Source organism: Sulfurimonas sp. ST-25 (assembly GCF_048079205.1).
Classification (GTDB): domain Bacteria; phylum Campylobacterota; class Campylobacteria; order Campylobacterales; family Sulfurimonadaceae; genus Thiomicrolovo; species Thiomicrolovo sulfuroxydans.
Map to the genome: position 1 here is coordinate 1294110 of NZ_CP182225.1, position 448448 is coordinate 1742557.

Here is a 448448-nt window from a genome sequence, read left to right on the forward strand (position 1 = left end):
CGTGCCCTACACCTGGACGATCTACGCCAACGCGTTCCGGGTCGCCGATGCCATCATGGCCGCGCTCAAAGGCCGGGAAACAGGCTATAATAACGTCAAAGATTCATAAGGGGAGCACACGTGGGTAAAAAAGCGGTCTGTATCATGAGCGGCGGAATGGATTCGACACTGGCGGCCTATATGCTCCGCGCTCAGGGGTATGAGATCGTTGCGGTCCATTTCAACTACGATCAGCGCACGCAGCAAAAGGAGCTGGAGAGCTTCCGGGCTATCACGGCGCGCCTCGGCACCGGGCAGACCTACGAGATCGATCTGGACTTTTTCGCCGCCATCGGCGCCTCGGCATTGACGGACAGAAGCATCGACGTCCCCACGGGCGGCATTGAAGCCGGCGTCCCCGTCACCTACGTACCGTTCCGTAACGGCATCTTTTTGAGCATCGCCGCCGCCATTGCCGAAAAAGAGGGAGCTTCCGTCATCGGCATTGGTGTCGTCGAGGAGGATTCCAGCGGCTACCCCGACTGCCGCGAGGCCTACATCGAAGCGATGCAGCGTGCCGTCAATCTCGGCACGAGGGATGAAACGCAGCTCACCATCGCCATGCCGCTGGTGCACCTTAAAAAGGAGCAGATCGTCGCCGAGGCCCTTGCGTACGACGTACCGCTCGAACTGACCTGGAGCTGCTACAGTGACGAAGCGGCGGCCTGCGGCGTCTGCGACAGCTGCCGGCTCCGCCTCAAAGGTTTCGAACTGGCCGGCATACCCGACCCGATTCCCTATCGTGTTAAAAACGGTGTGTCCTAAGCCTGTCGAAAACTGTTATGATATACAATATCAGAAGTTGACACAAAGGAGTCCGATGACAGAGTTTGTACAAGTTGCGCGACAGCCCATCATCGATGCTTCCAATGCTACCTACGGCTACGAACTGCTGCACCGCGAAGGTGAGAACAACGCCGCTAACCCAGCATTGACGCATCGGCTGATGTCCGCGCAAGTAATGCTGAGCGTATTCAACCTGATTGGCCGGGAGCGCGCAGTGGGGGATAGTCTTGCATTCTTCAATATCTCCCCCGCTTTTTTGATGACGGATATTATTGAGACCTTCCGTCCCGATCAATGCGTCTTCGAGATCGCGGCGAACGAGCCGCTCCGCCACAATGAAATCGCCAAGCTGAAAATCCTGTTCGACAAAGGGTACCGTTTCGCCCTGGACAACTTTATCGTTTCGGCCAACATGATTACCCAGTACGAGAATGTCCTGCCCTATATCAGCTATCTCAAGATCGATATCCAAAACAGTGATGTCGAACAGGTCGCCGAATTTGCCGGCACCCTCAAGAAGAACCACAAGCTGATCGCCCAGAAGGTCGAAAGCATCGACGAGTTCTCCGCTTATCAGGGGCTCGGGTTCGATTATTTCCAGGGGTACTACATCCAGCACCCGGTCCCGGTCAAGCACTACCGCCTCGAACCCAAACAGATCGGGGTCAGCCGGCTTTACAAGATGCTCGACACCGTGCCGTTCCATGAATTCGCCAAAGAGTTTGAACGCCACAACGAGCTCACCATCCAGTTTTTCCAGTATCTCATCTCCACCGGCATCAAGCGCTACGACGCCACGCGCTCCGTCCGTGCCATGATCATGGATATCGGTCCCGATGTCATGCGCCGCTGGTTCATGCTCATCATTTATGCGAAGGGCGGTGCGGACATCAGCGTCGAGAAAGGGCCTTTTTCCCGCTTCTTCGAAGAGCGTATCGACCTGATGAACACCATCGTTTCCAACGTTCACAGCGCCGATCCGGAGCGCCGCAGCGACGAACTCCGCCTGCTGGCGGTTTTCTCGACCCTGATCGACATCTACCAGATCCCTTTCGATACGCTGATGGCGTCCTTCGAGATCACCAAGAACCTCGAAAAGTGGATCGCGGCGCGCAAAGGGCGTTTCAGCCTGCTGTACAAGGCCGTAAACCAGCTGCAGCACAAACCCCTCGATATCGAGAAGGTCAACCGCGTGCTCAAAGCCTTCAAGACCGATTACGACGAGGTGAGCGTCAAGATGGACCACCGGGTGTAGATGCGCCTGGAGCACCCCTTCGACCCCGTTGCCGACGACCGTTCCCGCGTCCTGGTCCTCGGTTCTTTCCCCAGCATCGCCTCTTTCAAAGCCGATTTCTACTACGCCCACCCGCGCAACCAGTTCTGGCCCATCATGGAGAGACTTTTTGACGTCGCCCTCCCGGACAAAGCCGCCCGCCGCGCTTTCGCGCTGGAGCAGGGGATCGCCCTCTGGGACAGCTATGCATCCCTGGTGCGCAGTGAGAACAACTCGAGCGACGCGAATCTGAGCGAGCTCGTTCCCAACGACATCCCCGCTTTTCTCGCGTCGCATCCCGGGATCGTGCATATTTTCTGTACCGGCAAAAAAGCCTTCGAAGGGTGCAAAAAACATTACCCGGACCTTTCCGTCCCCTGTACGCTGCTTCCCTCGACATCGCCGGCGTACGCTGCTATGCGTTTTGAGGCGAAACTCGAGGCCTATCGGCCGGTCAAGGGGGTGCTCTATGGTGATTGAGTTCGACGGCATCCAGGTCGAGCACCGTGTCAATCCCCGGATGAAGCACGCCTATCTCAGTGTGGAGGCGGACGGCACGGTCGTGCTCAAGTCCAACGGTCGGGGGCAGCGGCACCTGCAGGCGTTCGTCACTTCCAAGCGCGAGTGGATCCTTCGCCAGCAGAACCGCTACGCCGCGCAGCCGACGATGCGGCTGGGGGAGAGCCTACTTTTTCTGGGCGACATCGTACCCCTTACGTCGCTTGACGCCGCGTTTCAGACGCACTCGCCCGAGGCGCTCCGGCGAAGCTGCGACCGCTTCTACCGCGAACGCGCCGAAGCAGTGCTGCGCGAAAAAACCGCCCTGTTCGCCGAACGGATGGGGGTGACGTACGAGGCGATCCGCTTCCGGAAGATGAAACGGCGCTGGGGGAGCTGCTCGAAGACGGGGGTGATCACCTACAACACCCTGCTGCTCCAGCTTGAAGAGGCGATGGTTGATTATACCGTCGTACACGAACTGGCGCACCGCGTCCATTTCAACCACTCCGCCGACTTCCACGCTCTCGTAGCCTCCATCCTTCCCGACGAGAAGGCGCTGCGTCTCCGGATGCGGCACCGCAAAGCCTCCTACTACTGATCAGCGTTTTTGAACTATTAATGCACTCTGCCTATACTCGGGAAAAGAGGAGAGAAGATGAAATACATTCTTTTTTTTATCACCCTGTTTCTGACCCTGGCCGTTGCCGCGGATAGCGCGCCGTACAAACCCGTCGGCACCTGGAAACCGCTGACGCCGCAGGAGGAAGCGGTCATCGTCCATAAAGCCACGGAGCGTCCCTACAGCGGCGAGCTGCTTCACAACAAGGCCAAGGGCACCTATGTCTGCAAACGCTGCGGGGCCAAACTCTACCGCTCCGAGGACAAATTCGATTCGCACTGCGGCTGGCCATCCTTTGACGACGAGATCCCCGGCGCCGTGAAGCGCATTCCCGATCCCGACGGCTACCGTACGGAGATTATCTGCGCCAACTGCGGCGCGCACCTGGGCCATGTCTTCAGCGGTGAGCACCTGACTCAGAAGAACCTCCGTCACTGTGTCAACTCCATCTCCATGGAATTCATCCCCGAAAAAAAAGTCGCCTACTTTGCCGGCGGCTGTTTCTGGGGCGTGGAGTACTACATAGAGAAGATCCCCGGCGTCACATCGGTCGTCTCCGGCTATATGGGTGGCAATATGCCAGACCCTACCTACAGGGACGTCTCCTCCGGGCGTACCGGCTATCTTGAGACAGTTGCTGTCACTTATGACCCTTCAAAAGTCGACTACAAAACGCTTGCCAAAACCTTCTTCGATATCCACGACCCGACGCAAAAGGGCAGGCAAGGGCCCGACATCGGCAGCCAGTACCAGAGTGCGGTTTTCTACAATGACCTGAAAGAGAAAATGATTGCCGAAGCGTTGATAGCGCAGTTGGTCAAAAACGGCTATAACGTCCAAACGGAGCTGCTCGAAGCATCAGCATTCCAGAAAGCCGAAGCGTATCACCAGGACTACTACATGCGTCATCACAAACAGCCTTACTGCCACGGCTTCGTCGACCGCTTCAAAGATAAGGATTAGCGGACGTTGAGGAAGTAGCGCAGGCTGGCGTCGCTGAAGACCTTGCTTTTGGCAAGATAGGAGGAGGCGCTCTCAAAAACCCGTTTGAAGTCGGCGCTCTGGGCGCTCTGTTCGGCGATAACCGCTGTCAGCGCTTTTTTAGCGGCCTCGGTGACGGCGTCGGGGAAGCGCATCAGCTTGACGCCGTTCGCTTCGAGCGAAGCCATCGCCTCGGCGTTCTTCGCCTGGAATTCGAAGGTCATCGTGCTGTTGAGCTCGCTGACAGCACACTCGATGATAGCCTGCTGTTCTCCCGAGAGCCGCTCCCACGTATGTTTGCTGAAGGTCATCTCCAGGATGGAACCCGGTTCGTGCCATCCCGAGTAGTAGTAGGGCGCTACCTTGTAAAAGCCCATCTTCGTGTCGAGGTAGGGGCCGACCCACTCTGTCGCATCGATCACGCCGCGCTCCAGGGAGGTGTAGATCTCCCCGGCGGGCAGCAGGACGGGGTTGACGCCGAGCTTCGACATCACTTCGCCGCCGAGCCCCGGGATGCGCATCTTCAGGCCATTCATATCCTCCAGGGTTTCGATCGGTTTTCGAAACCAGCCGCCCATCTGGATATTGGTATTGCCGCCGGCAAAAGGGTGGAGGTTGTAGCGGCCGTAGAGCTCCCGCCACAGCTCCATGCCGCCGCCGTAGAGAATCCAGCCGTTAAGCTCCTCCGCCGTCATCCCAAACGGGAACCCGCTGAAGAGGGAGAAGGCCGCGTTTTTGCCCTTCCAGTAGTAGGGGCCCGAGTGGAACCCGTCGATCTGGCCGCTGCTGGCCGCATCAAAAACGGCGAGGGCGGGGACGAGGGTGTTTTTCGGGAAGAGCTTGATACTGAGCTGCCCGCCGCTGATCTGCGCGACCCGATCGGCGAAACGGTCGACGCCCGTGCCCATGATGGGAAAGTGCGCCGGCCAGCTCGTCGCGATCTTGAGCTCCGTCTTTTTGCCGCGGTTGATGTTGACGCTTTTGTCTGTCGTATCGTGCTGTTTCGGATGTTTGCTGTAGTCGATCGCCACCCGATTACTGTCGTTGCAGCCCTCGAGCAGCACCGCCGACGATGTCGCCGCCGCAGCAGTCAGAAAAGTACGTCTATCCATCTATAATCTCCTATATAATTCCCATTTCTTTTCCAAAAACCGGCCAGTACTTTCTACGCTGCCGCCGATGTAGCGTAGCGGAATTTCGCAGCGCAGCGAGGACAAAGCAGCAGTGTGCTTTAGTGCCATAGCCGCCAGCGTAGGCAAAGGGGCTTTTGCTCCTTTAACGTTCTGTCAATAAAACGCCGCGATAATGGCATAGCAGATAAAGAAAAAGAGGTGCGACGTCCCTTCAAAATAGTTGGTATAGCCATCATCCGTCGTTTTCCATGCCAGCACGATGGTGAGAATGAGCGCCCCGACCTGCAGGGTGTTGAAGTCCAGGGTCAGGGGATGCGCCGTCGTATAGGAGAGCGCCAACAGCGCCGGTACGGTGAGCATGATCGACACCGTCGAGGCCCCCATCGCAATATTGATAACCCGCTGGATCTGGTCGTTTCGTGCCGCCGTGATCGCCGTCATGATCTCCGGTGCAACGGAGATGATTGCGATGATGAGGCCCGCCAGGCCGACGGGGAAGTCATACTTTTGCACCAGGGACATCCCCTCATCAGCGAAGATCTCCGCGACGAGACCGATCAGCGCGATCAGGGCGAAGATGATCATAAAGTTGCTGACCGTGGCGAGACGTTCAAAGGCATCGGGCTGCTCCTCCGTCTCCTCTTCACCCTCGGAGAGGCGCCGCTTGTAACGGAAGATGCGGCTGCGTGCCGTCGCCTTGAAGAAGTGCGAGTGGGTCTTCGTCTGGAAAATGAAAATGACAATGTAAAAACAAAAAAGGACGAAGCCGATGATGTTGCTGGCGAGGATCAGGTCACGGTGCGACTCGGAGGTAAAGTGCATGATGCTCGGCACAAGCAGTGCGGAAGTGGCGACGAGCAGGATTGTCGTATAGGTACTGGAGGTATCCTCGTTGTGCTCCTGCTCCTTGAATGCAAGCCCGCCGATAAAGACGGCCAGTCCCAGCAGCACGTTCATGTCGACGATGACGGCGGAGATGATACCCCCTTTGACCGTATCAAGCGCACGCGGGTCGTTGTGCGAACTCATAAGAACCATATAGAGCAGGATGATCTCGACGATGACGGCGCTGAAGGTGAGAACGAAGGAGCCATAGGGCTCTTCAAGCCGTTCGGCAAGCACTTCGGCCACTTCGGCGACGGTCATGGAGAGCAGGGCGATGGAAACGGCGGAGAGCGTCGTAGCGAGATAGGCGTTATGATAGTGGTGGAAAACGAATGCGATCACGCCGAGTACGATACCGTAGACGGCGACTTTATTTTGAGAGAGTCCTTCTTTTAGCGTCAGGGGACTCGATGAGGGGTCTGCGTTCAACGCAATTGCTCCTAGAAGAGGGTTGGTGTTTCGGCCTTGTAATGCACGGTATCAAGAAGTCGTCTGTCCTGACCGCCGATCAATGCAAAATGGTATGGAACCGTTTTTAATAGCTGCATTATATCTTCTTGGTTCTCATATAGCAAGAATGCGTCGTGGTGCTCGGATGTTTCGGCGGAGCTTTTGGGCATCAGGTAGATGATCTTCGCCCATTTGGCTTCGCTGCGGATAAAATCCATCTCCTGCAGGAGCAAAGAGAGGTCCGGTTCGAAGATCAGGACTTTGCCGCCCTGGCCGAAAGTCTTGGGACGCAGGTCGTCACCCACAAAGACGGGCACGAAGTGGGAGCTCCCCTGCATGCCGCCGACGGTGAACGTCAGCCCGTGTGACTTGGCGAATTGGTAGAGATGGCCGAGGTAGGGGAGGAAAAAAGGGGAAAGCTGCATGCGCTCGTAATAGACGTCATCAAGCACAAACGATGTTTCAAAAAGGGTCTGCTCCGCAATGTCGATGGGAACGTTACCCGTTTTCGGAAGGGGCAGTACCTGCACGAAGAGGTCCTCGCAGCGTTTGTACTCCGGGACGAAGACCCAGCTTGCTTCGGGCAGCTCCCACAGGTCGTAAAAGTTCGACCGGATGGTTCCCTGCCAGACGAAGCAGCGCGGATCTTTAAGCATCTGGGCCGCGACGGCCAGGGTCACCTGGTCGCAGCCGTAGACGTGCAGCGATTTCTCCAGCATGCGGAAACGCAGCAGGCGCAACAGCGTAAACTCGACCGAATCGACTTTCAGCCAGGCGATCTCCGGGTCGGTGACCGTGCATGCCTCTTCATAGAGCACGGCATAGGCACCGTTGGCCACGGCCTGGGGAATATCCGCCTTGTCAAAGGCGATGAAGAGGTCCCCCCGTCTCACTTTGTGTGCTTCGAGGACAACGGCGTCGACAAGCGTCACGGCCGGATCGGACATCATCTCCGCCCCGGTCAATGAGAGGAGGTTCTGCAGCCTCATCCGACGGAACTGCCTGCCTTTCTCGGCGCTTCGGGACGCATCAGCGAGAGCCCCTCGTCATCTTTGGCCGCCAGCAGCATCCCCTCGGAGACCATGCCCATCAGCTTGGCCGGTTTCAGGTTCGCGACGACGCAGACCTGGGTGCCGACGAGGCTCTGTGCTTCGTAATATTCGCGGATGCCGGCGACGACCTGGCGCGGCTTCTCCTCGCCGACGTCAACCTGCAGCTTGAGCAGCTTCTTGCTCTTGGGTACCTCTTCGGCTTCGACGATGGTGCCGATCTTGAGCTGAGTCTGGAAGAACTGGTCGATGGTGATCAGGTTGTCGGCCTCGACCGGTTCCGCCGCTTTCGCTTTTTTCGGCGCCTCTTCTTCTTTCGCGTTGGGCTGGGCCGCCGGGGCCTGGTCCATCAGCGGGGCCTCGATGCGCGGGAAGAGGGGTGGGACCTTCTTGATCGTAAAGGTCGGCAGCAGTTTACCGCCCTTGACCAAATCGTTATACGCGTTGGTGTCGATAGCAAAACCGAGCGCGTCCGCGATCGTCGACGTCGTTTTCGGCATGAAAGGGTGCAGCAGGACAGAGGCCTTGGCGAGAATGTTGGCCACGAGTGCCACCAATGCCAGCGCCTCTTCCTTTTTCCCCTCTTTCATCTTGACCCACGGTGCATGCGCTTCGATCGCCTTGTTCCCGATCGTAAAGAGTTTCCAAAGCTCTTCGAGGAAACGGTGTGTCTGAACTTCGTCTAGGAAGCGCTCGACGCTGCCGAGCACGGCATTGACCTCTTCCATCTCTGCTTTGTGGTAGGTCATGACATCGCTGCTGTCGATGACGAAATCGGAATACTTTCCGCTCATCCCGATAATGCGGTTGAGCAGGTTCCCCAGGTCGTTGCTGAGATCGGAGTTGATCCGGTCGATCAGGGCGCGCTGGGAGAAATCGCCGTCCTGCCCGAAGGGGACTTCGCGCATCATGAAGTAGCGCAGGTTCTCCAGGCCGTAGACGTCGGCGACCTCTTTGGGGCTGACGACGTTGCCCTTGGACTTGCTCATCTTCTCGCCGTCGCGGGTCCACCAGCCGTGGGCACCGATATGCTTCGGCAGCGGCAGGTCCAGGCTCATCAGGAACGCCGGCCAGTAGATGGCGTGGAAGCGAAGGATATCCTTGCCCACCAGTTGCATCTGTGCCGGCCAGAAGTCCATTTTCGCCTCGTCGCGGCCGTAGCCGAGCGCCGTGATATAGTTGAGCAGGGCATCGAGCCAGACGTACATAACATGCTTGCTGTCCCCGACAGATTCGGGCAGCGGCACGCCCCAGGTGAAGCTCGTACGGGTCACGGAGAGGTCATTCAGACCGCCCTTGACGAAGTTGATGACCTCGTTGCGGCGGGATTTCGGCAGGATAAAATCCTGGTGCGCTTCGTAATAATCAAGCAGTTTCTGCTCATACGCCGAGAGCTTGAAGAAGTAGCTCTCCTCCTTGACGATGCTTGTCGAGCGGCCGCAGTCCGGGCAGAACTCGCCGTCGATGAGCTGGGTTTCGGGGAAGAAGGTCTCGCAGCTAACGCAGTAGTGCCCCTCGTAGTTCCCCTTGTAGATGTCCCCCTTGGCGTACATCTTCTCGAATGCCTTCTGGACACCGGTCATATGGTCCTTGTCCGTCGTACGGATGAACTGGTCGTAACTGATGCCGAATTCGTCCCAGAGGTTGCGGAAGCTGGCGCTGATCTCGTCGGCGAACTGCTGGGTCGGTTTCTCGAACTTTTTCGCCGATTCCTCGATCTTCTGCCCGTGTTCGTCGGTCCCGGTGAGGAAGTAGACATCCTCGCCGATCAAACGGTGGTAGCGGGCCAGCGCATCCGCGATGAAGGTCGTATACGCGTGGCCGATATGCGCCTCGCCGTTGACGTAGTAGATTGGGGTGGTGACGTAATAGCTCATACTCTCTAATATCCTTGTTAAAATTCGAATCCGCCGGTTTCGCCCTTGGACATGCTGTCATAGACGGCGGCGACGTAGCTTTTGCGCACGTCGCATCCCAGGTAGTGCTCACAGACGCTGCAGCTCTTGACGCCGTGCTCGGCCTGGCACGCCTGCAGCTTCTCGATCATGGCATCGAGCTGCAGTTCGAAACGGTCTTTTTCCGCGTCACTCTGCGCCATAGGCCTCTTTTACCTTGCCGATTTCGTATTTGGAACCGAAGAAGCAGGCGGTCGTTTCATGCGGATCACTGCAGGGAAGGTCCATCAGGCGGTTCCCTTTTTCATCCACCGCGGCGCCGCCGGCCATTTCGTAGACGAAGGCAAAGGGGAAGACCTCGAAGAGCTTGCGCAGTTTGCCGTCGGGTTTGTCCGTCGTGCCCGGGTAGCTGAAGAGTCCGCCCCCTTTGAGCAGGATCTGGTGCAGGTCCGGGACCATGCCACCGGAGTAGCGCAGGCGGTACCCCTCCGCAAAGAGGCCGTCGATGAGCTGTTTGTGGTGTACAGGCCAGTGCTGCTGGGTGCCGCCCGGGGCGTTGAGCTTGCCCTTTTCGCCGATCTTGATCTGCTCGAGCTCTTTGAAACGGCCGTGGCGCCACGTGTAGTGGCGGACGTTGTTCTTGTAGGCCGTCACCATCTCGGTACGCGGGCCGTAGACGACGTAGACGGAAGCGATCATCTTCTGCGCGCTCCATTCGCCGTCGTAGATGCCGAAAATGGAGCCGACGCTCAGGTCGACGTCGATCAGGCTGGAACCGTCGAGGGGGTCGTAGGCGATGCAGAGCTGCCCGCCTTCGTGCAGGATCTCCTCCTCCTCTTTCTCCTCGCTGGCGATCGCCTTGACGAGGGGAATGCGGGAGAACTCCTCGGCGATGATCAAGTCGCTCTGGATGTCGAGCTTGAGCTGAACGTCGCCGGACTGGTTGGAGTGGGCCGAATAGTCGGTATCTTCGTTGGTGATCGCTTCGTGAATACGGTGCGCGGCGCGTTCGATGGCTTCAAAGACGGGGGCGAGGGTCTGCATGGTTATATCTCCTTGGCATGGGTGAGGATCCACTCGACGACGGCGTCGGGGTCGTTGAGGTCGAGGACGGCGACCTTGTCGGGAAGGTCGTAATCGTCAAGTGTGACGCTCTCGTCGACGGCGAGGGCGTTCATATAGGGAAAATAGGCTTCGTCGATGCGGTCGCGAAAGATGCTGATCCGCGGCAGCGGCAGGGTTTTGAGTCCTTCGACGAGCAGGATGTCAAAATGGCCGAAGAGCGCGATCAGTTCGTCCAGCTCGTGGTGGCGGTGGGAGAAGAGGGTGGTTCGGCTGGGCGATGTGACGATCACCTCGGCACCGGTATCGGTGAACTTGTAGCTGTCCTTGCCGGGAATGTCGAAACGCGCCTTGTCCTTGGGGTCGTTCTTGATAATGGCAACCTCTTTGCCGTGTTCGTGCATCAGGCGGGCGGCCACTTTGACGATCAGTGTCGTTTTTCCGCTGTTCGAAGGGCCGGTAAAAGCGACGGCAAGACGTTTCTTCATGGTAACTGCATCCCCGGGGACTCTCCCTTAAAATATGGGGGATTATAGTCCACAATGGTTGAAAATCTCTTAAGATGGGCGCAAATGGGCTGCGGAGCGACATTCCGCTATAATGCTGCAAACCATGCTTTCCGGAGTCCCATGCGCTTTTGGCCCATATTGTTGATCACCGCCGTGCTCTTTTCCGCGTGCAGCAAAGAGAGCGCCTTCACCCACTTTACAAAACTCGACAGCCGGCACGAACGGGCGGTCGCGAACCTCAAACGCGTCACCCTGACCGACGAGGCCAACCGTACGACCGCCCTGATCAGCATCCTGCATCTCAACCCCGTCGATCCGCAACTCTACGGCGAGCGCCCCTCCTTCTTTGTCGCCCTTTTCGACCGCGGCGGGCGGACCCTGGAGGAGTATAACGTCACCCTCAACGGCAAAGCCCCCGTCGGGATGGCACCGCTTGATGACAACTGCTCCCTACGGGGGTTGATGCCGCTGAACAACCCGTGGAACCGCTACTACCAGCTCCTCTTCCGACCGACGAAGGAGGCGAACCTTACTTTGTTTTTCGGAACCGGTCCGTCTTTGAAGGGTGAAGTAACGTTTCACACAGATCAATAAGCGAGACCGGCTCGCCCAGGATCTTCTTGTAGACCACGTAGTTGGTCAAGACCTTCTTCCCGTACTCCCGCGTCTCCGTCGTCCGCATCAGCTCCATGCTTAAGAAAGGCTCGTAGGGGCCGGCATTGAACTTGTCGTCAAGCAGGTAGCGTTTGGTGAACCCGATGCCGCCGTTATAGGCGTAGGCGATGAAGAGGGGGTGATAAACGCGGTACTGCAGCCACGCGATATGGGGCTTGGCGTAGAGCAGATTGATATGCGGATCGAACATGTCAAAAAGGGTATCGCGCCCGCAATCCACCTTGCCGTCCATCGCACGACACAGAAAGGGCATCATCTGCATCAGCCCCAGGGCATAGGAGTGCGACAGGGCCGCCGGGATAAACCGGCTCTCCTGGCGCATCAGCGCGTAGATGATCGCCTTGGTATCCGTATCGACGTCGTTTAGCTCTGCGTCGTAGGGCATGACATACCCCTGCAGGCGGTAGCGGGAAGCCTTTTCGATAATGAAGGACTGGAGCGGCACGAGGTTTTTCGCATCGTAGCGTTTGGCCAGGGCGTAGAGCTCGTCTTTCGGTGTCCGGTTGATCGTATCAAGCAGATCGTTCCAGACGAAGGGGTCGGAGAGGTTCAGATCCGAAACGGTGTCGGATGTCTGCAGCTGCGAGTAGTAGTTTTCCGGGAAAATGCCCGTTTTCTCCATCGCGTAGAGGGAGTAGAAGTTGATGTCCCAGCTCTGCGCCAGCAGTTTCCACATCAGGTCGTTCTTCTCCGAAGCCAGGGCCTGCCAGAAGAGCGCCTTGTCCTTGTCGCTCTGATAATAGGCTTTGTCGCCGGAGAGCTGGAAGAGTTCGATCGCCCGGGATTTTTTGCCGCGCTGCAGCTGGTTCAGTCCCAGGTAAAAGAGCCCGCGCGGGTCAAGGCTTTCAACGGCATCAACCTTGGTCAGTGCCCAGCCGAACTTCGAGAGTTTGTCGTCATTGATCGTACTCATGACCGCGGAGGTAAAGCCCGGTGCCTTCGCCAGCAGTTGCATGTAGTCGTAATCGGGGATGAAATTAAACTGCTTCCGTCGGGAATTGCCGTAGCTGCCGTTGAAAACGCGCAGAAACAAGGCGGGCGGGTAGCGCTTGTAGTGCTGCTGGAGGTCAGGATCATTCAGCACTTCCGCTGCGGCTTTGAGGGAGGCATCGCCCACAAGCCCGACAACGCGGTCGCGCGCCTTTTGATGCATCGCAGAGAGTTTGCCAACGGAGAGCGCCAGTTTCATACAGCCGGCATCCTCGCTCTTGATCAGGTCATTGACACCCATTTTCATACATTTGACGGTATAGGCGACTTCGGGGCGGGCACTCTTCTCGGCATAGGCGAAAAACATCCGTCTGCCAACATTGCGGATCAGGTAGAACGCCTCGTCGGCCTGTGCAGAGGTGATGTTCTGGTCGAAATACTGCCAGATCATAAAGTTGCGGGCATTGGAAGGGGGCTTGGAGCGGATCTGCTCCAGGGTGATGTCGGCGCTGAGCAGCGTACCGAGCAAGAGCGTTGCGAGGGCGGCCCGCAGACGCATTGTTAGAGCGCACCTGCCAACGCGTAGACCAGGCGGACGAAGATGACATCGATCACCTGAAGGCCGATAATGATGATGAGCGGGGCGAGGTCGATACCGTTGAAGATGGTCGGCACGTAGCGGCGCAGCAGGCTGTAGGCCGGTTCGGTCAGGCGGTACAGCACCTGTACGATGGGGTTGGTCGGATCGGGGCGCACCCAGGTGAGCAGGGCGGCGATAATGACGACCCAGATATAGACGTTGATCAGTGTATGGACGATACCGCCGAGGCCTGCGATGATGCTGCCGAAGGTGCTCATTTGACGATCTCCCCGAGGTAGGATTTGATCTGTACATAGACGTCGGCCAGTTCCGGGCCGTGTTCGGCGCCGGTGAGCAGCAGGCGCAGGGATTTAAAGAGCTGTTTGCCCTTGATGCCCGTGGCGTCGACGACATGCTGCTTGAGATCGTCGAAAGCTTCGAAGTAGGGCGCCGCTTTGATGGCGGCGCGGATCGCTTCGGCGCTCTCGGCGAACTCCTCCGGGATCTCCTTCGGCGCAAACACCGCCGCTACCTTTGCCTTGAGCTCCTTGGTCGTACTGGCCTCTTCCAGGTAGAGTTTGGCCAGTCTGCCGATGGAATCGTCGGCAAACCCGACGTAGCGCGAAAGCTCTTTATCCTCCATGCGGCGGAGGTGCTCACGGTTGATATGGCGCAGCTTGTCAATGCTGAAACGCGCCGGCGCGCGGGAGATATTTTTAAGGTCGAACCAGGCGACCGCCTCGGCCATCGTAAAGACCTCTTCTGGGGTCTTGTTGCCGATGAGAATGAGGTAGTTGGCGATCGCTTCGGGCAGGAACCCCTCTTCAAGCATCCACTTGACGCTCGACGCATTGTCGCGCTTACTCATCTTCTTGCCCTCGTCGTTGAGGATGATGGGCAGGTGGGCGTATTCGACCTTCTTGTCGTAGCCCAGGGCGTTGCGGATCGCGATCTGCTTGGAGGTGTTGGAGAAGTGGTCCTCGCCACGGATGACCAGGGAGATGTCGCCGAGCATATCGTCGATGGCACAGGCGAAGTTGTAGGTCGGGTACTTTTCCGCGCGCAGGATAATAAAGCTGTCGATATCCATCGGGTCGAACGTCGCTGCACCCTTGATGATGTCCTCAACCGTGATGGGTGCATCGGGGCGCTTCAGACGGACCGTGAACGGGTTCTCGTTGTCGATCGTCGCTTCCGGAGGAAGGTGCGTACAGGCGTCGTCGTAGCGGAAGGGCTTTTTCTGCTCCTTCGCCAGCTCACGTTTGCGGTCGAGCTCTTCGGGGGTACAGAAACAGTTGAACGCTTTTTTCTCCTGCAGCAGCTGGATCGCCATGGCACGGTGAAAACGCAGGTTGTTGCTCTGGTAGATGACGTCGCCGTATTCGATACCGAAGAGCGCAAGGATCTGCAGGATCTCCTTGTCCTTGCCTTCAATATTGCGCTCTTTGTCCGTATCTTCGATCCGGATGATGAGCGGCTCATTGCGCTGGCGGGAGAGGAGGGCGTTGAAGAGGGCAACGCGCAGGTTCCCGATGTGCATATCTCCTGTCGGGCTTGGGGCAAAACGCAGCATGAAACGTTCCTGATTTTTTTGTGAAATATTAACGAAACAAGCTTAATAGCGGAGTCTCACATCACATTTAGTTCGCGACAACGCCCCTTCGCATACCCGGCGGATTAGCCAGCCGCTATGTAAAATGGGGTAGACTGTCGCCATGAAAGCATTTTTGATTGATCCCGACACCCAAACTGTTTCCGTCCAGGATTACGACGGACAGCCCCACAGCCTTTACACCCTGTTCGGTTCCCTGCTCGTTGACAGCAACGCCCTGCTGAATGCGCATATGGTCTACAGCGGCGGCGAAGCGTTCGAAAAAGGCCAAAAGGGCTTTTTCCTCGGCGAGAAACTGCTCTTCGGCAAAACGCTGGTCGTCGGCATGACCGACATTGAAGAGGTGGATGCGACCATCGAGGCGGAGACGCTTCAGCAACTCCTCCGGTACGAACTGCCGGCGTTCTACCGCCAAGCGATCGCCCTGCTGCCCCCGGACTTTGCCTTTGACCAAAGCTGCACGCTCGAAGGGATGGAGGGCGCCACGGTCGAGTGGGTCTTTTACGCCTTCAGCCTCGCCGACGATGCGACACAGTCCTATTTTCTTGACGAACTGAAAAAGACGGTATCGGGGGGAGGGGAAGTGCATCCCTACCTGGAGAAGATGGGCAATCTCGCTATCCGCTCAATGCAGTAGACAAGCAATCGCCGCCTCGCAGCGGGACGGCACTTCAAAAAAGCGTACACAATGAGCTGCTACTGCTCTCCGCGTTGACGCTCTTCCTTTTCATACAACCGGTTATACTGGAGAACGCCTACTCCCAAAAAGACGGCAAAGAGTGCGATGATGCCAAGAATAATCTCTCCCGGTGTCATAATTCTTTCCTCCGGATTCATGTTTATTTGTGCTTAGACAAATCTACTCCACCCGAAATAAAAACCAGCTTCCTTTGCAAACGGAAGGCCCGGACATAACCATGCACAAAGAATCGTTTGGCCGATGCCAATGAAGCATGGTGGCTAACGTGTCAAAGGTGATTGGAAAAGATGTTGAAAGTTTTGAAATAAGGGAGAAGAAGTGGTGACCCCACGGAGACTCGAACTCCGGTAACCAGAATGAAAATCTGGGATCCTAACCGCTAGACGATGGGGCCACGCTGTTGCAACATTTTTGTTGAGCCGAAATTATATTTCCGTATCGCTTAACAATCTCTTAAATGCCGCAGTATTGCGGCATTTAAATGAAATTACATATAGAATTCGCGGAGGGCGCGGATAATGACCGCATTCTTGGAGATGCTCTCGGCTTTGGCGTTGTCGTTGACCAGGTCATACAGATCAAGGGGCAGGGAGATAGAGAAGGTTTTCGTTTCAACCTTTTTCTTGCGTTTGACCATGTTGGTAACGTTCTGAAGAAGCTCGATGATCTTTTTCGTATCAATCGGCTTCTGGATAAAGCTGTTGACTCCGATTTCGATCGTTTCTGAGATCTTCTGGATGTCGTTGCTTGCAGAGATGACAACGACCATCTGCTGCGGGTTCATCTCACGGATCTTGCGTGCGAGCTCGATCCCGTCCATCTCCGGCATAATGATGTCGACAAAGACGATGTCCGGTTTTTTCTCTTTAAAAAGTTCCAGAGCCTCTTTCCCGTTGAATGCGGATGTGACATCTTTAAAAAAGTTTTTGAACGTTGAACTGAGCAGTTCATTCGCAACGGCCTCGTCTTCAACGACCATTGCACTCATTTTTTTCGTCTCTTCGGTCAGCTGAACCAGGTCAACATTTTTCATTTCTGTTTCCTCATGATGATTTCTGTCTGTATTTTACACTGTTATCAGCAAACAACGTTAACAGGATTAAAATTGTTTGCCCGTGATATTACGTTGCAAAATTATAGTAACAATTACGTTACACAAACTTAAATTTATGGGAAAAATCAATATTTTTTAAATTGTTCAAGCCATTCGAGGTTGGATTCGACCGTTTTTTCCTTCTGTTCCAGGAGAGAAACGATGATCGATTTGAGGGTCTGTTCATCCATGAAAGCAAGCATTTCCGGGTTGATATGGGTATTACCGCCGTAACCGTTAAGCAGTTTTTCGATGTCGTTTATTAATTCTTGTTTTGTACTCACTAAATTAAGCTCCTTGTTTCCGGTCCGATGTAGCGTTGACGCGGCCGGGCGATCTTTTTTTCCGAATCGGCGTGAAATTCTAACCACTGCGCAAGCCATCCGACGGTGCGTCCTATCACAAAGATAATAGTAAACATCTCTTTGGGGATTTTGAGCGCCGTCAGGATCAGCCCCGAATAGAAATCGATATTGGGGTAGAGCTTCCGTGAAATAAAATAGTCGTCGCTGAGAGCGACCGCCTCGATCTTCTCGGCGATCTGAAGCAGTTCGCTGTCAACATCGAGCTCGTCTTTCATCTCGTCAAGCAGTTGCTTCAGGATCTTAGCACGGGGGTCGAAGTTTTTATAGACACGGTGACCAAACCCCATCAGCCTGAAATCGTCATTGGGGTCCTTCGTCCGGGCGATGAATTCGTCGACACGGTCAGCGGAACCGATGTATTCGAGCTGCGCGATGACCGACTCGTTCGCCCCGCCGTGGGCACGACCCCACAGGGCATTGATGCCCGCCGTGATCGCCGCATAGGGGTGCGCTCCCGTCGATGCTACGGAGCGGACCACCGTCGTCGAGGCGTTCTGCTCATGATCGGCATGGAGCGTAAAGATCGTATCGAGCGCCCGTACCTGCACTTCCGGAATCTTCAGGTCCTGTCCGGGGTAGGCATGGATCATATAGAGAAAGTTTTCGGTAAAAGAGCGTTCAAGGTCGGGATAGATAAAAGGAATGCCCAGGGAGCGCCGGTAAGCGAACGCGGCCAGGGTAGGGACCTTGGCCAGCAGCCGGCGGCGCATCACCTGCAGGTCTTCGTCGTTACGCATCATGATGTGTTCCGAGTAGAAGGTGGAGAGCGCCGAAACGGCGGAGGAGAGCATCGCCATGGGGTGGGCATTGTCTGGGAAGGAGTAAAAGAGGTTTTTCAATCCTTCATGCACATACGCCCGCTTGCGGAATTCGTAATCGTACGCCGCCAGCTCCTCCGGGGAGGGGAGCTCGCCGTTAAGCAGAAGGTAGCACACCTCGAGATAGCTCTTTTTCATTGCCAGCTCTTCAATCGGATAGCCGCGGTATCGCAGTTCGCCCTTTGCGCCGTCTATATAGGTAATGGTGGAGCTGCAGCTGGCCGTCGACGTAAAGCCGGGGTCGTAGGTAAACATGCCCGTCTGCTTGAAAAGGTCGCGGATATCGATCACGTCCTGGCCCATGGTAGGGTGCATGATACTAAATTCGTAGGTATTGCCGTTTCGATTGTCCGTCAAAGTCACCGTAGCCATCGCATACTCCTTTGCGATATATTCTTCCAAAGGATACCTGAAAACAAGGGCAATGCGCCAAATGTCCGCCTAACATTAACCCTGATCCAAGGGATTGTATTTTAGTTAACATAATGTATATTCTCTTGAAAGAAATTTTCCGCGTTTCCTGCCCCATTCCCAACGCCACCTGTAGTGCAGTGTAGACATTATTTAATATGAGAGCTATTATTAAATAATATAACCATTGTGCGCGAACATTGCACTATTTTGGTGGGTACGGTTTTGGTACTGACGGCACTGCAGGACGCGTAATCAGAGTATCCAGGATGAGCAGCTTTGGCACCCAGCGGCTTTTAAACGCAGATGTGTCGCCGTGTAGCACCATAATCGCTTTAAAGGCCTCCAGGGCATCAGTATGCTTGCTGTCGGCCTTTCTGAGCGCCTGCGCCATCTGATCCGCCCTGAGGCCGTAGATCATCTTAATACCGCCTTTATGCAGGTTCTGCGCGATAGCCAGCAGTACAGTACCCTCATTCCAGTCGATGGCATAGAAGCCGAGATTGCCGACACGGTCGATCTGGGTGACCTTTCTCGCTGCAAAAATAAGCGATAGCGAGCGTTTCACGTCATAGTGGTAACGATAAGGGGGCTGTGTGACGGCCAGTTCGTATACGACATGCTGTCCCCCCTGCACTGCATACAACGAGCGCTTGATTGTCAGGTTCTGCATTCCTATGCGATCTTCAGCCACCTTCTCCGTGCGGATCTCCAGGCTCTCCTGGCCGATTTCCAGCCCCAGAAGCAGATCGTTTTGTTCAATAATGAAAGGTGAGCTGCAACCGACGGATAATGCGGCAATTAGGCTGCTAAAAAGCGGTCTTATCCCCTTCTTCATATATAAATATATCACCACGTCTCTCCTGCTGCTATTCATGCTGATGATTATAGCGAATCGGGAAGAGACTGCGTCCTATTAAATGAACGTATGTTAATTTGATAGCCCTACAAAAAGAACATCTGTTCACTTTAGATTAAGGATAAATTAACGGATGTTCATATACACTTTCCAAAACATGAACGATTGTTAACAAGGAGTCTGTAATGCCCGAAAACAGGGAGTTTAAAAAGGGTGGAGATACAAAGAAGCTGATTGAGGAAGCGGCGATGGATCTCTTTGCGGAGTATGGCTATAAAGGTGCTTCCGTACGTAAAATTGCCGCGAAAGTCGGCATCAGGGAGAGTGCTCTCTATAACCATTATGCCAATAAAGAGGCGATCTTTCTTGCGGTGGCCGGCAGGGTTTTCGCCTCCCCTTTTGCCCATCAGAAAACGGATGATTTTGTGCAGCAGAACGCCAAAAAAGGCAAGTCGTTTTTACATAAATTCATGACCGAATTCAAGCTCATGACCTTTGACAAGAAGTACGAAAAACTCTTCCGTTTCATGCTCATAGAACTGATGCAGAACGATGTGCTTCGCAGCGGTTTCAGACAGGAGTTTCATGATGCAAATATCAAGCTTCTCTCTTCTGGTTTCTTTATCATGATGCAGGAGGGTCTGATCCGTTCCAATGACCCTATGACGCTCGCCAATGCCTTTTTGGGGCAGCTCTTCTATCTGCGCCTGCAGGTCAGTCTCTTGAAGGCGGACGGTGTAGCCACGACCGCCCTCTCGACGGCATTTGAAAAACAGCTCGATCTCTTTTGGACCTCGATCAGTGAATAAACGGTTTGTGGGAAAATGAAAAGCGGTAGAAAAAGAGGTACAACGGTAAGCCGGGTTCTGTTGATACGATAATTTATCTACTGCATCCGTTACCGGATGCCTCCAGCGAAACAAAAGCATTGTAAGACGCTTACCATCTGTTTCTTGCTGCCAGGCTGGGTTTACATAGCTTCCGCCATTACTGGCGGAACTGGTGGGCTCTTACCCCACCGTTTCACCCTTACCACCTCATTTGCACGGGAGCAGGAGCAAAACAAGGGTACCGCTCGCAAAGCGATGTTTCCTTGAAAGCCCCTGCTCCCTACGCTGGCCGCTGTGGCACTAAAGCACACCAATGCTTTCGGCATTGTCGAAGGGATTTTCCCTTTCTTTCTCGCCGTAAGGCGAAGCTTTAGTGCCACAGCGGCTGAGCGTAGGCGTTTGGGATTTTATTCCAAATGCCGTTCAATCCAAAGTGGCGGTCTACTCTCTGTTGCACTGTCCCTCGGCTTGCGCCGGCCATCCGTTAGATGGAGCCCTGTCTTACGGCAGCCCGGACTTTCCTCTTGAAAATCAAGCTATCGCACGTTGTACCGCTGATATTATAGCATATGGGAGAAGTGCTGAGTATTTAACATATTATATAATATTTCCTTGAGGTGCAAAATGGCGTCGTCGCCCTCTTCTATTTGCAACACAAGATTGACTATATAACATATTATATAATATTAGAAAGGAGTTCAAAAAAAAGCGGCACTGTGCCGCCTTTTTCCTTACGCCGCCAGAGTGACGCCGGATTCGATAGCGTACTTGACGCCGAGTTCCCAGGCTTTGAGGTTTGCTTCGTGTACTTTTTTCGGTACCTTGGAAAGCATGACCTCTTTGAGGGCTTCCGGTTCGAGAACGCTTGTGATCTGGTTCGCAATCGCCATCGCTACGACAGATTGCGTAATGACGTTACCGACCTCTTCCTTTGCGATCGTGATAATGGGGATCTCAACGATCTTCCATGTTTGACGGTCTTCGTCTGTCGGGTGCACCAGGTTCGGGTCGACAACGATGACGCCGCCCGGCTTTACACCCTTTTTGAAAGACTGGTAGCTGACGTCCGCAACAGAGAGCATGAAGTCAATCTCGCCTTCGTTCGCGTACGGATAGCGGATTTCATCGTCGTCAAGCGTAATGTCAACAACGGTCGGGCCGCCACGGACCTGGGATGTATAGGTCGCCGTTTTCAGACCGAAACCGCCAAGTTTGATCTTACAGGCCGCCATGATCTCGCCGGCAAGGAGAACCCCCTGCCCGCCTACACCGGTAAAACGTAATGTATTTCTCATTTTATGCCTCCTTAGATCTTTTTCTCGAAGTCGTCTTGCGTCAGTTTCGCGCGTTTGCCCTGTGCTGCCGCTTTGATCTGGTCGTAAGATTCACAGTACTCAGGGTCATTAACCTCTTTGAGGACACCCGTCGGGAAAACGTTTTTCTTCTCTTCGTCGGAGAGGGCTTCCCATTTGCGCAGCGGCATTGTGATGCTGTCGATCCACTCAAGGTTCTGCATTGCATTCGCCATTTTGTTCTTACGGCCAAGGTTGATATGGCAGTTGGACATAATGTCGAAGAAAGAGAAACCTTTGTGGCTGAAGCCTTTGACAAGGATCTTCTCGAGTTTCTTCGGGTCAAGCATCGTTTCACGCGCAACAAAAGAGGCACCGGCACCGATCGCGAGCGCACAGGCGTCGAAGGTCGGGTCGATGTTACCGTTCTTCTGGCTGACCGTCCACATCCCCTGCGGTGTCGTCGGGGATGTCTGGGAGTTGGTCAGACCGTAGATGAAGTTGTTGATCAGGATGAAATTCAGGTCGATGTTACGGCGGCAACCGTGGATCGTGTGGTTACCACCGATCGCCAGGCCGTCACCGTCACCGGCAACAACGATCACGTTTGCTTCCGGTTTCGCAAGCTTCACGCCGGTAGCGTACGCAACGGTACGGCCGTGTGTCGTGTGAATCGTATTACAGTTAATGTAAGAGCTGAAACGTCCGGAACAACCGATACCGGAAACAACACAGACTTTGTCCATGTCCCAGCCCATCTTCTCGATCGCACGGATCGTCGCTTTGAGGATGACACCGTCACCGCAGCCCCAACACCAGAGTGTCGGCATCTTGTCTACACGAAGGTATTTGTCGTAGTTAAAAGCCATTACATCATCTCCTTAACTTTTGCGACCATCTCAGCCGGCGCGATAGGACGGCCGTTTGCTTTGAGCAGGCGGGTGAAGTCGTTGCGGCGAACAATACGTTCAATCTCCGTAGAATACTGACCCATGTTCAGCTCGGTTACCATGATCTTGTCACCGAAGCGTTCACCGATCTTGCGGATTTCCGCTTCCGGGCTCGGCCACATCATGATCGGGCGGAAGAGACCGGCTTTGATACCTTCTGCGCGCAGTTTCTGAACCGCTTCGAAGGCACCCAGCGCGATGGAACCGTATGCGATGATACAGACTTCCGCGTCGTCCATCAGGACCTCTTCGTAATCCGGAAGATCATCAAGACCGTCGTTTTGCGCAGCAACCGTGTTGATCTTTCCGGTAAGGCGTTCAATGTTAAATTCGCACTGTTCCGCGTCTTCCGTCGGGAAGCCCGTCGGACCGTGGTGCAGACCCGTGACGTGGTAGCGGTACCCTTCGAACATCGGGTTCAGGACCGCCGGCTCGTTCATCGGAACGTCATACGGACGATAGTCTTCCGGCGCACCGTCGAATTTCGCGCGGTCGACGATGCTCGCCTGGATCTCTTCGAGGTCCGGAAGCTCCGCTTTACCGTGCATGTGACCGATCGTCTCATCCAGGAGCATGAAGACCGGCGTCATATATTTTTCCGCGAGGTTGAAGGCGCGGACCGTCTGCGTATAACACTCTGTCAGGGAACCTGCACAAAGCGTAATGGAGGCATAGTCACCGTGTGTCGGGTACTTAGCCTGGCCGATATCCGCCTGGGAAACACGTGTCGGAAGACCCGTAGACGGACCGCCGCGCATGACGTTGATGATAACAAGCGGGATCTCGGCGATGAAACCGAGACCGATCTGCTCTGCTTTGAGGGAGATCCCCGGGCCGGAAGTCGCCGTAAACGACTTCGTACCTGTCATGGATGCACCGAGGGCAGCGGAGATACCGCCGATCTCGTCTTCCATCTGGATTGCCACACCGCCGACAGCCGGCAGCAGGTCAGATGACTCATGCATAACTTCCGACGACGGTGTAATCGGATAACCGCCGAAGAAACGCGCGCCGGCATCAACGGCCGCTTTGGCAGCCAGTTCGTTACCTGTTGAAATTACAATTCTTGACATTCCTGCTCCTTACTGCTCAAGTGACATATAGTTGTTAGCAACGATCGCCGCCTGGCGAGCTTTTGCTTCGTCTGTCAGCTTCGCAAATTTGTACTCTTTCTTATCTGCAACATAAATCGCAAAGTCCGGACATGTGAGTTCGCACTCGTTACAGCCGATACATGACTCCGGGTGGTCGATGGAGATCATCGCACCCAGTGTAGATGTCGGTTCATAACGCATCCCCAGAACGCCCGAAGGGCAGACGGAAACACAGATATCACATGCTTTACAGTTGTTGGTGTTGACCCAGACAGGGGCATCACCCGGATTTTCAGTCTGAAACATTAATACTCCTCCATTTATTTGCGAGATAAGGGATCTCATAAAAGGCTCCGAAAAACCCTTTATGAGAATCCCTACTCTTCACTTTTGGTTGAAAACTTTCCGATGGCACAGGAGACGAAGCTTTTTGCTTTCAGTCCCGCCGCGTCCAGACCGCTGACCTGCTCTTCTGCAAGAGGATAGCCCAGCCTTCGTAAAATCGTTTTGAATAGTGCTGATCGCGCGTCGTCCGCAACATCTACTGTTACGATACGAGGCTCACACGTCAAATCGACCTCTACGGATGTAAACCCTTCGGCTTCGAGTGCCTGCGTGATCGTCGCTGCGCAGCCGCTGCAGCGGACATTGGCGACGGCGACACTCTCTTTCATTATTTGGAAAGAACCTCTGCGACCGCTTTGCCGATCTCTGCCGGCGAAACGACGACTTTGACGCCTGCCGCTTCGAGTGCCGCCATCTTCTCGGCCGCCGTACCGGCAGCGCCGGAGACGATCGCACCGGCATGACCCATACGTTTGCCTTTCGGCGCCGTCTGGCCCGCGATAAAAGCTACAACCGGTTTGGTGATATTTTCCTTAATAAATGCGGCTGCCTGGATTTCCAAGTCTCCGCCGATCTCACCGATCATGACGATCGCTTCCGTTTCCGGGTCCGCTTCGAAGAGCGGGAGCAGCTGCTTGTAGGAAAGACCGATGATCGGGTCACCGCCGATACCGACGGCTGTCGTGATACCGAAGCCCTCTCTGACGACCTGGTTTGCACCTTCGTACGTCAGCGTACCGGACTTGGAGATCAGACCGACGTTGCCTTTTTTGAAGATCATGCCCGGCATGATCCCGATCTTGCACTCTTCGGCGGTGATGATACCCGGGCAGTTCGGCCCGATCGTCTTCATGCCTTTTTTCGATGCGTACATTTTCGCGTACATCATGTCACGGACCGGTGCGCCTTCGGTAATAATCACCGCCAGCTCGATCCCTGCGTCCGCCGCTTCCATGACGGCGTCACCGACGAATGCCGGCGGGACGAAGATCATGGAGACGGTTGCACCTGTCGTGTCAACCGCGTCTTTGACCGTGTTGAAAACCGGCTTGCCCAGGTGCTCCTGGCCGCCTTTGTTCGGTGTGACACCGCCGACGATCTGCGTGCCGTAGGCGATACACTGCTCAGCATGGAAAGTACCCTCTTTCCCTGTGAAACCCTGAACGATAACTTTGGTATCTTTGTTTACAAGAATTGACATTAATTACTCTCCTTTCGCTGCTGCGACGGCTTTGGCTGCACCGTCTGCAAGGTCTTCCGCCGCGATGACGTTCGCAATGTTGGCGTTTCTGAGGATCTCCGCCGCTTCAGGGGCGTTCGTACCGTCGAGACGGACGATGACCGGAACGTGGACGTCGACCAGTTTCGTCGCTTCGAGGATCCCGTTGGCGATACGGTCACAGCGGACGATACCGCCGAAGATGTTGACGAAGATCGCTTTGACACTGGGGTTTTTGAGGATGATCTCAAATCCCTTTGCCACCGTTTCAGCGTTCGCTTTACCGCCGACGTCGAGGAAGTTCGCCGGGGTACCGCCCATGTAGTTGATGGTGTCCATCGTCCCCATCGCGAGGCCCGCGCCATTGACCATACAGCCGATCTCGCCGTCGAGGGAGACATAAGAGAGGCCGAAGCGGCTTGCTTCGCGCTCGTCCGCATCCTCTTCGGAGATGTCGCGCATGTCTTCGATGTCCGGGTGGCGGCCCAGTGCGGAGTCGTCAAAGCCCATCTTGCCGTCGAGTGCGAGGAAGTCGCCCGCACCCGTCTTGATCAGCGGGTTGATCTCGATCATCTCCGCGTCGTTTTCCATATAGACGTTGTAGAGGGCTGCAGCAAATTTGATGAATTTGCCCTGCTCCTCTTTCGGCAGTCCGAGGCCGAAAGCGAGTTCGCGGCCGTGGAAGCCCTGGAAACCGATGGTCGGGTCGATCGCAACTTTGACGATCTTCTCCGGCGTTTCTTCAGCGACCTTTTCGATCTCCATGCCGCCTTCGGTGGAGGCCATGATGACAGGCATCTCTTTCGCACGGTCCAGGACCACGCCGAGGTAGAGCTCATCCTTGATGTCCGCGCCCTCTTCGATGTAGACCTTCTGGACCAGTTTTCCTTCCGGACCCGTCTGGTGTGTGACCAGCGTCATGCCGAGGATCTGACCCGCAAGCTCGCGGACCTCGTCCAGGGAGCGTGCCAGTTTGACACCGCCGCCGAGGCCGCGGCCCCCTGCATGGATCTGTGCTTTGACGACCCAGACGTCTCCGCCCAGCTCTTCAGCGTTTGCGACCGCCTGGTCAGGTGTGTTCGCGACGATACCGCGCGGGGTCGGTACGCCGTATTTGGCAAAAATCTGCTTCGCCTGATATTCATGGATATTCATATTTTCTTCTCCTCCTTTATTGGGTTACGCTTTGGGGGCAATCATATCACCCGGTACCACGTATTTATCGAACTCTTCGGCACTCAGCAGGCCGAGCTTGACCGCCTCTTCCTTGAGGGTCGTGCCGTTCTTGTGCGCCGTCTTCGCGATCTTGGCCGCATTCTCGTAGCCGATATGCGGGTTGAGCGCCGTGACGAGCATCAGCGAATCGTTGAGGAAGTGCTCGATGTTCTCCTCGTTTGCCTTGATGCCGACGGCGGCATTGTCATTGAAAGAGACGATGCTGTCGGCGAGCAGGCGGACGGACTGCAGGAAGTTGTAGGCGATCACCGGCTTGAAGACGTTCAGCTCGAAGTTCCCCTGGGATGCCGCGAAACCGATCGTTGCGTCGTTCCCCATCACCTGGCAGGCGACCATCGTGACCGCTTCGCTCTGCGTCGGGTTGACCTTGCCCGGCATGATCGAGGAACCCGGCTCGTTTTCCGGGATGGAGATCTCGCCGATGCCGCAGCGCGGGCCGGAGGCCAGCCAGCGGACGTCGTTGGCGATTTTCATCATATCCGCCGCGAGGGCTTTGAGCGCACCGTGGGCAAAGACGAGCGCATCGTGGGACGTCAGCGCATGGAACTTGTTCGGCGCCGTCACGAAATCGTGCCCCGTCAGTTCCGTCAGTTTCGCCGCGACGCGTGCCCCCAGTTCCGGGTGGGCGTTGAGGCCCGTACCGACCGCCGTACCGCCAAGGGCAAGCTCGCGGACAGCGTCAAGGGAATCCTTGGCCATCTTTTCGGACTTGGCGAGCATCTCGACCCAGCCGCTGATCTCCTGACCCAAGGTAAGCGGTGTCGCATCCTGAAGGTGCGTACGGCCGATCTTGACGAGATGGGCAAACTCTTCGCTTTTCGCCTGGAGCGTCGCTTTGAGCTTGGCGATCGCTGGGAGCAGGCGCTCTTCGACGGCGATGACAGATGCGACATGCAGGGCCGTCGGGTAGGTGTCGTTGGAACTCTGAGACTTGTTGACGTCATCGTTCGGGTGGACAAGTTTCTCCGTACGGAAGTCGCCGCCGAGGATCTCCGTCGCGCGGTTGGCGAGGACCTCGTTGTTGTTCATGTTCGACTGCGTACCCGAACCGGTCTGCCATACGACGAGCGGGTAGTTGCCGTCGAGTTTGCCCGCGAGCATCTCGTCCGCCGCCTGGGCGATCGCATCCGCTTTTTTCGCATCAAGCTTGCCGAGGTCCTTGTTGACCAGAGCAACCGCTTTTTTCAAATAGGAAAACGCACGGGTGATCTCGTAGGGCATCGTCTCTTCGCCGATGCGGAAATTCTGGATAGAGCGCTGCGTCTGGGCTGCCCAGTACGCATCTTTGGGGACCTGCATCTCCCCCATCGTATCCTTTTCGATTCTGTAGTCCAAATTAGGCCTCCTCAAAGAATTTGTTTTCGTTCAGGGTGTCGATCAGGGTCTGAACAGAGTTGCACGAGCGGGCGAACATCTCTTTCTCTTTCTCGTTGAGCGTCACTTCGATGATCTTTTCCGCGCCGTTGGCACCGATCATGACCGGGACGCCGGATACGACGTCGTCGTAGCCGTACTCGCCCTCGAGGTAAACGGCGCACGGGTGGATCTGTTTCGTATCTTTCAGGATCGCCTCGACCATGATGGCCGTGGATTTCGCCGGGGCATAGTACGCGGAACCGGTCTTGAGGTAGCCGACGATCTCGGCGCCGCCGTGGCGGGTACGGTCGACGATCTCATCGATTTCGTCCTCGGTAAGGAGGTCGAAGAGCGGGACGCCCGCGACGGTGGAGTAGCGCGGAAGCGGTACCATATCGTCACCATGTCCGCCCATGACGGAAGCACGGATCTGCCCACCGCCGTAGCCCAATTTTTCCTGGATGAATGCCGCCATGCGGGAGCTGTCGAGGATGCCGGCCATCCCCAGGACGCGGCTGCGGTCGAAGCCGCTCTCTTTGAGCGCGACATAGGTCATCGCGTCCAGCGGGTTGGAGACCATGATGATAATCGCGTTCGGAGAGTATTTTGCGATGCCGCGCACGACCTCTTTGGTGATTTTGGCGTTGATCATCAGCAGATCGTCGCGGCTCATGCCCGGCAGACGCGGGCTTCCGGCAGTGACAACGACGACGTCGCAGTCCGTGAGCTCTTCCATGCTCTCGGCGACGCTGACAACCGTATGGCTGCGGACCGCTGCCGCCGCCTGTGACATATCGAGGGCCTTGCCCTTTGCGACTTCGATCTTGTTGTCGCGGAGAATGATCTCATGGCATGATCCGAGCATTGCCAGTGAATACGCGACAGTCGCACCTACGTTTCCGGCGCCGACGATTCCAACACGTTTACCCTGATTCATTGTTGAAGTCCTTTTCGATTTTAGTGGCTCTTCTGCACCGATATACACATAAGCAATATGTGCGAACACACACCATTATGCATACATGGCAGAAGATTGTACATTATAAGTAAAATAAGGTTAAGTCCACTTCGTGAACCCAATAGAATGGTAGAAAGGTAACACTCACCTTTCTACCGTGTTCCGAAACGGAACACAAAATGTCGACTTAGAGCGCGTCGATAATCGCGTTGAGTGTGGCAGACGGGCGCATTGCCGCTTCTGCTTTCGCATCGTCCGGGTGGTAGTACCCGCCGATGTCCTGTGCTTTGCCTTCGACAGCCATCAGCTCTTCCATGATCTTCGCTTCGTTCTCTTTGAGCGCTTTCGCGACCGGCGTAAATTTCGCCTGCAGATCTTTGTCTGCAGAATCCGCCAGCGCCGTCGCCCAATACTGTGCGACATAGAAGTGGGATGCTTTGTTGTCCGGCTCGCCCGCTTTACGGCCCGGAGCCTTGTTATTGTCAAGGTACTCCTGGTTCGCAACGTCAAGGGCAGCAGTTACTTCAGCCAGTTTGGCATTCGGGTACTTCTGCTCGATCATGCGCAGAGACTCGGCCAGGGCGAGGAATTCACCCAGGGAGTCCCAACGGAGGTGACCCTCTGCCAGGAACTGGTCGACGTGCTTCGGCGCAGAACCGCCCGCACCGGTTTCGAACAGGCCGCCGCCCGCGAGCAGCGGAACGATGGAGAGCATTTTCGCCGACGTACCGAGCTCGAGGATCGGGTACATGTCGGTGAGGTGGTCGCGCAGAACGTTACCGGTAACGGCGATCGTATCTTTGCCCGCACGGATACGCTCGTTCGTGAAGCGTGTCGCAGCGGTGATGTCCATAAAGTGGATCTCCAGACCGTCCGTATTGAACTCCGGCATGTATTTTTTGACTTTGGCGATCATCTGCGCATCGTGGGCGCGGTTTTCGTCCAGCCAGAAAACGACCGGGATCTGTTCGATCTGGCCGCGTTCGAATGCGAGGCGGATCCAGTCTTTGATCGGGATGTCTTTCGCACGGGACATACGCCAGATGTCACCCGCTTCACACTCAAAGCTCATCAGAACCGTGCCGTCTTCGGCTGTAACGGTAACCGTACCCGCTTCGTCGAGGACGAACGTTGTCGGATGGGAGCCGTACTCTTCCGCCTTCTGTGCCATCAGTCCGACGTTCTGCATCGTCCCCATTGTTGTGACGTCGTACTGTCCGTTTTTGACACAGTCAGCGACCATCTCTTCGTGGAACATACCGTACGTGGAGTCCGGAATGACAGCGACACACTCGAGCGCATCACCGTTGCGATCCCACTGTTTACCGCCTTCACGGACGACAACCGGCATGGATGCATCGATAATGATGTCGTTCGGCGCGTTGAAGTTCGTCGTACCCTTGTCAGAGTCGACCATCGCGATTTTCGGGCTGTCCGCTTCGACAACCGCCTGGAATGCCGCTTTGATCTCCGCCTCTTTCGCGTGACCCTTGATCTTCTTTTCAAGGTCGGACATACCGAGGTTCGGGTTGACGCCGACTTCCGCGAATGTATCCGCATACTTGCTGAAGACACCTTCGAAGAAACATTCAAATCCGTGGCCGAACATAACCGGGTCGGAGATCTTCATCATCGTCGCTTTGAGGTGGACCGACCAGATGACGCCTTTCGCTTTCGCGTCCTCGATCGTCTGCTTGTAGAATGCGCGGAGTGCTTTGACGGACATGAAGGTACCGTCGAGCACTTCGCCGTCAAGTGCATCGATTGTTTTGAGTTCGTTGCCGTTGAGAGCGATCGTGACTTTCTGGCCTTTTTCCATTGTGATGGACTTCTCGTTGCCGTAGAAGTCACCGTTGCCGTTCATGTGCGCGACATAGGATTTGGAGTTTTCAGAGTATGCTTTGAGGCGGTGCGGGTTCTTCTGTGCATAGTTCTTGACCGCTTTCGCCGCACGGCGGTCGGAGTTGCCTTCGCGAAGAACCGGGTTTACCGCGGAACCGAGGCAGGTGCTGTACGTCGCCTGGAGCGCTTTCTCTTCGTCATTCGCCGGATTTTCAGGATAGTTCGGGATATCGTAACCCTGCTCCTGGAGTTCGGCGATACAGTCTTTGAGCTGACCGACGGATGCAGAGATGTTCGGCAGCTTAATAATGTTGCCTTCAGGCTTCAGGACAAGCTCGCCCAGTTTTGAGAGTTCATCTTCACCTTTACCCATCGCGGCAAGGACACGACCGGCAAGTGAGATATCGCTTTGTTCCAGTTCGACGCCGCCCTCAGCGCAGAATTTGGAAGCAATCGGAAAGAACGAGTATGTAGCCAAAGCCGGAGCTTCGTCAATTTTCGACCAGATGATTTTAGACATTCTATATCCTCGAAGTGTGAAGTTGATCGGCATTACTAAATATAATTTAGAACCGCCGACTGAAAATTACAGGGTCATCATATCACTTCAATCGTGTTTCATGCCAAATCAAGAATAAACAGGGGAGAATATTTGGATTACTGTATCATTTAGTAACATGGTTAATATTGCGTAAGTGTGTAGAATAGTAACGTGTGAAGCGGTGCTTTCCGTCGGCGCCTTTCGTAAAATAGAGGTACTCCGTTTTGGCCGGAAAGATCGCCGCACGGATCGCATCGAAGCCGACGTTGCAGACCGGGGCGGCCGGCAGACCGCTGTGCAGATAGGTGTTATAGCCGCTCTTGTCCGATCGGATGCGCGCGGCGGTGATCTTTTCATGGGAGTACGGACCGTAGTTGAGTGTGCCGTCCATCTGCAGCTTCATCCCCTTGGCGAGCCGGTTGGCAATGACGGAGGAGACCAGCGGCATTTCCGCATTGTCCGCCGCCTCTTTCTGGATCACCGAGGCGATGATTATATAGTGGTACCATTTGCGCTCGTTGTAAAGGCCGAAGATCTTCTCCGACCAGGCGCGCTGTTTCGCCTCGGCGTAGCGCAGCAGCAGCTGCACGGCGTCGGGTTCGGTAATGCCTATGGGAAGCTGATAGGTATCAGGGACGATCGCCCCTTCCTCATAGGGGCTCTGCTCCCGGAACGCCTCCATCAGCCGTACCGGGTCGAGCCCGTGGCTCTCGGCAAGCTGTGTGAAGAAGACCTGGGTCGTCTCTCCGGGGACCAGGGTGACCGGTTTCATCGCCGCTTTGGAGGTCGTAATCCGGTAGAGGAAATCGCCGTGGGTCATGGCCGTGCTTCCCAGGTCGATCCAGCCGTGCTGCGGCCGGCCGACAAAGCGCAGCAAAAAGGCGTCCAGGCGGTTAAGCTGCGGGTTGGCGGTTTCTAGGTGTGTTATAATCTTGCGAATTGATCCCTGGGGAATATAGAGCACCTTCGATGTCGTGAGCCCCATATTCAGGTAATAGATGAACGACAACGCCATCAACAGAGCGATTGCACATACCCATTTTACGATCGTCGCGGTCATTGCTTTCTGTCTGGCCCTCATCACTGTTCTCTACCTTACCCTCTCAAGCGGTGTCCATCTGGGCAAGCTCAAACTCGGCCGCCTTTATGCGGAGAAATTATACCTGAAGTGGGACGATGCACTTCAGGTCGAGATCGGCACGATCGCCCTCGCCCCTTCCGACGCGCCCGAGGAACCCACCGACCTCCTCAGCCTCCAGCGGCGTGTCTCCGCGGCGCTGAAGCACTTGGACGACCGCTGGATCGGCAGCCTCCGCATCGACCGCATCCGGCTCGGAAACGATCTTAGCGCCTCGCTCTTCTTCGACCCACGCCGCCGTAGCGACCTGCATGTCGCCTCCCGCGCCCAGGGGCACATCTCCATGACCCTTCTGCCTGTGCGAAACGCGGACGCCTACAAAATGGAACTATACGGTGACAGCAGCAAGTTTGGCGGCACCTTCCGTTTCGAGGGCGTTCTGCAGCCCAAGCAGAGCGAACTCTACCTGGGCGGCAGCATCGACGTCGCCGAGGATATCCATCTGCGCCTGGGCGTGCACGCCACCCGCGACGCCGTCACCCTGAACACCTTCTCGACCGAACCGTTTGCGAGCGTCGCGCCGATCGTGAAACCCCTGCACCTCTCCGACCACGTCGAGCCGTGGATCGTCGCACGGGCCCAGGGCGGGCCGGTCATGCTGCACACCCTGCAGACGACCCTCCCCTTTGCCTCCCCGGCAAAAGCCTTCGACAATCTCTTCGGCCAGCTCACCTTTCATAATGCACGCTACCGTTTTGCCAATGACCCCGAGGCGTTTGAGCCTGCTCTCGCGGAGAAGGTCACCGTCCTCTTTGAGCATAAGGTCCTGAAGATCCTGCCGCACAATGCCACCTTTTACGGCGAACCGGGGGGAGAGACCAGCGTCGCGATCGATTTTGGCGGCAAGGAACCGCTGCTGCAATTGGCCATTGTGACGACCGCACGGTTCACGCCGGCGCTGCAGCGTCTGACCGCTTCATACGGCATTGACCTCCCCTTCACCCAGACCCGCGGGGTCACCGATACCAACCTGAGCCTGACCGTCAACCTCGGCCATGCGCAGACGACCGCCCAGGGATCCTTCAAGACGGAAAAGAGCCGCATCGATCTCGCCGGTCTCCCCATCACCGTCTCCCGGGCCGCCGTCGATCTGAAAGGTTCGGATGTCACCCTCCGCTCCGTCGATGCTTCGCTCTTTGATGGCAACGTGACCGGCAGCGTCACCGGGGCATTCAATCCGGCCAAACATCGTGGGACGATCCGCTTCAATCTCGGCGACGTTCGCTACCCTGTCGGCAATGCACCCATCGTCCTCTCTCCGCAAAGCGTTCCGATGCATTTTGAGTACCGCCTTCATCCCAAAGGCGACACCCTCCGCTTTGACGCCTCGCGGTGGCACTATATGGAGCACAATCTCACATGCGATGCCTTTACGGCCCCCTTTGACCTCAAGCAGGTGCGCTTTAACGTCCCCAAAACCGCCGTCACTCTGGACCGGACGGCACGGGCCAACGTGGAGGGTGAGATCTCCCTGTCCCCTCCCGCCGCCACCCTGCTGCTGGACCTAACATCGCTTCACGCCGGTACCTTTTCCACTGCGCAGGCGCACACCCTCTTCCATATCCGGGCCGACGAGAACCTCTCCGTCGTCAGCAATGCCACCACCCACTGGTCCATGGACAAGACGCCCCTCTCCGTCTCGCCTTTTACCGTTTCGAAACACAACGGCATTTTCCGCCTCTCCCCGGCCGTCGTTTCGATCGAACACCAGTTGACCGGCTCCGTCGAAGGTGTCTTTGAACCGGCGACGATGGCCACCGAGCTCAACGTCTCCAAATTCCGCCTCGAGGACGAGGGGCTCGGCAGGCTGTTCCAGAATATGGAGCGCTTCAGCGTCTATATCGTCCCCATCGACGACGAATACGACATCGTCATCCCCTCGATCAATATGGTCTATTCCACCCTGGGCAGGGGCTGGCGGCTGCACTTCTTCTCCCTGGATGCCCTGACGAAACATTCCCCGCTGCTGCGCGACTACAACCTCACCGAAAGCACCATCTCCGTCTGGTCGGAAAACGGGAACTATCCCGTCGCCTTCAACGGGATCGTCGATTACCCCTATGCCCTGACCGCCGTCAACGGGACGCCGGTCAACACCTACCGTTTTCAGGGGAGTATCGAACAAAACGGCACCCTGGAGTGTTCGATCAACGACCGTATCAAGGTCCGCAGCGGCGACACGATCCGCATCCGCTCCAACGGGGTTGACTTCAGCCAGCCCGAACTGACCCGTTTCTACCGCGACCACCATTTCAATACCGAAGACAATGCGAGCGAATCGAACACCTCGGTCTTTATCGATGCGAACGATACCGCCATTCTTTTCCCGGGCAAGCGTCAGGCCAAAGCCGACCGCATCACCATCGACTACAGCCCCAACCGCATTCTCGCGCAGCTCTATAAAGGGGGCGGCGGTGCCAAGCTCGACGTCAAAGGAGAGACCTTCTACCTCTTCGGATACCGCCTCGACGACGACTTCATGAACCATTTCTTCAACCTCTCAAAAGTCAAAGGCGGGACGCTGGACTTTTACATGATTGGAGAAAAGGACGACTTTAAGGGGCTGGCAAAGATCAACAACACGACCGTCTACGACTATGTGCTCTTCAACAACCTGTTCGCGTTTATCAATACCGTCCCCGCCCTGGTCACCTTTTCACTGCCCTCCTATGAGACCAAAGGGATCAAAGTGCAATCCGCCTATGCCGAACTCGCTTATCACAAGGGGGTTCTGACGGCATCAAACATCAAAATAGACAGCAAAGAGCTTGATTTCGCCGGCCAGGGAACCATCGACTACAACAAAGACCGCATCAAGATGCAGCTCAGCGTCAAGACACGGGCCGCAGAGAACATTCGCAAGATTCCTCTGGTCGGTTATATTCTTGTCGGTGACGACAAATCCGTCCTGACGACACTGAGCATCAACGGCCCGCTGAACGATCCCAAGGTGGAGAACACGATCGCCAAAGACATCATCGTCAGTCCCTTCAATATCCTCAAACGCACCCTCGACTTTCCGCTGCACTATCTGAAAAAACTCGACAGCGGCGCCGACGACGATGCCGATAAAGGAAAGGAGCCCCAGGAGGTCACCTCCGGCATCCCGCCCGCTAATTGATACCAACTCTCAAAAAGTTACCATACGTGACAAAAATGTCTTTTCTCCTTCATTTTTGATAATGATTGTCATATCTATTGACTTTTTCGGCTCATATCACCTATACTTCACCCATTATTTTGGGAATGATTCTTGAAATCGTAAAAATAGAAAACATAACAAAAGGATAGGTGATGAAGCACATTGCACTTTCACTGGGAGCCGCCCTGCTGGCCGGTACGACACTCTGCGCGGACGAACTGAGCGAACTGAAAGCCCAGATCGCCGAACTGCAGGAAAAAACGGATGCCCTCATCGACGAAACGTCGGACCTGAAAACGGGATTCAACTATACGACGGTCGATGCGAACGCCTCTGTCAACGGCATGGGGCCTGCAGCCTCAAAGGTCTACTACTCCAAGTCCCCGCTCTCCATCGGCGGCTACGGTGAAATGTACTGGTCCTCTCCGGACAGCGACGGTGCCGCCGGGGACGCCTATACAGACGTCTACCGCTTCGTTCCCTATATCGGGTACAAGTTCAGCGACAACATCGTCCTCAATACCGAACTGGAGTTCGAACACGGTGGCGAAGAGGTCGCCATCGAATTCATGTACATCGACTTCCTGCTGCATGAGGCCTTCAACCTCCAGGTCGGAAACCTCCTGGTGCCGATGGGTCTGATCAACAAGCGCCACGAACCGACGCTCTTCAACACGGTGCAGCGCCCGGACGTTGAGAAATACCTGATCCCTTCGACCTGGCATGAGACCGGGATTCTCGCCTACGGCAGTTTCAGCGATATCGGTCTTAGCTACACGGCAGGGATCATCAACGCCCTGGCGCTCAACAACGACAATAATATGCCCGGTTCCGTCAACAAGAAATGGATCCGCAGCGGCCGTATCGGTTCGGAAGAGAACGGCCCGATGCAGCGCGTCGGCTTTGTCGGGCGCCTTGATTACCGCGGTATCAGCGGTCTGCTCCTGGGAACATCGGCCTACTACGGCGCCGCGACACAGGGGCGCCCGAGCGGTGTAGACGCCTTTATGTACGACTTCTACGGCCAGTACGAAAAAGCGGGCTTCAAGCTCAAAGGCCTCTACACGGCCATCACCGTCTCGAATGCCGAGAAGATCTTCGCCGAAGCGGCGGACGGCGCGGAAGGGTACTACGTCAACGCGGAGTATGACCTGCTGGCGACACTGCCGACGCGCTACCGCCTGCCGATCTTCGCACAGTATGAGAGCTATGATCCCGTCTCCTCCGTCGCCGGCGGTACCCGTCCCGACCTCGAGCAGACCAACACGACCGTGGGCATGAACTTCTTCCCTCACGAACAGGTCGTCCTGAAGGCGGACTACGTCATGACCGACTTCCATGACAGCGCGCTTGAAGACTACAACGTCTTCAGCATCGGGATGGGCTTCGTCTTTTAAGACGCCTCCCGCGCGCGCCCGGCGGGCGTTCCTTCTCCTTCCCGCTCCGCCGCCGTGTGTTATAATTTTTATACAAAACCGATCCTCAAGTACCCGCAGCGGCGGGGATTTGATAATCCGTTTTGAAGAGAGATCCATGCTGAAAAAGTTGATAGTGACCCTGGTTTTACTGAGTGTCGGCGCGGCAGCCGCCCCGCTGATCTCGCCGATCGATGCGATGCAGCACGCCTTCGGGGCGCAGAGCGAAGTGACGAAGAAAAACACCCTGCTGAGCAGCAAGCAGGCTGCGGCCGTCACCAAACGCGCCAAGCTCAAACTGGAGACGAAAATCTACCGCTTCTACACCGCCGACATTGACGGCAAAGCCGTCGGATACGGTGTGCTGGTGACGCGCCAGGTCCGCCAAAAAGATGCCACGGTGCTCTACATGATCACGCCGGAGGGCACGATCCGGGCCATCGAGATCGTCGCCTTCAATGAACCGCCGGAGTATATGCCCCAGCACACCTACCTCGAACAGTTCAAGGGCAAGGACGCGAACGCGACCCTGCGCGTCGGCAAAGACATCCCCACCGTCAGCGGGGCGACGCTCAGCGCGCGCAACGTCACCGACGGTGCCCGCCTCGCCCTGGCACTCTTCGAGACCGTGATCAGGAAACACTGATGCGCTTCACCCTCGTCAAAGACCTGCGCAGCGACGCGCTGATGCGTCCGCTGCTCAACGGACTACTCCTGTTTGCAGGCACCTTTCTCGTTGCCGACGCCTTTCTCAAACGCGACCATATCGGGCTCGACCGTGCCACCCTCTCTGCGACCCTTTACGGCAACGAAGCGGAGTTCATCGACCCCGTCAGCGAACATTTCGTGCTTGAACTCCTACACAGCGATATCTTCTTTATGATGATGACCCTGCTGACCCTCTCTGCCGTCTATGCGCGCCTCTGCCCGTTCAAACGCGTCGCCGCGGTCGTGATCAATATCGCCATGATCGCCGCCGCCGCCGACGTCGTCCTCTTTGCCCTTGCCTATTACAAAGGCGAAGCCTATCTCCTGCCGTGGCTGGGCGCCTTCTGGCTCTGGCACGGCACGGCCCTTTTCATGGCCTTCGCCTCGCTGCTCTACCTGAACGTCCTCAAGAAGCCCTGATGCAGCGCGCCTACCGTTTCGCCGTCGTCTATTTCGCCCTCTTCGGGCTGCTGCTGCTCGCATCGGCCGCCGCCCTCTTCGCGAGCAAGATCGGCTTCTCCGTGCAGGGCATCGAGCTCTACTATCTGGGCAGCGACACCGTCCCGGGCAAAAGTGCTTACGGACTGCTGGAGACCGCTGTGCCGCACCTGGGAGCCATGGGGCTTTTTATCATGGTGGGGGCGCATTTCCTGCTTTTCGCGACCGATACCGCCAAACGGCGTGCGATCCGGCTCGCGCTCACGCTCTTTGCCGCGGCGCTCCTCGACATCGTCAGCGGCTACTTCATCGCCTCCGGGAGCACCCTCTGGGTCTGGATCAAACTGGCGTCATACCTGCTGCTGAGCCTGCTGGGGACGCTGCTCATGCTTCAGTTGATCTACTACGCTTTTTGGCATAGCTTGTCGCGGCAACGACATCCCCGATGATGGCACGGTGATATGCGAAGGGGGCTTTGATATGGCTGATGACATAGCGCCCCCCGGAGATCGTCAGGACCTCCAGCGTTCCGACGTCGATGTGGTTCTTGAACCGTTCACTGTAGGGCTTGATATAGATCGTCCGGATCTCCTCGAGGTTGATCGGTATGATCTCCCGGTTTTTGAACCCCTTGTGGATGATGAGGCGTTCGGGCGTCAGCACGCAGTGGTAATGCTTCTTCTCCCGGATCTCCTGCAGATGCATGTAAAAGGTGCGGATGATGAGCACCAGACCGATCACCCCGATCTCGTACTCGTAGCCGATAAACAGCAGCAGGGCACCCAGTCCGTAGAGGGAGAGGATGCCGTTATAGAATGTCTTTGATATCTCGGCGGCAACAAGGATCGTCTCCTCCGGGTGCAGCATCTTCTCAATCATCTTCATGGTTCCCCTCCAATACTTCAAGGTAGTGCGACAGGTTCGCGCTTTTGACGACGGTACCGTCACTGTAGATCAGCACATAGCCTACCGGCAGGGTCCGCAGAAACGCAACGGCTTTGGGGGGCGGCATCACGGCCGCCGCCGTCGTCCAGGCGTCGAGATCGCCGCTGCGTACCGTACCGACGAGGGTGATCGAAGCAAACGCGCGCTCCGATGCCCGCGTTTTCGGATCGATCAGGTGGTTATGGGTTTTGTCCCCGACAAACCGCCGGTAGTCGCCGCTCGTACTCATTCCCGTTTGCGGGGCCAGACTTTTGAAGGTCATGAGGGTCCCTTCCGAAAAGGGGTCCTGGATCGCCAGGAGGCAGCGGCCGAGGCAGCGAATGTCGCCGCTGAGTGCCACGGTGCCCTCCGTAACCCCGCAGTGACGGAGCACGGCGGCGGCAGCGTCGAGACCCACCCCTTTGCCGAAGCCGCCGAAGTCGAGCATCGCGCCGGGTGCGAGCCGCGCGGCTGTCGCATTGAATTCCAGCAGGTTCAGGCCGATCGGGAGGCCGGCGATTTCCGCCCTGCCCGGCACTCTTTCCGCTTCGCCGAAATGGTAGGCCCCGCGGCTGAGGGCACCGATGGTGATGTCGAAGTAGCCGTCGCTCTGCACGTAGTACCGCACCGCGCTCTGCAGGGCGTCATAGAGCGTCGGCGAGATCGCCAGCGCCCCCGCATGATTGAGGCGGTAGACCTCCGCGGCGGGGTCGTACGACGAAAGCGCCTTCTCGACCGAGGTCATGGCGGCGAAGGCCCCGTCGATGCAGCCTGCGGCGGTGTCCGGGACCGACACGGTGGCGAAGGTCCCCATCATCACACGGGTCCGTTCCGTCGCCTGCAACGACGCAAGCAGACACAGCAGGGAGAGCAGAAGCTTCATTTCAGACAATGTCCAGCAGTGCGGCAGGGTGCCCGATGACGATATCGCCCTCCCCCTCGGCGCTGAAGCCCCAGGTGGAGAAGATGCCCGTAATGCCGGCCAGGCGCGCGGCGTCGATATCTTTGCTGTTGTCGCCCACCATCCAGGCCCGGTGCTCCTGCGGCCGAAACCCCAGGGCGTCGAGGATCAGGCGGAGCATCGCCGGATCCGGCTTTGACGCCCCGGCGATGTCGGGGCCGATGATATGGTCGAAATAGTCCGCGATGCCGAGATGCCTGATCATCCTTGCGGCAAAGGTGCTCGGGGCATTCGTCGCAACGGCAAGCCTGACGCCCGCAGCGTGAAGCGTCTCGACCGTCTCGCGGATACCCGGGTAGAGTACGGGATTCTGGATGCACTGCTCATGGTAGTGCGATTCGAAGAGCTCGCGGTCGCGCGTCTCGTAATGCTCCGTCCCGTAAAAAAGTTTGGGCAGATTGCGCACGGGCCTGTTGATCCATGCGACGACGGTGCCGCTGTCGATGGGCGGCAGGGCATGATTCGCCGCCCTGACGTGGTTGATCGAGCAGGTGATGTCGTGCTGCGAATCGATCAGCGTTCCGTCCATGTCAAAGATCACAATACGCATGGTTTTCTTCCCCGCAGGCAGTTTCGCGCTATTATAGCAAAGCGCCATGAGATGCGTCATATTGTGATTTTCCTGTGACAATTTGCAGTGAAATATTTAAACATTTTTGGTACAATCCTGACATTCATGAAGAGACTCATTCTGACAATCGCATTCGGGTTTACGCTGCTTCACGCCCAGTCGGGAGACGTGCCCGCACCCTCTGAAACGGAAAAAGTCGGTCCGCTCGCCCACCTCTCCGGTCCCGAAGACGAGATTTTTGACGACAGCGGCTTCGACGATGCCGGTTTCGAGGAGGAGTTTACGGACGACGCCAAACCGGCCTATGACCCTTTTGAAGGGTATAACCGCTGGATGACCGGTTTTAACAATACCCTCTTCGATTACATCCTCAACCCCGTGTTCAGCGCCTATGACTTTATCCTGCCCGAACCGATCCGGGTCTCGATCAACAATATTTTCAACAACCTCTACTACCCCGTCAGCCTTGTCAACAACCTGCTCCAGCTCAAATTCGACCACGCGCTGACCGAGACGGGGCGCTTTATTATCAACTCCACTTTCGGGTTCGCCGGGATGTTCGACACCGCCATGCAAATAGGGGTGGAGCCCCATGTGGAGGATTTCGGGCAGACCCTGGGGCACTACGGCGTCGGGAACGGTTTCCCGATCGTCCTGCCCTTTTTCGGCCCCAGCAACCTGCGCGACATCACGGGGGATCTGATCGATTTCTATGTCAACCCAATCTATTATGTTGACCCAAGAAAGTATAATATCCCCCGCGATACGTATGAAGGGTGGGGATTGGTAGGCTACAAGCGCTTCAACAAGTTCTCCCTCTACCGGAAGGAGTACCTGCAGATCCGCGAGGAGGCCCTGGACTTCTACCCATTTATGCGCGATGCCTACGAGCAAAACCGCAACAAACTGATATCGGAGTAATGTCATGAAAAAACTGTTCTATCTTGCCCTGCTTTCCCTGCTGCTGCCCCTCTCGGCCGCGGCGCTCGAAGCGAACGAGATCGGCAGCGTGATGCGCCAGAAGGTCGATGCGGTCCTGGAGATCCTCAACGATCACAACAAAAGCAAAACGGACCGCAATGCGGCCATCGAGCAGGAGATGGACCCCTATTTCGATTTTGTGCTGATGGCGAAGCTCAGTCTCGGCAAAACCGGCTGGCAGGAGGCGACCCCTCCCCAGCGCAAAGAGTATGTCGTTTTGTTCGAGCGCCGGATCAAGGACTTCTATATGAGCAAACTCGACCTCTACAAGGACGAAGCCATCACCCTTGAAGCGCCGCGGCAGGTCAAGAACCGTATCTATCTCAACAGCTACATCGTCGAAAAGGGCGAGAAGAAAGAGGTGCTCTACAAGTTCTACCATGCCAAAGAGGGGTGGCTGATCTACGACGTCGACGTGCTGGGCGTGAGCATCATCCAGTCCTACCGCAGCCAGTTCGCCGGCGAGCTCGAAAAGGGCTCGATAGAACAGCTTCTCATCAAACTGCGTCAACCACAGCCTGATGCTTAAACGCTTCTATACCGGCTTCGTTTTCCGGTACCCCCGCACGGTCATCGCCCTAGTGCTGCTCACAGCGGCGCTGCTGGGCACCCAGGCGGTGAAGCTCAGCGTCGACGCCTCCGCCGAGACCCTGCTGCTTGAAAATGACAAGGACCTCGCCTACACCCGCCTCGTCGCCAAACGCTACCGCGGCCAGGACTTCCTCGTCGTCACCTACACCCCCGACGCCGACCTCCTCGCCCCGCAGACCCTCGACAATATCCGGACCCTCAGCGCGGCGCTGCTGAAGATCGACGGGATCGACTCCGTCAACTCCATTCTCAACGTCCCGCTCCTGGAGAGTCCTCCGAAACCCGTCAAGGAGCTGCTGGAGAAGATCCCCTCCATCGAAGCGGGCGACGCGAACCTGACCCTGGCCCGCGAAGAGTTCAAACACAATCCCCTCTACGTCTCCAACCTTGTCAGTCCGGACCTCAAAACGACGGCTCTGCAGGTCAACCTCGTCCGCGACGACCACTACTACGAGCTGCTTGACCGCCTCAACGCCCTGCGCGCGGCCGACGACAACGGCACGCTCACCGCAGAGGGCAGGACCGAGCTTGCCGACGCGACGGCCGTCTTCAAAGCGTACCGCGACGTTGCCCGCGAACGCGACCACCGCATGATCCTCGCTGTACGCGATACGCTGCGCACCCATCAGGCGGCGGGGCAGCTCTTCCTCGGCGGCGTGACGATGATCGCCGACGACATGGTCACCTTCGTCAAACGCGACCTCAAAACCTACGGCGTGGCCGTCCTGGCCCTGCTGATCCTCGTGCTTTGGACGGTCTTCCGCCAGAAGCGCTGGGTCGCCCTGCCGGTGCTGATCTCCGCCCTTTCCATCGGCATTACGGTCGGGCTGCTGGGGATGCTTGGTTTCGAGATCACCGTCATCTCGTCCAATTTCATCTCCTTGCAGCTGATCATCACGATCTCCATCATCATCCACCTGATCGTGCGCTACCGGGAACTCGCCCTCACCAACCCCGGGGCCGACGAACGCACCCTGGTCCTGGAGAGTACGCTCTCCATGTCCAAACCGACCTTCTTCGCCATCATCACGACGATCGCGGGCTTCGCGTCGCTGATGCTCTCGGGGATCAAGCCGGTCATCGCCCTGGGCTGGATGATGAGTATCGGCATCAGCGTCTCCCTGATTGTCACCTACTTGCTCTTTCCGGCCGTCAACGTGCTGCTCAAGCGCAAACAGCCGAAAACGACCTTCGACAAAGAGTTCTCCGTCACCAAGATCCTGGCGACCTTCACCGAACGTCACGGCGCATGGACGCTTATGGCCACCGTCTTGCTGATCGCCTTCTCCGTCACCGGCGCGCAGCGGCTCGTCGTCGAGAACAGTTTTATCAACTACTTCAAACCCTCCACGGAGATCTTCCAGGGGATGTCCGTCATCGACCGCCAGCTCGGCGGGACGACGCCGCTGGACATCACCATCGACCTCCCCCAGCCCCCTACAGCCGAAAGCCCGTCCGAACCCGCTGCCGACAGTGCGGCCGGTTTCGACGAATTCGACGAATTCGCCGAGGAGTTCAATGCCGAGGCGAAAGGGGCCCAGTACTGGTTTACGGAGAACCGGATGGAGGTTGTGCGCCGTGTCCACGAGTGGCTGGAAAGCGTCCCTCATGTCGGAAAGGTCCTCTCGCTCGGGACGATGCTCGAAGTGGGCCGCACCCTCAACCACGGCCGTGAACTCGACAACTTCGAGCTCGCGCTGCTCTATAACGAGATGCCCGCGAAATTCGCCGATATCATTCTCAAACCCTACGTCAGCATCGAGCACGACCAGGCCCGTTTCGCCCTGCGCATCATCGACTCCGATGCCGATCTGCGCCGTGCCGACCTTCTCAAAGAGCTGCATGACGGGCTGATCAACGTGGTCGGCATCCCCCCGGAACATCTGCACATCTCCGGCCTGATGGTGCTGTACAATAATATGCTCCAGAGCCTCTTCGAGTCGCAGATCGCCACCCTCGGCGTCATGGCCGTTCTGCTCTTCTTGATGTTCTGGGCCCTCTTCCGCTCCTTCCTCACAGCCGTCGTCGCCATTATCGCGAACCTCGTTCCCGTCGGGACGGTCTTTGGCGTCATGGGATGGTCCAATATCCCCCTGGACATGATGACCATCACCATCGCCGCCATCAGCATCGGGATCGCGGTCGACGACACCATCCACTACATCCACCGTTTCCGGATCGAACTTGCGCGCGACGGCGACTATGTCGCGGCAATGCACCGTTCCCACGAGAGTATCGGTTACGCCATGAGCTACACCTCTGCGGCCATCATGATCGGTTTCGTCATCCTCGTGCTTTCGGTCTTTATCCCGACCATCTACTTCGGCCTTCTGACCGTGCTCGTCATGTTTATGGCGATCGTCGCGGACCTCATGCTGCTACCGAAGCTCATCCTGCTGCTGCGTCCTTTCGGACAGGTGACGAAAAAAGTTGTCAATTAAAATTAACACGCTACAATAGTAACAATATCTACCGGGGGGCTCACGTCCCCTGTGCCATTAGGATGGATCATGATTAAGTTACGTCGTCTTCTTCTTGCCGCTATGTTCCTGGCCGCCGGAGCATTTGCCGCACTCAACCAGGCTATTTCCATCGGTGCCTTCAGCAACGCCGATGCCGCCCAGTCACGCATTGCAGAGGTCAAGAAGCATCTCATGCAGGATGAGGCCGTCGCTGCGCTCATTGCCGCAGAGCGCTTCAGCTTCACCGTCGAACAGGTGAAAGGGCTCTACCGTTCCGAACTGACAGGGTTCGCGGATGCCGGCGATCTCCCCGTCGTCATGGAGCGCGTCAAAGGTATCGTCCCCGACGCCTATTATGTCAGCCGTACTACTGCCGCAAGCGACACAGCGGCGGCACCGGTACCGGTCCAGGAGGAAGACGGTGTCTTCGTCGTCGATGAAACGGACGCTGTCGTCGAGGAAGCCCCCCTTGCCGCAGCGCCGGAAGCGGCCGAAGTTCCCGCGCCCGTTTCTGCGCCCGAAAAGGTCACCCCGGAAACCGCAGCCGTGGACGAGCTCCCTGCCCCCGCCGCTTCCACCGAAGTCACCGCCAGCAACGACCTGCCTGAACCGCCTCTGGACGGTACCTCTTCGATGCTGCTGTACAGCATCCTCCTCGCAGCCGTCGCCCTGCTGATCCTGCTCTACGTCGCCCGCAGGAAACGGACTTCCAGCGATTTCTTCCCCCAACATGAAAAGGAAGACTTTGAAGAGCTTGCCGAAAAATTCGCCGCCTCTTCAACCACGGCACATGCCCCTGAAGCGGAAACGGCTCCTGAGGAGCCCGAAGCAGTAGAAAGTGTGCCCTCTGAAGAGCACTTCGAACCCGAACCGACGGTCGAGATAGAGGAGACGCCGTTCTTTGAGGAGCCGGCCGCCGAACCGGAACCGGTCGTCTTCGAAACCCCGGAAGAGACACCGGCCGAGACGATCCCGGAAACGGCAGAGGAACTTCCCGAAACGCCGGCGGCACCTGCCGCTGCTCCGGCGGAGGCCGTTTCACGCAAAAAACGCGGCCTGCCGGCGGACCTGGGCTCCGTCACCAAGGAGCGGCTGGCCGAATTCGCCGGTAACCGCCTGCTTATCGCCGAGGACAATCTGATCAACCAGAAGGTAATCTCCCGCCTGCTCGAAGGGAGCGGGATGGAGATCGTCATCGCCAACAACGGCCAGGAAGCCCTCGATATGCTCAACGCGGACCCCGGCTACAACATGGTACTGATGGACGCGCACATGCCGGTCATGGATGGTTTTGAAGCGACACGGGCCATTCGTCAGGATCCCCGTTTTGACGCCGTGCCGGTTGTCGCATTGAGCGGGGACGTCGGGGCGGACGATATCCGCAACATGCGCGAAGCCGGCATGGAGGAGCAGCTGGCCAAACCGCTGCGGGTCGATGCCCTGTACGAAGTGATGTACCAGTACCTCAACCTCGCTTCGGAAGCGGCCGAAACAGCGGAGGATGAAACGCTTCCGGAACTGAAGACCCACGAATACGATGGGGTCTTCAATGCCTCCGTCGGACTGGACATCTGCGCCGGTGACAAGGTGATGTATGCGGAGATCCTGGATGAGTTCGTCGCATCCTACAACGAGGCGGACAACCTGGTCCGAACCTATATCAGAGCCAATGACGACGCAAGGCTCGTCGCCTTTATGCTCGACGTCAAAGGCGTCGCATCCAACATCGGCGCCGACGCCCTCGCCGAAGCCGCGGAGACCCTGCGCGAAGCGGTACTCATCAACCGTGTCGAAGAGTATACTAAGCTCGCCGACGCCTTTGCCTCTACCCTGCACAAAACGATGGCAGCCATCGACAGCTTCAAAACGACTCTCTAAGCGGTCACCCCAGGCGCCCGGGCGCCTTCCCCACTATCGCATTCGCTCTTTTCCAACGTTCAGGTACGCATCTTCCCGTAGAGCGATGCCAGCGCCTCCACAAAGAGCGGGTGGTCATTCGGACAGGCCGCCACACGGTAATCTTCGAATCCAAGCTCCTCCGCCACTTCGCGGTACTCCATATCGAGTTCGTAGAGGGTCTCGGAGTTGTCGATCGTAAAGGCGATCGGGAAGACGAGCACTTTCTTGCGCTCCAGGCTTTCAAGCTTCTGCTCCAGGGAGGGCTCCAGCCACTTCATCGGGCCCACTTTTGACTGGTAGGCGATATGGATGTTGGCAAAGGAGAGCCCCGCAGCTTCGAGCATCGGCTTCAGCAGCGCGACGTGTTCGATGACATGGTGCTCGTAGGGGTCGCCTTTGTCGACGATCTTCTGCGGCAGCCCGTGCGCGGAGAATATCAGCTCAAACGCCCCCGCGTCCGCGCCGGCCATCGCTTCGCGGATACGGTCGATGATGACCGCGTTGTACGCCGCGTTGGCGTAAAAGTGCTTGATCTCCGTCACGAGGGCCTTCAATCCCAGCGCATGCATCCGCGCTTCATAATCCTCCAGGGAGGACTTTGTCGTCGTCGTCGAGTACTGCGGGTAGAGCGGGATCAGGTAGACATGCGTCACCCCCGCCGCTTTCAGTCGGGCGATGGAAACGTCCGCGAAGGGCGGCGTATAGCGCATGGCGAAATCGACGATAACCTCTTCGCCCAGCTTCGCCTGCAGTGCCGCGACGAGCTTCTTGGTGATGCCGGCGATCGGAGACCTACCGCCGAGTTTCTGGTAGACCTCCTGCGCGCTCTTCGTGCGGTTGGAGGTAATGACGCTGGCAATGAAGCGCCGGAGCAGGCCGCTCTTCATCGTCAGGATATTGGGGTCGTTGAACATGTTATGCAGGAAGGTCTGGACCTCATAGAGGTCGTTCGGGCCTCCCATATTAAGCAATATGACTGCATTTTTGGCCATCAGCACACCTTTGAGACGTCGGCGATGAAACGATCGCTGCCGAGTATTTCTGCATGATTGTACCCGCTGTATTCTTTATAGACAGCTAACCGCGGCGCTTTCGCCTTGAGTGCATGGCTCTGCTCGATCGGCACGATCTCGTCGTCGCGGCTGGCAAAGATGCTCACCGGTGCCGAAACGCCGCCGAGGTAACGGGCCGTCTCGAATCGGCAGCGCATCAGCCAGGCGGGCAGATAGGGAATCCTGAGGCGTGCCAGGGAGGGAACGTCGTAAAACGGCGCGACGAGGATCAGCTGTGTCACGCTGGTGCGCGAGGCGGCATAGGCGGCCACGCTGCTGCCGAGACTGTAGCCCATCAGCATCAGCGGACCAAAACGTTCCCGGGCGTATGTCACCAGGGCAACGGCGTCTTCAAGCAGGAGGCGCTCGCCGGGTCTGCCGCCGCTGCGCCCGTAGCCGCGGTAGTTGAAGGCGATGATGCGCCAGTCGGGGAAACGCTCGCTGAGCTTGCCGACCAGCGCTACGCTGTCCTGCTCCTTGCCGCCGAAATAGAAGACGGTGCAGCGGGGCGACTCCGGCTCATAAACGACGCCTTCGAGCACGACGTTGCCGCCGCGCACCCGTTCAACCCCCCGGAACCGCTCCGGATGCAGGTGAAAAGCGTCACGGTTCGGGTAGTAGACGGGGGCGAAGACCAGCCGGGGCCACACAAGCAAAAGAATACCCCAGAGCAGGAGGATCGCACCGAGTACCGTCAGGACAACCGCCATCGCACCCTCACTAAAGCCCCTCGAAACTGCCCGTCTCGAAACAGGCGCGCTGCCGCAGCGTCGCGAAAGCGGGATCGTCGACCGCCGCCTCGTGCGCGCCGATCGCACTGCCTTCGGCATCGTGGTACGTCGCGGCATAGAAGGATTTCCATTGCACCCCCTCTGTCAGGCCGATTTGAGCGTAGGCGTAAACGAAATCGCTGTAGGAGGGGTCGTCCGTCGCCGTCACGGCGCGGATGCGCGCGGGGTCGGGTACGGGTGGGGTATCGGTGATCCAGTCGGCGACGGTCCCCGTGACGGGCACGTCATCGGGCACGTCGTAGATGCCCGCGAGCATGCAGACGTGGCCGGCGCCGAAATACTTGGAGAGGTAGAGCGCCTGACCCGCTCCCTGCGAGTGGCCGCCGGCGTAAAGGTTCCCCCATGCCACGCCGCCCGTGCCGACGACCTTCACCGGGAAGTGAAAGCCGTTGGCTTCAAAATATGCGACGAGCTGCTGCAGCCGCGGGATAACGGCATCGGCCGCGGGCACGTCAACGACGGAGGAGAGCTCTTCGCCCGTCAGCTTCTCCGCTCTCACCTTCCCGGCGCAGTTGTCCACCTCGGGGTGGCCGCCGCACTCGGTCGTGCCGTTGACGAGGTAGCGGTTGTGGTAGGCGACGTTCAGCACGACGAAACCGTTCTGCGCGGCTTCATGCATAAAGGTCTCGGAGGAGAACTGTCCATTCTCCTGGTTGTAGGGACGGCCGAAGGTCCCGACCATATGCACGTAGACCCCTTTGACGCTGCTCCCCTCCGGCGGGAAAACGACACTGTGGTATCCGAACCCAAGCCGCTGGTCCAGAAGCGTCGCCGTGCCGAACTGATCGCGGGCGGCGGGATCGAGACGGGAGGGACGCACGGCACAGAGCAGCGTCCCGTCATCGAGGGTCTTGCTGGCGTCGCAGAGCGCGGCAGAGGGCTGATGAAAGGCGTCGGCGGAGCTGCTGCTCCCGCACCCCTGCATCAGCATCGCCGCCGCGACGAACGGAAGGAGCGTTTTCATACGACTATTGTAGCAGATCACTTCCCGGCGCGTTTCGCCCAACGGTAGAGGAAACGGGTCGGATCGAGCGCCTCGGGGAGGGGCTTGCCTTCCAGCAGCGATTCGGCAAGGGTGCGTGCGAGCAGCGGGCCCATGACGAAACCGTAGCCGCCCGTGCCGTTGATCATGTAGAGCCCGGGATGATAGACAAGCGATGCGGCGTCGCTTTTGACGCCCTTTGTGAGCCCCGGAAACGCCCGCAGCGACGCCTCGGCGTCGGCGACCCTGCCCACCAGCGGATAGTAGTCGTTGGAACCCGAACGCAGACCCGTATAGTCTTTCACGACTTCGACATGCTCCAGCCTGACGGTCCGCGCCGCCTTCTCCAGCAGTTCCGCCCGCCCCTGCGCGACATCATAGGGCTCCGTCGCCGTCAGCGGATCGTAATGCACGTCGTGCGTCGCCCCGATGGCACCCTCCCCGTTCTCGCCGGTCGCGGCGATGGAGACGTACTGGTGCAGGTGGCACGGCAGCGGTGTCGTCGTCTTGATATCGACACGGTGCCCCCAGACGGCCCGCAGTGTAATATGCGGCATCGCAACGACGGGCCTATAAGCCCCCGTTGCCAGGATGACCCGTTTTGCACGGATCGCGCCGACCGTCCAGAAGCCAGATTCATATTTTATAATATTAATATCATCCAATATAAAGTCGGAGCCTTCCGCCAAACGTGTACATACTGCCTGGGCGTTAACCAGCCCGCTCCGGGCCAATACGACACGCTCGAAGGCTTCCGTCTCCCTCATAAGCGGCGCCTCGGGCATCGCTGAGAGCATCGGCAGCGCCGTCGTTTCCCTGAACGCCCTTACCTTTTCGTTCTCGTCCTCGTACTTGGCAAAGTGGATCAGGGATGCGACGCGGATCAGGTCTGGGAAATGGCGCTCGTAAAAATCGAGGGAGAAGAGATAGCTCTCCTCCATCAGCGCCTTGAGGGGGCCGCCCTTGGAGAACTTGGGTGAGACGAAGGCCCCCGCCGCCCCGCTGCCGCCCGCGGCGATCCCTTCGCGGTCGATCAGGGCGACTTTCTCGCCCCCCTGCGTCAAAAAATACGCCGTGGCGCAGCCGTTGATTCCGGCGCCGATAATGGCCGTGTCGTAGGTCAAAAGACTCCTTTTTCGTTTGGCTTAGTGTAACGCAACTCCGGTTCAAAACTCGTACACTCCCCCCGCCGGAGCAGGATCAATGTTGGTCTTTGAGTGTTATACTGCCGCCAAGAGCATACCCGCTGTCACAAACCGCGCAGCATGAGGAATCCGATGAAAACACTTGACGCACTCCTGGAACGAAAATCAGTCAGGGCCTACCTCGACAAAACGGTGGACCACGCGACCGTCATGGCGATCCTCGAACATGCAAAGCATGCACCCTCCGGCGTCAACATGCAACCGTGGCGCGTCTGCATCGTCAGCGGCAGCATGAAAAGGCGGATCGAAACGAAGGTTATCCAGGCCTTCGAAGCGGGCGAAAAAGCCCGCATGGATTACCGCTACTACCCGCCGCACTGGGAGGAACCTTACCGGAGCCGGCGCAAAGAGACGGGCCTGCAGATGTACAGAGCCCTGGGGATAGGCAGAGAGGACAAAGCGGCCCAGGCCGAACAGTGGAAAGCCAACTACAGGGCCTTCGATGCCCCGGTCGTCCTCTACTTTTTTATCGATGCCGCGCTGGAAAAGGGTTCCTGGCTCGATTACGGCATGTTCCTGCAGTCCGTGATGATCGCGGCAACGTCCCTGGGGCTTGGGAGCTGCCCGCAGGCCGCCCTGGCCGAATACCCGTACATCGTACGCGATGTGCTGGGCATCGGCAGCGACAAGACCCTGCTGTGCGGCATGGCTCTGGGCTATGAGGACAAGACGGCCCCGATCAACGGCTATCGGACGGCGCGCGTCCCCTTGGAATCATTCGCCGCCTTCTACGATGCCTGAAGCTGAAAGCGTTCCCCCGTTGCCCCACACCGGCCGATCCTGAAGCCGATCCGTGCTAAAAAGGTTTATGATGAAACCGCAGACACACCAACCATCCTTTAAAGAGTTCGTCCTGTTGATGAGCCTGATGACCGCCGCGGCGGCCCTGGCCATCGACGCCGTCATGCCCGCGCTCAGCACCATCGGCACGGCCCTGCAGGTGCAGACGGACAACGACCGCCAGCTGATCATCTCCCTGCTGTTTGCCGGGATGGCCTTGGGGCAGCTGCTCTACGGCCCGCTGAGCGATAGCTTCGGCCGGAAGCGCGCCATCTACGTCGGGTTCGGCCTCTACATCACGGGTTCCGCCATCGCCCTGCTCAGTCCGAACCTGACCGTCATGCTCTTCGGCCGCTTTCTGCAGGGCCTCGGTGCCGCCGGACCGCGCATTGTCTCCGTGGCGCTGATCCGTGACCTCTACGAAGGGCGCATGATGGCACGGGTGATGTCCTTTGTCATGAGCATCTTCATCTTCGTTCCCGCCGTCGCCCCGGCGCTGGGCGAAGGGCTCCTCTACCTCTGGGGGTGGCAGGCGATCTTCGGACTCTTTATCGCCGTCGCCGCGGTGACGCTGGTCTGGTTCAGCCTGCGCCAGCCGGAGACCCTGCCGAAGGAGCGGCGCATCCCGCTCTCGCCCGCGCACATTCTCACCGGCGTCGTCGAAACCTGCAAGAACCGCACCGCGCTGGGGTATACCGTCGCCATGGGTTTTGTCTTCAGCGTCTTTATGGGCTATCTCAGCTCCGCCGAGCAGATCTTCCGCGACACCTACGACGCCGGGGAGCTCTTCGCCCTCTACTTTGGCATTTTTGCTCTCTCTATCGGCCTCGCCTCCTACCTCAATGCACGGCTGGTGATGCGCTATGGGATGCGTCCGCTCAGTGCCTCGGCGCTCGCGGCCCTCACCCTCCTCTCGCTCCTCTTTTTCGCCTATGCTTACGCCCATAACGGCGTGCCGCCGTTTTGGAGCTTTATGATTTACGGCCTGCTCACCTTCTTCTGCTTCGGCCTGCTCTTCGGTAACCTCAATGCCATGGCGATGGAGCCGCTGGGACACATTGCCGGTATCGGCGCCGCGGTTGTCGGTTCGCTCTCGACCTTCATCGCCCTGCCCATCGGCGTGACGATAGGCCGCCTCTACGACGGCGGTATCCTCGCCCTCGTCGGGGGCTTCGCCCTGCTCGGCGCCGCCGGGCTTGCCGTCGTGCGCCGCACCGGCCGCGAAACGATGCAGCGCGTCCCCGTTCCTGCGGACGACTGAATCCACCAGGTTACATATTAATTAATATACTATATAGTCATCGCCATTCCGGGAGCTTTTTTTGCATTGATGCGGCACAATACGGCAAAAGGAGTCCCATGGAAACGCACAAGGACAGAGTCTTCCTCAGAGGCCGCGGGGGAAGTGACGCGGCGCACCGGGCCGACGAGGCGCTCTACCACGAGCTGCTCGTCCGCCACGGCGAGCTTGAACGCACGACGCAGAAAACGGATGAAGGGATCGAAACGGTCACCCGCGTCACCTCCGGGGACGCCAAGCTCGTTACCATTCTGCACGAGCACGTCGTCGGGATGAAGAAGCGCTACGACGGCGGCCGCGCCGTGCGCTCCTGGGACCCGCTCTTTGTCGAGCTCTTCGACAACCGCGACGCCATGACGCTGGCATGGGAGATGCTCGAAGACGGCATCAAGGTTACCCTTACCTCCGACGATCCCGCTGTCGTCGGCATTATCCACCGCCACGACGACACCCTGCAGATGTTCGTCCGTTACGGCCTGCAGGCGTCGCGCCACGAAAGCCCTTACCAGCCGGAGGCGTAACGCGACACAACGTCCGCATTCGGACGACAATTACCTGGCATCTTTTTTGCAGATTCCCGACCATGATAACGACAACTACCAATATTCAGGAAAAAAACTGATGCGATGGCAATGGTCACTGTTTGAAACACTCTCCCCCTGGGAAATTCTGGAGATTATGAAACTCCGGCAGGCCGTCTTTGTCGTGGAGCAGGCATGCGCCTACCAGGATGCAGACGATCTTGATCCGTTTTCGTGGCACCTTACGGGGTGGGAAGAGGATTCGAAGGGAAAGCGGCTCGTCGCCTATCTGCGCGTCGTCTTCCCGGGCAGGAAGTTTGAAGAACCCTCCATTGGGCGCGTCATCACCCCATTGGCGCTGCGCGGCAGAGGCCTGGGCAGCGCGCTCATCCATGAAGCGATAGAACGTATCCCTTCTCTTTTCCAGAAGGAGTCCATTCGCATCTCCGCGCAGCAGCGTTTAGAGCCCTTTTATGCCGCTTTCGGCTTTGAAACGGTCTCCACCCCCTACGATGAGGACGGCATCCCCCACGTCGAAATGCTCAGAATGCCCCAGAACGACAACTGATCGGCTCCCAGTAGTACGTATATTGCATCTCCTGCCGAACACGCAAGGAGACAGGTCATGCAAGAGCGTTCGTGGGAAGAGGAGCAATTCATCATCTGGAACAGTGCGCTTGGTCTCCGCGACTTCGTTATGATCGACCGCGTCGAAGGCGACGAAGGGCGCCGGGTCGCCTGGCTGGAAGAGCCCTACGAGATGGTCGGCCCCTTCGACTTCGACGAGTTCGTCTCCACCGGCTGCATCAGTTTCGCCGCCTGTGTCGTCATGTCCCGCCAGAAGTGGAACACGGACCGCACCCAGCTGCTGCAGGAGTCCATGGAGCGGCGCCGCAAAAACCAGGAGAAGATTTTCGAGGACCTGGCACGGCGCAACCGGCACAAGCGGCGCCACGGCTCACCTTTCCAGCAGTTCAACGAGCGGGAGATGCGCGAGCTCCTGGAACTGCCCGTCGACGGCGAGCTCGAAGCGGCACAGATCAAAGCCGCCTACCGCCGCCGTGCCAAAGAGGCGCACCCCGACGTCGGCGGCAGCCACGAGCTCTTTGTCCAGATCACGGAAGCGCGCAACCTCCTGCTCGAGTTCATCTCCTAAGGCAATACCGATCCGTCCACCAACACAGTGGATGATACCGATTAAATTACATGTTTCACTCAAATAAATATCAATAAATTATGTTATATTGTTATCTCTTACTAATTTTTTTCGAATGGAAAAAATACAATGAGAGTAGATAATCTATCAATCAAATGCCGTTGAGCAAAGTATCACAGGTTCCATGTTGCGTTCCCTGCGCCATGGCATCTGGTCTATACGACGCAGAGCACAGTAGCGCGGGAGATGACTATCATGAATCAACGAACTGACGACGCGGCGGGATCGGAATGAAACGGCAGGTACCGGCCTCTCGAACAAGCGATTATCGGTCTGACACGTTGGCGATGGAACAGATGCGGGTGCTCTACTCCCATCTCCCCTCATCGCTTGCCGTCAGTGCCATGCTCGCATTGATCCTTGTCATGCTGCAGGCGCCCGTCATTGCACCCGGTGTACGGTATGGCTGGCTGGCGCTCCTGTGCGCTGTTCTGCTGAGCCGGGTGGGCCTGCTGTTCGCCTGGAGACGCGCGGGAGGCACCATTTCCCCGGCTGACGCCGATCGCTGGCTGCTGCGGTTTCGGTTCACGCTCATTGTCACCGGCATCGTCTGGGGGATCGGCGGCGTGCTGCTGGTCCCTGCCGACAGTATCTCCCATCAGGTCTATGTTGCATTCACCCTTGCCGGACTGAGTGCCGGCAGCGCCACAGTACTGGCCATTGACCGCAAATCCGTGGTCGGCTTTATCCTCCCCGTTCTCTTATCGCTGATTGTGCCGCTTGTAGCCGCGGATGATACTGATTCTCTGGGGATGGGTGTGATGCTCTCCTTGTTCCTGCTCTTTTTGGTCATCAGCGCCCGCCAAACCGGGCTTAGGCTCGAAGAAAATTTCCATCTGCGCGTCAAGGCCGTTCAAAATGAGGCCAGGCTGCTGCGAATGTTGGAGAGCAGCCCCATTGCGACGCGCATCGCGGATCTGGTCAGTAACAGCGTGGTGTTCGCCAACAGTCGTTACAACGCCCTGCTCGAACTGCCTGCGGAAGAGGTCATCGGTATACAACCCTCCCGCTACTACGCCCATCCGGAAGAGCTTTCCGATATTGATGCCATTGTCACCAAGGGGGAAAAAGTTGTCGACAGATTGATAGAACTCCGCTCACCCGGGTCGTCTCCGTGGACCAAATGGGTCCTGGCTTCCTACTTCCCGATGGAATATCACGGCAAACCGGCAGTGCTTGGATGGTTTTACGATATCACCGATCGCAAACTGGAGGAAGATGAAGTCGAGCACGAGGCCTTCCACGATATGTTGACCGGCCTGCCGAACCGTCTGCACTTCCACAACCAGATTCATAAAGCGATTGCTGGTGCCGAGCGCAAGGGTACCGACCTCGCCCTGATGTTTATCGATCTGGATAAGTTCAAACCCGTCAACGATCGATTCGGTCACGACATCGGCGATATGCTGCTCAAGGCGGTTGCCGGTCGCCTTGTCGACTGTCTGCGTCAAACCGATATCGCCGCGCGTATCGGCGGTGACGAATTTGTGGTGCTGCTTTCCGACGTCGGTGGCGAACACAACGCCGTTGCGATCGGAGAGAAGATCAGACATGCGCTGGCGATGCCGTTCAAGATCGTGGGGCAGATGATCAACATATCCTCAAGCATCGGGGTGGCCATCTATCCCAAGGATGCCGCACAGGAGGACGAGCTTATCAAGCGCGCGGACATCGCCATGTACAACGCCAAAGCCAAAGGGCGAAACAGTGTGGTAACCTATAAGCCGGGAATGCAGGGGGAAGGCGACTAATCTCTGTTAGGAGACTGATGGCTACCTGCACACGCATTTGAAGGGAAATTGCTCCATCTATGTACGAGCTTCGATAAAATCGAGTACGGCGGTTCCATCTCGATTCGCTGCGACAAGTGAGATATTGTAAGAGTGCTTGACTAAAAAAAGCGCGCGAACTCCCACTAAAACTCGTTCCATAACCACTTTTTCTACGAAGATATTCTGCATTATTGACCGAAAATGCTTATATCCACTCGATAACCATCATAGCATTTTCAGATTCCAATCTTTTCCACCTACATAGCAAAGAGAGATTGTAATACGAGAAATATAAAACGTTTAACTCTGTTTAATATAATATAAATACTGACAATACTCTGCTAGAATGTATACCAATAAGTAGTTAGGCCATACGGAAAACACTTTACGTAGGGCACACGAAAGTTTTTTATTACATGCACGATATTCTTACTTTGATCGACTTCAACTGATCAATGTAAGTTATTCTTTTGATCTTAAGGAGGTGGATATTATGATTGATCTATTCTCAAAGTTGAGTGATACACCTATACCAAATGTATTAGTTATATCCGGCATCATATTTTTATTGTTGGCTGTAGCTGGAAAAGTAGGGGCTAATCTTTCTATACCGCCTAATAGGCAAAAAACGGCGGCATTAATTGGTTCGATTCTACTTACTGGTGGTATCGCGATGTTTGTGGTACCAAGTTCGAGCACACTGAATGGTGATCAACAAAAATCTATAGTAAAAGAAAAAATAAACTCTAATCAGCACCAAAAAGATACAACCTCTAATGAATTCTCTGTACAAGATCAGAAGAACCAAAATCTTCAGCAGTATAGATCTGAAGATAATATTAGACAGGCAATCAAATATGCCAGTACATGGGAAATTAGTGCAAAGCGTCATCTCGATATATCTATATTAGAAGGTTATTATGTTGGAGAAGCCCTGAAAAACCAGAAATTTATTATAGGAGAATTTAAAAGACAAGGATTATTTCCGGTATGCGAAGTAAATAATAGAAAGTTCCATAATGTCAACTTTCTTGAAGATAAGGATTTAGCATATGTAGATGTCACTGAGGTATGGAACTGTGCATATTATTCAATAGACAGTGGGAATTGTGCAAATCAATATGAACAAGCCGATACCATTAGGCAAACAATCATTTTGAGATTAAAGGAATCTGGATGGATGATTAGTGCAGTAAACTTCAATCCATCAAATGTGGAATCTTCCATGGTTCCGTGTAAAAACATTTGGCCATCTAATATCAAGTTTAAGTGATGAACTGACAGTACTAAGCCTAACAGACCAAAGGAGACCAATCAAAAACCTATCCATAGGTTTTTGATTGATCATTTTATACGTAATCAATTATTATAAGAAAGAAATTCAAAGTAGGAAATCCATGCCAACAATCCACGAAAAGCGAATGACTGCCAGACCCGAAGAGGAGTTCGTCGTCTTCCTGATCGGGATGCGCATCAACAAACCGTGGAAAGTCCACAAGTGGCTGCCCGTCGCGCTGGCGATGCCGCGGATGCTCAAAGAGCTGCAGGCGGACCCGGAGCTGGGACTGCTGCATTACGAGCAGTGGTTTGGGCGCACAATCATCCTGGTACAGTACTGGAAGTCTTTCGAACACCTGGAGCAGTTCGCGGGGCTCAAAGACGGGGAGCACCCGCCCGCATGGGCGCAGTTCAACAAGCGCGTGGGTTCAAGCGGCGACGTGGGCATCTGGCACGAGACCTATGTCGTTCGGCCGGGACAGTATGAAAACATTTATCACAATATGCCGCAGTTCGGGCTGGCGAAGGCGTTCGGTTTTGTCGAAGCGGAGGGCCGCCATACGACGGCCAGGGGGCGCCTGGAGGGCGAGAAGTAGTTAGATCGAGATCTCTTTGATGTCCGCGATGCCCAGCAGCGTCTTGTAGACGGAGGCGACGAGGGCTTTGCGGTTGTAGCGGACGGCTTCGTCCTCGGCATTGACCATAACGTTGTCAAAGAAAGCGTCGAGCTGCGGTTTCAGGCCGAAGAGCGCGTCAAGCTCCGCTTCGTAACTGTCGTACTCGGCGTCGACGACGGCTTTGAAGGCTTTGTAGAGCGCACCCTCTTCCACCGCCTCGAAACGGCTGAGGTCGATATTGAGCGGTCCGTTGACATCGAAGTCCTTGGTGATGTTCGCGACGCGCTTGAAGGTCGAGAACATCGTGGAGAAGCTGTCGGACTCCACGAAGCTAGCGACGGCCTTGATCTTCGCGTCGAGGGAGAGGATCTCCCGTTCGCCGGAGGCGAGAACCGCCGCGACGATGGAGGGGTTGACCTTGTAGTACTGGTTGACCCGCTCGATAAAGAAGGATTCGAGCTTTTCGAAGTCGATCCCCTCGTATTTGGCGCCGAGTTCGCGCAGGGTCGCTGCGATGTCGAAAGGCAGGTCGTGTGCCAGGGCGATGCGGACGATCCCGTTGACGGCGCGGCGCAGACCGAAGGGGTCGCGGGAGCCGGTCGGAATCTGGTCGACGCTGAAGAGTCCCAGAAGCGTGTCGAGCTTGATCGCGAGGGCCACGAGGGCGCTGAAGCGTGTCGAAGGTACCGGGGAGTCCTCGCCTTCGGGGAGGTACTGCTCTTTGATGGCGAGGGCGACTTCGTCCGCTTCGCCCAGGGCCTGCGCGTAGTAGTAGCCCATCAGACCCTGCAGCTCGGTAAACTCGTAGACCATTTCGCTCATCAGGTCGGCCTTGGCCAGTTCGACGGCGCGCTGCAGCAGCTCCTGGTTCATCTCGTAGGAGAGGCTGTTCTCCGCCGTCACGAGGTCGCCGTAGCGCTCAAAGAGGGCGTCGGCGATGTCATGCTCGCGGTTGATCTTGTCGCGCAGCGTTCCCAGACCGTCCATAAAGACGACCTTCTCGAGCCCCTCGGTGCTGAGCCCCTTGTTGAGGTCGTTGTCGTAAAAGAAGAGCGCATCGGCCAGGCGCGGGCGCAGGACCCGCTCGTTGCCTTCGACGACTTTGCTGAAGTCTTCTGTCAGGGCGTTGGAGACGACGACGAACTGGTTGACGAGCTTACCGTCCTTGAAAACGGGGAAGTAGCGCTGGTGCTCCTTCATGGAGGTGATGATGACCTCCGGCGGCAGGCGCAGGAAGGTATCGTCGAAGCTGCCCAGCAGCGGCGTCGGGTGCTCCGTGATGGCGATAACCTCGTCGAGCAGGTCGGCATCTACCTCGATGGCAATGCCGTGCTCTTTTTCAAGGGCTTCAAAAGCGTCGAGAATCGTCTTGCGGCGGTCGTCGGCGAAGAGCGTGACCGCGCCCGATTCGAGCAGCTCGAAATACTGCTTCTCGTCCGCGACCATCTGCGGCTCGAAGCTGTGCATGCGGTGCACGTAGGTGACCGGGGCGCTCTTGACGTTGAAAAGCGTCATGTCGACGTTCTCGCCCTCCATCATGACGTTGACCCAGCGGATCGGGCGGATGAAGCTCTCTTCGAGCGCGCCCCAGCGCATGGACTTGCCGAAGCTCAGGCTACGCAGCCACTGGGAGATCATCCCCTCGAGCAGGTCCTTGGAGGGTTGGCCTTTGATCTCTTTTTTATAGTAGAGGACCTCTTTGCCGCCCTTCTCCGCGCGGCCGACCTCGTCCAGCGACACGCCGCATTTGCGCGCGAACCCCTCGGCCGCCTTTGTCGGTTCACCGTCTTTATAGGCAATGGCAATAGGCGCTCCGAAAAGCTCCTCGGTCGTGTCGTCCTGGGCGGACTTGAACTCGCGGTGCCACAGTACGAGGCGGCGCGGCGTGTAGTAGAACTCGAACTCGCACATCAGCGCATTCTCCTCGAGCACCTTCGCCCACTTCTTCTCGATGTTTGCAAGCTCGCTCAGCAGCGGTACCGCCGGCAGCTCCTCTACCCCGATTTCGATCAATAGTGTCTTCAGCATATCTATCCCGTCGAATAAAAAGTATCGCGATTTTAGCGCGTGGCAGGTTAAAAGCGGATGATAGATGCCCCGCCCGGGGGCCATTGCCCGTTAAAACGGCACGCTCCCACCGTTTTTTTACGCAGGTACCCTATAATAGGGACACATTTCGCCATTGAAAAGGCCTAAACCTATGCTCGATTTTCTCTCCGCCTTCCGAAGCACCGTTATCGGGACCGTCGACGCCGACGGTTTCCCCTTCTCCTCCTACGCCCCCTTTATCCGGGACGATCACCGCTGCTACGTCTTTATCAGCGACATCGCCCGCCATGCGGCCAACCTCCGCCGGGAGGGACGCGCTTCGCTCTTTTTTATCGAGGACGAATGTAATGCCGCGAACCTCTTTGCCCGCAAGCGGGTCTCGCTGCAGTGCGAAACGCGCATCATCCCCCGCGCCACCGAGCGCTTCGACGCCGTCATGTCCCGTTTCAAGGAGACTTTCAACCCCGAGCTGATCTCAGGCCTGATGCAGATGCAGGACTTCAACCTTTACGAATTCATCCCTGTCGCCGGGGAAGCCGTTTTCGGTTTCGGCGAGGCATATACCCTCGGCGGGGAGCATATGGAGACCCTCCTCCCCCGCCGCGGCGGCGGGCACAAAAAGGGGTGAATCACGCTATGCTGTCGGTAAACGCAAAGGGGTGATATGAATTTCGACTGGCTGCACCTGCTGCTCTTTCACACCTTTGTCATCCTCGGCGAACTGATGGTCATCGCCTCGCTGCTGCATATGGTCTACCAGCGGCGCACCCCGGCAAGCATGATGGCCTGGATGCTCGCCATCGTGCTGCTGCCCTATGCAGCCGTTCCCCTCTACTTCGTCCTGGGGTCGCGCAAACGCCGATCGCGCTACCTCAAGACGGCCTTCGACATGCGCGAGACCGAGGCCGCCGTTACCCAGGCCAACCCCATCGACGGCATCCTGCGCAGTAACGGCATCCCCGGGGCGACTTCCGGTAACCGTTTGACCATGCTCTTCGAGGGGACGGAGGCCTACAGCGCCCTCCTGGAGCAGATCCGTGCGGCGCGGGAGAGCATCTGGCTGAGCACCTACGTTCTCAAGCATGACGCGGTGACGGCGACGCTTTTCGAAGCGCTCATCGCCAAACGGCGCGAGGGCATCGAGGTGAAGCTCCTCATCGACGCCCTGGGCTCCTGGCCGCTCTACTTTTGGCAGTTTCCCCTTCGTGCCCTGCGCAGCGCCGGGGTGGAGGTCTGCTTCTTCATGCCGATCCTGCGGATGCCGTTTCGCAACTACATCAACCTCCGCAACCACCGCAAGATCTATCTTTTCGACCGCACCACGGTGCTGACCGGCGGCATGAACCTCTCCGCCGAATACATAGGCCCCGATGTCGAACCGAAACGGTGGGAGGACCTGCTCTTTCGCATCGAAGGGCCGGCGGCCTACCACTACGCGGAGATCTTCGCCGCCGACTGGGCCTACGCCTCGGAAGCGGCGCCCCCCGCGCCGGGCACCCCCGTCCATACCGACGGCGATGCCTACGTGCAGGTCGTTCCCTCCGGCCCCGATGTGGCGGGCGACGCCCTCTTCGAGGCGCTTCTGAGCGCCGTCTACGCCGCCCGCGAACGCATCTGGATCGTCACGCCTTATTTCGTCCCCGACGCTTCGCTGATGCAGGCGCTCACCATCGCCAACACCAAGGGCGTCGACGTCAAGCTCATCACCCCGCGGGACTCCAATCACCTTCTCGCCGATCTCGCCCGCAGCAGCTACATGCGCGAGCTCGAAGAGGCCGGCATCCACGTCGCCCTTTACGAGGGGCCGATGCTCCATGCGAAGGCGATCCTTTTCGACAATCTCGGCGCCATGCTGGGATCGGTCAATATCGACAACCGCAGCCTGCTGCTCAACTACGAAGTCGTCAGTTTCGCCTACTCCGAACGCATCATCGGCGAGACCGAATCGTGGATGCAAAAACTGCTGGAAAATTCCACCACCAGCATCCGCCCCGCCGGGCGGTTCCGGCGGCTCGGGGAGAACCTGATGCGCCTGATCGCACCGCAGCTGTAGCCCCGCTTTTCCGGGCCCTTATGTATTTATTAAATCAGATATAATTTCTCTTATTTATGTTTTATTAAATCTTTGCAGGTGTACAATGCTCGCGTAAATCAAAAACAGAAGGAAATGCCATGCCAACTATCAACCGCTATGTCGACATCGACACTGTCGAGCGCGAAGCAAAAAAAGACTACATCGACCGCCACTCTCCGTTCATCCACTGTGACGCAACGGCGAAAAAAGGTGAAAAATTCCCGGTAACGGTCAAAATGGGTAACGAGTACACTCACCCGGACGATCCGGACCACTTCATCGAGAGCATCCGCCTCTTCAACGGCGAAACACTCCTCGGTGAAGCTTCTTTCACTTCCGGCATGCTCGGCGGACAGGATATGAAAGGTCACGCAGAAGTGACTTTCAACATCATCCCGAGCAAAAAGATGAAGCTGGTTGCGCAGGCGTACTGTACAAAACACGGCCTCTGGGAAAACGAGCCGGTCGAAGTCACAGTCGAAGACTGATTTCCCTCTCCCGCCGCGCCTCTGCGGCGGTTTTCTTATAATCCCCTTTTAACACCGCATTCACTATACTCTGATTCATGAAATCGTACCAGAACGCTGCGCTACTGCAGAACCTTTACCGGCTCAAAGCCCTGGGTTTCGACTACTGCGACCCGGTCATCGTCAACCCGCGCAACGTTGAAGGGGAGCTCCCCGACGATCTTGCCTCCCTGCAGCGCATCGTCGCGAACTGCCACCTCTGCGACCTGGCCAAGATCCGCCGCCAGAGCATGGTCGGTACGGGCAGCGGCGGCGCGGACCTCATGATCATCGACGCCTACGTCTCCATGGCCCAGGACGAGAGCGGAGACTACTTCGCCGGCCGCTCCGGGGCCTCGCTGGAGAGCATGATCACCAACGTCCTCGGACGCCCTACGGCGTCGGTCTACCTGACCCATGCCGTCAAGTGCAAAGGGGCCGGGACCCAGAAGCCGACGCCATCGGAGTGCAGCAGCTGCAAGCCCTACTGGCGCAAAGAGATCGAACTGCTCCGCCCGAAGGTCATCGTCACCCTCGGGCCCGACGCCTACCGCATCGTCACCGACGACAGCACCCCTTTCGAACAGGTGCGCGGGCACAAGATCGACTATGACAAAGGCACGCTTCTCGTGCCGCTGTACCACCCGCAGTACCTGCTGCGCAACCCGTCGCTCAAAAAGGTGACGTTCTTTGACCTTCAAAATATCAAGGCTGCCCTGTGAAAACCCTTCTGCTTACCCTGTTACTGCTCCCCGTGCTGCTCTTTGCCCGCAGCGGCATCGTCTCCGGCGTTCCCCTGCCCAAGACCTACGTGCTCAACCTCGACCCCTACGAATGCGACACCGACTGCCTCGAGGATCTCGTCGATCACGAGCAGTTCTTCTCCCTGCTCGCGCAGATGCCCGAACCGATCGAGGATGAGGAGCTGAACGAACAGCGCCTCATCTACGTCGCGCTGTTCAATATCGACGGGGCCGTCATCGGCACCGGGGTACGTTTCGCACTGCTCCTGCCCGAACGCGTCATCGGGCGCTACGCCGCATCCACGACGAACAGCGTCCTGGCCTACCTGCTGGGCAAAAACCGCGACTTCGAGCTCAAAACCTTCAATATCGGGACCGAAAGCCCCGATGACATCCGTGCCGGTCTCAGCGCCGTCAGCCAGGAGCACTTCCACTACGTCATCGCCCCCTTCACCAAAAAGGGCGCCGAAACCCTCGTACAGCTCCGCCCGCGCTGCAACGTCTACCTTCCCACCGTCAACATTGCCGACGTCAACGCCACCGAGCTCGAGGAGGACGACGGACACTTCTACTTCGGCGGGATCGACTACCGGGCGCAGATCGGAAAGCTTGTGGAGAACGCCACGCCGCCGCTGGTGATCTTCTACGACCAATCCGCCCTGGGCGAAGAGCTGAAAAACGCGGCGGAGTCCGCCTACATGGAGCGCTTCTCGGACGACGACCCCCTCAGTTACGAGGCGGCGGGCCGTGCCGTTTACGCCTACCCCATCGACAAGCGGACCACGAACCTGAAACACATTCTCGACCAGAATGAACGGCTCCAGCACGGTACCTTCCTGCTCAACACCCCGCTCATCAAAAGCGCGATGATCATGTCGCAACTGACCCTCTACGATGCCAACGCCACCCAGGTACTTGCAACGCAGATCGGCTACAACTCCATGCTCTTCGACATCACCCAGCCCCAGGACCGCGAGCACATGCTCGTCGCCAACTCCATCGGCAAGCAGAACGGGGTCCTCGTCGAAAGCAACAAGCTGCTGCAGAACGACATTGAATACGACTGGATCAACTACGCCACGACGCTGGGCGTCGACTACTTCTACTCCCTCGCTGCCGGAACGCCGCGCGAATATACGATTCCCATCGAAGATCATCAGGTGGCCTACCCCGTCACGCTCTACCGCGCCGGGATATCAAAGTTTGCGTTGCTGGATGAAGAGGAGGAAGACGAGGGATCACTCTTCGAGTAGGGCTTTGAGCTTCTCCCGCTTGGCGGCATCGAGCCGCCCGACCCGCCCGTCGGTCATGAGGTAGACCAGCCGGACATCGAGGGTAAAGAGCAGTTCGTTTCCGCGCCGTACGCTCTGATGCATCTGCAACCCCGTACCCCTTACAGACACGACCTCCGCGGAGACCTCCAACAGATCCCCTAGCACCGCCGAACCAAGGTAATCCGCTTCGATGTGCCGCACGACGAAATGGCCCCCTTCAAAGAGGGGCGACTCCCCCTTCGAGAAGAAGAGCTCGCTGCGGGCGCGCTCGCAGAACTTCAGGTAGTTCGCGTAGTAGACGACCCCGCCCACGTCCGTATCTTCATAATAGACGCGTAACGTCATCGTGTTACTTGTACATCAGTTCGTAGTACTCGTGGGCCATGCGGCCCGAATCGAACTTCGGAATAACATCGGACATCGCCCGCTTCATCATGTGCGTCCACTGATCGGGATGCTCATAATAGAGGGGAATGATATGCTCTTCAAGCATATCCATGAGGTTTTTGTTGTCCTCACGGTCCTGTACCTCCGTCGGGGTGCTGTGATCGATCGGCGGGATGGTAAAGGCGTTCATACCGTTGATGGCGAACTCGGGGTGCCACCCGTCATCGGTGGAGAGGTGCAGCGTGCCGTTCATGCTCGCACTCATCCCGCTCGTCCCGCTCGCTTCCCGGGAGACCCGCGGCGTATTGAGCCAGATGTCGCTCCCTTTTTTAAGCACCGCGGAGAGTTCCAGTTCGTATCCCGTCAGTACGGCCATGCGCTTGAACTGGTGGCTGATATGGATCAGCTCGTTGAAGAGGTTGACCGCGCTGGTATCGAAGGGATAAGGCTTCCCGGCCCAGATCACCTGGATGGGCTGTTCCGTCCGCTCGATGAGCGCCTTAAAACGTTCGAAATCGAGCTTGAGCAGTCCGGGACGCTTGTACTCGGCGAAACGGCGCCCCCAGACGATGGTGAGCACGTCCGGGTCGAACATTTTTCCGGTCTGGTCGGCAACGATATTGAAAAGCTGCCGCTTAAGGTGCTTTTTGCGGGCAAGCAGTTCGTAATCCTCGTGGCTGTCCAGAGCGGACTGCATCCCCTTGTCCGTCCAGAAACGGCGGTTCTGGGCATTCGTGATGGAGATGATCTCCGAGCGCCCTTTGCAGTTCGCCCACATGCGGTTTGCCACCTCTTCATGGAACTTGGAGACGGCGTTGGTCATCTTTGACGCCCGCAGGGCGCCGACGGTGAGGTTGAAGTTTTCGCCGTACTCGCCCGTGATGTTGCGCACTTCGTCCATCTCCAGGCCGTTAAAGAAGCCGAATCGATGCAGCAGGTGGATGTTGTGTTCCTCATTGCCGGCAGCTTCGGGGGTATGCGTCGTGAAGGCGACGTGCTGCTTCAGCTCTTCAAGCGAACCGTAGCGTTTGTAGAGTTCGTAAGCCAGTGGCAGCGAGTGTCCCTCATTGAGGTGGTAGACATCCACATGGTGCTTGAGCGACTCCAGCACCTTGACGCCTCCGATGCCCAGGACGATCTCCTGGGAGATACGCGTCTCCTCGTTGGCATCGTAAAGCTTGTGGGTGATGGTGCGCGCGAGGAAGTCGTTTTCGGGGATGTCCGTCGAGAGCAGGATCACCGGGGCCGAGGAGAAGATGTCCGGCGGCAGGTAGTAGGCCTTGATATAGACCTCCTCCCCGTGGATCTTCACCGTCGCGCAGATGCCGAGGTCTTTGAGGAAATAGTAGTGTTTGCGGATAAAGTTGATCTTGAGGCTGCGGTCCTCGTGCCGTCCCTGGTCGTAATAGCCGTAGCTCCACATAATACCCACACCGACCATGTTCTGCCGCAGGTCGTAGGCACTGCGCATGTGCGAACCTGCCAGGAACCCGAGGCCGCCCGAATAGACCTTCAGGGCCTGGTGAATGGCGAACTCCATGGAGAAGTAGGCGACGGGTTTGGCGTACTTGGGATCAAAATCGTAATCATGCAGGATCATTGCGATCAGCCTTTGTCTGTAAATGTTTCGTAAAGGATCACCTTGCCGAGCTCGACGCCCGGCTGGTCATAGGTATTGACCAGCAGCATCGCGCCGACGAGGGACGTCAGCAGTTCGTAGTAGATGATCATGGTACCGACGCTCGCGGCATCGATCTGTTCAATGACGATGCCGTCCGTCGGCACGCCGCTGCGCACGAGGCTTTCGCGGGTGGCGGCGCACTGGGCGTTGATGAGGGTATTGAAGCTCTTGCCGTTGATGAAATCGGTCTTTTCGATGTGCTTGAGCGAGATCTCGGGGATGACGAGCGGTGCGCCGAAATCCTCGATGCTGATAAAGGTGACCGTCTTGTCCTTCGGTCCTTCGATCAGCAGCTGCAAAAAGGAGTGCTGGTCCACTGAACCGATGAGCCCCACCGGCGTCATGCCGACGTGCGATCCCATTGCATCCACCTTGCCCAGCGATTCGCCCCAGAGCTGGACGTACCACTTGGTAAAGTTCTCCAGGTCGTTGGCGTAGGAGAAGAGGACGTTGACGGTATGTTGTCTGTCATGTTCGTAGATGAAACACGCCTTCTCCAGCAGGTGCTGCTCTTTGCCCTCGAAGAAGGAGCCAAGGAAGCTTCCCGCTCCCGCCAGCAGCGCCGCCGTGTCGTAACCCGCCAGCGTCAGCGGAATGATGCCCACGGCGCTGAGCACGGAGAAGCGGCCGCCGACGTTATCGGGGATGTTGAACTGCCCAAGGCCGTAGGCGTCGCCGAACTGCGACAGGCTTGACCCTTCGTCCGTGATGACGAAAACCCGCTCCCGATCCGCGCCGTCGAGCTCCAGACCGAAATGCGCGATCAGCGTCTTGAAAATGGAGGTCGTTTCGATCGTACCGCCGGACTTGGAGATGACGACGAAGAGCGTCTTCTCCTTCGTCAGCTTCGCCATCGTGCGAGTGATGTCGATGGGGTCGGAGTTCTCAAAAAAGTGCAGTACGCGGGTTTTGTCGCCCCGGGAATCCAGCAGCGAATCCACCGCCTTGATCCCCAGCGAAGAGCCGCCGATGCCGATGACGGCGATGTCCGTGATCGCGCCCGATGCCAGCAGGCTGTTCTGCGTCTCCAGCGCTTTGGCCGCTTCCACCAGTGTCTGGGAGCCCTCCGGAAGGTCGTAGTAGCCGATCCGCCCCTTGTGCTCTTCGGTGACGACGGCAAACGCCTCCTCCATCACCCGGTGCTGTGCCTCTGAACCCTCAAACGTAAAATCGCGATCAAAACGTAACATTATTCATTCCCCTCATTCTTATTCATATTAGTATAGCCCCATTCTGGCCGAAAAATCACCACCTGACTGCGCGACTATTGTGCAATCAGCTTTTTAAAGTAGACGACGCCCATCGGGGGCAGCGTTATCGCGAGCGAGAAGGGACGGCCGTACAGCGGCGTCTCTTCGGCATAGAGCACACCCTCACTTCCGATCTCCCACCCCTCGTAGGCCTTGGCCTGGGAATTGAAGATCTCCACGTATTCTCCTCCCTCGGGCAGCGCCAGCCGGTACCCCTCGCGCGTCTCGTCGGCAAAGTTGCAGACGACGTAGACGGTCTCGTCGGGGTTCTCGCTCTTGCGCATAAAGCTGATGCAGTTGTGGCTGTAGTCGGCGTCGTCGATCCACTCGAACCCCTTGCGCTCCACGTCGTGCAGGTAGAGCGCCGGTTCGCTGCGGTAGAGACGGTTGAGCTCCGCCATCATCTTCTGCAGCCCCTGGTGCAGCGGGAACTCCAGCAGGTGCCACTCGAGGCTGTGCCTGTAGGCCCACTCGGCATACTGGGCGAACTCCCCGCCCATGAAGAGCAGTTTCTTGCCCGGGTGGGCCATCATATAGCCGTAAAGCGCGCGCAGGTTGGCGAACTTCTGGTTCGTATCGCCGGGCATCTTGTTGATGAGGGAGCCTTTCATGTGGACCACTTCGTCGTGGCTCAGCGGCAGCATGAAGTTCTCGTCAAAGGCGTACCACATGCTGAAGGTGAGCTGGTCGTGGTGGTGCTGGCGGTAGACCGGGTCGCGGTGCATGTAGGCAAGCGTATCATGCATCCATCCCATGTTCCATTTGAACCCGAACCCGAGCCCGCCGACCTCGATCGGGCGCGTCACCATCGGCCAGGCCGTCGACTCCTCGGCGATCATCATGATATCCGGGTGCGCGCCGTAGGCCGCCGTGTTGAGCTGGCGCAGGAAGGCGACCGCTTCGAGGTTCTCGTTGCCGCCGTGCTCGTTCGGGACCCATTCGCCCTCTTCGCGGGCGTAGTTGAGGTAGAGCATCGAGGCGACGGCGTCGACGCGGATCCCGTCGATGTGGTACTTCTCCAGCCAGAAGAGCGCCGAACTGATCAGGAAGGCGCGTACTTCGTTGCGGCCGTAGTTGAAGATGATGCTGCCCCACTCCGGGTGATACCCCTGCCGCGGATCGGCGTGCTCGTACAAAGCGGTGCCGTCGAAGTTGATCAGCCCGTGCATGTCGACGGCGAAGTGCGACGGCACCCAGTCCATGATGACGCCGATGCCGTTTTGGTGCAGGGCGTCGATCAGGTGCATCAGATCCGCCGGCTCCCCGTAGCGCGCCGTCGCGCTGTAGTAGCCCGTCACCTGGTAGCCCCACGAGCCGTAATAGGGGTACTCGGTCAGCGGCATGAACTCGACGTGGGTGTAGTTCATCTCCTTGAGGTAGGCCACCAGCTCGTCGGCCAGCTCGCGGTAGGTCAGGTAGCGGTCGCTCTCCTCGACCTTCCGGCGCCAGGAGCCCAGGTGCATCTCGTAGACGCTGACGGGAGCGTCGTGGCGGTTGTGCAGCGCGCGCGTTTGCATCCATCCCCCGTCGTTCCAGCCGTAGCCGTCCAACTCCCAGATGCGCGACGCGGAGTTGGAGGGCACCTCCGCGTAAAAGGCGAAGGGGTCCGCCTTGTCGTGTACGATGTTATGGAACTTCGAGACGATATGGTACTTGTAGGTCAGGCCCGCTTCGACCCCCTCGATGAATCCTTCCCAGATCCCCGAGCCGTCTTCGCGCAGCCGGAGCGGGTGGCGCTGGGTGTCGTAATCGTTGAAGTCCCCCCGGACGCTGACGCGCTCCGCGTTGGGCGCCCAGACGGCGAAATAGACGCCGCGCGCGCCGTCGCGCTCCATAAAGTGCGCCCCCATCTTCTCATAAAGCTTGGTATGGGTCCCCTCTTTGAAGAGGTAGATGTCCATGTCACTGAACCGGGAGATATCGTAGTGGATCGTCATGTTGGCTCCGTTTATTGGTGGCGGCTGCTGCGCCGCCCGCCGATAATGCGGCAGTAGAGGTCGCCGTAGGCTTCGGCGGCGACTTCCCAGTCGAAACGCTGCTGCATCGCATTGAGACGCATCTGGTCGATGGCGTCCGGGTCCCCGTACCAGATCTCCGCCGCCCATTTGACGGTATTGCTCAGCGCATCGGGCGTCGCGAAGTCGAACTTGAACCCGGTACCGCTTTGATGGTCGTTTCCGTAATTCCGGATCGTATCGTCCAGTCCGCCCGTCGCACGAACGATAGGCAGGGTGCCGTAGCGGAGGCTGTAGATCTGGTTCAGCCCGCAGGGTTCGAACAGGGAGGGCATCAGGAAGAGGTCGCTGCCCGCCTCGATGCGGTGGGCCAGGTCGTTGCGGTAGCCGATGTAGCAGCCGAATTTGTCCGGGTACTTGGCGGCCACGTCACTGAAAAAGTATTCCGCCCACGTCTCGCCCGTGCCCAGCATCACGATCTGGATGTCCAGCTCCATCAGGTTCCAGATGGCCCCGGCCAGCAGGCCGATGCCCTTCTGCTCCGCGAGCCGTCCGACCAGGCCGATCAGCGGCACGTCCTCGCGTTCGGGGAGGTTGAATTCGCGCTGCAGCTCCTGTTTGCAGAGCGCTTTTCCGGCAAGGTCGTCAACGTCGTAGGTCTTCGGGATCAGCGTGTCGACCGCCGGGCTCCACTCGTCGTAATCGACGCCGTTGAGGATGCCGTAGAGCTTATGGGCGTTGGTGTCGATGAGCCCCTCCAGCCCCCAGCCGAACTCCGCTGTGCGGATCTCGTTGGCGTACTTGCGGCTGACGGCGTTGACGGCATCGGCGTGCACGATGCCCGCTTTGAGCAGGTTCACCCCGCCGAACTCTTCGAGTTCGTCGGCGTTGTAGTGTTCCCAGCCGACGCCGAGCACATCCATCGCCCCCTTGTAGAACTTGCCCTGGTGCTGGAGGTTGTGGATCGTCAGCAGTGTCCCGGTGTTCTCGAAGTCGGGATCGAAGGCGTAGGTCGTGTTGAGCAGCAGCGGGATCGCCGCCGTGTGCCAGTCGTTCGCGTGGATGACGTCGGGTTTGAAGCGCAGCATTTTGGCCAGCTGGAACACCGCCTTGGAGAAGAAAATGAAGCGGTTGTCGTTATCGCCGTAGGCCTGGCCGCCCTCGTCATAGAGCCCCTTGCGGCCGAAAAAGCCCTCATGATCGATAAAGTAGACGGGGACGTCGCTGCCGGGCAGCACCCCTTCGTACACGGCCGCCCACGCTTCGCCCATGCTTCCCATCGGCACGCCGAGGGAACCGTTGAGCTTTTTCAGCCCATACTTCTCGATATCAACGATGTAGTAGCGCGGCATGACAACGCGTACATCGTGTCCCAACGCGCGCAGCGCCTTCGGAAGCGCGCCCGCAACATCGGCGAGACCGCCGCTTTTGGCAAAAGGAACGGCTTCGGAGGCCGCCAGAAGAATATTGAAGGATGTCATACATTGCCTCTTGTTGGAATACGAAATGCCCCGAACACGATAAAGGAGCTCATTTTAACGCGCTCCCGCTGATTTTCCGGTACAGCGCGGTGTAGGATGCTGCGCTCCGGCGCCAGGAGACGTCCGCTTTCATATTGTGCGCCGCGACCCGGCCCCACCCTTTCGCGTCATTGAAGAGCCGGAGGGCCGCCGCAAAGGCGTCCAGGAGCGCCTCGGGGGTTGCGGCGTCAAAAGCGATCCCGCAGGGGCTCTGCGCTTCGGGGACGTAGGCAACCGGTGCCACCGTATCGGCAAGCCCGCCGACACGGTGCACGACCGGCACGGCGCCGTAGTGGGCCGCGATAAGCTGGTTCAGCCCGCAGGGTTCGAACAGGGAGGGCATCAGCAGGAAATCCGCCGCGGCGTACATGCGGTGGGCCAGCGCCTCGTCGTAGCCGAAGAAGAGGTGAATGTTCGGGTGTGCCTCCGCCGCCTTTTCGAAACGCGGGGCATACTGCGGCTCTCCCTCTCCCAGAACGGCGATATTGCACGGCAGCGACGCCATCTGCGGCAGTGCCTCGAGGAGCAGGTCTATCCCCTTCTGCCAGGTAAAACGGCCGATAAAGATAAAGAGCGGGAGTTCGGCTTCGCTGAGGCCCACTTCCGCCAGGTAGTGCTTCTTGTTTGCCTGCTTGCCCCGCGGTGTTTTATAGGGCCGAAAAAGGCTGCTGTCCGACTGCGGGGCGAAATGCTCCGCGTCGATCCCGTTCGCAATGCCGGTCACTTTGGCTCGGTGGTGCTGCAGATACCCCTCCAGACCGCAGCCGAATTGGTGGGTGAGAATCTCCTCGGCATAGGTGGGGCTGACCGTCGTGACGGCATCGGCGTACCCTATTCCCGCCTTCATCAGGTTGATCCGGTCGTAGAATTCGATTCCCTCGAGGGTGAAGTGGCGCTTATCCACCCCCAGAGCCGGGAGCGTACTTTTCGGGAACTCCCCCTGATACGCGAGGTTGTGGATCGTATAGACGGTGGCAGCCTTCAGGGTGTCGTCCTCTGCGATGATCAGTGCCGCCAGGGCCGTCTGCCAGTCGTTGAGATGGACGATGTCGCTCTGCAGACGCCGGGCAAGTTCCGTGATCGCATAGCTGAAAAGGCCGAAACGCTGCGCATTGTCGTCGTACCCCTCGCCCGGCGGGCCGTAGAGGTAATCGCGGTCGCAGAGCTGCGGTTCATAGACGAAAAAATAGGCGCGCCCTTCGAAGCGGCTCTCATAGACGGAAACGGTACGGCGCTCCTTGCCCAGCATGACGTCAAAGTAGTCCGTCGGCCCTTCGATGCCGAAGCGCTGCCGGTCCACCGTATCGTAGAGCGGCATCACCACGGTCACGTCGAAGGCGTCTGAGAGAGCCTTCGGGAGGCTGTAGCCGACGTCCGCCAGACCGCCGGTCTTTGCGAACGGGTACACCTCGCTCGCGGCGAAGAGTACACTCTGCTTACGCATCAGGTTCACCCCTCAGCAGTCTTGCCGCCGTTTCGGGGGCGACGGGGTTGATCATGACCTGCGTCGAGAGCTCGAACCCGCCGTGCCGGTAGAGCCGCGGCTGGATCCGGAGGGTAAAGCGGAACATATCGTCCGTCGTCGCATAGGGCGCCATGCCCTCGGGGACATGGAACGGGGGCGTGGCGATCTCGACGTTGAAGGCCAGGCATCCCAGCTGCCGTTCCAGCTTCGAGAGGACGTCCAGCAGCAGCGGTGCCAGGGGCTCGAAATCCTTCGGGCCGAGGGTGTCGATCTGGCCGCGCCGTTTTTCCGAGGCGATGATCACCTCGAACGGGTAGGCGCTTGCAAAGGGGCAGTATGCCGTGTAGCCCCCCTGCTCGGCGATGATGCGTTCTCCCGCCTGGCGCTCGTGGCTGATGATCGCCGCGACCAGCGGCGTGCCGTGCTCGCGGAAATAGTGGGCGCTGCGTTCATAATAGGCACGCTGCGCCTCCGGGAGGATCGGCAGGCCGATGAGCTGGGTGTGTGAATGGGGCTGGGTCGCCCCCGCATCACTCCCCTCGTTTTTGAAAAGGGAGATATAGCCGATACGGATGTCGCGGCGCAGGTCCGCCACCCGCGCCCCCAGGGTCAGGAGCCAGTCCACGACCTCCTGTTCGCTCCACTGCGTCATGGAGGTGCGGTGCTCCGGCGTGTCGATGATCACTTCGTGGGCCCCGAACCCTTCGTGGTATTCAAAAAGTCCGTAATGGTGCCGGTGGGGCGTCTCGATCTGTACGGCCTTGTAGAGGTTGGGAACGACACGGGTCTTCCACCCGGGCTCGTTAGCAAAACTCCCCTCGTCTCTCAGGGCGAAGATCTCCGGCGGCGTCAGGGATTCGTTCCCCTCGCAGAAGGGGCATTTGGCCACATGGTGGAACGCCTTGACGCGTTTGGGGATGCAGTCGGGACGGTGGAGCCGTTCGGGGGCGATGAGGACATGGACGTCGTGCAGCTTGTCGTACCGGATCTCAGACATTGCCGCCCCTTTGCATCAGATCGTGTGCCATGTGCTCTTTTTTCTTAGACAAACCAGTGCTCCGCGTAAGTTTCATTCATATCGATATGCAGCGATCCGTACCCCGGCAGCGTTTGGATGATCTCGTCGCCGTGGGTGATCTCGAAACGCAAGTGGAAAACATCGAGCCCGATGAACCCCTCGCGTGAGAGCGCCAGTTCCGGGCGCTCGTCGAAGGCGAAGGCGAGCCGCTTGTCCTGCAGGGCCTTCGCCATCGGTACCACTGCCCGCTGGCCGTTCTCTTCGATTGTCACGACCAGCATGCACCCCTTGGTGCGCAGCATCTCGGTGTCCCCTTCGAAGGCGAGATAGACTTGCTCCTCGTCGTGTCCGTAGTGGATCTTCTCGATGGGGCCGCGGACCCGGTCCATTGTCGAGTACCCCTTGCTTTCGTCGACCATGCCGCTGCCCAGCCACTCGAAAAAGCTCGACTCTTTCCCGTCGATGATCGGCGAGACCGCGCTCTGCGGGTAGGTCAGGAAGGCATCGCGCCCCTTCTGGGTGATGATCGGCTCGAAAAGATCGGCCGGGGGCTGCATCCCCAGCAGACGGTAGATGGCGATGAGGTGGTCGCGGAAAAGCGCGTCAAACTCCTCGGCGAAGTCCGTCGCGTGGTCGTCGCCGTACCACCAGAACCAGTCACTGCATTCGGCGGCCAGGAAATGGAACCGGATCTTTTCCGCCGTCTCCGGGTCAACCCCGCCCCCGTGATGGTCGGCATCGCGGCGGGTCTGGTAGATCAGTTCCCAGGCGCGGTTCTTTTCGGCGTGGCCGCTCCAGGTGTCGAAGTTGCCGTAGATCCAGCTTCCCGGCGCCAGATGCGGCAGTGTCGGCTGATCGGGCTGGAGTGCAACCTCGTTCATCGTCACCGTCTGCAGGCCGTCGCTGCTCTTCAGTCGGGCATAGAGCGCGGTGAAGAAGTCGTAGGCGTTGTTTTCAAAGAACTCCCAGGCGTTCTCGCCGTCCAGGATGACGAAGACGGTGCGCTCCGCTTTTCCCGCAGCGATGCCGCCGACGGAACGGATAAAGTGCTCCGCCGCTTCGTCCGCCGGTTTGAAACGGTAGGTAAAGCCGATGAGGTCGCTGAGCCCGTGGTCGCGGAAGCCGATGGTGACGCCGTCGAAACGGTAGGGGCTGTAGAGGTTCCCGCGCTCGTTGTTTTTGAGCGAACGGAACAGGATCTCTTCGTCCGTCGCGATCCATTTGAGACCGTGCTCCCGGTAGATGCCGACGCTGCGCTCGTCCACCGCGCCCTCTGCCGGCCAGAACCCGACCGGTTCCGTACCGAACGTCTTTTGATACAGGGCGATCGCGCGCCGCACCTGCTCCACCGCGTCCCCCTCGAGCGAGAGCGGGTTGGCCGGCAGCTGCGTGTGGGGATTGGCCTTTTTGGCGTTCCCGACATCGAGCAGCAGCGGCAGGATGGGATGGTTGTACGGCGTCGTCGAGACGGCGATCGTCCCCGCCTTCTGCAGCTGCGCATAAAAGGGGAGGATCGTTGCGACGAAGGAGGTCAGCTCCTCGAGCAGCGCATGCTTGTCCCGCTGGGAGTAGGCATCCTTCTGCGCCAAAAGCTTCTTGACCACGCTGCTGTGCTGGCGCAGGTAGTTGCCGCACCATGCCAGCATGAAGAGCAGCTGCAGCTCCAGCAGCTGGGCGTGGCTGTAATCGTCGCGGTGGAAGAGCGCCGCGTAGCGCGGCAGCGGACGGACCATCGTCTCGAACTGTGTCGATTTGCACATCTTGACCATCCAGGCACGCTCATGCTCCTCGAGCTGCTCCGTCGGTTTGATCCAGAGCGCCAAAAAGGCGTCATTGGCGAGCGGGTCGCTGTAAAGGTTCAGCTGTTCGATCAGCGGAGGGGTGACGTTGAACGTCGCCTTGAGCCCCGGGAACCGCGTCAGCAGCCACGGCATCTCGTAATAGTCTTTTATCGCGTGCAGGAAAACCCACGGCATCGTCATGACACCGCTGCTGTCCCGGTAGTCGGGCTGGTGCATGTGCCAGATGAATGCGAGGTTCAGCGATGCTCTGCGCATTAGACTGTGGCCCACTCCGCGATCTTGGCGGTATATTCCGAAAGGATCTCCTCGCCGCGTTCATCCGATTCCGCCTGGATATAGAGGTTGAGACTGTCGTTGTACTGGTCCGGGATCATCAGGATCCAGTCGTTGGCATCGAGCCATATCTTCACCCCGTCGAGGGTCGACGCGTCTTTGCCCTTGGCATCCTCGAGGAAGCGGCGCATCATCCTGCCCTTGTGGGACTGGCTGCACGGCGCCTGGGCCGCGCGGTAATAGAATTTCGGCAGCGATGCGATCAGGTCGGAGAGTTTGACGTCGAATTTGATCATCAGCTCCAGGATCTTCAACGTCGCGAACATACTGTCGCGGTGCGTCGCGAAGGCGGTAAAGGCGAAGTTCCCCTCCCCCGTCGCCACCAGGTCGTACTGGCGCATCTGCTCGGATTTGAAGTTCGCGTACTGCCCCCGTTCGATCTCCAACGCGTCGAAGTAGACGATGTCCGCCGCCCAGGTGGGCAGGAAGACTTTCATCTTCTCGCCCCGTTCGCGCGCCTCCATGTTCAGCAGCGTCAGTACAATATAGAGTGCCGTCTGCTTCTCGAGCACCTTCCCTTCGTCGCACACGATCTCCAGACGCTGGCCGTAGGGGTAGACCAGGAAGCCCGCATCGAGTTCCATAGAGGTGATCACGGCGCTCAGGTCGCTGACGGAGCGCTTGACGAGGGAGTTGATGTTCGCGAGGCGCTTCTCATCCGCATAGGCGTTGAAGATGATGTTATCCACCTCCATGTCCCGCAGGATGTCCGGATAGACCTCGTACCCCATCCCGTGCATCACGTCCACGGCGATCCGGTACCCGCCGCGCTTGAAGAGGTGGGTATCGAAGAGGCGTTCCATCTGCTTCTGATAAGCGGCATACTCTTTGGCGTGGTCTGACTCGAAGATCTGGCCGATCTGGGAGAAGTCCACCCGGCGGAAGGTCTCTTTGAAAAAGGCCTTCTCCACTTTCTTTGCCACCTCGTTGTTGATCCGCAGCGCTTCATGGTTGTAGAAGGTGATAACCGTACTGGTCGGATCGTCGATCTGCTGGCGGAAGTAGACGCCGGCGACGACCCCATTGTCCATAGAGAGACTGCAGCGCAGGACCGAGGAGGGAATGCCGTTGTAATCCTTGACGTTGACGCCGGACGAGAGCAGGCCCCCGACGAAGGCGCGCTTGAGCATCCGCGATCCCTTGTTATAGTCCCGGGCCATAACGACCGTCGAACCGATAGGCAGCTGGGCGCCGAACGCCTCGGCAAGCTTCGTCGCCATCTCACAGGAGAGTTCGACGTTGGATTTCCCGATAACGTAGCCGTTCTCGAAGATGGAGTTCTTGTAGCGGCTCCCGAGGATGACGCTGCGGCTGACGATGGCGGCGTCCTCGATCACCTTGTGCGGCCAGATCGTGACATCTTTTTCGACGGTAACCAGCTGGCCGATCTCGCACTCTTCGGCCAGGATCATCCCCGCCTTCGCCGTGACGTTCTTGCCGATCTTGTTGTCGTTACAGATGACACAGCCGTCAAAGAGGGCGCGTTTGTCGACCTTGACCCGTTCCCACAGCACGCTGTTGCGGATCTTGCTCTCTTTGCCGATCTCGCACTCGTCGCCGACGACGACGTTGTTGAGCTTTGTGCCTTTGCCGACCGTGACATTTTGGCCCAGGACAACCGTCCCGATGATCTCGACGCTGTCGTCGAGTTCATAAGGCGCTTCGCTGTAGAGCACACCGTCGGGATACTGCTGGCGGACCGGCGGCATTTTGACTTCCACCCGTCCGCCGAGGATATCCTCGTAGACATCGCGGTAGCTCTCCGGGTTACCGACGTCGCGCCAGTACCCTTCGGCGTTCCCGGCCATCAGGGGCACCCCTTCGCGCATCAGCAGCGGGAAAAGATCTTTGGCGAAGTCGAAGTTCTCGTTGCTTGGGATATAGGAGAGGATCTCCGGTTCGATGACGTAGATCCCCGTATTGATCGTGTCGCTGAAGACCTCGCCCCAGCTCGGTTTCTCGAGGAACTTCTCGATCCGCCCCTCTTCATTCGCGATCACCACCCCGAACTCCAGGGGGTTTTCGACGGACGTGAGCGTAATCGTCAGCTTGGAATCTTTCTGCGCGTGGTAATCGAAGATCTTCTTGAAATCGAAATCGGTCACCAGGTCGCCGCTGATGATGATGAAGTTGTCGTCGCCGATATGCTCTTCGGCCAGCTTGACCGCCCCCGCCGTCCCGTAATCGTCGTCGGGCAGCACGTAGGTGATATTGATGCCCAGGTGGCTGCCGTCTTTGAAATAGTCCCGAATGACATCGGGCTTGAAGTAGAGCAGTACGATAAACTCGGTGATCCCGAGCTCCTTCAGGGTCAACATCGTGTGTTCCATCATCGGACGGTTCACGATCGGCAGCATCGGCTTCGGACGCGAATGGGTTAACGGCTGGATCCTCGTTCCAAACCCACCTGCCATTACAACGGCTTTCATACACTCTCCTCACAATTAAATCGACCCCTCCGTTTAACGACCGGTAAGGCAGTTACGTCGTCCTTAGTGCATTATAATTCAAAGGGCATTCAAAGCTCCAGCAAAGCGTTGTCGCTGCCGAACGGAGAAGGGACGCAGGTACAGTCGCTCTCCGCCATCCAGACGCCATCGCCGCCTTTGTAACCGAATTCAAATGAGGTGCCGGCGGGCAAGACCTTTGTCAGATAAAACTCGCCGTTCTTCTTCTGCTTCATCGGCTCGTCCGACCAGCCGTTCCAGGCGCCGCACAATGCGACCGTTTCCATCTCCGTTTCAGGAGACACCGTAAACGTAACCCAGACCTTTTGTCCGTTTTGTTTTTTTCTGATCATTACCCACCTCTTATGTTTTGAAATGTGCGTAAAGGATTTTACTACAAAATAGTATGCAAAACAGATTACAAAGTGATTGCAATTTAATCAATCCTCCCTGCTGCAGGGTCAAAGCAGCCCTCAGATTCTAAGTATCTTTTCGCTACAATTAATATCATTACGTCAAAAAAGGTATGCCATGCAAATCGACGACGCCCTGTTAAGCCGTCTGGAAAAACTCTCAATGCTCAAAATCGATGAGGCCCATCGCGAGGAAGTGATCGGCCAGCTCAGCGAGATCGTCTCATTTGTCGACAATCTTAGCGCGCTTGACACAACAGACGTTCCCGACACCTTCGCCATGACCGCGAATGCGACGCAACTGCGCAAAGATGTTCCCAACTGTGACACCGCCGTCAACGACGACATCCTGGCGCACGCTCCGCACAGCGACGAGCACTTCTTTATCGTTCCGAAGATTATCGAATGATCACGGTCTACGGCATCAAAAACTGCGACAGCGTCAAAAAGGCCCTCGCCTTTTTCAAAAAGCACGCCATCGACTACACCTTCGTGGATTTCAAAACGGATCCCGTCGGCGAATCGGACGTCGGCCGCTGGCTGTCGCAGGGTGCCGAAATGCAGCAGCTTTTCAACACCCGGGGCACGACTTACCGCACCCTGAAACTCAAAGAGCTGAACCTGGATGATGCCGGGAAACGCACCTGGCTCACCAAAGAAAACCTGTTAATAAAACGCCCTGTTGTCGAAACCGGAAATCATGTTATAATCGGTTTCAATGAACCCCTCTACGAAGGAGAATTTCTCTCATGAGTCAGACCCTGGATATCCGTAAACTGTTAAAGAGCGTCGTTGCCTACAATGCATCGGACCTTCACCTCGTTTCCCGTTCCGAACCGCAGATCCGTATCGACGGGCGCCTTGTCGCACTGAACCTGCCCATCCTCGACGGCAAAACAATTGAGGACATGTCCTACTCCCTGCTGACCGAGAAACAGAAGAAAGAGTTCGAAGAGCATAACGAACTCGACTTCGCGATCCTGCTCCCCGAAGTCGGCCGTTTCCGTGCGAACTACTATAAGACGATGGGCGATATCGCCTGCGCCTTCCGTATCATTCCGATCGAGATCCCGAGCCTGGACGATCTCAACGCCAAGCCTATCTTCAAAAAAATCATTAAACGCGAAAAGGGGCTGATCCTCGTCACCGGCCCGACCGGTAGCGGTAAGTCCACCACCCTGGCCGCGATGCTCAACGAGATCAACGAAACGGAAAACCGCCACATTATCAGTGTCGAGGACCCGGTCGAATTCGTCCACCAGAACAAACAGTGTCTCTTCTCCCACCGTAACGTCGGGACCGATACCGCCAACTTCGCCAACGCGCTCAAATACGCGATGCGTGAGGACCCCGATGTCATCCTTGTCGGGGAGATGCGTGACAAGGAGACCATCGCCGCGGCGCTCACCGCCGCCGAGACCGGTCACCTCGTTTTCGGTACCCTGCACACCAACTCCGCGCCGCAGACGATCAACCGTATCATCGACGTTTTCAGCGGGGACGAGCAGCCGCAGATCCGCGCCCAGCTCTCCACGTCCATCATTGCCATTATCGCCCAGGCGCTGCTGCCGCGCCTCGGCGGCGGCCGTGTCGCTGCCCAGGAGCTGATGATCAACATCCCGGCGATCGCCAACCTGATCCGCGAAGACAAGGTCCACCAGCTCTACTCGCAGATGCAGCTCAACCAGCAGGAGACCGGCATGGTCACCCAGACACAGGAGCTCTTCGACCTGGTGCGCAAACGCGTCGTCTCCAAGCAGGACGCTATCCAGTGGTCCAACCGCCCCGACGAACTTATCAAGGCGCTCGACGCCGCCGCGCTCTAAGCGCACTGCTCCGCACATCCCCGCTCGGGGAAAAATCACTAACTACTTTTCTTGAAATTGTCTAGTATATGAAGGTTGCCGCAGCGCGTAAGGTTACGCGCGGGCTGCTTTGAGGGTATCGGCGATGAGGAACGCCAGTTCGAGGGACTGGTCCGCGTTGAGGCGCGGATCGCAGTGGGTGTGGTAACGGCTGTTGAGGTCCTCTTCCGTGATCTGGAAGGCCCCGCCGAGACACTCGGTGACGTTCTTGCCCGTCATCTCCAGATGAACGCCGCCGCCGTAGGTCCCTTCGGATTTGTGGACCTGGAAGAACTCTTTCATCTCGGTGAGGATGTCGTCGACGCGGCGGGTCTTGTAGCCGTTGCCGGACTTGATGATGTTGCCGTGCATCGGGTCGCAGCTCCAGAGCACCTTTTTGCCTTCGCGCTCGACGGCACGGATCAGCTCCGGCAGGTGGTCACCGACCTTGCCCGCTCCCATGCGCACGATGACGTTGATACGTCCCGCTTCGTTCTCCGGGTTGAGCGTATCGCAGAGTGTCAGCAGGTCTTCGGTCGTCATGGACGGACCGGCCTTGAAGGCGAGCGGGTTTTTAACCCCGCGCAGGAACTCCACATGCGCGCCGTCGACCTGGCGGGTACGGTCGCCGATCCAGAGCATGTGCGAGGAGACGTCGTACCAGTCGCCCGTCAGGGAGTCTTGGCGGGTAAAGGCCTCTTCGTAGTTAAGCAGCAGCGCTTCATGGGAAGTGAAGTAGTCCGTTTCGCGCAGGGTACGGTAGCTCTGCGACGTCACGCCGCACGCTTCCATAAAGCGCAGGGACTGCTCGATCTGCCCCGCGAAGGCTTCGTACTTCTCGGACATCTCCGTCTGCTTGACGAAATCAAGGTTCCATTTGTGCACCTGGTGCAGGTCCGCCATCCCGCCCGAGGCGAAGGCGCGCAGCAGGTTGAGCGTCGGGGCCGCCTGGTGATAGGCGTGGATCATGCGCTCCGGGTCCGGGATACGCGCTGCCTCGGTGAACTCGATGCTGTTGATGATATCGCCGCGGTAGCTCGGTAACGTGACGTCGCCGACGGTTTCCATGTCCGAGGAGCGCGGTTTGGCGAACTGCCCGCCCATGCGTCCCACTTTGACGACCGGAAGGCCGCTGGCGAAGCTCATGACAACCGCCATTTGCAGCATCACCTTGAAGGTGTCGCGGATATTATCGGCATGGAACTCGGAGAAACTCTCGGCGCAGTCGCCGCCCTGGAGCAGGAATGCCTTACCGTCGGAGACCTGAGCCAGCTGGGCCTTGAGATTGCGCGCTTCGCCCGCGAACACCAGCGGGGGATAACGCCGAAGCTCGGCTTCAACCCGTTTCAGATGATCCTGATCGGGGTATGTCGGTTGCTGCTTGATCGGAAAACTTCTCCAGCTCGATGGTGACCAGTTGCTCATAGCTCTCTATACCTTATAATCAATTTTGGGTGGGAATCATACATCAGGAAGCTTTAACAGGGGGTTAATAACGCGCTCCGGGCACTTTGTCAAGCTTTTTTTAGTGAGAGTTGTTTATAATTCTTCTCAATTTCAAAACGGGCGTTCTGAATGGATTTCAACTACTTCGACCTGGTCGTCTCCGTCATCATCCTGCTGCTTGGCCTCAAAGGCATTCTCAACGGCTTCTTCAAAGAGCTTTTCGGGCTGATCGGCATCATCGGCGGTATCTTTGTCGCTTCGCGTGTCAGCGGCGAGGTCGGCACCTTCCTCAACGACAATATTTTTCATTTCGACAGCCCGTCACTTGTTGCTTTTTCCGGCTTCCTCCTCACCCTCGCCCTCTTCTGGCTCGTCATGGTCGGTCTGGGGCACCTTTTCAAACGCCTGGGTGCCGCCAGCGGGCTGGGGGCGCTCGACCGCATCGCCGGCTTCGTTTTCGGGAGCGGGAAGTTTTTCCTGATCGCGGCCGTCATCGCCTACGCGCTCAACAACGTCGTCACGATACGCGACAACATCAAAGAACCCCTCGAGGGGAGCATCCTCTTCCCGATCCTCGTTGAGACGGGCAGCTATATCATGCACCTCGACACCGAGAGCCTGAAGCCCGAACCCGCCCCGGCAAACGAGACGAACGACACCGGGATCTCGCTTGAAAAGGCCGGCGAGATCATCGATACGGTAAAATCGCAGTTGAAGGAGAAGACGCAATGAGCCATGAAAACGACTTTACCGCGAAAACGATCGAGTACGAACAGCTCCTTGAGGACTTCAAACATCTGCTGAAAAAGAACGGCCTGAAGTTCACGATCCAGCGCGAAGTGATCCTCGAGACGCTCTACAACTCCGACGAACACCTGACCCCCGAAGCGCTCCACAAGAAGATCCAGGAGAACTATCCGGACCTCAAAACGGGGATCGCGACGATCTACCGCACCCTGGGGCTGCTGGAGAACGAGGATATCGTCACCTCCCTCTCCTTCGGCGCCCAGGGCAAAAAGTACGAACTGGGAGCCAAGGAGCACCACGATCATATGATCTGTACCGAGTGCGGCTCCATCACGGAGTTCGTCGACGCGGAGATCGAGAAGCGGCAGCACGCCATCGCCGACGCCCTTGGGTTCCTGATGAAGGACCACTCCATGCAGATCTACGGGGTCTGCGCCGAATGCCGGAAAAAATTAAACATCTAACAGAGGAGATCGCTATTGTCTTTTTTTGACAACAAATATATCCAGCAACGTATCGAAAAAGCCGAAGCGCTCAAGGCGGCGGGCATCAACCCCTACGCCAACGACTCGGCCCGCAATACGACCATCGACAAATTCCTGAACGTCAACTCCGACCTGGCGCACAGCGAAACCAAACGCGACGAGAACCGCCGCTACTGCGTGGCGGGACGCATCAAGTTCTTCCGCGTCATGGGGAAGGCGAGCTTCGTCAAGATCGAAGACGAGAGTGCGATGCTGCAGATCTACGTCACCCGCGACAACCTGCCGGAGGGCTTCTACAACGAGGTCTTCAAAAAGCAGATCGAGGTCGGCGACATCATCGAGGTCGAGGGCTTCCCCTTCGTTACCAAACAGGGTGAGCTCTCCCTGCACGTTGACGCGCTCAAACTCCTGACCAAGGCAATCGCGCCGCTGCCGGAGAAGTTCCACGGCCTCACCGACAAAGAGATGCGCTACCGCCAGCGCTACCTCGACCTGATCATGAACAGCGAAGTGCGCAAGACCTTCAAGATCCGCAGCCAGATCATTTCGCTCACGCGCCGCTTCTTCGAGGACAAAGGTTTCCTCGAGGTCGAAACGCCGATGATGCACCCCATCGCCGGCGGCGCCAACGCCAAACCCTTCGTCACACACCACAACGCGCTGGGCGTCGACCGCTACCTGCGTATCGCCCCGGAGCTCTACCTCAAGCGCCTCATCGTCGGCGGTTTCGAGGCGGTCTTCGAGATCAACCGCAACTTCCGCAACGAAGGGATGGACGCGACGCACAACCCGGAGTTCACCTCCATCGAGTTCTACTGGGCCTTCAAGACCTACAAGGACCTCATTGCGCTGACGAAGGAGTACTTCGAGTACCTCTTCGACCATCTGAACCTGCCGACGCTGCTGCCCTACGGCGAGCTGGAAGTCGATTTCTCCAAGTTCACGGAGATCCCGCTTGTCGACTCGCTGAGCCAGATCGGCGGCGTACCGGAGATCATCGTCCACGACAAAGAGAAGATGCTCGTCTACCTGCGTGAAAACGGCTTTGATGTGAGCGACACTCTCAACGTCGGCCAGCTCCAGGGCGAGATGTTCGACGCCTTCGTCGAGGACAAACTGATCAACCCGACGTTTATCACCATGTACCCGGTCGAGATCTCCCCGCTGGCGCGCCGCAACGACGCGAACCCGGCGCTTACCGACCGTTTCGAACTCTTTATCGCGGGGCGCGAGATCGCCAACGCCTTCAGCGAGCTCAACGACCCCATCGACCAGCTCGGCCGTTTCGAGGGGCAGCTCGAAGCCAAAGCCGGCGGCGACGAAGAGGCACACGAGATGGACGAGGACTTTGTCCGCGCGCTCAGCTACGGGATGGCACCGACCGCCGGCCAGGGGATCGGCATCGACCGTCTCGTCATGCTGCTGACCAACGAGCACTCCATCCGCGACGTGCTCCTGTTCCCGGCGATGAAGCCGCTGAAACACGAAACCAATCAATCCAGCGATGGAGATGAGGAAGAGTAAGTGCGGTTTATACCTGAAGGTACTTCCTTCGGTCGTCTGCACAGTGTTAACGTAGGCTGCGGGACTTTGTTCCGAAGCCGTATTTAATTCAAAACAAAAGAGGAAAAAAATGAGCTTTCTGCAAGAGTTTGACAACGAAGTCTATGCCCTGTGTGAAAAAGAGCTGGAGCGTCAGACCGACCACCTTGAGATGATCGCTTCCGAGAACTTTACCCTGCCGGCCGTCATGGAGGCGATGGGTTCCGTATTTACGAACAAATATGCCGAGGGTTACCCGCAAAAACGTTACTACGGCGGTTGTGAATTCGCTGACGCCGTCGAACAGCTGGCCATCGACCGCGCCTGCGAACTCTTCGGCTGCAAGTTTGCCAACGTCCAGCCCCACGCCGGTTCCCAGGCCAACGGTGCCGTCTACGCCGCGCTGATCAAAGCCGGCGACAAGATTCTCGGGATGGACCTGAGCCACGGCGGTCACCTGACCCACGGCGCGAAGCCGAGCTTCTCTGGCAAGAACTACCAGAGCTTCACTTACGGTGTCGAACTCGACGGCCGCATCAACTACGAGCGCGTCATGGACATCGCGCGCATCGTCCAGCCGAAGATCATCGTCTGCGGTGCTTCAGCATACGCCCGTGAGATCGACTTCAAGAAATTCCGTGAGATCGCCGACGAAGTCGGTGCGATCCTCTTCGCGGACATCGCCCACATTGCCGGCCTTGTTGCCGCCGGTGAGCACCCGAGCCCGTTCCCGTACGCGGACGTTGTCACGACAACGACGCACAAGACCCTCGCCGGCCCGCGCGGCGGTCTCATCATGACTAACGACGAAGATATTGCGAAGAAGATCAACTCCGCGATCTTCCCGGGCCTGCAGGGCGGACCGCTGGTCCACGTCATCGCCGCCAAAGCCGTCGGTTTCAAATACAACCTCTCCGAGGAGTGGAAAGCCTACGCGAAACAGGTCAAGTCCAATGCAAGCGTCCTCGCCGACGTCATCATGAAACGCGGCTACAAGGTCGTCAGCGACGGTACGGATAACCACCTCGTCCTCGTCTCCTTCCTCGACCGCGACTTCAGCGGTAAAGACGCCGACGCGGCACTGGGGCGTGCGGGCATCACCGTTAACAAAAACACCGTCCCGGGCGAGTTCCGCTCACCCTTTGTCACTTCCGGTATCCGTATCGGTTCCCCGGCGCTGACATCCCGCGGCATGAAAGAGGAGCAGTTCGAGATCATCGCCAACCGCATCTGCGACGTCCTCGACGATATCGAGAACGAAGCCAAGCAGGCCGAGATCAAAGAAGAGCTCAAAGCCCTCGCCCAACAGTTCGTCATCTACTCCCAGCCGACGTATTGATGGACAGAGAGGCCCGTTTTTTCGAACGGATCGTCCGGACCCACTACTGGCAGAAGATGCCGGAAGTGGCCGAGCAGATCCCCTTCGGGAACCGCACCTTCTTTTCAAAATACAAACAGATCGCCGCCCCGCTGAGCGATGCGCTGATCAACGCGCACCGCGCCGGGCAGCTCACCCTGGCCCATCCCCTTGTCGACGATGACGGTAACGTCCCTTTTATCGTGATCGACTACAACGGCGACGCGGCAAAGCACTTCTACCACCATGCGGGAAAGGTCCTCGCCGGACTGGGCTACGAAGACCTTGTCACCTTCCGCTCTGCCACCCCGCAGCACCTGCACCTCTACATTCCCTGCGGCAACGCTTTACAACAGGCCGTTGAAATGGGTAAAATCATTTCCCAAAAACTGGAAGAGAAAATGAACCGGCAATGGCGGGTCTTCCCGACCGATACCCTGCCCGACGCCTACAACATCATCAATCTTCCCTACGCCCTGTTTACACCCGGCGGCAGCAAAGGAGCTCAGCATGCCTGACGAACACCACAACGAACTCAACGATATCATCCTCAACCGGAGCGCGCGGGACGGTACCCGTAAGAAGATGCTTATCGGAGTCGGTACGCTGGTGGTCGTCGCCATCGTCATCATTGTCATCATGGGGCGCATGAGCGGTTCCTCGCCCGTGCAGGTGGCCCACCCCGAAGTTGTCTCCCAGCCCGTTGAGGAACCGGTAACACCTCCGGAATCCGTCAACGCAACGGCCGAAACAGCCGAGGTGCCTGAACCGGCCACACTCCCGGCAGCCGTCAACGAACCGGCCGCCGCCCCCGACGTTGCCAATCCGGTGCCGATCGAACAAAGCGACATCATCGTCATCGACGAAACGGAACCCGAAGTCGCACCGCAGCCGAAACCGGCGCCCGCACCGGTCGCAACGCCCAAACCGACCCCGACGCCTACACCGACAGTCGCCGGCCATCCGGCACCGGGCGACATCTATATCCAGGTCGGATCGTTCAGCCGTTACAAGCCCAACCGCACCTTCCTGGACAACATCAAGCGCAGCGGCTTTGAGTACACCTTTCACCGCGTCGTCATCAACGGCGCTGCGGTCAACAAGGTTCTCGTCGGTCCGTTCAAAAGCCGCAGCGACGCCAAGGCGCGTCTGCAGGACGTCCGCCGCAAGATCGAGTCCGGCGCGTTTATCTATACCATCAAACCGTAAGAAGCGAGAGTTATGTTCCACCATACCCAGTTTATGCTCGATCAGTTCGCACCGATCGCGCTCTACCAGAAACTCAAAAACGCCTTCGCGGACGAGATCACCTTCCTGTTCGAGAGTGCCGGAAGCAGCGGCGGCAAGAACAGCATCATCCTGATCGGCGCGCGCGAGCGGCTGCAGTACCGCGAGGGCGAGACCCGCTACACGAACGGCGCGGGCGAAACCGACGTGTCGGCGACCTCCCCCTTTGATTTTCTCAAATCCTACTATGCCGCAATAGACACCGCCCCGTACAAGGCAGTCTGCAAGAGCCTCGACATCGGCTACGCCGACGGCTTTATCGGTTACATCGGCTACGACATGGTCAAGGTGTTCGAACCGGTACTGAAAAGCTACATGGAGAAGCTCGACGACCCGATGCAGGTACCCGACCTCGACCTGATCCTGCCCAAGCTCGTCGTCGTCTACTCCCACCAGAACCACAAGGTCACCCTGCTGACGACCCTGGATGCGATGGCGGAGCGCTTCGGCACCCTCGAGGCCGAGATCAAGGGCGAGTACGACTACACGCCGCTCGTACCGATGCATAACGACGAAGGGGGCAGTTTCGCCTTTACGAAGGAGCGCTTCTTCGAGATGGTGGCGGACTCCAAGGAGATGATCAAGAGCGGCGACGTCTTCCAGATCCTGATGACGAACCGCTACACCCGTAAAGCGAATGTGGACCCCTTCAGCTTCTACCGCATCCTCCACACCAAGAACCCTTCGCCCTATATGTTCCTGATGGAGTACGAGGATTTCGCCATCGTCGGAAGCTCACCGGAGGTCATGGTGCGCCTGCAGGAGAACGAACTGCTGCTGCGCCCCATCGCGGGTACCCGCAAACGCGGTGACACCAAAGAGCGCGACCGTGAACTCGAAGAGGAGCTGCTGGCAGACCCCAAAGAGCTGGCCGAGCACCTGATGCTCATCGACCTGGGACGCAACGACATCGGCCGTGTTGCCAAGACGGGGACAGTCAAGGTCGAGGACATGATGCACATCGAGCGCTACTCCCACGTCATGCACATCGTCAGCGACGTCACGGCCGAACTGCGCGACGACAAAGATATGTTCGACCTCTTTATGGCGACCTTCACCGCCGGGACCATGACCGGGGCGCCGAAGATCCGCGCGATGGAGCTCATTGCACAGTTCGAAGGGCTCAAGCGCGGCTTCTACAGCGGCGCCATCGGCTACTTCGGCTTTGACGGGAACATGGATAGCGCCATCACGATCCGTACCTCCCTCGTCAAACCGGGCGAGGTGATCCTGCAGGCGGGCGCGGGCATCGTCGCCGACTCCCAGCCCGAGCTTGAATACCTCGAAGTCCAGAACAAACTGGGAGCACTCATGAGTTCCCTGGAGGACCTGAAGTTTTGACCCCCGCCCTCTTCGCCATCTTCGGCGATCCCGTCCACCACTCCCGCTCACCGCTGATGCACAACCACGTCTTCAAGCGCCTGGAGTTTCCCGGCTGCTATACGCGGGTGCACCTCTCCGACGGTGCAAAACTCCGCAAGACCTTCTTCGACCTGGGGCTTCGGGGCGCGAACATCACCGTGCCCCATAAAGAGGCCGCCTTCGATGCCTGCGACGAGATCCGCGGTTTCGCCCGGGAGGTCGGCGTCGTCAATACGATCATCAACGAAAACGGGAAACTCATCGGCTACAACACCGATGCCGACGGTTTCCTCTTCGCCATCCGCAACTTCGACAATGTCAACGACGTGCTGATCCTCGGCGCGGGCGGCACGGCCCGCGCGCTGGCCTCGCGGCTGCGACAGGAGGGCAAGAGCGTCCATGTGCTCAACCGCTCCGCCGGACGCCTCGCCCCCTTTGCCGACGACGGCTTCGCGACGATGACCTGGGACGATTTCACCCCCAGAGGCTACGACCTCGTCGTCAACACGACCTCGGCCGGGCTCGAAGACGACAGCCTCCCCGCCCCCGAAGCCCTGCTGCTCCCGCTGCTGCAGCAGAGCCGCTACGGGGCCGACGCCATCTACGGCAAGGTAACGCCCTTCCTGGCGCTTTGCGCCGATAACGGCCTCAGTGCCATCGACGGCGCCGAGATGCTCCTGGGCCAGGGGGTCCTGGCCAACCGCCTCTTCACCGAAGAGCGCTACAGTGCCGAGTCCATCGAAGAGGTAATGCGTGAAAGTTTTGACTTCTAAGCGCGCTGCCGCCCTCCTGCTCCCCCTGCTCGGCAGCACCCTCTTCGCCTACAGCGACTGCGCCTTCCGACTGGACGCCTACGAAACCATCTGCAAAAAGGCCGTCTCCAAGGGTGTCAGCATCGACTACGCCAACCGCTACCTCCTCGACCCCCAGACCGCCCTGCGCGACGGCAAAAGCCTGCGCCTCTTCAGCCCGAAGATGATCACGGTGCACCATGCCAACGAAAAACGCGCCAACAATGCCCTCGTCACCTTCGTGCCGACGATGGTCGAGAACCTGCGGCAGTATCGGGCCGTCTACGACGAGGCCGAACGGCGCTTCCACGTCAACCGCGAGGTCATCGCCGCCATCCTCGCCAAAGAGACCCGGCTGGGACGTTTCGGCTCAAAGCACGACGCCTTTACCGTCTTTAACACGCTCGTACGCGAACTCCCGGCTAATACCCCGCGCAACAAGGGGCTCCTCGCTATGGCCGAGCGCAACATCGTCTCACTGATGGACTTTTGCTACGCCAACGGCATCGCGCCGGCCCAGTGCCGCTTCAAAAGCTCCTACGCCGGGGCCGTCGGCATCCCCCAGTTTATGCCGCAGAACTTCTATCTCATCGAGCGTTACGGCGAAGGGACGGGCGACCTGGAGCGGATGGAGGACGCCATCCTCTCCACGGCGCGCTTCCTGAACGAAAACGCCGCGTTTAAAGCATTGATCGACTGGAAGAAGTTCCCGGAGATGCCGACGGTGGAGTCGGCATGGTACGACTACGATTTTGCCAACGACAACGCCTCGTTCGCCTTCGACAAAGGCCGCAACGGCCATACCTACAACTGTTTCGCCTGCAAAAAACCGGAACTGGATGACCTCGCCGGCTACGTCAAAAAGATCATGCGCTACAACAACTCAAGCAACTACGCCGTCGGTGTGCTGCGGCTCGCCTACGACGCCCACCTTCTTTTAAACAAATAATACGGTATCCGGGCAAAACAAGGGTACCGCTCGCGTAGCGATGTTTCAAATGGCCTATGCCCAGTCGTGCAGGTGCGCGTGGGTATGCTCCTTGCCACCGTGGGTGTGGCGGTGGCGGTGCAGCAGTCTCGCCTCGTCCAGGATCTCCAGGCGCTCGAACAGCGCTTCGACCGGACCGTCGTAGTGCAGGGTATGATCAGGCCCCAGTACCAGGGCCCTTGTCCCCAGTTCGCGGCCGAGGCTGAGATTGTGGGTGCAGAGCAGCGTCGTGATCTTCATCTCCTGCAGCAGCTCCACGAGCCACCCCGTCGTTGGCGGGTCCAGGTGCGCCGTCGGCTCGTCCATCATCAGGAACTTCGGCTCGACGGCCAGCAAAGAGGCCAGCAGCACCCGCTGCTTCTCGCCGCCGCTGAGCCGGTAGGGGGCGCGTTCCAGCAGCTTAGTCACCCCGAAGAGCTCCGCGAAGTGCCGGACCCTTTCATCGACGTCGTCGAAGCCGAAACTGCGTGGCCCGAAGGCGATCTCTTCGTAGACGCTGGTGTTAAAAAGCATGCTGTTTGGGTCCTGCATCTGCAGCACGTTCTCCCGCCTAAAAGCCGCCTTGTGCGTCTTGAGAAAACGCTTGTCCATCAAGGCACCGCCGTAGAGGATCTCGCCGCTTTTGGGATACTCCAGCCCGTTAAGGAGTTTGAGCAGCGTCGATTTCCCCGAACCGTTGATCCCGAAGAGCACGATCTTCTCTCCCTCTCCTATGGAGAATGAGACGTCGCGCAGGAGCGGGAACTTCTCTCCTTCGAAATCGGTCGCGTCGAAACAGACGTTACGGCACTCAATCATCCATCACCCCCCGCGAGCGCATTCCCATCGCATTCTCCTGCGACAGTGACAGCGTCTTGTACATGAAAAAATAGAGCTGGGCCAGCAGCGCGTGCAGCCTCGTGCCGCGCTGTCGTCCCGCGTGGCGGCTTCTTAACCCCTCGGAGAATGCCGCGTAACTGCGCATAAAGGCGATGACCTGCGACACACAGAGGGTATAGAGCAGCGAGAGCGTCTTTGAGAAGGAGAGCGCCCGGGCCATGTTGACGCGCGACACCAGTGTAAAGGTCATCAACGTCATCGCGAGGGCACGCAGGTTGATCAGCAGCAGTGCCGCCTCCGGGAGGCCGAAAAAATAGTGGGCCAAAAGATAGGTCAGCGTCACCGTTGCATTAAAGAGCAGCAGGGCCGCGACCGCCCGGCGTAGCAGCAGCCAGCGCCGCCGCCCGCCCAGCGCGACAAGCACGAGCACGACGGCGCCGACCACGCGGAGGTCATGGACATAGCCGAGCGCAACGATCCCGGCCAGGTACGCGAAGAGCCAGAGACGCTCACGCTGCATAAAATACCCCTTTGAAGTAGCGCTTCACGAAACGCACCATCATCACCGTCACGGCCCCCTCGGCGAGCCCCGCGATCAGATGCGGGATAACGATGCTCGGCAGCGTCACTTCCAGGCCGAAGGGGAAAAAGAGCGGTTTGCCCCAGGCATCATGGGCGATGAGAGGCTGGATGCCCAGCACCGCCGCGACGATCACCGCCGGTACGACGAGGCCTATCCAGCCTGCCGCAAAAAGGGCAATGGACTCCGAAACGCGTTTGAGGAAATGGTAGATGCCGTAGGCGGAGAGCGTACCGGCGAAGGCGATCGCGATGACGTGCACCCCGTAAGCGGTGATCCCCCCTTCTCCGAAAAGCAGCGCCTGCACCAGCAGCACCAGGGAGAGCGCGCCGAAGGCCGTCCAGGGTCCGAACAGCACCGCCATCAGCCCCACCCCGCCCAGGTGCACCGAAGTGCCGCCGGGCATAGGGATCGCAAAGAGCATCGCGACGAAACTGAAGGCGCTGATCGCCGCGACGCCGGCGATCCTGTCCGCATCCAGCTCGGCACGCTTCAGGGCCAGGATGATCAGCCCCGCTGCCACGGCCGTGGCGGGGAGGTAGGTGGCCGGGGAGAGAAATCCGTCGGGTATGTGCATCTATTTGCCTTTAAAAGAGGGTCGAGAACGTAAAGATGAAGCGGTAGCGCTCCTTGCCCTCGGAGCCCTGCTGAAGATCTTCTTCGTTCAGGTCGGTTGCCGTCGGCAGCTTCACGCCCATCGCGGCAGAGATCGTCTTGTAAGTCACGCGCAGGCTGGGCGTCGTGTAGAGGATAGACCCGCCCGTCGCTTCGGCGCCGACGCCGTCTTCCTCGTCGCGGCCGAGATAGAGATAGTTTGCCTCAAGAGACGCGTCGACCCGAAGGCGCGATTTCGGCACCTCGTAGACCCTTGCCGTCACCGCACCGTTGACGCGTATCTCGTCCCCGAACCGCAGCTTGGTTCCGTCATCATAAGTGTGTTCGAAAAAGGTATTGTACGAACAGTCGCCCACAAAGGTAAAGGCGTTGCCGAACCACTTGGTCATGCTGGCACCGACCATCAGCGAGGGTTCGCCAAAGCCTGTCTGCATGCCCGGGTCGATAAGCGCACCGCCGGCGTCCTTGCGTTCGGAATTGCCCGTCGGCAGGGTACCGTTGGCAAAAATTGTAAAGTGCCAATCCTCCATGTCGTCCAGGCTTTCATTTTTGCGCGCGAGTTTGAACCCCTCGTCGTAGACCAGGCCGAGAACGACCTGGAAATTGACGTCATGGAAGCCCGATACCATCGTCGAATCGTCCAGCGCCTTTGTATAGTAGGGCATAAAGACATAGGCGCTCAGGTAGGGGGTCGCCCCGTAGCCCAGACCGTAGAGCCAGTAGTCCGTCCGATCCATCTCGCCGTCCCTGGCACTCGTATAGGTTTTATACTTCGCGTGGTCGAGTTTCAGGTACCCCAGGAAGGAACCTTCGGGAAGGGTGGACGAGCTGGTCGTCTCCAGCGGCGCCCCCGGCCCGTCGACCCCTGTCAGGCTAATCGACGGTACGCCGTGATGCCCCCATGCCGCGGCACATGCCAATAATGAACCCCCCAATACCTTTTTCATTTACTCCTCCTTTTTTTATACAGATACAGCGTGCAGAACAGCGCAAAGATCAGCGCCAGCCCGACAAAGATCTTCTGAAACTTCTCGTACAGCGGCTGCGCATACCCGCTGAGCGCCAGATGCTCATCGACGGTGATCTCCACCGCCGCGCCGTGCCCGTCCTCGCCGAAGGCTTTCAGGGTCCATACCCCCTGCTTCGTCGGCCGGAAACAGAGCGAGGAGGATTTATCGGTCCGCCCGACCTGGTAGGGGATCGTCTCCCCCGGGGCGTAGAGTTCATACGCCTGGTAGGAGAAGTCGCTCTGATCGGCGTAGGCAAAGGAGACGGCGATGCACTCCGAGTGAAACACCCGGTGCACAAGGTCGTGGGCGCCAAGTAACGACACAAGGGCAAACAGAGCGAGGAACACACGCATCATTTCACCTCCAGGTTCAGCGTCGCGTTGTAAAGGCGCTCGGCGACGGGTGCGTTTGTCAGCGGCTGCCGCAGGGTGGCCCGAATCTGCTGCAGTCCCGCATGGCGGATACGGACGTTGATGCGTCCCGCTTCATCCGTCGTGCCGACGACCCGCCCCTCGTAGGCGACGACCGCGCCGGCTTTCGGCGCGCCGTCATAGGTCGCAAGTACGCGCATCTTGTCTCCCGCTTCCAGGCCGGAGGGGTCCCGGCTGAAACTGAGCTCGAACCCTTTGCCCAGGGGTGCGAAATCTGACAGCCTGTTCAGGCGCTTGACGCTCTCGATGCTCTCCCAGCTCCCTATCACCATCGCCGGGTTCGCCTCTGAGGCCGCGACGATGCCGTAGGGGGTTTTGGCGTAGTCGCCCAGGTGCAATATCACCATCATGGTGTCGCAGGCCGCACCAACGCGCTCGGAGACCCCGAACGCCCCTTTCACTTCGTCCACGCCGCCGCTCTGGCGGCAGTAGCGTTCCGAGGGGTACTGCTTCACTGCTTCGTCCTTGTGCATATGCTCCGATGCGGCTGCGCCCAGGTGACCGCGCTGCAGCTCCCCCGACGCGTCAATCCAGTACTCGTGCGCCGCGAGCGTTGCCGCCATCGCCAACAGAAGAAAAAGTCTATGCATGCATGCCTCCCGATCAGCCCATGCTGATTAAAATGAATCATTATTCACTTGCATCTTAAAGAAGGATCACTAAAGCCGCACTAAACGAAATCATTTCTTATATCGTTTTGGGACCAAAAAAGATGAAATATGCTTTTTTCCGCCGCCGTCTCCTCCCCTGAGACGGTACGTTACAAAAAACTGATACACTGACAGCAGAAAATCCACCCCTTACCAAGGAGCCGCCATGCACCCGACCCGTCCGCTTTTTCTGACGCTGCTCGCCTCCCCCCTCCTCCTCGCCGCCACCCTGTCGCCCGCTTCGACGGAGACGGCCCTCGTCATCTACAACGCCGGCATCGGGCTGGTGCATGAGAAACGGCAGCTCACCGTCGAGAAGGGAAAACAGAGCGTCGTCTACCCCGGCGTCGCGACGACCGTGCAGACCGACGCCGTCAGCGTGAAGCTGCCCTCTGGCGTAACGCTCTACTCGCAGCAGTACCGCTTCGACAAGATCACTCTCGCCAAGATCATCGAGGCGAACATCGGCAAGCGCGTGCGCTTCAAAACCGGCGACGCCGAGCATCCGGGCATCGGCGGCGGAACGCTTCTGGCGGCGTCGCCCGCCGTCGTGCGGACCGACCGCGGCATCGAGAGCGGGATCAAAAACGAGGATTTCATCTTCGACGCCATCCCAGACACACTGATCATGAAGCCCTCCCTCGTCTGGAACGTCGAGGCCTCCAAGCGGGTCCGGGGGGAGATGGCGCTGGACTACCTCATAGGCAGCATCCGGTGGAAAAGCGACTATACCCTCACCATGGACGGCGACAAAGGGGACCTGACGGGATGGATCACCGTCGACAACCGCTCGGGCAAACGTTTCGAGAACACGAAGCTGCACCTGCTCGCGGGGGAGATCAACAGGCCTGCCCAGCCGCGTCTCTACGTCGGCAAGGTGATGATGGAGGCCGCGGCGGCGCCAGTGGCGGAGCAGGCCGTCGAGGGGTACCACCTCTACAGCGTCCCCTTCGAGGTCACCCTCGCCGACAATGAAAAGACGCAAATACGCTTTATCGACCGGCCGTCGCATGCGCTAAAGAGGCGCTACGAGGTGACCATGCCCGCGCCCCTGCAAAGCGGCGCGGAGCTCAAACGCCCCGTCAGCCAGTTCGTCGACCTCGAAGGCTTCGACATCCCGCTGCCCGCGGGCACGGTGCGCACCTACGCCGAGACGGACGGCACGACCATCCTGCTGGGCGAAAGCCCACTGGACAACACCCCGAAAAACGAGACGGTCACCCTCCGCCTGGGGACGAACTTCGACATCGTCGCCAAAAGCACGCTGGTGAAGCGCCAGGACGAGGGCAGCTACTGGAACCTTACCGTCTCCTACCGCCTCTCCAATCGCTCCGACGCCGCCAAACGCGTCGACGTCCTCGTGCCCGGCGTCTCCTCGGACAGCAAAACGACCATCAAAAGCACGCTCTCCTACGAGCGACGCGACGGCTACACCATCCGTTTCTCACCGACACTGAAGGCGGGGGAGACCAAAACATGGCAGGTCTCCTACCGCATCCCCAAGCCCTAACTTTATTGCTCCTCTATAAACGCCGCCAGCGCCTTCACCGGCAGCGGCGCGTCGCACTGCAGGACAAAGCGGTTCGCCTGCTCCGACGGTGAAAGCGGCTTCACTCTGCGCTGCTGCATGGCGAGGACCGCTTCGTCCGCTTCGGAGACGTCGTCGCCCTTCTCGCCGCGCAGCCGTATGCGGCGCAGAAGCTCCGCTTCACCGCACTCAATGTCCAAAATCACATAGGGAACGCCCCGACGCGCGGCCAGCGCCGCGAAGGGCTCCCGTTGCTGCGCAGAGAGGAAAGTCGCATCGGCGACGGCGCTGCAGCCTGCTTTCAGCACTGTTTCGGCCAGCGTTTCGAGCCTGCCGTAGGTCGCCGCCGTCGCCGCCGCCGTATAGATGTCCACTTCATCCCCTTCACTGCGGAAAAGGCGCATCCGCTCAATGTCCGAACGCAGCCGCAGCGCCCCGAACGCCTCGACGGCTTCCAGGGCCAGGGTGCTCTTGCCCGATGCCGAGACGCCGTGCATGATCATCAGAAAAGGCTCGCCCCTCTCCCCGTAACTTTTTGCCAGCGCAATGTAAGCCCGTACTTCGTCGACGACGCTTTCGCGCTCCTCCTCCGCAATCTCCTGCGCGGCGTGGAGCGCGAGCACCTTGGCCCGCACCATGGCCCGGTAGGTCTTGTAAAAGGGAAGCAGCGCTACGGCGGCGTAGTCGCCCGTATGTTCAAGGTAGCGGTTGAGGATGCGGCGGCTTTGGCATGAGAGTCCCCTGTACTCCAGATCCATCAGCAAAAAGGCGAGGTCGCTGATGACGTCGATGTGGTTGAGATAGGGGTTGAACTCGATGGCGTCGAAGAGCATGGGCCTGCCCTCGAAGAGCGCCATGTTGTGCAGGTGCATGTCGCCGTGGACTTCGCGCACGAAGCCGTCATCGCGTCGCTGCTGCAGCAACGGGGTCAGGCGTGCATGCTCCACCCGCGTCCACTGCTCCAGCGCCGCGACCTCCGCGGCCAGGTCGCCGTCGCGGTGCAGGGAGGCCATGAGGTCGAAGTTCTCCTGCATCGGCATGATGACCCTCGCGGGCGTACCGTAGTCGCTCTCGGCGTCGACGATGGGCGCGCCGTCGTGCATGGCGGCGGCCGTGTCGGCGACGGCGTCGCACTCTTCGTCTGTCAAACCTCTCGCAGCGGCGATGTTGTCGAGCTGCGCCCCGGCATCAAAGCGGCGCATCTTCACGGCGTACTCGATGGCCGCGCCCTCCCCGTCCAGTTCCGGCGACTCGATGCTGCCCGTCACGGCGACGACCCCCAGGTAGAGCAGCGGCGCGTAACGGCCGTTGATGCGCACCTCTTCCTGGCAGAATCGCTTGCGCCGCTCCAGGGTAGAGTAGTCCAGGAAGCCGAAGTCGACGGGTTTTTTCAACTTGTAAACGACGTCTTTGGCGATGATGACGCTGGAGATGTGGGTCTGGATAAGGGAGGATTCCGGCTGCCCCAGCGTCTGCAGCAGGTTGCGCACCAGCCGGTCGTGGTCGCGCTCGGTCATTTTTGCCTAGACCTTGACGCGGTCTTCGAGGGCCCGGGCGAGGGAGAGCATGTCGATGTTCTCCAGGCTCACGCCCGTCGGGACCCCCTGGGCGATCCGGGTGAACCGCACGTCCATCCCCTGCAGCTTGTCCTCGATGTAGAGGATGACGGCGTCAGTGGCGATGGAGGGCGTCAGCGCAAAGATGATCTCCTCGACGCCGCTGCCCGCCGTGGCGCGCAGGTGGTCGATGTCGAGGCGATCGAGTGCGTCGAGGACGTAGTAGCGGCCGCCGAAAAGCCCGTTCTCCTCAATGGTAAGGATGTCCTTCGCGTTCTCGACGATGCACAGCAGCGATACGTCGCGCCCCTCGTCGGAGCAGACGCCGCAGAGTTCGTCCTCGCTCATCCCCCCGCAGGAGCGGCACTTTTTGATGCTGCCGACGGCATCCTCGATGGCGTGGGCAATCTTCATCGCCCCGAAGCTGTCGTGCATCAGCATGTGGTAGGCCAGGCGCGTCGCCGACTTCTGCCCGACGGTGGGGAGCTCCTGCAGGGCGTCGACAAGGCGCGTAAACTTCTCAAGGCTGTGTTTCATAGCGCTATTTTAGCGTAAAGCCGCCCCGGTGAGGCGCTGCCGCCTGAAAGATTTTTCAGCAATTTCGCCGGGAACGGCGATGATAGAAAACCTTTACCTGTTCCGGTCTAGAATAAAAGATTACGGCATTAGAAGGAGCAGCGTCATGGCAGAGTTTGACCCCGAAGCGTACAGGCAGATGGTCCGTTCCTACCAGGAGCGCGAGGACCCGCTGGGGTGGTTCGACAGCATCTACAGCAGCGCCAACGGCGACCACACCGCCGTCTTCTGGGCCGACCTCGCCCCCAACCCCTACCTGACCGGCTGGCTCAAAGCGCACCCCCTCGCACCGGGGGAAAAGCAGCGGGCCATTGCCGTCGGCTGCGGGGTCGGTGACGACGCCGAGGAGCTCTCCGCCTACGGCTACGACGTCACCGCCTTCGACATCGCCCCCAGCGCCATCGCGCTCTGCAAGAACCGCTATCCCGACAGCAAAGTAGAGTACCTCATCGCCGACCTTTTCGACTACCCCGAAGCGTGGCGTGGGGCCTACGACGTCGTCTACGAGTGCAACACCATCCAGGTGCTCCCGGGCAAGTACCGCATCATGGCCCGCGACGCCATGGTATCACTCCTCACCCCCGGCGGCACCATCCTCGTCTCATGCCGCAGCCGCCTGGCCGGGGAGCAAACTGACGCCATCCCCCTCCCCCTCGACCGCGACGAGATCGGCGGCTTCGTCCGTGCCGGCCTGAACGAAGAGAGCTTCGTCGCCTACGACGACGACCAGACTCCACCGGTGCCGCACTTCTTCGCAACTTACCGAAAGCCGCTATAGCCGCTTTAATATGACATATATTTTTTCAAACTCAAAGTATACATATATTTATGTTTAATTGTTTTTATTTGCAGCTTTTTATAATGATAAAAATTCTATAGTTTATAGCTACGTTTTGATTTAATATTTAAGTATTAAAGGAATTTCATGATGTATTTGTTCGTTTTTGGAACATGGATTATGCTTTTAGCTTGGTTAGCAATAGATCTTCATAAACGCGGACCATGGGCTTTATTTTTTGGAACTATTATATTGACTATGTATGGTGCCGTCCCTGCAATTGGATTAACAATGGATGGTGACACCTTAAACAATACAGCAATGAAGTATATAGGTCAGATGTTAATGGTATTCATTTCGGTCCTTGGAGGTGCTTTAATGAGTTTAGCTTTTACAGAATTAAGAAAGATGTCTATAGAAAAGCAAAAAGCAAAAGAAATTGCCAAAGAAAGATAATAGATAAGAGAAGTATATGAGAATAGAAACACCTTACACAAAGAACTCAGGACGCTTGGCTGATGTAATCGCAGCAATTCAAGTAATGGGTACTTATAAATTTTACAAGCTTGACTTTGCTACTTGGTCAGATCGCATCAGTGGGGATAAATCAAAAGGTGAATACTGGAAACATATCTTCGAACAACACCCTGAGTTTTTTCGACTCGATAATGGCCGAGGAAAAGCATCCCTTGTTTGGCGACGCAATTATCAAAAACTATATGATGTCGACAAAGAAGAAAAGATTACTCGGGAAGATTATAATGCTCTCACTCCTGATCAAAAAGAGCGAATTTCACGTATTCCTCTAACGAACTCCGATATTTCAACCTTAGTGAACACTGCCATTAATTTGCATTCTAGAGAGATCGAAAACAAAAAAGACTCCAGATGGTGGATATCGGGTGTAATTGGTTTGTTAGGTGTTGTACTGGGGGCAATCATTAAAGCGTATGCAGGTTAAAGCAGTTAACAACCCAGAGAAGAGCAATCAAAAATTCGTTAGTGGTTTTTTGATTGCTTATTTTAAACGTTAGGCAATAAAGGAAGTCATAAAATGAAAAGAACAATCTTTTATTCATGGCAGTCTGATTTACCTAATAATACAAATTGGTCATTTATTGAAACGTGCTTGTCTTCAGCTACTAAAGAACTCAAAAAAATTCAACCGGTGTCAATTGTGATTGATATTGACAGAGCAACAAGACAAGATACAGGATCTCCGGACATAACTGAATCAATATTTACGAAGATAACAAATAGCAGCGTCTTTGTTGCAGATGTATCTATAGTCAATGGAACGAGCAATGGAAGAAAAACACCTAACCCTAATGTATTAATTGAACTTGGATATGCCGCAAGAACTTTGGGGTGGGAAAAAATAATCTGTATTTGTAATACTGATTTTGGTGATTTAACCAATCTGCCTTTCGATTTGCGAAATCGTAGAATAATGACCTACAGCTTGAAAGACAAAAATAAATCCGATGTAAAAAGAGAAGTGTCTAATGGTATAAAAAAAGCAGTAATGGAAATGCATTCAAAAGGCATATTGACAGATAAAATCCTTGATTATTTAAAAAAAGAAATTGACCAAGAGATGCTAATATTAATAACACATCTGGTTCGATTCATAAACAAATCAAGTGAAAAAACCGACTTCCTTGAAGATGTAACGGCTTTTCTAAATTATGAAAAAAAAGACATCATTGAGATACTCAAAAATAAAAAGACTATCGGCTTCTACCTGCTAAAGAGTTTTCATGAGCATGAAAAAAAATTTAATACTTTTATAAATCAAGCAATGGGTTCACAATACTATAATCGTGAGATCCTAAATGCTTTAATCGATATTTACGAATGGTTCTCAGCATACAACGATATGCGTTCCAAATATTTTTCAAACCTCTTGATTAAACTCGAAAAAACCGAAGACAGACTGCATGTTATAAATAGCTCAGAAGTTACACATAATAGTCCATACTCAGATAGATATTTCCTCATGAAAAAAATCAACGAAAAAGAAAGTCAAGTTCATAATGTTGGAGATTTTTATCCCGGGAATGTCCCTGACTTGCTAAATTATTATGAATTTAATTCGGAATATCTTGATAAATATGCAGACACGATGACCCTTCTCTCTAAGAATTTCAATAATTGGCTTCAATTAACAAACAATGAATTTATTTTGGATTTTGTAAAAACCTTTAGAGTGAAACAGACTAATGGTGAGTGGCTATAAAGCCTCACCAATCAAAGGAGACCAAAAACCCCGAGCAGCGTTTGATTGCTCATTTTAAACGTTTCACACAAGGAGAACATATTGGAACTGGGCAAAGTCAAAATATCTAAAATGACTGGCAAGGAGTCCTTTCACATCGAAGGGAAAAGTCTCGATTTTGATTTACTATCCTTTTGGCAATGGTCAAGCTCTGAAATATTGGGAAATGCTCTTAGAGGTGTTTTAGCTGAATATATTGTTGCAAAAGATATTGACTGCCCCTATGAGATTCGAGAAGAATGGGATGCTTATGATCTATTAACACCGGAAGGTTGGAAAATTGAAGTCAAATCTGCAAGTTATATTCAAAGTTGGGAACAGTCCAAACTATCAACTATTTCTTTCGGAATCCAGCCAACAATAATTTGGGAAAATGACACCACAAGAAGTCAAACTCCTAAAAGACAAGCTGATGTATATGTCTTTTGTCTACTGGCACATAAAGACCAAAACTCTATTGACCCCCTGAACTTATCGCAATGGGAATTTTATGTACTTCCTACAAGTACACTCAATGAAAAAGTTGGCCATCAAAAGTCGATAACGTTATCTTCTCTCTTGAAACTCGAACCCAATAAATGTAGCTTTGGTAATATCAAAGACGCAATTAGAAATATACAGAGCTAATCCAAATACACTTTACGATTGGTGGGAAGACTCGAACGGTGTCGCACTAAGAAAAAGATAGGGCTTACCGGTAAGAGTCACCCGGAACTTCTTCTGTTGCAGGTACTTCTTGCAGAAATAGACGTCCTTGTAGAGCAACGACTGTTCCGAGAATGCGTAGTTGGGTGCTTTGGCACCGTAGATGAGCTCCCCGTCCATCCAGCGGCTGTTGGGAAAGCCGAGGATGACGCTGCCGCCAGGAGCAAGGTAGTTTTGTATCAAGGACATAAACAGCGGCTTGAACTCCACGCCGGGGCTTTGCAGGGTTCCTATGCTCATAATGAGGTCGAAACGGCCGAGATTGAGGCTGTCGAGGTCGTTGATATCATGGACGTGGAAGCTCACGTTGGACTCGGGAAATTTCGCCTGCGCTTCGGCGATGGCCGTCGCCGAGTGGTCCACTCCGACGAGTTCCATCTCACCAAAAGAGTCGCCGAGCATCCGGCGGATCAGCTCGAACTCTTCCCCGCTGTTGATGCCGAGGTTAAGCCCTCGCTTCCGCTGCCCCACTTTTACCCGCTCCAGTGAATGGCGGTAGGCCCAGAGAAAAGCCGGTTCCTCGTTCTTGTTGATGGCCGCAAAGGGCGAAGCCGAGCCGTACTTCTCCGTTCTCTCTTCCACCTCTTCCCGGTGGAAGGACGACGCCGTGTCCAGCTTCATAAAACGCAGGAGGACGGTACCGTTTTCGAGCCGTTCGGGGGTCATCATGCGGCAGAGCAGAAGCTCCGCGAGGTCGGTCCACGCCTTGTAGCCCCGGTAGAGGTACACCGCACTGTCAACGGTAATCGTCGCTCCGGCGTAGCTGCCCGCGCCCAGGTCGGGGTCGAGAACGGAAAACTCGACGATCTCCCCGGCACGCAGCTGTGCCACATGCGCTTCGAGCAGAGACAAAATCTCCACCATGGGTTCTACTGTAAACGTCAGCATCTGCTCCCTACTCCGCTTTCGGCACTAATAACCAAAGTCGCAGCGGCGACTTCATCCGCCCCGCTTCGGCCTCCGCGTGTTCGCCGTAGCCCCAAAAGAGGTCGGCGCGCACCTGCCCCTTGATGGCGCTGCCCGTGTCCTGTGCCATGGCCAGGAGCTGCAGCGGCTCGCCCCCAAGGGGTTCGACGGCGTCGACGTAAACGGGGTAGCCCAGAGGGATGCGCGTGCGGTCGACGGCGACGGAGTGCATCGGCGTCAGCTCCGCGCCGAGGGTTCCCGTCGCCCCCTGGGTACGCTGGCCGAAGAAGATGTAGCTGGGGTTCGATTCCAGAATGCGTTTCTTCTCTGCCGGGTGGCTGCGAAGGTAGGCGCGGATCGTCTGCAGAGAGATCTCGGCTTTGGGGATGAGCCCTTCCTCGACCATCAGCTTCCCGATGGAGTGGTAGGGGTGGCCGTTTCTATCGGTATGGCCGACGTAGCGGGTCGTGTTGTCATCGAGCAGGACCCGCCCGGAACCCTGGACATGGAGAAAGAAGCGGTCGATGTCGCTGCTGACATAGCACAAAGGCCGCGCGTCGATGTCCCCGGCGTTGATCTGCGCCCGTGAGGGATAAGGCACCACGCGGTTGTCCTGGAGCCTGCCGCGCAGGTAGCGGTGGGTCAGGTCGGGATAGAGCGAGGCGAGCTCGACGCGCAGCAGGTCCTTCGGCGGCGCGTACAGAGGATAGGGGTAAGCGGCGCTCTGATTCGCCGAGCCGTGCAGGAGCGGTTCATAGTAGCCCGTCATCAGCCCTTCCTCTTTCCCCTTTTCCGTCAGCATAAAGGGACGAAAGTTCGCTTCAAAGAAGGCTTTGGCGTCGGCGCTTTTTTCCGCCTCTTCGCAGAGCGTCTGCAATGCAGGCACCTTGTTCAGGCCGCACTGCTTTTTGAAAACGGCCAGCCCTGCCTCGGCTCTTTGCTCGTTCCACTGCGGCAGCGCGTCGAAGGGGACAAAGACGCCGCTGCTGTCCGCTTCACCGTTCAGATTCAGGTGTGTTTCTTTCTGCGCACAGCCGCCCAAAAAGATCAGAAAAACGAGGGTAAAAAGGGAATGAAAAATGTACAACTTTATATCACTTCACTCAAGATGGTATAATTCCGAAAATTTTTTCGGGGCACTTCATTGTGCCGATCAAAAAAAACAGTATAACAAGGGATTTGTATGGAAGAGATGAGCTATTACGAAATTTTGGAGATCAGCCAGAGCGCTGAAAAGACCGAGATCAAGAAAGCCTATCGCAAAATGGCCAAGAAGTACCATCCCGACGCCAACCCGGACGACCCGGAAGCGGAACACAAATTCAAGCTCTGCAACGAGGCCTACCAGGTCCTCAGCGACGACGAAAAACGGAGCATCTACGACCGCTATGGCAAACAGGGGCTCGAAGGCATGGCCGGCGGTGGTGCGCGCGGCGGCTTCGGCGGGTTTGAGGACCTGGGCGAGATCTTCGAAGAGATGTTCGGCGGCGGGCGCCGCTCGCGCCAGAACCCGGCGGACATGGACAAATACCCCCTCGACCTCGGCGTCGAGATCGTTCTCAGCTTCAAAGAGGCGGTCTTCGGCTGCGACAAAGAGATCAGCTTCAGCTACAAAAAGGCGTGTGCGATGTGCGACGGCACCGGCGCCAAAGATGGCAAGCTCGCCCCCTGCCAGCAGTGCGGCGGCAAGGGCCAGGTCTACGTGCGCCAGGGCTTCATGACCTTCTCCCAGACCTGTCCGGTCTGCCACGGCGCGGGCACGATGCCGGGCGAGCCCTGCTCCGAGTGCCACGGCGCGGGCTTTGAAGAGGTCGAAGAGACCATCACCATCAAGGTCCCCGCGGGCGTCGACAGCGACAACCGCCTGCGCGTCTCCGGCAAGGGCAACGTCGGCAAGCGCGGCAGCCGCGGCGACCTCTATGTCACCTTCCAGGTCGAGCACGACGAGACCTTCCAGCGCCACGGCAACGACGTCTACGTCGAAGTCCCGGTCTTCTTCACTCAGGCGATCCTCGGCGAGACTATTACCATCCCGTCGCTTACAGGCGAGATCGAGCTCAACCTCGACCAGGGAACCCGCGACAAGCAGCAGTACCGCTTCCGCGACGAGGGGATCGAAGACGTCCACGGCCACGGCAAGGGCAGCCTGATCGCCCAGGTCAAGCTCATCTACCCGAAAAAACTCAACGACGACCAGAAAGCCCTGCTCGAACAGCTCCAGGAGAGCTTCGGCATCGAATCGAAACCCCACGAAAGCGTCTTCGAGTCGGCCTTTGAAAAAGTAAAAGGGTGGTTTAAATAAGGGGCGGTAAAATACCTCTATAATCCCTACAGGAGCGCCCTATGAAAGAGTGCAACTCCCTTGCAGAAGTCCGCGACGAGATCGACCAGCTTGACGATCAGATCGTCGAGCTCATCGCCAAACGCAACAAGTACATCAAGCAGGCCGCCCGCTTCAAGAACACCATCGACGAGGTCAAAGCCCCCGACCGCATCGATGCCGTCATCCAGCGCCTGCGGCGCAAAGCCCTCGACCTCGACCTCTCTCCCAACCTCGTCGCCGACCTCTACAAGCTGATGATCGACGAGATGGTCGAGACGGAAATCGCCGAACTGCGCAACGCGAAGGACCTGTAAATGTCCCGTTTTGACGCCGCGGCCGCCGACTGGGACAAGGGAGACCTGCGCCAGCAGATCGCCGCGCATACCGCCGACGCCGTCATCGGCACCATCCCCCTGAACGACACCATGTCCCTGCTCGACTTCGGCGCGGGGACGGGGCTGCTCACCTACCGCGTCGCCCCCCATGTCGGCTCCGTCACCGCCGTCGACACCTCCGAGAAGATGCTCGACGTGCTCAAGAGCAAAAGCACCCCGGAACACGTTATCAAAACCGCCTGCTGCGACATCACGCAGATGCCGCTGAGCGAAACCTTCGACGGCATCATCAGCTCCATGGCGATGCACCACGTCGAGGACACCGAAGGGTTCCTCAAGACCCTCTATGACCACCTCAACCCCGGCGGCTTCATCGCCGTTGCGGACCTCGACAAAGAGGACGGAAGCTTCCACTCCCACGGGAACGAAGGGGTCTTTCATTTCGGTTTTGACAGGGAAAAGTTGACGGAGATGGCTCAAAAATGCGGATTCGTCGATGCGGCCTTCACGACCGCACTGACGATTGAAAAACCGGAGAAGAACTACCCGGTCTTCCTCTTTACTGCTTACAAAGCATAAAACGACATCCGAGCCAAGCCCGGATATCGACGCTAAAACTTATTTCAGCACTGAAAGGTGCTGATCACTCCGCTTCCTCTTTCTTCTCTTCGTGCTTGCACCCCGTATTGAGCTTCAGCGGAATGTACAGCGGACAGACGCCGAAGACTCCCGTCAGCAGCGGTACGAGCCCGATCACGGCAACTATGTAGTTCGAGGCGACAAGCCCGTAGGCGATCAGGGCGATGCCCAGAATGATCCGGATGACCTTATCGACGGTTCCCATATTGACACACATCATATTCTCCTTGGTATAGAAAACTTGGATGCGTTCAGTATATACAAATCGGGCAAACGCCGTCAGTAACCTAGGTCACCAAAGGCGTCAATGCACGAGCTGTTTCTGCACAAAGCGCTGGTAGAACCCCTCGCGCCGCAGCAGCTCCTCCGGTGTGCCCGCCTCGACGATGCGCCCGTCGTCGAGGAAATAGACGTAGTCCGCGTGCTCGACGGTGCTGAGGCGGTGGGCGATGATGAGGGTCGTCTTGCCCTTGAGGTAGTCGCGCAGGGAGGTGAAGAGGTGGCTCTCCGTCTGCACGTCCAGCGCCGAGGTCGATTCGTCGAGGATGACGACGCTCGGTGCGTGCAGCAGCATCCGGGCGATGGAGAGGCGCTGACGCTCCCCGCCGGAGAGCCTTATGCCGTCTTTGCCGATCATCGTCTCCAGCCCTTCCGTGAGCTTGGAGACGACGTCGTCGAGCTGCGCGACGTGCAGCACGTCGTAAAGCTTGTCGTCGGGGAGGTCCCGCCCGAGGGTCAGGTTCTGCCGCAGGGTGTCGTTGAACATCTTCGGCGTCTGCAGCACCAGGGCGACATGGTCGCGGATGACGTCGAGGCCGATCTTCTGGACGGGGATATCGTCGATGCAGATGCTCCCCTCCTGCGGGGCGTAGAGCCCCAGTACCAGCTGTGCCAGCGTCGTCTTGCCGCTGCCGCTGTGGCCCAGAAGCGCCACGGTCTTGCCCGCTTCTATGTTCATAGAGATGTCGTGCAGCACCCGCTTCTGACCGTAGCCGAAACTGAGGTGTTCCACGGAGATGCCGTTGGTCTCTCTCCCCTCGAAGGGGTTCTGCTCATGGGGGTACCGGGGCTCCTTCTCCAGCCGCAGCAGCGCGTTGAGGCGCTCGAGCGCCGCCGTGGCGTTCTGGTAGGAGAAGATGATCTGCAGCATATCCTGCAGCGGCGTCACCATGAACCAGAGGTAGCCCAGCACGGCGAACATCTCGCCGATGGAGAGCGACGAGAAGAGCACCATCAGCATGGAGCTCGCCCGGAAGAACTCAAACCCGCTCAGAAAGAGCAGCGAAGAGAGCTGCCCCGCCGCCTCGCTCTTCCAGCCGTACTGCGTCGAGGCGTCGCGGATGGAGCGGGCATCGTCGATCATGCTGTCGATGTAGCGCTGCTCCTGGTTGTAGGTACGGATCTGTACGAAGAGGTCCAGGGTCTCGGAGAGGCGGTTCTGGAACCGTTCGATCCGCTGGTTCTCCGTCCGTTTGAGCCGCCGCACCTTCTTGCCCAGCCAGGTCGTCAGCGCGACGACGGCGGGATTGAGCAGCAAAATGATCAGGGCCAGCTGCCAGTTGATGAAGAGCAGTACCAGCGCCACGCCGATCAGGGAGAGGGCCGAGACGAAAAAGCGGCCGATGCTCACCCCGATGAAGGCGTCGACGGTGTCGATGTCCGTCACCAGCCGCGCGCTCACGCCCCCGCCGCCCAGGGCTTCGTACTCGGAGACGGAGACATGGCGAAGGTGCTCCAGGATGCGCCGGCGGATCGTAAAGACGAGGTGCTTGGAGATGATCGTAAAGAGGCGGGACTGGAAGACGTTGGCGACGACAAAGAGCATGCGCAGGAACAGCGTCGTCAGCAGCACGACGACGATGTAGCCCCAGGGATGTTCGGGCGCGAACAGCAGGTCGATCAGCCCCGTCAGCTGTGCGGGCTTTTCGAGCAGCACCTGGTCGACGAGCAGCGGGAAGAGCAGCGGGACCGGGAGGGAGATCGCGACGGCCAGCACCGCGACGAGCTGCCCCAGGGTGATCCGCTTGCGAAAGGGTTTCGTATCGCGCAGCAGCGTGCGCCAGGTCATTTCTTGCATGGAGGGATTATAGACTATAGAGGGTGTATGGAACGTAAAGCGGGGAGGCAGTGCCCCCGCGTTTACCCGCGTGAAAGGTTGAAGCGGTTACTTCGTATCGACGTGCAGGACCGGCTTGAGCATCCACTTGTTGCTGCCGGTGGAGTGGATTGACTTGTTCGCGTCGAAGTCGACCGTCATCGTCATGTTTCCATCCGCCGCCATCACGAAGTTGTGGCTCTCTTTGATGACCATGCTAGGGACCGTCAGTTCGCTGGCGTTGCCGTCGATGACAACGTAGTTGCCGAACGGATGGACCGTAGAGTCGTTGCTCTCTGCGGAGAGGACCAGACGCATCTGCGTATACTTGGCCGCCGGGATGTTCGTAACGCCGATCATCGAGACGTTGCCGTCGCGCAGTTTCAGCAGGTCGTAGGTACCGTTGACGTCCGCCACGGTGAGCCAGGTTGCGTTTGACTCGTTGGATTCGTCGGCGCGGTGTACCATGACCTTGTCAATGGTCACATAGACGGCTTGAAAATCAGCCGGTGCGTCCATTAGGGCGACATTCAGCGTCCCGCTGTTGGATGAACTGCCGCCGCAACCGGCGATCCCGGCCATCAGCACAGCGGCCGCAGCGATACTTGCGTAAAAGCTTTTCATTCAGAGCTCCTTGTTATTTACTGTATATCAAAGATTATAACAAAGAAAAGTTACCGGGATCAAAGCCCTATATTCAGGGCTTTTCAGGAGATTGTGAAGAGTTTTTCGACCGTTCCATGAAGGGTTTCGCCATCAAAGAGCGACTGACGGTTTTCCAGCATGCGGACAGGGCGCGGGTCGAAGAGCACCAGGTCCGTGCTGCCGACGCCGATCGTGCCGGCGTCGCGCCCGATGCTGCGGGCCGGTTCGCGCACGCAGAGCGCGATCAGCCGCTCCCAGCCGATCCAGCCCGAAGCGACGAGTTTCGTGTAGAGCAGCGGCAGCGCATCGGAGATGCTTTCGCAGCCGTAGGCCGCGTCGGCGAAGGCGACCTCTTTATTCACCGGGGAGTTGGGCTGGTGCAGCAGGGTCAGCATGTCGACCGCCCCGGCCTCGAAGGCTTCGCGCAGTTTTGCCACGTCCGCTTCGGACTGCAGCGGCGGGTCGAGTTTGGCAACGGTGTTGAACCCTTCGCACGCCGCATCGCTTTTGAGCAAGTGGTGCAGGCTCACTTCGCAGCGCACGTCCACCCCCTCGCGCTTGGCGGCGGAGATCATCTCGAGGGAGCGCGGGGAGGCGATGCTTTTGAAGACGATGGCGATCCCGAACTCGCGGGCGATCTCGATCATCCGCGCCACGTGGACCGGTTCGCCGAGTGCGGGGATGCCGACCAGGCCGAGGCGCTGCGCCACCGCCCCTTCGTTCATCACCCCGTTGGCGGAGAGGTTACGGTCGTAGGCGCGGCAAAAAAGCGTCCCGCCGAACATCTTGACGTACTCGGCAACCCGCACGGCCAGGTGGTTGGAGATGGACGTCGTCATATAAGGCGCGATCGCCCCGCGCTTGAGCAGAATGGCGATGTTACTGAAACGCTCGTCGTCTATGGTCGCGGCGATGGTCGTTTCGATCCGCGCCCCTTCGCATCCGTCACGCTGGTTCTGGACAAACTCCAGGGAGATCGCATCGTCGACCGAAGGCGTGGAGTCCGGGGAGAGCACGACCGTCCCTACACCCCCTTTGCGCGCCGCCTTGGCCAGGTCGACCAGGTGGCGGCCCGTCAGGCGTCCGTCCTTGAGACGGACGTTCGTGTCCACGAGCGCCGGCAGCAGAACCTTGCCGGTGGCATCGACCCGCTCGTTGCCGGCGATCTGTTCGGCGATCTCGGTGATGCGCCCCTCCTCGATGCGAACGGAAGCGACGCGTTCGCCGTCGCAGTCGCAAATCGTCACGTTTTCAAAAATCATGCCCGTGTCCTCACTCCCGGGCCCCGCAAGCGTGCAGGAAGGCCCGGATGCTATAATGTCGACATTGTATTGCAAAACCAATAAGCCAGGGGTTAGAGTGCGTTTTTTTCTTTTGATTCTTTTCGCAGCCGTTGCATTCGCGGCGCAAGAGAGCGATGAGACCTACGAACGGGGGAAGACCCTCTACTTTCAAAACGGCTGCAACAACTGCCACGGCTCCCGCGCGGAGGGAACCGGCAACTACCCTTCTCTCGCCAACCGGGCCAAAGGGTTTCTGGCCTATAAACTACAGACCTTCCGCAAAGGGGTCGCCGATACCCCGATGCAGGAGATGATGATCGGCTTTGCGTCGCCACTCAGCGACGCGGACATTGATGCCATCACCACCTTCCTGCACGACTTCCACGACGCCCAGACGGATCGCTACGACCCGGCCTTCCAGCAGTGGGGAGACGGCGGATCATGAAGCTGCTCGTTTCCGCCCTGGAGCACTCCGCCAACGTCCACCTGAAGGCCCTCAAAGCCGAACTCGGCGACGACATCGAGCTGATCGGCATCTTCGACAGCGCCCTGGGCGAGCCCATCGTCGACCTGCGCTCCCTGGCGATCATGGGCTTCGTCGACGCGCTTAAAAAGCTGCGCTATTTCTTCAAGCTCGCCGACGAGATGGTCGCGCTCGCCGCCGAGGCCGACAAGGTGCTGCTGATGGACTCCTCGGGCTTCAACCTCCCCCTGGCCAAAAAGATCAAGAAGCGCTACCCCGACAAAGAGATCATCTACTACATCCTCCCCCAGGCCTGGGCGTGGAAACAGAAACGGATCCCCGTGCTTGAGCGCACTATTGACCGCCTCGCCTCCATCCTCCCTTTTGAGAAGGAGTACTACAGCCCGGAGGCCCCCATCGAGTACGTCGGCCACCCCCTGCTTGACGAGATTGCGCACTTCAAAACCGAGGCCGCCCCGGTGCTCAAACGCGTCGCCTTTATGCCCGGAAGCCGCAAAAGCGAAATCAGGCGTCTGATGCCGGTGTTCAGGGAACTGCGCTCCCGCCTCGATGCCGAAGCGGTGATCGTTGTGCCGAAGCATTTTGCGAAAGAAGAGCTGAATGATCTTTACGGTAACCTATCACCGTTTATTGTGGCACACGATGCGCATGCGGCCCTCTACGAGAGCGATTTCGCCTTTATCTGCAGCGGCACCGCGACCCTCGAGGCTTCCCTGATCGGCACCCCGTTCGTCCTCGCCTACGTGGCGAAACCGCTGGACTACCTGATCGCAAAGACGCTCGTCAAACTCGACTACATCGGCCTGGCGAACATCATGTTCTCCCGCTTCAAAGGGCGGCCGCTGCACCCGGAGCTGATCCAGAACGACGTGACGGCGGAGGCGCTTTTGGGCGCGATGCAGACCCTCGACCGTCCGGCGTTTGTCGAAGACGCCAAGGCGCTCCGGGGGTATCTTGAACACGGCAGCAGCGCGCGTGTGGCACATCTTATCGAAGGTGAACAGGAATGAAAATCAATTTTATCGATCTGCAGGCGCAGTATCAGGCATACAAAGAGGAGATCGACCGCGAAGTCGGCGAGGTCATGGCATCGGCCCAGTTCATCGGCGGACCGAAACTGCAAAAGCTTGAGAGCGACCTGGCCGCCTATACCGGCGCCGCGCACGCCATCGGCTGCAGCAGCGGCACCGACGCCCTGCTGCTGGCCCTCATGGCCCTCGACATCAAAGCCGGCGACGAGGTCATCACCACCCCGTTCACCTTCATCGCCACGGCGGAAGTGATCGCCTTCCTCGGCGCCAAATCGGTCTTCGTCGACATCGACGAGGCGACCTACAACATCGACGCCGCACTCATTGAAGACGCCATCACCGAACGCACCAAAGCGATCATCCCCGTCTCCCTCTACGGCCAGTGCGCCGATATGGACGCCGTCAACGCCATCGCCGCCAAACACGGCCTCCCCGTTATCGAGGACGCCTGCCAGAGCTTCGGGGCCGAGTACAAAGGCAAAAAGTCCTGCAACCTCTCCACGATCGGCTGTACCTCCTTCTTCCCGTCCAAACCGCTGGGCGCCTACGGGGACGGCGGTGCCGTCTTTACCAGTGACGACGCTCTGGCGGAAAAAATCCGCATGCTGCTCAACCACGGCCAGAACGAGCGCTACAAGCACAAGTACATCGGCATCAACGGCCGTCTCGACGCCATCCAGGCGGCGGTCCTCAATGTCAAGCTCGCCCACTTCGACGATGAAGTCGAGGCGCGGATGCGCATCGGTGCGGCCTACAGCGAAAAGCTCGCCAACGCGAACGTCGTTACCCCTGCCGTCATGGCAGAACGTACCAGCGTCTACGCCCAGTACTCCGTCCGCGTCAAGCACCGCGAAGCTGTCGCCGCGGCCCTGAACGCCAAAGGAATCCCGACGGCGGTCCACTACCCCATGCCGCTGCACCTGCAGGAAGCCTTCGCACCACTGGGCTACAAACCCGGCGACTTCCCCGTCTCCGAGCGCGTCAGCGAAGAGATCATGTCCCTGCCGATGAGCCCCTACCTTACCGCGGAGCAGCAGGACTTCATCGTCACCGCCCTGGAGGAGAACGCATGATAAAGATCGCCCTGATCGGCCTGGGTTCCATGGGCCGTAACCACTACCGCATCCTCCACGCCCTGGGCGAAAAAGTCGAGATCGTCGCGCTCTGCGACGTCGTGAAAAACGGCGAGTTTGCCGAGCCCTTCTTTACCGACGTCGACGAGATGCTCGACACCGCCAAGCCCGATGCCGCCATCATCGTCGTGCCAACCTTCCTGCACAAAGAGGTCGCGCTCAAGTGTATCGAGCGCGGGGTGCACGTCTTTATTGAAAAGCCGGCGGCCTCGACGATCGAAGACGCGAAACTGATCGCCAAGGCTGTCCAGGAGGCGGGGCTGAAAAGCTGTGTCGGCCACGTCGAACGCTTCAACCCCGTCGTCCAGGCGCTCAAAGAGGAGCTCGAGGGCAAGGAGATCTACACGATGTCCATTACCCGCGTCGGCCCCTTCCCGCCGCGCATCGCCGACGTCGGCGTCCTGACCGACCTCTCGGTACACGACATCGACCTGATGCGTTTCATCACCCACCGCAACATCCTGGAGAAGAACATCTTCAAATCCCGCAAGATCCACAACCACCACGAGGACAACGCGGTACTGAGCTTCGAGCTCGAAGACGCCATCGTCGGCGAGATCCTCACCAACTGGCTCACGCCCTTTAAAAAGCGCACCATCGAGGTCGCCTGCAAGGACGCCTACTTCGAGGCGGACCTGATCACGCAGAACCTCACGGAGTACTCGAACTTCCACGTCAACAACTCCTACGTCGTGCGCGGCTGCCACATCAAAAAGGACGAGCCGCTGCTCAAAGAGGTCGAAGCCTTCGTGACCTACCTCGAAACGGGCGAGCGCGGCTCGCTGGCAACGATCGAAGACAGTATCATCACACTGCAGGTGGCAACCGAAGCATGATCCATCCTACCGCCGTCATCGCGCCGGGTGCCGTTATCGCCCCGGACGCCCACATCGGGCCCTTCTGCAGCATCGGCGCCGACTGCGTGATCGGTGCGGGCGTGCGCCTCGAGGCCCACGTCGTCCTTGAAGGCCCCGTCACCCTCGAAGCGGGCGTGCGCCTCTTCTCCTTTGTCAAGATCGGCAACGGCCTCGCCCCCGTGACCCTGGGGCGTGGTACTTTTGTGCGCGAGTTCTGCCAGATTGCAACGCAGAACGACACCGCCGACGCCGTCGCCATCGGCGAAGAGAACTTCATCATGGCCTACGTCCAGCTCTTCCCCGGCGTCACCCTCGGCGCCAACTGCATCCTGACCAACGCCGTGACGATGCAGGCAAGGAGCCGCTGCGAGGAGCGCGTCATCATCGGCGGTCTCAGCACCGTGGCGGCCGAGTGTACCATCGGCACGGGCGTGATGGTCGGGGGCGCGTCGAACCTGCAATACGACGTCCCGCCCTTCTGCCTCGTCGAGGGGAACCCCGCCACCGTCCGGGGACTCAACCTGATCGGGATGCGGCGCCGTTTCGAGGACCGCGAGGACATCGAAAGCGTACGCCGCTGCTTCCGCCAACTGCACAAACAGTTCGACCCACACACCGCCGCCGAAATGAGCGAGGCCCTCGAGAACCCTCAGGCCAAACGTTTTACCGGTTTCATCGCCGCACACCGCTGCGCCTGAGGAGAAAAAAATGCTGCAATTCAACACCTATGACAACGACACCCTCGCGGCCATCCGCGAGCAGCTTAACGCCTGCGCCGAAGCCCTCGGCGGTACCGGCCGCCTGCTCGGCCTGGTGGAGACAATCCTTGGCATGAAGCCCTCGCCCCTGCAGAACAAAACGGCATCGTTTCACTTCGAGCAGGGCAAGGTGAGCTGGAACAAAGTCCTGTTCTCCGACAAGGTCGAGACGATCGCGCAGATGATCAAGAAGCACGACACGATGGAGAACCTGCTGGAAAAGGGCTCGAAAAAAGAGCAGAACGCCGTGCGGACCCTCTTCCCCGTCACCTTTACCATCACGCCCAAAGAGGGCGAACCCTTCACCTTCAAGGCCGTCGACGCCCCCGACGCGAACACGGCGCGCATCGACCCGCTCTTCGAACTGCTCTTTTTCGCTTCGACGGGGCTGATCAAAAAAGCGCTCAGGGAGGCATAAGTCATGGAACGAATCTATTCGAAAACGGCGGAGTCGGAGGCGGCGATCGCCCTGATGGAGAACCTGCAGCTCTACTTCGTCAACCGCCTGGGCGGGCTGAGCCAGATCTTCGGCGGGAACGTCCCCTTCGAAGCCGTGGAGTGGTTCCGCGACGAGGGACGCCACGGCGGCGGGATGCGCTACGAAGGGCGCGACGAGCGCCTCTTCAACCGCGCCTCCGTCAACGTGTCGCAGGTGCACTACGAGGATATGCCCGAAAAGAAACTCGACGCCGCCAGCGCCATCTCGACCATCATCCACCCGCGTAACCCCCATGTCCCCTCGATCCATATGCATATCAGCTATACCCGTATGAAGGACGGCGAAGGCTACTGGCGCATCATGGCGGACCTGAACCCCTCCATCTTCTACGAAGAGGATCAGCACCGCTTTATCGAACACCTCAACTTCATCACCCCCGACCTCTTTGAGCGGGGCGCGGAACAGGGTGACCGCTACTTCAACATTCCCGTCCTCGGACGCCACCGCGGCGTCGCGCACTTCTACCTGGAGCACCATAACAGCGGCGACTTCGGGACGGACTACGGTTTTGCGAAATATTTTGCCGAGCAGGTGATCGACGTCTATGTCTCCATCATCGCCGACGCCCTGGCCAAGCGTACGGAGGTGAGCGAAGAGGATGTCGCCGAACAGCTCGCCTACCACACACTCTACCTCTTCCAGGTCCTCACCCTCGACCGCGGCACGACCTCGGGGCTGCTGATCCACGACCAGAACGACGTCGGCATCATGGGCTCCATCCCCGAGTTCGTCGACAAAGCGCTGCTGCAGAGCTGGCTGCCGAAGATGGCTTCCCCGCAGGATGCGCTCCTGCAGGCCATTATCGACGCCCTTCCCGAAGCGGACGAGATCGTCCTGGTCGACGAGCCGGTCAAGGCGCGCCTGGCCGAAGCGGTACGCGCCCATTACAAAGCCCATCCCGAAGCCCTCACCATGCAGGCCGACAGCGCCGTCGTTCCGCCGACCGTGGAGAACCACCGCTGATTTCAGGCTATAATGGTCTGAAGACAACCACGAGGAGTTGACAGTGGGCCCTCCGAACCTTCCGCCGGACAGTGCCGGCCATCTCAATACCGCCGCCCTGCCCGGCTTTATGGTCTGGGCCGGGGTCATCATCTGCCTCGTCGCCTTCGCCTGGTACCTCGAAAGACAGCGCAACGACGACGAATAATCCCCAGGTCGAACCCGGCGCACGGTTTTCACCTCCGCAGACGATTTTCAGCCCCTTCTTTTACAAACCGGAAGCCCTTAAGAAACTGTGTACTAAAATGCACCTCAAGGACACAGCGTGAATATAATCATTGCGGGTGCGGGACGGGTCGGCTACCGCCTGGCGGGTACCCTTTCGCACCGCCACAACGTCACCATCATCGACCAGAGACCCTCCGCGCTGCAGCAGCTGCAGGAGAGCATCGATGTCTTCACCATCGCTGGGAACATCGAAGACCCCGACACCTACGCCCCCCTGAAAAACCGCCGTTTCGACATCTTCATCGCCGTCACCGACAGCGACGAGGCGAACATCCTCTCCACCCTCATCGCCGGGGACGTGATCGTCGCCGACCGGAAGATCATCCGACTCAAGAACCCCTTCTTCGCCGACAGTACCATCGCCGGGAAGCTCGGGATCAGCACAGCCGTCTTCCCCTTCTCCTCCGCGGCAAAGTCCATCAGCGCGCTGCTGGATTTCCCCCAGGCGAACAACGTCAAATCCTTCATCTATACCTCCTTTCTTATGATCTCCGTATACGTGGACGACGCCCCCGAAGCGGGCATTCCGGTGTCGCATTTTATCCATGAAAGCTCCGTCGTCGTGGGGCTTGAGCGCGATAAACGCTTTATCCTCCCCGACAAAGAGACCATGCTGCAGCGGGGGGACCTCGTCTACTTCTTCGGCGCCCCCGACACCCTTCGCGCCTACTGCGCAAGGCTCAACCCCTCCCTCCCCGACCGGATCAGCCGCGTCGCCATTTTCGACGCCGACCTGCTGGGGCTGGAGATCGCCAAGGCGCTCATCCCCAAGGGGGTGCAGCTCAAGATCATCGACAACCAGATCGAGAAGTGCGAGCACGCCTCCGAGCTGCTGCAGGAGAAGGCGATGGTCATCAATAGCCACTACATTGAGCACACCCTCTTCGACAACGAACACGTCGGGCGCGCGGACATGGCGATCTTCACGAGCAAGGAGGATGAGGAGAACATCATCCGTTCCCTCGAAGCGAAAGAGCGCGGCATCACGCGGACGGTGGCGATCAACAACGACCTCGAACGCTACCAGCTGATGCACTCCCTGGGCATCACCGCCATCCGAGGCCCGAAATCGAGCGCCTACTACACGATCCTGGAGAAGATCAGCTCCAGCTCCATCATTTCCGAACGCCACTACTGCGGCGGCAAGGGGCTGATCTACTCGCGCAAGATCTTCCCCGATTCGCCGCTGCTGGAGAAGATGGTCAAACCGCCGAACCCGAAACGATGCCGCTGTTTTCTCTTCCGCGACGGCATCCTGCTGCCCTGGGTGGCGAAACTGCAGCTGCACCGCGAAGACGTCCTGTTCGTTTTCGTCCATGCCGATAATGAAGAGGAGATCAAACAGTGGATCTACACACTCTGATCAACAGCGCCAAGTTTATCAGTGCCATCGGCATTGGCCTGGCGCTCTTCTTTCTCATTCCCATCGGCACGGGCATCGTGTACGGCGAAAACATGGCGCCCTTCATCCGCTTCGACCTGCTCTTTTTTCTCTTCAACCTTGTCCTGTTCGCCGCCCTCTACCGCCGGCGGATGCGGATGACGGTCAAAAGCGCCATCTTTTCGGTTAACCTCGTCTGGATACTGCTCGGCATCGCCGGGGCCGTCCCCCTCTACATCTACACCGAGGCTACCTTCACCGAATCTTTTTTCGAAGCGATCAGCGGCTTTACGACAACCGGGGCGACGATTTACACGGAAATAGAGCACCTGCCCAAAAGCATCCTGATGCTCCGCAGCCTGATGCACTGGCTCGGCGGGATGGGGATCATCGTCCTGGGCGTGGGCCTGCTTTCGCTCATCAACCCGACCGGTTCCATGACGATGTTCCGGGCCGAATCCACCGGTGTGCAGCTGGAGAAGGCGACGCCGAAAATCAGGGATACGGCGCTGCGGCTCTGGGGGCTCTACCTCTTCTTTACCGCGGCGAACACCGTGCTGCTCCTCGCCGGCGGGATGAACCTTTTCGATGCCGTCAACCACGCCTTTTCGACGATCTCGACGGGGGGCTTTTCCACGCGCGACCTCTCAATGGGCTATTGGGACGACGCGCCCGTCATCCTCTGGACGACGACCTTTTTCATGATGCTTTCGGGAATCAACTTCCTCGCCCACCTCAAAGCGGCCCGGGGCGACTTCAGCGGTTTCCGCGCCGAAGAGGTGCGGTGGTATCTCGGACTCTTCATCCTGCTCGCCTCCGTCCTCACCCTGGTGCACCTGGCCAACAGCGGCGACAGCATCGTCTACAGTACGACCCACGCCTTTTTCACCGTCGCCTCCCTGCTGACCACCACGGGCTTCGCGACGATCAACTACGAGCTCTGGGGCGCCGTCCCCGTCGCGCTCCTGCTCATCGCCATGCTGCTCGGCGGCAACGCCGGTTCGACGGCGGGGGGGATGAAGATCATCCGTTACGTCATCCTCTTCAAGAACCTGAAGTCCCAACTCAAACAGATCCTCCACCCCAATGCCGTCGTGGGGGTCTTCGTCGACCGCAAACCCGTCAGCAGCAAAGTCATCGGCAGCGTCAGCGGTTTCCTCTTCCTCTTTATCACCACCAACGTCCTGCTCACCTTCTACCTCTTTGCCCGCGGCTACGATGCGGTCACCTGCATCAGTACCTCGATCGCCTGCGTCGGCAATATCGGGCCGGGCTTCGCCATGACGGGCCCCTCGGAGAACTTCCACTTCTTCAGCGGGATCGACAAAATGATCCTCTCGGCGGCCATGATCATCGGCAGGCTGGAGTTCTTCACCGTCGTGCTGCTCTTTACCCGGGATTTCTGGAAACGCTATTAGCGCTCCGGGGAGGTTTCGTTCCAGAGAGGGTTGTCCCGGTCGTCGGGATGAAGTTTCGCCTTCTCTTCCGGGTAGATATGCCAAAATGAGGCATCTATCGCCCCCTCTTCATAGGCTGCTTTTTTGTCATGGTAGAAGGGACACCACCAATTCTCCACAACTTTCACGAGATAGGCCAGGTAGCTAAAGAGCGCCACGCTCAAAGGGCAGTAGAGTTTGCAGTTGAAGAGCCAGAAGAAGCGGAAACGGCTGAGGTGCCATCGCGGCGTCTCCGTCGTGAAAGTGATCTGGTCACGCCGCGTATAGCGGTGGCTCTCCCAGTCGGGGACGAACTCCCGGTAGGTCTTCAGGTTCTCCGCCCCCATGATCCTGAGGTGCCAGCGCACCAGTATGACCGCCAGGACGGCGAAGGGGATCGCCGCCAGGATCGGCAGGTAGATCAGCACCGCGCCCGGCACCGTTTTCCACATAGACTTCGTTTTATGATGCGCCCCGATTCTGACCCGTTCCATGCAACTCCTTTATGGAGACCCAGTATAAACAAAGCGGCTTGAGGGAGTGATTAAGCTGCCGCTGCCGCGTTTTCTGTGAAAACACCAGACATCGTATCATCAGCCGTTTGGGACTATAATCGGTTTCATTGTTTCTGCATACCCGGGAGAACAGAGACATACGACAAGGAGACACATTGGCGCAAAAAGACAAAGAGAAATGGGATAAGAAATACACCGAGATGGAGGGGCTGCTCGAACGCAGGCCACCGAGTGAACTGGTCAGTACACATGCCGCCGAAGCCCCTGGAGCGAGGGCCCTCGACCTCGCCTGCGGCGGCGGGCGCCACAGCCTCTATCTGGCCGACGAAGGGTTTAGCGTCGATGCCGTCGACATCTCGACCGTCGCCCTTGCGGCCCTGCGGGAGAAGGCGGACCTTGACAAGATCAACCTGATCGAAGCGGACCTCGACACCTTCGTCCCCGACGCGGAAACCTACGACATGATTGTCAAAACGAACTTCCTCGACCGCGGCCTGATCGCACGGGCAAAAGCGGCGCTGAAACCCGGCGGTATCATGGTCCTGGAGACCTACATGGCCGATGCGGGCAACGAGAAGCCCGACTCCAACCCGGATTTCCTGCTCCAGAAAGAGGAACTCAAATCGCTCTTCGGCGAGGGCTTCAGCGTCCTGGAGTACAAAGAGTTCTGGAACGAACCGCACGAAAAATACCGCATGCGCAAACAGGCGATTGCCGTACGCAAAGATTGATCGCAGTATAATGGCGCAAGATTTTTGAACAGGAGAGGTTCTTTGAGAACACCCAGAGGCTTCGGCAAGCGTTATTTCACCCTCGCTTCCATCCAGGCGCACAGCGTCGCGCCCGCGCAAAACGCCCTGCGTGTATGCCTCGAAACCTACGCCACCGTCCTGCAGCACGACCGTGAAAGCGACGAGGCGCCACCGGAAGAACCCCTGGAGGCCCTCACCTGTTTTGCCAGCGACAAGCCCTGCCACTGCGACTGTTACTTTAGACGCCGAACCTTCCTGACCCTGCGCACCTGCCGCAAACCATCCGCCTGTACCTGCAACTGCCGATTTTACAGCTTCCGACGTACCGGGGTCCATCCGCCGTACCTCTGATTTTTTCCATCCGACCTTAACAACAATCGAAAAAAGAAAAATATCAAAGGACAGACCCATGTCAAAAAACTACGTCATCGGCTACCCCCGCATCGGGGAGAACCGCGAACTCAAGTTCGCACTGGAGAGCTACTGGAGCGGCAAAAGCGACCTTGCCGCCCTTGAAGCGTGCGCATCGACACTGCGCCGCCGCCACTGGCAGGAACAGCAAGACGCCGGCATCGGCACGATCAGCTGCAACGACTTCAGCTTCTACGACGCGATGCTCGACACCTGTGTCCTGCTCGGCGCCGTCCCGGCCCGCTTCCGCAATATCGAAGACGACACCATCCGCTACTTCACCATGGCCCGCGGCGACAGCCAGCGCACCGCGATGCAGATGACCAAATGGTTCAACACCAACTACCACTACATCGTCCCTGAGTTCGCGGCCACAGACGCCTTTGCACCGAACGCATCGAAAATCGTCGCCGAATACCAAGAGGCGAAGGCGGCGGGCATCACCCCGAAAATAAACCTCATAGGCCCCCTCACCTTCCTCGGCCTCGGCAAAAGCGTTGAGAAAAACTTTGACCGCTACGCCCACTTCGATGCCGTTGTCGCCTGCTACGAAGCAGTGCTTACGGCCATCAGCACCCTCGACGACCTCGTCACCGTCCAGATCGACGAGCCGCTCCTCGTCACCGGGCCGGATGCCAAGACCCTGAGCCTGCTCAAACGGGCCTACGACCGGCTCGGCAGCACCGCGTCACAGGTGGAGATCATCGTCGCGACCTATTTCGAACACGCCTGCGAAGCCGTCGAAGTGCTCGCCCATACACCCATCAGCGGGATCGCCCTCGATTTCGTCCACGGCCCGCGCAACATGGAAGCGCTCGGCACCGTCGCCCAAAGCGGCAAAACGCTCATCGCCGGGGTGATCGACGGTCGCAACGTCTGGCGCAGCGACCTCGATGCCGTCGGCGACACCCTCGAGACGATCGCGCAGACGGTGCCAAAATCCCTCATCGTTCCCGCCACCTCCTGTTCGTTGCTGCATGTCCCCTATTCGCTCGAAGCGGAAACGGCACTGGATGCGGAGGTCATACAGTGGCTCGCCTTCGCGAAGGAGAAACTGGCCGAACTGAACGTCGTCGCCAAACGCTTTACCGGGGCGGCGCTGGACGATGCGGAACTGAGCCTGATGCAACTCAGCCGGGAAGCGGTGCACACACGGCAATGTTCCCCGCGCATCCACGACGCCGCCGTACAGCAGCGCGTTGCATCGCAGACGGGGACGGAACGTACCGAGCCCTATGAAACACGGATCAAGGCCCAGCGCGAAGCGCTGCGCTACCCTCTGCTGCCGACGACGACGATAGGTTCCTTCCCCCAGACGCCGGAACTCCGTACGCTACGCCGGGACTTCAAACGTGGCGACATCGATGTACAGACGTACGACGCGGGCATCAAAGCCTACATCGACGACTGCATCGCCTTCCAGGAGTCGATCGGCCTTGATGTACTCGTGCACGGCGAGCCCGAACGCAACGATATGGTCGAGTACTTCGGCGAACAGCTCGCCGGCTTCGTTTTCAGCGCCAGGGGATGGGTCCAGAGTTACGGCAGCCGCTGCGTCAAGCCGCCGCTCATCTACGGCGACGTCAGCCGTCCCCTGCCGATGACCGTGGGCTGGACGACCTACGCGCAGAGCAAAACTTCCAAGATCGTCAAAGGGATGCTCACCGGTCCCGTCACGATCCTCAACTGGTCCTTCGTCCGCGATGACCTGCCCCGTGCCGACGTGGCCGCGCAGATCGCCCTGGCCATCGGCGACGAGGTCGACGACCTCCAAAATGCCGGCATACGCATTGTCCAGGTGGACGAAGCGGCCTTCAAGGAGGGGTACCCGCTGCGCCGCGAGAACATCTCCGCCTACGAGACCTGGGCCGTCGACGCCTTCCGCCGCAGCGTCGCCTGTGCGCGCAGCGAAACGCAGATCCATACGCATATGTGCTACAGCCAGTTCAACGACATCATCCATACCATCGAGGCGATGGACGCGGACGTCATCTCCATCGAGACCGCCCGCAGCGGCAACGCCCTGCTGCGCATCTTCAAGGAGGTCGGCTACAAGCAGGAGGTGGGTCCCGGCGTCTACGACATCCACTCTCCCCGCGTCCCGCCGGTGGCGGAGATGGTCGTGCAGATCAACGCCCTGCTGGAGGTACTGCCCCAAGAGCAGCTCTGGATCAACCCCGACTGCGGCCTGAAAACCCGCAAATGGGAGGAGGTTAAACCGAGTTTGGCCAACATGGTCGAAGCCGTCAGCGAGGTGCGCGCCGCATTTGACGCTATAATCGCATCCAAAAAAGGCGATGCAGCATGGACGAATCCCTCGAGATCCTCTACCGCGACGAGTGGCTTGTAGCCGTAAACAAGCCCAGCGGGCTGCTCGTGCACCGCTCCTGGATCGATAAGGACGAGACGCGCTTCGCGCTGCAGCTCGTCCGGGACCAGATCGGGCAGTACGTCTATCCCGTCCACCGCCTCGACAAGCCTACTTCCGGCGTGCTGCTCTTCGCCCTCGATCCCGATACGGCCCGCAAAGTCGGCGAGATCTTCGAAGCCGGGAGCGTCCGCAAGGAGTACCTCGCCGTCGTGCGCGGCTACATTGACGAAGGGGGCCGCATCGACTACCCGCTCAAAGAGCTGCTCGACAAGATGACCGACGCGAAGGCGCGCACGGACAAAGAGGCCCAGGAAGCCGTCACGCTCTTTGAACGCCTCGCGACCGTCGAGCTTCCCATCCCCGTCGGGCGCTACCAGACCGCCCGCTACTCCCTGGTACGGCTGCGGCCCGAAACGGGGCGTAAACACCAGCTGCGGCGCCATATGAAACACCTGCTGCACCCCATCGTCGGCGATACCAAATACGGCCGGACAGAGCACAACAACCTTTTCCGGGAACATTTCGGCTGCCACCGGCTGCTGCTCGCCTCGACGAAGCTCGAACTCCCCCACCCCGTCACCGGGGAGCCGCTCTGTATCGAGGCCACCGTCGGGGAGGTCTTCGCGAGCATTCTCACCGCTTTCGGCTGGGACGCTGAATAATATTTTTTAATTTCTTACTCCCGATCTTCCCTTAACAACACAGTGGCATAATGAAAAATAACGTCCGTGTAAAGGAGTGCCGATGAAACCGATAATCCTGCCTCTTCTCCTCGCCGCATCGCTTTTTGGCGCGGACGGCTACAAGATCTACGAGCAGCACTGCGCCTCCTGCCATATGGTCATGCTCCCGCTTGAAGAACCGGCGCGCGGCCAGCAGAAGGCGAAGATGAAAGCGCCGACGATGCGCATGGTCGCCATGCGGCTGAAGATGATGATCCATATCCACAACGAGGATGAAGATATCCAGCGCAAAGTCGTCAAAGCCTTTGTCAAGGAGTACATCGACGATCCCGACGAAGAGTACGTTCTGTGTCTGCCGGAGATGGTGGAAAAGTTCGGGGTGATGACGCCCGTCAAAGGGTTGACGAACGCTGAAAAAGAGGCAGTGGCCGAATGGCTCTGGGAGCAGTTCTAGGCGCTGTGCGTTAGAGCGAGCGCAGGTGTTCCAGGAAAGCTTCGGGCGGCTTGTAGCCGATCAGCGTCTTCTCCTTCATCAGTTTCCCTGTTTCATCAAAGAAGAGGATGCCCGGAGGGCCGTAAAGTCCGAAGTTTTTCGTCAGCGCCCGTTCGGGGTCGCTGTTCTCCGTCACGTCCGCCTGCACCAGGACAAAATCCTGCAGAGCCGCCACGACACGCGGGTCGGCGAAGGTGATCTCCGCATACTCCTGGCAGGCCGCGCACCACGTGGCGGAAAAGTCCAGCATCACCTTTTTCCCTTTGTTGGCGGCGATGACCTGCTCCAGTTCCGCTTCGGAGTGGATCACCTCGAAGGCCACCTCTGTTGCAGCGACAGGCGCAGCAGCGGTGTCCTGCGTGCACATTTTGACTTCAAACCCTTTGAGAGGGTGTGTCATCGACGTCCCCCCCGAAAGCGCCCCGACGAGCAGGATCGTGCCGTAAAGCATGAAGACGATGCCGATCGCCTTGATAAAAGAGTGCATTGAACGGCGGACGCCGCCGTGGATCGGTTCGAAAGCCCCGAGGTAGACGGCGGCGACGATGAAGTAGATCGCCCAGAGCATCATCGTGATCCAGTCCGGGATCACCCGCGATACCATCCAGATGGCGACACCGATCATCACGGCGCCGAAGACCTCCGTGACAATGTTCATCCAGCCGCCCGGTTTCGGCATGAACCTGCCGGCGCCCAGGCCGATGAGCAGCAGCGGGACCCCCATCCCGAGGCTCATGACAAAGAGGGCGACGCCGCCGAGAGCCGCATTGCCCGTCTGGCCGATGTAAATCAGCGCCGCCGCCAGGCCGGGGGCCACGCAGGGGCCGACGATAAGCGCACTCAAAAAGCCCATCACCGCGACGCCGGTAAATCCGCCCTTTTCACCCGCCTTGTCCGAAAAACGCGACAGACGCGTCTGCAGCGTCGCCGGGAGCCCGATCTCGTAAAACCCGAACATGGAAAATGCCAGCGCAACAAAGATCAGCGCGAATGCCCCGATGGCCCACGGGTTTTGCAAGATCACCTGCAGGTTCTCTCCGAAAAGGCCGGCCATGATCCCGGCGATCGTATAGGCGAAGGCCATCGCCAGGACGTAAACCAGCGAAAGGGTGAACCCGCGACGGGCCGTCAGCCTCTCCCCCTGCGACACGATAATGGAGGAGAGGATCGGGATCATCGGAAAGATGCACGGGGTCAGCGAAAGTGCAAGTCCAAAGCCGAAGAAGAGGGCCAGGATCGCCCAGAGGCTGCCGCCTTTGAGCGTATCGACGATGATGTCCGTTTCGCTCTCACCCTGCGCGGCGGCCGGAGCCTTCGGCTTTTCAGGTGCTTCGGCAGCCGCCGATCCAAGTTTGGCGAGGTCGACGTCGAAGGTGTACTCTTTGTTCTGTGGCTCGTAACAGAGCCCGCGCTCCGAACAGCCCTGGAACGCGAGAGCGACGGTGACGGGGACTATGCCCGTTTTCTGCGACGATGTGAGGATAATCTCGACGGGTACGTTGTGAAGGTGGACCATGTCGCCGTCATGCTCTTCCGCAACGCTGTTGACCTTCACTTCGGAGATGGAGACCCCAGAGGGCGCCTTGACTTTGGCATCGAGCTTGTCCGCATAGACATAGATGCCCTCGCCCAGTTCGATGTCGATGGCGATGTGCTGGTTGTCAAGCAGGGAAGCCTTGGGCTTGAATGCCTCTTCGGGCATCAGGAAACTGCTCTGAAAGGCGAAGAGGAGCGTCGCCGAAAGCAGGGTAAAAAACGCGAGGAACCGTTTCACAGAAAGCCTTTGTGACGAAATTGGCCCACATTTTAGCGCAAGAAGCAAAAACAAAACAGTAACACGTCCCCATCTGCGGGGGGTTAAGCTTTCAGCGCGGGCATGTCACTTCAGGATCGGGAGCAGTCGGGCGTAGAAACAGGCGGCATGCTGCACGGCATCGACACGGATCCACTGGCGCGTCAGTTTGAAACGGAAGCTGCCGACGCTGCGCTCGGGGTAGCGGTGGGCGTACGCGGATTCGGGCGTATTGAAGGTGGCGAGCAGCCCCTGCGCCGCCAGGAGCATGGGACCGAGGATGTGCGTCATCTGCGCCTTTTCACCGCGCTGCCGCGCCAGCCGGAAGGCCGCCATCAGCCCTTCGCAGCGTGAACCGTCATGGTAGACGTGGTCACCGAAACGGTAGTAAAAACCGCCGGCATAATCGGGACAGAGCGCATCATCAGGCGTGTACATATGGCGGATCATCTGAGCCGCGTCCCCGTATACGAAGGCCCGGTGGGCATCGGTGACGACGCCTTCGATCCCGTCCCAGGCTTCGATCGCCTGCATCAGCCAGCTGTCCGCCGGCAGCGGCTCGAAGAGATCGGCATAGCGCTTCGGACGGATATGGATGAGAAAATCAAGTGCCCGGCGGCTCTCATGCCGGATGCGCGCTTTCAATTCATCCGACCCGTCGCCGTATGCATGGAAAAGCGCCAGGCCAAGCAGCGCCTCGCCGGGGTAGTAAAAGGAGAAGAGGCCCCGCTTCGTCTTGTCATCGATGCCGACCAGCGGCGCCCCCTTCCCGAAACGCGGATGGCGGTAGTAGCCGATCAACTCCCCCTCCCCGTCGATGCGGCTGAGCAGGTGCCCTACAAGTCCCTCTTCATAGCGCCCGTAACGCCCGTCGCCGCTGAGATGCCGGTAGCGCATCAGGGCGGCCAGCCCTATGCCGGCACCCCCGAGCTTGGACTTCTTGTTATAGAAGGGGTAGCAGCGATACCCCTCCGCATCTTCCTCTTCTTGCAGCGTCGTTACGAAATAATCGATGGAGCGGCGCGCCGCCTCCAGCAGACGGCGCTCTTTGAAGAGCGTATACCCCTCGAGCAGGGTGATCGTCGCGCCGCTGTGGCGCAGAATGTTGTAATACGCCGGGTTCTTCGGGTGCTGAAAATCGGCTTCGCTGTCGCGCAAGGGATCGTAATAGTAGAGGAAGCGTCCGTCGCGCCGCATATTGTCCGCCAGCCAGCCGATGCTCTCGCGCAGCACGCTCTCCACGGCGCCGGCCGAAAGGGCAAAAGGCGCCGGCAGCCCCCGGTACAGTGGAAGGGATTTCTCTTCATAGGTGATGACGGCAACGCTTTTCAGGAGACTGCACTGCAGCGGCACTCCGCGCATCATCGCGGCGCGTTGCTCCTCATCCTGCCCCTTTTGTGCCAGACCGAAACGCCTGGCAAGGAAGTCCAGCAGTTGCGTCACGCTCATGATGCTGTGGGTCACGGCATCGGAGGGCATGACGTAACGCACCTTCCCCTCATACACGCAGCGCACGCCCGTCACCCCGGGCTCATATCGTGCCGGCGACACCTCCATCCACGTCAGCTCTTCCAGACGGCAGGGCACCTCCTCTGTCACCATCTCGACCATGATCCGACAGACGGAGGGGTCGGAAACATGGAAGGCCTCAAAGCCTTTGCGTTTGCGCACTCCCGCCACGGCGCGGCGTATGCCCTCCGCCAGCGAACGGCGCCGCGATCCCCAGCGCAACGGCTTCTCGCCGCGCTGGAAAAGCGTAACATAAAGCTGCGAGCAGGAGGGATCAAAGCTCCGTGCAAACCGTTTGGGAAGCAGAAATTCCGAGGGCTCTCCCGCTAGCATCTTCCGAAGCGCCCCAAAAAACTGCATCTCATCTGCTGTTTCCACGCCGGAGACCGCGTGCGGTACCGTCATCCCTTCTCCTTCACATGCCCTCGGGCATCCATGCTGTTATCAGCTCTTACAAAAAAATGCCAGATAGGCACCCTTTGGTAAAAGCGGAGCGGGACGAGCCCGCCGCTTAGACAACGCTGTCCGGATCCGGATCCACATCCAGATCGTCCAGATCGCTGTCGTCGAAGAGGTCGAAGTCCTCCGCATCCATCGCACCATGGCCACCGCCGCCCTGTCCGGGGTTACTGTCGTCGTCATGGTCCTCATCGTTGCCGTGACCGTTATCATGGTCGTCATCGCTGTCCGTATCGGTGTCAGTGTCAGTATCACTGTCGGTGTCTGTGTCCGTATCGGTGTCTGTGTCCGTATCGGTGTCTGTATCGGTGTCTGTGTCTGTATCCGTATCGGTGTCAGTATCCGTGTCGGAATCATCGTCCGTATCGGCACCGTGACCGCCGCCGCCCTGACCCGGGTTGCTGTCGTCGTCGTGGTCATCGTCGTTGCCGTGGCCGTTGTTGCCGTCATCGTCATCCGTGTCTGTATCCGTATCAGTATCCGTATCAGTGTCGGTATCCGTATCGGTGTCTGTATCCGTGTCAGTGTCGGTATCCGTATCGGTGTCTATATCCGTGTCAGTATCCGTGTCGGAATCATCGTCCGTGTCGGCACCGTGACCGCCGCCACCCTGACCCGGGTTGCTGTCGTCGTCATGGTCATCGTCGTTGCCGTGGCCGTTGTTGCCGTCATCGTCATCGTCGGAATCATCGTCCGTATCGGCACCATGGCCGCCGCCGCCCTGACCCGGGTTGCTGTCGTCATCGTGGTCATCGTCATTACCGTGACCGTTGTTGCCATCGTCATCGTCATCGTCGTCATCGTCATCATCGTTATCGGTGTCAGTGTCGGTGTCTGTGTCTGTATCCGTATCGGTGTCTGTATCCGTATCGGTGTCAGTGTCCGTATCGGTGTCTGTATCTGTATCCGTGTCTGTATCAGTATCGGTGTCTGTATCTGTATCCGTATCGGTGTCAGTGTCTGTATCCGTATCGGTATCAGCCGCCGGACGGGCATCCGCCGGATTGCCGATATCTGCGCTCGCAAAACCACGGGCACCCACTTCGTCACCCTCCTGATCGGCACCGACGTCACCCCGCGCGTCATCACGCTGTTCATAGATGGCGCCGTTGCTCAGTCCGCTGCCCTGGCCACCGCCCTGACCTGCTGCAGTCGCACCCATATCGCCACCCATCAGGGCGGTTTCGAGGGCGGTAACATCACCGATCAGCGCATCGTTTTCCGCCGTATCGACTGTTACGCTGCTGTCGAGTACGACATGTTCGTGTGAGCCGATCTCAACGGTATGGCCGTTATCAAGACTCAGGACGATCCCGCCATCGCCGGTGATCACGATGTCATTTTCGTGGATGATATCCCCGGATACAGCGATCCTTTCGTGGCCGCCCGGTCCAATCACTTTCACAACGCCTTCAATTGCCGTTACCATTCCGATTGCAGTTGCCATCTCATCTCCTTTTGATGTATCTTAGCTGTATTATAGGCATTAACCGTCCCACAGCTCAATACTACTTTCGTATGAATTTGTTATCGCCTGGCGTTATTGACCATAATGGCCAGCTCCAGCCGGCTGGCCACGCCAAGCTTCTCATACACCGTCTTCAAATGGGTCTTGACCGTCTGTTCCGTGATGTCCGCCGTCTGGCCGATCTCCTTGTTACTCATCCCCAGTGCCACCATCTCCGCCAGCTCGCGCTCCCGCGCTGAAAGCGGGTCAAGCGCCTCGTGATGCTGGGCTGCCATCATACTGTTCTGTCGGATCATCATCTGGATAAACTCCGGGTAGAGCCAGATATTGCCGCCGATAACCGCCTTGACGGCCTGGTTGATGTTGTTGGGGGAGGCATAGGTGTTGAGCAGTGCGCGGGCCCCTTCCCTGAGCAGTACGATGCCATCCGAATAGACCGGGCTGCTGTTCATCGCCATCACGGCGCTCTTCGAGCCCTTGAGGAACTGCAGCAGCTCCTCGATCTCCCCGACTTTGCCGTCGTAATCGAACAGGACCGCCGCAGGCTGTGCCTGTTCCAGGGCGCCGTAGAGCGCCCCGAGCTCCTGGAACACCTGCAGGTCGTACAGCCGGGACATCCCGCTTTTCCAGTGCTTCAGAACCGAATCACGCTTTGAATAGAGGTAAAGTCGTTTCATCCTATCGCTCCTTGAAGGCATTGTCTTTCGTGTGCAGCAGCGGTCGGAGAATGTAGTCGAGTATACTCTTCTTCCCCGTCACGATCTCTGCGTTGACGACCATCCCCGGTATCAGTTTCAGCGGGTTTTCCACCGTGCCGAGGAAGGTTTTGTCCGTTTCGATCCAGACCTGGTAGTAGGTTTTGCCGTCGGCTTCGTTAATGGAGTCCGGGCTGATCCGCACGACCCGGCCGCTGAGTCCCCCGTAGATGGCGAAATCATAGGCCGTAATCTTGATCACCGCGCGCTGATCGGGGTACAAAAAGGCGATATCGCGCGGATGGACCTTGACTTCGACCAGCAGCGAATCCCCCGTCGGCAGGATGTCCATCATCTTCATTCCCGGCGTCACGACCCCGCCGATCGTTGTGACATAGAGGCGCTTGACGATCCCGTCGACGGGCGAGCGCACCAACGTCCGGCTCACCTGGTCCTCGAGTGCCGCCTGGGACTCCTTGATCCGCTGCATCTGTGCCTCGATGCCGTTGAGCTCCTCCTTGGCACGGTTCTGGAAGGCGAGCTCGGCTTCGTCGCGTTTGCTCTTCGCCTCGTCGATCATCGCCCGCGTCGACGTAATCTGGTGTCTTGTCGTCGTCAGGGACTGCTGAACGTTGTTGGCATCGCGCTGCAGCTTGATATAGTCGACCTCGGGCACGATCCGCTTTTCGACCAGAGGTTTGTTGATCTCGATCTCCTTCCGGACCAGTTCCATCTCCCGCTCAAGCTCGACGTAGTGCTCCCGCGCTTCTTTGAGCTCGCTGCTGCGCTGGACGATCTGCGCGTCGAGCACCGCGATACTCTTTTTGAGCTGTTTCCGGTTGCTCGTGAAAAGACTGCGCTCCTTCTCGATCAGCACCTTTTGCGCCGGGTCGCTTGTCTCGGGTTCGAGGAAAGCCGTCCCGTGGGCCTCCGCCCGCAGACGGACCGCGCGGGCATAAAGTTCGTCATACTCCAGCCGGGTCTTCTCCACCGTCGAACTGAAGTAGATGTCCTGCATCTTCAGCAGCGGTTCGCCTTTTTTGACCAGGTCGCCCTCTTTGATGAGGATCTCCTTGACGATCCCCCCTTCGAGGTTCTGGATCGGCTTGATCTGACTGCTCGGCACGATCTTGCCGTTGCCCTTGACGACCTCGTCGATCATCGCGTGATCCGCCCAGACGATGAAAACCGCCACTGTCAGCAGCATGATCCAGAGAAAAAGCCGCGAATGCAGGGCCGTACGCTCCAGCACCGCCGCGCTGCGGCTGTTGAGATAGGCCAGCTCCTCCTCCGAAACGACCCGGGGACGCAGATCACTCTTGTCGGAAGGCCGCTTCGGCGGCCGGCTGGAGAGCATGGAACTGTCAAGCACTGTGCACCTCCGACTTTTTAAGGTAGGCGAGGACCTCCGCCTTCGTACCGTCCATCACGACCTCCCCGCGCTCGAGCAGGATGATGCGCTCGACCAGTTCCAAAACGGCGTCTTTGTGCGTCACGAAGAGCGCCGTCTTCCCCTTGATCTTCTGGGAGATCCCGAGGATGGCGATACGCTCGCTCTCTTCGTCCAGGTGCGAGGTCGGCTCGTCAAAGAGAACCAAGGAGAAATCGTCGATCAGGGCCCGAGCGATCCCGATGCTCTGACGCTGCCCGCCCGAAACGTTCTGTCCCTTCTCCTTGATCTTCATATTGAAGCCGTCGGGGTTGAGATTGATGTAGCGCAGGGCGCCGCTCAGGCGCGCCGCCTCGACGATCTCGTGCGAATCGATGCCGGGATGCTTCAGGGCGATGTTCTCCTTGATCGTCCCCTGCAGCAGAACGATCTCCTGGGGAACGTAGGCGATCTGCTTGCGCAGCTCCGCCGGGGCGTACTGATCCATCTCGACGTCGTCCGCGAGGATCATCCCCTCCTTGGGGGCATAAAAGCCCATCAGCAGGTTGATGATGGTCGTCTTGCCCGAGCCCATCTCTCCCATGATGGCGACGTGTTCGCCGGGTTCGATCGTAAACGAGACGTCATGCAGGGCATTGCGTGCCGAATCGGGGTAGGCGAAATCGACATTGACGAAATCGATCTTTCCCTTGAAATGGCTGGCGCTGATAAACTCCCGCTCTTTGGGGTGTTCGACGGCGCTTCCCATCACCTTCTCGATTGCGCGGAAGCCCGCGCGGGCTTTGTTGAACTGCAAAATCAGCATCACCAGTTTTCCGACGGGGTTGACGGCCCGCGACGAAAGGATGTAGGCGACCAGCAATCCCCCCGTCGTCAGGATACCCTGGTGGATCATGTAGACGCTGGCCACGATCACGGCGACCGTCTGTACGCGGATCAGAAAGGAGGTCGCCGTCGCGATGGAGCCGTTGAGGACGCGGGATTTGAGCCCCCGCTGGGCGATGTTCCCCGTTGCCTCCTCCAGCTTCCACTGCATGACGCTGTTGTAATTGAAGGCCTTGATCGTTTCGATGGCGTTGAGGCTTTCGAGCAGAATGCTGTTTTTCACCGCCGATGCCTGGTTGGAGTTGCGGATGCTCGTCCGGATCGGTCCTTTTATAAGGTAGGCGTACACGACGATAAGGACGATCGTCATCAGCGGGATATAGACGACATTGCCGGCGACCCAGTAAACCACCAACAAGAAAAGAATCGAAAACGGGAGGTCGACGAGGGTCGTCACGACGGTCGAGGTCAGAAAGTTCCGGATGCTCTCATACTGTTTCAGGTCGCTTGAAAACGCGCCGACGGAACCGATCTGCTCGGAGAGCTTCATATCCATGACGTGCTCGAAAATCTTCGAAGACATGATCACGTCGCTCTTCTTCGCCGCGATCTCCATAAAGTAGCTCCGCAAAAAACGCAAAAAGGCTTCGAGGACGAAGATGGCCACGACACCGTAGGTGAGGACCCAGAGCGTATCGAGGGCCGTGTTCGGGATCACCCGGTCAAAAACGTTGCGCATATACAGCGGCAATATCAGAATAAACAGATTGACCAGGAAGGAGCCGACCAGAATGTCCATATAGATCGTTCTCGTGCGCGACAGCGTACTCCAGAACCAGTGCCTTTCGTCGTCCTCTTCCTTCTCTTCCTGCGCTTCCAGGCTGAACCCGAAATTCTTTTTCATCAGGAAACAGTACCCGAGGTACTCCGCTTCCAGGTGTTCGATGGGAATCCACCCCTCCTGCTCGGGAACGCCGGGAAGCAGCACGTTCGCATACTCCATCTCTTTGTCAAACTCGAGCAGCACGCAGGCACGATCCTCTTTCAGAATGAGGATGCACGGCAGCAGGTGCTGTGCGATTTTGCGCAGGGATTTCTTTTGAAGGGTACTGGCGAAGCCCGCCTTTTCCGCCGCCCGGCTAAAAAGCGAACGGGAGCGCTGGGGGTCGGGCTCGAACAGTTTCGGGTCCTCCGGGTCGACCGGCAACCCCGCCAGGACGATCTCCGCGGTCACTTCCTGGTGATAGAGTTTTGCAACGGCCAACAGGGCATCAAGCAGCCCGGAACGATTGTGTTCGCCCATCTACACCGCCCCCTTGTCCGGTTTGCCGATCCAGAAGCCCTGCAGCCGCTCGATGCCGTGCTCGTACAGGCTTGTTGCCGTCTCCTCGCTGTCGACTCCCGTCGCGATCAAATCGATGTCGATCAGCCTGGCAATGGTAAAGAGCGCCGATTCGCGTTTGCTCTCGGAACCGACCAGGGAGAGCAGGTACGCCGCGTCAATCTTCAGGTAGGAGGGTTTGACACGCTGCAGGAAGGTCAGATCTTTTTCGGATTCGACCGTAAAGTGGTCGATGCCGAAACGCCATCCCTGCTTCTGAACGAACATGGAGAAAGCCGCCGCGGGCTCCGGCGCGCTCAGCACCGTGCTGTTGGAGACCTCGAACGCCAGTTCCAGCGTATTATCGTCCCAGGCATCTTTTCTGGCGGACAACCATCCGATCGTGGAGCTGTGGGCGATAAAATCCTCCGAAACGTTCACCGCAACCTCGACGGCATGAAAGGTCTTGCCCATCTTGTCAAGGACGTAACGGTCAAGCTCTTCGAGCAGATCGAGGTGCGAAACGACCGGAATGAATGCCCCGGCGTTGAGCAGCTCGCCTTCGAGCTCCAGGCGCAGCAGGAGCTCTTTTTGCACCGTCTCCCCGCTGCGGGCGACAACGGGCTGGTACACGGTCACAAAACGGTCGAACTGCATCGCATCGCGCAGATGTTTCCGCCACTCGTCGTGTCCCCATGAGGGCACATGATCGTGCTTTTCGCGGTAGAGAACCGGTACGGCCCCGCCGGCTTCCGCCTGCATCAGCGCGTAATCGAGATGGCTCAGGAGGTCAGAAGGGGTTTCGCCGGTACGGTACGCCGCCGCGGCGATCGTCACGCAGTAGCCGGCCCCCTTGCAGCTCTCAGCCGCCGAGGTGAGCAGCGCCGAAACATCCGACTCCTCCAGCGACGGGAGGATAAGGATCACTTCGAATTCGCGAACCCGGCAGGCGACCCCCTCTTCGACCCCGTTGACGATGCCGCGGGCAATGTCGCCGATAAAGGAGAGCACCTTCTGCAGGACGTATCCTCCCTCTTCATGTTTCACCTTGTCGGGGTCGCACAGCTGCAGCGCGGCGACATAGCCGGCGGAGAAGCGGTCTTCCCCCGACATCAGGCTGCCCAGTTTCATCATAAAGAAATCGCGGTTTTTCAGGTGGGTCTGGCGGTCTTCATACAGGAGCGTATTGTAGCGGGCGACGGCGTCGGCCTCCTTCTTGAAAACCTCCTTCACTTTAAACACCAGGGTATTGATGGCCTGGACCACATCCCGGAACTCCCTGGTTCTCGGCAGCGACTCCTGGATGATAAAACGGTTCCCCGAGACGGCTTCCGCCTGTTCGCGGACCGCATCGAGCGAACGCAGCACGATCTTCAGCATAAAGTAGATCCCGCCCATGGCCAGCAGGCTCAGGATGAAGAAACTGACGAGCACTTCTTTGAGTACATCCCACATCTGGGTATAGGCGTTGCCGCGGTGTCCTTCGATCTGAAGCTCTCCGACCTGCATCCACTCCCTGCCCACGGGCACGGAAGCGGACGCAGGCGGCAGAGCGATGCTGTCGACGAACCATGTCGGCACGTCATCGAGGATCAGCGGCGTATGGCGTTCGTAGAGCACCTTTCCATCGACGTTGCGGTAGACGATCGCTTCGTAAAGTCCGCTGTCAAACACCGCGTTGATCATCGTTTCGGCCATCGCGACATCCTGGCCGTCGGACGCCCGGCTGATCGCCAGCCCCAGGGACGAAGCGGTGTTGCGCGCACTGGTATAGAGCTGCTCCTCGATGAAACGGACGTTCGTCCGGTAGTTGCTGAACATCGTCATCGCCAGCAGCGCTATCACCAGAATAGACATCGCCAGCGTGATCTCTTTAAAGAGTGTCACAATCCCTCCTTTTCAATGCGTTGCAGGAATGCAGCCCACGCCTTATTGCGCGACTTCCCGCCTGAAAGTGTTTTGCCTCTTCCCTGCTGCGTATTCAAAAAGAGGGACTCCGCGTTGAAACTGTAGACATAGACGAGGTCTTTGCGTTTCGTTGCCGGGAAAATGCGGTAATTGAGATTATCCAGGACCAGCGGTACCGCTTTCGGGTCTGCGTAATAGGTCAGCACCATATGCGCCTGGTTGAACTTGACGGCCTTCACGTAGGTAAAGAAGAGCTTTTTTTCGGGGACACCGAGCCGTTTCAGGGCAAAATACTTTGCGATGACGTAATCCTCGCAATCCCCCTGGTCCCGCGCGAGGAATTCGCTCGGGCGCGCCCAGTAGTCCTCAACACCCCAGTTTTGGATGTCGGAAACAAAACGGACGCGGTTAAAGAAGTCGTTGACCCCTTTGAGCTTTTCCATTTCACTCTTGTCCCGGAGGCCGTTGAGCATTCGCTCCATCGCTTCCAAGCGTTTCCGGGCGAAATAATCCTGTTCGTTCGCGTTGACGGCTGCATGCCCTGCCGACGCCTTCTCCCCGATGGGAGTCTGCGTGGCACCCTGTCCTGCACATCCTAGAAGGAGCGAAAGAAGTGCGAAATACCTGAGCAAATCAAAAACCGCCTTTGACCGTCCCGCGTCTATTCAGACGCCGGGACCTCAGTCGGTGCCATCGCATCGCGTTTCAGGGCCAGGACCTCTTCGGGCTTCACCTCCGCGACCAGCGGCAGGCTCCCGACGTTTTCAATGACCCGGTATTCGGCCAGTTGCTCATCGTACAGGGTAGAGACGTAAGCCTTGCGGGAGGTGTAGTACTCGTTCTCGACATCCAGCACGTCCAGAAGCGTCCGGCGTCCGAGGCGGAACTCTTCGTTGTACGCCTGCAGGGTCCTTTGTGTGAAGTCACGGTGCTCTTTCAGATATGCCAGCTGCTCCGTAATACGGGTTTTGGCCGCCCAGGAGTAGTTCAGACGCTCAAAAACAAGGCGCTGGTTCTCCATCATTTTTTCGGAGGCGTTGAAAGCGGAAGCGAGCGCTTTTTTGCGGCCGGCGACATCCGCACCGCCGTTATAGATATTCCACGATGCGACCAGCTGCACGCTGAATTCGTTCTCGTCGCCCGAATCCGTGCGCCATGCGTAATCACCTGTCCTGTCATTGTTGACATGGGACTGTTTGACCTCCAGGTCGACGCTCGGATAGTAGGTGTAAGCCGCCTGGCTGTATGCCTCCTGCGCCGCCTTGATGTTTTTACGGCTGGCCATCAGGGTCGGATAATACTGAAGCGCCGTTTTTTCCGCCGCATCAATACTCATCGGCATCAACGCAGCGTTGACCTTCGCTTCCATCATATCCTCGGGGTCGACCGCTTCGCCGTAGATACGCTTGAAGTTCGTCTGCGCATCTTCGAAATTGTTGATGGCGACCTTGACGTTCGACTCGGCCAGTGCGAGACGGCCGGAGATCTGTTCCATATCCGACTGTGCGCCCACGCCGGCTTCGAGACGCTCTTTGATCATGTCATAGTAGCGCTGGTGCGTGTCGCGGTTCTCCAGCGTCAGGGCGAGGATCTGCTTCTGCTTCAGCACGCCCAGATAGCTTTCGATCATGGTAAGGCCGAGCTGGCTCACTTTTTCCATCAGCGAGTACTCCGCGGAGAGCAGTCTCGCATCCTGCTGTGCGACGTCGTGCATCGTCGAGAAACCGCGGAAAAGGTTTTCGCGCGCCCGGACGAACGCTTCCGTATGCATGTAGGTGTCTGAGTCCACATTGGGACCGATTGGCCCGATGGAACCTTCGTCATGCTTTAAACCGACGGATCCCTGCAGATCTACTACCGGGAGGTAATCAGCGAATGCGATCGTTTTATCCTCTTCGACGGCACGGTAATCCTCAATGCGCTGCCGGATTTCCGGATTGGTGTCCACCACTGTCCGATACGCTTCTTCCAATGTCAATCCGTGACCTGCCGTTGCCAGTAGGAAAGGCAGAATCCCAAGTATTCCCTTATGTTTCATCGTCGATCCTTTGCACTTGATTTGCCAGTTATTGAAACTGTCCTTAAAAGGATTATAGCCCGTTTCAACCTTACAGAAACATAATGTAATAATTTCCATTGATCTTCTTTTTTTAATTAAGCAGCAGATTGTATATAATGCCCCACTAATCCAACGGAGACGGACCGCCCATGCCCAACAGACTCGCCAACGAAGACTCCCCCTACCTGCAGCAGCACAAAAACAACCCCGTCGATTGGTACCCCTGGTGCGACGAGGCCTTTAGGCGTGCCCGCGACGAGAAGCGTCCGATCTTTATCTCCATCGGGTACAGCAGCTGCCACTGGTGCCACGTCATGGAACACGAGGTCTTCGAAAACGAGGCCATTGCCGCCTACCTGAACGAGCACTTCATCAGCATCAAGGTCGACCGCGAAGAGCGCCCCGACCTCGACAAGTACTACCAGGAAGTGCACCAGCTGCTCAACCGCCGTGCGGGCGGCTGGCCCGCTTCCATCTTCTGCACCCCCGACAACAAACCCTTCTATGCCGGCACCTACATCCCGCCGACCACGCGCGAGCGGATGCTTGGCTTTACGGAACTGACGGAGATCATCGCGACGAAGGTGGCCGAAGGGGACGAGAAACTTTTCCAGAACGCCGACGAGATCCAGAACTACTTGAAACCCGAAGCGCGGCCGAAAGAGGCGACGGTCCTGAAGCCCTCCCTGGCCACCGGTTTCGTCAAACAGGCGCTGCACAACTTCGAGAGCACCTACGGCGGCTTCTCCCAACAGCCGAAATTCCCGCACACCTCCACGCTGAACGCCCTGCTCGACATTGTGCTGCTGCAAAACGACGCCGACGCGAAGAAGATGCTGCTGCAGACCCTCTCCACAATGCACCGCGGCGGGATATACGACCTCGTCGACGGCGGGTTCTGCCGCTACAGCGTCGACCCGCAGTGGCTGGTGCCGCACTTCGAGAAGATGGCCTACGACAACGGGCTGCTCTGCGAGCTCTATGCCCGGGCCGGGCGGATGTTCGATGATGCCTCCTATACCCGCACAGCTACGGAGATCGCCGACTTCATGGCAGCGAAGATGCAAGAAGACGGCCTCTTCTACTCTGCCAGCGACGCCGACAGCGAGGGGGAGGAAGGTACCTACTTCATCACCGCGTACGACGTCGCCAGGGCAGCACTCATCGAGGACGGGTTTGCCGAAGATGACGCCGATGCGATCCTGGAGACCCTCCACGTCACACCGGGCGGCAACTTCGAGGGCAAGAACATCCTCTGGCTCTCCGAACCCGTCGAACGCCCCGAGTGGTTCGCCCCTGTTCGTGACGTCTTCCTCCGTCTGCGTACGGAGCGCGAATACCCCTTTATCGACCGCAAGATCCAGACCTCCTGGAACGCGATGATGATCCGCGGCCTCTTCGAGCTCGGCAAGAGCGACTCTGTCTATATCAAAAAAGCGGTGACGGCCCTCAAAGCCCTGCAGGGTTTCCTGATGCCGGACGGCACGCTCTACCACACGGCCCTCATCCACAGTACGCCCAAAATAGGCGCTTTCCTGGAGGATTACGCCTACCTCGGGACCGCTTTCGTCAAGGCCTACGAAGCGACCTACGACGACACCTACCTCATGCAGGCGCAACAGATGGCCAACCGCGCACTAGAGACCCTCTACGACAACGGACGCTGGTACTTTAGCAAGGGCGAGTTCATCACTGACGCCGACCCGACCGACAGCTCCTACCCCGGCTCCGTCGGCGTCATGGTCGACCTGCTGCTGAGCCTCGGTATCCTCGTCGAAGAGAAGTACCGCCATTTCGCCTTCAAGACCCTGGAGTACTACTCGGCCCGCCTGGCGAAGACGCCCATCTACTTCCCCTACCTCTTCAACCAGGCGCTGCGCTACCTCTTCGAGAACCTCGTTGTCAAAGCCGACGCCAAATTGCTGGCTTCCGCTGCGGGCGAGCTCTCAACGGTCACCTACCCCTACCTCCACGTCAAGGCCACCGACGACAATTCTTATATGCTCTGCGGCGTACAGAGCTGTTTCGCGCAGCTCAAAAATGCCGACGAGATCGCCCCGACCATCAAGGAGAAGTTCTCAGCGATTTAATCCATCGGTACATATGCATAAGTGATGATCGAGACGATGGCTCCCTGGGGATCTTGAATGACCGCGAAGCGTCCAACGCCTGGAATATCTTTCGGCGGAACAATAATGGTGCCTCCGAGTCCGGCGACACGCTCCGCAGCGGCATCGACATCATCGACAGTAATGTAATTCCCCCAGTGTGACGGAATGCGATCCGTCTCTTCACCTGTAATATGCCTTTTATCGAACATTCCAGCCACCGGCTGCGGGACACCGTCTATCTTTACCAATGTGTATTCCATTCCTGTTGACGTATTGGTCTCAAACTGCCAGCCTAGCAATTCACCGTAAAATGCTTTCGAACCTTCCACGTCGTCTGTCACCAACTCGAACCAGCTGAACATGCCATTTTGCTCTGTCGGATTAGCCATGTTTGCCTCCTCAACCGTTTTTGAGCCATTGTATCACAGTTAAATTTCCGTGCTATAATCAGCCAAAGGAGCGTGTATGGGCACGAAGCACGATATGCTGGGAACGGAACTGGAACAAGGGGAGATCCTCAAAGAGATTGTCCACGACGACCGCAGGATCGAAAGCGGCGAGGCGTTTGAGCGGGAGCGGCGCGAACACAACAAGAACGGCAAAAAGCGGGTCGCCGTCTGGATCCGCAAGAGCGTGATTGACTACGAAGATGAGCTCAAGCAGCTGCAGATCGAACTGCTGAAGCTGCAGAAACACGTCAAAGAGCAGGGACTGAAACTGCTGCTCATCTTCGAGGGGCGCGACGCTGCCGGCAAGGGCGGGACGATCAAGCGCATCACCGAACACCTCAACCCCCGCGGCGCGCGCGTCGTGGCGCTCAACAAGCCCTCGGACGTCGAAAAGACGCAGTGGTATTTCCAGCGCTACGTCGAGCACCTCCCCAGTGCGGGCGAGATCGTCCTCTTCGACCGCAGCTGGTACAACCGTGCCGGGGTTGAGCCTGTGATGGGCTTCTGTACCCAGGACGAGCACCAGGAGTTCCTGCACGAAGTCCCGCAGTTCGAGCGGATGCTCGTCAATGCCGGCATCATTCTCGTGAAGTTCTACTTCTCCGTCTCGAAAAAAGAGCAGGCCAAACGCTTCAAAGAGCGCGAGAACAACCCCCTGAAACACTACAAGCTCTCCCCCATCGACCTCCGCTCGCAGGAGCTCTGGGACAAATACACCATCGCCGAATACTCCATGTTCATGGCGTCGCACACCGATCACTCCCCCTGGACGATCATCCACGCGGACAAGAAGAAAAAAGCGCGGCTGAACTGCATCAAACACATACTGAAACAGATTAATTATTCGGAAAAGATCGGAAAGAAGACGTTGAAGACGGACAAAGAAACGCTCTATTCGGCGGACAGGATGATCGCCGAATTCGACAGCAGCGTTGCCCTGCAGCCCGAAAAGGCCGCAAAGGGGAGTTAGATAAAGTTCAGGATCTCCGCTTCGATCTGCTCTTTTTCGATAATGGTCTTCTGGGTGACCGGCTTGTCGAAGAGGGCCTTGATCATTGCCGGGATACCGATCTTCGCTTCGGCAGCGATGGCGTTGAGCGCGTCGATGTCGTGCGTATCGACTTCGCCCGTCAGTGCGTTCGCGATCGTCGGGGAGAACTTCGTCCACTCCGCCGTGGAGTAGGCGATGGTTTTGAGTTCCTTCTTCGCGCAGTGCTCATAGGCTTTGAAACAGGTCGCCGTATGCGGGTCCATCAGGTAGCCGTCCGCGAACGCCGCCTTGATATAGGCCTTGCCCTCGTCGCCCGTCGCGTAATCCGCCGCGAAGAACTCCTGGAGTTTGTCCAGTTCCATGAAACAGAGCTCGTAGTTGTGTTCCTCGTCCAGGGAGCGCATCAGCTCTTTGGTACGCGCTTCGCCGAAGAGGTCGTAAAGGACGCGCTCGACGTTGGAGGATTTGAGAATATCCATCGCCGGAGAGGTCGTCGCGACGACGTGGGCGTCGCGCAGGTCGTATTTTCCGGTCGTAATGAGGCGGGTCAGGACGTTGTTCTCGTTGGAGGCGATGATGATCTTCTCGACCGGCAGTCCCATCTTCATGGCGTAGTAGCCGCCCAGGGCGTTACCGAAGTTGCCGCTCGGTACGTCCAGGTAGACCTTTTCGCCCATGGTGATCTCGCCCTGGCGCACCAGTTCGAGGTAGCTGTGGATGTGATAGATGATCTGGAAGATGATGCGGCCGAAGTTGACGGAGTTCGCCGCGGAGAGGGAGGTGCTCTTCTCCTTGAGGGCTGCTTTGAATGTCTCGGATGCCAGCAGCTGCTTCAACGCGCCCTGTGCATCATCGAAGCTCCCCTTGATGCCGATGACTTTCAGGTTTTCCGCATCCTCCGTGACCATCTGCAGGCGCTGCACGTCGCTGGTACCGCCGTCGGGGTAGAGACACGCAACCTTGACGTTGGCACGGTTTTTGAAGGTCTCCAGTGCCGCCGGGCCGGTGTCGCCGCTGGTGGCGGCGAGAATAAGGTAGTTCTCGTTGCGCGCCTGGGCGATGGAAGAGAGGACAATGCCGAAGGGCTGCAGCGCCATATCTTTGAAGGCGCGAGTCGGGCCGTGGTAGAGTTCACTGACATAGAGGTCTTCGCGTACCTTGACGACGGGCACGGGGTTGGAAGGGTCGTCAAAAGCGTCGTAAAGGGCAAGCGCCTCGTCGATGACCGCTTCGTCGATGTCGATCGCAAAACGCGTGAGCATATCCTTCGCCATCGTCTTGTAACTGCTGTCCAGGTGCTTTTGCAGGAACGCTTCGCCCAGTTCCGGCAGGGTTTCGGGGACGTACAAGCCGCCGAAAGAGGCGATCGGGCTCAAAATAGCCTGGGAGAAGGTCACTTTTAAAGGATGGGTTCCGTCATTTCCACGTGTCTCGATAAACTGCATCATCTTCGCTTTGAAAAAATTTTCGCAATTATAGCGAAGCGGTAGTTAGAGGCGCCCTAAACGAAGCGGTGGCGTTTTTCGGCAAAATCCATGACCCTGCCCGCGCCTACCTGCACCCCTTCCGAAGCGAGCAGGGAAATCTTGCGCTTCACCCCGCCCTCGCCCGAATAGCTGCCGATACGGCCGTCGCTGCGGACGACGCGGTGGCAGGGAATATCCGGGGCATCGGGGTTCTTGCCCACGGCCGTCCCGACGGCGCGAACGGCCCGCGTGCCGAGATGCGCCGCCAGATCCCCGTAGGTCGTCACCCTTCCTTCGGGGATGCGTTTGAGCGCGTCCCAGACGGCCCGCTGGAAAGGGGTGCCGCTCACTGCACGCTCTCCTGCAGCCACGCCAGGTAACCGCTGTTGCCGGCGACGACGGGGGCCGCGATGATCTCGGGTACGTCGTAGGGATGCAGCGTTTCAATGCGCGCTTTGAGACGCTCGAAGGCATCGGCGGTCGTCTTGATGATCAGCAGCACCTCCTCGTCCTCGCAGTATTCGCCTTTGAAGATGTAGTGCGACATAACAGCAGGCAGGCGGTTGACACAGGCGCTGAGCCGCTCTTTCACCACGGCTTCGGCGATGTCTTTCGCACTGACGGGATCGGGGCAGGTGCAGTAAACGATAATCGATTCTGTTTTCATAGCTTCATTATAACGCTTCTGGAAAAACCGGAGTGCGCAGAAAAAGAACAGCTATCATAAAATATAATGCATTATGCAACAAATTCTTCTCTTTATCTACGCTCTGTTCGCCTACCTGTCGGCGATGGTCTCCGTCTCGCTGCTGATCCTCTGGGTCTACCCATGGTCGTTTATGCCGATCAATATCGACAGCGGCAGCGGCGGCAGCTTTGCCCTGCCCGTCGATCTCGCGCTGATCGCGCTTTTCGGCCTGCAGCACTCCGTCATGGCACGGCCCGTCGTCAAAGAGGCGCTTTTCGGCACCCTGCCCGTCGCCTTCCGCACCTCGACGTACACCGTACTCTCCGCCCTCTGCCTGCTGCTGATCGTGCTGCTGTGGCAACCGATGCCAACCCCGCTCTACGCCTTCGAATCCGGCTCGTTTTTCTGGCTGACGACGCTGCTTTACGTCCTGGGGTGGAGCATGGCCTTTGTCGCGACCTTCCAGATCGACCACTTCGAGCTTTTCGGGCTGCACCAGGGGTACCGCGCCCTGCGGGGAATCCCGGAACCCGAAGTACGCTTCCAGAAAAAAGGGTTCTACAAGTATGTGCGCCACCCCATCCAGACCGGCACCGTCATCGGCCTCTGGGCCACGCCGGTGATGAGCACCGGACACCTGCTCTTTGCTTCGGGCATGACGCTCTATATTCTTATCGGCTTGATGTACGAAGAGAAGGATCTTGTCAAGACGCTGGGCAGCGCCTACCGCCGTTACCGCGAAGAGGTGCCTATGCTTTTACCCTTTGGAAAAAAACGCCCCTGATCAGAGCCATCCCATCCATTCGAACACGGGCGGCAGCAGCAGGGCCGTCAGGAATGCGGCGAGCGCCATGGCAAGGCCGGCGAATGCACCGCTGACCGGGTGGGCTTCAAAGGCACGCGCCGTCCCGACGCCGTGGGCCGTCACCCCCATCGCCACGCCGACTGCACTCTCATCGGTCACCCCCGCCGCTTTCAGGATACGCAGTCCGATCACCGCCCCCGTAATGCCCGTGAAGACAACGAAGGCCGCCGTCATGGCCGGGATGCCGCCGAGCACCTCGCTTATTCCCATCGCCACCGGCGTCGTCACCGATTTCGGGGCCAGGGAGATCAGCGTCTCACGGTCCAGCCCCAGGGCATAACCGATTGCCACGGCGCTGAAGGCCCCTACGAGCACACCGACGGCCAGCGACACCGTCACGGGGAACCAGATGGCGCGCAGGCGGGCCATCTGCCTAAAAAGCGGCACGGCCAGCGCCACCGTCGCGGGGCCCAGCAGGAAGTGCAGGAACTGCGCCCCGGCGAAATAGGCGTCATAGGAAGTCCGGCTCAGCTCCAGCAGGACGATCAAAGCGACGATGGAGACGGCCACGGGGTTCAGCAGCGCGATGCTGCCGCTTTTTAAAAAGAGTTTCTGCGCCGCCAGGTAGACGAGGATGGTCAGCGTCAGCCACCACAGCGGCGACGCGGCGAGGTAGACCCAGAAGCTGTCAAAGACCATCGGTGTGCTCCGTTTTCTGACGCCGCAGCAGCCACTCCATCGTCCACCCCGTCACCACCAGCGTGATCACGGCACTGGCGAGCAGCGTCACTCCCAGCTTCAGCCAGGTGCCGCCCAGGGCGTCAAAATAGACCATCACCCCTACCCCGGCGGGCACGAACAGGAGTGCGAGATATTTGAGCAGTCCGTCGGCGGTCAGGTCAAGGTCGTGGGAGGAGCGGCCCCGGTAGCGGAGCCAGAGGAAAAGCAGCAGCATCCCGATCACGGGACCGGGAACCGGCCAGCCGAAGAGTCGTACGAGCGCCTCGCCACAGAGCTGGCAGAAAAGCAGGAGCGCTATACCGTTGAGCATGGTGTCTGCCCCGCCCCTTACAGTGTGATCTGCGTACCGATACCCTCTTCGGTAAAGAGTTCGAGCAAAATGGCGTGTTCGATGCGGCCGTCGATGATGTGGGCCTTCTGAACACCGCGCTCGATCGCCTCGATGCAGGCGTCGACCTTCGGCACCATGCCGCCGTGGATCGTCTTGTCGCTTTTGAGTGCCTCAACCTTCTCCTCGGTCAGCGAAGAGAGCAGTTTGCCCTCGCCGTCGAGGACGCCCGGGGTGTCGGTCATGAAGACGACCTTCTTCGCCCCGATGGCCCCGGCGATCTTGGAAGCCGCCAGGTCGGCGTTGATGTTGTAGCCCGGATGGCCCGTCTCGCCGTCGGATGCGATGGGCGCGATGACGGGGATGAACTTCTCGTCGATCAGGCGGTGGATGACGTCGGCTTTGACATCCTCGATGACCCCGGTAAGGCCCCATTTACCCGAATCTTTCGGCTGGGCGCGCAGGAACTGCGCATCTTTGCCGTTGACGCCGAAGGCGCTGGCGCCGTGGGAGTTGAGCAGCGCGACGATCTCGTTGTTGACTTCGCCGCACAGCACCATCTCGACGATGCGCATCACTTCGGGAGTCGTGACGCGCTGCCCGTCGATGAACTCGGTAGGGATGTCCAGTTTGGAGAGCATCTCGTTGATGCGCGGCCCCCCGCCGTGGACGATGACCGGACGGATCCCGACAAGGTACATCAGCAACACGTCTTTGGCGAATTTCGCCTTGAGCGTTTCGGAAGTCTGCGCCGCCCCGCCGTACTTGATGACGACGATCTGGTTTCTGAACTCCTTGATGAACGGCAGCGCCTCCAGGAGGGTCTTGACGGTATCAATCTTTGTTTTCATCGTATGTCCTGATGTAGTGTTCCACGTCTGCGGCCAGCGCGTCGTCAAGCTCCAGATGGAGCTCCATCAGCGCGAGCGGCAGGTCAAAGTGGCGAATTTTAACGTAATCTTTATAAGTAACGAGCAAGGCATCCGCCCCGCTCTTTTCGAGGATGGAGGCCAGTTCACCGCGCCTGAAGAAGTGGTGGTCGGGAAAGGTCGCTTTGGCAACGACGTCGGGCAGAAAGGGGTCCAGCCGCTCGGGCCGGGCGATGGCGGTGACCAGCGCCATCTTCGGTACCGCACCCCTGATCGTGACGCGCCGGGTGAAATCCTCCCCCTCCCGCACAAGGCGTACCGCTTTGCCCGGCCAGAGCCGTTCGCGGAAAGGGCCGGCGGGAAGGCAGAAGCCGTTGGCGGCCGCGACGTCGATGACGATGTCGTACTTGGCGATAAAATGCTTGCCGTAGCCGTCGTCGAGGAAGACGCAACCGCACCCCATCGCTTTGGCTTTGGCAATACCTGCTTCGCGCTCCTCGCTGACGATGACAACGGCGTGGGGCAGTTGCAGGGCATAAAGCATCGCCTCGTCGCCGCTGCACGTGACGTCACAAAGGACGCTTTGGCCGTCTGAGACGACCTGCAGCCCGCTGCTTTGGCGCCCGTAGCCGCGCAATACGACGGCGGGATTCGCCTGTCGCTGCGCCAGCGCCACCGTCAACGGTGTCTTTCCGCTCCCGCCGACGGTCAGATTGCCGATGCTGACGACGGGAATCCCCTGGTGACGCGGCACGCTGTTTTGGTAGCGGCGGTGCATGATAAGGCAGTAGAGCGCACCGAGGGGCCAGAGCGCGTAGGAGAGCAGACGCTGGAAGGCAGAAGGAGCGTAGAAGAAACGCTCCCCCCAGGCGACGAGGCGGGGTTTCACACGCGGGTTTTCGCGAGTTCGATGACGGCGTCGCAGATGTAATCGACCTCTTTGTCCGTGATGGAGCCGTAGATCGGCAGGGAGAGCACCTGCTGGTAGTTACGCAGGGCGATCGGGAAGTCGTTGATGCGGAGGTTGTACTTGTTCTTGTAGTACGCCATCAGGTGCAGCGGGATGTAGTGCAGCCCCGTCTCGATCCCTTTGGCCAGAAGGTCGCGGGCGAACCCGTCGCGGTTCTTGTCGATCTTGATGATGTAGTTGCTGAACGCGTGGTCTCCGTGGATCTCCGGCGGGGTGATGTGATAGACCCCTTTGAGCCGTTCGCTGTAGCGCGCCGCCACCTCTTTTTGACGGGCGATCACCTTGTCCTGGTGGGAGATGAAGGCGTCGTTGAAAGCCGCCTCGATGGGACTCATCGTGTATTTGCTCCCGATGTCGACGACGTCGTAGATGTAGCTCAGTCCCTCCTCGTCACGCACCATCGCGTGGTTGCGCAGCAGGGTCGCGCGCTCCATCATCTCGGCATCGTCGGTGACGAGCATCCCGCCGTTGCTGATGGTCTGCTTCATGTGGGGGCTGAAGCTGAAACAGGTGATGTCCGCCCCCGTCGAGCCGATCTTCTTCCCCTTGTAGGTCGCGCCGAGCGCGTCCGAAGCGTCTTCGACGATCTTGACGTTGTAGATCTTGGCGATGTTGTAGAGCCGGTCAAGGTCCATCGGCTGCCCCGCGATATGCGAGACGATGACCGCTTTGAGCTTTTTGGCGCTGTTGGCTTCGAGGTAGCGTTCGAGCTTGTCGATATCCATGTTCATCGTCCACTCGTTGACGTCGATAAAGATCGGTTCGGCGTCAAAGTGGCGGACGACTTCCGGCACGGCCGGGAAGGCGTTGACGGAGCAGAGCACCTTGTCCCCGCGTTTGAGGTCGATGGCCAGCATCGCCAGGTGCAGCGCCGCCGTGCCGTGGGAGGTTGCCAGCGCATAGCCGCAGCCGATATAGTTCTCAAAGTTCGCTTCGAGATCCTCCACGGCGAATTCGGCATCGCCCTGCAGTACCTGCTCGACCTTGTTACGTTCCTTGGGACCGATTTCCGGCCGGTAAAACGGTACTTTCATCCTTTTCTCCTATAAAGTGATATCGCGTGGATAGTTGAAATCATGGTTGATCGTCCGCGAGGTCAGTTTCGCGATGACGGGCATTTTGCGCTTGAACTGGTTGCGGTAGATCCGGGTCAAGATCAGCTCCACCAGCGCGGCGTCGCACCCCTCTTCGATCAGTTCCGCTTTGCTGGCGCGCTCCTCGACGTAGCGGCGCAGCGCGGCGTCGATCTGCGCGTAGCTGTACCCCAGCTCCGCTTCGTCGCTCTGCCCCGCCCAGAGATCCGCCGAAGGGGGTTTGCCGATAATGCTCTGCGGTACGTCCAGGTGCGCCGCCAGTTCGAAGACCTCCGTTTTGTAGAGATCCCCGATGGGATTGACCGCGCTGGCCAGGTCCCCGAAAAGGGTCCCGTAGCCCAACATCAGTTCGCTCTTGTTGCTCGTGCCCAGCACCAGGGCGCTCTCCCTCGCCGAGATGTCAAAGAGCGTCGCCATCCGCATCCGTGCCGAAAAGTTCCCAATGCGCAGATTGTCCATCGCCTCATGCTCGTAGGCTTTGAGCATCGGTTCGATGCTGTGGGTCTCCGCACGGATGCCGAAGCGTTCGCAGAGCTCGTCGGCGTCATCGAGGCTGTTTTGCGAGGAGTAGTGCGACGGCATCTTCACGCAGAGCAGACGGTCCCCGAAGGCGCGGTGGGCCAGTACGGCGACCACGGCGGAATCGATCCCGCCGCTGAGCCCTACGACGACATGTTTCAATCCGGTTTTTTCGACTTCGTCAATGAGGAACTTCGTCAAAAAATCGGTAATCATTGCGTATTTGCCCATCCGACGTTCCTCGAAATCTTGATTTTCCCGCTTCTCTTTCCTCCATGGTATCAAAGTATTATTTTAGAGAAGCCTTAACAATCAAAATTATATCAAATTTTCCTTCGCAAACGATAATTTTTATAATTGAGATCATATTTTTTCGCAAATTTCCATTCGTTGGGCAACAGTCTGATATGATGCGGACACCGAATAAACGAGGAGAATCCGAATGAAGACATTACTCTTTCTTATAGTAGCCGTTTACGGCCTCTGGGCAGCCGGCCCGAATGCGCCGGTGCAGCACACCGCCCGTGTCGTGGAGACGATGGATGCCGGCGGCTACACCTATATGAGAGTCAATGAGGGCAAAGCGCCCTACTGGGTCGCGGTGGCGGCGGCAAAAGTCAAGGTGGGCGAGAACGTCTCTTTCACCGAGCAGATGTGGATGACGAACTTTAAAAGCCGCGCCCTCGACCGTACCTTTGACAAGATCCTGTTCGCTTCCATGGCTCCGGGAACAGCGGCGCCCGCCGAACGTGTCCAGCCGCAGAGCGCGCCGAAAGAGGTTCTGAAAAAAGCAAAAGGCGGCTACAGCGTCTCCGAGGTCTTTACCAAGCGCCAGAGCCTCAAAGGCAAAACGATCAAAGTGCGCGGCAAGGTCACCAAGATCTCCAGACAGATCATGAAGCGCAACTGGGTCCACCTCGAAGACGGGACCGGCAATACCATGACGGACGACCTCGTGTTCACGGCCAATGACGTTGCGAATGTTAAAGCGGGTGATATTGTCGTTGCGACGGGAAAAGTAGAGACGGACAAGGATTTCGGGTACGGATACTTCTACCCGGTCATCGTCGAAGAGAGCAGCTTTGTCAAAGAGCGCTGATCAGCGCTCCTTTACGCCTCCGGTGCGAATCAGCACCGAGGCGCCGAAAATGACCAGTGCCGCTAAAGCGACGACGGTCTGGGTCTGCGCGAAGAAAGCGTAATCCATTTGTTCCCCTTTTGTTACCTTTATGTAATTCTATTGTAACAAATTAGCTTTCTTTCGTCAACAGATCTTTTCCGTACTCATACGGTTGAGTTCGCTGCAGCTGAACCCCGCCGCTCTGCGGGCATCGACGTTGAGGTACTTCTGCCGGGGGTAGCTGCCCGGGCAGCACTGTTCGACGATGTCGAAATAGACCGACTTCTCCGCCCCCGCCGCTTCACAGGCGTAATCGAACCAGCGGTCCCCCTTGCGGACATGGTCCACCTCCTCTTTCAAGATCACCTGTAGTGCGTCGACGATCCGGCCGATCATAGGGTCGTTTTTGATCGGTAGCAGTCTCTCCAGGATCTGCGGCGTTGCATCCAGACCGTTCGCCTCGAAATAGCGCGGCACCACCGCCATCCGTTCAAGCAGGGTCAATGTTTTCTGTCCGGCCTCAAAGAGCCCCGCATGCACCGGCAGGGCACCGTAACGGCTGCCGAGCGCTTCAAGCAGGGTATGAAGCATCTCGAAGTGGCGGCACTCGTCGTCGGCAACCTCGAGCCAGTCGTCGTAGAACGCTTTTGGCATTCCCGTAAAGCGGTAAGCGTGGTCCAGAGCCAGGTCGATCGCACTGTACTCGATGTGGGTGATGGCGTGCAGCAGCAGGATCTGCCCTTCCACGGTCACGGGGCTCTTGCGCCGGGGGACGTCCTGCGGCGGGACGATCTCGCAGACGGAGGCGAAGGAGGGTTCGTCGAACTGCACCGGAGTGAATCCCTCGTCGAAAACGGTTCCCCCCGCCTGGTACGCGGCATAGAAGGTACGGAACGCCGCCAGTTTCGCCGCCGGCTCCGCGGTCATGATGTTCGATTGAAGGGTCGTGTGAAATTGCATGTATAATTCTACCAAAGGAAAGCGTATGCAGATAAAAAAGCAGCCCATGGGGCCCTACCAGACCAACTGTTACATTGTCACGGAGAACGGGAAAGACATCATCATTGATCCCGGCGTCGGTGCGGTTGAATGGGTCAAGGCCAACGTGACGAATCCCGTGGCCATCCTCAACACCCACGGCCATTTCGACCATGTCTGGAGCAACCAGGAGCTTAAAGAGCAGTTCGACATCCCCCTTTACACCCCCAAAGGCGACGTCATGCTGCTGCAGAAAAGCGGCTGGATGCCGGACCTCCCGCCCTCCTACCCAGACGTCGAGGTCGAGGGGGACCAGACCTATGATATCGGCGGCATCGAAGTGACCTTCCGCCACTTCCCCGGCCACTGCCCCGGCTGTTCTATGATCGAGATCGGTGACGCCGTCTTCAGCGGGGATTTCATCTTCCAAAACTCCATCGGCCGCGTCGACTTCCCCTACTCTTCGCCCGCAGACATGAAAAAGAGCCTCCAGAAGTTCCTGCAGATCGACTATGACAAGAAAGTCTACCCCGGCCACGGCGCGCCGACGACGATCAAGGCCGAGCAGCGCAACGTCCCCTACTGGCTTAAAGCGATCTAAGCCTTTGTGACGCGGCAGGTCTTCCCACACCTGCCAATCATCCGTAGCTATCCATCCCGATTCCCCCCATTTTAGACCAACCACCCAAACAGCCATAAAGCTCTCTTCTTTCCGCGCAGACATCACGGCTGCATGATGCAACGCACAGGGCAGCCGTTCATCAAATTTAACCCGCTTTCTTTGCCGCCGGTATCGTCCGTGATCGGGCAGTAAACTATGCCGTTTCCTGTGAAATTTTCTGCTGACTGAGCGCTCCAAACTGATAATTCAGGCCGTAAAAGGCCCCTAAAACAGGAGCAAAGAGTGGACAAAGCCTGCTTCGCTACCATGCGGCGGCTCATTGCCTTATTCACATACTATAAATCACAATCCACAGGACATAAATCATGAAAAAAACAATGCTATTGCTGCTGGCAACCGTGCCGATGTTCGGCGACGCTTTCAACGAGGGTCAGTTCGCCTACGACAAGGGTAATTACCGTCAAGCCGCTATCCAGTGGGAAAAAGCCTGCAACCTCGGTGAGGAAGCTGCCTGCTACAACCTCGGGATCATGTACTACAACGGCCATGGGGTCGGTCAGGATCATGCCAAAGCCGCCGGCTATTACAAAAAGGCCTGCGACACGGGGAGTGCTCCGGGGTGTACCGACCTCGGCCGCATGTACGAACACGGCCGCGGCATTGCCAAAAATGAATCCCATGCCGTTGTGCTCTTCCACAAGGCGTGCTACGCCGGTGAAGCAGCAGGTTGCTTTAACCTTGGCAATATGCTCAGTGACGGCCGGGGCGCGGAGCAGGACTATACTCAGGCCGCTAAGCTTTTCGATGTCTCCTGTGAGCTCGGGAATGCCCACGCCTGCACAAACATCGGCTACATGTACAGTTCCGGCAAAGGCGTGCAGCGCGATGCAGCCGCCGCGGTCGAGTACTTCAAAATGGCCTGCGACAACGGCAGCGCCAGCGGGTGTTATAACCTTGGAAACATGTACGCGCTCGGTGAAGGCACCAAGCACGACAGTGCGGCAGCAGCGCTGCTGTACGGCAAGGCTTGCAACGGTGGCTCTACGCTCGGCTGCAAATACTACAACAAGCTGAAGCAGGCGGGGCTGTAGTTTATTCATGCGTTCATACGGCAGTTTGCGGTAGCATGGTCCCATCGGAAAGGAGATCGTCATGAAAAGATCCGAGCAGCGCAACGTCCCCCAACGGCTCCATGCGATCTGAGCCCATCCATCCCGCCGAACTGGGCGCAACCCTCTTCGTCCCCGCGACGCATCCCGGCCTCGCCGCCGTGCTGGGCGGCAAGAAATACCCGCAGCTGCGCAGCTGCGTCATCGATCTCGAAGACGGCATCGACGCGGACGAGCGCGACGCAGCCCTTCAGCATCTGCGAACCCTTCTGCCCCGTTTTGCAGACACGCCCCTGCTCCGTTTTCTACGCCCATCGTCGCCGGAGATGCTCTCCGAGCTGCTGCGTATGACAGGGATTGAAAAGCTCGACGGGTTCGTCCTGCCGAAATTCGGCGGCGACAATGCCGATGCATGGCTGGCACTTCTGGACGATAACGCATTCGCAATCATGCCCTCCATCGAAGGCAGCGACCTCTTTTCCCAGACGAAACTCCATACCCTCGCCGAACGGCTGCAGCCTTACCGCGAGCGCATCCCGACGCTGCGTTTCGGGCTCGAGGATATGCTGCGCCAACTGGGGATGGTACGCGACTGCGATACGCCGCTGTACGGACTCGTCGCCCCGGCGCAAATCATCGCGACGCTCCTCACCGTTTTCAAACCCCGCGGCTTCAGCCTCTGCGGCGGCGTCTACAAATGTTTCAAGGACAAAGAAGGGTTTGCCAAGGAGCTGGAAGAGGATCTGAAGCAGGGGCTTTTCGGCAAGACGATCATCCACCCTTCCCAGATCGCGGCCGTCGAGCACGCCTGCAGGGTCGATGCGGCGGATCTGGCGCAGGCGGAAGCCATCGTTTCCGCATCATGCAATGTTTCGAACTTTCGTGGTATGATGGTGGAGAAACCGACGCAGCTGCCCTGGGCGCGGATGATTCTGCGGCGCGCAGCGCTCTACGGAGTAAAGGCATGACCAAGTTTGTCCACAACGCACCGACGCAGGATGAAGTCTATTCGTTCAATATGCATGTCGCCCACAGCGAAAACTACACGACCTACCGCATTCCCCTCGGCGCCACCTCCGAAGGGCAGAAAGAGCGTCTTTCACGCCGTTACGGCATACCGCTGCGCATCCTTGAGGACGAGCAGGAGCTCGTCATCAAGATTATGAATGAAATGGGGTAAAAGGGCTATTCGGTATATCCCAGGGAGCGCAGTCGTTCCGTGAGCCCTTCAGCGATGACACGGTACCCCGCCGCGTTGGGGTGAACATAATCTGCTCTAAGTGCCCGGTCTTCCAGGACATCCGGCAGGAGTGAAGGCATATAGGGTATGCCCTCCTCCTCGGCGATCTCCTTGTACAGCGGCAGCGACGTCATACCGAAAACCCCGAACGTCGGAACGCCGATCAATACAATATCGACCCCTTTCGCTTTTGCCATCTGTACAATGCGCTTGAGGTTTGCTTTCAGACGGCGCTTCGAACGCTGCTGCAAGATATCGTTCCCGCCCAGACAGAGCAGCATCAGCCGGATCGTGTCGTCTTCAAGCACGCCGGGAAGGCGCGCCAGCCCCTCCGCTGTCGTCTCGCCGTTCACGCCGGCATTGGTCACCGGGAATTCGGTCAGCGTCTGCAGCACGGCAGGATAGCTTTCATGGGCCGCTGCACCGTAACCGTGGGTGATGCTGTCGCCGAATGCGAGAATCGTGTCGCCTGTTTGCAAGGGGGTAACCTCTGGAACCGATTTCATAAGATAGATTGCTGTCAGGAACAGCAGAAGAAGAAGAGAAGCAAAGGCTTTGAGCATCGATGTTACTCGATCCAGCCCCCGCCGATCAGCTTGTCGCCGTCATAGAAGACGGCCGCCTGTCCGGCCGCGACGCCCAGGACAGGCTCCTGCAGCTTGATCTGCGCCTTCTCCCCTTCGATCGTGACGTGGCACGGCACGGCTTTCGTGCGGTAGCGCAGCTTCACCGTCGTATCGAATTCGCTGCGCTCGTCGAAGAGGTTGATGTTGCCGATGGTGACATCCCATATCTCCAGATCCTCTTTCTTGCCGACGACGATCTGGTTCGTCTCGGGCTTGATCTCGAGAACAAAGTGGGGTTCATGGGCGCCATGGACGGTGAACCCCTTGCGCTTGCCGATGGTATAGTGCATGTACCCTTTATGCTCTCCGACAACGTTGCCCTCACTGTCAAGCACCTCGCCGGGCTGGTCGATGTTCACGTAATCCTTGAGCACGTCCGCATAGGTCGTCTCGACGAAGCAGATCTCGCTCGACTCCGCCTGTGACGCAAAGGACTCCAGCCCCTGCACAGAGGCAGCGTAGGCTTTGATATCCGTCTTTTTGCGCTCGCCCAGCGGGAAAATGAGACGCGGCACGATCTTTTTGTCGATATAGAAAAGAAAATAGCTCTGGTCTTTGGTATCGTCCTCTGCCTGGTAGAGGAAGTGACCGTCGGTCTTGATGTAGTGCCCCGTCGCCAGGAAATCGGCCCCTACTTCGTCGGCGAAATCCGCCAGGGCGCCGAACTTCATCGTCCGATTGCACAGGGCGCATGGGTTCGGCGTGCGGCCTGCTTTGTAGGTCTCGACAAAGGGGGTAAACACGTTTTGGTTGAACTGTTTCTGCAGATCGAGGACATGCAGCTTCACCCCGGCGAAATCCGCGGCTTTCTGGGCGCGGGCCTGGTGGATCTCATGGTATCCCGGTTTCGAGTGCAGCTTCATGTACACCCCTTCGACCTCGTAGCCCTGTTCTTTGAGCAGCATCGTCGTCACCGTCGAGTCCACCCCGCCGCTCATCCCGATAAGCACTTTTTTCTTTTCCATTACCCTTCCAGCATTTTTTCGCAATTGTAACAGCAATGTGATAATTAAACCTAATATTTTCTTCCCAAACGCTACGTTTCAGGCAACCGCGCCGCCCGGGGGGCATTATCAAAACAGATCTTGAAGACGTGTTGCCCTCCTTCGTACGCGTAGCGCAGCGCATAGCTGTGGCGCGTCACGATCTCGTTGACGATATAAAGCCCCAGCCCCATCCCCTCAAGGGAGTGCTGGGAGAGATCGCGCTGGTATGCCTTGAGGTAGTGGGTATACTCCTCCTTGAACGGCTCCCCGGCATTGGCAATACGGAGGCAATTTTCCGAGAAGGCGATGGACACCGGCCGGTGTGAAGCGTACTTTTCCGCGTTATCAATCAGGTTTTTGAGCGCATAGGCAAAGAGGTCGAAATCCACCATGATCTTCTCGTTGCCGACGGTAATCTCCAACTCCGAACGCGGCACGTCCAACAGGTCGATCGCCTGGTCCAAAACGTCGATACAGGCGTAGGAGCGGATGTCAAGCTGCAGGTGGCGCGCCGTCAGCGACTCCACCCTCGCCAGGTCGCTCAGGTGTCCCTGCATCTGTTCGAAAAGCGCTTCGAGGATCGCCTTGTCCTTCGGATTGATCTCCAACAGGTGCGCCAGCAGTTTCCCTTTGCTAATAGGGGTTTTGAGCTCATGCATGACGTTGCGCAGGAAAAGCGAGCGGCTGCGCTGCAGGGCTTCGATTTTCTGGACGCTGTCGTGGAAGGCGTTGGCTACCTGCGCCACCTCGTCGCTCCCCTCGACCTTCGTGTCGATCCCCTTCTCCCCGTCGGCGAAACGGAGGATCTGGCGGTGCAGGTTCTGCAGCGGTTCGATGGAACCCGACATGTAGCGGTAGAGCAAGATCACCGTCGCCAGGACGAGTGCGGCGGCGATGAGAATATAGAGCATGTAGGGCGTCATTTCCTTGTCGCTGCGGTAGTAATACATGTCGTGCATTTTGTAGGCGTAATAGCAGTGCATGTCATAGACAAAAATCTCGATGTTCCCCGACTGGAAGGTCCGCCGCAAGAGCGGGTCTTCAATGAAGGGTTTGCCCTCTTCGCGGATGCGTTTCATCACCTCCCCGCCGACGGGGGTGAGCTTATGCTCTTTGAGGTAACGCGCAAACGCTTCGGGCGTCGGCTTGGTCATAAAAAGCAGGTCGTAGAGCATGACGGCGCGCTGGATCTCGTTGCGTTTGTCGAGCTGGATGGAGAGGTAGAGCGCCATCAGCGTCGCGGCAATCAGCAGCAGGGCCGTAATGGCGCCGACAAGGCGGGCGGCGAAGATGATCGAACGGGGGTTAATGTTCGTCAAACCGGTACCCTATGCCGCGCACGGTCTGAATGAAGGTGTCAAAGTGTTCCGGGTCGAGCTTTTTGCGGATGCGCCCGACGAGGATATTGATGCTCTCGACCCCGCTGTCAAAACGGTGCGACTCGATGCTGTTGGCGATATCGGCGCGGGAGATGGTACGGTTGGGGTGCTTCAGCATCAGTTTCAGGATCTCGTACTCCGCCAGGGTCAGCTTCAGGGGCGTGCCGTCGAAATAGATCAGCGTCCCCTCTTCGTCGATCCGGAAACGGCTCTGCGGCTCCTCCGCTTCCGTCTCGCTCCGTCCCCGGCGACGCAGCACGGTCTTGATCCTCGCCATCAGTTCGCGGGGATCGTAGGGCTTGGGCAGATAGTCGTCCGCCCCGTTTTCCAGTCCCGTCAGTTTGTCGTCGAGGTCCGTACGCGCGCTGGAGATGATAATGGGGACATCGGAGCGTTCGCGGATCTTGCGGCAGAGCATCAGCCCGTCCATTTCCGGCAGGGAAAGGTCGAGCACCACGAGATCGAACGGTTCTGCATCCAGCGCTTTCATCGCCTGGGAGGGACGCGTCACGTGTGCAACCGTCATCCCCTCCTGGCGCAGAAACCGCCCCAGCAGTTCCGCCATCTGGACGTCGTCTTCGATCAGTAGCAAGCGGGTCGCTTCCACGGGCCATCCTTTCACTCTCATCCAGCATACCCGTTCATCAAAAACGCTTCATTAACGCAGCAGCGTATCGTGATCCTCGCCGAAGCCGCGCTCCTCGAAGAACTGCTGCAGCTTCTTGTAGTAGGGGGTGTCGGCCAGGCCGCTTGCCCTGAGCGACCCCAGCTGCACATCAAGCGATTCGCGGATCTCCTGGACGACCAGATCCACGTCATCCGTCAGCGTCAGCTTCGCCAGATCCTCCTCGTCGATCATCCCCTCGGCGAGCAGCGAGCTTCGCATAAACGCCAGCAGCGGGGCGTAAAAGGCCTCTCCCATCAAAAAGACGCAGACCCCGTCGACCTTCTTGGTCTGAATCAGCGTCAACGCCTCGAAGAGCTCATCGAGGGTGCCGAACCCGCCGGGCATGATGACGTAGGCCGTGGAGTATTTGACGAGCATCACCTTCCGGGAGAAGAAGTAGTCGAAATTCTCCTCCTTGGTCGTATAGGGGTTGGGACGCTGCTCCATCGGGAGTTCGATGTTCAGCCCGACCGATTCGACCCCCGCTTCCCGGTATTCGTAGGCCCCGCGGTTGGCCGCTTCCATGATGCCAGGGCCGCCGCCGCTGATGACGTTGAAACCCGAGGCGGCCAGCTTGCCGGAGAGTTCGACGGTCTTGGCGTACCAGGGGTGCGTTTCGTCCACGCGGGCACTGCCGAAGATCGTCACAGCCGGGCCGAGATCGCCCAGTTCGTCGAACCCCTTGACAAAGTCGGCCAGGATCTTGAATACCGACCAGACGTCGGAGGACTTGATGTCTTTGACATAGCGCTGCTCTATCTTCTGCTCCGATGCCATACCTATTTCTCCTCGGGGATAAGCGTCCGGATCGGCGAATCGCTTTTGTAAGGGACCTTGCCCGAGGGCACGACCCGCGACGCCCCGTCGAGATGGACCTCCTGGTCGTCGAAGAAGATGTGGGCCCCGTACGCTTCGAGGATCGCCTCCTTGCCCAGCCCTCCCAGGAAAAAAGCCTCGTCGACATGCACGCCCCAGCGCCGCAGGGTCTGGATGACCCGTTCGTGGGCCGGCGAGTTGCGCGCCGTGACAATGGCGATGCGCACCGGCGACGGTGCCGGGGCGAAGTGGCGCTGCAGGTAGGAAAGGGTGATCAGCAGCTTCGCGAAGGGTCCCGCTTCCAGGGGCTCGTCCGCGTGCGCCTTCTCGTGCGCCCAAAACGCCTCGATGCCGTCGCGTTTGTAGATCAGTTCGCTCGCCTCGGAAAAGAGGACCGCGTCGGCATCGAAAGCGATGCGGATCTGGTCGTCATGGTGTCCGGCGCTCTGCGGCGGCGCGTAGAGCGCGGCGGCGGCCACCCCGCCGTCAACGGCCTGCTGGACGTCCTCTTCGGACTTGGAGAGGAACAGGTCGACTTTGAAGGAGTCCAGGTAGGGCGAGAGCGACGTCCCGCCGCTGAACGCCGCCCGCGTGATGGGCAGCCCGTAATGTTCGACGGAGTTGAAGACGCGCAGTCCCGTATCGGGGGAGTTGCGCGACATGACGATCACCTCGACGACCTGCTTCCCCGCCTTCACGTTGAGACCCAGCAGGGCCTCAACGAGGGGGAACGCCGTCCCCTTTTCAAGGGGGACTTTCTCGTGTTCAAGCTGGTAGGCGCGGTACGCCTCGAGTCCCTCCTCCTCGAAAATGCGGTTGGAGGCCTCGAGGTCGAAGAGCGCCCGCGAGGAGATGCCGATCACCAAAACCGAAGAGAGATCAAATGCCATGACATGCAACCTTCGCGTAATAAATACGCACGTATTTAACGGTTATCATAGCGAAAAGCGCTATAATCCGCATTAGAAATTTTCTGCCCCAAGGATCTTTTTATGGCACAAGGTATTCTCGATCTGGTCAAACCCGGCGTCCTCTTCGGAGACGACGTTCAGAAGGTGTTCGCAGCGGCGAAAGCGGGCGAATTCGCCCTTCCGGCGGTCAACGTCGTCAACGTGGAGTCCATTAACGGCGTCCTGGAAGCGGCGGCGAAGGTCAACTCCCCCGTCATCATCCAGTTCTCCAACGGCGGCGGCCAGTTCTATGCGGGCAAAGGGCTCTCCAACGACGGCGAAAAGGCCGCCATCGCCGGAACGATCAGCGGGGCGCAGCATGTCCATATGATGGCCGAGCTTTACGGCGTGCCGGTCATCCTGCACACCGACCACGCTGCGCGCAAGCTCCTGCCGTGGATCGACGCGCTGCTCGAGGCCGGCGAAGTGCACTTCGACCGCACGGGCAAACCGCTGTTCAGCTCCCACATGCTCGACCTCTCCGAAGAGAGCCTTGAAGAGAACGTCGCCACCTGTGCCGAGTACCTGGCGCGTATGGACAAGATCGGGATGACCATCGAGATCGAACTGGGCGTCACCGGCGGCGAAGAGGACGGTGTCGACAATACCAACATCGACAACGCCCTGCTCTATACCCAGCCTGAAGACGTCGCCTACGCCTACGAGATCCTCAGCAAGATCAGCCCGCGCTTTACCGTCGCGGCCTCCTTCGGGAACGTTCACGGCGTCTACAAACCCGGCAACGTCGTGCTGACGCCGAAAATCCTGGACAACTCGCAGAAATACATCGCCGAGAAGTTCGGTACGGCTGAAAAACCGGTCAACTTCGTCTTCCACGGCGGCTCCGGCTCCGCCCCCGAAGAGATCACCGAAGCGCTTGGCTACGGCGTCATCAAGATGAACATCGATACGGATACGCAGTGGGCGACCTGGGACGGGGTCAGAGGCTATGTCGCGAAGTACCACGACTACCTGCAGGGCCAGATCGGCAACCCCGAGGGCGAGGACAAGCCGAACAAGAAATACTACGACCCGCGCAAATGGCTCCGCGCCGGTCAGGAGAGCCTCGTCGCGCGCGTCGAGCAGGCCTTCGCCGACCTCAACGCCATGAACCGCAACTAAGTGCGCCGCGCGTAGCGCGCGAGCATCGTCTCGTTGCCGCTGACGCCGCCCGAGTGCACATACAGCACATCCCCCTCCAGATCATCCCATGCTTCCATCAACGCCAGCCACATTACCGGGGCATAGATCAGATCGAAGGTTACGCCCGCCGCTTTCAGTTTTTCATACGTCTGTAGCAGCGCCGCATCCAAGCTGCCGAAACGGTAGGGCGTGGCGAGGATCAGCAGGTTCGGCGGCAGCGGCATCAACGCTTCGATCTGCCGCTGCAGGTATGCGGGATCGCCCACCGCCGCCACGGTGACCACGCGGCATTCGGGCAGAGCTTTTGCCAGGTAAGCCGCCGTCGTCCCCGTGCCCGAAGGCGTCACGACATTGAGACGTTCAATGCCCCTTGTCTTTTGCCACGCCCTGATCTCTTCGGCCAGAGCCCTCACCCCCTCCTCCGCGGCCGGGTCGGCCCCGCCCTGGGGGATTAGCCGCGTACGTTCCTGCTTTGCGCAGCGCTGTTTCAGCGCCTCTACCGCCGCATCGTACACGGTCGGATGCACCTCTTGCAGCGCCATCCCCTGCGCCAGGGCATGTTTGTAGTTCCCCTGCGGCTCCGCACTCAGATGGTGCGGTGCCCTCTTCGCGGTGTATTCGAACCGCCACCCTTTCAGACGGCAGAGCGCGGCGATGGAGAGCATGGCGTTGGACTGGATGCCGCCGTAGGAGACCAGCGTATCGATTGCTTTGGAAGGAATCTGCAGCAGGGCGTAAAGTTTTCGGTATTTATTGCCGCTGAAAAGGGGGTGGATCAGGTCGTCGCGTTTGAGGGTGAGCTCCCGCTCTTCAAACCGGAAGGGTTCGAAAGGTGCGGGTGAAAGGTGCAAATTATTTGCTGTAGGTGATTTTTGCAGCGTTTTTGAGCGCTTTGGTCTTCGCTTCCATCTCTTTTTGGAATTTCTCCTGCTTCAGGCGCTGTTCGATGAACGGTTTTGCTTCGTCGAGTGTCGCTTTCTTGCCGGCCTGCTTCTCTTCGAGATAGATGACGTGGTAACCGAACTGGGTCTTGACCGGTTCCGGCGTGATCGTTCCGACTTTCATGCTGAAGACGGCGTCGTTGAACTCCGGTACCATCTGTCCCTGCTGGAAGAAGCCGAGATCGCCGCCCTTCGGACCGCTCGGGCCTGTCGATTTCGCTTTGGCGTCTTCGATGAACTTCTCTTTGAGCTTGTCGCCCTTGAGGCTCTTCATCCCGCTGATGATCTTCTTCGCTTCGTCTTCCGTTTTCACAAGGATGTGGCGCGCATGGACTTTCTCTTTCTGCTCGAACTCGTCGCCGTGGCCATCATAGTAGGCTTTGATCTCTTTGTCGCTGACTTGGATGCCATCGAGCAGATTCTCCTGCCAGACTTTCGCCGCGAGCTGCTTCTCGATGCGCGCGACGATATCGTCATACTCTTTTTTATATTTTGCGGATTCGAGGACACCCTCTTTCTTGGCTTCTTCGTAGACGAGCTCCTGCATGACGAGGCCCTCGACGACGCGCTGCTGCAGTTCATCCTGCTTCTCTTTCGGCAGTGAGGTAAAACGACCCTGCGTTCCTTCCATCAGAACCGCATTCACTTCCTCGGATGTGATCGTTTTACCGTTGACCGTTGCCAACACTGCCGCAGAGGCGCTTACGCTGATCAGCGCCGCCGCCATCAATGATTTGATGATAAGCTTCATTCATTCACCTTTGTTTAATGTGAAAGTATTGTATTTATGAATATTAAACAGACACCCAACGGCCGGGGCGGCCGCATTAGGAGAGGGCGGGTTTGCTCAGATAGCGTTCGAGAATTCCCTCGAGTTTTTCGCGCCCCAGGGGTTTGGCGAGGTAGTCGTCCAGCCCCTCGGCGAGGATGCGTTCGCGGTCCCCTTCCATCACGAGGGCCGTCAGTGCGACGATGGGTGCGGGGTGCTCGCGGAAGAGCGGAAGCTTGCGGATCTCCTGCGTCGCCGCGATCCCGTCCTTGACCGGCATATCGATATCCATGAAGATCACGTCAAAAGGGAATTTGCGGCAGAGCTCCACCGCATCAGAGCCGTTCGAAGCGGTCGTGACAGAGAGGTTGTACTCTTCAAGCAGCAGCTTTGTCAGGCGCTGATTGATGATGTTGTCCTCGACGACCAGCGCTTTGACCTTGCGCTCTGAGCCCTGCGGCTTCTCGACCGCCTTGACCGGCAGCTGCAGCACCTGGGTAAGGTGTTTCGAAATCCGGGAAGGAAGCAGCGGTTTTTTGAGGGTGTAATCGACCACCTGGCGCACCCGTTCCGGCAGCTCCTCGTCCTCGTCGATGAGCATGACGAAACGGCACGGATGCGACTCGAAGGCCCCCAGCTGCATCAGCCAGCCGGAGTTCTCCTTGGGGGCGACGATATAGAGGATATCCGTCTCGCCGCAGTCGACGTGCTCGGTGTAATGCACCTTCGTCACCGAGAGCCCGAAAGACTGCAGGTAGCGGCTGAGCAGGTTGCCGTCGAAAAGACGGTCGTCGTCAAAGAGCAGCACCTTCGCGCTGTGGTCGCGGATGGGGTCGAAGCTGGTCACGGTCGTGCCCGTCACGTCGAGGTTGAAGGAGAAGTGCGAACCGCGCCCCGCCTCGGACGTGACGTCGAGCCAGGTGCCCATCATCTGCAGCAGTCCCTCGGTGAGGGTCAGCCCGACGCCCAGACGGTTGTCCGAATGGCCGCCGGTCTCGAACGGTTTGGTGATCGAAGCCAGCCGCTCCGGCTGGATGCCGACGCCCGTATCCTTGACGCTGACGTGGAGGGTATAGAGGTCGTTCGCATGCTTTTTGAGCACGCGGATGTCGACATGAACCCGCCCGCCCGCTTCGGTGAACTTGACCGCGTTGTCCACCAGCAGGGAGATCACCTGGCGGAATTTGCGCGGATCGGCCTCGATATAGGTCGGCATGGCCGGGTCGATAAAGACGTAAAGCCCGATACCGCGCTGGCGCGCCTCGTACTCGTAGTGCTTGAAGAGCGCTTCGAGTTCCCCCATCGGTTTGAACTCGGTCACCTCCAGGCTCAGACGGCCCGTCTGCATCTGCGCGAGGTCCAGCAGGGACTCAATGTTGTTCATCATATACTGCGAAGAGCGTTCGATCATCTCGATGTAGTCGCGCTGGGTCGCCGAGGGGTGGGAAGATTTCAGCAGCTCGACAAAGCCCATAATGCCGTTCATCGGCGTGCGGAATTCATGGGAGATATTGTGCAGAAACTGCTGCTTTGCCGTCTCCGCGCGCTCGCGCTCCTGGCGCGCCCGCTCCTGCTCGGTCACGTCCGTCATCTCCAGGAACGACAGACCGTTCAGGCCGCTTTTGAAGACCCTGCTGCGCAGCGCGAAGACCTTTATCTGGCCGTTGGGGAGCTTCATGTGGACCTGCGGCGGCTTCTCCGCTTCGCGCTCCAGCTGCCGGAGCCACTGCTCGTCGGTCTCGGCAAAGATCTCGTAGTTCGGATCGTTAAAGAAGTCCGCGATCCGGTCGTACTCCGCGCGGAACTCCTCCATATTCTTGAAACCGAAGGTGTTGTAAAAGGCGAGGTTTGCCCCCACCCATCCCTTTGCCGGGCTGAAGAACATTACCGTGGCGCTCTGCGCATCAAGGTAACTGAACAGCAGCGACTTGCTGATGTAGTCGTCGGGGAGGTCTCCCGCATCCGTGCGCTTCCCGAAAAGCCAGCTAATCAATCCCATCGGGCGCTCCTTTCACAATCTTTCACAATGTTAAGTTTCATAGTGTAGCCAGCCCAAGCTTTTACATTTATTACACTTATATCAAAATTTCAAACGCGTAATCCGGTGCGCTTTGCTACAATGCCACCCATGAAAAAAGTGAAAAAAGCCACCAAAGTAGAGATCGAAGCCATTAAGGCGGCCCTGATGGAGCGCTACAGCGAGGCCGTTACGGAGCTGGACTACCGCAACGCCTACGAACTCGTTATCGCCGTCGCCCTCTCGGCGCAGTGCACGGACAAGCGGGTCAACCTGATCACCCCCGCGCTTTTCGAAAAGTACCCCGACCCCGCAGCCTTGGCTGCCGCCGATGTCGACGACGTGAAAGCGATCATCCGCAGCTGTTCCTTCTTTAACAACAAAGCCGTCAATATCGTGAAAATGGCGCAGCGGGTCATGGAGGTCTACGGGGGCGAGATCCCGATGAACGAAAAGGATCTTGTCACCCTCGCGGGCGTCGGGCAGAAGACGGCCCACGTCGTCATGATCGAGTACACGGGGGCAAATCTGATGGCCGTCGACACCCACGTCTTCCGCGTCGCCCACCGCCTGGGGCTCAGCGACGACGAAACGGCGCTGAAAACCGAAGAGACCCTGGTCAAGAAGTTCAAGACGGACCTGCACGCCCTGCACCAGGGGATGGTCCTGTTCGGCCGCTACATCTGCACGGCAAAAAACCCCAAATGCGAGACGGAGTGTTTCTTGCAGGAGTACTGCAAAAGTACCGAAGGGTTCAAAGCCCGCTGAGGGCTTTTTCAATCGCAGATATTCAGCACGGTGTTGTCAGGAGGCGTTGCGCATGCGCGCCTGCTACCCGCTGCCTATTCCCCGATATCCGCCAGAACCTTTTTGACGACCGCGAAAACACGCTCGACGCTCCCGAGGTCGACACGCTCGCGGGTGGAGTGCGGATGGGTAATCGTCGGACCGACGGAGGCCATCTGCATCAGCGGGAAATGCGTCTTGATGATGCCGCACTCCAGCCCGGCGTGGATCCCGCCGATGCTTACCTCTGCACCCAGGTGCGCTTCGTAGGCCCCTTTCACCCGGTCTATGAAACCCTCCTGCTCCGGCTCCCACGGGGCGTAGAACCCCTCACTCTGCACCGACGCGCCGAACGCTTCGAAGTAGGCCGTTGTCTCCGCTTCGATGCGGCGCAGATCCGCTTCGATCATCGAGCGGGCACTGAGCTTGATCGTGATCGCGGTGTCGCTCGTCGCAATCTCGGCAAGATTGATGCTGGTACGCACCAGCCCCAGCCCCGTATCATAGTCACGCACACCGTGGGCGAAGGCATGCAGCATCGGCAGCGGCGAGCGGTCGATGACGGAGCAGCGCTGTTTCCCTAATGGACGAAGCGCCGCATCCTCCACGGGCGCTTCAAATGCGACCGTGGCCACGGCGCGCCTGGGCACGGCGTTTCGGCGCTCGCCCCCTTCGACGGAGACGACCATCGCCTCCAGACCGTACAGCGTTGCCGAAAGCTCCTTGATGGCATTGGGGAGGTGCTTGTCGATGTCGACACCCGAATGACCGCCGGGGAACCCCTCGGCCACCGCTTCGTAACACTCCAGCTCCCTTAGGTTGCGTGTCAGCGGCAGGGTCACGTTGAGGTCCACCCCGCCCGCACAGCCGACAGTAATCTCCCCCTCCTCTTCGCTGTCAAGGTTGAGCAGGTAGGGGGTCTTGAGGGGGACGGCGAGCTCACGTGCCCCGACCAGGCCCGTCTCTTCGTCGGAAGTGAAGAGGCAGTCGACAGCCTGCCCCTCTTCCATCAGGGCAAGCATCATCGCCATCCCCATGCCGTTGTCCGCACCGAGGGTAGACTCCGTCGCGTACAGCCATCCCGCTTCCTCGTAGAGTTCAAGGGAGGGCGCCTTGCCGATGCAGACCATATCGTAATGTGCCTGCAGCGTCACCATCGCCTCCGGATGGCTGCAGAGCAGGTTCCCCGCGTCATCCGTATGCAGTGTATAGCCGTACGCCTCCGCCTTCTCGCGCAGGTAGGCGAGCATCTGCGCCGCATCGCAGCTGCAGTGCGGGATGGCGCAGAGCGCTTTGAAATGTTCGATGACGGTCATGGTCCCTCCTATTTTTTCAGCGCGATGAACGTCGCGAAATTGCCCCAGCGGAAGATCGTCTCGCAGTGGGCAAAGCCGCAGCGCGTCACCATCTCCCTGTTTTCCGCCTCGGTATAGGGGATGAGGACGTTCTCCAGCGCTTCGCGCTTCTGCATGATCTCGTACTCGCTGTACCCCTGCGCCTTTTTAAAGTCGTAATAGCCGTCGATCAGGAGCTTGTTGAGGCGCTTGTCCTCGCTGACGACCTTTTCGCTGAAGATGAAGACCCCGCCGGCCTTCAGCGTGTCGTAGACGCGCTGTACCAGCGTCTCGCGCACCGGCGGGCGGATGAACTGCAGCGTGTAGTTCGTGATGAAAACGTCGGCCGCCTCGTAGTCGAAGTTCATGATGTCAGCCTCTTCGAGCCTGATTTTCGAGCCGAAGACGGCGAGCTTTCGCCGTGCCTGTTCTAGCATGGAGGCCGCGTTGTCGATGCCGACGAGCTCGGCCCCCACTTTCAGCTCCCGCTCGATGCTCAGCAGCGTCGAGGCGGTGGAGCAGCCCAGGTCGTAGAGGCGCCCGCCCTCGGGAAGGTACGCCAGCGCGAAACGCTTTGTCAACGCCATCGCCTCCTCGTAAAAGGGGACGGAGCGCTTGAGCATGTCGTCGAAGACCGCGGCGATCTGCTCGTCGAACTCAAACTGCTTCTCGATCGGTTTGTTGAATACCTTGTCTTCCATCATTCCCCCCTCGCTTCGGCGCACGCCACACAGAGCGTCGCTTCGGGCATCAGCGCCAGTCTCCCCGGCGCGATCGGTTCGTCGCACGCTTCGCAGACCCCGAAATCCTCGGCGTCGATGTGCGACAGCGCGTACGCCAGACGGTTCCTGCGTTTCACAGCCGCCTCGTAGGCTTTAGCGGCGACCTCCTGCTCCCCCATCAGCTCCGCGCGCGTCAGCTCCCCCAGACAGCAGTCCGGGGCGATCGGCTCGAGCTGGGGTTCAAGCAGCGCGATCTCGTCGGCCGTCTTCGCCAGGGCCGCTTCAAGCGTCTGCCGCAGCGCCGCCTTCGCTTCCGGTGTCATTCATCGGCATCCAGGTGGATCACCTCGGCGACATCCAGGCCGAACCCGCCCAAACCGACGAAGGAAGGGGCATGGGCGTCGGTAATGAGACGCATATGCTTCACGCCCAGGGACTTGAGGATCTGCGCGCCGATGCCGTACTCTTTCATATTCCCGCCGGTCGCGTCGGGGTTGTTGATAAAGACCAGCACTCCGCTGTTTAGCTTGAGGTACTCGATGCTCTCGATCAGGCGGTTGTACTTGCACTGGTTGAGCAGCAGGTCGAGGTCGGGGATGACGTTGTGCACCTTGACGTTGGCCGTTTCGTTGACGTTGTAGAAGACGACGGCCGTATGGCGGTTGCCTTCGTGGTCTTCGAAATCGTGGCGCTTAGCTTTGACGCCGAAGAACTCTATGTCCGCCTCTTCCGTGCTGTGTACCAGGGTCTCGTTGGCCATGCGGTACTCGACGATGTCGGAGATGTAGACGACCTGCAGCGCATGCTTCTCGGCAAAGATGTCGAGGTCGTCGCGGCGCGCCATGGTGCCGTCCTCTTTCATCACTTCGCAGATGACGGCCGACTCGCTCAGCCCCGCGAGGCGGCAGAGGTCGACGGAACCTTCCGTATGCCCCGTGCGGACCAGGGTACCGCCCTCTTTAGCGATAAGCGGGAAGATGTGCCCCGGACGCGCCAGCTGTTCCGGGCGGCTGAGGGGATCAGCGAGGATGCGGATGGTAAGGTCGCGCTCCCCCGCGGAGATCCCCGTCGTGGCTTCCGTGGCGTCGACGGAAACGGTAAAGGCCGTTTCGTGCGCCGAGGTGTTGGAGGTGACCATCGGTGCCAGTTCCAGCCGCTTTGCCGTGGCTTCGGAAAGGGCCACACAGATGAGCCCTTTGGCGTGCGTCGCCATGAAGTTGACATGCTCGGGTGTCGAGAAGACCGATGCGTAGACGAGGTCCCCCTCGTTCTCCCTGTCCTCGTCATCCATCATGATGACCATTTCGCCGCGCTTGATCGCTTCTATCGCTTTTTTTACCCGTTCGATCGGTGTCATTTCTCTCCCTAACAATGCTCCGGTATCCATCGTTGTTTTGTGAATGCCGTATATAATAGTTGCAATTATAGCCAATAAAAATTTTTCGCAAATTTCTCCCCCAAACCCTTGACATTCCGGTATAGATTGCCTATAATTTCGGCCTCAACTGACACAGAGCAGTTGCAGAAACGGACTGGGGTATCGCCAAGCGGTAAGGCACTTGGTTTTGGTCCAAGCATTCGGGGGTTCGAATCCCTCTACCCCATCCACCTTTTCATAACGATCGCGGGATAGAGCAGTTCGGTAGCTCGTCGGGCTCATAACCCGAAGGTCACAGGTTCAAATCCTGTTCCCGCAACCAATCGAAACCTTCAACTCAAAAATCAAACTTTTTTTCCAAAACGAGCTCTTTTCTTATCTGATCTTTCCAAATTTCACTTCACGCTGTGCGTCGCCACCTCCCTGACCATTTGGCTGAAACCGGATGTCATGAAATAGCCGTGCACGTAGGTCTTGACCTTCGAAGGCGTCAACGCCCCGGCAAGTTCCGGGGTCTCCGCATCGGGAAGCACGATGTATTCCATCCCCAGGCGCCGGCACGCCTCGGCTTCGCTCAATACCAGCTCCCGCACGAACGGCGTCTCCGGATTCAAGACGGAAACCACGCGCCGGATCCCGTTGTGGCGCTGCAGCCGCTCCAACGCCGCCGGGTCCGGGTAAGGGCCTGCGTAAAGATTCGTGCCGACGAAATAGACGCTCCCCTTAAAGGGCTGCAGCGGGTTGGCATACGCTTCGACCTTGTCGAAATGTGTCAGTACCATCAGGAAGTAGTAGCTTAAAAACGTCAGCAGCAACAAGAAGCGCACGCTCCAGAAGCGGAAGTTCTCAAACCGTTTCAAATCGACTTCCTTTTGATCTGTCCCCAGGAGCGGTTAAAGAAGTTGAACGTAGCGAGGAACCCCTCCACTTTGAGAATCGGCCGGTAAAAGAACGGTTCCAGGAAACTCAGCACCAGCAGCCGATAGATATCCTTCAACTTCGTGAAACGGCGCTTGACGAACATGTCTAAAGAGAGGGCGCCGATATTGAGGACGGTTCCCCAGGTGAACTCCAGCAGGAAGAAGACCACGAGCGCCTCCTTGTTCAGCAGGCCGAAAACGTAAAGCGTGATGATGGAGACGAGGCCCAGGAACGTCACCAGCGGCGCGACCCCCTCGATCAACAGGTAATAGGGCATTGCGAGCATTCCCACCTTGCCGTATTTCGGATTGAAAACCATGTCCCGGTTGTAGTAGAGGGTTTCGATCAATCCCCGGTGCCAGCGGTTGCGCTGACGCAGAAGCGATTTGTAATCGGTGGGCACCTGCGTCCAGCACATCGTGTCGGGGAGGAAGCGGACGGTATGGTCGATGCCGTGGTCGTAGCAGTGGCGATGCATGCGCACCAGCAGATCGAAATCCTCCCCCACCGTGTGGCGGTAGCCGCCGATGGAGAGGACCATGTCTTTGCGGAAAACGCCGAAGGCGCCGGAGATGATCAGCAAGGCGCCGAAACGTTCCCAGGCGATCCTGCCCGCCAGAAAGCCCCGGGTGTATTCGAGCACCTGAAAGGCCTCGATCTGCGTGTTCGGCACCGCGCGGCGCAAGACGTGCTTCTCGACGACGTCGCAGCCGTTCATCACGTTGACCCTGCCGCCGATAGCCACCAGCCTCCTGTCGAGGGAGAAAAGAACGATGCTCCGGAGAATCGCGTCAAACTCCAGCAGCGAGTCCGCGTCCACACTGCAAAAAAGTGGATACCGCGAGACGTTGATGCCGCAGTTGAGCGCATCCGCTTTCCCGCCGTTGCCTTTGTCGACGACGATCAGGTTCGGATAGTCCGGCGAGGTATAGGTCTGCCGGATCGCCTCGTGGGGGACGTTCAGGCGTACGGGAACGTTGCTCGGTTCCAGGGCGAACTCCTCTTTGAGGCGCGTCAGCGTGCCGTCGGTTGAGCCGTCATTGATAACGATGATCTCATACTCGGGAAAATGCAGCTTCAAAAAGGAGTGGACCGAGGCCGTGATCGTCTTCTCTTCGTTGAACGCCGGAACCAGGAGCGATATCGGACGGTAGTTGTTCGAGTTGATGATCCGGCTGACGATGACGTTCTTGGCCGAGAAAAAATAGCCCATGATCTGTTTGAGCGAGATCAGGATAAACACCGTCGTCGTCATGTTCGTCATCACCAGGAACATCAGGTAGAGCACCTGAAGCAGCAGAAAAAGATAGATCAGGTATTCACTCATCGCCGTACTCCAACACCGGGCAGAAGGCGTTCAGGCCGTCAAGGAAAAAGGCATCGTTGATTTTGCCGGGGGCTTTGCGCGTGACGATCTCCAGGATCTCCGCGCGCCCGAAACCGTGTTTTTTGCACGTTTCGAAGATGTTGCGCCTGACGTAGTAGTTTTCGTCGAAAAAGTAGACGTAAAGAAAAGCCAGCGCGTCTCTGCCGCAGAGGTCGAGCCCGGTCCTGGAGCAGACGATGCGGGTCACGGGGTCGTGACTTTGATAGTACGCCGCGATCACGTCGCACTCCATGGCCCCGATCTTGTGAAAACTGCGGATATAGGTGATGACGAACTGTTCATCCTCCCGGTAGCGTTCGAACAGGCTTTTGAGCAGCGGGGCGTACGCCGGGTTCTTCGTGTCCCCCATCGCCGCGACGACGCTGCGGACCATCACCATCGGCGCGGCGCGGAACAGCACCCCGTTCAGAAACACCTCGAGTTCCCGGTACGGGATGTTTACGAGCGCCTGCATATAGACGAATTCGCTGAACTTCAGGCTGATCCCCCTGTTGTATGCCCCCTGCAGCACATCCGTGATGTGTTCGAGGTCTTCGTCCGTTTCGGCGAGCTTCGCAAAACCGTACACGGAGTACACCATCATCTCGAACTCGGTATGCTTTTGGATCATCCGCTCGAAAAAAGATTTCAGACGCGGCGAATAGAGGAAGAGCATCTTCGTGAAAAAGAACTTCTTTTTCACCTCCGACCAGCTGGTGCGGTAACGGTGAAGCAGGTAGGTATCGACCTCCATTTTCATGGCAAGGTCGCGCGTCTTTCTCCGCTCCTCGACGGGGAGAAAACTGTTGACCTCGGTCAAGGCGTCGGCGAGGGCATAGTAATCGAGCCTGCCGTTCACCGCGAGTTCGTTCCGCCCCGATGCAAGGTAGCGGTTGATCTGCGGAACATACTGCTCTTTGCGCAGCAGCACGATGTGCCTTCTGCGTTCGATAGAGTACTGCGAAACCGACAAGACGATGAGCAGAACGACCGCGCTCAGGAAAAACACGATTGTCACGTCCCAGACGAGCGGGAGCTTATCGGTCAGAAACGTCAGCCAAATCTGCAGTATATTTTCCGGCATCACCAGTACCTTTTGACGTAGAGGCTCGCGCCCCGGCGATCGAATGTCGCGGTATCAGTGCGGTAATGGTCATAAAAGAGGGCCGCGCCCACCATCCATGCCGGCGTCAGCCGGTAGCTCCCCTCCCCCCGGTACATGTCCGCGTCCGTATGGCTGAACACATTGCCGATGTCGACCTTTTCCGACGAGGAGGCCCGTGTATAGGAGAGCATGGCCTCCCAGCGGCAGGCGCTTTCGTATTTCAGCAGATTCAGCAGCGCGTAACTGCCGCTCTCGGGAATCCAGTAGAACTTCTGGTTCCAGGTGTAACGGTCGCCGAAATAGAGGGAGTACTCCGGCACCAGCAGATGCGTATCGGCATCTTTATAGTGGCTGTAGACGTACCCCATGCCGAACTCAAAATGCCCAAACCCTTTGTACAGGTGCCCCCCGAGGCTGTACCGGGGGAGAAAATCCGCATCCGGCGCGGCGGAAAATGAGAGGTAGCCCCATGTCCCGTTCCCGAAGGCGTCATAAAGCTCTCCGCGCACATTCGTGTCGTAGAGGCCGTAGCGCCAGACCCGCTCAGCCGCAGCGACGAGCACACTGCGTGCGATCGGCACTTCGACGCCGACGTAGACCCGCCCGTCGTCGTCCCTGTTGTCGCTGTAGCCGGCGAGCTCCGTTCCGGCCTCGAACGCGTGGACCCGGGTGCGGCAGTAGAGCTGCGGGTAGGTTTTGCGGAACGTCTCCTGCACCTGCCCGTCCAACGCCGACACGGCGGCCCCCGCTTTGGTTTTTTCATGCAGCTGCAGCAGCACCGTGACATACAGCCGTGTCGTTTCCAGGTCTCCGGGCTGCTCCGCGACCAGCGTTTCAAGCAGCGCTTCGGCTTTGCCCGGCTCTCCCGCTTCCACATAGAGCGCCGCCAGTTTTTTGCCCGCTTCGCGATTCCCATTGCGTGTATAACTTTGCTGCAAACGTTCGGCGGCTTCGGTGTATTTTTCCTGCCAGCGCAGCAGGTCCGTCAGGATCGCCTCCGCCTCCGCACTCGCGGGGTAGCGCTCCAAAAGCGCGCGGTCGGCGGCTTCCGCTTTGGGCAACTCCCCCAGCCTGATCAGTGCGCGGACCCGGAGGAGCATGACATCGTAGGCGTTCCTGACCGCTTCGGGTTCGCCGTCGATCAGCGCCGGCACCTCCGCGGGCGCCTTCTCCAGGAGTGCCTCGCCCTTCTCGAGCAGCAGGGTCGTCCGCACCTGCAGGTAGACCCGGTCGTTTCCGTAGGCCGGATCGAGCGACACGAGTTTCCCGAACTGCGTGGCCGCTTCCCCGGTGCGTCCCGACCAGAAGAGCAGCGTCGCGTACTGTTTCAACACGGCCCCGTCGCCGGGAAATGCTTCGGCCAGCATACGCGAGGCCTCGCAGGCCGCCGGCGCGCCCTGCGCGCGGGCCGTTTCATACAGGTGGTCGATGAAAAGCTGCCTGATCTTGGCAGGATCGTCTTTCACCGTTTCAAAACCACCGACGCCGAGCGCTGCTGCCATCTGCCGGATGTCGGCGTCGCTGCTGCCGACAAGGCAGCGCACCGTGTAATCCCCCGCCTCCGCGTAGGTCACGCAGTAGGGCGCGAGACCGGCCGAGAGATGCGCCCTTGCCCCCTCCGCTTCCAATGCCGTATCAAAAAAACCGAGTCTCGCCGAGAATATCTCCGCCGATAGACAGACCGGCAGCAGTATCCACGGCAGCAAAGAGCGTTTCATACTTTATGACCACATTCTTTCATATTTTTTTATCATACACTGCATGATACGGTATGCTACCTAAAGTGTTGATTCACCACGTTAAAAAACAATATTATTACGTTTCTTCTGCATCATCGTTTTTCAGGCACAACACTTCACACAGATGAAAAATAGGCAGAAAACAGGGTGTGCCTGCAAAGAGGATGGGAACGGTATCAAAAGAGAGAGGGGGATAGTTGCTTGCCAGGACGGCGGGACGTCCCGAAGCGATTAGAACTGTTTGGCGTAGACGGCAACGGCGATCAGACCGACATAGACCATTGCCATGAAGTTGAACTTCGTACGAAAATAGTTGTCCAAAGCGTGCATCGTTTCTCCTTGTGCCTTGATTGTCACTCTTATTGCAATTATGGTTCCGGACAGGATTCGCCGTTTTCGGAGGAGCAGCTGTTGTCGATGGGCGTGCCCAGCGGCGTGTTGATGATCCCTTCGATTTTCGCCTGGTCGAAGCCGCACATGCGGTGGCCGTTGACGCTGATAAGGGGACGGCGGATAAGAATGGGGTCTTGCAGCAGCATGGAAAGGGCCGCTTCGGCGTTGTAAGCCGTGGGGTCGACCCGCCCCTCTTTGACAGCGGGGGCGTTGGGGTTGAACCACTCGGCCACGGGACGTTCGTCCAGGTAGGTCTTCAGCTCTTCCGGGCTCATACTGAGCGCCAGCAGGTCCTGCACAATGAGCGTGCATCCCGCCTTGTAGAGCAGCTTCTTCTGACGCGCGTTGGTGGCGCAGCCCGGTTTTTCGTAAAAGAGGACCAGCGTCATCCCAGCTCAACCATATCAATGGCTTTGTCGGTGAGGCAGTAGGTCGTCGTACCGTCATCGTCCTCGGTCATGCAGTGGTTCAGGCAGCCCGCATCCCACAGGGTCTCGATCGCTTCGTCGACAAGCTTCTGATCAAGCCCGAGGTAAAAAGCGATGTCCTCGGCTTCGTAGACGCTGTAGTTCTCCTCGTCGGCGAGGTTGTAGATCGCCTTCATCACGCTGCGGAGAATCCGCGTCTTGCTAATCGGTTCGGACATGTCCATACCAGTTTCGGACATCTCAACACTCTCTTCAGACATTTTTACTCCTTCAAAGCCGCTATCTGTTTTTGCAGTGCGATCCGCTGCAGCGGATGCAGTTGCGTCTTTTCCACCCATGTTTCATACGCCTCGGTATAGTGCGCTTTAAGCAATGGGTGCAAATTCTGTGCCTGCCTGCTCAGCGTCTCCAGGTAGGCCTTCGCCTCGTCGTAGCTGAACTTACGCACGGGCTGCAGGCGGCGCTTTACCCCGTCGACGAGCTTGTCGTCCAGGAAGTCTTCAGCCATCGTTAGAAAGGCCGTCGCGGCCCCCAGGTCGGCGTAGTGCTCGTTCCAGATACGGCCGTTGATGACCTGGTCGCAGGCCATGTCGATAAAGACCGGCGCGTACTCCAGCACCTGCACCAGCTCGGTAAAGTCGTTGTCGACCATCGCGCGGAAGAGCATCCGGCTCCGGTTGCGTACCTTGACCCGCAGGCGGTCGTTGGCGATGACGTCGGGATGCAGCCGCGTAAACCGTTCGTACGCCCCCAGGCGCGAGTGGTTGAAGGCCATGATGGAGACCATGACGTTTTTGTCACTGACCTGCTCCGGGTGCGAACCGGAGGGGCGGTAGAAGGCCCACTCCAGACGCGCCTCATCATCCTCGTGGTAGAGGTAGAGCTCGTCGCCTCTTGTCTCGAAGTCCGGCTCATCCTTGAGGGCTTCGATCTCTTCCTTGTAACTCAGGTCGTACACCGTATACCTCCTTACAGATCAAAGTAGAAGACGTCGCCGTAGGGCTCAAAACGCTTCATGTTGCGCTTTTCGCTCACCAGGAACAGCGTCGGCAGGTGCGAGGCCTTTTCAATCTTGAAGAAACCGTCGCTGAGTACCATCAGCGTCGCCGCCGCCTCGTCCGCCGTATTGAGGTACTCCAGTACCGGTGCGAACTGCGTCCCGCCGTTGCCCTTCTCGAACGCCACTTCCGGTTTGAGCGCCTGGGCGTCGTAGGTGACGATCTTCTCCTTGTCGACCTCATCGTCGAAGGGGATGACCGTCACCTTGAAGTCCGTACTGAGGCGCAAAACCCCGTCGATGATACCGAGGAACTTCGAGAAGGTGTCTCGGCTGATACTCATGGAGCGGTCCAGCGCAATGTAGAGGTTGAGACGGTTGTTCTCCTGGCGGTATCCGGGCAGGTAGAGCTCCTGGTAGATGAAACGGCGGTTGGGGCGGGAGAAGTCGCTCTGCTTGTCGAAGAAGCTCTCCGTCATATAGGTGTGCAGGAGGGTCGCCAGGTCAATCTTGGGACGGGTGACTTCGCGGATCACTTCCAGGAAGGAGGCCGGGATGTTCCCCTGCTTCTGCGCCGCCCCCATCGCCTGCACGATCAGCGCGTCGATATCTTCCATCGCCGCTTCGCTGTCGCCCTCGCTTTCTATGAGGTCCTGCTTCTGCTCCTGCGGGTTCTCGTCGTCGGGCGTGCCTTCGCCCTCGGGGTTCTCCTGGTACAGCGTGTTGTAGACCTCTTCGACGCTCTGGTCGCGGTACTTCTCCATCATCACTTCATGTTCGGGCCGCTCGCCGACCCGCTCGAAATCATCGAGCAGCAGGTTGATGACGACGTCGCTGCTGCGGTTCCACGTTTTGTGGTCGCGCCCGCCCATACGGAAAGGGTGCTTGAGCATGATGTGCAGCAGCGTATGCGCGTAAATGTACTTGAGCTGCGGTTCGGGAATGGTCTCGGCCATCGTCGTATCGACGTAGATGGCCGTCCCGTCGGTCTCGAAGGCTTCGTGGGGGTTCTTGCGGTAGCGCATAGGCAGGGAGAGTGCCAATACGCTCAAAAACGGGTGGTCAAATAGAAACTGGACGCGGATCTTCTCCAGCCGGCGCTGCAAATCGCTCTGTTCTTCTGGCATGGCCCTCTCTCTACCCTGGGTTTATGCCGGAAAATATGCAATCGCCGTTCTATCAATTGGCGGCTACACCTCCCCCTTCAGGTAAGCCTTGCGCTCCGCTTCGGGGAACTTCTCGATGGCGTAGTGCAGCATCGTCCGCGGCATCGTCTTGTAACGCGAAGCGAGAAACGCCCGCTCTCTTTCCGGGTCGCGGTTCCCGACCTCCCGCAGCATCCACCCGACGGCCTTGTGGATAAGGTCATGGGTGTCACGCAGCAGCAGTTCCGCTATTTCCAGCGCCGTGTCGAACCTGCTGTTGCGGATAAAGTAGAACGTCGCCATTATCGCGATGCGGCGCTCCCACAAACTTTCTGAACGTGCGAACGTATAGAGGATCGCTTTCTCCCTCGCTATCAGGTACTCGCCGACAATGTAAGGCGCGGAGCTGTCAACAAGATCCCAGTTGTTGATGTGGGCGGTATTGGCCATGTAGCAGTTGTAAACCGCCTCTTTCTCTGCTGTATCGCCACGCTCATACTTCGCGACCATCAGCAGCAGGGCGAAAAGGCGCTCTTCATGATAGGGAGAGTGCAGCAGTTTCTCGACCTCCTGCAGCGGCGCCAACCAGAATGCAGATACCTGCTTTCGCAACACGGGGACGCGGATACCGAGGAATCTATCCCCTGCTCCATACTCTCCCTCGCCCGTTTTGAAAAAGCGCTGCGAATGTTCGGCGATGTCGGGGTCGCCAAGATTCTTTAGTGTTTCGCTAATCGTTTCTGATGTCATTCTGCAGGCTTCTGGCGACTACACTGAAAGATCATGGATTTTACCTCGGCTTGTTGATCGGCTCAACTTCGTTGTCATAGACTTCATCTTTGTGACGAATCCAAATCATGACAAATATTGCAACAATTCCGGCTATATAAAATACTATGTTCGGTATAGCATATTTTTGATACTCTGCTTGCTCTCTATAGTATTCAGCATAATCATCTCTCAGCAGCCAATCGCGAATTTGGATCTGATAAATAATTTTACGTTTTCCAAAAATACCTTTTAGAACTTGGTACCATACTTTGGCATTTTGATTGACCATAGCCTTTCGGTCCAGCCCTGATAAAGCGACACCGAACTTTTCATTATTAAAGACCAGCGAGCGAAACTTGCCAGTATAGACAGCTTGGATAACCCCATGCGAAGAGTGCATCTCTTCAAGCTTCAATAGTGGATTCAAAATATACCTTTCCCACTGGAAATAGGCAGTGACTAAAAATATCAAAGACAAGACATACAAATACCGAGAAATTCTACTTTTTGGCGCTTTCTGAATATATACTCTATAAAACTTAGTCAGCATGCATATCCCATATATGATGTTTAAAATGAGCAATCAAAAAGCCGCTAGCGGGTTTTTAATTGGTCTCCTCTGATTTGTTAATAGCGACATGTTCCGGCCCCCATATCGTGAAGTGAAGCGTTCAAAAACAAATGTAGATTGGCTTTCTCTTTTTTACTTAACTTGCTATATAGATCGTCATAGATACGCGAATGATTTTTATGAAATAGCTCCAATTCATGTCGAAGATGATTTGGAGCATCAGCATCTAAACATGCTTCCGATGACAACGATAAAAAGATTTCACCGACTCTCTCAGGATATTTTTCTGACAGCTTGGAAAGTATATGAATATAAATATGGCCATCATAAAGTTGATCCAAACCCTTCGGATGAAGAACGTCTAGGAATACCTTGAATTTTTTCGGAAATGCAGCCAAATAACTTTCTTCTTGGGTTTGGCTAGGCTCGCCGGAATATATATCAACAGCTGCTTTGTGTAGTGCTTTTGCCACTGGAATAAGCCTTCGCGTATCAGTTTCCAATACTACTGTCGAATATTTTACCTTGGTAGATTTGCCATCGATGAAAGTCCAATGAAAACCTTCGTACGGGTTTGCCCAAAGATTCATAGACACTAAGACTAAAAAGGAAAGTATTGAAAATCTTTTCATTGCTATCTTCACTGCTAACGTTTAAAATGAGCAATCAAAAAGCCGCCCGTGGGTTTTTGATTGGTCTCCTCTGATTTGTTATGAAGTATTTATAGACCTTTAAACACAAACGGTTTGGATACTTCGAAAAAACTGTTGGCTTCACCTGCATATACCTGGCCGCGATCCAGGCTGAGTTTCTTTACAGGTGCATCGGCACTGAAATCCGCTTTCTTGAGGTCTACCCAGACGACATTCGGTGTCAGGACGTTTTCAAAATAGTATACAAGATGTTTCTGATCCGCCACTGTCCTCCAGCGCGTATTGGAGATATGGGGCTGGTTCGGTGTCGATAAGCCGTACGGCACGGAGACATTCCTGATGACGCTGAACACACTTGCCACGGCAATGCGAGGGTCGCTGGTTTGCGGAATGGCCTTGATGTAGTAGGAAGCGCGCACAAAACGGTCCGACGCCCTGTTCGTTCCCGGCAGGAAAGTTGTTCCCGGAATTTGTTCCCAGTAGCCTTTGATCGCCAGCTGCTCCTGAAACACGGGATCGTTGGTCATCACCTGGTATGCCGGATCATGATGGATGACCAATTTGCCATTGATGTATTCCAAAATCGCGCTATCTCCCGACGGGTCGGAAAGCGAGAGGTGCACCGTCGTGAATTTGTCCGTTCCGGGAATAAAATCCGTGACAATAGTAAATTCTTCTTTTCGAAAAGCCTCTACCGCCTCTGCAACCGTTGCAAAGTTGTCGAGCGCATACTGCGCCCAGGCTGCGATCGTCAATCCTTTCTTTTGTCCTTTTGTGTCAAACGGAGGATATTGCGATTTCACAAGCCAAAGCAGATTGGCAACCAATCCCTTCTCATTCATCCCGTCCGGCGTAGCGATATCCCAGGAACTGGCGACAACGCTGCCATAGCGCGAAGTCCATGTGATGGAAGCCGGTCCAACCTGACCGTTTCGTTTCATGCCGCGGGGGAAGATCCAGAGGTTGGCAGGAATATCGATGGAAAAATCCATCGTACGGCCGGTGAGCACGGTTTGAGCCGGCCCTTTATAGACTACCCTTGTACATGCCATAGTGTTAACGGCAACAAACAAACTTATTGCGAACAATAAAAAAGCCAGTATGGGTTTCGTGAGTTTCATTTAGCACTATCCTTTATATCGTTTAAAATGAGCAATCAAAAAGCCGCCCGCGGGTTTTTGATTGGTCTCCTCTTGATTTGTTAGGTAGTCTCATTATTACGCTTCCGCCTTGCGTACTTAACCAATGCTCCACATCCCCATATAGCAGTTGGATATGGAGCAAATAAAACCATGCCAAAAATTGCCTGTAAGGGCCAACCAATGCCCATATTTGACCAATAGAGAGCTTTCGCTTTTTCCTGGAGTTCAGGTAATACATTCCTAACTCTTTCTGCGTCACTCGTTGCATCGAAGTTGAACCCCATTAATTCAAGCCTAAAGTCAGTATAAAAATGCGGCCAATAAGTCATTAACACTAGAAAGAAGCAGATTATGGGAAGTGAAATGGCATTTGTCCATAAAAAATCATAACCTTTCGATACAACAAAAATCGGAACTAATACGATAGTAGCGAGGAGGCCAAAGTGAACAACGATACCTAGTATTTCCATTCTCTACCTAACGTTTAAAATGAGCAATCAAAAAGCCGTCCGCGGGTTTTTGATTGGTCTCCTCTGATTTGTTATATCTATTCAAATAAAGCAGATATGACTCCATATACGACAAATAAAACTGGTGAGGCTATCAATCCAAACATTATGATATGAAAGATATTGAAGTCGGGAATACTTTGTTTGAATTCTTTAATTTCTGCAGCATAATGATCTTGGACCAACAACTTTAGAAAAAAGAGTATGAATTGTACAGCTACAACAAATGCAAATATGCTCATCAATATTGGGTGTGCACTCCAGTAAATTAGAATGATCGGGAATGCTATTAAAGCCCAAAAGATCATATGAACTGGATTGAATACAAGCGTATTATTCGGATCAATGAAAGTTATGATTTTAATGATTTTTTCATCCATGTAATCTATGGCCTCCTGCTGTTCGCGGTTTTTTGATTAGTATCCTCTGATTTGTTATACATCCTTGAATCATCAATTTTCCGTGGTGGCAATGTATGATTTGAGTATACTTTTTCACTCTTCTTTCCAAAATAATTAAATAACAGTAAACCAACAGTATGTTCTTCAAACCATTTACCATCTTGATAATTTTCTAAGATCCATTTTACAGGTTTTTCATTTTTTGTGATTTCACGTATCCTCATATTTTCAGAAAGCATATCTCTTACTAAACCAAAAACAAAGGATAGAGCTTTTTCATACGACTCAGCTTCTTGTATATGAATATGATCATGAATTCCCATGTCTGTTTCGATTCCAATAATGTCGTCGCCATCATCGCTCACAGATATATCAAAGCCACCTTCGTCGGATTTAAGAAAGATGACCTTTAAATTCGATTCATCCCAAATGTGAGGAATCTCATTGATTTCTGGCAGTGAATCCACATACAATCTAAACTTTGTCACGGCTACTCTTTATGTATAACGTTTAAAATGAGCAATCAAAAAGCCGCCCGCGGGTTTTTGATTGGCTCCTCTGATTTGTTAGGGCTCTCTCCGAATAAGCTTAGGTGGATATGGTAAACATCATTATTTACTTCTACTGATGGCTCGTATTCCCATATTTTGTAAGGCTTATGAGATATTTCCAAATTCAAGTTGTCCAGCCAAACTATCGTAGGTCTTTCATGCACTTGTGAATGCCAGACTTGCCAGTGATTTCCCCATTTATCGGGGTCTTTTCGAGTCTGGAGAGTCAAATAGTATATGGGGAGCGTATTAGTTTCAGTAGAAATACCCCGTTCAAGAACAGCAATTACAGTTCCATTGGGGCTAGGGTGTTTGCTGACAACTGACACGTCAAGATCCTTCTTGACTTTTCCTGCCAATATCAAGTATATACTCATTCCAAGTAAAGAGACAACTCCGATCATTGCCAAAATATTTCTGGTAAATTTCCATACTTTCATGTGTACCCTAACTCTTTATTCAATCAACAAAATATTCAATTATCCATTGAAAAATCGTGTTAATCATACATTTCGTATATAGATGCGGATCAATATACCATCTATCAACTTAACACATAACATAACTATAAAATACAGAAAGAAAGGAATGAGGTGGGGCAAAATGCCCCAGGGAGATATTAGCGGCGGTACTCTTTACGGTGTCCGTAGGCGTGCCCATGACCGTTGCCGCGTTTATAGACGGTACGGCCTTCTTCGTAATAGCCTGACGGGTATCCGGACTCATAATAGATGACTGGTTCACCTCTGTAAGCGTACGGCGCACGGATGACGCAGCCGCTAAAAAGCAGTGGGATGAGTGCAAGCAGTAAGTATCGCATCTTCTATCCTTTTTCGTTTGATAGGAAAAGCATAGAAAAAAATCGTGGGGGGATCGTGACGCGGGGAGCCCTCTCGGGCAGAGGGGTATTGCAGCTTTGTGCCGCACCATTTTCAGTACCGGTGTCCCCTATGGTAGCCGCCGTACGGATAGATGTCATAGTAGATGACCGGACCGTGATGATGCGGCCCCGGCACCCGGACGACACAGCCGCTGAAAAGAAGTGCAATAAGCAATATGAACAGGTATCGCATCGTTTATCCTTTAGTCGTTCTTTTCAGAAAGCATAGGGAAATTTCATGAGTCGTTTGTGAGAGAAAATAATGTAACTTGAGACGACCGCGTATGGAAGCTACAAAGGCATAATACTTTCTGTCGAATAGTAATTTTTGAGAAAGTTAAAAATACTTACTTTTCCAACACTTGTTTATTCAAATCGCTCATTGTCTTTTCTACTTCTTTCTCTTTCCCATTCCCTCTCTTTTTCAATCGATTTTCTTAAATAACTCTCTTTTTCTTCTGCCCATGCTGACACTTCTAAGAGCTCATGACTTTTCAAATATGTGATTAAAGTCAATCGAGATTCCATCATGCTAGAAAGTGATCCACTCCAACTGTTTGGATAAAAAATATCCCCAAATTTCTCAAGCACGTTAATCGGGATTGGAGCATACCTAATAATATACAACGCCAATGGACTCCACACTAATTCCTCAGAATTGCTATCTTTTTTGTATGGTCTAATTGTTCCCGCAATTTGTTCAAACCGTTTTGCTGGTTCTATCTCACACCATGCTTTGATGATTTCATCATCGATCTCCTCTAACGGTGTTCCCCTATCCCTCATGTCACTTTGATATTCTATGCCTGCTTCCAAGTCGAAACTGACAAATGAATCCAAGAAAATTTGAGGTTTCGTAATAGCAAGTGCTGTGAGTGTTGCGTAGTAGTTAGTCTGATATGACCAATAATCCTTCAATATAGGAAGAAGGTTATTACAGACTTTGATAGCAGCCTCTTTTGCATACTCTTCAACAAAACAAGCTTCAATAATTCTTGCTATCTCGTGATCATAGTTATCATGTCGGACATAATCATCCCTAATAAAATCAAATTCAGGTACAAGTTTACATGCAAGTTTTTTGATTTCATCCGAAAGATATTTTTTTTCAGACGATGAAGAGTAAACGCGCATGCCCAATATTGTAATCGCAGGTAAAAGCCCGTCTTTTTTTGAAACCATTAGATACAACAATGTACACAAATCACTGTCATTGATGCTCTCATGACTTCTTCCATATGCAATGCCAATGTACGACATTATACTTGCATGTTCAAACTCAAGAGCATCGCAAAACCTTTCAACAGCTTTTTTATCTAATTCAATACTATTTTGTAGCCATGGAAAATACCTGCAAAGCGTTTCATCATAAACCGCATTATCCAAGAGCTGATTGCACACATCGATATCGATCCGTTGTAATTCATTCAAAAACCCTTCCAGCATCTGGATTTGGCATTCACCATCAGGAATATTAGAAAGTTCGTTAATAAACTTTCCCCAAAGTTCCATATGTTTTACAGTTCCCGCAGCCAACCCCTGTCCAAAAAAGTAGAGACGACCATAATTTTTTGCCATAACCAGTTCTGGTAACAATGCATTGAAAACAGATTCATCAGCAATGACTTCTTTGGCCAACTCATACGTTTCTTCATTAATCCTATGATACTTTTCAGAACCACTTGAGGTATCTTCTATCGTTTCTTCAAGACTTAGATAGCCATTCCGATCAGTAAGCGCATATAATCTAGCCCGTCGTATTAGTGTTGTCGGCTTAGCCAATTCCGAAAGCACCTTTAAACGTTCCAATGCATCTTCATCCATCATCCCGCCATCAAAATGGATAGTTGAATTTACTACTATATACAATTCATTAAGGGCATAATCGTCGTGAATTCTCTGAGTTACAGATTCTAATTCATCATATAATTTGCAATTCCTCCAAAGTGCTCTGAACTCATTTGTTAAAAGGTTCAACGCTCTATCTGTGAATTTTGCCTGATTGAGTAATTCAACAAGATAGTCAAAGAATGTGCTGTACCAGTCATGTATTTCTTCATCTGATCGTGGTACATATCCAAAATCACGAGGACGTGAACCGAAATCGAAACCGTGACCGGATACAAAATGCCATGATTTGAGCGATGCCTTTAATAATTCCCAGGCCAATTCAGTTTTGAATTCTTCACTTGAATCAAATAGGTCTTTAATGATCTCCAACCTCTGTTCCGCCTTCGCATGTGTCCCGGATAACTTAGGTTGGAATAGAGAGACCAACACTTCATCAAATTTCTCTTTGGAATTCTCCGATGCATTTTCGAGAATAAAAATAATCAAAACTGATATTGAGCGTTTGAAAAATTCTGGATTATAAGCCAAAGAACGAAGTATGTGGGTATAAACAACATAGTTGTAATTATTTTTAGAAATAAAAGACTTGTCAGTCATAGTATCTACAGCTCTTTCAAAAGCGTGTAGAGTCGACTCTAAATCAACTGGAGCAATGTTTCTGAACAGTTCCATACCCAAGTCGTTGAGACTGGAAATATCTTTTAAAATACCATTGTCTGAGAGCCATTTCCGGGCAATGGCTAGGGCTTCGAGGCTATCATGCAAGAACCCGAGTCGTTTTGAAAATGATTTTAGAAGTCTAGGATGCTGAAAAAACTGTTTTTCAATTAAAGTAATTGGGATATTCTGCAAAGCCCTTTTTGCCAATCTGTTCGCTATTGCATGAGGCAGGACAGCCCGCCAAATACTCCGTTGTTGCACTAAACCACGCCGCTGTAGTTCACCAATATGACGGTATAACTCCAAAGAAGACAAACCCACTAATCCCGCCAAAATGTCAAGTTCCCAAGGTTCATCACCTGCTTCACTTTGAAATGAGTAAACAAGAGAACATACTTCGGCAGTTGCAAGCAACTTATCGTCAGGTGTATTTCGTTGGTGAAAGAGTCGTTCAAATAGTTCACCATCTTTTAAATGCGAAAGACTTTCTCCCCGCTCAACCGTCTGAGCTAATGCAATAGCAATTCGGGCATTACCACCTGAAAAGTCCGCAATAGTATGTGCATTTATCTCCCCAAGTGTTTCGTAACGCAGTAATAAAACTTTTTTAATCAATTCAGCAGATGCTGCTTCAAGTTGATAAACCTCTGTTTCTTCCGGCAAATCTTCACGAACATCATATTCAACTGTAAGTAGACTCAACTGACTTTCTGGTCGATTGCATATGTTGGTTAATTTTTTGTGCAATTCCTGACCACAATTATCAATAACTACAACTATCCGCTTATCCATAGCCCGAAGTTGTTCTACAAAAGTAGTGGGAGAAGGTTCTGGACTATCTGACAAATCTGTATACACAACACTTGTACTACTCAATGACCCCTCTCCGATTCTATTATCAAACAGTGCCTGTACAAAACGAGTTTTCCCTACTCCGGAGAGTCCAGTTAATCGGACGGATGATTGAGGTTTCTCCAATATTCTTCGTAAATGGTTCAATCCGTCAAGTGACGCTTCACCATCATTTTTCACACTCCCGTGATGCAATCGAAGCGCATCGTCAAAAAGATATTCTTCATCTATACCTTTTGGACATTTAGCCCAGTTTTCATAACCTCTCCAGCCTTGCAATGACCTCCCAATTTTTTGCCTCACCCAGATCGTCATAGCTGGGAACATTCGTACCCATGCCGCTATGCGCTCACGATCGTAAAAATCAACTTTAATATTTAAGCCATTTGGGACATCAGATAACACACCGTGCATCGTTTTAATACGTTCTTGTAAATTGGGGTCAGGTATTGAAGCGCCTGAACTTGCAATAATATATGCACCATTAGAATCCGCAAGGTCAGCAAAAAAATCACGTATGACACCTTTCGGTTTCATTTCTGCAATTATTTTTGCAGGTGGCATATCCGGTTTTTTCACTTGAATTATAGATTTCGGTCGTGGGATATAACCGTCATTATTAGGAAGTTCTTTAATGTATATCTTTATGTCAATACCACCATCCGGTGCATTATGGTGCCCCCCATAAGTGATACCAGCAGTTGAGAGGTTTAGTTTTTGGAGTTCAGCTTCACAAAGACGACCAATTAACGTACTTAAATCTTCGTCATCTAGCTCACTAATTTCATTTCCAGTAATATCAAGCATTTCTGTCCATCTAAAACTATATTACCAATTCTATCGGATTCCTGGACTATTAAAAGAGTGTGCTACATGATCAATTGTCATTGTTTTGCGCATTGATAAAAAATAGTGAGGGGTATGGGGCCAATATATTATTGGCTGCATACGCATGTCAGAGAATATACTCCCCGTACTTCGCCAGCCATGCGTCGAAGGCGCCGTGGGTCGCGATGGATTCGTCCTTGACGATGACGTCCTTGACGAGCATGACGCCGAACTCCGTCGGGAGGGTTTCGCTGTAGGCGAAGAGGTGGTCTTTGTGGGTGTCGGAACCGTTGTAGTACTCGACGAGCGCGGAGACAAGCGCGTAGAGCAGCGCCGGCTGGTTCGGGGTCTCGGGGTAGTGCCCCTCGTAGATCGCCGCGACATCCGGCAGCTCCTCGTAGACCTTGACGTAGGAGACGAACTCGATCCCGGCGGCGTAGCCGATGGTGCCGTAGATAACCGGGGCGATCTTGCCGATGTCCATATTGGACTTCAGGATGTTCGAGAGCATGTGGTAACTGCGCGGCGTGGCAAACGCCGGGTTGGCGTCGTCCTCGACGACCGGTTCGGTCGAGAGCAGGTCCGGGCGGAAGCCCAGGAAACCGATGACGAAGTGGTGCAGTTTCGATTTGAGCGCGAAGAGCTTGAAGTCGTCGAAGCGGGCCTGGACATGCAGGTGCACCATCCGGTTGGCCAGCGGGGTGGGCAGGCGGAAGACGACCCCGCGGTCGCTGACGCGGTTACCGGCGCAGATGATCCGCCACCCTTTGGGCAGGTCGTACTCGCCCATGCGGCGGTTAAGCACCAGCTGGTAGATAGCCGCCTGCACCGACGGCGGCGCAGAGTTGAGTTCGTCGAGGAAAAGGATACCCTCGGAGTCGGGGTCTTTCGGGAAAAAGACCGGCGGCATCCAGACCGTCTGCTCGTCGCGGATCGCCGGGACGCCCCGGAGATCGACCGGGTCCATCTGGGAGAGGCGCACGTCGACGAGCTCCAGTTTGTTCTTTTCCGCAACATCGGCAACAATGTAGGATTTGCCGATGCCCGGGCTGCCGTGAATGAACAGAGGGGTATCTGTCTTAATCAGCGTATCGATATGGTCGTAAAGTTCCGTGGTCGAGATCGAGGGTGTTGTCATTGAAGGGTAGCGTTCCTTTCGTGGGAGTGATTAATGTCGCGTGCCTGAAAAATCAGACACTCAGCTCTTTGACCATGCATTTAAAGCAGGTGAGCTGATCATCGCAGGTGGCGCAGGCCGGGGCGATGGAGCCGACCCGGTCATAGATGTATTTTTTCCAAAGCTTCTCTTTGGGCTTCTCCGCCGCCAGCTTCGGGAAGTTCTTTTTCATGAACTGACCCATCTCCGTGCGGCTGTGGAAACCCATATCCTCGTAGAGATGGTCCATCAGCAGCGATTTCTGCGCGACCAGGGGCGCCAGGACGGTCTTGGCGTAGTAGTTGACCGCATACGCGGAGAGGAGTGTCTTGACATCTTCATACATTTTGACATGTTCAGGCGGCATGATAGCTGTCATGGAGTCTCCTTGAATATAACTCATCAACATGCAAATACCGTTCTACTGTCTGCCGTAGAGCAGATAGAGATAGTCGTGAATGTCGCTGAGGAAGAAGCGGCGGTTGTCCCGCTCCTCGAAATGCCCGACCCAGCCCGGGTCCCCCTCCGCCGTCATCTTGCTCGGATGGACGAACTCGTTGTAGGGGAGCGTCGCCTTGAGCGGACCGCAGTCGTTGATGGCGTCGACGACCGCCTCAAAGATCGCATCGAGCGTTTCGTCGTCCGCCGTGAGGTACAGATTTCCGTCTTTCTGGTAAAAGCGGTAGATGTTCAGGATCTTCTGTGCTTCGGCACTGTGTGCTTTGTTCATTTTCTTGACATTCATAGCAAGGGCACCTCCATATACCCTAACGTTCCAGACCGAAGACGCCGACATAGAGTATGTCTTCCGGCGTCTCCAAAAAGGTCTGCAGCTTCTTATCGTAAAAGGCGCCGATGGCCGTGTACCCTACCCCGCGCGCGGCGGCTTCCAATGAGAGGCCGTGCGCAAAGGCGGCCGAGGCCATCTGCAGGTCCGCACTGTACTCGGGCGTGCTCAAGACCATGACGATCTCCGCGTTTGAGACGAAACGCTGATCGACCAGCATCGCGGCGATGGACTCGGCGAAGTCGCCCGTCTTTATCCGTTTGCCCCCGCGGTAGACACCGGCCGGGGTCTGATCATCCCGGAGCACGATCGCGTAGGCGTTCAGCCACTCCGGCGTTCGCGTGAGCGTATGCATAATGCGTTCAAATGCATCCGCCGGCATCGTCTTCCCGGCGAAGACCCGGGCGGAACGGCGGGCGCGCTGCAGGGCCTCGTCGGCGCTGCCGCCCATGCGCGGCGGCAGGGTCGTGCCGACGGGATGGTGCTGCACGATCCAGCCGGGAACGACCCCGTCGCTTTCGTCGTAGTCCGTGGGCGCCACCTGCATCAGGGGCGTTTTCGGCAGCTTGACGGGTTTCTCGCCCGCCTTTCCCACGGCCATGGCCGCGCAGACGAACTCCTGCTGCCCGAACCCCATCATGTGGTTCAGCGCCGAGAAATCCGCCTCGCCCAGCAGCGTCGTTTCAAGCCCGTGCGCTTCCATCGCGGCGCAGAGCGCGCCGATCTGGTGACCGGCATCCATGTAGCAGTAGCGCCAGGCGCGGTGGCCGTACTTCCATTCGGAACGGAACGGAACGACGCTGACGACAAAAATGAACCCGTCGAAGCGCGTTTCCATCCCGACGAAGTGCTCCAGCCCCTCGGCGCCGCATTCGCGGATGAGGACCATCTCCTCTTTGAGGGCGTCCAGGTGGTAGGTACCGCTCAGCACCCCCTTGACCCCCCGTACCTGTACATAAAGCTCCACGGGGTGGAGGTTGCCGGCAGAGGGGGTATTGAGGCGCAGGTAGGGTTTGCCCCCGACGTCACCCTCAAAGGTGATGCAGCGCGAAAGCGCCAGCGGAGCGAGCTCTTCATGGGCGTCAAAACCGATGCGGTAGAGAAACTCCGGGTAGCGTTTGAAAAGGGAGGGCTGCGAAGCCCAGTCGATGTAGCCGCCGGAACGGGCGACACGCAGCGGCGTCAGCGCCGTGGCATCATACAGCTCACGCATAGCGCAGCTGATTGAGGACGTCCCGGTTAACGGCGAAATCGATGGCGCAGTAGCCGTCCATATTCTGCATGGATTTGTCGGCGCCGAGGGAGAGAAGCGATTTAACGCTATTAAGACGGGAAGCGGAGACGGCGTACATCAGCGGTGTTTCGCCGTTCTCATTGATGTCGTCAATGTCCGCACCGGCAGTGAAAAGGCGGGCAATGATCGCGGCACTGTCGGCATAACAGGCGTTGAAGATAACGCCGTTGAAGTCGTTGTTGACCGCATAAAGGTCCACGCCGGCTTCCAGCAGGCGCTCGACCATCATATCGTTACCCTCCAGCGCCGCCTGCAGCAGCGGAGTATTACCGTTGAAGGCCCGGGATTCCAGGTCGCTGGGGTCAAATCCGCGTGCCAGCAGCCACGCAATATAGTTCTCTGCCATAACGAACTCCTTGATCAAAAGAGGCTTAGACGCTCATCCACTCTTCGTGAGAATGGCCGTGACCGGTCTTCTTCTCGTTGACCAGTTTGTCAACGGCTTCGATACAGGCATCGTAGTTGACTTCGTCGACGATCTCGGGAACGATCTCGCGGTAGGCGACAAGACCGTCACGGTCGATGACGTAGACGGCGCGGGCCATACGGTCTTTGAGTTTGCCCTCGCTGATCAGCAGGCCGTATTTTTTCGCAAAGTTGCGGTCCGGGTCGACGACAAGTTCCGCGGCGTCGATGGACTCTTTCTCGGCGAAGTCTTTGACAAAGTCAAGATCGTCCGTCGTCACCATGACGGCGTTGAGCTTTTTGAAGGTTTTGAGAAGATCATTGAACTTCTTTGCGCCGAGGGAACATACTTCCGTCTTCAGCGAAGGAATAGCGATGAGCAACTGGGTATTGGGAGCGATCATACCGATGACGTTCTGTGAACCGTCAAGTTTCGTAATGCGTGCCGCCGGGGCTTCTCCGCCCAGAGTGGGCTGCTTTCCGATAAGGGGGGTCGGGGTGCCGTGTACCGTAATTTCCATAACATATCCTCTGTGAGATTTCCGCTCACAATGCAAAAAACGTTCTTGTGAAATTCGCACGGGTGCCTATTTTTTATACTACATATTTGTCGCATTTTGGTGTAGGCATGGACTATAATAACGACTGAATCTAGGTTCAACCAGGCGATTGAAACCGCTATAAACTGTAGTAAGAAAGAAAAAACGTAATGATGTATGACTCCCCCGTGATCCCCGACAGGCCCGAATGTAAGACCTGTTCGTTGACCTTTGCCTACAAAGAGATCGAACTGCTTTACGAAATCGCGGTCATCCTGGCCAGTTCGACGGACATCAAGGAGACGATTGAACAGGGCATGCGCCTGCTCAAGCGTCACAACTACCTGGAACGCTGTGCACTTTTCCTGCTCAACGAAGAGGATGTACTGGACCTGTACGCTTCGATCGACCTTACCGAACAGCAGCGCCTGATGGCGACCTACCGTATGGGCGAGGGCGCGACGGGACTGGCGGCGCAGGGCGGCGAACCGGTCGTGATCGAAAATATTCACAACAGTATCGACTACCTCAACAAAATGGGTATCGTCAACAGCAAATCCGTCTCCTATGTCGCCGTGCCGGTCATCCAGGACGATGCCGTCACCGGCGTCATCTCCGCCAACCTCGGCCCCAACGCGCCGCTGAACTTCGACGAGATCGTGCGCATGCTCACCATCGTCGGTTCGCTCTTTAGCGGAACACTCGCCATCCAGCAGCGCTACCTCAAAGAGAAAGAGGAGCTCAACCAGCTCAAGATGTACTACAAAGAGGAGATGCTCAGCGAGCACCGCTTCGAGAACATCATTGGGCGCAGTACGAAGATGCGCCAGATCTTCAGCATGCTCGAGACCGTCGCCCCGACGGACGCGACGATCCTCGTACGCGGCGAGACGGGTACCGGTAAGGAGCTGATCGCGACGGCCGTGCACAACCTCAGCCAGCGCAAGAACGGCCCCTTCATCAAGCTCAACTGTGCCGCCATCAGCGAGACCCTGCTCGAATCCGAACTCTTCGGTCATGAGAAGGGCGCCTTTACCGACGCCAAAGAGATGCGCAAAGGGCGCTTCGAGCTGGCCGACGGCGGTACCCTCTTCCTCGACGAGATCGGCGACATCACCCCGGCCCTGCAGGTCAAACTGCTCCGTATCCTCCAGGAGCAGGAGTTCGAACGCGTCGGCGGTACGAAGACGATCAAGACCAACGTCCGCCTCGTCGCGGCGACGAACCGGAACCTCGAGGATATGGTCAAAAAAGGGGAGTTCCGCGAGGACCTCTACTACCGCCTCAACGTCATTCCGCTGAACCTGCCGCCGCTGCGCGAGCGCTACGAAGACGTCAAACTGCTCGTCGAACACTACATGAAGAAGTTCATGAAAGAGCACAACAAGAGCATGGTCCTCTCCAAGGCGGCCCTGGAGCTGCTGCTCGACTACCCCTGGCCGGGCAATATCCGGGAACTGCAAAATACGATGGAGCGCCTCGTACTGATCTGCCCCGAGGGCGAAGTCCAGCCGGAGATGCTCAACCACGTTCTGCCGTTCAATTACCAGAAGCTCTACAACCCCGCCACGCCGGAGCCGGCACCGCAGCCCGCGGCGGCGGCCCCTGTCGCCCCACCGCCGATCGAGGAGGCGCCGGCCAACGCCGAATCGCACCCGGTCACCAAGGCGACCCTGCAGGAGCTGGAGAAAGAGTCCATCATCCAGGCCCTGATCGAGAACCGCGGCATCCAGACCAAGGCGGCGGCCCAGCTGGGCATGACGCCGCGCCAGATCGGCTATAAGATCAAGAAGTACGGCATCGACATCTAGATGCCCCACCCCATCCAAGGAGCATAATCATGGCACACGCGACATCAGACAACCCGAGCGTTTCACCCGCCATCGGCACCACCTACGACACCTGGTTTCTCGGACGCAAAAAAGAGGGCTGCGACAAGAGCAGCAAAGGCGTTGGCGCCGTCTGCCGCGAGGTAAAACCAAGCTGGTTCCTCGGGCGCAAACCGTAGTCCCGCAGCGCTGAAAAAAACCTGGAACGCCGTTTGCAATCTCCTTCATAACAAGGAGTTAGAAATGGCAATGCACTACTATCATAAACAGCTTCGCGCACTGCGCGCCCGGCTCGCCTGCAACGGTTGTGGCGCGACCATGGCGTTTTACAGCGCCCCCGCCGCCCTCATCTACGGGGTCTGATCAGTACCGAATCGAGATATAGAAACTGAGATCGAAGGTGCCGTCCTCCGAGAGGAAGTTGTTCTTCCGGTAGACGGCATAAGAGGGCTTCGTCGTCGTTTCGTATTCGCTGCGCGGCAACCAGACGTGGTAGACCCAGTGGATGAACCGTAGAAAATCCTCGTGTCGCCCCTGCAGGTCGAAACGGGCATAGATACCCGACGCGATCTTGAACTTCGGCAGTCGGTCGCTCTGCACCTTCTCGTCCGTTTCGATACAAGCGATATAGCGGCACTCCTCCAGCGGCGTGACCGTCGGGTTGTCGTGAAAGAGCGCGATCTGGCGGTACTCCGAAAGATTGTTGTCCAGCACCCAGGTCTGCAGTTTCTGCCAGGTCAGCTTGATCATGCTGTCATACCCTTTGTGCCGGATATAGTAACTCTCCAGCTCCGGCCGCTTTTCGATGACGGGCTCCATGCCGTCGAATTCGGAGAGTTTCGCCGTCTCTATCCCCGCGCGGCGCAGCAGACGGTCCGAATAGGTTTTATACCCCCCTTCCCGCCACCGTTTTGGGCTCTTTCCGAACCGCATCTTGAACGCCTTGATAAACGATGAATGCGAGCTGTAACCGCACAGGGACGCCACCTCGGAGATCGTCGAATAGCGGTTGGTGATCAGCAGGCTCGAGGCTTTCTGCAGCCGGATCGACTTGATGCTTTCATAGATGTTCTGTCCGAACATCTCCTTGAAGATCCGGTGCATATGGAACTTGCTGATTTTGAGGTCCCTGCTGAGCTCTTCGAGGTCGATATGGGTCTCGATATGGGTATAGATGTAGTAGAGAATATCGTTGGCGATCTTCGTATGTTTTTGCAGCGTCTCTTTTCTCATGGCTACATTATAGCAATAATAGACAATTTTACTGACAATTAATAATAATTAAACTCACATCAATTGCAAAAGAAAAAAGCATGAAATAGAAAGAAATAATTTTCGGAACCCTCTAAAATGTCTCCATCTTTTTTAAACGGGATGCCATCAGGCGTCCGAAACGGAGTCACAATGCAATCGATTACGAAAATCCTGGTCGCCAACCGCGGCGAGATCGCCCTGCGCATCATCCGCGCCTGCAAAGAGCTCGGCATCACCAGCGTCGCCATGTTTTCCGAAGTCGACGCTGAGGGGATCTGGGTCCGCAAGGCCGACGAGGCCTACCCCATCCTGGGTAATGCCCTGCAGGCCTACCTGGAGTATGACCGCATCATCTCGCTGGCGAAGAAAGCGGGCTGCGACGCCATCCACCCCGGCTACGGTTTTCTCAGCGAAAACGCCGAGTTCGCCGACGCCTGCACCCGTGCCGGGATCATCTTTATCGGCCCGAAGGCGGAGCACATCATGCTCTTCGGCGACAAAACGGCCTCCAAAGCGGCGATGAAGGCGATCGGCGTCCCCGTCATCGAGGGGACCCAGACGGCCATCACCGACAAGAAAGAGGGGGCGAAGGTCGCGGCGGAAATCGGCTTCCCCGTCATCATCAAGGCGGCGTTCGGCGGCGGCGGGCGCGGGATGCGCATTGTGCGCAAAGAGAAGGAGTTCGACGAACTGTTCGACTCCGCGACGAACGAAGCGAAAAAGTTCTTCGGCAAGGGGGACGTCTTTATCGAAAAATACGTCGAGAACCCGCGCCATATCGAGGTGCAGATCATCGCCGACAAGTACGGCAACGTCGTGCACCTCGGCGAACGCGACTGCTCCATCCAGCGCCGCCACCAGAAGGTGATCGAGATCGCCCCCTCCCCCCGTCTGAACGACGCGGTCCGCAAGGAGATCTTCCGCATCTCCACCAAGGCGATGTTCCGGCTGGGTTACGAAAGTGTCGGCACCATCGAGTTCCTCGTCGACGAAGCGGATACCGTCTACTTTATCGAGATGAACACCCGCGTCCAGGTTGAGCACCCCGTGACGGAGCTGATCTCCGGCATCGACATCATCCAGCGCATGATCGAGATCGCCGCAGGGGACAAGCTCCGCTTCCTGCAAGAAGAGATCATCTTCCGCGGCTATGCCATCGAGTTCCGCATCAACGCCGAAGACCCCCAGAAACAGTTCTTCCCCTCCTGCGGGAAGATCACAAACTACATGGCCCCCGGCGGCCCCGGCGTGCGTCTCGACACGAGCCTCTACGCCGGCTACGTCATCCCCCCAGATTACGACTCCATGATCGGCAAGCTCATTATCTGGTCGCTGGACTGGGAGGGGGCCGTCCGCAAGGCGCGCCGCGCCCTGGACGAGTTCTACATCGACGGGCTGCCGACGAACATCCCGCTGCACAAGGCGATCGTCCGCGACCAGGACTTCATCGACGGGCGTTTCACAACGGCGTACCTGGACGAGAAACTGGACAAGTTCAACCTCGACGCGATCAACTGCATCAAAAAAGAGGAGGAGCGCATGGATCAGATCAACAAGCTGATCGGTACGATCAAGCAGAACAACCTCTCCATCCGCCACTGACAAGCGCAAGACGCCCCTATCCCCCGGGGCGTAAAACCCTATAGCATATTTTTTATAATGTGAAGAAATTAATTTGTATATTATTTGATCAATTTACTTTTTTATGTGGTAATATTTTGCGTGTTTATCTTACTAACGAGGTGTTCCTTGACCACAAAAATCATCTTTTCCGACGGAAAAGTTCAGTTCATTGACAGTGCCGACACGGCATTTTGCAGCAAACTCAAAGATGCGCAGAGCGACAAAGGCATCAACGACCTGCTCTCGCAGCATATCGGCAGTTTTGACCTGTATGAAGAAATGGATGCCGGTAAGGTAGAGTGTACGGTGGATCTGCTGAAGAAAAAGCAGTCGAGCATCAAACGCATGAAGAGGGCGTTCGGCGGGCACTAGGCCCGCAATATGGAAATTAGTCCTCGCCGCGGGTAATGATCTTTGCGTCGACTTCGTCGGGGAGGTTCTTCGGCCCCGGCTTGATGTACCATACGTCGCCGTTGGTCAGGCTGACGTTCCCGCCCCACTTCTCATCGCTGTCGAACTCCAGCTCCTTGATGATCTCCTCCATGTCCTTTTTTGCCACGTAAAAGAGGATCTGACCGTCCCCGTTGTCTCTTAACATTACTTTTGCCATTGTTTTTCCTTTGTTGTTAGATGGATCTCAGACTTTGATGGAAGCCAGAACCTTTTTAGTATGATGCCATAAACCGCCCCGCACGACCCGCTCGAAAGAGATCTTCAGGTAATCGCGCCCGATCAGTTTGATGTAGGAGGCCGCATTGAAATAGCGGTCGTCGCGCTCGGGGTAATCCACGCGGTAGTGCACCCCCCTGCTCTCCTTGCGTTTGAGCGCCGAAAGGATCATCGCCTCGGCGATGGTCAGCGCATTCTCGAACTCCAAAATGGAGGCCAGCTCGACATTGTTGTCGCGCTCCTTGTGAATGCAGTGCAGCCCGTGTTTTCGACCCATCAAGTAGTGGGAGTACTCCAGCGCGCTGGAGAGCGTCTCTTCGCTGCGGAAAACCCCCGCGTCGCGGAAGAGCGACGCACCGAGGTTCTTGCGCATCGCGTTGATATTGTAGAGGTTGTCTCCGTCGAGGATCAGCTCCACGCGCCGGCTCTCTTTGTCCACATCCCGGTAGTCGATGGGCCGGAACTCCCGGCGGCGGGCGTAGCGTGCGGCTTCAATCCCGGCCATGCGGCCGAAGTAGGCCCCTTCCAGCAGGGAGTTTCCACCGAGGCGATTCGCCCCGTGGACCCCCGTCACGGCGCATTCGCCGCAGGCGAAGACCCCCGGCATATCCGTTGAGGTGTCGTCGCGCGTCCAGATACCGCCGATGGTGTAGTGCGCAGACGGGGTGATCGGCAGCAGCTCGGTGGTGATGTCTATCCCCGCACCGTTGAGGGCCATTTTCCGTGCCGAAGGGAGCTTGGCATCGATGAGCGCCTCATCGAGATGGCGAAAATCGAGGTAGACCGTATGCCCCTCGCGCATGTGCTCGGTGATGGCGCGGGAGAGCTTGTCGCGGGTCTGCAGTTCGTCGGTGAAGCGCGTGCCCGTCTCGTCGACCAGGTAGGCCCCCTCGCCCCGCGCCGCTTCGCTGATCAGCGAACCATTTGTTGCCAGCGTCGTCGGGTGGAACTGCACGAACTCCATATTGGAGAGGCGCAGGCCCGCCCGCAGCCCCGCCGCAATGACGTCACCGGAGCTCTCCTGGGCGTTGGTGGAGTGCCCGCGGAAGATCCCCGCGTACCCGCCGCCGGCAAGAATAAGCGATTTGCAGGCGAAAGCGATCACCTGCGAGTCCCGGCGCCGCAGCACGGTGACGCCGGAGAGCTTTTCCTTGAAACTGCAGATGTTGAGGAACTTGTGGTTGGCGAGGATGTGCACCTCCTCGTTGCGGCACTGCATCAGCAGGGTCTGCACGATGGCCGAACCCGTCCGGTCGGCGATGTAGCAGGTACGGTTCGCGCTGGCCCCGCCGAAGGGGCGCTGGGCGAACGCCCCCGATTCGTCCGTATCGAAACCGACGCCCATCTCACCGAGTTCCTGTACGATCTCGGGGGCCTGGGCGCACATTTTGCGGATATTCCCGAGATTGGCAAGGCCGTCGGATCCGTCATAGGTATCGCTGACATGGCGTTCGACCGAATCGTATTCGTTGACGTTGATGACGGCATTGATGCCGCCGGATGCGACGGCGGAGTTGGAGCGGAACGGGTTGCTCTTGGTCAGGACCGCGACGTGACAGCCCGCGCGTTTGGCAAAAAGTGCTGCATGCAAACCTGCGATCCCGCTTCCGACGACGATCACATCATACAGCATACTCACCCTTTACGACACGCTGCACCGTCTCCTGAGGCAGCTGCGGCACATAGGCGAGCAGCAGGTTGTCCTCGACGTGTTGCGGATCGACGGCACCGAAGAGCGCACTCAGGATCCCCCCGGAACGGGCGAACTGCAGCGCGCTGATAATATCCGTGAGTTCGCCGGTGCCCAGCAGCTCGCGGAGACGGCTGTCGAACTTCCCTTTGAAAAGGTTCATCTGCAGCAGCGACGACGCCGCGAAACACTGCAGCCCGTAGCCGTAAGCCGCCTGCAGCAGCGTATAGTAGCGCCCGTCCGGCCCCTTCTGGTTGGCGTAGCTGTACGCATGTGTTTTGGCGAGGTTGAACGGCACTTCCAGGAAGCGCAGGTGATGCTCCTTACCCCCGACCTCTTCGGCGATGGAGACGATGTCTCTGAGGCTGAGGTACTCGGTGTGCCCCTCCTCGTACAAAAAGCCGTTCCACGCCGCAATGCCGTAGTGGCGGATCTTGCCCTCTGCCACCAGCGCTTCAAAGAGCTTGAACGCCTCGGCGATGCGCAGGCGAAGCGTCATGTAATCCACGTAGCCGAGCTGGGTCTCGGGGTTGTGGAGGAAGAGCGCGTCCAGCGTCTCAATGCCCAGATTCTTGAGCGAGGTCTCAACGCTCCAGCGCAGGAACTTGGGGCTCATGCAGTGCTGGTCGACGACAATGTCGTCCTTGGTCGCGAGGCCCGCTTCGAGCATATGCTTGTTGATCCACTCGTAAGGATCCGGGAAAGGGAAATCCAGGGGGATAAATCCCGCCTTGGAGGTGATAAACAGTTGTTCGCGGGTCGCTTTGCCCTCTGCAAAAAGCTCGGCCAATGCCTCGCCGATCTCACGCTCGCTCATCTGGTAGCGGTAGTTGATCGCCGTATCGATGACGTTGATGCCGTTTTGCACCGCCGTCTTCACCGCGTCTTTATAGTTGAGAACATAGTTCTCTTCGCGGTAGGGCTCTTTGCGGAAGGTCCCGAGCCCCATCGACGAGAGGAAAGCCTCGCCGTTGAAGCGGTAGAAGTCCCGACTGAATTTCGGGAACTGTTTCAGGTAGCCGAATGTTCCTTCTTTGGTCGCGTATGAGGCCATTAAGTAACGATTACCTTGATCGGGGCTTTGAGTTTGAAGTTGAGCATGTCTTCGATACCCGCCAGCGTCGTCGTCGTATTCATGGAGCAGCTCATACATTCGCCCTGGTACTTGATCAGGACGTCCCATTTGCCTTCGTTCTCAACGATGTCGAGCAGTTCGACGTCGCCGCCGTCCGCTTTGAGGGTCGGGCGGATATACTCTTCGAGGATCGATTCGACCGCTTTGATCTTCTGGACAAGGCCCATGGATTCGAAAGTACCGTCGCCTTTTGCTTCGATGATCTTGCGGCTCTTCTCTTCGGCAGCCATTTCCTCGAGCGCCTGCTCGAGCAGGTCGACGAGGTAGACGTCTTTCTTCTCGTGGCCGCCCTCTTTGACACAGGATTTACAGAAACCGCCGGCCTTGGTATAATCGGTAATCTCCTCGACGGATTTGAGCTTGTTGAGCTTGATGACTTCCATGATCGTATCCTGAGTGATACGGGCACATTCACAGATGATGAACTCATCCTCGAAGCTCTCCATGTCGACACCCTTGTAGATGGAAGCCGCTTTTTTGATAACGTCGTAGGCCATAACGGAACAGTGCATCTTCTGTCCCGGCACCGCCGGCACGTCCGGATCGTCACGGAGCGCTTTTTCGACGTCGATGTTCGTAATTTTCAGAGCATCGTCGACGGTCTTGCCCATACAGAGTTCGGCCATCATATCAGAACTGGCGATCGCCGTACCGCAACCGAAACTTTTGAACTTGCTGACCTTGATCGTATCCGTCGACGGATCGATCAGCCAGTAAAGGCGCACGGCGTCGCCGCAGCTCTCTGCACCGAAATCGGCGATAACGAGTTTGTCCTCGCCGGCATCGGCCTCGGTCAGCTCACCCATATTAATAGGATCGTTCATTCTACGCTGTACTTCGGTTGAGTACTCCTCCCAGAGTGCTCCGCCGATCAAATCATCTCTAGCCATTTTGTGACCCCTTTTTGAAAAAGATTTCTACCGGCCATTATGCAAATGGCGTTCCAGTTGAGCCCCCCCGCCGAAAAACATTTTAAATGACAAAAATGTCACCCTGTAACATCGGGAACATCTTATGCAGGGTTTATAGTAATCCCCATGAAAGGATCAGCCATGTACCAACTGACTGCCATCTTCAACCGCAGTTGCCTCAGTGACGTATTACTGGAGCTCAAAGAGCGCGCCATCGAGGGCGTTACCATCAGTGAGGTGATCGGAAAAGGCGGCGTCGCGTTCGATGACGCGGGCCCGGTCGAGCTCGATGAGAACATCCGTCTCGACATCGTCGTCTCGAACGAACTTTTCAAAGAGGCAGCCAAAGAGGCGATCCGATGCAATACCCGCGATCTCGGCAAGGGAAGCGGCAAGATGTGGGTCACCCCGGTCCTGGAAGTCGAACGGATCCGTACCGGCGAAACCAACGAAGCGGCCCTCCGCCACAACGACAGTGACGAGCGCGCCCTGCACTTCGACAGCTACTACACCGCCATCGATACGCCGGCGAGCTGAGCCTCAGCTCTCGGCCAGCTTATAAAGAAAGCGCCGCTCTTTGAAGGGCGGTATCTCCAGCTCCTGGCGGTATTTCGCGATGGAGCGCCGCACCATTGAGATCCCGAAACGCGCCTCGATCTTCTCATGGAGGATCTTGTCGCTGAAGGGTTTGTCATGATCCTCGCTTTTGACCAGCCGCTCCAGGAAGTGTTTGATCTCCGCCGTTGAAACGTTCCCGATGGCGTTGGAGAAAAACTCTTTGAAGGCGAACACCCCCCGCTCCGTCTCCAGATACTTGTCGCTGATAGCCCGGGAGATTGTCGATTCGTTAAAGCCCAGCTCGTCCGCGACGTCCTGAAGTTTCAGTGGCTGGAGCTCCCCGCCCATGAAGAAGGCGTACTGCTTCTCCAGCAGCACCAGGGTGACGTTGTAAAGGGTCGCCTTTCGCAGGTCGAGCAGTTTGACGAGCTCGCGCGCCTCTTTGAATTTCTGTTTGGCAAAATTGTCGTATTTGTCGATCTGCGTCACTTTGAGGTCGGGGTAGAAAGCGTTGTTCATCTTGATAATGAACTCCCCGCCGACAAACGCGACATAAAGGTCGGGCAGTACCGGCGGTTCGCTCTCCATGTACTCCAGCGCCGGCGGGTTCTTGAGGTGGCTGATCACCTCTTTCGCATCGCCCAGGCGCGGGTGGTTGACGAACTTCTCCATCGACTCGAAACGGGTAATCATCGCGCTCACCAGGATGCTCAGTTCGTCATCCATCTCAACCTCGTTGAGCTGGAAAAGGAACGACTCCTTGTAATCCTTGGCACCGACACCGGAGGGTTCGAGGTAGGCGAAACGCTGGCGCACCTTCTCCACCTGCTGCGGATCGGTATCGCACTGCTGCGCGATCTCCTTGATGGAGCCTTCGAAGTAGCCTTCGTCGTTGATGTAGTAGATGATCTGGCGGGCGATCTTCTGGGAGATCGGCGTCGGAAAGAGCGGCGCGGCGATCTGCTCGTCGAGTTTTTCATACAGCGACTGGGCGGAGACGCTCAGCCACTCGATCTCGTCGCTGGAGGCGTTTGAGACATGGTTCTGGTACTCCATGTAGGCGCGATGCGATCGGTCCGAAGAGCTCTCAGAGACTTCGAATCCCGACGAAACTTCAAGACAGGGGTTTTCGCTAGAGATGACCTGCAGGTGTTTGTCCAGGTCCGAAAGCGAACACTGTAACAGCGGCAGCCATGTCTGCATGGAGAGGCGCGGCAGCTGTTTCTGTTTGAGGTTTAAAGCTTGTTTCATCGTCTAATCATACCTCTGCTGCTAAAAATGTGATACGAAAATGTGGCTAAAATTTGTGCATATCGCCGAAAAAATGCAATTTGCGTTCTAAGGATTTCGAAAATGTAGGAAGAGAAGGAGTCCGAAGGGGAAAACCCTTCGGGAGAATTAGTACTTCAGGCGGACAAGACCGTTCGGCTGAGCAATTTTCATCTGGCAAGCCAGACGTGCTTTCGGGCTGGTTTCGTTCAGTGTTTTCATGACAGCTTTTTCTTTGTCAGTCATGTCGCTGAGGAAGTCCATACCGGACTCGACGAAGACCACACAGGTCCCGCATTCGCCGTCGCGGCAACCAAACGGCAGGGCAGAACCTGACGCTTCAACAATGTCCTGAATCGTTTTACCCGGCTTAACGTTGATCGCCAGGAAGTCATTCATAATTTCTACACGTGTTGTCATTCAATACTCCTTTTTTACTCGAACGGTTTAACAATAATGTCGCTTCTTACAATGCACTGGCATGCAAGGCGAACAGGGGTTTGACGGTTGAATTGCTGAGCAACTTCCGCCTCTTTCTTTGTGATCGCAGCCATCTCGACCAGTGTCTCGAGCTCTTTGTCTTCCATATAGTAAGACTGGGCATGCGCATCATAGTCTTCGGTCGTAGGGTTCATAGTCTCTTCGACGCTCAGATCTTCGATCTTTACCGCACAGCTTCCGCACGTCCCGTCCTTGCACTCGGTCGGGATCTTCACGCCGTTACTTTCCGCTACACGCAGAAGCACGTCGCCCGTACGGGCTTGTACACGCTTGTCCATGCCATCGCCAAATCCGCAAAAAATGACGTTTGCCATGTTGTTCTCCTTCGTTTAATCCCTCGCTACATCATGGCTGATGCATCAAGTTCGTCAATACCCAAAATTCAGGCGATGTCTCCTTCATCTTGGGATTGCGCCCCTTTGGCGGCGAGTTCGGCAGCTTCTTTTTCTGCGGCAGCTTTGGCGAGTTTTTCCGCTTCGCGCTTGGCACGGTGTTCGCGGATCCAGCGCAGCTCGTCCTCCACCTCGTCGTAACCGTCTTCCTCTTCGACGGCGACCAGTTCGCCTTCGCGGCAGCCGAAGGTAGAGCCTTCCTCGATGAACTTGACGTCATAGACGCGGATAACCTGGAGGAAATCGCCGATATTCGTGACGTAACCCTCGGCGCCAGGTTCGATCAGGATACCGTCGCGCGGGTGGAACGGGTTCGTCCCGTCGTTACGGATCGCCTTCGTGATTTTGACCCGCTGGCCGATCCGGAAAACCGGAAGAATGGCATCTTTCTTTGAAGGGGATATCATTTTGCTGTCAGCAGTCGACATTTTATTTTCATCCATGGCTTACCTCCTATATTTTGAACTGTTATGACGGACCGCTTTTGGCAATTTACCCGTGGCAATCCGGAAAAACGTGAAAATGGCTTCGTTAGTTGAAGCTAAGATCCGCCTGGCTTGTGCAGGCGTGAACCCCATTGCTCACTTCCTCGACGTCGCTACAGCTGTCGGACGTTGAACACGTGCCACAACCGCTCTCTTTTCCGAACATATCCCACACGTCCGCAGCGGACGGTGCATAGCCGTTCTCAAAATTCTTATACACGGTGATGAGTGCGAACTTATAGTATTCGAGCATTTTCTCATCGCCTTCGAGTTCGCTACCGATGGCGCGATCCATCATTGCTCCGAACTCTTTCAAGATATGGAAACGTTTGACGTACACCAAACGCTCGTCATAATCAAGATCGAAAAAATCAAAGTAATCTTCGGCATCAGTCAACGATTGAAACTCTTCAAGCGTACCCATCATTCATCCTTTCTAAGTGATTTGCAATTTTGATTCTTTAGTTTTTAGACAACAGAATCGTTTAAGAGAGCCTGCAGGGACAACTTTGTCCTACAGACCCATCTCCTGTTTGAGCTGAGAGGCCCAGCTGCTGACACGATCTTCGGTCAGGTCTTCCTGGTTGATCTTGTCGATCGCAAGTCCGACGAACTTACCGTCTTTCTCGGCAGCGGAAAACTTATAGGTATAACCTTCCGTCGGCCAGTATCCGAATTCGGTATCGGCACCGAGCTGGGCGAAAAGGGTTTTGAACTTCACCAGGGCGCTGACAAACTCCTCGCCGTGGGTGTCCTGGTCGCCGGCACCGAAAAAGGCGACTTTTTTGCCGCTGAAGTCCGGCGTTTCGCTCTCGAGCTCCATCATGGGGTCAACCCAGTCACGCTGCGGGTCACCCTGACCCCAGGTGGAAGAACCGATCAGCAGGACGTCAAAATCGTCGAACTGCTCGAGATCGTCGAAATCCTCTTCCATGTTGATGAGCTCTGCTCCCTCAAACTGCTCTTCGAGCAGTTCCGCTACTTCCTGTGTCGCACCGGTACTGCTACCGACGAAAATACCTACGTTTGCCATATGTGTCTCTCTCCTTGTTGTAATTAAGCTTTGTCTTTGCAGGGTTTGTACTGTTCAAAAATGTCGAACGCTTTGTCCAGCAGTTTCTGCCCGTCCTCGTACAGCTTGTCGAGGGTGCGGTAGCTGAAGCGGTGCGCATCTTTGAAGTACTTGTCCACCAGCACGATCTTGTCCGCGATGACGATACAGCGTCCGAAGCCCTCGTGGCTCATCTCCATAACGACATTGCACATAACACCCGTCTTGCGTTCGAACTGCAGGGCGATCGCTTTGTAGATCATCTTGATCTCACCGATGAGCATCTCGTCGATATCCGCGATGATCGGGATCTCCTTGAGCTGCTCTTTCGTCTTGACGTATTTTTTCGTCAGCAACTCTTCGTCGCTCATTTTCGCCCAGTTACCGAACTGGTCCGTCGCGCGCAGCTGACGGATCAGCTCCTCGGTGAATGCATTGATTTCAAGTGCCGTATCGGTCATAGTTTTCCTTCGTTTAGATTGAAATTTTTTGGTATTGGTGCCGTTTACTCGACGGCCCAGCGCGCCAGGCGCGGGTCCTCGACGGTTTCCATGTTGATGATCCGCTTGACCCACGGCGGTGGGTTGCCGTTGATCATCTTGACAAGTTCGTCCAGGATCTCCTCGATAGCGCGGGGGTCCGGGACCTTCATCGGGTTGATGCCTGCGCGGATCACCTTCGCCGCCGCCGTACCGCCGATGGATTCGACGTACATGATGTTGATCCCCGCAAGGCACTGCACCTTGAAGTCGGTCTTATCGTCGCCCGTCAGCCCGCTGGTATCTGATTTGATCACCCCGTTGAGCTCATAGCCGTCCTTGGAAACGTTGTAGACGACAAACTCCTTCGCTCCGCCGAAGTGCGCGTTGACCGTCTCCATATCCTTCGACGCAAAGGCGACTTTCATCGCGTTTTCAAGTGTGCCGGTGCTCTCGACGCTGATCTTCGTACTTTCACCCATCATGACCCCTTCAATTCAGTTTAGTGTTCGCCGTGCCGGACATGACGCAGCGTGTTCGCCGCTTCGAAAAGAAAGAAACAGCTTCCTTCGTAAAGCTGATCGTTCTTGAGCTGATTGCCGAGTTCCTCGTAATTCGGGAAGCCCCGCAGCATCAACCCGGCATGGCTTTTGTCATCCATATGCAATAATCGTTCCGCATGGAAATTGCTGATGACGAGATCGGCGTTTTTAAAGTGCTGCGCCGCGTCTTCAAGGTCCCCGACGAAGATGTGTTCGGCCTCGATTTTCTCGAGAATCGGACTGTATGTCGTTGCGACAACGGTATCGATAATACCGCCGACGCTCTGCAGCAGTTCGCAGATGCCGATGCACGCATCGGGCTCCCCGGTCACGATGAAACGGGCGCCGCCGACCAGGAAGTGGCTGTCGAGCATCACGTCCTGCAGGCGCCCGCGCCAGCGCTTCACGAGTGGCGGCGGATCGATCTGCCTTATCTTCATCAGTTCCGCGACAAAATTGTCATTATTTTCCAGCCCCATCAGGTGGTCGAAATGGATGTGGCAGACGGCGGGGTTCTTCTTCTGCAGCGCCTCGGCACCTATTTTCATGGAGCTGCCGATGGTGATGACCGTCTCCGTATCGCCGAGGGCCACGATATCGTCGATGCCGATGCCCCCCGTGGCCAGTTTGCCCTGCCCCTCGCTGAGGTAGCCGTCGAGGGAGGTAGAGAGATCCGGGAACGCGAGGGTCTCGAAACCGAAGTTCTCGCACATCTCCTTGATCTTCTCGATCTCACCGGGCTGGATGCCCACATGCGGCATCAGCACGAGCTTGTTGGGCTTGCACTCCGTCGCCGGTTCGGTGTGCTGGTCGACGAGCGCCTTGACCGTGAGGGCCCAGCCGCTCTCCATCCCCCCTTCGAAGTCGGGCGTATTGACGTAGCAGTAGGGGATCTCGATATGCATCCCGACCCCGCGGACGTCGTCGCCCTTCGTCTCCGTCAGCCCCGTCGTGTGCAGGCCGATGAGTTCAGGCTTGAGCTTGCTCTTCTTGGTGATATTGTCGATGGCAAGCAGAATGGAGTAATCTCCCCCGTCAAGCACGGCGGTAATATCACTGACCGAGGTGTTGTACATCGCGATCGGCTCGTTGAAGTGCTTGGTATAAAAGACTTTGGTATAGGAGGCACACCCCTGCGAGGCGTGCATCAGCGGCAGGCAGTTGCGGATACCCATAAAGGCAAGCGCCGCCCCCATCGGCTGCGAATGCTTGATCGGATTGACCTGCAGCGGCTTGTGTTCTTTCCTATTGAGTTCGAAGTCGGCTTCTTGAGACATGGCCCCTCCTTAATATAGGAAAGCATCTGCATTTCGCGTTCTTGCAGCCCTTTTTCGATAGAAATTATCAAGTTAGTGCAATTGCTCTTGACATGTTTGAAAAAAGAGAGTAAAGTTTTAGAGTAAATACACTAAAAGACACCTCCAAGACCCCTCTGCGGAGCCCGGAGATGCCAAAAAGGATACGCAATGAAAATCTACACTCGCATGTTGGGAGCCGCCGCGGCGCTTTCCCTCTCTACTTCCCTGCTCCTTGGCGCCGTGTACGACGTCGATCCGACCCACTCGAACGTCGGCTTCAAGATCCGCCACATGATGATCAGCAACGTCAACGGACGCTTTGCCGAATTCAGCGGGAACTACGACCTGGAAGGCAAAGTGCTCAAAGCGCTCTCCGGCACCATCAAGAGCGCCAGCGTCGATACGGACAACGCCAAACGCGACGACCATCTCCGCAGCGCCGACTTTTTCGACGTGGCGAAGTACCCGGAGATCACCTTTACCATGACCAGCTTCGACGGCGACAGTGTGACGGGAGAGCTGACGATCCACGGTGTCACCCGTACCGTCACCCTGGAAGCGGAAGTTTCGGGGACCATCAAGGACCCGTGGGGCATGACCCGCAGCAGTATCATTCTGGAGGGGAGCATCAAACGCAGCGACTTCGGGCTGACCTATAACCAGGTGCTCGAAGCGGGCGGTGTGGCACTGAGCGACAAGGTGAAGATCACCATCGAGCTCGAGGGGATCGCCAAGCCGGTATAATGCCGCCATGGGAACGAAAAAGAAAATCCTTGCCGGGGCGCTGAAGCTCTTTAACGAGGGCAATACGCAGGCCGCGACGACGAACCATATCGCCGCGTCGCTCGGGATGAGCCCCGGCAACCTCCACTACCACTTCAAAAACCGCGAAGCGATTATCCTCCGCCTTTACGAGGAGATGAAAGCCCAGACGGAACTGGCCGCGGAAGCCCTTCCCGGCTCCATCGGCGCGCTGCATGAGCACATGCTGCACCTCGGCCGGGTCTACTGGGCGTACCGCTTTTTCCACCGCGAGCTGCTTTTCCTGCTCTCGCGCGATCCGGAGCTCAAAGCCCTCTATGTCCGGGACAACCTGGCCCACCGCGAACGCATCGTGCGCGTGCTCTCCAACCTCGTGGAAAACGGCTGCCTGGAGGCGCCGTATGCCAACGTCCTCGAGCACCTCGCCGACACGACCCTGCTGGCCACGCAGTTCTGGATCCCCTTCCTCGAAACCCTCGGCACGCCGCTTGATGAACACAATGTGGAGGGAATGTTCACGCATGTTCAGGGGGCAATGCGCCCCTATCTAACCCCCAAGGGGCTCAAGGCGCTCGCCGACCTCGGCGCATAGCGCACGGGCGGCGCTGATTCACTGTGACCGGAAAAAAGAGTGGAAGAACCGTTTAGGTACGGCCGTCGAGGATCTGTTCGTTGTCGATGCGTTTGCGGGGGGATTTTCGAATTTCGACAAGGATCTGCTGCAGGCGGCTGAGAACGATCTGGGCGTTTTTCGACGTATCGAAACTGTCCATGGCGATGTAGGTGGTGTCATTGCGGAAATGATCGTCGAGCTTGCAGAGCAGGTTCTGGCTCGCCTTGTGGGCACGGGCCGCGTCCGTAAAGTCGAAGACAATAAAGTAGTGATTGTCATCAATCTTCTCAAGGTGGTCCGAGAGCCGTAAAAAACCGCCGAGGGTCTGAAGGTCCAACGGTTCGCTGTGGTGCAGAAGCGCGAAGGTCACATCGACGCCGTAGCGTTCATAGATATAATAGTGTTTTTTTATCAGCACTTCAAAGCGTTGAGCTGTTTCACTCATTGCAGTCTTACCTTTACCAATATTGTATTTGTGTCATTCATTATAACGACAAACATACAACTTTTATCAGAGTTTCTTCAATATATTTTGTGAATAAAGGATTATAGCAAAAAAATGTGATAGCAACTTAATCTCCCGGGAAACGTTATGCTTCCCGGAGAACCTTTGCCGAAAATCGTGACACGGATCGGAAGCGTAAAGGCTGTCTCGCTAATGACGGATCAGCCGACTTCCCAGGGCGCTTTGGCCGATACATTGGCGAACACCGGGTTCGCGAAGGCGGACTTCAGATCCTCGGCGAGATTGATGAGGCCGTTGTAGCCGCCGTAGGAGGTCTTCTTCTCCTGGTTGACGTCGATGAAGGAGATCTTCTTCTTGATCGCCGTATAGAGGCTCCGCCCCCCGGCGAGGAGGATATGGGCACCCCGTTCGTCGATGACCTTGGACTGTTGCGCGGCGGGTTTGTCCATCAGCACGCCGTCCTCACCGAGGTATTCGCGCGCCTTTTCGATATCGTCCGCCGTCGACTTCTTGATGGAGGTCGCCACGACCTCGATACCGAGATCCTGCAGGCCCGACGCGATGGACCACGCCTTGTTCCCCCCCGTGTTGAGGACGGCTTTTTTGCCTTTGAACAAGCGACGGTAAGGCTCGAGGGCGAGGTCGAGTTTCGCCTCCTCCTCGTCGATCAGGCGTTCGGCCTTCTCCATCAGCTCCGGGTCGCCGAGCCCCTTGACGATCTCGCGGATGGCGAAGGTCGTGTCGCGTTTGCCGTAGAAGGAGACGGAGACCCAGGGGATGTCCCACTTCTCGTTCATCTTGCGCACCAGCGTCACGAGCGACTTGGCGCAGACGATGACGTTGAGCTTCGCGCGGTGGGCCGTGCGGATGTCGCCGACCCGGCCGTCGCCGCTCATAGAGGCGAGCACGCGGATGCCGAGCTTTTCGAACATCGGCATGTACTGCCACATATCGCCGGTAACGTTATAGTCGCCGATCAGGTTGATGTCGTACTTCGTCGTGTATTCCGGCTCCTTGGTGCCGATCAGGTGCTCCAGCACCGCCTCGCCCGCCAGACGCGAACCGAGGTTCTTGCCCCCGACAAAGCCCGGCGCATGTACCGGGACGACCGGCACGCCGTGCTTCTCGCTGCCGAGTTTGCAGGTCATGTCGATGTCGTCGCCCACCAGCGCCGTGACACAGGTGGAGTAGACGAAGATCGCCTCGGGTTTGTAGTGTTCGACAACGTAGTCGATGGAGTCTTCCAGGCGCTTGTCCCCGCCGAAGATAACGTCGTTCGTCGTGATCCCCGTCGTGAAGCCCATAAAGGTGTGGTTGCGCCCGTTGTAGGAACTCAGGCTCTCGCGGGTCTCCCAGGAGGCCCCGAGACAGGTCTGCGGGCCGTGCACGAGGTGGACGGCGTCCGCATAGGGAAAGAGCGAGATCTGCGCGCCGTCAAAGGCGCACCCTCCTGCCGCAAGGCCCGGTTTGGGCTTGTCGCACCCCTCGCCGGGTTTTTTGTCTTTGCTGTGCGAACAGGCACTCTCGTTCAACAACTCTTTGATCTTTGCGCGGTTTACCATTGCCATAATGTCATCCTTCCTATGGAATTTTCATAGTCAGAAAGCTGCTCATCCGCTTGCTTTTCGCTATAGATTTTCTTGTCAAAGCGATATGCAATATATGTGCCTGTAGCGGTTTTTTGGGAGGGGTTATCAGTTAGAGGGGTGGCCGTAGCCGTAGCAATGCCGGGCGCGCCCGGCGGGATGCCGGCGAATTACTCCGCGTCGGCGACGGGATCGGTCGTTTCAACAACTTCCGTCTCGGTGACCGTCTCTTCGATGCCGTTTTGGTGCGCGTACTGGTGCTGCGCCTGCGTCATATTGCGGACCTGGTACTGGTAGCGCATCTGGCTCTGCATCTGCTGCTGCATCATCGCCGCACCGCGCTGCATCGTTGCCGTGCCCGCACCTGCACCCGCACCCGGGCCCTGCTGCGCCATTGCCGCCGTGGAAGCGACCAGTGCCGCCGCTGTCAATGCCATGATTGTCTTTTTCATCCTATGTCCTTTTTCTGTTGGAATGCGGAAATTGTAAAGCAGGAGAGTGAGCGGAGTGTGAGAGATCATGCACAGTTTCGCTAAGATATGGCAAGACCCAAGGAGCCCCCATGCCCGAATCCGAAACGCCCGCCCCCTTCCTGCGCCGCCGCCGGAATCAACTGCTTATCGTCGCGCTGTCGCTGCTGGTGCTGCTGCTCTCCTTCGCCGGCACCTTTGATAGGCCCGGCCGCGCGATCGTCGACAGCTCCTTTAAACAGGCCCTTGTCGTCTTCGGCACGGCCAAGTCCCTCAACGCCGTCATCTCCGTCATACAGGGCACCGAAGTCGGACCGCCCGGCGTCACCCTCGCCGTGGGGGAGGTGCTCGACCCCGTCAACGACCTCATCGAACGCTTCTCCTGGATCATGCTGGCTTCCATCACCTCCCTGGGAATCCAGACGATCTTTATGAACATCGTCACGGACACCCTTTTCAACTACCTGCTGCTCGCGCTCGTGCTCGCCTACAACCTCTGTCTCTTTGTCCGTTTTGCCCGCGACGAAAAACCCCGTACACTCCTGTTCAAGATCACAGTGATCATGGTCTTTCTGCGTTTCAGCGTGCCGCTGATGGCCCTCGCCAACGACCTCGTCTACGCCCATTTTGTCCAACCCGAATACAATATTGTCGAACTCGACCGCGGGGTCACGGCGATCTCGGACGACATCGAGGGGTTCAAAAAAAGTTCGCACAGCCTCTTCAGCACCAGCTACTACACGGAGCAGGTCGAGCACTACAAAGCCGAGGCCAACGCCGCCGGCGACCAGATCGTCCGGCTGATCATCGCCTTCGTTTTCCAGACCGTCGTCTTTCCGCTGCTGTTTTTGTTCCTGCTCTACAAGTTCGTGCTGAGGGTGTTCGATATCGGCAGGTAAAGTCCGTCCTCAAGGGAATAAATTAATCATCCCTTCTATATACTGTAAATATGAACATTTACCACAAGAAACTACATCTTGCACCGGCGTTGACCTACCTGGTATTTTTTGTGTTAAGTGCCCTGCTGATCCTCCTCTTCAGCCACGACATTCTGTCCGACCGCGTGAAGGGGCATCTCTCCGCCGAAAAAGAGCTGACGGAGTCGACCTACCAGAGCATCATCGGCGGGTTCAAATCCCAGGCCGACATCATCTTCTACAACCGCATCAACGTCAAAGACGTCATCGATCTCTACAAGCAGGTGCCGACGGCATCGGAGACGCAACGCGCCGCGATCCGCGAACGGCTCTACGAGCTCCTGCTTCCCGTCTACCGCAATATCAGCCTCTACCACCTCAAGCAGATGCATTTCCATCTCAGCAACAACGAGAGTTTTCTGCGCTTTCACCGCCCCGGGCGGTTCGGGGACGACCTGACCGGCGTACGCGACAGCGTCGCCTATGTCAACAAGACGCACAAGCCCGTCAGCGGCTTCGAGGAGGGGCGCATCTTCAACGGCTACCGTTTCGTCTATCCTCTCTTTGACGGGAACGACTACCTCGGCAGCGTCGAACTCTCCATCTCGATGCAGACCATCCTCGAAAGAATCCGCCACGCCATCCATGCCGAGACCGGTTTTATCATTCTCGCCGACACGGTAAAATCGAAAGTCTTTCCCGAAGAACAAAGCTATTATGTGCCCTCGCAACTGTTTGAGAACTACATGACCGAAAAGGTACTGGCCCCGCGGCACGCTTCGAAAACGACGGCGCTGATCCGCGCGTACATCCGGCAGAACGGCTCCCTGGACGCGATGCTCGCCCGGGGGCGCACCTTCAACTTCTTCGAAACCAACGACGGCAATCTCTACGCAATCACCTTCGTCCCCGTCGTCAATGCCATCTCCCGCAAAACCGTTGCCTACATCATCATCGACCGCAGGCATGGCGACCTCCAGGCCCGCTTCTTTCAGTACAAGGTCATGGCAGGCGTCGTCGTGGCCCTCCTGGCCCTGCTCTTTTACCTCCTCTACCGCGCCAACCTGCAGCGCAGTGCCATCGAAATCGACAAGCGCCAGCTGCAGTCGCTTATCGACCTGCAAAAAAACGTCGTCATCCTCACTGACGGCCATAAACTGAAGTTCGCCAACCGCTTTTTCTTCGAGTCGTTCGGCTACGACTCCCTCGAGGATTTCCTCAAGGAGCACGAGTGCATCTGCGAGCTCTTTATCGCCGACGAACGCTTTTTCCACCTCGGCAAGGTCCCCGACGGCAAACAGTGGGTCAAAACGCTGATGGAGACCCCCGCGACGCGGCGGATCGTCAAGATGCTCGACCGCGAGGGGACCCCCCGCGTCTACACCGTCACGATCAACCCCATCCCCGGGCAGCGCTACATTGTCGTCTTCACCGACATTAGTCTGACCATCCTCAACCAGCGGGAGCTCGAACGACGTGCCTCGCGGGACAAGCTGACCCACGCCTACAACCGCGAATTCCTCGACAGCTCCTTCCACAAGCTCTGCCACTCATCCAACGCACAGCAGAAACTGCTGGGGGTCATCATGGTGGACCTGGACCACTTCAAGCGCGTCAACGACACCTACGGCCACAACCGCGGCGACGAAGTGCTCAAAACCTTCGTCGACGTTATCCGCCGCGCCATCCGTCAGGAGGACTTTATCATCCGCTGGGGCGGCGAGGAGTTCCTGTTGCTGATGATGGTCGACAGCCTCCACAGCCTGACCGCCATTGCGGAGGGAGTCCGCGAACGTATCGAAACCGCGGCGTTCGCGGAGGTCGGGCAGATCACCGCGAGCTTCGGCGTCACCATCTACCACGAGGGGGACGACCTCAAAACCACCATCGCACGCAGCGACAAAGCCCTCTACGAGGCCAAGGCGTCCGGGAGAAACATCGTCGTCGTGGACGAGGCCATCACCGAGACCGCCCTCTAGCCGCGGCGCATCACCCCTCGTTGCCCTCACTCGCTGCCGTCACGTCGATCTTCTTCTTCTCCTTCGTCGCATAGGTCTCGACCTTGGTGATCATTTTTTCAAAGAGACCGGCCGAGTAGCCGAAGACCAGGGCGATGATCATCAACGCGGCGGAGGGGCACCCCTGCGATCCGCTTAGGATCTCCGTAAACAGAGGCCCGAAGATATCCACCTCGATCAGCACGATCACCAGATAGAGCCCGGCCCACCCCGTCAGCACCCCGATCATCGGCGTCAGGAAGAGCGTGGACCATGAGAAGCCGTAATCATTCGGGATATCGGGTTTCTGGATAACGCTTCTGAGCTTGCTGAGCAGACCGCCTATTCCCCCTGCCACGAGCAGCAGTGCATTTTGCTCGACCCAGAGCAGCATCGCGATGAACAGGAGGGTAATATAGGTCAGCCACATCGTCTTGTTCTGCCAGTCGGCGAGCATTTCGAAATAGTCGTCGCGGTAGCTGTAATAGACGCGCCGTCCCTCCACCAGGAGCTGCTTCCGGCTCTTCTCCGTCGCCTCCTCTTTTTTGAGGTTCAGTTCGATGCGTTTGGCCAGGTTCTTCGCCTCCGCCGAATCCAGTTCGGCAAGGCGCAGGCGAGTGACCTCCAGCTCTTCGTTGATGTCACCAATCTCGTCGATGATGATGTTTTTTGCATTATGCAGCATGCGCCAGCCCGAGATGATCCGGCCCGAACTGATAAAGCATTTATCCAGGGCGTTCACCCCCACGACCTTCTGTTCGATCATCTCAAGGATGCGCTTCTGCTCCGCGACCAATTTGCTCTGCGCGGGGGTGTCGGGGTAAGCGAGGGCCTGGGCCCGGAGCGACTGCAGTTCGGACTCGAGGCGCATCATCGACGGCGAGATGATCGCCCGGTACCTGAACACAAGCATGCCGATAAAGAAGAGCAGCAAACCTACTCCGACAATCATATTGTCCAGATCGGACGTTCCCATCGTTTGAAGGGTACAGTACAGACTCGTATTGATGTCCTGGGTGGCATTCACATCGGTAGGCAATGGCATCGTGTTTCCTCCTGTCGGTTTGTCCGCGCCGAGCAGCGTGCCGGATACGCCGGGGAGCTTCGACACTCCGCCGCCGCTTACAGCGCAATAATGTATTGTATCCATTGTTTAATGTGTTTTATGATGAAGCGGTGGTTTGGCGGAGGGGAAGAAAGAGAGGCGGCAGTCCGGGAAGTCCCGTCTGCCCTGTGAACGTTAGTCGCTCTCGACGTGGATGCGGTCTCTGTCGCGATCCTGATCCGGCTCGTCGATCTGATCTTTCAGGCGATCACGTATCTGGTCCTGGTCGGGTTCGTCGATCTGATCCTTCAGGCGGTCACGCGTCTGGTCCTTGTCCTGGTCCGGCACATCGACCCGGTCGTGCAGTCTGTCCTGCAGGCGGTCCTGATCCGGCTCATCGATCTGATCTTTCAGGCGATCGCGCGTCTGGTCCTTGTCCTGGTCCTTCGTCGCGTCGAGAAGCTGGTCTTTCGTCCGGTCCCGCGTCTGCAGATAGGTCTGGTTCTGGATCATCATACCGCTCTGCTTCATCTGCATCTGCTGCGTCTGCATCTGCGACTGGGACTTCTGCATCGTCCCGCCGCCCGGGCCCTGCGCCAACAGTGCCGTCGCCGCCAGCAGCGATAGTGCTGCCGCTAATGTCATTACCCTTTTCATGACGTGCTCCTTTTACAGGTGGGATACTCAAATGGTACGCCCGCACTATGAGCGAAGTATGAGTATCGTACGATTATACCTCGTACGGCGTCGGGAGCGGCGGATTTGTGTCGAAGGCCCGGGCCAGCGCCTCGGTCACCTTCGTTTTAAGTTTCCCGGCTGCGACGGGGTGGAGGAACCGCGCCCCCTCCTCGCTCATCTGCTGCCGCAGCCCCGGGTCGTAGATGTAGGCGCGCTCCTTGCCGATCTTCGCGCTCTGATCGAAAATGGACTTGGCGTAAGCGAGGATATTGGGGTGGTGGCGGTCGAAGCGGTTGCCCCAGGCAAAAAAGACGAACTTGCCGCTGAGACGGATGTTCCTGACGTCGTGGTAGTTGAGCTCGCGGCTGAAACGGGTCAGCTGGAACGAGGGGAGCTTTTCGATGTCCTCGTTGAAGGTCTCCAGCACCGAGGTCGGTTCGATGTCGGGGCGGTTGTAGTTGAAGAGGTACTTCACCTCGATCAGTTTCCCCTCGAAACCGTGGATGCGCGACTGGAAGATGTCCATCAGCTTGTTGAACTGCAGCGGCGTATAGCTGCCGTCAAAGGCGTACCCCTGCTCCGCCAACGGCGAATCGACGTTGTACCCCTCCGGCGCCATGGCGGGATTGTAGAGGAAGATCGTCCCCGCGACGGTTTTGTTCTTTTTCTTGAGCAGGCGCGGCAGGTCCTCCGCGGTGATCGCCTCGTCCGGGGCATTAAAGTAGAGGTAGTGTTCGACGAGGTACTCCAGGTCGTACTCGGTTGCGAATTTTCCGAAAGCTTGCATGGTATTGGGCCTTTAGAGCATTTAGCGGATTTTACAGTAATTCGCCGCGAATGGAAAACCCCCGTTTTGCCCAGCCCGCCCCGGCGTTGGAGCGTAAAGTGCAATACACCCCAAAACGCGCAGGCGATCGGCGTGGCCGAACTCCATCCTAACACCAAAGGAAACCAATGAAAGCATTGACACAAAACATGATGACGAGCGGGGCACGCTTTGTCGAGTTGCTCGACAAGAGCGGTCTCAAGCCCAAAGCGGCGTTCTGGATCTACAACCCGGAACAAGATGCATGGCAGCTGCTGGTCGGGCACGTCGACACCATCGATGACGCCGCATTCGATGCGGCAGTCGCGGAGCTCATGGCCCTGCACGATACGGAACTTCCCGAACTTGCCCTCACCGACATCGGCCTCGCCTTCGACGACGCGCCGATCCTCGAACTGCTCAACTCCGTCGTCAATACCGGCGACGAGATCCTGGGCATCAACTTCTCCCGCGAAGAGATCAACGGCGTCGTCATCGACGGCGTCTTCCTCTACCGCATGAACATCACCGAACCGGTTTTCTAACCGTTCCCGCGCCGGCGGAGGCTAGCGCATCACCACCGGATCGGGGGAGGCGTGGTGCATGAGCATCCGCCATCCCCCCTCTTCCTGCTTATAGACGTTCGTCGTCAGCGCCACCCCGGCCAGCTGGCTGCCGACGAAGATGCGTTCGCGCAGCGTATGGACGCTGAGCTGCGCGTCCCCCGTACGCTGGACCTCTTCAAGTTCAAAACGCATGATGGGCTGCCCCGAGAGCATCTCGCGCCAGCTCCGGTTGACCGCGGCGCTCCCCTGGATGCGCTCCCCGCCGGGGTGAATGCAGACGACGGCATCGTCATCGGCCCATACGCCCAGCATCGCGTCCAGGTCCCCGTACTCCAACGCCCGGTAGAAGCCCGCCTCAGCGTCCTGGGCGGTCGCATAGGAGGCCGCGGGTGCCGGTTCGGCAGCCGCCGCATCCTCGGGAAGCGCCTCCTCGTCGTCCAGCGCCCTGTCCTCGAAACGCTCGACCTGATAGATATAGATCCGGGGATGATGGTCGAGCGCGAAGCCTCTGATGCCCGCCTTGACGCCCAGCTGACCGAAGAAGTGGTCAAAGCTCGGGAACTCCTCCCACACCTGGGGCAGGAAGGTCGCGCTGCGGTCTTCCTGCTGCAAGATCACCCCGTCTATTCCGGGTCGTATTTTCGTTTTAAGATCCTCCGCGTCGCTGTACTCCAGCTCTTCGGGAAGGCCCAGCAGCGAGATCTCGATGCTGCAATAGGGGTACTCGCTCTCGCTCAGCGGGAAAAAACGTTTGTCACTGAAGGCCGCGGCCTTGGCATTGTAAATGACGTCGTCGAAGAGGGTGGCGTGGGGCAGAAGCGAGCCGATACAGCCGCGCAGCGAATCGCCGTCGATGTTGATCGTCACGAACGTCGCGCGCTGCTCGGAGAGCTGCGGAAACTGCTCCATCAGTATCTCTTTTGAAAAACTGAACGGTTTTCCGAATCTCTCCTCGATCGCCGCGCGGGCGAGTTTGAGTAGTATGTCTTGCAAGGTCATGATATCTTTTCCTTTAGGCGATTATTTCTCCCTTACAATTTCTGTTCCTCCCGGAGCAAACGGAGGGTTTCGAAAAACGGCAGAGGTCAGCATGAACGGGCATTGCATTACAATGGGTGAGTAGGTCTGCGACACGCACCGGAGGCCGCACCATCTTTACATATGACAGGAGGACAGATGCGCGTAAAAATCACCGGCATCACCAATCTCGAGGATGCGCTCGCCGCCGTGGACGAAGGCGCCGACGCCATCGACTTTATCTTTTTCCAGGGCTCCCGGCGCTTCATCACTCCCGAGGCGGCCTTCAAGATCGTCGAACAGCTGCCCCCCTTCGTCGAGAAGGTCGGCATCTTCGTCGACAGCGATGCCAAGTTCATCAACAAGGCGATCGCGCTGAGCGGCATTACCCTCGCCCAGATCCACTTCGAGGCGACGGACGCCCTGTACGGCTCCCTTGTCGCGCCGCACCTGCGCGTCGTGCGCGCGCAGCGCGAGACCGATATCGACTACCTCGCCGACCGCTACCGCATCGTCGACGTTTTCGGCGCGAACACGCTCAAAGCGGACGGCAGCCTGGATCTCAGTTGGTTTGATGGAAAAGAGTGCTCGAAGATCATCCTCTCGGGCAATCTGACGCCCGAAAACGTCGAGCAGGCCCTCCCCTACGGTTTTTACGGCGTCGACGTCAGCACCGCGGTCGAGAGCGAACCGGGCAAAAAGGACCGCGAAAAGATGCGGGCCTTTATCCGCGCCGCCAAGCAGTGCTAAGCGGGCGCGTTTACGCCTGCAGCAGCCACTCTTTGCGCGCGGGGGCGAGCTCCTCGAGCGTGTGCCAGACGGTGGGGTAGTCGCCGATCTGCGCGATCATCCCGTTGAAGATGTGGTAGGCCATGCCGTCTCCGGCTTCATTTTGCGCCTCGCTCCTTGCCTTCTGCAGTACTTCCTGGGGATCGAACGTTCTGACAAAGCGCGTCTCTACCGGCATCCCCGTATGGTTCGCGACGGTGGCGATGATGACGTTGTACTTGTCCATTTTCAGCAATGCATTCAGGGATTCGTACATTTTTGGGTCAGTAATGTCGTAGTGTGTCGTAAAGATGTAGTTGTCGTCTTTGTTCAGACGGAACTGGACAATACAGACCCCGATGGTCTTGCCGTCATAGGGCATCAGCAGAAATGTCGGTTTGAAGTCGCACTCCAGCTCGGGGGCGTCTAGCAGCGCCTCTGCCCCGTCGCTGAGACGCAGCAGGATCATGGGCTCGTCGTTTTCGATTCCCAGAGGGAGGGCATCGCCCGGGTCCATGGCGAGGATGGCTTGTTGTACTTCTGCTGGCAGTTCATGGTTGAAAATCATAGGTCGGTTCCTTTGTGGTTTTCCCCGGACCTACATTTTTTGTTCTTCCACGCACAAAACGGCGCCGAATTTCGCGCCCGTTTCCTGCATTAAGCCACGGAGAAAAGCACTTAAAAGGAGTCCATGTGCAAAAAGGGACGATCATCACGCTGCAGGAGGTGCAGGACGCTTTTTTTGAAAAGGGCCTCCATGGCTTTGACAATGAAAAGATCGCCGAACTCTACTACCTCATCGACGATCACGGCTACGTCTGCCTGCGCGACCCGGAGCGTGTGTGGGCGCCCAACATGGATGAGGACGACGAACGGATGGCCTGCAACGAGATCGCCGACATCCTGGAGCTGGACCACTCCATCATCGAGGAGTACTACATGGTCATCGTGGCCGCCGTCCAGGCCGCCTGCGAGCGGTTCACCGACATGACGATGAGGGAGAAGGTCCCCTTTTACATCGTGGCGCTGCACGCGCTGCTGCCGGAAGCGTAATACCCTCCCCGGCAGTCGGGGAGGCGGGGGGCTTGGTCAGAGGGGTGTAGAGGTTGCGGGCTTCGGCGCGCTTGTCAGTGCTGCAGGTTCTGCCAGGAGACGGGGTTGTGGAAATCCAGCCCGCTGCGTTGCCACTGGGCGCGTTCGCTGTTTCTGGAGTGGAGGAGCCCCTCGATGAGTTTGTATTTCAGACCGGTGACGGTGCTGGTCAGTTCTTTGCCTTCACTCAATGCCTTGAGTGTCTCTTCTTTCGTGTCCATCAGGGTCCTTTAGTCGCTCTATAAAAGAGCAGTGCTCTCTTAATCAAACGCCTGGAACGGCGGAAAGCTCCGCCGCTCGGAATTACAGGGCGGTAACGTTCTCCGCCTGCGGGCCTTTCTGCCCCTGGCCGATCTCAAAGGTCACTTCCTGACCCTCGTTGAGCTCGACACGGCCGTAGCCGCTTCTGTTGACCTGGCGGAAGTGTACAAATACGTCGTCGCCGCCTTCATTCGGGGCGATAAACCCAAAGCCTTTTTCGCTGTTGAACCATTTAACGGTTCCGTGTTTAAGATTTGCCATTGCAAGACCTTCATGTTGAATTGTTGTCAAAATATAATGCGGAGTAAAACGAGGAATAGAAAATACTGAGGAACGCTTCAATAATCACAAACCAAGATGAAACTCTAGATCATCTTTCAATGCCTTAATTATACCTGAAACATTCAAAAGTAGCAAGCGAATGCCAAAGGAATTTCCGCGGGTATGGCGGCGGTCTCATTGGGTTGCAAGGCGCCCGGCCGTGCGATGAGATTCATTTTTGCACATTAAAAGAGCTTATGCAACAAAAACAGAAGAACACCAATGCAACAAGGAGCAAAAGTAATGGCATTCGAACTGATGAAACTGCCTTTTGAAGAGGCGGCACTGGAACCGATGATCTCCGCGGAGACGATTCAGTACCACTACGGCAAGCACCACCAGGGCTACGTGAACAATCTCAACAAGCTGATCGAAGGCGGCAAATACGCGGACGCGTCGCTGCTCGACATTATCCGCAAATCCAAGGGCCCCACGTTCAACAATGCCGCGCAGGTCTTCAACCACGACTTCTACTGGTACGGCCTGAGCACGGAGAAGACTTCTCCTTCCACGGTGCTCATGGACAAGATCGAGCACGACCATGGCTCCATGGAGGATTTCAAAGACGCCTTCCTCAACGCCGCCGCAAGCCTCTTCGGCTCCGGCTGGGTCTGGCTCGTCAACCAAAACGGCAGCCTCGCCATCAAGAAGTACAGCAATGCCGAAACACCGATCAAAGACGGCCTGCGCCCCCTGCTCGTCTGCGACGTCTGGGAACACGCCTACTACATCGACCAGCGCAACAACCGCGCGGCCTACCTGGAGAACTGGTGGAAACTCATCAACTGGACGTTCGTCTCCGAGAACTGGGAAGCCAAAGAGGACGACCCGATTATCGGGTACAACTAAGCAGCCTTCATTTTTTCCGGGCCTCTGCAGTGTGCAGAGGTCAAATAGTCCACACCCCTCCCCTCTGACTCCGTACCGATTACACTATTCCGTTTCCTGACCTTCAAGCCACGTTTCGACCTCGTCGACAAAGAACCCCTCAGCGCCGTCGAGCACATGGTTCGCGCCGTCGATGCCGTACTGTTTATAGTTCGGTCCGACAAGTTTTCTTCGCGTCGCGGCGAACCCTTCGTCCTCCCCGTTCGCCCTGCCCCAGACGTCCAGCACGCTCACGTTGATCTTCGGCATGTTGTCGTTGCAGGAGATCACTTTGCTGCCGTTGCCCCGGCACCCCACGGCGATGTAGCCGTCAACGGATGTATCGGGGTGCGAAACAAGGTAGCTCGAGGTCATCCCCGCCCCCAGCGAGTGCCCCATGAGGTAGATCGTCTTCACCCCATGCTCTTTCAAATAGACGATGGCCTGGTCGATCATGGCGTTTACACGCGGCTGCTCCGCCTCGTACCCTTCGTAGTCCTCGTGGTTCGTCGGCATCTGCAAGGAGAGGGTATGGAAATCCAGGTCTTCGTTCAGCGCCTTTCGCAACGGCCCGACGACTTTGAAATCGGGATGCATCCCCTTGCCGTGCGCGAGAATGATCCCTTTGTCGACGGAGCCTTCCAGGTAAAGCGCTTTTTCGGGCAGGGTGACGGCTAATATTGATAATGGGAAAAGAGCGGTCAGCAGCAGTCGGTGCATGAATGTATCCTTTTTTCAGACAAGGATATTCCATAAGTATAAATTCTGTGTAAAAATCGTCAATATACGCTTTACGAAATCCATAGAGCTTCGACACGTCGCAGCGCATCAATCAAATCAGGAATTGGCCTGTTCCATTCTTTTCTTTTTCATAAGAAAAGAACCAAAAGAAAATCGTCGTTGCGCGAATCGCTCGCTGCTCCCGGCTTTGGGCCTCCACAGCGGCTTTCAAGGCACGCTTAACGACACTTAGCCTATCGATTTATGCGCTTCGGAAACCGACGCTAATGTGAAAAAAAGAGCTTCGACATGTCGAAGCGCATTCAATCAAATTAGAGTTGGCCTTGAGCGCTCCTTGAAAGCCACCCTGAAGGCATAAAGCCGAGAAAGGGTGAGCGATTCGCGAAAGGCCGCTTTTTGTGCTACTTTTTCTAAAAAAGTGGCAAAGAGAAGACATGTCTTCTTTCCTTTCTTTTTACAAAGAAACGAAACCAAAGAAAATCGTCGTCGCGCGAATCGCTCGCTGCTCCCGGCTTTTGGCCTCCGCAGCGGCTTTCAAGGCACGCGCGCCGACCAACTGCCGATTGATTTGATGCGCTTCGATCATCGAAGCTAATTGAGAAAAGAGCTTCGACAAGTCGTTTTCCCCAGCGGTAGCAACCTGTTATAATACGCGAAATTCTTCACCCGTCCAAAGAGTCCCATGATACAGTTTTCAAACCTCTCCAAAAGCTTCGGCAGCCAGGAGCTTTTCAGTAACCTCAATTTCCAGCTCAACCCGGGCAACAAGGTCGGGCTCGTCGGCCGCAACGGCAGCGGCAAGTCCACGCTCTTCAAGATCATCCTCGGCGAGGAGAGCCCTGACACCGGCGAAGTCATCACCCCCAAGGGCTACCGCATCGGCGCGCTCAAGCAGTACCTCCACTTCACCGAACCGACCCTTCGCGAAGAGGCGGCGCTGGCCCTCAGCGAGGAGATGCAGTACGACTTCTACCGGGTCGAGAAGATCCTCTTCGGCCTCGGTTTCGACCAGGAGGACCTCGACAAGGCCCCCGGCTCCTTCTCCGGCGGCTACCAGATCCGCATCAACCTCGCCAAGCTGCTGGTGACCGAACCGAACCTGCTGCTGCTCGACGAACCGACCAACTACCTCGACATCCTTTCCCTGCGCTGGCTCAAGGCTTTCTTGCGCAACTTCAAGGGCGAGGTGATCCTCATCACCCACGACCGCGACTTCATGGACTCCATCGTCACCCACACCATGGGCCTCGTGCGCCGCAGCCTCTTTGTCATCCCCGGCGACACGCACAAGTTCTACGACCAGCTCAAGGCCAACGACGAGCTCTACGAGAAGCAGAAGGCCGCCGACGACAAGAAGCGCAAGGAGCTCGAGGACTTCATCGCCCGCAACAAGGCGCGCGCCTCCACCGCGGCGCTGGCCCAGTCCAAGGTCAAACAGCTTGAGAAGATGGGGGAGATGGACGACCTCGGCTTCGACGCGACGCTGACGTTCGACTTCAACTTCAAGGAGACCCCGGCCAAGGTGCTCCTCGACGTCAAGGACCTCAGCTTCGGCTATACGCCGGAGCACCTCCTTTTCAAGGACGTCTCCTTCACACTGGAGAGGGGGCAGTGCCTCGCCATCATCGGGAAGAACGGCTCGGGTAAATCGACCCTCCTCAACAACATCGCCGGCGAACTCACCCCTCTCAGCGGCGAAGTGGCGTTTCACCCATCAACCTCGTTCGGCCACTTCGGGCAGACGAACATCTCGCGCCTCAACCCGGACCAGACCATCATGGAGGAGATCTACGAGGCCAACCCGAAACTCTCCGCCGCCGTCGTGCGCGGCATCTGCGGCGGCATGATGTTCAGCGGCGACCTCGCCGAGAAGAAGGTCTCCCTGCTCTCGGGCGGTGAGAAGAGCCGCGTCATGCTCGGCCAGATCCTCGCGCGCCCGGCGAACCTGCTCTTCCTCGACGAACCGACCCACCACCTCGACATCGACTCCATCGAGGCGCTGATGGTCGCCATCGAGAATTTCCAGGGCTCCTGCATCATCGTCACCCACTCCGAGGAGATGCTCCGCCGCGTCGCCGACCGGCTCATCATCTTCTCCAAAAACGGGGCCGAGTACTTCGACGGCGGCTATGACGACTTTTTGGCGAAGATCGGCTGGGGCGAGGAGGACCAGGTAGAAAAGGTCAAAACCGCCCCCAAGAACAACTACAAGGCGAACAAAAAAGAGATCAACGCGCTCACCCGCGAACGCTCCAAGGCGACCGCGCCGCTGCGCAAAGCGGTAGAGAAGCTGGAGAAAGCCATCATGGAAAGCGAATCAACCATCAACACGCTCCACGCGGAGCTTGTTGCTGCTTCAAACAGCGGGGACAACTCCAGGGTGATGGAACTTCACCAGACCGTCGCCAAAGAGGAGAAGGCGGTCGAGGCGGATTTCGAACGCCTCGCCGAAGCGCAGGAGAAGCTCGACGAGCTCATGGCAAGCTACGAGAAGCGCTTCGCGGAGCTGGAGGGGTGATCTTCCTCGACTTCGAAACGAACTCCCACAACGTCCACGACGTCATCGAAGTCGCCGCGCTGCGCGTCTCGAAGACTGCGGCGGGCTACATTGTTACCGAAACCTTCCACCGCTACTACCTTTCACGCTACCCGGTCAATCCGCACTCCCTCGCCGTCCATAAGCTCTCCCCCTCGCGCCTGATCGCGCTTCGGGGAGAAGCATCGTACCCGGAGCATTTCGACGAGGATCGGGAGTTCGCCGATTTCTGCAATGGCGCGACGACGCTGGTCGCACACAACATCGCTTTCGAACTGCGCCATCTCGGCGACCTTGTCGCTTTTGAGAAGCACTTCTGCACCATGCAGGCAAACAAGCGCATCGTCAACGCCAAAAACGTCAGGGGCGGGCTGAAAAACCCGAAGCTCGCAGAGACCTGCGCCTTTTACGGCATCGACTTCGACGAGGAGCAGTACCACAGCGCCATCTACGACGTCACGAAGACGCTGGAAATTTTGAACCGCATGGACGGTGCGCCGCGGTGAGCGCAATGCTCGTAGGAAGGTAATTCGACGATAGTGGGAAACGATAGAGCTTCGACACGTCGAAGCGCATTAAATCAATAGGCAGAGTGTCGTTAAGCGTGCCTTGAAAGCCGCTGCGGAGGCCCAAAGCCGGGAGCAGCGTGCGATTCGCGCAACGACGATTTTCTTTTGTTTCTTTTCTTTGTAAAAAGAAAAGATAGAGAAGTATGTTTATGCCACTTTTTTAGAAAAAGTAGCACAAAAAGCGGCCTTTCGCGAATCGCTCGCCCTTCCCGGCTTTATGCCTCCAGGGCGGCTTTCAAGGAGCGCTCAAGGCCAATTTTCAATTCAATTGAATGCGCTTCGGGAACCGAAGCTTGTGTGAGAGTGGAATTTTGGGACGCAGCTATTTTTGCTGGCGTGCCGCCCTTCTCGCTGCTTTTTCCGCCGCTTTTGCAGCACGGAACTCTTCCATATCCATCGCTTTTATCTTGTCGATAATCTCGACAAGCTCCTCCTCCGAAAATACGCCCGGTTTTTTGAAAACGACTGTTTTCTCCTTCATAATCACCGTTGTCGGCGTGCTTGAGATAAAGAAATGATCCGAAATACTCGTTTCCACCTGGGAATTGAGCTTAGTGAAGGTGATCTCGGGGTATTTTTCAGACGTCTTTTTAAAGATAGGGGCAAACTGTGCGCACGGTGCACAGAATTGTTGCCAGCAATCTATGATCACAATCTCACTGCCGTCAACGGTAATATCATAATTCTCTTTTGTCAGTTCGAGCATCTATTTTTTCTCCTGCTTTTGCTTTTACTTACTTCACCGTCTCCAGACCCTTGTCGATCCAACCCCAGTTGATCCCGCCGTCGAGTTCGTAGACATTTTTGTAGCCCAGTTTCGAACCCATGATCTCGCACGCCTGCTTTGTCCTGCTGGCATGCGCGCAGACCATGATAAAAGGCTGCTCTTTGTCAGTGACGACCTTCGAAAATGACTCCAGGAAGGTGTCGATGTCGAAGCCCCCCATCGCGTCGAAAAAGGTGATCTTATGGCTTCCTTCGATGATGCCGTCGTACTCCCACTCGTCAGCTCTTCTAATGTCGATGACGGTGAAGCCTTCCTCCAGCTTCTGCTGGAACTCCTTCGTCGAAAGCGACTTGAACGGTCCGAAATTTAACATTGATTTCCCTCTTTACTGCGCAGACACGCGTGTCCGCCTGGTATTTCGTTGTCTATATACAAAAATCATGCCTGAACAGATAAATGTAACCTGCTTGAACCCAATATGAGTAGCCCCGTGAAACAGACAAGGACAACACATGGCACTATTGGCGCTGACAGATGAGAACTTTCAGCAGGTCATCGCGGACAATGAGGTCGTCATTATCGACTTCTGGGCTACATGGTGTGGCCCCTGCAAACAGTACGGTCCCATCTTTGAAAAGGTGGCGGAGGAGACGAGCGGCGTCACATTCGCCAAAATCAACACGGACGACCAGCAGCAGCTGGCCGCGCAGCAGTAGTAGCGAGGCGCAGCAAGCGGCAGGTTTTGCAAGCGTATTCGAGCAAAGCTCTGCGCTGCTTATCTTCGGCTATTCCCACGGCCGCATTATCATTTCTACGTACACTTATCGAGATCTACCGCAGCCGGCGGAAGGCGACATCAAACCGGTTAGGCTGACACTTCCCGACCGCTAATTTACGATCGCTTTGGCTCATCGAATTCATGATAACAACAGACTGGAAGAGCGCAGACACGCTCGCGCTCTTCTGGAAGATGAAAGAAAATAGATTTAATTTTTTGTCAAAACAGAGCCATCGATGCCTGATATACACCATGTCGCCCCTGTAGAATCCTGCATACAGGAAGCCGATCCACTGCCTGACGTCGGATCTTCGGCATACTGTATTTCGGTCGTCGTCGGATAGCGGGTCACGCCGTTCTCTACGACGCAGTAATCACCCATCATCCCCTGGATCATGAAACTTCCATCGGGCAGAACCCATGTCCATTCGATCATATCCAGTCTGGTCGGACAGACATATGTTTCTACCGTACTGCCATCAAACTTGATAGCGTCATATGGGTTGTTATAGTCGCTATTCAGAATCCAGATATTATCCTGAGCATCGATGTCCATCCAGAATGGATAGAAACCGGGAGCATTGGGGAAATAGCTTGCGTAGTCGAGCACGGCACCCGTGGGAATCTCGCAGTAACCGCTGCCGTCGGCGTTGTACATCAGCACTTCAAAGCTGCTGCACGTCGGACAGTTGTAGCCGTCCATTTGACAGGTCATCGGCACACAGACTCCGCCGTCAACCTTTTCACCTTCAGCGCAGAGAATATCCTCACAGCTCCCGCTTCCATCAGGGTTATACACAAGCAGCTGTGTATCGGTACATACTGGACAGTTGTAACCGTCCGCTTGGCAGGTCATCGGGACACACTGCCCGTCCACGAGTTTTTCCGAATCGGCACAGACGATGTCTTCACAATAGCCACTGCCGTCGGGATAATAGCGCAACACCTGGTTGACGGTACAGCTCGGACAGTTATAGGCATCCGCTTCACAGGTCAGCGGAACACAGGTATTGTTTACCAGTTTTTCACTCTCTGTACAGACAGCAACGGCAACACAGGTGCCATTGTCATCCATGTAATACCCCGAGGTACAATACGTCATCTCGCTCACGAGAACATCGGCCGCCCATACGCGTTCCAAGTATAATTCGCCATCTGTATTAAAGAACCGTTGCGTTCCGTCAAGCTTGCCATAACTGTAAGGCGTTTCGTTCAAGATGATGCCCGTTGACGAGTACGTTTTGCTAAGCCCATGCTTCTGGCCGTCCGTGTACGGCGTCTCGGAAGCGAGCTGCGTCGTATAGTCGAAATAGACCTTCTCCACCCCATTCAGCTTGCCGGCAACATAGGGGCGCAAACCCCTTACCGTCGTGCCGTCTTCGCAGTATTCAGTCTCTATCCCCTCCTGCTGCCCTGCGACCCATGGCGTTTCGATATGCAGCATACGATTGTCATAGTAGCGCTTTTCCATCCCCTGAAGCAGACCGTTGTCATAGGGCCGTTCCAGTGAAAGGTTCCCGTCTGCCAGGTACCATTTTTCGACACCGTGACGCGTACCATCCGTATACGGCATCTCGTACTCCAGGATTTCCCCCGGATGGTAGGTCTTCAGCACACCGTCATTGCGTCCCGAAGCGTTATAGGGGTACTCAAAACGCAGTTCACCCGCCGTATAGAGATAACGTACATATGAGCCGTCTTCATGATAGACGATTTTCTCGGCCAAAAGACCGTTTTGATCATAGACCATGTACAGGCTGAGCTCACCTGCACTGTTGTAGATTTTTTGCTCCATGACGTGATTGTCGGCTGTATCATAAAGGGTCCACGTCGCCGGTTTGTAATCACTGTCAAAGCGCGGCGCCACCGTTTCGGACTGATAAATGGTCTCACTGTAGGTCGTCGCACCGTAGTAGGTCTGCGCCTGCATAATACCGTTTGAATAGGTAACAGCCCTGGTACCGCCATAATCTACCGTCCCATCCACAATGCCGTTAACGAACGGGATGGAAGCAGCCCGCCAATACTGAGTTCCCCAAGACGTGTAGCCGCAGATGCGCTGCACCGGTTCCATGAGTGTGCGCAGATCTTCGTTGACATACTCCAGACTGAATTGGCCCTCTTTGACTGTCACCGTTCCGTTCCACAACCCGTTTTGCAGCGTTCCATCCAGCAACAATGCGCCATTGCGCAGAAGCTGTACCGTCCCGTGCAGTGTACCGTTTTGGTAGTTGGCTGTGAACTCGTAGACATCCCCATTCGTATCCGTGCGTTTCGTATAGTAAACGCCGTTGCGTACACCGGCGGCATACTCCTCGATGTTCGTCGTATTGTTGTCATAGAGATCGAGCGTGTATTGACGCCCGTCCAGCTGACCGTTAAGCGTATTGTACTCTTCGGTCACGACACCGTTGATGGCAACAGTGCGCTGCACCAGGTTTCCGTTGTCCCATACGGCATCGGTAACTCTATCCGCATACACAAGATTATATTGTGAGCTTTCCGGAGCAAACACACTATCGACGCTGTGCCATGCACCGTGTTGCAGACCATTCAGATGATAGCCCCACTCGCTCTCTGTGAACCAGGGACCGTGTTCAACACCATTGGCATATGAGTACAGTGCACGGACGTTCTCCAAGGCATCAAAATAGATTTGCGCCCCGTCAGGCTCGCCGTTACTGAAACTCTCGACATGACTGATCCTGAAATCGTTTCCAAAATGCAGCGTCAGCCCGTTTGGAACATCGTTAATGTGTTGCTGCGATGTGATGAGTTTGTCATATTGATAGGAACATCTGTAAGCCCCGACATAAAAAGTATCCACATTATCTGCGTATGCCGGTGAGTCAACCAGTTCCGCTCTGTATTTAGGACAAAGCGTTGTATACGAAGCTGCGTTGAGAGAGATTTCGCCCTGATACTCCGCCGGAAGCGTCGCCATGGAAGGCAGTTCCCCCGCCGTCGGCAGCACGACATCCTTGACCGAGACCAGGATTTCCGTCTCGCCAGTCGCATTCTTGTCGTCCGTCACCACCAGTCTAACCGTATGATCCCCCGGGGCGAAGATGTAGTCGTAGCTCTTCGCCGTACTCTCGTTGATCAGGGTTCCGTTGTCATACCAACTGTATTTGACGATCTTGCCGTCGCTGTCAACGCTGTTCCATCCGGGCAGCGTCACCGTCTCGCCCGCCATGACCAGCTGGTTGGCACCGGCAATGGCGACCGGCGCGATGTTGGCCGGTACTGCCGTCTTGATATCGGTCACACTCACGTTTGCAGTCGCGTACTGACGACCGAAACTCTGACTCAGCTTCTGGCTGCCGCCGATAAAGTAGACCGTATAGTCACCCGGCTGGGTGAACTGGAGTTTCGCGATTTCCCGATTGTTGACATCGGGATAGGTGATATACACCCCCTCTTCGGGTAAGACTTTCCAGTCGACATACTTTTGTTCAAACGGGTTATTGATCCCGTCTTCGACAAGCCCGACCACTGTCACCTCGCCGTAATCAGAAGGCGTAGTGGCTTTCACGCCAAGCTTTGGTAACGAAAAAATGCCGTCATGGTACATCGACCAATTCTTCGTCCAGCCCATATGTAAGTATTCCATGGAATCCAAGCCCAATTCCGCTTTTAACGTGACATCCACCCCAAGCGTTGCGCCCAAATCCGTCAGGCGATAATCGGCAGATGCATTTTGGATGCTGCCCTCGGTAGCGATGGCCGCCTGGGCCCAAAGCGGCACGGCCACGCTGCCTTTAATGATTTTCCATGTCTTCGATTGTACACTCGGTATGATTTTGAAGGTGACATCCGCCTTGCCTTCAACGCTGATCGATGCCGTATAGGTGGGAGTGGGCTCCTCCTTGCTACCGATGGCTTCCCAGCTGTCATTCTCATAACGGAAACCCGATTTGATCGGGATGACATTGTTCATTTTGGTGGACGCCTTGATGGCCCCGGCAGCGTTTGCTGTCAGCTCCGCATCCAACCTGAGCGTAATCTCTTCTAGCACCGGTACGCCCGCCACTAAAAACACCCGAGTAAAGTTACGTTGCCACAGGGGGGCAACGCCGTCGTCAGTGGTACGGACACCTATGGTTTTTGCCGCTTCGAAGTTCAGCAGTACTTCGGTATCAAAGTGCACGTCACCTTCCAAATACATTTCGGCTTTATCGATCGAGAAGGTGCCTGTTTTTACAACCTGCGATGTCAGATGAGGGGCGAACTCCACTTTCATCCCTGCAGAGAGCACCCCATCTGGCGTCGAGAGGCTGGCATTGATTGTTCCAAAGCTGATCTCTTGACTCTTGGGTACGACATGGATCTCCAGTTCGACCGTTTCCGTTGCCGTTGCACAGGGGTCTGCAGCATTGTCACAGATCACTTCGTCCGCACGCAGTTCAAACGTGACCATATAAGGATCCTCGCTCACCATCTGGCTGGTAGCCAGCATCTTGAGCTCGGCGCTGATAAACGTGGGGTCTGTACCGTTTCTGGTCAGTGTCATTCCCAGGGTTGCAGGGTCAACGACCGTACCGCCATGTGTAACCTTCTCAATGCGGATACCGTTGAATTCATACTCCGGATCGGTTCGATTCGCAATAATCGTAGCAGTAAGGGTCTCTCCCTCGTTAACCGCAATCTGGTTTGTCGGCATCGTGACATTAAAGGCGCCAAATGAAGCGCTATACGCCACGGATCGTGCCGTAGCGGAAGCAGGCGTCGCATGAGACGTTACCGTTTGAGTCGCCTTGAAGCGCCCCGATGCCCAGGTCGTTTCCCGTGTATTTGAGGCGCCTTTGAATGCCGTAGTACGCTGCAATGTGCTGCTCATGACTGCCGGGACCTCAGCAGCGTCAAACAAGACGGTGTTTGAAATGAACTGCGTCTGTACAAAGATATCATCGACGCTGGCCTCGATCGTCTGCAACTCAATGGTCGTACCAGTTTTGCCGAGCCCCACAACCTTGCGGTAAAAGATATGCTCCAAATCTCCGACGATGACATCTCCATAGGCTGGATAAAGTGTCGTGTTCGTCTCGGTGAATGTGATGTTCGTATCGTTGACGACTACATTCACACCGTGAAGATCTGCGACCGGGATGATCTTGTAAGCTGATGAGACTGTCGTGCCAAATTCGAGGGTCGTGATCTGTTCCTCTTTGGAAATCACCGAGTTGCCGGCTTTGTCGATGGCTTTGATTTTGACATGGTAAAGCGTGTTGGGGAGCAGCCCATCTATATCGGCCTCCGCGACACCCGTGACTGTCTTTTTAAGCGAGGCTGTCGTAGGGGTAAAGCCTTCGGCGGTGTCCATGTGGACTTCATAGACAATCTCGTCGGCAGCCGTGCCGTCGTCGGTAGCCGGAAGCCAAAACAGCGTCACGCCGACCTGTGACGGCGAGTTCAACGAGACCAGAACCGGTGTTGACGGCGCCAGAGCATCCGCTGATGCTCCCGAGTTACTTCCGCCTCCTCCGCAGGCAGAAAACAGTAGTGCATAGATGACAAGTATTACACTTGTTAATGCATATTTCATTTTAATCCTTTCCAGTTGACGATAAAAGATAATTTTTTATCACACCGTTACTTCAACACAAGCCATAACAGTATTTTTTTTTGTTATAGGGACATAAAATATAAGAATATGTAACATTTGGTAATACTGACAAAGATTAGAAAATCTGTTCCTGCACGCATCTGAAGGCCTCTGTACACCGTCTTGCAGAGAGAATAGCGTTGTCGGGCTCAAGGGAGAAGTTGCTTTTTATTGGAAACCTTATTCTGCTTGACGCGTCACTCCGTATTGACCCCTTCACGCTTCAACGGGCTTCCAAGGCTTTTGCAGGTTCGATGAGATTCGTTCAAGCGAGGATGGCACCAAGGGGTCCGGCACACTTTAAAAGCGCACTAATGCCTATGCTCTATGCAAAAACGGTTCCGTACTATTACGGAAAACATCCACAGGGGCATGTGAACATACAAGACGAGTGGATCACGGTTCCAGATATGGAGAAGGTACGCAAAAAGCTTGCGGAGCGGGAAGCGGCAGCCCAGCAATAAACTTCGCGGCGCCCACTAAACAAATTAGCTTCGATACATCGAAGCGCATTCAATCAAATCAGGAATTGGCCTTGAGCGCTCTTTGTAAGCCATCCCGGAGGCATAAAGCCGGGAGGGATGAGCGATTCGCGAAAGGCCGCTTTTTGTGCTACTTTTTCTAAAAAAGTGGCAAAGAGATAGGCCCCTCATTCTTTTCTTTTTCATAAGAAAAGAACCAAAAGAAAATCGTCGTTGCGCGAATCGCACGCTGCTCCCGGCTTTGTGCCTCCGCAGCGGCTTTCAAGGCACGCTTAACGACAGGTCGCCTATTGATTTATGCGCTTCGATGGATCGAAGCTAGTAAAAGAAAGAGAGCTTCGACACGTCGAAGCGCATTCAATCAATTGAAGGTTGGCCTTGAGCGCTCTTTGTAAGCCATCCCGGAGGCATAAAGCCGGGAGGGATGAGCGATTCGCGAAAGGCCGCTTTTTGCGCTACTTTTTCTAAAAAAGTGGCATAAACATTCTTCTCTATCTTTTCTTTTTACAAAGAAAAGAACCAAAAGAAAATCGTCGTTGCGCGAATCGCTCGCTGCTCCCGGCTTTGGGCCTCCGCAGCGGCTTTCAAGGCACGCTTAACGACAGGTCGCCTATTGATTTATGCGCTTCGGGAACCGAAGCTAATCTGAGAGTATAAAGAGCCTGGTCGCAACAGAAGGTACGCATCAAATGAGCATACCCACTACTCCTCTTCATCAACCTCGTAATCGACAACATGCATCTCTTCTGTGTTGTCTTTTATGAAGTTAAGCACTTCCAGGCTCTCCGGTTCGACCTTGTACCACATCAGGTGCTCCTTCGTCTTGAAGGTCGCGTAGAGGCAGAGGTCATACGAGTGCGCCCCGTGGTTAAAGTCCATCCCCACCTGCATCGTCTGCAGCCACTCCACCTTTGCAGGCAGTTCTTCGAGCATCTCTTTGGCCTTGACCATGTTGGCCATCTTGCTCAGTTCGTGTTTGAACTTATACATTTCAACGTGTACTATCATCATTCACCTCGCTTAGAAAAAATCTGCTATCAACACAATGAACAGTCTGCATCATCCATTAGCTGCCGGCCGAGTTGCAAAATTTATACATGCAGGGGGTATTTCACCACAAAAACTCCCCTAAAATCACCCCTTGAATCTAATTTGCATAGCAGCGTAAAACAACCAAGGAGAAAGAATGGCACTAATGGCACTAACAGAGGAGAACTTTGAGAAGACAATCGCGGACAATGAAATCGTTATCATCGATTTCTGGGCAACATGGTGCGGCCCCTGCAAGCAGTACGGACCCATATTTGAACGCATCGCGGAGAACGTGACCGACATCACCTTCGCCAAGATCAACACGGACGAGCAGCAGCAACTCGCCGCGCAGTTCCAGATCCGCTCTATCCCGACAACGGTGGTCATGAAAGACGAAATTGTCGTGTTCCAGCAGGAGGGGGTTCTCTTCCACGAGAAGCTGCTGGATATCGCGGAGAAGGCGCAGGCGCTCGACATGGACATGGTCCGTGAAACAATTGCAAAGCAGGAAGCGGCCGCGCAGCAGTAAGCCTCGCCCCCTCCCCTCATATCAATTAGCTTCGACACGTCGAAGCGCATTAATAAAATAGACCCTTGGGCCTTGAGCGCGACCCATATAAGCCATCCCGGAGGCACAAAGCCAGGAGGGATGAGCGATTCGCGAAAGGCCGCTTTTTGTGCTACTTTTTCTAAAAAAGTGGCAAAGAACTATTATCTTCATTCTTTTCTTTTTCATAAGAAAAGAACCAAAAGAAAATCGTCGTTGCGCGAATCGCTCACCCTATCTCGGCTTTATGCCTTCAGGGCGGCTTTCAAGGCACGCTTAACGACCCTGAGCCTATCGATCAATGCGCTTCGGGAACCGAAGCTATTATTAGTAAAAAGAGCTTTGTCGCGACAAAGTGCCTTCATTCAAATAGAAATCTGTTTTCATAACGCACTGTCGAAGGGAGGCGAGACCATCCGTTCGACATTGACCGACATATACAGCAGCTCCACAGGGTCGCCGAATTGCGTGTAAATGGCGACGTCGGCGGCATCCCGTCCGAAGGCGATCGCGATGCGCCCACCCCACAGGTCGTTTTGTGTCGGGTCGAACGTGTACCACCGGCCGCCTACATAGGCTTCGAACCAGGCGTGAAGGTCCATCGGTTCGAGGCGCTCCAGGTAGCCCACAACCATGCGCGCCGGGATTGACAGCGCCCGGCAGCAGGCGATGCCCAGGTGGGCCATGTCGCGGCATACGCCGAAGCCGCTTTGGTTGAGCTCGGAGGCACTGATGATCTGCTGCCCCATGCCCGGCGCGTACCGGACCGTATTGCGGATATACTCGACGATGGCGGCGCACTGGTCGTAACCGGCGGCCCGGCCCGCCGTGATGGACCTGGCCATCTCGGTAAAACGGTCCGATTCGCAGTAGCGGCTGGGGTAGAGGTAGGGCAGCGTTTCGTCAGGCAGCTGCTGCACTTCGACAAAAGGGGCACCCGGTGCCGTGTCGCAGGCCTCCGCGGTTTCAATGTCCACAGAGGTGTGAACGGTAAAGTAGCCCGCCGGCGCAACCAGCCGCTGGCAGAGGTTGCCGAACATGTCGGTAAACTCCACCACCGGCACACTGGGCGACAGAACGTAATGTTCCTTGGCGACCCACTGCTGCCATCCGCTCCGTGGGCGCAGCATGAGCAGGAAGGGCGTCGGAACCGGGATGGAGAATTCAAGGGAACAAGATGCGTGTAACCACATGACAATCCTTCGCAATGTGACAAGTGGTGTTGCACCCCTGTCCCACCGGTTTTTCATTATAGCGTGTCACATTACATGCGGGACACAATTAAAAGCAAGCGAGCGGAGCCGCTGATGGATTCATATGGTCATCTCTTGGAAAAGCACAGCCCGACAATAAGCCTCTATGCCCCTCCCCCATATTAGCTTCGACCCGTCGAAGCGCATCAAATTAAATCAGGAATTGGCCTTGAGCGCTCCTTGAAAGCCGCCCTGAAGGCATAAAGCCGAGAAAGGGTGAGCGATTCGCGAAAGGCCGCTTTTTGCGCTACTTTTTCTAAAAAAGTGGCAAAGAACTATTATCTTCATTCTTTTCTTTTTAACAAGAAAAGAACCAAAAGAAAATCGTCGTTGCGCGAATCGCACGCTGCTCCCGGCTTTATGCCTCCGCAGCGGCTTTCAAGGCACACTTAACGACAGGTCGCCTATTGATCAATGCGCTTCGATGAATCGAAGCTAGTAGAAGGAAGAGAGCTTCGACACGTCGAAGCGCGTTCAATTAAATTGGAGGTTGGCCTTGAGCGCTCCTTGAAAGCCACCCTGAAGGCATAAAGCCGAGAAAGGGTGAGCGATTCGCGAAAGGCCGCTTTTTGCGCTACTTTTTCTAAAAAAGTGGCATGAATATAAACTGACTTCTAATCGTTTTGCGATTCCAGAACTGAAGCTCATTGAGGGGGACGCAATCCCATTGAATCTTTTAATATGCTAGACTTCCGCCATGTCGACACAATTCGAAAGCAAGACTGAACTCGCCACCGGCGAACCGAAAATGTTCGCCGTCTTCATGCTCAATGACGACTATACGACCTGGGAGTTCTGCATCAAGATCATCAACACCGTGTTTCACAAAACCATCGCGGAAGCGGACGCCATCACCCATGACATCCACACCAAGGGCAAGGGCCTGTGCGGCATCTACACCTACGAGATCGCAGAGACAAAGGCTTTCATGGTTCGGGAGCAGGCCCGCAAAGAGGGCTTCCCTATGCGCTGTTCGGTTGAAGAGCAGTAGGACTTAATCATATAGTTCTCATTCCACCCAAACACCCAAGCCTTTTTATATGCCTGTCATGAACAACCGTTGTCGTTTAGTATAAAAACAGGAAGGCTTGTTAAATTAACTTGCAATGATTTCTGTATCGTACTCAAGTTTGGTTTCCATAATCAACATTCCTACATAGCAACAAATTAGACGCGATTGATCAGAATGAGTTCGTTGACTACGTGCATTACATGGTTGAAATCGTCAGATTAATTTACACCTATACCGATGTAATCATATTTACTACAAGATATTAACAAAGAAATGATAGGTACTTATTCGAACAAGTTCATCAACAAATCTAATTTTTCTTCTACTTCTTTTGTTACGGAAGTAGCATCAATCATTTCAACCAACAGATGGAATTCTCCTTTTCTAAGCAATATTGGTGCATTCATGGCAGCTGACAATTTACGATAATATTCTTCTGCAAAACTGCTCAATTTGATCTTCTCAGTTTTAGCTTCCCAGACTAATCTTGCCGCATTATCTTCTAATCCTTTATATGCGTTAAAATCTATCTGATTATTCAAAAATACTTTTTCTAGAATGACGTCATCCATGATTGTATCAATGAGAACATCATCTTCAAATGCAAAAAGGCCCATTTCTTCCGTATCAGCATACTTTTCTCTTGCAAATTTCTTCAGTAATTTTGGAGTAATAAAATAGTTTTCTGCCTCATATCTTGTCCAATACTGTACATTTAAACCACCATCATTCGAGCTTTGACGGCCTTTACCATCATTATCCAAAATAGCCAAACCTTTGAGTCCCGAAATCAACTCTCTAAGAATAAAAAAATGCTTTTTAGGGGTAATTCCAAAGCCACCTTCTACCCTTTCTAATTCTTTTGAATTTGACGATACTGGATAATTATCTTGTACATAATAAACATTTAACTGCTCATCCCAAATATTGTTGATTGGGTGTTCAATCTTTTTTGCCAATGCCCTAAGCATATCGACATCAGTACTCCCCTCAACATAAAATACATATCCCCGTTCAAGAGCCTTAATATAATGTTCAGTACCAAAGTGCTTTAATGTATTTTTTATATCACACTTTGCTGCTAAATCATCGCTTTTTCCACTAATCAACAATGTAAGGTTATTATCAAGTGCCTCATCCAAAATAACTTCTGAATGCGTAACAATGACTACTTGGCTATTGTTTTCGCTAGCAATATCTCGAAGTAATACGTATACTTGTTTTTGACGCAAAATCTCTAAATGAGCATCTGGTTCATCAACCAATAATACGCTATTTTTATGAGAATACAAGTATGCAAACATCAATAGCATTTGTTGAAATCCACGACCAGACATAGATATTTCTAGTGGTTCTTTCAATTCAGACTGGGTATAAAAAAGCTCAATCTTACCTCTTGCGTTCTCTTTGGGTATCCCAAGTTCAACATGAAATAATCTATTTATCAAAGTTGAAACTTTTCCCCAGTCATCTTTACTATTTTTATAAACCATCAAACATAGGTTCCGTAGAACTTGGGCCGTACGACCTTGTCCCATCAAATCATTAATATGTAAAGGTTGTAGAATAGGTTCTTCTGTTTCTAAACCTGACATTGGGTATAACAACTCAACATTCAATTTGACTAAATGTTCTAATAAGTCATGATTTTTCAACGTTTCCTCGTCAGGTGTTGCATAAACTAATTCATTGCCTTGATTCCTGAACCGCATCGTGACTGGGATAACTTCTTCTTTCCATTCTATCCCTAGTGTTATTTCAAGATATATTTCCTGATTACCACTTCTTGTCTGTGTATTCGACCAAAAATATTTTGTTGTTTGCACTGGAACTGAAACAATTTCCAATCTGTTAATCGGAGTAGATGTCCGCTTTGTAGCTGATGAACCTTTTCTTGCATCATACCAACTTTTTATTGCTTGAGACCACAATGCTATTGCTTGAATACTACTTGTTTTTCCACTATTATTTGGGCCAATAATTACACTTGGATGATCTAGATCAATTCTTTGTTTTTCTCCAAATCGTTTAAAATTTTCAATTTCAAGATAATGTATTAGACGCAAGTTGTCTCCTAATTTTTTAGGTTGAGAATATTTTAGCTAATAGATGATATTTTTTTTAATATACAATTGTACTAACTATCGGACCATAACGTTTCAGGAATACTATCTTCAAATGAAGAAGAATGAAATAACCAGAAGAATACCTCTCTTTCATACTAGAACAAAGTATCATTGCTTGTGTATATTCGCAAAAATAGATTCCTGCAAATCAAGTGTTAAAAAGGTAGTATTAATAAATTAATTCCAGTATTTAGAGAATGTAATGTCAATTTCTTCAATCAAAATAGAGAATCTACTTTCTTTTCATTCAATTGAAATCAAAGAACTAAAAGACATTAATTGTGTTGTCGGAAAAAACAATGTTGGAAAATCTAATTTATTAAAAACAATTCAATATTTCTATGACAAATTAGATAATAAAAGAAGATTAGCTTTAGCCCTCCATTCAAATTATTCTCATTATGGAAAAATATCAATCACGTATGATATGAGGCGAATTAAAAGTATTGTGAAGTCCAGAACGAATTTTGACAAGAGCCCATTGTTTAGGCCGATATATAAAAAGTTTTTCAAAAACATTGCTTTTCTTGACTCAGATGTTGAACCATTTTTTGTAAATGATCGAGAGTTCTACACGTTATCATTAAAAGTTTATAGTGATGAATCAACAGAATGGTCTACAAAAGATAAAGAAATATTAAAATTCATAAGATATTTATATCCATTTTTTTTCATAGATACAAGACATATCGATTTATATGATTGGAGTTATTTATGGAATATGGTAGGTTCAATAAAATCTGTAAAAGCCAGTAGTGTAAAAGAAAAAAATATTATTGATTTCTTCGATAATGAAATTTCAGAAACATACGCTTCTTCTAAAAGTAATTTTTTTTCAGACAATATAGAAAAAATAAATGATGTGACTAGTCATTACAATCTAGGATTGTCAAAATATAGCTACAAACAAAAAGTATTAAATTACCTCAAATCAGGTTTGGCTGGAGATATTTTTTTAATTGATGGGAATGAGCTTGGTCTGCAATCTGATGGTACAAATTCGTCTGGTTTTATCCAAATATTTTTAGCTTTATTAATTGTTCTTTCAAGGCGAGAATATATAACTCCTTCAGTCTATATTGATGAACCAGAAATTGGGTTACATCCAAAGAAGGCAGAAGAAATAATTTCAAGACTATACAAAATTTACGAAACAGAAAATAAGAAATATAAAACACCGAGTCCGAAAATTTTCTTTTCAACTCACTCATCAAATGTTTTAAAAATGATCATAAAATTATTTGGAAAAGAACAACAAATCTTACATCTATCAAAAGATAAAAATACAAAAATCTCTAAATTAAAATCAACATATAAAGATCCTTCTTTTTTACATCGCTTTACTGATAATGAAGCAAGACTATTTTTTAGTGAATCAATTCTTTTTGTAGAAGGTGAAACTGAACTAGAGTTATTTGGCAATCGTGCATTAGCACATATTTTCCCACATATAGACAATATAGATGTCTATCAGACTGCAGATTTAAAAAAGATTAAACATATTAACCCTTCTTATTCAAAAGCTGATATTCCTTATTATATTCTATATGATATTGATAAGATTTTCAAAAATATAGACATAAGTAAGAAGCACATAACACTTGATAAGACATATTTCGATTTCCCATTTTATTCGACTAAATATAAAAAAAGATTCCCAGAAAAAACAAATCTTTCTACAAACAAAATTCCAATTCATAAAGAATTAATCACTTTGTTGACAAATAGGAATACTTTGAAGTTCAAGTTTACAACACCAAATCAAGTCATTATTAATTCAATTGGTCTAGATACGAATTTCAATATTGCAAATTTACGATTCAAAAAATATATTCCTTACGAATATTTTTTTGTATTTTTGAGTGATATCCTGAAAGAAGAAAATATTTTGATCACAACTACAACTATTGAAAATAGTTTAATAAATGAGCAAAGTATAAATACATTTATTTCATGGTTGTTCTATGAATTAGAAAAAAATACACACGTATATTTTAAAAATATTTCTGACTTACAACAATTTCAAGAAAATTGGAATATACATAAGACAGTATTCAAAAATAGTATTGGTTTAAAATATAAATTAGCCAAAAAAAGAAAAACTAAAGAGACATATCAAAGAATCAAACATTATAAAACTCGTCCTGTAAATTATAATAGAATTCAAAAAGAAATTCATTTCAAAAACTTTTATCAGTACCTTCCGGAAAATATAGAGCATAATTTTTCAACGCAACAGCAAAATTATCTAAATGAGATCAAAGAATATAAATTAAAAATGTTCAATTTACTCGTTAAAGATTTGCAAGACAATATCGATGATGAAACATTGCCTTATATTTTCGTACTGTTGTTCAATGGTAAAACCCCTACTTTTTTGAAAAAGAGTAAAATAAATACTATAAGTGATAATATTATTGTTTCTAAATATCACAAGACAGATCAATTTTTATCTATATTGAAACCTTTATTTGCAGGGAAAACAAGTAACTGGGTGAGTTTATTTCTAAATTATTCTGTTCATATGATTATAAATGAATGTGAGAATGAGCATATAGCAATGAAAGATAAGTTGGAAAGAATAAAGAAAAGCCAACAATGTATGAGAAAAAAATTTGGTTTAATATTTCAAGAACTATACAATATAATCGAGGCAGTTAAAACCTGACGTTGATAGATAACTGTCCGAGTGATAGTTGTGTGCTAGACACACCATATAGATTAAATTTACTAGCTGAGTGATCGAGGCTAGCAGTACACCGCGGCTTCACCGAGAGTGACTTATGCCTTTGTTTGTGTCAATTGAGGGTTTTAACAATCATGCATAAAATTTCTACTTCTTACTTTTCAAAAATTGGCATGCAAGAAGAGATGCAACCAATTATATTCAGTGATATTAATGAGTTCTCAGTTGGAAAAAATTTTTTCTATTCGTTGACTGCTGATAAAACAAAAAAATTACAAAAAACTATTTCAAAATTTCTCCAAGAGAAAATTGATCTCAATAACTCAGTTACGTCTTATAGAAAAGGATATTCATATTTTGATTTTTTGTTACCACATAAAGCTAATTATCATTTCACCCGTCTTGATATAAGATCTTTTTTCCATTCAATTAGAGAAGAAGACGTTCGCTACGTTTTAAACGAATATTTTTTTGACCAAAAAATATCTGATACAAATCAGAAGATCATTGACGCATTTATCAACCTTGTAATGCTCGATATTCCTGAATCCAGCTTGAATGAATACTATCATGGGAAAAAAATTCTCCCAATGGGTTTCACAACATCACCAGTAATTTCAAATATTGTCTTTAGACCAATAGACATTCGTATACAAAAATTGTGTGATATGCATGGAATAATTTATACGAGATATGCAGACGACATGCTTTTTTCACTCCCAAAAAATTCGGATTATATTTTTAGTGAAAATTTTTTAGAACAAATTGCTAAATACTTGGCCCATAATAATTTTAGGTTAAATAAACAAAAACAGCTTATGAAAAAACACACATTATCATTAAATGGATATGTAATAAGTAATGGTGAGATAAGATTGTCTAACAAAAAAATCTCGATTATTTTCAAATTGATTTATATGTGCGAGCAATACAAACAAGGTAATTCATTCTATAAACCTACTTACATAATGAATAAATTGTTTAATTATTCACTACCATTTAAATATCCTCCTAAAGGATATACATTTGATGATTTTTATAATGATCAAGTGTTAAATAAATTAACTGGATTCAGATCATTTTTATTGTCAATTCTCATTTTTGATCAAAAAAACAATGTACTGAGAAAAGAAAATGAATCATTTATCAACAACAATCAGACTTTAGCTATTGAAAAATACTCCCTCTTACTTGCGCGAATAAATGCTTTAATCGAAAGTTGGTGATTGTACCAATCATGTATAAATTTATAAATGCTTTTGTAAACATAATGACATAAATAGTAATTATCCCTTTTGGCCTTGGATTGATGTAACTGATATTGATAGAACAGAAAAAGCAACGATGATACTCATGGAAATATCAATCGAAATGCTCATGTTCCTATTTGCCGCGTCCATCGTCGCTGGCACGATGGACACGATGGTCGGTGGCGGCGGGCTTATTACCCTGCCCTCGCTGATGCTCACGGGCCTGTCGCCCATCAACGCGCTGGGCACGAACAAGCTGCAGGGCTGTGTCGGCACGGGTGTGGCCACCTTTTTACTCTTCAAAAAATCCAAGATCAGGTGGCGGCACATCCGGCCCCTCTTCATCGCCGCCTTTGTCGGTTCGGTCATCGGCACGGTAGTCGTGCAGTTCATCAGCCAGCACTCTTTGTCGCTGGTCATCCCCGTCGTCCTCGTGCTGATCATCGGCTACTTTCCGCTCTACAACCCAAGCAAAACCGCTAACTTCAGCATCAAAGTGAGTGCGAAAAAGTTCACCTGGCTCGTCGTTCCCGGTATAGGCTTCTATGACGGCATGTTCGGTCCCGGGACGGGCTCCTTCTTCAGCTTTGCGAACGTGCTTCTTCGGCGCGCGAAACTGGTGGCGGCCACCGCCACGGCCAAGCCGCTCAACTTCGCCACCAACGTTTCATCCCTCCTGGTCTTCATCCTCTTCGGCAACGTCGTCTGGCACGTGGGCCTGGTGATGATGCTGGGCCAGGCCATCGGCGCCTGGCTGGGAGTGCATCTACTTTACAAGATCAACCCGCAGTACCTGCGCAGTTTTGTCATCGCCGTCTGTCTGCTGATGCTCGGAAAGTACATCGCCTCCACTTGATGTACTGACCCATCCCCCGCAACATTACTTTCAAACCCTTTCGTTCCCCATTGTCACTTTTTGCTACAATCAGTGAAGGAGTAAAACATTGTCGTCCGGATACAATGCCCGTCCGGATCAATCGCAGCATATCTGCATTAGCAAGCAAGGAGAGCGCGATGGAACATGTTCAAGAAGTGTTAAAGACCTCCCTGGAGGAGCTTGAAAGGGTGCTGAGCACCAAAACGGTCGTCGGGGAGCCCTTCGTCATTGAGGGCAATACCCTCATCCCCCTCATCAGCATCGGGTTCGGGTTCGGTGCCGGCGGCAACATCGGCGGCAAGAAAGGCGGTGACGGCGGAGTGGGTGCCGGCACGGGCGGCGGTGGCGGCATCCGGCCGGTGGCCCTCGTCATCATCAACAAGGACGGCGTCAGGGTCGAACCCATCAAAAGTGGGATGGCCAGCGTCTTCGAACACCTCGGCGAGACCCTCGCCAAGGCGATGAAGGAGAAAGAGGAAGAAGACGACGAGTAGCAGCTGAACCATGCTGACAGTTCTCTATCTCATCACCTTTCTGCTCCTCTGCCTGCTCGCGTTGCTCGCCCTCCCCGTCGAGCTGAGCCTGCAGCTGGAGAAGGAGGAGCGCTTCGACTACAAAGCCCGGCTGCACTGGTTTTTCGGACTTGTCTCCGTCGACCTGACCGGGCTGACAAAAAAAGTGGCAAAGGCGAAAAAAAAGAAGCGGAAAAAGCGCAAAGCGCACAGGGAAAAGTTCCCTGGCGGGAGTGTGTCGCCCCAGAGGGTCGCCCGGCTTCTGCGGGGCCTCCTGCACAGCATTCAGGTCAGTGAGTTCAGCCTTCACGGCCGAATCGGCCTGGGCGACCCTGCCTGCACGGGGATGCTGATGGGTCTCTTGCAACCGCTCCTGCTACCCGCACGGCAGGTGAGCCTTGTCGCGGACTACGAGGAGGCCGTCTTCGAAGGGCGCTTCAGCGCAAGGGTCCGCCTTGTCCCGCTGCGAATCTTCGGCGTTTTGCTGCGCTTTTTCTTTGCGGGAAGGCGCTAGGATGATCACTGCGGCAGGGTGACCGTCCGCGACACCGACAGACGAAAGGAGAATCCAATGCCCGCCGAACGCACCGCTTCATCGCACCCCCTCTACCTCTGCGCCCCCGTCAACGCCCTCGTGGAGGGGATCTACGAGGAGAACATCCCCCTGGCCGAGATCAAGCGCCACGGCGACTTCGGCCTGGGCACCTTCGACGACCTGGACGGGGAGATGGTGATGCTGGACGGCGACGTCTACCAGATCACCGCCGACGGGGAGGCCCACGGCGTCGCCGACACCAAACACACCCCCTTTGCCGTCGTTACCTTTTTCGAACCGACCTTCAGGGTGACGTTCGAAGAGGCGATGGAGTACGATGCCTTCCTCGCGCGCCTCGATGACCTGCTGCCTTCGCCCAACCTCTTCTACGCCCTCCGCATCCGCGGCCGCTTCGACCTGGTCCGGGCGCGCTCCGTCCCCAAGCAGCACAACTACCGGCCGCTCAGTGAAGCGACCGCCGAACAGCACGAATTCCGCTTCGAGGACGCGGAAGGGTGCCTCGCCGGCTTTTACACGCCCGCGTTCATGGCGTCGCTCAACGTGCCCGGCCTGCACCTGCACTTTCTTACACAGGATCGCCGCCGCGGCGGCCACCTACTGGAGTGCCGCACCCGCGGCGTTACCGTCGAGGTGCAGATGCTCCACACCCTCGAACTCTCCCTCCCCATGACGCACGACTACCTGACCCGCGATTTCAGGCGCGACACGGCCGCAGACCTCGAGGCGGCGGAGAAGTAGCGCCCGGGAGAGATGCGATTTTCCGCCTGCATCTACCGTAACCATCCCTCCGACCGCACTGGACAAATATAGAGCATCCTGCCGTGGCGCAGCATGCGGACTCCCGGAGAAACGGCCTTTTCACAGCCACTTTTCTTAAAATACAAAGAGTATAATATTCCACAAATATTTTTAAGGAAACCAATGACCCTCCGCACCGCCGCGCCCCTCCTCCCTTCCGAAAAGCACGCCCAATGAACAATGAAATCCGCATCGACGAACGCTACGTCTCCTTTGCGAACATCGACTGCTTCGAGAACGCATGCCTTGTCATCGACCGCCTCCTTTATGTCACCGGCCAGGCCGAGCACGTCAACCTCTACTGGAAAAAGATCATCCCGACGATCCCCCAGGCCTACTACGACCGCGACCCGAAAGCCGACGAGAAAGAGGCCCTGCTCTACCTTGTCTGCTCCAACGTCTTCTACCTCGAAGAGCTCTTTGAGAACGAAGAGGACGAGGAGGGGCTCAATGCCCTGAAGCGCGCCGAACTGGAGTGCTGCTAAGCAGCACCGCCCGCGCACCCACTACCCACTACCCACTACCCACTACCTAATACCTAATACTCATCCCTTGACTATCACAGATATTTGCAATATACTTGTGTACTCAAATATATTGCAAGGATATTTCATGGCTTCAAAACTGGAATGGCTCTTCGCCTTCTCCTCCGCGCATGCGAAACTCTTCAAGCAGGTCGACCGGGCGCTCAGCGTCCACGGCATCAGCTTTTCGGAGTTTTACATTTTGCACCGGCTCCAAAATGAGCCCGGACGGGCCATGCGGCGCATCGACCTGGCCGAAGAGGTCGGGATGAGCGCCTCGGGGATCACCCGGGCGCTGAACCCGCTGGAGAAGCTGGGGCTGGTGCAGAAAGAGAAAAACCCCAGGGACGCGCGGGTGAGCCTCGTCAAGCTCTCCGACACCGGGGTACAGCAGTCCACCGACGCCCTGGCAACGGTGCAGTCAACCCTCGACACCCTGTTCTCGCCGCTGGAAACGGGCGATATCGACGCCTGCATGGCGATCGCGGCAAAACTAAACTAAGGAGAGCACTATGCTGGACCCGGCAAAAAAACACCCCATGGTGATGCCCGACGGCACCGCCGTCCCGCAGGTCGTCCACCTGAGGGCGGTCATCGACCACCCCCGCATCGAGGTGGGTGAATTCAGCTACTACCACAATTTTGAAACGTTGGAGGATTACGCGGGCTATCTCGCCCCCTACCTCTTCCCCCTCAGCCTCGACAGGCTCATCATCGGCAAGTTCGTCCAGATCGCCCACGGGGTGCGCTTTATCACGAGCTCGGCCAACCACGCCATGGGCGGGTTCTCCACCTACCCCTTCGACAACTTCACGATGAACGCGGAGACGACGGGCGCGGACATTGTCGCCATGTTCGAAAAGTCCGGCAATCGCGGCGACACCGTCGTCGGCAACGACGTCTGGATCGGTCTGGGAGCCACGATCATGCCGGGGGTGACCATCGGCGACGGCGCCATCATTGGCAGCCATGCCGTTGTCGCTGCAGACGTGGCGCCCTACACCGTCGTGGCGGGCAACCCGGCACGCCCCGTCCGCAAACGCTTCGACGACGAGGTCACGGCGACGCTCCTTGCCATCCGCTGGTGGGAGTGGCCGACAGCGAAGATCGAAAAGCACATCGACGTCATTACCGGCGGCGACATCGACGCGCTGAAAGCCCTAGCTTAGAGCAGCGGCGCACGGAAAAAGCTATTTTACAGAAGTAACCATCTTCTCAAAGTCGCCGAACTTTTCCAGTGCACCTTCCGCCTCAGACCACTTGCGCACGTTTTCAAGATCAAAAGCGTTTTGCTGTGCTACCCAGACCGCCTGCTGTAAGGACTGCTCATCCTTCCAGTGATAATATGCCGCCAGCCTGTCTTTGATGCAATCCGTCGGGGTCAGCAGGCGCAAAACGCCGGCATCGGTATCGAGTTCCGCAATCTCTTCCACCGGGGCATCGCCTACACCGAGAGGCCCGGAGGGAAATTCGATGAAAAAATGGCTGTCAGGATGAACGAAATAGCGTTCCTTCTCACTGAAACCGAGCGCCTCCATTACCCTCTTGATCTTCTTGAACTGTTCGTTATAGCGGTTGATCAGGTCAATATCATACGAAGTATATTCGCCCCGGCTGTAGATCTCGACACAGGAACCGCCGGAGAGCACGACGGGAATATCCACTGCTTCCAATGCTTCACACAGGAATCCCGCAAGTTCCGGCATGCTCATCGTAGCTATCGTTTTCACAGCGGTTTCTCCGGGCGGCGGGGGCGCTTGCGCTGCATCACCAACCTCTCCCGCAATTCGGGTCGGTAATAGGTACGGGCCTTTTCAAGTAAGCCCGTCAGTTCCGGCAAAAAGGCGTATCGCGGGTTAAAGAAATAGACCCTTGTCCGCCCGGACATCTTGCTCAGCAGTACCCCGCCCTCTTCCAGGTTGGCAAGCTGCTGCTGGACGGAGGTCAGCGTCACGTCGAGATAACGGGAAATCTCCCTGGCGTACCCCTCATCGAAAGCCAACAGGTACTGTAAAACCATTTCGCGGCTTCTCGTTCCAAAAAGTGCCTCCAGCATACGGGCTCCTTTGATTTATAATATTGTTTATTTGATACAATAATTATATCATATAACACAACTATTAGTTCATAAGGAAATCGACACCACTATTAATGCGCTGAAGCGCTGCAGCCGGGAGAGCTTCTAATCCTTCTGCCGTTTCTCCTGCAGTTCCCGCCGGAACTTCTCCTGCGCCTCTTTTGCTCTCTCGCGCTCCGCGTCACGCTGCCGTAGCCGCTCTTTGAAAACCGCTTCCTGCTTTTTCTGCTCGGCGGTCAGCTCCTTTTTCGGAGCGGGCTTCTCCTCCTCTTCGTAAGGGACGATAACGCCGACGCTGACGGCGAAGGCCAGGCTGCCATAGAGCAGGAAAGCCACTGCAAATACGCTCTTTTTCATACGCTGATCCTTTTGACTCTATGCACCCACGCATAGTAAAAACATTTTAGCCAACATCTTTTCATACACAAGCTTCGACACGTCGAAGCGCATTCAATCAAATTGAAAGTTGGCCTTGAGCGCTCCTTGTAAGCCATCCCGGAGGCACAAAGCCGGGAGGGATGAGCGATTCGTGAAAGGCCGCTTTTTGCGCTACTTTTTCTAAAAAAGTGGCAAAGAAATACTCTTCTCTATCTTTTCTTTTTACAAAGAAAAGAAACAAAAGAAAATCGTCGTTGCGCGAAGCGCACGCTTAACGACAAGTCGCCTATTGATCAATGCGCTTCGATGAATCGAAGCTAGTAGAAGGAAGAGAGCTTCGACACGTCGAAGCGCATCAATAAAATAGACCCTTGGGTCTTGAGCGCGATCCTTATAAGCCATCCCGGAGGCACAAAGCCGGGAGGGATGAGCGATTCGCGAAAGGCCGATTTTTATGCTACTTTTTCTAAAAAAGTGGCAAAGAGACTACTGTTCAATTGTCAGTCTAAATAATGAGAGGAATAGATCATATCTTCGTCTTCAGCCACGCGCGCCTGCGGAAGATTTTCCAGAAGATAAACCCCTTGATGAAGGTCTCCAGCGTCATGATGATGTAGACGGCGATGATGCCGAAGCCCAGTTTCATGGCGATGTAGGAGGGGATGACCCGTAGCAGCCAGAGGGCGGCGATGTTGATCTTCAGCGGCGTGCGGGTGTCCCCCGCGCCGCGCAGGACGTTGCTGAGCACGAAGAGCACGGCCAACGGCACCTGGGAGAGGCCGACGAGCCGCAGGTAGAGCGACGCCTGCTGCACGGTTGCGGGGTCGTGGGTGAACATCCGCACGAAAAGCTCCGGCCAGATGACCATGACGAGCCCAAGCAGCCCCATGAACGTCGCGGCGACTTTGAGGCTGTAAAGCCCTCCCTCGTAGGCCTCCTCGGGGCGCTTCGCCCCCAGCTGCTGGCCGACGATGGCCATAGCGGCGACGGCGAAGCCGAACCCCGGCATAAAGGCGAGCCCCTCCACGCGCAGCCCCACCTGGTACCCCGCCAATGCCGCCGTACCGTAGGAGGCGATGACCCAGATAAAGAGCAGGAAGGAGCTGACGGTGATGAGCCGCTCCAGCGCCGCGTGGCTGCCGACCTTGAGCGCGCGCTTCAGGTCCGGCAGGTTCCAAAGGGGCAGGAAATGCAGCCGCGCGTCGCGCCGCCGCAGCAACAGCAGGTAGAGCACGATGTTAAGGCCGTAGGCGGCCACCGTCGCGTAAGCCGCCCCGGCGACGCCCATCGCCGGCAGACCCCAGTGGCCGAAGATGAGCAGGTAGTCCAGCAGGGCGTTGACCCCGGCGGAGGCGAGCTTGATGTACAGCGAGCTTTTCGTATCACCCGCCGCGCTGAGCTGGTTGTAAAAGAGCGCGTCGAGGAAGATGAGAGGGAAGCCGATAGAGAGCGCACCGAAATAGACGCCGCCGTAGTGCACGACGTCCTCCCCCGTGCCCAGCAGGCGGTAAAACTCGTCGGCAAAGAGCGTGCCCGCCGCGGTAAAGGGGAGCGAGAGCAGCAGGGCGAACACCCCCAGGGTAAAGAGCAGCGCATTGGCCCTTTTGCGGCGCCGGGCGCCGACGAGCCGCGCCGTCACGGCGTTGCCCCCGACGACGTAAAGGGTGATGACGACGTTGACGACCATGATGAACTGCATGCTTGTCCCGACCGCCGCCAGGGCGGAGACGCTCAGCAGTCCTACCATCAGCATGTCGACGAGGATCTGCAGGACGTCGAGGAGGTGTTTGAAAGCCGCGGGCAGCGCCAGCCGCAGCACCTCGCGCAGGCGCGCATTGGGCCGCAGAGACGTCAATACGGAGCGGGACGGTTTCGGGTTCATTTGCATTGCTTCCTGCCTGCACCCTCTATCGGTGCGGCAATGGTTAAGATGGGTATTAACGCGGCGGGAGGGCCGAGACGTGCAGGACGACGGAGCGCCTGCTGGAGCGTCTGTTCTCTATCACGCTGCCGCCGTGGGGGAAAAGCGGGTGCCAGATAAGGGCGTCGCCGCTGCGGAAGGCGAACGCCTCCTCTTTCAATCCGGCCGCTTCATACTGCCACTTCAGCGTCTCCTGGTACCGGCGCCATGCGCCTGGATCCTGTGGCGGCATTGTATCGAAACGTTCGTAGAATCGGTGCGGCAGCCCGTAGCGCTCCGCCGCAACCCGGTGGGCGCCTTTGACCCCCGTCAGCGTACCGTTTTCGGGCGTCGTTTCTTCCAGGGCGATCCAGATCCTAAAATAGGGTTCCCCCGGCATCACATGAAAGACGGGGATGTCCCGGTGCAGCGGCTGCTGGCTCCCCTGCAAAAAGGTGATCGAAGTCCGCAGCGACGGCCCCAGGCCAAACAGCAGCTCCTGCAATTTTACGATGGTGCGTTCCGCGAAGAGGGCATTGATCTCGGGAATTTCATCGTGCAGCCCGATCAGGCGCGGGTAGGTGCCGTCGGCTTTTTTGTTCGCCGCCAGGGCTTTGACGTTGGCAATCGTCCAGTCGTCCAGCGCGTCGTTGACCTTCTCGACCGTCTTGTCGCCGATTGCTCCCCTGTAGAGGTAGCAGCCGTCCGCGTTGAACTGGTCGACTATGGCCCTCTCCTCCCCGGAGAGACTGAGGTAACGGGGATGCTTCCGGTAGTTTTCGTACTCGAACCAATGTTTTTCCGCCGGCATCGGCCCCACTTTCACTGCACTGCTCCTCTCTCTGCTGTCATGCTTTTTTTATGACAAAGCAATTTCCGTTCGACCCCGCGTCAAAAGAGTGTCGGCTGCCGCAGCTGCCGGTAGAGCTCCAGCACGCCGGGAAGCCTCACCGCCCTGTGCATCCGCCCCGCGTCCCAGTAGGACGGTTTGAGCAGTTCATCGAAGAGCAGCTGCTTCTCCAGCGGGTCGACGTAGTTCACCATCTTAACATCATCGGGCCTGCCGCCCCGCAGACGGGTCACGAAGAGCTGACGCGCGACCAGTTCGCGTTCGCGCTGGGTGTAGACGGCATCGATGACGTCGCGGTAGGTGTTGTAGTCGCTGCCCGGGAGGCGGCTGCGGTTGTTCAGCATGGAGAGGTAGTGCTTCAGCTCCGGGGCGCGGAGCATGGCGACGAGCGTATCGGGAAGCAGCGGTTCGGGTGCCTTGTAAAGCCCCAGGCCCCTTTCGCCGTAGAGCAGTATGCCCACATGCTCGAAGCGGTTGCCGAAGGTCTGCAGGTACTTAGGCAGGAACCGCTCGTCGAGGGCGACGTAGACGTGGTTGCTGAAACGGGAATAGCCGTCAAGCTGGCGGTAGAGGCGGTCGAGGTTGTCCTTGTCGCTCTTGATCTCGACGGCGACGAGTGTCTCTTCTTCCGTCAGGGCGTAAAGGTCAGGACGCACGCTGATGGTCCACTGCGAGAACTCGTGGATGATATGTGTCCCCTCCCCGTAGCGTTCGCGCAAAAATGTTTCGGCGGCCTCGCGCAGTTCGGCCTCGTTCGACGCCGGGGCGGGCCGGAGCTTGCGGTACTTGGCGAGGAAGCTCTTGTGGTCACGGTCCCGGCGCTGGCGCGGGGTCATATCCGCGTAGGCCTGCCGGACATAGCCTTCGTCGTCGCCCCCGCTGCAGTAGTCGCACAACTGCTTGCGGCGCCGTGTCAGGCGGCGGGGGATGAAGGGGTTGTCGCGCTGCTCTTCGAGCAGGGCTTCGTCGGCGGTGATGGCATTGAGAAGCGCGAGGACTTCATTGGCGTTGACGGCATCCATGGCGCGATTATAGCGCGTAGCCGGGCGCGGCGGCGAAAAGATGGCAGCAGCGACTATGTGACGGCTGCCGTGCGGTGCCGTTCAGAGCTTCGCGAGCCCGGTTCTCTGCAGCACTTTCAGCACACCGATGACGGCCATCACCGCCAGAATCTCCCACTGCCAGTAGGCGATCGCCTTCTGCGCCATGACGAAGTGGACCGTTACCAGCAGCAGGGCGACGTAGATGAGCCGGTGATATCTGTAAAACCTGGCGAAGAGCTTCGGCAGGGAGGTGACGGCCATGAAAAGCAAAATGGCGAAGGCGCTCACCCCGAGATAGACGAAAGGCCGCTTCAGCGTCTCGTCAAAGGCGGCGGCGGGATCGAGTTCCATGTCGAGGATGAGGAAGTTGGAAAAGTGCAGCAGGGCGTAGAAGAAGGCGAAGAGCCCCACCATGCGCCGGTAGCGCAGCAGCCGGATCTTCTTCCGCACCAGGGAGATCGTCGTCGCCGCGTAGAGCAGTGTCAAAGCGCTGTAGCCGGTCACACTGTAGATGGCCTTGACGGGGTCTTCCGCCCCGCCGGCGAAGAGACGGTAGAGCAGGAAGAGCAGCGGGGAGAGACAGAGGAGGAAAAGGAGCGTTCTTTTCAAAACTGTTTCCTCAGGTCCATTCCTTTGTAGAGGTGGGCAACCTCTTTCCCGTAGCCGTTAAACATCAGTGTGGGCTGTTTGAAGAAGTGCCCCAGCACCCGTTCGCGCGCCTGGGACCAGCGGGGATGGTCGACGCCGGGGTTGACGTTGGCATAGAAGCCGAATTCGCGGGGGGCGTAGACGTTCCAGGTGTTTCGCGGCTGCGTGTCGGTAAAGGTGATCCTCACGACCGACTTGATGCTTTTGAAGCCGTACTTCCACGGCACGACGAGGCGGATCGGCGCGCCGTTCTGCGGCGGGAGGGTGTGGCCGTAGAGGCCGACGGCCATCAGGGTCAGCGGGTGCATCGCCTCGTCCATGCGCAGCCCCTCGACATAGGGGTAGTCCAGGGTCGCCAGGAGGCCGCGGTCCTGGTCGGGGAACTGCTCGGGGTCGTACAATGTCTCGAAACGGACGTACTTCGCCGAGGAGAGGGGCTTGGCCATGGCAATGAGCCTGGAGAGTTCGAACCCGATCCACGGCACGACCATCGACCACCCCTCCACGCAGCGGAAACGGTAGATCCGCTCCTCCAGAGGCATTTGCTTCATCAGCTTCCAGACGTCCAGCTCGAGCGGCTGCTCGACCATCCCGTCAATGGTCAGCTTCCACGGCGCGCTTTTGAAGCGCTTCGAGAGGGGCTTGACCCCCTCCTTGCTCGTCGTGAACTCGTAGAAGTTGTTGTAAGAGGTGATCTGCTCGTAGGTGTTGAGCTCGAGTCCTCCCGCGTTGGGGTCTTTGGCATAGTCGAGGTTTGCGGCGGGCAGCTGCTCTTTCGCGGCCAGTTCCAGCACCGCCGCCGTGCTCACCAGGGTCGCCGCCCCCAGCTTCAGAAACTTCCGGCGTGCGTCGAAGAGCGCCTCGTCGGTCACGTCGGCTTCGCGCAGCGGCCGGTTTTCATATCGTGTGCGTTGCATCGTCGCTCCTTTTCGGGCGCTTTTGCCTTTTCTAACACTATACGCCCGGCGCATAAATAGTTCAAAAACGGCCGCTACAGATGCTACAATGGCGCAAACATCTTCGGAGAGAGCATGACGACGGAACTGCGCTATCTTGCCCACTACCCCGAGACGCTCCAGGCACAGGTGCGCCGCCTCATCGAGGGCGGGAAGCTCGGCGATTTTCTGCTGCAGAAGTACCCCGAGGCGCACGCCCTCTCCACCGACAGCGCGCTCTACGACTACGCCGACGCCATGCGCAGTACACACATGCGCAACTCCCAGCCCCTGCACAAGGTCGTCTATGACACGAAGATCAGTGTCATCGACGACGCCCTGGGGATGCACACCCGCATCTCGAAGGTGCACGGCGGCCGGGTGCGCTCCCGGCGGGAGATCCGCATCGCCTCCCTTTTTAAAAAGGTCCCCGAACCCTTTTTGCAGATGATCGTCGCCCACGAACTGGCCCACCTCAAAGAGCGCGACCACAACAAGGCCTTTTACAACCTCTGCGAGCATATGGCCCCCGGCTACCACCAGCTGGAGTTCGACCTGCGCCTCTACCTGACCTACATGGAACGCTTCGGGAAACTCTACTGACCGCCGCCACATTACAAATGTGATACCGGAATATGTTCAATCCTGCAACCCTGCGGTAATGGCAGTGTAATACTGCTTCCCTACCATCTGCGGAATTTTCACATTCCGGAGTCTCACATGATCGGTCACCTCTATCCCCTTCTCCTCTCCACCGTTACGGCGGCGCTCCTGCTGAGCGCCTGCGGCGAGAGCGGCAACAGCAGCGCGGACAACGTCGCCGCCGTCCCCGACGCCGGTACGCTGCTGCCCTACAGTGTCCTGATGGACAACCTCGCAGACGGCGCGAACCCCGGCGAGACCTTCGGGATCCGCAACGGCGGCTTCGGGTCGGCGGCCGCCGCCGACCCGACAAACAAAAACCGCTTCTACGCCATGACCGACCGGGGTCCCAACGCCACCTACAGCGGCGCCGAAGGCAAGGGCAAGATCTTCCCGACGCCGGATTACACCCCGCGCATCGGTCTTTTCGAGGTCGGCGCGGACGGCAACGTCACGATGGTCAAGGAGATCCTCTTCAAAGACACCGCGGGGCAGCCGATCTCCGGCCTCCCCAACAGCGCGGCGCTCGGCGGCACGGGCGAGATCCCCTACGATACCGACGGTAACGCCATCCGGGATGAAAACGGCAGCATCAAAACCGACGACTTCGGCCTGGACAGCGAAGGGCTCGCCGTCATGGAAGACGGCACCTACTGGGTCAGCGACGAATACGGTCCACACATGGTCCACTTCGACAAGAACGGCAAAGAGATCGGGCGCATCAACCCCTTTGCCGGCGACAGCCGCAACACTTACACGCTGCCCGCGGAGTTCGGCCGCCGCTGGGCCAACCGCGGCATGGAGGGGCTGACGGTCACGCCGGACCAGAAGAGCCTCGTCGGGATCATGCAGTCCACCCTGGACAACCCCAGCAGCGCCGTGCGCGGCACACTGACGCGCATCGTGACCGTCAGCCTCGAAGACGGCACGGTCAAACAGTACCTCTACAAGCAGGAGAAAGCGAAAAACTCCAACTCCGAGATCACCGCACTCAGCAACGACGTCTTCCTCGTCATCGAGCGCGACGGCAGCTTCTACAAAGATACGACGGCGGGACAGAAGCACGTCTACAAGATCAAGCTCACCACCGGCACGGAACTCGAAAGCATCGCCCCCGACGCCAACCTGACGCAGGACGCCGACGGCGGTCTGCTGCTCGACGGACAGACCCTCGAAGAGGTTGCGATCCAGGCGGACGGCTGGGAAACGCTGGCGGCCAAGGGGATCGTCCCGGTCCAGAAAGAGCTCGTCGTCGACATGATCAAAGCGGTCCAGTACCCGCATGACAAAATGGAGGGGCTGATCGTCTTCGACGAGCACACCCTCGGCATCGTCAACGACGACGACTTCGCCATGTGGGCAACCGGCGGGGTGCTGGAGCAGAAATACCTCGATGCGGCCAAGACGAAAATAGACGGCAACACCCTCTATGTCGTCCATGACCTGGAGCTGAGCGGCATGACCCTGCACAAACTCGCTTCTTATAACACCGGCAAGGAGGGGGGCAGCGAGATCTCGGCCTATGACAGCGCCTCCAAGCGGCTCTTCATCACCAACGGCGCGGACAACAGGCTCGACATCGTCAGCGTCGCCGACGTTGCCGCTCCGGCGCTGGTCACCTCCGTCGACCTCTCCGCCTACGGTGCGGGCGTGCAGAGCGTGAGCACCAAGAAGGGCAAGGTCGCCGTCGCCGTCGGCAGTGCCGACAAAGTCGGCACGGTAGGCAAAGTCCTCCTCTTCGACACCGACGGCGGTTTCCTCGCCCAGACGCGCGTCGGCTACCTGCCGGACATGGTCACCTTTACCGGGGACGGCAAAAAGATCCTCGTCGCCAACGAAGGCGAACCCGATGCCTCCGGCGGCAGCTACGCGGACGCCAAGGGCTCCGTCGGCCTCATCACCGTCGCCCAGACGACGGCGGCGGATGATGCCACCGGCTACGCCGAGGCTGATTTCAGCGCGGCGGCGTTGAGCGCAGCGGCGGACGGCACACCGGTCCGCCTGGGCGGTACGCCGAAAAACGACAAGGCGTTCGATATCGAACCCGAGTACATCACCGTCAGCGGCAGCGACGCCTACGTCACCCTGCAGGAGAACAACGCGGTGGCGAAGGTCGACATCTCCGGTGCGACGCCGACGCTCACCTGGGTCAAATCCCTCGGGGCCAAAAGCTACGAACCCGGCAGCGGCAATACGATCGATATCGAGGAGGAAGGCAACATCACGATGAAATCCTACCCGGGACTCTTCGGCCTCTATATGCCCGACACCATCGCATCGTACACTGCCGGCGGGGAGACCTACTTCGTCACCGCCAACGAAGGCGACGGCCGCGAATGGTGCAACGGTGACGAGAGCTACTGCTTCGTCGACGAGGAGAAGATCAAGAAGCTCAGCCTCGACCCGGCGATCGCCGACGCCTACGCAAACGAGAACGACCTGAAAGTCGTCACCGACATGGGCGACAGCGACAGCGACGATGTTTACGAAAAGCTCTATGCTTACGGCGCGCGCAGCTTCAGCATCTGGAGCAGCAGCGGCGACCTCGTCTTCGACAGCGGGGACGCCATCTCCAAAAAGATCGCCGAGATCGAACCGGCGCTCTTCAACCAGGACGACGGCGAGATGGACGGCCGCAGCGGCAACAAGGGCGGCGAGCCCGAAGCGCTGGCCCTGGGCTCCATCGGCGGCAAAACCTACGCCTTCGTCGGCCTGGAGCGTCAGAGCGCCATCCTCATCTACGACATCAGCGACCCTATGCAGCCCGTGTACGTCGATTATGTCGTCACGCATACCGAGGGGGACGTCAGTCCCGAAGGGATGCTCTTCGTGCCGGCAGACCAGTCGCCCAACGGCAAAAACCTGCTGATCGTTTCCAACGAGGTCAGCGGATCGACCGTCCTCTACGAAATCACACAGTAAACTGCGGGAGCCCGATCTCCCCGGGTCTCCGGACTCCCCCAGCCGTCCCGTTTTTCCCTGCACGCTATAATGGCAACCATTTATCCCGCTATAAAAGGTTCCCTGGATGCAAACATTTTTTCTCCGGCTTTCACTCTCTATCGCCACGCTTTTCGTCTTCACGGCCTGTTTCGAACCCGAAACCCCGCAGGAGGCGGCAGCGGCGTTCTGGAGCGCCGTGGAGCGCAGCGATGCGGGCGATGCGGTCCAATACTCCACCCTGGAGGAGAAGGCGGCGTTCGACGCCTTCGGACGCTCCTGGCAGGGGGCCGATGCGACGGTTGAAAAGGTCGTCATCGAGGGGAGAGAGGCGCAGATCGTCTCGAAGATCACCGCGCCGGAGGGGAGCGATCTGCCCGCCACTGTGACGACCTACCTCGTCCAGCGCGACGAGGCGTGGCTCGTCGACTACGCGCGCACGGCGGAGGGGATGCGCGGCAACACCCTCACCGCCCTCTTTGCCGAGCTCACCAAGATCACTCAGGACCTGGTCGGACGGCTGAACAGCACCTCCGGCGACCTGCAGCGCCAGCTGGAGACGATGCGCGGGCAGATGGACGCCTATGCCGAGACGCTCAACCGGCAGATGTCCGAATCCATCGGCCGTTACGGCGGCGTCCTGCGCGAACGCATCGACGAACTGGCCGCGTCGGCCCGTGAAGCGCTCGATGCGAACGGGAAGCGGCTTACACCGCAGGAGCAGCAGACGCTGGACGACGTCGCCGGGGAGATGGAGCGCCAAAGCGACACGCTCTCCGAACCGGACGCGGATAACGTCACCGAAGGGACGGAAAAAGCCCTCGAGGCCCAGCAGAAACTGCTGATGCTCGACGAAGAGACCCTCGAAAGCTATCAACGGCAGTGGATCGAGTGGCGCGACCGGTTCGAACAGGAGGCCAAAGCCTTCTTCGACGCCCTGAATGCCGAACTCCGGAAGCAGGAGGAGTGAAACGCATCCTCCGCCTCCCGCTTCCGAACTATCTCCCCTTCCCCGACTAAAAACCTTTTAAATTTTTTTAAAAAAATGTTTAATAAAGTTATTAATGCTAAAATTATTTTCAGGCACCGACCCTCGGTGTCGTCGAGAAGGAGAACCATGCGACCGATCATCGCGACACTACTACTGTTAATCACGGCGGCGTCCCTCGCGGCCGCCACCACCAAGGTCATCGTCGTCGGGGCGTTTCATACCCCCGAAGGGGCGCAGCAGCGCGTCGATACGCTCAAAGGGTATCTGCGCTACGAGCCGGAGAGCTACGCCCTGCAGCGCGCCGGCCACTACACCTACGGCGTGCGCAGCGCGGCCCCCTATTACGTTGCCGTGCTCTACCGTTTCCGCAATTTCGACGAACTGCTGACGGTACGCAACAGCATCAAGAAGATCTATCCCGACGCCTACGTCAAAAACAACATGAACTTTACACGGCCCCTCGGCGCTGCCGCTCCGGCAGCGCGCACGGCGGCCTCGGAAGCGGCTGTATTCGAACCGGCAGCCGCTCCGGCATCGCAAAGCGTCATGACAGAGACGGATACAACCGTCGTGGAGACGGTACCGGGCACGGAGGTCACGGCGATAACAACCCCAGGGTCGCTTTCGGCGGCCTCCATCACCCCGGAAACGACGGGGCCGTCCTTTCTGCCGCTGCTGATCGCGGAGCTCCTGGGCGGCGCGGCGTTCATTTTGCTCTTTGCGGGCAGACGCCAGCCGGTACAGGGGTGATTCAGAGCTGTTTGACGCTGAGGAGCGCACCGCCCGGTGCGATCAGGGCGGAGAGGTGCACGGTACAGGACTCCCCCCGGTAGTTCAGCGCCGAGAAAGTCGTCATGACGCCCAGGTTCTGCCCGACGGCATAGGCGAGCGTCCCGATATGCGCGTAGCTTTCGGGCACCCGCAGCCGTTGGCGGATAAAACGGGCCAGCACCGGGTGGATGCCGTCGTGCGTCACGGTGAGCCGCGGTGCATCCGGCGTCTCATCTCTTCGCGGCAGCGCCGCCGCTTTCAATGCCGTTACGGGTGTTCTACGCAGCACTGCGTCTCGATATGCCGGGGTCATTGTCATCACATTTTCCTCCCGAAAGCGTCAATAAAAGCACACTATACACCCCGAGTATCACAGCCGTGTTACAACCGAATCCGATGGTTTTTATCCTCCAAACATGTGAAAAAACGGCAAAGCACAGTATTTTTACCGCAAAAAAAAGTTAGACAAAGTTCCGAATGCTAAAATAACCTTCTCTCATTGGCGCTAGCGGGCGCCATATTCATTAAAGGAGTTGCATGCGTCTGGCCACCCTATCGTTTTTACTGTTTCTGTCGGCGGTCTCGCTTGCGGCCGCGACAACAGAAACTATCATTGCGGGGGCGTTCCAGACGGAACAGGATGCGGCACAGCGTATCGAGGCCCTGCAGTGGTACCTGCAGCAGGACCCCGACGTCGGTCCCCTGCAGCAAACGGGTGCCTTTAGCTACAACGTACGCAACGCCGCGCCGGGCTACCTGGCCGTGCTGTATCATTTCCGCAGCAGCGCGGAGCGCAAGATCGTCCTCGATACGATCCGGAAACTGCATCCCAAGGCCTACATGAGCGACGGCGGTGAAATCGTTGCCGGCGTTTTCCAAAGCCACGTAGAAGCGCAGCAGCGCAACGAGGCACTCCACTGGTACCTGCAGCACAACCCCGACACCGGCAGCCTGCAGAACGAACACGCCTTCGCCTATGCCGTCAGCGGCGGAGCGCAGAACTTTCTTGCCGTCCTGGAGCAGTTCCGCAGCAGCGCCGAGGCCAACACTGTCCTCAAAAGCATCCGGAAGCTGCATCCCAACGCCTACATCGCGAAGGACCTCAATGCCCTGCAGCCGGTCATTACCGAACCGCTCGAACCGCAGGTCATGGCGGCCGCCAAAACGCCGGCCGAGACACCGGCCAAGGTAACGGAAGCGCCGAAAGCCGAAGCGGCGGTACCTGCCCCCGATACGAAGCCCCGGGTCGTGGAAGAACCCGCGAGTAACAACGCCACCACCCCGGCGGAAACAGCTGTGACGAATCAGGCCGCCGCCAAGCATATCCCGACGACTCAGTCCTTCCACCGTACCACCCCTTTCGAGGTGACCGGTGACACCGAAGCATCGGACGAGTCCATGCTCTCCTCCATCGTCACGCTGCTCCTCGCCGAACTGCTGCTCGGCGGCGCGGCGCTGATGCTCTTCTTCCGCAAACGCACCCACTGACCTTATTCCCCGGCGGGAACCAGAAAGTTCGACGAAACGTTCCGCTATCCTCCTACGGCGTATAAAGCTCCGCCGTACAGGGGTCGTAACATCCTCCGACGACCAGAATCCTTCCGTCGTCAAGCAGGGTCGCACTCGCCTCCGTATGCGCCTCGCGCAGTCCTCCGGTCAGGCTGAAACCGTCCACAGTCGCGTCATAGATCTCCGCCCAGGGCAGCCCGCCGTCAACGACGAGGATGCGGTGATCGTCCAGCGTCACGGCGCGGGGGAAATAGGTATTGTATAGGGTCGTATTCGAATCGCGGTAGGTCCCCGACGAGGGATCATAGACCTCGGCGGGATCATCGCCGCCGACAAGGAGGACCCGGCCGTCGGGCAGTGCCGCCGTTGCGAAGTAGCAGCGGTAATAGGAGGTGGCCCCGGTCAGCGTGAAAGTGTCGCTCTTCGGCGAGAAAAGCGACGATGCATTCGTGTAATAGCCGTCGACGAGCAGAATCGTACCGTTGCCGTCATTGAGCGGCTGCAGGGAAATGCAGCCATGGCTGATCAGCATCGGACCGACCGCGCTGAAGGTTTCGGTTACGGGATCGAAGACTTCGCTCCCCTGTCCCAAAGAGGTGTGGACGATGAGAACCCGCCCGTCATCTAGGGTGACCGACTCCGGTGCAACCATGTCACTGACGTTAAGATCGCCCAGGAACGCCGTCGTCCCGGCGGCGGGATCGTAAAGCTCGGCACTGAATAGCCGGTGCGACAGCGAGGTATACCCTCCGACGATAAGCACCCGTCCGTCCTGCAGCAGCGCCGCGGTATGGTTGCGGCGCGCGACATGCATGTCCGGCCCGGCGGTGAAGGTCTCGGTCACCGGGTCGAAAAGCTCCGTCGATACCGTGGAGTTGCCGTCGATGCGTCCCCCGGCGATAAAGACCCGCCCGTCCTGCAGTTTCGTGGCCGTATGCGCACTGCGCGTCGGGTTTAGGGGCTGGTGCAGCGCCGGCTGGAAAGTCGCCGGACCGGTAATGGGTACCAGCAGGGTCTGCACCGCGACGGCACCGGCATCATTGGTCACCTTAAGCCGGAAGGTCGTCGTGCGCATCAGGACGCCCGAATCAACGCTCCCTCCCGATGCGATCGCCCCGACGGAGTAGAAGCCGCCGCCGTCACTGCGCTCGATCACGCCGCTGCCGTCGGTAAAGCTCCCCGTCAACGTCACGGAACCGCCAAGGGTCGCTGACGTCGGCGATGCCGTCAATGCCGTCACGGAAGGCGGCGGCACGACCGACACCGTGAGCGAGCTGCTCGTCGAATTGCCGGTGTCATTGGAGAGTGTCAGGGTGTAGAGCGTCGAGGCGGCCGGTGTCACCGTGTATTGATAGACGTTCGTCGGGATGGCAATAGCGCCCGGATCAAGCTGAATGGAGGTGACGGTGCCTGACCTGCTCCAGGAGAGCAGCGACGAACCGCCCGTCGTCACGATGGCCGGGGAGGCGCTGAAACTGTCAATGACCGGCGGCGCCTGCACCTCTACGGTCACTGTGCCCGTCTTCACGGCACCGACGTCGTTCGCAACCGTCAGGGTAAACGTCGTCGTCGCCGTCAGAGGGTCCGACACAACAGGGACGCCGCTGCTCACGGGGCCGATCCCCTCGATGCTTCCGCTGCCCGTAAAGGTCGCAACAAGCTCGACGCTTTCACCGGGGCCGACGGCCGTACGGTTCGCCGAGAAACTCGCAATGGCCGGCGCTGCATAGACGGTGACGTACCACGCCTGGGCAGTACGCCGATCGCAGCTGTCGGGTTCCGTTGCGATCTTGAAGTAGACTTTCTTCCCGATCAGATCCGACGACGGTGTCCAGGAGACCGAATCGGCGTAGTCGTCAACCGTAGCCCCCTCCGGCAGCTTCACCCCGTCGATGCTGTTGCAGTGGAAAGGAAAGCAGGTATACAGCGCATCCACATAGTAAACGTATCTGTACCCCGCCGTCGCCGTCGTCGGCGGCACAGAGTAGATCGTCGGCGACATATCGGTGGTACACTCGATTCCCCCCGTATTGCAGGCCGTGAAGGAGAGGAGACTCAGCAGCGCGATAAAGCCCTGGATGATCTTGTGCATGTACGCCCCCTTTCTTTTTATTTTACCACAAAAAAAAACATCCTGGTTTTTCGCCACGTCGTGAACGCCGCTTGCATATCTATCGGTAATGGAAACCCTTTACTGCGAACACTGTGCCAAGAGCTACCGGGTCAGACCCGAAGACATCCGCCTCGTCCTCCAGCAGGGCCGCGGACTCAAAAAAGATGAAACGCAGTACCGTTTCACCCAGGGCTGTTTTTTCAAAACGCTGACAACCCTGAAACGCGAACATTCCCGCCGCTGAGCGCACACCTCTCACGATTATTTAACGATTTCCCGTTATACTGGACCTATCAATCAAGGAGGATGCCATGCGATACAGCAACTTCATCTCAATGACAGCGGCACTGCTCATCGGTTCGGCCGGGCTGCATGCGGCCCCCGACCATGACGGCCGGAAGGATAACGACAGAGGCGGTTCGAAACAGGAGCGTTCCTATGATAAGCAGGACCGTTCCTACAGCCAGGAGCGTTCAAGCAGCCGAAGCAACACCCTGGGGCAGGAGATACGCCGCGACCGTACCCAGCCCTCGAAGGGTGAGATCCGCCGTGAAGAGGTTCGCCGTTCCGAACCCCAGAAATACACCCCGCACCCGGTAAGACCCGCGCCGGTCGTCCGGCCCAACCAGCGCGAGGAGAACCGCTACACCGAACAGCGTACGGTACGCCCGCAGAAAGGGGACCAGCGCTACGACGGCAAACGGGTCGCTCCGCCCGCCAAAGGGAGTGTCGTCCATATCGACAAGCATAAGCACTATTACCGCCCGCCGGGCGCGCGTCCTTTGACCTATTACCAGCGCCCGGGCTACGTCGTCCGCAGCCTGCCGCGCGTGGCCATCTCGCTGAGCCTCGGCGGCCTCGTCTTCTACTATGCCGACGGCCTCTACTACCGCCACCACGACCGGGGCTTCATCGTCGCCGCACCGCCGATTGGGCTGGTCGTCCGTACCCTCCCGGTGGGCTACACCGTCTTTGTGCACAGCGGGCTTACCTACTACTATTACGCGGACGTCTACTATACCTGGGACACCTACCGCAACGCCTACCGCGTCGTCAGACCGCCGGTGACCTACTATGACGTCGAGTTTGCCCCCGGCCAGGTCCTGGATTACCTCCCCGACGGCGCCTACAGCGTTACGATCAACGGGGCGCAGTACTACCGCTATGCGAATACCTACTTCATGCAGGCCATCCAGGGCGACCGTGTTGTCTATATCGTCGTGACGCCGTAAAGCGGGGCGCATGATCCCCTTCAACCATCTCGGTTGGGTCTTCAGCCGATTCGGCTCGGCGGTCTACCCCGCGGCCGCCGTCTCCCACCTCTGTGCCTCCCTTCGATCCCTTCCTCCCGGCGCCGATCTCCTCGACCTCGGCGCGGGAACAGGGACCCTGGGCAACTATGCGCTTGGCTGCCGGGACGATCTCCGTCCCATCGCCGCCGACCCCGCCGAGGGGATGCTGCGCTACCTTCCCGACAGTGTCGAACGCTTTACGGCCCGGGCCGAGGCCCTCCCCTTCGAGGCGGACCGTTTCGACGCCGTCGTGGTGGGCGAGGCGCTGCACCATTTTGACGTCCCCGAAGCGGCCCTCGACGAGATCGTCCGCGTGCTCAGACCCGGCGGGCTTCTCTTCATCTACGACTTCGATCCCTCTACCCTGTTGGGCGGCGCCCTGAAGCGGGCAGAAAGGCTGCTGGGCGAACCGGGCCACTTCTATCCGCCGGAAACCCTCTCCGCGCTGCTGCGTCAGCGGGGGTTTTCCGACACCGACATCCGTCACGGCTGGCGCTATACCCTCGCCGCAACGCTCGGGGACTAAGAGCGGCGCGTTTGCCTATTCCCCCGTTTCGTTGTAAAATTTCCCTATCCCACCGCTAAGGCCGCACCATGCAGATCACGAAGAACACCCTTGTTACCCTCAACTATGAACTCACGACCGCCGACGGCACGCTGCTGAACCCCGACGACACGGAACTGATGTATCTGCACGGCGGCTACGGCCAGATCTTCCCCAAGCTGGAAGAGGCGCTCGAAGGCAAGCAGGTCGGAGACGACGTCTACGTCGTCCTCTCCCCCGCCGAATCCTTCGGGGAGTATGACGGCTCCCTCCTTGTCGAGGAGGCCCTCTCCGAACTTCCCGACGATCTCGAGGTCGGCATGGAAATAGAGGGGCACCTCGAGTCCAATCCCGACGACATCATTATCTACACCGTCAAGGAGATCCGCGGCGACGAAGCGGTCCTCGACGGCAATCACCCCCTCGCCGGCAGCAGCCTCGTCTTCGACGGAACGGTCAAGGAGATTCAGCCCCTGGATGAAGCGGCCGTCCGTGAACTCCTCGAGCACGAGCACCATCACCACTGATGCTGGCCGTCGTGCAGCGGGTGACGGCCTCCTCCGTCAGCGTGGAGGGCCGCGAAGTCGCCGCGATCGGGCAGGGGCTCACTCTCCTGCTGGGTGTGCTTGAGGGCGATACGGAGGCGGACGCGGAGAAGCTGCTGGCCAAGATCCTCCATCTGCGTATCTTCGCCGACGAGGCGGGAAAGATGAACCGCTCCCTGCTTGACGTCGGGGGCGAGCTGCTCATCGTCTCCCAGTTTACCCTGGCCGCCGACGTCAAAAAAGGGCGGCGCCCCTCCTTCGACGCCGCCGCACGGCCGGCGGAAGCCGAACGGCTCTACCGCCACTTCATTATCCAGGCGTCCCGGAACGTCCCGGTCCGGCACGGCGTCTTTGGCGCCCACATGGATGTGCGCATCGCGAACGACGGGCCTGTGACCCTCATGATCGATTCGAAAACCCTCTGATGGCTGTACTGTTTACCGTGCTTCGGCGCTACGCCTCCCTGCCCCTTTTTGTCCTGCTCGCAGCGAACCTCTACCCGCTTTATGGCGTCCTGGAACTGGGTTGGGGAGTCTTTGAGCTGATCTTTCTGTACTGGATGGAGAACGTCGTCATCGGCGTTTTCAATGTGCTCAAGATGATCGCCAACCGTCCCGAGGAGCTGGCCGGCAATCTCGGCAAGCTCTTCCTCGTCCCTTTTTTCATCTTCCACTACGGCATGTTCGCTTACGCCCACGGCATCTTCGTTATCGCGCTCTTTGCGCCGGACTCCCTGCACCTGAACGTCTTCGGCCTCGCCGATTACATCTACCACCGCGATGTGCTGTTCGGCAACGGCATTCTCACCGCCCTGACGCTGCTCATCGTCAGCCACGCCGTCTCCTTCTACGTCGATTATGTCCGCAGCGGCGAATACGAACGCACCACCCTCTCGGACTGGATGGGCGCCCCCTACGGCCGGGTTGCCGTCCTGCACATCGGACTGATCGGCGGCGGCTTTCTCGTCGCGGCACTGGGCCAGCCCCTCGCCGCTCTCATCGTCCTGCTCTTTTTGAAGGTCGGAATGGACGCACGCTCCCTGGCACTGCGCCACGCTTCCGTGCGGCGGAAGCATCCGGTGGATTAATATGATTTTTTGATAATCACCTATCTGCATCGAGTGATTATTTTTTATCCATAGAACCGTCAACATTTCCCTCTGCCTTGTCGTACACTTCCGTATCTTATGCGGAGGTCATTATGGCATCAAAAGAGAATTACATCCAAAACATCCGAAATGCACGGACCCATCAGCTGAAATGGGTCAACCAGATCAAGCTGATAGTCTCCGGGGTCAGCAGTGAAAAGGATGCGGTGCCCGTCAACCAGTCCGACAGTGACTTCAGCCGATGGCTCTACGACGATGCGATGGTGTTTTCGACGTCCAACGCCAAAAGCGTCATTGACGAAATGATCGAGCTCCATACCAACTGCTACGACATCTATCTCAAGATCTATGCCACGCTCTTCGCCGGGAAATCGGGGGGATTGATGGGGGTGTTCGGTTCAAAAAAAGCGAGTGCCAGTGACCTGAAACTCGCCCAGAACTACTACGAAGAGCTTCTGGCCGCCTCTGACAGCCTGCTCAAGCGGCTGCGGGCCTTCGAGAGCGTCATGCTCGCCACCCCGCAGACCAAGTTTGACGAACTGATCGTCGCCCCGACGCCTGAAGCACCCGCCGCGCCGAAACCCGAAACGACCGGGACAAAGCAGAAACTCTACTTCCGCGGACAGCTTATCGAGGGGTAAGCCCCCGCCTAGTAATCCGTAAAAATGGTGTAGGTCGTCATGTCGCACGGCACCCATACACCCGTTCGCTCGACGACGTACCCGTCCTCATACTCCACCCGAATATCGTAATTCTGGTCGCATTCGTAGATATCCACGACAAGATCGTCCCCCGGGTAAAGCACATCGGCGCCCAGCAGCTCCTCGCCCCAGCTCGAAGCCAGGGAGGGAGCGGCATAGGCATACCAGATGCTGCCCCAGGAGCTCTCATCGTTGTGGATCACGAGCGTCGCCGGCACATAGGGAAGATGGGAAGGGTTGTCCTCGACATAGATGAAACAGCCCGACAACAGCCACAGGGGCATCGCCAGTACCGCCAAGCGGAGCATCAGCTTACTGCGCTTCATCGGACACCTCCGGCTTTGGGAGATAGAAGATGTTGGGCAGTTCGCGGTCATGCAGCTTGCCGAAATCTTTCGCCGGTTTGACACCCGCCGGGACGGCTTCGGGCTTCGCCACGGCCTCGGGGTGGGCGTGAAGCCGGACGATCTCGCGCACCTGGGGCGGCTGCGGCGCCAGCGGCGCGGCGGCATAAAGGGTCGCCGCAGCGAGGGCCGCAGCGCTCCATGGAATAAATTGTTTCATAATCGCTCCTTTATCTTTTTGAGAGTATCTCATACAATCATGAAGCGAATGTGAAGCCCGCAGGAACGGCAGATGCATCCGTTCAGGCACTATATCTACGTGTAAGGAATCCGCTATGGAATACCATGTCATCATCGAAAAACTTTGCAGTTGCGCCAAGAAAAAAGGGCTGGACCAGATCGTCACCTACGACAATAAAGAGAGCGCAAAAAGCGCGGCGGACGCCCAGCTGTCGCTCATGAAAAACAGCTTCTGCGGCAAGCACCACTTCGACGTGACCGAAGTGGATGACCACTTTGTCATCGGGATGCTTCAGGGCGGCTGCGGCTGCGGCACCCACGAGCACCACTAAGGCGTCTGTGCCTCAGTGCTGCACGCGCAGGAACACCTGAAAAAAGGGTAAAACCTCCAGATCCTCCGGATCGATACTGACCCTGCCGTCATCAGCGACGCTGGCGATGATCTCCACCATCTTATCCTCGCTGTGAAAACTGAGCAGTGCCGCATCCTCGCTCTTCTCCTCCAACAGTCCCAGTCCCGTACTTCGTACCAGATCGCGCAGCGCCTCCGCCGAATCGAAAACGGCGGCGGTAATCGCCGTCAGAAAGGCGGCAAAGGGTTCGCAGCGTACTTCGCAAAGCAGGCAATCCTTTTCCGAACGGCTGATGCCGCGGTTCTCAAACTGGATAAAGTCGTATTGTTGCAGGACGTCAAGATCCTCCATGGATATCTCGCGCGAAGCGTACACGGATTTGAGTGCATTGAACGTTGATAACATCGTTACCTCCTCTCGCCCAGTGGCGGGCGTGTCGCTCTGTGACTGCATATTCCGTGCGATGGCGGGCATCGTATGAAAGTTGCACTCGTCTCGCCAACGCCCCGGGCGTACCGAAGGAGACAGCGATGGAAGAACTGACGCTCGGCGTCGCGACGATGGATGAAACCCACGCGGACTTTCTTCGTCAGCTCGATGCCGTTAAACAGGCGACGGGAAACGCCTTCATAGAGGGATTTTCCGCCCTTGTCGAGCATACGGAGACGCACTTCGCCATGGAAGAGGAGATGATGCGTTCGCTCGCTTTTTACGGCCTGCAGGAGCACCTGGACGAACACGAGACCCTGCTCTCGGAGATGCGCTACTTCCTGCAGAAGGCACGTAAGCTCCCCCCCTTCGGACGCTCCTATATCGACGACTACGCCTATGAGAAGTTCCGGCGCCATATCATCAACATCGACTCCCAGCTGGCGATGTTTCTCAAAAGCCTCGAAACGGAGGCGGCACATGGCTGAGACCCTTCCCACACGCGCCGCCGTGCAGATGCCGGCGCTGATCTACGGTACAGCCTGGAAGAAGGAGCAGACCGCGCCTCTCGTCGAAGCGGCGCTGCGCTGCGGCTTCCGGGGGATCGATACGGCCTGCCAGCCCCGCCACTACCACGAGGCCGGCGTCGGCGAGGCCCTGGAGAAGATGCGCGGCGAAGGGCTCGAGCGCGAAGCAGTCTTTCTGCAGACGAAATTCACCCCCGTCGACGGACAGGACCCGGAGAACACCCCCTACGATCGCAACGCCCCGCTCCCCGAGCAGGTAGCGCAGTCGTTCCGCGTCTCCCTGGACAATCTCCGCACCGGGTATGTCGATTCGTACGTCCTGCACTCGCCCCTCTTCCCGTTTGCGCGCCTCCTCTCCGTCTGGCGGGCGATGGAAACGATCGCCGCGGACGGCAGTGCGCGGCAGCTGGGAATCAGCAACTGCTACGAACTGCGTACCCTGCAGCGGCTCTTCGACGAAGCGGAAATCAAACCGGCCGTGCTGCAGAACCGCTTCTATGCCGATTCCGGGTACGACGTCGAGCTGCGCGCCTTCTGCGATGCCAACGGCATCCGCTACCAGAGTTTCTGGAGCCTGACCGCCAACCCCCACCTGCTCGGGAGCGAACCGGTCATCCGCGCGGCAATGGCGCGCCGTGTCGGCACGCCGCAGATCTTTTACGCCTATCTGATCGCCAAAGGGATCACTCCCCTGGACGGCACCACCTCGTCGGTGCATATGCAAGAGGACCTGCACGTCACGGATATCCGCCTGGCACCCGAGGAGATCGCGGCGATCGACCGCCTGCTTCTCTCCTGACGCACCGCACCCTTTCGCGCAGGGATTTTCAATAATAGACAGCACCTGAATTCAATTGATTAAAAGTTGATCATTTTGTTGTTCATGCTGTTTCCAAAATGTCCTATACTGTTCTTACCCGTAAAAGGGTAAGCATTCCGATGCGATTGATTTGTAAAGGCTCTCTTTGAGAGCCGCCATTACGTTTTTGTTCTTCTACTCCCTTGCATTCGCGGTGCTGCTGTCACCGCGAACCTTTCTCAAAAAAACATTTACAACTGAAACTGCATAGAAAATTTGGCATAAAACGGCAGGAGAGTGTGCCGACCGCAGCGGCCGTCACGGGGAAGGAAACGCTGGGTTATGAAGCGATGCGGCTACTTCTTTGCCGCTTTCGCCTCCGCTTTCTTCTCAAGATCGTAGAAGTAGTTCGTCGCCTCGACGAAACCGTCGACGCTTCCGCAGTCGAACCGCTTGCCCTTGAACCTGTAGCCGAGAACCATCCCCTTTTTCGCCTGGGTCAGCAGGGCATCGGTGATCTGCAGCTCGCCGTTTTTGCCCGGCTTGGTGTTTTTGATCACATCGAAGATATCCGGTGTCAGGATATAGCGGCCGATAATGGCGAGGTTGGATGGGGCTTTGTCGTTATCGGGTTTTTCCACCATGTCGTCGACCATGAAAACACCGTCCTCGATCTCGCGGCCGGCGATGACGCCATATTTGTAAACCTGGTCTTTCGGGACTTCCATAATGGCGACGATGCAGCACTTGTACTTGTTGTAGAGGTCCACCATCTGCTTGAGCACCCCGTCACCCGCCGGGTTGATACAGAGGTCGTCGGCGAGAATGACGGCAAAGGGGTCGCTCTCGCCGACAAGGACTTTCCCCTTGTAGATGGCGTCGCCAAGCCCCTTCATCTCGTTCTGGCGCGTGTAGGTGAAGGTGCAGTTGTCGATCAGGCGTCGGATATCTTTGAGCAGCGACTCTTTCGAGGAGCCCTTGATCTGGTGTTCAAGCTCATAGCTGATGTCGAAGTGGTCGGTGATGGCGCGCTTGCCGCGGCCGGTGATGACGGCCATGACGTCGCAGCCGGCCTCGTTGGCCTCTTCAACCCCATACTGGATCAGCGGCTTTGTCAGGATCGGCAGCATCTCTTTGGGCATCGCCTTGGTCGCGGGAAGAAACCGTGTGCCGTATCCGGCCGCGGGAAATAGACATTTTGTAATCATTCAAACTCCTTTTCATTGATGATGGGCAACACGCTGTTGCAGCACGCTTCGAACGCCTCGACATCGATGCGGCATTTTATCCACATCACGCCGTAACCTTCAATCTGCAGCGTTTCAGAGGTTACATGGATGTTACCGATGCACTCCGTTGCGGCGAGTTCGATGTAATCGGGCAGACGGAAATTCACCGTCTCATTGCTGAAGTTATGCACGGCCAGCATATGGCTGTCCATTTCGCGGCTCTCGCGCTGGAGGCAGAAGAGCGAGGGGTGCAGATTCAGGAATACAAAGGGACCGAAGGGGTCGAAGGCCGTCTCGTTGATCCGGATGGAAAGCAGCCGCTTGTACGCCAGATAGACCCGCCGCTCCAGGCTCCCCTCCTTCTGCAGCTGTTCATCAAGCCAGTTGGAGTTGAATTTCTCGCGGTTGATGGAGCGGTTTATTCCCGTCATTTTGACACCATCGAGATAGTTGCGCGAGCCGAACAGCGAATGGAAGTAGATTCCCGGCACCCCCGGCATGGCCAGGGCCACGGCCTGGGTTAAAAGCATCCGTTTGGCCCGGACGGCGTCATCCTCCTCGGGCGACGTCAGCAGGTCGATGTAGCTGCAGTTGAGCTCGTAGGGGCTCTCCGTGCCGTCGGCATTCGCCCGGTAGGAGACAAGTCCCCCCGAATGTTTGGCGGCCGCTTCGAGGACCCCGATCTCGCTCTCGCTAAGGATTTCGCTCACGGGCCGCAGCCCCACCCCGTCGTGCGACGCGGTAAAGTTGAAGAAACAGACCTTGTCGCTGGGCAGCTTCAGCGTCCGTGCCCAGGAGAGCAGTTTGGTCGGGTTCCCCGTCAGCACCGCGTGCGCCAGCAGCGGGGGCAGCGCAAAGTTGTAGACCATCTGCGCCTCGTCATCCCCGCTGCCGAAATAGGAGACGTTCTCCTGGTGCGGGACGTTCGTTTCGGTGATGATGATGACCTCTGGCGCGACCTTGTGCAGCACCTCCCGCATCAGCTGGATCAGTTCGTGGGTCTGCTCCAGGTGAACGCAGGGGGTCCCGATCTCCTTCCAGACGAAGGCGATGGCGTCCAGGCGCAGCAGCGTCGCCCCCTTTTCGATGTAGAAGAAGAGCGCATCGAGCACCGCCAGCAGCACCTTGTAGTTGGCGTAGTTGAGATCAACCTGGTCCCGACTGAAGGTCGTCCAGATATAGCGGATGCGTCCCTCGGCATCTTTGAACTCGTGCAGCAGCGGCGAGGTCCGGGGACGCACGACCTGGCTCAGGTCCAGCGTGGGGTCGGCATCGATGAAAAAGTCGGCGTAGGCGTGATCGCCCTCGAGATACTTTTTGAACCAGTTCGAGAACTGGGAGACGTGGTTGATGACCGCGTCGAACATCAGGCGAAAGTGGGTACCGAGCAGCTCCACTTCCCCCCAGGAGCCGCAGTGCGGGTCGACCGCCTTGTAATCGACGACGGAGAAACCGTCATCGGAGGAGTAGGGATAAAACGGCAGCAGGTGGACCGAATTGACCAGGCCGTCGATATGCGAAAAGAGAAAGTCGTTGAGCTCTTTGAGCGGCGGTTCGGGCGGGCTCTGCACCTGGTCGCCGTAGGTGATGAGAATGGCGTCTTTCTCGCTGAGCTGATAGGGATGGGAATCGATCCGCTCGCGGTAGGTGTTGATCAGCTCCCGTATGCCCGTGTAGGCTTCGTCCGCGTCGTCAGAGCTGTAAAGGACCGACAGACGCTCCCGTATGGAGTGCGGTTCATACTGGATCATCCGCTACGCCTCCTGCGCATCCAACGCGACGGCACGGGCGAATTTTTCCGAGAACTCCGGCAGGACCGAACGGACGGTAATCCACGGGGACATCGACGGCACTCCCAGCGGGTTCTCGAAGAACTCACTGGCCGCCTCCTCGATGGCGTCCTGGAAGGCTTCGACGGCGCCGATCTCCTTCTCGCGGTTGTATTCGAGGCCGTTGAGCTTGGAGAGGGCCACGTACTTGGAGATCTCGAAACGCGACTCCTGGAAGTAGGTCGCCAGCAGGGTCTTGAAGTGCGACTCCGTGAAGACGATCCCCTCCTGCGCCATCACGCGGAAGAGCGCCTTGGCGATGTCGCCGGCCATTTTGTAGACGCCGCCGCCTTCGGTCTTGTTGCCGAGGTCCTGGTGTTTGTGCTCGTAGGTATCCATGATCTCCGTCTGGCAGATACGGCGGTTGGAGGTGTTCTTGTAGACCTCGCTGAGCGTCGAGACCTCCAGGCCCCAGGTCGGCGAAATGGCGATACCTCGCCCCAGCGAACGGATAAAGGCGAACTCCCCCGAAAGCGCGTAGCGGAAGCTGTCCATGTATTCGAGGTAGCGGTTCTTGCCCATCACCTTCTCCAGCGCATGGATCAGCGGGGTGTAGAAGAGGCGCGTGACCCTGCCGTGCAGCTTGTTCGTCACCCGGGAGTAGTACCCTTTGTTGAACTCGTAGTCCAGGGCCGGGTGGACGATGGGGTAGAAAAGGCGGGCGACGATCTCGCGCGAGTAGTTGACGATGTCGCAGTCATGCAGGGCGAAGGCGTAGTTCTCCTCCCCCGTCAGGCCGTAGCCGATCATCGTCCAGACGTTACGCCCCTTGCCAGGGTCTTTCAGGCAGGGGAAGCCTTCGCGGGTCAGCTCCGCGTAAAGCTCCTGGATGCGCGGGCCGTCGTTCCAGAGGACGTCCACTTCGCAGGGGAGCTGCACCATCAGTTTCTTCACCTCGAGGAACTGCTCGTGGGTCGCGCGGTCAAGTCCAAGGATGATGCGGTGCAGGTAGCGGACATGCTTCAGCTCCTCGATGATCGTATGCATCGCCGGCGTTTCAAACTCGCTGTAGAGCGCGGGCAGCAGCAGGACCATCTTGCGGCGTTCGGACATGTGTTCCAGGTCCTTTTCCATCTCCTCGAGACTTCTATCCCCTACCCGTTGCAGTGACGTGATCACCCCGTTTTGAAAAAAGTCAGCCATTATCCTCTCCTTTGTAAGCTAATACCACATCCATGACGTTGGTCCCCGTGTAGCCGGTCTCGATCAGGGCCTCTTTGCCTGCGAAGAACGTGTTGGAGTCGAAACGCGCCAGGGCGTCGTCGATCTCCGCGATGCTGCAGCGCCGGAATAGCGCATCGGAAATGCGCGCCCCCGCCGCATCCGAATTGCCGTCGATCCCGTCCGTGCCTGCACAAATGATATCGTAACTGCACGCCGCCCCCAAATGCTTGAGGCAGAGCAGCGCGAAATGCTGGTTGCGGCCGCCCCGCCCGTTGCCGGAGACCGTCACCGTCGTTTCGCCCCCCTGCAGGAGCAGCGTTCCGGGAGGCAGCGCCCTGAAACGGCTGCAGAACGCCTCGGCCGCCTCGGCGACGTCCCCCTCGATGGGGCTTTCGACCACCCGCACGTCGCGGCCGTGTTCCACACCGCAGGCCGCCGCGGCCTCCAGGGCCTGCCTGTTGCTGCCGATCAGCAGATGTTTGACCGTCGCCAGCGGAGCCGTCGGGGTTTCGGGAACCTCGCCGCGCTCCCCTTTTGTCAATACATCGCGCACCGTCTCGGACAGTGCTTCCATCAGCCCCTTGCCCCGCAGCATCGCCGTCACGTCGGCGTAGGTGCTCCGGTCGCAATACAGCGGTGCCGAGCCGATGGTCTCCAGGTCATCCCCGATGACGTCGGAGACGACCAGGACGAGGACCGTCGCCCGGGTCATCTGTGCCAGCCGTCCCCCCTTGATCATGGAGAGGTGCTTGCGCACGCTGTTCGTCTCTTCGATGCTGCAGCCGTTTTCCAGCAGCAGACGGGTCGTCTCCGCCATCGCCGCCAGGGTGACTGGGGGCAGCGGTTTTTCGATCAGCGCGGAGGTGCCGCCGCTGAGCAGGAAAAGGATCAGGTCCCTTTCGCCCGCCCTGGCGAACTGTTCCATCAGCCGCTCGGCCGCTTCGACGCTTTCTTCGGAGGGGAGGGGATGGGTACTGTGGACGTAGGTGCAGTAGCCGAGCGGACGTTCCGCTTCGGGGGTGACGATGACCCCGCCGGCGATCCGCTCCCCCAAAATGGCTTCGCATGCCTCGGCCATCGGCAGCGCGGCCTTGCCCGCGCCGCAGAGATAGAGGTTGCCGTAGCGCTCCAGGTCCAGCTGCTCGCCGCCGACGGAAAGCACCCCGTCGTGAAGCCGCATCCGGCCCGGCAGCATACGCTGGGGCATCACCGCGTCAACCGCCGCTCCGAAGAGGGATTCCAGTTCAGGCAACACCGAAGATCTCCTGCAAAACGGCGTTCCAGCCCCGGGGGCCCGGATAGGGGGCCTTGATGAGATTGGGAAGGTTGATGGCAGCGTAGCTGCCGTCGTGCTTGGGAATGAGTACAGGGATGTCGACGCTCTGCAGCATCGAGAAATCGTTCTCGCTGTCGCCCAGCGCGATGGAACTGAAACGGATCCCCGTCGACGCTTCGGCGCGCTCGAGCAGTGCCTGGACCGCGCTGCCCTTGCTCTGGTTGCGTCCGATGAGATGGTAGAAACGTCCCCCCTTGGTCACCGTGAAGCCCTCGGCCGAGACGGTGGCGACCAGTTCGTCGAACAGGCTTTCGTCCTCCATAATAAAGGGTTCGGAGCAGTAGCGCGTCTTGGCCATCACCGCCCCTTCGGTGTGCAGTCCCGTCCGTTCGGCCACCTCGTCATGGTGCATATGCGAAAAGCCGCGGAGACGGAAACGGGATTTCAGGCTGTCGAGCAGGTTCGTACAGGCGTCGTAGGCGGCACCCAGGGTGATCACCTCGTAGTCGGCCTCGTGGTCTGCGCCGTAGAAGCGGCTGCAGCAGCGCGGGATGAAAATCGCCCCGCCGTTCTCCACGATAAAGGGGGCGCAGAGCCCCATCTTCTCCTGGAGTTTGACGGCTTCGGGCTGCGTTTTACTGGTAACGAACACCAAGGGGATCTCTTCACGTATCAGGTAGTCGATCGCGGGCTGGGCCGCAGAATGCGAGTAGGTTTCGTGGTCAAGCAGTGTGGCATCGAGGTCAGTGAAAACGATGTAGTGCAGCGAATCAGACATTCGCTTTGCCTTGCATGTTTATCATGTCCCCATTGTAACATCACTGGGGGCGTTATCCGCTGGTGTGCTGCCTGCTTTTTAGGCACGCTTGGAAGCCGCCGTTGGGGTATACTATGAAAACAGACCGGGAAAAGAGGACATTTTATGACCACCTCTACCATTAAAGGCATCCTGTGCGATATCGGCGGTGTCCTGTACGAAGGCGACACCCCCTACCCCGGCGCCGTCGAAGCGATTGCACGGCTCAAAGCGGTCTATCCCGTCCGCTTTGTGACCAATACGACGCAGAAGAGGGGCGCGGATGTCGTTGCCAAACTGCAGCGGATGGGCTTTCGCATCGAAGCGTCGGAGGTGATTACCGCCCTCGATGTCACCAAGGCGTACCTGATCGAGCACCACAGCCGGGCGACCTTCCTTCTCACCGACAGTGCCCAAGCCTTTTTCGACGACCTCCCCGACGCCCCCTGCCGCTGCGTCGTCATCGGCGATGCCCAGGAGAACTTTACCTACGCGCGCCTCAACGCGGCGTTCCGGACCCTCATGGAGGGCGGCGAACTTCTCGCCGCGGCGAAAAACCGCTACTTCAAGGACCATAGCGGCCGGCTCAGCATGGACGCCGGCGGATTCGTCGCGGCCCTGGAATACGCCTCGGACAAAACGGCGACGGTCATCGGAAAGCCGAGCGCGGACTTTTACCGCCTCGCCTGCGCGCAGATGGGGCTCGCACCCGAAGCGGCGGTGATGATCGGCGACGATATCGAAAGCGATGTCGGCGGCGCCCAGGCGGCAGGACTGCGGGGCATTCTCGTCGAAACGGGCAAATACACCCCCGCCGACCTCACACGCGGCATCACGCCCGATGCCGTCTTCCCTTCCCTCGCCGAGGTCACCCTCTGAAAAACCCCGGAACCGGACTTGCATATCCTCCCCCGCACAATAGGACACCTCTGTAGAGGTGCCCTAACGAGGAGTTTCTATTTATGACCATTGACGTCAACGTTAAAGCAACCAATGAGGATTTTCTCGACGATATCGACGAGATCATCGAGGATACGATGGTGCAGATCTTTTTTCTGCAGCCCGAAGATGAAGCCGCGCTTGAAAAAGCCAAGGAAGAGGCCGAGGAGTACACGGCCCTCTTTTACACCGCCCCCCTCTCTGCGGGGGAGCAGAGCGATGCGAAATGCGTAGGCTACCGCGTCAAGGGCACCGACGAACTGCGCGCCTCTTCCGTCACGGGCAAACCGCTCTTCGTGGATGAAGCCGACCTGGACGACGCGCTGCGCGCGCTTTTGATCGAGCGCGGCGACCAGGGGGTCATCCTCAACGCCACGCAGGCGCACGACGACCTCGAGCACTTCTTCGTCGCCATCGGCCCCTCCAACGTCAATGCCTTCGACCATGAGGTCCTCGCCGGCCTCTCCATGGACAAGATCATGCTGCAAAGCGGCTTCCCCGACCACGGCTTCGACGAGATCTTCCCGGCGGTCAAAACGATCTCGGACGCGATGTTCCGCCCCGAGCACAGCATCATCGCCCGGGCGACGAAGCACGCCCTCTCCCTTGCGGGCCTGAAAAAATAGTCAGGAGCAGCTTATGACCGATATGACAATGAACTGGCTTGCCGAAAACGATTACGACGCCAAGAGCCTCGACCTGCAGGGCAGCTACGGCAATACGGCACTTATGAAAGCCGCCCGCGAGGGCAACGCCGCGATCGTGCGCGAACTGCTCGACGCCGGCGCAGACATCATGCTTAAAAACGTCGACGGCAACACGGCGCTGTGGCTCTCCTGCTTCGGCGAAAACCCCGAGGTCGTCTCCATGCTCATCGATGCGGGCATCGAGCTTGACACGGCGAACGTCAACGGCGTCACCCCCCTGATGTACGCCGCCTCCAGCGGCAAAGAGGCGATGGTAAAGATGCTCGTGGACGCGGGCGCCGACGTCTCCATCAAGAACCCCGACGACTTTACGGCCCTCGACCTCGCCGTCACCCCGAAGATCCTCCGCCTGCTGCGGAAAAAATAGGAGGGATTTCCCTCCCCTCCATTTTCTCTCTGTCTTATACCCCACCCTCTCCGGCAGCTACGCCTCGCATAGTATAATGGGCCGTACCGAGTGCAGATCAAAAAACCCTACGGAGAGGCCCCGTGAAATACAAGCTTGTCATCTTCGATTTCGACGGCACCCTGGCCGATTCGTTCCCCTTTTTCCTGACCGCGCTCAATGCCCTGGCCGAAAAGCACCGTTTCAGGCGCATCGACGCGGAGCAGGTCGAGGCCCTCAGACACTACGACGCGAAACACATCATTCATCAGCTGCATATACCGTTGTGGAAAGTCCCGATGGTCGCCGCCGCATTCAGGAAAAACATGGCGGCAAGCGTCGCACGTATCCCGATGTTCCCGGAGGTAACGGAGATGCTTCACGCCCTGTCGGAGCAAGGCATCATCCTCAGCCTTGTGACGAGCAACTCCCATGAGAATGTCCGAAAAATTCTGGGACAGGCGAACACGGACCTTCTGATCCATCCGCAATACGGTACGCACATGTTCGGAAAAGCGGCGAAATTGAAACAGATCCTGCGCCAAACGGGCATCGATCCTTCAGAAGCCATCTATATCGGTGACGAGCTCAGGGACCTTGAGGCCGCCCTCACTGTCAAGATGGATTTTGGCGCGGTCTCCTGGGGCTATACGCGCGACGAAGCGCTGATGGAGCACGCCCCGGCATTGATGTTTTCCAGTGTTGGGGAGATCGCGCAGAGGCTGGCGCGCTGATGCGCCGGTGCTGCGACGGGTTTACAGTTCGCAGTAGTCGAGCCCGTGCGCCTCGGCGACGGCAAGGTTGGTCAGTTTGCCGTTGTAGGTGTTGAGCGCACTGTGCAGAAGCGGGAATTTCGCGTAGGCTTCCTCGCCGCCGAACTCCGCCAGTTTGAGCAGGTAGGGCAGCGTCGCGTTGGTGAGCGCCATCGTCGAGGTGCGCGGGTACGCCCCCGGCATGTTGGCGACGCAGTAGTGCACCACCCCGTCGACGACATAGGTCGGGTCGGTATGCGTCGTCGCCTTGGAGGTTTCGAAACAGCCGCCCTGGTCGATGGAGACGTCGATCAGTACACTCCCCTCACGCATGATGGAGAGCATCTCTTTCGTGATCAGCTTCGGCGCCTTCGCCCCCGGGATGAGCACCGTGCCGATGACGACGTCCGTCGTCGGCAGCAGCGACTCGATGGCGTCCGTCGTGCTGTAGAGGGTGCTGACGTTCGCGGGAAGGACGTCGTTGAGGTAGTGCAGGCGCGCAAGATTGATGTCAAGGATCGTCACCTTCGCCCCCATCCCCGCCGCAACCTGCGCCGCGGAGATCCCGGCGACCCCGCCGCCGAGGATCAGGACGTTGGCTTTTTCCGTCCCGACGACGCCGCCGGGCAGGATGCCCCGGCCGCCCTGGTAGCGCCCCAGGTAGAAGCCGCCCATGATCGCCGCCATCTTCCCGGCGACCTCGCTCATGGGTTCAAGCAGCGGCAGACGACGGTCCACCTTGAGCGTCTCGTAGGCGTAGGCCTTGATCTTCTTCTCCAGCAGGAACTTCGTCTGCGCTTCGTCGGCCGCCAGGTGCAGGTACGTGAAGAGGGTCTGTCCCTCCTTGAACAGGGGGTACTCCTGCGCGATCGGCTCCTTGACCTTGACAATAAGCTCCGCCGCGTCGAACACGGCCGCGGCGCCTTCAAGCAGTTCGGCACCGGCTGCGCTGTAGTCGTCATCGCTGAAACCGCTCCCCTCGCCCGCGCTGGTCTGCACGTAGACCGTATGGCCGTTTTTGACCAGCTCCTTGACCCCCGAAGGCGTCACCGCCACCCGGTACTCTTCCGTCTTAACTTCTTTTGGCACACCGATTTTCATGGGGTCCCCTTTAATGATTAGTGATATGGGTTGTAACTAAAGGATAAATACTATCAACTACATGCATTAACAGTTCCCAAAAGGGGATTGTTGCCTGTTTACCGTACTTCCATACCTTTTCCGGGATCAATTTGTTCTGTCGGTAATGTGATATGATATAGCAGATTGAAGCGGAAGGGTATATTATCAAACGTATATGTCCGTTTTTTGTGTCGGTTTCCGTCCCTTTCTTGTCGCTTTGTTTCGCCGATGACTCTTCCATTGTCATCAACGGGCATCGGCTTCCGCCCGAGCCCGATCCCAAAGTCAACAGTGCGACGCCGCTCGGCGTGGATGTGAACAGCAACGGCGTACGCGATGATGTGGAGCGAAAAATATATTTTACGTATCATCGCCCAATCGACCAGGCTTACATGATGCAGTTCGCGAAAAACTTCCAGAAGCGCCTTATTAACCCGGAGCAGTCCGCAGTCTCGGAAGAAACGCAGAATGCATATTGGACTCAGTATTCATGTAGGGGCTACCTCCGTTTTTTTAAAAATATAAGGGTCCCTAGGGATTCTGTTGATTTTATGGAAAATAACTACATAAATACTCGAGATCGCATGCGAGCATATATGAAATTCAATGCAGCATCAAGTGGTCGTAACTATCCAATTCCAGTTCAAGATGATGAGCTAAAAGCCGAAAACTGCGACTTCAACATCACATTGATACTGAAAATGGAAAAGCAAGGAGGAAAATAATGGACTACCAGGCCGTACTGAACGAGATCGCCGAGGAGATCAAACCCTATATCGGAGAAGGAAAAGTCGCCGACTACATCCCCGCCCTGGCCGAGGTCGACCCGCAGCAGTTCGGGATGACGCTGACCCTCTTCGATGGGACGCAGTACAGCGTCGGGGACGCCGATACCCCCTTCTCCATCCAGAGCATCTCCAAGCTCTTCACCTTTACGCTGGCGCTTGACGCCTACGGCTATGACCTCTACCGCCGCGTCGGCCGCGAACCCTCGGGCAACCCCTTCAACTCCCTGGTGCAGCTCGAGTACGAACACGGTATCCCCCGCAACCCCTTCATCAACGCGGGCGCCATCAATGTCACCGACGCGCTGATCTCGCACTACGGCTCCGTCGCCCGCAGCTCCAAGGAGATTCTGACCTTTATCCGCGAGATCGCCGACGACGGGATGATCGAAAGCGACAAAGAGGTGACGGAGTCGGAGATGCAGCACGGCTTCCGCAACCGTGCGCTGGCGAACCTGATGAAGAGTTTCGGCAACCTCGACAACGACGTCCTGGAGGTCGTGCATACCTACTTCGAGCACTGCGCCATCGCCATGAACAGCCGCACGCTGTCGCGCGCCATGCTCTACCTCGCCAACCACGGCGAAGACCCGATCACGGGCAAGAAGTTCATCACCCCGCAGCAGGCCAAACGGATCAACGCCGTCATGCTCACCTGCGGTCACTATGACGCCTCGGGCGATTTCGCCTTTCACGTCGGTCTTCCCGGCAAAAGCGGTGTCGGCGGGGGCATTGTCGCCGTCATACCGAAAGTGATGGGGATCTGCGTCTGGTCGCCGGCACTGAACGAACAGGGGAACTCCCTGGCGGGAACGAAGGCTTTGGAGCTCTTTACCAGTAAAACGGGATTGTCAATTTTTTAGGAGGAGCGTACCGGGGAGCCCCGGTACGTGTTTTAAACATAGGTCAAGTGGCGGCGAATAATATGGAGGAGAATGCGCCGCCGGGGTGGTGCGAATACCCAAATAATTCCGAAGTCTTAAAAGGGCACCCCTCAGGCCGTTGGAACAAAGGGCTTCAGGGGTACCCTCGCAGAAGCGGTCAGTCCCAGAGGATCTCTTCGCAGCAGTCCGCCAGGGCGTCGATGCAGTCAAACTCTTCATTGAAGTGCATATCTTCACAGTTGCAGTCATCATAGTGATGCAGCAGGTGGTTAAAACTAAAATCTTCCAGCTCGATCATTTCACATTCAAACATTTTGTATCCTTTATGGCAGAACCGCTTGGGCTCCAAATTTACCTACTTGATACAATTAGTGTTCTCGTTTTTCACTCCAAATGTATGCAATTTTCATACTAAAATATAATTATCACGACAATTTTGTCATATTTGTCAGAAAAACCCTGATATTTGTCATTAAACAGACTCTTTTTATCTCTTTTGACCCGTTCGTATCAAAATTGCAAAGGCGTCGGCGAAACCTATATAGTATTGCAAGGACCGCCATGAACCCGATAAGCACGAAACGCTCCCTGACCCACCTCACCGACCGCAAGGTACCCGTCTTCCTCTGGGGGCCTCCGGGCATCGGCAAATCCTCCATCGTCGCCCAGATCGCCAAGGAGAAAAAGATCTCCTACATCGACCTTCGTCTCTCCCTGCTCGACCCGACCGACCTGCGGGGTATCCCTTTCTTCAACGCCGATTCGGGCGAAGCCGTCTGGGCCCCCGCCTCCTTCCTGCCTGACGGCAGCGAGGTAGAGGGGATCCTTTTCCTCGACGAGCTCAACACCGCCGCTCCGATGGTACAGGCCTCGGCCTACCAGCTCATCCTCGACCGCAAGATCGGCGAGTACAAGCTTCCCGACGGCTGGGCGATCGTCGCCGCCGGTAACCGCGAAAGCGACCGGGGTGTCGTCTTCCGCATGGCCGCGCCGCTGGCCAACCGCTTTGTGCACCTGGAGATGGAAGCGAGCGTCGAGGACTGGAAACAGTGGGCCGTCGGTGCCGGGATCGATCCGGCCATCATCGCCTTTATCTCCTACCGCCCCGACGCGCTCTTCACCTTCGGACAGGGCAAGGACGACAGCCGCTCCTTCGCAACACCGCGGACCTGGGAGTACGTCAACGAGATCGTCGCTTCCGAACCCGAACCCGACCTCATCATGCCACTGGTCGCCGGCGCCATCGGCGAAGACCTGGCTGCCGCGTTCCTCGGCTTCAAGGTCGTTGCCGGCGAGCTCCCCGACCTCGACGGCATCTTTGACGGCAGCGTCTCCGCCGTCCCGTCCGAACCGGCGGCCCTGCATATGCTCAGCACCGCCCTCGCTATGCGCGTAGGCGAGGGGACCAGCAGCAAGAAGCTCAACAACCTCATCACCTACACTTTGAAGATGCCGGGCGAATTCGCCGTCATGATCATCCAGGACCTGCGTGAACGCAAGATCGAGCTCGACCACGTCGACAGCTGGACGCTCTGGATGCGTCAGTTCAACAACCTGCTGCGCTAAAGGCCTGTTTTGACCCCGGAACACTTACTGACCAAAGCCAAGTCCCAACTGACAATGAAGCACCCCTATTTCGGGATGCTCGCCTCCCGCCTGAAACAGGAGCCCAAAGAGGGACTGCGCGGTTATGCCAGCAACGGCAAACGCTTTTTGTACGACCCGGAGTTCATGGGACGCCGCAGCATCGAAGAGGTGATGTTCATCCTCACGAACTGTGTCATGCACCACGTCCTGTCGCACCAGCAGCGCCAGCTGGGACGCAAAGGGGGACTGTGGCAGCTGGCAACAGACTACGCCATCAACAACCTCCTGCACAAAAACGGCCTTGAAATCCCCCAGGGGGCCAACTACAATGAAGAATTCGAGGGGATGTACGCCGAGGAGATCTACGACGCCCTCAAAGAGAGCTATTACAGCGATATTGATGACGCCTTCGGCGGCGAGGACGACGTACCGCCTCCGCCGGGTATGCCGGGCGGTGCCGGTGAAGGGGGAGAGGAGGAGGACGACAGCGGCGCTTTTTCCAACCTCGGCAATATCGAGGAGGAGCTCGACGCCCAGAACGAGTCGGAGTGGCAGTACGCCTCCTCCGTCGCCCAGGAGGTCGCCCAGCGCAAAAGCGCGATGCCCTCGGGCATGGACCGGCTGGGCAAGAAGGTCAAGGCCGCCGATGTCGACTGGCGTTTCGAACTCTACAACGCCGTCAACAAGCACATGCGCAACAACTATGCCTTCATGCCGCCGAACAAGAAGCACATCTACCGCGGTATCGCGCTGCCCTCCCTGGCCAGCGACACGCTGAGCCTCTGCGTCGCCGTGGATACCTCGGGCTCCATCAACGAGGCGCTGCTCGGGGCCTTTACGGAGGAGTTTAAAAACATCATGACGATCTTCCCCGCCATTAGGATCGAGCTGATCATCGCCGACGCGAAGGTCCACGGCCACTACACCTTCCAGGGCGGCGAGAAGCTGGACTTCCCCCTAAAAGGGGGCGGCGGGACCGACTACCGTCCCGTCTTCGACTTCATCGAGGCCGAGCTGCCGATGACGACGATGCTGCTCTACTTCACCGACGGCGACGGCTGGTTCCCGCGTATCCCGCCGCCGTACGAGGTGCTCTGGGCCCTCTCCCGCCCGGCCAAGGTCCCCTTCGGACGCGGGCTGGTCATCTTCAACTCCTAGCCTTCAGCCCCCCGGGGCTACAATATACGACACTTTTTTGTCGCGAGTATGCCCGAAATGTCTATTCAAACCATTATGATCATCGCTTTTACCGCCGCCACCGTGCTGGCCGCCTGGAAACTCTATGCCTTTTTGCCCAACAAGCCGCTGCCCGACGACGACAGCAATGAAGCCTCCAAAGAGGAGCTGACAACCCTGATGCTCGAGGTTATCGAAAAGGAGCATCGCCACGAGGCGCCGCTCAGCGAACAGGAACTCTTCCAATACATCGTACGCCACGAGGCCTTCGACAAAGAGCACTACTGGCGTTTCAACCAGAACAAGCTCAACCAGCTGCTGCGCCGCTACTACCTGCATTACCCCCACACCGGGACCATTCCCGCCATCTATGACCATCTCCGCGACACCAAAACGAATGATGCGGAGAAGGAGGCGTAATGCGGTACAAGACGCCCCTCATTCCGGGAACCCTCATCAAACGCTACAAGCGTTTTCTCGCCGACATAAGGCTCGAAGACGGCAGTATCGTTACGGCCCACTGCCCAAACTCCGGCTCCATGAAAGGGTACAAAGAGGAGGGGCTGCGTGTCTGGCTCAGCGAGAGCGACAACCCCAAACGCAAGCTGCGCTACACCTGGGAGCTCGTCGAAGATGCCGACGGGGAGACAGTGATGGTCCATGCGGCCCGGGCCAACGCACTGGCCGAAGAGGCGGTCCGCGAAGGGGTCGTCACGGAACTTCAGGGGTACGACCGCCTCCGTAGGGAAGTGAAATACGGCAGCCAAAACAGCCGGATCGACCTGCTCCTCGAAAAAGGGGATGCAAAGTGTTTCGTGGAGGTCAAGAGCGTCACCCTGCGCGAAGGCGACACGTTGATGTTCCCCGACGCCGTAACAACGAGGGGGCAGAAGCATCTTGAAGAGCTGATGGAAGTCAAAGAGAAAGGTGACCGCGCCGTGCTCTTCTTCGCCGTGCTGCGCGAAGGGGGACGCCGTCGAAGCAGCGGCACATATCGACCCCGCCTACGCCGCCCTTCTGGCGCAGGCAAGCGACGCAGGCGTCGAAGTGCTGATCTACCGGGCAGTTTTTACGCCCGAAGGGGTTGCCCTCGCCGAACGCATCGGCTGATCCCGCTATCCAAAGTGCCGTCTAACGCGGATCGTAAGAAAGGCTGTTACAATGCGCGTTAGATTTTTTTCTGGAGCTGAAACTATGAACCGTCTATTTATTCTTTTACTCTTCGCGGCAACCTGGCTGGGCGCGGAGTCCATCTTTACCCTGCGCGGCGTCGACAAAGTCTATCCCGTCGTTGACATTTCCGGCGAAAAGGTGCCTAAAAGCAGCAAAACCTACCTCCGCGAAGCCCTCGACGCCATGACCGGGGAGCTCGGCATCGACACAAAGGGCTACAGCGGGCGCTCCCTCGCCCTGCTCGTCGCGGAACAGTATGTCGGCAAAAGCGTGCTGATCAGCGTCCGGCTCGTGATCGGCGAGCAGGTGCAGCGCACCGGTTCGAAGGACAGAGTCTTCGCCCTGACCTACCAGAACGCTCTCACCTTTCCCTATGACAGCGACACGGTCGAGGAGAACCTCGAAGACAGCGTCGACGAGCTGTTGGCCAAGTTCGCCGACCAGTACGCCCAGGAACGCGGTACGCTTAAACGCGTCAAGGAGAAAGGGAGCCTCGCGGCGTCGCTGGGGTATGAAACAAACTTCGACAATGCTGTTAAGCGGGCCAAAAAAGAGCACAAAAACGTCATGCTCGTCCTTGTCGCGAACTACTGCCCCTGGTGCCGGAAGTTCGAAGAGCTCGTTCTGCGCAAGGAGGATGTCAACGCCCTCGTACACCAAAAATACGTCCCTGTCATCCTCAACAAGGAGAAAGACGCGTTCCCGCCGGAGTTCAACATCTCCTTCACCCCCGTCGTCCACTTTATCGACCCCGTGACCTTGAAGGGGTACCACACTGTCGCCGGTTACAACAGCCGCGAAGAGTTTACTCACTGGCTGGGAGCGGACAAGCGTCCCTAAGCAGGGGTGTTGACCCGTTGCTCCGCATACAGTACAATGCCCCAAACCGATTGCTTTGACGAAGGAATAATATGAAAATACGCCCGCTTCTTTTGGCCGCGGCTGCCGCGGCCGCTTTGACCTTCTCCGGTTGCGGCGAGGACAGTTCCACTGAGCCGCGATTGAATTTCATCACGATGATCAACGCGACTGACGCCGATATCGTAGGACACCTCTTCAACAAGAGCTTCTACACCATTGCGCCCAAAACACAGAAAGATGATGATTTCGAAGCCGTATCTGAAGCCCCCGACGTCTGGTATACGACGACGATTGACACGTCAACAAAAATCGGGGTGGAGACCATACACAGCGGGGATCTAATCAATGCCTATATTGCGGCAAACTGCAACAATGGCAGTGTAGACAAGAATCATATTATCCACCAGCCGGCTCCGGGGACGCTCAGCGTCGTCAATATCACAGATTACAGCCTGGACGTCACGGCCGACGGTAATACAGAGACCTTCAATGCCTGTGCTGTCAAAGAGTTCCCGGGTGTAGGGTTTACGGGTGAGAAAGACATCAATGTCAGCTACGGCGCCGAAACGATTCTCATTCCGCTTCCAAATCCCGGCGAAGCCTACGATGTGATCGTCTTTCCCGATTTTACGATCGGCCTTTTCAAAATCAAAGCGTTCAAGGGCTAACCCGCGACTGTGGATGACAAATTTGTCATCCGCATTTCACCCTATCTGCTATACAATGCCATTTATCTTTCGGCGGCCCCGGTGCCGTCATGCAAAGGCCCACAGTTGTCTCTCTTTTCCAATCTTCGCGGTAATCTTTTCGGCGGTATGACGGCGGCCGTCATCGCGCTGCCGCTCGCGCTCGCTTTCGGCGTCGCCAGCGGTCTCGGCGCGGCGGCGGGTCTTTACGGCGCCATCATCCTCGGCTTCTTCGCCGCGCTGTTCGGCGGCACCCGCACCCAGATCTCCGGCCCGACGGGGCCGATGACCGTCGTCGTGGCCGCCGCCGTCGCATCCTTGGGCGGCGACGTCGGGCTGGTCGCGACCGTCGTACTGCTGGCGGGTATCTTCCAGGTCGTTTTCGGTTTCACGCGACTGGGACGATTTGTCCGCTTCATCCCCTACCCGGTCATCTCCGGCTTTATGAGCGGGATCGGCATCATCATCATCCTGCTGCAGCTCAACCCCCTGCTGGGGCTCCCCTCCGACGCCGCCGTCCTGCACCTGCTGGTCACCCTGCCCTCGCTGCTGCCCCAGACAAACCCCTGGGCCCTCCTGCTGGCACTCGCTGCCCTTGCCATCGTCTTTTTCACCCCGGCGCGCCTCGCCAAAGTCGTCCCTTCTCCGCTGATCGCCCTTGTCGTGCTCACTCCGATCTCTGCGCTGCTGCAGCTGCCGGTGGAGACGATCGGCACGATTCCCGCCGAACTTCCGAAGCTTGTCTTGCCGGACTTTACGCTGGAACATTACACGATCATCCTCTCCCTCGCCTTTACACTGGCCGTGCTGGGCACCATAGACTCGCTGCTGACCTCCATTGTCGCCGACTCCGTCACCCGGACTAAACATAACCCCGACCGCGAGCTCTTCGGCCAGGGGATCGGCAATGCGCTCTGCGCCCTCGTCGGGGCCGTCCCCGGCGCGGGGGCAACGATGCGGACCGTCATCAACGTCAAAAGCGGCGGCACCGACCGTCTCTCGGGCATGATCCATGCCGTAGTGCTGCTGCTCATCGTCCTCTTCCTTGCCCCGCTGGCCTCCAAGATCCCACTCGCGGTGCTGGCAGGCATCCTCATCAAGGTCGGTGTCGACATCCTGGACTACCGCTTCTTGAAGGTCTGGAAAGAGAGCCCCCGCAGCGACCTGATGACGATGCTGACCGTCTTCTTCGTCACCGTCTTCGTCGACCTCATCACTGCCGTCGGTCTCGGCATCGTCCTGGCATCGCTGCTCATCGTCTATCGTATCACCAAAGAGACGCAGATCGTACTGGAAAACGCCGGTGCGGGCAGCCAGCCGGACCTCGACGGGGAGAACGCGCGCATTATCCGTATCAACGGCGCATTCTTCTTCGGTTCGAGCACTTTCTTCGAACACCAGGCAAACAACCTGCTCGATACGAAAACGGTCATCATCGACATTCTGAACGTTCCTTTCATGGATATCACAGCGATCTTTACCCTCAAGGACCTGATCGAGAAACTGAAAAAGGACGGGGTCAAGGTGATCATCGCGGCCCCCGAAGCCTTCACGGAGAAGCTGATGCGCTTCAACCACGAAAAACGCTTCGAGAACGTCACCTTCGCCCCCTCCCTCCAAAGCGCCGTCGCGCTGATTTAAACGCCGGGCTCTTAGGCCCTGCATCCCTCCCGCTTTTTAACCTCAGATGCTAAGCGTATAAAAAGGTTGCTTACGCAATAGTTGCATAGGTAATTAAAGGAGCCCTATGGAATATCTGCTGGATACTTCAATCGGATTTCGTCTCAACCGCACGGCCAATATTATCCATGCCGGTTTTACGAAATGCATCGAACCCTTCGGAATCGCGCCCGAACAGTTTGCGACACTGAAGATCATCAGCGAGGATGGCGAAATCACGCAGTCCGAGATCGCCGAGATCCTTGCCAAGGGCAAACCGACCGTCAGCCGGGCCCTTGACGCCCTTGAAAAGAAGGAGCTGATCGTCCGCGAACGCAAAAGCGAAGACCGTCGGATCAAACCGATCCACCTCACCGCGAAGGGACAGGAGATCCTTGACCTAGTCATTCCCAAAGCCCTGACCTTCAACAATGCCATCAAAGCCCGGCTTACCCCGGAAGAGATAGAGACTTTTTTTCGTGTCCTCGATACGATCGTCGACACCTCCGAAACCCATACCAAGCAATTAGGAGCATCAGAATGAAACGCCCCCCCTACGCCCCGCTCGTTTTCGCAGCCTCACTGCTGTTCGGAAGCAGCCTCGTCGCCGAAACGGCAGCCCCCGCCGCCCCGGCCCCGCACGCCGACGCCTATGTCGTCAAAGCCGTCGCGAAACGCGACGTCGTCCTGAACTACCCCGCCCGCCTCAAAAGCATCCGCAGCGCGACCGTCGTCTCCCGCGTCACCGGCGTGCTGCTTGAGAAGCGTTTCAAAGAGGGCGACTACGTCAAAAAAGGCACCCGCCTCTACAAAATCGAGCCCGACCTCTACCAGGCGGCGGTCAACGAACAGAAGGCCTCCGTCATCCTGCAGGAGTCGCTTTATACGAAAGCCGAGCGTGACTGGAAACGGGCGCAGGCCCTCTACAAGGACAACGCCATCAGCGTCCAGGAGCACGATGCCGCGCTCTCGGCCTATGAAACGGCCCGCGCGCAGGTCAATGCCTCCAAGGCGCAGCTGCAGACCAGAGAGCTGGAGCTTGGCTATACCGACGTCACAGCCCCCATCAGCGGGATCGCCGGCATCAAGCAGACCGACGTGGGCAACGTCGTCAACGCCGGGACGCCGCTGGTGACAATCACCCAAACGGACCCGATTTACGCCCTCTTCTCCATCCCTTCGGGCGATCTGCAAAAAGCGCGCGTGGAGAACAAAGAGGGGCGCTGGAGCTGGGGGAATGAGGGGCGTCTCAAAGCCTCCCTCGACGTTGACGGCATCAAGGTAAGCGGCGACATCGACTTTATCGCGCCGACGGCGGATACCCAGACGGGCAGCATCAGTGTACGCGCACGTTTCAAAAACAGCGACAACCTCCTGCTGCCGGGGACTTTCGGACGCGTGACACTGGAGGGGATCAGCCGCGACAACGTCATCATGATCCCGCAAAAAGCGGTCCTGCAGAACCCGATGGGCACCATCGTCTTCGTCGAGCAGGAGGGGCAGGCGGCCGTCCGTCCCGTCGTCCTCGGCGACCCCGTCGGCAACAGTTTCGTCGTGCGCAAAGGGCTCGCCGAAGGTGACAAGGTCATCGTGAACAACTTCTTCCGTGTCAAGCCCGGCGCCCCGGTCATTATCGACAAAACCGTCGATGCGGAAGGGAAATAAAGGTAACCGTTTATGTTTTCAAAATTTTTCATCGACCGGCCCATCTTCGCCTCGGTCCTCTCCATCATCGTCATTCTGGCGGGGGTCGTAGCGATCAAGGGACTGCCGGTCCAGGAGTACCCCAGTATCGTCCCGCCGCAGATCAACGTCCAGGCGGTCTACCCGGGTGCGGATGCCGAGACCCTCGCCAACACCGTCGCCGCCCCGCTCGAAGATGCCATCAACGGCGCGAAGAATATGATCTACATGACCTCGACCGCCTCACCAAGCGGGATCCTGACCATGAGCATCACCTTCGCCACCGGCACGGACCCCTCCGCCGCCAACGTCGACGTCAACAACCGCGTCCAGGTGGCCCTGAACAAGCTGCCCGAAGAGGTGCGCCGTCAGGGGGTCAGTGTGCGCGAACGCTCCCCGGACATGCTGCGCGTCATCGCCTTCACCTCCGAAAACCGCGTCCATGACGCGCTGTGGCTGAACAACTACGCCCTGATCAACGTCATCGACGACATCAAGCGTATTCCCGGTGTCGGGGACGCGTTTTTGTTCGGTTCGAAAGAGTACGCCCTGCGCGTCTGGCTCAAACCCGACAGCCTCGCGGCCTATGACCTGACCGTTAACGACGTGCTGGGCGTCATCCGCAGCCAGAACGTCCAGCTCGCCGCGGGACAGATCGGCGGCGAACCCGCCGTGGAGAAGATGGCCTATACCTACACGGTCACAACCCCGGGGCGTCTGAAGACCGCCGATGAGTTCGGCAACATTCTCGTGCGCACCAACCCCGACGGCTCTTCGCTGCGCCTCAAAGACGTGGCACGGGTCGAACTGGGCGCCGAACGCTACATGCTCAAGGGCACCCGCAACAAGGAGCCGATGGCCGTGGCCGGGGTCTTCCTGGCGCCCGGCGCCAATGCGCTCGAGGTCGATGCGGCACTGACGAAGGTGCTCGAAGAGGTCTCGCAGAAGTTCCCCGAGGATGTCCGCTACCATACGCTCTACGATACGACGACCTTCGTCAAGACCTCCATCGAAGAGGTACTGATGACCCTCGCCGAGGCGATCGTGATGGTCGTTCTGATCATCTACTTCTTCCTCGGCAACGTCCGGGCGACGATCATTCCAGTCCTGGCAATCCCCGTCTCCATCGTGGGGACCTTCGCCGGGCTCTACATTGCCGGCTTCTCCATCAACCTGCTGACGCTCTTTGCCCTGATCCTCGCGATTGGGCTCGTCGTCGACGACGCCATCATCGTCATCGAGAACGTCGAACGCCTGCTGCACGAGCGCAAGGAGCTCACCGTCCGCGAAGCGACGATCGAGGCGATGCGCGAGATCACGGGACCGGTCATCGCGATCGTTTTCGTCCTCTCGGCCGTCTTCATTCCCGCCTCGCTCATGGGCGGTTTCAGCGGGGTGATGTACCAGCAGTTCGCCATGACCATCGTCATCTCGGTCGTCATCTCCGGTATCGTCGCGCTCAGCCTGACACCGGCGCTCTGTAACGTCTTCCTGCGCCGCGAAGAGCCGACGCCGATCCTGCCGATCCGTCTCTTCAACACCTTTTTCGCGCGCCTCACCTCCGGCTTCAACCGCGGGGTACGCCTGACGCTCAAACTGGCCCTCATGAACCTGCTGATCTTCGGCGTCCTTATCGGCGCCGGCGCGTGGCTGTCGCAGAAACTGCCGACCGGCCTTGTCCCCGGCGAGGACAAAGGGGTTCTGATGGTCCTTACCTACCTTATGCCGGGGGCCTCGCTTGAACGCACCGTCGAAGTTCAGGACCAGGTCGCCGATACCCTTCTGGCCGACCCCCTTGTCGAATCCCTGGGGGCCATGAGCGGGATCGACCTCGCGACCTTCGCCTTCAAATCCGACGCGGGGGTCGCCTTTGCGCACCTCACCGACTGGTCCGAACGCCCCGATCCGAGCCAGAGCGCCGACGCGATGGCCGGCAAGTTCATGATGCAGATGATGCAGAACAAAGAGGCAATGATCATCCCGGTCAACCCGCCGCCGATCCGCGGCATGAGCGCCACGGGTGGTTTTGAGCTCTATGTCCAGGACCGCACCGGCGGCGACCTTCTCGCCTTTGACGGCGTGATGAAGCAGCTCGTCGCAAAGGCCAACGAACGGCCGGAGCTCACGCGGGTCCGCACGACCTTCAACGCCGGCGTGCCGCAGTACCGCATCACCGTCAACGAGGACAAGGCCAAGGCGCTGGGCGTTCAGATCTCCGATATCTACACGACCCTCGGCTCGACCTTCGGGACCGGGTACGCCAACGATTTCAACCTCTACGGCCGTACCTACCACGTTAACGTCCAGCTCGAGCCCTCCTACCGCGAGAGCGTCGAGGATTACCGCGACGTTTTCGTCCGCTCCTCCAGCGGCGCGCTGATCCCGATCAGCTCCCTCGTCGACGCCAAGCGCATCGTCGGTCCGAGCGTCGTCCAGCGCTTCAACATGTTCACGGCGGCGCAGCTCTCCGGACAGCCCGCCCCGGGTTACAGTTCGGGCGACGCGATGCGCGCCATCCAGGAAGTGACGGCGGAGGTCCTGCCCGAGGGCTATACCATCGCCTGGGCCGGTACCTCCTACCAGGAGCAGCAGGTGGCGGGCAAAGGCAACAACGCCTTTATCTTCGCCATCGTCTTCATCTTCCTGATCCTCGCAGCCCTCTACGAGAGCTGGATGATCCCGTTCACGATCCTCATGACCGTCCCGTTCGCCCTGCTCGGTGCGACACTGGCAGTCTATTTCCGCGGGCTCGAGAACGACATCTATTTCCAGGTCGGGCTCGTCACCCTCGTCGGCCTCACCGCGAAAAACGCGATTTTGATCGTCGAGTTCGCCCAGCAGAAACTGCGCGAGGGGCTTGACCTCTACCAGGCGACGATTGAAGGGGCGCGGATCCGTTTCCGCCCCATTGTCATGACGTCGCTCGCCTTTATCGGCGGGACGCTGCCGCTCGCGCTGAGCAGCGGGGCCGGGGCGAACAGCCGCCATATTATCGGGACGACCGTCGTCGGCGGGATGGTGATGCTGACCGTGGTCGCGATCTTCTTCATCCCGCTCTTTTACTACCTGATCATGCGCCTGCGGGCCAAATTCTACACCGACAAAGGAGGCGAAGATGCACGCAACTAAGCTCCTCTCCCTCGCGGCGGCCCTCTGGCTGCTCGGCGGATGTTCCATGGCGCCGAAGCTCACCGTCACGCCGCCCGAACTGCCGGCACAAAGCGCGGTTTCGGCCGATGCCAATGCCAGCACGATCGGCGCGGCGTGGTGGGAGGCCTTCAACGACGAGATGCTCAATGCCCTCGTCGGGGAAGCGCTGCGCAACAACGACGACCTGAAAATCGCCGCGAGCCGCGTCGCCCAGGCAGCGGCATCGCTGGGCTACAGCCGCGCCGAACGCTATCCCACCCTCGACGGCGGGGCGTCGGCGAACCGCCAGAAGACCAGCGGGGAGACGCTTTCGCCCTTCTCGGGGTTTATCTACAACAGTTTCGACCTCTCCGTCACGGCGGCCTACGAGTTGGACTTCTGGGGTAAATACAAAAACCTCGAAGCGGCGGCGCGCGGCGAGCTGATTGCCACCGATGCCGACCGGGAGACCGTCCGCATCGGCCTCATTGCCGGCGTCTCGGAACTCTATTTCAACCTCGTCTCCCTGCGGCGGCAGATCACGGTCACCGAGGAGACGGTCCAGGCCTACAAGGAGAGCTACGAGTACCGCTCACGCCAGTTCCAGCACGGCGCCATCGACGAGCTCACATTGCAGCAGTCGCACGCCCTCTATGCCACGGCGAAGGTCTCTCTCGCCGGGTTGCGCGAGGAGCATGCCCTCGCCGAAAACGCGATGGGCATCCTGCTGGGGCGTTCCCCCAAAGAGCTGCTCGAAGCGGCATACGCCACGATGAGCGCCCTGCCCGACCCGCAGCCTGTCCCGGCCGACCTCACCTCGGGCCTGCTCGAGCGGCGCCCCGACATCCTCGCCGCCGAATCGCGCCTGCGTACGGCCAACGCGACGATCGGCGTGGCCAAGGCTGCCTACTTCCCGACCATTTCGCTGACCGGCACCGCCGGCTACAGCAGCAGCGAACTTGACAACCTGCTCAACGCCTCGGCCCAGATGTGGGGACTCGGCGCCGCGTTGTACGTTCCCCTGTTCGATTTCGGTCGGATCGAGAACAGCGTCAACGAGGCGGAGGCGAAAAAAGACGAAGCGGTCATGGTCTATGCGCAGACGGTGAAAGTGGCGTTCAAAGAGGTGTACGACGCGCTGGCGAAGATCCGCGCGGCCGATGAGAAGCTCACCGCGCAGGAGGAGGCGAACCAGGCGTATGAGAAGGTGCTGTCCCTGTCGCAGCGCCGCTTCGACAGCGGCTACGGCACCTACCTGGAGGTGATCGACGCCAAGCGGGCCCTGCTGGCCTCGCGGCTGAACCTGGTGCAGCTCGGTGCCGCAAGGATCACGAACCAGATCTCCCTCTACAAAGCCCTGGGAGGCGGGTGGAAGCGTGCGCGCCCCTAGCGGGCGCCAGGCTCCCGGAACTCCGTATCAGAAGTTCCCGTTAAGAAAATCCGAATCGTTGAGGACTCTCGCTTTCTCAAAGCCGTCCTCGGTCCCTTTCGGATTGGTGGAGAAACCGGCGAGCGAACCGCAGTGCGGGCATTTGCCTTCATTGAGAAGTGCCAGCTGATCCAAGGTGATTTTCCCGTTGCACTCCTGGCAGTAGAAGAACGTTTCCTCTTCCATCAGAAGCTGCCCTCACCGACGGAGATGACGTAGTTGTCGTCGACGGAGATTACGTTGAATTCATGCTTCCCGCAGAAAGATTCGTTAAGCTGCTGCGCCCAGGCGCGGGCAACCATCAGGGCATTCTCTTTGTCATCAAAGGTCTTGATCTGCGGCATGTTATTGCGCTTCGCGCATCCGCACATTTTTTCTACTACAACATGGTATTCCATCTGTAATCCTTTTTTTGAGTTTCCGTCCTTCTGCATACCCCGTTCCAGAAGCCCTTTTTCCGCTCACCTCTATTCTTGATTTTCTGATTTAGCATGGGATCAACATAAATACATAATATAATTTACGATAATATTCCGCCCCAAAATACCAATTTTCAAGGAATACTTTTGATTCGAAAAAGTCTCATGATTATGCTTTTCTTGTTGTGGCAGAGCGCCCAGGCGTCGACGACAACGGACCTGCAGGGTCTCGTCACCCAGGGCGAAACCCTCAACGGCGAACTCGCCGCGTTCAGCTTTGCCCAGGAGGGCTCCTGCAGCGAACTCGGGACACTCAATACGTCCGTCAAGGAGTATATCGCCTCTATCCAGATGGTGTACACCCATATCCCCTCGCCCTACTCGGTCAATGTCGACGACCTCGATTCCCTCGACAGCCTCTCGGCGCTGGCGCTGCAGATGGCCCAGAACAGTTTCCGTATCTCCACGGGGCTGCAGACGAGCGGCAGCTGCTATGAACGCTCCAATTTCGAACTGCTGACGGCAGCGATGCTTCGCCTCTCGGACGATATCGGGAGCATGGCCGACCGCATCCTCGAAATGGCGGACCGCATCCTTGTCATGGCCGACAATATCGGCATCATGGCCGACCGTATCCTCATCACCCAGCAGCTGCAAAACAGCAATGTCCGCCTGACACAGGCGTCCGTGCTGCAGACGCAGAACAATATGATCAGTCTCAGCGACGCCCTGGCGCCGGAGATCTATGACGCCACGCTGTCCGGGCTCATCACCAAGAGCCAGGCACTTGCCGACGCCATGGCGGCAACGACCCTCTCGGAGACGACGATGGACGTCCAGCTGCAAGGGCTCGAAGCCAACGCTTCGCGGCTCATGATCTCCACGAAGAACCTCTACGAGTGGGCCGCCAAAAACAACCAGCTCGCGGTCATGGAACCCAGCGACGATACCCTGACGATGTTCGGCGACCTCTCCCAGATCCACCAGGGCATGGGCGACAGCCTGGATACCTTCGCCACCGCCATCGAAACCCTCTCTGATCAGACCGATTCCGCGGTGCTGAAAGCGGCGATTGCCAGCCTGCTGAAGCTCAGCTACGACATCGGCACCATGTCCAACCGCATTATGGAGATGTCGGACAAAATCATCGTGATGGCCGACAACATCGGCATCATGACCGACCGCATCCGCCAGACCCAGGAGCTGCAGCAGGGGAGCTTTGAGACGATGTTCCACTCCATGTTCAGTGCGCAGAGCACCATGATCACCCTGTTCCAGTCCATGAACCCCTAAGGAGGCACCGTGAAAACATTCAATAACCCATTCAAAACCCTGCTGCTTTTCGGCGCCGTGCTGGCCGCTTGGCTCCCGCTCAACGCGGCGCTTTTGAGCGATCTTCAAACCGCCGATGCGAACGTCGTCACCTTCAAGAGCCAGCTCGAAGCGATCAACCTCGGTAGCGACAGCGTCTGCGCCCCCCTGCTTCAGGCGAACAACGCGGCGCGCGATCTCGTCAACGAGATCAGCCGTATCGACGCAAGCCTTGCCGCCCCGCTGCAGGTGGACGCGGACGTGCTGACGGCGCTCGATCAGTACACCGTGACGGTCCTCGGCCTCGCCAATGAAGCCCTGCATCTCTCCACAGACCTGCAGATGCTCTCCTCCTCCATGAACGCCGCCACCCTGAACGACGGCATCACGGCCATGCTCCAGCTCTCCGACGACATCGGAACGATGGCCGACCGTATCGGCGAGATGGCGGACAAGATCCTGATCATGTCGGACAACATCGGCCTGATGGCCGACCGCATCCTCGAGACCCAGCAGCTGCAAAACGACAACGTCGCCCTCACCCAGTCTACCCTGCTGCAGACGCAGAAAAACATGCTTGCGATGGTATCGGTGATGCAATCGAACAGTTTCAACAATCAACTGGAAGGGCTGAAATCGAGCGGCGACTTCCTGGCGCAGCGCATGGATGCCGTCAGCCTGACACCGTGGACAATGTCCATGGAGCTCGAAGCCGTCTCCTGGGATGTTCGTCAGTATCTGGGCGAAGTCGAATCCGTCTATAGCGATATCACGGCGAATTCGGTCCATAACAGCTTCTACGTCTCCGCGGACACCCTGGTCGACCTGGGCAGTCTCGCGGTGATGCTCCGCTCCCTCTCCACGGCAGTGGACGGCTATGTCGTCGCGATCAGCGGCATGGAGTCCATGACCTCCGATCCCACGCTCTACGCGTCACTCAAAAGTATGCTGCAGCTCTCCGCCGATATCGGGGTGATGGCCAACCGCATCCTCGAAGAGGCCGATCTCATCCTGGCCATGGCCGACAACATCGGACTGCAGGCGGATCAGATCGTTTCCACCCAGCAGTCGATGAACATGAACATCGCCGTCGTGCAGGCTTCAATACTCGCCGCACAGCAGATGACGATCGCCCTCTTCGCACAGCGGGGTCTCTAAGGCATATTCTTGTGGGCAATTATCCCTGGCTGGTACTGGTCAGTACGACGCCGAGGGCCACGAATCCCAGCAAGACGCCGATCAGCAAAAGGGTATTGATGATTGCAGCGACGACGACAACCCAGGTATGGTAGCCGCCGAGCTGTCTCATCGTCGCGATGCGCACCTCGGTATCCGTCGAAACGGCTTCAGCCCTGCGCTGCAGATCGCGGTAGTTTTTGTAGACAAAATAGGGAGCAGTTCCCCCCGCAATGATCATGAAGATCAGTGTGCCAATAAGCCCGAGTGACAGGAATGAAAAGAGCAGCGCCGCACCGAAATAGCCGATGGCCGCAAGATAAGCTTTGCGGTAGAGCAGAAACCAGAACGTCACGAAGAAGGCCCACCAGGACCAGCTCCAGGCGAAACCGTCTACGCCGTTCCGGTTGAACTTGGCGAAGGTACGCTTGTACCAGGCGAACTTCTCCGGCTTCTGGACGAAGGCACCCAGCATCGCATCATCGTAGTGGATGCCGGGGGCATGCTCCTCTTTAGATTCCGTCGGCACTTCTTCGACGGTTGCCACGTCCATATACGGTTGATTTTCCATCACACAACTCCTCGGATTATCCTTGATCCTCTCGGGCAGGCACCCTGTAAAGGGCTCTTATGTTATCAGAAAAAGCATTTAATATCGTGAATGTCTGGCGGAGATCGCCTACGGCTAGTAAAGTTCGCACGCCTCAACGAAACCGCCCTCTTCAACGGAGATGACAAAGTTGTCGCCCGTCTCCTTGACGTCGAAACCGTGTTTGCCGCAGAAGCTGTTGTTGAGGGTATCGGCCCATTCGTACGCATGTTCCTCCGCCTCTTCGCGGCTGTAGAAGCTGCGGATCTGCTCGAGATCCCTCTTCTTCGCACAGCCGCAGAGCTTTTCAATGACGACGTGGTACTGCGCAGGCATACGGGGCGTCCTAGGAGAGTTTGCTGTTGTTGGAGATCAGGTAAAACTGATCTTTGAGTTTGTTAAGTTCCCGGATCACGAGATCGTGGTGTTCATCGCTGAGCGCGTAGTGCTGCTCCATAAAATCATAAAGTTTGTCGATGTTGGTGTAGATCTCTTTCATCAGATTTTCCTTGATCTTGTCGGAAACGGCCATACATGTGTCCTTTTTTCCGCAACTTATGCAAAAATCGTGCTTGAAAGATAGTGGGATGGAGTGCTCCCCGAAGGGAGCAACATGAATTGAGGAGAGAGAAAGTCGGGGGTCCGAAGAAGACGCCCCGGTGCCGCCCCAGCGGTCCGAACCGGCCGTGGGGCCGCGGCAATCTCAAAAAAACAGGTATCCCTCTCCCCGGGGGAAGAGATTTAGCGGATAAGGTCGAAGAAGTAGTCCGTCGTAGCGATACCCTTCGTCTCTTCGTCGAGCTGATCAAGAACTTTGTTCGTAATCTGAGTGAGCATGTTGAGCGCACCTTCGTAACCGCTCAGTGAGTAGCGGTGCAGGTGGTGACGGTCAAAGATCGGGAAGCCCATGTAGATGAGCGGAGTACCCGTATCACGCATCAGCTCTTTACCGTAAGAGTTACCGATCATGAAATCGACAGGCTCAGTAAAGAGGAATGAACGCATGTGCCACAGGTCTTTACCTGCCCAGACGTTCAGATCGTCTTTAGCCGGTGAAGTGTCGAGAAGCGCACGCATCTCATCTTCCCAACCGCGCGGTGCATTGTGGCACAGTACGTGTGTCGGTTCCGCACCCATTTCGAGCAGGAAGGAAACAACACCGATCAGGAAGTCAGGGTCGCCCCAGATCGCGAATTTCTTACCGTGCATGTACGGGTAGCTATCCTGCATTGCGTCGACCAGGCGCTGGCGCTCGATCTTCAGTTCTGCCGGGATTTCGTTACCAGTCAGCTCGGAAAGCTTCATGATGAACTCGTCAGTCCCTTTCAGGCCTACCGGGTTACATGTTGTGCTCTCTTTGGATTTCCAGCGCTTCTGAACCATTTTCATAGTTTTCGGAGTCGCGTATTTCTGCAGAGAGATTGTCGCTTTGGAGTTGATACAGTCAGCTGCATCTTCCAGTTTAGTACCGCCGGCGAACATGTTGTACTCACCTGCAGGCATATCCCACTGATCAGAGTGGTCGCCGAGCATGATGTAGTCTGCACCCATCTTCTCAACGATCGTTTTGACCGCACGGATAGAACCGATGTACGTTTCGAAGCCCGGGATGATGTTGATGCGGTCTTTGACCTCTTCAGTTTTCTTCCCTTCAGTGAGCTGCTGCATTGTACCGTGCATCATGTTGTCGTAACCGGTGATGTGGCTACCGACGAAAGACGGAGTGTGCGCATACGGGATCGGGAATGATTCCGGAAGGTCAACACCACCGTCTTCCTCTTTCGCTGCAGTAATGAACGCGTAGAGGTCGTCACCGATGACTTCTGCCATACAAGTTGTGGAAACCATGATCATGTCCGGCTTGTAAACTGCTGCACAGTTTTTCAGACCGTCTTTCATGTTGACCAAACCACCGAATACCGCCGCGTCTTCAGTCATAGAGTCGGAAACACACGGTGTCGGCTCTTTGAAGTGACGTGTAAAGTATGAACGGAAGTAAGCAACACAACCGTGTGAACCGTGAACGTACGGCATACAGTTCTCGAAACCGAGAGCAACCATGACAGCACCGAGGGGCTGACATGCTTTTGCCGGGTTGACAGTGATCGCTTCACGAGCAAGGTTCTTTTCGCGGTAATCCCACGTAGTCGTCCACTCAGCAATTTCAGCGACTTTTTCTTTGTCGATGGCGCCCCAGGCACCCTCGAACTGTTTTTTGTTTGCCAGGACATCCCGGTACTCAGGATGCTGGAAAAGGTTTTTACCGTTGTCGATTTTATCTACGTTCTGCATTACGCTTCTCCTTCCGTTTCCCAAGGTGCTTTGCTATATCCCCAAACCGGAGAGTTGATCGCGAGGTCCATATCGGATGCGAAGATCGCGAAACCGTCGAATCCGTGGTACGGACCGCTGTAGTCCCAAGAGTGCATCTGGCGATACGGCAGACCCATTTTCTGGAAGACGTATTTTTCTTTAATACCAGAAGCAACGAGGTCCGGCTGAAGTTTCTTGACGAACGCTTCGAGCTCGTATTCGTTAACGTCATCGTAGATGACAGTTGAACGCATGATCTCGTCTTTTGTACGCTTGTAGTCATCGTCGTGTGCGAATTCGTAACCCGTACCGATAACTTCCATACCGAGGTCTTCGTAAGCGCCGATAACGTGACGCGGGCGGAGACCACCGACGAACAGCATTACCTGCTTGCCTTCGAGGCGCGGGCGGTATTTGTCAACAACAGCGTTGATCATCGGCTCATACTTCGCGATGACTTCTTCACATTTCGCTTGGATCTTCTCGTCGAAGAATGCAGCGATTTTGCGCAGTGACTTGTACGTCTGAGTCGGTCCGAAGAAGTTGTATTCAACCCAAGGAATACCGAACTCTTTCTCCATGTGACGGGAGATGTAGTTCATAGAACGGTAGCAGTGCAGGAGGTTCAGTTTAACCTTCGGCGTCTGTGCCATTTCTTTGAGCGTCGCATCACCTGACCACTGAGCCGTGACACGCAGACCCATCTCTTCGAGAAGGATACGGCTTGACCATGCGTCACCACCGATGTTGTAGTCACCGATGATCGCAACGTCGTACTCAGTCGGCTCGATAGCGTCACCCAGTGTTTCAACGTTGCCGTCGAAAACGTAGTCACGGACAGTGTCGTTCGCGATGTGGTGACCCAGGGACTGAGAAACACCGCGGAAACCTTCACAGTTAACCGGAACGATCGTGTTACCAGTCGCTTTCGCGTAAACTTTAGAAGTCGCGTTGATGTCGTCACCGATCAGACCGATCGGACACTCAGACTGGACAGTGATACCGTTGTTCAGCGGGAACAGTGCGTCGATCTCTTCGAAACAGACAGCCAGTTTCTTGTCACCGCCGAAGACGATGTCTTTTTCCTGGAAGTCGGAAGAGAAGTTCATCGTAACGAATGTATCGACACCGGTTGTACCGATGTAGTAGTTACGACGGCCGGCACGTGAGTACTGACCACAACCGATCGGACCGTGAGAGATATGAACCATATCTTTAACCGGACCCCAAACAACACCTTTAGAACCGGCATAAGCACAACCACGCTGGCTCATGACACCCGGAACAGTTTTCTTATTCGAACGAACGTTACCGCAAGTTTTTTGGCTTTCATCCTCCGGTGAACCTACACCGAGGTGCTTAGCACGATTTTTTGCAGCTTTCTCCGGGTACGCCTTGAGTACCTCTTCAATCGCTGCTTTTTGTTTTGCTTCCAATGATTCTGGACCCATAATATCCTCCTCTATGTCTTTTAAAGAATCTATAATTTAATAGTTTGCTTACGCTGCCGTAATACGGAACTGAGCCATAGAGTCGAATTTCTTACAAAGGGCCATAGTCTCGTCATCGCCTGCATCGAGACGCTTGGAGAGCTCTGCAATCTGATAGCGGTTTGTATAGATCATGTAGTCAGACTCAGCCGTTGTAGCGTAGTGTACAAGTGCTTTGAACATGAACGTATCTTTGTTCGTATAAGAAAGCTCTTCTTTTTGACCTTCACGGCTTTCCATCATCATTTTAATTTCGCTGACGCTGCCGAAATCAACGCCTGAGTTATCCAGTTTTTCAACAACTTTTTCGTCCGGGATTGAATTCCCCATATCTGCTGGGAAGTGGAAACCAAGAATAAACATAATAATTCTCCTTCTTTGTCTGTTTTTTTCTTTTCATTATGAGAATTTTTATTCCCCCGAAGGGGAAAACGCATCTTTCAACCAAGGAAAGCCAAAGGCGATTACGCTTCTGCAGCCTTACCAACGTTTTCTTCGTCAGCCTCTTCTTCAAGACCGTATTTCATCAGAAGGTCTTCGAGGTCGTCCATCTCGAGCGGAGTCGGGATGATTTTCATGTCGTTCGCGATGATTTTGCGAGCAAGTTCTTTGTACTCAAGAGCTTGGTCAGAGTTCGGGCTGTATTCAACAACCGTCATACGGCGAAGTTCAGCGTGCTGAACGATGTTGTTACGCGGTACGAAGTGGATCATCTGAGTTCCGAGGTCTTTAGACAGTGCGATAGCAAGGTCATACTCTTTGTCAGTCATACGAGCGTTACAAACCAGACCAGCAAGGCGAACGCCACCAGTGTTTGCATACTTCAGAATACCTTTAGAGATGTTGTTAGCAGCGTACATTGCCATCATCTCACCAGACATAACGATGTAGATTTCCTGAGCTTTACCTTCACGGATCGGCATAGCGAAACCACCACAAACAACGTCACCGAGAACGTCGTAAGAAACGAAGTCAAGACCTTCTTCTTCGTAAGCGCCTTCTTCTTCGAGGAAGTTAATTGCAGTAATAACACCGCGTCCTGCACATCCAACACCCGGCTCTGGTCCGCCAGACTCTGTACAGTTGATCCAACCGCCCGGTGCGTCAGGAGCAAAAATACCTGCACCCGGTTTCATTGCATCTTCGAGTTCGAGGTCCTCAACAGTACCCATTTCAGCAGCGAGCTGCAGAATTGTAGACTGTGCTTTCTCGTGAAGGATCAGACGAGTTGAGTCCGCTTTCGGGTCACAACCAACGATCATGATGTTCTTATCAAAGTAGTGAGCCATAGAGGCCAGAGTATTTTGGGAAGTAGTAGATTTACCAATCCCACCTTTACCATAGAATGCGATTTGACGAAGTTCAGCCATTTTTTTCTCCTTGTAGATGTACTTCGCCGTAGTTGATGCATGATGCGTTCCCGGTTTTTTGAGTAACAATTCCTGACATTTCTAAAAAAGTCGGACAACAACAGGAAAAATGCACAAAATTGTAAGAATAGGATTTGCAGCACTCCCAACATTTTGTCGTAAAACGCTCCAAAGTACCTGTACAAGGGGGTTTGAAGGGTTTTGCTACTGAAAGGAATTCTCAAAATCAGCTGCGACACCCGGGCTTCAAAATTGTCGCAAAGAGGACAAAAATTGTCGCAAATACGACAAAGTGCCGGAAAGCCCCCTGGATTGGGGCTTTGAAGCTTAAATATTATTTTTAAAATGAAAGACGGTGAGATTGGTGCGGCGGAAACCGCGGCGGGTGTAAAAGTGCAGTGCGTTTTCATTGTCGATATCCGCGGCAAGTTGGATGCGTTTGTAGCCGTAGGACTGTGCCATGAAACGCATTTTGTTGATGAGACGGCTGCCCACCCCCATCTTACGGTACTCCTGTAGAACGACGAGGTCTTCGATCTGTCCGACAAAATCCCCCTCGGCGCTGGAGATGAGACGCTGCATCGTCAGCATGCCGACGACCTTCCCCTCGTGACGCGCGACAAGCAGATCGGTCCCCTCGTGGGCGTAGAGTTTTGCGATCCCCGAGAGCTGCTTGTCGAAGTCGATCTCGAAATCCTGTTCAATCGCGAAAAGCACGCCCAGCAGTCCGGCCATATGCGGCAGGTCCTCCTCCGTTGCCGGTTCGATGGTGATCCCCGTTTTCATATTGATGTCGCAGATCTCCGGGTGGAGCACTTCAATCACCAGCTTCGCATGCTCATTCAGAGGATTGTCTCCTATATAGAGTGATTTCAGGTTCTTCATATTTGCCAGCGCTTCGGGAAGGTCGACAATGGCGTTACCGTCGATATCGAGTTCGTAGAGCTCCTCATAGCGGCTGATCGACTCGGGCAGCTCGGCAATGGCGTTGGAGGAGTAGCACAGCGACCCCAGGACGCTCGACGGCAGCATCGGGAACGCCGTCAGCCCGCAGCCGTCGCAGGAGAACGCCCGCAGATAGGGGGCGAAATCATCCGCGATCTCCAGGGTTGAGAGCGCGTTGTCGTCGAGGGTCAGTACCTCGAGCTCGTCCAGCCCGTGCAGGGCGATGTGACGAATACGGTTCGAAGCGAGATTGACCGATTCGACGCCGAGGGTGAAAAAGGCCTTGTCGATGGTCTCGATACGGTTGTCGGAGAGGTCCAGTTCCAGCAGGGAACTAAGGTACGCCGCCTCCGGGGGAATGGACGTGATCAGGTTGCCTTCCAGGTTCAGCCGTTCGACGGACGTGAGCTGGGCCGGCATCGCGGATATATCTTTAATATAGTTCGTCGCGAGGTTGAGGGTCCGGAGTTCATTGGGAACACTCAGACAGCGCTCAAAGCCTTCAAGAACGTTACCGCTGAGATCAAGCACCCGGAGCGTCGTGAAACGGGTCAGTTCGGAAACGTCGCTGATGCGGTTCCCGCTGAGATTGAGCGAACGGACCGGAAGCATGCCCAGGAGCGCCGGTACGGCACTGAAGGCGTTGCGCCGAAGATCGACGTTGCTCAGTTTCGTCATCGACACCATGGACTCCGGCAGGGATGAAAGCTTGTTGTTGCCCAGGTTGAGCGCGACCAGTTCGCTGAGCAGTCCGAACGCTTCAGGCAGCTGCGCCAGGGCACGGCTGCTGAGATCGAGACGCTTCACCTCCGTGGGCGCTTTGATCTCCGATGAAATGGCCCGCTGCTCCATCAACCATGCACGCAGGGTCTCCCATTGCGGTTCGGTCATGCTCACTCTCCTTCCGCCAGACGGCGTATCCGCTCGAGGCGCTGTTCAATCAGGTGTTCGATCTCTTCAAAATCATAGGTACCGAACTGGTTCATGTCGTACAATTTTACCAGCGCCGCACGGCAACAGCTCTTATTGCATTCGGTCACGAGTTTTTTTGCTTTTTTAAAGGGAAGGGAGGTGTTTTGAAAGATGTCGATGGCCTCGGCCACGTTTTTTTCGCCGCATTCGCAGATCTCCATCTGCAGGATCTCTTCTTTACTGCGCATGATTAGCCTCCGCGGGACGGGAGTCCTGGGCGGGAGGGATCAAAGACCGTTTTCAGTCTTGAACGTGTTGGCTTCTTCGACGGCAACGCGAAGTTTTTCACTCAGTTCCGGCATTTTGACGTAATCGGTCCAGAGTGTGTCTTCGACGATATCGTGGATCTCAGAAGCGATCTCTACCGCCAGACGTTTGCGCTTGGCCAACTCTTTTTTCAGTTCTTTTGCATCAGCTGACATTCTATCTCCTTGTTCGAGGTGGTTCAGGCCCCTCTGCAAACACGACCGAAATCGTCTTTGCAAAGAGGCCCTCAGGCCACTTTATGGACCTCGATGAGGGCTGCTTCCTCTTTGCGGAGGCCGACCAGGGTACGGTTGATCATCACCTGGACGGTGCTTTTGAACCAGCCGAAATGCTTAATGCTGATCTGCGCATTCGGCATCAGGCCCATTGCCAGCAGGCGCGCACGCAGTGCACCGTGGACATTGATAGCGTCCACCGCTGCTATTTCACCGACTTTCATCTGCAGTAAACACATTTCGGGCTCCTTTAAAGTGAAAATGCGTAAATGTTCTCGAACTTAACCGAGTTGCCGCCCTTGCTCATATGGACGAACGTCTGTTGCTGTTTGAAGTGGTACTTCTCATAAAGATCCACGACCGGCTTCACCCCGAGTGGGACATCGGCAAAGACCTTTTTGAGCCCCCGGAAATAGAGGACCCCTTTCATCATCTTCTCCGCTTCGTCCTCATGCCCTTCGCGGACCTGCCAGGGGCCCAGATAGACATGGCGTGCGTTCACGACGCTGGAGTGCTGGAACGCATTGGGCAGCGTGAACTTGAGCGAGCTTGTGCGTTCCATCTCGTCCATGAGGAACTCCAGACGGTTCTCGCCGAAGGTCTCATGGTCGATGACGGAGATGGCGGACTCGAAGTTGCCGCCGTCCAGTTCCTTCGCGTGCGCATTGGTAAAGTTGAACGGCGGCACCTTGCCGACATTAATGAAACGGCCCACTTCCATGTTCGATTCAAAGCCGTGGGCTTTGAAAAACGGCACGAGATCCGGGTTGGCATGGAGATAGATTTTGCGGAAATCGTTCTCCAGTACCGTCAGAAGCGTCTTGAAAAGGCGGGTGCCTATTCCCTTCTTCTGATATTCCGGACGCACCATAAAATATTTCATCTGCGCCGTTTCGGAGAAGCCGATGGACATGATCGCCCCGACAAGCTTGCCGTCTTCATAGGCGCCATAACAAAGGTGCGGAGAGTGCATCATCATCAGTTTGATATGGTAGCCGTCAGCGAGCCAGCCTACCGTATCGGCAATCTTGACCAGTTCACTGACGTCTGCAAATTTGAGCCATCCTATGAACATTGACTCTGCCTGTAAAGAGATACGAGCTCCATGTCGTCAAGGACCTGCTTTCGTGACGTCACGATTTCGCGGATCCGTGGCAGCAATGAGTGCAACGCACTCTTTTCGGCAGTAATACCGAGCTGTTTGAGATGGTACATGACCGTGCCCGTTCCCGAATGTTTGCCGATCGGGAATGCGCGAAGCCCCCCGACCTCTTCGGCATCAAAAGGTTCGTAGGCACGGCTGTTTTTCATCATACCGTCGGCATGAATACCGCTCTCATGGGCAAAGAGGCGCTCCCCGATAATGGGAGCATTCGGCGCGATGGTCACGCCCGCCGCCTCGGCAACGATGGCAATGAGCGAACGCATCTGCATCGCGTCGATATGACGCGCGTCGCCGTAGAGATGCTTGAGGGCCATCGAGATCTGCTCGAAGGAGGCGTTGCCCGCCCGTTCGCCCAGTCCGATAACTGTTGTATTGACGCTCTGTGCACCGGCATCGAGTCCGCTGAGCGCATTGGCATTGGCAAGACCGAAATCATTGTGCGTGTGCATTTCGATCGGAAGGAGATTGAGGGAAACCAATGCCTTGATGGCTTCATAGGTGCGCGTCGGTGTCAGAATCCCGACGGTATCGCAGTAGCGGAAACGGTCAGCACCGAGCGTATGGCCCAGTTGCATCACTTCGGCAATAAAGGAGAGATCGGCACGGGAGCTGTCTTCGGCTCCGATGCAGACATAGAGTCCTTCGCGTTTCGCGGCCAAGATGACTGCCTCGAGTTGCGAAAGCATCCGTTCCTTGTCACCGCCGAACTTGACGTCGATCAGAATGTCAGAAACGGGAATGGAGAGGTCAACGGCCGGCACGCCGCATTCAAGCGACGCCTCGAGATCGCGCATCGTCGCACGGTTCCAGGTCATCATCCGCGCCCCCAGCCCCAGGGCGAGAAGCTCGCGGATGTCTTCCTGTTCGCGCGTTCCCATGGCGGGAATGCCGATTTCGAGTTCATCGGCGCCGCACGCATCAAGCGCGCGGGCGATCGCTATCTTTTCAACGGTGTTGAACGCCACATAGGGCGCCTGCTCACCGTCACGTAACGTCGTGTCGTTGATAAAAGCCATTTCCATCCTTCACCTTCGTCAATTCGTCTCATCTGACGCAAATGCGAAAGCATTTATCTGCTTCTTAGCGGCCTTTTGCTGTTTCCCGCCGAAGCGGGGACAGCGATTGCTTAGTTCGCTTCCATCTCCTCGGGGAGATTGAAGTATTTACGCGTTGCTTTCAGGACGGAAGCTTCCATCGGCTGATAAGCGTAGCTCATGTCGGCGACGAGGCCGGCTGCTTTGAGGTCATCCTGCGGACAACCGCCGATCTTCGCCGTGAGGATCAGCTTACAGTCTTTGAGTTTTTCAACGATCGCGTCGATCGGGTTCGTGCCATCCGGACCTGCACAGTACTCATAGTCGAGTTTGCGGTGGTGGATGAAGCGGATACCGAGGTCGCCTGCTTCGTAGATAAGGAACTCTTTAACAGAACCGAAGTGCTGGTTGATCATACCTTCGCCCGCTGTCGTAACGGCAACGAGGATCGTCTGACCGTCAGAACTGAGGTCTGCTTTCTCTTTACGGACACGCTCGTTCGCTCTGTCAAGGAAGAAGCGGAACTCTTCGATCTTGGCGTGCGCCTCTTTGCGTCCTTCAACGTTGTAGTGTGCTTCGAGGGCATCGAAGCTCATTTCAGCGAAGCGTTCTTTCGTGAATTCCGCACCGCGGTCTTCACCGATCAGACCGACGGCATCGGCGCGGCACTGGCGGCAGTGCTGCATCAGTTTCATATCCATACCGCACGCTTCTTGCACTTCCATCTGCTGCTGGTCAGTCGCAGACGGAACACCGTCGAGGGCGAATTTCGTACCGAATTCCGGCTCGGAGATGATCGGCATGATGTTGTGGAGGAAGACACCGATCTCTTTCAGTTTCTTGGAAACTTCCGGCAGGTGCTTGTCGTTGATACCCGGGATCAGAACGGAGTTCGCTTTGATGAGGATACCGTGCTCAACACACTTCGCCATACCTTCGAGTTGTTTCTCGAGCAGGATGCGCGCCGCTTCTTTACCGTAGATACGTTTGTTGTTGTGGTAGATCCACGGATAGATTTTCGAACCGATCTCACCTGTTTCGTCTACAGAGTTGATCGTGACCGTAATGTGGTCGATGTCGTATTTGACCATTTCATCAACGTAGTCCGGCAGGGCGAGACCGTTCGTAGAGAGACAAAGTTTCAGGTCAGGCGCTTTTTCGCGGACCATTTCGAACGTCTTGAATGTTTTTTCCGGGTTGGCGAGGGCATCTCCCGGTCCGGCAATACCAAGAACACTCATACGCTGAACTTCACCGCCGACGAACATAACCTTCTTGACGGACTCTTCCGGCGTCAGGCGTTCGCTTGTAACCCCCGGACGGCTCTCGTTGGAACAGTCGTATTTACGGTTACAGTAGTTACACTGGATATTACATGCCGGTGCAACCGCAACGTGGATACGTGCGTAGTGGTGGTGGGCTCCTTCAGAGTAACATGGGTGATCGTGGACCTTTTCTGCAATATCAGCTGGCAATGCTGATTCTGTTGGGCTTGAACCGCAGCTCATTTTAGCTCCTTTTATAGATGTATAGGTTTGACGAACCTGACCTTGCATCATGTAGCTACAATCATATTCTGCTGCCAATGTTGCAAACCCTATTCCAGCCCTTTTCCGCGTGTTGGGGCTACCACCACCGACAATCTCGACAATTTTGTCCCCTCACTCCCCACCATATTGCACTGCAACATTATTAAATAGCAACTCATACACAAAGGCGCATTTCCGTCTAATCCCCGGCGGGCCGGGAACTCCCGACTGGAACGCATCTTGCAATTTACGCTGCAAGTACGCCTGCTTCCGGGCGACGGTAAAGGAAAACCCATGAAGATCGCTGTCCCGTTCAGTCAACAGCTTGAGCTCTATCGCGATAACCCTTCGACCGCCCCGAAATTCGGTATTTATGAAATCGTTATGGAAAAGAGCCGGGTCGGTATCTCACTGCTGAGCGTCGAGATGAACCCCTGGTGCAAAACGGCGTGCGGCCTCTTTGACACCTCTTCGACCACGTGTACCTGCGATGAAGAGCGCCAAAAAGACATCCGCCATATCACCGAACACTATGCCCTGCTTGAAGTGCTCGCAGGCTGCAGCTACCTGCTGGCCGACCGTTTCTGCGACAACACCAAACGGGCACTGACCAACGGCGGCATCCATCTGTTCAAGTTTCCCTCTGTCATCCGTACGACGGAGAACGCCATCAAAAATTTCATCATAGGAGCTTCGCTTGCAAATACAGTTGAACACGTCTACTATGCGTCTTGAAGAGCAGCCGCTTGACATCGGATACGCTTCCGAAAAGGTCACGCTCAAAGCCCCGGACGGTACGTCACAGAGTGTCGGGGGACAGGACGGTAAGACCCACCTGATCGTGACGGTCCCTTTTATAGATGACAACTGCATCGCCGAACTGCAAGCTATCGGCAAGGCCCTTCCGAAAGCCGACGATGTCACCGCGTCGCTGATCGTCGCCGCAACCTCCCACGAGGACCCCAAAGTCGAAGGCTTCCGCTTCCTGCTTGACAGCGACGAAGAGTTCGCCGACTGGTACGGTGTCCGCCTCAGCGGTGAGCCCCTTGATGGGGAGCTGACCAAGGCCCTGTTCATCATCTCCAAGGATGGTGCACTCTACTACGATGAATTTGCCAAGAACCTGCATGATCCGTTCAACGCCGAAACGGCCGTACGGAAAGTCTACGCTGCGCAAGAATGCTATACCGGGAAAGGATGCCACTAATGAGCGAAACAATGACCACAACAGAGACCAAAGACTACAGTGAACTGATCGAAACGATCAAGAAAGAGATCCGCAACCAGACGACCGTCCCCTATTTCGGACTGGGAATCTTCAAAGGCATCACGACCAAAGAGGGCGAACAGATGCCTTTTGACTCGGATTCGATGATCCTGATGATGAACAACGGCCGCGCCATGAGCCCGCGCCTGATGTTCGAATACTCCCGTGCCGCCATGCACCTGGAGCAGCGCCGGGGCGTCGACTACATCCAGCAGATGACCAACTGGATCTACACCAAGGAGTTCGAGCCGACGCCGCTGCACAAGGCGATCCTGAACATGTCGCCGCGCTACATCATCGACACCAACCGCGATGCCAAGCTGCAGGAGATGCTCGCATTCGAACCGCACACGTTCATCATCGGGAAGTCCCGTATCCTTGACAACGACTACCGCTACGAGATCTACGAGTGGGATGTCGAGAACAAGAAGTACTTCCAGGTCGACGAAGAGGCCCTCGACGACGCCCAGAAGATCCTCTTCAAGCCGATGGGTTCCCCGCTGCCGGACCCGAGCTTCGTCATCTCCGACGCCGACTATGTCGACTGGCTGACCGAAGCGATGGGCGGCTATGCCGTCCCGTCCGTCCTCAAAACCTACCGCAAGACGAAAAAGTACCTCTTCATGGGCACCTATTTCGACCGCGATACCGACCGTATGGTCGCCAACGAGCTGACACACGACCTCGAAGGCGGTTACTTCATCACCGACCAGGAGCTCGGTAAAAAAGAGAAGAAATTCGTCGAGAAACACAATCTCGAAGTGATCGAGATGACGCTCGAAGCCTTCACCGAGGCCTTTATCTAAACAATATACACCTGCCCCATGCGGGGCAAACGATACTCAATCTCGAGCGATCGCTTAGCGGGATGACGCGGCGAAGCCACACAAAGGAAACTTATGCCATACATACCAACCGTAAAAGACAGAACCCCCCGGGGCGAACGCTATTTTGACCTTTTTTCCAAACTGATGGGCGACCGTGTCGTCATGATCACCGAACCGATCGATGACCATATGATGGGGATTATCGTCTCCCAGCTGCTTTATCTTGAAGCCGAAGATTCCGAAGAGCCGATTCACATGTATATCAGTTCTCCGGGCGGTTCGGTGATGGCGGGCCTCGCCATCCTCGACACCATGCAGCTGATCAGCGCACCGGTCTACACCTACGGCCTCGGGATGGTCGCTTCCATGGCAGCCGTTCTCTTTACCTGCGGCGAACCGGGACACCGCTACGTACTCCCCAACGCCGAAGTGATGATCCACCAGCCCCTCGGTGGTGCACAGGGCCAGGCCAGCGACATCGAGATCCAGGCCAACCATATTATCAGCCTGAAAAGACGTCTCTACAAGATCCTCTCCGAAGCCACCGGCGCGACAGTCAAAACCATTGAGAAAGCCAGCGACCGTGACAACTATTTCATTGCCGAAGATGCTATCAAATTCGGTCTGGCGGACCAGATCCTCAATGCTATTACGAAAAAGGAAGTCTGATGAGTACCAAAGAAGAAAAAACATGTTCGTTCTGCGGGCGTAAGCAGAGCGAAGTGAAAAAAATGTTCTCTTCGGAGAACACCAATATCTGTAACGAGTGTGTCACGACCTGTTCGAACATCCTGCAAAAGGAAGTCCGCTACGAACAGCAGGAGAAACTGCACCAGGAGCTGCCGAAGCCCGCGAAGATCGTCGATTTCCTCGACAAGTACATTATCGGTCAGGAGGACGCGAAAAAAGTTCTCGCCGTCGCGCTGTACAACCACTACAAGCGGATCGAAAACCCGATCTACAATAATGTCGAGCTGGAAAAATCGAACATTATGCTGCTCGGACCGACGGGGAGCGGTAAGACGCTGCTCGCCAAGTCCCTGGCGAAGATCATGAACGTCCCCTTCGCCGTCGCCGATGCCACGGCCCTGACCGAAGCGGGCTACGTCGGCGAAGACGTCGAGAGCATCCTCTCACGCCTCCTCGCCGCGGCCAACTACGACATCGAAGCCGCCCAGCGCGGGATCATCTACATCGACGAGATCGACAAGATCGCCCGCAAGAGCGAGAGTGCCACGATGGGCCGCGACGTCTCCGGCGAGGGTGTCCAGCAGGGTCTGCTCAAGATTCTGGAAGGCAGCGAAGTCTACGTCCCGGTCAAGGGAAGCCGCAAAAACTCCACGACGGAGACGGTGCTCTTCGATACGACGCACGTTCTCTTCGTCTGTGGGGGCGCCTTTGTCGGCCTCGTGCCGGACAAACATACGAAGCGTACCAATAAGGTCGGCTTCGCGAAGGTTCAGAAGAGCGAGATGGCTGCCGACTTCAAAGTCGACCAGCGCGCCCTGGTCCACTACGGTATCATCCCCGAGTTCATCGGGCGTATCCCCGTCATCGCGCAGCTGCGCGAACTGACCAAGGATCAGATGGTCCAGATTCTCCAGGAACCGGACAACGCCCTGATCAAGCAGTTCCAGGCGCTCTTCGAGATGGACGGTATCACCCTCGAGTTCGAAGACAAGGCTCTCGAAGCGATCGCCCAGCAGGCGATCGACAAGGGTGTCGGTGCCCGCGGTCTGCGCGGGATCATCGAAGAGGCGATGCTGCCGCTGCAGTACAGCTGCCCCTCAAGAGACAACCTCGAAAGTGTCACGATCACCGAGGCGGTCGTCGCCGATCCGACAACCGAACCGATCTACACCTTCAAAAAAGAGGACGAGAGCGCCGAGGCGTAATCCCTCTCTGCTCCCGATGACTTTACGGGAGCAGATCCTACAATCCTCCATCCCCAAACACGCCTTTCTTACTTATTCACGTAGCCGAACGTTTACGGGTATGATGTAGAATCTCTTCAAATATTGAGGGGAACCGCATGTTTTCAAAAAACCGTTATGCCATTGATCTAGGAACGGACAATACCATCGTCTATGAACCCTCGCGCGGCATCATCTTTAACGAACCGACCTGCGTCACATTGAACAAAAGCAGCGGCAAAACGCTTTGCATCGGACACGAGGCCAAAAAGATGCTGGGCAAGACACCGCCGCACCTCCCCGTCATCCGCCCTCTTTCGCAAGGCGCCATCGCCAATCTCGATGCGACGGTGCTCTTTTTGAAGCATCTCATCAAAATGCTGATGCGCAAACGCAGCCTTTTTGGTCCCGCGATCGCCGTCAGCGTTCCCTTCGACCTCACACGCTACGAACGCAACGCCGTCAAATCGGCCGGCCTTCAAAGCGGAGCGGGCAGCGTCGTGATGATCAAAGACCCCTATTCGGCGGCCATCGGGGCCGGCATCGACTTCCACTCCCCCGACGGGGCCCTGCTGCTCGATATCGGCAGCGGCGTCACCGAGATCTCCCTGCTCGGCTGCGGCGGTATCGTCGCATCGCACTCCGTACGCTCTGCCGGATGGGACTTTGAGCAAGACATCATTCACCATTTCGACAGCGTGCACCGCGAAAGGATCTCATCGCGCGATGCCGAGTTGCTTAAACTGCAACTTTCCCGTCATGACAGAGGTGACACGACGGAGGTCCATGCCCTCAGCCGCGACAATGCCCTGCCCCATGTCCTGCAGATCCCGAAGTGCGAAGTACGGGAGGCATTGAAACCCAGTATCCTCCGTCTTGGCCGCTTCGTAAAAACGTTCATGCGTACCCTCCCCCCGGATTTCGCCCCACGTCTCCGCGATAACGGCCTCTACCTGACCGGAGGCAGTGCACTGCTTGGCGGTCTGAGCGGTCACCTCGAAAATGCGCTTGGGCTCAAAACCGTCCTCGGCCGTGATCCCCTCCTGGAGATCGCCCTGGGTGCCGGGCGCATCATGGAGGACCGTAAGCTTTTTGCGCATCTCAGCGCCAGGTAACCCCTCCACAACAATCCGGCGGTCGAACCGATGGGCACCTTCATAAAAGAGAAAAGAGCCTAAGCGGAGACGACCCGGTTGCGGCCGGAGCGCTTTGCGGCATACATGGCCGCATCGGCCGCTTCGAGCAGTTTGACCGGACTACCGGTGCTTTTCGTGAGGCTGGCGACCCCGATACTCACTGTCAGGAAAAACTCCCCTTCACCCCCCGTCATATAGGGTTCCCCTGCGATCTCGCCACAAAGACGCTTTGCCAGTTCCATCGCCTCATCATACGAAGATTCGGGCAGAATGATCACGAACTCTTCGCCGCCGTAGCGGGCAGTCATGTCGGTTTTGCGCATCGTTTTTTTCAAAATGTCCGCCACCTTACGCAGCGCCATATCCCCGATCTGATGACCGAAGGTATCGTTGATCTTCTTGAAATGGTCGATATCGAGCATAAAGAGTGAGAGCGGGTGGTTGTAGCGTTCCGCCCTGCCGACCTCGGCATTCAGCTGTTTTTCCAGAACGTGGCGGTTGTACAGCCCGGTCAGGGCATCGTGCCGCGCCGAATACTCCAGCGCCCGTTCCATCCGCCGGTATTCCGTGACGTCGCGGACGATCCCAAGCACCCGCTCCTCCTCACCGATCATGATGGGAGTGGCGGAGATCTCTGCCAAAAAAACACTGCCGTCTTTGCGCCGCAGCTTTTTCTCCCGCCGGGACGGTTGGCGTGTCCTGATGATCCCGGGGAACATCTCCGGTTCCTGGCCAGGGGGCAGCAGGTCGAACACATGCATCCGGCTCAATTCGCTTTTCGTGTACCCGACGAGTTCCGTATAGGCGTTATTGACCATAACGAAGTGCCCACTCCTGTCCACCAGACCGATCCCGTCCATGCTCTGTTCCACGACCGCACTCAACAGCGCCTCTCGGTCTTTCAGGGTCTGCTCATACTGTTTGCGGTCCGTAATGTCATAGATCGTCCCGATGGAACGGACCGGCGTGCCCTTTGCATCATAAAAGGTTTCGCCGCTTTCGAGGACATATTTGACCCTGCCGTCGCGCAGCAGCAGACGGTGTTCGATTCTGTAGGGCGCATGATGGCTGACCGACTCCTGGTAGGTCCGGTCGACCAACGACCTGTCGTCGGGGTGGATAAAGTGTGCGAACAGCTCATAGGAGACGTCGTAATCGTCCCGATCGATTTCAAAAATCCGGTACACTTCATCCGACCACGTCAGAGCGTTCGTGGCAAGGTTGAGTTCCCAGCTGCCGAAGTGCGCCAGGCTCTGCGCCTCCTGCAGTTTGCTCTGGGAGGCTTCAAGGTTCTGGGTACGCTGCTCCACAAGGTACTCGAGTTTTTGCCGGTCAAGCGTATTGCGTTTGACGAGATAGCGGTAGATAAAAAGGTTGATAAAGATGTATCCGACAATGACCCCGAACATCACATATTCAAAAAAGGCGAGTTTGGCGTTCAGGGCGTTGAAAATCCCCTCGATCCTGTCGTTGAGCAGGCTTAGAAAGTCGTCGATGGGGTTCATGATCTTCTGTTTGGCCTCATAATAGGCCTTGGAGTGTAACAGCGCAATAGCTCGCTGCTGGTCAGGTTTCGCCCGGACGGTGTACATCCCCTCGCTATCCTTGAAACGCCCTTCCAGCGCGTTGATCGCCTCGACCTCCAGGCTGACCAGCGCATTTGAGTTGGCTTCCGCCGTTGTCAGTTTGGCGGTTTCTTCCGGGGTGAAAGGCAGCTCCGCGATGATGGCATCCATGGATTTTTTCTCACCCAGCGGATGCTTGCGCTCTCTGTCTTCTTTCGCCAGGTCCCAATAGACGTTGGCATACCCTTTGGGTCGGGGTGCCATGCCGTTGCGGATATCCAGGGTCGTGTAGTAGCGATGTTTGAATTCGGGGTCTTTCGTCACGGCATAGGAGCGTGCGAAATGCGTCAGGTCGTCGGAGGTCTGCCGCAGTTCGTCGGCGGTGACCAACATCTGTTTGGCATCAAGAATCTCCTGTTCCATCCGCACGTGGAGTGTCCCGGCCTTATAGAAGATGGCCGTTACAATACCAATCATCATGATTTCACTTAAAATAATAAAAAGATTATTTTTTGTTCTCATAATATATCTATTATAGCAGAGTCGGGGGACGGACCGCAACTACGCCGGCCTATCGACCCGTTGACACGAAAAAAATCCCCCTTTTTGCGTAGCGAACGCTTTTGAACCCTCTTCTCGAACGGATTTTGCATTCTACCGGGTATTAACACCCAAAATTACGAGGAACATTCAATGCGCGTTTATCTCGACAACAATGCCACTACCAAGATCGACCCCCTGGTCAAAGTCAAAATGCAGCCCTTTTTCGAGGACCTCTTCGGAAACCCGAACTCCCTGCACCAGTACGGGATGGAAGTCCGCCCCCACCTGAACAAAGCGATGGGGAAAATGTACGACGCCCTGAATGTGCCGGACGAAGATGACATTCTCATCACCTCCTGTGCGACAGAGAGCAACAACACCGTACTCAAAGGGGTTTATTTCAAACATATCCTGAAAAACCCGGAGAAGAACCATATCGTCACAACCTCCGTCGAGCACCCCTGTATCCTCGACACCCTCCACTTCCTGAGCGACTACGGTGTCGATGTCACCTACGTCGACGTGGACGAAAACGGCGGTGTCAGCGCCGAAGCGATCAAAGCGGCCGTCACCGACAAAACCGTCCTTATCTCCATGATGTGGGCCAACAACGAAACGGGAATGATCTTCCCGGTCGAAGAGGTCAGCGCCTTCGCCAAAGAGAACGACATCCTCTTCCACAGCGATGCCGTCCAGGCTATCGGCAAACTGCCGGTCGACCTTACAAAGGTCAACGTCGACTACCTCACCTTCTCCGCGCACAAGTTCCACGGTCCCAAAGGGGTCGGCGGACTCTACGTCAAAAAAGGCAAGCAGCTTCCCAACCTGCTGCACGGCGGTGAGCAGATGGGCGGTAAACGCGCCGGTACGCTCAACGTCGCCTATATCGTCGGGATGGGTCTGGCGATGGAACAGGCCGCGGGCCACGTTGATAAGATGAATACGGAAGTCCGCCGTCTCCGCGACAAACTCGAAGACGCCCTGGCAAAAATCCCCGACACCATCATCGTAGGGCCGCGCGACAACCGCACACCGAATACCGTGCTTATCTCCCTGCGCGGGATCGAAGGTGAAGCGATGCTCTGGGACCTCAACCGTGCCGGCATCGCCGCGTCTACCGGTTCTGCATGTGCCTCCGAGTCCCTCGAAGCCAACCCGATCATGAGCGCCATTGGCGAAGACCCGGAACTGGCGCATACCGCCATCCGCCTCAGCCTTTCACGCTTCACGACCGAAGAGGAGATTGACTACGTCATCGACGCTTTCACCAAAGCGGCGGAGCGCCTGCGCTCCATCTCCTCAACCTACGGCTACAAAAGCGAAGCGGGCTGAGAAATGCGCTACCTGATAAACGTCCGCGTCGACGGGACGAAAAAGCGCACCTACCCCGTCGAGGCGGCGGACGAGACGCAGGCCAAAGAGCGTCTGCTGCTCCGTCTTCCTCCGCACCAGCGCGAGACGCTTATTGTCGATGAAATCAAGATTGACCCCGCTTCCCTGGTCAACGCCGACCCCTACGGGATCTTCGGCGAAGAGTGATCAGTCGCGCTTCTGCATCGCTTTGCGCAGCGGCGTATAGGCCCACCACACTTTTGCCTCTCCCCCGTTCATAAAATCCGTAATCGACATAAAAACATCTAGGACACAGGGGTCTTGTTCCGAACCCGTCAGCTCGCAGAGTATGCCGTAGAGTTCAACCGGGTCCTGCCCGATAAGCTGTTCGGGACGGTTGATCCCGATCCGGCGAAGATCGCCGGCCAGCGAAGATCCGATGTTCGGCAGATCCGTCAACGTTTTCGTCGTTTCGCGCTTCACTTTATCCGGGTGCATAGGCGTGTTCCCTTTCACTGGGGCATGGGGAACGGGTTGAAAAGAGGGAGAGACACCGCAGGGTTTTCGCAGCTTACCCGCTCCCGTTGCAGTATAGATATCTCAACAGCATAGCGACAAACATTTTAAGATGCGCTAAATTTGGTTTTTTTATATTTACATAAATTACTAAATTAGAAAGAAAATTTCAGTAATGAAAGGAATCCCAGAGTGATCCGAACATCAACGTCAACAGGAGAGAGATAATCTTAGCCGCAAAATCATAGAACACAACTTGCATCACGACGGCCATATCACAATATAAGGATGACTCCCTATGTCAACAGTAAAGGACTTCATTTACGGGAACAACCTGCAATGGCAGGCTTCTTTCAGCGAGAAAACGGACAAATACGATTACGGCTACCGCGGCAGCCTCGTCATTACACCGGGCAAGGTACTCTCTGCCGACAAGCAGCTCCCGCCGAAAGCAACCGCCACTCAGGTAATCCTCGTCAGCAACAGCGACAAAATCGATTTCATCGCCTGCGAACTCGAAACCCTCGATTTCTTCGAACCGTTTGTTGAACAGTACAAAGAGGTCCTCTCCACCGACGGTCTTTATATTCTCTTCGTCACCGACCTCGACGCCGACGGCAAGTTCGAGTACGAGGGCTTCACTTTTTACGCCTTCTCCCTGGACGAAAGCTCCGTATGGAACGAACTGCTCGACCATGCAGATCTCTCCAAAGGCGACCTGAAAAAACTCAGCGCCGGCGAAAAGATCGATACCGTCTATGACGAGATCAAAAGCACGACACTGCGTATCGCCGACAAAAGCTATGACGACGTCAAAGCTGCACAGAGCGGCGAAGGCAGAGTCCTCTTCGGCGCCGTCTGATCGCGCTGCCCCCCGGGGCATCCCCTTTTCATCTTTTCCCCCAGATATTACCCTACCCGTTTCGGCTTAACACATATGGATTGCGCTGTGCCGTCGGCATAATGAGCACGTCCTGGATATTCACATGCGGCGGTGCCAGCAGGATGTAGAGTGCCAGATCGGCGATATCGTCCGCATGCAGCGGTTCATACCCTTCGTAAACGGCATCGGCCCTGTGCATATCGCCGCCGAAACGGGTCGCGGAGAAATTCGTCTCTACCGCCCCCGGTGCGATGTTGCCGACCCGCACGGCCGTTCCGTCTAGGTCGATGTTCATCGCCTCCGTCAACGCATGCACGGCCGACTTGGTCGCACAGTAGACATTGCCGCCCGGGTAGGTCATCTTTCCGGCGATAGAGCCGATATTGAGGATATGCCCGCCATTGCGACGGCGCATCTGCGGGATGACGGCGCGGCTGACATAGAGCAGCCCCTTGACGTTCGCATCGATCATCTCCTCCCATTCGTCGGCATCCCCTTCATCCAGAGGGGAGAGCCCGAGCGCCAGACCGGCGTTGTTGATCAGGATATCGACGGCGCTCTCTTCCAGCAGGGCGCCCATGGCCGCCTCGACTGCATGCCGGTCGCGGACATCGAATGTCACGGTATCGATCGTGACGCCGTGCTCGGACAGTGTCGTTTTCAGCGCATCGAGCTTTTCCTGGCTGCGCCCGTGCAGCACCAGGTCCGCACCCGCCGCGGCCAAACGCCGAGCGCACGCCTCGCCTATGCCCGATGTTGCCCCGCTGACAAAGGCTCTTTTCCCTGTTAATGATTTCACGATTGACTCCCGGAATATGATGGGGACAATCTATCGGTTTTGAGGTGAAAAGGGGCTAAAAAAGGGGAGGTATGTCTAAAAGAGTGGAGAGGGAAAAAGGCGGGAGTTCCCCGCCGGTGAAAAGGTTATACCGCTTCGGAGCCGGATTCGCCGGTACGGATACGGATAATTTTTTCGATATCGCTGATGAAGATCTTACCGTCACCGATCTTGCCGGTGCGGGCCGCTTCGACGATCGTATCGACGACCTGGTCGACCGACGCCGCTTCGACGACCATCTCCATTTTTACTTTCGGCAGGAAGTCAACGACGTACTCCGCACCGCGGTAGAGCTCACTGTGCCCTTTCTGGCGCCCGTACCCTTTGACTTCGCTGACCGTCATACCGGTAATACCGATCTCAGCCAGTGCATCCTTCACATCCTCAAGCTTGAACGGCTTGATGATCGCTTCTACTTTTTTCATTCTGACAATCCTTTTTGTGCTTTGTATTGTAACACTGTTCGGAAGCCGAGGCTCCCGAGCCGTTCAATTAGAGGTTGAACCCGCGCTCGCCGTGAACGGATTCGTCCAGACCCATTGTCTCTGTCTCTTCATCAACGCGTGCACCGCCGGTGATCGCAGAGGAGATCAGGTAGACAATGACCGTACCGACCAGGGTCCACAGACCGACGATCAGGACAGACTCGAACTGCACAAAGAGCTGACCCATACGATCGCCGCTTGCTTTGAGCGGACCGTCCCAGAGGAGGTCCTGATCGTTCAGCGCGAAGATACCCGTTGCGATCGCACCCCACAGACCTGCGAGGAAGTGGATACCGAAAGCATCGAGGCTGTCGTCGTAGCCCAGTTTCTTTTTCAGGATAGCCACACCGAAGAAGCCGATGAGCGCACCGACGATACCGACGATGAAGGCACCGCCGACGCCGACGAAGCCGGCTGCCGGAGTGATCGCAACGAGACCGGCAACGATACCGGAAGCGACACCGAGCAGGGTCGGTTTCTTGAACATGAACCACTCGATCAGCATCCAGGTGACACCCGCAGCTGCCGTAGCGATCGTTGTTGTCAGAACCGCGAGACCTGCGATGGCGTTCGCACCGAATGCGGAACCGCCGTTGAAGCCGTACCAGCCGAACCACAGCAGGGCTGCACCGGCAGCAGTCAGGATGATGCTCACCGGCTTGATCGGAGATTTCGGGTAACCGGCACGTTTGCCCAGCATGATCGCCAGGACCAGACCGGCCAGACCGCCGTTCATGTGGACAACCGTACCGCCGGCGAAGTCAAGGGCACCTTCATCGAAGAGGTAGGCACCGTCGCCGCCCCATACCATGTGGGTAATCGGTGCGTAAACGACCAGGCCCCAGAGGACAACGAAGAGCATCCATGTGGAGAACTTCATACGCTCGATCGCGGAACCGGATGCGATGGCAACGGTGATCGCTGCGAACGTACCCTGGAAGGCGATGAAGACGAAGGTCGGGTAGCTGCCGGAAAGGTCAGACCAGTTGATACCGGAAAGGAAGACGTTGCCGAAGCCGCCGAACACGTTCTGCAGTGCCGCGCTCTCGCTTGCACCGAAGGCGATGGAGTAGCCTGCAATGACCCAGACCACAAAGGCAACGACAAATGCACCCATGACCATTGCATAGGTATTAAGCACGTTCTTTGAACGTGTCATCCCGGCGTAAAAGAGTGCCAGACCTGCCGGCGTCATCAGCAGTACGAATGCTGTTGACACCATCATCCAGGCCGTATCACCTGTATCGAGCGTATCCTCTGCCAGCGCCAGCGTCGGCAGAAGCATCATCATGGACAAAAGCCACTTCTTCATTGGTTAATCCTTTTTTCGCAGCCTCGGCTGCGGAAGTTTCATGAAAATGGTATACAATTTTGTCGGCTTTTTGCTCTCTTGTTGTGATTATTTTTTAGGCAATAAGGAAAGAACACCGCCTGGCAGGTGGTGGCTCTGAAGGCTGTAGTCGTAGTGGTAAAGGGCCAAAAGGCCCTGTGGAAGGGTCCGGGGTGCGCCTACGCCGCTTCGTCGGCAGAGAGCCGCGCGCGGATCGACGCTTTAAAAGCTTTCATCTTCGGACGCGTGATCGCATCCATGGCCGACTCGCGCAGCGGTTTGATCGCCGCGGCGATCTCATCGCTCAGTGCGGAGCGTCCCTGGAGGATCAGCGCGTGCACGTCTTCAGTGAACATCGCACTGCTTTTATCGGGCACAAGGTCGTAGAGCGCCATAAACAGCGCACGCTGTCCCGTACCCATTTTGCACGTATCATCCGAGATTTTCAGTGCAACCGTAATGGCGCAGTCGATTTCGAATGGCGAAAGCGCGGCGGCGATTTCAGCCAGGCGGTTTTTATCAAAGTTCATAAGGCATCCGATGCTTCCTTTAGCAGCTTTCGCATTTTGCTATACCGAGACGGCTGAGCAGGTCGGCGAAGAACTCACCGCCGTCACGGTCATACTCGTCATGAAACTCGATATAGATCGATGCATCGCTGAAGTGGTTTAGGCTGGGGGAGATACCACGCTGCTGCGACACGGAGTCGATCGTATCGAGAATCCGTGACTTCACGCTCTCGGAACCGTCAAATTCGATCTGCAGTCCCTGATAACGCTCTTCGCGCTGGTGAAAGGCCCGAATGGGCACGGGGTTTACGGCCATTGGCAGTGCCTCAACCCGCCTCGTTCAGCTCTTCGGGCTCTTCCTCGACCAGTCTGCCGACACCGCGGTCTTCGACCGGGATGTCCTCGCGGAATTTCTTTTTGCGGAAGGACGGTGTTTTGAGCTTGCCGTTCTTTTCGCCGAGTTTGTAGATCTCTTCGTTGAGGAAATGCTCTTCGAATTCCGGGGTAAACGGCATGTCCCAAGTGATCGTACCGATGCTCGGACAGATCGCGGCGCACTGCGGATCGTCGTAGATACCGACGCACTCGACACACTTTTCAGGCTGAACGTAGTAGCGCTTTTCGCCGGTAGGGTTGTCCGAATCGTCTACGATAGCGTTGACCGGGCAGACTTGCAAACAGGCGTCGCAGGTGATACATTTGTCATCAATAATTACAGCCATAATTTATCCTTTAAGGTTTATTGTGGATTTGATCCTTGTGAAACCTCCGTCATCCCGGGGGTTTTAGAAGAAGCAAAGCCTCAGGCGCTGCGCTGAGCACCTTTGTGGAAAATGCGCAGCAGCCACAGGGGCGGCTGCGTATTCAGCATCTCGTGGATCTGGTCGATCGCGCCCTGAAGCGCTTCACCCTCCTTGACCTGCACGGGGTGAATCCCCGCAGCCTGGACCATCTTGGATGCCTTCGGACCGATCTGGGTGCAGTACAGGATGTCCGCCTCTTCGATCGTACCGATCTTGTAGTTGAGTTTCGCCACTTCTTCCTCGGGCTCGTCCGAGCTTTCAATAACTTTGAGCAGCGTCGCGCTCTCCTTATCGACCTCGTACAGATGGAAGGTTTTGGACCAGCCGAAGTGCTGATCGATCTTTTCGCCCGTGGATGAAGCAAATGCGATTCTCATGATTTCTACCTTTTATGTATGATGCGAGAGGAAGCTATCCGCTTCACCGTAAAGTGCCTTTCATGTGTCAAACACCCTCTCCCGCCGAAAAGGTGCTTGACACATGAAAGCTGAGACAGACCAAGGTTCACTCTAAGGTGAACCCGGTGTTAACGTCGTGTTTTGGACGCTACGAATTAGAACGAGTCAGAGACGTTGGCGTGGCCTTCGCGCACGTCCATACCGATCTCATCCATGAACTTCTGCTCTTTGACTGACGGAAGCATCAGACCTTTCTTTTTGTGTTCACGGATCTTGTAGGTACCGTCTTCATTCCCTTTGGAGTAGTACTCTTCGAAATCAACGGTAAAAGGCATATCCCATACGATAGAACCTTCGGTCGGGCACGCTTCCGCACAACGCGGCGCATCCGCATGACCGACACACTCAACACACGTCTCCGGCTTCACATAGAAGCGCTCATCGTCGTAGGGGTTCTTTTCGTCACCGTTGCTCAAAATTGCTGCGACCGGGCATTCCGGTGCACAAGCGTCACAGTTGATGCACTCATCCGTAATCATTACTGCCATTTGTTTCTCCTGTAAAAAGTATGCTTTTTATGGTGCAACTTTCGTTCCTGCACGCTTCTTGAAGCTCTCGACCGTCATCGGGACCACATCGGGTTCAAGATGGATATCGACACCGCGCAGCAGCATCGTCGCTTCGCAGCCGACTTCAAGCCCCAGTTCGTGGCAGGCTTTCTCCGTGACCAGCGAAACGACCGTGCCCAGATCACTGTCGAAGGTAAGCTCGCAGAGCGAATCCTTGCTGCGGATCTTTTTCAGTGTGCCGGGGATACGGTTTTCGATGGAGACCTTCCCCGGGCACTCTTTGCTGACGCAGACCGATGCCTCCTGGAAGGTAAAAAAGACCTTCTCGCCCACCGCGGCCCAGACCGGAGTCTTGGTTTTGATGAGACGGATCTGGGTCTCGTTGCACAGCAGCGTGATGTACGTGACGATGTCCGTGCTTTCGATATCGCTGACGACTGCGGCAATCTTGTTCATCCCGCGCTCCCTACATCAGGTAAAGGACGACATTTTTGTCGATCAGCTCCTCGAAAGCGTCGAGCAGCATATCCGCCGTCGAGGTTGAACCGAGGTGACAGCCTGAGCAAGCGCCCAGGTAGTTCAACCAGATCTGCGGCGTCTCCCCCGGCACGTAGTTGAGCAGTTCGATCCCGCCGCTGTCGGCTTCGAGTGTCGGGCGGATCTTCTGGTCGATGACCTGCATGACCAGCGTAATCTGTTTTTCCACCGGCAGACTGCGGAACGGCTTGTTCAGCACCGTCGCCAGCTCCTTGTTGCTGACGTAGGTGACCACCTCCTGCGCCCGCACATTGTTATTGTGCGCGGCGGTAATCAGGTAGCGCATCGCTTCGGCCTTCTCCCCTTTTTCTTTGAGGAGCATGCCCGCTTTGAACTGGGCGTCGACATGCCCGATATCGGCTGCCTGCTTGAAATAGGTAAGCGCATCCTTCTCATTGGGCGTACCGTCGAGCCCTTTTTCGAAGATCTGCGCCAGGCTCATCATCGCATGCATGCTGCCCTGTTCGGCCGCCTTTGCAAACCACGCTTTGGCCGCTTCGATGTCGCGTCCGCACCCTTTGCCCTGCATCGCCATGACGCCCAGGTTCACCATCGCATTGGCATCCGCTTTTGACGCCGAATCGACAAAGAGGTCATACGCCTCTTTATACTGTTTCGCCTCGTAGGCACTGACTCCTGCTTCGAATGTCGTCATTTTCTGCTCCTCCTGACTTTGAAAATAGGCTTCGAGCCGTTCATACGCATCTTCTTCGGCCTCCTCGAAGGTATCGCCGATTCCTTTGATCTCCGGGAACTCGACGAACTGGGCGACGCAGCCGTCCCCCTCCTCGTTGGAAAAACCGAAATAATCAAGTGCATACTTTTTCATAGCCAGCCTTATGCAAAGAACGTTCCAGAAGCTTGGAACATTTTTTGCAATATAAGGAAAAATCATCTAAGGAGGCGACATGATCGCTATACCGGTGGACAAGGCGTCAATGGATGCCACGTCATCGAAACTTTTCGGAAATGTTCAGGCATTCGCCCTTTATAATAATGATGAAAAGGCATTCCGTTTCATTCCGAACGACGGCCAAGGGGACGGTGTCAAAACCGCCAAACTGCTTGCCGATCACTCCGTAACCTCCGTCGTCTACTCTTTCATGGGTAACGGCCCCTACGGCGTCCTGGAAGCGGAAGGCATCGGTGTTTACTACCTGGGGAAAGAGCCGCTGGCGCTCTCAACCATCGTCGAAGGGCTGGCAACGGAAAACTTCGTCAAGGTTATCTCTGAAAACGCGCAGACTTACCTCGATCCGGGCACAGCGTCGGGAGAGTGCGGATGTGGATGCAGCCATGACTGAGATTATTACCAAAGAGATGCATGAAATCCGCGGCCTGATTGCACAGACCGTCGCCAAGCGCAATGCGCTCAAGGCGGAGATGCAGGAGTGGTACGAACGCTTCCCCAACGAACGCTTCGGCAAATTCAAGGACCTGATCGCCGTCGACGGCGTCCTGTCCCAGCTCGATTCGCATTACAAGCAGCTCTGGGACTTCCACAACGCCCGCACCGAACCTGTGCAGAAAAAGGCGATGTAAGGTATGCCGGAGTACAGCAAGGCCAGTAAGGCCCGCGTGCCTGATGAGACCTCTGAATACAGTGAAAAAGGGCGGCTGAGGGCCGCGGGAGCGCAGATCGACCGCTACCGGATCATCCTGGACAAAGATAACTTCCAACCCGAAGAGCCCCATTGGCGGCGTATCAGCAAGAACACCGTCAGTCTTTTCCAGGTCCTCATCGACCAGAACCTTCACGAGCTTGTCATGGTGCTGGAGCACTACCCCCGCTATATCGAGTGGGTCTGTGAACACTTCCGCTACGCCTACAGTTACAGCGAGAACGAAGCGAGCATCGACGCCGCTTCCCGGCTCCTGGAGCTGGGCGAGCCCTTTTTCACGAAGCAGTTTGTCCGCAACCTCGTACGCAAACTCCCGCGCCTCGATGCCATGGAGCTCGAAGCGCTCAAAACGTTTGCCGAAATGGTATCGGCACAGCACGGACAGTGGCACCCCATCGTTACGAACCACTACTGCGACGCCATCGGAGAGAGCGTCGATTCCCGTAAACTGCATCCGCTGCAGCGCCTGGCCATCACCGGCAAGATCGCGAACATTGCGCGGATCGAAACCTTCGAGTACGATGCCGAAGACCGCGACGCCGTCCTCGATATCCCCTACATGAATTGAATTGAACAGAAAGGTTAACCATGGATAAAGAAACCATCAAAGAAGAACTTCTCAAACACGCACGCAACGCTTTTGAAACCGCTTCCACCCTGCGAGAGAACGAGCGCATCGAAGTCTACCTGCACGACGGCATTGCCAAGACCTCCGATGTCCTCGATGACAGTGATGAGATCCTCTACGGCGACAACCGGGTTCTGTGCTACCAGGTCCAGGGGTACGACTACCTGGAGGGCGAGATCAAAACCTGGATCGACTACGCCCGTATCATCCCGCAGCCGACAGACGACGACACACCGCTGCCCGAACCCACCGACATCGAAAAATCAATCCGTGAACTCATTACCGATCTGGCAAAATCCAAAGGGGTGAGCCCAGACGACATCAGCTCCTTCGAGGTCTTCGCCAACCTGCCGATGGACCTGCTGGGTACAATCGAACAGCAGATCATCGAGTACTGGTGGAGCGCGGAAGAGGAAGAGAACGGCAAGAAACTCGCCCTGGCCCAGATCGAAGAGGCCCTGGCCTAAATCATTTCATCCGGACGCAGTCCGGGCGACCCAACCACATCCCCTTTCACTCCTTACGTCAGTGAAAGCTCCTCACACTTTCTTTAGCATTGACGCCTTAAAGCGCCAGCAGCATCTCGTAGAGTTCGAAGGCGTCCTTCGTTCCCGCCAGCTCGCGGATGGAGTGCATGGCGTAGGTCGGCAGCCCGACGTCGAGGGTCTCTATGCCCAGCCGCGTCGCGGTGATGGGGCCGATGGTGGAGCCGCACCCCATGTCGCTGCGGGTCACGAACTCCTGCAGCGGATGGCCCGCGCGCTCCGAAGCGAGAACGAAGCGGGAGACCGTGCGCGAGTTTGACGCGTAGCGCTGGTTGGCGTTGAGTTTCAGCACCAGCCCCTTGTTGATGTAGGGGGCGTGCTCCGGGTCGTGCTTGTGGGCGTAGTTCGGGTGCTGGGCGTGGGCGTTGTCGCACGACACCATCAAGGAACGCTGGCAGAGCTGAACAAAGGCTTCATAGCTCCCCGTGATGCGCTGCAGCGTATTTTCCAGGAAAGGTCCCGCGGCCCCGCTGCTACTTTCGCTGCCGACCTCTTCGTGGTCGGAGAGGATCATCAGGTAGGGGCGGTCATTACCGACGCTGCAGATAGTGAGCAGCGCCACGTAGCAGCTCAGCAGGTTGTCCAGGCGCGCCGAGGCGATAAACTCTTTTGCGACGCCGACATAGGAGGCCTTCTGCGTATCGTAAAGGCTCAGCTCGTGCGACAGCAGCCGTTCGAAGTCTGCCACGCCGAAAGCTTCCAGTTGCTTGCCAACCCACGCTTCAAAATTGAAACTCTCGTCGCAGCCGATGAGTGCCGGCAGGTCCGTCTGGGGATTGACGGAACGGCTCTGGTTCGCCTCCCGGTCGAGGTGGATCGCCAGGGAGGGGATCACCGCCACCGCGTCACCCGTGTCGATATTCGCCTCTTTGAGCTCCCCCGTTTTCGTCCGGTAGGCGACCCGCCCGGCCAGCCCGAGGTCGCGGTCGAACCAGGGGTTCATCAGCAGCCCGCCGTAGGGCTCCACGCCCAGGCGCACCGTGCCGCTGCCCTTCAGTACCGGGGAAGGCTTCAGTTTGAGGTTGGGCGAATCCGTGTGCGCCCCGAACATAACGTAGTCGTTCCCGCCCGTATAGGTGAAGGCGATCACCGAGGAGGCGTTGCGCGTCGTGTAGTAGCGCTTGCCCGCCTCCAGCGACCATTCGCCGCGCTCGTCCAGATAGGTAAACCCGGCGTTCTCCAGCATTCCCGTGACGTTGCCTACCGCGTGGAACGGCGTCGGCGACGCATCCAGAAAGCCCAAAAGTCCGTCGTTGAAATCTTCTCTTGTCATTGCAAATCCCGCAGAAAATAGGTTTTGATTGTAGGTCTCATTATAGCGTCTGCCCCGATCAGCTCCGCTTAGCCTATTCAGGCCCATGCAATATTCGTACAATCCTATATCGGCAGATAAGCAAAAATAGTTATTTACATAATTATTTAAATAACTATTAAGCACGACTCCCCTATACTGCTCTAAAATAGTTCAATCCGAAGGAGCAATTATGGTCCCCATGAAATATCTGCAGTTGGTTCAAACCTTTCTCATAGCGACGTTTATGACCTTTGTCATGTCCTTCGCCATATCATGGATCAATCTCGGTCTGGTCAAAGGATTCATCGGCATCTGGATGCATGCCTGGCTCATCGCATTTGCCATCGCCTTCCCGACCCTGCTGCTCATCCTTCCGGCGATGCGCAAACTGGCAGTACGCATCGCCTCGAAAGAAGAATCTGCATGAGTACAGCATCGGGCAAAATGGGCAAGCCTACCATGCTCGGACCGCTGATCGCGCGTGTGAAAAACAAAATGCGCCGTCGGATGAACGAGCGGCTCAAACCCTATGGCATCACTGCCGAACAGCGCGCCATTCTGCTGGCGCTCTGCCGCGAAGGCGCCATGACACAGGCACAGCTATGCGAATTGACTTCCATGGAACCTTCAAATCTTTCGACCACGCTCAAGCGTCTCATTGCCAAGGGATATGTCGAGAAAACGGAACATCCCGACGAACCGCGTGCCTACCTCGTCCATGCCACACAAAAAAGCCGGACAATCGAACAGGAGCTGATCGGCCTTAGCAGCGCAGTAGAGGGCGGACTGCTCCACGGCATCGACGACGAGGCGCTTCAGTCACTCTATGACACCCTGTCGAAGATGGATGCCAACCTTTCAACCCGTTTCTGACGTCGTTTAGTCCCCAAAAAGGGGAAAGACAAACGTGTCAGGATTGAAAAATCGAAGATTCCACGCTGGCACAGGTGTGCATTTACATACCGGGAGTGAACCCTTTGGAGGGGAAGTTCTCATAGAGGTAATCGGCGATCAGCGCCAGCTCCTCTGTCGTGACCGCGCCCTGCTGCGACGGCATCAGACCGAAACGTTTGATCGCCATGGGCCGGCATTTTGCAACACCCTTGGACGGTTTGAGCGCATACGCGGCGATAAAGTCCGTCGCCGCTTTCTTGTCTCCGGCAAACGCCTGCTTGACATGAAACATCACCCCAGGCGCCGGCGGCGCGACCAACTCCCTTTTCATAGCCTGCGTCGGCTTGACCTTGATATGGCATGCAGCACATTTGGCGTCAAAAAGCGTCTCGCCCGTCTCGGCGCAAAGCGCACTCATCATCACAGCCAAAGTCGCTGCCGCCGTCGGAATCATTTTCATTCGTTTCTCCTGGATAAGGTTATGGAAGCCCGATCACAAATCCGGCGGAACTTGCATATACATTTTCCGCAGCTCTGTATCGGCCCAATACGTTATATTTAAAAATATATAACGATATATACAATACATATTCCAAATAATTGCCGTGTCAGCCTATATTTCAGGAGCAAAAGTGACAAAACCCCACAAAATCGTTATATTCAAGAAGACATAATGATACACCACATGCTGAGGCTTCCGGGCGTTTGAACGCAAAACGGTTGATCTTTATGCCGCTTTGCGCCCTTGCCGCCGGCGGCTTACGCGCTTTGCAGCAGCGGCAGCTTGTCGAGCAGGGTTTCGCAGTACTCCCACTGGTCCAGTGACCGCTTCCAGTTCTCCGGGATTGCGTTCACACCGTAGAGGGCGCCGAGTACCATCCCGATGGCGATGGCCCGCGAGGCGTTGTCGCCGCCGACCATCGCGTTGGCCTGCAGCGCCTTTTTGAGGCCGTCCGTTTCGTTGCCGTATTTGAGGATAAAGTAGACGGCACCCGGCAGCGTCCCTTCCGTCGGGCTCGCCTTGCCGACGCGCACCGGCTCGGAGCGGCCGATATCCCACAGCCGGGCCATGCTGGTGAGCGCCAGGTCGTCGACGAACTTCTCTTTGCCGAGCGGAGATTCGGGGTCCGTCGCCTCCTCGAACTTGGCGATCGCCTGGAGGGTTTTGGCCTGGAAGAAGCCGCCCATCTGCTCGCCGACGGCGCGGATCGCATCGATGGGAGCCGTCCCGCCCAGTACCCGGTGCGTCACACGGGCGAAGTACTCCCCGCCGCCGAGCGCCTCGGCGTTGCGGTGGGTGAACATCGCCTTCTGCGACGCGTCAACCACCGCCTCTTCCGTATCATAGTAGCCGTGCGCCGCGACGTGCCGGATCGCCATCGCGTTGGAGATGCCGCCCAGGTTTTCGACGGGGAAGCCCCGTTTCACCTGCGCATAGGTCTCCTTCGTCATCGTGCAGATCCACGACCCCCAGCCGTTCTCCAGCCGGTGCATCCAGTGGGGAATAAGCTCGGGGACGCTGACCGGGCGCGGAGCCTCAGCCGTCTTGGCAAGGTGTTCGAGAAAGAGGATGTTGTAATCGCCGTAGTCGGTCGTCCCCCCCGCCTTTTTGCCGGGGTGGTAGTTCTGCGCCCCCCAGCCGATGCCGTGGGTCTGCCCCCCCATCATCTCGCCGGGGGACATGAAGCGGTCCACCGGTTTGCGGCCGTAGGCCAGGTAGATTTTCTGGGCGTCGTACTCGTAGTGGCTTCCGAGGCAGAGGGCATCGCCGACAATCGCACCGAAAAACGCCCCCTTGATCGCCTCTTGTTTTGTGATCGCGCTCATGACCGTCTCTCAGAGCGTCATCTGGATCAGGCTCTCCGCCCACATGCTGAGCTGGTCTTTGGAGAGCTTACTCGTGAAACGGTTCATCTCCATCCCCCTGCTGAAGGCAATGGTCGTCGGCAACTCGTTGACGCCGTACTGCAGGGCCAGCGGCGCGTCGTTGAGGGTATTGACCTTCAAAAAGCGCACTTCGAGGGGGCAGGAGGAGGCCGCTTTTTCGAAATCCGGCGCCATCTCCATGCACGGACCGCAGTCGGGGGAGTAGAAATCGACGATGACGGGAATGTCGTTTTCGGCAATGTGGAGCTTGAACGCCTCCGCGTCGCAGGTGACGGGTGTCGTGTCCGTCAGGGGTTGGCCGCAGCTGCTGCAGAGCACCTCTTTTTTTTCGACTTCGTTGACGACGCTGTTGACGCTTTGGCAGTGGGGGCATACGATCTTGAGAGTGTCCATCTTTGGCTCCGTAAATATAGTGTTGCCGGAGGGCGTGCAAAATCCGTGCCCGTCGGCCGTTTTTGCCGCTGATACGGAGCGCTGTTTCGTTTAGAAAGATGGAGTATCATCCCGTTTATACACCCCCGAAAGGTATCAGTCATGACCCGTTCACGCGTTCCCCACATCCTTTTGCTTTACTGGATCATCAAGATCGCTTCGACCACCCTGGGCGAAACCGGCGCCGATATGTTTTCCATGACCTTTGAGATCGGCTACGGGAGCACCATTCTCATTTTCCTTGCCCTGTTCATCCTGCTGGCCTCCGTCAAAATCGCGATGAAACGTTATGATCCGGCCCTCTACTGGCTGACGTTTACCGCCTCCGCCATCGCCGGAACCGCGATATCGGATTTTATCGACCGTACGCTGGGACTGGGTTATGCTGCGGGATCAATGCTCCTGCTTGTTCTGCTTGCAGGTGTCTTGTTGCTGTGGCGTGCCCAAACACGTTCGCTCTCGGTCGAACAGATCAGCTCCGTCCCGGCGGAGACCTACTACTGGCTCGCCTTTTTGATCGCCAACACGCTGGGAACGGCGGCAGGCGATTTTCTCGCCGACGACCTTCAGATCGGTTTCATGTACAGCGCCCTTCTCATCGGCGGCGTTCTGACCCTCACGGCGCTTCTGCACTACGTCACCACCCTTTCGCCGATCCTGCTCTTCTGGATCGCTTTCATCCTGACCCGTCCTTTCGGCGCGACATTCGGCGACCTGCTGACCAAATCCGCCGACGACGGGGGCGTAGCATTCGGCACCATCGGGGCCTCGCTCGTTTTCACCCTGATGCTCGGCATCGCCCTCTTCTTCGAAATCCGCCGTGAAAGGGCCTATATCCCGGAAGAAAGGGCATAATACGCCAAACAGAAAAAAGGAGTACACATGCATCTGGGATTTATCGGGCTCGGACACCTCGGCCGCGCCGTCGCCGGACGGCTGCTGGAGTGCGGACATACGCTGAGCGTCTACAACCGTACACCGCAGCGGGCGGAGGGACTGGCTGTCGACCTCTGCGACCATCCGCGCGACGTTATCGAAAAGTGCGACGTCGTACTGCTCTGCCTCTTCGACAGCACCGCGGTCAATGCCGTCCTCTCCGGCGAGAACGGCCTGCTTGGCGCCAGCGCCTCCGGCAAAACCGTCATCGACCTGACTACCAACCATTTCGACGCCGTTGCCGGTTTCCACGAACGCTGCCGCCTGGCAGGGGCTGCCTACCTCGAATGCCCGGTCCTCGGCAGCGTCGTCCCCGCGGCCAACGGAGCGCTGACCGTACTGGCCAGCGGAGAGGAAGAGGTGTTTGAACGTTCCAGGAGCATCCTCGAATCCATCGGCGCGCACCTCTTCTACCTGCGCAAACCGGGGCGGGCGACAAAGATGAAACTCGTCAACAACCTCGCCTTGGGCGGCATCATGGCCGTGCTGGCCGAGACCGTCGGCATCGGCGAAGCAGCCGGAATCGAGCGCGAAACGCTCCTGGAGATCCTCGCCGTCGGCGGCGGCAAATCGCTCGTGCTCGACGCCAAGCGCCAGAAACTGCTCGATGACGACTTCACGCCCCACTTCTCCAACGCCCTGATCTACAAGGACCTGCACTGTCTGCAGGACCTCGCCTACGGCCTCGAACAGCCCTTGTACACGGCCGGTATGGTCAAAGAGCTCTATGCACGCACCTTCGCCGAAGGGTTCAGCGGCGAGGATTTCGCCTCCGTCGCCAAGCTTTTCCGAAAGCATGAAGGGTGAAAACACTCCTTATTACCGGCGCCGCCCAGGGGATCGGTCTGGGGACAGCCACCCTCTTTGCCGACCGCGGCTGGAAGGTCTACGGCCTTGATGTGCAGAGCGACCGTCTCGCTGCCGCAGCCCTCAAGGGGGGATTCGAACCGCTCGTCTGCGACCTCACCGACCCGGAAAGTATTGAAGAAACGGTAGCGTCGCTGCCGCACCTCGACGCCCTCGTCAACAACGCCGCAACCAGTGCCAACGGCGACCCGCTTACCCTCTCTGTAGCGGAGTGGAAACGGGTCATCGACGTCAACCTGACCGCTCCCTTCCTCCTCAGCCGTGCCGCGGCGCCGTTGTTGGCTGCGAGCGGCGGCAGCATCGTCAATATCGCCTCGACCCGCGCCCTGATGAGCGAACCGCATACGGAAGCCTACAGTGCGAGCAAAGGGGGAGTGCTGAGCCTCACCCACGCCATGGCCATGAGCCTCGCCCCCGTGCGCGTCAACGCCGTCAGCCCCGGCTGGATCGAACACGCCGCCCCCGAATCCCTGCATGGTTTTGACCACACCTTCCATCCGTCGGGACGGGTCGGCAGTGTCTCGGATGTTGCGGAAATGGTCTGGTTCCTCACCGGCGATCATGCGGAGTTCATTACGGCCCAGAACTTCGTTGTCGACGGCGGTGTGACGAAAAAGATGATCTATCCGGAGTGACGGGAGGCTTTACGATTCGGGCTGAAACGGCACCCTTTCGATCGCCGCTTCGCGCAGGTTGTCCGCCAGCGTCCAGAACCACGCCTCCCCGTTTATCGGCGACAGCAGCATAAAGGAGGGATCGTCCGCGCTGAAGTGCGCCAGGTACTCCCGGGTCTCGATCAGCTGCTGCTTGATGGCGCGATCATCCACTGCTTTCATGTGTGCGCGGATCCGCAGCATTGTCGCAAAGTCCTGCGACAGGTAGCAGAGCTCCACCTTCGGGTTCGCCCGCAGCTGACGCCCGACGGCTTTGGCGGTCGACGAAGTGAAATAGAGCTTCCCGCCGATGATGTTGCTTAAAAATCCGCGCACATGCGGCTGGTCCACCTGGGCGGTCGCCAGGGTACAGACAGGGTTTTGTGTGATGAATGCCAGAATTTCCGGAGGCATAAACTACTCCTTTTTTCGGCACAGTATAGGCAAAGGTGCGGAAGGTTTGCGAGTACAAACACGCTGAAAAAGCGTACGATTCGGCTATTTGAACCGCGAGGCGTACTCGGAGGGGGTCTCGCCGAATGCCGCTTTGAAACGGCGGGCCATATAGGAGGCGGAGTTGAATCCCGCCCCGAGCGCGGCATCGGTCACGCTCGTCTCCCCAGACTCCAGCACTTTTTTGATATGCTGCAGCCGCACGCGCAGCAGGTACTCCCCCGCGCTCATCCCCAGCGCGGAACGAAAAAGCCGCCCGAAATGCGACACGGAGAGGCCCGCGACCTCCGCCAGCGTGCGCTGCTCCAGTTCATAGGCGTAATGGAGGTGGATATATTCGACCGCGGCATTGATGCGCCCCTGCAGCGAAACGCTCTCGCGCTCAGCCGGGAACGGTGCGAGCGTATTGCGGACAATCAGGTGTGTCAGGCTCTGTGCCAGCGAGGCGGCCAGCGGACGGGCCTCTTCCCGGCACGACTGCATAAAGAGCTGCAGCAGCGGCTGGATCCCTTCGTCCAGGCCGAACATCTCGCCGTTGAATGCCGCCGGATCACCGCGGTACTCTCCGTAGACGCTTTCAAAGCTGTCGGCATCGACAAAGATGGCGCAGTAGCGCGGCGGAAGGTAGTTCTGCACCTCGTGGTGCGCAATGCCGGGGGAGAGGCAGAAGAGATGGCGGGGCTTCGGCGTCAAACGCCTTCCGTCCAGGACGACCTGCGTCGCTTCGTCGTACTGGATCACGAACATATAGGCGGGGTGGGCATGTTCGGGCGTCACGGCATAACCGCACTGTCCGCCGACGGGGATGAAGGCGCAGAACTCGGGCGAAACATAGGCGTCGACAAAACGCAGCTGTTCCTGCGTCACGTCGCCGACAAGCGATCGGATCGTCCGCAGCGCTTCGGGTGCGATCGTCTGCATTGCCTACTGCCGTGACCGCGTTATGCCACGTCGACGTCGGAGAGACCGGCCAGCTCCTCCATGATGGAGTTGTTGACGCGGATGGCCGAGTCGATGACGACGTTTTGCAGCTTGGAGACGATGTTGAGCTTCAACGGGCGCGTACCCGGGTGGCGGCGGACAAGGCGGTAGAGTTCTTCGAGGCGCTCGACGCCGTTGTCCAGGTGTAGGCGCAGGGTCAGCGGCTCCTGCGGCACCTCGCGAATCTTCGTACTGACCTTCTTGCTCTCTTTTTTCACCTCTTTGAGGCTCATGATCTTCGTCACGCTCGTACGGGTGAACATCTCCGTATGGGTCACCTTGACCTTGAAGGCAATAGGCTCGTCGAGGTTCATCGCCTCGAGCTCCTCGAGCTTGTCGCTGAAGAGCATCACCTCGAGGTTGCCGTGGAAGTCCATGATGTTGACGATGCCGAACTGGTTGCCCTTCTTGGAGATCTTCTTCGTAATCTCCTCCACCTTGCCGATAAAGATGGCATAGGAGCCGTCGGCGATGTTCTCCAGGTCGGACGAGAGGGTATATTCGAGCTGGTCAAGCTCCTCGCGGTAGTCATCGAGGGGGTGGCCGGAGACATAGAAGCCCAGGGTCTCCTTCTCGAACTCGAGGATCTGCTTAAGGCCGAACTCCGGCGCATCTTCGAGCCTGAGCTGTACCGTGGTGACGTCGGCGTCGTCGCCGAAAAGGCTGCCCGCGGCGTTCTTGCGCGCCTGCATGGAGTCCTTGGCCGTCTCGATGACCGTCTCCATCTGTTCAAGCAGCGCCCGGCGCGAATACTGGTAGCGGTCGAAGCCCCCCGCCTTGGCGATGGATTCGAGCACCTTCTTGTTCACCTTCTGCGGGTCGATACGGTTGACGAAGTCCTGCAGGTCCGTGAACTCGCCGTCCTTGCGCACCTCGAGGATCGATTTGACCGCGGAGGTCCCGACCCCCTTGATGGCGCCGAGCCCGAAGAGAATGTGGTCCTGGTCATCTTTGCGGGTGGCGCTGAACTCGAGCTGCGAATCGTTGATATCCGGCGGGCTCAGTTCAATGCCCATCCGCTTGACCTCATCGATGTACTTGACGACCTTGTCCGTGTTGTCCTTCTCCGACGTCAGGAGTGCGGCCATGAACTCCTGCGGGTAGTAGGTCTTGAGCCACGCCGTCTGGAAGGTGACCATTGCGTAGGCCGCCGAGTGGGATTTGTTGAAACCGTAGCCGGCGAACTTCTCGATCAGGTCGAAGAGCGCGGAGGCCTTCTTGTAGTCCAGACCCTGTTGCTGCGCCCCTTCGGAGAACTCCCGGTTGTACTTCTCCATCAGGTCCGCTTTCTTCTTACCCATCGCACGGCGGACGATATCCGCCCCGCCGAGGCTAAAGCCCCCGACGGTCTGGACGATCTGCATGACCTGCTCCTGGTAGACGATCATGCCGTAGGTCGGTTCCAGGGTCTCTTTGAGCATGTCGAAGCTGACCTCCTCGAAGGGGTAGAAGATCTTCTTGCGCCCGTGCTTGCGTTCGATAAAGTCGTCAAGCATCCCCGACTCCATCGGTCCCGGGCGGTAAAGCGCCAGGACCGCAATAAGGTCTTCGAAGTTGGAGGGTTTTAGACGCTTGTTCAAGTCCTGCATCCCGCTCGATTCGATCTGGAACATCCCGACCGTCGCACCGGACTGGATCACTTCGTAGACCTTCGGGTCGTCCACATTGATCGTATTCCAGTCGATCACTTTGTCGTAGCGCGTCTTGACGAGCTTGATCGCGTTGTCGATGACGTCGAGGGTCTTCAGGCCGAGGAAGTCGAACTTGATCAGGTCGACGTCCTCGAGGTAGTTGAGCGAGTACTGGGTGACGAAGGTCTCCTCCCCCGGCGGCTTGTAGATGGGGGTCTTCTTCCAGAGCTCTTCGTTGCTGATGACGACCCCCGCCGCGTGCATCCCGGCGTTGCGCTTGAGCCCTTCGAGCTTGAGACTGAACTCCCAGACGCGCTTCGCCTGCGGGTCCGTGTCGATAAGTTCCTTGATCTTCGGCTCTTTCTGGAAAGCGCCCGGTTTGAAGTCGTCGCCCTTCTTCTTGCCGTTGAGGGTGATCCCCAGCTCTTCGGGGATGAGCTTCGCCATCTTGTCCGCCTGCGATAGCGGCATGTCGAGGACGCGGGAGACGTCGCGGATGACCCCTTTGGCCAGCAGGGAGCCGAAGGTGATGATCTGCGCCACCTGGTTGCGGCCGTACTTGCGCACAACGTAGTCAATCACCTCGCCGCGGCGCGCCTGCATGAAGTCCATATCGATATCGGGCATGGAGACGCGTTCGGGGTTCAAGAAACGCTCGAACAGCAGGTCGTACTTCATCGGGTCGATGTCGGTGATCTCCAGCGCGTAGGCGACGAGGCTCCCCGCCGCGGAACCCCGTCCAGGACCGACGGCGACCCCCATCCGCTTGGCTTCGGCGACGAAGTCCCAGACGATGAGCATGTAGCCGGGGAACTTCATGGAGTTGATGACGTCCATCTCGTACTCCAGGCGCGCCCGGTACTCCTCGTGGCGTTCCGGCGGCACGTGTTTGAGACGCTCTTCCAGCCCCAGGCGGCAGCGGTGGATGAAGAACTCCGCGTCGTTCTTGTCGGCGGCGCCCATCCATTTTTTCTTATCGTCCGCCGTCGCGTTCTGCCCCAGCGGCGCATCGTCGGCGTGGTCGATATTGAGCCCCTCTTTGGCGGCGTATTCGCGGGTGAACTTGAAGTTCGGCGGCGTCGGGTTGCCAAGTTCGAGCTCGAGCTGGCACTTGTCGACGATCTCCTGGGTCGCCTCCAGCGCTTCGGGAACGTCCGCGTAGAGCCGCTGCATCTGCTCCGGACTCTTGACGTAGAACTCGTGGACCGAGTGACGCAGACGGTTCGGGTCGTCATAGAGTTTATTCATCCCGATACACATGAACGCCTCGTGGTACTGTGCATCGTCGGGGAAGGTGTAGTGGGTGTCGTTCGTCGCGACGAGCTTGATGCCCGTCTCCTGCGAGAGTTTGAGCAGCGGCTCGTCGATAAAGAGCTGGTCGGCGATGCCGTGGCGCATCAGCTCCAGGTAGAAGTCCTCGCCGAAGATCTCCTTGTACTCCAGCGCCACCCGCTTCGCCTCGTCGTAGCCGCCGGCGCCGAATTTGACGTTACGTTCGCTGTTGGTGTTAAGGTGCCAGCTCACCTCTCCCTGCAGACAGGCCGAGGTACAGACAAGCCCCTCGCTGTGTTCGCGCAGCTCCTGCTTCGTGATGCGGGGAAAGTAGTAGAAGCCGTGGATATAGGCCATGGAGGAGAGGTACATCAGGTTCTCGTACCCCTTCTGGTTTTTCGCGTAGAGGCAGATGTGGAAGCGCTGGCGTGTGCTCTTGTCATCGAGGGTCTCGCCGTTATGAATATAGCCTTCCATCCCGATAATGGGCTTGATCCCCTCGCCTTTCATCTGGTGCCAGAAATCGATGGCGCCGAACATGTTGCCGTGGTCGGTCATCGCGACCGAGGTCATGCCCAGCTCCTTGACGCGTTTGGCCAGGTTGCTGATCTTGTTCGCGCCGTCGAGCAGGGAGTATTCGGTGTGCAGGTGCAGGTGGGTAAAGGGTTGGACGCTCATCGTAGGCCTTCAAAAAAGTATTCGGTAATCAGGAATTTATTATAGTGGGATGCGGGTAAAAAGAAGCTCTCCCCGAGTACCCGGCCCGGGATTCGGAGCGCGCATTAAGCGAGGAGCGAAAGTTGCGCGCCTAGAAGCGGTAGATGAGCCCGGCGAAGTACTCTTTGCCCGGTGCGACCGTGATCGTCGGGTCCTCGCGGTCGAAGGTACCGTCCCCGCTCTTGTCGCCGGTAAAGTAGACCGTCTGGTAGTAGTGTTCGTCAAAAACGTTGTTGACCTTGACGTAGCACTCCAGTTCGTTGCCGCCGACGTGCATCGTGTAGCGTGCCTGCAGGTTCAGAAAAGCGTATCCCGGCATCTTGATCATGTTCGTCTCGTCCGCGTAATACTCCGATTGCGCGTACACCTGGCCGATCACCTTCAGGTTCGGCGAGAACCTGATTGTCGTGTAGAGGTCGAAGATGTTGTTCGGGGTTCTCGGCAGCTCGTTGCCGACGATGTCATACTCTGGTCCGCGGTAGGCGATCTTCACGGGGTCATGTTTCGTGAACTCCGCCTTCAGATAGGTATAGGCGAGGTTGAACGAGAGGCGCCGCGAGGGATCGCTCTTGAGGGAGAGTTCCACCCCACGGTTGCGCGCATCGCCGATATTGTCCGTGATGCCGCCGCTGGTCGCGAACGAGTAGGTCCCGAAACGGTAGCCGATGATATCTTTCGTATCCATCTGAAAAACGGAGAGCTCGTAATCGAGGAGATGCCCCCCGATATTCCCCCGCGCGCCGACCTCGTAGGTGATGCTGCGCTCGACGTCGATGGGCACGGCCACGCCGTCCGTGCGGTTGCGGTTTTCGTAGTTCGTGACCATCTTGTCCACTGTCGGCGTACGGTAGCCGGTGGAGATGTTGGCGTAGAGGGTCGTATCGGCATTCACGGCATAGGTTGCTCCGACCCGGTAGCCGTTTTCGTTATAGGTGTGATCCTCGTAGAGCTTCTCATTGTTCCAGTCGGTGCCGTTGTAGTCGTGCGAAACAACCTTGTACATATCTTTCTGAATATCGTGGCGCATATTGACTACGGCCGTCCATGCCGGCGTGATGGCATATTTCAGCTCACCGTAAAAGGCGTGCAGACGCTGGTCGTCATTGGTGTGTGTCAGCTCCCCGGCATAGTTCGCGACGGGATTCCCCTCGACGTCCGTCGAGTTGTAGTCGATCAGCGTCTCGCTGCCCGACTGGTACTGGCGGTCACCGAACTCATAGCCGACAAGATAGGCAAAATCCGCCAGCTCCTGTTTGAACTCCAGCTTGGCACCCTTCTGTTTTTTGTGTTCCAGGGTATGCCGCGCGTAGGTGTCGCCGATGCCGTCGCCGTCGGTATCCTGCGGGCTGGAGATGTAATCGTATTCGTCAATGTAGTCGTAGACGTTCAGCAGCAGGTTCCCCCCGTTGGCGAACTCTTTCGTATAGGTAAGGATGTACTTGTCCAGGTCGACCTCGTTGTCCTTCTGGAAGCCGCTCGCCTCCGTTCCCCGGGGATTGGCGTCCGCCGCGGTGACACCGGTCGATGAAGCGCGTTTCTGCTCCTCGTACTTGAGCGTCTTGTCGATCCCCAGCGTCACATCGCTCGTATCGTCGATATAGTACGAAACCTTACCGCTGAGTGACTTGTTCCAGTAGGCCGAATCGACCCAGTATCCGTCGCTTTTACGGTAGTTCGCGTTCAAACTGGCGGCGAAGCTCTCCCGGCTGATGCGGGCCGTCGCTTCGTAATCCTGAGCATTGTAGCTCCCCGCTTCCGCACTGACCGAATAGGCGTCGTCGCCGCCCCGGGGCTTGGAGGTCGTTATGACGATGGCACCGGCCATCGCGCGGTTGCCGTAGAGATAGGCCGCACTCCCCTTGATCACCTTGATGCTGGTGATATCGCTCATATTGAGACGAAATTTGCCGCTTTTCGCGTAGACGGGGACACCGTCGACAATAATGGCGACCCCCGTGTCCTCCCACATAAACTCCTGCTGGTTGATCCCCCGGATATGGATCTCGACGACTTCGTTGCCCATATAGTCCGCCGTCACGCCGGGAACGGTCTGAAGCACCTCGTTGAGCTGCTTGGGATTGATCTGCTCGATCAGCTCCTGATCGATGTAGTTCACCGTCGAGACTTCGGTCTTCCCGGCCGCCTCGTTGGTGATCGTCGACGACTCCACGCTGATCGTCTCCATCGTATAGTTATCCGCCGCTCCAAGCGCGCTGAACGCTCCAAAAAGAACGGCACCCGCCGCCGCAACACTTATTTTCATTTCTCCCCCTCTCTGCATAATATTAAATAAATATATATATTTAATATTGAGTTTAATAATTAAGACCAAATTCTAGGAAAGGGGTGTTACAGATGTGTTAAATAGAGGGGTTTCATGAAGAAGAATTAAAAAATTCCAAAAAATTGGGACGATAAGGCAACCGCGCGGGCAGTGCCTATACCGCTTCGCCGCTTTCGTAGGCGTAGGACTCCCAGGCGAGGACGGCGGCACCGAGCGACGTCGTGATCTGCGGAAAGGCCGGCACGAAGATCGGTTTGCCCAGCTCGTTCTCGATGGCGTTGACCAGCCCGCTGTTGAGCGCCGGGCCGCCGTCGAAGTAGATCCCCTCGTTGATGCCGACCCGCTTCACGAGCTTCACAATCCGTTTGGCGATAGAGTAGTGCACCCCGCTGACGATCTCCTCGACGCGGTGGTTGTTCCCCAGCAGGCCGATAATCTCCGACTCGGCGAAAACGGCGCAGGTACTGTTGATGGAAAGCGGCGTGCCGGTGGATTTGAAGTGGTACTCCCCCAGCTCGTCCACGCCGATTTCCAGGTTGCGGGCGACGACGTCGAGGAACTTTCCCGTCCCCGCCGCGCAGCGGTCGTTCATCGCGAAATTGACGACGTTGCCGTCGCTGTCCATGGCGATCGCCTTGGAGTCCTGCCCGCCGATGTTGATGATCGTCTTGATCTCGCCATGGCCCTGCGCCGCGGCCCGCGCGCCGATGGCGTTGGCGGTGATCTCGCTGATGTTCTCGTCCGCCTCCTTGAAGAGTTTACGGCCGTATCCCGTCGCGACGGTATAGCGCAGCGCCTCCGGGGTGACGCCCACCTCCGCCATCAACTGCGCGAGGCTCTCCTGGGCGTATTTGTAAAACATGCTGCCGCTCGCACTCACGCGGTGCCCGACCAGACTCCCCATCCCGTCGACGATGGCGATCTTGATCGCCGTCGACCCGATATCGATCCCTGCAAAATACTCCATTACTGTCTCCTTTTTCTGCTCTTGAGCGATTCGACGAAGGCCTCGACCCGCGTCGTGAGCTGCCCCAGCTGACTGGGGCTGTAGTCGCTCTCAAGGTAGAGGATGGGAATCCCCTCCTTCTCCATCGCCGCCAGAACGGAGCGCTGCTCCATCTCGTAGACCTGGCACCCCGCGAAGGCCTGGTAAACGACGCCGTCGGCGCTGAACTCCTTCACCAGCTCGACGATGCGGCGGATCCGGTCGTCGTTGCGGGTAAAGACAGGGCAGGTGCACCCTTTCAGATAGCGGTCCGCGACCGCGTCGACCATGTCGTAAAGGAACCACTCATCCACCGAGACCATGTCGTTGAAGAGGCGGTTCGATGAGCAGCTCTCGTCCGCGACAATCACCGCGTCCGCCATCTCGATGAGCTGCGGCACCTTCAGGTTCGGGAAGATCGGGGGCGATCCGGTGTAAACGATGCGCGGGCTGCGTTTGCGGGCGGCACCGATGCCCTCCTTCACACGCGCCTCCATCTCTATTAGCAGCCGTTCCACCGCCGCGCTCCATGCCTCGGTCTTGTCGAAGAAAAAGGCGTTGGTCACAAGGAACATATCGTTGCCCGAGATCGGCGGCAGCTCCGCTTTACGCAGGGCGCTCAGACGGTGGTAAAGCGTCTGGGCGTAGCCGACCTTCTGGATGGAAGCCTTGAGCTTTCGGCGCGTCAACTTCGTTTTCAGCTCCTTCGAGAGTGTCTTGGTGAAGTTGCGCACGCTGCGGCGCCAGTACTCCCGGCTCTCCTCGCTCTCCTTGACCCGGGGAAACTCCATTTCATACACCGGGTAGCCCATCTCCTCGACGATCCCCGTCGCCTTCGTTTTCTGGTCGCAGGTTGTCGGCGTCACGACGAGGTCCGGCGCATCGGCGAAGTGGTCCGTCGCGAAGGCCCCCACCGTGGCCTTGACCAGCGGGCAGGATTTCGACGGCAGGTATTCGCCGCCGATCTCGTCGTCGGTGTAAAAGCCGTTGCAGAGCCGCACCGGTGCCGCGCCGAGGGCGTCGATCACTTCGTAGGGAACCTGGATGCACATCGTCCCCACCTTCGTTTTCCCCTCGTGCATCGGCGTCATGTCGCAGTGGTAGCGCCGGTGAAGCTCGTAGAAGTACTCCATCGCCTCCGGGGGGTTGACGGCGTATTCGCGCAGCGTGTCGAGCACCTTTACCGCTTCCATCGCCTTGTGGCGTCCCTGCCGCTCTCTGGGCGTCTCTATCGTATGGTCGTTACGCGCGTTCATCGTCGCCTCCGGGTCTGTCAATCTGCATACGTTTGGAAAATCCTTCCTTGGTGGACTGAAAAATGGTAAAGCCGGCGATATCGGCCTGCAGGCACCCCTCTTCCGGGCAGGCGGCGATGCACTTCATGCAGAGCGTACAGTCGTCGCGCAGGATGTCGCGGCTCTGCACGTCATCGGCGATATCCTTAATCTGCATGTCGCAGACGGTGTAGCAGTCGCCGCACTTGGTGCACTTGCCGCCGTCCTTCTTCAGCTTCAGGATGGAAAATTTGCTGAAGGAGTACTGCAGCGCGCTCATCGGGCAGAAGAAACAGAAGAAGCGTTTCTTCACAAAGGAGCCGGCGAGGAACATCCCCGTGATGACCATTCCCAGCGCCGTCAGGATCATCGTCGTTTTGCTGGAGAAGTCGATCGTCCATTGCGAGAAATCCCCGACGAAGAGCGGCGTGATCATCCGTCCCGGGCAGATCTGGCAAAACGCCGCCCGCCATTCGCCCCCGATCAGCCCCGCGCCTATCGCCACCGGCAGCAAGAGCAGCAGAACGAGCAGTACGTACTTGATCACCTTGAGGCGGTTGAACTGCGTCTGGTTGTAGCTGCTGTAGCGGATGCCGAAAAGCTTGCGCAGCGAGGTGAGCCAGTCCTGCATCGTTCCCAGCGGACAGACGAAACCGCACCACGCCTTATTGAAGACGATAAACCAGAGCAGGAAGGTGACAAATCCAACCAGGATCCCGATGCTCGCCATACTGAAAAGCATGCCCAGGGGACGGCCGAGCTGGTGCTGCAGCGGCAGCAGGTAGCACATGCCGCCGTTTTGGCGGTCATAGCCGCAGGAGAGCACCGGCATATTACTGCCCAGATCGATCGCGAAATAGGCCCCGTAGATCAACAGCACAAAGGTGACCAGCTGGACGATCGCGCGGAAACGGCGCAGGTTGCCCAGATCGAGGAATCGCCTAATCCTTTTCATCGAAACGGACCTCCGCATACGGCTTCACCCTCCGCCGCCGGTAGATGTAGACAAAGATGCCGGTGAGCAGCAGCGCCGCCGTGCCGAACAGCAGCGCGAAAGCGTAGGACTTGTAGCTGCCCGGTTCCGGGAAGAAACGGCCGGGATAGGTCGTCACGTAACGGTGTGTGCCGTACGACGCCTCCCCCAGCGTGCCGTTGTCCTCTTCCGACCATGCCGCCGTCACGACGAATCGCTCTTCGTGGCGTTTGTCAAATTCGTTCCAGGCCGGAAAATACGCTTTGATCAGCGTAAACGAGACCGAACCGTTCGCATCGGAAACAGCCCGTTTGCTCCACCCCTCGCCGGTGCGCATCGTCACGGCCACTCCGGCCTTCGGTACGCCTTTATACAGCGTCTTGAACGTCAGGGTGTCGCCGGAGACGAAATGCGTGAAAAGTCCCTCTTCCGCCTCTTTGACGCGGACAATCTCGAACGGAAGCGCCGTCTCATTTGAGCGGTTGAGCTCCACCTTGTCCCCGTGGCGGCCGTAGGTCAGCTCGTACTTGGCGCTGTTCGTGCAGCGCACGCCCTCTTTGACACTATCTTCGGCGTAGTAAACGGCGTAGCGTCCCGGGGTGCGGGTCGCGATGCTGAGCGACGCGCTGCCCCGTTTCACCGACACATTGGCCTCAACGCCCCGGTGCTCGTTGTCAAAGGCCACCGCCGTCCCGCCGGCGCTGCCGAGCGTGCGGGGAGTGCCCCCTCTGCCGCCGGTCACCAGCCACAGTTTCGTGCGTCCCTCCGGGCGGCCGTATCCACTGCCGGTGCCCATGCCTCCCCACTTCTTCGCCCCCGCATTGGGGTTTTCCTTGCTGATCCACAGGGGGGCACAGAACGCCTTGGCCTGCGGCGCCTTCGTATACGCTGCTTTCGGCGGGATCCCCTCGGGCCTCGCCGCCAGTGCGGTCACCGCCGTCAACACGACGGCGATCAAATATTTGACCATATCTCCTCCTCCTTATAAATGGCTCAATCCATTGATGGTTGCGATGCCCACGGCCATCAGTAACAGCGCGGCGATCCTCTCGATCGCCGTCTTGTAACGCGCAAGCTGCGCCACCGCTTCACGCGCGACCTGGGAAAAGAAGAGCCCGTACAGGGCCCAGGAGGCGCTCACCGCCCCAAGGCCGAAGGCCAGGCCCATCGCCAGGGCATCCGCCGCGCTGATGCTCCCCGCCGCCACGGCGATAAGCGACATAACGGGGGCGCAGGGGTTCAGCGTGATCGCAAAGCCCATCGCGAAGTAGCCGACGCTCCCGGTCGCCCCCTGCTTTCCCCCCGAAACGCTGCAGCAACGGCGCTGCCCGAAACTCCGGTACAGCAGCACGCCGCCGACAAAAACAGTGCTGATGCCCAGCAGGCTCTGCGAAAGCGCGGGATCGTCGAGCAGCGACTTGACTGCCATTGCGCCGAAAGAGGCCCCCACAGCGATCAGGCTGTAACTGACGATCCGCCCCAGGCTGAAGATGGAAACGACATAAAGCGCTCCGCCCGGACGGCCGTTTTGTGTCAGCAGCAGCGGGCTCAGAAAAGGCATGCAGCTGAACATACAGGCCGTCACGCCGTAAGAGAGACCGATAAGCAGTAAAGAGAAGTACTCCATCAACACCTTGTCTGTGCACACGCGGAAGCGATCCGGTATATTATTTATAAATTATTAGTGATTATTACTTTTAACTGTTAATTATTTGTTAAATATATACTATCCTGATTTTCACACGCCGATCACGGGGCGAAAGCGGCAAGATCGCAACAGCGGACACCCCTTCGTGCATGGTAAAATATGTGTCAGACATCCCGCCTCCAAAGGATTTTCATCAAGCGTCTCAAACCCCTCCTGGCGCGGCTTGCCGAGCGATACGGCAGGCCCGTGCTCTGGCTCTACGCTTTTATCTTTCTGCTGACTGCCACGGGGCTGCTCGCGGCGGTCTACTTCCTGTTCGGCTGGCTGATGCTGCAAAGCCCGAACGCCGTACTCGTACTGACCGGCCTGCTCGTCGCACTGATCTTCTATGTCAACCGGCGGCACGGATGAGCCCCCTGACCCTTTGTTTCGACCATCGCGATTTTGCCGTTGTCGCCAAACCGGCGGGGATGAGCTTTCACAGCGAAACCGGGGCCGGATTCGTCGTACGGGCCGCTGAACTTACCGGATGCCCCCTCTACCCGGTCCACCGCCTCGACAAGATGACCTCCGGGCTTGTCATCCTTGCCAAGAGCAGCGAGGCGGCCGCTGCCTTTACGGCGCTGTTCGAAAAGCGCGAAATCGAAAAGTACTACCTCGCGCTCAGTCTGCGTAAACCGAAAAAAAAGCAGGGGTGGATCAAGGGGGACATGGCCAAAGCGCGCCGCGGCGACTGGAAATTGCTCAAAACAACGGAGAACCCGGCGGTGACCCGCTTCATCTCCGCCACCCTGCGCGAAGGGGAACGCGCCTTCCTCGTCAAACCCTACACCGGCAAGACCCATCAGATCCGCGTGGCGCTCAAAAGCCTGGGCTCTCCCATTGCCGGCGACGTGCGCTACGCCGACAAGGCGGAGGCGGAGAAAGAGGAGCGCGGCTACCTGCACGCCTACGCCCTGCGTTTTACCTACAATGATGAACCCTACCGTTTCACCTTTCCCCCCGATGAGGGGGAGCGTTTTCTCTCACCCCTGTTCAGCGATCTGCTGCAGGAATGGCAGGCCCCCTGGGAACACTTTCCCGAAAAAAAATAGGCATCCCTGTTACCACTGACGTATTTTTTTGCGTTATACTTGAAACACCACGACCCCGACGGGTCCGAGCGGAGTGACAACGTGAACCTCTCAACCTACGACGTCCTCATTGTCGGCGGCGGCATCTCCGGTGCAGCGCTGCTCTATGCGCTGGAGCGCTACAGCGATCTGGGCAGCCTCTGCCTCCTCGAAAAATACGGCGCTCTCGCCACGCTGAACTCCAGCGCCACCTCCAACTCCCAGACCCTGCACTGTGGCGATATCGAAACGAACTACACCCTGGAGAAGGCGGCCAAGGTCAAACGGACCGCCAAAATGGTCGAGAAATACTGCCTGCAGCACGGCTACGAGAACGACATCATCCATGCCCACCAGAAGATGGCCCTGGGGGTTGGCTACGACGAAGTCAACTTTATGACGAAGCGCCATGAGGAGTTCAGCAGCCTCTACCCCTACCTGCGGATCTATGACCGCGAAACGCTCAAACGGATCGAACCCGCCGTCGTTTACGACGCGGACGGCATGGAGCGTCCGAACCCCATCGTCGGTGTTGGGGTACAGGGGGAGTACACCACCGTCGATTTCAAGCGCCTCAGCGACTCCTTTGTCGAAAACGCCATGCGGGGGAAGCAGACCCACACGGACGTTTTTTTTCAACCAACACGTCATGCAGATCGAAAAACGCGGGGAGCTGTACGAGGTCCGCACCGGCGGCAGCACCTACTACGCCCGCTTTGTCGTCGTCGACGCCGGGGCCCACAGCCTCTTCCTCGCGCACCGCATGGGGTACGGGCTCGATTTCGGTATTTTGCCGATGGCGGGCAGCTTCTACCGCTCGACAAGGCATATCCTGAACGGCAAGGTCTACATGGTCCAAAACCCCAAACTCCCCTTCGCCGCCCTGCACGGCGACCCGGACCTGCTGCTGGGCGGCCTCACCCGTTTCGGCCCCACGGCCCTGATGCTGCCCAAACTGGAGCGCTACAAGCGGGGGACCTATCTCGATTTTCTTCGGACCCTCCGATTCGATCACAATATCGCAAGCATCTTCTACGACCTGCTCAAAGACCGGGACATCCGAAACTACGTCCTGCGCAACTTCCTCTTCGAAGTGCCGTGGCTGAACAAACGCCTCTTTGTCAGGGATGCGCGAAAGATCGTCCCCTCGTTGCAACTCTCCGACATCGAGTACGCCTCCGGATTCGGCGGGGTCCGCCCCCAGGTGCTCGACAAAAAACAGCGCAAACTGCTGCTGGGAGAGGCGAGTATCGATACCGGGGAGGGGATCGTGTTCAACATGACCCCCTCCCCGGGGGCGACGAGCTGCCTGGGCAATGCCCGGCGCGACGTGGAGACGGTCTGCGCCTATCTTGGCCGCCGCTTCGACCGCGCCCGCTTCGATGCGGAACTTACCGAAGGAGACCGTCCATGAAAAAGCTGCTCTACATCACGGACCAGCAGGAGTACGCCGACCACGGCACCATCGCCCCGCTCTTTGGACACTATCTCAAAAAATACCTGCAGGTCTCGATCGTCTACTACACCCGCTACAAGGACAGCTTCCAGTACAAAGGCGACGACTGTATCGTCCCCGAGGAGAAGCTGCATTCGATCATCGGCTACCTCGACGAAGAGGGGGTGGATGTCGGTAGCTTCGATTTTATCCTCGTGCGCAACCGCTTCGATATTCTCCGTAGGGTGCTCGCCCACCGTGCGCGCTACGGCTACAGGGTCGGTTTCCGCCTCTCCTTCCCCAAGAACGAAACAGCCTACGCCGCCATGATGGCCAAATACAAACGCGCACTCCTGCCCTCCCTCGCCCTGAAGTACAAGCGCAGCCGGGAGCGGAAACTGATCGAAGCCTGCGATCTTTTCCTCCCCTCTTCGGCGATGCTGGCCTCGGGGCTCTACCCTGCCCTGGCGCTGCCGACGTTCCCCCTGCCCGCCGGCATCGATCCGGCGCGCGTCGCGGGCCCCAAAAACGGCGCTGCCGCCCCGCGGCGCTTTATCTACGTCGGCTCCCTCGACCCGCTACGTCGTTTCGAAACGCTGCTCGACGCCTTTGCCGCGCTTACCCACCTGGAGTGGTCCCTGGATATCTCCACCTTCGACCCCACCTATCTCAAAACAATCCTCAAAGAGTACCCGATGCTCTCCGGGCGCTTCCGGATACTGCAGGCGGCCAACCTTTCGGAGCTGGGACGCCAGATCGGCGCCTGCGATGTCGGCCTGGCCATGATGCCCGCCCTGCCGATCTTTGCCATGACCCTTCCGGCAAAGGTGATGGACTACTACGCCGCCGGCGTACCGGCACTGCTCACCGACACCCCCAAGAACCGCGACCGGCTGCGCGACGGAGATGAAGCCTTCTTCTGCGCTTTCGATGCCGCCGCCATCGCCGCGAAGCTCGAAACCCTGATCCGCAGTGATGCCGCGCATCTTGCCCTGGTCCGCGAACAGGGGCTGGAGCGGCTGCTCGGAGCGGGACGCTCCTACGACGTCATGGCCGAACAGCTCTACCGCCGCCTCACCGCGCTCTGAACGCAGTAATTGCATAGCAATTCTTGGCTACAATGACGCAAAAATGAAGGAGGATTCATGTCTACATTTGAAAATGTCAGTGTCCAGAAAGAGGCCAACGTCTACTTCGGAGGGAACGTCACGAGCCGGACGCTTACCCTGCCTGATGGCAGCGTCTTAACCCTCGGTATCATGCTGCCGGGCGAATATGAGTTCGGCACGGGCAAACCGGAGCTGATGGAGATTTACGACGGGGAGCTGGATATCCTGCTGCCGGGCGAGAGCGCGTGGCAGACGATCCACGGCGGCCAGAGTTTCAATGTCGGGGGCGACAGCAAGTTCCAGGTCCGTGTCAAAAGCATCACGGACTACTGCTGCACCTATCTCGACGCGTAACGGCGCCTAGGCGCAGTAATCGGCGAGCACGCCGCGTTTTACGTTCTCATAGGCGGACTCCCCCGCCAGTTTCTTCACGATCTCGAGACCGAAACAGATAGCGGTCCCGGGACCGCGCGACGTCATGACGTTCGCATCTTCCACGACCGCAGCGCGCTCTCCCTGAAACCCCTCCGTCCGTATCTCTTTCTCGACACCGGGATAGGCCGTATAATTCGGCTTCAGCACACCGGCGGCATTGAGGGCGATCGGCGCCGCGCAGATAGCACCGATCGGCTTGCCCTTGGCATCCATCTCCCCCAGCAGCGCCTGAACACCGGCATGTTCTGCAAGGCGTTTCGTGCCGCCGCCCCCGCCGGGCAGGACGATCATATCGATATCGTCTGCGCCCAGCGTTCCAATGGGCGCTTCGGCCTTGACGACAAGGCCATGCGCTCCTTCGACCTCCATCGCATCGTCCAATGAACGTACGAGAACGTCGATTCCGCCGCGGCGCAGCACGTCGATGACGGCAACGGCTTCGATCTCTTCAAATCCCTCGGCCAGCGGGACCAATACTTTTTTCGGCATGTGAGACTCCTCAATCAGCTTAATAGGATAATTGTAGCACGGAAGAAAAAAAGAGGGAGGAAAATCCCCGGGCAGCATGCCGGGGAGGCGGGATTATTTTACTTTTTCGACATACTCGCCGTCAACGGTGTTGACTTTGATCGTATCGCCTTCGAGCACATGATAGGGGACCTGTACGACGGCACCCGTCTCCAGTGTCGCCGGCTTCTTGGAGCCGCTTGACGTGTCGCCTTTGAAGTTCGGCGGGGTTTCGGCAACGACAAGTTCCATCGTATCCGGCGCATCGACGGAGATCGCCTGGCCGTTGTGGAAAACGATCTCGACGTTGGTACCGTCTTTGAGCCACTTCATCGCATCTTCGCACTGCTCATACAGCAGGCCCAGCTGCTCGTAACTTTCGTTGTCCATGAACTGCAGCATTTCGCCGTCGTCGTAAAGGTACTGCATCGTTTTGTGTTCCATGTTCGGCACTTCGAACTTGTCACCGGCGTGGACCGTCTTCTCGATCACTTTGCCGTTGAGAAAACTCTTCACTTTCATACGCACGAATGCCGCACCCTTGCCCGGTTTGACGTGCTGGAATTCCACGACTTTGTAAGGAACGCCCGCGATTTCGAGGCGCACGTTTTTCTTGATGTCACCCATTCCGATTGTTGCCATCATATACCCTTAGATTATAATTTTCCGGGATTTTACACTATTTTCGCTAAAAAGCGGCGGGTCACTGGTACCAGTGGCGCCGGATACGCCGCCCCGATTCGTATTCGTCCACCAGAACCCGCGGCGGCGTCCCCCGCGAAAGGGTGACGATGATATTGCGCTGTCCGTCGACGATCAGCAGCTCCCCGTGCTCCAACGTCTTGTAGTCGCTCCGGCTGACGTGATCGTAGACGATGCTGAGGACATGATCGTATTTGGGTAGGGTCAACCCTTCGATCGGCATGTCGTCGACGAGGTGCTGATAGAGCAGCCGCTTGGCCAGCAGCAGTGTCGCAAAGAAGGTCGCCGTGCTGCGCATTGAAGAGGTCTTGACCAGGGGACGCTGCAGGTCACCCAGCGGGTTGATCATGTCGCTTTTGGCGCAGGCCATACCGACCATCGCGGCAAAGTGGGCTTCACGGCTGCCGGCGTAATAGGCCGACAGTCCCGATTTGCATGCCTGCAGATAGTCGCCGTCGCGGTAGAGGGCAAGTACCTGTTTCGTATCGGCGCCGTAGCCTGAGTGCGTCAGGAGCGCCAGCAGTGTCATTAGAGGAAATAATCGCTTCATGGTGGGCATTATAGCACTTCTGCCGATGCAAGGAAAAACGGCGCCGGGACCCTATCGAGGGCATCTTCAAGCAACTTTCGCTAAAATCTTCCCCCATGCAGATAACGATCGATGAATATGCCAACCGCTTCAAAATGTCCAAAGAGATGATCCGCGCTAAACTGCGTGCGGGCAGACTGCCGCATACCGTCATCGACGGCACGACCTACATTACCGTTGAAGCGCCGGCCGCGACCGCTCCCAGGCAGAGCACTCCACAGCGGACCACCGCCGGGGCCGTCATCATGATGTACCAAAAAGAGAATGCCGAGCTCAAGCGGAAGATCGAGGAGCTCGAGACGAAGATCGACCGCCTTATCGGGGACAAGGAGCAGATGCTGCGCGAAGAGCGCGACCGTATTGAGAGCATCTATGTCTCGCGGGACGAACAGCTCAAATCCTTCCTGGAGCTTGTCAACGCCAAACTCGTGCAGGAGGGGCTCAAACTCGCCTCGCATGCGGAAGCGACCGAGACGGTCCCCTTCGGTGAGGCCCCGGCAGCCCAGCCCCTGTCCGAACAGATAGAGCTGTTCCGCTACCTCGAGTCCAAGCACTTCTCCTCTTCAGAGACGAAAACGGTCAAAAAGCGCTTCGCCAAAGCGTACGGCAACGATATCCGCGTCATCCAGCAAAACGGCGAATTTATCCTCGACTTCTCCAAGTACGACTACAGCGATCTCCTGGCGCGCTGAGCGCACCCCCGGGACACCGTCTTTCCAATAGCGTCCAAAACTATATATCTGCCCTCACCCATCCTCTTCCAAGCAATCAGTTTTATACGGAATACCGTATAAAATATACATTTTAATATCATATTTATCTATTTTATTGACTTTATATACCTCTATTTTCTATAAATGTACTATTATTGTATTTTATATACGGTTTTTTGCTTTATTTAAGAATCCTTCTTCTACAATGGAGCAATGGAACACTCCGATCTTTTCAATATTCTGCACAACGCGGTGGAAGCCCAGGGCAACGGCAAGAAGATCACCCAAAAAGAGATGGCGTCGCTGCTCGGGGTCTCCATGCGCACCTATCAGGACTGGCGTTTGGGCAATGCAAAGCCGCAGGCTGCCAGGGCTGTCATGCAGATGCTGGGGAAGCTCGAAGACGACGACATCATCAGGGTCGTGCGAAAAATCAACCGATTGGAGGAAGCCTCATGACGACATTGACACAAAAAGAGCGTGAAGATCTGCAGTCCGTTTTCAATTCGATTTCCGATAACGAACCGACGCGGGGCGCCAAACTCTGCCGTATAAAGAATATTATTTTTCTTTATATTCATTCCCGTTTCCACCATCTGCTGAAAAAACGGGTTTCCTACCAAAAATAGGCACTTCCGGGGGACAAATCCCCCCATTTCCCCCCAAAATCAATCACTTGAAGATAAATTTAAGCAAACAGACTATAAAGTAACCGTCAGAACAGCTTTGAGAGCGCCAATCCCCTAAATTGCGTGCTCCAAGAGGTGTTATATTTCAATGACTTGGAGCGTTTTATGAACAAAGCACAGTTTGTCGAACTGGTTCAGAAGCACGGTGACTACAAAACAAAAGCAGAAGCAGAAGCTGCGATCAAAGCCTTTACAGATGCGGTAACAGAAGCACTTGTAGCAAAAGAAGATGTCACACTTGTTGGCTTCGGTAGCTTTACATCTGCCCTGCAAAAAGGTAAAAGCGGTACAGTACCGGGTACGGACAAAAGCTATACTACAGCGGACAAAATGGTTCCGAAGTTCAAAGCAGGAAAAGGTCTCAAAGACCGCGTTGCCGAAGGCAAATAACTCCTCACCCCTGGCCGCCGTCCGCGGCCGCTTTTCCCCACACAACCATTAACTTCTGATTCTAATCCCCGCATACCCCATTTCAGACAGGATTCTTCTGGCACACTCATGTCCATAAACATGAATGCAAAGGCGCCCAATGGAAAAAGTGACCAAAACGGAACAGGAGTGGCGTGCGCAGCTCTCGCCGGAAGCCTACCACGTCTGCCGCGAGCACGGTACGGAAGCCCCCTTCAGCGGAAAATTCTACCAGCACAAAGGCGACGGGGTCTACCGCTGCGTCTGCTGCGACGCGCCGCTCTTTACATCGGATACGAAGTTCGATTCGGGGACGGGGTGGCCGAGCTATTTCGAGCCCTACAGCGACGAGGCGCTAGTCGAGATCAAAGATACGAGTTTCGGAATGACGAGGGTGGAAGTAAGGTGCGCGCGCTGTGACGCGCACCTGGGGCATGTCTTCCCCGACGGTCCGGAACCAACGGGGCTGCGCTACTGCATCAACTCCGTCTGCCTGACCTTCGATGAGGGGTAAATTTAGAAGTTGACGGCCAGGCCGATCATATAGTTGTTCATCGCCTCGGACGTGTTGACGTACTCGACGTAGAGGTCCAGCTGGTTGTTCAGCTCGTACATCCCGGCAATGCCGCCGGAGATCGCCAGATCGCCGCGCGAGTGAAGCTCGTCGCCGAGGTTCGGGAGGATAAGACCGAATTTCGGGCGGACTTTGAAGGCGGAACCCGGGATATCGATCGTATAGGTCGCATAAACACCGAGCGTCGTGACATCGATCTTGTTGTTGCTGTTACTGATCTCCGGTGCCACCAGTGATGTACTCAGTTCCGCTTCCACGCCAAGGTTTTTCAGCACGTTGTCGAGCTCGACACCGCCCTTGATCGCCAGACCGACGCCGTCGTCGACATGTTTCGGCATCGCTTCGAGACCGATGCCCGCACCAACGTAGAAACCGTTGCTGCCCTGCTGCTGGGCATAGAGTGAAGAAGTGAGCAGCAGTGCTGCTGCGATTGATCCAATTTTTTTCATCATTTTGTCCTTTTTATTGTTATGGCCGGCATTATAGCACCATGAGATATAATGGCGTAAAAAAAGGAGAGCCTATGCGAAAATTTTTCGCCTTTACCATCCTCTTTCTTGCTGCAGCAGTCCTCTTCGGCGTGCCGGCCAAACACCCCCATGTCCTTCTGAAAACGAACCAGGGAACGATCGAACTCGAGATCCGTGAAGACCTTGCCCCCCTGGCGGCGGAAAACTTCCTCACCCACGTCAAAGAAGGCTACTATGACGGAATCATCTTCCACCGTATCATCAAGGGCTTCATGATCCAGGGCGGCGACCCGACCGGTACCGGCCGCGGCGGCGAGTCTATCTGGCACAAACCTTTCAAAAACGAGTATGCACCCAACGTCATCTTCGACAAGCCGGGTATCCTCGCCATGGCCAATGCCGGGCGCAACACCAACGGCAGCCAGTTCTTCATTACGACGGCGGGGGCCCCCTGGCTCAATGGCGGCTACACGATCTTCGGTTATGTTGTGAAAGGGATGGATGTCGTTTATAAACTGGAAGGGGTTCGTACCGGCAGACAGGACCGTCCGCTGGAAGCGCAGACGATCCTCAAGGCGAGCGTCGCCGAGTAACGGCGCTTAGAGCATCATGCCGCGGATCGTGTAGAAGATCGCGGCGGAAAGCACGGCGGCGGCGGGAACCGTGATCACCCAGGCCGCGATAATCTTCTTGATCGCATCGCGCTTGACGTATTTGATCTTCTCGGCGCGCTTGAGCTGCTTCTTGTCGATGCGGATCTTCTCCTCTTCTTCCTCGATCATCTGGTACAGCTGGACGATACGCTCGTAATCCTCCTGGCTTTTGCCCTCTTTCGCCTCCAGGGTCTCCTTCTCGGCGTTCAGGGCGTTCAGGAGCTTCTCATCCTCGGCCAGCTGGCGGCGCTCGACGCGGATCAGCTCCTCCTCTTTCGTATGGTAGAGGAATTCGCGCAGGAAACCGACGCCGAAGACGCCGCCGATGGCGATGTGCGTGGAGCTGACCGGCAGGCCGAGCTGTGATGCGACGATGACCGTAATGGCCGCCGCCATCGCGATGCTGTAGGCGCGGACCTGGTCGAGCTCGGTGATCTCGCTGCCGACGGTGCGGATCAGCTTCGGACCGTAGAGCGCCAGCCCCAGCGCGATCCCGATGGCGCCGACAAGCATGACCCACATCGGGATGCTCGCTTTGGTGCTGATGACGCTATGCTGCACGGCATCGGCGATCCCCGCCAGCGGACCGACGGCGTTGGCGACGTCGTTCGCACCATGGGCGAAGCTGAGCAGCGCCGCGGCGAAGATCAGGGGAATCGTGAAGAGCTTGTTGACGTCGTCACGATGGTTGCGCAGCGACACGGCTGCCGTGGCGACCATCGGCTTGACCATAAAGTAGATCGCCACGGCTGCGGCGAACCCGATCCCCAATGCCGTCGGAAAATCGATTTTGATGATATGCTTGACCCCTTTGAGCATCAGGTAGGTGACGAAGGCCCACCCCATGACAGCAACATAGAGCGGGACCATCTTCTTCATGGCGCTCAGTTTGTCCTCTTTGTAGATCATCGTCTTCTTGATGGTGAAGAGGAAGAGCGCGGCGATCACCCCGCCGAGCAGCGGGGAGATGACCCAGCTGGCGGCAATGGTCCCCATTGTGCCCCAGGCGACGGCACCGAAACCGGAAGCGGCGATCCCCGCCCCCATGACGCCGCCGACGATGGAGTGCGTCGTTGAGACCGGCGCGCCCATCGTCGTCGCCAGGTTCAGCCAGAGTCCGCCGGCCAGCAACGCCGCGGTCATGGCCCAGATAAATTGGGAAGCATCGACGAAGGCTGCAGGATCGATAATCCCCTTTTTGATCGTCCCGACGACGTCGCCGCCGGCGATAAGGGCCCCGCTGGCTTCAAATATGGCGGCGATAATGATCGCGCCGCCCATCGTCAGTGCCCGGGAACCTACGGCCGGCCCCACATTGTTGGCGACATCGTTCGCCCCGATGTTCAGCGCCATGTAGGCACCGAAGAGCGCGGCAATCGCCAGAAAGAGACTGTTGGTAACGCCCGAGTGTGTTACCGAGCTGTAAAAGAGTACACCGACCATGAAAAAGAGGGCCAGCCCCAGTTTCGTAAAATCGTTTTTCGAGCTTTTGACAGCCTTCTTCTCCATTTTTTTGACGGTTCTAATATCCATCGTTTCTCCCCAATTGATGTTTATAAGTGATACAGCGCCTCGTAAATCTTCAGCGCCTGTGCATGCGCCTTGACGTCATGCACCCGTATGATCTCTGCACCGTTGCGCACGGATTCGAGATGCAGGGCCAGCGTTCCCGGTAACCGTTCGGACGGTTCGGAGGGAACAATTTTAGCAATCATCGACTTACGGCTGGCCCCGACGAGCAGGGGGTATCCGAAGCGTCTGAAATGCGCCAGGTCGCGGACAAGTTTGAGGTTGTGCTCCAGGCGCTTTCCGAAGCCGATGCCGACATCGAGCACGATCGCTTCGACCCCGTATGTCTTTGCCTTCTCAATCCTTGCTGCGAAAAAGTCGCTCAGCTCCCCAAGTAGGTCATCGTACTGCGGCTGCGCCTGCATCGTCTGCGGGGTGCCCTGCATATGCATGATCACCGCCGTGGCGCCGTATTCGCCGCAAAGTTTTGCCACCGCGTCGTCAGCCAGGCCGGTAATGTCGTTGACGATATTGAAACCGCGTTCGAGTGCATAGGAGAGCACCGAGGGGGCGTAGCTGTCGAGGCTGAAGTCTGCACGCTCGTAGAGGCGGTGGGCGTAGGCCGCATCGATGACGGGTTTCACCCGTTCAAGCTCTTCGTCTGCGGGTATCGCCGCGGACCCCGGCCGGGAGGAGACCCCGCCGAGATCGATGATCTGCGCCCCCTCTTCGATCATCGTTTCGATCCGTTCGACCGCGGCCGCGTCTTTGAAACGGCTCCCCGAGAAGAAGCTATCCTCGTTGGTATTGACGATCCCCATAATCTTTGCCGCTGCGGGCTTTTTCACCCCGGCAAAACGCTTGAGCTCAAGAGCCACTTCTTTGAGCCCGAAAGGCTGGGCCAGCTCCTTGCGTGCGAGCTCTTCAAGCTGCCGCGTCGTCGCCAGCAGCAGGGCATCGACCCGCGGGGTCTGCGCCAGGATCGTCCCCTTGGGCACAGCCAGGTCCGCCCCGACGGAGAGGGCATCCTGTTTGAGGATATTGGCCGCGCCGACATGCAGGTCTCGGATGTAAATGAAGTGCAGCGCCGCCTTGGCCGCGAGGATCTTCCGTCCCCCGGCGTCGACGTCGAGACGCGCCAGCAGCGCCCGGATGTCGCTCTGCGTCGAGAGGCGTTCAACCCGCACGACGCTGCTCCGGCAGAAAGGGCATCAGTACCGTCAACAGGACGTTCTGCAGCCGGGCGTTTACTTCCAGAAGGCGAAATGCCCGTGCGAAAGCGTCAAGCTGCTCCGTGCTGAGCGGCAGTTTCTCGACAACGCTCGCCTGGTAGAAAAGCCGCTCGATCAGCGCCTTGGACTCGTGGCGGTCCATCCGTCCCACCGAGGTGACGAACCCGTACAGCGCCCCCAGGTCGAGCGATCCCAGTGTCAGTTCTACACCCTGCGGCGCTTCGCCGGAGAGTTCGTTGAGAATCGGCAGGCGCGAACGCACCGTCGGCAGCAGCACCGACTTGCTCGGCGCGATAATGACGAGGGCGATATTGGTAGGGGGTTCTTCAAGCAGTTTGAGCAGGGCGTTCTGGGAGTAGACGTTGAACTGTTTCGCCGCCAACACGACGTATTTCAGCGACGCCTCGCTGATATAGGCTTCGGCGATCACCGCTTTGGCGTCCTCGATCAGGAAATCGTCACGTACGAAACCGACGACGCGGCTCGGGTGCACCGCCTTCTTGAAAGCCTCGAAGCGCTCCTCGATCTCCTCGGCGAGGATGATGTGGCTGCGTTCGAAACTACTCATCCGCGTCGACCTCCCCGAAAAGGACCGCGTTGAGCGAGAGGTCGAACAGGCGGTAGAGCTGCAGGAGCTTGATATCGAGGTAGGGGTCGAAAGAGCGCAGCTTCATCGCGTGGCCGAACTCTTCGTCGAGGAGCCAGAGGCAGCTGTTGTCCGCCCGCTTGGCGATCTCGGAGCGGGGATCGCTCCCCTTGCCGACGTACCAGAAGAAGTAGTTGCCCGCAAAGGAGAGGTCGAGCATATCCGCGAGCATATCCATCGCGTCGCCGCTCGTCATCTCGTCAAACTCCGGGTAGATCCGGTCCAGGCTGATCAGCGGTACCATCGGCCGGTCGTTGGAGAGCTGGTTGATCGTCGAGGAGATGTAGTGCTGGAACCATTTTCGCTTGCGGTCGGTCACCAGGACGATCGTCTTGCCCGTGACGATCTGCGACACGGCGAGCATGGTGGAAGCCGTCCATTCGAAACGGTTCTCTTCGACCCAGTTGAACGACGCCCCCTCGGAGCGTATGGTCTCGAGCATCCATTTCATGAACGACTGCATAGGGATTTACTTCTCCAGTTCGTAGACGTTGTGCAGCGCACGTACCGCCAGTTCGGCGTACTTTTCGTCGATGACCATGGAGACCTTGATCTCGGAGGTGGAGATCATCATGATGTTGATGTTCTCCGCCGCCATAGAGGCGAACGCTTTCGCCGCGACGCCCGTGTGCGACTTCATCCCGACGCCGACGATGGAGACCTTGCAGATGTTCTCGTCATAGCTGGCCGATGTGATCTCCCCTCTCTCGATAAAGGTTTCGACGACGGCTTTCGCGTCACCCAGTTCGTTCATCGGGACCGTGAAGTCCATGTTGGTCGAATCGTCATGCCCCAGGGTCTGGATGATCATGTCGATGTTGACATTGTTCGATGCCAGCTTGCCGAAAATATCGGAAGCGATACCGGGACGGTCGACAACGCCTCCGAGTGAGATACGCGCCTGATTACGGTCGAGCGCCACACCGCTAACCAATGGTTTTTCCATAATGTTCTCTTCCTTTGTGATCAATGTCCCTTCGGCATCCGAAAAGCTCGAACGGGTGACGAGGTTGACGTTAAGTTTTTTGGCCAGTTCGACCGAACGGTTCTGCAGGACTTTCGCCCCGAGCGACGCAAGCTCGAGCATCTCGTCATAGGAGATCTGTTCCAGCTTCTTCGCCTTCGGTTCGATGCGGGGGTCCGTCGTGTAGATCCCGTCGACGTCGGTGTAGATCTCGCAGAGGTCCGCTTCGAGCGCCCCGGCGATCGCCACGGCGGAGAGGTCGCTGCCGCCGCGCCCGAGGGTCGTGACACGCCCCAGCTCGTTGACGCCCTGGAAACCGGCGACGACCACCACTTTGCCCTCGCCCAGCGCACGGCGCATCGGCGTCGGGTCGATATGCTCGATCCGCGCTTTCGTATGGACCGTATCGGTCACGATCCCCGCCCTGCGGCCGCTCATGGACTCTGCCGGGAACCCCATTTCATTGAGCGCGATGGAGAGCAGCGCCGCCGTCACCCGTTCGCCGGAGCTCAGCAGCATATCCACCTCTTCGCGCTGGGGGTTGTCGCTGTAGTGCTCGGCATAGGCGACCAGTTTGTTGGTCTCGCCGCTCATCGCCGAAACGACGACGACGACGTCATTCCCCTCTTTGACCGTTTTGGCAACGCGGTTGGCGACGTTCTGGATGCGCTCCAGGTCGCCAACGCTCGTACCACCGTATTTCTGAACAATCAGCATCTTACAGATACCCCTTTGCTTTAAAATAGCCGATCACCTTCTCATAGATCGGTTTCTTGAAGTGTGCAACGTAGTCATACAGTGCATCGATCTCGATGAACTTGTAATCGATAAACTCCGGATGTTTCGTCTCCAGGTTGATCTTCGCCTTGTGCTTGAGGCGTACGAGAAAATAGCGCTGTGTCTGCCCGCAGTAGGGGCGCATGCGCTCCGCGACGTGCTCCGGAAAATCGTAGGCCAGCCAATCGGGATACTCGGCGACGACTTCCACCTTTTTCGTACCGATCTCCTCTTCGATCTCGCGGAGCAGCGCCTCTTCGGGAGACTCCCCCCGGTCAATACCCCCCTGCGGGAACTGCCAGATGCCGCTGATATCGCTGCGTTCGGCGATAAAGATCTGCTTGACCTCCGGGTACTCCGGCGGAACGATGATCGCCGCGACGTTCGGACGGTAGGGTTTGACGGATTCCATGGGCCTCTTTACTCGTTTTGAAGCACCTCTAATAACCCCAGCGCAGCCCGGGTAGGGTTATGAGAAGTGCCCGCTGTTTTCAATGCGCGTATTATAGGGCAAGCGCGGTTAAATCGTGCTTGTTTTTCGCACATCTCAACGGCGCCTAACGTCCAAGGGATTACAATGCGGCATGCTTTTATACGTTCATATCCCGTTTTGCGACAGCAAGTGCCACTACTGCAGCTTCAACTCCTATGTCGACAAGTTCACGCTGCGGCGCGATTACATGGCGGCGCTCCTCCGGCAGTTGGAGGGCGAGATCGAACGGCTGAACCCCGCACCGGAGAGTATCGAGACCCTTTTTATCGGCGGCGGCACCCCTTCGACGGTCGCACCGGAGCTCTACGCCCCGCTCTTTGCGCGCCTGCGCCCCTATCTGAAACCCGGTGCGGAGATCACCAGCGAGGCCAACCCCAACAGCGCGACACCCGAATGGCTGGCAGGCATGAAAGCGCTGGGGGTGAACCGCATCAGTTTCGGTGTGCAGAGTTTCGACCCGGAAAAACTCAAAAGGCTCGGACGTGCCCACACCCCGGACCAGGCGGTAGGCGCCGTCACGGCGGCACGCAGCGCCGGGTTCGAGCACCTCTCCATCGACCTTATCTACGGCGTCGCCGGGGATACGAGAGCCCTGCTGGAACACGACCTGGAACAGGCCTTCGCCCTCCCGGTCGACCACTTAAGTGCCTACGCCCTCACCATCGAAGAGGGCACCCCCTTCTCCGCTACCCCGGAGGTCGCCGATGAAAAGCTCCCTCTCACCTCGTGGCTTTTCGAACGCATCAAAGCGCACGGTTTCGCACAGTACGAGATCTCCAATTTCGGCCGCTACCGCTCCCGCCACAACCTCGGCTACTGGGAGTACAAGCCCTATATCGGGCTGGGCGCCGGCGCCGTGGGGTGCATCGACACCGTCCGCTACTACCCCCACCGCGACGTCGAGGCCTACATTGCCGCCCCCCTTTTCCGCACGACCGAGCCCCTCGATGCGGACGCGGTCAAAACCGAACGCCTCTTTCTCGGCCTGCGCTCCGTCGTCGGCATCCCCGAGTCTCTTCTCGAAGCAGAGGAGCTGCAACGCGCCCGCTGGCTGGCAGCGGAGGGAAAACTCCGTTTTGAGGGGGGCCGTTTTTTCAATACCGACTACCTCCTCAGCGACGAGATCGTCCTCTACCTTCAGGGGTAAGCCCGCCCAGTCGCTTCCCCTTAAACCTCCTGTGCTATAATCCCGATCATAAATTTAACTAAGGGGAGAACCGCCGCGAAACTGCGGCGGCGCCCTGACGGGAAACGCCATGTTCGGAATGGGATTTTCGGAGATCCTCATCATCGCCATTATCGCTATCTTGTTTCTGGGACCGGACAAACTGCCCCAGACCATGGTCGATATCGCCCGTTTCTTCCGCAGCGCCAAACGGACGCTGGCCTCGGCCAAAGCCTCCATCGAGGAGGAGCTGCATGTCGACGACATCAAGCGGGAAGTGAACAGCTACAAGGACAACCTGCTCGAAGAGAAAGAGAAACTGAGCCAGGCGAGCGCCTTTACCGAACTGACCGATGAATTCGATGCCGTCATCGACATGGCCGGCGATACGACGACGGTAGAATCCCCCGCTCCAAAGAAACCTAAAGCCGAAGCCGCCCCGGATGCCAAGAAACCGGAAGTCGTCACCTTCAGCAAAAAGAAAAAAAGTTCAGAGAGTTCCGATGAGGACAATGAGAATGCGTAACCTTTCTGCCCTGGCCGGGGCAAGCCGTTTTACTTGTTCTGTCCTCGCTACGCTGCTGAATTCCGCTGACGCTGCATGTGCAACAGCGGCTAATGGAGAAGAGAATGTTTGACGAACTGCGTCCCCACCTTATAGAGCTGCGTAAACGCCTGGGCATCTCCGTCCTGACGCTGATCGGCATGTTCTTTATCATGTTCTATTTCCACGAGCCGCTGCTCGAATGGATGATCCACCCCCTCAACGACGCCCTGCTCGAAGTCGGCAAGAAGTCCGTCAACGCGGCCAACGGAATGGTGACGACCAACCAGGTCGGCGGGGCCTTCTTCGTCGCCCTGAAAGTCGCCTTCTTTGCGGCGATCCTCGGCGCGCTGCCGGTCATCCTCTGGCAGGTCTGGCGCTTCATCGCGCCGGGCCTCTACGAGAACGAAAAGAAGATGATCCTCCCCTTCGTCTTCGGCGGGACGACGATGTTCGTCGTTGGCGTTGCCTTCGCCTACTACATCGTCACCCCCTTCGGGTTCGACTTCCTCATCACCTTCGGTAGCTTCAAGTTCACCCCGCTGATCAACATCGAGGATTACGTCGGCTTCTTTACGAAGATCATGTTCGGCTTCGGTCTGGCGTTCGAACTCCCGGTCTTTGCCTACTTCCTGGCGCTGCTCGGCCTCGTCGACGATCGCCAGATGACGGCCTTCTTCAAGTACGCCATCGTCATCATCTTCATTGTCGCCGCCCTGCTCACGCCGCCGGACGTCCTGACGCAGCTGTTGATGGCCGGTCCGCTGATCGTGCTGTACGGCTTCTCCATCCTCATCGTCAAAATGGTCAATCCCGCACCGAAAGAGGATGATGAGAATGACGACGAGGACGAGGAAGAGGCCGTTGCCCCTCAGAACGTCTAGTTACGACTTCACCCTCCCCGAGGCGCTTATTGCCGTCCACCCGGCCCAGCCGCGCGACCACGCCCGGCTGCTCGTTTATGACCGCAAAACCGACACCGTCGCCCACACGCGCTTCGACAAGATCGAAGCCTTCCTGCCCGAAGGGTGCGGCATCATCTTCAATGACACAAAGGTGATCAAGGCCCGCCTTTTCGGGAAAAAAGAGAGCGGCGGAAAGGTCGAACTCCTCATCAACCGCCCCCTCGACGCCTACCGGGTCAGCGTCTATATCCGGGGGAAGATGAAAGCGGGCACCCGTCTACACTTCGGCCAGGAGCTCGAGGCCGTCGTCGAGGAGCTGCATGAGGACGGCAGCCGCACTGTCACGTTTGAGCGTGCCGGAGAAAAGCTGCGTTTCGAAGCCCTGCTACCGATCATCGATATCATCGGACATATGCCACTGCCCCCCTATATCCAGCGTGAGGACAACGACGAAGACGCCGTGGAGTACCAGACGGTCTTCGCGAAAAACGAAGGGGCCGTCGCCGCGCCGACGGCCTCGCTGCACTTTACCGACGAACTCTTCGCCTCGGTCTGCGCGCACCACCCCCACGCCTACGTCACGCTGCACGTCGGCGCCGGTACCTTCAAACCCGTCGAAGCGGAGATCATCACCGACCATCCGATGCACTCGGAGTACTACGAAATCCCGGGCAATGCCAAGGCCCTCATCGACGGCGACCTTCCCCTGCTCTGCGTCGGCACGACCTCGACCCGTACGGTTGAGTACTACGTCCGCACCCACGAGACCGGGGGCGAAGCGAACCTCTTTCTGCACCCCGGCAACCCGCCGAAGCGCGTCAACCACCTGCTGACCAATTTCCACCTGCCCAAATCGACCCTGCTGATGCTCGTCGCCTCCTTCGTCGGACTGGAAAAGACCCACGAACTCTATGCCGAAGCGATCCGGGAGCAGTACCGTTTCTACAGCTACGGCGATGCGATGCTCATCCTCTAGGCCCCGCCCTACTCGTTGTCATCCATCAGTGCGAACGCCAGCCGCTCCTTGAGCGATGCGAGGGCCTTCGCCGCGCAGGCAGCGTCCAGCTTGCCGCCGGGTGCGCCGCTGACGCCGACGGCACCGATCAGGGTATCCCCCGATTTGACCGGCAAGCCTCCTTCCATCATGATCAGCCCCTCGATGTTGTTCAGCTCATTACGGATGTCGCTGCGTTTGGCGACAAAGGTCGTCGTATCCGTCCCCGCCATGATCACCGCGTTGGCTTTCTGTTCGGCGATCTGCATCGTAAAACGCGCTGCATAGGTATCGCGCATCACCACCTGGACATTGGCGCTGCGGTCGACCACCACGGCACTGACCCAGTACCCCTCCTGCCGGCAGGCCTCGACGGCACGCTTGGCGATCTCCGAGGCGAGGCCGAGATCCATACGCTCGATCCGGACGACGTCGGCGGCGGTGAGCAGAAGAGCGGGCAGTGTCAATACGCCCAAGACGGTTGCGATTTTCATAAGCATCCTTTGCATAGTGTGGCATCGATTATAGCAGAGCGCATGTGCGCGAAAATGGTAAAATGGCGCACACTCCACCATCAAACGGCGAGACCATGACGAAACTCCTGACACTTTTAACACTGACAGTGCTCATCACCCTCCTGGAGGGCTGCCAGCAGAAAGCCCCTGTACTCCTCCCCACCGTCGAGCATGTCGACCTGGAGCGCTACAGCGGTCTCTGGCACGAGATCGCCCGCTATGAAAACCGCTTCGAGGAGGGGTGTGTCGGGGCGACGGCCACGTACCGGCTGAAAGCGGATCATGTCGCGGTCGTCAACCGCTGCTATGACGACGCCGGGAGGTTAAAGGATGAGGCGAGAGGAGAAGCCCGTGTTGTCGAAGCGAGCGGGAACGCCAAACTGCGGGTGAGCTTTTTCTGGCCCTTCTACGGCGATTACTGGATCATCATGCTTGCCGCCGACTACCGCTATGCCGTCGTCGGCGACCCCCAGCGCAAGTACCTCTGGGTCCTCGCCCGCGACACGGTGCTGGAGGACCGGGACCGCGAAGCGATTCTCGCGCGCCTCGTCGCACTGAAATACGACCCCTTCAAACTCTACTGGACCGGTTTCAAAGCGATGTGCAACCACTGAGCCGTTAGCTCTCCCGACAGTCGATGACGATCTCGTCGAGTCCGAGGCGCGGCGTCATGGTATGGGACTCATCGCTGTAGCCCAGGGCAAGCACCGCATGGGGTTCGAGACCCATGAGCCCGAAACGCTCTTTCGCCCTGTCGGCACTGAACCCGCCCATGGGATGCACATAGATGCCGCGTTTGGACGCTTCGACGATCAGAAAAGCCATCGCCGTGCCGCTGTCGAAGGCGTGCCATCGGTTCGGTTTTCGGTTGTAAGAGAAGGTCTGGGTCGAACAGACCATCATGAGCAGAGGAGCGGATACGGCCCAATCGGCATTTTTCGTGCTGAGAATCTCGAGGAAATCCTCTTTCGGCCCCAGAACAAAACGCCACGGCTGTTCATTGAAGCAAGACGGTGCCGTCATCGCGGCTTCCAAGACGGCACAGAGGTCCTTCTCTCCCAGGGGTTTGTCCAGAAAATGTTTGGGGGAGAACCGTTTCAAAAAGAGGTCGTCGATACCGTATTCCGTGCTGCGCATCTGCCATCCTTTGGAGAGAAACATCTACACATCATACGCTTATCGCGGTTAAATCTTTCCTTAACACATCAAAAAAATGTTATGGCGACAGAGGGTTCCTGCCTGCCCATCAATTACACAAGAACGCTGATCCGGCCCGCCGTAATGGCGATTTTCCCCTCGAGTTCGTAGCGGAAGACCTCCTGGGGATAGTCACGTACGGCATCCTCGTAGGTCGGTCCGGTTCGGCAATATTCCAAAAAAGGGTCGCCGACACAGCGTGTGGCCTCGCCGTAACGCGCCACGAAGGCGTCGATATCGTAGATCGCCTCCGCTCTCCCCTCTTCTAGCAAACGGTTGGTTCCCTCGCTTTCGCCGATACGGTGGGGAAGGACATAGATCTTCTTTCCCATGCGCAGGGCATGCTCCACGCTGCGCATACTGCCGCTGTTCTCATCGGCCTGGGTGACGATCAGAGCATCGCCCAGCGCGACAACAATCTCATTGCGGACGACAAAGCTCCAGGGCGTCGCCTGGAAACCGTCATTAAAGGGACTGAGCAGCAACCCTTCGTGCGCAATGCTGTCAAGCAGGGCGCGGTTCGTCGCCGGGTAGCGTACATCGATCCCGCTGCCCAGCACGGCGATCGTATTGGCCGCGCCCGCCGCCGCATGGGCCGTCGCGTCGATGCCCATCGCGCCGCCGCTGACGATACAGACTCCTGCCTGCGAAAGTTTCGATGCCAGTTGCGACGTGATGAAGCGAGCATATCCGTCCGCCCGCCGGGAGCCGACAATGGAGAGCTTGACCCTTGAGAGCAGCGCCGTATTGCCCTCGAAAAAGAGTGTTTCCGGATACTTCCGCATCGCCTCGAGGGCGGGGACCTTCACTGAAAGCAGATCACTCATGGCTTTCGTATGCCGCCAATGTGTCGATCCGCACCAGCTGCACCGACTCGAGAAGCGCCTTGGACTCTTCCAATCCCTGGAGCGTCTGTTTGTGCGGGTGCCCTATTACGACGACCGAACCGTACTTTTTCGCGATCTTCACCGCACGGCTCACCTGCTTTTTCACCGCGCCGACATCGGGGTCGTGATCAAGGAAAACGTCGCGGCTGATGTAGGGACGGTGCAGTGACTTCATCAGAGCCGGTACCGCCGTCTTGCCGGTCGTACGGCTGTCGATGAAGGTGATCCCTTCCCGGTCAAGCGCATAAAGAAGTCTCTCCATCGCATCCCGGTCGGCGGTGAACTTGCTTCCCGTATGGTTGTTGACGAAGGCGACTTTCGGAAAAAGGTTCTTGATCTGCCGGATACGTTCATCGATCACTGTCTCGTCATCCCCGACATGCAGTGTCAAAGGCTCTTCGGCCGAAAAGGAGACCGCCTCCATCGGAAGGTGGACCATATAGTAAGATTGCTTGGCCGCCAACGCAGCCGAATCGGGGTGGCGTTTGGAGGGGGGAAGGAAAGACATCGTCACCGGCAGGTTTAATGCTTTGATATTGCGGACGTCATGGGCGAAAGAGACATCATCGAATATGATGGCCATCATCGGTTTCTCCCCTGATTCCGGTTCGACTTTCTCAGCCCGTGCTGCCGGTCGCGGCGGTGCTTTTTCATATTCATGGCTCGCCGTTCTCGCTTTTGCCTTTTTAAGCGCCTTCTTCAGTTCGGCGCTGTGCTGACGCTCCGTCAGCAGCGCCCCGCGATGCTCCTGCTTCGCCTTCTGGTAACCGAAGAAATAGCCTCCCGCCGCCAGAATAAAGGCGATCAGCAAAAAGATCACTCCTTTGAGCAGCGTATAGGTAAATGTATTTTTTTTGCGCCGGGGCTTTCCCCCGGCCGCACGCTTCCTAGGAGCACTCTTCTTCCGCTGTTGCGCCATTAAAATCCCTCATGATTCTTGTCGGCACATTGTAATAAGAATCTGATAACAGGGCGGTTAACAGGGCACTTTGCCACCTTCTTTCACGCAGCCGCTACTCCTCTTTGCGCCCGATGACAATATCCTGACCGTCCCACTTGGTATAGAGCCGGAACTCCTCGGCGATCTCCCGGATCCGCATCACCTCCAGAACCCCCTGCGGATCCATAGAAGTGGCCCGCATCGTTATGACGCCCGACTCCGGCTTTTGCAGCACATGATAGTTCCAATCCATTGCCGACAATTTACTATAAAGCTCTTGTATCATCAGCACCCCTTTATCATAATATATACAGTGTATTATAGTTATTTTGAGTTAATCAATCAATTTATTTAGCATATTGCCATTTTTTTTAACGCTCTATTTCATTTTTACACACCATTTTACATAGGTCAGCACGTGAACATACCGGAAGATGCGCCATTTTTATACAGGGATTTCGATCAAATAAAATAAATACAGCCTATACTTTCAGCATGGACCAATTACTACTGGCAATCTTTCTTACCCTTGCCATCGCCGCCGTACTGAGCATCCTGCTCAAACGCCTGGGCATATCCCACCTCATCGGCTATATCCTCACGGGGACGATCATCAGCTACCTTTTCGGTTTCAACGGGCTGAGCATTCTTACCCTCGACGTCGTCGGCGAATTCGGCATCGTTTTTTTGATGTTCACCATCGGGCTTGAACTGAGCCTCGGGCGGATCCGAAGCATGAAAGAGATTCTCCTGACCAACGGTCTGCTGCAGGTCTCCCTCAGCGTCCTCGTGATTTTCGTCCTCGCCTATTTTCCTTTCGGCCTGGACTTCAATACCTCGCTCATCGTCGCCCTGGCCTTTTCGCTCTCATCGACGGCGATCGTCCTCACTTACCTCAAACAGTCCAAGGACATCCTGACCCCTTACGGGCAGATCTCGATGGGCATCCTGATTTTCCAGGATCTGGCAGTCATCCCGATCCTTCTGCTGATCAGTTTCCTCTCCAACCATGACCTCTCCATCGGCGAGGTACTGCTCAAAACGGCACTGTCGGCCGCCATCGTCATCACCGTCATGTTCACGGTCGGGGCGAAGAGCGTCAATGCCCTGTTGAAATTCTCCGCACGTACGGAACTCGATGAACTCTTTCTCGGCGCCGTGTTCGCCATCGTCATCGGCACTTCCCTGCTTGCCCACGGGATGGGCTTTACCTACTCGCTGGGGGCCTTCATCGCCGGGATGATCATCGCCGATACCGACTACAGCGTCAAGGTCGAATCGGATATCGCCAGCTACCGGGACCTGCTGCTGGGCATCTTCTTTTTCGGCGTCGGCACCAAGATTGACCTGTTCTATTTCCTGGAGCATATCCATCTCATCCTTTTCGTTTTCGTCCTGGCCATGCTTTTCAAAGCTGCCGTCATCTACGCTATTATCCGTCTCAACAACGACAAGAACACCTCGGCCAAGAGCGCCCTTGCCCTTGCGCAGATCGGGGAGTTCTCCTTTGCCGTCTTCGCCCTGGCCGGGGCGGAGGAACTCATCAGCAGTGAAGCCGCCAGCTTCCTGATCCTTGTGAGCGTCATTTCCATGATCCTTACCCCCCTCGTCGTCAACAACATCTACAAACTCTCCTCCTACTTCGAAAAAGAGTTTTACGAATCCGACGTCATCACCCCGATCGGCCGCAGCAATCACATCGTCGTCGCCGGCTTTTCGACACTGGGCAAGATCGTCTGCGCGGACCTTCAGGCCAAGGGCGTCTCCTTCATCGTCATCACGGACAACCTCAAGCAGGTACTGCATGCCCGCAAACTCGGCTACATGGCCTACTTCGGCCACCTCAACAAACGCCCGGTACTAGAATCGCTGAATGTTGACAGCGCCAAAGCCGTGATTTTGACGGTTAACAGCGAACACAACAAACGCCTGATCGGCGAGGCTGTCCGTGCCTTTACCGCACAGCCCGACATCATTATGAAGATCGACACTCCGACGGAACGGCGGCAGCTTCGCAGCATCGAAGGCGCCCGTTTCATCGATGCGAGCTTTGAGGTCTCCAGCCTCCTCGTCGAAGAGGCGACCGCTTTGCCATCATCCGGCACGACAAAGTAACCGGCCGGTTTTGACAACAACGTTCGTTCGTTCTATAATCTTGGACCAATGAAATCCAAAGGCCTAGCACTGTGACAATCCCCCTTTATCAAATCGACGCGTTTGCCGCGCACATCTTCGAAGGCAACCCCGCCGCCGTCTGCCCCCTCGAGACATGGATGGACGATACAATGATGCAGTGGATCGCCGCGGAGAACAACCTTGCCGAGACGGCTTTCTTCGTCAAAGAGGCCCAGGGATACCGTATCCGCTGGTTTACCCCGACGACGGAAGTAGACCTTTGCGGGCATGCCACGCTGGCGGCGGCCCATGTGCTCTTCAAACACCTCGGTTACAAGGGAGAGAGCATCACCTTCGATTCGCGCAGCGGGGCTTTGCACGTCACTAGGAAAGGCGAATATCTCGCCCTCGATTTCCCCTCCGAACCGCCCCTGGCCGTCCCCGTGCCGCCGGAGATCGTTACCGCGTTCGGAAAGCCGCCGGTCGAAGTACTCAAAGGCAGCGACTATATCGTCGTCTTTCCCGACGGAGAGGATCTGACCAAACTCACCCCCGATTACGCTGCGCTCCGCGCCCTGGACCTACGGGGGGTCTGCATCACGGCGCGGGATGAACGCTACGACTTCGTCAGCCGCTTCTTCGCCCCCAACTTCGGCATCGACGAAGATCCCGTTACCGGCTCCGCCCACACCCAGCTCACCCCCTACTGGGCCAAGCGGCTCGGCAAAAGAACACTCCATGCCAGGCAGGTCTCCCCCCGCGGCGGTGAACTGCGGTGCGAGCTGGCCGGAACAAGGGTGCTCATCTCCGGACGCGCCGTCACGTATCTCACGGGCAGCATCTCCCTCTGAGGCCCCCTAGCGTCCGGTATTACTACTCTCCTTTCCCCGAACCCGTTTACGCATGTCGTTTTGCGCTGCAATATCATACGTGACCGGGGCGCCGTCCACGGCCCTCAAAAACGCAACGATCTTCCCGATCTCGTTTTCGGTCAGGTTTGTTCTGAGCTGGTGGATTCCCATCACCCTGATCGCCTCTTCAAGCCTCTTGACACTGCCGTTGTGAAAATAGGGAGGCGTTTTGACGGCATTGCGCAGCAGCGGCACCCTGAAGTATCTGTTTGGCGCACCCGTAAAGCCTCCCCGGTTCTCAAAAGGGAAGGCAATCTGCGGTAGGAGCGCTTCTTTGATGCCGCGGCTCCCCTCCGTGTGGCACGCGGAACACCCCGACAATGTCATGACCGCTGCGCGTTCGTTCGCATCGATGCGGTCAAAAAAGCCGTTTTCGAGCAGTACGAGATCGCGCTCTCCCAACTGCGCTTTCAGGTACCGCAGCCGCGCCGCGTCATCTTCGAATGCCCTCCGGCGCAACGCTTCGACGGCAAAAGAGTACCTCTTCTTGAGCCTGTCGATCTGTTTCGGACGTCCCAAGCTCCAGATCCCGTGATAGGAGAGCGGGAACTTTCGCACCGCTTGACCCCCGAGACCGATGCCGTTGTGGCACCCCACGCACCCTTTGGTGATGAAGAGCTTCAGCCCCTCTTTCTCCCCCGCGTTCAGCGCATCCGTATACCCCAGTAAAAAGTCATCGTATCGCCCCCTTGTCTGAAGGGTCTTTTCATAAGCGGCAATCGCGTCGACAATGGTGTCGAAGGTCACCCCCCTTCCGCCGTACACCGCCCTGAACCGCCCGGCATACTCCCCGTCGGCCCGGACCCTTCTCTCCGCCGCCTTCGGGGTAATGGCCATTTCAAAAGGAGCCTGCAAAGGGCCCTTGGCCTGATCCTCGAGCGTCTCGCTCCTGCCGTCCCAAAACAGTTTTTTCGAAAAGGCCGTATTGAATACCGTCGGCGTGTTGAGATGGTACGGATTCTCACGCCGTAAATGGCCGACGGCAGTGGGACGCCCGTCGGCACCGCCTCTGTCGAAGCGGTGGCACGACGCACAGCTGACATCCCGTCCCAGCGACAGATTCCTGTCAAAAAAAAGCTTTTTGCCGAGCGCGACCTTTTCGGCCGAAAACGCTTCGGGCTCCTCATCCAGAAGGAGCATAAGTCCCGTAAAACGTGCCGGTACGGGCTGCAGTCCGCTCTCATACGCCAGCAGGATCAGGTTTTCATCATCGCCGGCAATGAGATGCAGCGCCAGCAAGAAGATCATCAGGTATTTCATCTTTCAACTCCTTGACGGACAATCCTATTCGATCCGCCGATTTTCTTATGTGATCCGAATCACATATCGGTGCACCGGATGCGGGTACATTGTGATCTCCATGCCACCCAAGGAGCACTGAAAATGAAATTTATCGTAGCCGGATTCGTGTTGATGCTCACCATCCTCGCCTCCAAGCTGTTTTTGGCCTTTTACATCGACGATGTCAATCACTACAATCTCCACGCCGACAGAAAGAAAAAAAGCGAAGCGCAGCTCACCCGCATCGGTGAATCGCTCTACACGATCCACTGTACCTCCTGCCACGGCAAAAACGGGGAAGGCAACAACGGCAAAGCGCAGAACCACACCTATCGCATCGCGGAAAAATCCGTACTGTACGTCATCGAAAACGGCTCAAACAACTTCAGGAGCGTCTATCCGTCGGGCATGCCGGCGGGGCTGCTCGAGGGGAGTGAAGCGAAAGCGATCGCGCGCTTCGTCGCAAAAGGAATGCAGGGGGAAGCGCCCAAAGGGTGGTCCGTCTGTGCCTCGTGTCATGATAAAAGCGGCGAAGGCATCGCCTTTGTGGCCCCCAACCTCAAAACCTACAGCGATACCCTGGTGGCGACCGTCCTGAGCAACGGGAAAAAGGGAGCGATCGGGACGATGCCGGTCTTCAAGGAGCGGCTCTCGAAAATACAGATGTCGGGATTGGCGCACTACATCAGAAGCATCCAGAAATGAACGCCGGCCTGCTGCGCTGGCGCATAGCGCAATCTTTTCTGGGGGCCTATGCCCTCCTCCTGATCTATGCCCTGCTCTTTCACCCGGCACTGGGGCTGGACCTGTTTTGGAACCTTCTCATCCCGGCAGCACCGATGATCCTCTTCCTCTCCATAGGAACGTGGCGCAACGTCTGCCCCCTGGCAACCCTTTCGCTGCTGCCGAAACATGCAGGCGCTTCAAAGCGCCGCAAACCGGGGCGCATCCAGCATGAATGGCTGCGTCTCTCCGCCGTGGCCGTTTTGCTGACCGTCATCCCGCTGAGGCACGCCGTTTTCGATCTCAATGCCGCCGCCACCCTCTCGCTGCTGGCCGGGACCGGTATCGCGGCTGCCGCCGCCGGGTGGTTCTTTGATGGGAAAAGCGGATGGTGTTCGGGGCTCTGCCCGGTGTTCCCCGCGGAAAAAATATACGCGACGGACAATTGCGCACCCCCGACGAACGCGCATTGCCGCGTCTGCACCCATTGCACCGCCCCCTGCCCGGACCGGACACCGGGTGCAGCCGTCGCGGCCGGACGGGGCTCCCGGATCGCTCAACTCACCTCCTTTGCACTCGCCGGGTTCTTTCCCGGATTTGTCTATGGATGGTTTTTCGTCCCGGATATGCACAATGCCGTGGATGCGGCGTCACTGTTCGCTGTCTATACCCCCGGGCTCTTTTTTGGCGCGCTCAGTGCGCTCGTCTATCTTTTTTTGCGCTTGAAGCTGCCCGGGAACGCGCTGCACCTTTTGAGCGCAGCAAGCACAGTATCCATCTACTACGGCTTCAGGCTGCCGGCGCTTTTCGGCTTCGGCCTCCAACCCGGGGACGGAGTACTGATCGACATGAGCCCCTTACTTCCTCCCGCGGCAATTCATTGGTGTACGGCCGGACTGACGCTCTTTTTCTTCTACCGGGCCTATCGTGCACTCGGCAGAAAACAGGCGTGGCTGCACGCCCCTGTATCCTACCAGCGTGATCACAATCACAGAAAAAGGTAGTCCCTTGCCGTATCCTGTAGGCCCAAAGACGCTTTCACCGGTGCAAATAGTGTAAAATGAATTTCGAAAAGGAGCGGGGATGCATTTACTGGAGTACGAATTTTTCAAGGAGTTGAGCACGCAGGAGCGGCAGATGATCGAAGCGGCTTCCAAACCGGTCGCACTGCCCATCGGTACCATCCTCTATTACGAAGGCGACGTCTGCGAGGAGATCCTCTTTTTGAAGCGGGGAAAGGTGAAAGTCTATCTCTCCCCGGAGAGCGTCGCCGCCGGCGAAATGACCCTGTACTATATCGCCCCCGGCGAACAGTGCCTGGTCAATACGTTCAGTACCGTCACGTCCGACAAAGCGCTCGCGTCCGCGGTCGTCGACGAATCCATCGAGGGGTGGCTGGTGCCGAGGGAAAAGATCTTGTGGCTGATCAACAACTCCGAGAGCTACCGCAACTTCAAGATTGAACTCTGCGGCAGACGGATCGGCACCCTGATGGACCTCATCAAGTCGATCAAATTCGACCAGCTCGACCAGCGGCTGCTCAACTGGCTCTATGTACAGGGGAAGGACACCCTGCATATCACCCATGACAAGATCGCCTCCATTCTGGGCGTTTCGCGCGAGGCGGTCAGCCGCAACCTCAAAAAGCTCGAAGCTTCCGGGAGTATTTCCCTGTCGCGCGGCAAAATCTCCATCGCGGAGTAAGGCCGCGCCCAGTGCGGCACAGACGCGGCCGAAAGGCCCGAAATGTCTATGTCACCATACAAGCCCCGCTTATTTCATGTATAATGGTGAAATCATTTCACAAAGGAGAAGACTATGACACATAGTAACGACCGATTTTACCGGCACGCATCACCATCCCATACAGCGATGAACCGCGCCCTTCTCCTACGCCTACTTCTTTCTCTATAAACACCCTCTTTTATTTTTGATTTCTGTTTTGCCTTCCAGGGCGTCTTGCGCCCGTATGTAGGCATTCTTTTTTTATTGTCAAGGAAAATGCTATGTATACCAAATACCGGCCCTACCCGGCCGTGACCATGGAGAAAAGAGCCTGGGCGGACAAGACCGCCGACGTTGCCCCCGTGTGGGCCAGTACCGATCTGCGCGACGGCAACCAGGCACTCCGTAACCCGATGGATATCCCCAAAAAAGTCGCCTATTTTCAGGCCCTGGTCGATTTCGGCTTCAAAGAGATCGAGATCGCCTATCCCAGCGCGTCGCAGACCGAGTTCGATTTCTGCCGCAGGCTGATCGAGGGGGAGATGATCCCGGACGACGTTACCGTCGGTGTCCTCGTGCCCGCCATCGAACGCCATATCGTGCGCAGTTTCGAGGCGCTCCGGGGTGCGAAGCGGATCATCTTTCACCTGTACAACCCGACCGCCGAGAACCAGCGCGAAGTCGTGTTCAGACGCACGGAAAAGGCGATCATCGACCTGGCGGTGCAGGGCGCAGAGTGGGTCAGGCGCGAAGCGGAGCGATTTGACGGCGAAGTCGTGTTCGAGTATTCGCCGGAGAGCTTTTCGCAGACCGAGCTCCCCTTCGCGCTGGCGGTCTCCAACGCCGTCATCGACGCGTGGGGGCCGACACCGGAAGCCCCGATGATTTTGAACCTGCCCAATACGCTCGAAGCCGGTTCGCCCAATATCTACGCCGACCGGATCGAGTGGATGGGGGAGCGTATTGCGCAGCGCGAGAGCGTCATTATCAGCGTGCATCCGCACAATGACCGCGGCTGCGCCGTCGCCAGCGCCGAACTGGCCGTCCTGGCGGGTGCGCAGCGCGTCGAGGGGACGATGCTCGGTAACGGCGAGCGCGCCGGAAACGTTGACCTGGTCACGATGGCCTTCAACTACTACGCGCAGGGCATCGACCCGCGGCTGAACGTCGGGAAAATTGACGAGGTCCTCGCACGGATCACGGTGATCACCGGTACCGAAGTACCCGAACGTCACCCCTATGTGGGCGCCATGATCTACAGCGCCTTTTCGGGCACCCACCAGGATGCCATCAAGAAAGGGATGGAGCACCGCCGCGCCAGCAACACGCATGCGTGGGAGGTCCCCTACCTCGCCATCGACCCGGCCGATATCGGACGCACCTATAAAGATGCCGTCCGCATCAACTCCCAGTCGGGCAAGGGGGGCGTCGCCTACGTTCTCAAGGAGTGCTACGGCATCGAGGTCCCCGCCTCAGAGCAGACGGCACTCGCGGATGCCGTGAAAAAGCGCTCCGAGGCGCGCGGCGGCGAGATCGGCGCCGACGAAGTGCGCGCGATCTACGAGCAGATGGCGCAGCCCGCGGAGACCAACAGCTGGAGTGCGGCGCATTACGCCCGCCATGCCGGTTTCGTCTCGGCGCTGGCGCTCCCCGTCGTGGAACTGCTCTCGCCGAAAGCGGGCGAAACGATCCTCGACCTGGGCTGCGGCGAAGGGAGCCTCGCCGTGGAGATCCAAAAGCGCGGCGCCGACGTCGTGGCGGTCGATCTGAATGCCGACATGGTCGAAAGCGCCAAGGCCAAGGGGATCGACGCCTATGTGATGAGCGCGACACGTCTCCCGTTTGAGCAGCGTTTCGACGCGGTCTTTTCCAATGCCGTACTGCACTGGGTCACGGAGCCCCGCACGGCCGTGCGGCAGATCCGGCAGGCGCTGAAACCCGGCGGCAGGTTTGTCGCCGAGTTCGGCGGGCACGGCAATGCGGCGCAGGTCGTCGAAGCGATGGCCAGGGTCTTTGAACGGCATCCCGAATTCGGCCCCTTTGAAAACCCCTGGTACTTCCCGACCGATGCCGAGTACAGGGCGCTGTTGGAATCGGAAGGGTTCAGGGTCACCTCCGCCGAACTGATCCCGCGGCCGACGCCCGTAGACGACATCGCCCACTGGCTCGCTCTTTTCGCCAACGGCATCGTCGCCCACCTGGATAACGAACAGGTCTCCCGTTTTAAACAGGAGGTGCGGACGCTGTTGGTGCCGACACTGTACACTGCAGCGGAGGAGTGGCGCGTCGATTACGTTCGGCTGAGGATCAAGGCGGTCAGGGAAGGCTAGAATGCCCTTTTCGCAAGATGGGAGTAGGCCTTCGAAATCTACGTGCCGGTTGAATAGAACGCCGTTGCGCTCTATAATACGGCATATCGATCCAAGGAGCAGAAGGTCATGACACCCGCCGTCAATGCCGCCAAAAAGGCCCGTATCGCCTATACGCTGCATGCGTACACCCATGATCCGGCCGCACCGTCATACGGTACGGAAGCGTCGGAAAAGCTGGGCATAGACGCTGCGCGCGTTTTCAAAACCCTTGTTGCGCAAATCGACGCGCACCGCTTCGCCGTCGCGGTCATTCCCGTCTGCAGCATGCTCAGCCTCAAACACCTCGCCGCAGCCGCCAACGCCAAAAAAGCCCGGATGGCCGACGGCCCGGATGTGGAACGCATCAGCGGCTACGTGCTCGGCGGCGTCAGCCCCCTGGGGCAGAAAAAACGGCTCGACACCTTCATAGACGCCAGTGCGCAGGCGTTTCAGACCATCTTTGTGAGTGCGGGGCGACGGGGACTGGAGCTGGAGCTCTCGCCGGATGACCTGCAGGCACTGTCCTCCGCCGTTTTTGCGCCGTTGACCCAAACGCAATAAGATGCCACCAAGAACACCAACGGAGGAGTCCGAGATGGAACCATTTCTGGCATCGTCGACCTATATCGACTATCACCACCCCGCCGTCATGGCAAAGGCGAACGCGCTGGCAGAGGGACTGAGCGCCAAAGAAGACGTTGCCCGAGTCTGTTTCCAGTACGTCCGCGACGCGATCGCCCATACGGGTGACGCGGGCTGCGGAGCCTCGACGATCAAAGCTAGCGAGGTGCTGGAACAGAAAACCGGCTGGTGCTACGCCAAAAGCCACCTCCTCGCCGCCCTGCTTCGTGCCAACGGCATCCCCGCGGCGCTCTGCTACCAGCGGCTGAGCTGCTCGGAGTACACGCCAGGCATCTACTGCCTCCACGGCCTGAACGCGGTCTGGCTGGAGGCGTACGGCTGGTACCGCTGCGATCCCCGCGGCAACAAAGAGGGGGTCAATGCGCAGTTCGCCCCGCCGATCGAACGGCTGGCTTTTGCCCTCGGCGCGAACGAGTATGACGTCGCTGGGCGTTTCGCCGAGCCCCTGCCCGAAGTCATCGACGCGTTGCAGACCTACACGAGCTACGAAGCGATGATCGGCCATTTTCCCGATCGGTCTGCCTGAGGGCATGACAGCTGCCGTTCAGCAGTGATGGCTGACACGGCATTTCTGCTTGTAGTTTTCCGAGACGAAATCCCAGTTGATCAGATGCCAGAAATTTTCGACGTATTTCGGGCGCGCGTTCCGGCAGTCAATGTAATAGGCGTGTTCCCAGACGTCACAGGTCAACAGCGGATGTTTCCCTTCGGTCTGTACCGGGGTGTAGGCGTTGGAACCGTTTTCGATCATTAGTGCGCCCTCCGGATCGATGATGAGCCATGTCCACCCCGAACCGAACAGTGACGTTGCCGCCGCGGTAAACGCCTCTTTGAAGCCCTCGACGGAACCGAATGCTTCCGCCAGCGCCGCGGCCAGCGCCTCCGATGGCGCCGTATCGTCCGGTGTAAGGCATTTCCAGTAAAAGTCGTGGTTGAATGCCTGCGCGCCATTGTTGAACAGCGCCCCTTCCGCCGTTCTCAGGACGTCTAGCAGCGGTTTTCCTTCAAACGCTGAGCCCGTAATGAGGTCGTTGTATTTCTTCACATAGGCTGCATGGTGCTTTCCGTGGTGATACGCCAGTGTTTCCGCCGAGATGTAGGGTTCCAGCGCGTGCGGTTCAAATGGCAGGCTTGGTAGATTCAGATGCATAGGAGACTCCTTTGGATGCAGTGAATCTCTATTATCCATCATTTTTCAACAAGCGGATATTAAAAAAAGAGTGCTGTATTTTTTATAATTTTTGTGAATATAACGTCAGGGGGTTAGTGCCGACCGGGAATACAGTAGCGCGGCTGCTGTATTCCCCGTAAGATCAAGCGAAGAAGGTCCGCTTGACCACCTCCACATTGTGCAGGTGCATGTGCAGGGCGATGGCTTTGTCGTCGGGTTTTTCCGCCTGGGACGCAATCCACTTTGCAGGATCGTACGCGGTAATGGCATCAAAGGTCTTCAAGATAGCCCTGTCCCAAATGGCAGGCCTGGGAACATCCGTGAACCGCCCCTGGTCATCCGCCCGTTTGAAGCGTATAAGCGCTTCAAGCAGCATTTCATCCTTGTCAAAACGCTCAAAGAAATCCGTAATGTGGTAAATGCTCATCTGCGGGAGCTTGGGCAGCTTGGTATGCATTTCGCTCAGAAAGAGGATCTGCGCTTTTATCGCCTCCGGGATCGCCATATCGATCCGCGGCGCGATCTTGTCCGGGTCCCCGTGATGCGTGCCGTTGCCGTATGTCCGGAAACAGTAGGGTTTGGCGATGTCGTGGTAGAGCGCCGTCAGCTTCAGCAGCGGGGTTTCGTGTTTCAGCTCCCGAAGCACCATCATGACGTGTGCGAAGAGTGAAGCCTCGCGGTGGTACTTCGTCCCCTCTTTGAAGGTCGTCAAGGCAAAAAGAGACGGGAACACGGCATCCAGTACCCCCAGCTCGAAGAGGGTTTCAAAAAAGAGGTGGGTATCCGGGAGCGCAAGCACCTGCTGCACCTCGTCCCAGACCTGCTCCGGCGGCAGCTGCGTCAGCGCTTCGCGCATGCCGTAAATCAGCACCCTTGTCGAGGCATGAATGTTCCATCCCGTGCCGAACGTTGCACGCAGACGCGCCAACCGCAGCACATTCAGCGGTGCTTGCGCAAAGGTTTCAGAGGTGTGGCGCAGTATCCGTTTCTCGATATCCTCCCGCCCGTTGCAGGGGTCGACATAGCGCTCCTCCTGCTCCTCGTAGGCGATCGCATCGATCGTCAGCCCCTGCTGCAGCAGCACGGCCTCGATGCTCTCTCCAGGGCCTGCCGGCGTCAGCGTGCTGCCGTCTTCTCTCACAAAGTACGGATACGTCCCTTCGACCTGCTCCAGGTGCGCGAAATCCGCCGGCGCGTACCCTACGGCGACATACGCTTTGTCGCCGGCAGCCCTGCCCATCAGTGTGTCTCTGACAGCGGCGCCGACCAGGTAGATTCGCTTTTCCTGCACCTAATTCTCCTTTATTGACGGATACCTAATCGATATGTGATGATCGTTTTATTTTGATTGCTGCCATTATATAGAAGATCACTCAAAAAGCGAAAAAACGATAGCGCGGCAAGAGGCATATGGGGAAATGTACGGAGGTACGGTGAAAGGGGTCAGCAGCGCAGAAGATGCGCCGCTGTTTTAGTTTTTGTCCTGGTCGACGATTTTGTTCGCTTTGATCCACGGCATCATTTCGCGCAGGCGTGCACCGGTCTTTTCGAGCGGGTGCGCTTTGAGGTTGTTACGCTCTGCGTTCATGCGCGGATAGCCTGCCTGGCCTTCGAGGACGAAGTCTTTGGCGAACTGGCCGTTCTGGATCTCTTTGAGTACCTGTTTCATGGCTGCTTTGGACTCGGCGTTGATGACGCGCGGGCCGGAGACCATGTCACCGTACTCCGCCGTGTTGGAGATAGAGTAACGCATATCGGCGATACCGCCTTCGAAGATCAGGTCGACGATCAGTTTCATCTCGTGCAGACACTCGAAGTACGCCATCTCTTCCGGGTAGCCCGCTTCCGTCAGGGTTTCGAAACCGGCCTGGATCAGTGCAGAAACACCGCCGCAGAGAACAGCCTGCTCACCGAAGAGGTCTGTTTCCGTCTCGTCTTTGAACGTCGTTTCGATGATACCCGTACGGCCGCCGCCGATAGCGGAAGCGTAAGAGAGCGCAAGCTCTTTGGTCATGTTGGACGGGTTTTGACCGACGGCGATCAGGTCAGGGATACCGCCGCCTTTGACGAACTCGCTGCGGACCGTGTGGCCCGGCGCTTTCGGTGCAACCATCATAACGTTGATGTCGGCTGCCGGCTTGATGCGTCCGTAGTGGATGGAGAAACCGTGGCCGAAAGCGATCGTCGCGCCCGGCTTGAGGTTCGGTGCGATCTCGTTCGCGTAGATCTCCGCCTGGTTTTCGTCCGGCAGAAGGATCATAATGACATCAGCCGCTGCGGATGCGTCGGCAACCGTCATGACTTCGAAACCTTTCGCTTCCGCTTTCGCCCAGCTGGAGCCGCCTTTGCGCAGACCGACAATTACTTCTACACCGCTGTCGCGGAGGTTTTCCGCGTGTGCGTGGCCCTGGGAGCCGAAACCGATCATCGCGACTTTTTTGCCCTTGATGATGCTGATATCGCAGTCTTTGTCATAGTACACATTCAATGCCATCAGTTAATCCCTTGGATTGTGGACGATCATCCCGCCTGCAAGGCGGTCCCCGCACCACAAAAATTTTGCGCATTGTACCAAAAAGTCGTGAAAGAGTAGTTTAGGTGCTGCTTAGGCCTTTGAAAACGGTGATTTCTTAATCGCCCCGCGCGCCGGGCATGCTAAAATTTCCGAAAAATTGCGGAAGAGAACGTATGAAAAAATTCAACCTTGTCAAAGAGATCATCGCGATCGACAAACCGGCCATGATGGCCGCCGTCAACGGCGGGAAGCCCTTCGGCATCACGATCAAAGGGGAGATCCACTATCCCCCCTATGATGCACGGAGCTGCTACATTTTCCAGGGCAGCGTCGACCGGCCTGCACCGTCCGCGCTGATGCCGACAAAACCCAAAAGCCTTGCCGAACTGCTCGGCGGAAACATGCAGGTCGTCGAAGTCGAGGACCGCATCCTCATCAAGGCTGCGCGCAACTGGCAGGAGATCATCGGCTATAACGTCCGCCACGCCGATTATGACGATACGACCGGTGACGGCGTCGCCGAATTCACCGACAAGGAGCTTGAGGAGATCGGGTGGCAGGCGACCGAGTTCGGCATCAACTACCGCGAACTCGTCGAACTGATCGAGGCGCAGTGCGAGGGCACCCTCTTCTGCATCGAAAATGAAGGGGAGAACTACCACTTCAGCGGGATGGGATTTATCGACGATATGGCCTGCGCCCGGAAACAGTGCTTTGACTACTGCGCCACAAAGATCGAAACGCTGCTAAAAGAGGATGAGAGCTACCACGGCGCCGTGCTCAGCGACGACGAGGAGGAGGCACTGGCCTTCTTCGGGGTTACTGTCCCAGATAACGCTGTAGAATAACCATCGCCGAGAGCGAATCGACGCGGCCGTCGCGTTTGTAGCGGACCGCGCCCTTCATCAGCGCTTCGGCCTCGAGGGAGCTGTCGCTTTCGTCCTGGTAGGCGACGGGACAGCCGAAATCGACGAGGTTCATGAAATGCGCGACGCGGCGCCGCATCTCCTCCTCGCTGGAGCCGCCCATCGGGATCCCGACGACGACCTGTTTTATCCCCCACTCCGCAATGACGTCGCGCACGGCCTGCGACGCCTGGTTGCGGTTTTTACGTTCGACCGCCGCCAGCGGGGTGACGACAGTGCCGTCCGCGCTGTAGGCCAGTCCGATCCGCTTAAGCCCCAGGTCGATGCCCAGGAGAGGAAACTGTGTCGCCATCTCCTACTTCCCGAGGCAGAAGCTGCCGAACATCTTGTCAAGCATCTCTTCGTTGTCAAAGGGGCGGGTAATGGAAGCCAGGGATTGGATCGCTTCGCCGACGTGGAAGGAGAAGAGTTCCAGCTCCTGGTCCTCCAGGGGCATAAAAGCGTTATCGATCGCCGCAAGCGCCCCTTTGACGGCATCGGTCTGGCGCTGGGAGATGAGCATCGTCTCTTCGGAGACATTCTGCCGGTCCATCCGTGACTGCAGCGCCCCGATCAGGACCGAGGTGTCCTGCTTGCAGCTCATACGCAGCGGGGTGTACCCCTTCAGCGGCGTCTCGTCGAAACGCTGGGGCAGATCGGTCTTGTTCAGTACGGCGATGAACTCACGTTCATCTTGATGCTCCTCCATCAGCGAGAGGATCGCCTTGTCCTCGCCGTCGAGCGCGCGACTGCCGTCAAAGAGCGCAATAACGATGTCGCTCTCGCTCACCGCCTCGATGGAGCGTTCGATCCCGATCCGCTCGATCTCGTCGCCGGCCTCACGGATCCCCGCCGTGTCGACCATCCGGATCAGGTGGCTGCCGATGCGCACCTGCTCCTCGATCGTGTCGCGGGTCGTCCCGGCGATATCGCTGACGATGGCGCGGTTGTAATCGAGGAGGCTGTTGAGCAGGGAACTTTTACCCACGTTCGGCTTGCCGATAATGGCGACTTTGAACCCCTGCATCAGCCCCCTTCTGCGTTCGCTGGACGCCAGGGTACGGCGCAGGGCGGCGGCGATCGTCTCGAGCTTTTTGATGATCTGGTCGATCAGGTCCTGGGGCAAATCCTCCTCGGCATAGTCGATGGAGACCTCCGAATAGGCCAGGATCTCCAGCAGCGCGTCCCGGTTGCCTTCGACGAAGGTCCGCAAGGAGCCTTTCATCTGCTTGGCCAGGATCTTGGCGGCGTCTTCACTGCGGGCCTCGATGAGCCGGGCGATCGCCTCCGCTTCGGTCAGGTCGATGCGGCCGTTATGGAAAGCACGGCGGCTGAACTCGCCCGGCGTCGCCAGGCGCGCGCCGCCGGCCAGGGCCGCTTTCAGGACCTCCTCTGCTACGATCTGCCCGCCGTGGCACTGCAGTTCGACGACATCCTCGCTGGTAAAACTGCGCGGACCGCGGAAAAAAAGGACGATCGCTTCGTCGATAAGTTCGTTCTGGGCGTTATAGAGGGGGTAGAGGTGGGCGCGCCGGTCTTCGAGAGGACGCTGCCCCGTCAGCTTTGAGGCGATCGTCGTCGCCTGCGTGCCGCTGATGCGGATGATGGCGATGGAGCCGATCCCGTGCGCGGTCGCAATGGCGGCAATCGTATCGTTCATAATCAGTAGTTGTGGTAATCGTTGATAATAATGTATTTTCCGCCGTCACGGGTCGTCCGGATGGCAACGTACTTGTCATGGTAGCGCTCGCGCAGCTGCTTCAGGGCGATCTGTACGAGCACCCCGTCGAGGACGCGGGTCTGGGCATGGCCGTCGCGGTCGACGCTCTCAAAAACCCCCGTCAGGTAGCGTGCCACCGACTCCTCCTGGTTGTGGAGGAATTCGGCGATTTCCAGCCGGAGCTGCAGCTGGTACTCGGCATTGATCCAGTTAAAGAGCATATAGGAGAGCGCCTTGTAGCGGTATCCCTCTTTGCCGATCAGCAGCGCCGCGTCTTCCCCGTTGAACTCCACGAGCAGCGTATTGTCGTCGTAGACGGAAACGCGGATGGGTTCGAGTTTGAAACAGATCGTCTTGAAAAGGACGTTGAGTTTCGTCTCCACCTCTTCGGCGATATCGTCGAGATCGTCGTCGCCTTCCGTATAGTGATCCTCGTCCGCGTAGACCTCTTCGTATTCGCTCTCGTCATCTTCGGGATAGGCGATCGGCTCGGTCGGTGCCGGGAGTTCATCCTCCGTCAGCAGCTCCGCCTCATCCTCGGCTTCGTCCGCGGCCTTCGGGCGGGCCACAATGACGGCATGCTTCCGCAGCAGACCGAGGAACCCTTTGCTGGGGTGCTGTACCACGACGATATCGAGTTCCGTCACCGAGCAGCTGAACTGTTTGGAAGCTTCGCTGTACGCCGCTTCAAGCGTCGGCGCTTCGATCTTCTTCATAGTCAGGCCTCGCCCCCGTTCTGCTCTTTTTGCGTCAGGTGCGCTTCATGGCGTGCCGCTTTGATCTTCGCATACTGCTTGTTCACCATGTACTGCTGTCCGATAGAGAGCAGGTTGTTCGTCAGCCAGTAGAGGACCAGGCCCGACGGGAAGGTGACGAAGAAGAAGGTAAAGACGACCGGCAGGTATTTGAAGATTTTCTCCTGCATCGGGTCGGTAAAGTTATTCGGCGTCATCTTCTGCTGGAAGAACATGGATGCCCCCATCAGGATCGGCAGGATGTAGGTCGGGTCCATGCGCGAAAGGTCCCCGATCCAGAACATCCACGGCGCCCCCTGCAGCTCGACGGCGTTGAGCAGAACGCGGTAGATCGCGAAGAAGACGGGGATCTGCAGCAGCAGCGGCAGACAGCCGCCCATCGGGTTGGCGCCGTTCTTCTTATAGAGCTCCATCACCGCCGCGTTCATGCGCTGCGGATCGCCCTTGTACTTCTCGCGCAGCTCTTTCATCTTCGGTGCGAGGTCCTTCATCTTCTGCATGGAGATCATCCCCTTGTAGGTCAGCGGGTAGAGCACCAGGCGGATCACGACGACGAGCGCGACGATCGCCCAGCCCCAGTTGCCGAAGAAGCCGTGCAGGAACAGCAGGAAACCGAACAGCGGTTTCGCCGCCCAGGTAAACCAGCCGTATTCGATCGCATTGACGAGCACCGGGTTGATCGATTCAAGGAGGCGGTAGTCCTTCGGACCGATAAAGCCGTTGAAGCTCAGGGTGTCTGTGGCTTCGAGATACGCGATCGGGTTGTCATTGCGGTCACGGTCGACGTTGACGATGACCTCGGGATCGAGCCCGTAGAAGATGGAGGCGAAATACTGGTCAAAGGCCGAGAGCAGCTGCACGTCGCGCAGCGCGGTGCGCCCCTCGACATCGCCGTCTTCAAAGATATTGGAGACACCGTCGGCCGTATAGGCCATGACGCCGTGCACGGCCATCATCATCTGTCCTTTGTGCTCTGCGTGCTGTCCGACATAGAGGAAGTAGCGCATCGGCTTGGAGAGGGAGACCTTGATGTCGTAGTGGCCGTCGGCGTAGAAGGTCAGCGTTTTCGTAACCGTCAGCTGTGAAAGAGTCTGCGTGAGCGTCAGGGTTTTCGTCCCAGCGGTGTCCAGTGTCAGCGTGCTTGTATCCGCGCGGTACGGTACTTTCAGCGCCTCCGCGTTGACCGCCTCGTCGGCAAAACGGATGAAGAGCGGCTGCGCGCCCTCCTGGGCAATGAGTTCCGTCGGCTTGTCATCGACGTAGTACTTCTTGTCTTTGAGTACCTTGGACACGATCCGGCCAAGGGTATCGATCTTGAGCGTAAATTCGGAGGACTCCACCGTCACCAGCTTCGTGGCGTCGGGGTTGGCCACTTTTTCGCTGGCCGCCACCGTATGACCGACACCGCTGTCCGTGACCACAGGGGTCGTCGCCTCGGCACCTACCTGCTCTTTGAGCGTGACGTTCTGTTCTGCGCTCTCCGGCATCTCCGGCGGGAAGATCGCAGTATAGATAATAAAGAAGACAAATGAAAGGACCACGGCCAGGATCAGCCGCTGGTTGGGACTCATTTTTTCAAACACACGTTAGCCTTTAAACGAAAAATTCTTGATGAGATAAAAGCGGTTTCCCGCTTTTGGAACGAGCCAGTACTTTATCCTATTAATGGTTAAATCTTGCGGATTCGGCCGTAATTTCGCCACCTCGACATAATCTATTCCCCCGGGGAACAGCTGGTTGCATGTCATGATGCGTTTCGTCGAATAATAAAAAGCATGTAAAAGCGGATTCTGTTCGAACTGCTGGCGCGTATACTCCGAGCAGCTGGGATAGTAGCGGCAGCTCCCCCGGCCGATCAGCGTGAAGCTGCGCTGATAGATCCAGATGATCCCGAGTACCAGCCGTCGGATCATGCCTGGAGCGCCCCGACCCGCTCCGCCATTTTCCGGAGCGCTTTTTCCATCACGGCGTAGGGGGTCTCGACCGTCGCCGCCTTGGCGACAAGGATGTAACTGCCGGCGGAAAGCTGCGGTTCAAGACCGTAAAAGAGCGCACGCATGCGGCGTTTGGCGCGGTTGCGTTTGACGGCGTTGCCGACTTTTTTACTGGCAGTGAATCCGACGGATACAAAAGGGGTATTGGGGAGGTAGAAGAGGACAAGCGCAGGCGAATGCGCGCTTTTTCCCTTACGGTAGACCAGCTGAAACTCGCGGTTGTGTTTCAGCACTGCGGACGAACTCAGGCGGCCAGTTTCTTGCGGCCCTTGGCACGACGTGCGTTGATGATCTTGCGGCCGTTTTTTGTCGCCATACGTGCACGGAAACCGTGGGTACGTTTACGAGGCGTGTTATGCGGTTGGTATGTTCTTTTCATGACCATTCCTCTCTGAAAATTTAGTGCGCAATTATGCCTAATTCATACTTAATAGTTATTTAAGGATAAGAGAAAGTCTGCCATTTTTCCCTGCCGGATGGCTCAAAAACCGCCGTTCGTATCGGCCGGCGGGATGAGCAGATCTTTCAGCGGCGGCATGACCGACTGGTCTTTCGGCGTCGCGATATCGCTGAGGGCCTCCTTGATCTGCACGTGACAGTCCCGGCAGCCCCGGATCACTTTGTGCTCCTCTACCCCCACGTTCTCGATCTTCTCGACGGGGTGGCAGGCGAAACACTCGCTGCCGCATTCGGCCATGGCATTGGGGTCGGCGCTGTGGCAATCGATGCACCCGAGCATCGGCTTATGGCGCGGATCGTTCTGGATCGTCGGCAACAATTTCGGGTGGCAGGTAAGGCAGTCCCCCGTACAGGCAAAGAGCGTCGCGAAAAGCCCCGGCATCACTACCGGGAGGAGTAAAAGGCGTTTGAGCATTTTCATACCGGGATTGTAGCGCGTCCGGATTAATCGACGGCCACGGTGATCTCTTCGCCCTCGGCATCGAAGACGACCCCGTTCCCCTCTTCGACCTCGCCGCCGAGAATCAGGTCGGCCAGGCGGTCTTCGACGATCTCGTAGAGCGCACGCTTCAGCGGCCGTGCCCCGTAGACCGGGTCGAAACCGGCCCGTGCGATGAGCCGTTTCGCCTCTTCACTCAGGGTGAGCGAAATGTTCCGCTCTTCCACCTTCTTGGCGATGGCCTCGAAGAAGAGGTCGACGATGGCGATGATCTGATCCTCGCCCAGCGGGTTGAAGATGACGACGTCGTCGAGGCGGTTGAGGAACTCCGGCTTGAATTTGCCGCGCAGTTCGCCCAGTACCACCTCTTCGAGGTTCGGGTCCCCCTGCATCGTCATGATCTTGTCGCTGGCGATGTTGGAGGTGAGGATGATGATCGTATTGGTGAAATCGACCGTCACCCCCTTGTTGTCCGTCAGTCGTCCGTCGTCGAGCACCTGCAGGAGCATGTTAAAAACGTCCGGATGCGCTTTTTCCACCTCGTCGAACAGTACGACGCTGTAGGGTTTGCGGCGCACCGCCTCGGTCAGCTGCCCGCCCTCTTCGTAGCCGACGTACCCCGGAGGCGCACCGACCAGGCGGGAGACCGCGTGTTTCTCCATGTATTCGCTCATATCGAGACGGATCAATGCCTCTTCGCTATCGAAGAGGAACTTGGCCAGGGTCTTGGCCGTCTGGGTCTTACCGACCCCGGTCGGCCCCAGGAACATGAACGATCCGATCGGGCGGTCCGCGTCGGAGAGCCCCGCTTTGTTGCGCTTGATGGCGCGGGCAACGGCGTGGGTCGCCTTGTCCTGCCCGACGACGTCGCGGTTGAGTTCATCCTCGATATGGAGGATCTTTTCGCGTTCGCTCTGCAGCATCTTCGTCACAGGAATCCCCGTCCAGCGGCTAACGATCCCGGCGATGGAGGCTTCGTCAACGCTGTTTTTGAGCAGCGTCCCCTCCCCCTGCATCGCTTTCCACTTCTCCTGGAGCGCAACTTCTTCTTCGCCCAGCTGCGGGATCTTGCCGTACTCGATCTCGGCGGCCTTGTTGAACTCGCCCTGCTGCTTCGCCAGTTCCGCTTCGCGGCGCTTGGCCTCGATCTCGCCTTTGATGGCGGCGATGCGCTCGAAAACCTCTTTTTCCCCCTGGTACTGCGCCTCGAGGGTCCGTTTCTCCTCTTCGGCGTCCGCCAGCTCTTTTTCGATCTCGCCCAGACGCTTCTCATTGGCCGGGTTCTCGTCCATTTTCAGTGCCTCTTTCTCGACCTGAAGCTCCTGGATCTTGCGCTTCGCGCCGGAGAGTGCATGTGGCTCGGACTCGATCTGCATCTTCAGCTCGGCTGCCGCCTCGTCGATCAGGTCGATCGCCTTGTCCGGAAGGAAGCGGTCGGAGATGTAGCGGTCGGAGAGCTTCGCCGCCGCCACCAGCGCCGCATCGGTAATGGTGACATTGTGGTGGCCTTCAAGGCGCTCTTTGATCCCGCGCAGGATCTGCAGCGCCTGGTTGATGGAAGGCTCGTCCACCGTCACCGGCTGGAAACGGCGCTGCAGGGCCGCGTCTTTTTCGAAATACTTGCGGTACTCCTTGAGCGTCGTCGCCCCGATGGTGTGCAGTTCGCCGCGGGCCAGCGCCGGCTTGAGAATGTTCGCCGCGTCCATACTCCCCTCCGACGCCCCCGCGCCGACGATGGTATGGATCTCGTCGATAAAGAGGATGACGTTGCCGCTCTGCTTCACCTCGTCGATGACCGCCTTGAGACGGTCCTCGAACTCGCCGCGGTATTTCGCCCCGGCGATGAGGGCGCTCATATCCAGCGCCACGACCTTTTTATTCTGCAGGGAAAGCGGCACTTCTTTATTATAGATGCGCTGCGCCAAGCCTTCGACCAGGGCCGTTTTACCGACGCCCGGTTCCCCGAGCAGGATCGGATTGTTCTTCGTTTTGCGGATCAGAATCTGCATCATGCGCTGCACCTCTTCGTCGCGGCCGATGACGGGGGCAAGTTCGCCCGCCGCCGCCTGCGCCGTCAGGTCGATGCCGTACTTGGAGAGGCTCTCGAGGTTCTCGTCCGCCGTCTGGCTCTCGATCTTCTGTCCGCCGCGCATCGCCTCAAAAGTCTTGCGCAGCTCCATCTTGTCGACATAGCGCCCCAGGATCGTTCCGAAGGGCTCGCTCTCCAGATTGCCGAGGATGAAACTGTCGACGGCCATGTAGCTGTCGCCGTTGCGCGTCATCTCCCCGACGCCCCGCTCAAGGGCCTGCACGAGGTTGCGCGAGATCCGCATGTTCTCCTTGCTCACCCCGCTGCTTTTGGGCAGCTTGTCCGCCGCACTTTTGACGTCGAGCTCGATCGCACTTTTATCGACGCCCATTTTCCTAAGGGCCTGATTCAGAACGCTGTCGCTGTTCGTGAGCAGCGCCCAGAGGGCATGAACGGGTTCCACTTCGTTGTTCTGGTTATGCAGTCCAAGCGAAAGGGCCGATTCGATGGTCTGTGTCATCTGATGGGTCAGTTTTTCAAAAATCGTATTCATTTTATGTGTCCTTTATTAGCTGCTGTTGAGTGGAATGATTATAGCATCTTTAGTCCATTACTGTCAACTATACTTGATACAGAATGACTAAAGTTTTATCGACCCCATCCATCATACCGCATTTTTTTGCACGGCACGCCACGGTCTACATGCTTTTATTTTACTATTGTTTGACTATAATAGACGCTCAAAAATTGCGAGACTGGAAAGCAGCAGAAAATGAAAAAGAAAAAGATGATGGCGATGGGCTTTCTCACGGCAACGGCGGCCGTAGCCCTGACCTATTCCACCGCCCTCCTCGCCGACGCACCCACCGAGGGTACACCGACGGTTGAAGCTTCCCGGCTCCAGGCGTTGGCGAAATTCACGAAGGTCCTCAGTATCGTCGAAAAATATTACGTCGACGAGGAGAGTATCGAGACCCTGATGAACAAATCCATCGAGGGAATGATGGGCAAACTCGACGCCCACTCCTCCTACCTGAACCAGAAGGGCTTTAAAGACCTCCAGGTACAGACCAAGGGCGAGTTCGGCGGCCTGGGTATCACCGTCGGCATCAAAGACGGCGCCCTGACCGTCATCGCGCCGATCGAAGGCACCCCGGCGGACAAAGCCGGTCTGCAGGCCGGCGACATCATTCTCAAGATCGATGACACCCCGACAATCGATATGGACATCGACGAAGCGGTCCATCTCATGCGCGGCAAGCCGAAAACGCCGATCGACATCACCATCGTCCGCAAAGGCGAGACCAAACCCTTCCCGGTCCACATTATCCGCGACATCATCAAGATCCAGTCCGTCTATGCCAAGACCATCGGCGACGACACCGTCTACCTGCGTGTCACGAGTTTCGACCAAAAGGTCGTCGAGGGCATCTCGAAGGCGATCCGCCAGCATAACGGCGACGCCAAAGGGTTCATTCTCGACCTGCGCAACAACCCCGGCGGTCTGCTTGACCAGGCCGTCGGCCTCGTCGACCTCTTTGTCGACAAGGGTGTCATCGTTTCGCAAAAGGGGCGTGACGAACGCGAAAACACCGAATACAGCGCCCACAAATCCGCCACCCTGACGAAGAAGCCGCTCGTCGTCCTCGTCAACGAGGGGAGCGCCTCCGCCTCCGAGATCGTCAGCGGCGCCCTGCAGGACCACAAACGTGCCGTGCTTGTCGGCAAGAAGACCTTCGGGAAGGGCTCCGTCCAGGTCATTCTCCCGATCAGCGATAACGAGGCCATCAAGCTGACGGTCGCGCGCTACTACCTGCCAAGCGGCCGGACGATCCAGGCGATCGGCGTGACCCCGGACGTCCTGGTCGATCGCGGTGCCGTACCGAAGACCGACGACGACGAATTTGCGATCAAAGAGGCCGACCTGAAGATGCACCTCAAAAGCGAGCTGCAGAAGATCGACGGCAATACCACAAAAACCGATGAGGGTGAAAAGGTGGACAGCAACATCATCACCGATAAACAGATCGGCAACGACATTCAGCTCAAAGAGGCTGTTGACATTCTCAAAGCACTTACCATCGTGAAAGGAACACATTAATGGAAAAACGCGAACTGCTGTATGAGGGCAAGGCAAAAAAACTCTTTACAACGGACGATCCGAACCTGCTGATCTCCGAATTCAAAGATGACCTGACCGCTTTCAACGGCGCCAAGAAATCGAGTGAAGCGGGCAAAGGCGCGCTCAACAACAAGATCTCGACGGCACTCTTCAAACTGATCGAATCGGAGGGCGTCCCGACGCACTTCGTGGGCATGCTCGACGACAACCATATGCTGCACAAGCGCGTCGACGTCATCCTGATCGAAGTAATCGTCCGGAATATCGCGACCGGAAGCCTGAGCAAAAACCTCGGGATCGAGGACGGGAAAGTCCTCCCTTTCACCCTCGTCGAATTCGATTATAAAAACGATGAACTCGGCGACCCGAAACTGAACGACCAGCACGCCCTGATCCTCGGCCTCGTCGACTATCAGGACGAGCTTGACAAGATCCGCCGCATGGCCCGCCAGGTCAACGACATCCTCAAACCCTACTTTGCCGAAAAAGGGCTCAACCTCGTCGACTTCAAACTCGAATTCGGCAAGGACAAAGAGGGCAACATTATCCTCGCCGACGAGATCAGCCCGGACAACTGCCGCTTCTGGGATATGGAAACGGGCGAAAAGATGGACAAAGACCGTTTCCGCCAGGGACTCGGCGGACTCAAAGTGGCCTACGAAGAGGTCCTCAACCGTATTTTGGGAGCAAAGTAATGAAAGCAATCGTCAACGTATTTTTGAAGCAGGGTGTCCTGGATTCACAGGGAAAAGCCGTCCACCACGCACTGGACTCACTCAAATTCGACGGCGTCAACGACGTCCGCGTCGGCAAGCAGATCGTCCTTGATCTCTCCGCCGCCGATGAAGCGAGCGCCAAAGCGGAGGTCACCGAAATGTGCGAATCCCTGCTGGCCAATACCGTTATCGAAGATTACGCCATCGAGATCGTCTCATGAAAGTCTCCATTATTCAGTTTCCCGGAACGAACTGCGAGTACGATACGCAGTACGCTTTCGAAAAGCTGGGAGCGACGACGGAGCTCGTCTGGCATAAAGAGACCAAAATCGCCGACGATACCGATCTTGTCGTCGTCGCGGGCGGGTTCAGCTACGGTGACTACCTGCGCAGCGGCGCCATCGCCCGCTTCAGCCCCGTCATGCAGGCGGTCGAGGCCCACGCCAATCGCGGCGGAAAGGTCCTCGGCATCTGTAACGGCTTCCAGGTCCTGACAGAATCGCGGCTGCTGCCGGGAGCGCTCAAACGCAATGAGCACCTCCACTTCATCTCCCGCCATCACCACCTCAAGATCGCCGGGAACGAGAACGCATTCCTGAACAAGCTGTGCAGAGACGATGTCGTGAACATCCCCATCGCCCACCACGACGGGAACTACTATATCGATCCGGACGGTCTCAAGGCGCTTTACGACAACGACCAGGTACTGCTGCACTACTGCGATGCCGAGGGCAACGTCAGCAACCCCAACGGGTCCGTCGATGCCATCGCCGGCGTCTGCAACGCCGCCAAGAACGTGTTCGGACTGATGCCGCACCCCGAACGCGCCATGGAAGCCATTCTCGGCTCCGCGGACGGCAAGGCGATGCTTGAAGGGTTCTTCGCTTCCTGATGCGTTCACTCCTGCTGCTCCTCTGGCTCGGTACTATTGGCCTCCTGCAGGCCGTCACAATCGTCACCGACCTCCCCGAAACCGTTATGCCCTTTACTATGCAGGCCGAAGAGCCGAATGATGCGGCCGAGGTCGAAAGCGCCGACTTTGCCGTGCAGGAGGAGAATGAGACACCCGACACCCGCCATCTCTACGCCACGCTTGTCGAAAAGCCCGAGCGGCTCTTCAAAGGCGAGATCGTCTCCATCGTCATCCGGACCGTCATCACGACCGACCTTTTCGACGATCTCTCCTACCGCTTCAGCGGCGGCAGCGGACTCTCCCTGCTCAGCGACTCCCCTGAACGGCAACGGCAGGAGCACACCTACCTGGACCGTTTCTATTTCAAGGTCACAGGGAAACGCGCCCTACTGCCCGACATCACTCCGGTACTGACGCTGGGGTACGGCGAAGAGGAGAGCTCCGCTCCTATCCAGGGCGGGGCCATCGAAGCGACGGTGCTCAACCCTCCGAAAAACTTCTGCGGCATCCTGGCGGACCGTTTCGCGATCACCCATGTCAAGACCACCGTCTACGACAAGGGGCACAACATCATCGTGATCTCGGCCGATGCCAACCGCAGCGACCTGAAAGACTTCCACCTCTCCGAGGCTGAAAAACAGAACTTTGAATCGCTGCAGATCAACCCGCACTTCGCTTCGATGAGCTACTATGCCGTCCTGCCCAAAACCGTCGAAGTGCTCCGTTTTCAGTACTTCAACCTGCAAAACAAACGGTACGAACGCATCAGTATCCCAATCGAGGTCGATGACGATCTCGTCTCGACGACCAGCGATATCAATCCGATCGAGCATGGGCATGTCACCCAGAAAACTATCGTTTTCCTCGTTGTTTTCGGGCTCTTCTTCGTGCTTGCGCTCTGGAAACGCTCCTGGACGCTGCTCGCCGTTGCCGTCGCTGCGGGAGGCTATGCCGCCTGGCTCAATATCCCGCTGCAGCAGGTCTGTATCAAAGAGGGGGCGCCCATCTACCTGCTGCCGATGCGCAACGCGACGGTCTTCGAGATCACGCCGCAGCGCCACCAGCTCGATGCCGAAGGGCATAGCAAAGGCTATACGAAGATTCGCCTCCAGAACGATCAGATCGGTTGGGTCAAGAATGAAGATACTTGCGCGGATTAACTGGGTTTACAGCACCCTCGTCATCTTTACGGGTCTGCTGCTAAAGATCCTCCTCTACCCCTTCGTCCCCCGTCCCTACGCCTCCAAAATCGCCGCCTGGTTCATCCGGCTTCTGATCTTCGTGCATGTCCGCAAAGTCGGCGAGCCCGATCCCGAGGCGCAGATGTATATCATCAACCATCAAAGCGAACTCGACATCGGCGTGATCGAGAGTACGACGCAACGCGAACTCGCCTGGGTGGCCAAAAAAGAGCTTTTTGAAGTGCCCTTTTTCTCCCTCGCCGTCCGTCTCTCCCGGGAGATCCCCCTCGAGCGCGAGAGCAAAAGCGCCCTCGTTGCCCTCCTCAAGGCGGCCAAGGAGCGCATCGACGAGGGGAGAATCGTCTGTATCTTCCCGGAGGGTACACGTTCGGAAAGCGGCCGGATGCGCCGCTTCAAACCCGGGGCGAAACTGATCGCCGACAAGCTCGGCCTGACGGTACAGCCCGTCGTACTGATCCATACCGCCCGTTTCTTCAGCACCAAGCGCATGACGGCCGCGCCGGGAATGATCACCGCGATCTACCTGGAGAGTTTCACCGCGGACAAAAGCGACAAAAAGTGGCTCGAAACCGTGCAGCATCAGATGCAAGAAACCTATGACCGCTATGTACAAAAGGAAAACGTATGAGCTTTACTACCCTGCTCGCCATCGGAAGCGGCGGCTTTATCGGTGCCGTGCTGCGCGCCTACCTCAACGGTCTCATCTCCCACCGCGTGCCCCACGACCTCCCCTTCGGCACCCTCGGCGTCAATCTGATCGGCAGTTTCATCATGGGGGTCCTCGTCGCCTACTTCATGTACACGACCTATTTTTCCCTGCACGTCAAATCGTTCCTCTCGACGGGTATCCTGGGCGCGCTGACAACCTATTCGACCTTCGCGATCGAGAGCGTCATGCTGCTGACCGGCGGCCATATAGCGCTGGCCGCCGCCAACATCGGGCTGAATGCCCTGGGAACCGTCCTGATGGCCGGCGGAGGGTATCGGCTCGCTTCGGCCCTGCTGCGGTAAGCGCAGACCACTATTAATCGAAAGGAAGGCTATGCACAGCAACACCGTACGCTATATCCGGAACCTCTTCCGAAGCACAGGGGCGGTCCCCCTTCATGCGCCGCGTTTCGTCGGCAACGAGAAGAACTACCTCGGCAGCTGTATCGAAAGTATGGAGGTCTCCTCGGAGGGCGAATACGTCGAACGTTTCGAGGGAATGGTGCGTGAATACTGCGGCGCCCGCCATGCCGTTGCCTTCAACAGTACCGAATCGGCAATGCGTGCCGCCCTCGTCCTGGCGGGGACCGGCCCGGACTGCGAGGTATTGACCCAGCCCCTTGCCCATGCGATGACGGCCAACACCGTCGACAGCTTCGGCGCGGCGCCCATTTTCATCGATGTCGAACGCAAGACGATGGGGATGGACCCCGACCGTCTGCGGGAGTTCCTCGCCTACAATGCCGAACTGCGTGAGGAGGGGTGTTTCAACCGCCATACCGGCAAGCGGATCACCGCCTGCGTCCCGGTGCACACCCTCGGGTTTCCCTGCCGCATCGACGATATCCGCAGTGTCTGCGACGAGTATGGCATTATGCTGATCGAGGATGCCTCCGAGGCCTTCGGTTCCGCCTACAAAGGGACCATGGCCGGGCGTTTCGGCCGCTGCGGCATCTACGGCTTCGAAGGGCACAAGATTGCCACCTGCGGGGACGGCGGCGTGCTTGTCTGCGACGATGAGGCCATGGCTGCACAGGCCAGGAGCGTCGGGACGATCCCCTATCTCTCAGATGCCCAGGGTGCGGACCAGGGCCGCTTCAGCAGCCGCATGTCCAACCTCAACGCCGCGGTCGGCTGCGCCCAGATGGAACATATCCGCACCATCGTCACCAAGCAGCGCGATCTGACACGCCGCTACCGGGAGTTTTTCTCGGAATATGAAGAGGATGAGGAGCTGCAGCTTTTCCGGATGAAAAAACAGAGCGAGCCGAACTGCTGGCTTAATGCCCTGCTCTTCGAAGCGCCCGAAGACCGCGACGCCTTTTTGGAGGCGACCAATGCCGAGGGTGTCGCCGCACGCGCACTCTGGCCGCTGATCAGCGATCTGCCCCGCTTCAGCGAATGCGCCGGGACCGACGCGGACAATGCCCGCTGGCTGCAAAAGAGGATTGCCACCCTCCCCAGCGGTGTCCGCTAGGCATCGCCGTAAAACGCTTCGATCCGTTCCAGATACTCCCCCAGATTTTCAAAGCGGTGGTTGCCGCCCGCTTCCACAATGACCTCGTAATCGCCGTAGACGGCTTCGGCCACGGTGTAATCCAGAAGCTCGTCCCCCGTCTGCAGCAGTACCAGCAGCCGCGCATCGGGCAGCCGCATTGTTTCGGCGATGCGTGCCAGCTGCAGCAGGTACTCGCTTTTCCACTCAAAGGGCTCGCCGCTGCACCAGAACGTATTGGTGCCCACATAGGGGGAGAGCGTCCGGTAGGGATGGACAGAGGGATTGATCAGTACGGCATCGAGCCCATACTCGCTACTCAGCGCCGTCGCGTAGAATCCCCCCAGCGATGATCCGATCAACAGTGAAACGTCATGCTGCCCGATCAAGCGACGCAGAAACGCCAGCACCTCATCCGGCTCGACCGGCAGGTCCGGGGAGAGTACCTCCGCCTCGCCAAAATACGCTTTCAGCAGTCTGGTTTTCGTCGAGTCGCCGCAGCTGGCGAAACCGTGAAGATAGAGGATCACGACCTCATCCCGCTGCCAGCAGTGCCAGGATCCCTGCGACCTCCCTGGTCGCTTTAAAGGCTGTTTCCAGCTCTGCAAACACCTGCCCCGCGCTGTTATTGCCCATATTCATCAAAAGCCCCTTGAGCGCATGGAGCGACTGGGCCACTTTGTCATTATCCATGGGGACGGCTTCCGCCAACGCTTTGAGCTGCAGTAGCTCCTTGCGCAGGTCACGCTCCCCTGCGACAAGCAGCGCATCCACCTGCGCTGTTTCCAGGCCGAAGGCCGTGAAATGGTCCCGTGCGTATCCCAAAGTCTCCGTAATCAGCTGCTCCAAATGTTCCTCTCCTTCCGTTTGATTGGGGACAGGCTACCCCAGGATGAATTAAATCGCGTTAAAGCGTGTGCAACAGCCGCTTTCCATCTCATTTTTATTATAATTGGCCACAAAAAAAAATGAGACGGAAGAGAGTGCCATGCTGAATATCATTATCGCCGATGACCATGAGATCGTTCGCAGCGGACTGATCATGCTGATCGAGCAGCAAGAGGAGATGTCTGTCAGCGCCAACGCCTCCTCTTTCGATGAATTGATGGCTTTGCTCGCAAGCGGGGAGTACGCTCTCCTGATCCTCGATCTGAACCTCGGCGACAAAAACGGCATGGAATCGATCGAAAGCGTCAGCGTGCGCTATCCGAATCTGCCGATCCTTGTGCTCAGCGCCTACCCCGAAGACCCCTACGCGCTTCAGGCCTTCCGGGCCGGCGCTTCGGGCTACCTCAACAAGGCCGTCATCGGCGCCGAACTGATACGGGCCATCGCGACCGTGGCCAAAGGCAAGAAGTACATCAGTCCCACCCTGGAAGAGACCATGCCCTACGGCACCGATCTGGACAAGCAGGAGACGGCGATGACCGCCGCGCTTTCCAAACGCGAACTCGAGGTGCTCTCCCTGATCGCCCGGGGCCTCTCCTACAAGGAGATCGCCGCGGAACTGGGCGTCAGCCCCAAAACCGTCTCCACCTACCGGACCCGCATCCTGGAGAAGCTGAACCTCTCCAGTACGACGGAGCTGCTCCGTTTTGCCTTCGAGCACGACATCGCCGTCTACTGAACGCCGGGCCCGTTTCGGTCCAGCACGGCCCGGATCTGCTTCGGCAGGTAGTATTTGAACTGCTTCGGAAAAATAAAAAAGTCGATGGCGCCTTTTTTCTCCTCCAGCTCCTGCCAGCTGCCGATGTCGAATGTCATCGCCACCACTCCCATCGTCGGGATCTTCGAGACATGCTCATCGGTCAGCATATTCGCAAAACCGGTCAACTGCGGATTGTGACCGATGACAAAGATCGTCTCGGCGTCGTCTTCTTGCAGCATGACCGTTTCCAGGATCGTCTCCGGGGGCGTCAGGTAGAGTTCGCTCAGGTAGAGCAGTGGTCCGTCGAAACCCACCTTTGCGGCCAGCTTGTCCGCACTCTCCTGGGCGCGCAACGCACTGCTTGATAGGATAATGTCCGGGACGATCCCCCGCAGCAGCAGGTACGATCCGATCGTGTTGATATCCCGGTATCCCCTGTCGGTCAATCCGCGTTCAAAATCGCTCGCTCCCGGTTCTTCCCAGTCCGATTTCGCATGATGAATCAAATATAACGTTTTGATGGTATCGCCCTTTTGATGCGGGGGACGCTATTAAATGCGCCCCAGCTCCTGAGACATGGTCTTGGCGGCTTTGTCCATGATCATCTTCGCCAGGGCGACATTCCCGTCATCGCGGAAAATGGCAAAGACGTTGATCTTCGCAAAGTTGTCCTGACTGAACTCCCCGGCGCTGTTGATGAGAAAGACGTGACCGTCGTGGGTCTTCGCCTCGATGGAGGAGGCTTCGCTGAAACCGACGTCCAGGGAGGACTCGGTCACCATCCGGAAGGCGTCATTGAAGATACTGGCCGAATAGGGGATGTCCGTTCCCGTATGGTCGTTGTCGATATAGAGGGTCTCACCGGAGTAGTTCAAAACAGCCGAACCGAGGTAGCCGTTCACCGCGCGGAGTCTTTGCATGGATTTGTCAAAATCGATCATTGTCTATCCTTCTTCTTATTTGTTCAGCGACTGCATGAAGTCGTTGAATGTGTCAGCACTCTGGCCGTTTTCCGCGAGAAAATCCATCAACGCTTTCTCCGAAGCCTCAACCCCTTCGCTCTTTTCGATCTCGAGGAGCTTCGCGTAGAGCGGGAGGATGACCTCCCGGGCCTTCTGCGTCATCCGGCGGCGCGTCGAGACGTAGTTTCTGAAAGAGCCGTCGGGGTTCTTTGCCATACGGACCTGGGCCAGAACCAGGTAGTAGCCCCCGTCTTTACAGAGGTTTTTGACAAAGGCATAGACGTCTTTACCCGCTTTGATGTTCTCCCAGAGGTACTTGAAGATCGCCTTGGGCATGTCCGGGTGGCGCAGGATCGCATGCGGCTGATCCAGCAGGTCTCCCTGCGAATAGCCGGAAACTTTCATAAAAATCGGGTTGGTGTAGGTGATGTTCCCTTCAGCATCCGCTTTGGATACGATCATATCCACATCGGTTACTTCATGTTCAACGTCGGTCGGTGTCGGTCTTTCCATTGTCTGGCTCCCATATTATTTTTCACGGAGCAATCTTAACGGAAAGGTACGGTCGGGATATGTAGGGAATATCCTACACTTGCGTGGGGGAGTATCTCTGCCGGCGCGAAGGATGCCGGCGGGGGGTCAAGAGTATTGCCGGAGCACCGCTTCGAGCGTTTTCTCCTCCAGCGGTTTGGTCAGATAGCCGTTCATGCCGCTCTCCAGGAACTTTTCGCGGTCGCCCTCCATCGCATTCGCTGTCAACGCAATAATGGGAACGCTGCTGCCGAGTTCCTCCCGAATGCGTCGTGTCGCATCGAGTCCGTTCATGACCGGCATGTTGACATCCATCAGGATCAGATCGAAGGCAGCGGCTTCCAACTTCTCGAGGACCTCCCGGCCGTTTTCGACAAAGACCGCATCGATGCCGTAATTGGAGAGGAGCAGCTGGACCAGCAGCCGGTTCATCTCCAGGTCTTCGGCGACCAGCACTTTCATATCGCTGTTGATCGCCGCTTCGTCGGTTTCCTCTTCGGGCGGGGCCTCTTCCGTCGGTGCCGCGGCCGTCATAGCAGTATCATAAGGCGTCAGCAGAAGGTCGAAGTAGAACACCGTTCCTTTCCCCTCTTTGCTGTAAAGCTTGAGTTCGCCCCCCATGGCCTCAACCAGCGAAGCGCTGATGGAAAGCCCCAGACCGGTGCCGCCGAACTCCCGCGTCGTCGATTCGTTCGCCTGCGTAAAGGCGCTGAAGATACGGTCCTGCTTCTCCTTCTGGATGCCGATCCCGTTGTCTTCGATGACGAAACGCACCCACTGGCCGTCGCGGGGATGGGTTTCAAGGACCTCGGTGCGCAGCTTGACTTCGCCGGACGAAGGGGTGAACTTGATGGCGTTGGAGAGAAGGTTGATGATGATCTGTTTCAGACGGGTCGGATCCCCCAGGACGATCTCGTGCATGGCCGGATCGAAATGGCTGGAGTAGTTCAACCGCTTCTTGCGGGCGGCGGGCTGCATCAGCGAAAAGGCGATGCTGAGCTCCGAATAGAGGTCGACCGGGATGCTCTCCAGGACCATGTGGTGACTCTGTATTTTTGAAAAATCGAGCACGTCGTTGATGATATCGAGCAGGGTTGCGGAGGAGCGTTCGATGATCTCCAGGTACTCCAGCTGCTGTGGGTTCAGTCCGCTCTTCTTCAGCATGCCGGTAAAGCCGAGGATTCCGTTCATCGGCGTGCGGATCTCATGGGACATGTTCGCCAGGAAGGTTGCCTGGGCCTCTTCCGCTGTCTCCGCCTGCACGCGCGCTTCCTCGAGTTCTGTGACGTCGTTGAACGAGCAGAAGATGTACTGATCATTTTCAAAGGTCACCTGCCGTGCCCGGGCGGAAAAGGTGCGGACGACCCCCTCTTTGTCCTCCATCAGGACCTTGTGGATCCGGTTCGGTTCATCCAGGAGCTTCTGGTACCACGGGTGCGCAACGCCTCCGGCGCTGAGAAAACCCTCTTTGGGAATAAAGAGCGAATTGATGCAGCGCTTGGAGTGCTGAAGGTCCTCGAGATCTTTGAAGGGAAAGATCCTGAAAAAAGCCTGGTTTACCTTCTCCGCTATCCCGTTACGGATAATGAGAATGATGCTCTCATCGTTGTTGAGCAGTTTCTGCGTAAAAGTATGCTCGCGCTTGTAGGCCAGCTGTGTTTCGATCAGGTCGGTAATGTCTTCGCGGATCGCGAAGAACTCTACAATCCTGTTCTTCTCGTCATGCAAGGGAATAATGGAACTTTTGACGTAGTAGTCGCTTCCGTCTTTCCGGCGGTTTGCGAAACTGCCGTGCCAGATCTGCCCCGAGGTAATCGTCTGCCACATCTCTTCAAAGAGCGAATCGGGGGTCTTCGGGCTGCGGACGATGTTATGCGACTGCCCGATCAGTTCGCTGCGCGAATAGCCGCTGATCCGTTCAAAGTTCGGGTTAACGTAGGTGATGATGCCGCTGGGGTCCGTCTTGGAAACGATCAGGACGTCGTTGATGCCGTCAATATGCTCTTTGAGCCGCCTTTCGGCCTTGGCCAGCGACCGCGACTGCTCCTCCAGGGCCTTCGTATTGTAGTCGATCAGATGGAACACCCCCTCTTCGCTGGCATTGACGGCCCGCTGCCGTTTCCGCCCGCCAAGGGGAGTGCTGAAACGTTTGCTCTCCGTCCCGACTTCGCGCAGGAAAAGAATCGTCGACGTAATATTGAGCAGCTCCGCCCCAGACGCGGAGGTATAAAACTCACCGTAGGTAAAAAAGCCGCTCGAAGGGGCGAAGGTATCGATCTTGTCCAGTGCGACTTCAAGCTGCTTGCCGAGGAACTGCTTTCGTGCCGAGCAAGAGTAGATGAAGGCGGCCTGCAGCGCCTGCTCTTCGCGAAGGATGGCGTCCCCGGGGATGTAGCTGTTGACAAGATCGGCACTGCCGATGCCGAACTGCACGCGCTCCCCCTCTTTCAGATTGCCGGCAAAGAGAACGCTCCCGTCCTCGAACGCCCCGATCATGGAACGTGCGACCGGAATGCCGCCGCTGCGCTTGATCAGGGGGAACCCGATCGCCGACGCGGGGAGCTCCCGGACGATGGCTTCCCCGAGCACCTCCCGGTAGAGCTCGCTCGTTGTCTTGCCGTCAATGGTATAGACCCGGTTTTTGTGGGCCCGGGTGATCGTCATCTCTTTACCGACGGGGCGCCACCCGAGGTTAAAATCCTGAAAGACCTCCAGCGCCTCCCCGGTGAGCGCTACGCCGACGGCCCCGCCTTCAAAAACCTTGTCCTGGTGAATGGTAAAGGTGCTCTCGAATCGGAACAGGTCGCCGGCCATGCCGCCGGCAATCGGAATATTGTCGCAATTGGCGGCACGCAGGGCCTCGAGGAAATCGCTGCTGTGGCGGATCCCGTCGGCGAAACAGATGATGCAGCGCGCATCCTCCCGGCAGAGCGCTTCCCCTATCCGTTTTCCAAGCGCATACGACGCCGTATCGACCTCCGAAACGGACCGGATGCCGCTTTTCTCGAATACGGAGATCCCCAGTACCGTCTGTGCTTCCGTCATCACGCCGCCGACGATCTCCCCCGCGCTGGAGGCACCGATCAGCGTGGCGTCGGGCAGCAGTGAAAGTACCGACGCCGCGATCGCTGCGACGGCTTCCCGCTCCTGCAGTGAAGAGAACATCTGAACCAGCACCGTCTTTTTATCGAAACCGACACCCGTCTCCGCCAAGGCTTTTTCGAGCCCCTCTTTGTCACTGTAAATATGGTTGATCTGTATCATCTATCGTGCTGTTTCTCAATGTGTCTTTTTATGTTTTGTCTCAATTGTATCACGAAGTGTAGGCATTTTCCTACAGTTTTTCATCCACCCTTTCAACTATAATCCCTCTCAAAGTTTCAGGATGGGTTCGCCCGTTCGCGCAGATAAGAGGGGATACCGATGCAAAAATTCAACAGCAGCGAACTCAAAGCAATACTCCAGGATACGACGCGCAAGATCGAAGCCGCAGACGGCAACCGGCAGATCAACGCGGCGGCCGAAACGCTTGTCACGACGCTGCTGGATTCCGAGTTCGCTTCGCTCTGGGTTTTTGACGAGATGGAAGCTTCCCTCAGACGCGCCCGCGGAGAGGAGCAGGTCTGCGAGATCTCCATGCTCGACCAGCGCGGCGTTCTGGCCAAAAGCTTCCTCACCCTGACCGGGGGGATCTACAACTATCTCGCCAGCGAGAAAGAGTACTGTCCGGAAACCGACAATCCCGACGAGATCAGGATGAAATCGAAGATCATCCTGCCGCTGATCAACGACGAACGGCTGCTCGGCATCGTCACGGCCTACTCCTCGGTCCGCCACAAACAGAACTTTGACGAAGATGACATGGAGATGCTCGAAACGGTCGCGCCCTTCCTCATCAACGTCATCTACCGTATGTACCCGGAAAAGCAGACGGAGGAAGCGCCCGAGATCTATCTCAGCGAACGTTTGAAAGAGAGCTCCCACGCGATCAGCCGGCAGATCGAGGAGAACGAACATGCGCATCCCACACCGGCTACCTCCGACGAGACCCTCATGTTCCTGGCCAATACGGTCCACGATATCCGAACCCCGGCTAACGCGCTGTTCGGCTTCCTGGAACTGCTCGAAGGTCAGGTCGACAATGCCCGGCTTCTGCAGTACGTCCGCAATGCCAAGGAGAGCGCCCGTTTCATCAACGAACTGACCACCTCCATCCTCGACCGCGTTTCGACACAGCGGGAACGGACGCTCTCCAAGCCGGTACGGATCACTTCGGCGAAGTTCTTCGCCGATATCGCCGCTATTTTCTCGGCGAACATGTCGGACAAGGCCCTCGCCTACCCGGTCTATATCGATCCCGCGCTGCCCAAGGAGATCACCGTTGATGCCGCCAAGCTCAAGCGGGTCATTATCAACCTTGTCGGGAACGCCTACAAATTCACCCCGACCGGGCGCTCCGTGGAACTTGCCGTCGTGTACGACCCAAACGGCGGCACCATGAAGATCGCGGTGACCGATACGGGGATAGGGATCGCCGAGGAGCACCAGCAGGCGATCTTCAAAGCCTTTGAGCAGGCCACGGATGAGACGGCCGCGACGTTCGGCGGCACCGGCCTCGGGCTCGCCATCAGTGCCCAGTATGTCCACGATCTCGGCGGAAAACTGGAACTGGAAAGCGAAACGGACAAAGGGAGCCGCTTCTTTTTCACCCTTCCGCTGCAGAGCGCCAATGCAGCCCCCAGCTTTGCAGCCCCCAAGAACCCGGGCAGCAAGATCGCCATTCTCATGGACGAAGCCAACCTGCCGACGAGCAAGAACATTATGCGCTACCTGCTGCGCATGGGCCTTCCCAAATCCAATATTATCGCGATCCGCTCCGTCGTCCAGACGCCTTCCGACGCCACGCACCTCATCGCATTCCAAAGAAGGTACGACGAGCAGGTGCGCGCGTACGCCAAAGAGAACAACCTCTCCCTTACAGTGATGGAAGAACGGTTCCTCTCCATGACCAAAACGCAGAAAGCCGCGGGGGTTGATGTCATCTCCCAGTACGGTTACTATGCAAGCACACTCCACGCCATGCTTTCAAGCCGCGGCGTCCCCAAAGTCCTTGTCGCCGATGACGACCGCATCAACATCGAACTGATCAAGGCGATTCTCGAAGAGGAGTTCTGTGAGATTGAAACGGCCCAGGACGGGCAAAGCGCCATCGACCTGCTCGCCAAAGGGATCCTCGACGACCAGCCCTATGCCCTGCTGCTTCTCGATAACAATATGCCGAAGATTTCAGGCAATGAAGTCGTCCGGGAGCTGCGGGCCATCGAAAAACAGCACAGCCTTCCGCCGGCCTACGTCGTCTCCATTTCGGGAGATCCCAAGGCGGCTGCATCGGACAATCCCCACTTCGACGCCTATGTCGGGAAGCCCTTCAACAAGAAAGAGATCAAACGGATGCTCAAAGCGGCATTGGCTGCAGGGGATTAGGATCTGTCAGGGAAAAGGCATGCCTGAGGGGATGCATTCTGCCCCAGGCGGCGAAGCGGCAGCGTCTACAGTTGGAGCAGACGGCGGATATTCTCTTTGTACGTCGCCGGCAGTATCGGCTTTTTGAAAAAGGCATCAAAGAAGGTGTGGTCCTGCTCGACCTTCTGAGGGTAGATCGTCAAAGCGGCAATGCGTGTCTGCGCGTTTTTTTCCTGTGCCGCCTTCGCAATCTCTATCCCCGAACCATCCGGCAGGTTCATATCCACCACCATGGCATCATAGTCGTTCTGCGCGATCTTCGAGAGCGCTTCCTTGACAGAGTTCGCCGAATCGATCAGGATTTTCTGGCTTACCTCTTTGGAGAGGGCATCAATGACTTTCGATTCGAATTCGACGATAAAACCGATGTCATCCACGATCAAAATACGTTTGCTCATTGGGTATGCCTTGTAATTTTTTAGGCATTGTAGCGGAGCGCGTGCTTCATTTCTGTAGGTATTTTCGTACAAGACGGAGGGAGCCGGGAGGCGCGAGCCCTCCTCAGCCGATTTCGACGATCTCGTCGGCGCACCAGTTGGCCAGGTCGATCTCGTGGGTGATCAGGAGCATGCCGACCTCTCCCAGGTGGCGCAGCAGCAGCTGCATCACGTCGAGCTGGATGACGTTGTCCAGGGCGGACGTCGGCTCGTCAAGCAGCAGCAGTTTCGGCTTCATCAGCAGCGCGCGCAGAATGGAAGCGCGCTGTAGCTGCCCGCCGGAGAGCTCGTGGGGGAGTTTGTGCAGGAGCGCCTCGTCCAGCCCCATATCGTCCAGATAGCGCGCCATCCCCGCCGTATCCGCCACGTCCCTGATCTGGTTGAGCACCGTGTAGGTGGGATGGAATGAGCTGTAGGGGTCCTGGAAGACCATGGAGGCCGGCAGGGCCTCGATCGTGCCGGCACGGGGACGGAGGTTGCCGAGAATGAGTTCGAAAAGGGTGCTCTTGCCCGCCCCGCTGGGACCGACGATCGCTTTGATCTCCCCCGTTGCGAGTGTCAGGGAAAAGTCGTCATAGAGCGCCCGCTCATGCGTATAGCCGAAGGAGAGCCCCTCAACCCGTAAAACCTGCATCAGCGGATCTGGCCGTTGCCGTAGATCTTGAACTTGTAGGTCGTCAGCCCCTCGATGCCCATCGGACCGCGCGCATGCAGCTTGTTCGTGGAGATGCCAACCTCGGCGCCGAAGCCGAAGGCCCCGCCGTCTGTGAAGCGGGTCGAGGCGTTGACGTAGACCGCCGCGGCATCGACGGCGTTGAGGAACCGCTCCGCCGTCGTATAGTTCTCCGTGACGATCGCCTCGGAGTGTCCCGAACCGAACCGGACGATGTGCGATACCGCCCCGTCGACGCCGTCGACCGTGCGGATGTTGAGGATGTTCGCCAGGTACTCCGTATCGAAATCGGCCTCCGTCGCTTCGGCGACGTCGATGATCGCACGGGTATCGTCACACCCTTTAAGTTCCGTATGCGCCGCGTCAAAGGCCTCTTTGAGCTTCGGCAGCGCTTCGGCCGCAATGGCTTTGTCGACAAGAAGGGTTTCCATCGCGTTGCAGACGCCGGGACGGTCCACCTTGGCGTTGACGGCAATCTTCACCGCCTTCTCCATGTCCGCGTCTTTGTCAATGTAGGTGTGGCACTGTCCCTTGTCGTGCTTGACGACCGGTACCGTCGCATTCTCGCTGACATAGCGGATGAGCCCTTCGCCGCCCCGGGGGACGATCAGGTCGACGTACTTGTCCATCTTGATCAGCTTCGCCACCCCTTCACGTGACGCGTCCGGCAGCAGGGAGATCAGTGCCTCCGGCAGGCCGTTGCGTTTCAGCACCGCGCGCAGTACCTTGGCGATCGCGGCATTGGAATGTTCCGCCTCCTTGCCCCCTTTGAGCACGCAGACGTTGTTGCTTTTAAAACAGAGTGCCGCCGTGTCCGAGGTGACGTTGGGGCGGGATTCGTAGATGATGCCGATGACGCCGATAGGGATGCTCACCTTCTCGATCTTGAGCCCGTCGTCGGTGACCCAGCCGTCGATAACCCGGCCGACAGGGTCTTTAAGCGCCGCGATCTCCTCGACGGCCGTCGCCATGGCGTCAATGCGCTTCTCGTCCAGCAGTAGGCGGTCTTTAAGGGCGGGGCTCAGGCTGTTCTCCTCCGCCGCTTTCATATCCAGGGCGTTGGCTTCGATGATGTCCATCGTCGCGGAACGCATCGCCCCCGCCATCTCCCGCAGCAGGCGGTTCTTCTCCGCGCCGCTGAGCAGCATCAACTCCCGGCTCGCCGCTTTCGCCTCTTCCAAAAATGCATTCATATCGTCTCGCTTTTCCGTCACTTTTTGCGGCCATTATACCAAAGGGCGGCTGTACGGCGCGCTTCGGTTGCGATTACGCTACCATTCTCTCTCAATCTTCCCCGGAGCATCTTCGCGTGAAACACTACATCGCCCTGTTGAAAAACGAACCGCTGCTGCGGCGCATCTCCTCGATCCAGCTCATCGCCTATTTCGGGGCCTGGTTCAGCAATGTCGCCATCTTTACCCTGCTGCTGCAGCTTGGGGCTTCGCCCCTTATTATCGCCACGGTCGCGGCGCTGCACTTCCTGCCCGGGGTTCTGCAGGCCCCCTTCTCCGGCGCGCTGATCGACAAGATCGCCCCGAAGCGGCTGATGCTGGCACTGCTGCTCGTCGAGATCGTCACGACCCTGCCGCTGGTTCTGGTCGACGATGCGGCGCAGCTCTGGCTGCTCTTCGTGCTGGTCTTCGTACGCATGGGGGCCTCCAGCTTCTATTTTACGCTTGAGATGGCGCTGCTGCCGCGCTTTCTGAAGGCGTCGGCGCTCAAACACGCCAACGAGATCCACTCCATCATCTGGTCCGTCTCCTACACCGTCGGGATGGCCCTGAGCGGCATTGCCGTCTACTATCTCGGCGTCAGGACCGCCTTCGTGACCGACGCCGCCCTCTTTGCCGTCGCGTTTGCGCTGCTCCTTCCCGCCGTTTTCCCGCCGCACAAAGCACACGAGACGGCACGCTATCTGACACTGCTCTCGCAGAGCGTCGGCTACCTGAAGCGCAACCCCCTGACCCTGCACCTGATCTTCCTGCACGCCTTCGTCGGCTTTACCGCCTTTGACGGCCTGGTCCCGCTTGCCGCGGAGGCCTACTACCTCCCGGCCGTCGCCGCGCCGCTGGCCATCGGGCTTACGCACGCGTTCCGGGCCCTGGGGCTGGTGGGCGGCCCGCTGCTGCTGGGGCGCTGGATCACCGTCAGAAGGCTGCCGCTGCTTCTGCTGCTGCAGGCCGCTGCCATTTTCCTCTGGGCGGCCCTGCTGCCCCACTTCTACCTCTCGCTGGCGGTCTCTGTCTTTGTGGGCCTCAGCACGACCGTCATCTGGTCCTTTACCTACACCCTGCTGCAGCACCATACCGAGGAGGCCTACTACGGCCGCGTCATCGCCTATAACGATATGATCTTCCTGCTGACGGTCTCTGCCGTCTCGTTCCTGATCGGGGTGCTGGTGGAGTGGGGAATGGGACTGCAGAGCGTCATGGCGCTGCTGGGGGTCGCTTTTATCGTTTCGGCGCTCTATTTCGGCTGGATTGCCCGCCGTTTCGTGCTGGAAGAACCGGGAGTGTAAACAAGGCTCCCGCGCTGATCACGGAAGCCGTAGTGTCATGGAGAAAAAAAGGAGGAGTACTGAAGCGGAGCCCGAAGGCCCCGGTTTTATTCGATTTCGGCGTCGATGACGTCGTCGTCGGCTTTCTTGGCGCCTTCGGAGGCCGCGGCACCGCCCTGCTCCTGCTTGTACATCTGCTCGGCCAGTTTGTGGCTTGCTTCCGTCAGCGTTTTGAGCTTCTCTTCGATCTGCTCTTTGGTCGCGTTTTCGTCCTTGAGCGTCTCTTTAAGGGCGGTAATCGCGCTCTCTATGTTGGCTTTGTCACCGGCGTCGATGTTCTCGCCCGCCTCTTTCATCGCTTTTTCCGTCTGGGCGATCATCGCGTCCGCCTGGTTACGCAGGTCAACGAGCTCTTTACGCTTCTCGTCTTCCGCTTTATGCGACTCGGCGTCCTGGACCATCTTGTTGATCTCCTCTTCGGAGAGTCCTGACGAACCGGTGATCTTGATCTCCTGGCGCTTGCCCGTACCTTTGTCGGCCGCGGAGACGGTCAGGATACCGTTGGCGTCGATATCGAAGGTAACTTCGATCTGCGGAACGCCGCGCGGTGCCGCCGGGATCTCGGTCAGTTCGAACATCCCGAGGGACTTGTTGTCCTTGGCGAACTCGCGCTCGCCCTGAACGACATGGATGGAGACCGCCGGCTGGTTGTCTTCGGCCGTGGAGAAGACCTGGGACTTCTTGACCGGGATCGTCGTGCCTTTCTCGATAACCTTGGTCGCGACACCGCCGAGGGTCTCGATACCGAGGCTGAGCGGCGTAACGTCCAGCAGCAGGACGTCTTTGACGTCACCGCGCAGGACCCCGCCCTGGATCGCCGCACCGAGGGCGACGACTTCGTCCGGGTTGACCGATTTGTTCAGCTCTTTGCCGCCGAAGAACTCGGAGACCTTCTGCTGTGCCAGCGGCACGCGGATGGAACCGCCGACCATGATGACCTCTTTGATCTCGCCTTTGTCGAGGTCCGCGTCTTTGAGCGCGACGTTGATGTGCGTCATCGTCTCTTTGATCAGATCGTCGATCATCCCTTCGAACTTCGCACGGGTCAGTTTGACGACGAGGTGTTTCGGACCCGTTGCATCCGCCGTGATGAACGGCAGGTTGATCTCCGTTTCAGAGGCGGATGAGAGCTCTTTCTTCGCCGCTTCCGCCGCGTCCTTGAGGCGCTGGAGCGCCATCTTGTCTGCTTTAAGATCGATGCCGTTTTCGGACTTGAACTCGCCGGCGAGGAAATCGACGATACGGTTGTCGAAGTCGTCGCCGCCGAGGAAGGCGTTACCGTCTGTGGAGAGGACCTCGAAGGTCCCTTCCGCGATCTCAAGGGTCGTAACGTCGAACGTACCGCCGCCGAGGTCGTAGACGAGAACGTTCTCTTCGCCTTTTTTGTCCAGACCGTATGCCAGCGCTGAGGCCGTCGGTTCGTTGATGATACGCAGGACGTTCAGGCCCGCGATCGTTCCCGCTTCCTTCGTCGCTTTACGCTGGGCGTCATTGAAGTAGGCCGGAACCGTGATGACCGCGTCGGTGACAGGCATACCGAGGTACGCTTCCGCATCCTCTTTCAGCTTGGTCAGGATCTTCGCGGAGATCTCCTGCGGCGTATAGACTTTGCCGGCAACGTCGACCGCCGCCATACCGTTCTTGTCGACGATCTTGTAGGTAACTTTGTCGTGCGCCTCTTTGGCCTTCTCTTCGTTCATCATGAGACCCATGATACGCTTGACGGAGTAGATCGTCTTCTCCGGGTTCGTGATCGCCTGGCGCTTCGCCGGGTCACCGACGAGGACCTCGCCCTTGTCCGTAAAGGCAACGACGGAAGGCGTCGTGTTCTTACCCTCTTTGTTCGGGATGATTTTCGCTTCGCCGCCTTCATAGACCGCTACCGCGGAGTTGGTTGTACCAAGGTCAATACCGATTACTTTACTCATGTGTCGTTCCTCTCTTTTAGTTAGTTTGCAATAACGACCATTGCGTCGCGCAATGTACGCTCTTTATATTTGTACCCTTTTTGGAAGGTACTGACGATCTCGCCGCTCTCGTGCTCCGGGCTGTCCACCTGCTGTACCGCGTGGTGCACGTTCGGATCGAACGGTTCCTCTTCGCCTACCGCCGTAATGCCATGTTTCTCCAGGGCGCTGAGGAACTGCTTCATCGTCAGTTCGACACCCTCTTTCACCTTGGCCAGAAGCTCGGCGGCTTCCATCCCCTCGCCGTCAGCGGCCTTGACGGCCATCTCCAGCGAGTCGACGACCGGGATCAGGTCCTTCGCGAACTTCTCCTGGGCGTATTCAAGTGCCTGGTACTTTTCGCGCTCCAGACGCTTTTTAATGTTGTCAAAGTCCGCGTGGACCCTTGTATACTTATCTTTGAGCAGATCCAGTTCCATTTGGACACGTTCAAGGTCGGAACCGACCTCTTCCGCCTCTTCTGAAACCATCTCCTCAATCATTTCTTCATCATTGGGCAAAGTTTCTTCATTATTAGGCTTGTTTTCTTCCTGAGACATAGCGACTGTCAGACTCCTTTCGAATTGAAATCTGACCAAATTATACTACATGAGTCTATCTATGTCAAGTACTGATTGTAACACTTTGTTCAATATAGTTTAGTCAAATAGACTAAAGTATATTTCTCCCCCCAGTTTGTGCCCTTCAGAGCCCTGTGGCAGGGGAGATGGTACAATTCCGTAAAAAGAAATCCCGCATTCAAAGGCCGTTTACATGAGTATTTTTGCTTTGCAATCGCCGGCGGGAGGTTTTCTGGATGAGGATCTGAAACACTTCAACAAGGAGTTCGACGATTGGTGCGTCCAGTTTGAGAGCTACGAGGATGCGGAGCTCATTGCCCAGACGTTTGACCGCCGAGCAAGCGTCGACATCGTCGAGATCACGCCGCTGAGCTACCCGAAGTATTTCTTTCACAATCTCCAGGGGACCATCCATGCGACGCGGCAGGTCGGCGACACGATCGTCTGTATCGTCGAACCGTTTATGGGCTCGAACTACCGTCTGGCCATTTGCGACCTGAAAACGAAAACCGTCCGGCTGAACCCTACACGCTACAAAAGCGCATTAAGTGTCGAGGGCGCTTTCTCCACCTACACCGAATAGCCGACCGTCGACTGGCAAATGTGTGCAGCGCTATAATAGCTTTAGACCTTTGGATGAAAAGAACCGACATGAAACGCATCACCCTGACGCTCATCGCCCTGCTTTCGCTTGTCGCCATCGTGCTCACCCTCCCCTTCACCCCGCCCGGCAACCGGATCATTGCCGGTATCGTGCAGCAAAAACTCAATGAAACCCTGCCTCTCTCCGCTGATGTTGAAACATTCGACCTCGGTTTCCGCCGTTTCAGCGTCGTCATCCTACTGGAGAGCGCCGGCCGTATCAAGGCGGAAGGAGAATATTCGCTCTTCGACCGGTCACTCTCCGCCCGCTACCGCGCCGACGTGGAGGACCTTGCGTCGCTGAGCGGGCAGAAGATGCAGGGGAGCCTGCAGACCGAAGGAACGGTCAAAGGCAGCCTGCCGCTGCTTGAGATTGACGGGCACACCGATGCCGCCGGGAGTGACACCGCTTACCACCTGACCCTGGCTGATTTCAACCCGGGGGCCCTCACCGCCACGATCCGCCATGCCCGGCTGGAGCAGCTGCTGGCCCTCGCCGGCCAGGCGCCGCTGGCCTCCGGGAGCATCGATGCGGAGATCCTCCTGCACTCCATCGACCCCGCTGCCCTCGACGGGACGGTCGATGCCGTCCTGGCGCAGGGGACACTTGACCGTGCGCTGATCAGCAGCACCTACGGCCTCAACGTGCCCGATGCGGCCCTGAACGCTTCACTGCAGGCACGGCTGCAAACAGACACCGTCACCTACGATGTTAAAACCGACTCCGCCTTGGGGCACCTCACCTCCGACGGGACGCTGACCCCGCAAAACGGAGGAATGGATATCCGCTACGCTTTTTCGATCAAAGAACTCGCACTTTTGCAGGGGTTGACGGGACAGACACTGCACGGGGCCGTCTCGCTTGCGGGACAGCTCAAAGGCGACCGGGAGCATCTCGACGCCACGGCTTCGGGGGAGCTCGCCGGGGGCAAAGGCGCTCTTACAGCCGTCCTCAAAGCCTACGCTCCCGTTTCCGCCGACGTCACCGCCCAGCACCTCCGGCTGGCACGACTGCTGAGCATGCTCGGTTATCCCCGTGTTGCCGATGCCGACGTCTCCGGGCATGCGGTGCTGCCAAGCCTGGACCCGGAGGCGCTCAAAGGAACGATCGACATTAATATGGCAAAAGGGAGCGCGGATACCGATGCCCTCTCCAAACTGCTGGGGCGCCCCTTCCCCGCAAGTACTTTCATGCTCAAAACCCAAAGCCGCCTCAACGGGGAGAACGTCGCTACGGCAGCAGATTTCGTCTCCGACCTCTTCACCCTGCGCTCCGATACGCTGCAGTACAACGTCAAACAAAGCCGCATGACGGCGGCGTACACGGCAGAGATCCCCGACCTGAGCAAGCTCTCCTCCCTGGCCGAACGCCCGCTGCGCGGAAGCGCAAAGATCTCGGGCGATCTCACCTACGACGATGCCCTGATGCTGCATGCGAACAGCAGCCTCTTGAAAGGGGCGATCGCCGCGACCCTGAAGGGAGAGGCGCTTCATGCGGATTTCAAACAGATCAGTACGATAGCGGCGCTGCACATGCTCGTCCAGCCCGAAACCTTCGATGCCCGCTTCGACGGAACCCTCGACTACCGGCTTGACAATAAACAGGGCGAGCTCAAAGGCAAGCTTACTGAGGGGGCCTTCTCCCGCAACAACGTCTTCGATCTGCTGCGCCAATACACCAGTGTCGACCTCTACAAAGAGCGCTTCGACGGTACGACCCTCGCCCGCCTCGACGATACAATGATCGATGCGGATCTGCAGCTGCGTTCCGACCGTGCCGCCCTGCAGACCAAGCATGCGAAGATCGATACCGCAAAAGAGACCGTCCGGGCCGATATCAAACTCGAAGCCGCCGGTGCCGTTATCCCTTTCCGGCTCAGGGGGAAAATGTCCCGCCCCGGCGTCACCGTCGACGCGGGGAAACTCATCGAACAGGAGGCCGGCAAACAGGTTCAGCAACTATTTGATTCTCTTTTCAAGTAAACCGCTCTTTTTTCCCTGCTATGGGGACTTTTATGCTATGATAGGGACTCTTAACATCCAATCACAGAATAAAAAGCTGTGAGGAAAGTTTCTCTGGGGAATAAGCAACAATGCGCCAATTCGACTTTGACAAACTGAAGTACCTCTACAGTACCGTTCCGGTCATTCTTATCATCCACTTTTTCAGCGTCCTTCTTTTCAGTGTCTTCATGTGGCACTACGTCGACAACATTGCCCTGGCAGTCTGGATAAGCGTCTCGGTCATCGTCCTGCTCTTCCGCTTTTACCATTACCTGCTCTACAGCAACAGCTCCGAAGAGGAGCTCAGGCCTCAAAGCACCCTCTGGCTGCACCGCTACTACACCTACGTGCTTATCGGCGGAGGACTTTGGGGCAGCACCGCCGTGCTGCTCTTCCCCCCGCACGAGATCCTCTACCAGATGGTCGTCGTCTTGTTCATTCTCGGCCTGACCGCCACTGCGCTCGGTATCATCTCCGCCTCCTGGGAGCTGGTCGTCGCCTATGCCCTGCTCTCCTTCGCACCCATTATCGTCCGCCTGGCGTGGATGGAAGACCCGCTCTACCAGACGATCGCCTACATCGTCAGTGCCCTGGGTATCCTGCTGATTTTCAGTGCCAAACATTTCGGGTCGGTTATCGACAATGCCATCTACAGCAAATTCGCGCTGTCCCAGGCCATGTCGGCCCTCGAAAATACGCAGGGGCGACTTATCTCCCTCCTCGACAACGCCCCCGTCGGGATCTTTTATTATGACAGCAGTCTGCATATCACCGACCTTAACAACCAGCTGCTCAAAATCTTTCAACTGGCAGAGCGCGACCCCCTGATCGGGTACGATCTCGGCACCCTCATGGACAAACGCATCCTGCCGGCATTGAATCAGGCACTGGAGGACGGGCAGGGACACTACGAAGGTCCCTTCTACTCGACCTTCTCGGAAAATTCCCTCTATATCGAGCTCTCCACCGTCCCCGTCATCGATAAAAAACGGCTGCACCAGGGCGCCATCTGTTTTGTCAAGGACCTGACGCTGGAGAAAGAGGCCCAGGAGTTGATCAAGCAGAACAGCTTCTACGACCCGCTGACCAAACTGCCCAACCGCAGTCTCGTCACCGACCGGATCAAGCTCTCCGTCGAACAGAGCAGACGCCACCTCTTTCACTGCGCCGTGCTCTTTATTGACCTTGACCATTTCAAACATATCAACGATGATTACGGCCACTATATCGGCGATCAGGTACTCTACCAGGTCAGTCAGCGTCTGCTCAAACAGCTTCGATCCGAAGACACCGTCGCACGGGTCGGGGGAGACGAGTTCCTGATTCTCCTCAATACCCTCTCGGATGACTATACCGAAGCGGCCCAGGAGGCGATGGAGATCGCCTTGGGGCTGATTGACGCGATCAACGGGATCTTTGGCATCGACGGGGAGTCTATTTCGCTGTCTGCGAGCATCGGTATCAATGTCTTCCGCGGCGAAGAGGGGATGCTCCCTGACGCCATTATCAAACGTTCCGATATCGCCATGTTCCAGGCCAAACGGACCGGACGCCAGCATGCCGAGCTCTACCATGAATCTTTTGAAACTTCCCAGCAAGAACTCTTTCAAATGGAAAAAGAGCTTCGCAGAGCACTTGACGAGAAAGAGTTCGAACTCTACTACCAGCCGAAGGTGGCCATCGACAGTGACAAGATCGCCCAGGTCGAGGCACTTATCCGCTGGAATCACCCCGACAAGGGACTGATAATGCCGGAGGCGTTCATCCCCTACGCCGAGGAGAGCGGACTCATCGTGAAAATCGGCGAATGGGTGCTGGAGGAGAGCATCAAGCAGATCAAGCAGTGGCAGCAGACGGGCGCGGCCAACGCCATCGAACGCGTCTCCGTCAATGTCAGCTCCCACCAGTTCAACCAGCCCGATTTCGTTGACTACCTTCGGGCCCTGGTCACCAGTTACGAAATCGCCCCCGGGATGATCGAACTCGAACTGACCGAAAGCGCCATGCTCGACAACTCCCGTGGCGCCATCGACAAGGTTAAAGCGCTTGAGGCCTTCGGCGTGCGCGTCGCGCTGGACGATTTCGGTACGGGCTACTCCTCGCTCTCCTACCTCAAGCACCTCCCCGTCAGCGTGATCAAGATCGACCGCTCCTTCATCACCGACCTGAAGCACAACGAGAATTCCCTGATGATCGTCAAGACCATCATCGCCATTGCCAAAAGCATGGACCTGACCGTCGTCGCCGAAGGGGTCGAAACGGATGAGGAGCTGAGCATGCTTAAAGAACTTGGCTGCGACTACTACCAGGGCTTCCTGTGCGAAAAGGCCCTGCCGGTCAAAAAACTTGAAGCGCTGATCAGCACCAAGATCACTACCCGGCAGTCCATCGAAGAGAATCTCCTGCCCGAACAATCGGCAAGCATAGAGTAATACAGCGCCTCCGGCCGTCATCCGCATTGCACCCGGATGAACGGAATATGCATCCAGTCGGTGACAGCGCTTAATTATTTTCGCAGCACACCGTATTCAAGCACCCCTTCAAAAGAGTTTAGGAACAATCACCGCATGCATACCCTTGAAACCGTTTTCGAATACCATGACCAGACCAAGCACCATCCCAACCGCTATGCGGCGTCGTTGGGCTATATGGACTGGGCGACGCAGCCCGACCCCTACCGCCGCTTCGACGGGGCTCGGGGGGTCGTTCTCCCCTTGCCCTCCCCGGGTCCCGAACCAACCTACGCCGCCCTTTTTGAGGCACGCCCCTCCGAACCGCTCACGCTGGATACCCTCTCCGTTCTGCTGCGTTACAGCCTGGGACTTGCGGCCGTCAAATGCATCGGCAGCGACTGCTGGGCGCTGCGCTGCAACGCCTCCAGCGGCAACCTCCACCCCACCGAAGGCTACGTCATCCTCCCCCCGGTTGAAGGTGTCAGCACCCAAAGCGTCGTTGCGCACTACGCGCCGCTAACCCACAGCCTGGAGCTCCTGCACGCCTTCGATACGGACTTCTGGTCTGCACTCCCGAAGGGCTCTTTGCTGATGGGCTTCACCTCCATCGTATGGCGCGAGGCGTGGAAGTACGGCGAGCGCGCCTTCCGCTACACCCAGCTCGACGCCGGCCACGCCCTGCGCGCCGCCCAGATCTCCGCGCGTCTTAACGGCTGGCACGCCCGCCTCTTTGACGCTTTCGAGGCCGATACCCTTGACACGCTGCTGGGGCTGGATCAGCCGGCCCGCTTCCAGCCGAACGAGGAAGAGATCGCCGATGCTCTGTTGCTCATGACGCCTGAAAAAGACGTCGCAACGCCCGACCTTATCCCCCTTCTCGCCCAGTGCCGCACTGCGTATGCGGGGACGGCAAACCGTCTCAGCCCCTCCCAGCACCCCTGGGAGGCGATCACTCTCGTTGAGCGGGCCACGGCCGCCGCGGTGAACCTCCCGGTCGACATGGCACCAGCGCCTTTCAGCAGCAACTGCGGTACCGCTGCCGAAGAGGTCATCCTCACCCGCCGCAGTGCCCGCGCGATGGATTTCGGCCGTACCCATATCGGCTTCGAATCGTTCACCCGGCTGATGCAGGCGGCGCGGAACGCTGTTGAAGGTTTCACGCCTGCGGCCTCCCTGCTCCTTTTCGTCCATGACGTCGAGACCCTGGAGCCGGGTCTTTACCTCTACCTCCTGAACGACGGCTACCTGGAATCCTTCAAAACACGCACGCGCAGTGACTTTCTCTTCCGGCCGGCCGGGGAGCATCTCTATCTGCTTGAAGCGGGCGACTTCCGCGCCCAGGCCAAGTTCATCTCCTGCAGCCAGGAGATCGCATCTGATGGCGCCTTCTCGCTTGGCATGCTCTGCGAATTTTCGCCCCAGCTTGAGCGCTATGGGCCGGGGCGCTACAAGAGCCTCTACTGGGAGTGCGGCGCCATCGGCCAGCAACTCTACCTCGAAGCGACGTCGCAGGGGCTCAGCGCCACGGGCATCGGCTGCTTCCTCGACGATGTCATGCACCGGCTGCTGGGGTTGGAGGGGAACGATTTTCAGAGCCTCTACCACCTGGCCATAGGCTACGCCATTCCCGACCTCCGCCTGCAGACAAAACTCCCCTACAGCAGACGATAGCGCGCTATTATCCCGGCTGAGCTACAATAGAGCATGGATAATGTCATTATGTTTTTCAGCGGCCTCCTCCTCGCCGGAGGGATCGCCGTTTTGCTCTGGTACCTGAAGCGCACCAAAAAAGAGGGGCCTGCCAACGTCACGCTCTATTCGACCATAGAGAAAATGGAATCCCTGGGCAACCTCAACGTCTACAAGGTTGTCACCAAGGAGATCGTCACGGCCTCCGACCATATCTTCGGGAATTTCGGTGAGAAGTACCTGCGCTGGCTCATCTCCAAGAAAAAACTGGCGATGATCTTCACCTTCGACATCGATTTCAGCTACAACCTCAAAGACAGCCGCTTCGGCATCGAGGAGCTCGGGGAGGGGCAGTACCTTTTCAAAATGCCCGAGTGCCGCTATTCGCTCAGTATCAAAGACATCAGTTTCTACGACGAACAGAACGGCAAACTTCTGCCGTGGCTGCTGCCCGATCTCATTGCCGGCGTCTTCAGTGACGGCTTTGATGAAAACGACCGTAACGCCCTGATCAAGGAGGCGAAAAAGCAGGTCTCCGCCATCGCCAACGGCATGATGATCGAGCTGCTTCCCGACGTGCAGAAATCCGCCCGTACGACACTGGAGCAGATCGCCTTCGCCCTCAACGCCGCATCGATCCAGTTCGATTTCTCCGAATCCCCGACGATCGAAAACACTGTCGACTACCTTCCGGGGAACCGGACCGAAGCCCAGCTTCCCCCCGCTACAGAGGCGTAACCTTCAGCGTTCCGCGTCGGCCAGCGTCAGGCAGAAAAGCACCTCTTTCCCCTCCCGCTCCAGCGCCTCCACCGCCTGGGTCAGCGTCAGGCCCGTTGTCAGGATATCGTCGACAAGGATCACTTTCTTTTCCGGAAAAGGCTTCACTGCAAATGCCCGCGGGTGCGTCAGGCGGTACTGGAAGTCCTGCCCGGAATAGCGGTGCCCTGATCGGTCGCGCAGCACGGTGTGCCTCGGTGTCAATGCTGCGGTTTTCATCGCCCTGGCCAGGATCGCCGTATGCGAATAGCCGTGCCGCACATGGTCATCCACGGCGATAACGGCCACGGCATCGTCCAACCCCAATGTCTTTGCATACGGTGTGAAGGAAGCTGATGCCATGATCGTGTAAAGGTGGTGTCCGATATCCGTATGCTTCGTCAGCAGCAGCGGCTCGATCTCGTCGTATCTGTAAAAGGAGTGTACGGGGAGTTTCCCGAGGATCTTTCGGGTGTGAAGGGATGGGGTGAGATGTTCATCGCGGCAGGCCCTGCAAATGCGGCTCAGTGACCACGATTCGCAGAGTAGACAACGCAAAGTCCGCCGCCTAGTCCATTTTAAGGACGGACATGAAGGCCTCCTGCGGCAACTGAACCTTGCCGATCGCCTTCATCCGTTTTTTACCGGCTTTCTGTTTCTCGAGCAGCTTGCGTTTACGGGTAATATCCCCGCCGTAACACTTCGCCGTGACGTTCTTGCCCATCGACTTGACCGTCTCGCGGGCAATGACTTTGTTGCCGACGGAGGCCTGTACCGCCACCTCGAAAAGCTGGCGGGGGATGAGCTCTTTCATGCTCTTGACCAGGGCACGACCGCGCTGTTCCGCCTGTTCGCGCGGGACGATGACCGAGAGGGCGTCGACGACATCACCGGCGACGCGAACGTCGAGCTTGACGAGGTCGCCCTCCCTGAAGTCGGTCGGTTCATAATCGAAGCTCGCGTACCCTTTGGAGATGGACTTGAGCTTGTCGTAGAAGTCGACGACGATCTCGTTCATCGGTACGGAGTACTCCAGCAGGACGCGTTCCTCGTTAAGGTAATCCATCTTCTCCTGGAGGCCGCGCTTGGCGACAAGCAGGTTCATGATGTTGCCGAGGTACTCCGTCGGCGTGATGACCGTCGCCTTGACGTAGGGCTCCTCGATACGCTCGATGTGGTTCACCGGCGGCAGCTCTGAGGGGTTGTGCACTTCTTGTGTCGAGCCGTCCGTCAGATAGACGTCGTAGACAACCGACGGCGCCGTCGCGATCAGGTCCAGGTCGAATTCGCGTTCCAGGCGCTCCTTGATGACCTCCATGTGCAGCATGCCTAGGAAACCGACACGGAAACCAAAGCCCAGCGCGATGGACGTTTCCGGCTCATAGCTGAGCGAAGAGTCGTTGAGGCGCAGTTTATCGAGCGCATCGCGCAGGTCTTCGAACTTGTCCGTATCGATGGGGTAGAGCCCCGCGAAGACGAAGGGCTTGGCCGGTTCGTAATCGCCGACAGGTTCTGCCGTCGGGTTTTTCGCATCGGTGATCGTATCGCCGACGTTAAGGGTCCCGACATCTTTGAGGCCAAGCACGACAATGCCGATCTCACCGCTGCCGATGGAGTCGGTCTTCATCTTTTTGAGCGGGTGCGGGTACATGAGGTCGAGAACCTCGTGCTGCTCGTTGTTGCTCATCAGCTTGACGATCTGCTTTTTGCGGATGCTGCCGTCAAAGACGCGCACCAGTGCCAGCGCACCAAGATAGGGGTCGAACCAGCTGTCGTAGATGATCGCCTTCGTCGGCGCTACCGGATCACCCACCGGGGCGGGAATGCGATCGACGATGGCATCGACGAGCTCACGGATCCCCACGCCCGTTTTGGCGGAGACCATCAGGGCGTCCGTGGCGTCAATGCCGATGCTCGATTCGATCTCCTCGGCAACGCGCTCCGGCTCGGCAGCGGGCAGATCGATCTTGTTGATGACCGGGAGGAGTTCGAGGTTATTGTCCAGGGCCAGATAGACGTTGGCGATGGTCTGCGCCTCGACCCCCTGCGCCGCATCGACGATCAGCAGCGCACCGTCGGAGGAGGCGAGCGATTTGCTCACTTCGTAGCTGAAGTCGACATGGCCCGGGGTGTCAATGAGGTTGAGGACGTAGTGCTCCCCGTCTTTGACATAATCAAGCCGGACGCTCTGCGCCTTGATGGTGATACCGCGCTCCTGCTCGATGTCCATCGTATCCATCATCTGTGACTTGAGTTCGCGCTCCGTGACGGAACCGCACTCCTGGATGATCCGGTCGGCCAGGGTGCTTTTACCGTGGTCGATGTGGGCGATGATGGAGAAGTTGCGAATATGTTTGAGATCCATAGATTCCTCATGATTGCACTGCGAAATTGTCAGTGCGGTTTAGCTGTGCGGGGCCCGCTGCCGAAGCGAACTCAGCGTTAGCGTCGTATCAGGGGTTTGACGCCTGCTACGTTATGCAAAAAGCGAGTTGACGCTCTCGTTGTGGTAAACGCGACGGATGACCTCGCCGAAGAGCGGCGCGACTGTCAGCACCTTGATCTTCGGGTGCGGTTTGGAATCGAGGGAGTTGGTGACGATCAGTTCGTCCAGTTCGCCCTTGTCGATATTTTCATAGGCTTTGCCGCTCAAGACCGCGTGCGTCGCACACGCCATGACGGAAGTTGCGCCCTTGGCTTTGAGTGCTGCCGCCGCCTTGACCATCGTCCCGGCCGTATCGACCATGTCGTCGATCATGATAACGTCTTTACCGTCGACGTCGCCGATGATGTTCATGACCTCGGCCACGTTCGCTTTTTCGCGGCGCTTGTCGACGATGACCATCTCGAGCCCCAGTTTCTCCGCGAAGTAACGGGCACGGGCAACGCCGCCGATATCCGGGCTCGCGATGATCGGGTTGGGAAGCTTCTTGCTCTCGATATGCTGCTGGAAGATGATGGAACCGTAGAGGTTGTCGACGGGGATGTCGAAGAAGCCCTGGATCTGACCGGCGTGCAGGTCGATGGTGACAAGGCGGTCAATGCCCGCCGTCTGGTAGAGGTTGGCGACCAGCTTCGCGCTGATCGGAACACGCGGCGCCGCTTTACGGTCCTGGCGCGCATAGCCGAAATAGGGGATGACGGCGGTAATGGAGCTTGCGGAGGAGCGGCGCAGAGCGTCGGTCATGATGAGCAGTTCCATCAGGTTGTCGTTGGACGGGGCTCCCGTTGACTGGATGATGAAGACATCACGTCCGCGGACGCTCTCCGCAACCTGGACGGAGATCTCCCCGTCACTGAAACGTTTAATGTCCGCTTTCGCCAGGGGAACGTCGAGGTAGCTGCAGACCTCTTTCGCAAACTCTTCGCTGGCACTTCCCGCAAAAATCTTGTAACCGCGCATCGCAATTCTCCAAAGGTAATTATCGTTGCCGTTTCATACGGCAAATTGAGTATGAAATTATAGCGTGCGCGGCTTAGCAGGGAGTAAAACAGCCGCCGTTATACCGGCAGACCGAATTTCTGTGTCACGAGTTCGCCCTCGTCGTTGAAAAAGAGGTAGTAGAGGAAGTCTTTTTTGACCGGCTGTCCCGCCAGGTAGCGCAGGGCAAGGTTCGCCTGCAGCGAGGCGATATGCATGACAATCGGCGCGGCGATCCCCGCCGGTTCTTTGAGCGTGATCTTGAAAACGTCGTTGAAAGAGGAGCGGTCGAAAAAACAGACCTGTCCGTGGAATGCCTCCACCGAACCGTAAACCCACGGCGTGTTTTTGATCTTGGCGTATTCGTTGATCTGCCCCCGCGTCGGCAGGTTGTCCGTCGCGTCGAGGATAAGATCGACATCGATCCCTTTTTTGGCGAAGCCGTTGAAATCGCACTCGTGCGCATACGCCTTCGTAAAGGGGCAGCGCGCTTCGACGATCCCCGCATTGACGACGGCCTTATTCTTACCCTCGTCCCCCGTCTTGAAAGCGATCTGGCGGTGAATGTTGTGCACGCTCACCTCATCGAAATCCACAATGTGTATCTCCCCTATTCCCGTTGCTCCCAGGGCGAAGGCAAGGGAGCTTCCCAGTCCCCCGCTCCCGATGATGGCGATCCGCTTCGCCTGCAGCGACTGCTGGACCTCTTCACCCCAGAGTTTGATCTGACGATGGAAATACTGCATCATGATCCGCACCTCCTCAAATAGCTAATCGCACTGTAACATTAAAAAGTTTAATAACTTTTTGATAAATCCACCCGGACCCTCCCATTTTAGGCAATCCGAACGGCCAAAATGTGTAAAAACCGCTATAATAAGCCCACAAAACCGCAGGAGGAAGCGTGCTCGCCTTTATCGACAAGACCATCATCCCCTTTGTGACCCGAAGCAACGACCAGCCGCTGCTGCTGCGTGAGCTGCTCGAGATCAACAAGAACCACGACGACGGCCTCAAACTCGAAGGGAAGATCCCGGGGCTGAAACTGCGGATCGGCCGAACGATTCTCGTCTTCCTCATCCTCTGGAACCTCATCCTCCTGCCGCTGAGCCTCCTCTTTCACAAAGAACTCGAGAAGATCGACTGCCACCTGCTCATCATCCTCGCCATCCTCTTTACGGGGATGTTCTTCGGCACCTACATGATGTTCAAAGAGTGGCTCGTCGACCGGATGGCGACCCAGCGCATCAAAGAGGCGTGGCAGAATCACTTCCCCCACTTCGCCTACGAGAAGCACCACGTCGAGGTAACCTCCCTTTATCGTGAAGCCATCGATAAAGATGTCCCGAACAAAGAGCTCTACCTCTTCATGATGAACAGGCTCGCGGCGGAGTAAACGGCTTGTTCCAAACCACGGTCACCCTGCCCCCCTACCCACGGGGATTTCACCTCATCACCAACGCCGTTGACAATGCCGTCGCGGCATCCGGCGCCACAACCGGGCTCGCCCACCTTTTTCTCAAACACACCAGCGCCTCGCTCTGCATCAATGAAAACGCCGACCCCTCCGTCCGCCGTGACATGGAGCGCTTCTTCAGCGATGTCGCCGACGCCAAGCCCTACTACGTCCACACGTACGAAGGCGACGACGACATGCCGGCGCATATCAAAAGCGTCATGCTCGGCACCTCGCTCACTATCCCCGTCACCAACGGCCGCCTGAACCTCGGCACCTGGCAGGGGATCTACCTCGGCGAACACCGCGACCACGGCGGCAGCCGGAAGATCGTCATCACTGTCTACTGACGCTGTACATTTTTGCGCCTATACGATCCGTTGCTTCATTCTTTTCTTTTTCATAAGAAAAGAAACAAAAGAAAATCGTCGTTGCGCGAATCGCACGCTGCTCCCGGCTTGAGGGTATATCTATAACCCCTGTGCAGTTTCAGCGAAGCAGAGAAAGACATAATCAAGGCGACGTTTTGAAGGCCTGGCCATATCCAAGTCGAGAAGCGGCAACGCTGAGTATGGCTTTTCTCTGTTTCGCCCTAAGGGAGGATTTGGAAACGCAACTTTCCCTCCGTTTTCCGCTCGACTTGGCTACACCAGGCCTTCACAAAAAACAAAGACAACCTCACGCTTCCAAAACCCTCTGAAATCTGCACAGGGGTTATAGATATACCCTTATACCTCCAGGGCGGCTTTCACGGCACGCTTAACGACAGGTTGCCTATTGATTATATGCGCTTCGGGAACCGAAGCTAATCAAAAAACAAAGAGCTTCGACACGTCGAAGCGCATGAATTAAATGGACTCTTGGCCTTGAGCGCGATCCTTATAAGCCATCCCGGAGGCACAAAGCCGGGAGGGATGAGCGATTCGCGAAAGGCCGATTTTTGCGCTACTTTTTCTAAAAAAGTGGCAGAAGAGTGTTATCAAAATTGTAGATTGAAGAGCTGCCCGCTATCGTCTATTTAGAAAATCTCGGCAAGCCAGAGACGCAGCTTCAACCCCCACGTCGTCGTATACCCGCTCTCGGCCCAGAAGACTTTGCCATCTTTGTCGACAATGATCGTTGTCGGGAAGACGCCGATCTTGAACGCCTCCGCAATGGCGCCGTTCTGGTCGTTGATGACGGGAAAAGAGAGGCCGTTTGCTTTCATGTACTCGCCGATCTTCTCCAGCCCTCCCGATTTGACGGCGACGGTAATGACCTTTTCGTCCTTGACGAGGGCGTCGATGTTGCCCGCTTCCGCATGGCAGACGGGGCACCAAGTCGCCCAGAAGTGCAGGATGTAGGGTTTGTCCGGTTTGACACTGCTGTCATACGCCAGCCCGTAGAGTTTGGAGACCTCCACCTTCGGCAGGGCGGCACCCTCGAATGAGGGGGCGCGCAGGTAGCCGATGACGGTGGCACCGACTGCCGTCAGCAGTGCAAGAACAATGAACTCTTTGAGCCACTTCTTCCATTTAGTCACGCCGCTTCTCCACCGCCTCTTTGAACTTCCATCCCCGGCGCGACTCCATCACCTGCGCATGGTCGATCTCGACGACCATCAGCTCCTCCGTGTCCCCCAGCGTGCTTTCGATCTCCCCGTCTGGGTTGGCCAGGAGCGAGTCGCCGTAAAAGCGCCAGAGGTGCCCGTCGTCTTTCACGTCGCCAATACGGTTCGCCCGCAGCACGAAGCAGTTGTGCGTAAAAGCGCGCATCTTGATCAGCTCACGCCACCGCTGCTGCGACTCGAAAGTCGAGGCCGTCGGCAGCAGGATGCAGTCGATCCGCTTCTCCCAGATGCTCTGCCACAGCGCGTCGAAGTGCAGCTCGTAACCGCCGAGGATACCAAAGCGGACGTTGTCGACGCGGAAAGTGAGCGGTTCATGCAGCGTTTCGACCGGGTTGGCAAAGAAGGCGGCCTCGTTCCAGTGGGGATAGTCGATCAGCACCTGCTGCTGGTAGTAGGCTGTCGAACGGGGAGAGACTTTGACGATGCTCTTAAAGGGGGTGCCCCCTTTGACCGTCACCAGGGGGGCGACGAAGGTCATGTCGTAGGTGGCGGCGAGGTCACGCAGAATGCCCAGCTGGTGATCACAGAGTTCGCGCAGCATCGACACGGGGGTCTGCTGCAGCTCTTTGAAAAAGGAGTTCAGGAGGTACTCGCCCATCAGCAAAACGCGGACACCGCGCTTGTGGGCGATCCGGACGTAGTGGTACAGCTTCGTCGTGCTCATGCCGACCGAGGGAAGCTGCAGCACGCCCAGCGTCACGACTCCGTCTCCTCCCCGCTGCGGATCTGTTCGATCTTTTTGCGCGCCTCTTCGAGGATCCGCTGCGCCTCTTTGAGCGCCTTGGTCCCCGACTCGTAGGCCTTGACGCTCTCCTCGAGCGTCATCTCGGGGTTCATCAGCTTCTCGAGGATCTGTTTCGCCTCTTCCAGGCGCCCTTCAAAATCGTTCGCTTCCACTCTCACTCCTTCGCTGCGTGCAGCATGGGTACGCTAGATACCGTGTTCCAGCGCCTCGCGCACGTACTCTTTGAATTTCTCCAGTTCGACCAGGAAGGCGTCATGCCCGTAATCGCTCTTGACTTCCAGGTAATCGACCGGCGTCGTCTTCTCCTTCGCCAGAATGTCCGCCATCACCCGCATCTCTTCGGGAATGAAGAGCATGTCGTTCTCGAAACTGACCAGGTAGAGGCGGCTTCTGATGCGCAAAAGCGCCTCTTCGAGGGTATCAAACCCCCGGGAGAGGTCGTAGATGTTGATCGCCTTCGTAATATAGAGGTAGCTCAGCGGATCGAACCACTTGGTGAAGTTGTAGCCGTTGTACTCGAGATAAGACTCCACCTGGAACTTCCCGAAGAGCTCGTAAAGGCCGTCGGTACGTTTGTATTCGCGCCCGAATTTCCGCTCCATGCTGTGGGGCGAGAGGAAACTGATGTGTCCCGCCATCCGGCCGACCGCCATTCCTGTCAAGCCGTTTTCTTTAATATCCGCGGGGTCGTAATAGCCGCTTTTGAAATCGGGATCTTTCAGGATCGCCTCCTGGGCGATCTTGTTAAAGGCAATCGTCCAGGGCTGGGTCGCATGGGTACAGGCCATGGCGACGATACGGTCGGCGAAGTTGGGGTAGTGCACCGCGAACTGCAGTGCCTGCATACCGCCCATGGAGCCGCCGACAATGGCGTGAACGCGGTGGATCCCCAGCTTGTCAAAGAGGATGCGCTGCGCCTTAACCATATCTTTGACCGTGATGACGGGGAACTTGTAGCGATAGGGCTCATCGCTCGGAAGCATCGGCGACATCGGGCCGGTCGAACCGAAACAGCTGCCGATGACGTTGGAACAGATAACGAAGAAACGGTCCGTGTCGATCGCCTTGCCCGGCCCGATCAGGCCGTCCCACCAGCCCGGTTTGTTATCCCCTTCATAAAGGCCTGCGGCATGGTGTGACCCCGTCAGGGCGTGCGTGACGACAACGACGTTGTCCTTCGTCTCGCTGAGGTGCCCGTAGGTTTCATAGACAATATCATACGGTTCGAGGATACGCCCGCTCTCCAGATAGAGCGGATTGGTAATATGCTCGGTATGGGTCTGAAGGTTTAACGGGTTTATGATGCCGCCTCGAGTGCCTGTTTGATGTCGGCGATAAGATCCTCCGCGTTTTCAAGACCTGCACTGATGCGGATCAGTCCCGCCGGAACGCCGCAGGCGTCCATCTCCTCGGCACTGAGCTGCTGGTGCGTCGTCGAGGCCGGGTGGGTGATGATGGACTTCGAGTCGCCGATGTTGACGACGAGCGAATAGAGCTGCGTTGCATCAACGACCTGCTTGGCCGTTTCCAGGTCGGCGACTTCGAAACTGAGCAGGCCGCTGCTCATGCCGCCGTCAAAATATCGGCTCGCATTCGCGTAATTCTTGTTGGAAGAGAGTCCCGGGTAGTTGACGCGTTTGACCTTGGGGTGCGTCTCCAGGAACTTGGCGAGCATCAGGGCGTTGTGCGAATGCTCTTTCATCCTTATTTGCAGCGTCTCGAGCCCCTGGATAAAGAGCCAGGAGTTAAACGGCGATCCGACGGCGCCGATGTCGCGCAGGAGGCTGAGACGCCCGCGCAGGGTATAGGTCGGCAGCGGCACGTCGACGTAGACCAGGCCGTGGTAGCTCGCATCGGGTTCGTTGAACTGCGGATAACGCGCGTTGCCCCGGAGTTTCTCTACGAGGTTGCTGCGTTCGACCATGATCCCGCCGATGGCGAGTCCCTGTCCCGTCGTATACTTGCTGGCACTGTGCACAACAACGTCGATGCCGTGCTCGATCGGCCGGCAGAGCGCCGGGGTCGCGACGGTGTTATCGACGATACTGAGCACGCCGTACTTGTCCGCGAGTGCGGCAAGTTCATCGATGTTTGGAACGTCGATGCTCGGGTTCGTCAGCGTCTCGAAAAAGAGCGCTTTCGTCTTGTCGTCAATGAGCTTCTCCGCTTCAGCGGGGTTGTGCACGTCAAAAAAACGCGCTTCGATGCCGAAACGTTTCATGGTGTGGGCCGTCAGGGTGAGGGAGCCGCCGTAAAGCTGCGCGGCGCAGACGATGTTGTCGCCCGCCTCCGCCGCATTGACAAGGGCGTAGAAGATAGCGGACATGCCGCTCGAGGTCGCCAGTGCCGCCGCACCCCCTTCGAGGCTGGCGAAACGCTTCTCGAACACATCCGTCGTCGGATTGTTCAGGCGGGTATAGATATTGCCGAGCTCTTTGAGCGCGAACAGATTCGCCGCATGCTCCGCGTCGCGGAACTCATATGCCGTCGTCTGGTAGATGGGCACGGCCATCGTTCCCTGCATATCCTTCGTATAGCCTTCATGGAGCGCTTTGGTCTGAAAATGCATGTGTACTTCCCCTCTTTACAGCGCGAGGAGCGGGGCCCCTCCGCTTTTTCCGCCGATAGCGGCGGTCTGTTGTAGCGCAGCGGCGTGAAGCAATACGCTTACGCTATCCGTTAGTATACCGATCAGATATGATAATTCGGTGCTTCCGCCGTAATCTGGACGTCATGGACGTGGGACTCTTTGAGCCCCGCGCTCGTAATCTCGACGAACTCCGCGTTCTGCCAGAAAGCTTCGATGCTCTCGGAACCGCAGTAGCCCATGGAGGAGCGAAGGCCCCCCATCATCTGGTGGACGATGCCCGCGATCGGTCCACGGTACGGTACGCGCCCCTCGATCCCTTCCGGTACGAGCTTGTCCGCCGCCGTCCCTTCCTGGAAGTAACGGTCCGTACTCCCCTTGGTCATCGCCCCGATGGAGCCCATACCGCGGTAGGACTTGTACTGGCGCCCCTGGTAGTTGATCAGGTCGCCCGGAGACTCTTTGGTCCCCGCCAGCAGTGAACCGGCCATGATACAGCTCGCACCGACGGCAAGCGCCTTGGCGATATCGCCGGAGTACTTGATCCCGCCGTCGGCGACAATCGGCACGCCGACGCGGCGGCCCGCTTCGGCACACTCGTCGATCGCGGAGATCTGCGGCACACCGACACCGGCAACGATACGCGTCGTACAGATCGATCCCGGTCCGATACCGACTTTGACGGCGTCCGCACCCGCTTCGGCCAACGCTTCAACCGCCTCGGCCGTCGCGACGTTCCCCGCGATGATGTCAATATTCATCTGCGCCTTGATCGCCTTGACGGTGTCGATGATCCCCTTGGAGTGGCCATGGGCGGAGTCGAGGACGAGCACGTCGACACCCGCGTCGACGAGTGCCTGCGCACGGTCAAGCTGTCCGACGCCGATCGCCGCACCGACGCGCAGACGGCCGAACCCGTCTTTGAGCGCGGAGGGGTACTCGATACGCTTCTTGATGTCTTTGATCGTGATCAGCCCCTGGAGGTGTCCCTCATCGTCGATGATCGGCAGCTTCTCGATCTTGTTTTTGTGCATGATCTGCTCCGCTTCGTCAAGGGAGATATCCTTGTTCGCAACAATCAGCGGCATCTTCGTCATAACGGCGTCGGCGCGTTTGCTCAGGTCCTTTTCAAAGCGCATATCGCGGTTGGTCAGGATCCCCAGCAGTTTGTTGTAGAGGTCGACGACCGGTACGCCGGAGATGCGGTACTCCTGCATCAGCGCCTCGGCATCGGCCAGGGTTGCGTCCGGGTAGACGTAGATCGGGTCGATGATGATCCCCGATTCGCTCTTTTTAACCTTCTTGACCTGTTTGACCTGGCTTTCGATATCCATGTTCTTGTGGATGATACCGATGCCGCCCAGGCGCGCCATGGCGATCGCCGCACGGTACTCGGTCACGGTATCCATCGCCGCGGAGACCATCGGGATGTTCATCGTGATGTTCTTAGTCAGTTTTGTCTCAAGGCTGACCTCTCTGGGCAGTACTTCGGAATAACGCGGGACCAGCAGGACGTCTTCGAACGTCAATGCACGTTTACGGATTTTCATGGGACTCCTTCTTAAAGGTTTACGGCCTGCTCAAGGCTGAGCGCACCGTCGAAAAGTGTTTGTTCATCAAAGGCTTTGGCAATGAGCTGAAGCCCGACCGGCATACCGTTTTCCGCCGTGTCGACCGGCAGGGAGATCGCCGGCAGTCCGGCTAGGTTGACCGAGATCGTGTAGATATCGCTCAGGTACATCTGCAGCGGGTCGGAGAGGGCTCCGAACTCGTACGCAGTGTCCGGCGCGACGGGGCTCAGGATCAGGTCGACCTCTTCGAAGAGCTTCTCATACTCCTCTTTGATCAGGTGGCGTACTTTCTGCGCCTTGACGTAGTAGGCGTCGTAATAGCCGCTGGAGAGCACGAAGTTCCCCAGCAGGATACGGCGCTTCACCTCTTCGCCGAACCCTTCGGAGCGGCTCTTGATGAAGAGGTCCGAGAGGTTCTCGCCCTCTTCCCGGCTGCCGTAACGGATGCCGTCGTAGCGGGCGAGGTTCGTCGAGGCTTCCGCCGTCGCGGTGATGTAGTAGGCGGAGATGTCGTACTTGGCGTCCATCATCGACTTCTCGACGACGGTATGACCTGCGGCTTTCAGCGCCTCGACCGCTTTGTCGTACCCCTGCTTGACCGCGTCGGATGCTCCCTCCAGGTAGGAAGGGAGGATCGCGACGGTCAGTTTGCGCGACGGGTCAAGCTTGTCCGCGACGCTCTCATAGGCGACGTCCGCGCTGGAGGAGTCTTTCGGATCGTAGCCGCTGATGATATCGTAGAGGATCGCCGCGTCTTCAACGTTCTGCGTCATCGGGCCGATCTGGTCGAGCGAGCTGGCGTAGGCGCCGAGGCCGTAGCGGCTGACACGGCCGTAGGTCGGTTTCATCCCGACGATGCCGCAGAACGCCGCCGGCTGGCGGATGGAGCCGCCGGTGTCGGAACCCAGTGCCGCAACGGCAAGGCCCGCCGCGACCGCCGCCGCGGAACCGCCGGAGCTGCCGCCCGGGACGCAGCCGCGGTTGCGCGGGTTGAGCGTTTTGCCGTAGTAGCTGCTCTCGGTCGTGGAGCCCATCGCGAACTCGTCCATATTGGTACGGCCGAACGGCGAAAGGCCCGCCGAGAGCAGTTTTTCGACGACAGTCGCGTTGTAAGGCGCGACGTAGCCCTGCAGGATTTTCGAGCCGGACGTCACGCTCCACGTCTTGACCTGGATGTTATCCTTGATCGCAATGGGAACGCCGCTGCCGGCACTCTCCAGACCCACGTAGGCCCCCAGTTCGCTGTCGCCTTCGATCTTCGACTTCAGTTCGGCGCGGAGGCTCTCCAGCGCTTCCGGCGAAAGTTTCAAAGCTTCCTTAAGCGTCATCAATGTTCATCCTTTGCTTTTTTTGCCCGGCGCACGGCCAGGATACCGATCGCAATCACGGCGAAGATCACCAGGACCGTCTCTGCGATGAAGCCCATCGGTACGGGGGCTGCCAGATCAGGCACCGGTCACCTCCGCGCAGCGGGCACAGAGTGTCTCTTCTTCGTGGGCGTGGAATTTCCAGCAGCGCGGACACTTCTGCAGCGCTGCCGCCGCGATCACGTAGCGCTCGCCGTCCACCTCGAATTCGCCCAGCGTCTCGCCCGCCGTTTCCAGCGGCAGTACGCCGGAGACGACGAACCAGTCCTCCGCTTCGATCTGCGGCAGCGCCTTGACGATCGCCGCGTCCGTATGCAGGGCTAGTTCCAGCGTACTCTTGATCTTCTTCTCTTTTTTGAGGGCGTCGACGATCTCGTACATCCCCTCTCTGACTTTCACCAGCGCACATTCGTTGAAGGTGCTTGTCGGGACGTCGATCGACGCGTATTCAAGGTCGAAGATGCTCGCGGCGTCGCCTTTGATCACCGCCGGAGCCGTCTCGACGATCTCGTCTGCCGTATAGGTGAGAATCGGCGCGACGAGCAGCAGCATCGAGCGGGTGATCATCGCCATCGCGCTTTGGCTGGCGCGGCGGTGCGGATCGTTCTTCGCATCGCAGTAGAGGCGGTCTTTCGTGATATCGAGGTAGATGCCGCTCAGCTCGTTGACAATGAAGTTGTTCAGCGTGCTCATCCCGCCGACGAAGTTGTAACGCTTGAACTGCGCGTGGACATTGTCGAAGACGTGGGAGGCCTTGGAGACGATCCACTGGTCCAGTACCCCCATCTCACCGAACGTGACGATCGTTTCCAGGTCGTTGATGTTCGCCAGGAGGAAACGGAACGTATTGCGCAGCTTGCGGTACTGCTCCGCCGTCTGCTTCAGGATATCATCGCTGATCTTCTGGTCGTTCTGGTAATCGGCCAGCGCCACCCAGAGGCGCAGAATCTCCGAACCGTACTGCTTGAGCACCTTGTCCGGGGCGACGACGTTGCCCTTGGACTTTGACATCTTCTCACCCTTGCCGTCCATCGTAAAGCCGTGCGTGATCAGCGCTTTGTACGGCGCGCGGTGTTCGACGGCCGCGCTGAGGAAGAGCGAACTCTGGAACCAGCCGCGGTGCTGGTCGCTCCCCTCCAGATAGACATCCGCCGGGTAGCTGCCCGCGTCGTAGTTGCGGGATTTAAGCACCGCGTTCCACGTCGAGCCGCTGTCGAACCAGACGTCAAGGATGTCGTCGACTTTCTCCAGCTCGTCGGCCGTGTGTGCGCAGCCCGGGTAGAGCAGCTGTTCGATCGGCATGCTGTACCATGCATCGGTCCCGTGCATCTCGAAGACCATCGCGGTAAAGTTGAGGACCTTCTCGTCCAGGACGACCTCGCCCGTCGTTTTGACGCGGAAGAAGGCGATCGGCACGCCCCAATCGCGCTGGCGGGAGATACACCAGTCCGGGCGGTTCTCGACCATCGCCTTGATGCGGTTGCGGCCCCACTCCGGGTAGAACGTCGTCGCTTCGACCTCCTCCTGGGCGATCTCGCGCAGGGTCTTGCTCTGGCCTTCGGGTTTCTCGTCAACGGCGATGAACCACTGCTTTGTCGCACGGAAGATCAGCGGCGTATGCGAACGCCAGCAGTGCGGGTAGGAGTGGTTGAACTTGCTGACCTTGAGCAGGCTGTCGCCCAGCAGCTCGATGATCGGCTCGTTCGCTTTGAAAATATGCATCCCGACGAAGCTTTCTGCATCCGGGATAAGGCGTTCGCGCACGACGCTCTGGTCGTAGCAGCCCGTCTCGTCGACGGGCATGATAACGTCGAGGTTGTACTTGAGCCCGACGCGGTAGTCGTCCTCACCGTGGCCCGGCGCCGTGTGGACGCAGCCCGTACCGTTATCCATCAAAACATGCTCGCCGAGCACGATCTGCGAGCGGCGCCCGTTGAGCGGGTTCACCGCGTGCAGGTTCTCGAACTGCGTCGCGTCGAAGGTCTGGACGACCTCGCCTTTGATGATCTCCTGCTCTTTGAGCGCGCCGTAGAGCTTCTGGGCGACAATGTAGCCGTCGGCGCTGCGGACATACTTCTCGTCGGGGTTCAGGGAGATCCCCGTATTGGCCGGCAGGGTCCACGGGGTCGTCGTCCAGATGACCGGCGCGGCGTTGCCCTCGATCCCCAGGCGGACCTTGGACTCCTCGCTCAGCTCGAAGGCGACGAAGATAGAGTAGTCCTCTTTGTCTTCGTACTCCACCTCCGCCTCGGCCAGCGCCGTGCGTTCCGCCCAGCTCCAATAGACCGGTTTGCTGCGCTCGACGAGCAGCCCCTTCTTCGCCACGTCGCAAAGGGTGCGGTAGATGTTCGCTTCGAACTTGTAGTCCATCGTCAGGTAGGGATTATCCCAATCCGCAATGATGCCGAGCTGTTTGAACTCGTCGCGCTGGATGCCGACGAAGCTCTGGGCGTGCTCGCGGCAGAGCTTGCGCACTTCGGCCGTGGAGAGCGCCTCTTTCTTCTGCTTGCCGCCGAGCTTTTTCTCGACCTGCTGCTCGATCGGCAGACCGTGGCAGTCCCAGCCCGGGGTAAAGCGGACGCTGCTGCCGTTGAAGTAGTGCTGCTTGACGATAATGTCTTTGAGGATCTTGTTGAGCGCATGGCCGATGTGCGTATGGCCGTTGGCATAAGGCGGGCCGTCATGCAGGGTGAAAGACGGGGCCCCCTCGCGTTTTTGTTTCATCGTCTCGTACACACCCGATTCGAACCATTTGGCATAGCGTTTGGGTTCGTTCTGGACCAGGTTGCCGCGCATGGCGAAGTCCGTCGTGGGCAGGAGCAGTGTCGCTTTGTAATCCATCATTTTCCTTCAAGAAGGGCGAATATTCTCAATCTAAAAAATTGGTGCATTATAGCTTCAAACCCATTAAAAAAAGCTGTTTATTCCTGCCCCGGGGCCGAACGTGGCGCAATCTTCGCTTCACCGGCAACGGAGCGTTTTGCGCTATACTCACGGTATGAAGTACTCCCTTTTTCTTATCGGCGACGGCCTGATCGAAAACCAGCCGATGTGCCGCTATATCGACCGCCATTTCGCGCGTTTCGGCATCACCCCGGAAAGGCGCTTTCTGTTCAGGGAGCCCCAGCGCTTTTTTCCGGAACGCGCCGGCGACACGGAAAGGGCAGAGACCTGTTTTATCCTTTGCGATCCCTTCCTGGCCCCCCTCGTCGCCAGGGAGATCGCCACGCTGACGGGCGACACCCTTATCATACGCGATGAGTGCCTCGTTCCTTCCCGCTCCAGCAATATGGCTCCGACCTATTACCATCTCAACGACGGCACCCTGCATCTGCACGTCATGCAGGTCGAAAGCGGCGGCGAGCTCCCTAGCCCCGAGTTGACGCTCCCCCCGTCTGAGAGCGCCGTCGTTCACCTTTTCGAGAGCGACGAGACGGCGTTAATGCCCGTGCTGAAACAGATCGCGGAGAGCTACCGGGTCGATTACGCCCTTACCGCGCCCATCCCCGGCTGGCTGCAGTGCCGCCTGGAAGCGGAGCGTTTCGGGGATGTCGACGGTGCCCTCCAGCATCTTCTGACCCGCTTCCCGAGTGCCGTCGCGTCGGACAATATCGCCCTCTGGCTCATCGAAGTCCTGCAGGATGCGGGCAAGACGGTCACGTTCGCAGAGAGCTGCACCGGCGGCCTGCTCAGTTACTACCTTACCAAAGAGAGCGGCGCTTCCGGGGTCTTCGAAGGCGGGCTCATCACCTACTCGAACCGCCTCAAATCCGAATGGATCGCCGTGGAAAACGCGACCCTCGAAGCCCACGGCGCCGTCAGCCGCGAAGTCGTCGAGGCGATGAGTGCCGGTGCGCTGGAAGTATCCGGCGCCGATTACGCCATCGCCGTCAGCGGCGTCGCGGGGCCGACGGGGGGCACGCCGCAAAAACCTGTCGGGACGGTGCAGGTCGCCGTGCGCAGCAACGAGGCAGTGACTACGGCACGTCTGCAGCTCTGCGGCGACCGCAACTATATACAGGAACAGACCGTCCTGTATGCGGTCAAAATGCTGATGCTCCTGGATAAAAAAACTTTTTTCAAAATTTATTGAGTTTTTCTTGACTTTATCAGGCATATTTCCCTATAATTTCGGCCTTGCATTTGTGAGCATGTCTCGTTAGCTCAGCTGGTAGAGCACGTCACTTTTAATGATGTGGCCGTTGGTTCGAATCCAACACGGGACACCATCTATTTTGCAAAATGAGATTGATCCACCATTAATCTTTTTTTAAAGATTAAGCGGTAAAATTTCGCCCTACTTATTACGGATGCGGTGGTAGTTCAGCTGGTTAGAATACCTGCCTGTCACGCAGGGGGTCGCGGGTTCGAGTCCCGTCCACCGCGCCACATTTTGGTTGGGAGCTTAGCTCAGTTGGTAGAGCGCTACCCTTACAAGGTAGATGCCACTGGTTCGAGTCCAGTAGTTCCCACCATTTCCCGAAATACTTTCTTTGTATCACAAAAAACCAACTTTATCGACACCGAAACTCAAAGTGGCCAGCGCCACAAACAGCATATACCCGCACATCGAAAGATCACACTGCCAAAACCACTGTAACATATAAAAATATATAATAATAAAATACACTATAACACCCTATTTACCGTACAAAACCCTTAAGCCACTGCTAATTTTTGTTATGCCATTCTGTGTTATCAACACAAAGGAATGGCTATGAAAAACGTCGGTTTAATAGGTCTGTCATTACTGGCAGCAGCATTAGTTATGTCCACGGGATGTGGCAGCAGCAGTTCAAGTGTTCCGAAATCAAAATACGTCATCACCGCCAATGCGGAAGATGATACCCTCTCCTCTTTCAGCCGTGATACGACAACGGGGGCGTTGACACCGGTTGCGGTGATGGCTGCGGGCTCCAACCCGACCGGCCTGGTGCAGCATCCAAACGGCAAATTCGTCTACTCGATGAACGTTGACGACTGGGACAACACGCTTTCAGCCAGTATCGATACCTGGGAGCTCAATGCAAGCGGTGCCCTGTCGCACCTTGCAAATACCAGAGTTGTGGGTATGGCCCTGAACGCCGTTATTTCACCAAACGGCAGATATCTCTACGTCACCGATCAGAATGACTATGAGTTGCATTCATTCAAGATCAATACGACCACGGGCGCATTGACGGAACAGCCCTTCTCACCGACATATGAGTATGAGGCGCACTCCATCGCCATGCACCCCTCCGGCAAGTTCTTCTATGTCGGGACGGAAAATAATCAAATCCATGGGCATGTCATCACGAATGACGGTAACTACACCGGCACGCCCAATACGCCCTATGCGGCTACAGGGGCCAACAACTGGCTGGCCATTACCCCGAACGGCGATTACCTCTATACGGTCGATGCCACCGGCAATGAAATCAAGGGCTTCAGTGTGAATGAGAAGACCGGCGAGATCACCCTCATGGCCGGTTTCCCGGTCACGACCACTGGCTCCGGTATGAAAAGCTGTGCCGTAACACCGAACGGTAAGTATTTTTATGTGACAACGAAATCCGATGCTTCCGTCAATGCGTACAACGTCGAATCAAACGGTTCGCTGACATACATCGACACCTATGCCTCCGGCGGCCATCCGAAATCTGTGGCCGTCGACTCCAAGAGTACCTCGCTTTACGTCGCAAATTACGACGATAATAATGTAAGTGCTTTCGAGATCGGCGCGACAGGTGCATTGACACCTATCAGCAAGTATGCCGTGGGAGTCGGACCGAAAATGTTGATCACGGCGCATTAAGCCGTCAACAACACGGTGTGTCGGTACATGCGCCGGCACATCCCCTTTCAAGACACTTCATCCTTTCATGCCTCTCGGCTTATCATCGTATTTTATCTTTTCGCTGCTCACAGGTAGACGCTATTTCCATACCAAAGACAAAGCGGCAATTTTCGATAAATTAATAACAGAATAGGTAACTTCGCAGTATAATCCTCCCCTGCTTTTGCACGATGACCCTTTCGTCTAGGGGCCAAGGACGCTGCCACTTCATGGTAGAGACGGAGGTTCAAATCCTTCAAGGGTCGCCATATGGGTGCTTTTAGATGCCCAAAAAGCTCTTTTTAAAGTTAGCGAAGTATACTTTCGCTCTACTTCATGTGCGGTGGTAGTTCAGCTGGTTAGAATACCTGCCTGTCACGCAGGGGGTCGCGGGTTCGAGTCCCGTCCACCGCGCCATGCTTTTACAATCAAAACACGTTTTATCCACCCATTTCCAACCGTTCCAATACACTCTCACCCGCTTCGCTATCAAGGTATCGCTCCGCTCTTTATTTATGACACCACCTTCGTGGTCTCACGCCGTTCGACAACACGCCGGTTTCAAAGCTAAAAACGTGAAGCAGTTCACGTTTTGTGACGCTTCTCACGTCCACCGCGCCATGCTTTTACAATCAAATCTCCTTTTATCAACCTATTTCCAACCCCTTCAGAACACACTGACTTTATTCCACCATAGCATCTCTGCCTGTTTTATTTTTTAAGAGTGATTTTGTCTTATTTACCCTATAGTGGCTGGATAGACACGAGGGCATCACCAAAATCCCTGTGCGGTCTCAGCATAGCAGAGAAAGTCATAATCAAGGCGACGCTTTGAAGACCTAGCCTTAGCTAAGTCGAAAAGTGGCAACGCTGAGTATGGCTTTTCACTGTTATGCCCTGCGGGAGAGCGTTTGAAGCACGATCTTTCTTCCGTTTTCATCTTGACTTAGCTTTTGGCTAGGCCTTCAATGAAAACAAAAAAAATCTCATGCTTCAAATGCTCTCTGAGCTCCACACAGGGACTTTGGTGATGCCCTTAAAAGGAGCCGCCATGGCACAGACTGAAGTAGACAAAATTCTTGCCAAAGATTACGAACTCGGCTTTACCGTCGATATCGAAGAAGACACCGTCCCCCCGGGGCTGAACGAAGACATTATCCGCTTCATCTCCGCCAAGAAGCAGGAGCCCGGGTGGATGACCGAACTGCGCATCAAGGCCCTGCACAAATGGGAAGGGATGGAAGAGCCCCACTGGGCCCATCTGCACTACACCTCCATCGACTACCAGGCCATCTCTTATTTTGCCGCCCCCAAAAAAGCCCCCAACAGCCTCGACGAGGTCGACCCGAAGATCCTTGAAGCCTACGACAAACTCGGCATCCCCCTCGAAGAGCAGAAGATGCTCCAGGGCATCGCCGTCGACGCGGTCTTCGACTCCGTCTCGGTCAAGACGACCTACGCCGACACCCTCCAGGAGCTCGGGATCATCTTCTGCTCCATCTCCGAGGCGATGCGCGACCACGCCGAGCTCGTCCAGGAGTATATGTTCTCCGTCGTCCCGATGACGGACAACTACTATGCCGCCCTCAACGCCGCCGTCTTCACGGACGGGACCTTCGTCTACGTTCCCAAAGGGGTCCGCTGCCCGATGGAGCTCTCCACCTACTTTCGCATCAATGCCCAGAACACGGGCCAGTTCGAGCGCACACTCATCATCGTCGACGAAGGCAGCTACGTCTCCTACAACGAAGGGTGTTCCGCCCCGCAGCGCGACGAGAACCAGCTCCACGCCGCCGTCGTAGAGCTGATCGCGAAAAAGGACGCGGAAATAAAGTACTCCACGATCCAGAACTGGTACCCCGGCGACAGCAAGGGCGAAGGGGGGATCTACAACTTCGTCACCAAGCGCGGCATCTGCGAAGGGGAAAATTCCAAGATCTCCTGGACCCAGGTCGAGACGGGCTCCTCGATCACCTGGAAATACCCCAGCTGCATTCTCAAGGGCGACAACAGCGTCGGCGAGTTCTACTCCGTCGCCGTCACGAGCCGCGCCCAGCAGGCGGACACCGGCACGAAGATGATCCACATCGGGAAAAACACCCGTTCGACCATCGTCTCCAAGGGGATCTCCGCCATGCACGGCCAGAACAGCTACCGCGGTCTGGTCAAAGTGGGGCCTAACGCAGCGGGGGCGCGCAACTTCAGCCAGTGCGACAGCCTCCTTATCGGCGGGGAGTGCGGGGCTCACACCTTCCCCTACCTCGAGTCGCAGGAGGCCTCGGCACAGATCGAGCACGAGGCGACAACAAGCAAGATCAGCGACGAGCAGCTCTTTTACCTCCGCTCGCGGGGTATCGGCGAAGAGGACGCCGTCTCCATGATCGTCCACGGCTTCTGCAAAGAGGTCTTCGCCCAGCTCCCCATGGAGTTCGCCGTCGAAGCCAAAGAGCTGCTCAATCTCACCCTGGAAGGAAGTGTCGGATGATGGAGATAAAAAACCTGCATGCCGCCATCGGCGGCAACACCATTCTCAAAGGCCTCAGCCTGACCCTGGAAAAAGGCAAAGTCCATGCCATCATGGGCCCCAACGGCGCGGGCAAATCGACCCTCTCCAAAGCCGTCGTCGGCCATTATGATGTCGACGTCACGGAGGGGGAAGTCATTTACAACGGGCAGAATGTCCTTGAACTGGAACCGGAGGAGCGGGCCCTGGAAGGGATCTTCCTCAGTTTCCAGAACCCCGTTGAAGTTCCCGGCGTCAACAACGCCTATTTCCTGCGGACCGCCCTCAACGCCAAGGAGCGCCACGAGGGAAAACCCGAGACGAACGCGGCGCAGTTTCTGCGGCTGATGCGCAGTCATGTTGAACAGCTGGGGATGAAACCCGACATGATCTCGCGCAATCTCAACGAAGGCTTCTCCGGCGGCGAGAAAAAACGCAACGAGATCCTGCAGATGGAGATCCTGCAACCCGACGTCATCCTCCTCGACGAGATCGACTCCGGCCTCGACATCGATGCGCTGAAAGCCGTCTCCGAGGGGATCAACCGAATGAAGAACGGGGAGCGCACCTTCCTCGTCATCACCCACTACAGCCGCATCCTCGACTACATCGACCCCGACTACATCCATGTCCTCCGGGACGGAAAAATCGTCAAAACGGGCGGTCCGGAACTGGTCAAGCGCCTCGAAGCCGAGGGCTACGGGGCGATCGCGGAGGATGCGTGATGGGTGCGCTGAGCCTTGACCTTGTCCGGGAGCACTCCCCCGGTCCGCTGTTCGAGCGGCTGAAGCAACTCGGGCTTCCCGGCAATAAAACGGAGCAGTACCGTCATTTTGCGGTCAAGCCCCTGCTTACCAGGGATTACACCCTCAAGACGGCCGCGGCGCACACCCCGAAAACCGGCGAACGCCTCGTCATCGAAGACGGGGTTGTCACCGAACTCCCGGCGGACTGCTCTGTCTCCTACCCCTCCGAATTGATGGCCGATCCGGACCACTACGACGCGCTCTATTTTCTCTCGCACCTGCTGGCGCCCGCCGTCATTGCACTGCATATTGATGAAAATGCGAGTTTTGAGCTCCGGCACATCGTCAGTGATGCCCGGACCCTTCTCCCCTACCGCCTCTCTGTCACCGTCGCGCCGGAAAAACATGCGGAGATCTTCGAGACCTTCGAGGGGGAAGGAAGCGCGGAGAGCCTCGTACTGTACGGCATCGACGCCGAGATCGGAAACGGTGCCGCCCTGCGGTGGATTAGGGACGAGCGCGGCACGGCGGAGGAGACGGCGCTGATCGGCACCCACCGCTTCCATCTCGCTGAAAACGGCCGACTGGAGCTGAAGACCTTCGACTTCGGCAGCGCCCAGGCCCTGCACCTCTACAAAATCGACCTGGAGGCCCATGCCCGCTGCGACGCCGGCCACCTGCTGATGGCGTCGGGCACGGCGCGCCGGGGCAACGTCGTGCATATCATCCATCACGCGCCCCATGCGACCTGCGTCCAGGAGGCGCGCAGCGTTCTGCGCGGGGCGGCCACCGGGATCTTCGACGGCCTCATCCGCGTCGACGCCAAGGCGCGCGACGCCGACGTGCGGCAGAACACCAAAGCCGTGCTCCTCTCCCCGCAGGCCTATATGTACGCCAAGCCGCAGCTGGAGATCTATACCGACGAACTCGAAGCCTCTCACGGAGCGACAATTGGCCAGCTCGATGAAGACGCGCTTTTCTACCTGCGTTCACGGGGGATCGCGGAGGAGGAGGCGCGCAGCATGCTCGTCCTCGCCTTTGCCGACGCCCTCATCGGCAGTGTCGGCGACAACGCCTATGCCGAACGCATCCGCGCCGATTTCCGGTCGGCCTATTTTACGGCACCCGCCGCAAAGGAGATACCATGACGATGGATGAACAGGTTCAACTCTACAAAGAGGACCTTGCCCTCCTCCCCGACAAAGACGCAAAGATGGAGTACATCCTCGATTTCGGCAAGGAGGCGGGGAAGCTTGACCCGCAGTACAAGACCGACGAGAACATCATCAAAGGCTGCTCCTCCCTGGCGTGGCTGCACAAAGCCTATGACAAGGGAAAGATCCTCCTTGAGGCCGAGGGGGACTCCATCATCGCCAAAGGAATGCTCGTGATGCTGCTGGGCATCTTCCACAATAGGACCCCCGACGAGATACTCGCCTTCGATCCGAACAAACTGAAAGAGATGGGGGTCATGGAGCTGCTCAGCCCCGTCCGCCAGCAGGGGCTCGAAGCCTTCCTGAACGTCATTTACGGGTACGCCATGGCCTGCAAAGGGGAGTGAGATGAACTTCGACGCCCTCAAAGAGAAGATCACCGAAAAGCTGCGCGGCATCTACGACCCGGAGATCCCCGTCAACATCTACGACCTAGGGCTTATCTACGGTATCGACTGCGCCAAAGAGAGCGGCGGGGCGACCAGGTGCGTCGTGACGATGACCCTCACCTCCGCCACCTGCCCCGTCTCCGAGAGCCTGATCGACCAGGTGCGCAACATCGGCTACCTCATCGACGACGAACCCGACCTCGTCGTTGAAGCCAACCTCGTCTTCGATCCCCCCTGGACGATGGAGAAGATGGGCGAGGAGGCGCGGCTGCAGCTGGGGATGCTGTAAGCCCGTTTCCAAGCGCACAAGTGCTACACTATGCCTTATGAATAGTCCCGTTTTTCTGACCGATCTTGACCACACCTTTCTGCGCTCCGACCAGAGCGTCAGCCCCTTCTCCCGCGACGTCTGGAACCGCATTGCCCGCCACACGTCCCTGACCGTCGCCACGGCCCGCAGTTTTTCCAAGTCGCACGATTTCCTCAGCGCCCTGCATCTCGAAGCGCCGATGATCCTGCTCGACGGCTCCATGGTCGTGATGCCGGACAAGACCCTCATCGACATCAAAACGGTCGGCAAAGAGATCGGGGACGAACTGATCGAGGCGGGACGCCGCTTTGACAACATCGAGCCCTTTGTCATCGGCCTCACCGACCGCGACCTCAACGAAGCGTTCCGCTACCCCGAAAAGGTCACGCCGATGCAGCGGCAGGTGCTTGAGAACTACCGGAGCGATCCCCGCCTGGAACGGTTGGGACGTATGGAGGCGATGGACGAAACCCTTAAGATCGTCTATATGGCCGAGGAGGCGCGCCTGCGGCCCCTCACGGAACACTTCAAGGCGCTCTTCGGCGATGCGCTGGAGTTCAAGCTCTCCCCGGAGAAGTATACGGGGGGCTACTACCTCACCATCCTGCACCCCCTCGGCGACAAGGCCCACGCCATGGCGAAGGTCGCCGAATACATGGAGCACGATACCGCCGACTTCACCGTCTTCGGCGACAGCCTCAACGACCTGGGAATGTTCGAACTCGCCGGGACCGCCTGCGCTGTGCAGAACGCCCTGGATGAGGTGAAAGCCGCCGCGGACATCGTGCTGCCCCACACCAACGACGAAGATGCCGTCGCACGCTACCTGCAGGAGGCCGCCCATGCCTGACAAAACCTCCACCCTCCTGCCCATGAGCATCCTCGGCCTGCTCTTTTTCATCTTCGGATTCGTCACCTGGCTCAACGGCTCGCTCATCCCCTTTCTCAAAATCATCTGCGACCTCACCGCCTTTGAAGCGCTCCTTGTCACCTTCGCCTTCTACATCGCCTATACGGTGATGGCCCTGCCGATGGCAATCGTGCTGCGCTACACCGGCTACAAGCAGGGGATGGCCCTGGGGCTCGGCATCATGGCCGCCGGGGCCCTCCTCTTCATCCCCGCGGCCCAGAGTGCGGACTACCGCCTCTTCCTTGGCGGTCTCTTTACCCTGGGCGCGGGCCTCACCCTGCTGCAGACGGCATCGAACCCCTACATCGTCCACATCGGACCCCACGAGAGCGCGGCGGCGCGTATCAGTATCATGGGGCTCATCAACAAGGGCGCCGGCGTCCTCGCCCCGCTGCTCTTCACCGCCCTCATCTTCGCCGACCTCACCGCCCCCGTTTCGGCCGACGCGACGCCGGAAGTGAAAGCGGCCCTGGCACAAAAGCTTGTCAGCCCCTACCTCTCCATGGCCTCCGCCCTCGCGCTGCTGGCGGTCTTTGTCCGTCTCGCGCCCCTGCCCAAGCTCCCCTTCGAAGCCGTCCCCGCCGCCCCGGGCGACTCCGTCTGGCGCCATCCGCACCTCCTGCTCGGCGCCGTCACCCTCTTTTTCTACGTCGGCATCGAGGTCATCGCGGGGGACACCATCGGCCTCTACGGCCAGTCGCTCGGCATCGAAAACGCGACGGCGCTCACCGCCTATACGATGGTCTTTATGGTGCTGGGCTACCTCATCGGCGTGACGACGATCCCCAGGTTCATCTCCCAGGAGAAGGCGCTGCGCTACACTGCCCTGGCCGGTCTCGTCTTTACGGCCGGGATCCTCTGGAGCAGCGAACAGAGCCACACGGTCGCGTCGATCCTCTGGGGCTGGAGCGGCATCGGCACGCTGCCCGACAGCCTCACCTTCGTCGCCCTGCTGGGGCTCGCCAACGCCCTTGTCTGGCCCGCCGTCTGGCCCCTGGCACTCAGGGACCTCGGTCCCCTGACGGCCAAGGGGAGCGCCTTGCTCATCATGGGCATCGCCGGCGGCGCCCTGCTGCCGCTGCTCTTCGGCCAGATCGGGGAGATGGGCGGCACCCTGCGCCACGGCTATGCCCTGGGCTTCGTCTGTTACGCCTTTATCTTCTACTACGCCCTCACCGGCCACAGCATAAGGAGAACCCATGCATAAGCTTGTCACATCGGAAAACGGCCTGGAAATCCTCGAGATCATCAACACCGAAGCCACGGCCAAGATAGCCCTGCAGGGGGCGCACCTTTTCGAATACGCCCGCCACGGCCAGCCCGAAATGCTCTGGCTGAGCCCGACGGCCCGTTTCGAGCCGGGACGGGCCATCCGCGGCGGCGTCCCCGTCTGCTGGCCCTGGTTCGGCTCGGACCCCGACATCCCCGACTGGCCCCAGCACGGTTTCGCCCGCGCCGTCCTGTGGCGGTTGGAGAGCGTCGAGGAGGCGGAGGAGAGCGCGACCGTCGTTACCCTGAAGCTCGACGACACGATGCTCGAACAGCACGAGCGCCGCTGGTTTCCCTACCTCTTCGAACTGACGATGCGCATCACCATCGGCGAGCAGCTTGAACTCGCCCTTACGACAAAGAACCTGGGGGAAGAACCCTTCGAGATCACCGAGGCGCTGCACACCTACTTCAGCCTCGGCAATATCGCCGCCGCCAGCATCGTCGGGCTGGAGGGGGTCACCTACGCCGACGCCCTGGACGGGTTTGCCAAGAAATCCTCCGGCGCCCCCATCGGGATCACCCGGGAGACCGACCGCGTCTACCTCGATACTGAGGACACAGTCATCCTTCTCGACGAGCGTCTGGGACGCACGGTCATCGTCGGCAAAAGCGGCAGCAGCTCCACCGTCGTCTGGAACCCCTGGATCGACAAAGCGGCGCGCATGGAGGATTTTGCCGACGACGGCTACAACACGATGGTCTGCATCGAAACGGCCAACGCCCTCTCCAACACCGTCACCGTCGCCCCGGGCGAAGCCCACACGATCACCCAGAGCGTCAAGTGAGGGCGGTCATTTTCGACGGCCGCGAGGTCTCGCCGTCCAAAGTCGTCTGCATCGGCCGCAACTACGTCGAACACATCGAGGAGCTCGGCAACGAGATCCCCGAGCAGATGGTCGTCTTCAACAAACCAAACTCCGCCGTCACCGACACCCTCCGCTACGTCGAGCCGACCTGCCGCTTCGAGGGGGAAATCTGTTTTCTCATTGAAAAGGGGGAGATCGCGGGCATTGGTTTCGGCCTTGACCTCACAAAAGCGGGTATCCAGAACCGTTTGAAAGAGAAGGGGCTGCCCTGGGAACGGGCGAAGGGGTTTGACGGTTCTGCGGTTCTGAGCGACTTCGTCCCTTTTCACGAATCGATGGAATCGCTGCGGATGACCCTGCACGTGGAGGGCAAACTGCAGCAGTACGCCGGCTACGGCCTTATGATGTACAAACCCTCCGTCATGCTCGAAGAGATCAAATCGTTTATGACATTGGAGGACGGTGACATCATCATGAGTGGAACGCCAAAGGGAGTCAGTACCTACGAGGCCGGGCAGACCTTCGTAGGGCGGGTCTACTCGGATGAGCTCCTGCTCATCGAACAGACCTGGGTCGTCCAGGGCTAAATAACGTCATTAGTAGGCAATAACACCGCTTACATGCTATAGATTTTCTACTTCATGTAATGGTGCTATATATGCGATTAGAACATCCAGTAAAAAGAGAATAGAAAAAGACCCGAAAGTAGCAAAAAGGAAAGAATAATATATTTCTTGCAGGAAGCCCGCCAAAATAAAAAACAAGAAAATATATAAAAAGTAATGATAGAACAGTGCAAAAAAGTAGAAGTAGGTATTTAGTTTATAGACTCTGTCCCCATTTGTATGAACTAGTGAGTTCTTCCTTCCCCATGTAATGAGGACTATTCTTAATAGATTTAAGAAGTTTCTCTTGTAGGATATCGTTTCACTGTTCATTTTAACTCCACAGAACTGTTGCTTTCGTCATTAAAGCATGGAAACCAAATAGATCCACCCTAGGATCACCAGAGGCCCAATCACCCCGGAAACAATTCCCATCAGCCAGAAATCCCGGCTTTTCAGTGCCCCCGACGCGAAGACGATGGCGTTGGGCGGCGTCGAGACCGGCAGCGCCATCGCCAGCGAGGCGCTCAGTGCGACGGTGACGACGGCGAGCATCGGACTGCTGTTGCCGATGACGACGGCGACGGCCGTCACCAGCGGCAGCAGAATGTTCGCCGCGGCCGTATTGCTCATAAAGTTCGACAGCAGCACGACGAGGTAGGCGAAGATCGGAACGAGCAGGAGCAGCGGCAGCGTCTGTTCGGCAAAGAGCGTCGCGATCCAGTCATCCAACCCGCTGCTGCTCACGGCACTCCCCAGGGAAAGGCCACCAATGATGAGGATGATGACGTCCCAGTGCAGCGCCCGGATATCCTCCGCTTCCAGGATACCCAGCATCGTGAAGATGACGATGGGCAGGAAGGAGACGACCGTGGTCGGGATGTGGTGCAGTGGCCCCGTCAGCCAGAGCATTATTGTCAGTGAAAAGGTGAGGACGACGGCACTCTTCTTCCAGCTGGGTACGCTCGGCACCGTCGCATGCACATGGCTGGTGTCGTCGGTGTGATCAACCCCGTGCAGCGGGCCGAGGTCGATCGTCGGTTCGCTGGAGGGGTAGCGCCACAGCAGCAGAAAACGTAACGAGATGACCAGCAGCACTGCCGGCGGCAGCGCCAGCGCCATCCAACCGACAAAGCTGGGGGCCTCCGTGCCCAGCAGCCCTACGGCGATGGCGTTGGGCGGCGTCCCGATGATGGTCCCCATCCCCCCGATATTGGCGGCCATCGTGACGGCGAGCATCAGCCCCTTTCTATAGGGATTGTCCGGCCGCATCGTGGCGAGCATGGGAAAGAGGATCGAGACGATCAGCGCGGCGGTTGCGGTATTTGAGATGAACATCGACATCGTGAAGGTCACCAGGACCATCCCGCTCATGATGTGCTCGGGGCGGTTGCCTACCAGAAAAAGGACCCGTTTGGCGATCCAGATGTCCAGGCGGGTCTTCGACGCCGCGCTGGCCATGATGAAGCCGGCCAGGAAGAGGAAAACAAGGGGGCTGGCCCATGGCGAGAGGAAGGCTTCCCACTCCCCGCCGGGAACGAGGCCGAGCAGCACGATCTCCAGCGCGATAATGAGGAAGGAGACGGCAAAGGCGGGAATCGCCTCGCTCAGCCAGAGCCCGGCGGCGAAGATGAGAATGAAGAAGGTCGCCCGTCCTTCGCTTCCCAGCCCTTCGTACTCGGGGAGGTAGGCCGCCAGAAGCGCCACGATCAGCGAGACGGCGAAGCGAATAAGGCGGTCAGCCCGGTTCTCGACGCCCCCGAGGTTGGCGAACTTCCGGATGCCTTGCCGCGTGTCGATCATCTTCTACTCCC

At 57.2% G+C, this 448448-nt stretch carries 471 protein-coding genes, 8 tRNA genes, 1 other RNA gene and 2 pseudogenes (1 of these 482 only partly in view); 219 read left to right on the plus strand and 263 right to left on the minus strand.

Annotated elements, in window-relative coordinates:
• The 6 genes from ACM66T_RS06595 to ACM66T_RS06620 all read left to right on the plus strand — a co-directional run.
• Positions 1 to 109 carry the end of a GMC family oxidoreductase gene (locus ACM66T_RS06595; RefSeq protein WP_231018041.1) on the plus strand. The gene continues 1598 nt to the left of window position 1, outside the view, so the window shows 109 of its 1707 coding nt (coding positions 1599-1707); the start codon falls outside the window, past its left edge; it ends in the stop codon at positions 107 to 109.
• Positions 110 to 120: 11 nt separating this feature from the next.
• The gene (gene queC, locus ACM66T_RS06600; protein ID WP_255707097.1) at positions 121 to 804 is read left to right on the plus strand and encodes a 7-cyano-7-deazaguanine synthase QueC; all 684 of its coding nucleotides are present in this window, start codon (positions 121 to 123) and stop codon (positions 802 to 804) included.
• Between the two features lie 55 nt (positions 805 to 859).
• Positions 860 to 2080: an EAL and HDOD domain-containing protein gene (locus tag ACM66T_RS06605; RefSeq protein ID WP_416768170.1), complete on the plus strand. Its 1221-nt coding sequence runs from the start codon at positions 860 to 862 to the stop codon at positions 2078 to 2080.
• Complete coding sequence (locus ACM66T_RS06610; protein WP_231018043.1) at positions 2081 to 2578, plus strand: DNA-deoxyinosine glycosylase; 498 nt, start codon at positions 2081 to 2083, stop codon at positions 2576 to 2578.
• Entirely contained in the window at positions 2568 to 3197 is a 630-nt protein-coding gene (locus ACM66T_RS06615; RefSeq protein WP_231018044.1) for a M48 family metallopeptidase, read from the plus strand. The genes ACM66T_RS06610 and ACM66T_RS06615 overlap by 11 nt, the downstream gene beginning before the upstream one ends.
• A gap of 96 nt (positions 3198 to 3293) precedes the next feature.
• On the plus strand, positions 3294 to 4181 hold the full coding sequence (locus ACM66T_RS06620; protein ID WP_416768927.1) for a bifunctional methionine sulfoxide reductase B/A protein: 888 nt from the start codon (positions 3294 to 3296) through the stop codon (positions 4179 to 4181).
• On the opposite strand, the gene ACM66T_RS06625 is transcribed toward ACM66T_RS06620, so the two are convergent.
• The 7 genes from ACM66T_RS06625 to mobB all read right to left on the minus strand — a co-directional run bounded on the left by ACM66T_RS06625 (position 4178) and on the right by mobB (position 11161).
• Positions 4178 to 5311, minus strand: coding sequence for a TRAP transporter substrate-binding protein (locus tag ACM66T_RS06625; protein WP_231018045.1), 1134 nt, complete (start codon positions 5309 to 5311; stop codon positions 4178 to 4180). The genes ACM66T_RS06620 and ACM66T_RS06625 overlap by 4 nt on opposite strands.
• A 174-nt stretch (positions 5312 to 5485) precedes the next feature.
• Positions 5486 to 6559: a calcium:proton antiporter gene (locus ACM66T_RS06630; protein ID WP_231018046.1), complete on the minus strand. Its 1074-nt coding sequence runs from the start codon at positions 6557 to 6559 to the stop codon at positions 5486 to 5488.
• 98 nt (positions 6560 to 6657) lie between these two features.
• Complete coding sequence (locus ACM66T_RS06635; RefSeq protein ID WP_231018047.1) at positions 6658 to 7656, minus strand: hypothetical protein; 999 nt, start codon at positions 7654 to 7656, stop codon at positions 6658 to 6660.
• Positions 7653 to 9593 carry a methionine--tRNA ligase gene (gene metG, locus ACM66T_RS06640; RefSeq protein ID WP_231018048.1) on the minus strand — a complete coding sequence of 647 codons (1941 nt, stop codon included), beginning with the start codon at positions 9591 to 9593 and terminating at the stop codon, positions 7653 to 7655. Before metG ends, ACM66T_RS06635 begins: the two co-directional genes overlap by 4 nt.
• A 17-nt stretch (positions 9594 to 9610) precedes the next feature.
• On the minus strand, positions 9611 to 9814 hold the full coding sequence (locus ACM66T_RS06645) for a hypothetical protein (RefSeq protein WP_416768171.1): 204 nt from the start codon (positions 9812 to 9814) through the stop codon (positions 9611 to 9613).
• Positions 9801 to 10655: a class 1 fructose-bisphosphatase gene (locus tag ACM66T_RS06650; protein ID WP_416768172.1), complete on the minus strand. Its 855-nt coding sequence runs from the start codon at positions 10653 to 10655 to the stop codon at positions 9801 to 9803. Before ACM66T_RS06650 ends, ACM66T_RS06645 begins: the two co-directional genes overlap by 14 nt.
• Before the next feature lie 2 nt (positions 10656 to 10657).
• Positions 10658 to 11161, minus strand: a complete 504-nt coding sequence (mobB, locus tag ACM66T_RS06655; protein WP_231018051.1) for a molybdopterin-guanine dinucleotide biosynthesis protein B — start codon at positions 11159 to 11161, stop codon at positions 10658 to 10660.
• Positions 11162 to 11302: 141 nt separating this feature from the next.
• Here mobB and ACM66T_RS06660 point away from each other — a divergent pair, with 141 nt between their 5' ends.
• A complete protein-coding gene (locus tag ACM66T_RS06660; protein WP_231018052.1) occupies positions 11303 to 11776 on the plus strand; it encodes a hypothetical protein in 474 nt (157 codons plus the stop codon).
• On the opposite strand, the gene ACM66T_RS06665 is transcribed toward ACM66T_RS06660, so the two are convergent.
• Genes ACM66T_RS06665 through gltX form a run of 3 tightly spaced genes read right to left on the minus strand, consistent with a single transcriptional unit; the run spans position 11712 to position 14940 of the window.
• Complete coding sequence (locus tag ACM66T_RS06665; protein WP_231018053.1) at positions 11712 to 13346, minus strand: transglycosylase SLT domain-containing protein; 1635 nt, start codon at positions 13344 to 13346, stop codon at positions 11712 to 11714. The genes ACM66T_RS06660 and ACM66T_RS06665 overlap by 65 nt on opposite strands.
• Before the next feature lie 2 nt (positions 13347 to 13348).
• Positions 13349 to 13645 (minus strand): YggT family protein, encoded by a 297-nt coding sequence (locus tag ACM66T_RS06670; protein WP_231018054.1) that lies wholly within the window; start codon positions 13643 to 13645, stop codon positions 13349 to 13351.
• A complete protein-coding gene (gene gltX, locus ACM66T_RS06675) occupies positions 13642 to 14940 on the minus strand; it encodes a glutamate--tRNA ligase (RefSeq protein ID WP_231018055.1) in 1299 nt (432 codons plus the stop codon). Before gltX ends, ACM66T_RS06670 begins: the two co-directional genes overlap by 4 nt.
• A gap of 142 nt (positions 14941 to 15082) precedes the next feature.
• Here gltX and ACM66T_RS06680 point away from each other — a divergent pair, with 142 nt between their 5' ends.
• Positions 15083 to 15616, plus strand: coding sequence for a hypothetical protein (locus ACM66T_RS06680; protein ID WP_231018056.1), 534 nt, complete (start codon positions 15083 to 15085; stop codon positions 15614 to 15616).
• A gap of 382 nt (positions 15617 to 15998) precedes the next feature.
• Here ACM66T_RS06680 and ACM66T_RS06685 read toward each other — a convergent pair.
• From ACM66T_RS06685 to ACM66T_RS06705, 5 genes are all read right to left on the minus strand, one after another.
• A tRNA-Glu gene (locus ACM66T_RS06685) sits at positions 15999 to 16073 on the minus strand.
• 93 nt (positions 16074 to 16166) lie between these two features.
• Positions 16167 to 16712, minus strand: a complete 546-nt coding sequence (locus ACM66T_RS06690) for a response regulator transcription factor (protein ID WP_231018057.1) — start codon at positions 16710 to 16712, stop codon at positions 16167 to 16169.
• Between the two features lie 146 nt (positions 16713 to 16858).
• Positions 16859 to 17056, minus strand: a complete 198-nt coding sequence (locus ACM66T_RS06695) for a hypothetical protein (RefSeq protein ID WP_231018058.1) — start codon at positions 17054 to 17056, stop codon at positions 16859 to 16861.
• Complete coding sequence (locus ACM66T_RS06700; protein ID WP_231018059.1) at positions 17056 to 18327, minus strand: citrate synthase; 1272 nt, start codon at positions 18325 to 18327, stop codon at positions 17056 to 17058. Before ACM66T_RS06700 ends, ACM66T_RS06695 begins: the two co-directional genes overlap by 1 nt.
• A 244-nt stretch (positions 18328 to 18571) precedes the next feature.
• Entirely contained in the window at positions 18572 to 19243 is a 672-nt protein-coding gene (locus ACM66T_RS06705; protein ID WP_231018060.1) for a hypothetical protein, read from the minus strand.
• Positions 19244 to 19410: 167 nt separating this feature from the next.
• Between ACM66T_RS06705 and ACM66T_RS06710 the strand changes: the two genes are divergently transcribed.
• The gene (locus ACM66T_RS06710) at positions 19411 to 20034 is read left to right on the plus strand and encodes a TetR/AcrR family transcriptional regulator (protein WP_231018061.1); all 624 of its coding nucleotides are present in this window, start codon (positions 19411 to 19413) and stop codon (positions 20032 to 20034) included.
• Between the two features lie 30 nt (positions 20035 to 20064).
• On the opposite strand, the gene rnpB is transcribed toward ACM66T_RS06710, so the two are convergent.
• The 12 genes from rnpB to mltG form a co-directional block, all read right to left on the minus strand.
• Positions 20065 to 20610, minus strand: an RNA gene (gene rnpB / locus ACM66T_RS06715) — RNase P RNA component class A.
• Between the two features lie 176 nt (positions 20611 to 20786).
• A complete protein-coding gene (locus ACM66T_RS06720) occupies positions 20787 to 21350 on the minus strand; it encodes a 2-oxoacid:acceptor oxidoreductase family protein (RefSeq protein WP_231018062.1) in 564 nt (187 codons plus the stop codon).
• Positions 21351 to 21361: 11 nt separating this feature from the next.
• Complete coding sequence (locus ACM66T_RS06725; protein ID WP_231018063.1) at positions 21362 to 22216, minus strand: 2-oxoglutarate ferredoxin oxidoreductase subunit beta; 855 nt, start codon at positions 22214 to 22216, stop codon at positions 21362 to 21364.
• Complete coding sequence (locus tag ACM66T_RS06730; RefSeq protein ID WP_231018064.1) at positions 22216 to 23370, minus strand: 2-oxoglutarate synthase subunit alpha; 1155 nt, start codon at positions 23368 to 23370, stop codon at positions 22216 to 22218. The genes ACM66T_RS06725 and ACM66T_RS06730 overlap by 1 nt, the downstream gene beginning before the upstream one ends.
• Before the next feature lie 9 nt (positions 23371 to 23379).
• The gene (locus tag ACM66T_RS06735) at positions 23380 to 23697 is read right to left on the minus strand and encodes a 4Fe-4S dicluster domain-containing protein (RefSeq protein ID WP_231018065.1); all 318 of its coding nucleotides are present in this window, start codon (positions 23695 to 23697) and stop codon (positions 23380 to 23382) included.
• A 71-nt stretch (positions 23698 to 23768) separates the two neighbouring features.
• Complete coding sequence (locus tag ACM66T_RS06740) at positions 23769 to 24065, minus strand: heavy-metal-associated domain-containing protein (protein WP_231018066.1); 297 nt, start codon at positions 24063 to 24065, stop codon at positions 23769 to 23771.
• Entirely contained in the window at positions 24065 to 24937 is an 873-nt protein-coding gene (gene sucD, locus ACM66T_RS06745; RefSeq protein WP_416768177.1) for a succinate--CoA ligase subunit alpha, read from the minus strand. Before sucD ends, ACM66T_RS06740 begins: the two co-directional genes overlap by 1 nt.
• A gap of 3 nt (positions 24938 to 24940) precedes the next feature.
• On the minus strand, positions 24941 to 26110 hold the full coding sequence (sucC, locus tag ACM66T_RS06750; protein ID WP_231018068.1) for an ADP-forming succinate--CoA ligase subunit beta: 1170 nt from the start codon (positions 26108 to 26110) through the stop codon (positions 24941 to 24943).
• Positions 26111 to 26134: 24 nt separating this feature from the next.
• Positions 26135 to 27526, minus strand: coding sequence for a class II fumarate hydratase (gene fumC / locus ACM66T_RS06755; RefSeq protein WP_231018069.1), 1392 nt, complete (start codon positions 27524 to 27526; stop codon positions 26135 to 26137).
• 1 nt (position 27527) lies between these two features.
• The gene (mdh, locus tag ACM66T_RS06760) at positions 27528 to 28484 is read right to left on the minus strand and encodes a malate dehydrogenase (RefSeq protein ID WP_231018070.1); all 957 of its coding nucleotides are present in this window, start codon (positions 28482 to 28484) and stop codon (positions 27528 to 27530) included.
• Positions 28485 to 28692: 208 nt separating this feature from the next.
• Positions 28693 to 30867 (minus strand): NADP-dependent isocitrate dehydrogenase, encoded by a 2175-nt coding sequence (locus ACM66T_RS06765; protein WP_231018071.1) that lies wholly within the window; start codon positions 30865 to 30867, stop codon positions 28693 to 28695.
• 145 nt (positions 30868 to 31012) lie between these two features.
• Positions 31013 to 31903: an endolytic transglycosylase MltG gene (mltG, locus tag ACM66T_RS06770; protein ID WP_231021229.1), complete on the minus strand. Its 891-nt coding sequence runs from the start codon at positions 31901 to 31903 to the stop codon at positions 31013 to 31015.
• On the opposite strand from mltG, the gene ACM66T_RS06775 reads away from it, so the two are divergent.
• The 5 genes from ACM66T_RS06775 to ACM66T_RS06795 all read left to right on the plus strand — a co-directional run bounded on the left by ACM66T_RS06775 (position 31887) and on the right by ACM66T_RS06795 (position 38178).
• Positions 31887 to 35147 (plus strand): AsmA-like C-terminal domain-containing protein, encoded by a 3261-nt coding sequence (locus tag ACM66T_RS06775; protein ID WP_231018072.1) that lies wholly within the window; start codon positions 31887 to 31889, stop codon positions 35145 to 35147. The two genes, mltG and ACM66T_RS06775, sit on opposite strands and share 17 nt — an antisense overlap.
• 173 nt (positions 35148 to 35320) lie before the next feature.
• Positions 35321 to 36565 carry a hypothetical protein gene (locus ACM66T_RS06780; protein WP_231018073.1) on the plus strand — a complete coding sequence of 415 codons (1245 nt, stop codon included), beginning with the start codon at positions 35321 to 35323 and terminating at the stop codon, positions 36563 to 36565.
• 154 nt (positions 36566 to 36719) lie between these two features.
• Positions 36720 to 37229 carry an FMN-binding protein gene (locus ACM66T_RS06785; RefSeq protein ID WP_231018074.1) on the plus strand — a complete coding sequence of 170 codons (510 nt, stop codon included), beginning with the start codon at positions 36720 to 36722 and terminating at the stop codon, positions 37227 to 37229.
• Positions 37229 to 37711 (plus strand): hypothetical protein, encoded by a 483-nt coding sequence (locus tag ACM66T_RS06790; protein WP_231018075.1) that lies wholly within the window; start codon positions 37229 to 37231, stop codon positions 37709 to 37711. The genes ACM66T_RS06785 and ACM66T_RS06790 overlap by 1 nt, the downstream gene beginning before the upstream one ends.
• Positions 37711 to 38178 (plus strand): hypothetical protein, encoded by a 468-nt coding sequence (locus ACM66T_RS06795; protein ID WP_231018076.1) that lies wholly within the window; start codon positions 37711 to 37713, stop codon positions 38176 to 38178. The genes ACM66T_RS06790 and ACM66T_RS06795 overlap by 1 nt, the downstream gene beginning before the upstream one ends.
• On the opposite strand, the gene ACM66T_RS06800 is transcribed toward ACM66T_RS06795, so the two are convergent.
• From ACM66T_RS06800 to ACM66T_RS06810, 3 genes are read right to left on the minus strand one after another with little or no spacing between them, the layout of a single operon-like run.
• Positions 38114 to 38614, minus strand: a complete 501-nt coding sequence (locus tag ACM66T_RS06800; protein ID WP_231018077.1) for a hypothetical protein — start codon at positions 38612 to 38614, stop codon at positions 38114 to 38116. The genes ACM66T_RS06795 and ACM66T_RS06800 overlap by 65 nt on opposite strands.
• On the minus strand, positions 38601 to 39536 hold the full coding sequence (locus tag ACM66T_RS06805; RefSeq protein ID WP_231018078.1) for an FAD:protein FMN transferase: 936 nt from the start codon (positions 39534 to 39536) through the stop codon (positions 38601 to 38603). Before ACM66T_RS06805 ends, ACM66T_RS06800 begins: the two co-directional genes overlap by 14 nt.
• 1 nt (position 39537) lies before the next feature.
• The gene (locus tag ACM66T_RS06810) at positions 39538 to 40164 is read right to left on the minus strand and encodes an HAD family hydrolase (RefSeq protein ID WP_231018079.1); all 627 of its coding nucleotides are present in this window, start codon (positions 40162 to 40164) and stop codon (positions 39538 to 39540) included.
• Positions 40165 to 40290: 126 nt separating this feature from the next.
• On the opposite strand from ACM66T_RS06810, the gene ACM66T_RS06815 reads away from it, so the two are divergent.
• The 4 genes from ACM66T_RS06815 (at position 40291) to ACM66T_RS06830 (ending at position 46097) form a co-directional block, all read left to right on the plus strand.
• Positions 40291 to 41106 (plus strand): VacJ family lipoprotein, encoded by an 816-nt coding sequence (locus ACM66T_RS06815; RefSeq protein ID WP_231018080.1) that lies wholly within the window; start codon positions 40291 to 40293, stop codon positions 41104 to 41106.
• A gap of 4 nt (positions 41107 to 41110) precedes the next feature.
• Entirely contained in the window at positions 41111 to 41695 is a 585-nt protein-coding gene (locus ACM66T_RS06820; protein WP_231018081.1) for an ABC transporter substrate-binding protein, read from the plus strand.
• Positions 41688 to 44198 (plus strand): efflux RND transporter permease subunit, encoded by a 2511-nt coding sequence (locus ACM66T_RS06825; RefSeq protein ID WP_416768183.1) that lies wholly within the window; start codon positions 41688 to 41690, stop codon positions 44196 to 44198. Before ACM66T_RS06820 ends, ACM66T_RS06825 begins: the two co-directional genes overlap by 8 nt.
• Before the next feature lie 69 nt (positions 44199 to 44267).
• Positions 44268 to 46097: a response regulator gene (locus ACM66T_RS06830; protein ID WP_231018083.1), complete on the plus strand. Its 1830-nt coding sequence runs from the start codon at positions 44268 to 44270 to the stop codon at positions 46095 to 46097.
• A 59-nt stretch (positions 46098 to 46156) separates the two neighbouring features.
• Here ACM66T_RS06830 and hemH read toward each other — a convergent pair whose 3' ends face one another.
• From hemH to ACM66T_RS06850, 4 genes are read right to left on the minus strand one after another with little or no spacing between them, the layout of a single operon-like run.
• Positions 46157 to 47110 carry a ferrochelatase gene (hemH, locus tag ACM66T_RS06835; RefSeq protein ID WP_231018084.1) on the minus strand — a complete coding sequence of 318 codons (954 nt, stop codon included), beginning with the start codon at positions 47108 to 47110 and terminating at the stop codon, positions 46157 to 46159.
• Positions 47110 to 47880 carry an alpha/beta hydrolase gene (locus ACM66T_RS06840; RefSeq protein ID WP_231018085.1) on the minus strand — a complete coding sequence of 257 codons (771 nt, stop codon included), beginning with the start codon at positions 47878 to 47880 and terminating at the stop codon, positions 47110 to 47112. Before ACM66T_RS06840 ends, hemH begins: the two co-directional genes overlap by 1 nt.
• 10 nt (positions 47881 to 47890) lie before the next feature.
• Positions 47891 to 48925 carry a hypothetical protein gene (locus ACM66T_RS06845; protein WP_231018086.1) on the minus strand — a complete coding sequence of 345 codons (1035 nt, stop codon included), beginning with the start codon at positions 48923 to 48925 and terminating at the stop codon, positions 47891 to 47893.
• Between the two features lie 17 nt (positions 48926 to 48942).
• Entirely contained in the window at positions 48943 to 50067 is a 1125-nt protein-coding gene (locus ACM66T_RS06850; protein WP_231018087.1) for an FAD-dependent oxidoreductase, read from the minus strand.
• A gap of 153 nt (positions 50068 to 50220) precedes the next feature.
• Here ACM66T_RS06850 and ACM66T_RS06855 point away from each other — a divergent pair, with 153 nt between their 5' ends.
• The 8 genes from ACM66T_RS06855 (at position 50221) to ACM66T_RS06890 (ending at position 57611) form a co-directional block, all read left to right on the plus strand.
• Complete coding sequence (locus ACM66T_RS06855) at positions 50221 to 50889, plus strand: nitroreductase (RefSeq protein WP_231018088.1); 669 nt, start codon at positions 50221 to 50223, stop codon at positions 50887 to 50889.
• A gap of 70 nt (positions 50890 to 50959) precedes the next feature.
• On the plus strand, positions 50960 to 52189 hold the full coding sequence (locus ACM66T_RS06860; protein WP_231018089.1) for a multidrug effflux MFS transporter: 1230 nt from the start codon (positions 50960 to 50962) through the stop codon (positions 52187 to 52189).
• 98 nt (positions 52190 to 52287) lie between these two features.
• Positions 52288 to 52749 carry a hypothetical protein gene (locus ACM66T_RS06865; RefSeq protein WP_416768186.1) on the plus strand — a complete coding sequence of 154 codons (462 nt, stop codon included), beginning with the start codon at positions 52288 to 52290 and terminating at the stop codon, positions 52747 to 52749.
• 100 nt (positions 52750 to 52849) lie between these two features.
• The gene (locus ACM66T_RS06870; RefSeq protein ID WP_231018091.1) at positions 52850 to 53317 is read left to right on the plus strand and encodes a GNAT family N-acetyltransferase; all 468 of its coding nucleotides are present in this window, start codon (positions 52850 to 52852) and stop codon (positions 53315 to 53317) included.
• 57 nt (positions 53318 to 53374) lie between these two features.
• Positions 53375 to 53905 carry a J domain-containing protein gene (locus tag ACM66T_RS06875; RefSeq protein WP_416768187.1) on the plus strand — a complete coding sequence of 177 codons (531 nt, stop codon included), beginning with the start codon at positions 53375 to 53377 and terminating at the stop codon, positions 53903 to 53905.
• A gap of 290 nt (positions 53906 to 54195) precedes the next feature.
• Positions 54196 to 55716 carry a sensor domain-containing diguanylate cyclase gene (locus ACM66T_RS06880; protein WP_231018093.1) on the plus strand — a complete coding sequence of 507 codons (1521 nt, stop codon included), beginning with the start codon at positions 54196 to 54198 and terminating at the stop codon, positions 55714 to 55716.
• A gap of 514 nt (positions 55717 to 56230) precedes the next feature.
• Complete coding sequence (locus ACM66T_RS06885) at positions 56231 to 57010, plus strand: hypothetical protein (protein WP_231018094.1); 780 nt, start codon at positions 56231 to 56233, stop codon at positions 57008 to 57010.
• A gap of 148 nt (positions 57011 to 57158) precedes the next feature.
• Positions 57159 to 57611: a DUF4188 domain-containing protein gene (locus ACM66T_RS06890; RefSeq protein ID WP_231018095.1), complete on the plus strand. Its 453-nt coding sequence runs from the start codon at positions 57159 to 57161 to the stop codon at positions 57609 to 57611.
• Here ACM66T_RS06890 and glyS read toward each other — a convergent pair whose 3' ends face one another.
• A complete protein-coding gene (glyS, locus tag ACM66T_RS06895; RefSeq protein WP_416768190.1) occupies positions 57612 to 59660 on the minus strand; it encodes a glycine--tRNA ligase subunit beta in 2049 nt (682 codons plus the stop codon).
• A gap of 172 nt (positions 59661 to 59832) precedes the next feature.
• Between glyS and ACM66T_RS06900 the strand changes: the two genes are divergently transcribed.
• The 5 genes from ACM66T_RS06900 (at position 59833) to ACM66T_RS06920 (ending at position 64257) form a co-directional block, all read left to right on the plus strand.
• Entirely contained in the window at positions 59833 to 60309 is a 477-nt protein-coding gene (locus ACM66T_RS06900; protein ID WP_231018097.1) for a HugZ family protein, read from the plus strand.
• Between the two features lie 36 nt (positions 60310 to 60345).
• Positions 60346 to 61734 carry a phospholipase D-like domain-containing protein gene (locus tag ACM66T_RS06905; RefSeq protein ID WP_416768192.1) on the plus strand — a complete coding sequence of 463 codons (1389 nt, stop codon included), beginning with the start codon at positions 60346 to 60348 and terminating at the stop codon, positions 61732 to 61734.
• A gap of 119 nt (positions 61735 to 61853) precedes the next feature.
• Entirely contained in the window at positions 61854 to 62243 is a 390-nt protein-coding gene (locus ACM66T_RS06910) for a class II SORL domain-containing protein (protein WP_345984370.1), read from the plus strand.
• Between the two features lie 77 nt (positions 62244 to 62320).
• Positions 62321 to 62983: a uracil-DNA glycosylase gene (locus ACM66T_RS06915; protein WP_231018100.1), complete on the plus strand. Its 663-nt coding sequence runs from the start codon at positions 62321 to 62323 to the stop codon at positions 62981 to 62983.
• The gene (locus ACM66T_RS06920; RefSeq protein WP_231018101.1) at positions 62980 to 64257 is read left to right on the plus strand and encodes a hypothetical protein; all 1278 of its coding nucleotides are present in this window, start codon (positions 62980 to 62982) and stop codon (positions 64255 to 64257) included. Before ACM66T_RS06915 ends, ACM66T_RS06920 begins: the two co-directional genes overlap by 4 nt.
• Here the strand turns inward: ACM66T_RS06920 and ACM66T_RS06925 are convergent.
• The 10 genes from ACM66T_RS06925 to ACM66T_RS06970 form a co-directional block, all read right to left on the minus strand.
• A complete protein-coding gene (locus tag ACM66T_RS06925; RefSeq protein ID WP_231018102.1) occupies positions 64243 to 64623 on the minus strand; it encodes a YbgC/FadM family acyl-CoA thioesterase in 381 nt (126 codons plus the stop codon). The genes ACM66T_RS06920 and ACM66T_RS06925 overlap by 15 nt on opposite strands.
• Positions 64624 to 64627: 4 nt before the next feature.
• On the minus strand, positions 64628 to 66265 hold the full coding sequence (gene glgP, locus ACM66T_RS06930; protein ID WP_231018103.1) for an alpha-glucan family phosphorylase: 1638 nt from the start codon (positions 66263 to 66265) through the stop codon (positions 64628 to 64630).
• Between the two features lie 5 nt (positions 66266 to 66270).
• Complete coding sequence (locus ACM66T_RS06935; RefSeq protein WP_231018104.1) at positions 66271 to 67536, minus strand: glucose-6-phosphate isomerase; 1266 nt, start codon at positions 67534 to 67536, stop codon at positions 66271 to 66273.
• Positions 67537 to 67610: 74 nt separating this feature from the next.
• Positions 67611 to 69533, minus strand: coding sequence for a 1,4-alpha-glucan branching protein GlgB (glgB, locus tag ACM66T_RS06940; protein ID WP_231018105.1), 1923 nt, complete (start codon positions 69531 to 69533; stop codon positions 67611 to 67613).
• Between the two features lie 11 nt (positions 69534 to 69544).
• The gene (gene glgA / locus ACM66T_RS06945) at positions 69545 to 71032 is read right to left on the minus strand and encodes a glycogen synthase GlgA (protein ID WP_231018106.1); all 1488 of its coding nucleotides are present in this window, start codon (positions 71030 to 71032) and stop codon (positions 69545 to 69547) included.
• Between the two features lie 49 nt (positions 71033 to 71081).
• Entirely contained in the window at positions 71082 to 72515 is a 1434-nt protein-coding gene (locus ACM66T_RS06950) for a glycogen synthase (protein ID WP_231018107.1), read from the minus strand.
• The gene (locus ACM66T_RS06955) at positions 72508 to 73533 is read right to left on the minus strand and encodes a UTP--glucose-1-phosphate uridylyltransferase (protein ID WP_231018108.1); all 1026 of its coding nucleotides are present in this window, start codon (positions 73531 to 73533) and stop codon (positions 72508 to 72510) included. The genes ACM66T_RS06950 and ACM66T_RS06955 overlap by 8 nt, the downstream gene beginning before the upstream one ends.
• A 44-nt stretch (positions 73534 to 73577) precedes the next feature.
• On the minus strand, positions 73578 to 75611 hold the full coding sequence (locus tag ACM66T_RS06960) for a glycoside hydrolase family 57 protein (protein ID WP_231018109.1): 2034 nt from the start codon (positions 75609 to 75611) through the stop codon (positions 73578 to 73580).
• Positions 75611 to 78118: a sugar phosphate nucleotidyltransferase gene (locus tag ACM66T_RS06965; protein ID WP_416768196.1), complete on the minus strand. Its 2508-nt coding sequence runs from the start codon at positions 78116 to 78118 to the stop codon at positions 75611 to 75613. The genes ACM66T_RS06960 and ACM66T_RS06965 overlap by 1 nt, the downstream gene beginning before the upstream one ends.
• A gap of 89 nt (positions 78119 to 78207) precedes the next feature.
• The gene (locus tag ACM66T_RS06970) at positions 78208 to 78489 is read right to left on the minus strand and encodes a hypothetical protein (RefSeq protein WP_231018111.1); all 282 of its coding nucleotides are present in this window, start codon (positions 78487 to 78489) and stop codon (positions 78208 to 78210) included.
• Between the two features lie 178 nt (positions 78490 to 78667).
• Between ACM66T_RS06970 and gatC the strand changes: the two genes are divergently transcribed.
• The 3 genes from gatC to ACM66T_RS06985 are packed head-to-tail and all read left to right on the plus strand — an operon-like array spanning position 78668 to position 80375.
• Positions 78668 to 78958 (plus strand): Asp-tRNA(Asn)/Glu-tRNA(Gln) amidotransferase subunit GatC, encoded by a 291-nt coding sequence (gene gatC / locus ACM66T_RS06975; protein ID WP_231018112.1) that lies wholly within the window; start codon positions 78668 to 78670, stop codon positions 78956 to 78958.
• Positions 78955 to 79302: an arsenate reductase family protein gene (locus ACM66T_RS06980; RefSeq protein ID WP_231018113.1), complete on the plus strand. Its 348-nt coding sequence runs from the start codon at positions 78955 to 78957 to the stop codon at positions 79300 to 79302. The genes gatC and ACM66T_RS06980 overlap by 4 nt, the downstream gene beginning before the upstream one ends.
• Positions 79299 to 80375, plus strand: a complete 1077-nt coding sequence (locus tag ACM66T_RS06985) for a type IV pilus twitching motility protein PilT (protein ID WP_231018114.1) — start codon at positions 79299 to 79301, stop codon at positions 80373 to 80375. Before ACM66T_RS06980 ends, ACM66T_RS06985 begins: the two co-directional genes overlap by 4 nt.
• Before the next feature lie 93 nt (positions 80376 to 80468).
• Here the strand turns inward: ACM66T_RS06985 and ACM66T_RS06990 are convergent, their stop codons facing one another.
• On the minus strand, positions 80469 to 81818 hold the full coding sequence (locus ACM66T_RS06990) for a class II 3-deoxy-7-phosphoheptulonate synthase (protein WP_231018115.1): 1350 nt from the start codon (positions 81816 to 81818) through the stop codon (positions 80469 to 80471).
• Positions 81819 to 81968: 150 nt separating this feature from the next.
• Here ACM66T_RS06990 and ACM66T_RS06995 point away from each other — a divergent pair, with 150 nt between their 5' ends.
• The 9 genes from ACM66T_RS06995 (at position 81969) to ACM66T_RS07035 (ending at position 90359) form a co-directional block, all read left to right on the plus strand.
• A complete protein-coding gene (locus ACM66T_RS06995) occupies positions 81969 to 82571 on the plus strand; it encodes a CvpA family protein (protein WP_231018116.1) in 603 nt (200 codons plus the stop codon).
• Positions 82568 to 83050: a Fur family transcriptional regulator gene (locus ACM66T_RS07000; protein WP_231018117.1), complete on the plus strand. Its 483-nt coding sequence runs from the start codon at positions 82568 to 82570 to the stop codon at positions 83048 to 83050. Before ACM66T_RS06995 ends, ACM66T_RS07000 begins: the two co-directional genes overlap by 4 nt.
• A gap of 15 nt (positions 83051 to 83065) precedes the next feature.
• On the plus strand, positions 83066 to 84595 hold the full coding sequence (gene lysS / locus ACM66T_RS07005) for a lysine--tRNA ligase (protein ID WP_231018118.1): 1530 nt from the start codon (positions 83066 to 83068) through the stop codon (positions 84593 to 84595).
• 109 nt (positions 84596 to 84704) lie between these two features.
• On the plus strand, positions 84705 to 85952 hold the full coding sequence (locus ACM66T_RS07010) for a serine hydroxymethyltransferase (protein ID WP_231018119.1): 1248 nt from the start codon (positions 84705 to 84707) through the stop codon (positions 85950 to 85952).
• On the plus strand, positions 85952 to 86488 hold the full coding sequence (locus ACM66T_RS07015) for a DUF1882 domain-containing protein (protein WP_416768199.1): 537 nt from the start codon (positions 85952 to 85954) through the stop codon (positions 86486 to 86488). The genes ACM66T_RS07010 and ACM66T_RS07015 overlap by 1 nt, the downstream gene beginning before the upstream one ends.
• Complete coding sequence (locus ACM66T_RS07020) at positions 86481 to 87179, plus strand: SPOR domain-containing protein (RefSeq protein ID WP_231018121.1); 699 nt, start codon at positions 86481 to 86483, stop codon at positions 87177 to 87179. The genes ACM66T_RS07015 and ACM66T_RS07020 overlap by 8 nt, the downstream gene beginning before the upstream one ends.
• Positions 87180 to 87191: 12 nt before the next feature.
• Positions 87192 to 88598, plus strand: coding sequence for an anthranilate synthase component I family protein (locus tag ACM66T_RS07025; protein ID WP_416768200.1), 1407 nt, complete (start codon positions 87192 to 87194; stop codon positions 88596 to 88598).
• Complete coding sequence (locus tag ACM66T_RS07030; protein WP_416768201.1) at positions 88595 to 89392, plus strand: shikimate dehydrogenase; 798 nt, start codon at positions 88595 to 88597, stop codon at positions 89390 to 89392. The genes ACM66T_RS07025 and ACM66T_RS07030 overlap by 4 nt, the downstream gene beginning before the upstream one ends.
• Positions 89373 to 90359 (plus strand): lytic murein transglycosylase, encoded by a 987-nt coding sequence (locus tag ACM66T_RS07035; protein ID WP_231018124.1) that lies wholly within the window; start codon positions 89373 to 89375, stop codon positions 90357 to 90359. Before ACM66T_RS07030 ends, ACM66T_RS07035 begins: the two co-directional genes overlap by 20 nt.
• A gap of 54 nt (positions 90360 to 90413) precedes the next feature.
• Here the strand turns inward: ACM66T_RS07035 and ACM66T_RS07040 are convergent, their stop codons facing one another.
• Genes ACM66T_RS07040 through ACM66T_RS07065 form a run of 6 tightly spaced genes read right to left on the minus strand, consistent with a single transcriptional unit; the run spans position 90414 to position 94443 of the window.
• Positions 90414 to 91196: an energy-coupling factor ABC transporter ATP-binding protein gene (locus tag ACM66T_RS07040; protein WP_231018125.1), complete on the minus strand. Its 783-nt coding sequence runs from the start codon at positions 91194 to 91196 to the stop codon at positions 90414 to 90416.
• Entirely contained in the window at positions 91189 to 91737 is a 549-nt protein-coding gene (locus tag ACM66T_RS07045; protein ID WP_231018126.1) for a hypothetical protein, read from the minus strand. Before ACM66T_RS07045 ends, ACM66T_RS07040 begins: the two co-directional genes overlap by 8 nt.
• Positions 91727 to 92374 (minus strand): energy-coupling factor ABC transporter permease, encoded by a 648-nt coding sequence (locus tag ACM66T_RS07050; RefSeq protein ID WP_231018127.1) that lies wholly within the window; start codon positions 92372 to 92374, stop codon positions 91727 to 91729. Before ACM66T_RS07050 ends, ACM66T_RS07045 begins: the two co-directional genes overlap by 11 nt.
• Positions 92375 to 92384: 10 nt before the next feature.
• The gene (locus ACM66T_RS07055; RefSeq protein WP_231018128.1) at positions 92385 to 93359 is read right to left on the minus strand and encodes a transporter; all 975 of its coding nucleotides are present in this window, start codon (positions 93357 to 93359) and stop codon (positions 92385 to 92387) included.
• A complete protein-coding gene (locus ACM66T_RS07060) occupies positions 93356 to 93775 on the minus strand; it encodes a hypothetical protein (RefSeq protein WP_231018129.1) in 420 nt (139 codons plus the stop codon). The genes ACM66T_RS07055 and ACM66T_RS07060 overlap by 4 nt, the downstream gene beginning before the upstream one ends.
• Positions 93775 to 94443: a DUF4198 domain-containing protein gene (locus ACM66T_RS07065; protein ID WP_231018130.1), complete on the minus strand. Its 669-nt coding sequence runs from the start codon at positions 94441 to 94443 to the stop codon at positions 93775 to 93777. The genes ACM66T_RS07060 and ACM66T_RS07065 overlap by 1 nt, the downstream gene beginning before the upstream one ends.
• 226 nt (positions 94444 to 94669) lie before the next feature.
• Here ACM66T_RS07065 and ACM66T_RS07070 point away from each other — a divergent pair, with 226 nt between their 5' ends.
• Positions 94670 to 96013, plus strand: coding sequence for a DUF4139 domain-containing protein (locus tag ACM66T_RS07070; protein WP_416768204.1), 1344 nt, complete (start codon positions 94670 to 94672; stop codon positions 96011 to 96013).
• A gap of 2 nt (positions 96014 to 96015) precedes the next feature.
• Here the strand turns inward: ACM66T_RS07070 and ACM66T_RS07075 are convergent, their stop codons facing one another.
• Positions 96016 to 97548 carry an AAA family ATPase gene (locus ACM66T_RS07075; RefSeq protein ID WP_416768205.1) on the minus strand — a complete coding sequence of 511 codons (1533 nt, stop codon included), beginning with the start codon at positions 97546 to 97548 and terminating at the stop codon, positions 96016 to 96018.
• Positions 97549 to 97554: 6 nt separating this feature from the next.
• A complete protein-coding gene (gene recR / locus ACM66T_RS07080; RefSeq protein WP_231018133.1) occupies positions 97555 to 98124 on the minus strand; it encodes a recombination mediator RecR in 570 nt (189 codons plus the stop codon).
• A 145-nt stretch (positions 98125 to 98269) separates the two neighbouring features.
• On the opposite strand from recR, the gene ACM66T_RS07085 reads away from it, so the two are divergent.
• The 5 genes from ACM66T_RS07085 to ACM66T_RS07105 all read left to right on the plus strand — a co-directional run bounded on the left by ACM66T_RS07085 (position 98270) and on the right by ACM66T_RS07105 (position 101846).
• A complete protein-coding gene (locus ACM66T_RS07085) occupies positions 98270 to 98941 on the plus strand; it encodes a class I SAM-dependent methyltransferase (RefSeq protein ID WP_416768207.1) in 672 nt (223 codons plus the stop codon).
• Between the two features lie 147 nt (positions 98942 to 99088).
• Positions 99089 to 99397 (plus strand): hypothetical protein, encoded by a 309-nt coding sequence (locus ACM66T_RS07090; protein WP_231018135.1) that lies wholly within the window; start codon positions 99089 to 99091, stop codon positions 99395 to 99397.
• 16 nt (positions 99398 to 99413) lie between these two features.
• Entirely contained in the window at positions 99414 to 99902 is a 489-nt protein-coding gene (locus ACM66T_RS07095; protein WP_231018136.1) for a hypothetical protein, read from the plus strand.
• A 93-nt stretch (positions 99903 to 99995) separates the two neighbouring features.
• Positions 99996 to 101180 (plus strand): hypothetical protein, encoded by a 1185-nt coding sequence (locus tag ACM66T_RS07100; protein ID WP_231018137.1) that lies wholly within the window; start codon positions 99996 to 99998, stop codon positions 101178 to 101180.
• Positions 101181 to 101261: 81 nt separating this feature from the next.
• Positions 101262 to 101846 carry a hypothetical protein gene (locus ACM66T_RS07105; RefSeq protein WP_231018138.1) on the plus strand — a complete coding sequence of 195 codons (585 nt, stop codon included), beginning with the start codon at positions 101262 to 101264 and terminating at the stop codon, positions 101844 to 101846.
• A 12-nt stretch (positions 101847 to 101858) separates the two neighbouring features.
• Here the strand turns inward: ACM66T_RS07105 and ACM66T_RS07110 are convergent, their stop codons facing one another.
• Together ACM66T_RS07110 and ACM66T_RS07115 are read right to left on the minus strand one after the other, a co-directional pair.
• The gene (locus ACM66T_RS07110; RefSeq protein ID WP_231018139.1) at positions 101859 to 102788 is read right to left on the minus strand and encodes a class I SAM-dependent methyltransferase; all 930 of its coding nucleotides are present in this window, start codon (positions 102786 to 102788) and stop codon (positions 101859 to 101861) included.
• A gap of 31 nt (positions 102789 to 102819) precedes the next feature.
• A complete protein-coding gene (locus tag ACM66T_RS07115) occupies positions 102820 to 103917 on the minus strand; it encodes a murein transglycosylase A (protein ID WP_231018140.1) in 1098 nt (365 codons plus the stop codon).
• A gap of 96 nt (positions 103918 to 104013) precedes the next feature.
• On the opposite strand from ACM66T_RS07115, the gene dnaJ reads away from it, so the two are divergent.
• Genes dnaJ through ACM66T_RS07130 form a run of 3 tightly spaced genes read left to right on the plus strand, consistent with a single transcriptional unit; the run spans position 104014 to position 106067 of the window.
• On the plus strand, positions 104014 to 105132 hold the full coding sequence (gene dnaJ, locus ACM66T_RS07120) for a molecular chaperone DnaJ (protein ID WP_231018141.1): 1119 nt from the start codon (positions 104014 to 104016) through the stop codon (positions 105130 to 105132).
• 41 nt (positions 105133 to 105173) lie between these two features.
• Positions 105174 to 105467, plus strand: a complete 294-nt coding sequence (locus ACM66T_RS07125) for a chorismate mutase (RefSeq protein ID WP_231018142.1) — start codon at positions 105174 to 105176, stop codon at positions 105465 to 105467.
• Positions 105468 to 106067: a class I SAM-dependent methyltransferase gene (locus ACM66T_RS07130; RefSeq protein ID WP_416768208.1), complete on the plus strand. Its 600-nt coding sequence runs from the start codon at positions 105468 to 105470 to the stop codon at positions 106065 to 106067.
• 64 nt (positions 106068 to 106131) lie between these two features.
• On the opposite strand, the gene ACM66T_RS07135 is transcribed toward ACM66T_RS07130, so the two are convergent.
• From ACM66T_RS07135 to ACM66T_RS07150, 4 genes are all read right to left on the minus strand, one after another.
• Complete coding sequence (locus ACM66T_RS07135; RefSeq protein ID WP_231018144.1) at positions 106132 to 106344, minus strand: DUF2892 domain-containing protein; 213 nt, start codon at positions 106342 to 106344, stop codon at positions 106132 to 106134.
• 87 nt (positions 106345 to 106431) lie between these two features.
• Positions 106432 to 108204, minus strand: coding sequence for an ABC transporter ATP-binding protein (locus tag ACM66T_RS07140; protein ID WP_416768210.1), 1773 nt, complete (start codon positions 108202 to 108204; stop codon positions 106432 to 106434).
• Positions 108205 to 108291: 87 nt separating this feature from the next.
• A complete protein-coding gene (locus ACM66T_RS07145; RefSeq protein ID WP_231018146.1) occupies positions 108292 to 108846 on the minus strand; it encodes a DUF4382 domain-containing protein in 555 nt (184 codons plus the stop codon).
• Positions 108847 to 108929: 83 nt separating this feature from the next.
• Positions 108930 to 110129 carry a dihydroorotase gene (locus ACM66T_RS07150; RefSeq protein WP_231018147.1) on the minus strand — a complete coding sequence of 400 codons (1200 nt, stop codon included), beginning with the start codon at positions 110127 to 110129 and terminating at the stop codon, positions 108930 to 108932.
• A 97-nt stretch (positions 110130 to 110226) separates the two neighbouring features.
• Here ACM66T_RS07150 and ACM66T_RS07155 point away from each other — a divergent pair, with 97 nt between their 5' ends.
• From ACM66T_RS07155 to ACM66T_RS07200, 10 genes are all read left to right on the plus strand, one after another.
• Entirely contained in the window at positions 110227 to 110595 is a 369-nt protein-coding gene (locus ACM66T_RS07155) for a c-type cytochrome (RefSeq protein WP_231018148.1), read from the plus strand.
• Positions 110592 to 111644 carry a lipid-A-disaccharide synthase gene (lpxB, locus tag ACM66T_RS07160; RefSeq protein WP_231018149.1) on the plus strand — a complete coding sequence of 351 codons (1053 nt, stop codon included), beginning with the start codon at positions 110592 to 110594 and terminating at the stop codon, positions 111642 to 111644. The genes ACM66T_RS07155 and lpxB overlap by 4 nt, the downstream gene beginning before the upstream one ends.
• Positions 111641 to 112738 (plus strand): DegT/DnrJ/EryC1/StrS family aminotransferase, encoded by a 1098-nt coding sequence (locus ACM66T_RS07165; protein WP_231018150.1) that lies wholly within the window; start codon positions 111641 to 111643, stop codon positions 112736 to 112738. The genes lpxB and ACM66T_RS07165 overlap by 4 nt, the downstream gene beginning before the upstream one ends.
• Entirely contained in the window at positions 112735 to 113634 is a 900-nt protein-coding gene (locus ACM66T_RS07170) for a Gfo/Idh/MocA family protein (RefSeq protein ID WP_231018151.1), read from the plus strand. The genes ACM66T_RS07165 and ACM66T_RS07170 overlap by 4 nt, the downstream gene beginning before the upstream one ends.
• On the plus strand, positions 113631 to 114353 hold the full coding sequence (locus ACM66T_RS07175; RefSeq protein WP_231018152.1) for an acyl-ACP--UDP-N- acetylglucosamine O-acyltransferase: 723 nt from the start codon (positions 113631 to 113633) through the stop codon (positions 114351 to 114353). The genes ACM66T_RS07170 and ACM66T_RS07175 overlap by 4 nt, the downstream gene beginning before the upstream one ends.
• Positions 114354 to 114363: 10 nt before the next feature.
• Positions 114364 to 114831 carry a hypothetical protein gene (locus ACM66T_RS07180; protein WP_231018153.1) on the plus strand — a complete coding sequence of 156 codons (468 nt, stop codon included), beginning with the start codon at positions 114364 to 114366 and terminating at the stop codon, positions 114829 to 114831.
• A gap of 3 nt (positions 114832 to 114834) precedes the next feature.
• On the plus strand, positions 114835 to 115875 hold the full coding sequence (locus tag ACM66T_RS07185) for a coproporphyrinogen III oxidase (protein ID WP_231018154.1): 1041 nt from the start codon (positions 114835 to 114837) through the stop codon (positions 115873 to 115875).
• 43 nt (positions 115876 to 115918) lie between these two features.
• Positions 115919 to 116062 (plus strand): hypothetical protein, encoded by a 144-nt coding sequence (locus ACM66T_RS07190; protein ID WP_231018155.1) that lies wholly within the window; start codon positions 115919 to 115921, stop codon positions 116060 to 116062.
• A gap of 117 nt (positions 116063 to 116179) precedes the next feature.
• On the plus strand, positions 116180 to 117505 hold the full coding sequence (locus ACM66T_RS07195) for an NAD-binding protein (RefSeq protein WP_231018156.1): 1326 nt from the start codon (positions 116180 to 116182) through the stop codon (positions 117503 to 117505).
• On the plus strand, positions 117487 to 118941 hold the full coding sequence (locus tag ACM66T_RS07200) for a TrkH family potassium uptake protein (RefSeq protein ID WP_231018157.1): 1455 nt from the start codon (positions 117487 to 117489) through the stop codon (positions 118939 to 118941). The genes ACM66T_RS07195 and ACM66T_RS07200 overlap by 19 nt, the downstream gene beginning before the upstream one ends.
• Here ACM66T_RS07200 and ACM66T_RS07205 read toward each other — a convergent pair.
• On the minus strand, positions 118938 to 119453 hold the full coding sequence (locus tag ACM66T_RS07205; RefSeq protein ID WP_231018158.1) for a hypothetical protein: 516 nt from the start codon (positions 119451 to 119453) through the stop codon (positions 118938 to 118940). The two genes, ACM66T_RS07200 and ACM66T_RS07205, sit on opposite strands and share 4 nt — an antisense overlap.
• A 176-nt stretch (positions 119454 to 119629) precedes the next feature.
• Between ACM66T_RS07205 and ACM66T_RS07210 the strand changes: the two genes are divergently transcribed.
• The 5 genes from ACM66T_RS07210 (at position 119630) to ACM66T_RS07230 (ending at position 124145) form a co-directional block, all read left to right on the plus strand.
• Entirely contained in the window at positions 119630 to 120205 is a 576-nt protein-coding gene (locus ACM66T_RS07210; RefSeq protein WP_231018159.1) for a class I SAM-dependent methyltransferase, read from the plus strand.
• 42 nt (positions 120206 to 120247) lie between these two features.
• Positions 120248 to 120577: a hypothetical protein gene (locus ACM66T_RS07215; protein WP_231018160.1), complete on the plus strand. Its 330-nt coding sequence runs from the start codon at positions 120248 to 120250 to the stop codon at positions 120575 to 120577.
• Between the two features lie 58 nt (positions 120578 to 120635).
• Entirely contained in the window at positions 120636 to 122987 is a 2352-nt protein-coding gene (gene metE / locus ACM66T_RS07220) for a 5-methyltetrahydropteroyltriglutamate--homocysteine S-methyltransferase (protein WP_231018161.1), read from the plus strand.
• The gene (gene truC / locus ACM66T_RS07225) at positions 122942 to 123670 is read left to right on the plus strand and encodes a tRNA pseudouridine(65) synthase TruC (RefSeq protein ID WP_231018162.1); all 729 of its coding nucleotides are present in this window, start codon (positions 122942 to 122944) and stop codon (positions 123668 to 123670) included. Before metE ends, truC begins: the two co-directional genes overlap by 46 nt.
• Positions 123671 to 123752: 82 nt before the next feature.
• Positions 123753 to 124145, plus strand: a complete 393-nt coding sequence (locus tag ACM66T_RS07230) for a c-type cytochrome (protein ID WP_231018163.1) — start codon at positions 123753 to 123755, stop codon at positions 124143 to 124145.
• A gap of 10 nt (positions 124146 to 124155) precedes the next feature.
• Here ACM66T_RS07230 and dsbD read toward each other — a convergent pair whose 3' ends face one another.
• Both dsbD and ACM66T_RS07240 read right to left on the minus strand, forming a co-directional pair.
• Positions 124156 to 125958, minus strand: coding sequence for a protein-disulfide reductase DsbD (gene dsbD / locus ACM66T_RS07235; protein WP_231018164.1), 1803 nt, complete (start codon positions 125956 to 125958; stop codon positions 124156 to 124158).
• Between the two features lie 105 nt (positions 125959 to 126063).
• On the minus strand, positions 126064 to 127890 hold the full coding sequence (locus ACM66T_RS07240; RefSeq protein ID WP_416768211.1) for a protein containing Six-hairpin glycosidase-like domain protein: 1827 nt from the start codon (positions 127888 to 127890) through the stop codon (positions 126064 to 126066).
• A gap of 196 nt (positions 127891 to 128086) precedes the next feature.
• Between ACM66T_RS07240 and ACM66T_RS07245 the strand changes: the two genes are divergently transcribed.
• Entirely contained in the window at positions 128087 to 129214 is a 1128-nt protein-coding gene (locus tag ACM66T_RS07245; protein ID WP_231018166.1) for a hypothetical protein, read from the plus strand.
• 257 nt (positions 129215 to 129471) lie between these two features.
• Here the strand turns inward: ACM66T_RS07245 and ACM66T_RS07250 are convergent, their stop codons facing one another.
• The 6 genes from ACM66T_RS07250 to ACM66T_RS07275 are packed head-to-tail and all read right to left on the minus strand — an operon-like array spanning position 129472 to position 137589.
• Entirely contained in the window at positions 129472 to 130089 is a 618-nt protein-coding gene (locus ACM66T_RS07250) for a LuxR C-terminal-related transcriptional regulator (RefSeq protein ID WP_416768213.1), read from the minus strand.
• Position 130090: 1 nt separating this feature from the next.
• Positions 130091 to 131479, minus strand: coding sequence for an HlyD family type I secretion periplasmic adaptor subunit (locus tag ACM66T_RS07255; RefSeq protein ID WP_416768214.1), 1389 nt, complete (start codon positions 131477 to 131479; stop codon positions 130091 to 130093).
• Positions 131472 to 133625, minus strand: a complete 2154-nt coding sequence (locus ACM66T_RS07260) for a type I secretion system permease/ATPase (RefSeq protein ID WP_231018169.1) — start codon at positions 133623 to 133625, stop codon at positions 131472 to 131474. The genes ACM66T_RS07255 and ACM66T_RS07260 overlap by 8 nt, the downstream gene beginning before the upstream one ends.
• Entirely contained in the window at positions 133626 to 135530 is a 1905-nt protein-coding gene (locus tag ACM66T_RS07265; protein ID WP_231018170.1) for a LapD/MoxY N-terminal periplasmic domain-containing protein, read from the minus strand. It lies immediately after the preceding gene.
• Positions 135527 to 136183: a transglutaminase-like cysteine peptidase gene (locus ACM66T_RS07270; RefSeq protein ID WP_231018171.1), complete on the minus strand. Its 657-nt coding sequence runs from the start codon at positions 136181 to 136183 to the stop codon at positions 135527 to 135529. Before ACM66T_RS07270 ends, ACM66T_RS07265 begins: the two co-directional genes overlap by 4 nt.
• A gap of 29 nt (positions 136184 to 136212) precedes the next feature.
• A complete protein-coding gene (locus tag ACM66T_RS07275) occupies positions 136213 to 137589 on the minus strand; it encodes a TolC family outer membrane protein (RefSeq protein ID WP_231018172.1) in 1377 nt (458 codons plus the stop codon).
• A 170-nt stretch (positions 137590 to 137759) separates the two neighbouring features.
• On the opposite strand from ACM66T_RS07275, the gene ACM66T_RS07280 reads away from it, so the two are divergent.
• A complete protein-coding gene (locus tag ACM66T_RS07280) occupies positions 137760 to 139700 on the plus strand; it encodes a thioredoxin domain-containing protein (protein ID WP_231018173.1) in 1941 nt (646 codons plus the stop codon).
• Here the strand turns inward: ACM66T_RS07280 and ACM66T_RS07285 are convergent.
• The gene (locus tag ACM66T_RS07285; RefSeq protein WP_231018174.1) at positions 139697 to 140110 is read right to left on the minus strand and encodes a VOC family protein; all 414 of its coding nucleotides are present in this window, start codon (positions 140108 to 140110) and stop codon (positions 139697 to 139699) included. The genes ACM66T_RS07280 and ACM66T_RS07285 overlap by 4 nt on opposite strands.
• Before the next feature lie 76 nt (positions 140111 to 140186).
• Here ACM66T_RS07285 and ppk2 point away from each other — a divergent pair, with 76 nt between their 5' ends.
• Positions 140187 to 141140, plus strand: a complete 954-nt coding sequence (gene ppk2 / locus ACM66T_RS07290) for a polyphosphate kinase 2 (RefSeq protein ID WP_231018175.1) — start codon at positions 140187 to 140189, stop codon at positions 141138 to 141140.
• Here the strand turns inward: ppk2 and thrC are convergent.
• The 3 genes from thrC to cutA are packed head-to-tail and all read right to left on the minus strand — an operon-like array spanning position 141137 to position 143294.
• Positions 141137 to 142606 (minus strand): threonine synthase, encoded by a 1470-nt coding sequence (gene thrC / locus ACM66T_RS07295; protein WP_231018176.1) that lies wholly within the window; start codon positions 142604 to 142606, stop codon positions 141137 to 141139. The genes ppk2 and thrC overlap by 4 nt on opposite strands.
• A 56-nt stretch (positions 142607 to 142662) precedes the next feature.
• A complete protein-coding gene (locus ACM66T_RS07300; RefSeq protein WP_231018177.1) occupies positions 142663 to 142977 on the minus strand; it encodes an MGMT family protein in 315 nt (104 codons plus the stop codon).
• On the minus strand, positions 142974 to 143294 hold the full coding sequence (gene cutA, locus ACM66T_RS07305) for a divalent-cation tolerance protein CutA (protein ID WP_231018178.1): 321 nt from the start codon (positions 143292 to 143294) through the stop codon (positions 142974 to 142976). The genes ACM66T_RS07300 and cutA overlap by 4 nt, the downstream gene beginning before the upstream one ends.
• 73 nt (positions 143295 to 143367) lie before the next feature.
• On the opposite strand from cutA, the gene ACM66T_RS07310 reads away from it, so the two are divergent.
• A complete protein-coding gene (locus tag ACM66T_RS07310) occupies positions 143368 to 144099 on the plus strand; it encodes a methyltransferase family protein (protein WP_416768217.1) in 732 nt (243 codons plus the stop codon).
• On the opposite strand, the gene ACM66T_RS07315 is transcribed toward ACM66T_RS07310, so the two are convergent.
• The 6 genes from ACM66T_RS07315 to ACM66T_RS07340 are packed head-to-tail and all read right to left on the minus strand — an operon-like array spanning position 144100 to position 148872.
• Positions 144100 to 144819 carry an LrgB family protein gene (locus ACM66T_RS07315; protein WP_231018180.1) on the minus strand — a complete coding sequence of 240 codons (720 nt, stop codon included), beginning with the start codon at positions 144817 to 144819 and terminating at the stop codon, positions 144100 to 144102.
• Positions 144809 to 145171 carry a CidA/LrgA family protein gene (locus ACM66T_RS07320; RefSeq protein WP_231018181.1) on the minus strand — a complete coding sequence of 121 codons (363 nt, stop codon included), beginning with the start codon at positions 145169 to 145171 and terminating at the stop codon, positions 144809 to 144811. The genes ACM66T_RS07315 and ACM66T_RS07320 overlap by 11 nt, the downstream gene beginning before the upstream one ends.
• 17 nt (positions 145172 to 145188) lie before the next feature.
• On the minus strand, positions 145189 to 146040 hold the full coding sequence (argB, locus tag ACM66T_RS07325) for an acetylglutamate kinase (protein WP_231018182.1): 852 nt from the start codon (positions 146038 to 146040) through the stop codon (positions 145189 to 145191).
• Entirely contained in the window at positions 146024 to 146947 is a 924-nt protein-coding gene (locus tag ACM66T_RS07330; protein ID WP_231018183.1) for a tetraacyldisaccharide 4'-kinase, read from the minus strand. Before ACM66T_RS07330 ends, argB begins: the two co-directional genes overlap by 17 nt.
• Positions 146944 to 148062, minus strand: a complete 1119-nt coding sequence (locus tag ACM66T_RS07335) for a DegT/DnrJ/EryC1/StrS family aminotransferase (protein WP_231018184.1) — start codon at positions 148060 to 148062, stop codon at positions 146944 to 146946. Before ACM66T_RS07335 ends, ACM66T_RS07330 begins: the two co-directional genes overlap by 4 nt.
• 9 nt (positions 148063 to 148071) lie before the next feature.
• Entirely contained in the window at positions 148072 to 148872 is an 801-nt protein-coding gene (locus ACM66T_RS07340) for an NAD+ synthase (RefSeq protein WP_231018185.1), read from the minus strand.
• 211 nt (positions 148873 to 149083) lie between these two features.
• Here ACM66T_RS07340 and ACM66T_RS07345 point away from each other — a divergent pair, with 211 nt between their 5' ends.
• On the plus strand, positions 149084 to 149740 hold the full coding sequence (locus ACM66T_RS07345) for an OB-fold nucleic acid binding domain-containing protein (protein WP_231018186.1): 657 nt from the start codon (positions 149084 to 149086) through the stop codon (positions 149738 to 149740).
• Positions 149741 to 149905: 165 nt separating this feature from the next.
• Here ACM66T_RS07345 and ACM66T_RS07350 read toward each other — a convergent pair whose 3' ends face one another.
• The gene (locus ACM66T_RS07350; protein WP_231018187.1) at positions 149906 to 150721 is read right to left on the minus strand and encodes a ferritin-like domain-containing protein; all 816 of its coding nucleotides are present in this window, start codon (positions 150719 to 150721) and stop codon (positions 149906 to 149908) included.
• A gap of 25 nt (positions 150722 to 150746) precedes the next feature.
• On the opposite strand from ACM66T_RS07350, the gene ACM66T_RS07355 reads away from it, so the two are divergent.
• The 4 genes from ACM66T_RS07355 to ACM66T_RS07370 all read left to right on the plus strand — a co-directional run bounded on the left by ACM66T_RS07355 (position 150747) and on the right by ACM66T_RS07370 (position 153650).
• Positions 150747 to 151340, plus strand: coding sequence for an MBL fold metallo-hydrolase (locus ACM66T_RS07355; RefSeq protein WP_231018188.1), 594 nt, complete (start codon positions 150747 to 150749; stop codon positions 151338 to 151340).
• A gap of 386 nt (positions 151341 to 151726) precedes the next feature.
• Positions 151727 to 152452 carry a tetratricopeptide repeat protein gene (locus ACM66T_RS07360; protein WP_231018189.1) on the plus strand — a complete coding sequence of 242 codons (726 nt, stop codon included), beginning with the start codon at positions 151727 to 151729 and terminating at the stop codon, positions 152450 to 152452.
• Positions 152453 to 152553: 101 nt separating this feature from the next.
• A complete protein-coding gene (locus tag ACM66T_RS07365) occupies positions 152554 to 153438 on the plus strand; it encodes an HpcH/HpaI aldolase/citrate lyase family protein (RefSeq protein WP_231018190.1) in 885 nt (294 codons plus the stop codon).
• Entirely contained in the window at positions 153435 to 153650 is a 216-nt protein-coding gene (locus tag ACM66T_RS07370; protein WP_231018191.1) for a hypothetical protein, read from the plus strand. Before ACM66T_RS07365 ends, ACM66T_RS07370 begins: the two co-directional genes overlap by 4 nt.
• Positions 153651 to 153655: 5 nt before the next feature.
• Here the strand turns inward: ACM66T_RS07370 and ACM66T_RS07375 are convergent, their stop codons facing one another.
• The 6 genes from ACM66T_RS07375 to ACM66T_RS07400 form a co-directional block, all read right to left on the minus strand.
• On the minus strand, positions 153656 to 154189 hold the full coding sequence (locus ACM66T_RS07375; protein ID WP_231018192.1) for an arylesterase: 534 nt from the start codon (positions 154187 to 154189) through the stop codon (positions 153656 to 153658).
• A gap of 89 nt (positions 154190 to 154278) precedes the next feature.
• Entirely contained in the window at positions 154279 to 155301 is a 1023-nt protein-coding gene (mnmA, locus tag ACM66T_RS07380) for a tRNA 2-thiouridine(34) synthase MnmA (protein WP_231018193.1), read from the minus strand.
• A gap of 71 nt (positions 155302 to 155372) precedes the next feature.
• Positions 155373 to 156641 (minus strand): ArsS family sensor histidine kinase, encoded by a 1269-nt coding sequence (locus tag ACM66T_RS07385; RefSeq protein ID WP_231018194.1) that lies wholly within the window; start codon positions 156639 to 156641, stop codon positions 155373 to 155375.
• Positions 156628 to 157308, minus strand: a complete 681-nt coding sequence (locus tag ACM66T_RS07390; RefSeq protein ID WP_416768221.1) for a response regulator transcription factor — start codon at positions 157306 to 157308, stop codon at positions 156628 to 156630. Before ACM66T_RS07390 ends, ACM66T_RS07385 begins: the two co-directional genes overlap by 14 nt.
• Before the next feature lie 51 nt (positions 157309 to 157359).
• A complete protein-coding gene (locus ACM66T_RS07395) occupies positions 157360 to 158145 on the minus strand; it encodes a TIGR00730 family Rossman fold protein (RefSeq protein WP_231018196.1) in 786 nt (261 codons plus the stop codon).
• Between the two features lie 2 nt (positions 158146 to 158147).
• Positions 158148 to 159074, minus strand: a complete 927-nt coding sequence (locus ACM66T_RS07400) for a 5'-nucleotidase (protein ID WP_231018197.1) — start codon at positions 159072 to 159074, stop codon at positions 158148 to 158150.
• Positions 159075 to 159176: 102 nt separating this feature from the next.
• Between ACM66T_RS07400 and fbaA the strand changes: the two genes are divergently transcribed.
• Entirely contained in the window at positions 159177 to 160256 is a 1080-nt protein-coding gene (gene fbaA / locus ACM66T_RS07405; protein ID WP_231018198.1) for a class II fructose-bisphosphate aldolase, read from the plus strand.
• Here fbaA and ACM66T_RS07410 read toward each other — a convergent pair.
• The 3 genes from ACM66T_RS07410 to ACM66T_RS07420 all read right to left on the minus strand — a co-directional run bounded on the left by ACM66T_RS07410 (position 160253) and on the right by ACM66T_RS07420 (position 163986).
• On the minus strand, positions 160253 to 161128 hold the full coding sequence (locus ACM66T_RS07410; protein ID WP_416768223.1) for a pyridoxal-phosphate dependent enzyme: 876 nt from the start codon (positions 161126 to 161128) through the stop codon (positions 160253 to 160255). The genes fbaA and ACM66T_RS07410 overlap by 4 nt on opposite strands.
• A gap of 1 nt (position 161129) precedes the next feature.
• Positions 161130 to 161969 (minus strand): peptidylprolyl isomerase, encoded by an 840-nt coding sequence (locus ACM66T_RS07415; protein ID WP_231018200.1) that lies wholly within the window; start codon positions 161967 to 161969, stop codon positions 161130 to 161132.
• A gap of 76 nt (positions 161970 to 162045) precedes the next feature.
• Positions 162046 to 163986 carry a response regulator gene (locus ACM66T_RS07420; RefSeq protein ID WP_231018202.1) on the minus strand — a complete coding sequence of 647 codons (1941 nt, stop codon included), beginning with the start codon at positions 163984 to 163986 and terminating at the stop codon, positions 162046 to 162048.
• Positions 163987 to 164115: 129 nt separating this feature from the next.
• On the opposite strand from ACM66T_RS07420, the gene nth reads away from it, so the two are divergent.
• Positions 164116 to 164772: an endonuclease III gene (gene nth, locus ACM66T_RS07425; protein ID WP_231018203.1), complete on the plus strand. Its 657-nt coding sequence runs from the start codon at positions 164116 to 164118 to the stop codon at positions 164770 to 164772.
• Between the two features lie 74 nt (positions 164773 to 164846).
• Here nth and ACM66T_RS07430 read toward each other — a convergent pair whose 3' ends face one another.
• Genes ACM66T_RS07430 through ACM66T_RS07445 form a run of 4 tightly spaced genes read right to left on the minus strand, consistent with a single transcriptional unit; the run spans position 164847 to position 168203 of the window.
• A complete protein-coding gene (locus ACM66T_RS07430) occupies positions 164847 to 166106 on the minus strand; it encodes a M20/M25/M40 family metallo-hydrolase (RefSeq protein WP_231018205.1) in 1260 nt (419 codons plus the stop codon).
• 8 nt (positions 166107 to 166114) lie between these two features.
• Positions 166115 to 166825: a carboxy-S-adenosyl-L-methionine synthase CmoA gene (gene cmoA, locus ACM66T_RS07435; RefSeq protein ID WP_231018206.1), complete on the minus strand. Its 711-nt coding sequence runs from the start codon at positions 166823 to 166825 to the stop codon at positions 166115 to 166117.
• Positions 166825 to 167169 carry a TraR/DksA family transcriptional regulator gene (locus tag ACM66T_RS07440; protein ID WP_416768225.1) on the minus strand — a complete coding sequence of 115 codons (345 nt, stop codon included), beginning with the start codon at positions 167167 to 167169 and terminating at the stop codon, positions 166825 to 166827. Before ACM66T_RS07440 ends, cmoA begins: the two co-directional genes overlap by 1 nt.
• Positions 167166 to 168203 carry a bifunctional 3,4-dihydroxy-2-butanone 4-phosphate synthase/GTP cyclohydrolase II gene (locus ACM66T_RS07445; protein ID WP_416768226.1) on the minus strand — a complete coding sequence of 346 codons (1038 nt, stop codon included), beginning with the start codon at positions 168201 to 168203 and terminating at the stop codon, positions 167166 to 167168. Before ACM66T_RS07445 ends, ACM66T_RS07440 begins: the two co-directional genes overlap by 4 nt.
• 176 nt (positions 168204 to 168379) lie before the next feature.
• Here ACM66T_RS07445 and ACM66T_RS07450 point away from each other — a divergent pair.
• Positions 168380 to 168454, plus strand: a tRNA-Gln gene (locus tag ACM66T_RS07450).
• Between the two features lie 15 nt (positions 168455 to 168469).
• Positions 168470 to 168546: transfer RNA gene (locus ACM66T_RS07455), tRNA-Met, on the plus strand.
• A gap of 73 nt (positions 168547 to 168619) precedes the next feature.
• Here the strand turns inward: ACM66T_RS07455 and ACM66T_RS07460 are convergent.
• From ACM66T_RS07460 to ACM66T_RS07575, 24 genes are all read right to left on the minus strand, one after another.
• Entirely contained in the window at positions 168620 to 169084 is a 465-nt protein-coding gene (locus tag ACM66T_RS07460; protein ID WP_416768227.1) for a hypothetical protein, read from the minus strand.
• The gene (locus tag ACM66T_RS07465; protein ID WP_231018212.1) at positions 169081 to 170472 is read right to left on the minus strand and encodes a glycosyltransferase family 2 protein; all 1392 of its coding nucleotides are present in this window, start codon (positions 170470 to 170472) and stop codon (positions 169081 to 169083) included. Before ACM66T_RS07465 ends, ACM66T_RS07460 begins: the two co-directional genes overlap by 4 nt.
• Positions 170465 to 171595 carry a hypothetical protein gene (locus ACM66T_RS07470; RefSeq protein WP_231018213.1) on the minus strand — a complete coding sequence of 377 codons (1131 nt, stop codon included), beginning with the start codon at positions 171593 to 171595 and terminating at the stop codon, positions 170465 to 170467. Before ACM66T_RS07470 ends, ACM66T_RS07465 begins: the two co-directional genes overlap by 8 nt.
• A complete protein-coding gene (locus ACM66T_RS07475) occupies positions 171595 to 173334 on the minus strand; it encodes a YaiO family outer membrane beta-barrel protein (RefSeq protein ID WP_416768228.1) in 1740 nt (579 codons plus the stop codon). The genes ACM66T_RS07470 and ACM66T_RS07475 overlap by 1 nt, the downstream gene beginning before the upstream one ends.
• A gap of 389 nt (positions 173335 to 173723) precedes the next feature.
• Positions 173724 to 174137, minus strand: coding sequence for an ArsC/Spx/MgsR family protein (locus ACM66T_RS07480; RefSeq protein ID WP_231018217.1), 414 nt, complete (start codon positions 174135 to 174137; stop codon positions 173724 to 173726).
• Positions 174134 to 174436, minus strand: a complete 303-nt coding sequence (locus tag ACM66T_RS07485) for a hypothetical protein (protein WP_231018219.1) — start codon at positions 174434 to 174436, stop codon at positions 174134 to 174136. Before ACM66T_RS07485 ends, ACM66T_RS07480 begins: the two co-directional genes overlap by 4 nt.
• Positions 174437 to 174438: 2 nt before the next feature.
• Positions 174439 to 175134 carry a hypothetical protein gene (locus ACM66T_RS07490; protein ID WP_416768229.1) on the minus strand — a complete coding sequence of 232 codons (696 nt, stop codon included), beginning with the start codon at positions 175132 to 175134 and terminating at the stop codon, positions 174439 to 174441.
• A gap of 11 nt (positions 175135 to 175145) precedes the next feature.
• Complete coding sequence (locus ACM66T_RS07495; RefSeq protein ID WP_231018221.1) at positions 175146 to 176300, minus strand: DUF2201 family putative metallopeptidase; 1155 nt, start codon at positions 176298 to 176300, stop codon at positions 175146 to 175148.
• A gap of 63 nt (positions 176301 to 176363) precedes the next feature.
• Positions 176364 to 177068: a DNA alkylation repair protein gene (locus ACM66T_RS07500; protein ID WP_416768230.1), complete on the minus strand. Its 705-nt coding sequence runs from the start codon at positions 177066 to 177068 to the stop codon at positions 176364 to 176366.
• 40 nt (positions 177069 to 177108) lie between these two features.
• A complete protein-coding gene (locus tag ACM66T_RS07505; protein ID WP_416768231.1) occupies positions 177109 to 177639 on the minus strand; it encodes a hypothetical protein in 531 nt (176 codons plus the stop codon).
• Positions 177640 to 177716: 77 nt separating this feature from the next.
• Positions 177717 to 178304: a hypothetical protein gene (locus ACM66T_RS07510; protein ID WP_416768232.1), complete on the minus strand. Its 588-nt coding sequence runs from the start codon at positions 178302 to 178304 to the stop codon at positions 177717 to 177719.
• A 77-nt stretch (positions 178305 to 178381) separates the two neighbouring features.
• Positions 178382 to 179434: a linear amide C-N hydrolase gene (locus ACM66T_RS07515; protein ID WP_416768233.1), complete on the minus strand. Its 1053-nt coding sequence runs from the start codon at positions 179432 to 179434 to the stop codon at positions 178382 to 178384.
• Positions 179435 to 179514: 80 nt separating this feature from the next.
• Positions 179515 to 179925: a hypothetical protein gene (locus ACM66T_RS07520; RefSeq protein WP_416768234.1), complete on the minus strand. Its 411-nt coding sequence runs from the start codon at positions 179923 to 179925 to the stop codon at positions 179515 to 179517.
• Between the two features lie 424 nt (positions 179926 to 180349).
• On the minus strand, positions 180350 to 180853 hold the full coding sequence (locus tag ACM66T_RS07525; RefSeq protein ID WP_416768235.1) for a hypothetical protein: 504 nt from the start codon (positions 180851 to 180853) through the stop codon (positions 180350 to 180352).
• A 35-nt stretch (positions 180854 to 180888) separates the two neighbouring features.
• Positions 180889 to 181356 carry a hypothetical protein gene (locus ACM66T_RS07530; protein ID WP_416768236.1) on the minus strand — a complete coding sequence of 156 codons (468 nt, stop codon included), beginning with the start codon at positions 181354 to 181356 and terminating at the stop codon, positions 180889 to 180891.
• Between the two features lie 179 nt (positions 181357 to 181535).
• The gene (locus ACM66T_RS07535; protein ID WP_416768237.1) at positions 181536 to 181736 is read right to left on the minus strand and encodes a hypothetical protein; all 201 of its coding nucleotides are present in this window, start codon (positions 181734 to 181736) and stop codon (positions 181536 to 181538) included.
• 112 nt (positions 181737 to 181848) lie between these two features.
• Positions 181849 to 181989: a hypothetical protein gene (locus ACM66T_RS07540; RefSeq protein WP_231018229.1), complete on the minus strand. Its 141-nt coding sequence runs from the start codon at positions 181987 to 181989 to the stop codon at positions 181849 to 181851.
• Between the two features lie 173 nt (positions 181990 to 182162).
• Positions 182163 to 185966, minus strand: a complete 3804-nt coding sequence (locus ACM66T_RS07545; RefSeq protein WP_416768238.1) for a hypothetical protein — start codon at positions 185964 to 185966, stop codon at positions 182163 to 182165.
• A gap of 148 nt (positions 185967 to 186114) precedes the next feature.
• Positions 186115 to 187125 carry an ATP-binding protein gene (locus tag ACM66T_RS07550; protein WP_416768239.1) on the minus strand — a complete coding sequence of 337 codons (1011 nt, stop codon included), beginning with the start codon at positions 187123 to 187125 and terminating at the stop codon, positions 186115 to 186117.
• Positions 187126 to 187177: 52 nt separating this feature from the next.
• On the minus strand, positions 187178 to 187522 hold the full coding sequence (locus tag ACM66T_RS07555) for a nitrogen fixation protein NifQ (protein ID WP_231018231.1): 345 nt from the start codon (positions 187520 to 187522) through the stop codon (positions 187178 to 187180).
• A gap of 42 nt (positions 187523 to 187564) precedes the next feature.
• On the minus strand, positions 187565 to 187873 hold the full coding sequence (locus ACM66T_RS07560; protein ID WP_345969180.1) for a hypothetical protein: 309 nt from the start codon (positions 187871 to 187873) through the stop codon (positions 187565 to 187567).
• Between the two features lie 37 nt (positions 187874 to 187910).
• Positions 187911 to 189143: a nitroreductase family protein gene (locus ACM66T_RS07565; protein WP_231018234.1), complete on the minus strand. Its 1233-nt coding sequence runs from the start codon at positions 189141 to 189143 to the stop codon at positions 187911 to 187913.
• Positions 189136 to 189570, minus strand: coding sequence for an ankyrin repeat domain-containing protein (locus ACM66T_RS07570; protein ID WP_231018236.1), 435 nt, complete (start codon positions 189568 to 189570; stop codon positions 189136 to 189138). Before ACM66T_RS07570 ends, ACM66T_RS07565 begins: the two co-directional genes overlap by 8 nt.
• 25 nt (positions 189571 to 189595) lie before the next feature.
• Positions 189596 to 190150 (minus strand): redoxin family protein, encoded by a 555-nt coding sequence (locus ACM66T_RS07575; RefSeq protein ID WP_231018238.1) that lies wholly within the window; start codon positions 190148 to 190150, stop codon positions 189596 to 189598.
• 191 nt (positions 190151 to 190341) lie between these two features.
• On the opposite strand from ACM66T_RS07575, the gene nifA reads away from it, so the two are divergent.
• Complete coding sequence (gene nifA / locus ACM66T_RS07580) at positions 190342 to 191979, plus strand: nif-specific transcriptional activator NifA (protein WP_231018239.1); 1638 nt, start codon at positions 190342 to 190344, stop codon at positions 191977 to 191979.
• Positions 191980 to 192008: 29 nt separating this feature from the next.
• Positions 192009 to 192176, plus strand: coding sequence for a hypothetical protein (locus ACM66T_RS07585; RefSeq protein ID WP_231018240.1), 168 nt, complete (start codon positions 192009 to 192011; stop codon positions 192174 to 192176).
• Between the two features lie 184 nt (positions 192177 to 192360).
• Here the strand turns inward: ACM66T_RS07585 and ACM66T_RS07590 are convergent, their stop codons facing one another.
• On the minus strand, positions 192361 to 193230 hold the full coding sequence (locus ACM66T_RS07590; RefSeq protein WP_416768241.1) for an AraC family transcriptional regulator: 870 nt from the start codon (positions 193228 to 193230) through the stop codon (positions 192361 to 192363).
• A 171-nt stretch (positions 193231 to 193401) separates the two neighbouring features.
• Here ACM66T_RS07590 and ACM66T_RS07595 point away from each other — a divergent pair, with 171 nt between their 5' ends.
• Entirely contained in the window at positions 193402 to 194853 is a 1452-nt protein-coding gene (locus ACM66T_RS07595) for an acetyl-CoA carboxylase biotin carboxylase subunit (protein ID WP_416768243.1), read from the plus strand.
• Positions 194854 to 195000: 147 nt separating this feature from the next.
• Positions 195001 to 195246: a hypothetical protein gene (locus tag ACM66T_RS07600; RefSeq protein WP_231018244.1), complete on the plus strand. Its 246-nt coding sequence runs from the start codon at positions 195001 to 195003 to the stop codon at positions 195244 to 195246.
• Positions 195247 to 195262: 16 nt separating this feature from the next.
• On the opposite strand, the gene nifT is transcribed toward ACM66T_RS07600, so the two are convergent.
• Genes nifT through ACM66T_RS07620 form a run of 4 tightly spaced genes read right to left on the minus strand, consistent with a single transcriptional unit; the run spans position 195263 to position 199258 of the window.
• On the minus strand, positions 195263 to 195484 hold the full coding sequence (gene nifT / locus ACM66T_RS07605; protein ID WP_231018245.1) for a putative nitrogen fixation protein NifT: 222 nt from the start codon (positions 195482 to 195484) through the stop codon (positions 195263 to 195265).
• A 27-nt stretch (positions 195485 to 195511) separates the two neighbouring features.
• Positions 195512 to 197176 (minus strand): L-aspartate oxidase, encoded by a 1665-nt coding sequence (locus ACM66T_RS07610; protein WP_416768246.1) that lies wholly within the window; start codon positions 197174 to 197176, stop codon positions 195512 to 195514.
• On the minus strand, positions 197166 to 198287 hold the full coding sequence (locus ACM66T_RS07615) for an aldo/keto reductase (protein ID WP_231018248.1): 1122 nt from the start codon (positions 198285 to 198287) through the stop codon (positions 197166 to 197168). The genes ACM66T_RS07610 and ACM66T_RS07615 overlap by 11 nt, the downstream gene beginning before the upstream one ends.
• Positions 198287 to 199258, minus strand: coding sequence for an iron-sulfur cluster assembly scaffold protein (locus tag ACM66T_RS07620; RefSeq protein ID WP_231018249.1), 972 nt, complete (start codon positions 199256 to 199258; stop codon positions 198287 to 198289). Before ACM66T_RS07620 ends, ACM66T_RS07615 begins: the two co-directional genes overlap by 1 nt.
• 162 nt (positions 199259 to 199420) lie before the next feature.
• Between ACM66T_RS07620 and ACM66T_RS07625 the strand changes: the two genes are divergently transcribed.
• Positions 199421 to 199816 carry a P-II family nitrogen regulator gene (locus tag ACM66T_RS07625; RefSeq protein WP_231018251.1) on the plus strand — a complete coding sequence of 132 codons (396 nt, stop codon included), beginning with the start codon at positions 199421 to 199423 and terminating at the stop codon, positions 199814 to 199816.
• A 3-nt stretch (positions 199817 to 199819) separates the two neighbouring features.
• Here the strand turns inward: ACM66T_RS07625 and rpoN are convergent, their stop codons facing one another.
• The 9 genes from rpoN to nifN all read right to left on the minus strand — a co-directional run bounded on the left by rpoN (position 199820) and on the right by nifN (position 205833).
• On the minus strand, positions 199820 to 201088 hold the full coding sequence (rpoN, locus tag ACM66T_RS07630; RefSeq protein WP_416768249.1) for an RNA polymerase factor sigma-54: 1269 nt from the start codon (positions 201086 to 201088) through the stop codon (positions 199820 to 199822).
• Between the two features lie 147 nt (positions 201089 to 201235).
• On the minus strand, positions 201236 to 201526 hold the full coding sequence (locus ACM66T_RS07635) for a 2Fe-2S iron-sulfur cluster binding domain-containing protein (protein WP_231018254.1): 291 nt from the start codon (positions 201524 to 201526) through the stop codon (positions 201236 to 201238).
• A gap of 14 nt (positions 201527 to 201540) precedes the next feature.
• Positions 201541 to 201921, minus strand: coding sequence for a 2Fe-2S iron-sulfur cluster-binding protein (locus tag ACM66T_RS07640; RefSeq protein WP_231018255.1), 381 nt, complete (start codon positions 201919 to 201921; stop codon positions 201541 to 201543).
• A gap of 68 nt (positions 201922 to 201989) precedes the next feature.
• A complete protein-coding gene (locus ACM66T_RS07645; protein ID WP_231018257.1) occupies positions 201990 to 202442 on the minus strand; it encodes a nitrogen fixation protein NifZ in 453 nt (150 codons plus the stop codon).
• Positions 202443 to 202530: 88 nt separating this feature from the next.
• Complete coding sequence (locus ACM66T_RS07650; RefSeq protein ID WP_231018258.1) at positions 202531 to 202908, minus strand: nitrogenase-stabilizing/protective protein NifW; 378 nt, start codon at positions 202906 to 202908, stop codon at positions 202531 to 202533.
• Between the two features lie 90 nt (positions 202909 to 202998).
• On the minus strand, positions 202999 to 203517 hold the full coding sequence (locus ACM66T_RS07655) for a flavodoxin (RefSeq protein ID WP_231018259.1): 519 nt from the start codon (positions 203515 to 203517) through the stop codon (positions 202999 to 203001).
• 23 nt (positions 203518 to 203540) lie between these two features.
• On the minus strand, positions 203541 to 203996 hold the full coding sequence (locus ACM66T_RS07660; protein ID WP_231018261.1) for a NifX-associated nitrogen fixation protein: 456 nt from the start codon (positions 203994 to 203996) through the stop codon (positions 203541 to 203543).
• Between the two features lie 44 nt (positions 203997 to 204040).
• On the minus strand, positions 204041 to 204496 hold the full coding sequence (gene nifX / locus ACM66T_RS07665) for a nitrogen fixation protein NifX (protein WP_231018263.1): 456 nt from the start codon (positions 204494 to 204496) through the stop codon (positions 204041 to 204043).
• A gap of 20 nt (positions 204497 to 204516) precedes the next feature.
• Positions 204517 to 205833, minus strand: coding sequence for a nitrogenase iron-molybdenum cofactor biosynthesis protein NifN (nifN, locus tag ACM66T_RS07670; protein ID WP_231018265.1), 1317 nt, complete (start codon positions 205831 to 205833; stop codon positions 204517 to 204519).
• Positions 205834 to 206022: 189 nt separating this feature from the next.
• On the opposite strand from nifN, the gene ACM66T_RS07675 reads away from it, so the two are divergent.
• Together ACM66T_RS07675 and ACM66T_RS07680 are read left to right on the plus strand one after the other, a co-directional pair.
• Positions 206023 to 206598, plus strand: a complete 576-nt coding sequence (locus ACM66T_RS07675; protein WP_231018267.1) for a YceI family protein — start codon at positions 206023 to 206025, stop codon at positions 206596 to 206598.
• Positions 206599 to 206605: 7 nt separating this feature from the next.
• Positions 206606 to 207208 carry a TetR/AcrR family transcriptional regulator gene (locus tag ACM66T_RS07680; RefSeq protein WP_231018268.1) on the plus strand — a complete coding sequence of 201 codons (603 nt, stop codon included), beginning with the start codon at positions 206606 to 206608 and terminating at the stop codon, positions 207206 to 207208.
• 52 nt (positions 207209 to 207260) lie between these two features.
• On the opposite strand, the gene ACM66T_RS07685 is transcribed toward ACM66T_RS07680, so the two are convergent.
• From ACM66T_RS07685 to ACM66T_RS07695, 3 genes are all read right to left on the minus strand, one after another.
• Positions 207261 to 207674: a hypothetical protein gene (locus ACM66T_RS07685; RefSeq protein ID WP_231018270.1), complete on the minus strand. Its 414-nt coding sequence runs from the start codon at positions 207672 to 207674 to the stop codon at positions 207261 to 207263.
• Between the two features lie 221 nt (positions 207675 to 207895).
• Complete coding sequence (nifE, locus tag ACM66T_RS07690; RefSeq protein WP_231018272.1) at positions 207896 to 209263, minus strand: nitrogenase iron-molybdenum cofactor biosynthesis protein NifE; 1368 nt, start codon at positions 209261 to 209263, stop codon at positions 207896 to 207898.
• A gap of 188 nt (positions 209264 to 209451) precedes the next feature.
• On the minus strand, positions 209452 to 209733 hold the full coding sequence (locus tag ACM66T_RS07695) for a hypothetical protein (protein ID WP_231018273.1): 282 nt from the start codon (positions 209731 to 209733) through the stop codon (positions 209452 to 209454).
• Positions 209734 to 209843: 110 nt separating this feature from the next.
• Here ACM66T_RS07695 and ACM66T_RS07700 point away from each other — a divergent pair, with 110 nt between their 5' ends.
• A complete protein-coding gene (locus ACM66T_RS07700; protein WP_231018275.1) occupies positions 209844 to 210650 on the plus strand; it encodes a hypothetical protein in 807 nt (268 codons plus the stop codon).
• Between the two features lie 50 nt (positions 210651 to 210700).
• Positions 210701 to 212647: a diguanylate cyclase gene (locus ACM66T_RS07705; protein WP_231018277.1), complete on the plus strand. Its 1947-nt coding sequence runs from the start codon at positions 210701 to 210703 to the stop codon at positions 212645 to 212647.
• 10 nt (positions 212648 to 212657) lie between these two features.
• Here the strand turns inward: ACM66T_RS07705 and ACM66T_RS07710 are convergent, their stop codons facing one another.
• The 3 genes from ACM66T_RS07710 to ACM66T_RS07720 all read right to left on the minus strand — a co-directional run bounded on the left by ACM66T_RS07710 (position 212658) and on the right by ACM66T_RS07720 (position 215175).
• Positions 212658 to 213815: a hypothetical protein gene (locus ACM66T_RS07710; protein WP_416768251.1), complete on the minus strand. Its 1158-nt coding sequence runs from the start codon at positions 213813 to 213815 to the stop codon at positions 212658 to 212660.
• A 90-nt stretch (positions 213816 to 213905) separates the two neighbouring features.
• Positions 213906 to 214367, minus strand: coding sequence for a hypothetical protein (locus ACM66T_RS07715; RefSeq protein WP_231018280.1), 462 nt, complete (start codon positions 214365 to 214367; stop codon positions 213906 to 213908).
• Between the two features lie 73 nt (positions 214368 to 214440).
• Positions 214441 to 215175, minus strand: a complete 735-nt coding sequence (locus tag ACM66T_RS07720) for a hypothetical protein (protein WP_231018282.1) — start codon at positions 215173 to 215175, stop codon at positions 214441 to 214443.
• Positions 215176 to 215342: 167 nt separating this feature from the next.
• On the opposite strand from ACM66T_RS07720, the gene ACM66T_RS07725 reads away from it, so the two are divergent.
• Entirely contained in the window at positions 215343 to 215738 is a 396-nt protein-coding gene (locus ACM66T_RS07725; protein WP_231018284.1) for a hypothetical protein, read from the plus strand.
• A 21-nt stretch (positions 215739 to 215759) separates the two neighbouring features.
• Here ACM66T_RS07725 and amrA read toward each other — a convergent pair whose 3' ends face one another.
• Positions 215760 to 216758, minus strand: a complete 999-nt coding sequence (gene amrA / locus ACM66T_RS07730; RefSeq protein WP_231018285.1) for an AmmeMemoRadiSam system protein A — start codon at positions 216756 to 216758, stop codon at positions 215760 to 215762.
• Positions 216759 to 216935: 177 nt separating this feature from the next.
• Here amrA and ACM66T_RS07735 point away from each other — a divergent pair, with 177 nt between their 5' ends.
• Positions 216936 to 217526, plus strand: coding sequence for a phosphoribosylanthranilate isomerase (locus tag ACM66T_RS07735; protein ID WP_231018287.1), 591 nt, complete (start codon positions 216936 to 216938; stop codon positions 217524 to 217526).
• Between the two features lie 10 nt (positions 217527 to 217536).
• On the opposite strand, the gene ACM66T_RS07740 is transcribed toward ACM66T_RS07735, so the two are convergent.
• The gene (locus ACM66T_RS07740) at positions 217537 to 218112 is read right to left on the minus strand and encodes a hypothetical protein (protein ID WP_231018289.1); all 576 of its coding nucleotides are present in this window, start codon (positions 218110 to 218112) and stop codon (positions 217537 to 217539) included.
• A 125-nt stretch (positions 218113 to 218237) separates the two neighbouring features.
• Between ACM66T_RS07740 and ACM66T_RS07745 the strand changes: the two genes are divergently transcribed.
• Positions 218238 to 218597 (plus strand): hypothetical protein, encoded by a 360-nt coding sequence (locus ACM66T_RS07745; RefSeq protein WP_416768254.1) that lies wholly within the window; start codon positions 218238 to 218240, stop codon positions 218595 to 218597.
• A 74-nt stretch (positions 218598 to 218671) separates the two neighbouring features.
• Here the strand turns inward: ACM66T_RS07745 and ACM66T_RS07750 are convergent, their stop codons facing one another.
• Entirely contained in the window at positions 218672 to 218857 is a 186-nt protein-coding gene (locus ACM66T_RS07750; RefSeq protein WP_231018292.1) for a hypothetical protein, read from the minus strand.
• 82 nt (positions 218858 to 218939) lie between these two features.
• Positions 218940 to 219158: a cold-shock protein gene (locus tag ACM66T_RS07755; RefSeq protein ID WP_416768255.1), complete on the minus strand. Its 219-nt coding sequence runs from the start codon at positions 219156 to 219158 to the stop codon at positions 218940 to 218942.
• A gap of 303 nt (positions 219159 to 219461) precedes the next feature.
• On the opposite strand from ACM66T_RS07755, the gene ACM66T_RS07760 reads away from it, so the two are divergent.
• Positions 219462 to 220067: a superoxide dismutase gene (locus tag ACM66T_RS07760; protein WP_416768256.1), complete on the plus strand. Its 606-nt coding sequence runs from the start codon at positions 219462 to 219464 to the stop codon at positions 220065 to 220067.
• An 84-nt stretch (positions 220068 to 220151) separates the two neighbouring features.
• On the opposite strand, the gene ACM66T_RS07765 is transcribed toward ACM66T_RS07760, so the two are convergent.
• Together ACM66T_RS07765 and ACM66T_RS07770 are read right to left on the minus strand one after the other, a co-directional pair.
• The gene (locus ACM66T_RS07765; protein ID WP_416768258.1) at positions 220152 to 220805 is read right to left on the minus strand and encodes a DUF3530 family protein; all 654 of its coding nucleotides are present in this window, start codon (positions 220803 to 220805) and stop codon (positions 220152 to 220154) included.
• 475 nt (positions 220806 to 221280) lie between these two features.
• A complete protein-coding gene (locus ACM66T_RS07770) occupies positions 221281 to 221442 on the minus strand; it encodes a hypothetical protein (protein WP_231018299.1) in 162 nt (53 codons plus the stop codon).
• A 66-nt stretch (positions 221443 to 221508) separates the two neighbouring features.
• On the opposite strand from ACM66T_RS07770, the gene ACM66T_RS07775 reads away from it, so the two are divergent.
• Together ACM66T_RS07775 and ACM66T_RS07780 are read left to right on the plus strand one after the other, a co-directional pair.
• Positions 221509 to 223344: an ATP-binding cassette domain-containing protein gene (locus ACM66T_RS07775; protein WP_416768259.1), complete on the plus strand. Its 1836-nt coding sequence runs from the start codon at positions 221509 to 221511 to the stop codon at positions 223342 to 223344.
• On the plus strand, positions 223341 to 223868 hold the full coding sequence (locus tag ACM66T_RS07780; protein WP_416768260.1) for an exonuclease domain-containing protein: 528 nt from the start codon (positions 223341 to 223343) through the stop codon (positions 223866 to 223868). Before ACM66T_RS07775 ends, ACM66T_RS07780 begins: the two co-directional genes overlap by 4 nt.
• 385 nt (positions 223869 to 224253) lie before the next feature.
• Here ACM66T_RS07780 and ACM66T_RS07785 read toward each other — a convergent pair whose 3' ends face one another.
• On the minus strand, positions 224254 to 224637 hold the full coding sequence (locus ACM66T_RS07785; protein ID WP_231018305.1) for a thioredoxin family protein: 384 nt from the start codon (positions 224635 to 224637) through the stop codon (positions 224254 to 224256).
• A gap of 28 nt (positions 224638 to 224665) precedes the next feature.
• A complete protein-coding gene (locus ACM66T_RS07790) occupies positions 224666 to 225031 on the minus strand; it encodes a rhodanese-like domain-containing protein (RefSeq protein ID WP_231018306.1) in 366 nt (121 codons plus the stop codon).
• A gap of 139 nt (positions 225032 to 225170) precedes the next feature.
• On the opposite strand from ACM66T_RS07790, the gene ACM66T_RS07795 reads away from it, so the two are divergent.
• Positions 225171 to 225374 (plus strand): thioredoxin family protein, encoded by a 204-nt coding sequence (locus tag ACM66T_RS07795; protein WP_231018308.1) that lies wholly within the window; start codon positions 225171 to 225173, stop codon positions 225372 to 225374.
• Positions 225375 to 225644: 270 nt separating this feature from the next.
• Here ACM66T_RS07795 and ACM66T_RS07800 read toward each other — a convergent pair whose 3' ends face one another.
• Complete coding sequence (locus ACM66T_RS07800) at positions 225645 to 230981, minus strand: PKD domain-containing protein (protein WP_416768261.1); 5337 nt, start codon at positions 230979 to 230981, stop codon at positions 225645 to 225647.
• 1244 nt (positions 230982 to 232225) lie between these two features.
• The gene (locus ACM66T_RS07805) at positions 232226 to 232534 is read right to left on the minus strand and encodes a Dabb family protein (protein WP_416768262.1); all 309 of its coding nucleotides are present in this window, start codon (positions 232532 to 232534) and stop codon (positions 232226 to 232228) included.
• A 175-nt stretch (positions 232535 to 232709) separates the two neighbouring features.
• Between ACM66T_RS07805 and trxA the strand changes: the two genes are divergently transcribed.
• Positions 232710 to 233084 (plus strand): thioredoxin, encoded by a 375-nt coding sequence (trxA, locus tag ACM66T_RS07810; RefSeq protein WP_231018312.1) that lies wholly within the window; start codon positions 232710 to 232712, stop codon positions 233082 to 233084.
• A gap of 401 nt (positions 233085 to 233485) precedes the next feature.
• Here trxA and ACM66T_RS07815 read toward each other — a convergent pair whose 3' ends face one another.
• Positions 233486 to 234295, minus strand: a complete 810-nt coding sequence (locus tag ACM66T_RS07815; protein ID WP_416768263.1) for a transglutaminase domain-containing protein — start codon at positions 234293 to 234295, stop codon at positions 233486 to 233488.
• Positions 234296 to 235052: 757 nt separating this feature from the next.
• On the opposite strand from ACM66T_RS07815, the gene ACM66T_RS07820 reads away from it, so the two are divergent.
• Positions 235053 to 235346 (plus strand): ATP-dependent Clp protease adaptor ClpS, encoded by a 294-nt coding sequence (locus ACM66T_RS07820; RefSeq protein WP_416768264.1) that lies wholly within the window; start codon positions 235053 to 235055, stop codon positions 235344 to 235346.
• A 305-nt stretch (positions 235347 to 235651) separates the two neighbouring features.
• Here the strand turns inward: ACM66T_RS07820 and ACM66T_RS07825 are convergent, their stop codons facing one another.
• A complete protein-coding gene (locus ACM66T_RS07825; RefSeq protein WP_416768265.1) occupies positions 235652 to 237433 on the minus strand; it encodes an ATP-dependent nuclease in 1782 nt (593 codons plus the stop codon).
• A 262-nt stretch (positions 237434 to 237695) separates the two neighbouring features.
• Between ACM66T_RS07825 and ACM66T_RS07830 the strand changes: the two genes are divergently transcribed.
• The 9 genes from ACM66T_RS07830 (at position 237696) to ACM66T_RS07870 (ending at position 245865) form a co-directional block, all read left to right on the plus strand.
• Positions 237696 to 240161, plus strand: a complete 2466-nt coding sequence (locus tag ACM66T_RS07830; protein ID WP_416768267.1) for a retron Eco8 family effector endonuclease — start codon at positions 237696 to 237698, stop codon at positions 240159 to 240161.
• Positions 240162 to 240352: 191 nt separating this feature from the next.
• Entirely contained in the window at positions 240353 to 241405 is a 1053-nt protein-coding gene (locus tag ACM66T_RS07835; RefSeq protein ID WP_416768268.1) for a reverse transcriptase family protein, read from the plus strand.
• Positions 241406 to 241550: 145 nt separating this feature from the next.
• Positions 241551 to 242285, plus strand: a complete 735-nt coding sequence (locus ACM66T_RS07840) for a TSUP family transporter (RefSeq protein WP_416768269.1) — start codon at positions 241551 to 241553, stop codon at positions 242283 to 242285.
• 158 nt (positions 242286 to 242443) lie between these two features.
• Entirely contained in the window at positions 242444 to 242800 is a 357-nt protein-coding gene (locus ACM66T_RS07845; protein WP_416768270.1) for a GerW family sporulation protein, read from the plus strand.
• A gap of 10 nt (positions 242801 to 242810) precedes the next feature.
• A complete protein-coding gene (locus ACM66T_RS07850; RefSeq protein WP_416768271.1) occupies positions 242811 to 243332 on the plus strand; it encodes a hypothetical protein in 522 nt (173 codons plus the stop codon).
• Between the two features lie 57 nt (positions 243333 to 243389).
• On the plus strand, positions 243390 to 244112 hold the full coding sequence (gene budA, locus ACM66T_RS07855) for an acetolactate decarboxylase (RefSeq protein ID WP_416768272.1): 723 nt from the start codon (positions 243390 to 243392) through the stop codon (positions 244110 to 244112).
• Between the two features lie 233 nt (positions 244113 to 244345).
• Positions 244346 to 244657 carry a N(2)-fixation sustaining protein CowN gene (gene cowN, locus ACM66T_RS07860; protein WP_231018324.1) on the plus strand — a complete coding sequence of 104 codons (312 nt, stop codon included), beginning with the start codon at positions 244346 to 244348 and terminating at the stop codon, positions 244655 to 244657.
• 127 nt (positions 244658 to 244784) lie between these two features.
• Complete coding sequence (locus ACM66T_RS07865) at positions 244785 to 245198, plus strand: MarR family winged helix-turn-helix transcriptional regulator (RefSeq protein WP_231018326.1); 414 nt, start codon at positions 244785 to 244787, stop codon at positions 245196 to 245198.
• Positions 245199 to 245208: 10 nt separating this feature from the next.
• Positions 245209 to 245865: a CatB-related O-acetyltransferase gene (locus ACM66T_RS07870; RefSeq protein WP_345969232.1), complete on the plus strand. Its 657-nt coding sequence runs from the start codon at positions 245209 to 245211 to the stop codon at positions 245863 to 245865.
• Positions 245866 to 245886: 21 nt separating this feature from the next.
• Here the strand turns inward: ACM66T_RS07870 and ACM66T_RS07875 are convergent, their stop codons facing one another.
• The 8 genes from ACM66T_RS07875 to msrP form a co-directional block, all read right to left on the minus strand.
• Positions 245887 to 246426 (minus strand): hypothetical protein, encoded by a 540-nt coding sequence (locus ACM66T_RS07875; RefSeq protein ID WP_416768273.1) that lies wholly within the window; start codon positions 246424 to 246426, stop codon positions 245887 to 245889.
• On the minus strand, positions 246423 to 246752 hold the full coding sequence (locus ACM66T_RS07880; RefSeq protein WP_345969234.1) for a winged helix-turn-helix domain-containing protein: 330 nt from the start codon (positions 246750 to 246752) through the stop codon (positions 246423 to 246425). Before ACM66T_RS07880 ends, ACM66T_RS07875 begins: the two co-directional genes overlap by 4 nt.
• A 126-nt stretch (positions 246753 to 246878) precedes the next feature.
• Complete coding sequence (locus ACM66T_RS07885; protein ID WP_345969235.1) at positions 246879 to 247130, minus strand: hypothetical protein; 252 nt, start codon at positions 247128 to 247130, stop codon at positions 246879 to 246881.
• A gap of 547 nt (positions 247131 to 247677) precedes the next feature.
• A complete protein-coding gene (locus ACM66T_RS07890; RefSeq protein WP_416768275.1) occupies positions 247678 to 249033 on the minus strand; it encodes an MATE family efflux transporter in 1356 nt (451 codons plus the stop codon).
• Positions 249034 to 249088: 55 nt separating this feature from the next.
• Complete coding sequence (locus ACM66T_RS07895) at positions 249089 to 249877, minus strand: phytanoyl-CoA dioxygenase family protein (RefSeq protein WP_416768277.1); 789 nt, start codon at positions 249875 to 249877, stop codon at positions 249089 to 249091.
• A gap of 65 nt (positions 249878 to 249942) precedes the next feature.
• Complete coding sequence (locus ACM66T_RS07900) at positions 249943 to 250923, minus strand: sce7726 family protein (RefSeq protein WP_416768279.1); 981 nt, start codon at positions 250921 to 250923, stop codon at positions 249943 to 249945.
• 81 nt (positions 250924 to 251004) lie between these two features.
• Positions 251005 to 251553: a ferric reductase-like transmembrane domain-containing protein gene (locus tag ACM66T_RS07905; RefSeq protein WP_345969238.1), complete on the minus strand. Its 549-nt coding sequence runs from the start codon at positions 251551 to 251553 to the stop codon at positions 251005 to 251007.
• Entirely contained in the window at positions 251550 to 252509 is a 960-nt protein-coding gene (msrP, locus tag ACM66T_RS07910) for a protein-methionine-sulfoxide reductase catalytic subunit MsrP (RefSeq protein WP_345969239.1), read from the minus strand. The genes ACM66T_RS07905 and msrP overlap by 4 nt, the downstream gene beginning before the upstream one ends.
• A 114-nt stretch (positions 252510 to 252623) precedes the next feature.
• On the opposite strand from msrP, the gene ACM66T_RS07915 reads away from it, so the two are divergent.
• The 4 genes from ACM66T_RS07915 (at position 252624) to ACM66T_RS07930 (ending at position 257850) form a co-directional block, all read left to right on the plus strand.
• Positions 252624 to 253130, plus strand: coding sequence for a YgjP-like metallopeptidase domain-containing protein (locus tag ACM66T_RS07915; protein WP_416768282.1), 507 nt, complete (start codon positions 252624 to 252626; stop codon positions 253128 to 253130).
• Between the two features lie 117 nt (positions 253131 to 253247).
• Positions 253248 to 256091 (plus strand): choice-of-anchor I family protein, encoded by a 2844-nt coding sequence (locus ACM66T_RS07920; protein ID WP_416768284.1) that lies wholly within the window; start codon positions 253248 to 253250, stop codon positions 256089 to 256091.
• 106 nt (positions 256092 to 256197) lie between these two features.
• The gene (locus tag ACM66T_RS07925) at positions 256198 to 257079 is read left to right on the plus strand and encodes a hypothetical protein (protein WP_231018353.1); all 882 of its coding nucleotides are present in this window, start codon (positions 256198 to 256200) and stop codon (positions 257077 to 257079) included.
• Between the two features lie 147 nt (positions 257080 to 257226).
• Complete coding sequence (locus tag ACM66T_RS07930) at positions 257227 to 257850, plus strand: hypothetical protein (protein ID WP_231018355.1); 624 nt, start codon at positions 257227 to 257229, stop codon at positions 257848 to 257850.
• 1 nt (position 257851) lies between these two features.
• Here the strand turns inward: ACM66T_RS07930 and ACM66T_RS07935 are convergent, their stop codons facing one another.
• Positions 257852 to 258160: a hypothetical protein gene (locus ACM66T_RS07935; RefSeq protein ID WP_231018356.1), complete on the minus strand. Its 309-nt coding sequence runs from the start codon at positions 258158 to 258160 to the stop codon at positions 257852 to 257854.
• 248 nt (positions 258161 to 258408) lie between these two features.
• On the opposite strand from ACM66T_RS07935, the gene ACM66T_RS07940 reads away from it, so the two are divergent.
• Positions 258409 to 259359 carry a hypothetical protein gene (locus ACM66T_RS07940; protein ID WP_231018357.1) on the plus strand — a complete coding sequence of 317 codons (951 nt, stop codon included), beginning with the start codon at positions 258409 to 258411 and terminating at the stop codon, positions 259357 to 259359.
• Between the two features lie 52 nt (positions 259360 to 259411).
• On the opposite strand, the gene ACM66T_RS07945 is transcribed toward ACM66T_RS07940, so the two are convergent.
• The gene (locus tag ACM66T_RS07945; RefSeq protein WP_231018358.1) at positions 259412 to 261472 is read right to left on the minus strand and encodes a Kelch repeat-containing protein; all 2061 of its coding nucleotides are present in this window, start codon (positions 261470 to 261472) and stop codon (positions 259412 to 259414) included.
• A gap of 88 nt (positions 261473 to 261560) precedes the next feature.
• Here ACM66T_RS07945 and ACM66T_RS07950 point away from each other — a divergent pair, with 88 nt between their 5' ends.
• From ACM66T_RS07950 to ACM66T_RS07980, 7 genes are all read left to right on the plus strand, one after another.
• Positions 261561 to 261737 (plus strand): hypothetical protein, encoded by a 177-nt coding sequence (locus ACM66T_RS07950; RefSeq protein ID WP_231018359.1) that lies wholly within the window; start codon positions 261561 to 261563, stop codon positions 261735 to 261737.
• A gap of 67 nt (positions 261738 to 261804) precedes the next feature.
• A complete protein-coding gene (locus ACM66T_RS07955; protein WP_231018360.1) occupies positions 261805 to 262725 on the plus strand; it encodes a DUF6515 family protein in 921 nt (306 codons plus the stop codon).
• Positions 262726 to 262735: 10 nt separating this feature from the next.
• Complete coding sequence (locus ACM66T_RS07960) at positions 262736 to 263311, plus strand: class I SAM-dependent methyltransferase (protein WP_231018361.1); 576 nt, start codon at positions 262736 to 262738, stop codon at positions 263309 to 263311.
• Positions 263312 to 263379: 68 nt separating this feature from the next.
• Positions 263380 to 263856 carry an FKBP-type peptidyl-prolyl cis-trans isomerase gene (locus ACM66T_RS07965; RefSeq protein WP_231018362.1) on the plus strand — a complete coding sequence of 159 codons (477 nt, stop codon included), beginning with the start codon at positions 263380 to 263382 and terminating at the stop codon, positions 263854 to 263856.
• A complete protein-coding gene (dtd, locus tag ACM66T_RS07970; protein ID WP_231018363.1) occupies positions 263856 to 264299 on the plus strand; it encodes a D-aminoacyl-tRNA deacylase in 444 nt (147 codons plus the stop codon). The genes ACM66T_RS07965 and dtd overlap by 1 nt, the downstream gene beginning before the upstream one ends.
• On the plus strand, positions 264299 to 264961 hold the full coding sequence (locus tag ACM66T_RS07975; protein ID WP_231018364.1) for a DUF6498-containing protein: 663 nt from the start codon (positions 264299 to 264301) through the stop codon (positions 264959 to 264961). Before dtd ends, ACM66T_RS07975 begins: the two co-directional genes overlap by 1 nt.
• A 113-nt stretch (positions 264962 to 265074) precedes the next feature.
• Positions 265075 to 265623, plus strand: coding sequence for a hypothetical protein (locus tag ACM66T_RS07980; RefSeq protein WP_231018365.1), 549 nt, complete (start codon positions 265075 to 265077; stop codon positions 265621 to 265623).
• Between the two features lie 8 nt (positions 265624 to 265631).
• Here ACM66T_RS07980 and ACM66T_RS07985 read toward each other — a convergent pair whose 3' ends face one another.
• Both ACM66T_RS07985 and ACM66T_RS07990 read right to left on the minus strand, forming a co-directional pair.
• Entirely contained in the window at positions 265632 to 266009 is a 378-nt protein-coding gene (locus ACM66T_RS07985) for a hypothetical protein (RefSeq protein ID WP_231018366.1), read from the minus strand.
• Positions 265996 to 266247, minus strand: a complete 252-nt coding sequence (locus tag ACM66T_RS07990) for a hypothetical protein (protein WP_231018367.1) — start codon at positions 266245 to 266247, stop codon at positions 265996 to 265998. Before ACM66T_RS07990 ends, ACM66T_RS07985 begins: the two co-directional genes overlap by 14 nt.
• Positions 266248 to 266362: 115 nt before the next feature.
• On the opposite strand from ACM66T_RS07990, the gene ACM66T_RS07995 reads away from it, so the two are divergent.
• Positions 266363 to 266599, plus strand: coding sequence for a hypothetical protein (locus ACM66T_RS07995; protein ID WP_231018368.1), 237 nt, complete (start codon positions 266363 to 266365; stop codon positions 266597 to 266599).
• A 12-nt stretch (positions 266600 to 266611) separates the two neighbouring features.
• On the opposite strand, the gene ACM66T_RS08000 is transcribed toward ACM66T_RS07995, so the two are convergent.
• Positions 266612 to 267025, minus strand: a complete 414-nt coding sequence (locus ACM66T_RS08000) for a hypothetical protein (protein ID WP_231018369.1) — start codon at positions 267023 to 267025, stop codon at positions 266612 to 266614.
• A 125-nt stretch (positions 267026 to 267150) separates the two neighbouring features.
• Here ACM66T_RS08000 and ACM66T_RS08005 point away from each other — a divergent pair, with 125 nt between their 5' ends.
• On the plus strand, positions 267151 to 267537 hold the full coding sequence (locus ACM66T_RS08005) for a bacteriohemerythrin (protein WP_231018370.1): 387 nt from the start codon (positions 267151 to 267153) through the stop codon (positions 267535 to 267537).
• Positions 267530 to 268375 (plus strand): aldo/keto reductase family protein, encoded by an 846-nt coding sequence (locus tag ACM66T_RS08010; protein WP_231018371.1) that lies wholly within the window; start codon positions 267530 to 267532, stop codon positions 268373 to 268375. Before ACM66T_RS08005 ends, ACM66T_RS08010 begins: the two co-directional genes overlap by 8 nt.
• A gap of 356 nt (positions 268376 to 268731) precedes the next feature.
• On the opposite strand, the gene galU is transcribed toward ACM66T_RS08010, so the two are convergent.
• Genes galU through ACM66T_RS08035 form a run of 5 tightly spaced genes read right to left on the minus strand, consistent with a single transcriptional unit; the run spans position 268732 to position 274651 of the window.
• Positions 268732 to 269583 (minus strand): UTP--glucose-1-phosphate uridylyltransferase GalU, encoded by an 852-nt coding sequence (galU, locus tag ACM66T_RS08015; protein WP_231018372.1) that lies wholly within the window; start codon positions 269581 to 269583, stop codon positions 268732 to 268734.
• Entirely contained in the window at positions 269580 to 271355 is a 1776-nt protein-coding gene (locus ACM66T_RS08020) for a sugar phosphorylase (protein WP_231018373.1), read from the minus strand. Before ACM66T_RS08020 ends, galU begins: the two co-directional genes overlap by 4 nt.
• Positions 271356 to 271358: 3 nt before the next feature.
• The gene (locus ACM66T_RS08025) at positions 271359 to 272576 is read right to left on the minus strand and encodes a glycosyl transferase (RefSeq protein ID WP_231018374.1); all 1218 of its coding nucleotides are present in this window, start codon (positions 272574 to 272576) and stop codon (positions 271359 to 271361) included.
• Positions 272569 to 273852: a glycerate kinase type-2 family protein gene (locus ACM66T_RS08030; protein ID WP_416768294.1), complete on the minus strand. Its 1284-nt coding sequence runs from the start codon at positions 273850 to 273852 to the stop codon at positions 272569 to 272571. Before ACM66T_RS08030 ends, ACM66T_RS08025 begins: the two co-directional genes overlap by 8 nt.
• Complete coding sequence (locus tag ACM66T_RS08035) at positions 273842 to 274651, minus strand: HAD-IIB family hydrolase (RefSeq protein ID WP_231018376.1); 810 nt, start codon at positions 274649 to 274651, stop codon at positions 273842 to 273844. The genes ACM66T_RS08030 and ACM66T_RS08035 overlap by 11 nt, the downstream gene beginning before the upstream one ends.
• A gap of 144 nt (positions 274652 to 274795) precedes the next feature.
• On the opposite strand from ACM66T_RS08035, the gene ACM66T_RS08040 reads away from it, so the two are divergent.
• From ACM66T_RS08040 to ACM66T_RS08055, 4 genes are all read left to right on the plus strand, one after another.
• Positions 274796 to 275548 carry a TIGR01458 family HAD-type hydrolase gene (locus tag ACM66T_RS08040; RefSeq protein ID WP_231018377.1) on the plus strand — a complete coding sequence of 251 codons (753 nt, stop codon included), beginning with the start codon at positions 274796 to 274798 and terminating at the stop codon, positions 275546 to 275548.
• 83 nt (positions 275549 to 275631) lie between these two features.
• A complete protein-coding gene (locus ACM66T_RS08045; protein ID WP_416768297.1) occupies positions 275632 to 276234 on the plus strand; it encodes a hypothetical protein in 603 nt (200 codons plus the stop codon).
• Between the two features lie 13 nt (positions 276235 to 276247).
• Positions 276248 to 276682: an ankyrin repeat domain-containing protein gene (locus ACM66T_RS08050; protein ID WP_416768299.1), complete on the plus strand. Its 435-nt coding sequence runs from the start codon at positions 276248 to 276250 to the stop codon at positions 276680 to 276682.
• A gap of 122 nt (positions 276683 to 276804) precedes the next feature.
• Complete coding sequence (locus ACM66T_RS08055; RefSeq protein WP_231018380.1) at positions 276805 to 277434, plus strand: HAD hydrolase-like protein; 630 nt, start codon at positions 276805 to 276807, stop codon at positions 277432 to 277434.
• 21 nt (positions 277435 to 277455) lie between these two features.
• Here the strand turns inward: ACM66T_RS08055 and ald are convergent, their stop codons facing one another.
• Entirely contained in the window at positions 277456 to 278553 is a 1098-nt protein-coding gene (gene ald, locus ACM66T_RS08060; RefSeq protein WP_231018381.1) for an alanine dehydrogenase, read from the minus strand.
• Between the two features lie 209 nt (positions 278554 to 278762).
• Between ald and ACM66T_RS08065 the strand changes: the two genes are divergently transcribed.
• Positions 278763 to 279299, plus strand: coding sequence for a hypothetical protein (locus ACM66T_RS08065; RefSeq protein WP_231018382.1), 537 nt, complete (start codon positions 278763 to 278765; stop codon positions 279297 to 279299).
• Positions 279299 to 280222, plus strand: coding sequence for a glutaminase (locus ACM66T_RS08070; RefSeq protein ID WP_231018383.1), 924 nt, complete (start codon positions 279299 to 279301; stop codon positions 280220 to 280222). The genes ACM66T_RS08065 and ACM66T_RS08070 overlap by 1 nt, the downstream gene beginning before the upstream one ends.
• 178 nt (positions 280223 to 280400) lie before the next feature.
• Here ACM66T_RS08070 and ACM66T_RS08075 read toward each other — a convergent pair whose 3' ends face one another.
• Positions 280401 to 280556, minus strand: coding sequence for a hypothetical protein (locus ACM66T_RS08075; protein WP_231018384.1), 156 nt, complete (start codon positions 280554 to 280556; stop codon positions 280401 to 280403).
• Between the two features lie 248 nt (positions 280557 to 280804).
• Here ACM66T_RS08075 and ACM66T_RS08080 point away from each other — a divergent pair, with 248 nt between their 5' ends.
• The 11 genes and pseudogenes from ACM66T_RS08080 (at position 280805) to ACM66T_RS08130 (ending at position 293587) form a co-directional block, all read left to right on the plus strand.
• Positions 280805 to 281809, plus strand: a complete 1005-nt coding sequence (locus ACM66T_RS08080; RefSeq protein WP_231018385.1) for an AAA family ATPase — start codon at positions 280805 to 280807, stop codon at positions 281807 to 281809.
• 9 nt (positions 281810 to 281818) lie between these two features.
• Positions 281819 to 282988, plus strand: a complete 1170-nt coding sequence (locus ACM66T_RS08085) for a DUF2201 family putative metallopeptidase (RefSeq protein WP_231018386.1) — start codon at positions 281819 to 281821, stop codon at positions 282986 to 282988.
• Positions 282989 to 283045: 57 nt separating this feature from the next.
• Positions 283046 to 283426 (plus strand): hypothetical protein, encoded by a 381-nt coding sequence (locus tag ACM66T_RS08090; protein ID WP_231018387.1) that lies wholly within the window; start codon positions 283046 to 283048, stop codon positions 283424 to 283426.
• Positions 283426 to 284116, plus strand: a pseudogene (gene sfsA / locus ACM66T_RS08095) (DNA/RNA nuclease SfsA). Before ACM66T_RS08090 ends, sfsA begins: the two are co-directional and overlap by 1 nt.
• An 84-nt stretch (positions 284117 to 284200) precedes the next feature.
• Complete coding sequence (locus ACM66T_RS08100) at positions 284201 to 285019, plus strand: thioredoxin family protein (RefSeq protein ID WP_231018388.1); 819 nt, start codon at positions 284201 to 284203, stop codon at positions 285017 to 285019.
• Between the two features lie 71 nt (positions 285020 to 285090).
• On the plus strand, positions 285091 to 285708 hold the full coding sequence (locus tag ACM66T_RS08105) for a hypothetical protein (protein ID WP_231018389.1): 618 nt from the start codon (positions 285091 to 285093) through the stop codon (positions 285706 to 285708).
• Between the two features lie 105 nt (positions 285709 to 285813).
• Positions 285814 to 287367: a SulP family inorganic anion transporter gene (locus tag ACM66T_RS08110; RefSeq protein WP_231018390.1), complete on the plus strand. Its 1554-nt coding sequence runs from the start codon at positions 285814 to 285816 to the stop codon at positions 287365 to 287367.
• A gap of 106 nt (positions 287368 to 287473) precedes the next feature.
• On the plus strand, positions 287474 to 287929 hold the full coding sequence (locus tag ACM66T_RS08115; RefSeq protein ID WP_231018391.1) for a MarR family winged helix-turn-helix transcriptional regulator: 456 nt from the start codon (positions 287474 to 287476) through the stop codon (positions 287927 to 287929).
• On the plus strand, positions 287926 to 289050 hold the full coding sequence (locus ACM66T_RS08120; protein WP_231018392.1) for an efflux RND transporter periplasmic adaptor subunit: 1125 nt from the start codon (positions 287926 to 287928) through the stop codon (positions 289048 to 289050). Before ACM66T_RS08115 ends, ACM66T_RS08120 begins: the two co-directional genes overlap by 4 nt.
• A gap of 12 nt (positions 289051 to 289062) precedes the next feature.
• Positions 289063 to 292197 (plus strand): efflux RND transporter permease subunit, encoded by a 3135-nt coding sequence (locus tag ACM66T_RS08125; protein ID WP_416768306.1) that lies wholly within the window; start codon positions 289063 to 289065, stop codon positions 292195 to 292197.
• Positions 292184 to 293587, plus strand: coding sequence for an efflux transporter outer membrane subunit (locus tag ACM66T_RS08130; protein ID WP_231018394.1), 1404 nt, complete (start codon positions 292184 to 292186; stop codon positions 293585 to 293587). Before ACM66T_RS08125 ends, ACM66T_RS08130 begins: the two co-directional genes overlap by 14 nt.
• A 27-nt stretch (positions 293588 to 293614) precedes the next feature.
• Here ACM66T_RS08130 and ACM66T_RS08135 read toward each other — a convergent pair whose 3' ends face one another.
• Together ACM66T_RS08135 and ACM66T_RS08140 are read right to left on the minus strand one after the other, a co-directional pair.
• The gene (locus tag ACM66T_RS08135; protein WP_231018395.1) at positions 293615 to 293812 is read right to left on the minus strand and encodes a hypothetical protein; all 198 of its coding nucleotides are present in this window, start codon (positions 293810 to 293812) and stop codon (positions 293615 to 293617) included.
• Positions 293812 to 294024 carry a hypothetical protein gene (locus ACM66T_RS08140; protein ID WP_231018396.1) on the minus strand — a complete coding sequence of 71 codons (213 nt, stop codon included), beginning with the start codon at positions 294022 to 294024 and terminating at the stop codon, positions 293812 to 293814. The genes ACM66T_RS08135 and ACM66T_RS08140 overlap by 1 nt, the downstream gene beginning before the upstream one ends.
• Positions 294025 to 294216: 192 nt before the next feature.
• Here ACM66T_RS08140 and ACM66T_RS08145 point away from each other — a divergent pair, with 192 nt between their 5' ends.
• Both ACM66T_RS08145 and ACM66T_RS08150 read left to right on the plus strand, forming a co-directional pair.
• Positions 294217 to 295338 (plus strand): hypothetical protein, encoded by a 1122-nt coding sequence (locus ACM66T_RS08145; protein ID WP_416768308.1) that lies wholly within the window; start codon positions 294217 to 294219, stop codon positions 295336 to 295338.
• A gap of 9 nt (positions 295339 to 295347) precedes the next feature.
• A complete protein-coding gene (locus ACM66T_RS08150) occupies positions 295348 to 296514 on the plus strand; it encodes a hypothetical protein (RefSeq protein WP_231018398.1) in 1167 nt (388 codons plus the stop codon).
• Positions 296515 to 296533: 19 nt separating this feature from the next.
• Here ACM66T_RS08150 and ACM66T_RS08155 read toward each other — a convergent pair whose 3' ends face one another.
• From ACM66T_RS08155 to nifB, 14 genes are all read right to left on the minus strand, one after another.
• A complete protein-coding gene (locus ACM66T_RS08155) occupies positions 296534 to 297103 on the minus strand; it encodes a DUF2628 domain-containing protein (RefSeq protein ID WP_231018399.1) in 570 nt (189 codons plus the stop codon).
• A 114-nt stretch (positions 297104 to 297217) separates the two neighbouring features.
• Complete coding sequence (locus tag ACM66T_RS08160; RefSeq protein ID WP_231018400.1) at positions 297218 to 297457, minus strand: hypothetical protein; 240 nt, start codon at positions 297455 to 297457, stop codon at positions 297218 to 297220.
• Positions 297458 to 297467: 10 nt separating this feature from the next.
• Positions 297468 to 297653, minus strand: coding sequence for a hypothetical protein (locus ACM66T_RS08165; RefSeq protein WP_345969284.1), 186 nt, complete (start codon positions 297651 to 297653; stop codon positions 297468 to 297470).
• Positions 297654 to 297862: 209 nt separating this feature from the next.
• Positions 297863 to 299413: a nitrogenase molybdenum-iron protein subunit beta gene (nifK, locus tag ACM66T_RS08170; RefSeq protein ID WP_231018402.1), complete on the minus strand. Its 1551-nt coding sequence runs from the start codon at positions 299411 to 299413 to the stop codon at positions 297863 to 297865.
• Entirely contained in the window at positions 299413 to 300885 is a 1473-nt protein-coding gene (nifD, locus tag ACM66T_RS08175; RefSeq protein ID WP_416768312.1) for a nitrogenase molybdenum-iron protein alpha chain, read from the minus strand. The genes nifK and nifD overlap by 1 nt, the downstream gene beginning before the upstream one ends.
• Positions 300886 to 300933: 48 nt before the next feature.
• Positions 300934 to 301287, minus strand: coding sequence for a hypothetical protein (locus ACM66T_RS08180; protein ID WP_231018404.1), 354 nt, complete (start codon positions 301285 to 301287; stop codon positions 300934 to 300936).
• A 101-nt stretch (positions 301288 to 301388) separates the two neighbouring features.
• Complete coding sequence (gene nifH, locus ACM66T_RS08185) at positions 301389 to 302294, minus strand: nitrogenase iron protein (protein WP_231018405.1); 906 nt, start codon at positions 302292 to 302294, stop codon at positions 301389 to 301391.
• A 327-nt stretch (positions 302295 to 302621) separates the two neighbouring features.
• Positions 302622 to 304130, minus strand: coding sequence for a GNAT family N-acetyltransferase (locus ACM66T_RS08190; RefSeq protein ID WP_231018406.1), 1509 nt, complete (start codon positions 304128 to 304130; stop codon positions 302622 to 302624).
• 2 nt (positions 304131 to 304132) lie between these two features.
• Complete coding sequence (locus ACM66T_RS08195) at positions 304133 to 304399, minus strand: hypothetical protein (RefSeq protein ID WP_231018407.1); 267 nt, start codon at positions 304397 to 304399, stop codon at positions 304133 to 304135.
• 39 nt (positions 304400 to 304438) lie between these two features.
• Positions 304439 to 304633 (minus strand): CCE_0567 family metalloprotein, encoded by a 195-nt coding sequence (locus ACM66T_RS08200; protein WP_231018408.1) that lies wholly within the window; start codon positions 304631 to 304633, stop codon positions 304439 to 304441.
• A 71-nt stretch (positions 304634 to 304704) separates the two neighbouring features.
• A complete protein-coding gene (locus tag ACM66T_RS08205) occupies positions 304705 to 304932 on the minus strand; it encodes a FeoA family protein (RefSeq protein WP_231018409.1) in 228 nt (75 codons plus the stop codon).
• An 11-nt stretch (positions 304933 to 304943) separates the two neighbouring features.
• Entirely contained in the window at positions 304944 to 305768 is an 825-nt protein-coding gene (locus tag ACM66T_RS08210; protein ID WP_231018410.1) for a GNAT family N-acetyltransferase, read from the minus strand.
• The gene (nifV, locus tag ACM66T_RS08215; protein WP_231018411.1) at positions 305759 to 306874 is read right to left on the minus strand and encodes a homocitrate synthase; all 1116 of its coding nucleotides are present in this window, start codon (positions 306872 to 306874) and stop codon (positions 305759 to 305761) included. The genes ACM66T_RS08210 and nifV overlap by 10 nt, the downstream gene beginning before the upstream one ends.
• Before the next feature lie 110 nt (positions 306875 to 306984).
• Positions 306985 to 308367: a nitrogenase cofactor biosynthesis protein NifB gene (gene nifB / locus ACM66T_RS08220; protein WP_231018412.1), complete on the minus strand. Its 1383-nt coding sequence runs from the start codon at positions 308365 to 308367 to the stop codon at positions 306985 to 306987.
• A 348-nt stretch (positions 308368 to 308715) separates the two neighbouring features.
• Here nifB and ACM66T_RS08225 point away from each other — a divergent pair, with 348 nt between their 5' ends.
• From ACM66T_RS08225 to ACM66T_RS08250, 6 genes are all read left to right on the plus strand, one after another.
• A complete protein-coding gene (locus ACM66T_RS08225; RefSeq protein WP_231018413.1) occupies positions 308716 to 309156 on the plus strand; it encodes a hypothetical protein in 441 nt (146 codons plus the stop codon).
• A complete protein-coding gene (locus ACM66T_RS08230; RefSeq protein ID WP_231018414.1) occupies positions 309146 to 309628 on the plus strand; it encodes a redoxin family protein in 483 nt (160 codons plus the stop codon). Before ACM66T_RS08225 ends, ACM66T_RS08230 begins: the two co-directional genes overlap by 11 nt.
• Positions 309628 to 310494, plus strand: coding sequence for an SIR2 family protein (locus tag ACM66T_RS08235; RefSeq protein WP_231018415.1), 867 nt, complete (start codon positions 309628 to 309630; stop codon positions 310492 to 310494). The genes ACM66T_RS08230 and ACM66T_RS08235 overlap by 1 nt, the downstream gene beginning before the upstream one ends.
• A 93-nt stretch (positions 310495 to 310587) precedes the next feature.
• The gene (locus ACM66T_RS08240) at positions 310588 to 311184 is read left to right on the plus strand and encodes a ClpP family protease (RefSeq protein WP_231018416.1); all 597 of its coding nucleotides are present in this window, start codon (positions 310588 to 310590) and stop codon (positions 311182 to 311184) included.
• Positions 311184 to 312410: an ATP-dependent Clp protease ATP-binding subunit ClpX gene (clpX, locus tag ACM66T_RS08245; RefSeq protein ID WP_231018417.1), complete on the plus strand. Its 1227-nt coding sequence runs from the start codon at positions 311184 to 311186 to the stop codon at positions 312408 to 312410. The genes ACM66T_RS08240 and clpX overlap by 1 nt, the downstream gene beginning before the upstream one ends.
• Before the next feature lie 137 nt (positions 312411 to 312547).
• A complete protein-coding gene (locus tag ACM66T_RS08250) occupies positions 312548 to 313543 on the plus strand; it encodes a rod shape-determining protein (protein WP_231018418.1) in 996 nt (331 codons plus the stop codon).
• Between the two features lie 59 nt (positions 313544 to 313602).
• On the opposite strand, the gene ACM66T_RS08255 is transcribed toward ACM66T_RS08250, so the two are convergent.
• On the minus strand, positions 313603 to 315609 hold the full coding sequence (locus tag ACM66T_RS08255) for a diguanylate cyclase (RefSeq protein WP_416768318.1): 2007 nt from the start codon (positions 315607 to 315609) through the stop codon (positions 313603 to 313605).
• Positions 315610 to 315822: 213 nt separating this feature from the next.
• On the opposite strand from ACM66T_RS08255, the gene ACM66T_RS08260 reads away from it, so the two are divergent.
• Both ACM66T_RS08260 and ACM66T_RS08265 read left to right on the plus strand, forming a co-directional pair.
• Positions 315823 to 317004 (plus strand): NifS family cysteine desulfurase, encoded by a 1182-nt coding sequence (locus ACM66T_RS08260; RefSeq protein ID WP_231018420.1) that lies wholly within the window; start codon positions 315823 to 315825, stop codon positions 317002 to 317004.
• A 3-nt stretch (positions 317005 to 317007) separates the two neighbouring features.
• Positions 317008 to 317211: a hypothetical protein gene (locus tag ACM66T_RS08265; protein WP_231018421.1), complete on the plus strand. Its 204-nt coding sequence runs from the start codon at positions 317008 to 317010 to the stop codon at positions 317209 to 317211.
• Here the strand turns inward: ACM66T_RS08265 and ACM66T_RS08270 are convergent, their stop codons facing one another.
• On the minus strand, positions 317212 to 317502 hold the full coding sequence (locus ACM66T_RS08270; protein WP_231018422.1) for a helix-hairpin-helix domain-containing protein: 291 nt from the start codon (positions 317500 to 317502) through the stop codon (positions 317212 to 317214).
• 316 nt (positions 317503 to 317818) lie between these two features.
• On the opposite strand from ACM66T_RS08270, the gene ACM66T_RS08275 reads away from it, so the two are divergent.
• The gene (locus ACM66T_RS08275) at positions 317819 to 318382 is read left to right on the plus strand and encodes a hypothetical protein (protein WP_231018423.1); all 564 of its coding nucleotides are present in this window, start codon (positions 317819 to 317821) and stop codon (positions 318380 to 318382) included.
• Between the two features lie 52 nt (positions 318383 to 318434).
• Here the strand turns inward: ACM66T_RS08275 and ACM66T_RS08280 are convergent, their stop codons facing one another.
• The 10 genes from ACM66T_RS08280 to ACM66T_RS08325 all read right to left on the minus strand — a co-directional run bounded on the left by ACM66T_RS08280 (position 318435) and on the right by ACM66T_RS08325 (position 324701).
• The gene (locus ACM66T_RS08280) at positions 318435 to 319202 is read right to left on the minus strand and encodes an SDR family NAD(P)-dependent oxidoreductase (RefSeq protein WP_231018424.1); all 768 of its coding nucleotides are present in this window, start codon (positions 319200 to 319202) and stop codon (positions 318435 to 318437) included.
• Between the two features lie 125 nt (positions 319203 to 319327).
• Positions 319328 to 319666, minus strand: a complete 339-nt coding sequence (locus ACM66T_RS08285) for a P-II family nitrogen regulator (RefSeq protein WP_231018425.1) — start codon at positions 319664 to 319666, stop codon at positions 319328 to 319330.
• A gap of 67 nt (positions 319667 to 319733) precedes the next feature.
• The gene (locus ACM66T_RS08290) at positions 319734 to 321038 is read right to left on the minus strand and encodes an ammonium transporter (RefSeq protein ID WP_416768320.1); all 1305 of its coding nucleotides are present in this window, start codon (positions 321036 to 321038) and stop codon (positions 319734 to 319736) included.
• Between the two features lie 197 nt (positions 321039 to 321235).
• Complete coding sequence (locus tag ACM66T_RS08295; protein WP_231018426.1) at positions 321236 to 321586, minus strand: hypothetical protein; 351 nt, start codon at positions 321584 to 321586, stop codon at positions 321236 to 321238.
• Between the two features lie 19 nt (positions 321587 to 321605).
• Positions 321606 to 321881 (minus strand): hypothetical protein, encoded by a 276-nt coding sequence (locus ACM66T_RS08300; RefSeq protein WP_231018427.1) that lies wholly within the window; start codon positions 321879 to 321881, stop codon positions 321606 to 321608.
• A gap of 10 nt (positions 321882 to 321891) precedes the next feature.
• A complete protein-coding gene (locus tag ACM66T_RS08305) occupies positions 321892 to 322287 on the minus strand; it encodes a 4Fe-4S dicluster domain-containing protein (RefSeq protein ID WP_231018428.1) in 396 nt (131 codons plus the stop codon).
• A gap of 80 nt (positions 322288 to 322367) precedes the next feature.
• Positions 322368 to 322745, minus strand: a complete 378-nt coding sequence (locus ACM66T_RS08310; RefSeq protein ID WP_231018429.1) for a NifB/NifX family molybdenum-iron cluster-binding protein — start codon at positions 322743 to 322745, stop codon at positions 322368 to 322370.
• A gap of 176 nt (positions 322746 to 322921) precedes the next feature.
• Positions 322922 to 323314: a 4Fe-4S dicluster domain-containing protein gene (locus ACM66T_RS08315; RefSeq protein ID WP_231018430.1), complete on the minus strand. Its 393-nt coding sequence runs from the start codon at positions 323312 to 323314 to the stop codon at positions 322922 to 322924.
• A 27-nt stretch (positions 323315 to 323341) separates the two neighbouring features.
• Positions 323342 to 323791 carry a TOBE domain-containing protein gene (locus tag ACM66T_RS08320; RefSeq protein ID WP_416768323.1) on the minus strand — a complete coding sequence of 150 codons (450 nt, stop codon included), beginning with the start codon at positions 323789 to 323791 and terminating at the stop codon, positions 323342 to 323344.
• Positions 323792 to 323801: 10 nt separating this feature from the next.
• Positions 323802 to 324701 carry a NifU family protein gene (locus ACM66T_RS08325; protein WP_231018432.1) on the minus strand — a complete coding sequence of 300 codons (900 nt, stop codon included), beginning with the start codon at positions 324699 to 324701 and terminating at the stop codon, positions 323802 to 323804.
• 79 nt (positions 324702 to 324780) lie between these two features.
• Here ACM66T_RS08325 and ACM66T_RS08330 point away from each other — a divergent pair, with 79 nt between their 5' ends.
• Genes ACM66T_RS08330 through ACM66T_RS08345 form a run of 4 tightly spaced genes read left to right on the plus strand, consistent with a single transcriptional unit; the run spans position 324781 to position 326589 of the window.
• The gene (locus ACM66T_RS08330) at positions 324781 to 325176 is read left to right on the plus strand and encodes a NifB/NifX family molybdenum-iron cluster-binding protein (protein WP_231018433.1); all 396 of its coding nucleotides are present in this window, start codon (positions 324781 to 324783) and stop codon (positions 325174 to 325176) included.
• Positions 325169 to 325414, plus strand: coding sequence for a hypothetical protein (locus ACM66T_RS08335; RefSeq protein ID WP_231018434.1), 246 nt, complete (start codon positions 325169 to 325171; stop codon positions 325412 to 325414). Before ACM66T_RS08330 ends, ACM66T_RS08335 begins: the two co-directional genes overlap by 8 nt.
• Positions 325415 to 325417: 3 nt before the next feature.
• Positions 325418 to 326062, plus strand: coding sequence for a hypothetical protein (locus ACM66T_RS08340; protein WP_231018435.1), 645 nt, complete (start codon positions 325418 to 325420; stop codon positions 326060 to 326062).
• A 20-nt stretch (positions 326063 to 326082) separates the two neighbouring features.
• The gene (locus tag ACM66T_RS08345) at positions 326083 to 326589 is read left to right on the plus strand and encodes a hypothetical protein (protein WP_231018436.1); all 507 of its coding nucleotides are present in this window, start codon (positions 326083 to 326085) and stop codon (positions 326587 to 326589) included.
• Between the two features lie 97 nt (positions 326590 to 326686).
• On the opposite strand, the gene ACM66T_RS08350 is transcribed toward ACM66T_RS08345, so the two are convergent.
• A complete protein-coding gene (locus ACM66T_RS08350; protein WP_231018437.1) occupies positions 326687 to 327940 on the minus strand; it encodes a M18 family aminopeptidase in 1254 nt (417 codons plus the stop codon).
• Positions 327941 to 328151: 211 nt separating this feature from the next.
• Here ACM66T_RS08350 and ACM66T_RS08355 point away from each other — a divergent pair, with 211 nt between their 5' ends.
• Both ACM66T_RS08355 and ACM66T_RS08360 read left to right on the plus strand, forming a co-directional pair.
• On the plus strand, positions 328152 to 328388 hold the full coding sequence (locus ACM66T_RS08355; protein WP_231018438.1) for a DUF2798 domain-containing protein: 237 nt from the start codon (positions 328152 to 328154) through the stop codon (positions 328386 to 328388).
• Complete coding sequence (locus ACM66T_RS08360) at positions 328385 to 328834, plus strand: MarR family winged helix-turn-helix transcriptional regulator (RefSeq protein WP_231018439.1); 450 nt, start codon at positions 328385 to 328387, stop codon at positions 328832 to 328834. Before ACM66T_RS08355 ends, ACM66T_RS08360 begins: the two co-directional genes overlap by 4 nt.
• Positions 328835 to 328916: 82 nt before the next feature.
• Here ACM66T_RS08360 and ACM66T_RS08365 read toward each other — a convergent pair whose 3' ends face one another.
• The 3 genes from ACM66T_RS08365 to ACM66T_RS08375 all read right to left on the minus strand — a co-directional run bounded on the left by ACM66T_RS08365 (position 328917) and on the right by ACM66T_RS08375 (position 331135).
• The gene (locus tag ACM66T_RS08365) at positions 328917 to 329315 is read right to left on the minus strand and encodes a c-type cytochrome (protein WP_231018440.1); all 399 of its coding nucleotides are present in this window, start codon (positions 329313 to 329315) and stop codon (positions 328917 to 328919) included.
• Positions 329316 to 329614: 299 nt separating this feature from the next.
• Complete coding sequence (locus ACM66T_RS08370) at positions 329615 to 330682, minus strand: ADP-ribosylglycohydrolase family protein (RefSeq protein WP_231018441.1); 1068 nt, start codon at positions 330680 to 330682, stop codon at positions 329615 to 329617.
• 9 nt (positions 330683 to 330691) lie between these two features.
• Positions 330692 to 331135 carry a thioredoxin family protein gene (locus ACM66T_RS08375; protein WP_231018442.1) on the minus strand — a complete coding sequence of 148 codons (444 nt, stop codon included), beginning with the start codon at positions 331133 to 331135 and terminating at the stop codon, positions 330692 to 330694.
• Between the two features lie 141 nt (positions 331136 to 331276).
• Between ACM66T_RS08375 and ACM66T_RS08380 the strand changes: the two genes are divergently transcribed.
• From ACM66T_RS08380 to ACM66T_RS08390, 3 genes are read left to right on the plus strand one after another with little or no spacing between them, the layout of a single operon-like run.
• Positions 331277 to 332029 carry a hypothetical protein gene (locus ACM66T_RS08380; protein WP_231018443.1) on the plus strand — a complete coding sequence of 251 codons (753 nt, stop codon included), beginning with the start codon at positions 331277 to 331279 and terminating at the stop codon, positions 332027 to 332029.
• A 27-nt stretch (positions 332030 to 332056) separates the two neighbouring features.
• On the plus strand, positions 332057 to 332917 hold the full coding sequence (locus ACM66T_RS08385; protein WP_416768329.1) for an NAD(P)-dependent oxidoreductase: 861 nt from the start codon (positions 332057 to 332059) through the stop codon (positions 332915 to 332917).
• Positions 332914 to 333612, plus strand: a complete 699-nt coding sequence (locus ACM66T_RS08390) for an SDR family NAD(P)-dependent oxidoreductase (RefSeq protein ID WP_416768331.1) — start codon at positions 332914 to 332916, stop codon at positions 333610 to 333612. The genes ACM66T_RS08385 and ACM66T_RS08390 overlap by 4 nt, the downstream gene beginning before the upstream one ends.
• Before the next feature lie 9 nt (positions 333613 to 333621).
• On the opposite strand, the gene ACM66T_RS08395 is transcribed toward ACM66T_RS08390, so the two are convergent.
• The 9 genes from ACM66T_RS08395 to ACM66T_RS08435 form a co-directional block, all read right to left on the minus strand.
• Positions 333622 to 334044 (minus strand): pyridoxamine 5'-phosphate oxidase family protein, encoded by a 423-nt coding sequence (locus ACM66T_RS08395; protein ID WP_231018446.1) that lies wholly within the window; start codon positions 334042 to 334044, stop codon positions 333622 to 333624.
• Between the two features lie 84 nt (positions 334045 to 334128).
• Positions 334129 to 335004: a helix-turn-helix domain-containing protein gene (locus ACM66T_RS08400; protein ID WP_231018447.1), complete on the minus strand. Its 876-nt coding sequence runs from the start codon at positions 335002 to 335004 to the stop codon at positions 334129 to 334131.
• Between the two features lie 20 nt (positions 335005 to 335024).
• Entirely contained in the window at positions 335025 to 338645 is a 3621-nt protein-coding gene (dnaE, locus tag ACM66T_RS08405; RefSeq protein ID WP_231018448.1) for a DNA polymerase III subunit alpha, read from the minus strand.
• A 130-nt stretch (positions 338646 to 338775) separates the two neighbouring features.
• Complete coding sequence (locus ACM66T_RS08410) at positions 338776 to 340947, minus strand: TonB-dependent receptor (RefSeq protein WP_231018449.1); 2172 nt, start codon at positions 340945 to 340947, stop codon at positions 338776 to 338778.
• 175 nt (positions 340948 to 341122) lie between these two features.
• Positions 341123 to 341935 (minus strand): acyl-CoA dehydratase activase, encoded by an 813-nt coding sequence (locus tag ACM66T_RS08415; RefSeq protein WP_231018450.1) that lies wholly within the window; start codon positions 341933 to 341935, stop codon positions 341123 to 341125.
• The gene (locus tag ACM66T_RS08420; RefSeq protein ID WP_231018451.1) at positions 341935 to 343209 is read right to left on the minus strand and encodes a double-cubane-cluster-containing anaerobic reductase; all 1275 of its coding nucleotides are present in this window, start codon (positions 343207 to 343209) and stop codon (positions 341935 to 341937) included. The genes ACM66T_RS08415 and ACM66T_RS08420 overlap by 1 nt, the downstream gene beginning before the upstream one ends.
• Complete coding sequence (locus ACM66T_RS08425) at positions 343196 to 344182, minus strand: 4Fe-4S binding protein (protein ID WP_231018452.1); 987 nt, start codon at positions 344180 to 344182, stop codon at positions 343196 to 343198. The genes ACM66T_RS08420 and ACM66T_RS08425 overlap by 14 nt, the downstream gene beginning before the upstream one ends.
• Positions 344169 to 345170, minus strand: coding sequence for a hypothetical protein (locus ACM66T_RS08430; RefSeq protein ID WP_231018453.1), 1002 nt, complete (start codon positions 345168 to 345170; stop codon positions 344169 to 344171). The genes ACM66T_RS08425 and ACM66T_RS08430 overlap by 14 nt, the downstream gene beginning before the upstream one ends.
• 12 nt (positions 345171 to 345182) lie before the next feature.
• Positions 345183 to 345827: a sulfite exporter TauE/SafE family protein gene (locus tag ACM66T_RS08435; protein ID WP_231018454.1), complete on the minus strand. Its 645-nt coding sequence runs from the start codon at positions 345825 to 345827 to the stop codon at positions 345183 to 345185.
• A gap of 180 nt (positions 345828 to 346007) precedes the next feature.
• On the opposite strand from ACM66T_RS08435, the gene ACM66T_RS08440 reads away from it, so the two are divergent.
• The 6 genes and pseudogenes from ACM66T_RS08440 (at position 346008) to ACM66T_RS08465 (ending at position 349858) form a co-directional block, all read left to right on the plus strand.
• Positions 346008 to 346259: a hypothetical protein gene (locus ACM66T_RS08440; RefSeq protein WP_231018455.1), complete on the plus strand. Its 252-nt coding sequence runs from the start codon at positions 346008 to 346010 to the stop codon at positions 346257 to 346259.
• A complete protein-coding gene (locus ACM66T_RS08445) occupies positions 346256 to 346942 on the plus strand; it encodes a TIGR01621 family pseudouridine synthase (RefSeq protein WP_231018456.1) in 687 nt (228 codons plus the stop codon). Before ACM66T_RS08440 ends, ACM66T_RS08445 begins: the two co-directional genes overlap by 4 nt.
• A gap of 81 nt (positions 346943 to 347023) precedes the next feature.
• Positions 347024 to 347521 (plus strand): annotated as a pseudogene (locus tag ACM66T_RS08450) (FAD-dependent oxidoreductase); the annotation flags it as partial.
• A gap of 88 nt (positions 347522 to 347609) precedes the next feature.
• Positions 347610 to 348374, plus strand: coding sequence for a hypothetical protein (locus ACM66T_RS08455; RefSeq protein ID WP_416768934.1), 765 nt, complete (start codon positions 347610 to 347612; stop codon positions 348372 to 348374).
• Positions 348371 to 349483, plus strand: coding sequence for a glycosyltransferase (locus tag ACM66T_RS08460; protein ID WP_231018457.1), 1113 nt, complete (start codon positions 348371 to 348373; stop codon positions 349481 to 349483). Before ACM66T_RS08455 ends, ACM66T_RS08460 begins: the two co-directional genes overlap by 4 nt.
• A 57-nt stretch (positions 349484 to 349540) precedes the next feature.
• Complete coding sequence (locus ACM66T_RS08465; protein ID WP_231018458.1) at positions 349541 to 349858, plus strand: pyrimidine/purine nucleoside phosphorylase; 318 nt, start codon at positions 349541 to 349543, stop codon at positions 349856 to 349858.
• Positions 349859 to 349864: 6 nt separating this feature from the next.
• Here ACM66T_RS08465 and ACM66T_RS08470 read toward each other — a convergent pair whose 3' ends face one another.
• The 3 genes from ACM66T_RS08470 to ACM66T_RS08480 form a co-directional block, all read right to left on the minus strand.
• Positions 349865 to 350428, minus strand: a complete 564-nt coding sequence (locus ACM66T_RS08470) for a DJ-1 family glyoxalase III (protein WP_231018459.1) — start codon at positions 350426 to 350428, stop codon at positions 349865 to 349867.
• A 93-nt stretch (positions 350429 to 350521) separates the two neighbouring features.
• Positions 350522 to 351088: an elongation factor P gene (efp, locus tag ACM66T_RS08475; protein ID WP_416768338.1), complete on the minus strand. Its 567-nt coding sequence runs from the start codon at positions 351086 to 351088 to the stop codon at positions 350522 to 350524.
• A 61-nt stretch (positions 351089 to 351149) separates the two neighbouring features.
• Positions 351150 to 351698, minus strand: a complete 549-nt coding sequence (locus ACM66T_RS08480) for a hypothetical protein (RefSeq protein ID WP_231018461.1) — start codon at positions 351696 to 351698, stop codon at positions 351150 to 351152.
• Between the two features lie 95 nt (positions 351699 to 351793).
• Here ACM66T_RS08480 and ACM66T_RS08485 point away from each other — a divergent pair, with 95 nt between their 5' ends.
• From ACM66T_RS08485 to msrB, 5 genes are all read left to right on the plus strand, one after another.
• Positions 351794 to 352429 carry a hypothetical protein gene (locus ACM66T_RS08485; protein ID WP_231018462.1) on the plus strand — a complete coding sequence of 212 codons (636 nt, stop codon included), beginning with the start codon at positions 351794 to 351796 and terminating at the stop codon, positions 352427 to 352429.
• A gap of 234 nt (positions 352430 to 352663) precedes the next feature.
• Complete coding sequence (locus tag ACM66T_RS08490; protein ID WP_231018463.1) at positions 352664 to 352909, plus strand: helix-turn-helix domain-containing protein; 246 nt, start codon at positions 352664 to 352666, stop codon at positions 352907 to 352909.
• The gene (locus tag ACM66T_RS08495) at positions 352906 to 353079 is read left to right on the plus strand and encodes a hypothetical protein (protein WP_231018464.1); all 174 of its coding nucleotides are present in this window, start codon (positions 352906 to 352908) and stop codon (positions 353077 to 353079) included. Before ACM66T_RS08490 ends, ACM66T_RS08495 begins: the two co-directional genes overlap by 4 nt.
• Positions 353080 to 353244: 165 nt before the next feature.
• Positions 353245 to 353529, plus strand: a complete 285-nt coding sequence (locus tag ACM66T_RS08500; RefSeq protein ID WP_416768341.1) for an HU family DNA-binding protein — start codon at positions 353245 to 353247, stop codon at positions 353527 to 353529.
• A 139-nt stretch (positions 353530 to 353668) separates the two neighbouring features.
• Positions 353669 to 354061: a peptide-methionine (R)-S-oxide reductase MsrB gene (gene msrB / locus ACM66T_RS08505; RefSeq protein ID WP_231018466.1), complete on the plus strand. Its 393-nt coding sequence runs from the start codon at positions 353669 to 353671 to the stop codon at positions 354059 to 354061.
• Positions 354062 to 354063: 2 nt separating this feature from the next.
• On the opposite strand, the gene ACM66T_RS08510 is transcribed toward msrB, so the two are convergent.
• Complete coding sequence (locus tag ACM66T_RS08510; protein WP_231018467.1) at positions 354064 to 354570, minus strand: outer membrane beta-barrel protein; 507 nt, start codon at positions 354568 to 354570, stop codon at positions 354064 to 354066.
• 74 nt (positions 354571 to 354644) lie between these two features.
• Between ACM66T_RS08510 and ACM66T_RS08515 the strand changes: the two genes are divergently transcribed.
• Positions 354645 to 355184, plus strand: a complete 540-nt coding sequence (locus ACM66T_RS08515; protein ID WP_231018468.1) for a peptidylprolyl isomerase — start codon at positions 354645 to 354647, stop codon at positions 355182 to 355184.
• A gap of 6 nt (positions 355185 to 355190) precedes the next feature.
• Here the strand turns inward: ACM66T_RS08515 and ACM66T_RS08520 are convergent, their stop codons facing one another.
• From ACM66T_RS08520 to ACM66T_RS08545, 6 genes are read right to left on the minus strand one after another with little or no spacing between them, the layout of a single operon-like run.
• Positions 355191 to 356777, minus strand: a complete 1587-nt coding sequence (locus ACM66T_RS08520) for an inorganic phosphate transporter (protein ID WP_231018469.1) — start codon at positions 356775 to 356777, stop codon at positions 355191 to 355193.
• Positions 356778 to 356797: 20 nt separating this feature from the next.
• Positions 356798 to 357940: a dihydropteroate synthase gene (gene folP, locus ACM66T_RS08525; protein WP_416768345.1), complete on the minus strand. Its 1143-nt coding sequence runs from the start codon at positions 357938 to 357940 to the stop codon at positions 356798 to 356800.
• Positions 357930 to 358553 carry a DNA polymerase III subunit delta' gene (locus tag ACM66T_RS08530; RefSeq protein WP_231018471.1) on the minus strand — a complete coding sequence of 208 codons (624 nt, stop codon included), beginning with the start codon at positions 358551 to 358553 and terminating at the stop codon, positions 357930 to 357932. Before ACM66T_RS08530 ends, folP begins: the two co-directional genes overlap by 11 nt.
• Positions 358546 to 359094: a HobA family DNA replication regulator gene (locus tag ACM66T_RS08535; RefSeq protein WP_231018472.1), complete on the minus strand. Its 549-nt coding sequence runs from the start codon at positions 359092 to 359094 to the stop codon at positions 358546 to 358548. Before ACM66T_RS08535 ends, ACM66T_RS08530 begins: the two co-directional genes overlap by 8 nt.
• Before the next feature lie 6 nt (positions 359095 to 359100).
• Positions 359101 to 360312, minus strand: coding sequence for an aspartate kinase (locus tag ACM66T_RS08540; RefSeq protein WP_416768347.1), 1212 nt, complete (start codon positions 360310 to 360312; stop codon positions 359101 to 359103).
• 1 nt (position 360313) lies between these two features.
• Positions 360314 to 360784 carry an RNA pyrophosphohydrolase gene (locus ACM66T_RS08545; RefSeq protein ID WP_231018474.1) on the minus strand — a complete coding sequence of 157 codons (471 nt, stop codon included), beginning with the start codon at positions 360782 to 360784 and terminating at the stop codon, positions 360314 to 360316.
• A 172-nt stretch (positions 360785 to 360956) separates the two neighbouring features.
• Between ACM66T_RS08545 and hemW the strand changes: the two genes are divergently transcribed.
• The 4 genes from hemW (at position 360957) to queA (ending at position 364455) form a co-directional block, all read left to right on the plus strand.
• On the plus strand, positions 360957 to 362012 hold the full coding sequence (hemW, locus tag ACM66T_RS08550) for a radical SAM family heme chaperone HemW (RefSeq protein ID WP_416768350.1): 1056 nt from the start codon (positions 360957 to 360959) through the stop codon (positions 362010 to 362012).
• Between the two features lie 109 nt (positions 362013 to 362121).
• Entirely contained in the window at positions 362122 to 362556 is a 435-nt protein-coding gene (gene tatB, locus ACM66T_RS08555) for a Sec-independent protein translocase protein TatB (protein WP_231018476.1), read from the plus strand.
• 104 nt (positions 362557 to 362660) lie between these two features.
• Complete coding sequence (tatC, locus tag ACM66T_RS08560; RefSeq protein WP_231018477.1) at positions 362661 to 363458, plus strand: twin-arginine translocase subunit TatC; 798 nt, start codon at positions 362661 to 362663, stop codon at positions 363456 to 363458.
• Positions 363412 to 364455 carry a tRNA preQ1(34) S-adenosylmethionine ribosyltransferase-isomerase QueA gene (queA, locus tag ACM66T_RS08565; RefSeq protein WP_231018478.1) on the plus strand — a complete coding sequence of 348 codons (1044 nt, stop codon included), beginning with the start codon at positions 363412 to 363414 and terminating at the stop codon, positions 364453 to 364455. The genes tatC and queA overlap by 47 nt, the downstream gene beginning before the upstream one ends.
• A gap of 8 nt (positions 364456 to 364463) precedes the next feature.
• Here queA and ACM66T_RS08570 read toward each other — a convergent pair whose 3' ends face one another.
• On the minus strand, positions 364464 to 364967 hold the full coding sequence (locus ACM66T_RS08570) for a GlcG/HbpS family heme-binding protein (protein WP_231018479.1): 504 nt from the start codon (positions 364965 to 364967) through the stop codon (positions 364464 to 364466).
• A gap of 95 nt (positions 364968 to 365062) precedes the next feature.
• Between ACM66T_RS08570 and ACM66T_RS08575 the strand changes: the two genes are divergently transcribed.
• Positions 365063 to 365602, plus strand: a complete 540-nt coding sequence (locus tag ACM66T_RS08575; protein ID WP_231018480.1) for a lipocalin family protein — start codon at positions 365063 to 365065, stop codon at positions 365600 to 365602.
• A gap of 4 nt (positions 365603 to 365606) precedes the next feature.
• Here the strand turns inward: ACM66T_RS08575 and ACM66T_RS08580 are convergent, their stop codons facing one another.
• The 4 genes from ACM66T_RS08580 to ACM66T_RS08595 form a co-directional block, all read right to left on the minus strand.
• A complete protein-coding gene (locus ACM66T_RS08580) occupies positions 365607 to 366149 on the minus strand; it encodes a nitroreductase family protein (protein ID WP_231018481.1) in 543 nt (180 codons plus the stop codon).
• An 89-nt stretch (positions 366150 to 366238) separates the two neighbouring features.
• Positions 366239 to 367012, minus strand: coding sequence for a DNA-processing protein DprA (locus tag ACM66T_RS08585; RefSeq protein ID WP_231018482.1), 774 nt, complete (start codon positions 367010 to 367012; stop codon positions 366239 to 366241).
• A complete protein-coding gene (locus ACM66T_RS08590; protein WP_231018483.1) occupies positions 367005 to 367991 on the minus strand; it encodes a divergent polysaccharide deacetylase family protein in 987 nt (328 codons plus the stop codon). The genes ACM66T_RS08585 and ACM66T_RS08590 overlap by 8 nt, the downstream gene beginning before the upstream one ends.
• 94 nt (positions 367992 to 368085) lie before the next feature.
• On the minus strand, positions 368086 to 368265 hold the full coding sequence (locus ACM66T_RS08595; protein ID WP_231018484.1) for a hypothetical protein: 180 nt from the start codon (positions 368263 to 368265) through the stop codon (positions 368086 to 368088).
• A gap of 242 nt (positions 368266 to 368507) precedes the next feature.
• Between ACM66T_RS08595 and ACM66T_RS08600 the strand changes: the two genes are divergently transcribed.
• Both ACM66T_RS08600 and ACM66T_RS08605 read left to right on the plus strand, forming a co-directional pair.
• The gene (locus ACM66T_RS08600) at positions 368508 to 370127 is read left to right on the plus strand and encodes a cation:proton antiporter (RefSeq protein ID WP_231018485.1); all 1620 of its coding nucleotides are present in this window, start codon (positions 368508 to 368510) and stop codon (positions 370125 to 370127) included.
• Positions 370128 to 370198: 71 nt separating this feature from the next.
• The gene (locus ACM66T_RS08605; protein WP_231018486.1) at positions 370199 to 370978 is read left to right on the plus strand and encodes a PhzF family phenazine biosynthesis protein; all 780 of its coding nucleotides are present in this window, start codon (positions 370199 to 370201) and stop codon (positions 370976 to 370978) included.
• Positions 370979 to 370984: 6 nt separating this feature from the next.
• Here the strand turns inward: ACM66T_RS08605 and ACM66T_RS08610 are convergent, their stop codons facing one another.
• The gene (locus ACM66T_RS08610) at positions 370985 to 372298 is read right to left on the minus strand and encodes a cytochrome-c peroxidase (RefSeq protein WP_231018487.1); all 1314 of its coding nucleotides are present in this window, start codon (positions 372296 to 372298) and stop codon (positions 370985 to 370987) included.
• Between the two features lie 123 nt (positions 372299 to 372421).
• Here ACM66T_RS08610 and ACM66T_RS08615 point away from each other — a divergent pair, with 123 nt between their 5' ends.
• From ACM66T_RS08615 to ACM66T_RS08640, 6 genes are all read left to right on the plus strand, one after another.
• Entirely contained in the window at positions 372422 to 373024 is a 603-nt protein-coding gene (locus tag ACM66T_RS08615; protein WP_231018488.1) for a c-type cytochrome, read from the plus strand.
• Complete coding sequence (locus ACM66T_RS08620) at positions 373021 to 374046, plus strand: hypothetical protein (RefSeq protein ID WP_231018489.1); 1026 nt, start codon at positions 373021 to 373023, stop codon at positions 374044 to 374046. Before ACM66T_RS08615 ends, ACM66T_RS08620 begins: the two co-directional genes overlap by 4 nt.
• A gap of 79 nt (positions 374047 to 374125) precedes the next feature.
• Positions 374126 to 374746, plus strand: a complete 621-nt coding sequence (locus tag ACM66T_RS08625) for a Crp/Fnr family transcriptional regulator (RefSeq protein WP_231018490.1) — start codon at positions 374126 to 374128, stop codon at positions 374744 to 374746.
• A 302-nt stretch (positions 374747 to 375048) separates the two neighbouring features.
• Positions 375049 to 377097, plus strand: coding sequence for a 2-isopropylmalate synthase (locus ACM66T_RS08630; protein ID WP_231018491.1), 2049 nt, complete (start codon positions 375049 to 375051; stop codon positions 377095 to 377097).
• 108 nt (positions 377098 to 377205) lie between these two features.
• A complete protein-coding gene (ybaK, locus tag ACM66T_RS08635) occupies positions 377206 to 377679 on the plus strand; it encodes a Cys-tRNA(Pro) deacylase (RefSeq protein WP_231018492.1) in 474 nt (157 codons plus the stop codon).
• Between the two features lie 34 nt (positions 377680 to 377713).
• A complete protein-coding gene (locus ACM66T_RS08640) occupies positions 377714 to 378286 on the plus strand; it encodes a transglutaminase-like domain-containing protein (RefSeq protein WP_231018493.1) in 573 nt (190 codons plus the stop codon).
• An 18-nt stretch (positions 378287 to 378304) separates the two neighbouring features.
• On the opposite strand, the gene ACM66T_RS08645 is transcribed toward ACM66T_RS08640, so the two are convergent.
• The 3 genes from ACM66T_RS08645 to ilvC form a co-directional block, all read right to left on the minus strand.
• On the minus strand, positions 378305 to 378910 hold the full coding sequence (locus ACM66T_RS08645) for a superoxide dismutase (RefSeq protein WP_231018494.1): 606 nt from the start codon (positions 378908 to 378910) through the stop codon (positions 378305 to 378307).
• A 163-nt stretch (positions 378911 to 379073) separates the two neighbouring features.
• Entirely contained in the window at positions 379074 to 380222 is a 1149-nt protein-coding gene (locus ACM66T_RS08650) for a polynucleotide adenylyltransferase (RefSeq protein WP_231018495.1), read from the minus strand.
• Between the two features lie 180 nt (positions 380223 to 380402).
• Complete coding sequence (gene ilvC, locus ACM66T_RS08655) at positions 380403 to 381425, minus strand: ketol-acid reductoisomerase (RefSeq protein ID WP_231018496.1); 1023 nt, start codon at positions 381423 to 381425, stop codon at positions 380403 to 380405.
• Between the two features lie 194 nt (positions 381426 to 381619).
• On the opposite strand from ilvC, the gene ACM66T_RS08660 reads away from it, so the two are divergent.
• Positions 381620 to 382294 carry a hypothetical protein gene (locus ACM66T_RS08660; RefSeq protein ID WP_416768359.1) on the plus strand — a complete coding sequence of 225 codons (675 nt, stop codon included), beginning with the start codon at positions 381620 to 381622 and terminating at the stop codon, positions 382292 to 382294.
• On the opposite strand, the gene ruvX is transcribed toward ACM66T_RS08660, so the two are convergent.
• The 9 genes from ruvX to ACM66T_RS08705 all read right to left on the minus strand — a co-directional run bounded on the left by ruvX (position 382266) and on the right by ACM66T_RS08705 (position 390300).
• Positions 382266 to 382664, minus strand: coding sequence for a Holliday junction resolvase RuvX (gene ruvX / locus ACM66T_RS08665; RefSeq protein ID WP_231018498.1), 399 nt, complete (start codon positions 382662 to 382664; stop codon positions 382266 to 382268). The genes ACM66T_RS08660 and ruvX overlap by 29 nt on opposite strands.
• 3 nt (positions 382665 to 382667) lie before the next feature.
• A complete protein-coding gene (mnmE, locus tag ACM66T_RS08670; protein ID WP_231021230.1) occupies positions 382668 to 384017 on the minus strand; it encodes a tRNA uridine-5-carboxymethylaminomethyl(34) synthesis GTPase MnmE in 1350 nt (449 codons plus the stop codon).
• Positions 384014 to 384787: a Jag N-terminal domain-containing protein gene (locus ACM66T_RS08675; protein WP_231018499.1), complete on the minus strand. Its 774-nt coding sequence runs from the start codon at positions 384785 to 384787 to the stop codon at positions 384014 to 384016. Before ACM66T_RS08675 ends, mnmE begins: the two co-directional genes overlap by 4 nt.
• Before the next feature lie 2 nt (positions 384788 to 384789).
• Positions 384790 to 386409: a membrane protein insertase YidC gene (yidC, locus tag ACM66T_RS08680; protein WP_416768361.1), complete on the minus strand. Its 1620-nt coding sequence runs from the start codon at positions 386407 to 386409 to the stop codon at positions 384790 to 384792.
• 3 nt (positions 386410 to 386412) lie between these two features.
• The gene (gene yidD, locus ACM66T_RS08685; protein WP_231018501.1) at positions 386413 to 386739 is read right to left on the minus strand and encodes a membrane protein insertion efficiency factor YidD; all 327 of its coding nucleotides are present in this window, start codon (positions 386737 to 386739) and stop codon (positions 386413 to 386415) included.
• Positions 386736 to 387053 carry a ribonuclease P protein component gene (rnpA, locus tag ACM66T_RS08690; protein ID WP_231018502.1) on the minus strand — a complete coding sequence of 106 codons (318 nt, stop codon included), beginning with the start codon at positions 387051 to 387053 and terminating at the stop codon, positions 386736 to 386738. The genes yidD and rnpA overlap by 4 nt, the downstream gene beginning before the upstream one ends.
• Positions 387054 to 387064: 11 nt before the next feature.
• Positions 387065 to 387199, minus strand: coding sequence for a 50S ribosomal protein L34 (rpmH, locus tag ACM66T_RS08695; protein WP_231018503.1), 135 nt, complete (start codon positions 387197 to 387199; stop codon positions 387065 to 387067).
• 102 nt (positions 387200 to 387301) lie between these two features.
• A complete protein-coding gene (locus tag ACM66T_RS08700) occupies positions 387302 to 387700 on the minus strand; it encodes a hypothetical protein (RefSeq protein ID WP_231018504.1) in 399 nt (132 codons plus the stop codon).
• A 23-nt stretch (positions 387701 to 387723) separates the two neighbouring features.
• Positions 387724 to 390300 (minus strand): ATP-dependent Clp protease ATP-binding subunit, encoded by a 2577-nt coding sequence (locus tag ACM66T_RS08705; protein WP_231018505.1) that lies wholly within the window; start codon positions 390298 to 390300, stop codon positions 387724 to 387726.
• A gap of 219 nt (positions 390301 to 390519) precedes the next feature.
• Between ACM66T_RS08705 and ACM66T_RS08710 the strand changes: the two genes are divergently transcribed.
• Genes ACM66T_RS08710 through ACM66T_RS08745 form a run of 8 tightly spaced genes read left to right on the plus strand, consistent with a single transcriptional unit; the run spans position 390520 to position 396885 of the window.
• A complete protein-coding gene (locus tag ACM66T_RS08710; protein WP_231018506.1) occupies positions 390520 to 391848 on the plus strand; it encodes a S41 family peptidase in 1329 nt (442 codons plus the stop codon).
• Entirely contained in the window at positions 391848 to 392564 is a 717-nt protein-coding gene (gene purC / locus ACM66T_RS08715) for a phosphoribosylaminoimidazolesuccinocarboxamide synthase (protein WP_231018507.1), read from the plus strand. Before ACM66T_RS08710 ends, purC begins: the two co-directional genes overlap by 1 nt.
• The gene (purS, locus tag ACM66T_RS08720; RefSeq protein WP_231018508.1) at positions 392564 to 392806 is read left to right on the plus strand and encodes a phosphoribosylformylglycinamidine synthase subunit PurS; all 243 of its coding nucleotides are present in this window, start codon (positions 392564 to 392566) and stop codon (positions 392804 to 392806) included. Before purC ends, purS begins: the two co-directional genes overlap by 1 nt.
• The gene (gene purQ / locus ACM66T_RS08725) at positions 392803 to 393477 is read left to right on the plus strand and encodes a phosphoribosylformylglycinamidine synthase subunit PurQ (RefSeq protein ID WP_231018509.1); all 675 of its coding nucleotides are present in this window, start codon (positions 392803 to 392805) and stop codon (positions 393475 to 393477) included. Before purS ends, purQ begins: the two co-directional genes overlap by 4 nt.
• Positions 393477 to 394658, plus strand: coding sequence for a hypothetical protein (locus tag ACM66T_RS08730; RefSeq protein ID WP_231018510.1), 1182 nt, complete (start codon positions 393477 to 393479; stop codon positions 394656 to 394658). The genes purQ and ACM66T_RS08730 overlap by 1 nt, the downstream gene beginning before the upstream one ends.
• Positions 394636 to 395328 carry a lysophospholipid acyltransferase family protein gene (locus ACM66T_RS08735; protein ID WP_416768362.1) on the plus strand — a complete coding sequence of 231 codons (693 nt, stop codon included), beginning with the start codon at positions 394636 to 394638 and terminating at the stop codon, positions 395326 to 395328. Before ACM66T_RS08730 ends, ACM66T_RS08735 begins: the two co-directional genes overlap by 23 nt.
• Positions 395325 to 395711, plus strand: coding sequence for a fluoride efflux transporter CrcB (crcB, locus tag ACM66T_RS08740; RefSeq protein ID WP_231018512.1), 387 nt, complete (start codon positions 395325 to 395327; stop codon positions 395709 to 395711). Before ACM66T_RS08735 ends, crcB begins: the two co-directional genes overlap by 4 nt.
• A 31-nt stretch (positions 395712 to 395742) precedes the next feature.
• On the plus strand, positions 395743 to 396885 hold the full coding sequence (locus ACM66T_RS08745) for a DegT/DnrJ/EryC1/StrS family aminotransferase (RefSeq protein WP_416768363.1): 1143 nt from the start codon (positions 395743 to 395745) through the stop codon (positions 396883 to 396885).
• Here ACM66T_RS08745 and ACM66T_RS08750 read toward each other — a convergent pair.
• On the minus strand, positions 396882 to 397433 hold the full coding sequence (locus tag ACM66T_RS08750; protein ID WP_231018514.1) for a YqiA/YcfP family alpha/beta fold hydrolase: 552 nt from the start codon (positions 397431 to 397433) through the stop codon (positions 396882 to 396884). The two genes, ACM66T_RS08745 and ACM66T_RS08750, sit on opposite strands and share 4 nt — an antisense overlap.
• Before the next feature lie 4 nt (positions 397434 to 397437).
• Entirely contained in the window at positions 397438 to 397752 is a 315-nt protein-coding gene (locus ACM66T_RS08755) for a hypothetical protein (RefSeq protein ID WP_416768365.1), read from the minus strand.
• Between the two features lie 139 nt (positions 397753 to 397891).
• Between ACM66T_RS08755 and ACM66T_RS08760 the strand changes: the two genes are divergently transcribed.
• Positions 397892 to 398530: a response regulator transcription factor gene (locus tag ACM66T_RS08760; protein ID WP_231018516.1), complete on the plus strand. Its 639-nt coding sequence runs from the start codon at positions 397892 to 397894 to the stop codon at positions 398528 to 398530.
• On the opposite strand, the gene ACM66T_RS08765 is transcribed toward ACM66T_RS08760, so the two are convergent.
• From ACM66T_RS08765 to ACM66T_RS08780, 4 genes are all read right to left on the minus strand, one after another.
• The gene (locus ACM66T_RS08765; RefSeq protein ID WP_416768366.1) at positions 398524 to 399057 is read right to left on the minus strand and encodes a SixA phosphatase family protein; all 534 of its coding nucleotides are present in this window, start codon (positions 399055 to 399057) and stop codon (positions 398524 to 398526) included. The two genes, ACM66T_RS08760 and ACM66T_RS08765, sit on opposite strands and share 7 nt — an antisense overlap.
• Before the next feature lie 45 nt (positions 399058 to 399102).
• A complete protein-coding gene (locus ACM66T_RS08770) occupies positions 399103 to 399492 on the minus strand; it encodes a hypothetical protein (protein ID WP_231018518.1) in 390 nt (129 codons plus the stop codon).
• Between the two features lie 15 nt (positions 399493 to 399507).
• On the minus strand, positions 399508 to 400026 hold the full coding sequence (locus ACM66T_RS08775) for a PAS domain-containing protein (protein WP_231018519.1): 519 nt from the start codon (positions 400024 to 400026) through the stop codon (positions 399508 to 399510).
• Positions 400027 to 400152: 126 nt separating this feature from the next.
• Positions 400153 to 403308: an FIST N-terminal domain-containing protein gene (locus ACM66T_RS08780; RefSeq protein WP_231018520.1), complete on the minus strand. Its 3156-nt coding sequence runs from the start codon at positions 403306 to 403308 to the stop codon at positions 400153 to 400155.
• A 159-nt stretch (positions 403309 to 403467) separates the two neighbouring features.
• Between ACM66T_RS08780 and ACM66T_RS08785 the strand changes: the two genes are divergently transcribed.
• Positions 403468 to 405528 (plus strand): ATP-binding protein, encoded by a 2061-nt coding sequence (locus ACM66T_RS08785; RefSeq protein ID WP_416768367.1) that lies wholly within the window; start codon positions 403468 to 403470, stop codon positions 405526 to 405528.
• Between the two features lie 65 nt (positions 405529 to 405593).
• Here the strand turns inward: ACM66T_RS08785 and ACM66T_RS08790 are convergent, their stop codons facing one another.
• The 3 genes from ACM66T_RS08790 to ACM66T_RS08800 form a co-directional block, all read right to left on the minus strand.
• Positions 405594 to 405965, minus strand: coding sequence for a response regulator (locus ACM66T_RS08790; protein ID WP_231018522.1), 372 nt, complete (start codon positions 405963 to 405965; stop codon positions 405594 to 405596).
• A 103-nt stretch (positions 405966 to 406068) separates the two neighbouring features.
• Positions 406069 to 406638: an ATP-binding cassette domain-containing protein gene (locus tag ACM66T_RS08795; RefSeq protein WP_231018523.1), complete on the minus strand. Its 570-nt coding sequence runs from the start codon at positions 406636 to 406638 to the stop codon at positions 406069 to 406071.
• Positions 406638 to 407870: a glutamate-5-semialdehyde dehydrogenase gene (locus ACM66T_RS08800; protein ID WP_231021231.1), complete on the minus strand. Its 1233-nt coding sequence runs from the start codon at positions 407868 to 407870 to the stop codon at positions 406638 to 406640. The genes ACM66T_RS08795 and ACM66T_RS08800 overlap by 1 nt, the downstream gene beginning before the upstream one ends.
• Before the next feature lie 116 nt (positions 407871 to 407986).
• Here ACM66T_RS08800 and ACM66T_RS08805 point away from each other — a divergent pair, with 116 nt between their 5' ends.
• Entirely contained in the window at positions 407987 to 409195 is a 1209-nt protein-coding gene (locus ACM66T_RS08805) for an MFS transporter (protein WP_231018524.1), read from the plus strand.
• An 86-nt stretch (positions 409196 to 409281) separates the two neighbouring features.
• Here the strand turns inward: ACM66T_RS08805 and dnaK are convergent, their stop codons facing one another.
• The gene (dnaK, locus tag ACM66T_RS08810; protein WP_231018525.1) at positions 409282 to 411162 is read right to left on the minus strand and encodes a molecular chaperone DnaK; all 1881 of its coding nucleotides are present in this window, start codon (positions 411160 to 411162) and stop codon (positions 409282 to 409284) included.
• Between the two features lie 20 nt (positions 411163 to 411182).
• Entirely contained in the window at positions 411183 to 411740 is a 558-nt protein-coding gene (gene grpE / locus ACM66T_RS08815; protein ID WP_231018526.1) for a nucleotide exchange factor GrpE, read from the minus strand.
• 214 nt (positions 411741 to 411954) lie between these two features.
• Between grpE and ACM66T_RS08820 the strand changes: the two genes are divergently transcribed.
• The 5 genes from ACM66T_RS08820 (at position 411955) to ACM66T_RS08840 (ending at position 419287) form a co-directional block, all read left to right on the plus strand.
• Positions 411955 to 412344, plus strand: coding sequence for a hypothetical protein (locus tag ACM66T_RS08820; protein ID WP_231018527.1), 390 nt, complete (start codon positions 411955 to 411957; stop codon positions 412342 to 412344).
• Between the two features lie 68 nt (positions 412345 to 412412).
• Positions 412413 to 414386, plus strand: a complete 1974-nt coding sequence (locus tag ACM66T_RS08825; protein ID WP_231018528.1) for a hypothetical protein — start codon at positions 412413 to 412415, stop codon at positions 414384 to 414386.
• A gap of 110 nt (positions 414387 to 414496) precedes the next feature.
• Positions 414497 to 416839 carry a putative bifunctional diguanylate cyclase/phosphodiesterase gene (locus ACM66T_RS08830; protein WP_231018529.1) on the plus strand — a complete coding sequence of 781 codons (2343 nt, stop codon included), beginning with the start codon at positions 414497 to 414499 and terminating at the stop codon, positions 416837 to 416839.
• Positions 416840 to 416974: 135 nt separating this feature from the next.
• Positions 416975 to 418531, plus strand: coding sequence for a SagB/ThcOx family dehydrogenase (locus tag ACM66T_RS08835; protein WP_231018530.1), 1557 nt, complete (start codon positions 416975 to 416977; stop codon positions 418529 to 418531).
• 33 nt (positions 418532 to 418564) lie between these two features.
• Positions 418565 to 419287, plus strand: coding sequence for a DUF4230 domain-containing protein (locus ACM66T_RS08840; protein WP_231018531.1), 723 nt, complete (start codon positions 418565 to 418567; stop codon positions 419285 to 419287).
• A 3-nt stretch (positions 419288 to 419290) separates the two neighbouring features.
• On the opposite strand, the gene ACM66T_RS08845 is transcribed toward ACM66T_RS08840, so the two are convergent.
• From ACM66T_RS08845 to ACM66T_RS08860, 4 genes are all read right to left on the minus strand, one after another.
• Complete coding sequence (locus tag ACM66T_RS08845) at positions 419291 to 419863, minus strand: ComF family protein (RefSeq protein WP_231018532.1); 573 nt, start codon at positions 419861 to 419863, stop codon at positions 419291 to 419293.
• Between the two features lie 10 nt (positions 419864 to 419873).
• Positions 419874 to 421670, minus strand: coding sequence for a translation elongation factor 4 (lepA, locus tag ACM66T_RS08850; protein WP_231018533.1), 1797 nt, complete (start codon positions 421668 to 421670; stop codon positions 419874 to 419876).
• Between the two features lie 111 nt (positions 421671 to 421781).
• Entirely contained in the window at positions 421782 to 422708 is a 927-nt protein-coding gene (locus ACM66T_RS08855; protein WP_231018534.1) for a ribose-phosphate pyrophosphokinase, read from the minus strand.
• A 98-nt stretch (positions 422709 to 422806) separates the two neighbouring features.
• Positions 422807 to 423475, minus strand: coding sequence for a HesA/MoeB/ThiF family protein (locus tag ACM66T_RS08860; RefSeq protein WP_231018535.1), 669 nt, complete (start codon positions 423473 to 423475; stop codon positions 422807 to 422809).
• Between the two features lie 155 nt (positions 423476 to 423630).
• Here ACM66T_RS08860 and ACM66T_RS08865 point away from each other — a divergent pair, with 155 nt between their 5' ends.
• Both ACM66T_RS08865 and ACM66T_RS08870 read left to right on the plus strand, forming a co-directional pair.
• Positions 423631 to 424122: a hypothetical protein gene (locus ACM66T_RS08865; protein ID WP_231018536.1), complete on the plus strand. Its 492-nt coding sequence runs from the start codon at positions 423631 to 423633 to the stop codon at positions 424120 to 424122.
• A gap of 5 nt (positions 424123 to 424127) precedes the next feature.
• Positions 424128 to 424532 carry a secondary thiamine-phosphate synthase enzyme YjbQ gene (locus ACM66T_RS08870; RefSeq protein ID WP_231018537.1) on the plus strand — a complete coding sequence of 135 codons (405 nt, stop codon included), beginning with the start codon at positions 424128 to 424130 and terminating at the stop codon, positions 424530 to 424532.
• A gap of 668 nt (positions 424533 to 425200) precedes the next feature.
• On the opposite strand, the gene ACM66T_RS08875 is transcribed toward ACM66T_RS08870, so the two are convergent.
• The 9 genes from ACM66T_RS08875 to ileS all read right to left on the minus strand — a co-directional run bounded on the left by ACM66T_RS08875 (position 425201) and on the right by ileS (position 434902).
• Positions 425201 to 425704, minus strand: coding sequence for a protein disulfide oxidoreductase (locus ACM66T_RS08875; protein ID WP_231018538.1), 504 nt, complete (start codon positions 425702 to 425704; stop codon positions 425201 to 425203).
• Positions 425697 to 426491: a carbon-nitrogen hydrolase family protein gene (locus tag ACM66T_RS08880; protein ID WP_231018539.1), complete on the minus strand. Its 795-nt coding sequence runs from the start codon at positions 426489 to 426491 to the stop codon at positions 425697 to 425699. Before ACM66T_RS08880 ends, ACM66T_RS08875 begins: the two co-directional genes overlap by 8 nt.
• Entirely contained in the window at positions 426488 to 426688 is a 201-nt protein-coding gene (xseB, locus tag ACM66T_RS08885) for an exodeoxyribonuclease VII small subunit (protein WP_231018540.1), read from the minus strand. The genes ACM66T_RS08880 and xseB overlap by 4 nt, the downstream gene beginning before the upstream one ends.
• Positions 426689 to 426721: 33 nt before the next feature.
• Positions 426722 to 427837, minus strand: a complete 1116-nt coding sequence (gene metX / locus ACM66T_RS08890; RefSeq protein WP_231021232.1) for a homoserine O-acetyltransferase MetX — start codon at positions 427835 to 427837, stop codon at positions 426722 to 426724.
• On the minus strand, positions 427834 to 429105 hold the full coding sequence (locus ACM66T_RS08895) for an O-acetylhomoserine aminocarboxypropyltransferase/cysteine synthase family protein (protein WP_416768370.1): 1272 nt from the start codon (positions 429103 to 429105) through the stop codon (positions 427834 to 427836). The genes metX and ACM66T_RS08895 overlap by 4 nt, the downstream gene beginning before the upstream one ends.
• A 122-nt stretch (positions 429106 to 429227) precedes the next feature.
• A complete protein-coding gene (guaB, locus tag ACM66T_RS08900) occupies positions 429228 to 430673 on the minus strand; it encodes an IMP dehydrogenase (RefSeq protein WP_231018542.1) in 1446 nt (481 codons plus the stop codon).
• Between the two features lie 11 nt (positions 430674 to 430684).
• Positions 430685 to 432025, minus strand: coding sequence for an Asp-tRNA(Asn)/Glu-tRNA(Gln) amidotransferase subunit GatA (gene gatA, locus ACM66T_RS08905; RefSeq protein ID WP_416768372.1), 1341 nt, complete (start codon positions 432023 to 432025; stop codon positions 430685 to 430687).
• The gene (locus ACM66T_RS08910) at positions 432022 to 432147 is read right to left on the minus strand and encodes a hypothetical protein (RefSeq protein WP_416768374.1); all 126 of its coding nucleotides are present in this window, start codon (positions 432145 to 432147) and stop codon (positions 432022 to 432024) included. Before ACM66T_RS08910 ends, gatA begins: the two co-directional genes overlap by 4 nt.
• The gene (gene ileS / locus ACM66T_RS08915) at positions 432140 to 434902 is read right to left on the minus strand and encodes an isoleucine--tRNA ligase (RefSeq protein ID WP_416768375.1); all 2763 of its coding nucleotides are present in this window, start codon (positions 434900 to 434902) and stop codon (positions 432140 to 432142) included. The genes ACM66T_RS08910 and ileS overlap by 8 nt, the downstream gene beginning before the upstream one ends.
• A 157-nt stretch (positions 434903 to 435059) precedes the next feature.
• On the opposite strand from ileS, the gene ACM66T_RS08920 reads away from it, so the two are divergent.
• The 16 genes from ACM66T_RS08920 (at position 435060) to ACM66T_RS08995 (ending at position 446616) form a co-directional block, all read left to right on the plus strand.
• Entirely contained in the window at positions 435060 to 436154 is a 1095-nt protein-coding gene (locus ACM66T_RS08920; RefSeq protein ID WP_416768376.1) for a CinA family protein, read from the plus strand.
• A gap of 60 nt (positions 436155 to 436214) precedes the next feature.
• Positions 436215 to 436290, plus strand: a tRNA-Lys gene (locus ACM66T_RS08925).
• 83 nt (positions 436291 to 436373) lie between these two features.
• Positions 436374 to 436450, plus strand: a tRNA-Asp gene (locus tag ACM66T_RS08930).
• 10 nt (positions 436451 to 436460) lie between these two features.
• Positions 436461 to 436536: transfer RNA gene (locus tag ACM66T_RS08935), tRNA-Val, on the plus strand.
• Between the two features lie 293 nt (positions 436537 to 436829).
• Positions 436830 to 437858, plus strand: coding sequence for a lactonase family protein (locus tag ACM66T_RS08940; RefSeq protein WP_416768377.1), 1029 nt, complete (start codon positions 436830 to 436832; stop codon positions 437856 to 437858).
• A gap of 214 nt (positions 437859 to 438072) precedes the next feature.
• A tRNA-Glu gene (locus tag ACM66T_RS08945) sits at positions 438073 to 438148 on the plus strand.
• 71 nt (positions 438149 to 438219) lie between these two features.
• Positions 438220 to 438296: transfer RNA gene (locus ACM66T_RS08950), tRNA-Asp, on the plus strand.
• A gap of 634 nt (positions 438297 to 438930) precedes the next feature.
• Positions 438931 to 440364, plus strand: coding sequence for a Fe-S cluster assembly protein SufB (sufB, locus tag ACM66T_RS08955; protein ID WP_416768379.1), 1434 nt, complete (start codon positions 438931 to 438933; stop codon positions 440362 to 440364).
• Complete coding sequence (gene sufC / locus ACM66T_RS08960; protein ID WP_416768380.1) at positions 440361 to 441107, plus strand: Fe-S cluster assembly ATPase SufC; 747 nt, start codon at positions 440361 to 440363, stop codon at positions 441105 to 441107. Before sufB ends, sufC begins: the two co-directional genes overlap by 4 nt.
• Entirely contained in the window at positions 441107 to 442276 is a 1170-nt protein-coding gene (locus tag ACM66T_RS08965; RefSeq protein ID WP_416768382.1) for a SufD family Fe-S cluster assembly protein, read from the plus strand. The genes sufC and ACM66T_RS08965 overlap by 1 nt, the downstream gene beginning before the upstream one ends.
• Positions 442273 to 442689 (plus strand): SufE family protein, encoded by a 417-nt coding sequence (locus ACM66T_RS08970; RefSeq protein WP_416768384.1) that lies wholly within the window; start codon positions 442273 to 442275, stop codon positions 442687 to 442689. Before ACM66T_RS08965 ends, ACM66T_RS08970 begins: the two co-directional genes overlap by 4 nt.
• Position 442690: 1 nt before the next feature.
• Positions 442691 to 443020, plus strand: a complete 330-nt coding sequence (locus ACM66T_RS08975) for an iron-sulfur cluster assembly protein (RefSeq protein ID WP_416768386.1) — start codon at positions 442691 to 442693, stop codon at positions 443018 to 443020.
• Between the two features lie 37 nt (positions 443021 to 443057).
• A complete protein-coding gene (locus ACM66T_RS08980; protein WP_416768388.1) occupies positions 443058 to 443891 on the plus strand; it encodes an HAD-IIB family hydrolase in 834 nt (277 codons plus the stop codon).
• The gene (locus ACM66T_RS08985) at positions 443884 to 445158 is read left to right on the plus strand and encodes a sugar MFS transporter (RefSeq protein ID WP_416768390.1); all 1275 of its coding nucleotides are present in this window, start codon (positions 443884 to 443886) and stop codon (positions 445156 to 445158) included. The genes ACM66T_RS08980 and ACM66T_RS08985 overlap by 8 nt, the downstream gene beginning before the upstream one ends.
• Complete coding sequence (locus ACM66T_RS08990) at positions 445151 to 446008, plus strand: D-hexose-6-phosphate mutarotase (RefSeq protein WP_416768392.1); 858 nt, start codon at positions 445151 to 445153, stop codon at positions 446006 to 446008. The genes ACM66T_RS08985 and ACM66T_RS08990 overlap by 8 nt, the downstream gene beginning before the upstream one ends.
• On the plus strand, positions 446005 to 446616 hold the full coding sequence (locus tag ACM66T_RS08995) for a fumarylacetoacetate hydrolase family protein (protein WP_416768394.1): 612 nt from the start codon (positions 446005 to 446007) through the stop codon (positions 446614 to 446616). Before ACM66T_RS08990 ends, ACM66T_RS08995 begins: the two co-directional genes overlap by 4 nt.
• Positions 446617 to 446997: 381 nt before the next feature.
• Here the strand turns inward: ACM66T_RS08995 and ACM66T_RS09000 are convergent, their stop codons facing one another.
• Complete coding sequence (locus ACM66T_RS09000) at positions 446998 to 448437, minus strand: SLC13 family permease (protein ID WP_416768397.1); 1440 nt, start codon at positions 448435 to 448437, stop codon at positions 446998 to 447000.
• Positions 448438 to 448448: the final 11 nt, after the last annotated feature.

Excerpts from the sequence above, each read along its gene's own strand:
- ACM66T_RS07795 (WP_231018308.1), top strand. The coding sequence starts at position 225,171 with ATGGCACTATTGGCGCTGACAGATGAGAACTTTCAGCAGGTCATCGCG.
- ACM66T_RS07145 (WP_231018146.1), bottom strand. The coding sequence starts at position 108,846 with ATGAAAAGCTTTTACGCAAGTATCGCTGCGGCCGCTGTGCTGATGGCC.
- ACM66T_RS07350 (WP_231018187.1), bottom strand. The coding sequence starts at position 150,721 with ATGCAATTTCACACGACCCTTCAATCGAACATCATGACCGCGGAGCCG.
- ACM66T_RS08265 (WP_231018421.1), top strand. The coding sequence starts at position 317,008 with ATGCGCTACCTGATAAACGTCCGCGTCGACGGGACGAAAAAGCGCACC.
- ACM66T_RS06870 (WP_231018091.1), top strand. The coding sequence starts at position 52,850 with ATGCGATGGCAATGGTCACTGTTTGAAACACTCTCCCCCTGGGAAATT.
- ACM66T_RS08445 (WP_231018456.1), top strand. The coding sequence starts at position 346,256 with ATGAGCCCCCTGACCCTTTGTTTCGACCATCGCGATTTTGCCGTTGTC.
- ACM66T_RS08180 (WP_231018404.1), bottom strand. The coding sequence starts at position 301,287 with ATGTTTATTCTTGGTTTCCACTTCCCAGCAGATATGGGGAATTCAATC.
- ACM66T_RS08615 (WP_231018488.1), top strand. The coding sequence starts at position 372,422 with ATGAAATTTATCGTAGCCGGATTCGTGTTGATGCTCACCATCCTCGCC.
- ACM66T_RS08420 (WP_231018451.1), bottom strand. The coding sequence starts at position 343,209 with ATGAACGCGCGTAACGACCATACGATAGAGACGCCCAGAGAGCGGCAG.
- ACM66T_RS06910 (WP_345984370.1), top strand. The coding sequence starts at position 61,854 with ATGCCAACTATCAACCGCTATGTCGACATCGACACTGTCGAGCGCGAA.
- ACM66T_RS07685 (WP_231018270.1), bottom strand. The coding sequence starts at position 207,674 with ATGAGTGAAACAGCTCAACGCTTTGAAGTGCTGATAAAAAAACACTAT.
- ACM66T_RS08225 (WP_231018413.1), top strand. The coding sequence starts at position 308,716 with ATGAAGATCGCTGTCCCGTTCAGTCAACAGCTTGAGCTCTATCGCGAT.
- ACM66T_RS08735 (WP_416768362.1), top strand. The coding sequence starts at position 394,636 with ATGAAGATACTTGCGCGGATTAACTGGGTTTACAGCACCCTCGTCATC.
- ACM66T_RS06815 (WP_231018080.1), top strand. The coding sequence starts at position 40,291 with ATGAAGAGACTCATTCTGACAATCGCATTCGGGTTTACGCTGCTTCAC.
- ACM66T_RS08490 (WP_231018463.1), top strand. The coding sequence starts at position 352,664 with ATGGAACACTCCGATCTTTTCAATATTCTGCACAACGCGGTGGAAGCC.
- ACM66T_RS08660 (WP_416768359.1), top strand. The coding sequence starts at position 381,620 with ATGAAAAAATTCAACCTTGTCAAAGAGATCATCGCGATCGACAAACCG.
- ACM66T_RS08835 (WP_231018530.1), top strand. The coding sequence starts at position 416,975 with ATGCATACCCTTGAAACCGTTTTCGAATACCATGACCAGACCAAGCAC.
- ACM66T_RS07240 (WP_416768211.1), bottom strand. The coding sequence starts at position 127,890 with ATGACGGTACCGCACGCGGTCTCCGGCGTGGAAACAGCAGATGAGATG.
- ACM66T_RS08600 (WP_231018485.1), top strand. The coding sequence starts at position 368,508 with ATGGACCAATTACTACTGGCAATCTTTCTTACCCTTGCCATCGCCGCC.
- ACM66T_RS07820 (WP_416768264.1), top strand. The coding sequence starts at position 235,053 with ATGTCGACACAATTCGAAAGCAAGACTGAACTCGCCACCGGCGAACCG.
- ACM66T_RS06885 (WP_231018094.1), top strand. The coding sequence starts at position 56,231 with ATGATTGATCTATTCTCAAAGTTGAGTGATACACCTATACCAAATGTA.
- ACM66T_RS07725 (WP_231018284.1), top strand. The coding sequence starts at position 215,343 with ATGAAAGCATTGACACAAAACATGATGACGAGCGGGGCACGCTTTGTC.
- rpmH (WP_231018503.1), bottom strand. The coding sequence starts at position 387,199 with ATGAAAAGAACATACCAACCGCATAACACGCCTCGTAAACGTACCCAC.
- ACM66T_RS06800 (WP_231018077.1), bottom strand. The coding sequence starts at position 38,614 with ATGAAGATGATTGAGAAGATGCTGCACCCGGAGGAGACGATCCTTGTT.
- ACM66T_RS07010 (WP_231018119.1), top strand. The coding sequence starts at position 84,705 with ATGAGCTTTCTGCAAGAGTTTGACAACGAAGTCTATGCCCTGTGTGAA.
- ACM66T_RS08035 (WP_231018376.1), bottom strand. The coding sequence starts at position 274,651 with ATGTCTGATTCGCTGCACTACATCGTTTTCACTGACCTCGATGCCACA.
- ACM66T_RS06810 (WP_231018079.1), bottom strand. The coding sequence starts at position 40,164 with ATGCGTATTGTGATCTTTGACATGGACGGAACGCTGATCGATTCGCAG.
- ACM66T_RS08290 (WP_416768320.1), bottom strand. The coding sequence starts at position 321,038 with ATGAAGAAGTGGCTTTTGTCCATGATGATGCTTCTGCCGACGCTGGCG.
- hemW (WP_416768350.1), top strand. The coding sequence starts at position 360,957 with ATGCTTTTATACGTTCATATCCCGTTTTGCGACAGCAAGTGCCACTAC.
- ACM66T_RS07000 (WP_231018117.1), top strand. The coding sequence starts at position 82,568 with ATGAGCCATGAAAACGACTTTACCGCGAAAACGATCGAGTACGAACAG.
- ACM66T_RS07055 (WP_231018128.1), bottom strand. The coding sequence starts at position 93,359 with ATGAAAAAGGTATTGGGGGGTTCATTATTGGCATGTGCCGCGGCATGG.
- ACM66T_RS07495 (WP_231018221.1), bottom strand. The coding sequence starts at position 176,300 with ATGCCAGAAGAACAGAGCGATTTGCAGCGCCGGCTGGAGAAGATCCGC.
- ACM66T_RS08775 (WP_231018519.1), bottom strand. The coding sequence starts at position 400,026 with ATGGAAAGACCGACACCGACCGACGTTGAACATGAAGTAACCGATGTG.
- ACM66T_RS07370 (WP_231018191.1), top strand. The coding sequence starts at position 153,435 with ATGACCAAGTTTGTCCACAACGCACCGACGCAGGATGAAGTCTATTCG.
- ACM66T_RS07805 (WP_416768262.1), bottom strand. The coding sequence starts at position 232,534 with ATGATGATAGTACACGTTGAAATGTATAAGTTCAAACACGAACTGAGC.
- ACM66T_RS07650 (WP_231018258.1), bottom strand. The coding sequence starts at position 202,908 with ATGGGTACGCTTGAAGAGTTTCAATCGTTGACTGATGCCGAAGATTAC.
- ACM66T_RS07360 (WP_231018189.1), top strand. The coding sequence starts at position 151,727 with ATGAAAAAAACAATGCTATTGCTGCTGGCAACCGTGCCGATGTTCGGC.
- glyS (WP_416768190.1), bottom strand. The coding sequence starts at position 59,660 with ATGCTGAAGACACTATTGATCGAAATCGGGGTAGAGGAGCTGCCGGCG.
- ACM66T_RS06935 (WP_231018104.1), bottom strand. The coding sequence starts at position 67,536 with ATGTTACGTTTTGATCGCGATTTTACGTTTGAGGGTTCAGAGGCACAG.
- ACM66T_RS08460 (WP_231018457.1), top strand. The coding sequence starts at position 348,371 with ATGAAAAAGCTGCTCTACATCACGGACCAGCAGGAGTACGCCGACCAC.
- ACM66T_RS08380 (WP_231018443.1), top strand. The coding sequence starts at position 331,277 with ATGACCCGTTCACGCGTTCCCCACATCCTTTTGCTTTACTGGATCATC.
- ACM66T_RS08440 (WP_231018455.1), top strand. The coding sequence starts at position 346,008 with ATGTGTCAGACATCCCGCCTCCAAAGGATTTTCATCAAGCGTCTCAAA.
- ACM66T_RS07020 (WP_231018121.1), top strand. The coding sequence starts at position 86,481 with ATGCCTGACGAACACCACAACGAACTCAACGATATCATCCTCAACCGG.
- ACM66T_RS08795 (WP_231018523.1), bottom strand. The coding sequence starts at position 406,638 with ATGCAGGTTTTACGGGTTGAGGGGCTCTCCTTCGGCTATACGCATGAG.
- ACM66T_RS06645 (WP_416768171.1), bottom strand. The coding sequence starts at position 9,814 with ATGGCGCAGAGTGACGCGGAAAAAGACCGTTTCGAACTGCAGCTCGAT.
- ACM66T_RS08435 (WP_231018454.1), bottom strand. The coding sequence starts at position 345,827 with ATGGAGTACTTCTCTTTACTGCTTATCGGTCTCTCTTACGGCGTGACG.
- ACM66T_RS06925 (WP_231018102.1), bottom strand. The coding sequence starts at position 64,623 with ATGACGTTACGCGTCTATTATGAAGATACGGACGTGGGCGGGGTCGTC.
- ACM66T_RS08620 (WP_231018489.1), top strand. The coding sequence starts at position 373,021 with ATGAACGCCGGCCTGCTGCGCTGGCGCATAGCGCAATCTTTTCTGGGG.
- ACM66T_RS07840 (WP_416768269.1), top strand. The coding sequence starts at position 241,551 with ATGCTCATGTTCCTATTTGCCGCGTCCATCGTCGCTGGCACGATGGAC.
- ACM66T_RS08120 (WP_231018392.1), top strand. The coding sequence starts at position 287,926 with ATGAAACGCCCCCCCTACGCCCCGCTCGTTTTCGCAGCCTCACTGCTG.
- ACM66T_RS07845 (WP_416768270.1), top strand. The coding sequence starts at position 242,444 with ATGGAACATGTTCAAGAAGTGTTAAAGACCTCCCTGGAGGAGCTTGAA.
- ACM66T_RS07960 (WP_231018361.1), top strand. The coding sequence starts at position 262,736 with ATGATCCCCTTCAACCATCTCGGTTGGGTCTTCAGCCGATTCGGCTCG.
- ACM66T_RS08105 (WP_231018389.1), top strand. The coding sequence starts at position 285,091 with ATGAAAATACGCCCGCTTCTTTTGGCCGCGGCTGCCGCGGCCGCTTTG.
- ACM66T_RS08325 (WP_231018432.1), bottom strand. The coding sequence starts at position 324,701 with ATGAAAAAGTATGCACTTGATTATTTCGGTTTTTCCAACGAGGAGGGG.
- ACM66T_RS07620 (WP_231018249.1), bottom strand. The coding sequence starts at position 199,258 with ATGGCTAGAGATGATTTGATCGGCGGAGCACTCTGGGAGGAGTACTCA.
- ACM66T_RS08425 (WP_231018452.1), bottom strand. The coding sequence starts at position 344,182 with ATGAAAAGGATTAGGCGATTCCTCGATCTGGGCAACCTGCGCCGTTTC.
- ACM66T_RS06670 (WP_231018054.1), bottom strand. The coding sequence starts at position 13,645 with ATGAGCACCTTCGGCAGCATCATCGCAGGCCTCGGCGGTATCGTCCAT.
- trxA (WP_231018312.1), top strand. The coding sequence starts at position 232,710 with ATGGCACTAATGGCACTAACAGAGGAGAACTTTGAGAAGACAATCGCG.
- ACM66T_RS08980 (WP_416768388.1), top strand. The coding sequence starts at position 443,058 with ATGAATAGTCCCGTTTTTCTGACCGATCTTGACCACACCTTTCTGCGC.
- ACM66T_RS07150 (WP_231018147.1), bottom strand. The coding sequence starts at position 110,129 with ATGATTTTTGAAAACGTGACGATTTGCGACTGCGACGGCGAACGCGTC.
- ACM66T_RS08385 (WP_416768329.1), top strand. The coding sequence starts at position 332,057 with ATGCATCTGGGATTTATCGGGCTCGGACACCTCGGCCGCGCCGTCGCC.
- ACM66T_RS06950 (WP_231018107.1), bottom strand. The coding sequence starts at position 72,515 with ATGCGTAAGCAGAGTGTACTCTTCGCCGCGAGCGAGGTGTACCCGTTC.
- ACM66T_RS08335 (WP_231018434.1), top strand. The coding sequence starts at position 325,169 with ATGACTGAGATTATTACCAAAGAGATGCATGAAATCCGCGGCCTGATT.
- ACM66T_RS08230 (WP_231018414.1), top strand. The coding sequence starts at position 309,146 with ATGCGTCTTGAAGAGCAGCCGCTTGACATCGGATACGCTTCCGAAAAG.
- ACM66T_RS08820 (WP_231018527.1), top strand. The coding sequence starts at position 411,955 with ATGAGTATTTTTGCTTTGCAATCGCCGGCGGGAGGTTTTCTGGATGAG.
- ACM66T_RS08675 (WP_231018499.1), bottom strand. The coding sequence starts at position 384,787 with ATGAAGAAGATCGAAGCGCCGACGCTTGAAGCGGCGTACAGCGAAGCT.
- ACM66T_RS08345 (WP_231018436.1), top strand. The coding sequence starts at position 326,083 with ATGGATAAAGAAACCATCAAAGAAGAACTTCTCAAACACGCACGCAAC.
- ACM66T_RS06865 (WP_416768186.1), top strand. The coding sequence starts at position 52,288 with ATGGAAACGCACAAGGACAGAGTCTTCCTCAGAGGCCGCGGGGGAAGT.
- ACM66T_RS08790 (WP_231018522.1), bottom strand. The coding sequence starts at position 405,965 with ATGAGCAAACGTATTTTGATCGTGGATGACATCGGTTTTATCGTCGAA.
- ACM66T_RS06765 (WP_231018071.1), bottom strand. The coding sequence starts at position 30,867 with ATGTCTAAAATCATCTGGTCGAAAATTGACGAAGCTCCGGCTTTGGCT.
- ACM66T_RS07610 (WP_416768246.1), bottom strand. The coding sequence starts at position 197,176 with ATGCTGTATGATGTGATCGTCGTCGGAAGCGGGATCGCAGGTTTGCAT.
- ACM66T_RS06995 (WP_231018116.1), top strand. The coding sequence starts at position 81,969 with ATGGATTTCAACTACTTCGACCTGGTCGTCTCCGTCATCATCCTGCTG.
- nifK (WP_231018402.1), bottom strand. The coding sequence starts at position 299,413 with ATGCAGAACGTAGATAAAATCGACAACGGTAAAAACCTTTTCCAGCAT.
- ACM66T_RS07470 (WP_231018213.1), bottom strand. The coding sequence starts at position 171,595 with ATGCCGGAAAATATACTGCAGATTTGGCTGACGTTTCTGACCGATAAG.
- ACM66T_RS07175 (WP_231018152.1), top strand. The coding sequence starts at position 113,631 with ATGATCCATCCTACCGCCGTCATCGCGCCGGGTGCCGTTATCGCCCCG.
- thrC (WP_231018176.1), bottom strand. The coding sequence starts at position 142,606 with ATGCAGTTTATCGAGACACGTGGAAATGACGGAACCCATCCTTTAAAA.
- ACM66T_RS06725 (WP_231018063.1), bottom strand. The coding sequence starts at position 22,216 with ATGGCTTTTAACTACGACAAATACCTTCGTGTAGACAAGATGCCGACA.
- ACM66T_RS07930 (WP_231018355.1), top strand. The coding sequence starts at position 257,227 with ATGCGACCGATCATCGCGACACTACTACTGTTAATCACGGCGGCGTCC.
- ACM66T_RS08365 (WP_231018440.1), bottom strand. The coding sequence starts at position 329,315 with ATGAAAATGATTCCGACGGCGGCAGCGACTTTGGCTGTGATGATGAGT.
- ACM66T_RS07015 (WP_416768199.1), top strand. The coding sequence starts at position 85,952 with ATGGACAGAGAGGCCCGTTTTTTCGAACGGATCGTCCGGACCCACTAC.
- ACM66T_RS08410 (WP_231018449.1), bottom strand. The coding sequence starts at position 340,947 with ATGAAAATAAGTGTTGCGGCGGCGGGTGCCGTTCTTTTTGGAGCGTTC.
- gatC (WP_231018112.1), top strand. The coding sequence starts at position 78,668 with ATGCAAATCGACGACGCCCTGTTAAGCCGTCTGGAAAAACTCTCAATG.
- clpX (WP_231018417.1), top strand. The coding sequence starts at position 311,184 with ATGAGTACCAAAGAAGAAAAAACATGTTCGTTCTGCGGGCGTAAGCAG.
- guaB (WP_231018542.1), bottom strand. The coding sequence starts at position 430,673 with ATGAAAATCCGTAAACGTGCATTGACGTTCGAAGACGTCCTGCTGGTC.
- ACM66T_RS07595 (WP_416768243.1), top strand. The coding sequence starts at position 193,402 with ATGCAATCGATTACGAAAATCCTGGTCGCCAACCGCGGCGAGATCGCC.
- glgA (WP_231018106.1), bottom strand. The coding sequence starts at position 71,032 with ATGACATCCTTCAATATTCTTCTGGCGGCCTCCGAAGCCGTTCCTTTT.
- galU (WP_231018372.1), bottom strand. The coding sequence starts at position 269,583 with ATGATTACAAAATGTCTATTTCCCGCGGCCGGATACGGCACACGGTTT.
- ACM66T_RS08970 (WP_416768384.1), top strand. The coding sequence starts at position 442,273 with ATGACGATGGATGAACAGGTTCAACTCTACAAAGAGGACCTTGCCCTC.
- ACM66T_RS08780 (WP_231018520.1), bottom strand. The coding sequence starts at position 403,308 with ATGATACAGATCAACCATATTTACAGTGACAAAGAGGGGCTCGAAAAA.
- ACM66T_RS07445 (WP_416768226.1), bottom strand. The coding sequence starts at position 168,203 with ATGACACCGATCGAACGGGTAAAAAAAGCGATAGAAGCGATCAAGCGC.
- ACM66T_RS06890 (WP_231018095.1), top strand. The coding sequence starts at position 57,159 with ATGACTGCCAGACCCGAAGAGGAGTTCGTCGTCTTCCTGATCGGGATG.
- ACM66T_RS07310 (WP_416768217.1), top strand. The coding sequence starts at position 143,368 with ATGCAACAAATTCTTCTCTTTATCTACGCTCTGTTCGCCTACCTGTCG.
- ACM66T_RS07980 (WP_231018365.1), top strand. The coding sequence starts at position 265,075 with ATGGCATCAAAAGAGAATTACATCCAAAACATCCGAAATGCACGGACC.
- ACM66T_RS07850 (WP_416768271.1), top strand. The coding sequence starts at position 242,811 with ATGCTGACAGTTCTCTATCTCATCACCTTTCTGCTCCTCTGCCTGCTC.
- ACM66T_RS06795 (WP_231018076.1), top strand. The coding sequence starts at position 37,711 with ATGCAGCGCGCCTACCGTTTCGCCGTCGTCTATTTCGCCCTCTTCGGG.
- sucC (WP_231018068.1), bottom strand. The coding sequence starts at position 26,110 with ATGAATATCCATGAATATCAGGCGAAGCAGATTTTTGCCAAATACGGC.
- ACM66T_RS07675 (WP_231018267.1), top strand. The coding sequence starts at position 206,023 with ATGAAAATCTACACTCGCATGTTGGGAGCCGCCGCGGCGCTTTCCCTC.
- ACM66T_RS08610 (WP_231018487.1), bottom strand. The coding sequence starts at position 372,298 with ATGAAATACCTGATGATCTTCTTGCTGGCGCTGCATCTCATTGCCGGC.
- ACM66T_RS07045 (WP_231018126.1), bottom strand. The coding sequence starts at position 91,737 with ATGCAGCGTGAGCGTCTCTGGCTCTTCGCGTACCTGGCCGGGATCGTT.
- ACM66T_RS06700 (WP_231018059.1), bottom strand. The coding sequence starts at position 18,327 with ATGGCTACGGTGACTTTGACGGACAATCGAAACGGCAATACCTACGAA.
- ACM66T_RS07785 (WP_231018305.1), bottom strand. The coding sequence starts at position 224,637 with ATGCTCGAACTGACAAAAGAGAATTATGATATTACCGTTGACGGCAGT.
- ACM66T_RS07995 (WP_231018368.1), top strand. The coding sequence starts at position 266,363 with ATGGAATACCATGTCATCATCGAAAAACTTTGCAGTTGCGCCAAGAAA.
- budA (WP_416768272.1), top strand. The coding sequence starts at position 243,390 with ATGCCCGCCGAACGCACCGCTTCATCGCACCCCCTCTACCTCTGCGCC.
- ACM66T_RS07530 (WP_416768236.1), bottom strand. The coding sequence starts at position 181,356 with ATGAAAGTATGGAAATTTACCAGAAATATTTTGGCAATGATCGGAGTT.
- ACM66T_RS08210 (WP_231018410.1), bottom strand. The coding sequence starts at position 305,768 with ATGTTCATAGGATGGCTCAAATTTGCAGACGTCAGTGAACTGGTCAAG.
- ACM66T_RS07535 (WP_416768237.1), bottom strand. The coding sequence starts at position 181,736 with ATGCGATACTTACTGCTTGCACTCATCCCACTGCTTTTTAGCGGCTGC.
- mltG (WP_231021229.1), bottom strand. The coding sequence starts at position 31,903 with ATGGCGTTGTCGTTCATCTATTACCTGAATATGGGGCTCACGACATCG.
- ACM66T_RS07165 (WP_231018150.1), top strand. The coding sequence starts at position 111,641 with ATGAAAATCAATTTTATCGATCTGCAGGCGCAGTATCAGGCATACAAA.
- nifT (WP_231018245.1), bottom strand. The coding sequence starts at position 195,484 with ATGGCAAAAGTAATGTTAAGAGACAACGGGGACGGTCAGATCCTCTTT.
- ACM66T_RS07230 (WP_231018163.1), top strand. The coding sequence starts at position 123,753 with ATGAAACCGATAATCCTGCCTCTTCTCCTCGCCGCATCGCTTTTTGGC.
- ACM66T_RS08465 (WP_231018458.1), top strand. The coding sequence starts at position 349,541 with ATGTCTACATTTGAAAATGTCAGTGTCCAGAAAGAGGCCAACGTCTAC.
- nifV (WP_231018411.1), bottom strand. The coding sequence starts at position 306,874 with ATGGCTTTTATCAACGACACGACGTTACGTGACGGTGAGCAGGCGCCC.
- msrB (WP_231018466.1), top strand. The coding sequence starts at position 353,669 with ATGGAAAAAGTGACCAAAACGGAACAGGAGTGGCGTGCGCAGCTCTCG.
- ACM66T_RS08165 (WP_345969284.1), bottom strand. The coding sequence starts at position 297,653 with ATGGCCGTTTCCGACAAGATCAAGGAAAATCTGATGAAAGAGATCTAC.
- ACM66T_RS07550 (WP_416768239.1), bottom strand. The coding sequence starts at position 187,125 with ATGACAACACCCTCGATCTCGACCACGGAACTTTACGACCATATCGAT.
- ruvX (WP_231018498.1), bottom strand. The coding sequence starts at position 382,664 with ATGGCGACACAGTTTCCTCTCCTGGGCATCGACCTGGGGCTTAAGCGG.
- ACM66T_RS08520 (WP_231018469.1), bottom strand. The coding sequence starts at position 356,777 with ATGGATATTAGAACCGTCAAAAAAATGGAGAAGAAGGCTGTCAAAAGC.
- ACM66T_RS07715 (WP_231018280.1), bottom strand. The coding sequence starts at position 214,367 with ATGAAAAGGGTAATGACATTAGCGGCAGCACTATCGCTGCTGGCGGCG.
- ACM66T_RS08360 (WP_231018439.1), top strand. The coding sequence starts at position 328,385 with ATGAGTACAGCATCGGGCAAAATGGGCAAGCCTACCATGCTCGGACCG.
- ACM66T_RS07180 (WP_231018153.1), top strand. The coding sequence starts at position 114,364 with ATGCTGCAATTCAACACCTATGACAACGACACCCTCGCGGCCATCCGC.
- ACM66T_RS08895 (WP_416768370.1), bottom strand. The coding sequence starts at position 429,105 with ATGCATTTTCAGACCAAAGCGCTCCATGAAGGCTATACGAAGGATATG.
- ACM66T_RS06845 (WP_231018086.1), bottom strand. The coding sequence starts at position 48,925 with ATGAAAACGCTCCTTCCGTTCGTCGCGGCGGCGATGCTGATGCAGGGG.
- ACM66T_RS07640 (WP_231018255.1), bottom strand. The coding sequence starts at position 201,921 with ATGGCAAACGTCATTTTTTGCGGATTTGGCGATGGCATGGACAAGCGT.
- nifE (WP_231018272.1), bottom strand. The coding sequence starts at position 209,263 with ATGGCAATGGTAAACCGCGCAAAGATCAAAGAGTTGTTGAACGAGAGT.
- ACM66T_RS08005 (WP_231018370.1), top strand. The coding sequence starts at position 267,151 with ATGGAAGAACTGACGCTCGGCGTCGCGACGATGGATGAAACCCACGCG.
- ACM66T_RS08855 (WP_231018534.1), bottom strand. The coding sequence starts at position 422,708 with ATGCGCGGTTACAAGATTTTTGCGGGAAGTGCCAGCGAAGAGTTTGCG.
- ACM66T_RS07515 (WP_416768233.1), bottom strand. The coding sequence starts at position 179,434 with ATGAAACTCACGAAACCCATACTGGCTTTTTTATTGTTCGCAATAAGT.
- ACM66T_RS06915 (WP_231018100.1), top strand. The coding sequence starts at position 62,321 with ATGAAATCGTACCAGAACGCTGCGCTACTGCAGAACCTTTACCGGCTC.
- ACM66T_RS07140 (WP_416768210.1), bottom strand. The coding sequence starts at position 108,204 with ATGCAAGAAATGACCTGGCGCACGCTGCTGCGCGATACGAAACCCTTT.
- ACM66T_RS07500 (WP_416768230.1), bottom strand. The coding sequence starts at position 177,068 with ATGACATCAGAAACGATTAGCGAAACACTAAAGAATCTTGGCGACCCC.
- ACM66T_RS08330 (WP_231018433.1), top strand. The coding sequence starts at position 324,781 with ATGATCGCTATACCGGTGGACAAGGCGTCAATGGATGCCACGTCATCG.
- ACM66T_RS07625 (WP_231018251.1), top strand. The coding sequence starts at position 199,421 with ATGTACCAACTGACTGCCATCTTCAACCGCAGTTGCCTCAGTGACGTA.
- ACM66T_RS06805 (WP_231018078.1), bottom strand. The coding sequence starts at position 39,536 with ATGAAGCTTCTGCTCTCCCTGCTGTGTCTGCTTGCGTCGTTGCAGGCG.
- ACM66T_RS08130 (WP_231018394.1), top strand. The coding sequence starts at position 292,184 with ATGCACGCAACTAAGCTCCTCTCCCTCGCGGCGGCCCTCTGGCTGCTC.
- glgP (WP_231018103.1), bottom strand. The coding sequence starts at position 66,265 with ATGATCCTGCATGATTACGATTTTGATCCCAAGTACGCCAAACCCGTC.
- ACM66T_RS08940 (WP_416768377.1), top strand. The coding sequence starts at position 436,830 with ATGTCCACGGGATGTGGCAGCAGCAGTTCAAGTGTTCCGAAATCAAAA.
- ACM66T_RS07420 (WP_231018202.1), bottom strand. The coding sequence starts at position 163,986 with ATGGGATTGATTAGCTGGCTTTTCGGGAAGCGCACGGATGCGGGAGAC.
- ACM66T_RS07335 (WP_231018184.1), bottom strand. The coding sequence starts at position 148,062 with ATGAAAGTACCGTTTTACCGGCCGGAAATCGGTCCCAAGGAACGTAAC.
- ACM66T_RS08710 (WP_231018506.1), top strand. The coding sequence starts at position 390,520 with ATGAAAAAGAAAAAGATGATGGCGATGGGCTTTCTCACGGCAACGGCG.
- ACM66T_RS08540 (WP_416768347.1), bottom strand. The coding sequence starts at position 360,312 with ATGCTGATTGTTCAGAAATACGGTGGTACGAGCGTTGGCGACCTGGAG.
- ACM66T_RS06790 (WP_231018075.1), top strand. The coding sequence starts at position 37,229 with ATGCGCTTCACCCTCGTCAAAGACCTGCGCAGCGACGCGCTGATGCGT.
- ACM66T_RS06985 (WP_231018114.1), top strand. The coding sequence starts at position 79,299 with ATGAGTCAGACCCTGGATATCCGTAAACTGTTAAAGAGCGTCGTTGCC.
- ACM66T_RS08260 (WP_231018420.1), top strand. The coding sequence starts at position 315,823 with ATGCGCGTTTATCTCGACAACAATGCCACTACCAAGATCGACCCCCTG.
- ald (WP_231018381.1), bottom strand. The coding sequence starts at position 278,553 with ATGAAAATCGGTGTGCCAAAAGAAGTTAAGACGGAAGAGTACCGGGTG.
- ACM66T_RS07395 (WP_231018196.1), bottom strand. The coding sequence starts at position 158,145 with ATGGCATCGGAGCAGAAGATAGAGCAGCGCTATGTCAAAGACATCAAG.
- ACM66T_RS08470 (WP_231018459.1), bottom strand. The coding sequence starts at position 350,428 with ATGCCGAAAAAAGTATTGGTCCCGCTGGCCGAGGGATTTGAAGAGATC.
- ACM66T_RS07565 (WP_231018234.1), bottom strand. The coding sequence starts at position 189,143 with ATGCGTGAGCTGTATGATGCCACGGCGCTGACGCCGCTGCGTGTCGCC.
- ACM66T_RS08300 (WP_231018427.1), bottom strand. The coding sequence starts at position 321,881 with ATGGCCGTAAACCCCGTGCCCATTCGGGCCTTTCACCAGCGCGAAGAG.
- ACM66T_RS07735 (WP_231018287.1), top strand. The coding sequence starts at position 216,936 with ATGCGCGTAAAAATCACCGGCATCACCAATCTCGAGGATGCGCTCGCC.
- ACM66T_RS06740 (WP_231018066.1), bottom strand. The coding sequence starts at position 24,065 with ATGAAAGAGAGTGTCGCCGTCGCCAATGTCCGCTGCAGCGGCTGCGCA.
- sucD (WP_416768177.1), bottom strand. The coding sequence starts at position 24,937 with ATGTCAATTCTTGTAAACAAAGATACCAAAGTTATCGTTCAGGGTTTC.
- ACM66T_RS06860 (WP_231018089.1), top strand. The coding sequence starts at position 50,960 with ATGAAACCGCAGACACACCAACCATCCTTTAAAGAGTTCGTCCTGTTG.
- ACM66T_RS08240 (WP_231018416.1), top strand. The coding sequence starts at position 310,588 with ATGCCATACATACCAACCGTAAAAGACAGAACCCCCCGGGGCGAACGC.
- ACM66T_RS06615 (WP_231018044.1), top strand. The coding sequence starts at position 2,568 with ATGGTGATTGAGTTCGACGGCATCCAGGTCGAGCACCGTGTCAATCCC.
- ACM66T_RS08190 (WP_231018406.1), bottom strand. The coding sequence starts at position 304,130 with ATGACCGAACCGCAATGGGAGACCCTGCGTGCATGGTTGATGGAGCAG.
- ACM66T_RS07415 (WP_231018200.1), bottom strand. The coding sequence starts at position 161,969 with ATGAAGCTTATCATCAAATCATTGATGGCGGCGGCGCTGATCAGCGTA.
- gltX (WP_231018055.1), bottom strand. The coding sequence starts at position 14,940 with ATGCTGCGTTTTGCCCCAAGCCCGACAGGAGATATGCACATCGGGAAC.
- ACM66T_RS08075 (WP_231018384.1), bottom strand. The coding sequence starts at position 280,556 with ATGTTTGAATGTGAAATGATCGAGCTGGAAGATTTTAGTTTTAACCAC.
- ACM66T_RS07870 (WP_345969232.1), top strand. The coding sequence starts at position 245,209 with ATGCTGGACCCGGCAAAAAAACACCCCATGGTGATGCCCGACGGCACC.
- ACM66T_RS08595 (WP_231018484.1), bottom strand. The coding sequence starts at position 368,265 with ATGGATTGGAACTATCATGTGCTGCAAAAGCCGGAGTCGGGCGTCATA.
- ACM66T_RS06900 (WP_231018097.1), top strand. The coding sequence starts at position 59,833 with ATGCTCGATTTTCTCTCCGCCTTCCGAAGCACCGTTATCGGGACCGTC.
- mnmA (WP_231018193.1), bottom strand. The coding sequence starts at position 155,301 with ATGGAAAAGAAAAAAGTGCTTATCGGGATGAGCGGCGGGGTGGACTCG.
- ACM66T_RS08285 (WP_231018425.1), bottom strand. The coding sequence starts at position 319,666 with ATGAAAAAAGTAGAAGCGATCATCAAGCCGTTCAAGCTTGAGGATGTG.
- cmoA (WP_231018206.1), bottom strand. The coding sequence starts at position 166,825 with ATGGAAGACAAGGTATTCAACAAACCGATCGAGAAGCAGTTTGAGTTC.
- lpxB (WP_231018149.1), top strand. The coding sequence starts at position 110,592 with ATGAAGCTGCTCGTTTCCGCCCTGGAGCACTCCGCCAACGTCCACCTG.
- ACM66T_RS07790 (WP_231018306.1), bottom strand. The coding sequence starts at position 225,031 with ATGTTAAATTTCGGACCGTTCAAGTCGCTTTCGACGAAGGAGTTCCAG.
- ACM66T_RS07695 (WP_231018273.1), bottom strand. The coding sequence starts at position 209,733 with ATGAAAAAGACAATCATGGCATTGACAGCGGCGGCACTGGTCGCTTCC.
- ACM66T_RS07285 (WP_231018174.1), bottom strand. The coding sequence starts at position 140,110 with ATGGCTAATCCGACAGAGCAAAATGGCATGTTCAGCTGGTTCGAGTTG.
- ACM66T_RS07985 (WP_231018366.1), bottom strand. The coding sequence starts at position 266,009 with ATGAAGCGCAGTAAGCTGATGCTCCGCTTGGCGGTACTGGCGATGCCC.
- ACM66T_RS06690 (WP_231018057.1), bottom strand. The coding sequence starts at position 16,712 with ATGAAAAATGTTGACCTGGTTCAGCTGACCGAAGAGACGAAAAAAATG.
- ACM66T_RS07340 (WP_231018185.1), bottom strand. The coding sequence starts at position 148,872 with ATGGGCAAATACGCAATGATTACCGATTTTTTGACGAAGTTCCTCATT.
- ACM66T_RS06735 (WP_231018065.1), bottom strand. The coding sequence starts at position 23,697 with ATGTTTCAGACTGAAAATCCGGGTGATGCCCCTGTCTGGGTCAACACC.
- metG (WP_231018048.1), bottom strand. The coding sequence starts at position 9,593 with ATGAGCTATTACGTCACCACCCCAATCTACTACGTCAACGGCGAGGCG.
- ACM66T_RS08480 (WP_231018461.1), bottom strand. The coding sequence starts at position 351,698 with ATGAAGCGATTATTTCCTCTAATGACACTGCTGGCGCTCCTGACGCAC.
- ACM66T_RS06660 (WP_231018052.1), top strand. The coding sequence starts at position 11,303 with ATGCGCTTTTGGCCCATATTGTTGATCACCGCCGTGCTCTTTTCCGCG.
- ACM66T_RS06825 (WP_416768183.1), top strand. The coding sequence starts at position 41,688 with ATGCTTAAACGCTTCTATACCGGCTTCGTTTTCCGGTACCCCCGCACG.
- ACM66T_RS08535 (WP_231018472.1), bottom strand. The coding sequence starts at position 359,094 with ATGCAGTCGTTCATGAAATGGATGCTCGAGACCATACGCTCCGAGGGG.
- ACM66T_RS08705 (WP_231018505.1), bottom strand. The coding sequence starts at position 390,300 with ATGAATACGATTTTTGAAAAACTGACCCATCAGATGACACAGACCATC.
- ACM66T_RS07815 (WP_416768263.1), bottom strand. The coding sequence starts at position 234,295 with ATGTGGTTACACGCATCTTGTTCCCTTGAATTCTCCATCCCGGTTCCG.
- ACM66T_RS08825 (WP_231018528.1), top strand. The coding sequence starts at position 412,413 with ATGAAACGCATCACCCTGACGCTCATCGCCCTGCTTTCGCTTGTCGCC.
- ACM66T_RS07590 (WP_416768241.1), bottom strand. The coding sequence starts at position 193,230 with ATGAGAAAAGAGACGCTGCAAAAACATACGAAGATCGCCAACGATATT.
- ACM66T_RS07645 (WP_231018257.1), bottom strand. The coding sequence starts at position 202,442 with ATGGATGAAAATAAAATGTCGACTGCTGACAGCAAAATGATATCCCCT.
- ACM66T_RS07900 (WP_416768279.1), bottom strand. The coding sequence starts at position 250,923 with ATGGATGCCGTCAACGCCAATGAAGTCCTCGCGCTTCTCAATGCCATC.
- ACM66T_RS07705 (WP_231018277.1), top strand. The coding sequence starts at position 210,701 with ATGAACATTTACCACAAGAAACTACATCTTGCACCGGCGTTGACCTAC.
- ACM66T_RS08965 (WP_416768382.1), top strand. The coding sequence starts at position 441,107 with ATGGGTGCGCTGAGCCTTGACCTTGTCCGGGAGCACTCCCCCGGTCCG.
- ACM66T_RS07555 (WP_231018231.1), bottom strand. The coding sequence starts at position 187,522 with ATGACAGCTATCATGCCGCCTGAACATGTCAAAATGTATGAAGATGTC.
- ACM66T_RS07170 (WP_231018151.1), top strand. The coding sequence starts at position 112,735 with ATGATAAAGATCGCCCTGATCGGCCTGGGTTCCATGGGCCGTAACCAC.
- ACM66T_RS08395 (WP_231018446.1), bottom strand. The coding sequence starts at position 334,044 with ATGCCTCCGGAAATTCTGGCATTCATCACACAAAACCCTGTCTGTACC.
- ACM66T_RS06665 (WP_231018053.1), bottom strand. The coding sequence starts at position 13,346 with ATGCGTCTGCGGGCCGCCCTCGCAACGCTCTTGCTCGGTACGCTGCTC.
- ACM66T_RS08355 (WP_231018438.1), top strand. The coding sequence starts at position 328,152 with ATGGTCCCCATGAAATATCTGCAGTTGGTTCAAACCTTTCTCATAGCG.
- ACM66T_RS07075 (WP_416768205.1), bottom strand. The coding sequence starts at position 97,548 with ATGACCGAGCGCGACCACGACCGGCTGGTGCGCAACCTGCTGCAGACG.
- ACM66T_RS07940 (WP_231018357.1), top strand. The coding sequence starts at position 258,409 with ATGCGTCTGGCCACCCTATCGTTTTTACTGTTTCTGTCGGCGGTCTCG.
- ACM66T_RS06905 (WP_416768192.1), top strand. The coding sequence starts at position 60,346 with ATGAATTTCGACTGGCTGCACCTGCTGCTCTTTCACACCTTTGTCATC.
- ACM66T_RS07635 (WP_231018254.1), bottom strand. The coding sequence starts at position 201,526 with ATGACAACACGTGTAGAAATTATGAATGACTTCCTGGCGATCAACGTT.
- ACM66T_RS07245 (WP_231018166.1), top strand. The coding sequence starts at position 128,087 with ATGGCCACCGCCGCCCTGTCCGGGGTTACTGTCGTCGTCATGGTCCTC.
- dnaK (WP_231018525.1), bottom strand. The coding sequence starts at position 411,162 with ATGAGTAAAGTAATCGGTATTGACCTTGGTACAACCAACTCCGCGGTA.
- ACM66T_RS08990 (WP_416768392.1), top strand. The coding sequence starts at position 445,151 with ATGCATAAGCTTGTCACATCGGAAAACGGCCTGGAAATCCTCGAGATC.
- ACM66T_RS08745 (WP_416768363.1), top strand. The coding sequence starts at position 395,743 with ATGCACAGCAACACCGTACGCTATATCCGGAACCTCTTCCGAAGCACA.
- ACM66T_RS08575 (WP_231018480.1), top strand. The coding sequence starts at position 365,063 with ATGACGAAACTCCTGACACTTTTAACACTGACAGTGCTCATCACCCTC.
- ACM66T_RS06955 (WP_231018108.1), bottom strand. The coding sequence starts at position 73,533 with ATGTCTGAGATCCGGTACGACAAGCTGCACGACGTCCATGTCCTCATC.
- ybaK (WP_231018492.1), top strand. The coding sequence starts at position 377,206 with ATGACACCCGCCGTCAATGCCGCCAAAAAGGCCCGTATCGCCTATACG.
- ACM66T_RS08455 (WP_416768934.1), top strand. The coding sequence starts at position 347,610 with ATGCAGATCGAAAAACGCGGGGAGCTGTACGAGGTCCGCACCGGCGGC.
- ACM66T_RS08545 (WP_231018474.1), bottom strand. The coding sequence starts at position 360,784 with ATGGAATCCGTCAAACCCTACCGTCCGAACGTCGCGGCGATCATCGTT.
- rpoN (WP_416768249.1), bottom strand. The coding sequence starts at position 201,088 with ATGAAACAAGCTTTAAACCTCAAACAGAAACAGCTGCCGCGCCTCTCC.
- ACM66T_RS08305 (WP_231018428.1), bottom strand. The coding sequence starts at position 322,287 with ATGGCTGTAATTATTGATGACAAATGTATCACCTGCGACGCCTGTTTG.
- ACM66T_RS08730 (WP_231018510.1), top strand. The coding sequence starts at position 393,477 with ATGCGTTCACTCCTGCTGCTCCTCTGGCTCGGTACTATTGGCCTCCTG.
- ACM66T_RS07355 (WP_231018188.1), top strand. The coding sequence starts at position 150,747 with ATGCAGATAAAAAAGCAGCCCATGGGGCCCTACCAGACCAACTGTTAC.
- amrA (WP_231018285.1), bottom strand. The coding sequence starts at position 216,758 with ATGACCTTGCAAGACATACTACTCAAACTCGCCCGCGCGGCGATCGAG.
- ACM66T_RS06635 (WP_231018047.1), bottom strand. The coding sequence starts at position 7,656 with ATGAGGCTGCAGAACCTCCTCTCATTGACCGGGGCGGAGATGATGTCC.
- ACM66T_RS07920 (WP_416768284.1), top strand. The coding sequence starts at position 253,248 with ATGATCGGTCACCTCTATCCCCTTCTCCTCTCCACCGTTACGGCGGCG.
- cutA (WP_231018178.1), bottom strand. The coding sequence starts at position 143,294 with ATGAAAACAGAATCGATTATCGTTTACTGCACCTGCCCCGATCCCGTC.
- ACM66T_RS06980 (WP_231018113.1), top strand. The coding sequence starts at position 78,955 with ATGATCACGGTCTACGGCATCAAAAACTGCGACAGCGTCAAAAAGGCC.
- ACM66T_RS06605 (WP_416768170.1), top strand. The coding sequence starts at position 860 with ATGACAGAGTTTGTACAAGTTGCGCGACAGCCCATCATCGATGCTTCC.
- ACM66T_RS07585 (WP_231018240.1), top strand. The coding sequence starts at position 192,009 with ATGGCACACGCGACATCAGACAACCCGAGCGTTTCACCCGCCATCGGC.
- ACM66T_RS07830 (WP_416768267.1), top strand. The coding sequence starts at position 237,696 with ATGTCAATTTCTTCAATCAAAATAGAGAATCTACTTTCTTTTCATTCA.
- ACM66T_RS07250 (WP_416768213.1), bottom strand. The coding sequence starts at position 130,089 with ATGAAACGACTTTACCTCTATTCAAAGCGTGATTCGGTTCTGAAGCAC.
- ACM66T_RS06840 (WP_231018085.1), bottom strand. The coding sequence starts at position 47,880 with ATGGCGGTTGTCCTGACGGTACTCGGTGCGATCCTCCTGCTCTGGGGT.
- ACM66T_RS06970 (WP_231018111.1), bottom strand. The coding sequence starts at position 78,489 with ATGATCAGAAAAAAACAAAACGGACAAAAGGTCTGGGTTACGTTTACG.
- ACM66T_RS07880 (WP_345969234.1), bottom strand. The coding sequence starts at position 246,752 with ATGCTGGAGGCACTTTTTGGAACGAGAAGCCGCGAAATGGTTTTACAG.
- ACM66T_RS07835 (WP_416768268.1), top strand. The coding sequence starts at position 240,353 with ATGCAAGAAGAGATGCAACCAATTATATTCAGTGATATTAATGAGTTC.
- ACM66T_RS08135 (WP_231018395.1), bottom strand. The coding sequence starts at position 293,812 with ATGGAAGAGGAAACGTTCTTCTACTGCCAGGAGTGCAACGGGAAAATC.
- efp (WP_416768338.1), bottom strand. The coding sequence starts at position 351,088 with ATGGCAACAATCGGAATGGGTGACATCAAGAAAAACGTGCGCCTCGAA.
- ACM66T_RS07485 (WP_231018219.1), bottom strand. The coding sequence starts at position 174,436 with ATGTCTGAAGAGAGTGTTGAGATGTCCGAAACTGGTATGGACATGTCC.
- ppk2 (WP_231018175.1), top strand. The coding sequence starts at position 140,187 with ATGGGCACGAAGCACGATATGCTGGGAACGGAACTGGAACAAGGGGAG.
- ACM66T_RS08860 (WP_231018535.1), bottom strand. The coding sequence starts at position 423,475 with ATGATGCAGTATTTCCATCGTCAGATCAAACTCTGGGGTGAAGAGGTC.
- ACM66T_RS07070 (WP_416768204.1), top strand. The coding sequence starts at position 94,670 with ATGCACCCGACCCGTCCGCTTTTTCTGACGCTGCTCGCCTCCCCCCTC.
- ACM66T_RS07430 (WP_231018205.1), bottom strand. The coding sequence starts at position 166,106 with ATGACCGTCATCGAACATTTCAAAGCGCTCTGCGCCATCCCGCACTGC.
- ACM66T_RS09000 (WP_416768397.1), bottom strand. The coding sequence starts at position 448,437 with ATGATCGACACGCGGCAAGGCATCCGGAAGTTCGCCAACCTCGGGGGC.
- ACM66T_RS07915 (WP_416768282.1), top strand. The coding sequence starts at position 252,624 with ATGACGACGGAACTGCGCTATCTTGCCCACTACCCCGAGACGCTCCAG.
- ACM66T_RS08840 (WP_231018531.1), top strand. The coding sequence starts at position 418,565 with ATGGATAATGTCATTATGTTTTTCAGCGGCCTCCTCCTCGCCGGAGGG.
- ACM66T_RS08640 (WP_231018493.1), top strand. The coding sequence starts at position 377,714 with ATGGAACCATTTCTGGCATCGTCGACCTATATCGACTATCACCACCCC.
- ACM66T_RS07865 (WP_231018326.1), top strand. The coding sequence starts at position 244,785 with ATGGCTTCAAAACTGGAATGGCTCTTCGCCTTCTCCTCCGCGCATGCG.
- ACM66T_RS06710 (WP_231018061.1), top strand. The coding sequence starts at position 19,411 with ATGCCCGAAAACAGGGAGTTTAAAAAGGGTGGAGATACAAAGAAGCTG.
- ACM66T_RS08125 (WP_416768306.1), top strand. The coding sequence starts at position 289,063 with ATGTTTTCAAAATTTTTCATCGACCGGCCCATCTTCGCCTCGGTCCTC.
- ACM66T_RS07025 (WP_416768200.1), top strand. The coding sequence starts at position 87,192 with ATGTTCCACCATACCCAGTTTATGCTCGATCAGTTCGCACCGATCGCG.
- ACM66T_RS08585 (WP_231018482.1), bottom strand. The coding sequence starts at position 367,012 with ATGAGTGATCTGCTTTCAGTGAAGGTCCCCGCCCTCGAGGCGATGCGG.
- ACM66T_RS08580 (WP_231018481.1), bottom strand. The coding sequence starts at position 366,149 with ATGTTTCTCTCCAAAGGATGGCAGATGCGCAGCACGGAATACGGTATC.
- dnaJ (WP_231018141.1), top strand. The coding sequence starts at position 104,014 with ATGGAAGAGATGAGCTATTACGAAATTTTGGAGATCAGCCAGAGCGCT.
- ACM66T_RS08115 (WP_231018391.1), top strand. The coding sequence starts at position 287,474 with ATGGAATATCTGCTGGATACTTCAATCGGATTTCGTCTCAACCGCACG.
- ACM66T_RS07315 (WP_231018180.1), bottom strand. The coding sequence starts at position 144,819 with ATGGTCTTTGACAGCTTCTGGGTCTACCTCGCCGCGTCGCCGCTGTGG.
- sufC (WP_416768380.1), top strand. The coding sequence starts at position 440,361 with ATGATGGAGATAAAAAACCTGCATGCCGCCATCGGCGGCAACACCATT.
- nifN (WP_231018265.1), bottom strand. The coding sequence starts at position 205,833 with ATGTCTCAAGAAGCCGACTTCGAACTCAATAGGAAAGAACACAAGCCG.
- ACM66T_RS07890 (WP_416768275.1), bottom strand. The coding sequence starts at position 249,033 with ATGAACCCGAAACCGTCCCGCTCCGTATTGACGTCTCTGCGGCCCAAT.
- ACM66T_RS07760 (WP_416768256.1), top strand. The coding sequence starts at position 219,462 with ATGGCATTCGAACTGATGAAACTGCCTTTTGAAGAGGCGGCACTGGAA.
- ACM66T_RS08255 (WP_416768318.1), bottom strand. The coding sequence starts at position 315,609 with ATGATGATTGGTATTGTAACGGCCATCTTCTATAAGGCCGGGACACTC.
- ACM66T_RS08340 (WP_231018435.1), top strand. The coding sequence starts at position 325,418 with ATGCCGGAGTACAGCAAGGCCAGTAAGGCCCGCGTGCCTGATGAGACC.
- cowN (WP_231018324.1), top strand. The coding sequence starts at position 244,346 with ATGAACAATGAAATCCGCATCGACGAACGCTACGTCTCCTTTGCGAAC.
- ACM66T_RS07475 (WP_416768228.1), bottom strand. The coding sequence starts at position 173,334 with ATGAAACGCTCTTTGCTGCCGTGGATACTGCTGCCGGTCTGTCTATCG.
- ACM66T_RS08200 (WP_231018408.1), bottom strand. The coding sequence starts at position 304,633 with ATGTCAGCTGATGCAAAAGAACTGAAAAAAGAGTTGGCCAAGCGCAAA.
- ACM66T_RS06610 (WP_231018043.1), top strand. The coding sequence starts at position 2,081 with ATGCGCCTGGAGCACCCCTTCGACCCCGTTGCCGACGACCGTTCCCGC.
- ACM66T_RS07965 (WP_231018362.1), top strand. The coding sequence starts at position 263,380 with ATGCAGATCACGAAGAACACCCTTGTTACCCTCAACTATGAACTCACG.
- ACM66T_RS08295 (WP_231018426.1), bottom strand. The coding sequence starts at position 321,586 with ATGAACTTTGATAAAAACCGCCTGGCTGAAATCGCCGCCGCGCTTTCG.
- ACM66T_RS08495 (WP_231018464.1), top strand. The coding sequence starts at position 352,906 with ATGACGACATTGACACAAAAAGAGCGTGAAGATCTGCAGTCCGTTTTC.
- ACM66T_RS07570 (WP_231018236.1), bottom strand. The coding sequence starts at position 189,570 with ATGGCAGAGAACTATATTGCGTGGCTGCTGGCACGCGGATTTGACCCC.
- metE (WP_231018161.1), top strand. The coding sequence starts at position 120,636 with ATGTCAAAAAACTACGTCATCGGCTACCCCCGCATCGGGGAGAACCGC.
- tatB (WP_231018476.1), top strand. The coding sequence starts at position 362,122 with ATGTTCGGAATGGGATTTTCGGAGATCCTCATCATCGCCATTATCGCT.
- ACM66T_RS07125 (WP_231018142.1), top strand. The coding sequence starts at position 105,174 with ATGAAAGAGTGCAACTCCCTTGCAGAAGTCCGCGACGAGATCGACCAG.
- ACM66T_RS08760 (WP_231018516.1), top strand. The coding sequence starts at position 397,892 with ATGCTGAATATCATTATCGCCGATGACCATGAGATCGTTCGCAGCGGA.
- ACM66T_RS07520 (WP_416768234.1), bottom strand. The coding sequence starts at position 179,925 with ATGGAAATACTAGGTATCGTTGTTCACTTTGGCCTCCTCGCTACTATC.
- ACM66T_RS08205 (WP_231018409.1), bottom strand. The coding sequence starts at position 304,932 with ATGTGTTTACTGCAGATGAAAGTCGGTGAAATAGCAGCGGTGGACGCT.
- ilvC (WP_231018496.1), bottom strand. The coding sequence starts at position 381,425 with ATGGCATTGAATGTGTACTATGACAAAGACTGCGATATCAGCATCATC.
- ACM66T_RS07775 (WP_416768259.1), top strand. The coding sequence starts at position 221,509 with ATGATACAGTTTTCAAACCTCTCCAAAAGCTTCGGCAGCCAGGAGCTT.
- ACM66T_RS06780 (WP_231018073.1), top strand. The coding sequence starts at position 35,321 with ATGAAGCACATTGCACTTTCACTGGGAGCCGCCCTGCTGGCCGGTACG.
- ACM66T_RS07740 (WP_231018289.1), bottom strand. The coding sequence starts at position 218,112 with ATGATTTTCAACCATGAACTGCCAGCAGAAGTACAACAAGCCATCCTC.
- crcB (WP_231018512.1), top strand. The coding sequence starts at position 395,325 with ATGAGCTTTACTACCCTGCTCGCCATCGGAAGCGGCGGCTTTATCGGT.
- truC (WP_231018162.1), top strand. The coding sequence starts at position 122,942 with ATGGACGAATCCCTCGAGATCCTCTACCGCGACGAGTGGCTTGTAGCC.
- ACM66T_RS07085 (WP_416768207.1), top strand. The coding sequence starts at position 98,270 with ATGGCAGAGTTTGACCCCGAAGCGTACAGGCAGATGGTCCGTTCCTAC.
- ACM66T_RS08270 (WP_231018422.1), bottom strand. The coding sequence starts at position 317,502 with ATGCACCCGGATAAAGTGAAGCGCGAAACGACGAAAACGTTGACGGAT.
- ACM66T_RS08400 (WP_231018447.1), bottom strand. The coding sequence starts at position 335,004 with ATGCAGACGATCGCACCCGAAGCGCTGCGGACGATCCGATCGCTTGTC.
- ACM66T_RS06705 (WP_231018060.1), bottom strand. The coding sequence starts at position 19,243 with ATGAATAGCAGCAGGAGAGACGTGGTGATATATTTATATATGAAGAAG.
- msrP (WP_345969239.1), bottom strand. The coding sequence starts at position 252,509 with ATGCAACGCACACGATATGAAAACCGGCCGCTGCGCGAAGCCGACGTG.
- mdh (WP_231018070.1), bottom strand. The coding sequence starts at position 28,484 with ATGAATCAGGGTAAACGTGTTGGAATCGTCGGCGCCGGAAACGTAGGT.
- ACM66T_RS08430 (WP_231018453.1), bottom strand. The coding sequence starts at position 345,170 with ATGGTCAAATATTTGATCGCCGTCGTGTTGACGGCGGTGACCGCACTG.
- yidD (WP_231018501.1), bottom strand. The coding sequence starts at position 386,739 with ATGATCCGACGGCTGGTACTCGGGATCATCTGGATCTATCAGCGCAGC.
- ACM66T_RS08275 (WP_231018423.1), top strand. The coding sequence starts at position 317,819 with ATGTCAACAGTAAAGGACTTCATTTACGGGAACAACCTGCAATGGCAG.
- glgB (WP_231018105.1), bottom strand. The coding sequence starts at position 69,533 with ATGACGATCCACTACGATATCTCCCGGTTCAGTGACATGGACATCTAC.
- argB (WP_231018182.1), bottom strand. The coding sequence starts at position 146,040 with ATGAAAACAAAGATTGATACCGTCAAGACCCTCCTGGAGGCGCTGCCG.
- ACM66T_RS08090 (WP_231018387.1), top strand. The coding sequence starts at position 283,046 with ATGTCTATTCAAACCATTATGATCATCGCTTTTACCGCCGCCACCGTG.
- purQ (WP_231018509.1), top strand. The coding sequence starts at position 392,803 with ATGAAAGTCTCCATTATTCAGTTTCCCGGAACGAACTGCGAGTACGAT.
- ACM66T_RS07950 (WP_231018359.1), top strand. The coding sequence starts at position 261,561 with ATGGAAACCCTTTACTGCGAACACTGTGCCAAGAGCTACCGGGTCAGA.
- nifH (WP_231018405.1), bottom strand. The coding sequence starts at position 302,294 with ATGGCTGAACTTCGTCAAATCGCATTCTATGGTAAAGGTGGGATTGGT.
- ACM66T_RS07440 (WP_416768225.1), bottom strand. The coding sequence starts at position 167,169 with ATGACACCGGAAGCGAAGGCGGCGCTGCGGCAGACGCTTGAAGCGGCC.
- ACM66T_RS07320 (WP_231018181.1), bottom strand. The coding sequence starts at position 145,171 with ATGCTCAACGGTATAGCGCTCCTGCTTTTCTGCCAGCTCTGTGGCGAG.
- ACM66T_RS06875 (WP_416768187.1), top strand. The coding sequence starts at position 53,375 with ATGCAAGAGCGTTCGTGGGAAGAGGAGCAATTCATCATCTGGAACAGT.
- ACM66T_RS06880 (WP_231018093.1), top strand. The coding sequence starts at position 54,196 with ATGAAACGGCAGGTACCGGCCTCTCGAACAAGCGATTATCGGTCTGAC.
- ACM66T_RS08000 (WP_231018369.1), bottom strand. The coding sequence starts at position 267,025 with ATGTTATCAACGTTCAATGCACTCAAATCCGTGTACGCTTCGCGCGAG.
- ACM66T_RS08985 (WP_416768390.1), top strand. The coding sequence starts at position 443,884 with ATGCCTGACAAAACCTCCACCCTCCTGCCCATGAGCATCCTCGGCCTG.
- ACM66T_RS07205 (WP_231018158.1), bottom strand. The coding sequence starts at position 119,453 with ATGGAACGGGTCAGAATCGGGGCGCATCATAAAACGAAGTCTATGTGG.
- nifA (WP_231018239.1), top strand. The coding sequence starts at position 190,342 with ATGTATGACTCCCCCGTGATCCCCGACAGGCCCGAATGTAAGACCTGT.
- ACM66T_RS07615 (WP_231018248.1), bottom strand. The coding sequence starts at position 198,287 with ATGGCCTCATACGCGACCAAAGAAGGAACATTCGGCTACCTGAAACAG.
- ACM66T_RS07765 (WP_416768258.1), bottom strand. The coding sequence starts at position 220,805 with ATGCACCGACTGCTGCTGACCGCTCTTTTCCCATTATCAATATTAGCC.
- ACM66T_RS07925 (WP_231018353.1), top strand. The coding sequence starts at position 256,198 with ATGCAAACATTTTTTCTCCGGCTTTCACTCTCTATCGCCACGCTTTTC.
- ACM66T_RS08020 (WP_231018373.1), bottom strand. The coding sequence starts at position 271,355 with ATGATCCAGTATGAACCGCACTCCATACGGGAGCGTCTGTCGGTCCTT.
- ACM66T_RS08625 (WP_231018490.1), top strand. The coding sequence starts at position 374,126 with ATGCATTTACTGGAGTACGAATTTTTCAAGGAGTTGAGCACGCAGGAG.
- ACM66T_RS07480 (WP_231018217.1), bottom strand. The coding sequence starts at position 174,137 with ATGACGCTGGTCCTCTTTTACGAAAAACCGGGCTGCGCCACCAACGCG.
- dnaE (WP_231018448.1), bottom strand. The coding sequence starts at position 338,645 with ATGAGCGTCCAACCCTTTACCCACCTGCACCTGCACACCGAATACTCC.
- mobB (WP_231018051.1), bottom strand. The coding sequence starts at position 11,161 with ATGAAGAAACGTCTTGCCGTCGCTTTTACCGGCCCTTCGAACAGCGGA.
- ACM66T_RS07955 (WP_231018360.1), top strand. The coding sequence starts at position 261,805 with ATGCGATACAGCAACTTCATCTCAATGACAGCGGCACTGCTCATCGGT.
- ACM66T_RS07050 (WP_231018127.1), bottom strand. The coding sequence starts at position 92,374 with ATGCACATACCCGACGGATTTCTCTCCCCGGCCACCTACCTCCCCGCC.
- ACM66T_RS08155 (WP_231018399.1), bottom strand. The coding sequence starts at position 297,103 with ATGGAAAATCAACCGTATATGGACGTGGCAACCGTCGAAGAAGTGCCG.
- ACM66T_RS06625 (WP_231018045.1), bottom strand. The coding sequence starts at position 5,311 with ATGGATAGACGTACTTTTCTGACTGCTGCGGCGGCGACATCGTCGGCG.
- ACM66T_RS07710 (WP_416768251.1), bottom strand. The coding sequence starts at position 213,815 with ATGGATACAATACATTATTGCGCTGTAAGCGGCGGCGGAGTGTCGAAG.
- grpE (WP_231018526.1), bottom strand. The coding sequence starts at position 411,740 with ATGTCTCAGGAAGAAAACAAGCCTAATAATGAAGAAACTTTGCCCAAT.
- ACM66T_RS08630 (WP_231018491.1), top strand. The coding sequence starts at position 375,049 with ATGTATACCAAATACCGGCCCTACCCGGCCGTGACCATGGAGAAAAGA.
- ACM66T_RS07185 (WP_231018154.1), top strand. The coding sequence starts at position 114,835 with ATGGAACGAATCTATTCGAAAACGGCGGAGTCGGAGGCGGCGATCGCC.
- ACM66T_RS07990 (WP_231018367.1), bottom strand. The coding sequence starts at position 266,247 with ATGAAACAATTTATTCCATGGAGCGCTGCGGCCCTCGCTGCGGCGACC.
- ACM66T_RS07660 (WP_231018261.1), bottom strand. The coding sequence starts at position 203,996 with ATGACCGATACGGCACTTGAAATCAATGCATTCACCGAGGAGCTGATC.
- ACM66T_RS08010 (WP_231018371.1), top strand. The coding sequence starts at position 267,530 with ATGGCTGAGACCCTTCCCACACGCGCCGCCGTGCAGATGCCGGCGCTG.
- ACM66T_RS08250 (WP_231018418.1), top strand. The coding sequence starts at position 312,548 with ATGTTTTCAAAAAACCGTTATGCCATTGATCTAGGAACGGACAATACC.
- queA (WP_231018478.1), top strand. The coding sequence starts at position 363,412 with ATGACGACGAGGACGAGGAAGAGGCCGTTGCCCCTCAGAACGTCTAGT.
- ACM66T_RS07885 (WP_345969235.1), bottom strand. The coding sequence starts at position 247,130 with ATGAAAAAGAGCGTATTTGCAGTGGCTTTCCTGCTCTATGGCAGCCTG.
- ACM66T_RS07560 (WP_345969180.1), bottom strand. The coding sequence starts at position 187,873 with ATGAACAAAGCACACAGTGCCGAAGCACAGAAGATCCTGAACATCTAC.
- ACM66T_RS07680 (WP_231018268.1), top strand. The coding sequence starts at position 206,606 with ATGGGAACGAAAAAGAAAATCCTTGCCGGGGCGCTGAAGCTCTTTAAC.
- ACM66T_RS08140 (WP_231018396.1), bottom strand. The coding sequence starts at position 294,024 with ATGGAATACCATGTTGTAGTAGAAAAAATGTGCGGATGCGCGAAGCGC.
- ACM66T_RS07755 (WP_416768255.1), bottom strand. The coding sequence starts at position 219,158 with ATGGCAAATCTTAAACACGGAACCGTTAAATGGTTCAACAGCGAAAAA.
- ACM66T_RS07135 (WP_231018144.1), bottom strand. The coding sequence starts at position 106,344 with ATGTGTGTCAATATGGGAACCGTCGATAAGGTCATCCGGATCATTCTG.
- ACM66T_RS07545 (WP_416768238.1), bottom strand. The coding sequence starts at position 185,966 with ATGCTTGATATTACTGGAAATGAAATTAGTGAGCTAGATGACGAAGAT.
- ACM66T_RS07720 (WP_231018282.1), bottom strand. The coding sequence starts at position 215,175 with ATGCAAGCTTTCGGAAAATTCGCAACCGAGTACGACCTGGAGTACCTC.
- ACM66T_RS08590 (WP_231018483.1), bottom strand. The coding sequence starts at position 367,991 with ATGGCGCAACAGCGGAAGAAGAGTGCTCCTAGGAAGCGTGCGGCCGGG.
- ACM66T_RS07280 (WP_231018173.1), top strand. The coding sequence starts at position 137,760 with ATGCCCAACAGACTCGCCAACGAAGACTCCCCCTACCTGCAGCAGCAC.
- ACM66T_RS08920 (WP_416768376.1), top strand. The coding sequence starts at position 435,060 with ATGAAGTACTCCCTTTTTCTTATCGGCGACGGCCTGATCGAAAACCAG.
- ACM66T_RS08770 (WP_231018518.1), bottom strand. The coding sequence starts at position 399,492 with ATGATCGATTTTGACAAATCCATGCAAAGACTCCGCGCGGTGAACGGC.
- ACM66T_RS06775 (WP_231018072.1), top strand. The coding sequence starts at position 31,887 with ATGAACGACAACGCCATCAACAGAGCGATTGCACATACCCATTTTACG.
- ACM66T_RS07505 (WP_416768231.1), bottom strand. The coding sequence starts at position 177,639 with ATGCTGACTAAGTTTTATAGAGTATATATTCAGAAAGCGCCAAAAAGT.
- ACM66T_RS08800 (WP_231021231.1), bottom strand. The coding sequence starts at position 407,870 with ATGAATGCATTTTTGGAAGAGGCGAAAGCGGCGAGCCGGGAGTTGATG.
- ACM66T_RS07365 (WP_231018190.1), top strand. The coding sequence starts at position 152,554 with ATGCGATCTGAGCCCATCCATCCCGCCGAACTGGGCGCAACCCTCTTC.
- ACM66T_RS07400 (WP_231018197.1), bottom strand. The coding sequence starts at position 159,074 with ATGGCATTTGATCTCTCTTCGGTTTTGGTGATCGGCATCTCCTCGCGG.
- ACM66T_RS08310 (WP_231018429.1), bottom strand. The coding sequence starts at position 322,745 with ATGAGAATCGCATTTGCTTCATCCACGGGCGAAAAGATCGATCAGCAC.
- ACM66T_RS08830 (WP_231018529.1), top strand. The coding sequence starts at position 414,497 with ATGCGCCAATTCGACTTTGACAAACTGAAGTACCTCTACAGTACCGTT.
- ACM66T_RS08100 (WP_231018388.1), top strand. The coding sequence starts at position 284,201 with ATGAACCGTCTATTTATTCTTTTACTCTTCGCGGCAACCTGGCTGGGC.
- ACM66T_RS07655 (WP_231018259.1), bottom strand. The coding sequence starts at position 203,517 with ATGGCAAACGTAGGTATTTTCGTCGGTAGCAGTACCGGTGCGACACAG.
- ACM66T_RS06720 (WP_231018062.1), bottom strand. The coding sequence starts at position 21,350 with ATGAGAAATACATTACGTTTTACCGGTGTAGGCGGGCAGGGGGTTCTC.
- ACM66T_RS08145 (WP_416768308.1), top strand. The coding sequence starts at position 294,217 with ATGCTTTTCTTGTTGTGGCAGAGCGCCCAGGCGTCGACGACAACGGAC.
- ACM66T_RS08500 (WP_416768341.1), top strand. The coding sequence starts at position 353,245 with ATGAACAAAGCACAGTTTGTCGAACTGGTTCAGAAGCACGGTGACTAC.
- tatC (WP_231018477.1), top strand. The coding sequence starts at position 362,661 with ATGTTTGACGAACTGCGTCCCCACCTTATAGAGCTGCGTAAACGCCTG.
- ACM66T_RS08195 (WP_231018407.1), bottom strand. The coding sequence starts at position 304,399 with ATGCGCAGTAAAGAAGAGATCCTGCAGATGGAGATCTGCGAATGCGGC.
- ACM66T_RS07060 (WP_231018129.1), bottom strand. The coding sequence starts at position 93,775 with ATGCGTGTGTTCCTCGCTCTGTTTGCCCTTGTGTCGTTACTTGGCGCC.
- ACM66T_RS08530 (WP_231018471.1), bottom strand. The coding sequence starts at position 358,553 with ATGAGTAGTTTCGAACGCAGCCACATCATCCTCGCCGAGGAGATCGAG.
- ACM66T_RS07975 (WP_231018364.1), top strand. The coding sequence starts at position 264,299 with ATGGCTGTACTGTTTACCGTGCTTCGGCGCTACGCCTCCCTGCCCCTT.
- ACM66T_RS08375 (WP_231018442.1), bottom strand. The coding sequence starts at position 331,135 with ATGGACACTCTCAAGATCGTATGCCCCCACTGCCAAAGCGTCAACAGC.
- ACM66T_RS07575 (WP_231018238.1), bottom strand. The coding sequence starts at position 190,150 with ATGGAAATTACGGTACACGGCACCCCGACCCCCCTTATCGGAAAGCAG.
- purS (WP_231018508.1), top strand. The coding sequence starts at position 392,564 with ATGAAAGCAATCGTCAACGTATTTTTGAAGCAGGGTGTCCTGGATTCA.
- dtd (WP_231018363.1), top strand. The coding sequence starts at position 263,856 with ATGCTGGCCGTCGTGCAGCGGGTGACGGCCTCCTCCGTCAGCGTGGAG.
- sufB (WP_416768379.1), top strand. The coding sequence starts at position 438,931 with ATGGCACAGACTGAAGTAGACAAAATTCTTGCCAAAGATTACGAACTC.
- ACM66T_RS08645 (WP_231018494.1), bottom strand. The coding sequence starts at position 378,910 with ATGCATCTGAATCTACCAAGCCTGCCATTTGAACCGCACGCGCTGGAA.
- ACM66T_RS07100 (WP_231018137.1), top strand. The coding sequence starts at position 99,996 with ATGAAAAGAACAATCTTTTATTCATGGCAGTCTGATTTACCTAATAAT.
- ACM66T_RS08050 (WP_416768299.1), top strand. The coding sequence starts at position 276,248 with ATGACCGATATGACAATGAACTGGCTTGCCGAAAACGATTACGACGCC.
- recR (WP_231018133.1), bottom strand. The coding sequence starts at position 98,124 with ATGAAACACAGCCTTGAGAAGTTTACGCGCCTTGTCGACGCCCTGCAG.
- ileS (WP_416768375.1), bottom strand. The coding sequence starts at position 434,902 with ATGGATTACAAAGCGACACTGCTCCTGCCCACGACGGACTTCGCCATG.
- ACM66T_RS07275 (WP_231018172.1), bottom strand. The coding sequence starts at position 137,589 with ATGAAACATAAGGGAATACTTGGGATTCTGCCTTTCCTACTGGCAACG.
- ACM66T_RS07260 (WP_231018169.1), bottom strand. The coding sequence starts at position 133,625 with ATGGGCGAACACAATCGTTCCGGGCTGCTTGATGCCCTGTTGGCCGTT.
- ACM66T_RS08570 (WP_231018479.1), bottom strand. The coding sequence starts at position 364,967 with ATGAAAATCGCAACCGTCTTGGGCGTATTGACACTGCCCGCTCTTCTG.
- nth (WP_231018203.1), top strand. The coding sequence starts at position 164,116 with ATGAAAAAAGTGAAAAAAGCCACCAAAGTAGAGATCGAAGCCATTAAG.
- ACM66T_RS08320 (WP_416768323.1), bottom strand. The coding sequence starts at position 323,791 with ATGAACAAGATTGCCGCAGTCGTCAGCGATATCGAAAGCACGGACATC.
- ACM66T_RS07945 (WP_231018358.1), bottom strand. The coding sequence starts at position 261,472 with ATGCACAAGATCATCCAGGGCTTTATCGCGCTGCTGAGTCTCCTCTCC.
- ACM66T_RS08370 (WP_231018441.1), bottom strand. The coding sequence starts at position 330,682 with ATGAGCGCGATCACAAAACAAGAGGCGATCAAGGGGGCGTTTTTCGGT.
- ACM66T_RS06730 (WP_231018064.1), bottom strand. The coding sequence starts at position 23,370 with ATGTCAAGAATTGTAATTTCAACAGGTAACGAACTGGCTGCCAAAGCG.
- ACM66T_RS06680 (WP_231018056.1), top strand. The coding sequence starts at position 15,083 with ATGAAAGCATTTTTGATTGATCCCGACACCCAAACTGTTTCCGTCCAG.
- ACM66T_RS07800 (WP_416768261.1), bottom strand. The coding sequence starts at position 230,981 with ATGAAATATGCATTAACAAGTGTAATACTTGTCATCTATGCACTACTG.
- ACM66T_RS08415 (WP_231018450.1), bottom strand. The coding sequence starts at position 341,935 with ATGGAGTATTTTGCAGGGATCGATATCGGGTCGACGGCGATCAAGATC.
- ACM66T_RS06650 (WP_416768172.1), bottom strand. The coding sequence starts at position 10,655 with ATGCAGACCCTCGCCCCCGTCTTTGAAGCCATCGAACGCGCCGCGCAC.
- ACM66T_RS08235 (WP_231018415.1), top strand. The coding sequence starts at position 309,628 with ATGAGCGAAACAATGACCACAACAGAGACCAAAGACTACAGTGAACTG.
- ACM66T_RS06965 (WP_416768196.1), bottom strand. The coding sequence starts at position 78,118 with ATGAAAGCCGTTGTAATGGCAGGTGGGTTTGGAACGAGGATCCAGCCG.
- ACM66T_RS08700 (WP_231018504.1), bottom strand. The coding sequence starts at position 387,700 with ATGAAAATGCTCAAACGCCTTTTACTCCTCCCGGTAGTGATGCCGGGG.
- fbaA (WP_231018198.1), top strand. The coding sequence starts at position 159,177 with ATGGCACAAGGTATTCTCGATCTGGTCAAACCCGGCGTCCTCTTCGGA.
- lepA (WP_231018533.1), bottom strand. The coding sequence starts at position 421,670 with ATGGATCTCAAACATATTCGCAACTTCTCCATCATCGCCCACATCGAC.
- ACM66T_RS08315 (WP_231018430.1), bottom strand. The coding sequence starts at position 323,314 with ATGGCAGTAATGATTACGGATGAGTGCATCAACTGTGACGCTTGTGCA.
- ACM66T_RS08515 (WP_231018468.1), top strand. The coding sequence starts at position 354,645 with ATGCGAAAATTTTTCGCCTTTACCATCCTCTTTCTTGCTGCAGCAGTC.
- ACM66T_RS08070 (WP_231018383.1), top strand. The coding sequence starts at position 279,299 with ATGGACTACCAGGCCGTACTGAACGAGATCGCCGAGGAGATCAAACCC.
- ACM66T_RS08045 (WP_416768297.1), top strand. The coding sequence starts at position 275,632 with ATGACCATTGACGTCAACGTTAAAGCAACCAATGAGGATTTTCTCGAC.
- purC (WP_231018507.1), top strand. The coding sequence starts at position 391,848 with ATGGAAAAACGCGAACTGCTGTATGAGGGCAAGGCAAAAAAACTCTTT.
- ACM66T_RS06820 (WP_231018081.1), top strand. The coding sequence starts at position 41,111 with ATGAAAAAACTGTTCTATCTTGCCCTGCTTTCCCTGCTGCTGCCCCTC.
- ACM66T_RS08510 (WP_231018467.1), bottom strand. The coding sequence starts at position 354,570 with ATGAAAAAAATTGGATCAATCGCAGCAGCACTGCTGCTCACTTCTTCA.
- ACM66T_RS08025 (WP_231018374.1), bottom strand. The coding sequence starts at position 272,576 with ATGGCTGACTTTTTTCAAAACGGGGTGATCACGTCACTGCAACGGGTA.
- nifD (WP_416768312.1), bottom strand. The coding sequence starts at position 300,885 with ATGGGTCCAGAATCATTGGAAGCAAAACAAAAAGCAGCGATTGAAGAG.
- ACM66T_RS07700 (WP_231018275.1), top strand. The coding sequence starts at position 209,844 with ATGCCCGAATCCGAAACGCCCGCCCCCTTCCTGCGCCGCCGCCGGAAT.
- ACM66T_RS08350 (WP_231018437.1), bottom strand. The coding sequence starts at position 327,940 with ATGACAAGAGAAGATTTCAACGACGGACTTTTGGGCTTTCTGGATGCG.
- ACM66T_RS08080 (WP_231018385.1), top strand. The coding sequence starts at position 280,805 with ATGAACCCGATAAGCACGAAACGCTCCCTGACCCACCTCACCGACCGC.
- ACM66T_RS08975 (WP_416768386.1), top strand. The coding sequence starts at position 442,691 with ATGAACTTCGACGCCCTCAAAGAGAAGATCACCGAAAAGCTGCGCGGC.
- ACM66T_RS07040 (WP_231018125.1), bottom strand. The coding sequence starts at position 91,196 with ATGATTGAGTGCCGTAACGTCTGTTTCGACGCGACCGATTTCGAAGGA.
- ACM66T_RS07465 (WP_231018212.1), bottom strand. The coding sequence starts at position 170,472 with ATGAGTGAATACCTGATCTATCTTTTTCTGCTGCTTCAGGTGCTCTAC.
- ACM66T_RS06960 (WP_231018109.1), bottom strand. The coding sequence starts at position 75,611 with ATGCGCAGAGCATCGCTGAACCTCGCATTCATCTGGCACATGCACCAG.
- ACM66T_RS07065 (WP_231018130.1), bottom strand. The coding sequence starts at position 94,443 with ATGCATAGACTTTTTCTTCTGTTGGCGATGGCGGCAACGCTCGCGGCG.
- ACM66T_RS07095 (WP_231018136.1), top strand. The coding sequence starts at position 99,414 with ATGAGAATAGAAACACCTTACACAAAGAACTCAGGACGCTTGGCTGAT.
- ACM66T_RS08160 (WP_231018400.1), bottom strand. The coding sequence starts at position 297,457 with ATGCCTGCGCAGTACCACGTCGTCATTGAAAAGCTCTGCGGCTGTGCG.
- ACM66T_RS07540 (WP_231018229.1), bottom strand. The coding sequence starts at position 181,989 with ATGCGATACCTGTTCATATTGCTTATTGCACTTCTTTTCAGCGGCTGT.
- ACM66T_RS08485 (WP_231018462.1), top strand. The coding sequence starts at position 351,794 with ATGCAGATAACGATCGATGAATATGCCAACCGCTTCAAAATGTCCAAA.
- ACM66T_RS08785 (WP_416768367.1), top strand. The coding sequence starts at position 403,468 with ATGCAAAAATTCAACAGCAGCGAACTCAAAGCAATACTCCAGGATACG.
- ACM66T_RS07130 (WP_416768208.1), top strand. The coding sequence starts at position 105,468 with ATGTCCCGTTTTGACGCCGCGGCCGCCGACTGGGACAAGGGAGACCTG.
- hemH (WP_231018084.1), bottom strand. The coding sequence starts at position 47,110 with ATGGCCAAAAATGCAGTCATATTGCTTAATATGGGAGGCCCGAACGAC.
- ACM66T_RS07110 (WP_231018139.1), bottom strand. The coding sequence starts at position 102,788 with ATGGTGGAGATTTTGTCTCTGCTCGAAGCGCATGTGGCACAGCTGCGT.
- ACM66T_RS06855 (WP_231018088.1), top strand. The coding sequence starts at position 50,221 with ATGAAAACACTTGACGCACTCCTGGAACGAAAATCAGTCAGGGCCTAC.
- ACM66T_RS06830 (WP_231018083.1), top strand. The coding sequence starts at position 44,268 with ATGATTAAGTTACGTCGTCTTCTTCTTGCCGCTATGTTCCTGGCCGCC.
- ACM66T_RS07090 (WP_231018135.1), top strand. The coding sequence starts at position 99,089 with ATGATGTATTTGTTCGTTTTTGGAACATGGATTATGCTTTTAGCTTGG.
- nifX (WP_231018263.1), bottom strand. The coding sequence starts at position 204,496 with ATGGGTGAAAGTACGAAGATCAGCGTCGAGAGCACCGGCACACTTGAA.
- ACM66T_RS07750 (WP_231018292.1), bottom strand. The coding sequence starts at position 218,857 with ATGGACACGAAAGAAGAGACACTCAAGGCATTGAGTGAAGGCAAAGAA.
- ACM66T_RS06990 (WP_231018115.1), bottom strand. The coding sequence starts at position 81,818 with ATGAGCAACTGGTCACCATCGAGCTGGAGAAGTTTTCCGATCAAGCAG.
- ACM66T_RS07345 (WP_231018186.1), top strand. The coding sequence starts at position 149,084 with ATGAAGACATTACTCTTTCTTATAGTAGCCGTTTACGGCCTCTGGGCA.
- ACM66T_RS08040 (WP_231018377.1), top strand. The coding sequence starts at position 274,796 with ATGACCACCTCTACCATTAAAGGCATCCTGTGCGATATCGGCGGTGTC.